The sequence below is a fragment of the Salinirubellus litoreus genome, assembly GCF_037335815.1.
GTDB classification, from domain to species: Archaea; Halobacteriota; Halobacteria; order Halobacteriales; family Haloarculaceae; genus Salinirubellus; species Salinirubellus litoreus.
Map to the genome: position 1 here is coordinate 2416264 of NZ_CP147841.1, position 440033 is coordinate 2856296.

The 440033-nt window shown below is 68.3% G+C and carries 444 protein-coding genes, 6 tRNA genes, 1 other RNA gene and 15 pseudogenes (1 of these 466 running past the window's edge); 228 read left to right on the top strand and 238 right to left on the bottom strand.

Annotation, left to right across the window (positions count from 1 at the left end):
• Positions 1-246 precede the first annotated feature (246 nt).
• The 6 genes from WDJ58_RS11905 to WDJ58_RS11930 all read right to left on the bottom strand — a co-directional run bounded on the left by WDJ58_RS11905 (position 247) and on the right by WDJ58_RS11930 (position 4257).
• Positions 247-651: a helix-turn-helix domain-containing protein gene (locus WDJ58_RS11905; protein ID WP_338913461.1), complete on the bottom strand. Its 405-nt coding sequence runs from the start codon at positions 649-651 to the stop codon at positions 247-249.
• A gap of 72 nt (positions 652-723) precedes the next feature.
• On the bottom strand, positions 724-1758 hold the full coding sequence (locus WDJ58_RS11910; RefSeq protein WP_338913462.1) for a sulfite exporter TauE/SafE family protein: 1035 nt from the start codon (positions 1756-1758) through the stop codon (positions 724-726).
• 2 nt (positions 1759-1760) lie between these two features.
• Positions 1761-1907: a DUF7512 family protein gene (locus tag WDJ58_RS11915; RefSeq protein ID WP_338913463.1), complete on the bottom strand. Its 147-nt coding sequence runs from the start codon at positions 1905-1907 to the stop codon at positions 1761-1763.
• Positions 1908-2112: 205 nt separating this feature from the next.
• Positions 2113-2580, bottom strand: a complete 468-nt coding sequence (locus tag WDJ58_RS11920; RefSeq protein ID WP_338913464.1) for a YeeE/YedE family protein — start codon at positions 2578-2580, stop codon at positions 2113-2115.
• Entirely contained in the window at positions 2577-3065 is a 489-nt protein-coding gene (locus tag WDJ58_RS11925; protein ID WP_338913466.1) for a YeeE/YedE family protein, read from the bottom strand. Before WDJ58_RS11925 ends, WDJ58_RS11920 begins: the two co-directional genes overlap by 4 nt.
• A 1-nt stretch (position 3066) precedes the next feature.
• The gene (locus WDJ58_RS11930; RefSeq protein ID WP_338913468.1) at positions 3067-4257 is read right to left on the bottom strand and encodes an MBL fold metallo-hydrolase; all 1191 of its coding nucleotides are present in this window, start codon (positions 4255-4257) and stop codon (positions 3067-3069) included.
• A 291-nt stretch (positions 4258-4548) separates the two neighbouring features.
• On the opposite strand from WDJ58_RS11930, the gene WDJ58_RS11935 reads away from it, so the two are divergent.
• The 3 genes from WDJ58_RS11935 to WDJ58_RS11945 all read left to right on the top strand — a co-directional run bounded on the left by WDJ58_RS11935 (position 4549) and on the right by WDJ58_RS11945 (position 6373).
• Positions 4549-4794, top strand: a complete 246-nt coding sequence (locus WDJ58_RS11935; RefSeq protein WP_338913470.1) for a sulfurtransferase TusA family protein — start codon at positions 4549-4551, stop codon at positions 4792-4794.
• A gap of 2 nt (positions 4795-4796) precedes the next feature.
• Entirely contained in the window at positions 4797-5390 is a 594-nt protein-coding gene (locus WDJ58_RS11940) for a DsrE/DsrF/DrsH-like family protein (protein ID WP_338913472.1), read from the top strand.
• A 161-nt stretch (positions 5391-5551) separates the two neighbouring features.
• Positions 5552-6373 carry a universal stress protein gene (locus WDJ58_RS11945; protein WP_338913474.1) on the top strand — a complete coding sequence of 274 codons (822 nt, stop codon included), beginning with the start codon at positions 5552-5554 and terminating at the stop codon, positions 6371-6373.
• Between the two features lie 26 nt (positions 6374-6399).
• Here WDJ58_RS11945 and WDJ58_RS11950 read toward each other — a convergent pair whose 3' ends face one another.
• On the bottom strand, positions 6400-6792 hold the full coding sequence (locus tag WDJ58_RS11950; RefSeq protein WP_338913475.1) for a DUF7522 family protein: 393 nt from the start codon (positions 6790-6792) through the stop codon (positions 6400-6402).
• A 208-nt stretch (positions 6793-7000) separates the two neighbouring features.
• Between WDJ58_RS11950 and WDJ58_RS11955 the strand changes: the two genes are divergently transcribed.
• The 4 genes from WDJ58_RS11955 (at position 7001) to WDJ58_RS11970 (ending at position 10201) form a co-directional block, all read left to right on the top strand.
• Positions 7001-8260 carry a M20 family metallopeptidase gene (locus WDJ58_RS11955; RefSeq protein ID WP_338913476.1) on the top strand — a complete coding sequence of 420 codons (1260 nt, stop codon included), beginning with the start codon at positions 7001-7003 and terminating at the stop codon, positions 8258-8260.
• 385 nt (positions 8261-8645) lie between these two features.
• Positions 8646-9044 (top strand): hypothetical protein, encoded by a 399-nt coding sequence (locus WDJ58_RS26345; protein ID WP_417750562.1) that lies wholly within the window; start codon positions 8646-8648, stop codon positions 9042-9044.
• A gap of 32 nt (positions 9045-9076) precedes the next feature.
• Entirely contained in the window at positions 9077-10006 is a 930-nt protein-coding gene (locus tag WDJ58_RS11965; RefSeq protein ID WP_338913478.1) for a DUF1028 domain-containing protein, read from the top strand.
• Between the two features lie 60 nt (positions 10007-10066).
• A complete protein-coding gene (locus WDJ58_RS11970; protein ID WP_338913479.1) occupies positions 10067-10201 on the top strand; it encodes a transporter in 135 nt (44 codons plus the stop codon).
• A gap of 195 nt (positions 10202-10396) precedes the next feature.
• Here WDJ58_RS11970 and WDJ58_RS11975 read toward each other — a convergent pair whose 3' ends face one another.
• Together WDJ58_RS11975 and WDJ58_RS11980 are read right to left on the bottom strand one after the other, a co-directional pair.
• The gene (locus tag WDJ58_RS11975; protein ID WP_338913480.1) at positions 10397-11203 is read right to left on the bottom strand and encodes an SDR family NAD(P)-dependent oxidoreductase; all 807 of its coding nucleotides are present in this window, start codon (positions 11201-11203) and stop codon (positions 10397-10399) included.
• A gap of 72 nt (positions 11204-11275) precedes the next feature.
• A complete protein-coding gene (locus WDJ58_RS11980) occupies positions 11276-11725 on the bottom strand; it encodes a hypothetical protein (protein ID WP_338913482.1) in 450 nt (149 codons plus the stop codon).
• A 123-nt stretch (positions 11726-11848) separates the two neighbouring features.
• On the opposite strand from WDJ58_RS11980, the gene WDJ58_RS11985 reads away from it, so the two are divergent.
• Complete coding sequence (locus WDJ58_RS11985) at positions 11849-12427, top strand: hypothetical protein (protein WP_338913483.1); 579 nt, start codon at positions 11849-11851, stop codon at positions 12425-12427.
• A gap of 116 nt (positions 12428-12543) precedes the next feature.
• Here WDJ58_RS11985 and sucD read toward each other — a convergent pair whose 3' ends face one another.
• From sucD to WDJ58_RS12000, 3 genes are all read right to left on the bottom strand, one after another.
• Complete coding sequence (sucD, locus tag WDJ58_RS11990; RefSeq protein WP_338913485.1) at positions 12544-13413, bottom strand: succinate--CoA ligase subunit alpha; 870 nt, start codon at positions 13411-13413, stop codon at positions 12544-12546.
• The gene (sucC, locus tag WDJ58_RS11995; RefSeq protein WP_338913486.1) at positions 13410-14561 is read right to left on the bottom strand and encodes an ADP-forming succinate--CoA ligase subunit beta; all 1152 of its coding nucleotides are present in this window, start codon (positions 14559-14561) and stop codon (positions 13410-13412) included. Before sucC ends, sucD begins: the two co-directional genes overlap by 4 nt.
• A 135-nt stretch (positions 14562-14696) precedes the next feature.
• Entirely contained in the window at positions 14697-15386 is a 690-nt protein-coding gene (locus WDJ58_RS12000; protein WP_338913487.1) for a glycerophosphodiester phosphodiesterase, read from the bottom strand.
• A 182-nt stretch (positions 15387-15568) separates the two neighbouring features.
• Here WDJ58_RS12000 and WDJ58_RS12005 point away from each other — a divergent pair, with 182 nt between their 5' ends.
• The 6 genes and pseudogenes from WDJ58_RS12005 to WDJ58_RS12030 all read left to right on the top strand — a co-directional run bounded on the left by WDJ58_RS12005 (position 15569) and on the right by WDJ58_RS12030 (position 21699).
• On the top strand, positions 15569-16522 hold the full coding sequence (locus WDJ58_RS12005; protein ID WP_338913488.1) for an NADPH:quinone reductase: 954 nt from the start codon (positions 15569-15571) through the stop codon (positions 16520-16522).
• Between the two features lie 116 nt (positions 16523-16638).
• Positions 16639-17352, top strand: a complete 714-nt coding sequence (locus tag WDJ58_RS12010) for an SDR family oxidoreductase (RefSeq protein ID WP_338913489.1) — start codon at positions 16639-16641, stop codon at positions 17350-17352.
• A 78-nt stretch (positions 17353-17430) separates the two neighbouring features.
• On the top strand, positions 17431-17838 hold the full coding sequence (locus WDJ58_RS12015; protein ID WP_338913491.1) for a response regulator: 408 nt from the start codon (positions 17431-17433) through the stop codon (positions 17836-17838).
• 122 nt (positions 17839-17960) lie between these two features.
• On the top strand, positions 17961-19511 hold the full coding sequence (locus tag WDJ58_RS12020; protein ID WP_338913493.1) for an acyl-CoA carboxylase subunit beta: 1551 nt from the start codon (positions 17961-17963) through the stop codon (positions 19509-19511).
• Positions 19512-19514: 3 nt separating this feature from the next.
• Positions 19515-19760 carry an acc operon protein gene (locus tag WDJ58_RS12025; protein WP_338913494.1) on the top strand — a complete coding sequence of 82 codons (246 nt, stop codon included), beginning with the start codon at positions 19515-19517 and terminating at the stop codon, positions 19758-19760.
• 75 nt (positions 19761-19835) lie between these two features.
• Positions 19836-21699, top strand: a pseudogene (locus WDJ58_RS12030) (acetyl/propionyl/methylcrotonyl-CoA carboxylase subunit alpha).
• Between the two features lie 81 nt (positions 21700-21780).
• On the opposite strand, the gene WDJ58_RS12035 reads toward WDJ58_RS12030, so the two are convergent.
• Positions 21781-22080, bottom strand: a complete 300-nt coding sequence (locus tag WDJ58_RS12035) for a hypothetical protein (protein ID WP_338913495.1) — start codon at positions 22078-22080, stop codon at positions 21781-21783.
• Between the two features lie 128 nt (positions 22081-22208).
• Between WDJ58_RS12035 and WDJ58_RS12040 the strand changes: the two genes are divergently transcribed.
• Positions 22209-23807, top strand: coding sequence for a long-chain-fatty-acid--CoA ligase (locus tag WDJ58_RS12040; protein ID WP_338913497.1), 1599 nt, complete (start codon positions 22209-22211; stop codon positions 23805-23807).
• Positions 23808-23976: 169 nt separating this feature from the next.
• Here WDJ58_RS12040 and pan1 read toward each other — a convergent pair whose 3' ends face one another.
• Entirely contained in the window at positions 23977-25191 is a 1215-nt protein-coding gene (pan1, locus tag WDJ58_RS12045; RefSeq protein ID WP_338913499.1) for a proteasome-activating nucleotidase Pan1, read from the bottom strand.
• Positions 25192-25380: 189 nt separating this feature from the next.
• Here pan1 and WDJ58_RS12050 point away from each other — a divergent pair, with 189 nt between their 5' ends.
• From WDJ58_RS12050 to WDJ58_RS12070, 5 genes and pseudogenes are all read left to right on the top strand, one after another.
• Positions 25381-25641, top strand: a complete 261-nt coding sequence (locus tag WDJ58_RS12050) for a MarR family transcriptional regulator (protein ID WP_338913501.1) — start codon at positions 25381-25383, stop codon at positions 25639-25641.
• Positions 25642-25835: 194 nt separating this feature from the next.
• Positions 25836-27251, top strand: a complete 1416-nt coding sequence (gene mre11 / locus WDJ58_RS12055; protein ID WP_338913503.1) for a DNA double-strand break repair protein Mre11 — start codon at positions 25836-25838, stop codon at positions 27249-27251.
• Positions 27248-29941: a DNA double-strand break repair ATPase Rad50 gene (gene rad50 / locus WDJ58_RS12060; protein ID WP_338913504.1), complete on the top strand. Its 2694-nt coding sequence runs from the start codon at positions 27248-27250 to the stop codon at positions 29939-29941. The genes mre11 and rad50 overlap by 4 nt, the downstream gene beginning before the upstream one ends.
• Positions 29942-30010: 69 nt before the next feature.
• Positions 30011-30385 carry a CBS domain-containing protein gene (locus WDJ58_RS12065; protein ID WP_338913505.1) on the top strand — a complete coding sequence of 125 codons (375 nt, stop codon included), beginning with the start codon at positions 30011-30013 and terminating at the stop codon, positions 30383-30385.
• 135 nt (positions 30386-30520) lie between these two features.
• Positions 30521-31671: pseudogene (locus tag WDJ58_RS12070) on the top strand (MFS transporter).
• Positions 31672-31760: 89 nt separating this feature from the next.
• Here the strand turns inward: WDJ58_RS12070 and WDJ58_RS12075 are convergent.
• The 3 genes from WDJ58_RS12075 to WDJ58_RS12085 all read right to left on the bottom strand — a co-directional run bounded on the left by WDJ58_RS12075 (position 31761) and on the right by WDJ58_RS12085 (position 32935).
• The gene (locus tag WDJ58_RS12075) at positions 31761-32183 is read right to left on the bottom strand and encodes a DUF7346 family protein (RefSeq protein WP_338917847.1); all 423 of its coding nucleotides are present in this window, start codon (positions 32181-32183) and stop codon (positions 31761-31763) included.
• A 1-nt stretch (position 32184) separates the two neighbouring features.
• Positions 32185-32685 (bottom strand): DUF7322 domain-containing protein, encoded by a 501-nt coding sequence (locus WDJ58_RS12080; protein WP_338913506.1) that lies wholly within the window; start codon positions 32683-32685, stop codon positions 32185-32187.
• Positions 32686-32755: 70 nt separating this feature from the next.
• Positions 32756-32935: a DUF7331 family protein gene (locus tag WDJ58_RS12085; protein WP_338913508.1), complete on the bottom strand. Its 180-nt coding sequence runs from the start codon at positions 32933-32935 to the stop codon at positions 32756-32758.
• Between the two features lie 166 nt (positions 32936-33101).
• Here WDJ58_RS12085 and WDJ58_RS12090 point away from each other — a divergent pair, with 166 nt between their 5' ends.
• A complete protein-coding gene (locus WDJ58_RS12090; protein ID WP_338913510.1) occupies positions 33102-35942 on the top strand; it encodes a DNA-directed DNA polymerase in 2841 nt (946 codons plus the stop codon).
• 452 nt (positions 35943-36394) lie between these two features.
• Here the strand turns inward: WDJ58_RS12090 and WDJ58_RS12095 are convergent, their stop codons facing one another.
• Positions 36395-37588, bottom strand: coding sequence for a threonine synthase (locus WDJ58_RS12095; protein ID WP_338913511.1), 1194 nt, complete (start codon positions 37586-37588; stop codon positions 36395-36397).
• A gap of 220 nt (positions 37589-37808) precedes the next feature.
• Here WDJ58_RS12095 and WDJ58_RS12100 point away from each other — a divergent pair, with 220 nt between their 5' ends.
• Positions 37809-39062 carry an NAD(P)/FAD-dependent oxidoreductase gene (locus WDJ58_RS12100; RefSeq protein WP_338913512.1) on the top strand — a complete coding sequence of 418 codons (1254 nt, stop codon included), beginning with the start codon at positions 37809-37811 and terminating at the stop codon, positions 39060-39062.
• 13 nt (positions 39063-39075) lie between these two features.
• On the opposite strand, the gene WDJ58_RS12105 is transcribed toward WDJ58_RS12100, so the two are convergent.
• Positions 39076-39774 carry a metallophosphoesterase gene (locus tag WDJ58_RS12105; RefSeq protein WP_338913513.1) on the bottom strand — a complete coding sequence of 233 codons (699 nt, stop codon included), beginning with the start codon at positions 39772-39774 and terminating at the stop codon, positions 39076-39078.
• A 97-nt stretch (positions 39775-39871) separates the two neighbouring features.
• Here WDJ58_RS12105 and WDJ58_RS12110 point away from each other — a divergent pair, with 97 nt between their 5' ends.
• Entirely contained in the window at positions 39872-40645 is a 774-nt protein-coding gene (locus tag WDJ58_RS12110; RefSeq protein ID WP_338913514.1) for a MarR family transcriptional regulator, read from the top strand.
• A gap of 83 nt (positions 40646-40728) precedes the next feature.
• Here the strand turns inward: WDJ58_RS12110 and WDJ58_RS12115 are convergent, their stop codons facing one another.
• The 7 genes from WDJ58_RS12115 to WDJ58_RS12145 form a co-directional block, all read right to left on the bottom strand.
• The gene (locus WDJ58_RS12115; RefSeq protein WP_338913515.1) at positions 40729-40950 is read right to left on the bottom strand and encodes a hypothetical protein; all 222 of its coding nucleotides are present in this window, start codon (positions 40948-40950) and stop codon (positions 40729-40731) included.
• Positions 40951-40979: 29 nt separating this feature from the next.
• On the bottom strand, positions 40980-41591 hold the full coding sequence (locus tag WDJ58_RS12120; protein ID WP_338913516.1) for a J domain-containing protein: 612 nt from the start codon (positions 41589-41591) through the stop codon (positions 40980-40982).
• A 174-nt stretch (positions 41592-41765) separates the two neighbouring features.
• Positions 41766-42515, bottom strand: coding sequence for a proteasome assembly chaperone family protein (locus WDJ58_RS12125; protein WP_338913517.1), 750 nt, complete (start codon positions 42513-42515; stop codon positions 41766-41768).
• Between the two features lie 103 nt (positions 42516-42618).
• Positions 42619-42801 carry an RNA-protein complex protein Nop10 gene (locus tag WDJ58_RS12130; protein ID WP_338913518.1) on the bottom strand — a complete coding sequence of 61 codons (183 nt, stop codon included), beginning with the start codon at positions 42799-42801 and terminating at the stop codon, positions 42619-42621.
• Positions 42802-42810: 9 nt separating this feature from the next.
• On the bottom strand, positions 42811-43611 hold the full coding sequence (locus WDJ58_RS12135) for a translation initiation factor IF-2 subunit alpha (RefSeq protein ID WP_338913519.1): 801 nt from the start codon (positions 43609-43611) through the stop codon (positions 42811-42813).
• 200 nt (positions 43612-43811) lie between these two features.
• Entirely contained in the window at positions 43812-43985 is a 174-nt protein-coding gene (locus WDJ58_RS12140) for a 30S ribosomal protein S27e (protein WP_338913520.1), read from the bottom strand.
• Positions 43985-44266 (bottom strand): 50S ribosomal protein L44e, encoded by a 282-nt coding sequence (locus WDJ58_RS12145; protein WP_338913521.1) that lies wholly within the window; start codon positions 44264-44266, stop codon positions 43985-43987. Before WDJ58_RS12145 ends, WDJ58_RS12140 begins: the two co-directional genes overlap by 1 nt.
• Before the next feature lie 217 nt (positions 44267-44483).
• Here WDJ58_RS12145 and WDJ58_RS12150 point away from each other — a divergent pair, with 217 nt between their 5' ends.
• Positions 44484-44750, top strand: coding sequence for an HAH_0734 family protein (locus WDJ58_RS12150; protein ID WP_338913522.1), 267 nt, complete (start codon positions 44484-44486; stop codon positions 44748-44750).
• 84 nt (positions 44751-44834) lie between these two features.
• On the opposite strand, the gene mptA is transcribed toward WDJ58_RS12150, so the two are convergent.
• Positions 44835-45803, bottom strand: a complete 969-nt coding sequence (gene mptA / locus WDJ58_RS12155) for a GTP cyclohydrolase MptA (protein ID WP_338913523.1) — start codon at positions 45801-45803, stop codon at positions 44835-44837.
• A gap of 179 nt (positions 45804-45982) precedes the next feature.
• Positions 45983-46798, bottom strand: a complete 816-nt coding sequence (locus tag WDJ58_RS12160) for an NAD(+)/NADH kinase (RefSeq protein ID WP_338917848.1) — start codon at positions 46796-46798, stop codon at positions 45983-45985.
• 87 nt (positions 46799-46885) lie between these two features.
• Here WDJ58_RS12160 and WDJ58_RS12165 point away from each other — a divergent pair, with 87 nt between their 5' ends.
• A complete protein-coding gene (locus WDJ58_RS12165; RefSeq protein WP_380661604.1) occupies positions 46886-47857 on the top strand; it encodes a KaiC domain-containing protein in 972 nt (323 codons plus the stop codon).
• A 202-nt stretch (positions 47858-48059) separates the two neighbouring features.
• On the opposite strand, the gene WDJ58_RS12170 is transcribed toward WDJ58_RS12165, so the two are convergent.
• The 4 genes from WDJ58_RS12170 to WDJ58_RS12185 all read right to left on the bottom strand — a co-directional run bounded on the left by WDJ58_RS12170 (position 48060) and on the right by WDJ58_RS12185 (position 52404).
• Entirely contained in the window at positions 48060-49196 is a 1137-nt protein-coding gene (locus tag WDJ58_RS12170) for a DR2241 family protein (RefSeq protein WP_338913526.1), read from the bottom strand.
• Positions 49197-49246: 50 nt separating this feature from the next.
• The gene (locus WDJ58_RS12175) at positions 49247-50011 is read right to left on the bottom strand and encodes a tetratricopeptide repeat protein (RefSeq protein ID WP_338913527.1); all 765 of its coding nucleotides are present in this window, start codon (positions 50009-50011) and stop codon (positions 49247-49249) included.
• A gap of 125 nt (positions 50012-50136) precedes the next feature.
• Positions 50137-51447, bottom strand: a complete 1311-nt coding sequence (locus tag WDJ58_RS12180) for a PQQ-binding-like beta-propeller repeat protein (protein ID WP_338913529.1) — start codon at positions 51445-51447, stop codon at positions 50137-50139.
• A gap of 78 nt (positions 51448-51525) precedes the next feature.
• Positions 51526-52404 (bottom strand): CbiX/SirB N-terminal domain-containing protein, encoded by an 879-nt coding sequence (locus WDJ58_RS12185; protein WP_338913530.1) that lies wholly within the window; start codon positions 52402-52404, stop codon positions 51526-51528.
• A gap of 290 nt (positions 52405-52694) precedes the next feature.
• Here WDJ58_RS12185 and WDJ58_RS12190 point away from each other — a divergent pair, with 290 nt between their 5' ends.
• From WDJ58_RS12190 to corA, 6 genes are all read left to right on the top strand, one after another.
• Entirely contained in the window at positions 52695-53174 is a 480-nt protein-coding gene (locus WDJ58_RS12190) for a DUF7523 family protein (protein ID WP_338913532.1), read from the top strand.
• Between the two features lie 97 nt (positions 53175-53271).
• The gene (locus tag WDJ58_RS12195; protein WP_338913534.1) at positions 53272-54186 is read left to right on the top strand and encodes a DUF3267 domain-containing protein; all 915 of its coding nucleotides are present in this window, start codon (positions 53272-53274) and stop codon (positions 54184-54186) included.
• A 69-nt stretch (positions 54187-54255) separates the two neighbouring features.
• On the top strand, positions 54256-55734 hold the full coding sequence (gene cysS, locus WDJ58_RS12200) for a cysteine--tRNA ligase (protein ID WP_338913536.1): 1479 nt from the start codon (positions 54256-54258) through the stop codon (positions 55732-55734).
• Between the two features lie 94 nt (positions 55735-55828).
• Positions 55829-56479: a DUF6517 family protein gene (locus WDJ58_RS12205; RefSeq protein ID WP_338913537.1), complete on the top strand. Its 651-nt coding sequence runs from the start codon at positions 55829-55831 to the stop codon at positions 56477-56479.
• A 53-nt stretch (positions 56480-56532) separates the two neighbouring features.
• Positions 56533-56709 carry a hypothetical protein gene (locus WDJ58_RS12210; RefSeq protein ID WP_338913538.1) on the top strand — a complete coding sequence of 59 codons (177 nt, stop codon included), beginning with the start codon at positions 56533-56535 and terminating at the stop codon, positions 56707-56709.
• Positions 56706-57701, top strand: a complete 996-nt coding sequence (gene corA / locus WDJ58_RS12215) for a magnesium/cobalt transporter CorA (RefSeq protein ID WP_338913540.1) — start codon at positions 56706-56708, stop codon at positions 57699-57701. Before WDJ58_RS12210 ends, corA begins: the two co-directional genes overlap by 4 nt.
• A 146-nt stretch (positions 57702-57847) precedes the next feature.
• Here corA and WDJ58_RS12220 read toward each other — a convergent pair whose 3' ends face one another.
• The 3 genes from WDJ58_RS12220 to WDJ58_RS12230 all read right to left on the bottom strand — a co-directional run bounded on the left by WDJ58_RS12220 (position 57848) and on the right by WDJ58_RS12230 (position 60562).
• Positions 57848-58708, bottom strand: a complete 861-nt coding sequence (locus tag WDJ58_RS12220; protein ID WP_338913541.1) for a hypothetical protein — start codon at positions 58706-58708, stop codon at positions 57848-57850.
• 197 nt (positions 58709-58905) lie between these two features.
• Complete coding sequence (locus WDJ58_RS12225) at positions 58906-59319, bottom strand: nuclear transport factor 2 family protein (RefSeq protein WP_338913542.1); 414 nt, start codon at positions 59317-59319, stop codon at positions 58906-58908.
• 550 nt (positions 59320-59869) lie between these two features.
• Positions 59870-60562 (bottom strand): transcriptional regulator FilR1 domain-containing protein, encoded by a 693-nt coding sequence (locus WDJ58_RS12230; RefSeq protein WP_338913543.1) that lies wholly within the window; start codon positions 60560-60562, stop codon positions 59870-59872.
• 381 nt (positions 60563-60943) lie between these two features.
• Here WDJ58_RS12230 and WDJ58_RS12235 point away from each other — a divergent pair, with 381 nt between their 5' ends.
• The 3 genes and pseudogenes from WDJ58_RS12235 to WDJ58_RS12240 all read left to right on the top strand — a co-directional run bounded on the left by WDJ58_RS12235 (position 60944) and on the right by WDJ58_RS12240 (position 64536).
• A complete protein-coding gene (locus tag WDJ58_RS12235; RefSeq protein WP_338913544.1) occupies positions 60944-62341 on the top strand; it encodes an FAD-binding oxidoreductase in 1398 nt (465 codons plus the stop codon).
• A gap of 618 nt (positions 62342-62959) precedes the next feature.
• Positions 62960-63229 (top strand): cupin domain-containing protein, encoded by a 270-nt coding sequence (locus tag WDJ58_RS26350; protein ID WP_380661606.1) that lies wholly within the window; start codon positions 62960-62962, stop codon positions 63227-63229.
• 232 nt (positions 63230-63461) lie between these two features.
• A pseudogene (locus tag WDJ58_RS12240) lies at positions 63462-64536 on the top strand (NAD-dependent epimerase/dehydratase family protein).
• Positions 64537-64570: 34 nt separating this feature from the next.
• Here WDJ58_RS12240 and WDJ58_RS12245 read toward each other — a convergent pair.
• The 4 genes from WDJ58_RS12245 to WDJ58_RS12260 form a co-directional block, all read right to left on the bottom strand.
• Positions 64571-65116 carry a cupin domain-containing protein gene (locus WDJ58_RS12245; RefSeq protein ID WP_338913547.1) on the bottom strand — a complete coding sequence of 182 codons (546 nt, stop codon included), beginning with the start codon at positions 65114-65116 and terminating at the stop codon, positions 64571-64573.
• A 144-nt stretch (positions 65117-65260) separates the two neighbouring features.
• Positions 65261-65770, bottom strand: a complete 510-nt coding sequence (locus WDJ58_RS12250) for a hypothetical protein (RefSeq protein ID WP_338913549.1) — start codon at positions 65768-65770, stop codon at positions 65261-65263.
• Between the two features lie 99 nt (positions 65771-65869).
• Positions 65870-66220: an alpha/beta fold hydrolase gene (locus WDJ58_RS12255; protein WP_338913550.1), complete on the bottom strand. Its 351-nt coding sequence runs from the start codon at positions 66218-66220 to the stop codon at positions 65870-65872.
• A gap of 81 nt (positions 66221-66301) precedes the next feature.
• Positions 66302-66769: a nuclear transport factor 2 family protein gene (locus tag WDJ58_RS12260; protein ID WP_338913551.1), complete on the bottom strand. Its 468-nt coding sequence runs from the start codon at positions 66767-66769 to the stop codon at positions 66302-66304.
• 307 nt (positions 66770-67076) lie between these two features.
• Here WDJ58_RS12260 and WDJ58_RS12265 point away from each other — a divergent pair, with 307 nt between their 5' ends.
• The 6 genes from WDJ58_RS12265 to WDJ58_RS12290 all read left to right on the top strand — a co-directional run bounded on the left by WDJ58_RS12265 (position 67077) and on the right by WDJ58_RS12290 (position 71727).
• The gene (locus WDJ58_RS12265) at positions 67077-67874 is read left to right on the top strand and encodes a helix-turn-helix transcriptional regulator (RefSeq protein ID WP_338913552.1); all 798 of its coding nucleotides are present in this window, start codon (positions 67077-67079) and stop codon (positions 67872-67874) included.
• Positions 67875-68348: 474 nt separating this feature from the next.
• On the top strand, positions 68349-68576 hold the full coding sequence (locus WDJ58_RS12270) for a zinc ribbon domain-containing protein (RefSeq protein ID WP_338913553.1): 228 nt from the start codon (positions 68349-68351) through the stop codon (positions 68574-68576).
• 244 nt (positions 68577-68820) lie between these two features.
• Positions 68821-69324, top strand: coding sequence for a hypothetical protein (locus WDJ58_RS12275; protein ID WP_338913554.1), 504 nt, complete (start codon positions 68821-68823; stop codon positions 69322-69324).
• Positions 69325-69623: 299 nt separating this feature from the next.
• Positions 69624-69833, top strand: a complete 210-nt coding sequence (locus tag WDJ58_RS12280; RefSeq protein ID WP_338913555.1) for a hypothetical protein — start codon at positions 69624-69626, stop codon at positions 69831-69833.
• The gene (locus WDJ58_RS12285) at positions 69830-70273 is read left to right on the top strand and encodes an ester cyclase (protein ID WP_338913557.1); all 444 of its coding nucleotides are present in this window, start codon (positions 69830-69832) and stop codon (positions 70271-70273) included. The genes WDJ58_RS12280 and WDJ58_RS12285 overlap by 4 nt, the downstream gene beginning before the upstream one ends.
• A gap of 26 nt (positions 70274-70299) precedes the next feature.
• Positions 70300-71727 (top strand): FAD-binding oxidoreductase, encoded by a 1428-nt coding sequence (locus tag WDJ58_RS12290; protein ID WP_338913558.1) that lies wholly within the window; start codon positions 70300-70302, stop codon positions 71725-71727.
• Positions 71728-71977: 250 nt separating this feature from the next.
• Here the strand turns inward: WDJ58_RS12290 and WDJ58_RS12295 are convergent, their stop codons facing one another.
• A complete protein-coding gene (locus WDJ58_RS12295) occupies positions 71978-72373 on the bottom strand; it encodes a hypothetical protein (RefSeq protein WP_338913559.1) in 396 nt (131 codons plus the stop codon).
• Between the two features lie 435 nt (positions 72374-72808).
• On the opposite strand from WDJ58_RS12295, the gene WDJ58_RS12300 reads away from it, so the two are divergent.
• The 3 genes from WDJ58_RS12300 to WDJ58_RS12310 all read left to right on the top strand — a co-directional run bounded on the left by WDJ58_RS12300 (position 72809) and on the right by WDJ58_RS12310 (position 76439).
• Positions 72809-73591: an Lrp/AsnC family transcriptional regulator gene (locus tag WDJ58_RS12300; RefSeq protein WP_338913560.1), complete on the top strand. Its 783-nt coding sequence runs from the start codon at positions 72809-72811 to the stop codon at positions 73589-73591.
• Between the two features lie 164 nt (positions 73592-73755).
• Positions 73756-74178 (top strand): universal stress protein, encoded by a 423-nt coding sequence (locus WDJ58_RS12305; protein ID WP_338913561.1) that lies wholly within the window; start codon positions 73756-73758, stop codon positions 74176-74178.
• Positions 74175-76439, top strand: coding sequence for an amino acid permease (locus tag WDJ58_RS12310; RefSeq protein WP_338913562.1), 2265 nt, complete (start codon positions 74175-74177; stop codon positions 76437-76439). The genes WDJ58_RS12305 and WDJ58_RS12310 overlap by 4 nt, the downstream gene beginning before the upstream one ends.
• Positions 76440-77050: 611 nt before the next feature.
• Here WDJ58_RS12310 and WDJ58_RS12315 read toward each other — a convergent pair.
• The 5 genes and pseudogenes from WDJ58_RS12315 to WDJ58_RS12335 form a co-directional block, all read right to left on the bottom strand.
• Positions 77051-77980, bottom strand: a complete 930-nt coding sequence (locus WDJ58_RS12315) for a glycosyltransferase family 2 protein (RefSeq protein WP_338913563.1) — start codon at positions 77978-77980, stop codon at positions 77051-77053.
• A 98-nt stretch (positions 77981-78078) separates the two neighbouring features.
• A complete protein-coding gene (locus WDJ58_RS12320; protein ID WP_338913564.1) occupies positions 78079-79527 on the bottom strand; it encodes a lipopolysaccharide biosynthesis protein in 1449 nt (482 codons plus the stop codon).
• 46 nt (positions 79528-79573) lie between these two features.
• Positions 79574-80440, bottom strand: a complete 867-nt coding sequence (locus WDJ58_RS12325) for a hypothetical protein (RefSeq protein ID WP_338913565.1) — start codon at positions 80438-80440, stop codon at positions 79574-79576.
• 744 nt (positions 80441-81184) lie between these two features.
• Positions 81185-81664: pseudogene (locus WDJ58_RS12330) on the bottom strand (CNNM domain-containing protein); the annotation flags it as partial.
• 92 nt (positions 81665-81756) lie between these two features.
• A pseudogene (locus WDJ58_RS12335) lies at positions 81757-81885 on the bottom strand (universal stress protein); the annotation flags it as partial.
• A gap of 210 nt (positions 81886-82095) precedes the next feature.
• Between WDJ58_RS12335 and WDJ58_RS12340 the strand changes: the two are divergent.
• Positions 82096-82479 carry a DUF7475 family protein gene (locus tag WDJ58_RS12340; RefSeq protein WP_338917849.1) on the top strand — a complete coding sequence of 128 codons (384 nt, stop codon included), beginning with the start codon at positions 82096-82098 and terminating at the stop codon, positions 82477-82479.
• Between the two features lie 115 nt (positions 82480-82594).
• Here the strand turns inward: WDJ58_RS12340 and WDJ58_RS12345 are convergent, their stop codons facing one another.
• From WDJ58_RS12345 to WDJ58_RS12360, 4 genes and pseudogenes are all read right to left on the bottom strand, one after another.
• Positions 82595-83131 (bottom strand): hypothetical protein, encoded by a 537-nt coding sequence (locus WDJ58_RS12345; protein WP_338913566.1) that lies wholly within the window; start codon positions 83129-83131, stop codon positions 82595-82597.
• A gap of 299 nt (positions 83132-83430) precedes the next feature.
• Positions 83431-83598, bottom strand: a pseudogene (locus WDJ58_RS12350) (TATA-box-binding protein); the annotation flags it as partial.
• A gap of 263 nt (positions 83599-83861) precedes the next feature.
• Positions 83862-84017: pseudogene (locus tag WDJ58_RS12355) on the bottom strand (ISH3 family transposase); the annotation flags it as partial.
• Positions 84018-84044: 27 nt separating this feature from the next.
• Positions 84045-84929 (bottom strand): NAD(P)H-binding protein, encoded by an 885-nt coding sequence (locus WDJ58_RS12360; protein WP_338913567.1) that lies wholly within the window; start codon positions 84927-84929, stop codon positions 84045-84047.
• A 221-nt stretch (positions 84930-85150) separates the two neighbouring features.
• On the opposite strand from WDJ58_RS12360, the gene WDJ58_RS12365 reads away from it, so the two are divergent.
• Complete coding sequence (locus WDJ58_RS12365; RefSeq protein WP_338913568.1) at positions 85151-85378, top strand: YgaP family membrane protein; 228 nt, start codon at positions 85151-85153, stop codon at positions 85376-85378.
• A 207-nt stretch (positions 85379-85585) separates the two neighbouring features.
• On the opposite strand, the gene WDJ58_RS12370 is transcribed toward WDJ58_RS12365, so the two are convergent.
• Entirely contained in the window at positions 85586-86221 is a 636-nt protein-coding gene (locus WDJ58_RS12370) for an SOUL family heme-binding protein (RefSeq protein WP_338913569.1), read from the bottom strand.
• 713 nt (positions 86222-86934) lie between these two features.
• Here WDJ58_RS12370 and WDJ58_RS12375 point away from each other — a divergent pair.
• Both WDJ58_RS12375 and WDJ58_RS12380 read left to right on the top strand, forming a co-directional pair.
• Positions 86935-87471, top strand: coding sequence for a hypothetical protein (locus WDJ58_RS12375; protein WP_338913571.1), 537 nt, complete (start codon positions 86935-86937; stop codon positions 87469-87471).
• 57 nt (positions 87472-87528) lie between these two features.
• Positions 87529-87951 (top strand): universal stress protein, encoded by a 423-nt coding sequence (locus tag WDJ58_RS12380; RefSeq protein WP_338913572.1) that lies wholly within the window; start codon positions 87529-87531, stop codon positions 87949-87951.
• A 104-nt stretch (positions 87952-88055) separates the two neighbouring features.
• On the opposite strand, the gene WDJ58_RS12385 is transcribed toward WDJ58_RS12380, so the two are convergent.
• Positions 88056-88382 (bottom strand): hypothetical protein, encoded by a 327-nt coding sequence (locus WDJ58_RS12385; RefSeq protein WP_338913573.1) that lies wholly within the window; start codon positions 88380-88382, stop codon positions 88056-88058.
• 173 nt (positions 88383-88555) lie between these two features.
• On the opposite strand from WDJ58_RS12385, the gene WDJ58_RS12390 reads away from it, so the two are divergent.
• The 3 genes from WDJ58_RS12390 to WDJ58_RS12400 all read left to right on the top strand — a co-directional run bounded on the left by WDJ58_RS12390 (position 88556) and on the right by WDJ58_RS12400 (position 90097).
• Positions 88556-88792, top strand: a complete 237-nt coding sequence (locus WDJ58_RS12390) for a hypothetical protein (RefSeq protein ID WP_338913574.1) — start codon at positions 88556-88558, stop codon at positions 88790-88792.
• A gap of 79 nt (positions 88793-88871) precedes the next feature.
• Positions 88872-89819, top strand: a complete 948-nt coding sequence (locus WDJ58_RS12395) for an SDR family NAD(P)-dependent oxidoreductase (protein ID WP_338913576.1) — start codon at positions 88872-88874, stop codon at positions 89817-89819.
• 17 nt (positions 89820-89836) lie between these two features.
• Positions 89837-90097: a hypothetical protein gene (locus WDJ58_RS12400; protein ID WP_251330859.1), complete on the top strand. Its 261-nt coding sequence runs from the start codon at positions 89837-89839 to the stop codon at positions 90095-90097.
• Between the two features lie 265 nt (positions 90098-90362).
• On the opposite strand, the pseudogene WDJ58_RS12405 reads toward WDJ58_RS12400, so the two are convergent.
• The 5 genes and pseudogenes from WDJ58_RS12405 to WDJ58_RS12435 form a co-directional block, all read right to left on the bottom strand.
• A pseudogene (locus WDJ58_RS12405) lies at positions 90363-90554 on the bottom strand (ISH3 family transposase); the annotation flags it as partial.
• Positions 90555-90570: 16 nt separating this feature from the next.
• Positions 90571-91724: pseudogene (locus tag WDJ58_RS26355) on the bottom strand (MBL fold metallo-hydrolase).
• A 1-nt stretch (position 91725) separates the two neighbouring features.
• Positions 91726-92196 (bottom strand): acyl-CoA dehydrogenase family protein, encoded by a 471-nt coding sequence (locus WDJ58_RS12425; RefSeq protein WP_338913583.1) that lies wholly within the window; start codon positions 92194-92196, stop codon positions 91726-91728.
• Positions 92197-92203: 7 nt separating this feature from the next.
• Positions 92204-93076, bottom strand: coding sequence for a universal stress protein (locus WDJ58_RS12430; RefSeq protein WP_338913585.1), 873 nt, complete (start codon positions 93074-93076; stop codon positions 92204-92206).
• 52 nt (positions 93077-93128) lie between these two features.
• Entirely contained in the window at positions 93129-93551 is a 423-nt protein-coding gene (locus WDJ58_RS12435; protein ID WP_380661608.1) for a hypothetical protein, read from the bottom strand.
• Positions 93552-93858: 307 nt separating this feature from the next.
• On the opposite strand from WDJ58_RS12435, the pseudogene WDJ58_RS12440 reads away from it, so the two are divergent.
• A pseudogene (locus WDJ58_RS12440) lies at positions 93859-94275 on the top strand (site-2 protease family protein); the annotation flags it as partial.
• Positions 94276-94448: 173 nt separating this feature from the next.
• Complete coding sequence (locus tag WDJ58_RS12445) at positions 94449-95087, top strand: IS6 family transposase (RefSeq protein ID WP_338913590.1); 639 nt, start codon at positions 94449-94451, stop codon at positions 95085-95087.
• Between the two features lie 60 nt (positions 95088-95147).
• On the opposite strand, the gene WDJ58_RS12450 is transcribed toward WDJ58_RS12445, so the two are convergent.
• Positions 95148-95513: a NifU family protein gene (locus tag WDJ58_RS12450; RefSeq protein ID WP_246989808.1), complete on the bottom strand. Its 366-nt coding sequence runs from the start codon at positions 95511-95513 to the stop codon at positions 95148-95150.
• A 174-nt stretch (positions 95514-95687) separates the two neighbouring features.
• Between WDJ58_RS12450 and WDJ58_RS12455 the strand changes: the two genes are divergently transcribed.
• Entirely contained in the window at positions 95688-96008 is a 321-nt protein-coding gene (locus WDJ58_RS12455; RefSeq protein ID WP_338913594.1) for a DUF5783 family protein, read from the top strand.
• Positions 96009-96435: 427 nt separating this feature from the next.
• Here the strand turns inward: WDJ58_RS12455 and WDJ58_RS12460 are convergent, their stop codons facing one another.
• From WDJ58_RS12460 to sufB, 3 genes are all read right to left on the bottom strand, one after another.
• Positions 96436-97299, bottom strand: a complete 864-nt coding sequence (locus WDJ58_RS12460) for a 2-oxoacid:ferredoxin oxidoreductase subunit beta (RefSeq protein WP_338913595.1) — start codon at positions 97297-97299, stop codon at positions 96436-96438.
• Between the two features lie 507 nt (positions 97300-97806).
• A complete protein-coding gene (locus WDJ58_RS12465) occupies positions 97807-98145 on the bottom strand; it encodes a 4Fe-4S dicluster domain-containing protein (RefSeq protein WP_338913596.1) in 339 nt (112 codons plus the stop codon).
• Between the two features lie 46 nt (positions 98146-98191).
• Positions 98192-99622: a Fe-S cluster assembly protein SufB gene (gene sufB, locus WDJ58_RS12470; RefSeq protein ID WP_324760904.1), complete on the bottom strand. Its 1431-nt coding sequence runs from the start codon at positions 99620-99622 to the stop codon at positions 98192-98194.
• Positions 99623-99950: 328 nt separating this feature from the next.
• Here sufB and WDJ58_RS12475 point away from each other — a divergent pair, with 328 nt between their 5' ends.
• The 3 genes and pseudogenes from WDJ58_RS12475 (at position 99951) to WDJ58_RS12485 (ending at position 102249) form a co-directional block, all read left to right on the top strand.
• The gene (locus WDJ58_RS12475; RefSeq protein WP_338913597.1) at positions 99951-100943 is read left to right on the top strand and encodes a transcription initiation factor IIB; all 993 of its coding nucleotides are present in this window, start codon (positions 99951-99953) and stop codon (positions 100941-100943) included.
• 375 nt (positions 100944-101318) lie between these two features.
• A pseudogene (locus WDJ58_RS12480) lies at positions 101319-101702 on the top strand (truncated hemoglobin).
• Between the two features lie 157 nt (positions 101703-101859).
• Entirely contained in the window at positions 101860-102249 is a 390-nt protein-coding gene (locus tag WDJ58_RS12485; RefSeq protein ID WP_338913598.1) for a DUF2237 family protein, read from the top strand.
• A gap of 328 nt (positions 102250-102577) precedes the next feature.
• On the opposite strand, the gene WDJ58_RS12490 is transcribed toward WDJ58_RS12485, so the two are convergent.
• Positions 102578-102931: a 4a-hydroxytetrahydrobiopterin dehydratase gene (locus WDJ58_RS12490; RefSeq protein WP_338913599.1), complete on the bottom strand. Its 354-nt coding sequence runs from the start codon at positions 102929-102931 to the stop codon at positions 102578-102580.
• 30 nt (positions 102932-102961) lie between these two features.
• Here WDJ58_RS12490 and WDJ58_RS12495 point away from each other — a divergent pair, with 30 nt between their 5' ends.
• From WDJ58_RS12495 to WDJ58_RS12505, 3 genes are all read left to right on the top strand, one after another.
• Positions 102962-103426: a hypothetical protein gene (locus tag WDJ58_RS12495; protein WP_338913600.1), complete on the top strand. Its 465-nt coding sequence runs from the start codon at positions 102962-102964 to the stop codon at positions 103424-103426.
• A 457-nt stretch (positions 103427-103883) separates the two neighbouring features.
• Entirely contained in the window at positions 103884-104387 is a 504-nt protein-coding gene (locus WDJ58_RS12500) for a hypothetical protein (RefSeq protein ID WP_338913601.1), read from the top strand.
• Positions 104388-104609: 222 nt separating this feature from the next.
• Positions 104610-105530 (top strand): tyrosine-type recombinase/integrase, encoded by a 921-nt coding sequence (locus WDJ58_RS12505; protein ID WP_338913602.1) that lies wholly within the window; start codon positions 104610-104612, stop codon positions 105528-105530.
• A gap of 24 nt (positions 105531-105554) precedes the next feature.
• Here WDJ58_RS12505 and WDJ58_RS12510 read toward each other — a convergent pair whose 3' ends face one another.
• The 11 genes from WDJ58_RS12510 to icd form a co-directional block, all read right to left on the bottom strand.
• Positions 105555-106805 (bottom strand): tripartite tricarboxylate transporter permease, encoded by a 1251-nt coding sequence (locus WDJ58_RS12510; protein ID WP_338913603.1) that lies wholly within the window; start codon positions 106803-106805, stop codon positions 105555-105557.
• A gap of 69 nt (positions 106806-106874) precedes the next feature.
• Positions 106875-107249 carry a cupin domain-containing protein gene (locus WDJ58_RS12515; protein ID WP_338913604.1) on the bottom strand — a complete coding sequence of 125 codons (375 nt, stop codon included), beginning with the start codon at positions 107247-107249 and terminating at the stop codon, positions 106875-106877.
• Between the two features lie 170 nt (positions 107250-107419).
• Complete coding sequence (rpl12p, locus tag WDJ58_RS12520; protein WP_338913605.1) at positions 107420-107770, bottom strand: 50S ribosomal protein P1; 351 nt, start codon at positions 107768-107770, stop codon at positions 107420-107422.
• A gap of 6 nt (positions 107771-107776) precedes the next feature.
• Positions 107777-108835, bottom strand: a complete 1059-nt coding sequence (locus WDJ58_RS12525; RefSeq protein ID WP_338913606.1) for a 50S ribosomal protein L10 — start codon at positions 108833-108835, stop codon at positions 107777-107779.
• A complete protein-coding gene (locus WDJ58_RS12530) occupies positions 108832-109470 on the bottom strand; it encodes a 50S ribosomal protein L1 (RefSeq protein WP_338913607.1) in 639 nt (212 codons plus the stop codon). Before WDJ58_RS12530 ends, WDJ58_RS12525 begins: the two co-directional genes overlap by 4 nt.
• A 126-nt stretch (positions 109471-109596) precedes the next feature.
• Positions 109597-110301 carry a TMEM165/GDT1 family protein gene (locus WDJ58_RS12535; protein WP_338913608.1) on the bottom strand — a complete coding sequence of 235 codons (705 nt, stop codon included), beginning with the start codon at positions 110299-110301 and terminating at the stop codon, positions 109597-109599.
• A gap of 430 nt (positions 110302-110731) precedes the next feature.
• On the bottom strand, positions 110732-111220 hold the full coding sequence (locus WDJ58_RS12540; protein ID WP_338913609.1) for a 50S ribosomal protein L11: 489 nt from the start codon (positions 111218-111220) through the stop codon (positions 110732-110734).
• A gap of 96 nt (positions 111221-111316) precedes the next feature.
• The gene (locus WDJ58_RS12545; RefSeq protein ID WP_338913610.1) at positions 111317-112228 is read right to left on the bottom strand and encodes an NAD(P)-dependent oxidoreductase; all 912 of its coding nucleotides are present in this window, start codon (positions 112226-112228) and stop codon (positions 111317-111319) included.
• Between the two features lie 70 nt (positions 112229-112298).
• Positions 112299-113033, bottom strand: a complete 735-nt coding sequence (locus WDJ58_RS12550) for a proteasome assembly chaperone family protein (protein WP_338913611.1) — start codon at positions 113031-113033, stop codon at positions 112299-112301.
• Positions 113034-113095: 62 nt separating this feature from the next.
• Positions 113096-115678: a pentapeptide repeat-containing protein gene (locus WDJ58_RS12555; RefSeq protein WP_338913612.1), complete on the bottom strand. Its 2583-nt coding sequence runs from the start codon at positions 115676-115678 to the stop codon at positions 113096-113098.
• A 236-nt stretch (positions 115679-115914) separates the two neighbouring features.
• On the bottom strand, positions 115915-117171 hold the full coding sequence (gene icd / locus WDJ58_RS12560) for an isocitrate dehydrogenase (NADP(+)) (protein WP_338913613.1): 1257 nt from the start codon (positions 117169-117171) through the stop codon (positions 115915-115917).
• 164 nt (positions 117172-117335) lie between these two features.
• On the opposite strand from icd, the gene WDJ58_RS12565 reads away from it, so the two are divergent.
• Positions 117336-118247 carry an isoaspartyl peptidase/L-asparaginase gene (locus tag WDJ58_RS12565; protein ID WP_338913614.1) on the top strand — a complete coding sequence of 304 codons (912 nt, stop codon included), beginning with the start codon at positions 117336-117338 and terminating at the stop codon, positions 118245-118247.
• A gap of 34 nt (positions 118248-118281) precedes the next feature.
• On the opposite strand, the gene ppk1 is transcribed toward WDJ58_RS12565, so the two are convergent.
• Positions 118282-120363 (bottom strand): polyphosphate kinase 1, encoded by a 2082-nt coding sequence (ppk1, locus tag WDJ58_RS12570; RefSeq protein WP_380661610.1) that lies wholly within the window; start codon positions 120361-120363, stop codon positions 118282-118284.
• 128 nt (positions 120364-120491) lie between these two features.
• The gene (locus WDJ58_RS12575) at positions 120492-121211 is read right to left on the bottom strand and encodes a metallophosphoesterase family protein (protein ID WP_380661612.1); all 720 of its coding nucleotides are present in this window, start codon (positions 121209-121211) and stop codon (positions 120492-120494) included.
• Between the two features lie 284 nt (positions 121212-121495).
• On the opposite strand from WDJ58_RS12575, the gene map reads away from it, so the two are divergent.
• Positions 121496-122386 carry a type II methionyl aminopeptidase gene (map, locus tag WDJ58_RS12580; protein ID WP_338913617.1) on the top strand — a complete coding sequence of 297 codons (891 nt, stop codon included), beginning with the start codon at positions 121496-121498 and terminating at the stop codon, positions 122384-122386.
• Positions 122387-122603: 217 nt separating this feature from the next.
• Here the strand turns inward: map and WDJ58_RS12585 are convergent, their stop codons facing one another.
• Positions 122604-122804 (bottom strand): hypothetical protein, encoded by a 201-nt coding sequence (locus WDJ58_RS12585; protein WP_338913618.1) that lies wholly within the window; start codon positions 122802-122804, stop codon positions 122604-122606.
• A 369-nt stretch (positions 122805-123173) separates the two neighbouring features.
• On the opposite strand from WDJ58_RS12585, the gene WDJ58_RS12590 reads away from it, so the two are divergent.
• From WDJ58_RS12590 to WDJ58_RS12605, 4 genes are all read left to right on the top strand, one after another.
• Positions 123174-123719, top strand: coding sequence for an HIT family protein (locus WDJ58_RS12590; RefSeq protein WP_338913619.1), 546 nt, complete (start codon positions 123174-123176; stop codon positions 123717-123719).
• 48 nt (positions 123720-123767) lie between these two features.
• Positions 123768-124715, top strand: coding sequence for a cation diffusion facilitator family transporter (locus WDJ58_RS12595; RefSeq protein ID WP_338913620.1), 948 nt, complete (start codon positions 123768-123770; stop codon positions 124713-124715).
• A gap of 62 nt (positions 124716-124777) precedes the next feature.
• Positions 124778-125356 (top strand): hypothetical protein, encoded by a 579-nt coding sequence (locus WDJ58_RS12600; RefSeq protein ID WP_338913621.1) that lies wholly within the window; start codon positions 124778-124780, stop codon positions 125354-125356.
• A 147-nt stretch (positions 125357-125503) separates the two neighbouring features.
• Positions 125504-125638, top strand: coding sequence for a hypothetical protein (locus tag WDJ58_RS12605; RefSeq protein ID WP_338913622.1), 135 nt, complete (start codon positions 125504-125506; stop codon positions 125636-125638).
• A gap of 5 nt (positions 125639-125643) precedes the next feature.
• Here the strand turns inward: WDJ58_RS12605 and WDJ58_RS12610 are convergent, their stop codons facing one another.
• The 4 genes from WDJ58_RS12610 to WDJ58_RS12625 form a co-directional block, all read right to left on the bottom strand.
• Positions 125644-126582, bottom strand: coding sequence for an acetamidase/formamidase family protein (locus WDJ58_RS12610; protein WP_338913623.1), 939 nt, complete (start codon positions 126580-126582; stop codon positions 125644-125646).
• Between the two features lie 90 nt (positions 126583-126672).
• Complete coding sequence (locus tag WDJ58_RS12615) at positions 126673-127959, bottom strand: tRNA (N(6)-L-threonylcarbamoyladenosine(37)-C(2))-methylthiotransferase (RefSeq protein WP_338913624.1); 1287 nt, start codon at positions 127957-127959, stop codon at positions 126673-126675.
• Between the two features lie 61 nt (positions 127960-128020).
• Entirely contained in the window at positions 128021-128890 is an 870-nt protein-coding gene (locus WDJ58_RS12620; RefSeq protein WP_338913625.1) for a DUF7537 family lipoprotein, read from the bottom strand.
• A 90-nt stretch (positions 128891-128980) separates the two neighbouring features.
• Positions 128981-129331: a cupin domain-containing protein gene (locus WDJ58_RS12625; protein ID WP_338913626.1), complete on the bottom strand. Its 351-nt coding sequence runs from the start codon at positions 129329-129331 to the stop codon at positions 128981-128983.
• 89 nt (positions 129332-129420) lie between these two features.
• Here WDJ58_RS12625 and WDJ58_RS12630 point away from each other — a divergent pair, with 89 nt between their 5' ends.
• From WDJ58_RS12630 to WDJ58_RS12640, 3 genes are read left to right on the top strand one after another with little or no spacing between them, the layout of a single operon-like run.
• A complete protein-coding gene (locus WDJ58_RS12630; RefSeq protein ID WP_338913627.1) occupies positions 129421-129993 on the top strand; it encodes a DoxX family protein in 573 nt (190 codons plus the stop codon).
• A gap of 41 nt (positions 129994-130034) precedes the next feature.
• Positions 130035-130559: a DUF5817 domain-containing protein gene (locus tag WDJ58_RS12635; RefSeq protein WP_338913628.1), complete on the top strand. Its 525-nt coding sequence runs from the start codon at positions 130035-130037 to the stop codon at positions 130557-130559.
• Entirely contained in the window at positions 130556-130951 is a 396-nt protein-coding gene (locus tag WDJ58_RS12640; RefSeq protein ID WP_338913629.1) for a hypothetical protein, read from the top strand. Before WDJ58_RS12635 ends, WDJ58_RS12640 begins: the two co-directional genes overlap by 4 nt.
• A 261-nt stretch (positions 130952-131212) precedes the next feature.
• Here WDJ58_RS12640 and hmgA read toward each other — a convergent pair whose 3' ends face one another.
• On the bottom strand, positions 131213-132430 hold the full coding sequence (gene hmgA, locus WDJ58_RS12645; protein WP_338913630.1) for a hydroxymethylglutaryl-CoA reductase (NADPH): 1218 nt from the start codon (positions 132428-132430) through the stop codon (positions 131213-131215).
• Positions 132431-132710: 280 nt separating this feature from the next.
• On the opposite strand from hmgA, the gene WDJ58_RS12650 reads away from it, so the two are divergent.
• The 3 genes from WDJ58_RS12650 (at position 132711) to WDJ58_RS12660 (ending at position 136366) form a co-directional block, all read left to right on the top strand.
• Positions 132711-134519, top strand: a complete 1809-nt coding sequence (locus WDJ58_RS12650) for a PAS domain S-box protein (RefSeq protein ID WP_338913631.1) — start codon at positions 132711-132713, stop codon at positions 134517-134519.
• A gap of 126 nt (positions 134520-134645) precedes the next feature.
• On the top strand, positions 134646-136184 hold the full coding sequence (locus WDJ58_RS12655) for an amidohydrolase (protein ID WP_338913632.1): 1539 nt from the start codon (positions 134646-134648) through the stop codon (positions 136182-136184).
• Positions 136185-136213: 29 nt separating this feature from the next.
• Positions 136214-136366, top strand: a complete 153-nt coding sequence (locus WDJ58_RS12660) for a hypothetical protein (RefSeq protein WP_338913633.1) — start codon at positions 136214-136216, stop codon at positions 136364-136366.
• A 4-nt stretch (positions 136367-136370) separates the two neighbouring features.
• Here WDJ58_RS12660 and gpmI read toward each other — a convergent pair whose 3' ends face one another.
• The gene (gene gpmI, locus WDJ58_RS12665; protein WP_338913634.1) at positions 136371-137936 is read right to left on the bottom strand and encodes a 2,3-bisphosphoglycerate-independent phosphoglycerate mutase; all 1566 of its coding nucleotides are present in this window, start codon (positions 137934-137936) and stop codon (positions 136371-136373) included.
• A gap of 198 nt (positions 137937-138134) precedes the next feature.
• Here gpmI and WDJ58_RS12670 point away from each other — a divergent pair, with 198 nt between their 5' ends.
• From WDJ58_RS12670 to WDJ58_RS12680, 3 genes are all read left to right on the top strand, one after another.
• Positions 138135-138698, top strand: coding sequence for a hypothetical protein (locus tag WDJ58_RS12670; protein ID WP_338913635.1), 564 nt, complete (start codon positions 138135-138137; stop codon positions 138696-138698).
• 214 nt (positions 138699-138912) lie between these two features.
• Positions 138913-139116 carry a hypothetical protein gene (locus tag WDJ58_RS12675; protein WP_338913636.1) on the top strand — a complete coding sequence of 68 codons (204 nt, stop codon included), beginning with the start codon at positions 138913-138915 and terminating at the stop codon, positions 139114-139116.
• Between the two features lie 231 nt (positions 139117-139347).
• A complete protein-coding gene (locus WDJ58_RS12680; RefSeq protein WP_338913637.1) occupies positions 139348-140607 on the top strand; it encodes a DNA double-strand break repair nuclease NurA in 1260 nt (419 codons plus the stop codon).
• A 9-nt stretch (positions 140608-140616) separates the two neighbouring features.
• Here the strand turns inward: WDJ58_RS12680 and WDJ58_RS26360 are convergent.
• From WDJ58_RS26360 to WDJ58_RS12700, 3 genes and pseudogenes are all read right to left on the bottom strand, one after another.
• Positions 140617-141841 (bottom strand): annotated as a pseudogene (locus WDJ58_RS26360) (MFS transporter).
• Between the two features lie 146 nt (positions 141842-141987).
• Entirely contained in the window at positions 141988-142332 is a 345-nt protein-coding gene (locus WDJ58_RS12695) for a DUF7113 family protein (protein ID WP_338913640.1), read from the bottom strand.
• 72 nt (positions 142333-142404) lie between these two features.
• Entirely contained in the window at positions 142405-143586 is a 1182-nt protein-coding gene (locus WDJ58_RS12700; protein WP_338913641.1) for a hypothetical protein, read from the bottom strand.
• A 122-nt stretch (positions 143587-143708) separates the two neighbouring features.
• Between WDJ58_RS12700 and WDJ58_RS12705 the strand changes: the two genes are divergently transcribed.
• Together WDJ58_RS12705 and WDJ58_RS12710 are read left to right on the top strand one after the other, a co-directional pair.
• Positions 143709-145595 (top strand): ATP-binding protein, encoded by a 1887-nt coding sequence (locus tag WDJ58_RS12705; protein ID WP_338913642.1) that lies wholly within the window; start codon positions 143709-143711, stop codon positions 145593-145595.
• A 144-nt stretch (positions 145596-145739) separates the two neighbouring features.
• The gene (locus tag WDJ58_RS12710) at positions 145740-146168 is read left to right on the top strand and encodes a universal stress protein (RefSeq protein ID WP_338913643.1); all 429 of its coding nucleotides are present in this window, start codon (positions 145740-145742) and stop codon (positions 146166-146168) included.
• Positions 146169-146186: 18 nt separating this feature from the next.
• Here WDJ58_RS12710 and WDJ58_RS12715 read toward each other — a convergent pair whose 3' ends face one another.
• From WDJ58_RS12715 to WDJ58_RS12725, 3 genes are all read right to left on the bottom strand, one after another.
• On the bottom strand, positions 146187-146789 hold the full coding sequence (locus WDJ58_RS12715) for a DUF7524 family protein (RefSeq protein ID WP_338913644.1): 603 nt from the start codon (positions 146787-146789) through the stop codon (positions 146187-146189).
• Positions 146790-146911: 122 nt separating this feature from the next.
• Positions 146912-147103, bottom strand: coding sequence for a methytransferase partner Trm112 (locus WDJ58_RS12720; protein WP_338913645.1), 192 nt, complete (start codon positions 147101-147103; stop codon positions 146912-146914).
• A gap of 66 nt (positions 147104-147169) precedes the next feature.
• A complete protein-coding gene (locus WDJ58_RS12725; RefSeq protein WP_338913646.1) occupies positions 147170-148543 on the bottom strand; it encodes an adenylosuccinate synthase in 1374 nt (457 codons plus the stop codon).
• Positions 148544-148712: 169 nt separating this feature from the next.
• Here WDJ58_RS12725 and WDJ58_RS12730 point away from each other — a divergent pair, with 169 nt between their 5' ends.
• Entirely contained in the window at positions 148713-149018 is a 306-nt protein-coding gene (locus tag WDJ58_RS12730; protein WP_338913647.1) for a hypothetical protein, read from the top strand.
• Positions 149019-149066: 48 nt separating this feature from the next.
• Here the strand turns inward: WDJ58_RS12730 and WDJ58_RS12735 are convergent, their stop codons facing one another.
• A complete protein-coding gene (locus tag WDJ58_RS12735) occupies positions 149067-151460 on the bottom strand; it encodes a DUF7527 domain-containing protein (RefSeq protein WP_338913648.1) in 2394 nt (797 codons plus the stop codon).
• Positions 151461-151552: 92 nt separating this feature from the next.
• On the opposite strand from WDJ58_RS12735, the gene WDJ58_RS12740 reads away from it, so the two are divergent.
• From WDJ58_RS12740 to WDJ58_RS12750, 3 genes are all read left to right on the top strand, one after another.
• A complete protein-coding gene (locus tag WDJ58_RS12740) occupies positions 151553-151867 on the top strand; it encodes a ribonuclease P protein component 4 (protein WP_338913649.1) in 315 nt (104 codons plus the stop codon).
• A gap of 26 nt (positions 151868-151893) precedes the next feature.
• The gene (locus WDJ58_RS12745; protein WP_338913650.1) at positions 151894-152142 is read left to right on the top strand and encodes a YhbY family RNA-binding protein; all 249 of its coding nucleotides are present in this window, start codon (positions 151894-151896) and stop codon (positions 152140-152142) included.
• A 119-nt stretch (positions 152143-152261) separates the two neighbouring features.
• Positions 152262-153089, top strand: a complete 828-nt coding sequence (locus WDJ58_RS12750) for a mechanosensitive ion channel family protein (protein WP_338917850.1) — start codon at positions 152262-152264, stop codon at positions 153087-153089.
• Between the two features lie 144 nt (positions 153090-153233).
• Here WDJ58_RS12750 and ffs read toward each other — a convergent pair.
• Both ffs and WDJ58_RS12760 read right to left on the bottom strand, forming a co-directional pair.
• Positions 153234-153547: signal recognition particle sRNA (gene ffs, locus WDJ58_RS12755), an RNA gene on the bottom strand.
• 76 nt (positions 153548-153623) lie between these two features.
• The gene (locus tag WDJ58_RS12760; RefSeq protein ID WP_338913652.1) at positions 153624-154028 is read right to left on the bottom strand and encodes a DUF7548 family protein; all 405 of its coding nucleotides are present in this window, start codon (positions 154026-154028) and stop codon (positions 153624-153626) included.
• A 100-nt stretch (positions 154029-154128) separates the two neighbouring features.
• Between WDJ58_RS12760 and WDJ58_RS12765 the strand changes: the two genes are divergently transcribed.
• Both WDJ58_RS12765 and WDJ58_RS12770 read left to right on the top strand, forming a co-directional pair.
• Positions 154129-154494 carry a DUF5798 family protein gene (locus WDJ58_RS12765; protein ID WP_338913653.1) on the top strand — a complete coding sequence of 122 codons (366 nt, stop codon included), beginning with the start codon at positions 154129-154131 and terminating at the stop codon, positions 154492-154494.
• 53 nt (positions 154495-154547) lie between these two features.
• The gene (locus WDJ58_RS12770) at positions 154548-154943 is read left to right on the top strand and encodes an NUDIX hydrolase (protein ID WP_338913655.1); all 396 of its coding nucleotides are present in this window, start codon (positions 154548-154550) and stop codon (positions 154941-154943) included.
• A gap of 10 nt (positions 154944-154953) precedes the next feature.
• Here WDJ58_RS12770 and WDJ58_RS12775 read toward each other — a convergent pair whose 3' ends face one another.
• Positions 154954-155361, bottom strand: coding sequence for a CoA-binding protein (locus WDJ58_RS12775; RefSeq protein WP_338913656.1), 408 nt, complete (start codon positions 155359-155361; stop codon positions 154954-154956).
• Between the two features lie 163 nt (positions 155362-155524).
• Positions 155525-156373 carry a geranylgeranylglycerol-phosphate geranylgeranyltransferase gene (locus WDJ58_RS12780; RefSeq protein ID WP_338913658.1) on the bottom strand — a complete coding sequence of 283 codons (849 nt, stop codon included), beginning with the start codon at positions 156371-156373 and terminating at the stop codon, positions 155525-155527.
• An 89-nt stretch (positions 156374-156462) separates the two neighbouring features.
• Here WDJ58_RS12780 and WDJ58_RS12785 point away from each other — a divergent pair.
• Positions 156463-156537 (top strand) — tRNA-Arg (locus tag WDJ58_RS12785).
• Positions 156538-156804: 267 nt separating this feature from the next.
• Positions 156805-157680 (top strand): sulfurtransferase, encoded by an 876-nt coding sequence (locus WDJ58_RS12790; protein WP_338913659.1) that lies wholly within the window; start codon positions 156805-156807, stop codon positions 157678-157680.
• Between the two features lie 115 nt (positions 157681-157795).
• Here the strand turns inward: WDJ58_RS12790 and WDJ58_RS12795 are convergent, their stop codons facing one another.
• Positions 157796-159853 (bottom strand): beta-propeller domain-containing protein, encoded by a 2058-nt coding sequence (locus WDJ58_RS12795; RefSeq protein WP_338913660.1) that lies wholly within the window; start codon positions 159851-159853, stop codon positions 157796-157798.
• A 356-nt stretch (positions 159854-160209) separates the two neighbouring features.
• On the opposite strand from WDJ58_RS12795, the gene WDJ58_RS12800 reads away from it, so the two are divergent.
• Positions 160210-160551 (top strand): NUDIX domain-containing protein, encoded by a 342-nt coding sequence (locus tag WDJ58_RS12800; protein WP_338913661.1) that lies wholly within the window; start codon positions 160210-160212, stop codon positions 160549-160551.
• A 34-nt stretch (positions 160552-160585) separates the two neighbouring features.
• On the opposite strand, the gene WDJ58_RS12805 is transcribed toward WDJ58_RS12800, so the two are convergent.
• Positions 160586-161602, bottom strand: a complete 1017-nt coding sequence (locus WDJ58_RS12805) for a PAS domain-containing protein (protein ID WP_338913662.1) — start codon at positions 161600-161602, stop codon at positions 160586-160588.
• A gap of 413 nt (positions 161603-162015) precedes the next feature.
• Here WDJ58_RS12805 and WDJ58_RS12810 point away from each other — a divergent pair, with 413 nt between their 5' ends.
• From WDJ58_RS12810 to WDJ58_RS12830, 5 genes are all read left to right on the top strand, one after another.
• Positions 162016-162756, top strand: coding sequence for a beta-ketoacyl-ACP reductase (locus tag WDJ58_RS12810; RefSeq protein WP_338917851.1), 741 nt, complete (start codon positions 162016-162018; stop codon positions 162754-162756).
• Position 162757: 1 nt separating this feature from the next.
• Positions 162758-164356 (top strand): acyl-CoA carboxylase subunit beta, encoded by a 1599-nt coding sequence (locus tag WDJ58_RS12815; RefSeq protein WP_338913663.1) that lies wholly within the window; start codon positions 162758-162760, stop codon positions 164354-164356.
• A gap of 2 nt (positions 164357-164358) precedes the next feature.
• On the top strand, positions 164359-164709 hold the full coding sequence (locus WDJ58_RS12820; RefSeq protein WP_338913664.1) for a hypothetical protein: 351 nt from the start codon (positions 164359-164361) through the stop codon (positions 164707-164709).
• A gap of 156 nt (positions 164710-164865) precedes the next feature.
• Positions 164866-166023, top strand: a complete 1158-nt coding sequence (locus WDJ58_RS12825) for a thiolase C-terminal domain-containing protein (RefSeq protein WP_338913665.1) — start codon at positions 164866-164868, stop codon at positions 166021-166023.
• On the top strand, positions 166020-166415 hold the full coding sequence (locus WDJ58_RS12830; RefSeq protein ID WP_338913666.1) for an OB-fold domain-containing protein: 396 nt from the start codon (positions 166020-166022) through the stop codon (positions 166413-166415). The genes WDJ58_RS12825 and WDJ58_RS12830 overlap by 4 nt, the downstream gene beginning before the upstream one ends.
• Before the next feature lie 104 nt (positions 166416-166519).
• On the opposite strand, the gene WDJ58_RS12835 is transcribed toward WDJ58_RS12830, so the two are convergent.
• A complete protein-coding gene (locus WDJ58_RS12835; protein ID WP_338913667.1) occupies positions 166520-167308 on the bottom strand; it encodes a DUF7547 family protein in 789 nt (262 codons plus the stop codon).
• 93 nt (positions 167309-167401) lie between these two features.
• Here WDJ58_RS12835 and WDJ58_RS12840 point away from each other — a divergent pair, with 93 nt between their 5' ends.
• The gene (locus WDJ58_RS12840; protein ID WP_338913668.1) at positions 167402-168091 is read left to right on the top strand and encodes a DUF7504 family protein; all 690 of its coding nucleotides are present in this window, start codon (positions 167402-167404) and stop codon (positions 168089-168091) included.
• A gap of 57 nt (positions 168092-168148) precedes the next feature.
• On the opposite strand, the gene WDJ58_RS12845 is transcribed toward WDJ58_RS12840, so the two are convergent.
• Positions 168149-168544, bottom strand: a complete 396-nt coding sequence (locus WDJ58_RS12845; RefSeq protein WP_338913669.1) for a hypothetical protein — start codon at positions 168542-168544, stop codon at positions 168149-168151.
• A 341-nt stretch (positions 168545-168885) separates the two neighbouring features.
• Here WDJ58_RS12845 and WDJ58_RS12850 point away from each other — a divergent pair, with 341 nt between their 5' ends.
• The 4 genes from WDJ58_RS12850 (at position 168886) to WDJ58_RS12865 (ending at position 173596) form a co-directional block, all read left to right on the top strand.
• Positions 168886-169362 (top strand): YbaK/EbsC family protein, encoded by a 477-nt coding sequence (locus tag WDJ58_RS12850; RefSeq protein WP_338913670.1) that lies wholly within the window; start codon positions 168886-168888, stop codon positions 169360-169362.
• Positions 169363-169473: 111 nt separating this feature from the next.
• Complete coding sequence (locus WDJ58_RS12855; RefSeq protein WP_338913671.1) at positions 169474-171627, top strand: acetate--CoA ligase family protein; 2154 nt, start codon at positions 169474-169476, stop codon at positions 171625-171627.
• Positions 171624-172724, top strand: a complete 1101-nt coding sequence (locus WDJ58_RS12860; RefSeq protein ID WP_338913672.1) for a phosphotransacetylase family protein — start codon at positions 171624-171626, stop codon at positions 172722-172724. The genes WDJ58_RS12855 and WDJ58_RS12860 overlap by 4 nt, the downstream gene beginning before the upstream one ends.
• 65 nt (positions 172725-172789) lie before the next feature.
• Positions 172790-173596, top strand: coding sequence for an enoyl-CoA hydratase/isomerase family protein (locus WDJ58_RS12865; RefSeq protein WP_338913673.1), 807 nt, complete (start codon positions 172790-172792; stop codon positions 173594-173596).
• 119 nt (positions 173597-173715) lie between these two features.
• Here WDJ58_RS12865 and WDJ58_RS12870 read toward each other — a convergent pair whose 3' ends face one another.
• Together WDJ58_RS12870 and WDJ58_RS12875 are read right to left on the bottom strand one after the other, a co-directional pair.
• Positions 173716-174114, bottom strand: coding sequence for an OsmC family protein (locus tag WDJ58_RS12870; RefSeq protein WP_338913674.1), 399 nt, complete (start codon positions 174112-174114; stop codon positions 173716-173718).
• Positions 174115-174181: 67 nt separating this feature from the next.
• The gene (locus WDJ58_RS12875) at positions 174182-174901 is read right to left on the bottom strand and encodes a metal-dependent hydrolase (RefSeq protein WP_338913675.1); all 720 of its coding nucleotides are present in this window, start codon (positions 174899-174901) and stop codon (positions 174182-174184) included.
• 330 nt (positions 174902-175231) lie between these two features.
• On the opposite strand from WDJ58_RS12875, the gene WDJ58_RS12880 reads away from it, so the two are divergent.
• Together WDJ58_RS12880 and WDJ58_RS12885 are read left to right on the top strand one after the other, a co-directional pair.
• The gene (locus WDJ58_RS12880; protein WP_338913676.1) at positions 175232-176197 is read left to right on the top strand and encodes a transcription initiation factor IIB; all 966 of its coding nucleotides are present in this window, start codon (positions 175232-175234) and stop codon (positions 176195-176197) included.
• 151 nt (positions 176198-176348) lie between these two features.
• A complete protein-coding gene (locus WDJ58_RS12885) occupies positions 176349-176525 on the top strand; it encodes a hypothetical protein (protein WP_338913677.1) in 177 nt (58 codons plus the stop codon).
• Positions 176526-176530: 5 nt separating this feature from the next.
• Here WDJ58_RS12885 and WDJ58_RS12890 read toward each other — a convergent pair whose 3' ends face one another.
• Positions 176531-176935 carry a translation initiation factor IF-2 subunit beta gene (locus tag WDJ58_RS12890; protein ID WP_338913678.1) on the bottom strand — a complete coding sequence of 135 codons (405 nt, stop codon included), beginning with the start codon at positions 176933-176935 and terminating at the stop codon, positions 176531-176533.
• Between the two features lie 184 nt (positions 176936-177119).
• Between WDJ58_RS12890 and WDJ58_RS12895 the strand changes: the two genes are divergently transcribed.
• Positions 177120-177356: a UPF0058 family protein gene (locus WDJ58_RS12895; RefSeq protein WP_338913679.1), complete on the top strand. Its 237-nt coding sequence runs from the start codon at positions 177120-177122 to the stop codon at positions 177354-177356.
• A gap of 105 nt (positions 177357-177461) precedes the next feature.
• On the opposite strand, the gene WDJ58_RS12900 is transcribed toward WDJ58_RS12895, so the two are convergent.
• On the bottom strand, positions 177462-177950 hold the full coding sequence (locus WDJ58_RS12900) for a DUF555 domain-containing protein (RefSeq protein ID WP_338913680.1): 489 nt from the start codon (positions 177948-177950) through the stop codon (positions 177462-177464).
• A gap of 109 nt (positions 177951-178059) precedes the next feature.
• On the opposite strand from WDJ58_RS12900, the gene WDJ58_RS12905 reads away from it, so the two are divergent.
• A complete protein-coding gene (locus WDJ58_RS12905) occupies positions 178060-178977 on the top strand; it encodes a DNA-3-methyladenine glycosylase family protein (RefSeq protein ID WP_338913681.1) in 918 nt (305 codons plus the stop codon).
• 15 nt (positions 178978-178992) lie between these two features.
• Here the strand turns inward: WDJ58_RS12905 and WDJ58_RS12910 are convergent, their stop codons facing one another.
• Positions 178993-179799 (bottom strand): hypothetical protein, encoded by an 807-nt coding sequence (locus tag WDJ58_RS12910; protein WP_338913682.1) that lies wholly within the window; start codon positions 179797-179799, stop codon positions 178993-178995.
• Positions 179800-179914: 115 nt separating this feature from the next.
• Between WDJ58_RS12910 and WDJ58_RS12915 the strand changes: the two genes are divergently transcribed.
• The 4 genes from WDJ58_RS12915 to moaC are packed head-to-tail and all read left to right on the top strand — an operon-like array spanning position 179915 to position 182642.
• Positions 179915-180199 carry an acylphosphatase gene (locus WDJ58_RS12915; protein WP_338913683.1) on the top strand — a complete coding sequence of 95 codons (285 nt, stop codon included), beginning with the start codon at positions 179915-179917 and terminating at the stop codon, positions 180197-180199.
• A 1-nt stretch (position 180200) separates the two neighbouring features.
• Entirely contained in the window at positions 180201-180638 is a 438-nt protein-coding gene (locus WDJ58_RS12920) for a hypothetical protein (protein WP_338913684.1), read from the top strand.
• Positions 180639-180688: 50 nt separating this feature from the next.
• On the top strand, positions 180689-182134 hold the full coding sequence (locus tag WDJ58_RS12925) for an NAD(P)H-hydrate dehydratase (protein ID WP_338913685.1): 1446 nt from the start codon (positions 180689-180691) through the stop codon (positions 182132-182134).
• A complete protein-coding gene (gene moaC, locus WDJ58_RS12930; RefSeq protein WP_338913686.1) occupies positions 182127-182642 on the top strand; it encodes a cyclic pyranopterin monophosphate synthase MoaC in 516 nt (171 codons plus the stop codon). Before WDJ58_RS12925 ends, moaC begins: the two co-directional genes overlap by 8 nt.
• 158 nt (positions 182643-182800) lie before the next feature.
• Here the strand turns inward: moaC and hflX are convergent, their stop codons facing one another.
• Entirely contained in the window at positions 182801-184111 is a 1311-nt protein-coding gene (hflX, locus tag WDJ58_RS12935) for a GTPase HflX (protein ID WP_338913687.1), read from the bottom strand.
• A 111-nt stretch (positions 184112-184222) separates the two neighbouring features.
• On the opposite strand from hflX, the gene WDJ58_RS12940 reads away from it, so the two are divergent.
• Entirely contained in the window at positions 184223-184543 is a 321-nt protein-coding gene (locus WDJ58_RS12940; RefSeq protein ID WP_338913688.1) for an FUN14 domain-containing protein, read from the top strand.
• Between the two features lie 144 nt (positions 184544-184687).
• On the opposite strand, the gene WDJ58_RS12945 is transcribed toward WDJ58_RS12940, so the two are convergent.
• Entirely contained in the window at positions 184688-185314 is a 627-nt protein-coding gene (locus WDJ58_RS12945) for an RAD55 family ATPase (protein ID WP_338913689.1), read from the bottom strand.
• A 322-nt stretch (positions 185315-185636) separates the two neighbouring features.
• Here WDJ58_RS12945 and pyrB point away from each other — a divergent pair, with 322 nt between their 5' ends.
• The 5 genes from pyrB (at position 185637) to WDJ58_RS12970 (ending at position 190062) form a co-directional block, all read left to right on the top strand.
• Positions 185637-186548 carry an aspartate carbamoyltransferase gene (pyrB, locus tag WDJ58_RS12950; protein ID WP_338913690.1) on the top strand — a complete coding sequence of 304 codons (912 nt, stop codon included), beginning with the start codon at positions 185637-185639 and terminating at the stop codon, positions 186546-186548.
• Positions 186545-187021, top strand: coding sequence for an aspartate carbamoyltransferase regulatory subunit (gene pyrI / locus WDJ58_RS12955; protein WP_338913691.1), 477 nt, complete (start codon positions 186545-186547; stop codon positions 187019-187021). Before pyrB ends, pyrI begins: the two co-directional genes overlap by 4 nt.
• A gap of 489 nt (positions 187022-187510) precedes the next feature.
• Positions 187511-188392, top strand: coding sequence for a hypothetical protein (locus WDJ58_RS12960; protein ID WP_338913692.1), 882 nt, complete (start codon positions 187511-187513; stop codon positions 188390-188392).
• Between the two features lie 58 nt (positions 188393-188450).
• On the top strand, positions 188451-189608 hold the full coding sequence (locus WDJ58_RS12965; protein WP_338913693.1) for a thiolase C-terminal domain-containing protein: 1158 nt from the start codon (positions 188451-188453) through the stop codon (positions 189606-189608).
• Position 189609: 1 nt separating this feature from the next.
• Positions 189610-190062: a Zn-ribbon domain-containing OB-fold protein gene (locus tag WDJ58_RS12970; RefSeq protein WP_338913694.1), complete on the top strand. Its 453-nt coding sequence runs from the start codon at positions 189610-189612 to the stop codon at positions 190060-190062.
• Positions 190063-190081: 19 nt separating this feature from the next.
• On the opposite strand, the gene WDJ58_RS12975 is transcribed toward WDJ58_RS12970, so the two are convergent.
• A complete protein-coding gene (locus WDJ58_RS12975) occupies positions 190082-190651 on the bottom strand; it encodes an NUDIX hydrolase (protein WP_338913695.1) in 570 nt (189 codons plus the stop codon).
• 212 nt (positions 190652-190863) lie between these two features.
• Between WDJ58_RS12975 and WDJ58_RS12980 the strand changes: the two genes are divergently transcribed.
• Both WDJ58_RS12980 and WDJ58_RS12985 read left to right on the top strand, forming a co-directional pair.
• Positions 190864-191055 (top strand): DUF1918 domain-containing protein, encoded by a 192-nt coding sequence (locus WDJ58_RS12980; RefSeq protein ID WP_338913696.1) that lies wholly within the window; start codon positions 190864-190866, stop codon positions 191053-191055.
• 6 nt (positions 191056-191061) lie between these two features.
• Positions 191062-191565, top strand: a complete 504-nt coding sequence (locus tag WDJ58_RS12985) for an RNA-binding protein (RefSeq protein WP_338913697.1) — start codon at positions 191062-191064, stop codon at positions 191563-191565.
• A 64-nt stretch (positions 191566-191629) separates the two neighbouring features.
• Here the strand turns inward: WDJ58_RS12985 and WDJ58_RS12990 are convergent, their stop codons facing one another.
• Positions 191630-191998 (bottom strand): hypothetical protein, encoded by a 369-nt coding sequence (locus WDJ58_RS12990; RefSeq protein WP_338913698.1) that lies wholly within the window; start codon positions 191996-191998, stop codon positions 191630-191632.
• A gap of 133 nt (positions 191999-192131) precedes the next feature.
• Here WDJ58_RS12990 and WDJ58_RS12995 point away from each other — a divergent pair, with 133 nt between their 5' ends.
• The 5 genes from WDJ58_RS12995 to WDJ58_RS13015 all read left to right on the top strand — a co-directional run bounded on the left by WDJ58_RS12995 (position 192132) and on the right by WDJ58_RS13015 (position 195526).
• Positions 192132-192839 carry an RNase P subunit p30 family protein gene (locus tag WDJ58_RS12995; protein ID WP_338913699.1) on the top strand — a complete coding sequence of 236 codons (708 nt, stop codon included), beginning with the start codon at positions 192132-192134 and terminating at the stop codon, positions 192837-192839.
• Positions 192820-193473, top strand: coding sequence for a class I SAM-dependent methyltransferase (locus tag WDJ58_RS13000; RefSeq protein ID WP_338913700.1), 654 nt, complete (start codon positions 192820-192822; stop codon positions 193471-193473). Before WDJ58_RS12995 ends, WDJ58_RS13000 begins: the two co-directional genes overlap by 20 nt.
• An 11-nt stretch (positions 193474-193484) precedes the next feature.
• Positions 193485-193961: an Rpp14/Pop5 family protein gene (locus WDJ58_RS13005; RefSeq protein ID WP_338913701.1), complete on the top strand. Its 477-nt coding sequence runs from the start codon at positions 193485-193487 to the stop codon at positions 193959-193961.
• A gap of 3 nt (positions 193962-193964) precedes the next feature.
• On the top strand, positions 193965-194729 hold the full coding sequence (psmA, locus tag WDJ58_RS13010; protein WP_338913702.1) for an archaeal proteasome endopeptidase complex subunit alpha: 765 nt from the start codon (positions 193965-193967) through the stop codon (positions 194727-194729).
• Between the two features lie 71 nt (positions 194730-194800).
• On the top strand, positions 194801-195526 hold the full coding sequence (locus WDJ58_RS13015; protein WP_338913703.1) for a ribosome assembly factor SBDS: 726 nt from the start codon (positions 194801-194803) through the stop codon (positions 195524-195526).
• Positions 195527-195629: 103 nt separating this feature from the next.
• On the opposite strand, the gene WDJ58_RS13020 is transcribed toward WDJ58_RS13015, so the two are convergent.
• On the bottom strand, positions 195630-196670 hold the full coding sequence (locus WDJ58_RS13020; protein WP_338913704.1) for an FKBP-type peptidyl-prolyl cis-trans isomerase: 1041 nt from the start codon (positions 196668-196670) through the stop codon (positions 195630-195632).
• A gap of 117 nt (positions 196671-196787) precedes the next feature.
• Here WDJ58_RS13020 and cyaB point away from each other — a divergent pair, with 117 nt between their 5' ends.
• The 5 genes from cyaB (at position 196788) to WDJ58_RS13045 (ending at position 200309) form a co-directional block, all read left to right on the top strand.
• A complete protein-coding gene (gene cyaB, locus WDJ58_RS13025) occupies positions 196788-197348 on the top strand; it encodes a class IV adenylate cyclase (RefSeq protein WP_338913705.1) in 561 nt (186 codons plus the stop codon).
• Between the two features lie 62 nt (positions 197349-197410).
• Positions 197411-198613, top strand: coding sequence for a methionine adenosyltransferase (locus WDJ58_RS13030; RefSeq protein ID WP_338913706.1), 1203 nt, complete (start codon positions 197411-197413; stop codon positions 198611-198613).
• A 51-nt stretch (positions 198614-198664) separates the two neighbouring features.
• On the top strand, positions 198665-198913 hold the full coding sequence (locus WDJ58_RS13035) for a hypothetical protein (protein ID WP_338913707.1): 249 nt from the start codon (positions 198665-198667) through the stop codon (positions 198911-198913).
• Positions 198914-198949: 36 nt separating this feature from the next.
• Positions 198950-199423, top strand: a complete 474-nt coding sequence (locus tag WDJ58_RS13040; RefSeq protein ID WP_338913708.1) for a DUF5804 family protein — start codon at positions 198950-198952, stop codon at positions 199421-199423.
• Positions 199424-199472: 49 nt separating this feature from the next.
• On the top strand, positions 199473-200309 hold the full coding sequence (locus WDJ58_RS13045; RefSeq protein WP_338913709.1) for a hypothetical protein: 837 nt from the start codon (positions 199473-199475) through the stop codon (positions 200307-200309).
• On the opposite strand, the gene WDJ58_RS13050 is transcribed toward WDJ58_RS13045, so the two are convergent.
• Positions 200282-201274, bottom strand: coding sequence for a PLP-dependent cysteine synthase family protein (locus tag WDJ58_RS13050; protein ID WP_338913710.1), 993 nt, complete (start codon positions 201272-201274; stop codon positions 200282-200284). The two genes, WDJ58_RS13045 and WDJ58_RS13050, sit on opposite strands and share 28 nt — an antisense overlap.
• Positions 201275-201371: 97 nt before the next feature.
• On the opposite strand from WDJ58_RS13050, the gene WDJ58_RS13055 reads away from it, so the two are divergent.
• Positions 201372-201803 (top strand): DUF488 family protein, encoded by a 432-nt coding sequence (locus WDJ58_RS13055; RefSeq protein ID WP_338913711.1) that lies wholly within the window; start codon positions 201372-201374, stop codon positions 201801-201803.
• A 62-nt stretch (positions 201804-201865) separates the two neighbouring features.
• Positions 201866-202261, top strand: coding sequence for a TlpA family protein disulfide reductase (locus tag WDJ58_RS13060; protein ID WP_338913712.1), 396 nt, complete (start codon positions 201866-201868; stop codon positions 202259-202261).
• A 116-nt stretch (positions 202262-202377) separates the two neighbouring features.
• Here the strand turns inward: WDJ58_RS13060 and WDJ58_RS13065 are convergent, their stop codons facing one another.
• The 3 genes from WDJ58_RS13065 to WDJ58_RS13075 all read right to left on the bottom strand — a co-directional run bounded on the left by WDJ58_RS13065 (position 202378) and on the right by WDJ58_RS13075 (position 206041).
• On the bottom strand, positions 202378-202611 hold the full coding sequence (locus tag WDJ58_RS13065; protein WP_338913713.1) for a hypothetical protein: 234 nt from the start codon (positions 202609-202611) through the stop codon (positions 202378-202380).
• A gap of 223 nt (positions 202612-202834) precedes the next feature.
• The gene (locus tag WDJ58_RS13070; RefSeq protein ID WP_338913714.1) at positions 202835-203740 is read right to left on the bottom strand and encodes a DMT family transporter; all 906 of its coding nucleotides are present in this window, start codon (positions 203738-203740) and stop codon (positions 202835-202837) included.
• A gap of 81 nt (positions 203741-203821) precedes the next feature.
• Positions 203822-206041 carry a thioredoxin domain-containing protein gene (locus tag WDJ58_RS13075; RefSeq protein WP_338913715.1) on the bottom strand — a complete coding sequence of 740 codons (2220 nt, stop codon included), beginning with the start codon at positions 206039-206041 and terminating at the stop codon, positions 203822-203824.
• A 372-nt stretch (positions 206042-206413) separates the two neighbouring features.
• Here WDJ58_RS13075 and WDJ58_RS13080 point away from each other — a divergent pair, with 372 nt between their 5' ends.
• Positions 206414-208090: an acyl-CoA synthetase gene (locus WDJ58_RS13080; protein WP_338913716.1), complete on the top strand. Its 1677-nt coding sequence runs from the start codon at positions 206414-206416 to the stop codon at positions 208088-208090.
• 71 nt (positions 208091-208161) lie between these two features.
• A complete protein-coding gene (locus WDJ58_RS13085) occupies positions 208162-209169 on the top strand; it encodes an LLM class flavin-dependent oxidoreductase (protein ID WP_338913717.1) in 1008 nt (335 codons plus the stop codon).
• Positions 209170-209244: 75 nt separating this feature from the next.
• On the opposite strand, the gene WDJ58_RS13090 is transcribed toward WDJ58_RS13085, so the two are convergent.
• Together WDJ58_RS13090 and WDJ58_RS13095 are read right to left on the bottom strand one after the other, a co-directional pair.
• A complete protein-coding gene (locus WDJ58_RS13090; protein WP_338913718.1) occupies positions 209245-209499 on the bottom strand; it encodes a DUF7508 domain-containing protein in 255 nt (84 codons plus the stop codon).
• A 1-nt stretch (position 209500) separates the two neighbouring features.
• Positions 209501-210001, bottom strand: coding sequence for a DUF5796 family protein (locus tag WDJ58_RS13095; protein ID WP_380660837.1), 501 nt, complete (start codon positions 209999-210001; stop codon positions 209501-209503).
• Between the two features lie 103 nt (positions 210002-210104).
• On the opposite strand from WDJ58_RS13095, the gene WDJ58_RS13100 reads away from it, so the two are divergent.
• The 3 genes from WDJ58_RS13100 (at position 210105) to WDJ58_RS13110 (ending at position 212735) form a co-directional block, all read left to right on the top strand.
• Positions 210105-211010, top strand: a complete 906-nt coding sequence (locus WDJ58_RS13100; RefSeq protein ID WP_338913719.1) for a shikimate kinase — start codon at positions 210105-210107, stop codon at positions 211008-211010.
• A 29-nt stretch (positions 211011-211039) separates the two neighbouring features.
• Entirely contained in the window at positions 211040-211306 is a 267-nt protein-coding gene (locus WDJ58_RS13105) for a chorismate mutase (protein WP_338917852.1), read from the top strand.
• Positions 211307-211664: 358 nt separating this feature from the next.
• Entirely contained in the window at positions 211665-212735 is a 1071-nt protein-coding gene (locus tag WDJ58_RS13110) for a pyridoxal phosphate-dependent aminotransferase (protein ID WP_338913720.1), read from the top strand.
• Between the two features lie 180 nt (positions 212736-212915).
• Here WDJ58_RS13110 and WDJ58_RS13115 read toward each other — a convergent pair whose 3' ends face one another.
• The gene (locus WDJ58_RS13115; protein ID WP_338913721.1) at positions 212916-213257 is read right to left on the bottom strand and encodes a hypothetical protein; all 342 of its coding nucleotides are present in this window, start codon (positions 213255-213257) and stop codon (positions 212916-212918) included.
• 108 nt (positions 213258-213365) lie between these two features.
• On the opposite strand from WDJ58_RS13115, the gene WDJ58_RS13120 reads away from it, so the two are divergent.
• Together WDJ58_RS13120 and WDJ58_RS13125 are read left to right on the top strand one after the other, a co-directional pair.
• Positions 213366-213698 (top strand): DMT family transporter, encoded by a 333-nt coding sequence (locus tag WDJ58_RS13120; RefSeq protein WP_338913722.1) that lies wholly within the window; start codon positions 213366-213368, stop codon positions 213696-213698.
• A 233-nt stretch (positions 213699-213931) separates the two neighbouring features.
• On the top strand, positions 213932-214195 hold the full coding sequence (locus WDJ58_RS13125) for a hypothetical protein (protein WP_338913723.1): 264 nt from the start codon (positions 213932-213934) through the stop codon (positions 214193-214195).
• Positions 214196-214253: 58 nt separating this feature from the next.
• Here WDJ58_RS13125 and WDJ58_RS13130 read toward each other — a convergent pair whose 3' ends face one another.
• From WDJ58_RS13130 to surE, 4 genes are all read right to left on the bottom strand, one after another.
• Positions 214254-214676, bottom strand: coding sequence for a DCC1-like thiol-disulfide oxidoreductase family protein (locus WDJ58_RS13130; RefSeq protein WP_338913724.1), 423 nt, complete (start codon positions 214674-214676; stop codon positions 214254-214256).
• 190 nt (positions 214677-214866) lie between these two features.
• The gene (locus WDJ58_RS13135; protein ID WP_338913725.1) at positions 214867-215553 is read right to left on the bottom strand and encodes a carbonic anhydrase; all 687 of its coding nucleotides are present in this window, start codon (positions 215551-215553) and stop codon (positions 214867-214869) included.
• A gap of 198 nt (positions 215554-215751) precedes the next feature.
• Positions 215752-216159 (bottom strand): nuclear transport factor 2 family protein, encoded by a 408-nt coding sequence (locus WDJ58_RS13140; RefSeq protein ID WP_338913726.1) that lies wholly within the window; start codon positions 216157-216159, stop codon positions 215752-215754.
• 222 nt (positions 216160-216381) lie between these two features.
• Entirely contained in the window at positions 216382-217170 is a 789-nt protein-coding gene (gene surE / locus WDJ58_RS13145; RefSeq protein ID WP_338913727.1) for a 5'/3'-nucleotidase SurE, read from the bottom strand.
• Between the two features lie 112 nt (positions 217171-217282).
• Between surE and WDJ58_RS13150 the strand changes: the two genes are divergently transcribed.
• Positions 217283-218575, top strand: a complete 1293-nt coding sequence (locus tag WDJ58_RS13150; protein WP_338913728.1) for a HAMP domain-containing sensor histidine kinase — start codon at positions 217283-217285, stop codon at positions 218573-218575.
• Positions 218576-218696: 121 nt separating this feature from the next.
• Here the strand turns inward: WDJ58_RS13150 and WDJ58_RS13155 are convergent, their stop codons facing one another.
• From WDJ58_RS13155 to WDJ58_RS13165, 3 genes are all read right to left on the bottom strand, one after another.
• Positions 218697-220106, bottom strand: a complete 1410-nt coding sequence (locus WDJ58_RS13155) for a small ribosomal subunit Rsm22 family protein (protein ID WP_380661615.1) — start codon at positions 220104-220106, stop codon at positions 218697-218699.
• The gene (locus WDJ58_RS13160; RefSeq protein WP_338913730.1) at positions 220103-220873 is read right to left on the bottom strand and encodes a prephenate dehydrogenase/arogenate dehydrogenase family protein; all 771 of its coding nucleotides are present in this window, start codon (positions 220871-220873) and stop codon (positions 220103-220105) included. Before WDJ58_RS13160 ends, WDJ58_RS13155 begins: the two co-directional genes overlap by 4 nt.
• Before the next feature lie 181 nt (positions 220874-221054).
• Entirely contained in the window at positions 221055-222227 is a 1173-nt protein-coding gene (locus tag WDJ58_RS13165) for a M24 family metallopeptidase (RefSeq protein WP_338913731.1), read from the bottom strand.
• Between the two features lie 99 nt (positions 222228-222326).
• Here WDJ58_RS13165 and WDJ58_RS13170 point away from each other — a divergent pair, with 99 nt between their 5' ends.
• The gene (locus WDJ58_RS13170) at positions 222327-222611 is read left to right on the top strand and encodes a DUF357 domain-containing protein (protein ID WP_338913732.1); all 285 of its coding nucleotides are present in this window, start codon (positions 222327-222329) and stop codon (positions 222609-222611) included.
• Between the two features lie 29 nt (positions 222612-222640).
• Complete coding sequence (locus WDJ58_RS13175; RefSeq protein WP_338913733.1) at positions 222641-223144, top strand: GNAT family N-acetyltransferase; 504 nt, start codon at positions 222641-222643, stop codon at positions 223142-223144.
• 270 nt (positions 223145-223414) lie between these two features.
• Here the strand turns inward: WDJ58_RS13175 and WDJ58_RS13180 are convergent, their stop codons facing one another.
• Together WDJ58_RS13180 and WDJ58_RS13185 are read right to left on the bottom strand one after the other, a co-directional pair.
• Positions 223415-224329 (bottom strand): hypothetical protein, encoded by a 915-nt coding sequence (locus WDJ58_RS13180; protein WP_338913734.1) that lies wholly within the window; start codon positions 224327-224329, stop codon positions 223415-223417.
• A 539-nt stretch (positions 224330-224868) separates the two neighbouring features.
• The gene (locus WDJ58_RS13185; RefSeq protein WP_338913735.1) at positions 224869-225423 is read right to left on the bottom strand and encodes a DoxX family protein; all 555 of its coding nucleotides are present in this window, start codon (positions 225421-225423) and stop codon (positions 224869-224871) included.
• 211 nt (positions 225424-225634) lie between these two features.
• Between WDJ58_RS13185 and WDJ58_RS13190 the strand changes: the two genes are divergently transcribed.
• Positions 225635-226405: a fumarylacetoacetate hydrolase family protein gene (locus WDJ58_RS13190; RefSeq protein WP_338913736.1), complete on the top strand. Its 771-nt coding sequence runs from the start codon at positions 225635-225637 to the stop codon at positions 226403-226405.
• A 76-nt stretch (positions 226406-226481) separates the two neighbouring features.
• Here WDJ58_RS13190 and WDJ58_RS13195 read toward each other — a convergent pair whose 3' ends face one another.
• A complete protein-coding gene (locus WDJ58_RS13195) occupies positions 226482-226625 on the bottom strand; it encodes a hypothetical protein (RefSeq protein WP_338913737.1) in 144 nt (47 codons plus the stop codon).
• A 239-nt stretch (positions 226626-226864) separates the two neighbouring features.
• Here WDJ58_RS13195 and WDJ58_RS13200 point away from each other — a divergent pair, with 239 nt between their 5' ends.
• Positions 226865-227338 carry a type IV pilin N-terminal domain-containing protein gene (locus tag WDJ58_RS13200; RefSeq protein WP_338913738.1) on the top strand — a complete coding sequence of 158 codons (474 nt, stop codon included), beginning with the start codon at positions 226865-226867 and terminating at the stop codon, positions 227336-227338.
• 91 nt (positions 227339-227429) lie between these two features.
• Here WDJ58_RS13200 and WDJ58_RS13205 read toward each other — a convergent pair whose 3' ends face one another.
• Complete coding sequence (locus WDJ58_RS13205) at positions 227430-227888, bottom strand: CopD family protein (protein WP_338913739.1); 459 nt, start codon at positions 227886-227888, stop codon at positions 227430-227432.
• An 85-nt stretch (positions 227889-227973) separates the two neighbouring features.
• Here WDJ58_RS13205 and yqeC point away from each other — a divergent pair, with 85 nt between their 5' ends.
• On the top strand, positions 227974-228738 hold the full coding sequence (gene yqeC, locus WDJ58_RS13210) for a selenium cofactor biosynthesis protein YqeC (protein ID WP_338913740.1): 765 nt from the start codon (positions 227974-227976) through the stop codon (positions 228736-228738).
• 26 nt (positions 228739-228764) lie between these two features.
• On the opposite strand, the gene tpiA is transcribed toward yqeC, so the two are convergent.
• The 7 genes from tpiA to hisC form a co-directional block, all read right to left on the bottom strand.
• Positions 228765-229409, bottom strand: coding sequence for a triose-phosphate isomerase (gene tpiA, locus WDJ58_RS13215; protein WP_338913741.1), 645 nt, complete (start codon positions 229407-229409; stop codon positions 228765-228767).
• 63 nt (positions 229410-229472) lie between these two features.
• Entirely contained in the window at positions 229473-229694 is a 222-nt protein-coding gene (locus WDJ58_RS13220; RefSeq protein ID WP_338913742.1) for a DUF7511 domain-containing protein, read from the bottom strand.
• Between the two features lie 177 nt (positions 229695-229871).
• Positions 229872-230414, bottom strand: a complete 543-nt coding sequence (locus tag WDJ58_RS13225) for a multiprotein bridging factor aMBF1 (RefSeq protein WP_338913743.1) — start codon at positions 230412-230414, stop codon at positions 229872-229874.
• Between the two features lie 262 nt (positions 230415-230676).
• On the bottom strand, positions 230677-231918 hold the full coding sequence (locus WDJ58_RS13230; RefSeq protein ID WP_338913744.1) for an MFS transporter: 1242 nt from the start codon (positions 231916-231918) through the stop codon (positions 230677-230679).
• A gap of 207 nt (positions 231919-232125) precedes the next feature.
• Positions 232126-232749, bottom strand: coding sequence for a CDP-alcohol phosphatidyltransferase family protein (locus WDJ58_RS13235; protein WP_338913745.1), 624 nt, complete (start codon positions 232747-232749; stop codon positions 232126-232128).
• The gene (locus WDJ58_RS13240; RefSeq protein ID WP_338913746.1) at positions 232746-233279 is read right to left on the bottom strand and encodes an adenylate kinase family protein; all 534 of its coding nucleotides are present in this window, start codon (positions 233277-233279) and stop codon (positions 232746-232748) included. Before WDJ58_RS13240 ends, WDJ58_RS13235 begins: the two co-directional genes overlap by 4 nt.
• Positions 233276-234355, bottom strand: coding sequence for a histidinol-phosphate transaminase (gene hisC / locus WDJ58_RS13245; RefSeq protein ID WP_338913747.1), 1080 nt, complete (start codon positions 234353-234355; stop codon positions 233276-233278). The genes WDJ58_RS13240 and hisC overlap by 4 nt, the downstream gene beginning before the upstream one ends.
• Positions 234356-234533: 178 nt before the next feature.
• On the opposite strand from hisC, the gene WDJ58_RS13250 reads away from it, so the two are divergent.
• The gene (locus WDJ58_RS13250; protein WP_338913748.1) at positions 234534-236063 is read left to right on the top strand and encodes an amidase; all 1530 of its coding nucleotides are present in this window, start codon (positions 234534-234536) and stop codon (positions 236061-236063) included.
• A gap of 1158 nt (positions 236064-237221) precedes the next feature.
• Here WDJ58_RS13250 and WDJ58_RS13255 read toward each other — a convergent pair.
• Positions 237222-238715: pseudogene (locus WDJ58_RS13255) on the bottom strand (helicase HerA domain-containing protein); the annotation flags it as partial.
• Between the two features lie 78 nt (positions 238716-238793).
• Between WDJ58_RS13255 and WDJ58_RS13260 the strand changes: the two are divergent.
• Positions 238794-239259, top strand: a pseudogene (locus WDJ58_RS13260) (AMP-binding enzyme); the annotation flags it as partial.
• A gap of 16 nt (positions 239260-239275) precedes the next feature.
• Here the strand turns inward: WDJ58_RS13260 and WDJ58_RS13265 are convergent.
• The 6 genes from WDJ58_RS13265 to WDJ58_RS13290 all read right to left on the bottom strand — a co-directional run bounded on the left by WDJ58_RS13265 (position 239276) and on the right by WDJ58_RS13290 (position 243718).
• Positions 239276-239566: a hypothetical protein gene (locus WDJ58_RS13265; protein WP_338913749.1), complete on the bottom strand. Its 291-nt coding sequence runs from the start codon at positions 239564-239566 to the stop codon at positions 239276-239278.
• Between the two features lie 184 nt (positions 239567-239750).
• Positions 239751-240113 carry a hypothetical protein gene (locus WDJ58_RS13270; protein ID WP_338913750.1) on the bottom strand — a complete coding sequence of 121 codons (363 nt, stop codon included), beginning with the start codon at positions 240111-240113 and terminating at the stop codon, positions 239751-239753.
• Between the two features lie 115 nt (positions 240114-240228).
• Positions 240229-241557: a DNA polymerase IV gene (gene dinB / locus WDJ58_RS13275; protein WP_380660850.1), complete on the bottom strand. Its 1329-nt coding sequence runs from the start codon at positions 241555-241557 to the stop codon at positions 240229-240231.
• 190 nt (positions 241558-241747) lie between these two features.
• Complete coding sequence (locus tag WDJ58_RS13280) at positions 241748-241903, bottom strand: hypothetical protein (protein ID WP_338913751.1); 156 nt, start codon at positions 241901-241903, stop codon at positions 241748-241750.
• A gap of 107 nt (positions 241904-242010) precedes the next feature.
• Entirely contained in the window at positions 242011-242529 is a 519-nt protein-coding gene (locus tag WDJ58_RS13285; RefSeq protein ID WP_338913752.1) for a hypothetical protein, read from the bottom strand.
• A gap of 133 nt (positions 242530-242662) precedes the next feature.
• The gene (locus WDJ58_RS13290) at positions 242663-243718 is read right to left on the bottom strand and encodes a guanosine monophosphate reductase (RefSeq protein ID WP_338913753.1); all 1056 of its coding nucleotides are present in this window, start codon (positions 243716-243718) and stop codon (positions 242663-242665) included.
• Positions 243719-243845: 127 nt separating this feature from the next.
• On the opposite strand from WDJ58_RS13290, the gene WDJ58_RS13295 reads away from it, so the two are divergent.
• Positions 243846-244202 (top strand): hypothetical protein, encoded by a 357-nt coding sequence (locus tag WDJ58_RS13295; RefSeq protein WP_338913754.1) that lies wholly within the window; start codon positions 243846-243848, stop codon positions 244200-244202.
• A 156-nt stretch (positions 244203-244358) separates the two neighbouring features.
• Here WDJ58_RS13295 and WDJ58_RS13300 read toward each other — a convergent pair whose 3' ends face one another.
• A complete protein-coding gene (locus tag WDJ58_RS13300; RefSeq protein WP_338913755.1) occupies positions 244359-245591 on the bottom strand; it encodes a CynX/NimT family MFS transporter in 1233 nt (410 codons plus the stop codon).
• Between the two features lie 132 nt (positions 245592-245723).
• Positions 245724-246479 carry a helix-turn-helix domain-containing protein gene (locus tag WDJ58_RS13305; protein ID WP_338913756.1) on the bottom strand — a complete coding sequence of 252 codons (756 nt, stop codon included), beginning with the start codon at positions 246477-246479 and terminating at the stop codon, positions 245724-245726.
• Positions 246480-246702: 223 nt separating this feature from the next.
• Here WDJ58_RS13305 and WDJ58_RS13310 point away from each other — a divergent pair, with 223 nt between their 5' ends.
• The 5 genes from WDJ58_RS13310 to WDJ58_RS13330 all read left to right on the top strand — a co-directional run bounded on the left by WDJ58_RS13310 (position 246703) and on the right by WDJ58_RS13330 (position 252717).
• Positions 246703-248499, top strand: coding sequence for an ABC transporter substrate-binding protein (locus WDJ58_RS13310; protein ID WP_338913757.1), 1797 nt, complete (start codon positions 246703-246705; stop codon positions 248497-248499).
• A 93-nt stretch (positions 248500-248592) separates the two neighbouring features.
• On the top strand, positions 248593-249552 hold the full coding sequence (locus WDJ58_RS13315; RefSeq protein ID WP_338913758.1) for an ABC transporter permease: 960 nt from the start codon (positions 248593-248595) through the stop codon (positions 249550-249552).
• A 2-nt stretch (positions 249553-249554) separates the two neighbouring features.
• Entirely contained in the window at positions 249555-250451 is an 897-nt protein-coding gene (locus tag WDJ58_RS13320) for an ABC transporter permease (protein ID WP_338913759.1), read from the top strand.
• Entirely contained in the window at positions 250448-251599 is a 1152-nt protein-coding gene (locus WDJ58_RS13325; protein ID WP_338913760.1) for an ABC transporter ATP-binding protein, read from the top strand. Before WDJ58_RS13320 ends, WDJ58_RS13325 begins: the two co-directional genes overlap by 4 nt.
• Positions 251596-252717 (top strand): ABC transporter ATP-binding protein, encoded by a 1122-nt coding sequence (locus WDJ58_RS13330; RefSeq protein WP_338913761.1) that lies wholly within the window; start codon positions 251596-251598, stop codon positions 252715-252717. Before WDJ58_RS13325 ends, WDJ58_RS13330 begins: the two co-directional genes overlap by 4 nt.
• A 235-nt stretch (positions 252718-252952) precedes the next feature.
• Here the strand turns inward: WDJ58_RS13330 and WDJ58_RS13340 are convergent, their stop codons facing one another.
• Positions 252953-253090 carry a hypothetical protein gene (locus WDJ58_RS13340; protein ID WP_338913763.1) on the bottom strand — a complete coding sequence of 46 codons (138 nt, stop codon included), beginning with the start codon at positions 253088-253090 and terminating at the stop codon, positions 252953-252955.
• Positions 253091-253875: 785 nt separating this feature from the next.
• On the opposite strand from WDJ58_RS13340, the gene WDJ58_RS13345 reads away from it, so the two are divergent.
• Positions 253876-255270 (top strand): hypothetical protein, encoded by a 1395-nt coding sequence (locus WDJ58_RS13345; protein WP_338913764.1) that lies wholly within the window; start codon positions 253876-253878, stop codon positions 255268-255270.
• Positions 255271-255904: 634 nt separating this feature from the next.
• Here WDJ58_RS13345 and WDJ58_RS13350 read toward each other — a convergent pair.
• Positions 255905-256279: a hypothetical protein gene (locus tag WDJ58_RS13350; RefSeq protein WP_338913765.1), complete on the bottom strand. Its 375-nt coding sequence runs from the start codon at positions 256277-256279 to the stop codon at positions 255905-255907.
• 556 nt (positions 256280-256835) lie between these two features.
• Between WDJ58_RS13350 and WDJ58_RS13355 the strand changes: the two genes are divergently transcribed.
• Both WDJ58_RS13355 and WDJ58_RS13360 read left to right on the top strand, forming a co-directional pair.
• Positions 256836-257279 carry a hypothetical protein gene (locus WDJ58_RS13355; protein ID WP_338913766.1) on the top strand — a complete coding sequence of 148 codons (444 nt, stop codon included), beginning with the start codon at positions 256836-256838 and terminating at the stop codon, positions 257277-257279.
• A gap of 2 nt (positions 257280-257281) precedes the next feature.
• On the top strand, positions 257282-257494 hold the full coding sequence (locus WDJ58_RS13360) for a hypothetical protein (RefSeq protein WP_338913767.1): 213 nt from the start codon (positions 257282-257284) through the stop codon (positions 257492-257494).
• 213 nt (positions 257495-257707) lie between these two features.
• Here WDJ58_RS13360 and WDJ58_RS13365 read toward each other — a convergent pair.
• Positions 257708-257887 (bottom strand) — tRNA-Trp (locus WDJ58_RS13365).
• 85 nt (positions 257888-257972) lie between these two features.
• Here WDJ58_RS13365 and WDJ58_RS13370 point away from each other — a divergent pair.
• Both WDJ58_RS13370 and WDJ58_RS13375 read left to right on the top strand, forming a co-directional pair.
• A complete protein-coding gene (locus tag WDJ58_RS13370; RefSeq protein ID WP_338913768.1) occupies positions 257973-258326 on the top strand; it encodes a 2Fe-2S iron-sulfur cluster-binding protein in 354 nt (117 codons plus the stop codon).
• A gap of 76 nt (positions 258327-258402) precedes the next feature.
• Complete coding sequence (locus WDJ58_RS13375) at positions 258403-259038, top strand: hypothetical protein (RefSeq protein WP_338913769.1); 636 nt, start codon at positions 258403-258405, stop codon at positions 259036-259038.
• A gap of 130 nt (positions 259039-259168) precedes the next feature.
• Here WDJ58_RS13375 and WDJ58_RS13380 read toward each other — a convergent pair whose 3' ends face one another.
• From WDJ58_RS13380 to WDJ58_RS13400, 5 genes are all read right to left on the bottom strand, one after another.
• Positions 259169-260857, bottom strand: a complete 1689-nt coding sequence (locus WDJ58_RS13380; RefSeq protein ID WP_338913770.1) for a thiamine pyrophosphate-binding protein — start codon at positions 260855-260857, stop codon at positions 259169-259171.
• A 145-nt stretch (positions 260858-261002) separates the two neighbouring features.
• Positions 261003-261221 carry a hypothetical protein gene (locus WDJ58_RS13385; protein ID WP_338913771.1) on the bottom strand — a complete coding sequence of 73 codons (219 nt, stop codon included), beginning with the start codon at positions 261219-261221 and terminating at the stop codon, positions 261003-261005.
• A gap of 188 nt (positions 261222-261409) precedes the next feature.
• Complete coding sequence (locus WDJ58_RS13390) at positions 261410-261640, bottom strand: DUF5795 family protein (RefSeq protein ID WP_338913772.1); 231 nt, start codon at positions 261638-261640, stop codon at positions 261410-261412.
• 44 nt (positions 261641-261684) lie between these two features.
• Positions 261685-262614, bottom strand: coding sequence for a DUF5794 domain-containing protein (locus WDJ58_RS13395; RefSeq protein ID WP_338913773.1), 930 nt, complete (start codon positions 262612-262614; stop codon positions 261685-261687).
• Positions 262615-262617: 3 nt separating this feature from the next.
• Complete coding sequence (locus WDJ58_RS13400) at positions 262618-262875, bottom strand: hypothetical protein (protein WP_338913774.1); 258 nt, start codon at positions 262873-262875, stop codon at positions 262618-262620.
• Between the two features lie 301 nt (positions 262876-263176).
• Between WDJ58_RS13400 and guaB the strand changes: the two genes are divergently transcribed.
• On the top strand, positions 263177-264658 hold the full coding sequence (gene guaB / locus WDJ58_RS13405; protein WP_338913775.1) for an IMP dehydrogenase: 1482 nt from the start codon (positions 263177-263179) through the stop codon (positions 264656-264658).
• A gap of 52 nt (positions 264659-264710) precedes the next feature.
• Here the strand turns inward: guaB and WDJ58_RS13410 are convergent, their stop codons facing one another.
• Both WDJ58_RS13410 and WDJ58_RS13415 read right to left on the bottom strand, forming a co-directional pair.
• The gene (locus WDJ58_RS13410) at positions 264711-265499 is read right to left on the bottom strand and encodes an SDR family NAD(P)-dependent oxidoreductase (protein ID WP_338913776.1); all 789 of its coding nucleotides are present in this window, start codon (positions 265497-265499) and stop codon (positions 264711-264713) included.
• Between the two features lie 90 nt (positions 265500-265589).
• On the bottom strand, positions 265590-266690 hold the full coding sequence (locus WDJ58_RS13415) for a pyridoxal phosphate-dependent aminotransferase (RefSeq protein WP_338913777.1): 1101 nt from the start codon (positions 266688-266690) through the stop codon (positions 265590-265592).
• A 140-nt stretch (positions 266691-266830) separates the two neighbouring features.
• Between WDJ58_RS13415 and WDJ58_RS13420 the strand changes: the two genes are divergently transcribed.
• Positions 266831-267781, top strand: a complete 951-nt coding sequence (locus tag WDJ58_RS13420) for an AAA family ATPase (protein WP_338917854.1) — start codon at positions 266831-266833, stop codon at positions 267779-267781.
• Here WDJ58_RS13420 and WDJ58_RS13425 read toward each other — a convergent pair.
• The 3 genes from WDJ58_RS13425 to WDJ58_RS13435 are packed head-to-tail and all read right to left on the bottom strand — an operon-like array spanning position 267778 to position 271120.
• A complete protein-coding gene (locus tag WDJ58_RS13425) occupies positions 267778-268272 on the bottom strand; it encodes a DUF7519 family protein (protein ID WP_338913778.1) in 495 nt (164 codons plus the stop codon). The two genes, WDJ58_RS13420 and WDJ58_RS13425, sit on opposite strands and share 4 nt — an antisense overlap.
• Entirely contained in the window at positions 268269-270224 is a 1956-nt protein-coding gene (locus WDJ58_RS13430; RefSeq protein WP_338913779.1) for a DUF58 domain-containing protein, read from the bottom strand. The genes WDJ58_RS13425 and WDJ58_RS13430 overlap by 4 nt, the downstream gene beginning before the upstream one ends.
• Positions 270221-271120, bottom strand: coding sequence for a DUF4129 domain-containing protein (locus WDJ58_RS13435; protein WP_338913780.1), 900 nt, complete (start codon positions 271118-271120; stop codon positions 270221-270223). The genes WDJ58_RS13430 and WDJ58_RS13435 overlap by 4 nt, the downstream gene beginning before the upstream one ends.
• Positions 271121-271482: 362 nt before the next feature.
• Here WDJ58_RS13435 and WDJ58_RS13440 point away from each other — a divergent pair, with 362 nt between their 5' ends.
• Positions 271483-272739 carry an MFS transporter gene (locus tag WDJ58_RS13440; RefSeq protein ID WP_338913781.1) on the top strand — a complete coding sequence of 419 codons (1257 nt, stop codon included), beginning with the start codon at positions 271483-271485 and terminating at the stop codon, positions 272737-272739.
• A 275-nt stretch (positions 272740-273014) separates the two neighbouring features.
• On the opposite strand, the gene WDJ58_RS13445 is transcribed toward WDJ58_RS13440, so the two are convergent.
• Positions 273015-273088: transfer RNA gene (locus tag WDJ58_RS13445), tRNA-Lys, on the bottom strand.
• 183 nt (positions 273089-273271) lie between these two features.
• Between WDJ58_RS13445 and WDJ58_RS13450 the strand changes: the two genes are divergently transcribed.
• The 11 genes from WDJ58_RS13450 (at position 273272) to WDJ58_RS13500 (ending at position 284360) form a co-directional block, all read left to right on the top strand.
• Positions 273272-273787: an MOSC domain-containing protein gene (locus WDJ58_RS13450; RefSeq protein ID WP_338913782.1), complete on the top strand. Its 516-nt coding sequence runs from the start codon at positions 273272-273274 to the stop codon at positions 273785-273787.
• Positions 273788-273842: 55 nt separating this feature from the next.
• Positions 273843-273926: transfer RNA gene (locus WDJ58_RS13455), tRNA-Leu, on the top strand.
• Positions 273927-274352: 426 nt separating this feature from the next.
• The gene (locus WDJ58_RS13460) at positions 274353-274691 is read left to right on the top strand and encodes a DUF7130 family rubredoxin-like protein (protein WP_338913783.1); all 339 of its coding nucleotides are present in this window, start codon (positions 274353-274355) and stop codon (positions 274689-274691) included.
• 5 nt (positions 274692-274696) lie between these two features.
• Positions 274697-275518 (top strand): GNAT family N-acetyltransferase, encoded by an 822-nt coding sequence (locus tag WDJ58_RS13465; protein ID WP_338913784.1) that lies wholly within the window; start codon positions 274697-274699, stop codon positions 275516-275518.
• 808 nt (positions 275519-276326) lie between these two features.
• Complete coding sequence (locus WDJ58_RS13470; RefSeq protein ID WP_338913785.1) at positions 276327-277679, top strand: ribonuclease J; 1353 nt, start codon at positions 276327-276329, stop codon at positions 277677-277679.
• A 210-nt stretch (positions 277680-277889) separates the two neighbouring features.
• Positions 277890-278933 carry a geranylfarnesyl diphosphate synthase gene (gene idsA3 / locus WDJ58_RS13475; RefSeq protein ID WP_338913786.1) on the top strand — a complete coding sequence of 348 codons (1044 nt, stop codon included), beginning with the start codon at positions 277890-277892 and terminating at the stop codon, positions 278931-278933.
• 222 nt (positions 278934-279155) lie between these two features.
• A complete protein-coding gene (locus WDJ58_RS13480; protein WP_338913787.1) occupies positions 279156-279578 on the top strand; it encodes a DUF4870 domain-containing protein in 423 nt (140 codons plus the stop codon).
• A 176-nt stretch (positions 279579-279754) separates the two neighbouring features.
• The gene (locus tag WDJ58_RS13485; protein WP_338913788.1) at positions 279755-280390 is read left to right on the top strand and encodes a DsbA family oxidoreductase; all 636 of its coding nucleotides are present in this window, start codon (positions 279755-279757) and stop codon (positions 280388-280390) included.
• Positions 280387-281703: a hypothetical protein gene (locus WDJ58_RS13490; RefSeq protein ID WP_338913789.1), complete on the top strand. Its 1317-nt coding sequence runs from the start codon at positions 280387-280389 to the stop codon at positions 281701-281703. The genes WDJ58_RS13485 and WDJ58_RS13490 overlap by 4 nt, the downstream gene beginning before the upstream one ends.
• A 226-nt stretch (positions 281704-281929) precedes the next feature.
• The gene (locus tag WDJ58_RS13495; protein WP_338913790.1) at positions 281930-283651 is read left to right on the top strand and encodes a glutamate--tRNA ligase; all 1722 of its coding nucleotides are present in this window, start codon (positions 281930-281932) and stop codon (positions 283649-283651) included.
• 184 nt (positions 283652-283835) lie between these two features.
• Entirely contained in the window at positions 283836-284360 is a 525-nt protein-coding gene (locus WDJ58_RS13500; protein ID WP_338917855.1) for an acyltransferase, read from the top strand.
• A gap of 35 nt (positions 284361-284395) precedes the next feature.
• On the opposite strand, the gene WDJ58_RS13505 is transcribed toward WDJ58_RS13500, so the two are convergent.
• On the bottom strand, positions 284396-285205 hold the full coding sequence (locus WDJ58_RS13505) for a mechanosensitive ion channel domain-containing protein (protein WP_380660864.1): 810 nt from the start codon (positions 285203-285205) through the stop codon (positions 284396-284398).
• A 1-nt stretch (position 285206) separates the two neighbouring features.
• On the bottom strand, positions 285207-286016 hold the full coding sequence (gene dacZ / locus WDJ58_RS13510) for a diadenylate cyclase DacZ (protein ID WP_338913791.1): 810 nt from the start codon (positions 286014-286016) through the stop codon (positions 285207-285209).
• Positions 286017-286428: 412 nt separating this feature from the next.
• Between dacZ and WDJ58_RS13515 the strand changes: the two genes are divergently transcribed.
• Together WDJ58_RS13515 and WDJ58_RS13520 are read left to right on the top strand one after the other, a co-directional pair.
• Entirely contained in the window at positions 286429-286716 is a 288-nt protein-coding gene (locus WDJ58_RS13515; RefSeq protein WP_338913792.1) for a hypothetical protein, read from the top strand.
• A 181-nt stretch (positions 286717-286897) separates the two neighbouring features.
• Entirely contained in the window at positions 286898-287242 is a 345-nt protein-coding gene (locus tag WDJ58_RS13520) for a hypothetical protein (protein ID WP_338913793.1), read from the top strand.
• 124 nt (positions 287243-287366) lie between these two features.
• Here WDJ58_RS13520 and WDJ58_RS13525 read toward each other — a convergent pair whose 3' ends face one another.
• The 5 genes from WDJ58_RS13525 to WDJ58_RS13545 form a co-directional block, all read right to left on the bottom strand.
• On the bottom strand, positions 287367-288272 hold the full coding sequence (locus WDJ58_RS13525) for an MBL fold metallo-hydrolase (protein ID WP_338913794.1): 906 nt from the start codon (positions 288270-288272) through the stop codon (positions 287367-287369).
• Between the two features lie 85 nt (positions 288273-288357).
• Positions 288358-289086: an isopentenyl phosphate kinase gene (locus WDJ58_RS13530; protein WP_380660867.1), complete on the bottom strand. Its 729-nt coding sequence runs from the start codon at positions 289084-289086 to the stop codon at positions 288358-288360.
• Positions 289083-290069, bottom strand: a complete 987-nt coding sequence (gene mvk / locus WDJ58_RS13535) for a mevalonate kinase (protein WP_338913795.1) — start codon at positions 290067-290069, stop codon at positions 289083-289085. The genes WDJ58_RS13530 and mvk overlap by 4 nt, the downstream gene beginning before the upstream one ends.
• Before the next feature lie 171 nt (positions 290070-290240).
• Complete coding sequence (locus WDJ58_RS13540) at positions 290241-290885, bottom strand: DNA-3-methyladenine glycosylase family protein (RefSeq protein ID WP_380660869.1); 645 nt, start codon at positions 290883-290885, stop codon at positions 290241-290243.
• Between the two features lie 119 nt (positions 290886-291004).
• Positions 291005-292363 (bottom strand): RimK family alpha-L-glutamate ligase, encoded by a 1359-nt coding sequence (locus WDJ58_RS13545; protein WP_338913796.1) that lies wholly within the window; start codon positions 292361-292363, stop codon positions 291005-291007.
• Between the two features lie 109 nt (positions 292364-292472).
• Between WDJ58_RS13545 and WDJ58_RS13550 the strand changes: the two genes are divergently transcribed.
• The 4 genes from WDJ58_RS13550 to WDJ58_RS13565 all read left to right on the top strand — a co-directional run bounded on the left by WDJ58_RS13550 (position 292473) and on the right by WDJ58_RS13565 (position 295289).
• Complete coding sequence (locus WDJ58_RS13550; protein WP_338913797.1) at positions 292473-293528, top strand: succinylglutamate desuccinylase/aspartoacylase family protein; 1056 nt, start codon at positions 292473-292475, stop codon at positions 293526-293528.
• A 112-nt stretch (positions 293529-293640) separates the two neighbouring features.
• Positions 293641-294033 carry a succinate dehydrogenase, cytochrome b556 subunit gene (gene sdhC / locus WDJ58_RS13555; protein WP_338913798.1) on the top strand — a complete coding sequence of 131 codons (393 nt, stop codon included), beginning with the start codon at positions 293641-293643 and terminating at the stop codon, positions 294031-294033.
• A complete protein-coding gene (locus WDJ58_RS13560) occupies positions 294033-294398 on the top strand; it encodes a succinate dehydrogenase hydrophobic membrane anchor subunit (protein ID WP_338913799.1) in 366 nt (121 codons plus the stop codon). Before sdhC ends, WDJ58_RS13560 begins: the two co-directional genes overlap by 1 nt.
• A 3-nt stretch (positions 294399-294401) precedes the next feature.
• Positions 294402-295289, top strand: coding sequence for a succinate dehydrogenase/fumarate reductase iron-sulfur subunit (locus WDJ58_RS13565; protein ID WP_338913800.1), 888 nt, complete (start codon positions 294402-294404; stop codon positions 295287-295289).
• A 40-nt stretch (positions 295290-295329) separates the two neighbouring features.
• Here WDJ58_RS13565 and WDJ58_RS13570 read toward each other — a convergent pair whose 3' ends face one another.
• The 3 genes from WDJ58_RS13570 to WDJ58_RS13580 form a co-directional block, all read right to left on the bottom strand.
• Positions 295330-295668 carry a hypothetical protein gene (locus WDJ58_RS13570; protein ID WP_338913801.1) on the bottom strand — a complete coding sequence of 113 codons (339 nt, stop codon included), beginning with the start codon at positions 295666-295668 and terminating at the stop codon, positions 295330-295332.
• A 161-nt stretch (positions 295669-295829) separates the two neighbouring features.
• On the bottom strand, positions 295830-298094 hold the full coding sequence (locus WDJ58_RS13575; protein WP_338913802.1) for an amino acid permease: 2265 nt from the start codon (positions 298092-298094) through the stop codon (positions 295830-295832).
• Complete coding sequence (locus WDJ58_RS13580) at positions 298091-298528, bottom strand: universal stress protein (RefSeq protein WP_338913803.1); 438 nt, start codon at positions 298526-298528, stop codon at positions 298091-298093. The genes WDJ58_RS13575 and WDJ58_RS13580 overlap by 4 nt, the downstream gene beginning before the upstream one ends.
• A 353-nt stretch (positions 298529-298881) precedes the next feature.
• On the opposite strand from WDJ58_RS13580, the gene WDJ58_RS13585 reads away from it, so the two are divergent.
• Positions 298882-300711 (top strand): FAD-binding protein, encoded by a 1830-nt coding sequence (locus WDJ58_RS13585; RefSeq protein ID WP_338913804.1) that lies wholly within the window; start codon positions 298882-298884, stop codon positions 300709-300711.
• A 160-nt stretch (positions 300712-300871) separates the two neighbouring features.
• On the opposite strand, the gene WDJ58_RS13590 is transcribed toward WDJ58_RS13585, so the two are convergent.
• The 9 genes from WDJ58_RS13590 to rpl7ae form a co-directional block, all read right to left on the bottom strand.
• A complete protein-coding gene (locus WDJ58_RS13590; RefSeq protein WP_338913805.1) occupies positions 300872-301078 on the bottom strand; it encodes a TOBE domain-containing protein in 207 nt (68 codons plus the stop codon).
• 271 nt (positions 301079-301349) lie between these two features.
• On the bottom strand, positions 301350-302489 hold the full coding sequence (locus tag WDJ58_RS13595) for an ABC transporter permease (RefSeq protein ID WP_338913806.1): 1140 nt from the start codon (positions 302487-302489) through the stop codon (positions 301350-301352).
• Positions 302486-303145: an ABC transporter ATP-binding protein gene (locus WDJ58_RS13600; protein WP_338913807.1), complete on the bottom strand. Its 660-nt coding sequence runs from the start codon at positions 303143-303145 to the stop codon at positions 302486-302488. The genes WDJ58_RS13595 and WDJ58_RS13600 overlap by 4 nt, the downstream gene beginning before the upstream one ends.
• Positions 303132-304673 (bottom strand): hypothetical protein, encoded by a 1542-nt coding sequence (locus WDJ58_RS13605; protein WP_338913808.1) that lies wholly within the window; start codon positions 304671-304673, stop codon positions 303132-303134. Before WDJ58_RS13605 ends, WDJ58_RS13600 begins: the two co-directional genes overlap by 14 nt.
• On the bottom strand, positions 304674-305303 hold the full coding sequence (locus WDJ58_RS13610) for a Yip1 family protein (RefSeq protein WP_338913809.1): 630 nt from the start codon (positions 305301-305303) through the stop codon (positions 304674-304676).
• A gap of 84 nt (positions 305304-305387) precedes the next feature.
• Positions 305388-305849: a nucleoside-diphosphate kinase gene (gene ndk / locus WDJ58_RS13615; protein WP_338913810.1), complete on the bottom strand. Its 462-nt coding sequence runs from the start codon at positions 305847-305849 to the stop codon at positions 305388-305390.
• A complete protein-coding gene (locus WDJ58_RS13620; protein ID WP_338913811.1) occupies positions 305846-306187 on the bottom strand; it encodes a 50S ribosomal protein L24e in 342 nt (113 codons plus the stop codon). Before WDJ58_RS13620 ends, ndk begins: the two co-directional genes overlap by 4 nt.
• Complete coding sequence (locus WDJ58_RS13625) at positions 306188-306409, bottom strand: 30S ribosomal protein S28e (RefSeq protein ID WP_338913812.1); 222 nt, start codon at positions 306407-306409, stop codon at positions 306188-306190.
• A 4-nt stretch (positions 306410-306413) separates the two neighbouring features.
• Complete coding sequence (gene rpl7ae / locus WDJ58_RS13630) at positions 306414-306776, bottom strand: 50S ribosomal protein L7Ae (protein WP_338913813.1); 363 nt, start codon at positions 306774-306776, stop codon at positions 306414-306416.
• Between the two features lie 258 nt (positions 306777-307034).
• On the opposite strand from rpl7ae, the gene tmcA reads away from it, so the two are divergent.
• Entirely contained in the window at positions 307035-309311 is a 2277-nt protein-coding gene (gene tmcA / locus WDJ58_RS13635; protein ID WP_338913814.1) for a tRNA(Met) cytidine acetyltransferase TmcA, read from the top strand.
• Positions 309308-309799: a DUF456 domain-containing protein gene (locus WDJ58_RS13640; RefSeq protein ID WP_338913815.1), complete on the top strand. Its 492-nt coding sequence runs from the start codon at positions 309308-309310 to the stop codon at positions 309797-309799. Before tmcA ends, WDJ58_RS13640 begins: the two co-directional genes overlap by 4 nt.
• A gap of 36 nt (positions 309800-309835) precedes the next feature.
• On the opposite strand, the gene WDJ58_RS13645 is transcribed toward WDJ58_RS13640, so the two are convergent.
• Positions 309836-310414 (bottom strand): hypothetical protein, encoded by a 579-nt coding sequence (locus tag WDJ58_RS13645; protein WP_338913816.1) that lies wholly within the window; start codon positions 310412-310414, stop codon positions 309836-309838.
• A 171-nt stretch (positions 310415-310585) separates the two neighbouring features.
• Here WDJ58_RS13645 and WDJ58_RS13650 point away from each other — a divergent pair, with 171 nt between their 5' ends.
• Positions 310586-310750 (top strand): hypothetical protein, encoded by a 165-nt coding sequence (locus WDJ58_RS13650; protein ID WP_338913817.1) that lies wholly within the window; start codon positions 310586-310588, stop codon positions 310748-310750.
• Between the two features lie 4 nt (positions 310751-310754).
• Here the strand turns inward: WDJ58_RS13650 and WDJ58_RS13655 are convergent, their stop codons facing one another.
• The 6 genes from WDJ58_RS13655 to WDJ58_RS13680 all read right to left on the bottom strand — a co-directional run bounded on the left by WDJ58_RS13655 (position 310755) and on the right by WDJ58_RS13680 (position 316742).
• Positions 310755-311498: a GNAT family N-acetyltransferase gene (locus tag WDJ58_RS13655; RefSeq protein ID WP_338913818.1), complete on the bottom strand. Its 744-nt coding sequence runs from the start codon at positions 311496-311498 to the stop codon at positions 310755-310757.
• Positions 311499-311647: 149 nt separating this feature from the next.
• Entirely contained in the window at positions 311648-312025 is a 378-nt protein-coding gene (locus WDJ58_RS13660; RefSeq protein ID WP_338913819.1) for a hypothetical protein, read from the bottom strand.
• Between the two features lie 9 nt (positions 312026-312034).
• A complete protein-coding gene (locus WDJ58_RS13665) occupies positions 312035-313702 on the bottom strand; it encodes an FAD-dependent monooxygenase (protein ID WP_338913820.1) in 1668 nt (555 codons plus the stop codon).
• Positions 313695-315368, bottom strand: coding sequence for an electron transfer flavoprotein subunit alpha/FixB family protein (locus WDJ58_RS13670; RefSeq protein ID WP_338913821.1), 1674 nt, complete (start codon positions 315366-315368; stop codon positions 313695-313697). Before WDJ58_RS13670 ends, WDJ58_RS13665 begins: the two co-directional genes overlap by 8 nt.
• A 3-nt stretch (positions 315369-315371) precedes the next feature.
• The gene (locus WDJ58_RS13675; protein WP_338913822.1) at positions 315372-316223 is read right to left on the bottom strand and encodes an electron transfer flavoprotein subunit beta/FixA family protein; all 852 of its coding nucleotides are present in this window, start codon (positions 316221-316223) and stop codon (positions 315372-315374) included.
• A 189-nt stretch (positions 316224-316412) separates the two neighbouring features.
• Positions 316413-316742 (bottom strand): 4Fe-4S dicluster domain-containing protein, encoded by a 330-nt coding sequence (locus WDJ58_RS13680; RefSeq protein WP_338913823.1) that lies wholly within the window; start codon positions 316740-316742, stop codon positions 316413-316415.
• A gap of 239 nt (positions 316743-316981) precedes the next feature.
• Here WDJ58_RS13680 and katG point away from each other — a divergent pair, with 239 nt between their 5' ends.
• Positions 316982-319138, top strand: coding sequence for a catalase/peroxidase HPI (gene katG, locus WDJ58_RS13685; RefSeq protein WP_338913824.1), 2157 nt, complete (start codon positions 316982-316984; stop codon positions 319136-319138).
• A gap of 55 nt (positions 319139-319193) precedes the next feature.
• On the opposite strand, the gene WDJ58_RS13690 is transcribed toward katG, so the two are convergent.
• Entirely contained in the window at positions 319194-321014 is a 1821-nt protein-coding gene (locus tag WDJ58_RS13690; protein WP_338917860.1) for a DEAD/DEAH box helicase, read from the bottom strand.
• 165 nt (positions 321015-321179) lie between these two features.
• A complete protein-coding gene (locus tag WDJ58_RS13695; protein ID WP_338913825.1) occupies positions 321180-321422 on the bottom strand; it encodes a hypothetical protein in 243 nt (80 codons plus the stop codon).
• A 146-nt stretch (positions 321423-321568) separates the two neighbouring features.
• On the opposite strand from WDJ58_RS13695, the gene WDJ58_RS13700 reads away from it, so the two are divergent.
• Together WDJ58_RS13700 and WDJ58_RS13705 are read left to right on the top strand one after the other, a co-directional pair.
• Positions 321569-322729 (top strand): MFS transporter, encoded by a 1161-nt coding sequence (locus WDJ58_RS13700; RefSeq protein WP_338913826.1) that lies wholly within the window; start codon positions 321569-321571, stop codon positions 322727-322729.
• Between the two features lie 192 nt (positions 322730-322921).
• A complete protein-coding gene (locus tag WDJ58_RS13705) occupies positions 322922-323542 on the top strand; it encodes a hypothetical protein (RefSeq protein ID WP_338913827.1) in 621 nt (206 codons plus the stop codon).
• A 37-nt stretch (positions 323543-323579) separates the two neighbouring features.
• Here WDJ58_RS13705 and purD read toward each other — a convergent pair whose 3' ends face one another.
• The 3 genes from purD to WDJ58_RS13720 form a co-directional block, all read right to left on the bottom strand.
• On the bottom strand, positions 323580-324890 hold the full coding sequence (purD, locus tag WDJ58_RS13710; protein WP_338913828.1) for a phosphoribosylamine--glycine ligase: 1311 nt from the start codon (positions 324888-324890) through the stop codon (positions 323580-323582).
• A 192-nt stretch (positions 324891-325082) separates the two neighbouring features.
• Positions 325083-326543, bottom strand: coding sequence for an FAD-dependent oxidoreductase (locus WDJ58_RS13715; protein ID WP_338913829.1), 1461 nt, complete (start codon positions 326541-326543; stop codon positions 325083-325085).
• 83 nt (positions 326544-326626) lie between these two features.
• Positions 326627-326761: a DUF7128 family protein gene (locus WDJ58_RS13720; protein ID WP_338913830.1), complete on the bottom strand. Its 135-nt coding sequence runs from the start codon at positions 326759-326761 to the stop codon at positions 326627-326629.
• Between the two features lie 117 nt (positions 326762-326878).
• Between WDJ58_RS13720 and WDJ58_RS13725 the strand changes: the two genes are divergently transcribed.
• The 5 genes from WDJ58_RS13725 (at position 326879) to WDJ58_RS13745 (ending at position 332327) form a co-directional block, all read left to right on the top strand.
• On the top strand, positions 326879-329086 hold the full coding sequence (locus WDJ58_RS13725; RefSeq protein WP_338913831.1) for an AAA family ATPase: 2208 nt from the start codon (positions 326879-326881) through the stop codon (positions 329084-329086).
• Between the two features lie 56 nt (positions 329087-329142).
• Positions 329143-329376 (top strand): hypothetical protein, encoded by a 234-nt coding sequence (locus WDJ58_RS13730; protein ID WP_338913832.1) that lies wholly within the window; start codon positions 329143-329145, stop codon positions 329374-329376.
• 49 nt (positions 329377-329425) lie between these two features.
• The gene (locus WDJ58_RS13735; protein WP_338913833.1) at positions 329426-330658 is read left to right on the top strand and encodes an iron-containing alcohol dehydrogenase; all 1233 of its coding nucleotides are present in this window, start codon (positions 329426-329428) and stop codon (positions 330656-330658) included.
• Positions 330659-330792: 134 nt separating this feature from the next.
• The gene (locus WDJ58_RS13740; protein WP_338913834.1) at positions 330793-331878 is read left to right on the top strand and encodes an iron-containing alcohol dehydrogenase; all 1086 of its coding nucleotides are present in this window, start codon (positions 330793-330795) and stop codon (positions 331876-331878) included.
• 131 nt (positions 331879-332009) lie between these two features.
• The gene (locus WDJ58_RS13745; RefSeq protein WP_338913835.1) at positions 332010-332327 is read left to right on the top strand and encodes a hypothetical protein; all 318 of its coding nucleotides are present in this window, start codon (positions 332010-332012) and stop codon (positions 332325-332327) included.
• A 20-nt stretch (positions 332328-332347) separates the two neighbouring features.
• Here WDJ58_RS13745 and WDJ58_RS13750 read toward each other — a convergent pair whose 3' ends face one another.
• Both WDJ58_RS13750 and WDJ58_RS13755 read right to left on the bottom strand, forming a co-directional pair.
• Positions 332348-335158, bottom strand: coding sequence for a DEAD/DEAH box helicase (locus WDJ58_RS13750; protein ID WP_338917861.1), 2811 nt, complete (start codon positions 335156-335158; stop codon positions 332348-332350).
• A gap of 304 nt (positions 335159-335462) precedes the next feature.
• The gene (locus tag WDJ58_RS13755; protein ID WP_338913836.1) at positions 335463-340211 is read right to left on the bottom strand and encodes an alpha-2-macroglobulin family protein; all 4749 of its coding nucleotides are present in this window, start codon (positions 340209-340211) and stop codon (positions 335463-335465) included.
• A 120-nt stretch (positions 340212-340331) separates the two neighbouring features.
• Here WDJ58_RS13755 and WDJ58_RS13760 point away from each other — a divergent pair, with 120 nt between their 5' ends.
• Entirely contained in the window at positions 340332-340589 is a 258-nt protein-coding gene (locus WDJ58_RS13760; protein ID WP_338913837.1) for a hypothetical protein, read from the top strand.
• On the opposite strand, the gene WDJ58_RS13765 is transcribed toward WDJ58_RS13760, so the two are convergent.
• The 3 genes from WDJ58_RS13765 to WDJ58_RS13775 are packed head-to-tail and all read right to left on the bottom strand — an operon-like array spanning position 340590 to position 344339.
• The gene (locus tag WDJ58_RS13765) at positions 340590-341345 is read right to left on the bottom strand and encodes a metallophosphoesterase (protein WP_338913838.1); all 756 of its coding nucleotides are present in this window, start codon (positions 341343-341345) and stop codon (positions 340590-340592) included. It lies immediately after the preceding gene.
• A gap of 4 nt (positions 341346-341349) precedes the next feature.
• Entirely contained in the window at positions 341350-343062 is a 1713-nt protein-coding gene (locus WDJ58_RS13770; RefSeq protein ID WP_338913839.1) for a hypothetical protein, read from the bottom strand.
• On the bottom strand, positions 343059-344339 hold the full coding sequence (locus WDJ58_RS13775) for a Single-stranded DNA binding protein (RefSeq protein WP_338913840.1): 1281 nt from the start codon (positions 344337-344339) through the stop codon (positions 343059-343061). The genes WDJ58_RS13770 and WDJ58_RS13775 overlap by 4 nt, the downstream gene beginning before the upstream one ends.
• Positions 344340-344441: 102 nt before the next feature.
• Here WDJ58_RS13775 and WDJ58_RS13780 point away from each other — a divergent pair, with 102 nt between their 5' ends.
• Positions 344442-344594 carry a hypothetical protein gene (locus tag WDJ58_RS13780; RefSeq protein WP_338913841.1) on the top strand — a complete coding sequence of 51 codons (153 nt, stop codon included), beginning with the start codon at positions 344442-344444 and terminating at the stop codon, positions 344592-344594.
• 36 nt (positions 344595-344630) lie between these two features.
• Here WDJ58_RS13780 and WDJ58_RS13785 read toward each other — a convergent pair whose 3' ends face one another.
• The gene (locus WDJ58_RS13785; RefSeq protein WP_338913842.1) at positions 344631-346433 is read right to left on the bottom strand and encodes an acyl-CoA dehydrogenase family protein; all 1803 of its coding nucleotides are present in this window, start codon (positions 346431-346433) and stop codon (positions 344631-344633) included.
• A 100-nt stretch (positions 346434-346533) separates the two neighbouring features.
• Between WDJ58_RS13785 and WDJ58_RS13790 the strand changes: the two genes are divergently transcribed.
• On the top strand, positions 346534-347130 hold the full coding sequence (locus WDJ58_RS13790; RefSeq protein ID WP_338913843.1) for an arsinothricin resistance N-acetyltransferase ArsN1 family B: 597 nt from the start codon (positions 346534-346536) through the stop codon (positions 347128-347130).
• A gap of 73 nt (positions 347131-347203) precedes the next feature.
• Here the strand turns inward: WDJ58_RS13790 and WDJ58_RS13795 are convergent, their stop codons facing one another.
• The 8 genes from WDJ58_RS13795 to WDJ58_RS13830 all read right to left on the bottom strand — a co-directional run bounded on the left by WDJ58_RS13795 (position 347204) and on the right by WDJ58_RS13830 (position 352672).
• Positions 347204-347806, bottom strand: a complete 603-nt coding sequence (locus WDJ58_RS13795; protein ID WP_338913844.1) for an MBL fold metallo-hydrolase — start codon at positions 347804-347806, stop codon at positions 347204-347206.
• Positions 347807-347875: 69 nt separating this feature from the next.
• Entirely contained in the window at positions 347876-348673 is a 798-nt protein-coding gene (locus tag WDJ58_RS13800; RefSeq protein ID WP_338913845.1) for a creatininase family protein, read from the bottom strand.
• 239 nt (positions 348674-348912) lie between these two features.
• The gene (locus tag WDJ58_RS13805; RefSeq protein WP_338913846.1) at positions 348913-349299 is read right to left on the bottom strand and encodes a PIN domain-containing protein; all 387 of its coding nucleotides are present in this window, start codon (positions 349297-349299) and stop codon (positions 348913-348915) included.
• A complete protein-coding gene (locus WDJ58_RS13810) occupies positions 349289-349513 on the bottom strand; it encodes a ribbon-helix-helix domain-containing protein (protein WP_338913847.1) in 225 nt (74 codons plus the stop codon). Before WDJ58_RS13810 ends, WDJ58_RS13805 begins: the two co-directional genes overlap by 11 nt.
• Before the next feature lie 206 nt (positions 349514-349719).
• On the bottom strand, positions 349720-350598 hold the full coding sequence (locus tag WDJ58_RS13815) for a mechanosensitive ion channel family protein (RefSeq protein WP_338913848.1): 879 nt from the start codon (positions 350596-350598) through the stop codon (positions 349720-349722).
• 140 nt (positions 350599-350738) lie between these two features.
• Positions 350739-351074 carry a cupin domain-containing protein gene (locus WDJ58_RS13820; RefSeq protein ID WP_338913849.1) on the bottom strand — a complete coding sequence of 112 codons (336 nt, stop codon included), beginning with the start codon at positions 351072-351074 and terminating at the stop codon, positions 350739-350741.
• A gap of 25 nt (positions 351075-351099) precedes the next feature.
• Positions 351100-351789 carry a cyclase family protein gene (locus WDJ58_RS13825; RefSeq protein WP_338913850.1) on the bottom strand — a complete coding sequence of 230 codons (690 nt, stop codon included), beginning with the start codon at positions 351787-351789 and terminating at the stop codon, positions 351100-351102.
• Positions 351790-351862: 73 nt separating this feature from the next.
• Positions 351863-352672 (bottom strand): aldo/keto reductase, encoded by an 810-nt coding sequence (locus tag WDJ58_RS13830; RefSeq protein WP_338913851.1) that lies wholly within the window; start codon positions 352670-352672, stop codon positions 351863-351865.
• 311 nt (positions 352673-352983) lie between these two features.
• Between WDJ58_RS13830 and WDJ58_RS13835 the strand changes: the two genes are divergently transcribed.
• The 3 genes from WDJ58_RS13835 to WDJ58_RS13845 all read left to right on the top strand — a co-directional run bounded on the left by WDJ58_RS13835 (position 352984) and on the right by WDJ58_RS13845 (position 355408).
• Positions 352984-353754, top strand: coding sequence for a DUF6498-containing protein (locus tag WDJ58_RS13835; RefSeq protein WP_338913852.1), 771 nt, complete (start codon positions 352984-352986; stop codon positions 353752-353754).
• 125 nt (positions 353755-353879) lie between these two features.
• Positions 353880-354893 carry a thymidylate synthase gene (gene thyA, locus WDJ58_RS13840; RefSeq protein WP_338913853.1) on the top strand — a complete coding sequence of 338 codons (1014 nt, stop codon included), beginning with the start codon at positions 353880-353882 and terminating at the stop codon, positions 354891-354893.
• A 2-nt stretch (positions 354894-354895) separates the two neighbouring features.
• Positions 354896-355408 (top strand): dihydrofolate reductase, encoded by a 513-nt coding sequence (locus WDJ58_RS13845; protein ID WP_380660892.1) that lies wholly within the window; start codon positions 354896-354898, stop codon positions 355406-355408.
• A 13-nt stretch (positions 355409-355421) separates the two neighbouring features.
• Here WDJ58_RS13845 and WDJ58_RS13850 read toward each other — a convergent pair whose 3' ends face one another.
• Positions 355422-355910 carry a DUF5518 domain-containing protein gene (locus tag WDJ58_RS13850; RefSeq protein WP_338913855.1) on the bottom strand — a complete coding sequence of 163 codons (489 nt, stop codon included), beginning with the start codon at positions 355908-355910 and terminating at the stop codon, positions 355422-355424.
• 121 nt (positions 355911-356031) lie between these two features.
• Between WDJ58_RS13850 and WDJ58_RS13855 the strand changes: the two genes are divergently transcribed.
• From WDJ58_RS13855 to WDJ58_RS13875, 5 genes are all read left to right on the top strand, one after another.
• A complete protein-coding gene (locus WDJ58_RS13855) occupies positions 356032-359118 on the top strand; it encodes an FAD-binding and (Fe-S)-binding domain-containing protein (RefSeq protein ID WP_338913856.1) in 3087 nt (1028 codons plus the stop codon).
• Between the two features lie 269 nt (positions 359119-359387).
• Positions 359388-360716, top strand: coding sequence for a helix-turn-helix transcriptional regulator (locus WDJ58_RS13860; RefSeq protein ID WP_338913857.1), 1329 nt, complete (start codon positions 359388-359390; stop codon positions 360714-360716).
• Between the two features lie 132 nt (positions 360717-360848).
• Positions 360849-361889: a DHH family phosphoesterase gene (locus WDJ58_RS13865; protein WP_338913858.1), complete on the top strand. Its 1041-nt coding sequence runs from the start codon at positions 360849-360851 to the stop codon at positions 361887-361889.
• A gap of 114 nt (positions 361890-362003) precedes the next feature.
• Positions 362004-362927 (top strand): DUF5995 family protein, encoded by a 924-nt coding sequence (locus tag WDJ58_RS13870; RefSeq protein WP_338913859.1) that lies wholly within the window; start codon positions 362004-362006, stop codon positions 362925-362927.
• 99 nt (positions 362928-363026) lie between these two features.
• Positions 363027-363635, top strand: a complete 609-nt coding sequence (locus tag WDJ58_RS13875; RefSeq protein WP_338913860.1) for a hypothetical protein — start codon at positions 363027-363029, stop codon at positions 363633-363635.
• Positions 363636-363704: 69 nt separating this feature from the next.
• On the opposite strand, the gene WDJ58_RS13880 is transcribed toward WDJ58_RS13875, so the two are convergent.
• The gene (locus WDJ58_RS13880; RefSeq protein WP_338913861.1) at positions 363705-364220 is read right to left on the bottom strand and encodes a hypothetical protein; all 516 of its coding nucleotides are present in this window, start codon (positions 364218-364220) and stop codon (positions 363705-363707) included.
• A gap of 123 nt (positions 364221-364343) precedes the next feature.
• Entirely contained in the window at positions 364344-365486 is a 1143-nt protein-coding gene (locus WDJ58_RS13885; RefSeq protein WP_338913862.1) for a nicotinate phosphoribosyltransferase, read from the bottom strand.
• A gap of 129 nt (positions 365487-365615) precedes the next feature.
• Here WDJ58_RS13885 and WDJ58_RS13890 point away from each other — a divergent pair, with 129 nt between their 5' ends.
• On the top strand, positions 365616-366593 hold the full coding sequence (locus WDJ58_RS13890; RefSeq protein WP_338913863.1) for an AIR synthase family protein: 978 nt from the start codon (positions 365616-365618) through the stop codon (positions 366591-366593).
• Positions 366594-366636: 43 nt separating this feature from the next.
• On the opposite strand, the gene WDJ58_RS13895 is transcribed toward WDJ58_RS13890, so the two are convergent.
• Entirely contained in the window at positions 366637-366786 is a 150-nt protein-coding gene (locus WDJ58_RS13895) for a DUF7557 family protein (RefSeq protein WP_338913864.1), read from the bottom strand.
• Between the two features lie 458 nt (positions 366787-367244).
• Here WDJ58_RS13895 and WDJ58_RS13900 point away from each other — a divergent pair, with 458 nt between their 5' ends.
• Genes WDJ58_RS13900 through WDJ58_RS13930 form a run of 7 tightly spaced genes read left to right on the top strand, consistent with a single transcriptional unit; the run spans position 367245 to position 375826 of the window.
• On the top strand, positions 367245-369386 hold the full coding sequence (locus WDJ58_RS13900) for a vWA domain-containing protein (RefSeq protein ID WP_338913865.1): 2142 nt from the start codon (positions 367245-367247) through the stop codon (positions 369384-369386).
• Positions 369379-369843: a DUF7287 family protein gene (locus WDJ58_RS13905; protein ID WP_338913866.1), complete on the top strand. Its 465-nt coding sequence runs from the start codon at positions 369379-369381 to the stop codon at positions 369841-369843. The genes WDJ58_RS13900 and WDJ58_RS13905 overlap by 8 nt, the downstream gene beginning before the upstream one ends.
• A complete protein-coding gene (locus WDJ58_RS13910) occupies positions 369837-370475 on the top strand; it encodes a DUF7288 family protein (protein ID WP_338913867.1) in 639 nt (212 codons plus the stop codon). Before WDJ58_RS13905 ends, WDJ58_RS13910 begins: the two co-directional genes overlap by 7 nt.
• Positions 370469-371461 (top strand): hypothetical protein, encoded by a 993-nt coding sequence (locus WDJ58_RS13915; protein WP_338913868.1) that lies wholly within the window; start codon positions 370469-370471, stop codon positions 371459-371461. Before WDJ58_RS13910 ends, WDJ58_RS13915 begins: the two co-directional genes overlap by 7 nt.
• Before the next feature lie 2 nt (positions 371462-371463).
• A complete protein-coding gene (locus WDJ58_RS13920; protein WP_338913869.1) occupies positions 371464-373902 on the top strand; it encodes a DUF7266 family protein in 2439 nt (812 codons plus the stop codon).
• 1 nt (position 373903) lies between these two features.
• A complete protein-coding gene (locus WDJ58_RS13925) occupies positions 373904-374680 on the top strand; it encodes a DUF7289 family protein (protein ID WP_338913870.1) in 777 nt (258 codons plus the stop codon).
• Positions 374681-374737: 57 nt separating this feature from the next.
• A complete protein-coding gene (locus tag WDJ58_RS13930) occupies positions 374738-375826 on the top strand; it encodes a pyridoxal-phosphate-dependent aminotransferase family protein (protein WP_338913871.1) in 1089 nt (362 codons plus the stop codon).
• Between the two features lie 96 nt (positions 375827-375922).
• Here WDJ58_RS13930 and WDJ58_RS13935 read toward each other — a convergent pair whose 3' ends face one another.
• From WDJ58_RS13935 to WDJ58_RS13945, 3 genes are all read right to left on the bottom strand, one after another.
• Positions 375923-376348: a hypothetical protein gene (locus WDJ58_RS13935; protein WP_338913872.1), complete on the bottom strand. Its 426-nt coding sequence runs from the start codon at positions 376346-376348 to the stop codon at positions 375923-375925.
• A 320-nt stretch (positions 376349-376668) separates the two neighbouring features.
• On the bottom strand, positions 376669-377871 hold the full coding sequence (locus tag WDJ58_RS13940; protein WP_338913873.1) for a CaiB/BaiF CoA transferase family protein: 1203 nt from the start codon (positions 377869-377871) through the stop codon (positions 376669-376671).
• Complete coding sequence (locus WDJ58_RS13945; RefSeq protein ID WP_338913874.1) at positions 377871-378653, bottom strand: enoyl-CoA hydratase/isomerase family protein; 783 nt, start codon at positions 378651-378653, stop codon at positions 377871-377873. Before WDJ58_RS13945 ends, WDJ58_RS13940 begins: the two co-directional genes overlap by 1 nt.
• A 172-nt stretch (positions 378654-378825) precedes the next feature.
• Between WDJ58_RS13945 and WDJ58_RS13950 the strand changes: the two genes are divergently transcribed.
• Together WDJ58_RS13950 and WDJ58_RS13955 are read left to right on the top strand one after the other, a co-directional pair.
• Positions 378826-378900: transfer RNA gene (locus WDJ58_RS13950), tRNA-Glu, on the top strand.
• Positions 378901-379227: 327 nt separating this feature from the next.
• On the top strand, positions 379228-379671 hold the full coding sequence (locus WDJ58_RS13955) for a VOC family protein (RefSeq protein WP_338913875.1): 444 nt from the start codon (positions 379228-379230) through the stop codon (positions 379669-379671).
• Positions 379672-380234: 563 nt separating this feature from the next.
• On the opposite strand, the gene WDJ58_RS13960 is transcribed toward WDJ58_RS13955, so the two are convergent.
• A complete protein-coding gene (locus tag WDJ58_RS13960) occupies positions 380235-381116 on the bottom strand; it encodes a CPBP family intramembrane glutamic endopeptidase (RefSeq protein WP_338913876.1) in 882 nt (293 codons plus the stop codon).
• 182 nt (positions 381117-381298) lie between these two features.
• Positions 381299-382147: an ArsR family transcriptional regulator gene (locus tag WDJ58_RS13965; RefSeq protein ID WP_338913877.1), complete on the bottom strand. Its 849-nt coding sequence runs from the start codon at positions 382145-382147 to the stop codon at positions 381299-381301.
• A gap of 271 nt (positions 382148-382418) precedes the next feature.
• Between WDJ58_RS13965 and WDJ58_RS13970 the strand changes: the two genes are divergently transcribed.
• The 4 genes from WDJ58_RS13970 (at position 382419) to WDJ58_RS13985 (ending at position 386925) form a co-directional block, all read left to right on the top strand.
• The gene (locus tag WDJ58_RS13970) at positions 382419-382814 is read left to right on the top strand and encodes a hypothetical protein (protein ID WP_338913878.1); all 396 of its coding nucleotides are present in this window, start codon (positions 382419-382421) and stop codon (positions 382812-382814) included.
• A 141-nt stretch (positions 382815-382955) separates the two neighbouring features.
• A complete protein-coding gene (locus WDJ58_RS13975; RefSeq protein WP_338913879.1) occupies positions 382956-383906 on the top strand; it encodes a CPBP family intramembrane glutamic endopeptidase in 951 nt (316 codons plus the stop codon).
• A 251-nt stretch (positions 383907-384157) separates the two neighbouring features.
• A complete protein-coding gene (locus WDJ58_RS13980) occupies positions 384158-385528 on the top strand; it encodes a cytochrome P450 (RefSeq protein ID WP_338913880.1) in 1371 nt (456 codons plus the stop codon).
• Between the two features lie 152 nt (positions 385529-385680).
• Positions 385681-386925 carry a CynX/NimT family MFS transporter gene (locus WDJ58_RS13985; RefSeq protein ID WP_338913881.1) on the top strand — a complete coding sequence of 415 codons (1245 nt, stop codon included), beginning with the start codon at positions 385681-385683 and terminating at the stop codon, positions 386923-386925.
• A gap of 94 nt (positions 386926-387019) precedes the next feature.
• On the opposite strand, the gene WDJ58_RS13990 is transcribed toward WDJ58_RS13985, so the two are convergent.
• The 4 genes from WDJ58_RS13990 to WDJ58_RS14005 form a co-directional block, all read right to left on the bottom strand.
• On the bottom strand, positions 387020-387721 hold the full coding sequence (locus tag WDJ58_RS13990) for a TVP38/TMEM64 family protein (protein WP_338913882.1): 702 nt from the start codon (positions 387719-387721) through the stop codon (positions 387020-387022).
• Between the two features lie 210 nt (positions 387722-387931).
• The gene (locus WDJ58_RS13995; RefSeq protein WP_338913883.1) at positions 387932-388960 is read right to left on the bottom strand and encodes an LLM class flavin-dependent oxidoreductase; all 1029 of its coding nucleotides are present in this window, start codon (positions 388958-388960) and stop codon (positions 387932-387934) included.
• A gap of 47 nt (positions 388961-389007) precedes the next feature.
• Positions 389008-389943, bottom strand: coding sequence for a peptidyl-alpha-hydroxyglycine alpha-amidating lyase family protein (locus WDJ58_RS14000; protein ID WP_338913884.1), 936 nt, complete (start codon positions 389941-389943; stop codon positions 389008-389010).
• Positions 389944-390108: 165 nt separating this feature from the next.
• Positions 390109-390963, bottom strand: coding sequence for an NAD(P)-dependent oxidoreductase (locus WDJ58_RS14005; RefSeq protein ID WP_338913885.1), 855 nt, complete (start codon positions 390961-390963; stop codon positions 390109-390111).
• Between the two features lie 145 nt (positions 390964-391108).
• Between WDJ58_RS14005 and WDJ58_RS14010 the strand changes: the two genes are divergently transcribed.
• The 3 genes from WDJ58_RS14010 to WDJ58_RS14020 all read left to right on the top strand — a co-directional run bounded on the left by WDJ58_RS14010 (position 391109) and on the right by WDJ58_RS14020 (position 395055).
• Entirely contained in the window at positions 391109-392344 is a 1236-nt protein-coding gene (locus tag WDJ58_RS14010; protein ID WP_338913886.1) for a mandelate racemase/muconate lactonizing enzyme family protein, read from the top strand.
• An 81-nt stretch (positions 392345-392425) separates the two neighbouring features.
• Positions 392426-393637, top strand: coding sequence for a CaiB/BaiF CoA transferase family protein (locus WDJ58_RS14015; protein ID WP_338917862.1), 1212 nt, complete (start codon positions 392426-392428; stop codon positions 393635-393637).
• Positions 393638-393708: 71 nt separating this feature from the next.
• Positions 393709-395055 (top strand): glutamine synthetase family protein, encoded by a 1347-nt coding sequence (locus tag WDJ58_RS14020; protein ID WP_338913887.1) that lies wholly within the window; start codon positions 393709-393711, stop codon positions 395053-395055.
• A 122-nt stretch (positions 395056-395177) separates the two neighbouring features.
• Here WDJ58_RS14020 and WDJ58_RS14025 read toward each other — a convergent pair whose 3' ends face one another.
• Positions 395178-396425 carry an NAD(P)/FAD-dependent oxidoreductase gene (locus WDJ58_RS14025; RefSeq protein WP_338913888.1) on the bottom strand — a complete coding sequence of 416 codons (1248 nt, stop codon included), beginning with the start codon at positions 396423-396425 and terminating at the stop codon, positions 395178-395180.
• A 159-nt stretch (positions 396426-396584) separates the two neighbouring features.
• On the opposite strand from WDJ58_RS14025, the gene WDJ58_RS14030 reads away from it, so the two are divergent.
• From WDJ58_RS14030 to WDJ58_RS14055, 6 genes are all read left to right on the top strand, one after another.
• Positions 396585-397475, top strand: coding sequence for an EamA family transporter (locus WDJ58_RS14030; protein WP_338913889.1), 891 nt, complete (start codon positions 396585-396587; stop codon positions 397473-397475).
• Between the two features lie 87 nt (positions 397476-397562).
• Positions 397563-397637 (top strand) — tRNA-Glu (locus WDJ58_RS14035).
• Positions 397638-397713: 76 nt separating this feature from the next.
• Positions 397714-397971, top strand: a complete 258-nt coding sequence (locus WDJ58_RS14040; RefSeq protein WP_338913890.1) for a hypothetical protein — start codon at positions 397714-397716, stop codon at positions 397969-397971.
• Between the two features lie 39 nt (positions 397972-398010).
• Positions 398011-398727: a PHP domain-containing protein gene (locus WDJ58_RS14045; RefSeq protein WP_338913891.1), complete on the top strand. Its 717-nt coding sequence runs from the start codon at positions 398011-398013 to the stop codon at positions 398725-398727.
• An 80-nt stretch (positions 398728-398807) separates the two neighbouring features.
• Complete coding sequence (locus WDJ58_RS14050; RefSeq protein WP_338913892.1) at positions 398808-399257, top strand: Hsp20/alpha crystallin family protein; 450 nt, start codon at positions 398808-398810, stop codon at positions 399255-399257.
• A gap of 263 nt (positions 399258-399520) precedes the next feature.
• Positions 399521-401506 carry an AMP-dependent synthetase/ligase gene (locus WDJ58_RS14055; RefSeq protein WP_338913893.1) on the top strand — a complete coding sequence of 662 codons (1986 nt, stop codon included), beginning with the start codon at positions 399521-399523 and terminating at the stop codon, positions 401504-401506.
• Positions 401507-401622: 116 nt separating this feature from the next.
• Here WDJ58_RS14055 and WDJ58_RS14060 read toward each other — a convergent pair whose 3' ends face one another.
• Entirely contained in the window at positions 401623-402690 is a 1068-nt protein-coding gene (locus tag WDJ58_RS14060; protein ID WP_338913894.1) for a hypothetical protein, read from the bottom strand.
• Positions 402687-403880 carry a DNA primase small subunit PriS gene (priS, locus tag WDJ58_RS14065; RefSeq protein WP_338913895.1) on the bottom strand — a complete coding sequence of 398 codons (1194 nt, stop codon included), beginning with the start codon at positions 403878-403880 and terminating at the stop codon, positions 402687-402689. Before priS ends, WDJ58_RS14060 begins: the two co-directional genes overlap by 4 nt.
• Positions 403881-404049: 169 nt before the next feature.
• Between priS and WDJ58_RS14070 the strand changes: the two genes are divergently transcribed.
• Positions 404050-405405, top strand: coding sequence for an NAD(P)/FAD-dependent oxidoreductase (locus tag WDJ58_RS14070; RefSeq protein ID WP_338913896.1), 1356 nt, complete (start codon positions 404050-404052; stop codon positions 405403-405405).
• A 27-nt stretch (positions 405406-405432) separates the two neighbouring features.
• Here WDJ58_RS14070 and WDJ58_RS14075 read toward each other — a convergent pair whose 3' ends face one another.
• From WDJ58_RS14075 to WDJ58_RS14095, 5 genes are all read right to left on the bottom strand, one after another.
• On the bottom strand, positions 405433-405909 hold the full coding sequence (locus WDJ58_RS14075; RefSeq protein ID WP_338913897.1) for a thiol-disulfide oxidoreductase DCC family protein: 477 nt from the start codon (positions 405907-405909) through the stop codon (positions 405433-405435).
• A 348-nt stretch (positions 405910-406257) separates the two neighbouring features.
• Complete coding sequence (locus WDJ58_RS14080; protein WP_338913898.1) at positions 406258-406593, bottom strand: hypothetical protein; 336 nt, start codon at positions 406591-406593, stop codon at positions 406258-406260.
• Positions 406594-406971, bottom strand: a complete 378-nt coding sequence (locus WDJ58_RS14085) for a hypothetical protein (RefSeq protein ID WP_338913899.1) — start codon at positions 406969-406971, stop codon at positions 406594-406596. It abuts the gene before it with no gap.
• Between the two features lie 337 nt (positions 406972-407308).
• Positions 407309-408367, bottom strand: coding sequence for an isocitrate/isopropylmalate dehydrogenase family protein (locus WDJ58_RS14090; RefSeq protein WP_338913900.1), 1059 nt, complete (start codon positions 408365-408367; stop codon positions 407309-407311).
• Positions 408368-408528: 161 nt separating this feature from the next.
• Entirely contained in the window at positions 408529-409677 is a 1149-nt protein-coding gene (locus tag WDJ58_RS14095; protein ID WP_338913901.1) for an NAD(P)/FAD-dependent oxidoreductase, read from the bottom strand.
• A gap of 204 nt (positions 409678-409881) precedes the next feature.
• Between WDJ58_RS14095 and WDJ58_RS14100 the strand changes: the two genes are divergently transcribed.
• Positions 409882-411210 (top strand): aspartate aminotransferase family protein, encoded by a 1329-nt coding sequence (locus WDJ58_RS14100; protein ID WP_338913902.1) that lies wholly within the window; start codon positions 409882-409884, stop codon positions 411208-411210.
• Positions 411211-411212: 2 nt separating this feature from the next.
• Positions 411213-412307 (top strand): class II histone deacetylase, encoded by a 1095-nt coding sequence (locus tag WDJ58_RS14105; protein ID WP_338913903.1) that lies wholly within the window; start codon positions 411213-411215, stop codon positions 412305-412307.
• 285 nt (positions 412308-412592) lie between these two features.
• Here the strand turns inward: WDJ58_RS14105 and WDJ58_RS14110 are convergent, their stop codons facing one another.
• The 4 genes from WDJ58_RS14110 to WDJ58_RS14125 form a co-directional block, all read right to left on the bottom strand.
• The gene (locus WDJ58_RS14110; RefSeq protein WP_338913904.1) at positions 412593-413729 is read right to left on the bottom strand and encodes an NAD(P)/FAD-dependent oxidoreductase; all 1137 of its coding nucleotides are present in this window, start codon (positions 413727-413729) and stop codon (positions 412593-412595) included.
• Positions 413730-413791: 62 nt separating this feature from the next.
• Positions 413792-415165, bottom strand: a complete 1374-nt coding sequence (locus WDJ58_RS14115; protein WP_338913905.1) for an aspartate aminotransferase family protein — start codon at positions 415163-415165, stop codon at positions 413792-413794.
• 100 nt (positions 415166-415265) lie between these two features.
• On the bottom strand, positions 415266-416150 hold the full coding sequence (locus WDJ58_RS14120; RefSeq protein WP_338913906.1) for a dimethylarginine dimethylaminohydrolase family protein: 885 nt from the start codon (positions 416148-416150) through the stop codon (positions 415266-415268).
• A gap of 2 nt (positions 416151-416152) precedes the next feature.
• Complete coding sequence (locus WDJ58_RS14125) at positions 416153-416629, bottom strand: Lrp/AsnC family transcriptional regulator (RefSeq protein ID WP_338913907.1); 477 nt, start codon at positions 416627-416629, stop codon at positions 416153-416155.
• A 174-nt stretch (positions 416630-416803) separates the two neighbouring features.
• Here WDJ58_RS14125 and WDJ58_RS14130 point away from each other — a divergent pair, with 174 nt between their 5' ends.
• The 6 genes from WDJ58_RS14130 to WDJ58_RS14155 all read left to right on the top strand — a co-directional run bounded on the left by WDJ58_RS14130 (position 416804) and on the right by WDJ58_RS14155 (position 424030).
• On the top strand, positions 416804-417823 hold the full coding sequence (locus WDJ58_RS14130; RefSeq protein WP_338913908.1) for an ABC transporter permease: 1020 nt from the start codon (positions 416804-416806) through the stop codon (positions 417821-417823).
• Positions 417820-418677, top strand: coding sequence for an ABC transporter permease (locus WDJ58_RS14135; protein ID WP_338913909.1), 858 nt, complete (start codon positions 417820-417822; stop codon positions 418675-418677). Before WDJ58_RS14130 ends, WDJ58_RS14135 begins: the two co-directional genes overlap by 4 nt.
• A 267-nt stretch (positions 418678-418944) precedes the next feature.
• On the top strand, positions 418945-420153 hold the full coding sequence (locus tag WDJ58_RS14140) for a polyamine ABC transporter substrate-binding protein (RefSeq protein ID WP_338913910.1): 1209 nt from the start codon (positions 418945-418947) through the stop codon (positions 420151-420153).
• Between the two features lie 39 nt (positions 420154-420192).
• The gene (locus WDJ58_RS14145) at positions 420193-421362 is read left to right on the top strand and encodes an ABC transporter ATP-binding protein (RefSeq protein ID WP_338913911.1); all 1170 of its coding nucleotides are present in this window, start codon (positions 420193-420195) and stop codon (positions 421360-421362) included.
• A gap of 107 nt (positions 421363-421469) precedes the next feature.
• The gene (locus WDJ58_RS14150; protein ID WP_338913912.1) at positions 421470-422987 is read left to right on the top strand and encodes an aldehyde dehydrogenase family protein; all 1518 of its coding nucleotides are present in this window, start codon (positions 421470-421472) and stop codon (positions 422985-422987) included.
• 266 nt (positions 422988-423253) lie between these two features.
• Positions 423254-424030 carry a hypothetical protein gene (locus WDJ58_RS14155; RefSeq protein ID WP_338913913.1) on the top strand — a complete coding sequence of 259 codons (777 nt, stop codon included), beginning with the start codon at positions 423254-423256 and terminating at the stop codon, positions 424028-424030.
• 11 nt (positions 424031-424041) lie between these two features.
• Here WDJ58_RS14155 and WDJ58_RS14160 read toward each other — a convergent pair whose 3' ends face one another.
• Both WDJ58_RS14160 and WDJ58_RS14165 read right to left on the bottom strand, forming a co-directional pair.
• Positions 424042-424314: a hypothetical protein gene (locus WDJ58_RS14160; RefSeq protein ID WP_338913914.1), complete on the bottom strand. Its 273-nt coding sequence runs from the start codon at positions 424312-424314 to the stop codon at positions 424042-424044.
• Between the two features lie 305 nt (positions 424315-424619).
• Positions 424620-425030 carry a nitroreductase/quinone reductase family protein gene (locus WDJ58_RS14165; protein ID WP_338913915.1) on the bottom strand — a complete coding sequence of 137 codons (411 nt, stop codon included), beginning with the start codon at positions 425028-425030 and terminating at the stop codon, positions 424620-424622.
• Positions 425031-425231: 201 nt separating this feature from the next.
• Between WDJ58_RS14165 and WDJ58_RS14170 the strand changes: the two genes are divergently transcribed.
• Complete coding sequence (locus WDJ58_RS14170) at positions 425232-425879, top strand: ArsR/SmtB family transcription factor (protein WP_338913916.1); 648 nt, start codon at positions 425232-425234, stop codon at positions 425877-425879.
• Between the two features lie 201 nt (positions 425880-426080).
• Here WDJ58_RS14170 and WDJ58_RS14175 read toward each other — a convergent pair whose 3' ends face one another.
• Entirely contained in the window at positions 426081-428345 is a 2265-nt protein-coding gene (locus tag WDJ58_RS14175; RefSeq protein WP_338913917.1) for a CDC48 family AAA ATPase, read from the bottom strand.
• A gap of 2 nt (positions 428346-428347) precedes the next feature.
• Positions 428348-428638, bottom strand: coding sequence for a DUF7127 family protein (locus tag WDJ58_RS14180; protein WP_338913918.1), 291 nt, complete (start codon positions 428636-428638; stop codon positions 428348-428350).
• A gap of 137 nt (positions 428639-428775) precedes the next feature.
• On the opposite strand from WDJ58_RS14180, the gene WDJ58_RS14185 reads away from it, so the two are divergent.
• The gene (locus WDJ58_RS14185) at positions 428776-429540 is read left to right on the top strand and encodes an alpha/beta fold hydrolase (protein WP_338913919.1); all 765 of its coding nucleotides are present in this window, start codon (positions 428776-428778) and stop codon (positions 429538-429540) included.
• A 52-nt stretch (positions 429541-429592) separates the two neighbouring features.
• Positions 429593-429853, top strand: a complete 261-nt coding sequence (locus WDJ58_RS14190) for a DUF5822 domain-containing protein (protein ID WP_338913920.1) — start codon at positions 429593-429595, stop codon at positions 429851-429853.
• Here the strand turns inward: WDJ58_RS14190 and WDJ58_RS14195 are convergent.
• The 9 genes and pseudogenes from WDJ58_RS14195 to WDJ58_RS14235 all read right to left on the bottom strand — a co-directional run bounded on the left by WDJ58_RS14195 (position 429826) and on the right by WDJ58_RS14235 (position 439006).
• Entirely contained in the window at positions 429826-430350 is a 525-nt protein-coding gene (locus WDJ58_RS14195; RefSeq protein ID WP_338913921.1) for an HAD family hydrolase, read from the bottom strand. The two genes, WDJ58_RS14190 and WDJ58_RS14195, sit on opposite strands and share 28 nt — an antisense overlap.
• A 49-nt stretch (positions 430351-430399) precedes the next feature.
• Positions 430400-431536 carry an acyl-CoA dehydrogenase family protein gene (locus WDJ58_RS14200; protein WP_338913922.1) on the bottom strand — a complete coding sequence of 379 codons (1137 nt, stop codon included), beginning with the start codon at positions 431534-431536 and terminating at the stop codon, positions 430400-430402.
• Positions 431537-431667: 131 nt separating this feature from the next.
• Entirely contained in the window at positions 431668-432834 is a 1167-nt protein-coding gene (locus tag WDJ58_RS14205) for an MFS transporter (protein WP_338913923.1), read from the bottom strand.
• A gap of 97 nt (positions 432835-432931) precedes the next feature.
• Positions 432932-434186, bottom strand: a pseudogene (locus tag WDJ58_RS14210) (anion permease).
• A gap of 120 nt (positions 434187-434306) precedes the next feature.
• A complete protein-coding gene (locus WDJ58_RS14215; protein WP_338913924.1) occupies positions 434307-435395 on the bottom strand; it encodes a hypothetical protein in 1089 nt (362 codons plus the stop codon).
• A gap of 272 nt (positions 435396-435667) precedes the next feature.
• The gene (locus tag WDJ58_RS14220) at positions 435668-436129 is read right to left on the bottom strand and encodes a nuclear transport factor 2 family protein (RefSeq protein WP_338913925.1); all 462 of its coding nucleotides are present in this window, start codon (positions 436127-436129) and stop codon (positions 435668-435670) included.
• Between the two features lie 8 nt (positions 436130-436137).
• Positions 436138-437133: an alpha-ketoacid dehydrogenase subunit beta gene (locus WDJ58_RS14225; protein ID WP_338913926.1), complete on the bottom strand. Its 996-nt coding sequence runs from the start codon at positions 437131-437133 to the stop codon at positions 436138-436140.
• Positions 437130-438116, bottom strand: coding sequence for a thiamine pyrophosphate-dependent dehydrogenase E1 component subunit alpha (locus WDJ58_RS14230; protein ID WP_338913927.1), 987 nt, complete (start codon positions 438114-438116; stop codon positions 437130-437132). The genes WDJ58_RS14225 and WDJ58_RS14230 overlap by 4 nt, the downstream gene beginning before the upstream one ends.
• A gap of 110 nt (positions 438117-438226) precedes the next feature.
• The gene (locus tag WDJ58_RS14235) at positions 438227-439006 is read right to left on the bottom strand and encodes an enoyl-CoA hydratase/isomerase family protein (RefSeq protein WP_338913928.1); all 780 of its coding nucleotides are present in this window, start codon (positions 439004-439006) and stop codon (positions 438227-438229) included.
• Positions 439007-439140: 134 nt separating this feature from the next.
• On the opposite strand from WDJ58_RS14235, the gene WDJ58_RS14240 reads away from it, so the two are divergent.
• A complete protein-coding gene (locus WDJ58_RS14240) occupies positions 439141-439530 on the top strand; it encodes a hypothetical protein (protein ID WP_338913929.1) in 390 nt (129 codons plus the stop codon).
• Positions 439531-439644: 114 nt separating this feature from the next.
• Here WDJ58_RS14240 and WDJ58_RS14245 read toward each other — a convergent pair whose 3' ends face one another.
• Positions 439645-440033, bottom strand: partial view of an acyl-CoA dehydrogenase family protein gene (locus WDJ58_RS14245; RefSeq protein WP_338913930.1) — the end only. 775 nt of this gene lie beyond the right edge of the window; only the last 389 of its 1164 coding nucleotides appear in the window; its start codon lies off the right edge, out of view — the gene reads right to left on this strand; it ends in the stop codon at positions 439645-439647.

A 440033-nucleotide genomic window follows, 5' to 3' on the forward strand; every position in this document is an offset into this window, starting at 1 on the left:
GGGTGTGTCCGACGAGACTCCCACTGGACGGGGCCGTCCCCGCGTCGCTACTCGACGCCGACGCGCGAATCGGTACGGGACCATCGGAGGACGGGACGGGACGGAGCGCTATGCATCTCGGGACGTGTCGGTGTTCGGTTGCCAGCCCTCGGGTCGGGCTACCTGACGGTGCGCTCCTCGCAGTGTCCTCGCCTATCGTGAGCGTCCTTCCGGTGGACGCGAGTTCGCGAGCGCCGACTCCACGGGTCAGTCCGAGACGACCGTGGCCCCGGTTTCGGATTCGTCGTACTTCTCGCGGAACTCGGCGATGAGCTGGCCCATCTTCGCGTACCAGTCGTTGAGCATCCGCTGCATGTCGTCGGCGACCCGGTCGGGGTCGGCCGGGCGGTAGACGTGGTAGTACCCGCCCTGTTCGTAGTTGACCTGCTCCTTCTGGATGAACCCCGCCTGGAGGAGCCGCTGGATGGAGCGGTAGGCGGTCGAGCGCTCGCGGTCGATCCGTTCGGCGACCTCGTCGACGGTCAGCGGCTCGCCCGCCTCGACCACCACGCCGAAACACTCCCTGTCCAGTCCCTTGAGTCCGTGAATACACTCCAGCAGCCCCTCACACTCCATGTCCTGCTGGAGATACTCGCTCATCGAGTCGGGCATTTCGTCAGTGGGTGTAGGGGCTTCCGGTTTAAAAGTGTTGTGCGATTTTTGCACAACCACGAATCCGGACCGTCAGTCGGCTCCCATGCCGGCCTGCCCGGCGTCCTCTCGGCGGATGGCTACCAGGCTGCTGTACACCACCGCCCCGCTCACCAGCAGCGCCGCACCGATGATGAGGACGAAGCTGACTGTGTTCAGCACCGGGATCCCGAACGATTCGCCGACCTGCCGGAAGGCGACCGCGACCGCCCCGCCGAGGAGCATCAGGCCGAAGTAGATCTTGATCCCCTCCTCGTCGACGATGCTCGTCGCGGCCGACCCGAGCTGTGCACCCAGCGCGCTGCCCGCGAGGAGCGGGACGACGATGCTCAGGTCGACCCCGCCCGACTGGGCGTAGAGGAACGATCCGATCCCTCCCGAGAAGACGATCTCGAAGAGGTCGGTCCCGACGGCGACGGGGACCGGGACCCCGATGAGGTAGAACAGCGCGGGCATCCGGATGAACCCGCCGCCGACCCCCAGGAACCCCGAGAGGAGCCCGGTCACGAACGCGACCGCCAGCACCACCCACAGCGACACCTGTACGCCCCCACGGAGGGAGAGCATCGGCGGCACGCGGTAGGACTGGATCTTCTTGGCGATCTCGGGAATGTCGTCGGTATCGGTTTCCGCGTTCTCGTCGACGTCGTGGCTCATCCCCCCACCGCCACCCTTCAGCGCCTCGTAGGTGACGAACGCGCCGATTCCCCCGAGGAGGAAGACGTACGTGACGCTGATTATCCCCCCGGCCAGACCGAGCTCCTCGAGGTGGAGGACGATCTCCTTGCCGACCTCGATGCCGAGGGTCGTCCCGACTATCATCGAGACGCCGAGTTTGTAGTCCACCTGCCCCAGGTCGCGGTGTTTGATCGTGGCGATCACGGAGGTCCCGAACACGAACGCGAGCCCACTCCCGACCGCGACCCGCGAGGGGTACCCCATCACCAGCAGCGCCGGCGTCACGAGGAACGACCCGCCCATCCCGAAGAACCCGAAGAGGATCCCGATGAGCAGGCCGAACCCGACGAACAGTGCTATCATCGTGAGCCCCACGCCCAGTATCTCCATCGTCACGCCTCCAGGAACCTCCTGAATCGGGGCGCGGCTATCCGGGTCAGCATCGAGTAGCCGACGTGGAGGACGATCGCCTCGACGAGGACGACGCCGATGAGCGCCGCCGCCTGCGCGTTCCCCGAGAGGGTCTCTATGCCGAACATGCGCTCTCACCTACACCGCCCAAACCGGGTTGTGTGCAATTCATGCTTTTCTGCTCGTTGTTCCCTACCCGTTAGCGGGACTTAACGGTTTTGGACCTTCCATACAATACTATATCGCTCCCGGATACCAGTGTGGTACCGATATATCTCCGTAAGTTACGAGACCAAGGGAACACGCTTCGGCGGCTCCGGTGAGAAGAGGGGGTCAGTCCGCCGTGACGGCGTCGGTACCCGACTCCTCGCGGAGCGAGCGCCAGTAGCCCTGTGCGTACGCGCCGAGAAACATCCCGGCTATCGCCCAGAGGATGGGCCAGTTGCCGATCCCGAGGCTCGCGTACGCCGCGCCGGGACAGATTCCCGAGAGCCCCCAGCCGGCACCGAAGACGGCACCGCCGACCAGCACGTTCCGGTCGAACGACTTGAGCCGGCGCTGGTAGACGTCACCCGTCAGGGGTGCGCGATTGCGTAGCCGCGGGACGACCGCGAACCCGATACCCGACACGACGGCCGCCCCGCCCATCACGAACAGCAGCCCGAGGTCGTCGAACTGGAGGAAGCCGAGGACGACCTCGGGTCGGGCCATGTGGCTGTACCCGAGGCCGAAGCCGAACACCAGTCCCCCGACGAGGACGAGCGGCACGAACAGCGGGTGTCGATCCTCGCCGAAGCTCACGGTACCACCCCCAGCGCCTGTACCAGCTGGGCGGTTCCGATGGCGACGGCCATGAACGTCACGACGTTCACGATCGAGGTCTTCGACCCGGAGCCGACGCCGCAGACGCCGTGGCCCGAGGTACACCCCTTGCCGAGCCGCGTGCCGACGCCGACGAGGATACCCCCACCGAGCAGTCGCCACCACTGTACCTCCGTGGTCCAGCCGCCGGGGCCGATCGTGAGCGCGTAGACGGCCGCGCCGGCGACGATGCCGACGGTGAACACGACCCGCCAGTCCCGCGAGGCGAGGTAGTCGGACCGGTTGAACCGCGGGAGTTCCGAGACGTACGACAGCGTCGACTCGAGGAACGTGCTCGCACCGGCGCTGATGCCGGTCCCGGCGTAGATCAGGACTACGCCGAGGCCCACGAACAGCCCGCCGACGGCGTACTGGAGGACGCCGTTCGGGAAGAACGGGGCGAGCAGTTCTACTACTCCGGCCATCTCAGTGCGTCAGCGCGTCCTGGCTGGCGGCGCAGTTGTTCGGCCCGAGTTCGAGCTCGAACGCCTCCTCGTCGTCGGCGTCCTCCTGACCGAGGTTGATCCCGATAATCTCCTCGTAGTTGGCGGGACGGGGCGGCATGTCCGCGAGCACCAGGTCGACGAACTCGTCCTCGTCCATCGAGAGCGCGTCCATCCGCTCGGTCAGGTCGCCGATGGTCGCCGTGTAGGTGCCGTCCGCGGCGGGTTCGGCGGCGTCGCTGAAGTGCGCCCCTCCGACGACCACGTCCTCGTCGAGCGAGAGCACGCGCTCCTGGAGCGACCGGTAGAGGGTCCGGGCCGCCTCGGGTGCGCCGTCGGCCCCTTCCTCGAGGTCCGGCCGGGCGACGCTCTCCGCGAACAGCCCGTCGCCGGTCAGGAGGACCGCGTCGCCGACGAGGTAGGAGGTCATCCCGGAGGTGTGTCCGGGCGTGTGGACGACCTCGATCTCCACGTCGCCGACCTCGAAGACCTCGCCGTCCTCGGCGGTCGTCATCTCGTCGGCGTACGTGACCCCGCGATCGACGGCCGCCGCCGGAATGACACCCTCGACTCCCCGGGCGTCGAGTTCGCGCACGCCCGAGACGTGGTCCGCGTGGACGTGCGTGTCGAACGCGTAGACGAGATCCGCGCCCATCGCCTTCGCGTCCTTGACGTACTCGTCGGCGAACGCTCGGAGCGGGTCGACGACCGCCGCTCGGTCGCCCGAGACGATCAGGTACGAGAGACACCCGCTGGAGGGGCGCTGGTACTGCGCGACCGTCGCGTCCGTCTCGGCGTCGATCTCGTGGTACTCGTAGATACCCGCCCAGCCGTTCATCCCGCGCTCGAGGTTGACGGCGTCGACGCCCTCTCGCTTCAGGAGCCCGGCGACGTACTCGCTCGCCCCGCCCTTCGCACACACGGCGACCAGCGGGTGGTCCGCGCTCTCAGGTAGCGCGTCGAGGTGTTCGGCCTCGACTCCCTCGAGTAGCTCGTAGTAGGGGGCGTTGACGATCTCGACTCCCTCCCCCTCGATCCGCCACTCGGCGTACTCGCCCTCCGCGCGCACGTCGAGGATAGCCACGTCGTCCCCGTCGTCGATCCAGGCCTTGAGCGTCTCTGGCACGACGGCTTCGACAGTCTCGTCCGGTTCCGGGAACTCTGTTTCACTCATGCTTCACCAGCCGGTAACGGACGGGGCGACATAAGCGTTTGCATAGAAAGTCATCATATACACAATACTGACTTCCCGGATCGCCGGTAAGGCTCCCGCAGCCCGAGGGATTCAGGACTGCTGAAGTACGATCCGAGGGCTCAATAGGGCGCGTATTCGAGGTGCACCGTCGACGGTAGGGCAGCGGAACCGATCGAGTACTATTGCGTTTCTTGTGCACTAATCGAAGGACTTTTTACGGCCCAGGCAATATTGCATCTCGAGTCCAATACGGAACAGGACTGATCCACAATGAGCACGGAGATAGACGCCACGGAGACGCTCGACGTGAAGGGACTGAACTGCCCGATGCCGGTCGTGAAGACCAAGCAGGCGATCGACGACCTCGACGCCGGGGAGGTACTGGAGGTGCTGGCGACCGACTCCGGGAGCATGAGTGACATCGCGGGCTGGGCCGACTCGACTCCCAGGGTCGAGCTCCTGGACCAGCACGAGGACGGGGACGTGTTCAGACACTACGTCCGGAGGACCGAGTGACGATGAGCACCGACGCGCAGGGCGGCGAAACCGACGCTGGTTCCGACGGCGAGGCGGGCGACGCCGCCGAACTACGGGCGCAGGTCGAGGCGCTCCAGGAGCGGGTCGCGGACCTCGAAGCCGAGACGGCCGACGACGGCAAGTCGATGGTGATCGTCGCGACGAAGGGCACGCTCGACATGGCCTACCCGCCGCTGATACTGGCGAGCACGGCCGCCGCGTTCGACTGGGACGTCACCGTGTTCTACACCTTCTGGGGGCTCGACGTCCTCCACGAGGAGCGCTCTCGCGACCTCAAGCTGAGCGCGGTCGGCAATCCCAGTATGCCGATGCCGAACGCCGTCGCCGCGCTCCCGGGGATGGACGGCCTGGCGACGCGGATGATGCGAAAGCGCATCGCCGACAACGGGACCGCCTCCATCGAGGAGCTGATCGACGTCTCGCTCGACCAGGGCGTCGACCTCCAGGCCTGCCAGATGACGATGGAGCTGATGGACTACGACGAGGGCGACTTCTTCGAGGGGGTCACGACGGGTGTCGGCGCGGCGACCGCTCTCCAGCGAATGGCCGACGCCGACGTCCAGCTGATGATCTGACGGTCCGCAGTTCTTCGTTCTCGCGATCACCTCTACGGTATCGACGCCGCACCTGCCTACGATCGACGGGCGACCGCTATCGCCACCGCATCGATACGTCGGCAGTTCTCACCCGTCGGTAACCCCCGGGAGTTATAGTTTATCACGAACGATGGCACAGTATGGCATACAGCGTACTCGTCCCGATCGACCGTGACGAGGGGCGCGCGCGTCACCAGGCGGCGTGTGTGTCCCGGTTCCACGACGCCCCGGAGACGGTCGAGGCGACCGTCCTCTACGTGTATCCGCGTGGGAGGGGCCCCGACGACGACGCGGCCGCGTTCTCGGAAGTCGATGCCGCCGTCGGTGCCGCGGCGTACCTCGAGGAGCGGGACGTCCCGGTGACGCGCCGGATCGAGCGAGGGGAGGTCGCCGAGCGGATACTCGAAGTCGCCGACGAACTGGATGCCGACGAGATCGTCGTCGGGGGACGGAAGCGCTCGGGCGTCCAGAAGGTGCTCCTCGGGAGCACGACCCAGGACGTGATGCTCTCGGCCGAGCGACCGGTCACGGTCACGGGCGAGGACGTCACGCTCGGGGACAGTATCGACCGGCTGCTCGTCCCGGTCGACGCCGGCGAGGAGCGCGCACGCCACCAGGCGGCGTACGTCGCCGGGCTCCCCGGCATCGCCGAGGACGTCGATGTGACGGTCCTCTACGTCTTCCGTCACCAGGACTACGCGGGCGCACCCCCCCACGAGTTCGAGGAGGTCGACGCGGCGGTCGCCGCCGCCGAGTACCTCGAGGAACGGGACGTGACGGTCGATCGCGTCGGCGTCGGGGGGGAGATATCGCGGAAGATCGTCGACTACGCGGAGGACCTCGACGTCGACGGCGTCGTCGTCGGGGGGCGGCGGCGCTCCGGGATCCAGAAGGTGCTCATGGGAAGCATCACGACCGACGTGATCCTCTCGCTCGATCGGCCGGTCACTATCGCGGGGTGAACCGCTGCCCGGACCGCTCGTCGGGGTTACGCCCTCTCCGCCTCGAACCCGGCCAGGGTCTCCCGCAACGCGGTCGCGAGTTCGTCGAAGCGGTCCCGGGCCATCGGGTCGGTCGTCACGAACACGCCGCGGTCGTCGACTATGACGCGCGTGAGGTACCCCTCGTCGAACACCCGGATGGTGAACCGGTACGGACCGAGCTCGTTATCCCGGTAGTCCGTTCGCGAGCGGAACCCCAGGCGTTCGGTCTCCGCGAACCCGACCAGGTCGGCGTCGGCCTCGAGGTCCCCCCGGAGGTACACCTGTTCGACGTCGTCGTCGGTGAAGAGGGTGACACTCCGTAGCTCGTCGCCCACGGCCGTCCGGGCCGCACTGACCAGTTCCTCTCCGAGCCCGTCAGGGAGCGATCGTGTCAGCATGGTCGAGAGTGGGTGAGGGTGACACAGATACCCCGATACCGGTTCTCACACACCGGGATCGCTGTCGTCTCCCTCGTCCGGCGTCCCCGAACCGTACAGCGAGTCGCTCTCCTGCCAGTGGGTGGCCGAACGTATCAAAGAAGGTGATTGTTCCCGCCTTCCGGGACTCACCGGGAGGGACATGCACCCGGGGGGTGTAGATCGCGAAATGTCTATCGGCACGCCACCATCCCCACCGGTGGAGTTCCTGCGCGACGGGGAGGAGCGCCTGGTCGAGGTCACGCTGGAGCTCCTCGGGTTCGACACGACGAACCCACCCGGACGGACACGGGAGGTCGTCGACTGGCTCGAGGCGGGGTTCGCCGAACTCGACATCGCGACCGAACGGTACGCGGTCGATCCGGCGAAGCCGAACCTCCTCGCGACGCTACCCGGCCGTGGCGAGCACACCCTCTGTCTCAACGGCCACGTCGACACGGTCCCGTTCGCCGCCGACGAGTGGAGCCACGACCCGCTGGGCGAGCGCGGCGGCGATCGGCTCTACGGACGCGGGGCGACGGACATGAAGGGAGCGATCGCCTCGATGCTCGAGACGGCCCGCGCGTACGTCGAGACCGGGACGACGCCGCCGGTCACGCTCCTGTTCGTCCTCGTAAGCGACGAGGAGGTCGGTGGCGACGCGGGGCTACCGGCGCTCCTCGATGCCGACCGGATCGCGGCCGAGGCGTGCGTCATCGGCGAACCGACCTGCGAGGCGGGTCGCCACTCGGTGACTGTCGCAGACCGGGGAAGCATCTGGCTCACCCTCGAGGCTCGCGGGCGCGCCGCTCACGGGTCGAGGCCGATGCTCGGCGTCAACGCCGTCGACCGGCTCTACGACGCCGTCACTCGGCTACGGGAGCGCTTCGGGTCCCGACCCCTGGCCCTCGACCCCGCCCTGAAGCCGGTCGTCGAGGAGTCGGTCGCGTACTACGCCCCATCGATGGGCGAGGCGACGGCCCGGGAGCTGTTCGAGTACCCGACCATCAACCTCGGCCGGTTCGAGGGCGGCGAGGCCGTCAACAGCGTCCCGCAGGCCGCCCGCGCGGAGGTCGACGTCCGCCTGACGGCGGGGATCGACACGCCCGCCGTGCTCGCCGACATCCGCGAGTGCGTCGCGGGCTGTGAGGGCGTCACGCTGGCGGACGTCTCCTGGAGCGTCGGCACCGCCGAGCCGCTCGACAGCCCGCTGGTCGAGGCCGTCGCGTCGGTCGCCGGGGACGTGACCGGCGAGCGGGTCTACCGGCGGAGCGCGACGGGCGGCGGCGACGCGAAGGCGCTCCGGAACGCCGGCATCCCGACCGTGGAGTTCGCGCTCGGGACCGACACGGTCCACGCCGTCGACGAGTACACGACCGTCGAGGCGCTCGTCGGGAACGCGCTCACCTACGCGCGGGTCCCGTACGCCTACGCCGCGGCGGTCGAGTGACCGACACCCTCCGCGAGTGACACCGGGGGGCCGACCGTGACCCCCAGACCGCCCTCGACCCGGTCGCCGGCCCCCGTCGCTCGACGCGGAGGTGGTCACCGTCGTCCGCCGAACTCGGCTGGGTAGTCCCGTTCGCGCCATCCGCGTGAACGGTTCGAGGGTTCCGTGAACGTAATCCGATCCGACAGGCCGGTCTGTCGGACCGCATGGTTCAGGTGAGATCCGGCGCAACGACCGGTCATGTCGCCCGACACGCCGACGACCCGGGAGGATAGGGTAAGCCGCCACTCGGCGGCTGGTCGAGAAATTCTCCGCTCCGTGTAGCCCCGGTCAACGCACGGAGGGCGAGTCGGGGAGCCCGCGCGTCGAGACCGACGGGGACGACCTGTTCCTCACGCTCGGCGGGGAGACCCACCGTCTCGACCGGGATACCGCGGTCGAACTGCGCTCGGCGCTCGGCGAGGCGATAGCCGGCCGTCGGGAGTTCCTGCGGACGGTCGGCGAGCACCGCGCCGACGGCTCGTACGTCGTCTCCCGGCGCGGCGCGGAGTCGGACGGTCACCGCAAGGTGTTCGACTCGTTCGCCGCGCTCCGTCGGCTCTACGAGGGCCTCCCCCGGGAGTTCACCGCGCCGGACGTCGCCGGCGACGGCCTGACCGGTAGCCGCCGGCACACGCTCGTCCACCACTTCGCCGAACACCCGGTGTTCGACTGTGAACTGGCGAGCAAGCAGCCGCTCACCGGGCGAAAAACCAGGGACGGCGATCCCTCCTTGGGGGACTGAACGCTTTTGCCGGGCCCGTTCGAGCGACGGGTATGTCGCCACCCCGAACGAGCACCTTCTCCATCGTCGCTCGCGACCCCGAGAACGAGGCGGTGGGTATCGCCGTCCAGTCGAAGTTCGTCGCCGTCGGCTCGGTGGTCCCGTTCGCGAGCGCCGACGCCGGGGCCGTCGCCACGCAGTCGTTCGCCAACGTCGCGTACGGTCCCGACGGACTGGACCTGCTCCGCGAGGGCAGGACCGCCGCCGAGACGATCGAGGCACTCACGTCGGCCGACGAGGAGGCCGAGACCCGCCAGATCGGTGTCGTGGGGCGGGACGGGAGCGTCGCGGCGTTCACCGGCGAGGAGTGCTTCGACGTCGCGGGTGACCTCCAGGGGGAGACCTACACCGTCCAGGGGAACATCCTGGAGAACGAGGAGACGCTAGCGGCGATGGCGGAGGCCTACGAGTCGACAGCGGCGGGTCTCCCCGAGCGACTGCTCGCGGCGCTCCACGCCGGGAACGACGTGGGGGGTGACTCCCGCGGCGAGCAGGGTGCGGCGATGTACATCGCCAAAGCCGGGGGCGGGTACGACGGCGGCAACGACCGGTGGGTCGACGTCCGCGTCGACGACCACGACTCGCCCATCGAGGAACTCGAACGGGTGTTCAAGCTCTACGACGTGACCCTCCTGGAGCGGGTAGAGCCCGAGGAGACGCGCTCGCTCTCGGGCGAGACGGCCGAGGCAGTCCTCGAAACGCTCGCCGGACTCGGGTTCTACGAGGGCACTCCCCGGGAAGAGTTCGGGGCGGCCGGGCACGAGGCCCTCGAATCGTTCCGGGGGGTGAACAACTTCGAGAACCACTCCGTGCCCACCCTGGAGGACGCGCTGGCCCGGGGGTGGGACGAGGCCAGCGGCGCGGGCGAGGACCGGATGGTCGACGCCATCTGGAACGGGCTCTCGCGGCTCGACCGGGTGTAGCCGGGCGCTCCTTCGCCTGCCGGCCCCAGACATAAGTCCCCGGGCGACCCGGTACCCGACATGGTAAGCAAGTCCACGATCGTGATCCTGATCGGCGTCGTCTTCCTGTTCATTCCGATCCCGCCGATAGCCACCATCATCGGCATCGTCACCATCCTGATCGGTGCCGCCCTCAAGCTCGTGGGTGGCTCGTAGCGCGCGGCTGCGACGCGGCACGGCGAGGCGCGGCGATCACCGCCGCGTTCCCGGAACGGCCGCAGTCGGGGAGGACAGCGACGTCCACAGGAGCACGACACCTGATCGTCCCGGGGAACCGAAACGCTCGACGATCGATCCGCCGGTGTCGGGGCCGGGAGGTCGGTCACGGCGCGCCCAGTGGGACTCGCGGGGCTACTCCAGTCCGAGGTCGGAACTCATCGAGTTGCCCGCCCGCGGGACGCCCTTGACGGTGTAGGTTTCGCCGTTGACGAACGCGGCCGCGGGCGAGGCGAGGAACTGGACCACGTCGGCGATGTCCTCGCCGTGGCCGATGCGGCGGTCGACCTGCTCGCGCGGCGGCATCTGCTCGGCGTCGATACCCAGTGTCTCTGCGACCCCGGGCGTCTGGATGAGTCCCGGAGCGACGCAGTTGACGCGGATGTCGTGTTCGGCCCACTCGACGGCGAGCGTCTCGGTCAGGCGGATTATCGCCGCCTTCGAGGCCCCGTAGTGGCTCTCGCCCGGCGCGGCGTGCTGGCCGTTCACGCTCGCCATGTTCACGATGCAGCCGCCGTCGCCCTCCCGCATCGTCTCGCCCGCGACCTGCGTGCAGTGGAAGGTCCCGTTGAGGTTCAGATCGACGATGGCGTTCCAGCCGTTCGGCGAGATGTCCTCGAAGGCGGCGACGAACTCCCCACCGGCGTTGTTCACGAGGATGTCGACCCCCCCGAACTCCTCGACGGTCGCCGCGACGAGCGCTTCTACCTCCTCGCGCTCGCGGACGTTGCACTCGACGGCGAGCGCCCGGCCGGGCGCGTCGCTCGACTCGATCGCCTGGGCCACCTCGTCGACGCGCTCCTGGGAGCGCGAGCAGACGACGACGTCCGCGCCGCTCGCGGCGAGCGTCTCCGCGACGGACCGGCCGATACCCTGGCTAGAGCCGGTCACGATGGCGGTCTTCCCCTCGACGCCGAAGTCGGGAGTGTGGAGGTCGGGCATGGGGAACTACCCGGACGGGAGTCACAAGCCTCTGTCGGTGGCGACCGAGCGGCGAAAAAGGGCGGTCCGTACTCAGGTCCGGCTCCGGTACTCCTCCCGTGCGGCCTCGAACCCCGCGCTCACGATGGAGATGATGTCGAACACGTCGAGGTCGTCGAACCGGCCGGCGGTCGGCTCGACGGCGACCTCCTCGTCCTCCTCGTCGGTCTCGAGTCCGTCCACACTCGACTCCGTCTCGACCCCTCCCGCGTCGGGGTCGTCGGAGGTCCCGACCGTGTCGGTCGTGCCGAGCGTGTCCTCGCCCTCGTCCGTGTCGTCGGTGCTGACCCGTTCGAGGCCCGTATCGACCGGGCCGCCCTCGCTGTCGTCGTCCTCGTCCGAGCGGCCGGTGTCGACGCGGTCGATGCCATCCTCGTCGATCCCATCGCCGCCCCGTCCGCCGACCGCGCGGAGGACGAGCAGTATCGCCCCCAGCGCGGCGGCGACGACCACGAGCTTCCGTGCGATGCCGTTCGTTGCCATGTAGGGAGATCGACCCGCCGACACTTGAAGGTGGCCGCTTCGTGCGGGGGCGGGACGACCTGCCGGTGCGGCGTCGCCGGCCGGGTTCGTCGCGTTCTTGGAGTGACGGCCCCAGATCCACTCGTGTCCACTCGCTCACCGCTCGTCGCCGCGCTCCTCGCGGCCTCGCTCGTCCTCCTCGCCGGATGCTCGCTCGCCCCCGGGGGGACGCCCACCGCATCGCCCGAACCTCCGCCGGACGTCGAGGTCTCGTTCACGAACGGCGCCAGCGCGACCTACGACGCGGTGGTGCTCCTGCTCCCGCGGCCGGCCGACCGAGCCCGGGTGACGTTCGCCAACGGGTCGACCACCGAGATCGGGAACCTCTCCGCTGTCCAGGGTGTCGGACTGTACGGGCCACCCGTCGACGGAACCACCCTCCACGACGCCGAGCCGCTCGGGGTCGACCCGCTCGACACCCGGGTCTACCGCGGGATCGGCCCCCGTTCGTCGGTCTCCTCGACGTTCGACTCCCCCCCGCGGAGCGCCTCGTTGTTCGTCGTCGTCACCGGGACCGACGGGGTCTACCTGTGGGCGACCGCCGCCTGCGGCGATGACGACTCGCTGAACGCGTTCGACGTTGAGATACACGACGTGGGGCCGGGGCTCTCCGTCGGGTGCGAGTCGTTCCGCGCGGGTTCGGGAACCTCCGAGCGCGGGTAGACCGTCCCGTCGAGCGGCCCGTCCGAAACCGGGGCCTGTGACTGCGGGCGGCGCTCGATCGAGGAGCAACGGAGGAGAGGGAGACGGAAAGAGGAACGGGTGGAGTACTGTGGCCGCTACAGGAAGTCCTCGACGTGCTCGACGACCTCCTCCGGCGTGTCGCCCACGGGGACGCCGGCGTCGTTGAGCGCGTCGATCTTCGACTGGGCGGTGCCGGTTCCGGAGCCCGAAACGATGGCCCCGGCGTGGCCCATCCGCTTTCCGGGGGGTGCGGTCCGGCCGGCGATGAACCCCGCGACGGGCGTGTCCATGTACTCGCCGATGTATCTCGCCGCTTCCTCCTCGTCCTCGCCGCCGATCTCGCCGCACATGACGATCGCCTTCGTCTCCGTATCGTCCTCGAACATCTCGAGCACGTCCACGAAGTCTGACCCGATGATCGGGTCGCCGCCGATCCCGACGGCGGTCGTCTGGCCGATCCCCCGCTGGGTCAGGCTGTCGACGACCTGGTAGGTGAGCGTCCCCGACCGGGAGACGAGGCCGACGTCGCCGTCGGCGAAGATGTTGCCCGGGAGGATACCGAGCTTCGCCTCACCGGGGGTGATGAGCCCGGGACAGTTCGGCCCGATCAGGTGGGTGTCGGTCTCGCCGAGGCGCTTGTACACCCGCGCCATGTCCTGCTGGGGGATCCCCTCGGTGATGGCGACGACGAGGTCGAGCGGGGAGTCGAGCGCCTCGAAGACGGCGTCGCCGGCGAACGCCGGCGGGACGAACACGACGCTGGCGTCCGCGTCCTCCTCGCGGACCGCCTGGCGGACCGTGTCGTAGACGGGGACGCCGGCGACCTCCTCGCCGCCCCGACCGGGGACCGAGCCGGCGACGACGTTCGTCCCGTACTCGATCATCTGCTCGGTGTGGAACTTCCCCTCACCGCCGGTGATGCCCTGCACCACTACACGGGTGTCGTCGTCGACGAGAATACTCATTGGTCCACCTCCTCGGCCCGCTCGACCGCACGCTGGACGGCCGCCTCCAGGGTCTTCTCGACCTCCACGAGGTCGGCGTTCAGGATCTCCATCCCCTCCTCGGCGTTCGTCCCCGCCAGCCGGACGACGACGGGCTTGGGGATCTCGTCGAACCCTTCGAGGGCCTCGTTGATCCCCCTGGCGACCTCGTCGCCGCGGGTGATCCCCCCGAAGATGTTGAAGACGACCGCCCGGACGTTCTCGTCGGAGAACACCATGTCCAGGGCGTTCGTCACCCGTTCGGCCTTCGCGCCGCCGCCGATGTCGAGGAAGTTCGCGGGGCTCCCGCCGTAGTAGTCCACGAGGTCGAGCGTCGTCATGACGAGGCCGGCACCGTTGCCGATGATGCCGACGTTGCCGTCGAGACGGACGTAGTCGAAGCCGTACTCGTCGGCCTTGCGTTCGAGTTCGTCGCCGCCGGCCGCGCTCTCCTCTTCCATCTCCTGGAGGTCGGGGTGGCGGAACAGCGCGTCGTCGTCGACGTTCATCACGGCGTCGGCCGCGATGACTTCACGGTCGCTAGTGACCATCAGGGGGTTGATCTCGGCGTCCGTGCCGTCCTTGTCGTCCCAGAGGTCGTAGAGCGTGGTGAGGACGGAGGCGACCGAGTTGGCGACGTCGCGGTCGATACCGGCGTCGAACACCGCGCGTCGGGCCTGGTAGGGGTGGAGTCCGAAGGCGGGGTCGACGTGTTCGCGGGCGATGGCGTCGGGGTCCTCCTCGGCGACCGCCTCGATGTCGACGCCGCCGCGCTCGGAGACCATCGCGACCGGCTTGCCCTCGGCGCGGTCCATCGTCACGCCGACGTAGAGCTCGTCCTCGAAGTCGACGGCCTCCTCGACGAGCACGCGGTCGACGTGGAGCCCCTTCAGGTCCATCCCGAGGATGCGGTCGGCCGCCTCGCGGAGCTCGTCCTCGTTCTCGACGAGTTCGATCCCGCCGGCCTTCCCGCGGCCGCCGACCTGGACCTGGGCCTTGACGGCACAGGGGTAGCCGACGGTCTCGGCGGCGGCGACGGCCTCCTCGACGGTCGCCGCGAGCTCCGAGGCCGGCGTCGGAACCCCGGCGTCCGCGAAGACGCCCTTCGCCTGGTACTCGTGGAGTTTCATAGCACGCGAAACCGGGTCTCCGGGACGCATAAATCCCGCCGGTTCGCCGGGAGGGCCCCCACCGACCACCGCGCCACCCCCGGTCGCACGGCGCGGCTCGGTCCCGGGCTGTGGATCGCGGGACGGGGTCGTCTCCTATCCGCGCTCGTGGTTCGACGGGGAGGGGAGCACGCCCCAGCGGTCGGCGACGACGCCGTCCACGCCCAGTTCGTCGAGCCGCTCGGCCTCGCTCCTCGACGCGACCGGGTAGGCGTTGACGCTCATCCCCACCCGGTGGGCGTCGTTGACGAGCCGCTCGGTGCAGGCCGAGACCGGCGCGAGGAGGAACGTCGCGCCGAGGCCACGTGCGGTCGAGAGGGCGTCGAGCGGGTCCGCGCCCTCCCCGAAGGAGAACGCCCGGGGGACCCCGGGATCGGCCGCCCGTGCGGCCGCGAGCTCCCCGGGGAACGCCGACGCCACGACGACCTGCAGGGGGAACGTCGACACCGTGGGGAGGACGTCGGCGGCGAGGTCCGTCTCGCGGAGGCGGAGCACCACCCCCACGCTCCGCGGGATGGCGTCCAGCGCGGCTTCGAGGCGAGGGACGCCCTCGCCCGTCCCGAGCACGTCCAGCGCCGCGAGGTCCGCCAGCGTCAGGTCCGAGACGCGGCCGGTGCCGTCGGTGACGCGGTCGACCGTGTCGTCCCGACAGACGACGAGTTCGCCCGATCCGCACCGACGGACGTCGAGCGCGACGGCGTCGGCGAGCGCGACGCTCTCCTCTACGGCACGCACCGTGTTCTCCGGATACATCCCCCCGAACCCCCGGTCCGCGATGAGTCGCATCCGCCGAACGCTCGGTGTCTGTGGGTCATAAGCCCGTCGGGTCGAACGAGCCGCGAACCGACCGCCGTGGATCGATCTGTGATCCGCCGGCGATCGGCCACGGGGACCGAGAGGGGCTCGCGTGTCGGTCGGACCTGCCGGGTCCCGGGGGGGTTAAGTCCTGGCCCGGCGAGCCACGGACGATGCGTGCCGTCAGGTATCACGAACACGGCGGTCCGGAGGTACTACAGTTCGAGGACGTCCCACGGCCGGAGCCAGGTCCCGACGAGCTCCTCGTTCGGGTGGAGGCCGCGGGCGTCAACCCCGTCGACACGTACTTCCGGGAGGGGGCGTACCCCCTGCCGGAACTCCCGTGGATCCCTGCCTCGGACGTCGCCGGGGTGGTCGAGGCGGTCGGCGAGGGCGTCGAGACGTTCGAGGCGGGCGACCGCGTGTTCGCCACCGGGCTCGGCCGCGACAGGCAGGGGACCTGTGCGGAGTACGTGACCGTCCCGGAGGGACTGGCCGCGACGCTCCCGGGGGGATGTGGGTTCGAGGAGGGGGCGGCGGTCGCGCTCGTCGGCGTGACCGCGTGGCAGGCGCTCGTCCACCACGGCGGCGTCGAGCCCGGCGAGCGGGTGCTGATCCACTCGGGGAGCGGCGGCGTGGGCCACGTCGCGGTCCAGCTGGCGGCCGCCGCCGGCGCTCGCGTCACGACCACGGCCTCCCCCACGTACCACGGCCACCTCGCCGACCTCGGTGCCGACGCCGTCCTCGACTACGACCGCGAGGACCTCGCGGAGGCCGTCGCCGACGCCGGCGCGCCCGAACTCGTCCTCGACACCCTGGCCGACGAGTACTTCGAACTCGACGGCGAGGTCGCCGCCCACGGCGCGACCATCGTCGGCATCGGCAACGAGGCGGCGACCGCGCCCGTCCCGATGGGCCCGGGGAAGTTCAAGGACCTCCGCTTCCAGATCATGTCGATGTTCAACGCGCCGGACACCGGTGCCGTGCTCTCCCGGCTGGCGACGCTCATGGCCGCTGGCGACGTCGTCCCCGAAGTTGCCGAGGTGTACGACCTCGCGGATACGGCCGACGCCCATCGCGACGTGCTGGCGGAGTCGTTCCTCGGGAAGCTCGTCGTCACTCCCTGATATCCCCGCGATCCCGGGCGTCCTGTCCCCACACGACGGGATTCCTCACGTGACAGCGTGAACCGGTCACGGTCGACCGACCCCGCCTTTATCTCCGCTCCGACCCACCTCCGGGTATGACGGTCGAGTACGACTTCGACGGGCGGGTGGTGCTGGTCACTGGTGCGGCGGGCGCGCTCGGGAGTGCCGTCGCCGAGGCGTTCGACGCGGCCGGTGCGACGGTCTGCGCCGCCGACATCGTCGACCCCGAGGACGGGGACGGCGAGGTCGCCGTCGACCTCTCGCGCGTAGACTACTACCAGGGCGACTTCACCGACGAGGCGACCGTCGAGGAGGTAGTCGAAACGGTGGTCGACGAGCACGGTCGGCTCGACGCGCTCTGTAACGTCGCGGGGACCTGGCGCGGCGGAGATCCGATCGACGAGACGGAAGCGGATACGTTCGACTTCCTCATGGATCTGAACCTGAAGACGATGTTCCTCGCCTCGAAGCACTCGGTGCCGCACCTCCGCGAGACGGACGGGGCGATCGTCTCCGTCTCCGCGCGATCCTCGCTGGAGGGGGGCGAGGGCGACGGGATCTATCGCGCCTCGAAGGCCGGCGTGCGGATCCTCACCGAGACGATCGCCGAGGAGAACCTCGGGAGCGTCCGGGCGAACGCGATCATGCCGAGCGTGATCGACACCCCGATGAACCGCGAGATGATGCCCGACTCGGATCACTCGACGTGGGTCGACCCGGCCGACATCGCCGACGTCGTGCTGTTCCTCTGCTCGGAGGAGGCCGGGGTCACGAGCGGGGCGGCCGTCCCCGTCTACGGCGAGTCCTGACCTCACCCCGCCGCAGGCTTGCGATTACGTCTCCGTAACGGGAGGGCCGTTTATCAATAGGGACTCCTATGTACGTCCATGGGTGGTCCCCAGGACGCGGTCCGAGTCCTCCACGTCGACGACGAGCCGGACGTCCTCGAGGTGACGGGCCAGCTCGTCGAGCTCAACCACGACGGGCTGACCGTCGAGTCGGTCCGGTCGATCGACCGGGCGCTCGACCGGCTGGACGAGGTAGACTGTATCGTGGCCGACTACGTGATGCCCGGGATGGACGGTGCCGAGTTCCTCGACCGGGTCCGGAGCGGACGGCCCGATCTGCCCGTCGTCTTCTTCACCGGGCGCGGGGCCGACGAGCTCGACGAGGCGGCGCTCGGAGCCGATCTCACGGCTCACGTCCAGAAGGGCGTGAACGCGGGACAGTACGAGATCCTGGGCGAGCACATCGCGAGCCTCGTCGAGACCTCGCGCGGAGCAACGCCCCAGTGAGCGTCGGCGAGGGGAGCGGCCGTAGCGACGGGTGGCGATTCGGCCGGTGAGTGCCGGCGACCCGACAACCCTTTTTCGGAGGCCCGTCTCTCACCGTCGATGAGCCACCGGCGGTGGTCCGCATGACGATGGACGAGAGGATCGAGGAGCTCCGCGAGCGGAAGGCGGAGGCCGAGAAAGGGGGCGGCGAGGAGCGCATCGAGGCCCAGCACGACCGCGGGAAGATGACCGCCCGCGAGCGGATCGACTACTTCCTCGACGACGGCACGTTCGTGGAGTTCGACGCGCTGCGCGAGCACCGCTCGACCAACTTCGACATGGACGAGCGGAAGGTGCCCGGCGACGGCGTCGTCACGGGCTACGGCGAGGTCGACGGCCGCACCGTCTTCGTCTTCGCCCACGACTTCACCGTCTTCGGCGGGTCGCTCGGCGAGGTGTTCGCCCAGAAGGTCTGCAAGGTGATGGACCGCGCTCTGGAGACCGGCGCACCCATCGTCGGCCTGAACGACTCGGCGGGCGCGCGCATCCAGGAGGGGATCGACTCGCTGGCCGGCTACGCCGACATCTTCCACCGCAACCAGAAGGCCAGCGGCGTCGTCCCCCAGATATCGGCCATCATGGGTCCCTGTGCGGGCGGAGCGGTCTACTCCCCCGCCATCACGGACTTCATCTTCATGGTCGAGGAGACGAGCCACATGTTCATCACCGGCCCCGACGTCATCGAGACGGTCACCGGCGAGGAGGTCGGCTTCGAGGAGCTCGGCGGGGCGGGAACTCACACCGGGGAGTCCGGCGTCGCGCACTTCTCGTCGGCCGCCGAAAAGGAGGCGCTCGACGACATCCGCTACCTGCTCTCCTTCCTCCCGCAGAACAACGTCGAGGACCCCCCGCGGGTCGAGCCGTGGGACGACCCCGAGCGCGAGGCCGAGGCCGCCGAGGAAATCGTCCCGGACCTGCCCCAGAAGCCATACGACATCGTCGACGTCATCGAGCCCATCGTCGACGAGGGTTCGTTCTTCGAGGTCGCCGAGCGCTACGCGAGGAACCTCGTCACCGGCTTCGCGAGGCTCGACGGCCACGCCATCGGCGTCGTCGCCAACCAGCCACGCGTCAACGCCGGTACCCTGGACATCGACTCCTCGCTGAAGGGATCGCGGTTCGTCCGCTTCTGCGACGCGTTCAACATCCCCATCCTCACGTTCGTCGACGTCCCCGGGTTCATGCCCGGAACGGACCAGGAGCACGGGGGGATCATCAAGCACGGCGCGAAACTGCTGTACGCCTACAGCGAGGCCACGGTCCCGCTGATGACGGTCATCACGCGGAAGGCCTACGGCGGGGCGTACGACGTGATGGCCTCGAAACATCTGGAGGCGGACGTCAACTACGCCTGGCCCACCGCCGAGATCGCCGTGATGGGCCCCCGCGGGGCGGTGAACATCCTCTACGACGACGAGCTCGAGACGGCCGAGGACGTCGAGGCCCGCCGCGAGGAACTGATCGAGGAGTACCGCGACGCGTTCGCGAACCCCTACACCGCCGCCGAACGGGGGTTCGTCGACGACGTGATCGAGCCGAAGGACACCCGCGCACGGCTCGTGAAGGACCTCCACATGCTCCGCTCGAAGCGCAAGGAGGGTCCCTCGCGCAAGCACGGGAACATCCCGCTCTGACGCATGGAGATCGAACTCCCCGAGGACGCCGACGAGGACGAGGCGGCCGCCATCGTGGCGGCCCTGAACGCCCACGTCAGCGCACAGCTGCTGGCCGTGGCCGACGAGGAGGACGGGGACGACTGGAACGAGCGGCAGTGGTCGTTCGCCGGTCGGATCGGCGACCTCCAGCACCGCGAGGTACGGGTGCCGCTCGCCGCCCCCCGCGACCCCTGGACGGCGTCCGGACGGGCCCGCCGGATGCGCTGACTCGACTTCCGAGACGGTCGGACGGGGGGTCACCGATAAACTCACATGGGCGACGCGACACCTGCGGGGTAACGCATGTTCGACAAGGTACTCGTCGCGAACCGCGGCGAGATCGCGGTTCGGGTGATGCGTGCCTGCGAGGACCTCGACGTGGGCACCGTCGCGGTGTACAGCGAGGCCGACAAGCACTCCGGCCACGTCCGGTACGCCGACGAGGCGTACAACGTCGGCCCGGCCCGCGCCGCCGACTCCTACCTCGACCACGAGGCGGTGATCGAGGCGGCGCGGAAGGCCGACGCCGACGCCATCCACCCGGGCTACGGCTTCCTCGCCGAGAACGCGGAGTTCGCCCGGAAGGTCGAGGCCGAGGACGGCATCACCTGGGTCGGCCCCTCGGGCGACGCCATGGAGCGCCTCGGCGAGAAGACCAAGGCCCGCCGGACGATGCGGGATGCCGACGTCCCCATCGTCCCCGGCACCACGGACCCCGTGACCGAGACCGACGAGGTCCTCGAGTTCGGCGAGGAGAACGGCTACCCCGTCGCCATCAAGGCCGAGGGTGGCGGCGGCGGTCGCGGGATGAAGGTCGTCCGTGACGCCGACGAGGCCGAGGAACAGCTCGAGGCCGCAAAACGCGAGGGCGAGGCCTACTTCGACAACGACTCGGTCTACCTCGAACGCTACCTCGAACGGCCGCGCCACATCGAGGTGCAGATCGTCGCGGACGGACACGGCAACGTCCGCCACCTCGGCGAGCGCGACTGTTCGCTCCAGCGCCGCCATCAGAAGGTCATCGAGGAGGGGCCCTCGCCCGCCCTCGACGACGACCTCCGCGAGCGCATCGGCGAGGCCGCTCGCCGAGGGGTAGCCGCCACCGACTACACCAACGCGGGCACCGTCGAGTTCCTCGTCGAGGAGGACTCCGACCGGGACGGCCCGCTGGGCCAGGACGCGAACTTCTACTTCCTCGAGGTGAACACCCGCATCCAGGTCGAGCACTGCGTCACCGAGGAGATCACGGGGATCGACATCGTGAAGTGGCAGCTCCGGATCGCCGCCGGCGAGGAGCTCGCCTTCGAGCAGGACGACGTCGGGATCGAGGGCCACGCGATGGAGTTCCGCATCAACGCCGAGAACGCCGCGAACGACTTCTCGCCGGCCACGGGCGGCAAGCTCCGGACCTACGATCCGCCCGGCGGCATCGGCGTGCGGATGGACGACGCGCTCCGACAGGGGGGACACGCTCGTCACCGACTACGACTCGATGATCGCGAAACTCATCGTCTACGGTGGCGACCGTGAGGAGTGCATCGCCCGCGCCAAGCGCGCGCTCTCCGAGTACGAGATCGAGGGCATCCCCACGATCATCCCGTTCCACCGGCTGATGCTCACCGACGAGCGGTTCGTCGCCGGCGAGCACACCACGAACTACCTCGACGAGGAACTCGACCGCGAACGGATCGAGGAGGCCCAGGAGCGGTGGGGTCCGGACGAGGACGCGAGTGACGAGGACGAGGACGAGGATGTCGTCGAGCGGGAGTTCACCGTCGAGGTGAACGGCAAGCGGTTCCAGGTGAACCTGGAGGACCGCGGCGGGCTGGCGGCGGCCGCCTCCGGGTCGGGATCCGGTTCGAGTGGCGGTCGGCGGCCCTCGGGCGGCGGGCGCTCGGGTGGCGGGGGCGGCGGGGGCGGTGGTGGTGGCTCGTCCGGCGGGGCGACCGTCGAGGGCGAGACCATCGACGCCGAGATGCAGGGGACCATCCTCTCGGTCGACGTCAGCGAGGGCGACACGGTCGAGGCCGGCGACGTCATCTGCGTGCTCGAGGCGATGAAGATGGAGAACGACGTCGTCTCCGAGCGCGGCGGGACCGTCAAGGAGGTGGCCATCGAGGAGGGCCAGAGCGTCAACCAGGGGGACGTCCTGGTCGTCCTAGAGTGAGTTCCGTGCACCGGTAGCCGGGTTCGGGCACGTTCGCCGCCGGCCACCGGCGTCGTCCTCACCGCACCCCGGCGGCCCCGGTCACGCCCGTTCGTTCCCGTCCCCGGCCTCGTCCTCCCCTTCACGAACCAGCTCCGCGGCGAGTTCCCGCGCCGTCTCGACGTGCTCGTCACCCTCGGGGTGTCCGGTAGCGTCGACGTTCGAGAGCAGGTCCCGAACGTGGCCGACCCGCCGCCGCCGTACCGTCTCGGAGTCGATGTCGAGGCAGTCCCCGGCGACGGCTTCGGCCTCCGCAACCCACCTGGTGGCCTCGCGGTCGAGCGGGAGTTCGGCGGTCGCGGCGAGGTGCTCGTGGAGTCTCCCGAATCGCTCGTCGACCATGTGAAGCCGAACGACCCCCGACTACCTCAAACCCCGGTTGAGGCCACCGTCGCACGAGCGGTGTTCGAACGCCGGGTCGCTCACCGCCCACACAGTTATGTCCCGCCTGGACGACACGAGCCCGACGTATGAGATCACACCTCACTATCGGCGACGTCCTCGAACAGACTGCATCGAAGTTCCCGGATCGGGACGCCATCGTCTACCCCCGGCGCGACCAGCGCTGGACGTACGCCGAGTTCGACGAGCGGGTGAACCGGCTCGCGAGCGGGCTGGCCGACCTCGGCGTCGGGAAGGGCGACCGGGTCTCGACGGTGCTCCAGAACGGTTCGGAGATCGTCCTGACGGTGTACGCCTGCGCGAAGCTGGGTGCCGTGTTCAACCCGCTCAACTACCGCCTCCCCGCGGGCGAGGTCGAGTTCATCGTCGGGGACGCCGGCTCCAGCGTGGTGGTCTTCGAGTCGGCCACCCGCGAGGCCGTCGGGGGCGCACGTCCCGAACTCGACTCCGTCGAGGAGTACCTGTTCGTCGGGGACCCGGAAGGGGACGGGAGCGAGCGACCCGAGTACGCGAGACCGTTCTACGAGGTACTCGAATCGGGTGATCCCGTCCGCCCGGACACCGACGTCGCCGAGGACGACGTCTACGCGTTCATCTACACCTCGGGGACCACGGGCCGGCCGAAGGGTGTCGTCCACGAGCACCGCTCGATGGTCGAACACGACCTCCTCTGTATCGCCGAGTCGAACCTCACCCGGGAGGACGTCGGGCTGTCGGCGCTCCCGCTCTACCACTGTGCCGAACTGCACGCGAACCTCTTCCCGCGGGTCCACCGCGGCGCGACGAACGTCATCCACCACGAGTTCGACCCCGCACGCGTCCTCGACGCCATCGAGGAACACGAGGTGTCGGTGTTCTTCGCGGCCCCCACCGCCTGGAACGCCGTCGCCCGGACGGCTGCCGAGTCGGATCACGACGTCTCCTCGCTCAGGCTGGGCTTCTACGGCGCGGCCCCGATGCCCGCGCAGGTACTGGAAAACTGCATGGAACACCTCTGTGAGGACTACGTCCAGGCCTACGGCATGACCGAGATCGGTCCCTGCGGGACGTTCCAGTCGCCCGACGAACAGCTCGAAAAGCAGGGTTCCGCGGGCCTGCCGGCGCTGAACCACGAGATGCGGATCGTCGAGCCGGACGCCGACCCCTCGGCCACGGTCGAGCGCGGGGAGATCGGCGAGATACTGTTCTCGGGACCGTGTACGATGCGCGAGTACTGGAACCGACCCGACGCCACCACCCGGTCGCTCCGCGAGGCCGACGGGCGGACCTGGTACTACACGGGCGACCTCGGCCGCGTCGACGGGGACGGCTACCTCTACGTGGTCGACCGCAAGGACGACATGATCGTCTCGGGCGGGGAGAACGTCTACCCGACCGAGGTCGAGAACGTGCTGTTCGACCACGAGGCTATCGTCGAGGCCGCCGTCGTGGGCGAACCCGACGAGGAGTGGGGCGAGCGCATCGTCGCCTACGTCGTGGGCGACGCGAGCGCCGAGGAACTCGACGAGTTCGTGCGTGCGAGCGACGACGTGGCCGACTTCAAGCGACCGCGAGCGTACTACTTCGTCGACGAGTTGCCGAAAAATCCCAGTGGGAAGGTCCAGAAGTTCCGGCTCCGGAGCGAGGGGGACGAGGCCGGCGAGGCCGAGGGTGTCGAGGTAACGTGAGCGTGGGGTAGAACGGAGCGCAGGAGCGCGGGGCCGGACACCGGAACCCGTACCGACACCGAGCGGCGTGATCGCGTGATCGAGTCCTCATACGGTCGTGCGTAACGATTTACCGGTGATCACCGAACCCGCCTGGACGATCACCGGTAAACGACTACGTACGACCGTATCAGGCGAACGTCTTCGAGACTTCTTCGTCCTCCTCTTCGGCCTGCTTGATCTTCTCCCAGGCGTCCCGGAAGTCCTCCATCCGGACCTCGGTGCGCTCGTCGCGGATGGCGAACATCCCGGCCTCCGTACAGACGGCCTTGATGTCCGCGCCGGAGGCCTCCACGACGTCCTCGGCCAGGACCTCGAAGTCGACGTCGTCGGCGACGTTCATGTCCCGGGTGTGGATCCGGAAGATGATCTCCCGGCCCTCGACGTCGGGCTTGGGGACCTCGATGAGACGGTCGAACCGCCCGGGCCGGAGGATGGCGCGGTCGAGCATATCGAACCGATTCGTGGCGGCGATGATGGAGATCTGTCCGCGGTCCTCGAACCCGTCCATCTCGGCGAGCAGCTGCATCATCGTCCGCTGGACCTCGGCGTCACCGGAGGTCTTGGACTCGGTGCGCTTGGAGGCGATGGCGTCGATCTCGTCGATGAAGATGACTGCGGGCTCGTGCTGACGGGCGAGTTCGAAGAGGTCGCGAACGAGCTTCGCACCCTCGCCGATGAACTTGTGGACGAGCTCGGAGCCGGCCATCTTTATAAATGTCGCGTCGGTCTGGTTGGCGACGGCCTTGGCGAGCATCGTCTTCCCGGTGCCGGGCGGGCCGTAGAGGAGAACGCCGCTCGGCGGATCGATCCCCACCTGGTCGAACATCTCGGGGTGTTCGAGCGGCATCTCCACCGTCTCGCGCACCTCCTCCATCTGCTCGTCGATGCCGCCGATGTCCGCGTAGGAGACCTCGGGCTTCTTCTCGACCTGCATCACCCGCGCCCGGACGTCCGTCTCGTCGTCGAGCTGTTTCACGATCGACAGCGAGTTGTTGACCGCCACCCGGCTGTCGGGGGTGAGGTCCTCGCGCATCTCGTCGGTGACCTCCGTGAGCGCCTCCTGGTTGTTGCCGTGCTGTTTGATGATGACGCCCTCGTCGGTGATCTCCTGGACCGTCGCGACGAACAGCGGGGACTGCTTGAGCTTCTTGTTCTCGTGGGTGAGCCGCTCGAGCTTCTGCTGGTACTTGTTGTTCTCGGCGTTGGCGTCGAGGAGCTCGTCGCGCATCTCCTCGTTCTGGGACTCGAGTATCTCGAGTCGCTCCTGGAGGGCGTCGAGCTTGTCCTGCATCGACGCTTCGTCGTCGTAGGGCAGGTCCACGTCGTCGACGGTGTCGGTCATCGAGGGTATTAGGGGTCGCGCACTCTTAAGAGGTTTGGGTAGGAGTCGGCGACTAGCGCCCCGGAATCGGCGTGCGCGGCGAGCGGCGAACTCGACCCCGGGCCGGCCGCCAGCCCCGCGGCCGCCATTCCCTGGAGTAATGCAGTATTTAGCAAATATTAACTACCCGAATCTCGTAGCCCGGGCCAGATGGGTAGCCCAGAGTCGAGCGTGACGGACGGGGCGTCGGGGTGGGACGCCGTCGCGGAGATGCCACCGTCGGCCAAACTGGTCGCGAAGGCCCTCGAGTACAACGGCCAGCTGACCCAGTCGGCCATCGCCGAGGAGACGCTCCTGCCGCCGCGTACCGTGCGGTACGCGCTTAATCGGCTCGAAGAGGCCGGCGTCGTCGAGTCGCGGTTCTCCTTTACGGACGCTCGCAAGCGGATCTACGAGCTCACCGTCGAGTAGGCGGGACGGAGGCTCCTCGGACGGCGGTGGGCCGTGGACCCCCGTTTTCGTGTCTCTGTACGCCTTTCCACTCGAGGGGCATCCGACCGGCGTCAGCACGTGGACCCGCCGCCCCTGCCGCCGACGATGCCTTAGCTCTACTTCCGCCTCGGTCACGGAACCCATTTACCACGAAGCGACGTATCGCTCCCCAGATGACGCGGGTAATCCACACGGGGGACACCCACCTCGGCTACCGGCAGTACCACTCGCCGGAGCGCCGGCGGGACTTCCTGGAGGCGTTCCGACAGGTCGCGCGGGACGCCATCGAGGCCGACGTCGACGCCGTGGTCCACGCGGGTGACCTGTTCCACGACCGCCGGCCCGAACTCCCGGACCTCCTCGGGACGCTCTCCGTACTCCGGGAGCTCGACGGGGCGGACATCCCGTTCCTGGCGATCGTCGGCAACCACGAGACCAAGCGGGACGCCCAGTGGCTCGACCTGTTCGCCTCGCTCGATCTGGCCACCCGACTGGGATCGGAGCCGTTCGTCGTCGGCGACGTCGCCCTCTACGGGCTCGACTACGTCCCGCCCTCCCGTCGCGAGGCCCTCGACTACGAGTTCGCGTCCCACGACTCCGGATTCGCGGCCCTCGTCGCCCACGGGCTCTTCCAGCCGTTCGACCTGGGTGACTGGGACGCAGAAGCGGTCCTCGACGCGTCGAGCGTCGCGTTCGACGCGATGCTCCTCGGGGACAACCACAAGCCCGATATCAAGCGGGCGGAGGATGGTGCGTGGCTCACCTACTGCGGGTCCACGGAACGAGCTAGCGCCGACGAGCGCGAGGAGCGGGGCTACAACCTCGTCACCTTCGAGGACGGCGAGGTGACCGTCTCCCGGCGGGGACTGCCGACCCGCGAGTTCGTCTTCGTCGACGTCGAACTCGACGAGGACGAGGGCCGCGCCCGGATCCGCGAGCGCGTCGGCCAGCACGACGTCGAGGACGCGGTCGCCATCGTCACCATCGAGGGCGAGGGCGAGCCGGTCGCGCCCGCCGACGTGGAGGAACTGTTGCGGGACGCGGGGGCGCTCGTCGCCCGGGTGAACGACCGCCGCGAGATCGAGGCCGACGAGGGGGAGATCGAGGTCTCGTTCGCCGACCCGGACGAGGCCGTCCGCGAGCGGGTCCGGGAGATGGGGCTCTCGCCCGCGGCCGAGACCATCGACGAGGTGGTCCGGGCGAGCAAGGTCGCCGACACGAACGTCGCCGAGACCGTCGAGCGCCGCGTGACCGACCTGCTCGACGGCGACGACGACGCGGCGTTCGCGCCTGCACCCGAGACCACCGTGGAATCCCGGACCGCGGCCGACCGGATGGCCGACCGGGCAGGGGACGACGAAGCCGACGCGGACGACGAGCCCGACGGGGAGGTGGAACCAGCGGTCGATGAAGTAGCCGAAGGGGGGTCCGAGACCGGCGAGAAGGGGGAGGGAGACGGCGGGGACGAGGCGGACGAGCCGACCACGGGGACGGACGACGGGGAGGAGGGGGACGCGGCGCACGAGGAACGGGAGAACCCGCCGACGCCGAGCGCCGACGGGCAGACCTCGTGGAGTGATTACGAATGAGGTTCGCCCGGATCCGCCTGGAGAAATTCAAGTGCTACGGGGACGCGGACCTCGACCTCGGCTCCGGCGTGACGGTGGTCCACGGCCCGAACGGGGCGGGGAAGTCCTCGCTCCTCGAAGCGTGCTTCTTCGCGCTGTACGGCCACCGCGCGCTCGACCGGACGCTCGAGGAGGTGGTCACCCTCGGTGCCGAGGAGTGCCGCGTGGAGTTGTGGTTCACCCACGGGGGTGCCGACTACCACGTCGAACGTGAGGTGCGGGTCCGCGGCGGGGGCGCACAGACGATCACCTGCGTCCTCGAGGGACCGGAGGGGAGCGTCGAGGGCGCGACCGACGTCCGGCGGGAGGTGGTCGGGATGCTACGGATGGACTCGGAGGCGTTCGTCAACTGCGCGTACGTCCGCCAGGGGGAGGTGAACAAGCTCATCAACGCCTCGCCCGGCCAGCGCCAGGACATGATCGACGACCTCCTCCAGCTGGGCAAACTGGAGGAGTACCGCGAGCGGGCCAGCGAGGCCCGCCTCGGTGTCAAGCACGTCCTCGACGACAGGCGCGGGTCGCTCTCGGAGGTCGAATCCCAGGTCGAGGCGAAGGAGGAGAAGGACCTCCACGAGCGCCGGAACGCGCTGGCGAGCGACCTGAACGAGGTGAACGGGAAGATAGAGGAGTTCGAGGGGAAGCGCGAGCCGGCGGTCGAGACCCGCGATCGGGCCGAGCAGGTCGTCGAGGAGCACGCCGAGAAGCGCGAGCGCATCGAGGAGCTCCGCGAGTCCGTCGAGGACCTCGAGTCGGGGATCGCCGAGGCCGAGAAGCGGAGGTCGGGAAAGGCCGACGCTATCGCCGAGAAGCGCGAGCGCGTCGAGGAGCTCGATGACGAGCGGGCCGAGGCGCTGGGAGGGACCGAGGTCGACTCGCCGGACGAGGAGGCGGTCACCGGACGCATCGAGGCGCTCCGCGAGGAGCGCGAGTCGGTCCGCGAGGAGATACGGGAGACGAGCGTCGAGAAGCGCGGTCACGACGGGGACGCCGAGAGTGCCCGGGAGCGAGCGGAGGAACTCGAAGCCGAGGCCCGGGAGAAGCGCGAGACCGCGGAGGAACGCGAGGCCGAACTCGAGGAGGCGAGGGGGACCGTCGCCGACCTCCGCGAGCGACTGGAGGCGAAGGCCGGGGCCATCGAGTCGAAGCGCGAGTCGTTCGCGGACGCGCCGGTCGGGTTCGGCGAGAGCGAGGCCCACCGCGAGTCCGTCGCCGAGGAGCTGACGAACGCCCGAACGCGGGTCGCCGAACTCGAGACCGCGCTGGGGAACGCCCGCGAGGACGTCCGCGAGGCCGAGCGGCTCCTCGATGCGGGGAAGTGCCCGGAGTGCGGCCAGCCGGTCGAGGACTCCCCGCACGTCGAGACGATCTCGGAGGACCGAGAGCGGGTCGAGGAACTGGAGGCCGAACTGGAGGACGCCCGCGAGCGCGTCGAGGCGCTCGAATCGAAGCTGGCGACGGCCGAGGCGCTGGTCGAGCGCGAGAGCGAGGTCGAACGGCTCGAATCCGAGCGGTCGAACGCGTCGCAGTTGCTCGAGGAGAAGGCGTCGAACCTCGAGTCGACGGAGTCGCGGGTCGAGGAGCTCCGGGAGGAGGCCGACGAGCTCGAGGCGGAGGCGGAGGCGAGACGCGAGGCGGCGGAGGAGGCCGAGGCGGCCGCCGAGGCCTGCCGCGAGCGCGTCGCCGAGCTCAACGCCGAGTCGAGCGAACTCGGCGAACGCGTCGAGCGGCTGGAGACGGTCTCCGAACTGGGCGACCGTATCGGGGACCTCGAGGACGAGATCGAACGGCTCCGCGACGAGCGGTCGGCCCTCGCCGACCAGAACGACCTCCGCCGCGAGAGCCTCGCGGAGAAGCGGGCCGAGCGGCGCGAACTGGAGGAGGAGTTCGACGAGGAGGGGATCGAGCACGCCCGAGCGGAGAAGCGACGCGCGGAGGAGTACATCGAGAAGGTCGACGCGCGGCTCGAGGAGCTGGGCGAGCGGCGGGACGAACTCCAGAGCGCGTTCGGGGGCGTCGAGGCCGAGATCGAGGAGCTGGAGGGGCTACGGGAGCGCCGCGAGTCACTCGCCGCGACGGTCGAGCGGCTCGAATCGCTCTACGAGGAGGCCCATCGGCTCCAGGAGACCTACGCCGACCTCCGGTCGGAGCTCCGCCAGCGCAACGTCCGGAAGCTCCAGCGGCTCCTCAACGAGACGTTCGAGCTGGTCTACCAGAACGACTCCTACGCGGGGATCGAACTCGACGGCGACTACGAGCTCACCGTATACCAGAAGGACGGGGAGCCCCTCGACCCGGACCAGCTCTCGGGCGGCGAGCGGGCGCTGTTCAACCTCTCGCTGCGGTGTGCCATCTACCGGTTGCTCGCGGAGGGGATCGAGGGCGAGACGCCGATGCCGCCGCTCATCCTCGACGAGCCCACGGTGTTTCTCGACTCGGGGCACGTCTCGAAGCTCGTCGACCTCGTGGAGACGATGCGGGGGTTCGGCGTCGAGCAGATACTCGTCGTCAGCCACGACGACGAGCTCGTGGGTGCGGCCGACGACCTCGTCACCGTCGAGAAGGACCCGACGACGAACCGCTCGACGGTGGGCCACGAGTCGGACGCGACCGACGCCGCGGCGCTGCTGGGCGAACTCTCCGGTGACGACTGACTCCGGGTCTCGTCGTCCCGCTGGGCCGAGTGGGTAACACACATACCGTGAGCGTTCGTCGGGGGTGACATGGACGAAGAACGCCAGACCCGCGTGGAGGACCTCATGTCGACGCCCCTGCTGACAATCGGCCGGAACGCGACCGTCGTCGAGGCGGCGGCAAAGATGCGCGAGCACGAGGTGAACGCGCTGATCGTGACGACCTCGCCCCCGTCGATCGTCACCAGTACGGACGTCCTCGACGCCGTCGCCGAGGGGCTGGACACCTCTGAACTTCCGGTCTCGGAGATCATGACGCGGTCCGTCGAGACGGTCCCGCCGGACCTCCGACTGGAGGAGGCCGCCGCGATGATGACCAACTTCGGGATCAACCACCTCCCCGTCGTCGACGACGATTTCGTGGGGATGATCTCCTCGACCGACATCGCGGCCCGGCTCGCCTGAGCGGACCCGGCCCCGGGCGCGCACCGGGGGCACCATCGGGAGGCCCGCTCCGGGCGGCGAGTCGCGTCGAACGCACACGGCGGGCTCGAAGCGCCCGGTAGTTTCACGGCGTGTCACTCGTCCACACGCATAGCGATGACGCCGAGCACGTCCGCGTCGAGAGGGGAGGGGACGGACCGGCGTCTCGTCCTGGGGTTGAGCGCGGGCGGGTGGGCGCTCTCGCAGGGAACGTGGCTACTCCTGCCGGCGCTGGCCGTCCCCATCCGCGGGACACTCGGCATCGGCAACGCGGGGCTCGGAGCCGTCATGAGCGTCCTGTGGGCGTCGATCGAGCTGACGCAGTCCCCGAGCGGCCTGCTGAGCGACGAGCTCGGCCACCGGACGGTGCTCGTCCCGACGGTGGTCGCCATCGCGGCGCTGACCTGGCTCGGCGCGCTCCCGGCGTTCCTGGTCCTGGTCGCCCTCGTCGGTGTCGGGACGGGCGCGTTCCCGACGGTGGCCCGGGCGCTCCTGTCCTCGCGGTTCGGCGCGGAGCGGGGGCGTTCGGGGTCTTCGGTGGTGCCGGCGACGTCGCCGGGGTCGCGACCCCGCTCGTCGCCACCGCGGCCATCGCCGCGGACGTCTGGCGTATGACGTTCCTCGTGGTCGGTGCGGGGGTCGCCCTCGCCGGGATCGGTTTCCACCTCCTCCCCGACGAGACGTACTCGTTTCGTCGCCCCTCGATCGTCGATCCCGGTCGGGCCACACTTGCGGAGGTTCGGCGGCCCGGCGTCCCGCTCGCCGTCCTCTGTTACAGCACGTTCGCGCTCGTCTGGCAGGGTACCACGTCGTTGCTCCCGCTGTACGCCTACGGGGCGAAGGGGCTGACGCTCGCGTCGGCCAACGCGGCGCTCTCGGTGCTGTTCCTGATGGGCGTGATCGTCAAACCGACCGCGGGGTGGGCGAGCGATCTCGTGGGCCGGCGCTCGCTGGTCGTCGGGTCGCTGTTCGTGGCGGGCTGTCTCCTCGCCGTCCTCGCGCTGGCGGCCCGTGGTCCGGTCGTCGTGATCGTGACGGTGGCGGCGTTCGGCGGCGCGCTGATGACGTTCCAGCCGGTCATGCAGGCGTACATGATGGGCTGGTTCGAGGCGGCGAGCGAGGGCGGCGCGTTCGGCATGGCCCGCCTCGTCTACGCGGTCATCGCCAGCGCCGGCTCGACGGTCGTCGGGGTCGGAAGCGGGACGCTGGGCTACGATTCGGTGTTCGCCGGCTCGCCATCTGCCTGGCCGTCGCCGCCGTCGCGCTGATCTACGCGACCGCCAGGGCCGACGCTTCGGCATCCGGCTGAACCGTGACGCGTCCCGGCCGACGGTCCGGGCCACTCCTCGCGGAGCGGTCACCCCCGGAGCGTCGCGAGCCCCTCTTCCGCGACGTCCGTGAGTTCGTACCCCCGCTGGCCGACGACTCGCGCTTCGCTCACGAGCCCGGCGGCGGTGAACTCCGCGAGCAGGCCGTGGAGGTCAGACTCGCAGAGGTCGTACGATCCCATCAGGTCGACCACGGCGACCGGTCCACGCTCGTCGAGTTCGAGGAGGAGCCCCAGCGCCCGATCGGAGTGGGCGGCGCGGAGCACACGCCGGGTCGGCTCGGGGACCGCGCGTGCGGCCGTCTCGAGCGGTGACTCGCCCTCGACCGCCGACAGCTCCCCGTTCGGAACGTAGCGTTCCTCGCCCGTCGTCGGGTCCCGGACCCGCGAGGAGTCGCCCGACCGCTTCAGGAGGACGTACCGCTTCCCCTCCTCGTCCTCGACGGTCCGCACGTCAGCCACCCCCTCCCGTATCGCGCGGGCCCCGTTCGGCGGGCTCGTCGGCACCCCTCGTGGTCCCCGCGTCGATCCCCGACCCCTCGTCCGACCCACTGAGACTGGGGTCCCTCGTGCCGTCCGGGCCGTCCCCGTCGTCGCCGTCGTCCCGGTCGACGTACCCCCGGTACCGCCGGTAGGCGAAGGCCAGCGCGAGCGCGCCGACGAGAAACGCGGCGACCCCGGCGTCGGTCCGGCCCTCGAAGAGGACGAGCATGGGGCCGAGCGAGACGCCCAGGAGGCCGACGTTCGTGAAGAGGACGGCGGCCCAGAACGCCTTCACCAGGTCGCCCGAGAGCTCGGCGTCCCCGGAGGCGGGGTCCGGAGCCTCGGGTGCCTCGGGGACCTCGGGCACCCCGGGGCCGAGGCTCTGCGGGTCGAACTCCGCGGGCTCGTCGGGCCAGGGGTCCTCGGACTCCTCCCAGAACGCCCGTTCCTCCGCATCGGCCTCGTCGCTCACTGCTCGACGTGAGGCGCGTGTCGAAGAAAAGTCGTTCGACGGTGGCTCGCGGACGCGGGCCCAGGGGCCCCTAGCAGCAGTCCCGGATACGGACCGTCCGCTTCGACTCGATCCACGCGAGCGGGTTCTGTGCGTCGTAGAGTACGACGCCGTCCTCGTCGTCGTAGGCCTCGACGCGGGCGACCGCCTCGTCTTCGGCGTCGGCCGCCGGGCGCACCTGACCGTCGGACCGCGTGGGCGTATCGACCATGTCGTTGTGTGTGATATCCCTTGACAAGGTAAATCCCTTCTGGCCCCGGCACATGTTGGTCCGGTCTCCCTCGTGCCCCCGGGACCGATCGCCGGCCAGGGGTTCCCGGAACGCCGGCCGGTCCGAACGGGAGGTATTTTACCGGGCCGTGCCAACCCCCGGTATCATGACCGACGGGGATGGGTCCCAGGCCCAGACGACGCTCGGCGATAGCTTCGGCGGGGTGACGACGGCGGAGTCGAGCGACGAGCGACCGGCCGGCGAGGCGGCCCACGTCGCCGGCAACGGGGGTCAGCGGGCCGAGATCGTCGACATCTCCGAGGAGCAGTTCCCGCCCGTCGAGGGGCGGGTCGAGTTCGCGGTCACCCAGGTCGACTACACCGTCGAGGGGTACGGCGACGAGGAGTACCCCGTCCTCCACGTCTTCGGTCGGACGTCCGACCGCGAGGAGATCCACGCCCGCGTCCACGGGTTCCGCCCCTACTTCTACACGCCCCTGGATTCGCTCGACCACGCGACTCCCGGGGAGGGGCCGGTCCTGGCGGGACACCTCCGCGACGGTCGGATCGTGGACGAAGCGCGACTCACCGGCGTCGAGACGTACGGCGACCTGCGGCGCGAGGGCGAGTCGATCGACCCCGAGCGCGAGGACGACGAGATCGTCCTCCACGAGTCCATCCGGGGCGAGGAGCTGGTGAAGGTGTTCGGACAGACCCCGCGGGACGTCGGCCAGCTGCGCGAGGGGTTCGTCCACTACGAGGCGGACATCCTCTTCCCGAACCGGCTGCTGATCGACAAGGACGTCACCTCCGGGGTCTCCGTTCCGGCCCGCGAGACCGACGACGAGAACACCTACAAGATCCACCACACGGAGATCGAGACGGTCGACGTGAGCGCCCCCCTGCGAGTGAACACGTTCGACATCGAGGTCGACGACCGCCGTGGGTTCCCGGAGGACGGCGAGGAGCCGATCGTCTGTCTCACCTCCCACGACTCCTACCGCGACGAGTACGTCGCCTGGCTCTACACCGCCCCGGACGGTATCGAGGGCCCCGAGGACCTCGACGGCTACGAACCCATCGGCGACCCGGTCGACGTGACGGTCCGGAACTTCGAGTCCGAGGCGGCGATGCTCGACGCCTTCCTCGCGTACATCGAGGGGACGGACCCCGACGTGCTCACCGGATGGAACTTCGCGGACTTCGACGCGCCGTACCTGCTCGACCGCATCGAGGTGCTCGCGGAGGAGGCCGACGACGCCGAGGAGTACGACCTCGATATCGACCGGCTCTCGCGGGTGAACGAGGTGTGGCGCTCGGACTGGCAGGGACCGAACATCAAGGGTCGCGTCGTCTTCGACCTGCTGTACGCCTACAAGCGCACCCAGTTCACCGAACTCGACTCCTATCGGCTGGACGCGGTCGGCGAGACCGAACTCGGCGTCGGGAAGGAGCGCTACCCGGGTGACATCGGCGACCTCTGGGAACAGGACCCGACACAGCTCGCCGAGTACAACCTCCGCGACGTCGAACTCTGCGTCGAGATCGACCGCAAACAGGAGGTCATCCCGTTCTGGGAGGAGGTGGCCTCGTTCGTCGGCTGCAAGCTCGAGGACGCAACGACCCCGGGGGACGCCGTCGACCTCTACATCCTCCACAAGGTCCACGGCGAGTTCGCGCTCCCCTCGAAGGGCACCGTCGAGTCCGAGGAGTACGCCGGCGGTGCCGTCTTCGACCCCGTTACCGGCGTCAGGGAGAACGTCACGGTGCTCGACCTGGCGAGCCTGTACCCGATGTGCATGGTGACGATCAACGCCTCCCCGGAGACGAAGGTCGATCCCGATGCCTACGAGGGCGAGACCTACCGGGCCCCCAACGGGACCCACTTCCGGCAGGAGCCGGACGGCATCATCCGGGAGATGGTCGACGAACTGCTCACCGAGCGCGAGCAGAAGAAGTCCCTCCGGAACGAGCACAGCCCCGGCGATCAGGCGTACGAGCAGTACGACCGCCAGCAGGGGGCGGTGAAGGTCATCATGAACTCGCTGTACGGCGTCCTGGGGTGGGATCGGTTCCGGCTGTACGACAAGGAGATGGGCGCGGCGGTGACGGCGACGGGCCGGCGGGTCATCGAGTTCACCGAGGAGGTATCGAACGAATTGAATTATCAGGTAGCTTATGGAGACACCGATTCGATCATGCTGGAACTCGGTCCCGACGTCACGAAGGAGTCGGCCATCGAGCAGTCGTTCGAGCTAGAGGAGGAGATCAACGCCCGGTACGACGAGCTCGCCGCGGAGTTCGGTGCCGAGGAACACCGGTTCCGCATCGAGTTCGAGAAGCTCTACCGGCGGTTCTTCCAGGCGGGCAAGAAGAAGCGCTACGCGGGCCACATCGTCTGGAAGGAGGGCAAGGACGTCGACGACATCGACATCACGGGGTTCGAGTACAAGCGCTCGGACATCGCGCCGATCACGAAGGAGGTCCAGCGGGAGGTGCTGGAGATGGTCGTCACCCAGGGCGACGTCGAGGGCGTCAAGGAGTACGTTCACGACGTCATCGAGGACTTCCTGAACGAGGAGATCACCGTCGAGGAGATCGGTATTCCGGGGGGGATCGGCAAGCGGCTCGACAACTACGACACCGACACCGCCCACGTCCGGGGGGCGAAGTACGCGAACCTCCTGCTCGGGACGAACTTCGGCCGCGGCTCGAAACCCAAACGGCTCTACCTGAAGCGCGTCCACAGCGACTTCTTCGAGCGGATCGAAGCGGAGAAGGGACTCGACCCAGCCGGGAACCCGCTGTACGGGGAGTTCCGTCGGAACCCGGACGTCATCTGCTTCGAGTTCGCGGACCAGATCCCCCCCGAGTTCGAGGTGGACCGGGAGAAGATGCTCGACAAGACGCTGAAGGGGCCTATCGCGCGCGTCCTCGAAGCGCTCGACATCTCCTGGGAGGAGGTCAAGAGCGGACAGGAGCAGACGGGGCTGGGGCAGTTCCTGTAAACCACTTTTCGCTCCACCACTTTTTCCTCCTCGGGCCTGCGGCCCTCGGAGCGGGTGAACCGCGCTCGCTTCTGCTGGACTCGCTTCGCTCGTCCAGAAACGTCCTCGTTCGCTCCCTTCGGTCGCTCACGAAGGACTTCGCTCGCGCGGATGCTACTGCTCCCGATCGCATCTATCGGGTTTGACGGCTATCAGGAAGTCCAGTTAACGTCTGCTGTGTGACCGAAAGCGGTCAGGCATACGCCGAGCGAGCGCCAGCGAGCGAGGCGTTTCACCCGCCCGGAGCGACCGGAGTCCTCGTGAGCGTCAGCGAACGAGGACGTTGGCAGACGAGCGAAGCGAGTCTGCCTGGAGGGAGCGGAGGGCGCAGTTTTTCCCCACGTTTTTCCGACGAGAGGTTCCCGCCGCGCGCCTTCGGCGCGCAAGGGAACCCGAGGAGGAAAAAGTGGTCTCTAGATCCCCTTGCCCATCAGGTGGCTCCGGGCGACGTCGGCGTCCTTGTTCCCGGTCGCGGTGTTCAGCAGGACCACCGTGTCGTCCGCGTCGAAGTGGCCGTCCTCGGCGAGCTTCCACGCGCCCGCCGCAGCCGCCGCACAGGTGACGCCCATCTCCGCGCCCTCGTTCTGCGCGACGGTGACCAGCGAGTCGAGTATCTCCTCGTCGGAGGCCGCGACGGCCCGGCCGCCGGACTCCCGTATCGCCTCGAGTATCCACGGGCTCGCGCCGGGGTCGGGGATCTCGATCCCGCCGCAGATCGTATCCGGAACCTCCCAGGCCTCGTGGTGGTCGCGCCCCTCCTCGAACGCCTCGACGATGGGCGCACACCCCTCCGACTGGGCGGCGTGGAACGCCGGCATCTCATCCGTGAGCCCCAGCTCCTCGAACTCGACGGCCGCCTTGTACATCCCGACGAGACCGACGCCCCCGCCGGTCGGGTAGACGACGTGGTCGGGTACCTCCCAGTCGAGCTGTTCGGGCAGCTCGTAGTACATCGTCTTCTTCCCCTCGTGGCGGTAGGGGGTAACGAACGTCTGGACCGCGTACCAGTCCTCGTGGTCCTCCATGGCGTCGCCGAGGGCGCTCCCGGCGTCGCCGATGCGGCCCTCGACCACGTTCAGGTCCCCGCCGTGGACGTTCACCATCGCCTTGTTGGTGAACCCCGCACGCGTCGGGAGGAAGACGTGCGAGTCGAGGCCGGCGCGGGCGGCGTAGGCGGCCGCGGACTGGCCGGCGTTACCGGCGGAGGCGAGCGCGACCTCTTCTGCCCCGTGCTCGACGGCGGCGGTGACCGCCGCGGTCTGCCCGCGGTCCTTGAACGAACCCGTCGGATTCCGCCCCTCGTCCTTGATGTACACCTCGGCGACGCCGAGCTCGTCGGCGAGCTTCGGTGCCGAGGCGAGCGGGGTCGTCCCCTCGTCCATCGTCACGGCGGTCTCGCGCGAGAACGGGAGCAGCGCGTCGTAGCGCCACATCCCGTCGAACGGGTCGGCCGCCAGGTCCTCCCGGGTGAGGTCGATCGCGTCGTAGTCGTAGGCCGGGTCGAGTATCCCGCCGCAGTCCGGACAGCGGTGGGTCCCCGTCTCGGCGTCGACCCGCTCACCGCAGTCCCGGCAGTCCAGTCCGACGAACGCATCAGTCGTCTCCATACTCCGAGGTCCGAGCCCCCCGGATTAAGTACCTGTCCGTCGCCGCCCGTCGTCCCGGGGGGTAACCGGTTCGCGAGTCCCCGTCGACATCCGAGTCAGGACGCCCCGCGTCGTCCGCACGGGGACAAGTGGTGGCATCCCGTAGCGATCACCTGGTGGAGCTTCCGCGCCCGCCCCGCGTCTCGGCACGGTTTTGTGTTCGCCCGCGGTACCGCCGGACATGACGGACGTAGCGGTCGTCGGAGGAGGGCTCGCGGGGCTCGTCGCCACGAGCCGCCTCGCCGAGGCCGGGGCGCGCGTACGACTGTTCGAGAAACGTGGGAGGGTTGGCGGTCGCGTCCGGTCGAGCCACGAGGACGGGTTCACGTTCGACGAGGGGTTCCAGGTACTGTTCACCGCCTACCCGGCCGCGCGCGAGGAGCTCGACCTCGACGCGCTCTCGCTCCGCCGGTTCGCCCCCGGCGCGACCATCGCCCGCCCGAACCACCGCTCGACGCTCTCTGACCCGCTCCGTGACCCGGGTGCGGCGCTCCACTCGCTGTTCAACCGGGACGTCACCCTGGGCGACAAGCTCCGCGTTCTCCGCCTCCAGCGCGACCTCGCCCGGCGGACCGAGCGCGAGATATTCGCCGGGGAGGACAGCTCTATCCGCGAGTTCCTCGACGAGTACGGGTTCAGCGAGCAGTTCGTCGAGAACTTCGTCGCGCCGTTCTACGGCGGCATCACCCTCGACCGGTCGCTGTCGAGTTCGGCGGCGGTGTTCCGCTACACGTTCAAGATGCTCTCGGAAGGTGCCACCGCCGTTCCAGCCGAGGGGATGGGGACGATCCCCGACCAGCTCGCCGAGCGGGCGCGGGCCGCGGACGCCAGCGTCGAGACGGGTACTCCCGTGGAGGACCTCGACGGGACCGCCCTCGATCTCGGCGGCGAAACGGCCGAATTCGACGCCGTCGTCGTCGCGCCGAACCCCCGTGAGGCCGAACGCCTCACCGGCGTCCCGACCCCCGACGAGGCCCGCGCCTGCGTCACGCAGTACGTCTCCGTCGCGGACCACGACGCGCTCGACACGGGCAAGCGAATCCTCCTGAACGCCGCCGACGAGCGTCCGAACACCGTCGCGCCGATGTCCGCCGTCGCGCCCGAGTACGCGCCCCCCGATCGCGAACTCCTCTCGGCGACGTTCCTCGGCGAGCAGGACGCCGACGACGAGGCGCTGTTCGAGGAGGTGCGTGAGGCGCTCGCGTCGTGGTACCCCGAACACCGGTTCGACGACGCCGAACTCCTCCACACAGACCGCGTCGAGTTCGCGCAGTTCGTCCAGCCACCGGGGTTCCGGGACTCGCTCCCGACGGCCCGGGAGCCGGGCGGCGACGTCTACCTCGCCGGGGACTTCACGCGGTGGTCCTCGATTCAGGGGGCGCTCTCGTCGGGCCGGGCGGCGAGCGAGGCGGTGCTGGCCGACCACGGGCCCTGAGTTCGGGACCGACTCACAGCAGGCTCCGGAACTCCGAGAGCGCCGGGAACGAGAGCGTCTCGTCGGCCGTCTCGTCGCGCACGAGCGGTCGGAACGCCCCGATCCTCCGGGCGAGCGGCGACATCAGGTCGCCGTCCCGAGCGCCGTTGACGGGGGTCCCGGCGGCGAGCCTCGTGAACGCCGGGAGCATCAGCACGTCCGCACCGCGGTAGACCTCCTCGCCGTAGAGGTAGCACGGTCGGCGCTGGCCCTCGATCTCTATGGCAGGGTGGTCGTGGCCGACGATGTAGCGGTCGGCCGCCGACTCCGGTTCCTCGTGACCGTGGGTCACCAGCCAGTCGCCGACGCGGTACTCGGGGTCGACCGGCCCCTTCCAGAGGTCCCCCAGCATCGTGTCGTGATTTCCGGGAGTCACAACCACCTCCGCCCCGGCCTCGCGGGCCGTCGCCCGCAGTTCGTCGAGCGTCTCCATCACCCCCCGCGGGAGCGTCGAGAACGAGTGGAGCAGGTCGCCCGCGATCACCACTTCCTCGGGGTCGAACCGCTCGACGAGGGCGTCGAACCGCCCGGTGACGTCCTCGTGTTCGCCGAGCCGCATCTCGACGTTCGACGTCGCGTCCTTCCCCAGGTGGACGTCCGCGAGGACGAGGGTCGCGGCCTCGGGCAGGTAGACGGCGCGGTCGCGGAACTCGATTCCGTCCGGGACGCTCATTCGCGTTCCCGTACGCCGGGTCGGCTCAAAGCCGTGGCGTCTCTCGCCCGTTACCACCGTGTCGGGTTTTAAGCCGACGTGCGCCGTCGCCGGACCCATGGTCGAGGTCCTCGACAGCAAGCGATCGGCGACGAAGTTCAGGGTGCTCGTCGAGATCGCCGATCGCCAGCCCGCCGTCAACCAGGGGGAGATCGCCTCGGCGGTGGGGGTGACCTCCCAGGCGGTCAGCGAGTACATCCGTGAACTCGTCGAGGACGGCTTCGTCGAAAAGGAGGCCCGCTCGCGCTACCGGGTCACGAAGGAGGGGGTCGACTGGCTGTTCCGACAGGCCGCCGACGTCCGCCGGTTCGCCGAGCACGTCACCGAGGACGTCCTCGGGTCGATGCAGGAGGACGCCGCGATCGCGACGGATCGCGTCTCCGAGGGCGAGGCGGTCAGCCTCTCCGTTCGCGAGGGGCTCCTCCACGCCACGCCCGGCGAGGAGGGTCCGGCGACGGGTATCGCAACCACCGCCGCCGAACCACAGGGAGTGGTCGGCGTCACCGGCTTCGAGGGCGTCATCGACCTCGAACCGGGCGGCGTGATCGTCTTCCAGGTCCCACCGGTCCGGACGGGGACCCCGGGACGGAGCGAGTCGCTCGCGGCCGCCTGCGCCGACGCGGACCTCGTCGTCGCCGCCGGCGTCGAGGCCGTCGTCGCCTGTCGTGTCTCCGGCGTCGAGACCGACGTGCGGTTCGCCGCCGGCGAGGTGGCCGCCGACGCCGCCTCCCGCGGACTCGACGTGGTGGTCGTCGTCACGACCGATTCGGCGGGCCGCGTGACCGACGCGCTCCGGGACGCCGGGCTCGCCTACGAGGTCGACGACCTGTAGCTGGCGGTGTCTGGACGCTCGCTCTCACTCCCGTTTCGCCGTCGCTCGTCAGCAGGTCTGGGGAATAGCCGGGAGTACCTGGCCTACGCCCCGGCGTCCGCCCGGTCGACCTCGCGGGCCTGCACCACCGCCTCGTAGTACGTCGCCGCGTCGGCTTCGACGATGAACCGGGCGAGTTCGGAGAGCTCCCGCCGCTGGGCGAGCGCCCCGACCTCGAACCGGTTGACGGGGTCGTCGACCTCGCCGGTGGCGATTGCCTCTCTCAGCTGCGAGACGACGGCGTCGGTGATGGGTTCTCGGGCCATGATGCGGTCTGGTATCGTATTATGTCGGATCAGGAGGCGTGTTTCCTCGCGGTCGTGTACGCCTCCCGGACCCGGCGGAACTCGTCCTGGCTCCCGCCGTGGTCCGGGTGGACGTCCTTGACCTTCGCTCGGTAGGCCGAGCGTATCTGCGCTTCGGTCGCCGTCCGTGGCACCCCCAGGACGGCGAACGCCCCGTCGACGGGATCCGTCCCGCCGGTGCTCGCCGCCCCGCCGACGTCGTCGTACCTCGCCTCGGGCGTCTCGAACGGCAGCCGCGATCCGAGGTGGACGCCCGGCAGTTCGTGCTCGACCAGCACCGCGTAGGTGGGCGAGCGCTCGATGAGGTAGTACGCGCGGGCGTCGAACGTGATGGCGACGTCGCGTTCCGGGAGGTAGAACTCCACCGTCTCCCCGTCGATCGGGTGGTTCTCGGCGTACTGCTCGCCGATGGCGTCGAGATACTGGCGTATCTCGACCACCCGGCGGGCGTCGCCGCTCCACTTCTCCGATCCGGTCCGTTCGGAGGGGAACAGCCGGTCGCCGACGTAGAACAGGCAGGCGGCACAGAGGCTCACGAGGAGCCCGGAACCCAGGCCGAGGACGAGCCAGCGCGGCAGTCCGAACAGCACCTCCTCAACCACACCCACGGTAGGAGGGGAACGAACAAGAATCCGTCGGGAACGGCCATCCCGTCGGGTACTCCCCGGGCGAACTCATAGGGGTTATCGTAGTTACTCATACTTTCTCGTCCGGGGACCACGCCGCTCGACCCGTGTCTCTGGGTCGAATCCTCCGGCCGGCTACGATAACCCCTATCAGCCGATGTACCGCAGGTCCTCGTCGCTGGGCGTCGGCCCCTGCTCCATCTCCTGGATCTTCTTGACGACCTCCTCCATCTCCTCGGCGCGCTCCTCGAGGGTCGCGTAGTCGACGTCGAAGTCCAGTAACTCCTGGAGGACTTCGAGCACCGCCCGGGCGGACCGTGGATCGACGAGGTAGCCCGAGGTCTCGCCCATCAGACATCCCACGGGGAGCCCGCGGCGCTCGCCGAGGCCGAGCAGAAGCCCGGAGACGCCGACGATACCGCCGGCGGGTTCGTCCTCGCGAAACTCGACGTCACACGCCTCGAGTTCCTCGACCAGGTCGTCCGTCGTGGCCGCCCCGAGCACCGCGTACTCCTCGATGAGCTCGCCGGTCGGGACGCCCCCGAGCGCGAACGCCCGTTCGACGCCGAACTCCCCGGCGACGTCGAGCACGCGGTCGGTCAGCCGGTAGTGGCCGACGCCGTCGCCGGCCTGGTGGTCGCCCGAGAGCACGAGCACGTCCCGGCCGTCGACCTCGACGGCGTAGAACTCGACGCAGGCCAGCGTCGTCCGGCCGTCCTCGACGGTCACCTGCGGCGGGAAGTGCTCGGAGTACAGCCGTCGAACCAGTTCGCCGTCGAACTCCTCGAGCAGGTGCTCGACCGCGAGCTTCCCCACGTGCCCCACGCCCGGGAGCCCCTCGATGAGCACCGGGTCCTCGAGGTCGGGGTCGGCGTGGACCTCGATGTCGAACTCGTCCATACCTCCTCATGGGTAGCCCGCATCATAAGTGCGGTTCGATGCGCGGCTCACCCTACGGAGCGGACCGACAGCGGGGGCGCTCAGTGGTCGTGGCCGTGGCCGACTACTCTCGCCGTCGTCGCTTCGCCCGCCGCCGGTACTCGCCGTAGGGGTCCTCCGGATTGAACCGTGCGGGGGCGCTGTTGACCGCCTCGGCACCGCACGCCGGACAGGTCTCGGCGAGCGTGTAGACCGGCCGGTCGTGCTCGGTCCGCCAGTCGGCACACACCCTGATGTCCGACTTCACGCGACGACGCTACTCCTCGTCGCTGCGCCGCTCGCGGTGGTACTCGGCGGTGCCGCCCGCGGTCCGGATCGACTCGCCGGCCCGTTCCGCGCTCGCCTCGAGCTCGTGTTCGGCCGTCTTGTAGTTCGGGGCCTTCACGCGGATGCGGTACTCGGGTGCGCCGACGTACTCGACGTCGAGTTCGACCTCCTCGGGCACCTCACCGTTGCCCTCGGCGGCCCTGAGCGCCGCTCGGACGTCCTCGACCCCGCTCGGTCCCGGCGCACGGAGGTCCATGTACCCCGTGACCCGGACGTAGGGGACCGAGACGTTCTCACGGGCGGTCTCGACGATGGCCGTGACCTCCTCCTCGGAGAGATCGGTGTCGGTGAGCGCGTCGGGGCCGTGGATGGCCGCCTGCTCGAACCCCTCGTACATCGTGCCGAACTCCGCGAGCAGCTCGTTGGCGACCGCCGCGTACTGCTCGTCCGACATGTCCTCGCCGAACGCGAGCTCCATCCACTTGTCGGCCCGCTGTTCGGCCTTCCACTCCTGGACCTTGTCCGAGCGCTGGTGGTCGTTGACGTCCTTGATCGAGAGGTCGATCTGCTCGGAGCCCTGGTTGACCTCGAGCACCTTGCAGACGACCATCTGGTCGACGTTGACGTGATCGCGGATGTTCTTGATCCACCCGCTGGCGACCTCGCTGACGTGGACCAGCCCGCGCTTGTCCTGGTACTCCTCAAGGTCGACGAAGACGCCGAAGTCCTCGATCTCGTCGACCCGACCGATGACGAGTTCGCCCGGCTCGGGGAAGCCACTGAATTTCATGTGTGGCTCTATCCGCGCGGCGGGCTTAAAAGCGTCTCCACACGACCGCGGCGCTCGACGCGGGAGAGCGGATCCGGAACACGGAGAAGCGGAACCCGAACCGGCCGCCGTTCGTACGGGCGGTCGTCGTCTTCCACCGGTCTTCGCCGAGCTCGGGGCGGGCAACCGACCGGTAGGGTAGATCGTTACGACCGTCCGTCTCAGCGCGCTTCGACGACTTCGAGGAGTTCGCCCTCGACGTCGGCCTCGCCGCCCGTCGGCCGGGCGAGGACGTGCCCGCAGACCGCACACGCGACCTCGGTCGAGGCCTTCCCGAACAGCGTCTGCTCGTTCTCGCAGTCCGGACACCGGACGAGATAGAAGCTCCCGGCCATTATTCCTGGAACTCCAGCCGGCCGGCGCGCCATCCCTCGCGGAGGTGGGCCTTCCCACAGTCCGAACACCGGTACTTCAGGTTCGTCTTCTTCGTCGGCTTGTCCCCGCCGGGCACCTTCGAGAACCGGCCCGCGTTCCCGATGACGGCCGTGTTCCGTCGGGTGCGGCGCGCGTCCCACTTGGTCCCCGAGGAGCGGCCCCGGCGGACCTTCTCGACCTCCACCTCGCGGTGGCCGTCACAGTGGGGACAGTACGTGTTGAAACGGCGTGGCATCTCCATGGTAGCGGGAGTAGCGCGCGCCGGGTTAAAACGGGTTTGGTTTCGGGGTCCCCGTTCTCCGGGTCCTGGTCCGTGGCCCGTCCTCCCGTCGGTGGTTTCCGCCGGGACTACGCGTCACGGGTGCAACCGACGAGAGGGGACTGCAACGACGCCGGCCGACCGGGCCCAGGTCGGCCCCCTTCGAAGCGTTTAATCGGTCGCCCTCGTACTCGCGGGTATGAAGAACCTCATCATCCACGGGGATCCGGGTATCCGCAAGGACGGCGTCATCGAGTACGATGGGGAGGAGCTCGTCCTGTTCAGCGTCGCGCGGCAGGGCGACTGGCACGGCCCCGACCGCGTCCAGCTCTGGTGTACGGTCGGCGCGGAAGCGGAGCGAGAGGACTTCGACCGGCGCAACTACATCCCGATGCACCTGGAGACCGAGAACGTCGACGCCGAGGCGATCACGGTCGTGAAGGCGAAGGGCGACATGGCGGTCTGAGTTCCTCCGGTCTCGTCGGGGGTCCCGGCCGTGGAGGCGAGCGCACGCTCGTTCGGATGGGCGATCCGGCCGTCCCCGCCCGACTCACCCGGCGTGGCCGTTCGTCCGGCCGATCGAGTCGCCGTTCCCGCCGTTCAGCTCCTCGCGGAGCATCCCGAGTTCCGCCACCCGCTCGGCGTGGGCGTTGTGCTGGTGGATGGACTCGTCGTTCGACTGCTCCATCGTCACGACCACGTCGTCGTCGAGTTCGGTGAACCGCTCGACGACCCCCTCGGCCATCGACCGGACGCAGTCCTCGACGAACTTCGCGTTCGCGTGGGAGTGGTAGGTCATGTGGTCCTCGTCGGGTCGCTTGGCCATGTTGTAGATGCGCGCGGACATCGAGTCGCGGGCCACCTCGATCACGTCGACGAGGTCGACCTCCGGCGAGCCGTCGGTGCGGAGTTTGAGCGTGGCGTGACCGCGCTGTGAGTGGCCCGGCTGTGGGACGCGATCGAGGAACTCCTCGACGACGCCCTGCTCGACGTCGAGGTCGCGCAGTACGTCCCGGGCGCGCGATTCGCTCATCCCCTGCGAGCAGGGACAGACCGTCATCCCGACGACGTGCGCGCCGATCTCCTCGTGGGTCCCATCGGGGTCGGCGGTCGCGGAGGCGAGGATGTCCGCGCTGAACTGCGTGGGACGGCCGGACTCGGGGGTGTCCTCGCGGACGACGTACTCGGCCTCCATCTGCACCTCCGCGCGGGAGGTGTAGTCGTGTTTCTCGAGCAGCCGCTCGGCCACGTCGCCACAGAGATCCTCGACGCGGACCTGTCGGCGGCCGAGCGCCTCCTCCAGTATCTCGTCGACGACCTCCATGTTCCGGGACATGTCGATCCCCTTCCGCCAGGAGGGGAGGTCGACGTACACCTCGAACTCGGCCATCAGGACGATCGGTCTGCGATCCTCGCGGTCGAGCTTCACGAGTTTCTCCACGCCGGTCACGCCGACGCGGTTCAACCCGACCGTCACGTCCGGACGCGACGCCTGGACGTCCGGGAGCTGTTCGCTCATCGTCCTCGTCGTAGGGTCCGGGCCGGTTAACGGTTTTGGACCGAACGGCCTCTGTCGGCCTCCTCTCCTCCGATTTTGCCGCTTTATCGGTGGGTTCTCGTACGGACTGTTGTAACGACTCAGCGGTGATCGCTCAGGCAGGGTTGACGACCACAGGTAAAAGACTACAAGAGTCCGTATCAGTCGAGTTTGCCGAGCGCGGCGAAGAAGTCGAGCGGCGGGCCGGCGACCCGGACCGGCTCGTCGGCGACGCCGAGCGAGACCTGCGCGGGCACCTCGAGTTCCCTCGTCGTCCGGCCGTCGCCGACGATCACCGCCGCGGGCGCGTCGTCGACCCGGACGGTCAGGTCGGCGTCGAGCGGAACCGCGAGCGGTGGCATCGGGTCGGCCGCGCACATCTCCGTGACGACGAGCGCGCCGACGTCCGGGTGGACCAGCGGGCCACCCTCGCTGAGGTTGTAGGCGGTGCTCCCGGTCGGCGTCGAGACGAGCACCCCGTCGGCGTGGCTCCCCCCGTACAGCGAGCCGTCGACCCGGACCTCGATGCCAACGCCGCCGCCGCGACCCCGCCGGGGCCCCATCACCGCGACCTCGTTCATCGCCGGCGGGAGCGACCACCCCTCGCCGGTAGCCTCGACCTGCGGGAGTTCGCGCGTGCGTGGCGTGCCCGTCTCGCGGATGCGCTCGACCGCCGCGCGGACCGCCTCGACGGCCTCGTCCGGCGCGACGGCGTTCAGGAACCCGACCTCGCCGAGGTTGACGCCCATCACGGGTGCTCCGTCGACCGCCCGCGCCGCGTAGAGGAACGTCCCGTCCCCGCCGATGCTCACCACGAGGTCGGCGTCGGCGAGCTCCTCGACCGGGACACCCGGGACACCGAGGGCGTCCGCGGTCTCCTCCTCGATGCGGACGGACGCGTCGATCGCCCGTCGAACGTCGTCGGCGAGTCCCGCCGCGCGGCGGTTGTTCCGCCTGGCGACCACGCCCACGCTCACCCCTGTCATCGGTCGGGCTTCGACCTCACACCAGAAAAACGACGCGAAACTTAAACCCCGACGGACGGAACCTCCGGGTATGAACCGATCAGGGGGGGTGCCGGGGTGAGCGACGGCCCCGGGGACTGGTTCGGGGACGGTCCACCCGACGAGGACGACGGCGAGAGCGCGTCGGCGGTCGACCCCGACCCCGACCCCGACGGCGACCCGCCCGACGGCGGACCGACGATGTCCGGCGGCGGGGACCCCTTCGACGACGACAGCCCCTTCGATGGTGGCGGGGACTCCTTCGTCGACGACGACTTCGAGCGTGCGTTCGACGCAGGGATGGGCAGTTCGGGGTTCGACGAGGAGTTCGACTCGGACATTCCCCGCGTCGACCTCGGTATCGAGGGACTCGACGAGATGATCCTGGGCGGCGTCCCCGAGCGGTCACTGCTCGTCGCCATCGGTGCCGCCGGGACCGGCAAGACCACGTTCGGTCTCCAGTTCCTCCACCAGGGGCTCGAGAACGGCGAGAAGGGTGTCTACATCACCCTGGAGGAGGACCGCGAGGCCGTCCTCCGGGCCGCCGAGGAGAAGGGCTGGCCGTTCGAGGAGTACGTCGCGGACGACCGGCTCGCCGTGGTCGACCTCGACCCCATCGAGATGGCCAACTCCCTCGCATCCATCCGCAACGACCTCCCGCGGCTCGTCCGCGAGTTCGACGCCGAGCGGCTCGTGCTCGACTCGGTCTCCCTGCTCGAGATGATGTACGACGACCAGGCCGAGCGCCGGACGGAGGTGTTCGACTTCACCAAGTCGCTCAAGGACGCCGGCGTCACGACGATGCTCACCTCCGAGGCCAGCGAGAACAATCCCTACAGCTCCCGCCACGGGATCATCGAGTACCTCACCGACGGCGTGTTCGTCCTCCAGTACGTCCGCTCGGAGTTCCGCGAGACCCGCCTCGCGGTCGAGATACAGAAGATACGCAACGCCAATCACTCCCGGGAGACCAAACCGTACGAGATCACGAACGAGGGCATCTCGGTGTATCAGCAGGCGTCTATATTTTAACAACCATCTTTTTCCGCCTCGGGTTGCCGGCGGAGCCGGCAACCACTCGGCGCAAAAACATGGGTGAAAAAGGCCGCTCGCTCACTCGCTTCGCTCGTTCGCTCGCGGTACAGTCGACTAGCCTCGATTTCCTTCTCGGTGAGCCGTCGCGGGGGTATTGTCTCCGAGGGCGGGTCGACCTCGACTCTCCGGGCGTCCTTCGCTACTCGTCTTCGTCGTCCTCGTCGTCGTCCCCACTCCCGTTGTCCGTCTCGTCGTTCTCACGATCGGTCGGCACCCCACAGAGGTTCCCCTCCTCGTCGAACCGCTTGGCGCGGAGGAACCGTGCCCGGTAGCGGTTCGCGGGCTCTTTGGTGTCCGCTTCCCGTATCTCGTCGGCCCGGCCGTCGGCGACGGCGTCGACGATCTCCTCGATCTGTTCCTTCTCGCTCGGAGTCAGCTCGAACTCGTACGTTTGTTCCGACTCCCCTTCGAGCCGCGTCCAGCGACGGGCGGCCGCGATGACCAGCGAACAGGGCTCCCGGCAGGGGAAGACGCCGTCGCCGCCGTCCACGTCGAGGTCGGTCTCCTCGTCGTACTGCCACTCGCGGCGCTTGAGACACTGGGAGTCGACACAGCAGGCCTCGGCGACCCAGTTCACGTGGTCGTGGCCCTCGCCCCGATCCCAGGTCTTCACGAGGCCGTAGATGCCAGTCTGTCGCTCGACCGTCTCGCGCCAGTGGCTCACGTCGAGCTCCCCCTCGCGTTCGAGGTGCCAGTTGGCGACCGTCGCCGGATAGACGTACTCGACGGCGTCGGTGAGCGCCGCCCCGTCGAGGTCGGCGAACGCCCAGCCCGTCGGGAGCGTGGGCGCGGTCTTCAGCGGCCGGTAGCGACCCCGGTCATCGTACGTGACGATCTCGCGGGCCTCCCGCGGATCCGCGTGGACCTCCAGCTCCGCGAGCTCCCGTTCGGCGTCCTCGACGTTCCGGAGGTGGTAGCGGCGCTCCCCGTTCTCGCCGAGTTCCGCCTCGACGGAGAGCTCCCCCCAGGTCCGGGAGAGCCCGTCCGCGAGCGCCTGGTACCGCTCGGGGACCGCCCGCTCGTCGGCCGCCTCGACCCACCGGAGGAACGCCCGGTCGGCCTCGCCCCTGGTTCCGGTCGTCCAGTAGTGCCAGTTCGAGACGTACCACGGGCTCCCCTCGCAGGCCTCGCGGAACTCCCGCTCGGTGAGCCCCTCGTGGCGGGCGCTCGGCGTCTCGAAGGTGTACCCGCCGTCCTCCCTGGCCACTCGGAGGCCGTCGAACTTCACCCCGGTCTCGGCCGCCTCGAGTAGCGCCGAGAGCTGGTCGGTGTGCATACCCTACCTCGTCGCCGTACCGTGATAAACGGGGCGCTCGGCGCCGGTGATCAGGCCCCGAGACGCTCGTGCCGGGTTCTCGCGTCGCCCGGGATCCCCGTCACCTCGCTGTCGCGCTCCGCTGCGTTCCGCTCGGCTCCCTCCGGAACGACCTCGGCTTCGTCGAACTCGCCGAGCCGGTCGCGGGCGAGGTCGAGCTCCCCGCGGACCAGCGTCCGGTCGGAGCCGAGCCGTTCGGCACGCGAGAGCGCCTCGACGGCGTCCTCCGAGAGTCCCCGTTCGTTGTAGAGGACCCCGAGGTTGTACCAGGCGTCGGCGAGCCGGGGGTCGAGTTCGACCGCCCGCTCGGCGTGTTCGAGGGGGTTCGAGGAGTCCCCCGACTCCCAGAGCGCGTACGCGAGGTTCGTCTCCGCGACGGCCGCCACGCCCGGGTCCGGGTCGAGCGAGAGCGCCTCTCGGTGTGCGCCGGCGGCCTCGTCGTACTCGCCCAGTTGCGCGTGGGCGACCCCGCGGTTCACCCACGCCTCGACGGCGGCGGGGCTCTCGGGTGCGAACCACGCGACCCGGGCGAACGCGTCGATGGCCGACTCGTACTCCTCGATCGCGAGGTAGCCGAGCCCCACTTCCAGCAGGGCGTCGGGGTCGACCTCCTCCGGCGCGTATCCATCGGGATCGAGCAGGTCCGCGAGTGCGTGCGAGTCGGTCGGGTCGACGCGACGCGAGTCCCCGTCACCGTCGAGTTCGAGCGTGAACCCCGCGTACGGGTCGCCGAACCCCGGTCCCGAGGAGAAGCGGTGCTTTCGGGCGTGAGTCATGGACTCGGGAAGGCGGCCAGCGGGGATAGCGGCGTCGGTGATGTCCACCCGGGTCGCGAGGACGCTTCGTCAGCGGCCAACGCGGCCTCGACCGTCGGGAGTCGTCGGAATCGCCGCCTCAGCCCTCAGCCGTCCGCCTCCGCCCGGAGCGCCAGCAGACCGGCCGGTCCGACGACGAACACGCGCCCGGCCGCGACGACCGGCGAGGAGAACGCGGTCACGGGGACCGAGGAGGTCCGCCACCGCACCCGATCCGGGGTCGGGAAGCCGTCGACGTCCCTGCGGAACGCTCGGACGCCCCCGGTCGCGGCGAGGACGCTCTCGTCGGTCACGACTGGCGCGGCCGTACCCTCGCTCGGGAGGTGGGCCCGCCAGTTCGTCTCGCCGGTCCCGGCGTCGAGTTCGTGGAGGTCGTTCCCGGCCACGTAGACGTCCCCGTCGTCGGCCGCGGCGGCGGCGCGGCTATGGAGGTCGCGCCGCCAGCGGATCTCGCCCGCGCGGTCGACGGCGACGGTCCCCTGCCACCCCGTCTGGACGACGCCCTCGTCGTCCACGACCGGAGCGGCGTACGGCGTGTCGACGGGAACCCGCCAGCGCTCCTCGCCGCTCCCGGGATCGAGCTTCACGAGCGCGTCCCGGTCGGGGACGTACACGCCCTCCCCGGTGACGGCGGGTGCGACCTGTGTCGCGGTCGAGTCGCCGAGGTTGTACTCGTCGTAGACGAGCGGCTCCAGGGAACGGTGCCAGCGCTCGGTGCCGTCCGGCGCGAGTCTCACACAGGCGGTCGCGCTCCGGACGTAGACGTCGCCGTCGACGACGGTTGCGCCGTACGTCCGGTCGTCGCCGACGCGGTGTACGTCGAGAATCCCGCCGTCGTCGAGCGAGAGCACGGTCACGGCCGCCGGTGACGGATCCGGGCCACTCGACTGACGTGCGGCCTGTGTCGGAACGTAGAGCCGCTCACGATCCGGGTCGAGTGCGGGCGCGCCCGTGACCTCGGCGTCGGGGCCGGAGGCCTCACTGTCGGGGTCGGGGACCTCGCTGTCGAGACGCCTGGACCATCGCTCGTCCCCGTCCGGCGTGACCGCGAGGACCTCCCGATCGGTGCCGAAGTAGACCACTCCCTCGTGGACGACGGGCGGGGCGTACGACCAGCCGGCCGGGATCAGGATCCCGTGGTCGTCGGGTTCCGGCGCGCCGCCGGCGACGCGGTTGGTGTTCCCGGGACTGTTGCCGTACGTGAGCCAGTCGCCGTCGTGGAACGCCGCGATCTCGGCGCGTCCGCCGAGGAGGCTACAGCCGGCCAGGGTGCTCGCTACCGCGGTCCCCGAGGCGGCGAGGAACGCGCGGCGCGACGGACTGGATCGGGCCGAATCGAACGAGGGCGAGTGGAAGCGTGGCTGATCCGAACCCCTGGAGGGCGGGGCGGGGGACACGCCCGGGAGTTGCGGCGCGGCGCGAGAAGTGTCTTGTGTCCCGGTCACTTCGGAACCACGACGAATGTGATAACCCGCTCAGTCGTCGGCGCTCGCCGCCCGCGTCCGCTCGCGAACACGCTCGATGGCGTCGCCGACGTCCGCGCCCGCCTCGGCCGCCCGTTCGAGCACCACGTCGGCCATCAGCGCCTCGGTTCCGACCGCACCGGCGTACCATATCCGCCGCCCTTCGACCTCGGCGGGGACGTCGTACCCCTCCCGGTAGTCGTCGGTGAGCCCCATGTCCTCGGGGATGTCCTCTTGGGTGTGGAAGCCGTCGGCGATGAACAGCGGGACGACGACCACGTCGTCGGTCGAGAACAGGGTGGCGACGTCGTCGACCTCGGGTTCCTCGTCCATGAAGACGGCCATCACCTCGTCGAACCGGCCCGACGCCTCGATGCGGTCGGCGTGGTACTGGATCGCCTTCGCGGAGTTCTCGTTGCGCTCGGTGCCGTGGCCGACCACGGCGAGGCCGAACCCCTCACCCACGTTCGGATCTCCCGTGACCGTCTCCGCACGGCGGACGATGACGTCCGTCATCGCGTCGTGGGTCCCCACCGGCCCGCAGTAGTGGATCGTCTTACCGACGTCCGTAGCCCGAAGAGTCGCGTGGGTGGCCGACGTCCCGTCCGACTCCCACTCGGCGACGTCCCATTCCTCCAGGCGAAGTTCGCGCGGGATGACCTGCTCGGTGAAGTAGCCCTCCGAGACGAACATCGGGACCACGTACACCTCCTCGGCGTCGATCGTCCGCAGCGCCTCGCGGAACGAGGGTTCCTCCTTCCAGAACGCCGTGACCACCTCGTCGAACGCGCCCGAGTCACGGACGGTGTCGGCGTGCCGGTACGTCGGCGTCGAGGACTCGGGGTTGAGGTGTGACCCGTGGGCGACGATGAGGAGTGCCTGTCCGGTCATGGCTGGAGGGAGGTGTCTGCGCTTCTTGGGGGTTTCGACAGGTGGCCTGGGATGCCGGTATGAGCATAAACGGTACCTCCTCGAAAGCCCCGAGGCGCTGGACTCGGGAGGCTCGCCCCTTTCGTTCCCGCCCGATAATGGCTGATCGGTCGGCAAATCCGGGTGGGAATGAACGCGGGAGCTTTCGAGGTGGTATTTTCAACCTGTACACGCTTGCCCGAACATCGTCATCGGCCGCCCCCTCCCCCCGTCACCGATGGGTTTTCCTCGCCCGGGACCCGCCCTCGCGCATGACCGTCGCCGCCGAGACTCGCCGGGCCGTTCGCGCGAGCCCCTTCCTCCGCGACGCGCTCCGCGCCGGCTGTGTCAACTACACCGCCGCCGCGCGGTTCCTCGACCTCGGCGACGAGGAGGCCGTCGCCGCCGCGCTCAGGCGGTACGCCGAGGATCTGCCCGACTACGAGCGGCCCGCTACCGAGGGACGGGTCAGGGTGAACATGCGCTCGGGGCTCGGCCCGACGGACGACCCCGGCGAGGCGCTGCTCCGGGTCGCCGACACGCTCCTCGCTCCCGGTACCGGCGACCTGACCGGTATCACCGCGACGGGCGACGGCGTCGACCCCCGGACGCTCGGGTACGTCCTCGCCCGCCTCGACGCCGAGGGGGTCGCGGTCGGCGCGGCGGGGGCGACCGATGGCGTCCTCCTCGTGGCCGTGAACCGCCGCGACGGCCCCGACGCGATCCGGTTCGTCGAGGACGCGCTGGGGTGAGGTGCGTCCGGACGGTCGCATCCGGCGTCCGATGGTTTCGGGGGATCCGACCGATCACGTTCGCCGGGCATACAAGTGGGATCGCCGAAGTCGCCCCATGTCCCCGACCGATACCGCCACCGCCGACGAGCCGGTCCTCGTGGACCTCGAACTGACCCGCGGGCTCACCATCCAGATGACCGCGGTCGGCACGCTCGGGATGGTGTTCGGCTGGGCGGCGTTCAGCGCGATCTACCAGGCGGGGACCGGCGTGCCGCCGACGTTCCGGTTCGCCCCGCCGGGCGTGGGCTGGTGGAACGAGGCGCTCGACGTCCTCGTCCTCCTGTTCCTCGGCACCGTGTTCATCGTCCCCCACGAGTGGCTCCACGGGCTCGCCATCCGCTACTACGGCGGGAAGCCGCGATACGGCGTCGGGCTCGCACACTTCATCCTGCCGTACGCCTACGCGACGACCGACCACGAGTTCTCCCGGAACGAGTTCGTCGTCGTCCTCCTGACGCCGCTGGTCGGGCTGACGCTCGTCGGTGTGCCGGTCATGCTCGCCTTCGAGTGGGGGTGGCTGGTCGTTCCCCTGGCGCTGAACGCCGCCGGGGCGGTCGCCGACGTCTGGATGACGCTGACGGTCCTGAGCTACCCCGCGCACGTCCGCGTCCGGGACCACGAGGCCGGCGTCAGTATCGTCGGCCGGGCGGGTGACCGGACCCGGGCGGTGTCGGTGACGGCGCTCGCCTGGGACGCGCTTTCGGGGGCCGCCGTCGCGGCGTTCGCCACCTTCCTGACCCTCGGAATCGGGGGGCCGCTCGTCCTCTCTGTGCTCGGCATCGAATCGCTCACTGTCGGCACGCCCGGGACGTTCACGTACCTGTTCTCGTTCGTCAACACGCCCGACGAGATCTCGCTGGGCGTCGGCCCGGGCGTGCTGAGCGTCGGCGCGCTGGTCGGGCTGACCTACGCGCTCGTGCGGAGCTACCGCCGGGGGAGGGGAACGTCACACGGGGCGGAGACGCGGTGAGGCGCGCCACCGACGGGGATCCGGATGGGTTCCGACGAGTTCAAACGCCCCCCACCAGTACTCCCGGGCATGTCGCTCCGCGTGACGAACACGCGAACGGGTGAGCGCGAGGCGTTCGAGCCGCAGGATCCCGACGACGTCCTCCTCTACTACTGCGGCCTGACGGTCTCGGATCACGCGCACCTGGGCCACGCCCGATCGTGGGTCCACGTCGACGTGATCCACCGGTGGCTCTCCCACCTGGGTTACGGGGTTCGCCACGTGGAGAACTTCACCGACGTCAACGAGAAGATCGTCGCCCGGGTCGGCGAGGACGACCTCGGTGACTCCGAGCGCGAGGTCGCCCGCCACTTCACCGAGAGCGTGATCGAGGACATGCGTGGGCTGAACCTCCTCCGCGCGGAGGTATACCCCCGGGTCTCCGAGCACGTCCCCGAGATCGTCGACCTCGTCGAGACGCTGATCGAGGCGGGGTACGCCTACGAGTCGAACGGGTCGGTCTACTTCGACGTGACGACGTTCGAGGGCTACGGCGAGCTATCGAACCAGAAACTCGACGAAGTCGAGGCCCAGGGCGACCCCGACGAGCGGAGTGAGAAGCGCCACCCCCAGGACTTCGCGCTCTGGAAGGCCGACGGCGTCCCCCCCGAGTCGGTCGACGAACACCGGAAGACGGACGCGCCGGAGCCGGACGACTATCCGACCGGCGAGACCTGGGACTCGCCGTGGGGCGAGGGCCGGCCGGGCTGGCACATCGAGTGCTCGGCGATGAGCATGACCCACCTCGCGCCGACGCTCGACATCCACGCCGGCGGACGGGACCTCGTCTTCCCCCACCACGAGAACGAGATCGCCCAGAGCGAGGCGGCCACGGGCGAGACGTTCGCGCGCTACTGGCTCCACACCGCACTCCTCGAAACGGGCGGCGAGAAGATGTCCTCCTCGCTCGGCAACTACTTCTACGCGAAGGACGCCCTGCGCGAACTCGGTGTGAACGTCCTCCGCTCGTTCTTCCTCGCGGCACGGTACAACGCCCGCCAGTCCTACGGCGAGGGGGCCATCGAGGAGGCCGAGGAACGCTGGGAGCGCCTGGAGCGAGGGTACGACGCCGCCGTCGGAGCACTCGACTCGCCCGACGCCGGTTCGAAGGTCGAGGACGACGAGCTCCGGGCGGACGTCGTGGACGTCCGCGAGCGGTTCGAGGCGGCGATGAACGACGACTTCAACACCCGCGAGGCGCTGACGGCACTGCTCGACCTCGCGGGGGCGATCAACCGCCACGTCGAGGCCGACGAGTACGACTACCGGGGGCTCCGCCGCGCGGTCGAGACCTTCGAGGATCTGGGTGGGGATGTCCTCGGGTTCGTCTTCGAAGGCGAGGCGGAGGGTGAGGTACTCGTCGGTGACCTCGTCGAACTCCTCCTCGGCGTCCGCGAGCGCGAGCGCGAGGCCGGGAACTACGACCGCGCCGACGCCGTCCGCGACGACCTCGAGGACCTGGGGATCGAGATCCAGGACACCGACGACGGGCCGAGCTACCGGCTCTGACGGCTCCCGTTCTCCCCCGAGTCGTCATCCGTGGGGCTGCCTCGGTTCCCGAGGCGGCCACACCGCTTATTCGACCCCTCCGAGTACCACGATCATGCATCACCGGCGAGCCCCCGCGGGCCTCGTGCTCGCCTTCCTCGTGCTCTCGAGCGGCTGTATCGGGTTCCTGGCCGGGGAGGAGCCGGCGACCTTCGAGGCCGACCCCGTCGAGGTGGCCGACGCCCGGCAGTCCGGGGCCGGCTACGAGACGGTCAGAGTGGGAGCGAACACGGCCACCCAGTCGTTCACCGTGGCCGGCGAGACGCGGAACGTCACGGTGACGAACCACGTGGCGAGCTACCAGCGGGCGGTCGACCTCGGCCCGCTCGGCGAGGCACCGTTCGCCCGGTTCACCGTCCTCGCCACGCCGCAGGTCGAGGTCCTGGGCCAAACCCTCAACCCCGTCGAGGGGCTCTCGAACCGCGACCTGGCGCTCCGGCTCCAGTCCCAGTACGATTCGATCGAGGACGTGCGGTTCGTGGGTAACCGCACGGTCGAGATACTCGGCGAGCCCCGGACGGTCTCGCGGTTCGACGCGACCACGACCGTCGCCGGCGTGGGGATCGACCTCGCGCTACACGTGACGAAGTTCCAGCACGGCGGGGACTTCGTGGTGGCCATCGCCGTCTACCCCGCCCGACTCGACGGCGAGGCGGCCCGCGTCGAGGCGATGCTCCGCGGCATCCAGCACGAGACGGGGGACTGATCCGGGACCACGGCGGGCGCACGCTTTTCACCCGCCCGCGACCGACGGGTGGTATGCGACCCAACGTACCGCTCCTCGCGGGTACCGGGCTGGTCGTCCTCGGGACGCTCGGCTACGCGGTGGGCGTCGTCGCCGCGTACCCCGGGCGGTCGCTCGCCGTCGCGGGCGTGATGGTCGGCATCGCGCTGCTCGCCGTCGGCGGCGGCCGGACGGGAGGTGATCGGTCGTGATCCGCGCGATGGTGTTCGGGACCGACCGCGAACTCGTCACGTATGACGACGACGGCCCCGAGGCGCTCCGGGCGGCCAGGGCCGCGACCGGGACGACGTGGGTCCGGGTCACCGACGCCGCGCCGGGGGAGTTCGAACGCGTCGCCGACGCGTTCGATATCCACCCGCTCGTGGTCGATGACGTCCGCGGCGACGTCCGGGCGAAGACCGAGGAGTTCGGTGACTACACGTTCACGCTCGTCAAGGACGCCGAACTCCGGCGGGGCGAGCAGACGTTCGACGAGGAGGTCCGGGCGGATCCCGTCGGCGTCGTCTTCGGCGAGGACTGGGTCGTCACGCTCTCGGCCTCACGGGCCGATGCCGTCGAGCGGGTCTGGGAGCGGGTCGGTCGCGGCGACGAGCGACTGCTCGAACGCGGCCCCGACTTCACCGCCTCCCGTGTCGTGGACGTCCTCGTCGACGAGTACTTCGAGATCCTCGACGCCATCGAGCGCCAGATCGAGCGGATCGAGGAAGACGTCACCGTCTCGACCGACATCGAGACCCTCGAGGCGATCAACGCCGTCCGGCGCGACCTGCTCGCGTTCCGGAAGATCGCGTGGGCGGCGCGGGAGGCCACCAACGTCCTCTCGCGGGGCGACCCCCGGCACGTCCGCCCGGAGACCGAGAAGTACTGGCGGGACGTCTACGACCACCTCGTCCAGGTCGTCGACCTCATCGAGACCTACCGCGACCTCGCCCGCGGCGCGCGGGACATCTACCTCAACACCGTCTCGCAGTCGACCAACGAGGTGATGAAGGTGCTGACGGTCATCGCGACGATATTCCTCCCGCTCACGTTCGTCGTCGGCGTCTACGGGATGAACTTCTCGGGATCGCCGTACAACATGCCCGAACTCGGCTGGACGTTCGGCTATCCGTCGGTGATGATCGGGATGGTCGGCGTCGCCGCCGTCATGCTCCTGCACTTCCGACGGCGAGGCTACCTGTAGTAACTGCACCTACAGCCCCAGGGCGAGCGGTCCCATCAGAACTCCCATGAGAAGAGATAGAAATCTACTAATATATTTCGGCGATTAAATCAGCCCTTCCTGGACCAATCCCGGAGGATAACCGATGATAGCGAGGGAATAACTCGCTAAATGTTCTTTGGTCTCCCTCTTGATTTCTCAGTAGCACCGGATTCCTCGATTTGGCCGCCCCTGACGCGCTCAGTCGTGGCGACGAAGGTAATGGCCCAGATGGCAATCAGAAGGCCGCTGACCGACCCGAGACTTGACGATGCGTCGGGGAAGACCGCCGAACTCACCCCGAGATAGAGAGCAACGAACCCCGATATCCAGGCGGCGAATCGCCAGTCACGCCGTCGGAAGACTGCCAGCCCGCCCCACACTGCGATAGCGAACGCCCATATGGCAAGGTCGCCGTAGTGCCCTCTGAGGGCGTCTTCCCCGGTGAGCGTGAACTGCTTGAGGAGTTCTTGGCCGCCGTAGACGATCAAGAAGATAGCGCCAACGACCCACAGCCCGACTAACAGTCGGTTCGGCGACCTCACACGGTCGAATCGGAGCACGGACCGTCCTGCCGGATGCAGCACCAGCGGTACGAGGGCGATGGCAGCCACTACGAGCGTTAGTGTAGCGAAGACAGTGCCGGTCGCAAACCCGATGACCCCCGAAAGAACCGTGATAGTAGGGAGCAATAGGATGGCGTTCACCCGCTCAATCGGCCGGTAGAACTGGACCGCCATGCCCAACAAGGCCGTCCACGCACCGGCCATGGTGACCAGACCGAAAATTGAGCGATTGCCGAGAGAGCCTGTCCAACCAAGGATGATATGTGGTAAAAACTGACCAAGGGTGATGCCCACCACGGCGATAGCGACGACGACCGCAACGTAGAACGCGTAGCGCCGGATGGGCGTGTTGGTGTCAGTACCCGAGGACATGCTGTTCATAACTATCGGTTGGTGGGGGGTCGGATCTCGAACGCCGGACAATATTGGTTCGCGAAGAATTATTGTATAGATCTATTCGATCATATAGTCGGATAGAAAATATTTCTGATAAATTCATCCGCTGTATACGGCATGCTGTTCCTGACGGCATAGCTCGCCTGGGTGCTACTGCACGAGTAACGTACTGCTCGTGGAGCACCGTCGACGAAATAGTATTCCGACGAAGTAGGATAGAATCGTTACTCTCCATCGTTCGTTCTTGCATTCACGTAATTGATGCTTCCAACGTAGTGGTGGAACCGGATTACTCTCCCGTTCACCACCTCCCAGACGTCTGCCATTGGCGCCTCAAAGCGTTGGCCGGATTCGGCCTGAATTCCGCAGTGAGTGACGAGCGCAATGACCGTATGGCCGTCGACGATGAAGCGATCTTGCTCGATCTCGAACTCCTTCCACTCGCCGCCGAGCTCAGTGAACAGATTTTCCATCACTTCATCGGGACCGTGGTACGTGCCGCCGTATGTCCCACCCTCGGGCTCAACCCACTCGACATCTTCGTCAAGTGCAGCAATAATCTCGTCGAGGTCACCTCGTTCAACGGCCTCGTAGATACCCTGAACTACGTCAACACTGGTTCGTTGGCCGGTGGACATGGTCGTTATTGTCTGATGGAGGATGCTACATTATAACACGGATTGAACGAGGTTCAGACCGTGATGATGTTCACAGTGTAAACGACTACACCGGCACATAGGCTGTATCTGAGCGTGTCACTATTCGCTATCTCCACCGCGCCGGGGATGATGCCGCGAGTTCTGATATCGACAGCGGTTTAATGACCGAACTCTCGACAGAAGATTGATCGACAGCAGGCTTAGGTCACTTCGAACCCCTAACGACGCCGAGGGTCCCTGGCAAGAGGGGCCAGTGAGTAACTGGGCTACTCTTCGGTGGTGACTCCGCTCCGTAATCAGACGAGGTATCATTCGCTGTGACTCCCCCGGAGAAGAGACAGATGTTCGGATGATACAATTCTCCGGAGGGTATCTAACCCCCGCAACCACCGTTCACTCCGCGATACGGACCGTCGTAACTCTTTCCAGCGAGATTGCCGGACCGTGAGATGCTTTTAATACACTATCGGTTCGCTCGTTACGACGATACCGAATCGTGAGGGACCCTATGAAGACCCTTGACGAACGGTTATCCGGTGAGCTCCTCGCGAGTCACCGGTCTCGCCTCTTCGCGACAGGTCTCGAAGAGGTCGACCGCCCACTCGTAGACGGCCGCGTTGTCGGATACTATTCCCCCTTTGATGACCCCCTGCTCGTCGGTGAGATTGATTCCTACCGTGCCATCGACAATCCCGACCGACATCGGCACGTCCTCGTAGGTGTAGAACCGGGTCTCCTCTTCGGCGAGCATTTCGCGAAACTGACGGGCGGAGGTCGGATGGTTCAGGACGATATCGAGGACCTCGGGCGTGATCACCATCTTCAGTCGCGTTTCTCCGTGAACCGTCGATTCCCAGTGGTTCTCGACGAACACCGGGGCGACCACGGTCGCCACACCCCGAACGTGGTCGCCGGAGCGATGGAATTCGAGGACCCGTCGGATGAAAACGGTCGCATCACCCCCGTCGAGCATGACGAGTTCAGCATCGCGGAGACACCTGACGTCGAACGTTAGCAGCTCGGATGGGAACCACTGCAGTGGTTCGTGCAGGCGACGTTCGGCTTCCATCTCGTCGACAAGGCGAATGAACTCGTCGTGGACCCACTCGCCCAGAGGTGTCACCTCATACTCCCGCCCGGAGCGTGTGATCCAGTCTCGGTCTTCGAGTTCACGGAGAATACGGGTGATCGTCACCCGCGACGCGTCGACCCGGTCGAGCAACTCGCTACGGGGCCGGGGTGCCTCGACGAGCGTCTCGAAAGCCGCCACTCGGTTCTCCGAGTTCGCGAGGAACGCGATGTCGTCGAGTGCGGCGTCCATATCTCCGGTCTCTTGTAAGAGAGTATGAATCTAGGGTGAGGCGGTGCGGCGTCACCGCGGGTCAGAACCAAGATGGTACCCGTCGAGGCATACACCGATCCACATGTGGCAGGGGAGGCCGAGAGAAACAGCATCGGTCTCGTTCGTCGCTGATTTCCGGTACTCGACCCCGAACGGGGGATCACATCCCAATACGTTCATGGCGTATACACCGAACACACCGTGGTAGATGTAAATACAGTAATACCATGCAATCGGTGACTAACCCTCGTCTGAGGGTCCATGGCGACACCAATAAGTGACGTCGAGCAGACGTCCATCGACACGTTTCAGGAGACGTTACGAGGCGCCCTAGTCCGTTCCCACGACCCGGAATTCGACGAGACTCGGGCGATCTACAACGCAATGATCGACAAACAGCCGGGGCTGATCGCCGAGTGTACCAGCACCGCCGACGTAATTGCGGCCGTGAATTTCGGTCGTGAACACGAACTCGATATCGCAATCCGTAGCGGCGGTCATAACGGGCCTGGGCTGGGTTTGGTAGACGACGGACTGGTCATCGACCTCTCGAACATGACGGGAATTCGTATCGATCTCGACGCGAAGACCGTGCGGGTCGAGGCTGGTTGCACGTGGGGCGATGTCGACCACGCCACTCACCCCTTCGGACTAGCGACAGTCAGTGGGATTATCTCCACGACCGGCGTTGGGGGCCTGACACTCGGTGGGGGCCACGGCTACCTGACCCGCAAGTACGGCCTGACGATCGATAACTTGCTGAGCGCGGACGTCGTGCTGGCCGACGGCTCCCTAGTGCACACCAGCGAGGACGAGCACCAGGATCTGTTCTGGGCGCTCCGGGGCGGCGGTGGTAACTTCGGGGTCGTCACCTCGTTCGAGTTTCAGCTCCATCCGGTGGAGACGGTGATCGCCGGACCGACGTTCTGGTCGATCGACGCAGTTGAGGCCACTATGCAGTGGTATCGCGATTGGTTACCCCAACAGCCGGACGACGTTTACGCGTTCTACCTAATCGCGGAGGTTCCTCCGGGCCCTCCATTCCCCGAGGAGATCCACGGCGAGAAGGTGTGTGGGTTGATGTGGTGCTATCTGGGGCCTGAGGATCGGACCGAAGAAGTGCTCCGACCGGCCCGAGAGGTCGCCGAGCCGCTGTTCGAGCACGTCGGACCAATGCCCTATCCAGCCCTGCAGAGCATGTTCGATGAGCTCTATCCGCCGGGCGACCACTGGTACTGGAAAGGCGACTTCGTGTACGATCTGACGGACGAGGCCATCACCGAGCACGAGCGGTTCGCCGAAGTCCCGACCACGCAGTCCACGATGCACCTCTATCCCATCGACGGTGAGGTCCATGAGGTTGACGCGGACGAGACCGCGTGGGCGACTCGCGATGCGACCTGGTCGATGGTCATGGCCGGCGTCGATTCGGACCCGGAGAAGGTTGAGGAGATAACTGACTGGGCCCGAAGCTACTGGGAAGCGGTCCACCCATACTCCGCTGAGGGCGCCTATGTCAATTTCATGATGGAGGAAGGCGAGGATCGGATTCGGGCCACATACGGAGACAACTACGAGCGATTACAGCAGATCAAGGCCGAGTACGATCCGGATAATATCTTCCATGTGAACCAGAACATCGATCCAGCCGGAGAGTAGCCTACTCCCAGAATGACAATAACACAACAGAACTTATAAAAAGACGATGCGGACGTGGAAGTGATGGAGACGCCGGAGGCGAGGGTCTATCCCGGCTTCGTCGCCAACCTCGGTCATCATTGAGGGGACTGGCGCGTGCGGTCCTCAGCGAGCACGCGCCATCCGAGACGGATCCCGTGACCTGTCCGTCACGCTGATCGACCCCGACGAATCCGCGATGCTGTCGCGGGACGAGACCGGCCCATATAACTCGGATTCAAACCACCGCATCTGGAGGCCCGCCGTACGACGACGTCGTCGCCATTCCAGAGGGCGAAGGGCGGTGAGGGGTCACGTCTTGGGTGAGCGAATCTTCGTCGCCTTCGCTTCCTTCGTGGCGCGTTCACACGATGAACAGCGAAGCCACCATGAACATGGCAAGCCCCGTAATATCATGTTTGATCGAACTCATAGGCGATACGACCTACAACCATACCAACCCATGACACTCCTGATGAAGGTGAATCGGTGATGACGTACACACGAGTCTCTGCCGACGTACATGGCGAGTCGCATTTTAGCGATGAACAGGTGACACTCAGTGAGACCGGTATCGCTCCACCGGCTCCTCCGGTGAACATGTCTTCGCCCACACCTGCCGAGAACGTTGCGTTCGTGACGCTGCCCGCCGGGTGGCCCGAGAGTGTAGATGAACCTCACGTGGCCCCGGCCCGTAATTACTGGTTCGTGCTATCCGGCGAAATGGAACTCACCGCCGGCGATGGCGAGACACGGCACTTCCGACCGGGAAGTATCCTGCTGGCGGAGGATACGACCGGCACGGGACATACGACGACCGTCGTCAGTGATAGTCCGGTAGAATTGGCCGTTGTAGGAACGGCGGACTGAGCCCCAGCCTCGGCGTATACCCCTTATTCAGGAGTGAAAATGGTGGGAATTCACCGATACTGCAAGAATATACCACCCATTTCCGATCGAACTATCGTAAGGGGTTGGACATGCAAAGCGTATCTTGCACGTCGTACATGACAACTACTGTAGAATATTTATGAAACCCGATGCATTGCCCTGATAATCCCTATCAGATACAATGACCCGAGTACGAGATAGACGAAAGCAAATGAACTCAGCACTCGTGATTGGTGGCACCGGCTTCGTCGGCCGTCACACTGTCCGGGAACTTCTCGACCAAGACTACGACGTTACGACGATCAGTCGCGACCGACACGGCTTCCGGTTCGGAGAGGAGTTCCCCATCACGCGGATCACCGCCGACAGAACCGACGAGGACGCACTCGCCGACGTCGCCCGACGCCTCGGTCCTGATCTCGTCGTCGACGGCGCTGCCTTCTACCCGGGGGAGGTCCGAACGGCCACGGAGATCTTCGCGGATGTCGAGGCCTACATCTACGTTTCGAGTGGCGGCGTCTACGACGCCCACGCCATCCCCAAGCGAGAGGACGAAACGCCGCTGCACAGTTTTTCGCCCGAACAGGCCGATGACGACTCGATGGCGACCTACGGGCCGCGCAAGGCCGAATGCGACCGCGAGACCGCTGCGGCGGTCGACCGCGGCGTGACTGCGATGAGCGTCCGGCCGACGATGATCTACGGCCCGAAAACAGTCCCGTCGTCCGACAGCGCGAGCGGCACAACCGGTGATGAGGCGCCGTCGTGGGCCGATGACCTTCCGGGGTTCCAGGGACATCACGATTACTGGATCGATCGTCTCAATCGCTTCGATCGGGTCGTCGTGCCGGGCGACGGCACCGCTATCTGGCACCGGGCCTACGTCGAGGACGTGGCGAGCGCGATCCGCGTCGTGGCCGAGGCCGAACAGGGTGAGCCCGGCGAGGCGTACAACGTCGCGGACCGCCGCGTGTGCACGATGGAGGACGTCATCCCTGATCGCCGACGCACTCGAGACCTCGGTAGAGGTCGTCCACGCGAGCGAACGCGAACTTGCAGACGTTGGCCTCGATCCGGACGAGTTCGTCCTCTATCACCACCTCGGGTCGCGGTATCCACACGTGCTCGACACCTGCAAACTCGCAGGGCTGGAATGGGAGTCGACACCCGTCGAGCAGTCTATCGCCCGGACTGTCGAGGAGTGTATCGCGAGCGGCCGTGACGGAAGCACGTTCGACCCTGGCCGGGACGCCGAGGAACGCCTCCTCGACGCGATTACCGAATAGCTCCCGGGCCCCGGTGCATTTCGAGCCCTCCCATTCACTCCGGTGAGTCCCGGGGATACGGATGGTGAGCCGTCCGCCCAGTGACCCGGGCGATTAAGACGAGTACGGGAAACAGGAGGTTCTGGACGGGGCGTGGTGGTCGCTCGAGGACAAGTACGCCGGGATAGGCTCGAAGCCAGAGTGCCGCCTGGAGGAGTCCCCCTACGCCCGACCGTTCGCCGACCGTATGGGCGTAAGCGAACCGTTCGGTCAGGAACTCACGCCACTGCCCGGGCGGAGCGACCTCACGCCTGAATCGAGCGGCGTCCTCCTCGGTATGCGAGACGTGTGGTGTCCCCGATGGGATCGTGAGTTCATCGCCGGCTGTGAGATGATTGTCGGATCCCTCGACCTCTACCACGAGCTTTCCCTCACGGACGACGAAGCGCTCCTCGGTCGTGGGGTGGTAGTGGGCGGGTGGTGGTTCGGAGTGTGCCGGTCGCCACTCCTCCCAGACAAGACGCCCGTCGTCGGAAGCGTCCTCGTTGAAAACGATTCGTTCACCGGTCACCGGATCGCTGATCTCCGTTGGCAGGTGCATGTACTTACATTGATCCCGGGTTGGTAATAGTTCACAACCCCTTTCGGACCCAACGGCAAGGACAGTCGTGACAGTCTCACCACTGTCACTGCGGTCGGGACGGAAACCGGGTTCGGCAGAGATCATCGTGCAGACGGACTCGATTCAGGTCCGATCGACAAACGCGACGATCTCTCCCGCAATCTTTTCGCCGGCTTCCTCCTGCAGGAAGTGGCCTGATCCCTCGATCCAGACGTCCGGTTGGTGGCCCGCGCTCGGAATGATTTCGCGGAGGCCGTCACGGGCCCCGTGCGTAATCGGATCCCAGTCGGAGTAGAGGACGAACGCGGGTTTCTCCCAGTTGCCGAGAGCTTCGACCGTCTGCATTCCGATGTCCGCTCCTTCCATTTCCGGATCGGTCGGGACGAGCGACGGCCACTGCCGAGCACCCGCCTTCGCCTCCGGCGTGTGAAACGGCGCGTCGTAGGCGGCCATAACCTCCGGTGAGAGATCAAGTCCCGCTTCGCCCCGCTCGACGGGAACCACCCACGGCCCGGGTTGCTCGGCTCGTTTGTGAAACACCGCCGTGTCACCGAGTGCGCGGACGACGGTCGAGATCGATGGATCGGTCGTCCCGGCCATGTGCTCCCGAAACATCCACCACACGTCGATCATCTCGCCTCGTCCTGTCGGTACGCCCGTGTTCATCGGGACGAGGCGAGCGAACCGGTCCGGATGGTCGAGCACGGCCACGGGGAGCCCGAGCACGCCGCCCTAGCCCTGGCCGACGAGCGTGACATCAGAGAGACCCAGCGCTTCGACGAACGCGGAAAGAGACTCGTAGTGCATCTCGAATGTGTAAGCATCGAGTTGCGTGAATTTGTCGGAGCGTCCGAACCCGATGAAATCGGGGATTACGACCCGCCCACGCTCGCTGAGCGTCGGAATCATCTTCCGGTAGAGGTAGCCCCAGGTGGGTTCGCCATGGAGACAGAGGAACGTCTCGTCACCCGCCCCGAGGTCGACGTACGCCATCTCTGGCTCTCCCACCGACACGTACTGTGGCTCGTACTCGTATCCTGGCAGTTCCCCAAACCGTTCCGTCGGTATGCTAACTACTGCCATAGAATAACGATGAGTACGATGAATATTGAGCTAGTCTGTCGGTGGAATATATTTCTCTATTTCAAATCACAGGGGGTCGGTTTATGACTTGAAGGCCTCCTGCAGGAGGACGGTGTCCGTGTACTGTCGGAATTCATGGATTTTGTCATCGTCAAGCCGCCAGACGTGGGCGAAGGGGATCTCGTAGTCAACCCCGTCTTTCGAGGTGACATCGGAACTCCCTTCGACGACCACTATGTCATCTTCAACGATGAAACGCGACGGGGTAACCGCGTAGTGGTCGAAATCCTCGGGGATCCTCTTGAACATTTGGAGTACCTCGTTCGGTCCGCGATATGTGCCACCGTACGGTTCCCCCTCTGCTTCGATCCAGGTGATATCGTCGGTCATGGCGTTTACGACTGTCTCAATATCACCTTTGTTGAACGCGGTATACAGCTGTTCGAGTTCTTCGACGGTTCTAGAGTGTTTGCTTGCCATTGGTCTCTCTGGTGAACTCCCCTCACTGTCCACTACAACCGGTTTGGGAACGAGGGTGTCCGGTGCCAACTCTACGGTACGTCAATATGATGATTCTCGTTGCAATACTCCCACGAGGTGGAATGTGTTCGTCCAATGATATTCTCGCCGGAAGGGGAGTCAACACCCAGTGAGCAGTTCGCCTCTCGACTGTCGAGGAATACACCGAGAGCGGCTGGGACGGAGGTGAATTTTATTCCGGATTGAGACGTAGAGAAATGCCTCCTCACCACGATTGGTGAATAACTTGCTCTTCCCGTGGTCACACGGAGGGGCGGCTATATTCTCCTATTGACATAACGCAATCACCATATGGGTTGTTAACTATTGACAACTAATGAGCGATCCACTTGATCAGATACAGTATCTTGTGGCGTCGAAAAATCGCGTGCGGGTGCTCGAATACGTAAGCGAAACGCCAGCCGATCGCGAGGAACTCAGCGAACAACTGGGTATCCCGCGGTCGACGCTCAGCCGAGTGCTCACTGGTCTGGAAGAACAAAACTGGATCTCACAACACGGCCCAGATTGTGAGAGTACGACGCTGGGCGCGTTCCTCGTCGAGGAGTTCTCCTCGCTCATGGATGCCGTGGAGACGATGCAACAACTCGAAGACGTAATCGACTATCTGCCGATGGACGAGATCGATCTCGAGTTGATTCATCTCCGCGACGCGAGGATTACGACGCCGACCCAGACCGATCCCGGGGCTCCTCTCCGGCGCGCGCGGGAACTGTTGCACGAGGCTGACGAATTCCGGTTTCTCACGAACACCGTCGTGTCACCCCTCGCAGAGACCCTCCACGAGCAAACCATCCAGGGCGACCTCACCATCGTGGGCGTGATAACAGGGGAACTCCTCGATGCCGTCAGTGACTCGCCAGCGTTCCGCGACCCGACCCGAGACATGATCGAGTCGGGTGGTGCCGAATTCTATCGCTACGATGGCACCGTTTCGCAGACGCTGGGGGTCGCGGACGAGACAAGGGCGGCGATTACGCAGATCGATCGGGATGGGCATCAACGTGCCCAAATCGAGACTGACGATCAGCACGTATGTTCATGGGTTATGTCGACTATCGAGGAGTATCGGCGTCAGTCAGAACAAATCAGCGCCAGCACCCTCGCCGAGTGATCGCGTTCCGGGTGCACGTGCATGGGGCGAACTGAATCCACCCCGTGGAATCGTTGCAGCGAGAATCATTACCCTCTCACCTGCGGTACCCCTGGCTGAACGCTCATGCCGACCTACGAAGTCACCTACACGTTCGAAGGTCATTACTCGGGGATACCAACAGAGGTACTCGAACGGTCCTTCGTAACACTGGCCAACCTACAGGCCGAGGGGATCGATATCGAGCACCTCGGTGGGACAGTTACACTCGGAGCGGACGGGACAGTATCGGAAGGTACGGCTCGGTATGCTGCGCCAACCGAAGGCCACGTCGGCTGGCTCGCCGTCCATGCTTCACTCCCGATTAGCGGTATCCGTCGGATCGAATCCCCGATACTGACTTCAAACGGGTCACGTGACGAATCCCCATCTACGCCAAACGAACCCTCATGTGATAACGTCCTACGTGCGTGAGGGCATACTCCGGTGAGCACAATGAGCACCAAGCCCGACGATGTCGGGGACATCCAAGAGGCGGGGTGCCCTAAGTGTGGGCACGACGACGCCGAGGTCGACACCATCGCCACCACTGGTGGCGGTCTTTCGAGAATGTTCGACATCCAAACTCGTCAGTTCCGGGTCGTTACCTGTACGAACTACGGGTACTCGGAGTTCTACCGAGGACAAGATGCCGACATTATCGTCGACCTCTTTCTTGGATAACGCCCATGGAGCGTCCCTCGCGGGACCGTGTCGAGGACCGACGATACGTAAGGATGAATCTGATACGTAAGGATGAATCTGAGCCGTGCTGAACGCACTCTCTGTATGCAGCAGGCCGCTTCTGGCAGATCCTGTGGAGATCCCCGACGCCGTGCTGAATACAGCGCGCGTATCTTTCAGATGAGCAATCAGTTTCGTGTGGATACCACAAGAGGCATACCGACAGTTTGGAAACATACTGGGAATGCTCGGTGATCTCATTTCAGTATTGTTCACCGCTGTCCATTTCGCCCTCCTCATCGGAATATACGGCTTGCTTATTGGCGTGTTCTGGTCACCGTTTCTTGCTGCGGGGCGGTTGAGAGATCTCTTCGCGTTGCTGCCGCCCAGCGAGTGGCGAGTGAACTATGCTCTGTGGATTCCTTTGCCGGCGTTCGTCTGGGGATTTCTCTTTGGAGGAACACTCTCAGTAAGTCTCGACGTGCGACCGCCAACACAAGCCTCTGAGATCTACGTTGCCGGGATTGATGGGATCGTCGTGGCGACGCTGCTCTCTCTTCTCCTTTGGCCAATCTTGCTCGTGTACGTACTGCCGGGGAGCGGACTTGATTGGGACCGGAACGAGTACGCACCCGAGACAATCATGCTTGTCGTCGGAAGCCTCGTCTGGTACCTCGTGTTTTTGGCCGGACCAGCATTCATCCTGTCTCTCTTCGCTGGATTCGGCGATGTCATGGCCGGTCCCTGACTAACTGGATCGATATACTGCATTATTACCACCCTATTTGTAAGAGACAGACTCTTGTTGAATACACCCTCTACATCTTGCAAGCGCTTACTAACAGCATACCGATAAGTTATCGGAGGTGTGCAAGATGCAGGGCGCACATTACCGAGTGCCGTTTTTGATGAGTAGCGAGGTCGGCCGACTGGCTCCATGCGAACCTTTAACAAACCACTTGGTAAAGTGGATAAAGGGTGTTTACTGCGCCGGGGGCAGCGGGAGAGACGGCGACTGGGTGTGGTGAACGCCCGGAGTAGACACACATGGCGACAACGACGACGGACGAGAACAAGAAACTAGTTCAGGAGTACCTGGCCGCGTGGGACGACGGCGACCTGGAAGCGACGATGGCGCTGCTGGCCGACGACGTCTCGACAACATACACCGCGCCGAGCGGCGAAGAGGTGTCACTCAAGATCGAGGAGTTCCTCTCGTTCCGCATCGCGGACGACGATCGGAGGACACATCCATGACACCGACGACCACCGTCGAAGAAACCAGGGAACTGGTAGAGCGGTACCACGCCGCCTGGGGCAACGAGGAATTGACCGCGTTTCCAGACATCTTGGCTGAGGACTTATCGGCCTCGTTCTACGACCCCACCGGTGGCGAAACGCGACTCGGTGCTAATGAGTTACGAGAACATTGGACGAATAGCTTTACAACGAGGTCGGATCCCGCCATCGAAATCCACGAGATAGTGGCCGAACCGGGCCGGGCGATGAGCTACGTAACCTACAGCTATACCCACGACGACGCGGAATACGGCGTTGCCCCCACAGGCAACCGTGTCGATTTAGAAGAGTGGTTCTCATTCCGTGTCGAAGACGGCGAAATCGTCGAGCTACACAGCCTGGCGAACAACCTGAGTCGGCTGCGACAGCTCGGTATCGAGATCCCCATAGAGAGCTGACTTCCCCTCTTCAACCGAAAGGAAACATGACGGAAACAACGCCAACATCAGAGACGGAACTTCCCGACGAATCGACCGTCCAGACGTTATACGACCGGATGCGTGGGCCCATGTTGCACGCCACCGACGAGGGATATGATGAGGCCCGGTCGCTCTGGAACGGGATGTTCGAGAAGCACCCCTCAATCGTCGCCAAATGTAGGGGGGCGGCGGACGTGATGGCCGCCGTGGACTTCGCACGCGAGCACGACCTGCTGCTCGCGATCAAGGGCGGCGGCCATAGCCTGGCGGGCAAGTCCGTGTGTGACGACGGACTCCTGATCGACCTGTCACCGATGGATGACGTACGCGTTGACCCCGATTCCCAGACTGCCCGCGTCGGGCCCGGGGCAACCTGGGGAGACTTCGACCACGAGGCACAGGCATTCGGCCTGGCGACCACGGGCGGCGTCGACTCGCGGACCGGCGTCGCAGGCCTGACGCTCGGCGGTGGCATCGGCTACCTCGCCCGGTCGTACGGCCTCGCCACGGACAACCTGCTGTCCGTCGATTTGGTCACCGCGGAGGGTGAGTTAGTCCACACCAGCGAGGACGTGCACCCGGAGCTGTTCTGGGGTATCCGGGGTGGTGGCGGCAACTTCGGCATCGTCACCTCATTCGAGTTCGAACTCCACGAGGTCGGTCCGGAGATACTGACCGCCCAGGTCTTTCATCACATCGACGATGTCCGACGTGTCCTTGAGTTCTATCAGGAGTTCATGACCGACGCGCCCGACGAGGTCGCCTGCTATGCAACGATCACTCGCGTGCCCACGGAGTCAGCGTTTCCCGAGGCATATCATAATGAGCCAGCCGTCGCGCTGGTCGGGGCCTACTCCGGAGCCATCGACGATGGGCGACCGCTGTTGGCTCCCATCGCCCAGTTCGGCGATCCGCTTCTCGCGGCGGTCGAGCCGATGGCCTACACGGCGCTCCAGCAGGGCGACGACGATGGGTTCCCCGATGGCGAGCGCTACTACCAGAAGGCGCACTTCCTCGAGACCATCACGGACGCTGTCATTGACGTGATCGTCGAGCACACCGAAACACTCCCGGGCCCGTACTCGGGGGCGCTCTTCGAACCGATGGGCGGGGCCATCAACGAGGTGGATCCGACGGCGACGGCGTACCCTCACCGGAACGCCGGCTTCAGCTTTAGCATCACCGGCGGGTGGAGTGATCCCGACCGCGACGAGGAGATCATGGGGTGGGTACGCGAGTTTTTCGACGACCTCGCTTCCCACGCCACCGGCGGCGTCTACACCAACTACCTCGCCCACGATGAGGACGACCGAGTCGACAGCGCCTACCGCGAGAACCACGAGCGGCTGGTCAACCTCAAAAACGAGTGGGATCCGGAGAACCTGTTCCGGTTGAACTCGAACGTCGAGCCGGCATCTGGGGGAGGACAATGAGCCTGGCGAACTCGCGTTGGAGGCCCCGGGTTTCACGAAGGTGACGGGTTGCACCGGTGGAATCGAGCTTCTGACTATTTGAGCCGCTAATGAAGATACCCTCTGAGTCGGTCACGGTCCTACTGACAGACCCTAAGTAGTTCGGACTGCCCGTGCTGGATACACAGCGCGTATCTCGCAGGCCGGCGACCGAGGAGAGGCTGTTAATAGGAGGACGGTTTGCTGGGAAACAGCACATTCGATGGCGGTGTCACTCCGACAGCATAACGAGGGCGCACATCGTCAGCTCGTCGCTCGGGAATTCGACTGCGTGTCCCTTCCCCGTGGTATCCTCCATGAGAAGTACGCTCCCCGGTGTGAACACCCGTGTCTCACCATCACTTGCCGTCAGCTCCATCTCCCCGGAGAGAGTGAGACAGAAATTACGAGCCGAGGTCGGGTGTTCGTCCGCGGAGTATCCTGGCTCGAAGCCGGCATACATCACGTCACTGGTCGAGAGAGCTTCAGAAGCAATAAACGGTGGCGCTCCAGGAACCTCCGCCGGCCCAAGAGGCATGTCCTCGTTCCCGAAGTGTGATTCACCCTCCGAGTCGGCGTAGAGTCGTGCGTACGGTAGCTGCTGCGCTTCTTGCTCGTGTGCTGCCATTCTGATCACCAACTCGCCAAAACGTTCAGCTGTATCCTCTGGAAGACACAGCAGAGTATTCCGGCTGCCATCCTATCTTTAATTATCTATAATAATCTTTTCTTAATATCAATTAATACTGTAATATCGTAAGGAAAAGTAGCGCGGTGAATTCACCCTCTGTATCGGTCACGAAGGTACTGGCAGGAATCGAGTAGTTCGAAAAGGCAGTGCTGCATACAGGACGCGAATCGGTCACCGGCAAATCGACCTCAACGAGTGGTAGAAACGGATGGGACTCGTTCAAGCGGAACATTCGGTTTGGACAACTGGCCAACCGGCAGGTCCTGAGGCACGCGGAGGAGTTTTCAAATTCGAATATCAGGGTGACCGTGGCAAGTATTATAGTAATCAGAGTGCAATCTCATTCCCATAGTCGAAATCCGGCACCCCACCATGCCACACAGAGACACCCCCTATCGGCTCGATGAGATCGACCGCCGGATCCTCCATGCGCTGATGGACGATGCACGAAACACGTCCGCCAGCACACTCGGGGAGGAAGCTGGCGTCTCAGGAGCGACCATCCGGAACCGCATCCACAAACTGGAGGATGCCGGACTCATCCGGGGCTACACCGCACATATCGACTTCGAACTCGCCGGGGGGAAACTCACCAATCTCTACCTCTGTGATGTCCCGGTTACCGACCGCGAGGTGTTGGCTCACGAGGCACGGGCCATCCCCGGCGTCATCAACGTCCGGACGCTCATGACCGGTCGACGGAACCTCCACGTTCTCGCGGTCGGTGAGGACACGAGCGACCTCCGACGCATCGCTCGCCGCCTGACCGATATCGGCATCCACATCGAGGATGAGGACCTCGTCGAGGAGGAACTCCCCACTCCGTACGGCCCGTTCTCGCCCGACGATACCGGCCAAGCCCCCGAACCGAACGACTTCATAAGCCTCACCGGCAACGCCAGCGTCGTCGAGGTCACCGTTCAGGCCGACGCCCCCATCGCTGGCCTCACACTGGAGGCTGCCGCCGGGCGAAACATTCTGGACGAGGAGACGCTCGTCATCGCCATCGAGCGGGACGACCGCGAACTCACACCCCACGGTGACACCGTCCTCCAGCCGGACGATATCGTGACTATCCTCTCCAGAGCCGGTGCCGACGCAGACGCGCTCGCCGTCTTCCGCGAGCCAGTACCGGAATCCAACACCGAGCGATGAATCCGACCATGCCAGCTCTCAAAACACTCATCAGCCACGTGTTCGGCTCCGAAACCACCCTCTACGAGTGTCGAAACTGTGGGCCGACGCTCGACACCGACGACGACCAGTGTCCCGAATGTGGAAGTGCCGATGTTGCAACCTATCAGCTCACCCTATAATCCATGCCCCAGCACATAACTGGCCACGTCCTCGTTCCGGTCGCCAATCCGGACGATGCCCGCGCGACTGCAGCGGCGCTCGAATCGTACGACACCGACCGGATCACCGTCCTCCACGTCGTCGAGAAGGGTGAAGGCGTCCCCGACAAATCCCCCGTCGAGCAGTCCGAACAGTTGGCCGAGGAATCGTTCGCCGCCTTCCGTGAGCGGTTCCCCAACGCAGAGTCCGCGATCACTTACCGTCGCGACGTGGTCGATGGCATCATCGAGACGGCCGAGGACCTTGATGTCGATATACTCGCTTTCCAGCCGAGAGGCGGCTCCCGCCTCGTCCAGTTCCTCACTGGAGACCGGACGCTCAAACTGGTGACCAAACCCGACATTCCCGTTGTCACGCTCCCGGACCCGGAGGAAGAGGGTGGATGAGCGGCGACGAGGAACTGGCCAAGGACCTCGGATTGCTGTCGGCGCTGACCATCGGCGTCGGGACGATGATTGGCGCGGGCATCTTCGTCCTGCCGGGACAGGCCGCTGCGGCAGCCGGCCCGGCCGTCGCACTCTCGTTCGTGATCGGCGGCGTCATCTCACTGTTCACTGCACTCTCGGCGTCGGAACTGGGCACGGCTATGCCGAAGGCCGGGGGAAGTTACTACTACGTCAATCACGCCTTGGGCCCCCTGTTCGGCTCGGTCGCTGGCTGGGGGAACTGGATGGGACTGGCCTTCGCCTCGGCGTTCTACACCCTCGGGTTCGGTGAGTATCTCGCCACATTCCTGCCCCTGCCGGCACTGACGATCCCCGGACTCGGTATCGGAATCACGACGTTCCAGACCGGGGCGTTGCTGGCAGGATTGGCGTTCATCGCGGTCAACTACGTTGGTGCGAAGGAGACTGGGAACGTTCAGATCGTCATCGTGACGCTGCTGGTCGGCATCCTTACCGTCTTCTCCGTTCTCGGTGCGCTGCAGGCAGATCTCTCCACGCTCCGGCCGTTCTTCCCGAGCGAGACCGGAGGCGCCACCGCCATTCTGCCAGCGACGGGCCTCGTGTTCGTCTCGTTCCTCGGATTTGCGAAGATTACCACCGTCGCAGAAGAACTGAAGAATCCCGGCCGGAACCTCCCGCTGGCTGTCGTCGGGAGCGTCGTCATCGTGACCGTGATGTACGCCATCATCATGGTCGTACTGATGGGGGTGATCAACTGGCAACAGCTCGCCCCCGAGTTCACCACGACACCGGTACTGGACGTGGCCGAGATCGCCTTCGGGACGGTCGGGCTTGCCGCTGTCGGGGTCGGGCTACTCACCTTCGCCGGCTTGCTGGCGACCGCCTCCAGTGCGAACGCTTCGATCCTCGCGTCCTCTCGCATCAACTTCGCGATGGGGCGGGACAAACTCATCAGCGACAAGCTGAACGCGATTCACCCGAACTTCGCCACGCCGTATCGGAGTATCGCGGTCACGGGTGGCCTCATCCTGCTGTTCATCGTCGTCGGTGACGTGAAGACGCTCGCGAAAGCCGGAAGCGTCCTCCACCTCATCGTTTACGGACTGCTCAACCTGGCGCTCATCGTGATGCGGGAAGCTGATACACCCGAGTACCAGCCCGAGTTCGAGGTGCCGCTGTACCCGGCCGTCCCGATTCTGGGTGCCATCACGTCGTTCGGCCTCATCGCGTTCATGGAACCGGTCGAGATCGGCCTATCGCTGGTGTTCATCGTCGGCGGTATCGCGTGGTACCTCGTGTACGCTCGGGGGCAAGCCACGAAGAAGGGCATTCTGAGCAGGTACATCCTCAACCGAGCTGACGAGATGCCGGAGCCTGCAGTCGACGCAGCAACCGCTGTCCAGCCGGATGGTGGTGAATACCGGGTGATGGTACCGCTCGCGGACCCGGACCACGAGAAGAACCTCATCACGCTTGCCAGCGCCATCGCGAAACAGCGTGGTGGGACTGTCGATGCCGTCCATATCGTCACGGCGCCGAACCAGACCTCCATTTCACAGGCAGGCGGACATGTCGCCGAACTGGAGGAGGACTATCACGCGGTCCTCGACGCAGCCGAGCGTGACGCTGAGACGTTCGGGGTCCCGGTAGAGACGCATACAATCATCTCTCACCGGCGGTTCGAGGAGGTTTTCGACGCCGCCAGTGACCATCAGGCTGACCTCGTGGTCATGGGCTGGCCGAAGGGACTTCGGCGGTCCCCCGGACGCGTGGAGAGTCGGTTCGACGATTTGGCCAAGGACCTCCCGTGTGACTTCTTGGTGCTGAAAGATCGCGGCTTCGACCCTGACCACGTGCTGGTGCCGACAGCCGGCGGTCCGGATTCGGAGCTGTCGGCCGAGATAGCGAGCCTCCTCCAGAAGGAGTACGATTCGGAAGTGACACTGCTCTACGTGTCGGACTCGGAGGCCGAAGGCGAGCAGTTCCTGACGGAGTGGGCGGAGGCGAACGGGCTACCCGATGCGACGCTACGTGTGGAAACCGGAGATGTCGAGACGGCCATCGAGCGTGCCGCCATCGACAGCTCGCTCGTGATTATCGGGGCGACGGAGAAGGGCCTGCTTGGTCGGCTGGTTCGTGGGTCGCTGGTGATGGACGTGGTCGACGATATCGACTGTTCGGTCCTTCTTGCAGAGCAGGCCCGAGAGCGCGGGCTGCTGGAGCGGCTGGTGGGCGATTGATTCGATTCACCGGACGGCCCCGAGGGGATTACATTGGGGTTGGTGGCGGACTCGCTGCTCCACGTCAACAATAGAAACACCGGCACATTCTATTGGTCGTTCTCCCCGAGTATCCGCGAATTCAACCTCCGCTGTTTGCTGGACTCACCCTCTCCATGCAGCACGCTATTTTTGACTCCTCTTCGATAGGTTGCTCAGACGGTGCTGAATAGAGCGCGCGAATCGGTCAGTCTCACATGGCCATTCAGTAATATTACTGAGCAACTCACCGGTGTACAGAAGGCTAATATTCACGAACGTAGTTTCAACTGTCAGCACATGTCTACCTCGGTATTTCGCTGTCTGGAATGCGGTCACGAGGCGAGTAGGACGACGTTTACGCATGAAGCGGTCACCAACCGGTCGCAGTCAGAGGTACTGCGAGTTCGTTGTCCCGCCTGCGGATACCAGTGGCGCAGAGTCGTCCGTAATTAGCTGAACCTCTTCCACCCGTCGGTACTGACCACGGGTGCATATCGGTCACACTGATTCACTGACTTCCACAGTACGCAATGTAGGGCTCATAGGTATCAATCGAAGCCTCGGAGTGACATTCGCGACGGGGGACTTGCTCAGTTGAAGCGAGTCTTCGATTTCAGAACGTTGTTGTAGAGGGTCTGGGTCGTATGGTACATCCATCGTCCGAAGATCGAGGAGACGAACGAACCGATGAGCTTCGGGTCCGGGGAGTCGCTGTAGGAGAGCGCTTTCGCAAAGCAGAGTGTCGCTTCGAGCGACCACCGTCGCTGGTTCACCAGCCGGGTCCCCCGGCTCTGGTACGCCGCTCGCATCGCGTGCTTCCTGACGTCGTTGTCGAACCGGTCGTAGAGCTGATCGAACTCATCTACGATGCTGAATATCTCGTCCGAGAACTCGAGCTTCGACGAGCGGTGGTCCCCTGAGTCACCCTTGACGAGCAGTACCTCGTCGATAAAGTCGAACTCGGTGAGTGCGGCCACGCGGATCTTCAGGCCGAGATCGTCGCCCGCTTCACGGTCGGCGAGCGGCAGCAGGTCCCGCAGGATCCCCCCTCGAAAGAGCATCGTACCAGTCTGACATGGGTGGAGTTCGCTGATCCGGAGCGCCTGGGCCAGCACGTCCCCCCGATTTTCCTGTTTCGGGAAGACTAGGTCGCCGGTCTCCTGCTGGAGCCCACAGTAGACGACCCCCACCGACGGGGTTGCCTCGAAGAGGTCGATCTGCTTTTCGAGCTTCGTGGGGAGGATCCGGTCGTCGTCGTCCAGCAGTTGGATGTACTCCCCGCTGGCCGCCTCGATTCCCGTGTTCCGAGTTGGGTTCCCTCCCAGGTTCCGCTCGTGGGCGATGTAGTGGACGTCGTACTCGCTGGCGACGGCTTCGGCGTGGCTCTCCCCCGAATCGTCGACGACGATGACCTCGACTGGGTCGTGGGTCTGATCTAAGGCGCTCTCGATCGCCGTCGGCAACCAGTCGTTTCGATAGTACGTCGGAATAACGACCGACGCGAGGGAGTCACTCGTCATTCGGGGGCAGGGCTGTCAATATATATTGAGATATGTACTGACTACTTCGGCGTTTCGATGCTGTCCCGCCGGGGGGTATGCTAAGCACTCACGGTGCCTCAATGAGCCCACTCGTGTACGATCCGGTACAGCCGATCGAGCTCGATGCCGAACCGGCGCTCCAGTCCGAATATGACGATCCCGTACGCTAGGACACCAGCGAGGATCAGGAGAACGAGTTCGGCCACGAGCGGGATACCGTCGATCCGCTCGCGGAGGGCGTACACCACGATGCCCATGGCGACGCTCCCGAGGGCGGGATACGCGAGGAGCCCTCCGAACGTCACCATCCGGCCCTCCACGCTCCGGACCGCGACGTAGCTCGCGATCGGGGCCACGACGAGGGTGTGCCCGAGGACGACGAGGGCGACCCCCGAGACGCCGAACGCCTGCGAGGCCGGGTAGATGAACGGGAGGATGAGTGCCAGTTTCAGCACCCGGATCTTCGTATCGTAGTCGGGGCGGTCGATCGCCCGGAACAGCGGCACGGTGGCCGACCGAAACGACCGAAGTGCGGCGTAGACCCCGAACAGCTGCATCGGCACGACCATCTCGATCCACGCCGGGCCGAGCACAGCCGGGACGAAGACCGGAGCGATGAGGGCGATGCCGATCGAGGCGGGGAACGAGAGGAGGGTGATGACCCGCACTGTCGTAAAGAACCCCCGGCGGAGCGATGCGGTGTCGTCCTGGACCTTGGAGTACGCCGGGAACAGGACCCGCTGGATCGGGTGGGTGATCTCCGTCGCCGGCGCGTTCGAGAGTCGATAGGAGAGCTGGTAGATGCCGAGGGCGGCCGGCCCGAGCGCCCACCCGACGAACGCGTCGTCACCCTCGTTGATCAGGAAGCTCAACCCCTCCGAGCCGAAGATCCACTTGCCGTACCCGAAGAGCTCGCTGGCGGCCGCCCTGTCGAACCGCGGTCGCGGCCGATAGGAGTGGATGAGATACGAGACGATGAGCGAGGTGACGCGCCCCGCGAGCATGGCGAACACCAGAGCCCACACCGAACGGGTCGCATACCCGACGCCCAGGCCGACCAGCACGTACACGACCCGGCTGGAGAGCTTGTACGCGACGTCCTTGTGGAACTCGAGCTCCTTGACGAAGTACACGACACCTGGGTTCTGTAGCCCGCCGAGGATCGGCAGGAGTGCAAAGACCCGGAGGATATCGACGACTCGGGGTTCGCCGAAGAGGGAGCTCACGAGCGGGGCCGACAGGTAGAGCACGGCCCCGAGAACCAGGCCGCGGGCCAGTTCGACGGTCCAGACGGTATCGAGGTACGTATCGACGTCGTCCTCCCGGTGCTGGATCAGCGCGGAATCGAGGCCGAGCTTGGTGAGGCGCTTCAGGGCCGACTGCATCAGCAGGGCGATACCGAAGAGCCCGAACGCTGCGGGCCCGATGAGCTGTGCGAGGACCAGGACCGTCGCCAGCTGGAGGATCCGGTCGGCCAGGTTGTTGATCGTGACCCACACGCCGCCCGTGACCGTCTGATCGGTCATATCGCCGCCCGGCCGGAGGAGCCGACGGAGCGTTTTCAGGAGTCGTCTACCACGAGACATTGAGCGGGTCCCCTACCGTCGACTCCTGGCCGAATGGCCCCTCGCTTCCGGAACGGGGACCGGCAGGGTGCCCCTTCCCACGGCGAGCGATCCATTCGGGATGCCGGGCGACGACGGCGACCGGGATTCGGTTGAGGCCGAGGATTTTGGCCAGCGAGAGCCGGTGGCGACCGGTCACGAACACCGGTTCACCGGTCCGAGTCAGATCGACCAGGATCTCCTTTTCCATCACCCCGCGGAAGGTCAGCAGGCGGTTCTCCCGCCGGTTCAGCTCCCGTATCGAGAGACAGCCACGCTCGCGCATATCCTGATAGAGCCGATCCAACTTTCGGCAGTACCCCCGGATCTCCGCGACCGTCGAACAGTCCTGCCAGACCGCCGTGTTAGTCGATCGAACGTGATCCACCAGCTCGTTGACGAAGTCGAGATCCTGCCAGGGAACGCCCTCGACGAAGTGGTCGATCAACCCCCTGTGGAGGCGCGTCTCCGAGAACCGTTCTGCGAGGTACAGCGAAGGGTCGACCCCCTCGTAGTCGGGATGGATCGGGGGAGCCCGGCGCTGGTCCCAGTTACCATCGATAACCGCGCCGAAATCCTGCCACCGGGTGACCCACGGGGGGAACGGACGCCCGGTGAACCGGGTGATCCGATCCGGATCGACGAGGAACAACTGGAAGGGATCGATCGGTGGGTCGACGTAGCCCGGCGAGAGGTGACGCCCCTGCCGGTGCAGACAGGGAGCGACGCGCCAGTACCACTCGCTGAGCGGGGTAGCCAGCAGCAGACGCCGGAGTCTCGGCTCTCCAAAGGTGCGAACGAGGGGCTGCTTTACCAGGGTATCCAGCAGTGTCATTCTACACGATTACAGGGACGCATGAGTCGCATAGACAGGGAGTATGCCACTATCCGTCTTGTTGGCACTTACTCATATATAGATGCCGTATTAACACCAAAAAGCATATTCAGGCATATTTTGCCCCTTACCCACCGGTACCGGTAGATACTCCTCCAAAATATTAGAATATTTCCTATTTGCTCGAACAGTACTCTTTGTTGACGGCTGAGTGGTATGAATGATCGGAAGAGAGCGGTACACTTGACGACGGCCGCCGATACGTTCGAACTCTGCGAGTCTCATGAGGCTGAAATCCCACACGACGTCCGGATTGATATCCGGACGGAATCACCAAAGTAGAGAGTGCAGAGTTCTCCCAGGAGCCCTACCGCGTTACACCCTGCGTAGCTTGTGAGGCAAAGACAACAGTTTGCATGAATGATACCCGACCGGTGGGTACACTACCGCCTTCGTATCCTATTGCTGTATATACCCTCTGTATCGGGCACGCCGGTACTGACACATACTGAGGAGTTCGAGAAGGTATTACTCCATACCGGGCACGAATGCAGGATGGGGGTCAGATCGACCGCGGACGCAGTGCTCGCACAGGATCGGGAGTCCATCTACTAACCGAACGTCCAGCAGTTGGGCTATTGCGATGCGGTGGACTCCGTTCGACCGTACTCGTGGATGTACGCCCCGAGCGCACCGGCCGGCAAGGTGAGCCAGAACGTCGTCGTGAACGCAGCATACGTGAAGCCATTTGGCGACGCTGTCTCCGAGCACGATGACCGGATAGAGCAGCTTGGCAAACCAGTACAGCGGTGTCGCGCCGTACCGAGCGACGAACTTCGTCCGCTCGCCCCCGAGATACGTGGGTGTCTGTTCGCCGTGGGTCAGGTGGAGCAGATTGATGATGACGAACGCAAGGGTACCACCCGCCCCAATCGACGTGAGCAGCGTGTTCTCGAACACGGGATCGATCAACGAAGCCAGGGCGGGTTCCGCGACGATGCCGACGGCGATACTCGTCGCAGAGATGCCGACCTGACAACTCGTGAGATAGATTTCGAGATCCTGTGTCATCTCCCAGGCTCGCTCGAGTCCCGGGACGTCGAACTCGGACTTGGGGTACTGTCGCACGCGAGTGAGTGCGAACTCGATCGCGACGAAGAATCCGTTTGCGAGGATAAGCAAAACACCGCTCAGTAGGCGGAGCGTTAGTTCGAGACCATTCATTTCGTAGGGCTATTCCCCGTGGTATCAAGAATTCCGTCATCTCGCTCACCGGGACGAGCTGATCCACGGAGCGAGGGCTCGATATGTCCTGTCTCGGGGTTGTGCCTCCGGACCGCCAACACCGGAATCGGTGACGGCCGGACGAAATACTCGGTGACGCTACCAAGGACATATCGGTCAATGCCCGTGCGCCCGTGGGTGCCGACGACGATATCGATGTCCAAGAGTTGAGATCGGTCATCTCAATACCTAGCTAGTAGTGACCGAGTGGATCAGTTATGTGAATACGGTTCTATACCGGACAAAAACGTAGTATAGGCAGTATTACTGAGAGATCAGTACCACGGCTTAGTAGCCGTCGTATGATTTTCTGAGTTAGATGACAGGCAATAATAGTGCTTATCACTCATACGAGACAATGTAGTATTGTGATGTCTACGCAAAATACTTCGTCGGGTCGGATAGGGTCACTCACCCAGCTCCAGTGGCTGGCAGTTGCGTTGGTCGTCATCACTGGTGTCATCCACGTGTATGCTGGTATCGTCGAGGGGCGGATTCCTGTTGCACTCGCAGGTGTTGGCTATGCTGGCGCACTTGTGCTATTCTTCTTCGACTATCGGCGTCGACTGCTCTACCTGATCGGGATTCCATATACGGCCGTCCAGATTCCGCTCTGGATCGTGGCCAAGTCGGAGTACGGGATGGTCGACTACGTCGACAAGGCGGTTCAAGTCGTCTTGATTCTCGTATTGATTTACCTCTATCTGAACACGCCTTCCGAGCCGACCGGAAACACCCCAGCAGCAGCGGATTGAACACGTAAATCGCGACTTATGTTCACGCCGAATATTGCTTTGATATTGACCTGGAATCACTTTGTTGACCCCCTCCGTCCCGTGGCGGCCTATTCGAGAGGAAACAGACATAGTCTCACCCAGTGTAGCCACACACTCCGACACGGGGCGAGTTGACTACGGGCAGGAATAGGTGATCGTCACACTCGTGAGCAGCCGTACAATCCTCACAGAGCCATGCCTCACTCTCCTGTCTGTAGAGGTGCTCGGTGCAGACGCTCGTCGCGGGGGCACCACACGTCTCGCACTTGATCTCGGGTGGCTCGTTCCGGGCGAGCACGCGAATCGCTCCATAGCCGTGGTCCTGGAGGCCTTCATCTCCCGTGTCACCGTATCCGAGATCGGCGACACGGAGTGACAGCTCGGTCGTCGTCCCGAAGTCGTACTCGTGAGTGAACTCCAATCCCCCCTCGAGGAGTTCCCCGAGAGAGATGTCCATGTCGCGGCGCTCGACCCCGAAGCCGAGCATCGACTCCTCCTCGGTGTACGGTTTCACGTACTCGACGTCGTCGATGGTAAACGAGCTCATATGTCCGCAGCACTCCAGCCAGATGTCCCGTAGGAACTCGTCGAGCGCCGCCAACGTCGTCTCCTGTTCGATCTCGACGTGCATCCAGTAGTCCGTGCGGTAAGCGTCGCCGATAGACAGGTGGAACGTGGGCCGATCACCCGCGTCAACGTGGTCCTGCGTGCAGGATCGGAGATGACGGGTCATCCCTTGTTTAGTGTAGGTCTCCCCACATAGCGTGCAGCGGCCGTCTGTCATATCTTATCGCAGGCAGGGAGTCGTCAAAGGCGTCGGGGAAGGTTCCGGATAATCTCCTTCGATCGTGAATGTGTCGAGCAGGACTAGTGGGTAGTCCTCATAGACAGGGGTCCTCGACAGATTGAGTCGGTGACTCGAGGAGAATGCTAGTCTAGCAATCCTAGATCGGCAAGCCGGTCTTCGACCACGTTAAGCGCCTGTTTGGCATCATCAAGCTCTTTATCACCGGTAATGACGAGTTTCCCGCTCCCGAAGAGTAAGACGACGACAGACGGATCATCGAGCCGATAGACGAGCCCTGCGAACACCGAGGGGTGTCCAGGCCTGTCTCTTACCCACAAGTTGAGCCGCAGGAATAGACGGCCTCAGTACTGAGAGCTGACGAGAATACCGATATCTGGCGTCTCCCCCGGGCGCAGGGACCGATTCCAGCTGAAAGCACAGGGCAGCTTGAGCACCCACCGTGACTGATATGCCCCTTGATGTCTCCCCCGGCCTGCCCAAACCCTTCGTAGATCACCGCCGAAAGCGGCCAACATGTCGCTTTAGAAACTCACGGACTTATGGGTAAGAGACAGAGTATGTTGCCGACCGTCTTGACGGTCTCAAGCTCGAACTGGCCGGTGAGATGTCCACAGACGGTGTTCGCGTGGGGCGAGTCGTCGGTTGTCTCGCAAATGTGATTGATCGAGGTCCCGCCGGCGAGGACCTCGTACAACTCATCGGAGGTGACCGGGCAATATCCACCGAAGAGCCTTGATCACCCCTCCGCAAGCGCCTGCTGGATCGCCACCTCGACCGACGTCTGCTCGATGGGAACGACCGACTGCAGGTCCCGCTCGGGGTCGACCGTCACGGGGTTTCGCATACTCTCGGCCAACGGCCGGGCGATGGCGTACTGGACGTCCGTGGTCAGTCGGAGCCAGTGCGAAGAGAGTCCCGGGGACATCACCGGTACCGGCACGATCAGGATCCGCTTTCCCTTCTCCTTGGCGGTCAACTTCAGCAGGGACTCGTAGGACCACACTGTCGGTGCGCCGATGTCGTAGATGCCGCCCCGGGTCTCCTCGACGTCGAGGACGCCGACGAGGTAGGCGACAGTGTCGTCGATGCCGATCGGTTGACACGGCGTCCGCACCCACTTCGGAACCGCCATCACGGGCAGCCGGTCGGTGAGGTCGTCGATGATGCGGAAGCTCGCGCTGCCGGCACCGATGATGATCGCCGCCCGGAGGACGGTCAGATCGAAGCTCCCGGCCTCGAGTACTGACTCGACCTCCCGGCGGGAGGCGAGGTGTGGCGAGAGGTCCCGCTCGTCGCCGCTGATGCCACTCATGTAGACCACCCTGTCGACGCCGGCCGCCGACGCCAGCTCCCGGAACCGGCGAGCGTAGGTCCGGTCGAGCTCCGCGAAATTCTCGGCCGTCAGCGAGTGGATCAGGTAGTAGGCCACGTCGACATCCTCACAGAGCCCCTCTAGCGATGCCGGATCGCCGAGGTCACCCTCGAATATCTCGACATCGTCCGGGAATCTCGACTGGCTCGCGCTCCTGGAGAAGGCGACGACGTCGTGGCCGGCCGAGCGCAGCGACTCGACGAGCTGGCCGCCGACGAACCCGGTCGCTCCAACAACGAGGACACGCATTCGTGAATGTACGGGCCGCTACGGCAAGGGTGTTCGGTTGGCGTACTGGAACGGGGGACCGCGGCGAGTCGTGTCCACGCGGACCTCAAGAGGGGCGACGGCGAGCACCCGCTCCAGACGGCTGGTGGTCCCCGACGCCGCTGACAGTGTGACCGACGCTGTTCTTTCTTGCCTTTTAACGCAGTACAAAGACGTATCCCTCCTTAGACCCTTATATATCTATGAGCCAAAACGTTGGCACGACTGACCGGCAGCTCAGAACCGCACTCGGGGCAATCTTCGGAATCGGGTCACTCGCCATTCTTGCAGGCGTCGGCTCTCTCCCGACGATACTCTCACCCGTGTTGGGAGTGATCGCACTCATTCTGCTCGGGACGGCGGCGACAGGAACCTGCGGCCTGTACTCGGTCCTCGGCGTCAGTACGGGCTCGGCAGAGGCAGAGAACTGACGGGAAAAGCAAGGAACCGTCCGGCCGACAAACGGCGTCTGTCAGCCCCAAACGCTCGTAAAGACCGACCGCAAATAGGGGGTTGACCGATGTGTCGGAGTCAGGCGAGACGTCGCTCTTTCGTCAATCAGAGCCACTCTCGGTCAGTGCTGATACTGGACGCCCAGACACTAGCTGGGACGGCTGTCAGACCTCCTCCCGCAGCCCTCAGGCTGTCTCAGCAACCGGTACAGCCACTTCGTTCCGTCGCAAAAACGGCGGTGTCCACGGGTCATTATATCGGAGGAGATAGGGAGAACCGATCGGTTCGACGTCTTCGCGTTCGAGCGTGGAGAGAAGGTTTCGTTCCCTTCGTGTCACCCGCCACTCCGGAGCGTACCAAGAGAAGCGGTCCACGACGATTGTCTTGGATGGCTCGGTAACCAGTTCGACGTTCGGATCCGTCGGTTTCGGGGCGGCTTCAGGATCATACTCCGATGGCAAATAAAACGCCATCCGTAGCTCATCAGAATCACTCTGAGCCGACTCCGACCGAACAGGCGTCGTCATCTGAACCGATGTCCCCCCCTGCGTCTCGACAGGCGCCGTCATAGAGATCGACTCCTCGCCCTGGTTGGCTCCCGAGATGTATTCGAAGAGTCGACGGAACGCTGTCCGCTGAGTGGACGCCGACGTTTCGACGAGAACCATCTGTAGATATTGACGGAGTTCAAAATCGTTTAGCGTTCCTATCCGCTTGTACGGTACCGATTCGGCCTTTCGAGTCGAGTAAATGCCCCACCCAATCCAGCCAGCAAACAACGTGGCGCCGCCGACGATTACTGCCTTCGTGAGCGTCCGCATACGATAGGTTCGCGTTCCACACGCATGAAGAGCCCGTCCAAGAAGTGTTATCAAAGAGTAACGGGCTAAACGAGTTCGATAGAGCCGTTGATCACATTTACCGAGGCCAGGATCCTTACGGCGGTGGTGCAGAAGTCTTCACACCATCTGAACGACCCGATATCGATTTTTTGGTGAGGCTACGTTCCGCCCTGTTATGAACCGCTATTGATCCCGAACATCGGCTCGGTGTATACGAGCACAATGACCGAGACCCGCCGAGTTGGGCAGTGAAAACCATTCTACACCACCGTCTAGATCAGCAAAAGCGGTAACGGGTGGCCCGAGACGCCCGGGGACACCGACGTATAGCGTCCCTGACGCAGAGAGACGTTCCGTCGAGTCACACCCGATACTCTCGTTGTTCGCACAGAACTCTCTGTGAGACGGTCTGGGGGAACGCACGTCCCGTCTCTGTCTGACGTGACAGTCGAAAGTGCGATGGGGCTGTTAAATCCAGGGGGTTTTGACTGGCCAGCCCCTGTGTTTGACAATGAAACGTATCTCTCGTTGCTGGACGACCGGGGACGTCTGCGGCGGGCTGTCACCCGAGCGGGGCAGCCATATCCGGTGAGGTTGTCAGTGCTGTCGACCGCGCCCACCGATCGGGCGTCGCGCTGTCACTGTACTTCAGGCGGCTGTTGACTCCGCCTCTCCCGGGTGACGGGTTGCCGTTGTTCGGCTTCCTCGAGGGGGTGCTCGGCTGGGGGCTATCCTGGTTGTTCAGTCAGAACCCCGGCCTGGCCCCGATCGGGCTGATCCCGTCGATCGTCCTCACGTGGGTCCTCCTGACCGGCGGGATCATCTTCGTCGGCGTGACATACACCGCACCGACCGTCCGGCGCAACCGGGTCTGGCTGGTGTGGGGCGGACTCAACGTGGCCGCGACCGCGGTCAATGTCGCCGCCCTCGCCGGAACGCTCCCCTCGGGACTCCTCGCGTACGCGTACTGGCACCCGTGGCTGGCGGTAATGGGAATCGGCTACCTCGTGACGGGGCTGTACAACTGGGAGAGTCCACAGATACGCCAGCAGGAGCGGCTCGTCTACGCCGCCACTGGGCTGGTGACACTGGGGGTGCTGGCTGCGAGTCTGGGACCGCTGACGGGGGTCGTGACTGCCAACATCTTCGTGCTCGGCGGGGTGTTGCAACTCGTCCCGATCGGCCACGACGTGATTGCTGACGCAGTGCTCATTGCCCGCCAGCAGTAGCGTTCCAAGGAATGATCGAAGAATGATACCCGGGCCGACCGATCCACGAATCCACTAATGTACGACACCATCCTACTCCCGACAGACGGCAGCGAGGCGACGACCGACGCCGCAGCCCACGCGTTCAGCCATGCCGAACGGTACGACGCCACGATACACGTCCTCTCAGTCGTCGAACTCTCCAGCGGGCTCGGAACCGCCGGGCGCGACGAAGAGAAACTCGACCGCCGGAAGCGCGAGCGGACGGCAACAGCCGAACAGCTCGTCGAGGAGCACGCCCCCGAGGGCGTGGACGCGACCGTCGCCGTCGAGTTCGGAAGCCCCACCCGGGTCATCACGGAGTACGCGACAGAGATCGGGGCCGACCTCGCGGTAATGAGCACCCGCGCCCGGGGTGGAGCCGGGCGAGTCATCTTCGGCAGTGTCACCGAGCAAGTCATCCAGCCCGGCGATACACCCGTCCTGGCGGTCCAGCGCTGACGCCACTTGGAGTATTGTAACCGGCCGGGAACTGGACGCTCCCTGACCGGCTACAGAGGCTCGATTTTACGAGGAGACGCTCTTAGTTCCTACGAGACTCGCGATCAGAGGACGCGCAGCCGGTAGCCCTCGGCGGCCGACTCGTCGGTGACGCGCCCCGTCTCGACGGCTGCTGTCAGGACCTCCGAGACGAACTCCTTCGGCACGCGAACGCCGATGAAGTCGTCCCCTTCCCGGGCCGTCGTCAGCCGTGCCATCGTCTTCCCGGTCCCGTCATCGTTGTAGATGCTGCCGACTTTCTCGCCGTCGCGACGGAAGCGGAGTGTCACGTCAGTGGGTTCGATCGTCTCGAAGTTCACCTCGAACACGAACTCGTCGTCTTCGATTCGGGCGAGCAGGAGACCGGCGTGTTCGGTGACTGTCGTTCGCATGCACCCCGTTGTGGTGTTGTGGCCTTACACGTTTGTTCTTGCACGGGTACGGCTTCGAAGTGCCGAACGGGCGTCCCTTTCGACCACCGCTAGGAAGAGTTACCCATGTAATCAAAAACCGCCCGAATATCAAAATGCCGACCATTAATGCACTTCCGAGTGCTAGCTCACCTATGAGTGAATCAACTGACGAACCGACAGGAGTAGCACGAGAACTGGACGAGAGCGGCCTCGGCCCCGGGGCGATGGCAGCAATGGGCTCCGTTGCGCTCGCTCTGTACTACTACTACGTCCGTGGTGAAAAACAGCGAGGGCAGTTCGTCGGGCTGTGGCCGGCGACGATACTTGGTCTCGCCATCTACCTCAAGCTGGACAAAATGAAACAGATGTTACAAGACTCCGGGAACTGAGGGCGAGGAACCGCTGGCGACCCGCAGTGCTTCGGGTCGAGGTCGGGGTGTTTTGTCTGTCGACCTCCTGTAACGCATAATGAGTGAACTCCCAGAAACCCTCGCAGCCGTGTCCGACGTCGACTGTACCGGACTACAGGCCCTCGTCACAGGATCGACGAGCGGAATCGGCCGAGCTGCCGCGCTGGCGCTCGGCCGACTCGGCGCGGACGTCGTCGTCCACGGCCGGGACCCACAGGCCGGCGCGGCGGTGGTCGAGGAACTCTCCCGGACTGGTGCCGACGCGACGTTCGTCCAAGCGGACTTCGCGGATCTCGATGCGATCCAAGATCTCGCGGTCGCTGTGCGCGAAGAGACCGAGGGGCTCGACCTCCTCGTCAACAATGCCGGCGGGCTGTTCCGGAACGGAGGGCTGACCGACGCTGGCGTCGAGTACACCTTCCACGTCAACCACCTGTCGCCATACCTACTGACGACCGAGTTGCTCGGCCACCTCCGCGAGGGCGCCCGGATCGTCACGACCGCCTCCGGCGCTCACAAGGGGGCCTCGCTGGATCTGGACCGGGTGCGGGGTGCCGACCGATACACCGGATTCAAGGCATACAGCCACTCGAAACTCGCGAACGTCCTGTTCGCCACGGAACTCGCCAGACGACTCGACACAACCGGTCGCGAGGTCACCTCCAATAGCATCCACCCGGGCGCGATTCCAGGGAGTGGATTCAGTCGGTTCCTCCCTGGCCCGCTCCCAGGCCTGTTCCAGCGACTCGAAGCGGTCCCCGGGGTGACGTCTGTCGCCGACGGGGCCGCAGAGATCCTGTTCGTCGCCGTCTCGCCACGCGCTGCGGAGGTATCCGGGCGGTACTTCACGAACCAGCAGCCGCGCACCCCCTCCGAGGCCGCCCAGGATAGCGAGGCTTCCCGGCGGCTCTGGTCGGAGAGCGCAACGCTACTCGGCATCGACGAGCCACTGGCGGAACGCGACCGACAGCCCGTCGCGGCCGGCGATGGGACAACCCCGGGGTGACGTCTGACTCCCCCAGCATGAGTCACGACCGTATTCACGCACGGGAGCCCGCTCACCACCGTGATCGGTGGTCGGTCGGGACTATCGCGTCGGTCGCAGAGCGAGACGGCCACTGTGTCGTCACGGTCACCCCCGAGGAGGGCAAGACGATAGACCTCGTCGTCACGCTCGCCGTTCGCGACCTGTTCGTGAGTCGGCTGGATATCGACGAGGAGGAGTCACCCGTCGGCGAGCGTGTCTGGTACCGGAAACACGGCGGTCACACGTCCCAGTCATAGACCTGGGATACGTTTCTCACGATCACATCCACGGCTTTCCGACCGCCTGGGAGCGTTTCCCAGACGGTCAGTGGCCCGACACAGTTCGACGAAACCCGACAGGTGTGTTCCGGCTTCAAAATCAGCCGACCACTAAGCGGCGCCGGCCCGGCGGCCCTTAGCTTCCTCGGCTACGCACTCACACCGCTGCTATCACTGCTGGGATCTGGTGATTCGGGACGCGCAGCGCGTGTAACAGAGGTTCACCCATTCGGGGTTTTTCAGGGGGGAATGGTACCTGCCCAGCGAGTTCGTGTTCAATCACGCGACTCCAACTGCTGCTGAGTGCGTCTTGACTCGTCTCCCCACACTTGACGATCGGCATTACGTAAGCGTAGTTGTGCGCGTATAGCAGCTCGAGGCAGGTGCTGTTGTAGAAGACGCGGTCGAGGTAGACGGCCTTGACCTGCACGTCAAGCTTGGGGTGATAGGATTTAGTCCCCAGTCGCCGCGCAGTTGTTTGGGCCGAGTTCCAGTTCTGTCGTCGCCGCCTCATCGGCGGCGTCCCGGCCGACATTGATATCGATAATCCGCTCGTAATTCGGTGGCTTCTCCGGGAGGGCTGCGGTGAGTTGGCGCACGAACGTCTCGCGGTCGACGTTCAGCAGTTCGAGTTCTGTGCGCACCTGGCCGATGGTCGTCGAGACGGGTTCACCGGGGGTCACGTCGGTCGTCCCGTCGGCTCCGATGGAGAAATGGCCCGGCAAGACGGTGACCGAGTCGGGTTCGGCTAGCTAGCAGCGTCCGGTGAAGCGACTCGTAGAGCAGTTTTGCACCGGCGTCGGCGTCACTGTTGCCGAACTGCAGTTCGGTACGGCCGACCGAGTCGACGAACAGCGTGTCGCCCGTCAGGACCGCCTCGTCGTCCACGAGATAGCTCACGATTTCGGAGGTGTGGCCGGGCGACGGGACGGTCTTGATATCGTGGTCGCCGACCGCGACGACCTCGTTTCGCTCCAGCGGCCGGTAGTCGTAGGCGACGCCGCGATCGGCTGCGTCGGCTCCGAGATAGTAGGTCGCGCCGACGTGGTCGGCGAGTTCACGCCCCCCCGGAGACGTGGTCGGCGTGGACGTGCGTATCGAAGACGAACTCGATCGAATAGTCCCGGTCGGAGGCCGCTGCGGCTACCCGTTCGACGTGTCGCGTCGGATCGACGACGGCCGCCAGGGACGACGCCGGATCGCCGATCAGGTAGCTCAGACAGCCCTTCGCACGCCGCTGGAACTGGACGATTTCGACGTCACTCGCCGTCGGTATCTCGACGACGTCGTACACTTCGCTCCAGCCTTCCATGCCGTCCTCGACGACGGTGACGTTCTCGTAGCCGGTGTCTTGGAGTTGTTTGGCGATGTCGAACGACGAGATGCCCTTCGCACAGATGGTGACGATCTCGTCGTCCGGTGTGAGTCCCGTCCGCGACCGAAACTCCCCGGCGTCGAACTCGGTGTCGGGGTCGTACGTGTACTGGATCGCGTCCCGGATGTGCCAGGCCTCGTAGCTCTCCTCGGGACGGGTGTCCAGCAGTGTGAAGGACTCTCCCGTGTCGATCCTTTCTCGAAGCCGTGAGGCTGTGATCGTTTCGACCATATCACGTAGATAGGCACCGCGTGAGGTTATAGCCCAGGTCGTTCCATGTCAGCAACCGGTCGGCGATCGTGTTCTGCAGCACCTCGCTGGTTCCCTCGTAGATCTCGTCGAGCGTGGCGTCCCGGTAGAACCGCTCGATCAGGGAAGTCCGTCGTGTAGCCGTAGCCGCCGTGGATCTGGATGCCGCCTTTGCGACCTCTCGGGAGAGCTCCGAGGCGTACAACTTGGCCTGGGCAGCCTCTTTGATGAAGTGCTCCCCACGGATCTTCTTCTCCGCGGCCTGGTGCATGAGGAGCCGGGCGGCTTGGATCTTGGTGTCCCTGTCCGCGAGCTTGTGCTGGATCGCCTGGAAGTCGCCGATAGGCTCGTCGAACTGCTCGCGCTCATGGCTGTGTTTGGGTGCCGCGTCCAGTGCGGCGTGGGCAATACCGACTCCGGGTGCGGCGATGGTAATTCCAAAATAACAGCACACGATCCCCTCATCGGATAGAGAGCGTTGGTTGCCTGGACGTTCGAATCACGCGCTCGGTGGTACTCCCGAGATGGACCTCGCTCGTGCGACCATGTGCGCCCAGCGTGACGAGGTCCACGTCGTTCTCGTCGACGTAGTTGAGGAGTTCTCGGGACGGCCGTCCACGCCGGATCGGCGTCTCGACGTCGACTCCTCGTTCTCGGCCCATCGCTGCGATCTCCTCGAGCGCGGTGTTCCCGCTCTCTTTGAGGAGTCCGACGATGCTCCGGGGGACGTCCTCGTAGGCGTATGTGTTCGTGTCCACGACGTAGAGGGCGTGAACCGTTGCACCGTACATCTCGGCGATGTCGATGCCCTGTTGGGCGGCGACCATCGCCCCGTCACTCCCGTCAGTAGCCACGAGAACATTGTCATAGATTTCGTAGTGGTTCGCCACATCGATGTCGATGTCCTCGCGGAATCGGACCGTCAGCACGGGCACGTCGACGTTTCGAACGACTCTGAGCGTCGTACTGCCGAGGTCCGGTCCGACTCCGGCTCGACCGTGCGTTCCCATCGCCACGAGGTCGATGTCCTGTTCGTCGACGTAGTCGAGTATCTCCTCGTAGGGCGTTCCCTGCCGGAGTTCGTGCTCTACCGTCAGATCGAACTCGGCGGCCGTCTCGGCGATGTCGGTGGTCGCTCGTCGTCCCAGCTTCTCTGCTGAGGACCGCAGTTGCTCGTGCGCCGAGGCGTCTGTAACGGCCGAGAACTCGCTCTCGTCGGTCACGTACAGCGCGTGAACCGTCGCGTCGTACGTCCGGGCGAGTCCGAGCCCGTGGCTGACGGCCTGTTCGGTCTCGATGCTTCCGTCCGTCGGAATGAGAATGTGGTCGTACATGGGTTCCTCTATTGGTATCTACAGTTCGCGGTAGCACGTACTCACGCGGGGGTCACTCGCCTCGTTTGCCGTACGTTTCTTTGCCCCAGCCAAAATCGGTGGCTTCCTGCTTCCGTTCGAGGTAGTGCTCCAGCATCTCGTATACGGCTCGGCCGAGATCCCGTAACGCGACGTTAATCCTCGAAACCGTGCTCGAATCGAGCGATTCGGTCGCGTCTCGCTCCCGCCAGTCGTCCGGTATCGTCGGAGCGTCGAAGCGAAGCCGGTCTTCGGTCGGGTCCCAGTAGAAGTCGAACGCCTGAAAGAGGCCGAGGTCGCGGACGATTCGAACGTGCTCTTCGTCGAGGTCCGTGTATTCGGCCCACTCGTTGAACCCCTCCTTCCATGCGCCCTCCTGGAGCAGGTCTTCGAGATCCTCGCGATAGAAGTCCTCTGACCCGAGGGTCTCGTCCTGCCACTCGAAATCGCGTGGCATCCCTCGGTTCGAGAGGTCTGGTGGTTCCGGAACCTCTACGTCGAGTGTCATACGAGACGTTGCACCGGCAGAACAATAAAGTCGGGTACCGGTTCCCTGAGTTCCGGTGTCGAACTCCCGGACGGGTTCCTGTCACGCGATGGGTTGACCCCCACATCGTGTAGACTCCGTCCGCTTTGGTCCTGACGCCGTACGCCTGTCCGGCAGGAAAATGGATGAGGCCGAGGGGGCGTCTCACTGTCCTACCGCTGTCGTTTGTTCTGACTGCCCGGCCGTTTTAACCTGCTTCGTGGGTAATCACTCATGCATGAGAGGGTTCCGAATCGGTTCGGCGTTCGGTATTCCGGTCCGGCTCAACTGGACCTTCCTGATCGTCCTTCCGCTCTTCGCCGTCTTCATCGCTTGGGATATCGCTGAGTTGGTCGTGGTGATAAACCAGACGTTCGGCGCCACGATGGACCCGAACCAGTTGACGGACGGGAACCTCCCGTGGGTACTCGGACTGGCGTCGGCGCTGGGACTGTTTACCGGCGTCCTGTTGCACGAGTTCGGCCCCTCGCTGGTCGCGTTGCGATACGGATACGAGATCGATTCGATCACGCTCTGGTTACTCGGCGGCGTGGCTAGCTTCACCGAGTTCCCCGAAGACTGGCGTCACGAGCTCGTGATCGCGATCGCTGGTCCCGTCGTGAGCGTCCTCCTCGGCGTGGGCTCCTACGTGGTATTTACTCAGTAGTTGAGACTGGCCGTCTCAATGCATACGGTTCCGAATCTACTGGAAGCAACTTATTCTTGTCACTCGCTGAATCTTCTGAAGTGATCGCTCTTGAAATAGGCTGGGGCTTCAATCACCGGCGGTGTTAACTTAGAGAATGAGGCGTTCGGTTTCGGGTGTCCATGCCAGAAATCGAACGCCTCAGCGGTCGTAGCGACTGGATCGACTTAGAATTTGTTGAGCGAGAACGGACACCCGAGCCGATCATTGAAGTGGGTATTCACCTCCATCTGGCTGGACTATCACTTTCGAATACCAAACAGATACTCGAAAGGTTGGGTGTCGAGCGCAGTCGGACAGCGATTCACAACTGGGTGCAGAAAGCCGACGTACAGCCCAGCAGCGACGCTGAACCGAATCACATCGCGGTCGACGAGACGGTGATTCAGGTCAACGATCAACGTCACTGGCTGTACGTAGCCGTCGATTCCGCGACGAACGAAATCCTGCACGCACGGCTGTTTCAGACGCGGACGACCCAACTCACCGTGCTGTTTCTGCGTGAACTCCGCGAGCAACAGCAGATCGAGCACGTGACGTTTCTCGTCGACGGTGCGACACACCTTGCGAGTGCACTCGACCGACTCGGCCTCGATTTCAGATACGAGAAACACGGAAATCGGAATAGTGTTGAACGTATCTTTCGAGAGGTAAAACGGCGAACATCTTCGTTCTCGAATACGTTCAGCAATGCGTCGTTAGATTCAGCTGAATCGTGGCTGCAAACCTTCGCCGTCTGGTGGAATCGATGCCAAACTTAACACGACGTCAATCACCGATTATTTCTTGGAGACGGGTGTTGCTATGCTAAAAAAGAACCTCTAGAAGGGTGCGGTCGGGGGTCCATCGTCCTCTCCGCCGCTTTCTCCGCTGTCGGTTGTTTCTCCAGGGAATGACGGGCTCTTGCCGCCGTGGCCACTCCCGCCACCACCGCCGGTATTAGCGTGAACGGTCTCTATTTCGGCAATCTCGTTCACCATCCGTTTCTTGATGGCCTGGATCGTCATCGGAGAGATACCGCACCCGCTGCACGCACCCCCGAGTTGGATGGACACCTCGCCGCTTTCCCGGTCAAGGTTCTGGATCGCTGCCGACCCGCCGTGCATTTCGATCTGTGGAAAGTTCTTCTGTAGGAAGGTACCGATTTCCTCGCGCAGGTCATCCTCACTTTTCGCTTCGGAACTCATACCCCGCTGTTTCGACTCTGGCCGTATAACTCTGAATCAACATGATTTTTTGAGATGTTCTAAAGTGATATCATCAGCGGTATAATTAGTGCCCCAACTCCCGAGTGGCCAGGGGTGTAGTCACTGCCAGGTCCGGGCACTGAATCTTTTATTCTTCCGACCGTCGATCCAGTGATGACCGAATTCGACCCGGAGAAATTCGAAGACAAATACGTCCATTACTTCGAAGAACTGGAGACGGCATACTCGAATGCGTACCAGCAACTCCACGGACAGGCCGACTCAGAGGTTCTTCGCGCCATCGACCGACAGGTGCTCAACGAGAGTGAACCGGTCTACGAGGGCGATGGACAATTCCGTATCACCTTACCTGACGATATTGAAGAGCGGAAACAGACCTTGCCCGGCGACAAGGAGACCTTTGATGCCCTTCTCACTGAATTCGTCGATCGGATCGAAGATGAATTGCGCCAGATCTTCGGATTTGAAGAGTAAGCGCGGGGCAGGATCCCTTGATCTGGAGGGGGGATCAAAAATAGTCGCCACGAATACAGCGGTAGTGATATCGTTGCGCTCTCGCCCCCTGAGCTACTGAATTGAATTAGACCTGATCGCTACGCTCGCGTGTGGCTTCTCCGATGCCAGCATTCGCTGAACAAGCAGGCCATGCATACACTACGCCTGTCTCATCGCCAAACACTCGTATGAACTGACCCGAAACGTGCTCTCCGCAGGTGCTGCATTCTGGCATGGTGTTATCGATACGAAAGGCATCCAATCCCGGATCGGGGAGTGTCGTCGTCTACGCAATTCAGAATAGCCGCAATGTTGATCAGAGCGTCCGCGCACCCACGATAGTTCGACACGACACGGTTGGGACAGCGGGCGAACGGTGAACCGACATGTCAGTATCTGTCATCGCTCAGTAGAACTCCCGGACGAGGTCCATCGCGTCGTCCGGGGCGCCGTCGGGAATGTCGGCCATGTTCTCGGTGAGTCCTTCGCGCTGTTCCCAGGGGATGGAGTTCTCGTCTCGGTAAATGATGCCCTGATACTCTTTTTCGGCGTCGAGGATGGCATCCTTGGCATCGTCGTAATCGGTGGGGTCGTGGTCGCTTTCTTGTAGGTCGACAATGGAGTCTCTGAAGTAGTCGTAGGTGTCCACGTCGTTGAACGTGACACACGGTGAGTAGACGTTGACGAAGCCAAAGCCGTCGTGTTCGACCGCCTGCTGGACGAGCTCGGTGTGGCGCTGTGCGTCCGACGAGAACGACTGGGCAATGAACGTCCCGTCGGCAGCCAGCGCGAGCGCGAGTGGGTTGACCGGCGGCTGTTTCGGCCCATCGGGCGTCGTCGACGTCTCGAAGTCCTCACGCGATGTTGGCGAGGCTTGGCCCTTCGTGAGGCCGTAGATGCGGTTGTCCATCACGACGTAGCTCATATCGACGTTGCGGCGGACGGCGTGGATGAAGTGACCCGCACCGATCGAGTAGCCGTCACCGTCACCACCGGCGACCATGACCTCCAGGTTTGGGTTTGCTAGCTTCGTCCCGATGCCGACAGGAAGCGCCCGACCGTGGACACCGTGGAGCGCGTAGCTGTGCATGTAGGTGCCAATCTTTCCCGAACAGCCGATACCGGCGACGACGAACGTGTTATCCGGGTCATTGCCCGTGTTCGCGAGCGCTTTCATCATCCCGTTCATCGTCCCGAAATCACCGCAGCCGGGACACCAGGTGGGCTGCTTGTCGGATTTGAAGTCGGTGAATCTGACGTCTGAGCTCATGTCGTTATCCTCTCTGCCTCCCGATCTTGACAGCCGGATTCGCCGACGTATTGTTTCTCATTCCCGGTCACCAGTCGCTCAAATGAATGCTTGTCATCACTTCGATTGTTTGGGTGTATTGGGATCTATCCGTTCAATTCCTGCGTCAGCGAGTTCGGTTTTCACTGCCGGAGGAAGCGTTTCGAGTGTCTCGTCTACTTGTGGAGTAACTGATATACCGTCGACTCTCAGTGCCACTAACTTTCCACGGTTGCCCTGTGCGGCGACTTCGAATTCGAACGGGCGATCTCGTTCGTCGAGCGCATACACCCAGACTTTTGAGAGGCCGTTTGCACTCTCCCAGTGAGCGCTGTTGAGGACGCTGAGACTCCCTGCAGGGGGAACACACGGCGAGCCACACGCCTGGCACTGGCCTGGATGAGGCGAGGTGCCAACGTACTCGTAGTCGGCCCCGCACCGGTAACACTGTAATGTCAGAATCATCGTCAGCGCTCCTCCTCTCGGGGGTCAGAGCCTCCCAGCACGTCCCGGGTCAACGTCGATGGCGTCGACAGGGCAGACATCGACACAGAGCATACAGTCGATGCACTGGTCCTCATAGGTGGGATCGGCCTTGATTTCGGACTCGGGGTGGCCAGCGGTATCGGTCCACTCGAACACGTCAACGGGGCAGTCCTCCAGACAGGCCCCGTCCGCAATACAGATGTCGAAATCCACTGCGACATGGGTTCCGTGGATGCCCTGTTTGTCCTCCGTTGGTTCCTCGCCATCTGTCGTCCATACCCGGTGGTCCTCGTGGCGGTCAACTTCCTCGTAGGTGTTCTCGAAACTCGGATCGATAGCCATTGAGATATCCTCTCGTACGTTGTGTAGCGATCAGCCGATCTGGTCACTACCCGAGCGATCCCTCCATCTCGAGTTCGATGAGCCGGTTCATTTCGACCGCGTACTCGATGGGCAATTCCTCCGTGAGCGGCTCGATGAAGCCAGCGACAATCATCTGCTTGGCGTCGTCGTCGTCCAGCCCGCGGGACTGGAGGTAGAAGACGTCCTCGTCGCCGATCTTGCCCACCGTGGCCTCGTGGGCCACGTCGACCTTGCTCTCCTGAATCTCCATGTACGGCATCGTGTCCGACGTCGACTCGTTGTCGAACATCAGGGCGTCACACTCGACGGAGGTGGAGGCGTTCTCGGCGCCGTCGGCGATGTGGACGAGGCCACGGTAGTTGGTGCGGCCGCCGTCTTTCGAGATGGACTTGGACTCGATAGTCGACTTCGTGTCGGGCGCGTTGTGGTAGACCTTCGCGCCAGTGTCGATGTTCTGTCCTTCGCCAGCCATGGCGATGGTGATGTGGTTGTCCGTCGCGCCGGGGCCCTTGAGGATGGTCGACGGGTACAACATCGTGGCTTTCGAGCCCATCGACCCCGACACCCACTCCATTGTGGCGTCCTTTTCGGCGATGGCGCGTTTGGTGTTGAGGTTGTAGGTGTTCTTCGACCAGTTCTGCACGGTCGAGTACTGGACGTGAGCGTTCTCCTTGACGAACACCTCGACGCCACCGCTGTGCAGATTGAACGCCGAGTACTTCGGCGCGGAACAGCCCTCGATGTAGTGAACTTCGGAGTTCTCCTCGGCGACGATGAGGGTGTGTTCGAACTGGCCCATCCCCTCCGAGTTCATCCGGAAGTACGCCTGCACGGGCATGTCGACGTTCGTGTCCTCGGGCACGTATACGAACGAGCCGCCCGACCAGATCGCGCCGTGTAGCGCCGCGAACTTGTTGTCGCTCGGTGGCACGGCCTTGGTCATGAAGTACTCCTTGACGATGTCTTCATGCTCCTGGACGGCCTTGTCCATGTCACAGAAGATGACGCCCTTGTCCTCCCAGCGCTCTTGCATGTTCTGGTAGACGATCTCGGACTCGTACTGGGCGCCGACGCCCGAGAGGGCGTTCTTCTCCGCCTCGGGAATGCCCAGTTTGTCGAAGGTGTCCTGAATCTCCTCGGGAAGGTCTTCCCAGTTCTCGGCGCCGCCGCGCGTCTCGATGTCCGGGCGGATGTAGGGGACGATTTCGTCGATGTCGACTTCCGAGAGGTCAGGCTGACCGGGCCAGTCGGTGGGCATCGGCATCTCCTGGAACTGCTTCAGCGCTCGCAGCCGGCGCTGGAGCATCCACTCGGGCTCGTCTTTGTCTTCCGAGATCAGGCGGATGGTCTCCTCGGTGAGCCCTTTCTCAGCCTCGAAGGCCGACTTCTCCTCCTTCTTGAACTCGAAGCGAGCTTCGGTATCGGTGTCCTGAAGATGATCTTGTTCTGAACTCATGAACTTACGTTGAGACTCTGGCCCCATAAGTTTGATTTATAACTATCTTTGATAGCTCTCTAAGCAAATAATCTCTCAAACTATAATTTTGAGTATTCAATTGGTAATTGATTTTTGCGATATAAAAACTTACTATCGCACAGGCTCAAAGGCGGCATATGGTATCATTATCCACCGCTCGTCAGTCCAGGAAGCAGTCTGATAGCCGACCTCCGCTCAGAGTCGGTATACCCAGCCCGTATGCTACTTTTCGGAGTTGCCGGGTTTGGGATATCCGCTTGTCCCGCCGGCAGCGACGCTCCCGCTCTGTTATCGGGGGGAGCTGAACGTGACTGAGTCATTTACTACGCTAGGGGTTCGCGAAGAAGGCCCTCCAGAGGAACACGGTGAGACGGCCGAAGAGGAGCAGAATGAACCATCGGCCAGAACGTGTCCGGAGTGCAGTGGACGTATCGTCCACGACGAGACACAGGCCGAAACCCACTGTCAAGACTGTGGTCGCGTACTCGAATCAGATCAGATTGACCGCGGACCTGAATGGCGCGCGTTCGATTCGCGCGAAAAGAATGACAAGTCACGGGTTGGAGCCCCTCAAACCCAGCAATTACACGATCGTGGCCTGTCGACGGTTATCGACTGGCGAGACGAAGATGCGTATGGACGGTCGCTCTCGTCCCGTCAGCGAAAGAAAATGCAACGCCTCCGGAAATGGGACGAGCGATTCCGGACAAAGAACAGTCAAGAACGGAATCTAAAGCACGCGCTGGGAGAAATTAACCGGATGGCGTCTGCGCTTGGGTGCCCCGATCCGATCAGGGAATCGGCGAGTGTGTTGTACCGGCAGGTGCTAGAAAAGGACATGCTCCGGGGCCGGTCGATCGAGGGAATGGCGACAGCAACCCTCTACGCCGGGTCACGTCTGGAGAATGCGCCCCGGACACTCGATGAAGTTGCTGCCGTGAGTCGTGTCGATAAGCTTGAGATAGAGCGCACCTATCGCTATCTAGCAGATGAGTTGGAGCTGGAAATGGCGCCAACGGATCCTGAAGCATACATTGCTCGGTTCGCTTCCCAGTTGGGGTGTCCGGATGAAACGGAACGCCGAAGTCGGGAACTGACTCAAGCCGCGGTCGAAGCGGGTGTTCACAGTGGCCGAAACCCTGTCGGGATTGCCGCAGCAGCGCTATATGCGGCTGCCAAGCTCACCCATCAGGACGTCATTCAGGACGATCTGGCCGAAATCGCTAACGTGAGCAAGGTCACGATTCGGAACCGGTACACGGAAATTCTCGAAGCGGCAGACGAGGTGTCAAGTGGGTGAATAGATCTAAGCGGAAAGCAGTCCTCTTCTGTTCGTCATGTGGGCACGAAAGCCCCATTGAAGGCGATTGGAACGTTCCTTCTGATGGTGGCCAGTACCGGCTCGAATGCCCAGACTGTGGAGCTCGACTATTCGCTTTTAATTAGGGGACGGCCGTCATAGAAACATTCACAACCAATCTACTGCGGTGAAACTCGAAGTGAGAAATATTGGAATAGGTACAGGTATAGGGAGCGTTGCAAGAGATAGAGCATCTATTCAGCAGTTCGGATGAGAGGAGAGATAGTTTGACGAATATGACCTAGTTCGTTATATCTAAGACCGAATACACTCTGATACGCAAGATATTTTCGCTTTCAATCGGATGTTCGCGCAATGACTGAGGAGACCCTGTACGACCGGCTTGGAAAGAAGGAAGGGATTCGGACGGTCGTTGACGACTTTTATGATCGGCTTCTTGCGGACGCCGAGTTGGGTCCGTTTTTCGAGGGAGCGGATATGGAGTAACTCCGACGAACGCAGACGGATTTTTTGTGCGAAGCAGCTGGTGGCCCGGAAACGTATGACGCTGAACCAGTCCGTGAGGCACATCTCCACATTCCGTTCACCCCCGATCACATCCAGCGAGCCGCTGAGTTACTGCACGATAGTTTAGACGCGTTCGACGTGCCTGAAGAGGATGCAGACGCCGTCGTTCAGGCAATCGCCGCATACGAAGAGGATCTATTAGCAAGACACGATGACACCGAGGAAGAGTGAGCCCAGAAACTGCAACAAGCCCGCCGCACATCTTGCATGCGAGTCTTATCAATACTTGGACAGGAAGCGCGTGCGAATCTTTCTATGACACATCTGGGGTGTCATAGAAACAATCACAGACGGGGAGGCTTTTGACGATGGATCACGCTCTATCGATATGCCCGAACGAAATGTCCTTGGCGAGGAACTTGCCACCTGTAGTACTGATCCGAGGACTGGCTTCGGCCGCGATGGCTGCTGTGGAACGCATCCCAACGATCGAGGCAGACACGAGCTCTGTGCGGTCATGACCGACGAATTCCTGTCGTTCAGCAAAGCGCAGGGCAACGACCTTGTGACGCCGCGTCCGGAGTTAGAGTTTCCCGGGCTTTCCCCTGGCGATCGCTGGTGTCTCTGTCTCGGACGGTGGGTCGAGGCACTTGAAGCCACGCGAGCCGAACGCCTCCCGGAGACGACCGTCCCACCCGTTGTTCTCGAAGCGACCAACGAGGCAGTGCTGGATTCCGTGGATCTGGAGACGCTCGAAAGCCACGCCTACGACGCGTGAGCAGCCGACGGGCGTGATATCGCGCGATTATACACGATACGCTCTTGTGGCGGAGATTGTTGGTAGCGAACTCTCGTCTCGGTCTGGGTCAATCGAACCTTCGGTAGAAACGGTGACACCCCTGTTCGGTCCCGTCCACCAGTGAGACACAACGACAGCGAAATCGCCCGAAGGCTCTCCACCAACAATCCTCTACGCAAAAGCGTACACGATAACTTCGATTGCTCCCGCTTCGGTGTTCCTCCTAACTGGTGTGATGCCCGTTCTACGACACCCTGTCTAGTGAGTACTCAGCAGCTGAGTAGTGAGTATTTGTAATTGGCGCAGGCTACTCTGGGGCGTATTCTTCGTGAATCCGATCCATCCGCGCCGCCATTACGAAGTCGGTTTTGTGCAGTCCGTCGATTTTGTGCGTCCACATTTCGACTCCCACCTCGCCCCATTGAAGCGAGATATCTGGGTGATGCCACTCTTGTTCAGCAAGTTCCCCGATCTCGTACGTGAACTCGAGTGTATCGCGGAAATCTTCGAACGGATACTCCGCCTCAAGATGATGGTCATTAACGACTTCCCAGACATCATCGTCGATTTCAGTTAGGTACTCGGCGTACTCTGCCTCTGTGAGCGGTTCGTCCTCTGATGTACAGGCCTCACATGCTTCGTCGGCAAGTGATGATGCCATGCCCATACGTTCGACGGGCCCGATACTTGTGTGTTCGTTCTCCGGTCCCGCTACGCTACAGAAGAGCGATCTCACCAGATATCTCAGAGCATTCCAACCCTGCCGAGAACTCTACCGGAGTCCGGACGAGAAGCACTCGAAGATACAGTAATTCCGGTGATTATGGTAATATCCCAGGTCCATAACAAAGTACCAGTAAAGGATATGGTGGGTGAACCAATACAACCATGTGTAATGGCAGCTGTCTATCGATTTATGCCGGGAGCCGATCGCGATGAAGAGACCGGCGAATACGTCGAAAAATACCCGCCAGAGGAGTTCATTGCTGCAATTAACGCCGGAGGTGGTATGGCGAGTACCCAGGATGTGGCTGACTGGGTGGGCTGTGCATACGAAACGGCCTATAAGAAGTTGCGGTCCCTTGAGGAAGAGAGACAGATCGAGAGTCGGAAGGTCGCGAACGCTCGCCTGTGGGTGATCTCCGATGCCGAATGACACCAGTGACGATACTCAACCGGCGATGGCCTATCCGACAGCAGAGCAGTATGCCCGCTGGAAGGCCCGTGCTGAGGAACTAGACATGAGTGTGAGCGAGTTCATCCAAGCTATGTGAGGCAGGCATTAAGACCGATGAGGAGTTTGAACGATCCGTTGAGCCAGATGAAACACACCGTGAACTCCGTCGACAGCGAAACGATCTAAAAGATGAGTTAGCCCGTGCTCGTGAGCGGATCACCGCACTCGAGAACCGTCTGCACAGCGGCGAGCGCGAGACGATCGTTGAGTACGTTGAAGACAATCCCGGTGCGACGTACGAGGAAATAGTTCGACACATAATTGACACTGTCCCTGGTCGGACGAATCGGATCTTGGAAAGTCTTGAGGGAGACATGCTCTGGGTTGAGGATGGTGAATACTACACGACGGAAGAAACCGCTCTGGAGGATGGGCCATGACGGAACCGGTCAAAGCCATCGAGCCGGAGCGCCGAATGGGTGTTTACAAGTCGTTGTCGGAAGTTCCCGTCCGTTATCGTCTCGACAACTTCACTGCTGAGTACCGAGGTGAAGACACTTGGACGGAATATATCCAGGCAGAAGACGAACGCCGAGACCTCTCTGATTGGTATCTTGAGCGAGCTGATATCGCTGGCCGGAGCTGGAAATCTCATATGCATGACCTTGATCGTCATCATGCCCTCGCTAAGCCAGAGGACGTTGATACATGGTGCCGTGAGTTACTTGACGAGCGGAAACTCCGAACAGTCTATGAGCGGTACTGGACAGAGCTAGAGAGCTTTTACGCTTGGCTGCAGGCTCACGCCGAACATCACCACGTCTATCAGCCGGTCCTCATGGCTGCCGCAAATTATGATGCCGCCAGCATGGTATGGGAAGAAAAGATAGAGAATGGACGAAAAAGGGCTGAAAAACTCGCCCAAGGTGAGAGAAAATGAGGAATAATCGATCAAATAACCAATCAGTCGACGAGAAGAGGGAAGAGTTAGCAGCTGCCTTCGGCCGTGATATCGATCCGTTAAAAAAAATACGAAGAAACCTTTCTCAGTAATGATATCGACCCATTTGATCTTTACTTAGAGGACGTAGTTTATGAGTGGAATATTTCTGAGGACACATTGGACGGATATGAAAGGGCGATACGGCAGTGGAGAAAACATATGGATAGTATCGGTAGGCACCCCGCATGCCCGAACGAACATCATGTAAAGGATTTCGCTCGGTTTTACCGAGATCAGAGGGGTAATCGGCCAGATACAGTCAAGAAGAAGATTCTACGTCTGAACAAGGCCTACGAGTACTGGCAAAACGATCCGGTCTTCCCTCATCCTCATGACTACAACCCCTTCAATCTCGCTCGAACGAAGCTCTCGCTTGATGCACCCCAGGTAGACGATCCGCCACGAATACCAATTGGTGAACTGGGTGGCATAGTCCAAGATATCACCCATATACGAGATCGGAGTGTAGTAGTGGCTCAGCTCAAACTAGGCCTTCGGGCGGGCGAACTTTGTAACATCCAGTTTCAAGATATTCACATAGAGAATACGGAACTCGACCGTTTCTACCCAGAACTCGGAAACCACTGGATGCTAAAGGGACGGAAGAACGCGATATTCATCCCACCGGCACCGAACAACGACCTTCCGACGGAAGGGCGCAAAGGGAACAAGTCTCGCCGACCACGTGTACTCCCTCTTGATGATGAACTCCGACGAGTTTTACTCCGATGGCTGTTGATCCGTCCCGATACTGGCGATCCTTGGCTATTCCTCTCGAAGAATCATCACGACCGGCTTGAAACCCAGGGTGTCAACCACATCTGGAAAGCTGCCTTCCATCCGGAGTATGCTGAATCACAACGGCATCGAGGTGTTACGAGCCACTTCGGACGACACCGCTTCTCGACCTATTGGCGTGTGGAACAGGATCTCAACCGTGAACTGGTCAAGTATATGCGTGGTGATGTAACTCGAAGTACTGCACTCGATGATAGAAGCGCGATAGACGATTACATACACTCTTACTACGACGACATCAAGAGGCCTTATCGGGAGCGGATTTACCGGTTCAACATATGATCGAGATGGTGGTTTTCGCTGAACTTAGGGCCAAAGTATTAGTGGATATAGGACTCCCATGAGATGCACTCTCCGAGCGCCGAACCTCGCCGGGACCAGCCCCACCAGCGAGGCGACGAGAAACACGAGGACGCCGACGACGCCCGCGAACAGCAGCGAGACGCCCGCCAGGAGACAGAGCACTCCGGCCGCGAGTCGCGTGTTGTCGACGTTCCCCACGAGGTCGAGGTACCGATCCCCGACCAGGAGCACGAGACAGAATCCCGCGATGGCGGCGAGCCCCACGGCTGGGAGCAGGAAGGCGAGGTCGATCGGCGCACCCGAGCGCTCGAAGGCGACGAGCACGCCAGTCCGGGGCGATCCGAGCGCGACGAGGGCGAACAGTGCGAATATCGTGTTGGACGTGTTGACGCCGCTCGTCGTCACGAGGAACCCGCGAGCGCCGTGTCGACCCGGGGTGGTGAGCAGCGAGACCGTCGCGGCCACTGCCGAGGAGACGCCGGGGACGTACCCGACGATCGCTCCCGAGAGCGTCCCCACGAACCCGAGCCCGGCGATGGAACTCCCCGGGAGCGTCACCGTCGCGTCGTCCTGCGGCGGCACGCCCCCTCCGCCCACCGACTCGACGAGCACCGGCGCGCCGAACAGCCCGGCGAACAGCGGGGCGAGCATCCCGCCCACCGAGAGCGGTGCCGAGGGATCGAGATCGAGCGTCGCCCACCCGAGCAGCGCGGCGAGCGAGAACGCCGCCACCGCCCCGACCATCGCGAACCCGCCACGTTCGGTGACGACCAGCAGGACGGCCACGAGCCCGAGCGCGAGCGGGAGGTGTGCGCGCAGGGTCGGGTAGACGGCGACCATCCCGCGGGTGATCGGGAGCGCGAGCGGCACGGCCAGGAGGACGGCGAGGCCGCTCCCGAGCGCGGAGAGCCTGACCGCCTCCCGTCCTCGCCCTTCGAGGACGAGCCGGTGTCCCGGCAACGCTGTCGCCGCCATCGACGGATCCGGGACGCCGAGCGCGAGTGCGGGCACCACGTCGAGGAATGTGTGGACCACGCCCGCGGCGAGGACGGCCGCGCCGACGAGTCGTGGCGGCCCGGGGACGTCCGCGGCGACGGCCGCCAGCAGCAGCGCCACGTTGTTGGCGTGGAGCCCCGGAACGAGCCCCGAACACGTCCCGAGCACGACCCCGCCGAGGACGAACCCGAGGGTCGCCAGCGTCGCCTCGGGCGAGAGCGCGAATCGGGGCGGGACCGCCGCGGGGACCGGATCCATCGCGGGGAGGTGGTCCCGGTATCCGACTTGAACCTACGTCCTGCTCGGCGACCGGTCCGGGAGCCGCCGTCAGGTGTCCGTCGTGTCGAGCCGCTTAGCCCCGGTCGTCCGCTCGTCCTCGACGTCGCCCGTGTTGCGTGTCTCGGTCGGCTCGAACAGCAGTATCTCGGCCTCGTCGTCGGCGACCGGACGGTGTTCCACCCCCGCCGGCACCACGACGAGCTCGCCGGGGCCGAGGTCGACGTCCGGTTCGCCGCGGAGTTCGATCGTCAGCTCGCCCGAACGGACGAGGAACAGCTCGTCGGCGTCGGTGTGGCTGTGTCGGACGAACTCACCTTCCACCTTCGCGAGCTTCACCGCCTGCCCGTTCAGTTCGGCGGCGATCCGGGGCGACCACCGCTCGTCGAACGAGTCGAACGCCGTATCGAGGTTCACCTTCTCCATGTACGGACGTGGCGTGGATGTCGTATCACGCTGGCGCTACGCTGGGCTACGCGTGGCTCGGGGCCCGGCCGGTGTGGGGGACGCGGCGGTCGGCGGGTGCTGCGGCTCGGCACGCGACGTCGGAAAAAGCGTGGATCGTGGATACGGAACGACCGGAGGACGTTCCGAGGTCAGCCGAAGAGCTCGCCCAGGCCCTCGCCCGAGCTGTCGTCTTCCTCTTCCTCGTCCTCGTCGGCTTCGGCCTCCGCCTCGTCGCCGCCGTCGTCCTCGTCGTCGCCCTCGTCGCCCTCGGCCTCGGCGGCACCGTCCGCGCCGCCAGCGCCACCGGAACCGCCGGCCGGCACCGCGGCGGCCGTCTCGATGGCCTCCTCGATGTCGACGTCCTCGAGCGCGGCCACCAGGGCCTTCACGCGGGACTCCTCGACGTCGACGCCCGCGGCCTCCAGGACGTTCGTGATGTTCTCCTCGTTCAGTTCCTCACCGGACTCGTGCAGCACCAGCGCTGCGTAAACGTATTCCATTCTGTGTCACCCGAACATTTCGCCGAGCGCGTCGCCACTGTCGTCGTCATCGTCGTCATCGTCGGCGGCGTCCGTCTCGGCAGCTTGGTCGTCAGTCTGTTCCTCCTCGTCGTCACCCGTCTCGGGCTCCGGCTCCGCCTCCGCGTCGGCCTCCGTCCCCGGCTCGCTCTCGACGCCGCGGAGCTCCTCGGGGAGCGCCTCCTGGTCGTCGATGTGTGCCGCGAGCGCGCGGAGCTGAGCGTCCGCCCGCCCGACCAGGTCGTCGACCAGATCGGGGCTCTCGACGGCCGCGAACAGGCCGAGGCTCCGGGCCTCGCCGGAGGCCTTCCCGAGCAGCGTGCCCGCCGTCCGGGTCGTGGGATAGACGGCGTTGACCGAGAGGTTCCGTCCGGCCGCCGCGGCCGAGGCGAAGTCCTCGCGGTACTCGTCGATGTCGAGTTCGAGCTCCTCGGGGCCGAACATGACCCCGTCGGCGTAGACGCCGCGGAGGTCGAGGCCGACCTCCTTGGGCTCGATGCCGAGCTCGGCGAGGACGTTCGCCAGCTGCTGGTCGACCTCCTCGCCGGCTTCGAGGACCGTCGAGTCCTCGAGCACGACGATCGAGCCGTCCTGGATGCGGGCGTTCGCGCCCGCCTGCTGGAGTTCGCCGACGAACGGCCCGGGGTCGATCCCGGTGTCACCCTCGGGGATGACGACGTCGTTCGGGGCGACCTCGCCCGCGTTGATGGGTGCGGGCGTCTTCGACGCTTCTAACTGTTTGAACAGCCCGAACGGGTTGTCGTTCGTGGCGACGAGGCCGACCTGCCCGGAGACGAACTCCGCGAGCTCCTCCAGGCCGTCGTCGACCTCCTCGAGCGCGCGAACGACGAGCGTGTTCCGCGAGATGCGGAGCTCCGCGCTCCCGTACAGGTCCCGGCGCATGGCCTGGAGCTGTCGGGACGGGATACCGGCGACGTCGACCACGCCCACCGAGTCGTAGGATTCGAGCAGGCCGACGATGTCGTCGACCTCCTCGCGCTTCCACTCGGGGATGTGTTCGGTCTTGCGCTCGGCTTCGGCGCTCATGTGGGCACCTCCACGGACGGCCCCATCGTGGTCTTGACGTAGATGCCGTCGATGTTGAGCGGGCCCTTCTCCAGGTTCGCCTCCAGCCGGCGGACGACGACGCCGATGTTCGTGGAGATGTCGTCGGCGGTCATGTCTTCGGCACCCACGCGGGTGTGGAACGTACGCCGGTCGCGCGACCGGAGCTGTACGGTGTTCTTCATGCGGTTGACGACCTCGACGACGTCGTCGTCGGGCTGGAGCGGCGTCGGCATCTTGCCACGCGGCCCGAGGACGGTCCCGAGGTAGCGACCGATGTCCTGCATGAGGTTCGCCTGGGCGACGAAGAAGTCGGTTTCGTCCGCGAGGTCCTTGGCGGCGTCCGAGTCGTCACCGAGGTCCTCGAGGTCGTCCCCCGAGAGCACCTGATCGGCGACGTCTTCCGCACGGAGCGCCGTCTCGCCCTCGGCGAACACGACGATACTAGTTTCTTGACCCGTTCCGGACGGCAGGACGATCGACTCGTCCACCCGGTTGTTGGGGTCGTTGAGGTCCAGATCGCGCAGGTTGATCGCGAGGTCCACCGTCTCGCGGAAGTTCCGCGGCGGTGCCTCCTCGAGCGCGCGAGAGACTGCTTCTTCTATCGAATCTGCCATTTTTCACCTCCGTAGTCTGAGCCCTGTGGGCTACTACGGTGTGAAACAGGCCGTGCCTGTCTCGTTCCAATCGACTGGAGGCGCGGGTTTAAAAGCGTCGAACCGATCCGTCCGTGAGTCGAACTCTCAGACCGGAAGGACGTCGATACCGAACCAGTAGGCGGCGGCGATGTCGGCCGCGAACGCGAGGAAGAGGAGCGCGGACCCGTAGAACAGCCACCGGCGGTGGCTGTCGGTCAGCCGGCGGGCCCCGCGGTTGAACACGAACGCCGTGAACGCGCTCATCGGGACGATGACGAGCATCTCGCCGATCCAGATACCCGGGTGGGCCCCGTACTGGGCCGCGAGCCCGATGGTCACCAGCTGGGTCTTGTCGCCGAACTCGCCGAACGCGCTGGCGGAGAACGCCGGGAAGAACCCCTCCGCGCCGTCCGGGAGGTGGGCATCCAGCCCCGCGAGGCGACCGTCGGCGTAGGTTTCGGTACCACCGTCGGTGAGCGTTTCCTCGCCGTCAGATTCGCCGACCCCGCCACCCGATCCGCCCTCCCCGCCGACCCCGAGTCCCGCCCGGACGAGCAGGAGCGCGAACATGACGAACAGCCCCGCCGTCACGGCGTCGAGGTAGATCGTCGGTAGCGTCCCCTGGAGCGCCTCTCCGAAGGCAACCTCCAGTGCCGTCCACCCGCCCAGGGCGAGGGCCGCCCCCGCGACGACCGGCAGCGGCCGGTACTTCGTCGCCAGCCCCGCGATGATCATCTGCACCTTCTCGCCCGGGATGACGAGCGCCTGGAGGGTCGCCGCCGCTATCACTACTTCGAGGAACGTCGCCACGTCAACCACACCTCCTGGCCCGGTATCGACGTACACTCATTCAGGGTTTAGCCGTATCTAAAATCCATTAGTAGATGAACTAAATCCTTGCGCATCGCTCACGTTTTGCCGAATAGACCGTGAGGATCCGATCCCCGGAACCGGACGCCGAGCGTCGCTCTCGTCCGATCTCGGAGCGCCGTGAGAACGACTCGAGTTCTACGAGCCACGGTGGGAGATCCGGTGAACACACACCAGGACCCGGCGACGCTCGCGTTTCGAGTGTTCGATTCGTCGGTCTCGGCTTACGCCTCGACCTCCTCTGCGAAACACCGCGAGACGAGCGAAGCGAGTTTCGTGAGCCTTCGGCTCACTACGCTGTCGCTTGCTCGCCGAACACACCGAAAACTCGCTGGGCTCGTTTTCGAGCGTTCGCTTCGTCAGCGGTGGCTTACGCCGCGGCTTCCTCGGCGAACACGTCGTCGTACTCGCCGTCGTCGATCTTCCGCTTGAACTCGCGGGGGTTCTCGCCCTCGATGGTCACGCCGAGCGAGGTACAGGTCCCGACGACCTCCTTCGCGGCACCCTTCAGGTCGTACGCGAGGAGGTCGGGGAGCTTCTGCTCGGCGATCTTCTTTATCTGATCGACCGAGGCGTCGGCGACGAACTCGGACTCGGGTTGGCCGCTGCCGGTCTCGAAGCCGAGTTCGTCCTTGATGAGCGCCGCCGTCGGCGGGACGCCGACCTCGATACTGAACGAGCCGTCGTCGTCGTACTCGACGGTCACCGGGACCTCGGTCCCGTCGAACGCGGCGGTCCGCTCGTTTATCTCGCTGACGACGGCCTGCACGTCGACCGGGGTCGGGCCGAGTTCCGGCCCGAGCGGCGGGCCGGGGTTGGCCTGACCCCCGGGGACGAGCACTTCGATGGTTCCAGCCATACGGATGAGAACCCCCGCGACGGTTTTAAGAATTGTCTATTCACCCGCGGAGCGGGGACGCGTGACACGCCGAGCGGGCGGGATCCGATCCCGCCTTTACTGGTCCTCGACGTGGACCGACGAGCCGGCCATCATCTCGAGGACCTGCATCACGCCGGAGTTGTCGTCCCGGCCCATGTCGTTCTGGACCATCGACTTGTAGAGCTCGTGGGCGAGCTCGGTCTGGGGCATCGGCGAGCCGAACGCCTCGCCCGCGTCCGTGGCGATGCGGAGGTCCTTGTACTGGTACTGGGCGAAGAAGCCGGGCTCGAACTTCCCCTGGATCATGTTCGGCGCGCGGTTGTCGAGCGTCCAGCAGCCCGCCGCGCCGCCGCTGATGGCGTCGACGACGGCTTCGAGGTCCGCGCCGGCCTGCCCGGCGAAGACGAGCGCCTCGCTCACGCCCACCATCTGGGCGGCGACGACGATCTGGTTGCACGCCTTCGTCGTCTGGCCCGCCCCGCTCGGCCCGCAGTGGGTCACCGTCTCGCCCATCACGTCGAGGATGTCGCGCTGTTCGTCGAGGGCGTCCTCGTCGCCGCCGACCATGATCGAGAGCGTCCCCTCGACGGCTCCGGACTCGCCGCCCGAGATCGGCGCGTCGAGCATCGTGACGCCCTCCTCGGCGAGTTCCTCGGCGATCTCCTCGGCGACCGTCGGGGAGATAGTGGAGTGATCGACGACCGTCATCCCCTCCGAGAGCCCGTCGATCACGGGATCGGACTCCTCCTCGCCCCCGAGTACGACCCGCTGGACGTCCGGCGAGTCGGGGAGACAGAGAAGTACCACGTCGCTCTGCTCGGCGACGCCCGCGGGCGAGCCGCCGTCCTCGCCGCCGTACTCGACGAGCTCCTCGGTAGGCTCGTCCGAGCGGTTGTGACCGACGACGTCGTAGCCCGCGTCGATGAGGTTCTTGGCCATCGGGAGGCCCATGATTCCGAGACCGACGAATCCGACCGTTCGTGACATGACGTCCGGTCATGCGGTAACGGACTACAAAACTGTGGTGGAGGCGGCGGGACCCACCGGACGGCCGTGGCTACTGGAACCCGCGGATGGGCTGTGCCTCCGAGGAGGCGTCCTCGCTCTGCTGGACCTGCTTCGCCATCCGCTCGCGGACCTCCCGTATCTCCTCGGCGTGCTCTATCAGTGCGTCCGTGTCCGCGTCCACGCCGGCCAGCGGCTCGATGCCCTGCTCGATGATCGCGCGCGCGGCCTCGGGGTCGGGGAACTGCCGATCGCTCTGGACGATGAGGCCAACGGCGTCGAAATCCTCCTCGGCGGCGGCGTTGATGAGCGCCCCGGTCGGCCCGGAGACGAGTCCGCCGTCCGACGGCGGGGAGACGTCGGCCTCCTCCAGACGGCTCTCGGCCCCGCCGGTCGCGATGCCGTAGACCGCCGGCGGGGTGTCCTTCTCCTCGGCCAGCCCGGAGAGGTATATCGGGAACACCTCGTTCGACCGGAGCCAGGCCGTCACGCAGTCGGCGAACTCCCCGGCCGCGGAGGCCGACACCGGGACGTCGCTCTGGAGCACCAGCAGGTCGTGCTCCTCGTCGGCGTATATCCTCACCGGCGGCAACACCTCCGGGGAGCCCCCGTGGTAGACGGCGACGTCGGGGAGTCCGTCGCAGTGGACGCCCGCGACGAACTCCATGTCGAACGTCTCGACGAGGTGGTCGGCGGCGATCTTCCCCACGAGCCCCATCCCGGGTAGCCCCTCTACCAGTATCGGCTCCGAGAGCGTGACGTCGACCAGTTCCTCTACGTGTGCCATGCGAGGAACCTGGTCGCCGGGACCCATAAGGTCGGGTGGTGAGGCAGGGGAGGGACGCGGGATCACCTGCCGAGCAGCCACGAGAGCAGGCCCCCGCCGAGTCCCTCCTCGGTCGTCGCGGCCCCGACGTAGAGCCGCAGTCGCTGGACGACCAGCAGCGCGAACGGGACGACCAGCAGCGCGCCGAGGAGGCGCTCGATCCGTGCGGCCCAGACTGCGACACCCGTCGGTCGGATCCGCGAGAGGGTCTCGACCGAGACGTCCGAGGGCACCAGGTCGTCGACGGGCAGGAACGCACCGATCGTCTCGCTCAGAACCAGGTACGTCCCCTCGAAGAACGTCAGGAAGCTGAACACGAGCAGCCGCCAGGCGTCGAGGACGACCCACGGCAGCAGGACGGATCTCGGTCCGAGGGAGACGGGAAGACCGGGTTCGGTCCGACTCACCAGGCGTGGTCCTACTTCCTCGAACCCGCCGACGGAGGGGTAGACGACGAACGCGAACAGGGCCGCTACGACGAGGATCACCCTTGCGACGTAGAGGGGCGACTCGCTCATCCGTATCAGCCGGTAGCTCGTCCGCGCGTTCAGGACCGCGAGAGAGGTCCGCAGGACGGCCGAGAGGTCGGAACCGTAGCTTCTGCCGAGCCACAGCGCCCGGTCGTACCACGCCGTCTTCCCATCGCGGGAGTGTGAGGTGCCCCCTTCCGAGCGCCAGGAGTCGAGCCGAACGCGCGGGCCGTCGACCAGCCGCCGGGCGGCCCGGAGCCGTTCGAGGCGGGCTTTCCGGAGCCTCGCGCGCTGCTCCTCCAGGTAGTGTTTCTCGCGGATCGCCTGCTCGATCCGTCCGTGGCGGATCAGCTGGCGGTGGATCGTCTGGTGGGTCCACGCCCGGCGTTCGAGCCACCCGGACAGATCCGTGGGTCCCCGCCAGGGCGACCGAGCCTCTGGTGCTTTCCGACGGCCCGCGCCGTCGGCTCCCTCCCGGAGCCCGAGGAACTCGGCGGTACGGTCTACCCCCGACCTCGCGGCGCTGCGCACGGGGTGGAGGGCCCTCTCCTCCGCTTCGTGCAGCGGGTAGGCGAACGCCTCCGTGATTGTCGTCAAGGGATCCATCTCGCAGTCGGTCATCACGGCACGATAGAGGATCGCTCCGTCCAGTTTCGCCGAGCGGAGGTCGCACTCGATGAACGACGCCCGCTCGAGGTTAGCGTCCCAGAATTCCGCCTGCCGGCAGTCGGCCTCGTCCAGGATCGCCCCGGTCAGGTCAGCACCCTCGAACACGGTCAGGTAGAGGTCGGCTCCGCTGAGGTCCGCGTAGCGGAAGTTCACCCCCGGAAATTCGTGGTGTCGAAGGTCGGCACCGGCGAAGTCGACGGAGTCGAACGTCGGTCTATCCGTCTTTTCGAACGATCCGAGCGCGGGTGGCTGTTCGGCATCGAACGCGATCGCGGTGAAGTCCGTCCCCGAGAGGGTCGCTCCAGAGAGGTTCGTACCAGTCAGGGTCGCGTCACAGAGCTTCGCGTCGGAGAGGTTCGCTCCCGAGAGGGTAGCGTTCGTCAGATCCGCGTCACAGAGCTTCGCGTCGGAGAGGTTCGCTCCCGAGAGGGTAGCGTTCGTCAGATCCGCGTCACAGAGCTTCGCGTCGGAGAGGTTCGCCCCGGAGAGGTTCGCACCGGAGAGGTCCACGTCGGGCATCTTCCAGCCCGAGATGTCGACGTAACCGAGGTCTAGACCCGAGAGGACGACCCCTGTGAGGTCGGCCGCCGCGAGGTTGCCCGCCCGGAAGTCGTCACCCGAAATCTCGCTTTCGGGGACGAAGTGGTGCCAGAACAGCGACTCGGGGCGGGTGACGAGTGTGAGGTCGACGCCCGCGAGGGCCGCGTCGGTGACGTCGGTCCCCGAGAGGTCGACTCCGGCGAGGTCCGCACCCGAGAGGTCCGCCCCCCGAAGTGTCGTGCCCTGGACCTTCGCGCCGGAGAGGTCCGCCCCCGCGAGGTTCACTCCCGAGAGGTCGATATACCCGAGGTCTGCACCCGAGAGGTCGGCCCGAGCGAGACGGGATCCCGCCAGCTCGGTCCGCGAGAGGTTTAGGTCGGCAAGTGTCGCGTCGGAGAGGTTCGCCCCGGAGAGGTTCGCCCCCGAGAGGTTCGCCCCCGAGAGGTCCGTCTCGAAAAGGAGGGCATCCTGGAGGTCCGCATTCGAGAGGTTCGCTCCGGAGAGGTTCGCTCCGGAGAGGTTCGCTCCGGAGAGGTCTGCTCCGGTGAAGTTGGTACCCCGCAACGTCGCCCCGAACAGGTCGGCTCCCCGAAGTGCCGCCGACCGGAGTTTTACCTTCCAGAGGTCGACCCCGGAGAGGTCCGCCCGCGTCAGGTTCACTCCCGAGAGGTCTACGACCCTGAACGTCGCGCCACCGAGGTAGGCCCCGTCGAGACGCTCCGGGTGCCCGTTCGGTACGCGAGGGAAGTCATGCCCTTCCTTCCCCCAGACCTTCGCGTGCCAGAAGCACCGCCCGGAGTCCGAGCCGTCCCAGGGGGTCCGCCAGCAGCAGACCGTCGGCGACTCCGAACACTCTCGATCGGGAAGGTGGGACGGCGCGGGCCGGTCGCCGAGCACGAACCCACAGCGTCCCTCTGGAACCGACATACTGTCACTCTCGACTACACGACAGGAGATGTACTTTCCGCTAGATCGGGGCGATACCGCAGGAGGTCGAGCGAACGCGGCGACTCGCCGCCTCTGTCATCGATCGGGCCCCGGGAATCCGAAGCCAGAGATCCGTGAGGGATTCGATGTCCTCGGGCGACGACTAAGGGCTTGAGGTGCGAGTTACGCGAGCGACTCGATGTTCCCGGGCGCAGCCCGGGAATCCGAAGCCCGAGCTATGCGAGGGATTCGATATTCTCGACGACCTTCTCGGCGAATTCGCTGGTGGCGAGCTTCTCGCCGCCCTCGATCTGCCGGTGGATGTCGTAGGTGACCTGCTTCGAGCGGATGGTCTCCTCGACGGCGTCCCGGACCAGCTGACCGGCGTCCTCCCAGCCCATGTGTTCGAGCATGATGCGCCCGGAGAGGATCATCGCGGAGGGGTTGACCTTGTCCTGGCCCTCGTACTTCGGTGCGGATCCGTGGACCGGCTCGGCGAGGAACCGGCCCTCGCCGATGTTGCCCCCGGGAGCGATGCCGAGCCCGCCGATCTGTGCGCCAGCGGCGTCCGAGAGGTAGTCACCGTTGAGGTTCGGCATCGCCAGCACGTCGTACTGGTCGGTACGGGTGAGGAGCTGCTGGAGCATGTTGTCGGCGATGCGGTCGTTGACCACGACGGCGTCCTCGGGGGCGTCGCCGTCGCGCTCCTCCCAGAGCGTGTCCTCGGTGATGACCTCCTCGCCGTACTCCTCCTCGGCGACCTCGTAGCCCCAGTCGCGGAACGCCGCCTCGGTGAACTTCATGATGTTGCCCTTGTGGACGAGCGTGACCGAGTCGCGGTCGTTCTCGAGGGCGTAGTCGATGGCCTGCCGGACGAGCCGCTTCGTGCCGAACTCCGAGATGGGCTTGATGCCGATCCCGACGGGCCCCTCGTGGATGGCCCCCTCGAAGCCCATCTCGTCCTCGACGAATTCACGGACCTGCTCGACCTCCTCGGTGCCGGCCTCCCACTCGATGCCGGCGTAGACGTCCTCCGTGTTCTCCCGGAAGTTGACCATGTCCATCTGCTCGGGGGCCTTCATCGGCGAGGGGACGCCGTCGAGGTGGTAGGTCGGTCGCATGTTCGTGTAGAGGTCGAGCTTCTTCCGGAGCGCGACGTTCAGCGACCGGAAACCCGACCCGACGGGGGTCGTCAGCGGGCCCTTGATGGCGACGCGGAACTCGCGGATCGCCTCGACCGTGTCATCGGGGAGGTTATCATCGTACATCTCCCGGGCGGACTCGCCGGCGTAGAGGCGCATCCAGTGGATGTCACGGCCCGTCGCCTGCGCGGCGGCCTCCAGCACCTTCTGGGCCGCCGGGCCGACGTCCGTCCCGATGCCGTCCCCGTGGATGATGGGGATGATCGGCTCCTCGGGAACCTCCAGGTTCCCGTCCTCGTCGGCCGTGATCCGCTCACCCTCCTCGGGTACCTCCACCTTGTCGAAGTCCATAGCCGGCACGTCGAACCAGCGTGTGAAATGGATTCCGCTATCCGAGCGTGAATCGAACGAACGACGGTTATAGTCTCGCTCGAACACTTCCACGTCGTTCCCCGTCCGAGGGCCCGAAGGCGGCGGTACGAGGGTTGAAACCACCCCCGCCCGTCCCGACTCGCATGAAGGTGATCGTCCACGGCGGGGCCGGCGGGCCGTCCGACGAGCCGGCCGATCGACAGGCGGTGCTCGATTCGGCCGCCGAAACCGGGGCGGGGACCGACGACGTGACCGACGCCGTCGTCGAAGCCGTACGAGTCCTCGAATCCGACCCGCGGTTCAACGCCGGCGTCGGCTCGGCGATACAGTCCGACGGGGTGGTCCGAACCGACGCCGGACTGATGACCGACGACCGGGCCGCGGGCGCGGCGTGTGCGATGCCGGGCGTCGAACACGCCGTCGAGGTCGCACGGGCGGTCAAGGAGGGGACCCCCCACGTCCTCGTGGCGGGGGTCCACGCGGTCGACCTCGCCGAGGCGATCGGCGTCGAGACCGACGTCGATCTCCGGACCGAGGAGACCCGCGAACGGTGGGCCGAGGAGGAACCCCCCGAGTCGTTCGACACCGACGAGCACCTCGCGTTCGTGAACGATCGGTTCGGGCGCGAACAGGAGGCGGACGGGGACGACGAGGGCGACGGTGCTCGGCACCGCCCGGACCACGACACGGTCGGCGCGGTGGCCCGCGACGGCGACCGGATCGCGGCGGCCACCTCGACCGGCGGTCGGTGGTGTGCGCTCGCCGGACGGGTCGGGGACGTCCCGCAGGTCGGCTCGGGGTTCTACGCGACCCGGGCGGGCGGGGCGAGCGCGACCGGTGCGGGCGAGGACATCGCCCGGGTCACGCTGGCGCGGCGGGCGGTCGACCACCTCGAAACGGGTCGGACGGCCGCGGACGCGGCCGAACTCGCCATCGAGGAGTTCGAGGACCTGACCGGCTCGACGGCGGGCGTGATCGTCCTCCGGAACGACGGCGACCACGGGAGCGATTTCAACAGCGAGGCGATGCAGACTGCGGTCGATAGCGACCAGTAGCGGGGGACGGACGGGCGGTGGGTCGGCGATCGAGTCAGTCGACGGGAGAGGGATGGTCCGGGGGTGCCCCGATCGGCGATCCCGCCGCCGCCCGGTCCATCAGCACCCGGTGGGCCTCTACTGGCTCCCCCTCGGGACGGAGCTGTTCGTAGTTCCCGTCGGCGTCCATCCGCCACGCCCGCCGGTCGTCCCGCAGGAGGGCATCGAGCACCACCTGTAGCTCGGCACGGTGGTCCGGGTCCGTGACGGGCGTGACGACCTCGACGCGGCGGTCGAGGTTGCGCGTCATCCAGTCCGCGCTGCCGACGTAGAACTCCGGGTCGCCGGCGTTCTCGAATCGGAACACCCGGGAGTGTTCGAGGAACCGGCCCACTACCGATCGGACGGTGACGTTCTCGCTCGCGCCCTCGACCCCGGGTCGGAGCCGGCAGATGCCTCGCACCACGAGGTCGACGTCGACGCCGGCCTGCGAGGCGCGGTAGAGTTCGGCGACCATCCCGGGGTCCTCGAGGGCGTTCATCTTGGCGACGATCCGCGCGGGCTCGCCCTCGCGGGCGTTTTCGGCCTCCCGACGGACGAGGTCGGTGAAGCGGTCGCGCATGTTCCCCGGCGCGACCAGGAGCGTCTGGTAGTCCTCGCTCATCGAGTGGCCGGTGAAGTAGTTGAACACCCGCGCGAGGTCGGCTCCGACCTCGCGGTCGGCGGTCAGGACCCCGAGGTCGGTGTAGAGCTTCGCCGTCTCGGCGTGGTAGTTACCGGTGCCGACGTGGGAGTAGAGCCGGACCCCGCGTCCGGTCCCCGCGTCGAGCTCCTCGCGGACGACGAGCGCGATCTTCGCGTGGGCCTTCAGCCCGATCGCTCCGTAGGCGACGTGGATGCCCTCCTCCTCGAGCCGGCGGACCCACCGGAGGTTGTTCTCCTCGTCGAACCGGGCCTTCAGCTCGACCATCACCGCCACCTGCTTGCCGTTGCGCGCGGCCTCGATGAGCGACTCCACTACCGCCGAATCCCGGGCGGTCCGGTAGATGGCGAGCTTGATCGCGAGCACGTCGTCGTCGGTCGCGGCGCGGTCGACGAACGCCTGCACGGTGCGATCGAACGAGTGGTAGGGGTGGTGGACGAGCACGTCCCTCCGGCGTATCTCCGCGAACAGGTCGGGCTCCCCGTCGCCGAACCGCGGGTGATTCCTCGGGGTCCAGGGGTCGTGTTTCAGGTCCGGCCTGTCGAGGTCGACGAGCCGGGAGAGGTCGCGCAGGTCGAGCGGCGGAGCTCGTTCGAAGACCTCCCGGTCGTCGACCTCGAGCTGGGTCTTCAGCAGTTCGCGGACCGCCTCGGGCATCCCCTCGGACACCTCGAGGCGGACGACGGTGGCGAACCGCCGGTCCCGGAGGACGCCCTCGATCATCCGGATGAGCCCCTCGGCGACCTCCTCGTTCCGGCGCACCTCGGCGTTGCGCGTCACCCGGAACGTCGACCAGTCGAGCACCGTCACGTCCGGGAACAGCAGATCGAGGTTCGCCGCCACGACCTGCTCCAGGGGGACGAACCGCTCGGCCTCCCGGTCGGTCCACGCCTCGCGGATGCGGACGAGTCGCGGGCGGTTCTCGGGGATCTTCACCCGCGAGAACCGCGGCTCACTCCCCCCCCGTCGGGTCCTGACTGCGAGCGAGAGCGAGAGGTTCGAGATGAACGGGAACGGGTGGGCCGGATCGAACGTCAGCGGCGTGAGCATCGGGAGCACGTCCGACTCGAAGTACTCCCGCAGGCTCGACCGCTCGCGTTCGGTGAGCTCCTCGTGATCGACGACGTGGATACCGGCCTCGGCCAGCAGCGGCCGGACCTCGGCGAAGCAGGCCGACTGGGCGTCGAACATCCGGCGGGCCGTCTCCAGGCTCGCCACCCACTGTTCGCGGGGGGTCCGCCCGTCGACCGAGAGTTCGGTGACGCCCGCGTCGATCTGCTGTTTCAGCCCACCGATACGCTTCATGAGGAACTCGTCGAGGTTCCGGGTGACGATTGTCAGAAAGCGCACCCGTTCGAGCAGCGGGTTCCGCTCGTCGAGCGCCTCGTGGAGCACCCGCTGGTGGAAGGCGAGTTCGGAGAGTTCGCGGTTCAGATACCAGGCCGGGTCGTCGGGGTCGAACGGCCGCTCGGCGGGGTCGAGGGGACGGGTCCCCTCGGGCGGGTCGTAGCGGGCGACCCCGCAGTCCGGGAGGGGGTCGCGGTCGTCGGTCGGTCTGCCCGTCACTCGGGACCGATAGGGGTGGGTTCGACTTGAACCTCCGGCAGGTCGAGCACCTTCTCCTCGGGACGGGACTCGTAGGTCTCGAACGCGGGGACCGAGACCACCTCGTCGGCGTAGTAATCGTAGGCGGTCAGCGAGCCGCCGTAGACACAGCCGGTGTCGAGGCCGACGGCGTGGTCGGTCACGACGGGCGCGTCGAGCGGCGTGTGGCCGAAGAAGATCCGCTCGGGGCCCTCCCAGTGGTCGAACCAGAACGGTCCCTCGTAGCCGTTTTCGGGTGGGATGGCGCGGGTGTTGAGCAGGCGTTCGATCCCCTGTTCGGGGAGCGCCATCCGGGTGTCGACGCCGCCGTGGACGAGGAACGAGTCGCCGAAGGAGATCACGACGGGGAGCGACTCGATGTAGTCGGCGACGGGATCCAGTTCGGGGATCTCGACCCGGTCGTGGATGAGCTTCGCCTCGTTGTTCCCCCGGATGGAGAAGACGTTCGGGGTGTCACGGACGAGTTCGACGACGCCACGGGAGTCCGGTCCCTTGCGGATGAGGTCGCCGACGACGAGCACGAGATCCTCCTCCGAGGGATCGAGCGCCGAGAGCAGTTCCTCGAACTCGGCGCGGCAGCCGTGGACGTCGCCCACGACGAAGACGTCGTTCCAGTCCTCGACGTCGAGACGCAGGTGACAGTCCGCGACCTCGGGTGCGAGGTCGTCGTCGCTCAGCCCCGGCCGGTCGTCGTCGGAGCGTGAGTTCCTCCCCATTACGACTCCCGTTCCAGCGCCCGTCGGCGGTACCATACACCCCGCTACTCCATCACCGACTTAACGTGTTTCTAATATGACTATCGTGGAATACATAGACACACCTCGGTGTAGGGATCCCCCGGGGGGATGGTAGCGCCTCGTGGCCGTGCCGACGGACCGGATCCGATCCGAGCCGTCCGTCACCGGCGAGCGCTTCGCCACGCAACGCAACTCCTTTGGCCGGAAGGGGCGAACCCGGGGTCATGAGCAGCCTGGAGTCCGAGCAGTACGAGAAGCACCGCGAGGCCGGCGAGATACTCGCGACCGTCCGGGACGAGGCGGCCGAGCGGGTCGAGGTCGGCGCGAGTCACCTCGAACTGGCCGAGTGGACCGAGGAGCGGATCCGGGAACTCGGGGGGGAGCCGGCGTTCCCCGTCAACATCAGTATCGACGAGGAGGCCGCCCACGCCACCCCCTCGCGCGACGACGACTCGACGTTCGGCGAGGAGATGGTCAACCTCGACATCGGGGTCCACATCGACGGCTGGCTCGCCGACACCGCGATCACCGTCGACCTGTCGGGCCACGACGACCTCGCCGAAGCCCCGGGAGCCGCCCTCGACGCCGCGCTCGACGTCATCGAGCCGGGGATCGAGACGGGCGAGATCGGGGGCGTCGTCGAGGAGACCATCGAGGGGTACGGCTACAACCCGGTCGTGAACCTCACCGGGCACGGCCTGGGCCACTGGGAGCAGCACACCGCGCCGAACATTCCCAACCGCCGCGTCGAACAGGGGATCGAACTCGAAGTCGGCGACGTCGTCGCCATCGAGCCGTTCGCCACCGACGGCGGCGGGAAGGTCGGCGAGGGGAGCGAGGAGGAGATCTACGCCCTCGAACGCGAGGCGACTGTCAGAGACCGGGCGGCGAGGGAGGCGCTCGAAACCATCGTCGAGGAGTTCCGCACGCTGCCGTTCGCCGCACGGTGGCTCGACACGCCCCGTGCGGAGATGGCGCTCCGCCGGCTCAAACAGCAGGACGTCGTCCACGGCTACCCGGTGCTGAAGGAGGACGACGGGTTCCTCGTCAGCCAGAAGGAGCACACGATCATCGTCACCGAGGACGGCTGTGAGGTGACGACCCGGTCGCGGTAGGCAGGGGGCGGGACGGACACGGTCGGCTCTCCCCAGAGTGTGTAGCTACTGATCAACCCCACAGCCACGACGAAGGCAGAAGAAAGGTCCCTTCCTGCTGTGGGCTGGCCCGTTGTACCGCGAGCGACCGGAGGGAGCGAGCGGCCTTTTTCACCCATGTTTTTGCGGTGAGTGGTGCGCCGAAGGCGCACCCGAACCGGAAAAAGATGGTCGGTGGTCAGGCGTTGTTCATCCGGAGCGCCGACTCGCCCCCGCACGCGACGCACCTGGCGACCCGATACGGTTCGCGGGAGAATTCGGCGTTCTCGCGCTTGGCCGATTCGGTCCGTATCTCGATCCGGACGTCGTGGGGGGTCTCGTGACCGCAGCTCTCGCACGATTCCAGCGTGTCGTCGTCCGCAGCGGAGTGTGCTGACATCGACAGTTCGTTTCCCGGAAAGGGGCATAAACTGAACATACCGTCCCGACGGTTCGACCGAGTTCATCGCAAGACGGCGCCGTGATTTGTCCTGATACGGACTCAGAAGGTCCCATTACGTTCATAAGAGCTTCTCGTGGCTCTAAAACGACCGAACGGCCGAAATATTCAAGTAGAAGGGGCTGACATCGCGTTCAGTCATCCAATGGCGACAGCCCCCGTAGACTGGGACCGGTGACCCCGACCTGTAACGTGGCGGCCCGGGTGGGTCCCCTGGGTTGGGAGCGGACACGTCCCGGGTCCCGGATCGACGGCCCGGTCGCCCGCTCGACGACCCCGATATAAGTGGCGGGCGGCCGTCGCCCGTCCATGGACGAGCTGTTCGCCCCGTGGCGTATCGAGTGGGTCGAGCGCGAGGACCGGAACGAGGATCTCGGGGAGTGTGCGTTCTGTGCGCTCCCGGAGCGCGAGGACGCCCGCGAGTCCCGGGTGGTCGCCGCCTCCGAACACGCGTTCGTCCTGCTGAACAACTACCCCTACAACCCGGGACACGTCATGGTCATCCCGCGTCGGCACACCGGCGACTACCGCGATCTCGACGACGAGGTGCTGCTCGACCACGCCCGGCTCAAGCAGCGGACGTTCGACGCGCTCGATGAGGCGCTCTCACCCGACGGGTTCAACGCGGGGCTGAACCTCGGACAGTCGGCGGGCGGCTCCATCGGCGACCACCTCCACACCCACGTCGTCCCGCGGTGGGGCGGTGACACGAACTTCATGGCGGTCGTCTCCGACACGAAGGTCATCGTCGAGGCACTGGCGGACACCTATGAGCGGCTCCACGCGGCGTTCGCCGCCCAGTCGGGCGGGACCGACCGCGGAACGGACCGGAGCGTCGAACTCCGGTTCGAGTAGCGTCGAGCGACCCGAAGTCCCTATACGGGCCCGTGTCCCACCACCGATATGGACCGGAAGGGGGTCCTCCGCCGGGTCGGGTTCCTCGTCCTGCTGGCGAACGTGGCCCTCGCGCTCGCCAAGGGCGGCGTCTGGTACTGGACGGGGAGCCTCGCGGTCGGCTCCGAGGCGGTCAACAGCCTCTCGGACACCGCCTACAGCCTCATCGCGCTCGCCGGGCTCTACCTCACGACCAGACCCCCCGACTTCGAGCACCCGCACGGCCACGAGCGGATCGAGCCGTTCGTCTCGCTGTTCATCGCCGTGGGCGTGTTCGCCGCCGGCGGATTCGTCCTCTGGCGATCGCTCACGGCCGTCCTCGCGGGAGACGTGACCGTCGCCCGCGGGCCGTGGGCGGTGGTCGTCCTCGTCGCCGCCGCGGTAGTGAAGTTCGGCCTCTACCGCTACTGTCTCGACGCCGCCCAGGAGCACCGCTCGCCGGCGCTCCGGGCGACTGCGCTCGACAACCGGAACGACATCCTCACCGCCGGGGCGGCGCTCGTCGGCGTGCTCGGTGCCGCGGCCGGCTACCCGCTGCTCGACCCGCTCGCCGCCGGCGTGGTCGCGTTCGGCATCCTCTACACCGGCGTCGAGATCGTCCGGGACAACCTGAACTACCTCGTCGGTGCCGCACCCCCCGAGGACCTGCGGGCGGACATCGTCCGGCGGGCACTCTCACACCCGGACGTAGAGGGCGCACACGACGTCATCGCTCACTACGTCGGCCCGGAGGTGGACGTCTCGCTCCACATCGAGGTCGAGGGCGACCGGACCATCCGCGAGGCACACGACATCGAGACGGACGTGGTCGAGTCGATCCGCGAGATAGACGACATCGACGACGTGTTCGTCCACGTCGACCCGAAGGAGCTCGGGGAGTGGAAGGACGACGACGAGGTCGACCGTCTCGCCGGGAGCGCCCGGCGGTACGGCGGTCGGCACAGTCGACGGGAGTGATTTCGGAGGAGAGGACCGCCGCGACCGCCGGACTCAATCGTAGTCGGGTCGAACCCCCGTCGGTGACCACGAGCGCCGACCCCACCACGCTCGCCGACTACGTCCGCAGCGAGGCCGACGTCGTCGAGGCGGCGCTGGTCGAGCGGGACCCGACGAGGCTCGCGGACGCGCCCGGGGGGCCGGACACCGTCGTCGATCACCTGTTCACCGACGCGTTCGTCGTCGAGCACACCGACTTCCCGTCGCTCGGGGCGTTCCTCGAACACGCCGGGGTGGAGTCGGTGTGGGCGCTCGCGGGGTGGATCGACTGGGTGCTCGACTGGCACGTCCTCGGCAACACGCGGTTCTGGTCCTGGGAGTGGATGACCAACGCCGCCGTCGAACTCGCCCGCGACGCCGCGCTCGTCGGCCCGGTCCGGTGTCGGATCTGCGGCTGGCGTCCCGACCCCGTGACGGGCTCGTCGGTGGAGGAGCCGGGTCGGGTCGACGAGACGTGGGTGCGGTTCGCGTGTCCCTGCGGCGCGACCGGCCGGGTCTCCCTCCCCCGGCCGACCGGCGAGACGCGGTGTGACGGCGACGTCACCGTCGTCGGATCGCGGGAGGCGCTCTCTCGCCCCCCGCCGGACGACGGCGAGGATTGATGGATCTCGCCGCAGTGACAACCGGCGAGGACTGATGGATCTCGCCGCAGTGACAACCGGCGAGGACCGACGAGTCCCCCCGGGAGCCGCCTCGGCTCGACACCCGGGGGAAGGTTTTTGTTCGCCAGATCCTTGTTATCCGGTAACATGGGCTGTCACATCCGCTGTGACTCGTGCGACCTCGACCGGCGGCTCGAGGACTGCGTGACCGCCCACCGGCTCGCGAAGGAGCACGAGGCCGAATTCGCCGACCACTTCGTTAGCCTCCTCGACCCCGCCTGATCCGATCACTCCCCGAAGACGCGCGACGGAAGCCGACAGGTGACCGTCCGGTTGGGATCGTTGACGACCTGCGAGAGCTGGAGGTCGGCGGCGACCGAACAGAGCAGGTACGCCTCCTCCCTGCCGAGCCCCCGCGTCTCGCCCAGCCGGTCGACCATCGCCGAGAGTGCCTCCCTCGCGGCCGACTCGAGATCCGGGCCGATGCCGGTCGTCGCGACCGCCGGGCCTTCCTTCCACGACTGGCCGCCCGGCGTCTCGAACCGCGGTGTCGCCGGGGTGTCGTCGATGGGTTCGAACCGGACGTCCACCGTCGTCGGGCACTCGATGGCCGTCACGCAGACCTCGCCGTCGCCCTGTGCGGCGTGGCCGTCGCCGATGCTGAACAGTCCCTCCGGAACCTCGACGGGGAGTTCGAGGCGCGAACCGGCGACGAGGTGCCGGACGTCGAGGTTCCCGCCCACCGCTCTCGGTGGGGTGGTCGAGTGCGGTCCGTCCCCCTCGGGGACGAGCCCGAGGTTGCCCGGGAACGGCTCCAGGGGCACCTCGACTCCCTCGACGAACGTCGCGGTGTCCCCGTCGAGTTCCCAGTGGTGGATCGCCCCTTCCGACGCGGCCTCGGGGAGGAATCCCACGTCCCGCTCCTCGGGGTAGGCGAAGGTGACGCCCCAGTCGCCCGTCTCGACCGAGAGGAGTTCGACGGCCAGCCCGTCGCCCGGTTCGACGCCCTCGATCGCGACCGGACCGGTCATGGCGTGGCCCGGGGACTCGCGGCTCCTCACGTCCTCGACGGTCGCCCCGGGTGCCAGCTCGCCGCCGGTCGCGTCCAGGCACTCGAACCGGACGACTTCGCCCGGCTCGACGGTGAGGAGTGGGTCGCGGTCGGCGTCCCAGTCGTGGTGGACGTTCGCGTCGGTCGCCTCGATGTGATGATCCGGTGTCGACATACCCGGGCCACGGAGCGGGGGGCTAAAACTCCCCGCCGCCCGGCGAGATGTGACGGGACACGACGGGACGGAACGGGCGGGACCGCCGGATCAGTCGTCCGCGACGGCCCGGTCGGGCTCCCCTCGCGTATCGACGGGCTCCGCGAAGCAGTAGACCGCCTCCGCGCCCGTGACCTCCACGTCGAGGAAGTCGCCGGGCTCGACGCCATGCTCGGTCGCGTTCCGGACGATCACCTGCCGGTAGGCCCCGTCGCGGCACTTCACGGAGTCCCCGGTTCCTGGCTCGACGGCGAGGGCTCGATGACGGGTGCCGACCATCGACTCGTGTGCCTCCCGGACGACCGCCATCTTCAGGTCGGTCATCGCCTTCGACCGCTCCTTCTTCAGCGTCCCGCCGAGACCCTTCATCTCGGCGGCGTCCGTTCCGGGTCGCTTCGAGAAGCGCGTGACGTTGATCTTCTCCGGGCGGATCTCCTCGAGCAGGCCCATCGAGCGATCGTGGTCGGTGTCGGTCTCGGTGGGGAAGCCCACGATGAAGTCCGTCGAGAGGGTCCAGTGCTCCAGCCGGGAATCGAACGTCTCGACGATCTCGCGGAACTCCCCTACGCGGTGCTGTCGGCGCATCGCTTCGAGCACTTCGTCGCTCCCGGACTGGACCGGCAGGTGGATGAAGTCGTAGAGCTCCTCGTTGCGGGCGAACACGTCGGCGAGTTCCTCGCGGATGCCGTGGACGCCGCCCGGGTTGGCCATCCCAACGCGGACCCTGAACTCGCCCTCGATGTCACAGATCCGGTCGAGCAGTTCGGGGAGCTTCCGCTCGCCCTCGTCCCAGCCGTAGACGCCCGTGTCCTGACCGGTGACGCGGATCTCCCTCGCGCCGGCGTGGACCAGCGCGCGGGCCTTCTCGACGTTCTCCTCGACGGGCGGGGAGTCGATCCGCCCGGTCGCGAACTTCGTGATGCAGTACGAGCAGTTGCTCATACAGCCCCGCGCGATGGGTAGGATTCCGATGACCCCGTCCAGAACGGGTTCGGCGTCGGGCGTCGTCGTCGGGCACTCCCCGTTGGTGACCGCGGCGGGCACCTCGTCCCAGTGGAGCACCTGCGCGTCGACGTCCGACTCGCGGAACTGCTCGCCCTGCGCGAGCGCCATGCAGCCGGTGACGAGCAGATCCGCGGTCTCCTCGGCGAGCTCCTCGGCCCGGCGGAGCATGTTCCGCTCGGTCTTCTCGACGACCGTACAGGTGTTGAGGATGGCGACGTCGGCCTCCTCCAGCGGGACCTGGTGGTGGCCGGCGTCCCTGAGCCGGCGCTCGATCTCCCGGCTCTCACCCCGGTTGGAGGTACACCCGTACGTCTCGATGTGGTACCGGGCCATTCTACGCTCTACCCGCCCTTGCGTGCCGGCGGGCAAAAGCGGTGCGGAACGCCCCCGCCGGTCACTGCCCCTCGCTCGCGACCGACTCGTTCGCCCGGGTGACCCACGCCGGCCGGTCGACGGTCGTGGTTCCGACGTCGGTGATCCGGTACGTCCGGCGCACGCGAACGGGTCCACCGCCGAACGTCGCCTCGAACGAGAGGGAGTAGGACCTGACGACGCCCCGCTCGTCGATCCTCACGGTCATCGAGACGTTCCGCGGGTCCGAGAGCAGCGGCGGGGTGACGAGTTCGTCCGGGTCCTCGAACCGCTCCCCTCTGAGCCGGAAGACGCGGACCCCATCGACGGTCCGGTTCCCGACCACGCGGAGGTCGACGGCCTCGAGGTCCGGCCGGGCGCTCCTGACCTGGGTGAGGTCTCGGACCGGGCCATCCGAGGCCGCCTGGTTCTGTCCCCAGTACCGCGCGACCCGGCCCTCGTCGACGAACCGGTTGCGCACGACCGGCTCGCTGTACCAGACGCCGATGAGCGCGTACGTGTCGACGAACGGCCACTCCCGGACCGACCGCTCGACCCGTGTGAGGTGGTACGAGTCGGCACCCGGGGCGACGACGATCCGTACCCCCACGGTGTTGAGCGGTCGTCGGCTCGCGGTGTCGTTCGGCCGGACCACCGTCCGGTTGCGGGTGAGGGCGAACCCGCGCTCGGTCAGCGTCGTCCGGTGGCCCTCGACGAGCGCGTCGGCGTCGAACACCCCCCTCGTCGAGAGGCCCGGGGCGATCAGCCGTCCCCCGTCGGGCCCCCGCTCCTCGGGAACCGGTGCGGGTGTCAGCGTGGTCGTCGGCTGTCCGGGTCCGCTCGCGGTGTCGACCGCACCACAGCCCGCGAGCACGACCACCGCGACGAGGAGCAGTCCCGTCTTCGCCCGCACGCTACCGAGCACCCCCGATCCGGCGGGTTCCCGGGAGGGATCGTCGCCGCCGGTCGCGCGTCGGGACCGATGTCGGTGATGGGTGTACGATCACTCCGCCCAGTCGGGGTCCGTCCGCGGCGGCGAGAACACGTCCACCCCGAGGACCGTCTCGCTACCCCGGTTCTCGGCACCGTGGACCTCCTCACCCGCGAGCACGTATCCGTCACCGGGGCCGACCACGATCTCCTCCGGGTCGTCCTCGTCGCCGAGGAGGAACGTGAGCTCGCCCTGTGCGATGTAGCCCGCCTGTTCGTGGTGGTGGCTGTGCGAGGGGACCTCCGCTCCCGGCTCGATACGGAAGTGCTGGACGCTCATCCGATCGCCCGCCGCGAGCTGGGTCAGGTGCGCGCTCGGGACCGCCTCGACCGTGTTCCCCTCATCGAGTCGCTCGACGTCCATACCCCGGGTACGGTCGCCCCGGACCTAAACACCGGGGGCACAGTTCCCGGCAAAAAATTCTTGTTTTCGGACGAGAAACCCCGGTCGTCATGTCGACAGACACCCGGATGGAGGCGGAGCTGTTCGGTCGGGACGTGACCTTCGAGTACTCCGAGGCCTGGATCGGCTACTCGATGGTCGCGCTCCGCGTCGTCATGGGGTGGGTGCTGTTCCAGGGTGGGATCACCAAGCTGGTGACGTACCTCGATGCGAACCCCGACAACGACTGGACGGCGGCGGGCTACCTCGCCAACGCCATCCCACCGGGGAATCCCTTCACGGGGGCGTTCGCGGCGATGGCCGGCAGCCCGCTCATCGACGCCCTCAACATGTGGGGACTCACGCTGACCGGCCTCGCGCTGATCCTGGGTGTACTCGTCCGCTGGAGCGCCTTCTGGGGGGCCGTCATGATGCTGTTCTACTGGGCGGCCGCCCTCCAGGGGGGCTTGCTGGCGGGCCTCCCGCTGGCTCACGGCTGGGTCGTCGACGACCACATCGTCTACGCGGCCCTGCTGTTCGGCCTCGGCGCGTTCGGTGCCGGCCGCATCCTCGGGCTGGACGCGTACCTCGAACGGACGGGCGTCGTCCGGAACAACCCCTGGTTGCGCTACTTCCTCGGATAGCGAACCACAGGTTCAACCCCGGTGGGGCCTCACGTCGAACCATGTACGCGGTCGTCGGCTGTAACCGATGTGGGGCGCTGTGGGTCGTCGAGGGTCGTCCCGACTCTACTGCCTGTCCGCGGTGTGAGACGCGCCACCGGCTCGAGAAGCTGAAGCGGTTCGCGGAGACCGAGTCGGCCGACGCCGCGCGCGAGGCGCGCTCGCGGCTGCTGGCCGAACGCGGCGGGTACGGGGAGCAGGTCGACTCCCTCGACGACTTCTCGACGCTCGGCGAGGCGGCCGACCGATCGGGGGTGAGCGACGAGGAGTTCCTCCGGGGGTCGGGGATCGACACCGACGCCGTGAACGAGGCCGGCGAGCGGGCCGAAACCGGGCAGGGTGGCTCCCGAAGCCGACGGCAGGTCGTCCTCGACGCGCTCGAGGAACTCGACCGTCCGAACGAACCGGCGGTGATCGAGTACGCGACCGACGCGGGCGTCCCCGAGGAGTACGCCGAGGAGGCGCTCGAACGGCTCCGCCGGACCGGCGAGATCACCGAGTCCGGCGGCCGCTACCGCCGACTGTGAGCACCCCCGACACCGACTCTCGATCTCGGAGCTACGATCCCGGTCCGATCGCCGTCGGCGTGCTCGTGGGGCTCGCGGGGCTCCTGTTCCTGCTCGAACCGGTGGTCGATCCCATCGCGGTCGGCGGGCTTCGGGTCCGGCCCGTGTCGCTCTCGGCGGTGTCGCTCGCCCTGGGGCTCGACGTCGGGGCCGTCGTCTTCCTCCGGCGGGGTCGGCGGCTCGTCGGTCTCGCACACGCCATCGGCGGTGCGGGGTTCACCGCGCTCGTCGTCGCCGTCGCGATCGACTCGGGGACGCTCGCGATCTCGGCCGTGCTCGTGCTCGGCGGCGGGGTGCTCTTCCTCGTCTACGAGATCTCCCGGACCCGACGTGACGGGCGGGGAGGACGGTAGATCGGTCCCGGTCCCCGGATCACCCGGCGCAGAGGGTCTTCCAGAGGGTGAGCGCGGCGGCCAGCGCCGCGAGCGCGGCCTGGAGCACGCGGAGGCGGTACAGACTGGTCTCGGAGGCGGTCTCGTTCTCGGTCATGATGGGTGCCCGCGGGGTGTGGCCCCGGCGGGCACTCGAAATCACGTCTAAGGTCGATTAAACCAACGCCAACGCCGGAGTGAAACTGGAGGCGAGGGCCGGTTCCGGAAGTTCCGCTTTCGCCGTCACCGCCCGAGTTCCTCGTGCGCGCTGGCGAGGTGGGAGGCCGCGAGCGCGCCCATCAGCGAGAGCTCGCCGGCGAGCGCACCCGCGGCGATCACCTCCGCGAGCGCGTCGGCGTTCGCGCCGGGCGGGTCGCCGCCGCCCCGGACGCCCACAACGTCGAGCGCTTCCGATTGTGTGGGGAGCTTCGTCCCGCCGCCGACCGTCCCGACTTCGAGCGACGCGAGCGTGAGCGAAGCGTAGAGCTCCTCCCCCCGGACGTCGAGCGTGGTGATCGCGTTCGACCCCTCGACGACCTGGGCGGCGTCCTGGCCGAGCGCGAGGAACGCGGCGGCGACGACGTTCGCCGCCTGGGCGTTGAATCCCAGGGACCCGGCCTTCGCGGAGCCGACGAGGTTCTTCCGGGTGTTCGCCTCGACCATCGCCTCCGGCGTCGTCTTGAAGCGATCCTCGACGAGTTCGCGAGAGAGCACCACGTCGGCCGAGACCGTCCGGCCGCGCCCCTCGACGGCGTTGATCGCCGCGGGCTTCTTGTCCGTACAGAGGTTCCCCGAGAGCGCGACGAGCGACGCGGGCGTCTCGGATTCGACCACCTCGCAGGCCTCCTGCGTGGCGATGGTCGCCATGTTCATCCCCATCGCGTCCTTCGTGTCGTAGCCGAACCGCAGGAACACCGAGTCGCCGACGACGTAGGGCGTCACCTCCCGGAGTTCGCCGTGGCTCGTGGTGGACTCGGCGGCCTCCCGGAGCGCCGACTCGTTCTCGCGGACCCACGAGACCACCTCGCTCGCCTCCGCGATGTCGTGGACCCGGAAGACCGGCGCGCGGGTCATCTTCGATTTCAGTACGCGGGCGGTGGCCCCGCCGGCCGCCCGAATGGCGGAGGATCCGCGGTTGACGCTGGCGAGGAGCGCCCCCTCCGTGGTCGCCATCGGGAGCCAGTACTCACCCTCGGCGGCACCGCCGTCGACGGGGAGCGGGCCGACGACCCCCATCGGGACCTGCGCCGCGCCGACCATGTTCTCGACGTTCGGGTCGGCCCGCTCGGCGGGAAACGAGTAGTCGCCGACCGTCGATAGATCCGCTCCCGTCTCGGACTCGAGGAGGTGCCGGCGGGCCGCGGCGGCCGTCTCGCCGTCGACGTGCGCCTCCAGTTCATGTAGCCGAAGGTCGCCCTCGTGCACCCGCTCGGCGAGCGATTCGGGGCTCGTGTCGGTCATGGCCGGGGGGTCGACGGGCGAGCGCCTAAGGGTTGCCACTCGCGGCGCGGTGTCCGGCGGGGTGCCGATCGGATCTCGGGGACCGCTCTCCCCGCGTTCGGCCACACGGTCTCCCCGTCCGCACGCCATCTCGCCGTCCGCACGCCGCTCCGCTCCCGGCGCGGAGCGTCGACGTCGCCCGCTGTCTCCCCCTGATCCACCCTCCCCGCGGTCACTTCTGGGCCGATCACAGTGGTTTTCGGTGAAAAGAATTACCAGGGGACATCCGGAAGGATTAATAATGGCTGAACGAGCCGATCCTCTGGTCCTGCTCGTCGGCCGCGGGGACGGGCTCGAGCGCCGGTACGGGGAGCAACTCGCGACGGCGGGGTTCCGGGTCGCGAGTGTCGACTCCGCCGGGGAGTGTCTCCGCCTCGTCGAGTCGGGTGGGATCGGCGGGATCCTGAGCGAGTACGACCTCCCGGATCTCGACGGGCTCCGTCTCGTCAGGTCCGTCCGGATCTCGCATCCCGCGCTTCCGTTCGTACTGATACCCCGGGAGGGATCGGAGGCCATCGCCGGCGAATCCGTCGCCGCGGGCGTGAGCGGCTACCTCCCGGAGGACGCCGACCCGGCGACCGTCGTCTCCCGGCTCCAGGATAGCCTCCAGCGGGAGATGCTGTGGTCCGACGAGGAGGCCCGGCGACGGTACCGTAGCCTCGTCGAGATCTCGCCCGTCCCGATCAACCTGTTCGACGGGACCGGCGAGTCGGTCTGGTGTAACGACGCCACGGTCGATCTGCTCGGCCTCGACGGGCGCGACGACCTCGTCGGCCACTCGATATTCGAGTTCATCCACCCGGACGACCACGAGCTCGCCCGCGAGGAGCTCGGCGACGTCATCGCGCGCAAGGAGTCGGTCGGCCCGACCCAGATGCGGCTCCGCCGGTCGGACGGCGAGGTCCGACACGTCCAGGTCTCGACGGCCGTCGGCCGCTTCCTCGGGGAGGACATCGGTCAGGCCGTGGTCGTCGACGTGACGCCGCTGCGGGAGGCCCAGATCGACCTCCAGCGGGAGCGACAGTTCGTCGAGGACACGCTCGACACCCTTCAGGACGTGTTCTACGTGGTCGACGCCGACGGGAAGCTCGTGCGCTGGAACGAGACCGCGACGGCGGTGACCGGCCACGACGACGAGGAGCTGGCGTCGATGGACGTCACGGACCTCTTCGCCGGCGACGACGGCCGTCTGATCCGGGAGTCGATCGCGCGGGTCCTCGAGGAGGGGCGCGACACGGTCGAGGCGAGGCTCCTCGACGGGCGCGGCCGATCCCACCTCTACGAGTTCCGGAGCCGGCGGCTGCGAACCGGCGACGGGGACGGCGAAGAGAGGGTAGTCGGCATCGGTCGCGACGTCTCCGAGCGCCGGGAGCGGGAGCGACAGCTGAAGGTCCTCGAACGGTGGCTCCGTCACAACATCCGAAACGAGCTCAACACGATCCAGGGGACGGCGGAGATGATCCGCCGGGGCGACGTCGACGACGTCCGGGAGGCCGCCCGGCTGATAGAGGAACGCGCGGAACACCTCGTCGGGCAGGCGAACCGCGAACGCGAACTCGTCGACCTGCTCGTGAACCCGTCCGAGCCGGTTCCCATCGACGTCGCGGCCGTCGTCGAACGGCGGGTGGAGGGGCTCCGCACGAGGTACGCGTCCGCCGACATCGAACTCGTCCGTGACGGGGAGGTCCGGGCCCTCGCGGTTCCGGAGATCGGAGCCGCGGTCGAGGAACTCGTCGAGAACGCGATCGAACACAACGACACCGGGTCCCCGAAGGTCCGGATCGAGGTCGGTTCGGACGACCGCGACAGCACCTCGATCCGGATCGTCGACGACGGTCCGGGCATCCCGCGGCGCGAACGGGAACTCCTCCTCTTCGAGCGCGAGATCGGTCAGCTCCAGCACGGGGCGGGGCTGGGACTGCTGTTCGCCCACTGGGTGGTCCGGGTCTCCGGCGGGGACATCGCTTTCGGGGACAACGAGCCGCGCGGCAGCGTCGTCAGGCTGACGCTCCCGACGGTCGGGAGCGACCACCCCACCCGAACCGGATAGGCTCACGCGCGGATTCCGCTCGGACGAACGACGAAGCCGGAGCGCCGCCGTGGCTTTCCCGTGTCGGGTCGGCTGTCCGCGACCCGGGTCCCCAACGCTTAGGCCGGTACCGCCCGCCGCTCCACCATGGCTGCACCCGCCGATCTGATACTCACGAACGCGGAGGTGCATACCCTCGCCGACCCCGACGAGACCGCCGAGGCGGTCGCGGTACGGAACGGGCGCATCGTCCGGGTCGACGCCGCCTACGAGGTGGGATTCCTCGAGGGGGTCGACACCGAGGTGATCGACTGCGAGGGCCGGGTGGTCCTCCCGGGGTTCGTCGACGCGCACACCCACATGGACGCCGTGGGTCGACGGCTCGTCCACGCCGACCTCTCCGGGGCCGAATCCCGGGCGGAGGCCCTCGACCGGCTCCGCCTCCGGGCCGAGACGACCGACGAGGGGTGGGTCCAGGGGTACGGCTACGACGAGTCGGCGTGGGGCGAGACGGCGTATCTCGATCGAACCGACCTCGACTCGGTGGTCGAGGACCGCCCGGTCGCCGCCTTCCGCGAGGACCTCCACTCGGTCTCACTGAACTCCGCGGGGCTGGACGAACTCGCGGACCGCATGGACGACGGGGACGTCCATAGCGAGGGGGGCCGACCGACCGGCGTGGCCGTCGAGGGGGCCGTCGGGGTGGTCCAGTCCGCGCTCGCGTCCGGCGCCGGAGAGATGCGCGAACTCCTCGAGGCGGCGCGGGACCGCGCCCACGAACTCGGCGTCACCGGCGTCCACGACATGGTCCGCGGCACCCCCGCCCCCCGGATCTACCGCGAACTCGATAGCGAGGGCGAACTCGACCTCCGGGTCCGCATCAACTACTGGACGGATCACCTCGACGCGGTCGCCGAGGCGGGGCTCGTCTCGAACGCCGGCAGCGAGTTCGTCCGTGCGGGGGCGATCAAGTCGTTCACCGACGGCTCCATCGGCTCGGGAACCGCGAAGCTCTCCGAGCCGTTCGCCGACTCCGGGAGCCGGGGGACGTGGGTCGTCCCCCCGGAGGAGCTACGGGAGTGGGTCGAGCGCGCCGAGGAGGCGGGGTTCCAGTTCACCGCCCACGCCATCGGCGACGAGGCGGTCCGGGAGACCCTCGACGCGTTCGCCGGAACGGAGGATCCGGCGGACGCCCGCCACCGTGTCGAACACGCGGAGGTGCTGACCGACGAGCTGGTCGAGCGGTTCGCCGAGGTGGGTGCGGTCGCCTCCGTCCAGCCGAACTTCCTCAAGTGGGCCCGCGAGGGGGGGCTCTACGAGACCCGCCTGGGTCCGGATCGAACCCGCGCGTCGAACCCCTTCGACGCCCTGCTGGAGGCGGGCGTCCCGCTCGCGTTCGGGAGCGACACGATGCCGATCGGCCCGCTGTTCGGCGTCAGCCAGGCCGTCACCGCACCCGCTCCCGACCAGCGGATCGGTGTCACCGAGGCGCTCCGTGCCTACACCCTCGGCGCGGCGTACGCGGGGTTCGACGAACACAGGATGGGAACCGTAGAGCGGGGCAAGCTCGCGGATCTGGTCGTCCTCGAGGAGTCGCCGTGGGCGGTCGACCCCGGGGAGATCGCGGGGATCGACGTGGCGGTGACCCTGGTCGACGGCGAGGTGGTCTACCGACGCGAGGGGTGAGCACGGGCGCACCGACCGCGGTTGATAGGTTGATAGCCGCGTGGGCCCGCCCTCCGGGTACGCAGGGCGACTGGCCGAAGGAGGTCGGCGACCACCGCGTCACGACCGACCGGGAGTACGCCGACTGCGGCGCGAGCGACGACCGCTTCGAAGGGTTTTGGAAGGACGACTGCCGCGGGTAGTCGGCTACTCCAGCAACGACTCGCCGGTCATCGCCCCGGGCCGTTCGACGCCCATCACCTCGAGGAGCGTCGGCGCGACGTCGGCGAGCGCCCCGCCCTCGCGGGCCGTGTAGCCGCCCGAGAGGTCCTCGTCCCCGGTACCGCCGGAACCGATCTCACCGCTCTCGTCGGGTGCGAGGTAGACGAGCGGGACGGGGTTGAGCGTGTGGGCGGTGTGGGGGTTCTCCGGCGAGCCGAGGTCGTCGGCGTTGCCGTGATCGGCGGTGAGGATGACGCCCGCGCCGTGCTCGCGGAGGACGGGTACGAGCTTCCCGAGACACTCGTCCACCGCCTCGACGGCGGCGACGGTCGCCTCGAAGTCGCCCGTGTGGCCCACCATGTCAGGGTTCGCGTAGTTGAGCACCATCACATCGGGGTCGTCGCTCCCGATCACCTCGACCGCCGTCTCGGTCACCTCGAACGCGGACATCTCCGGTCTCTCGTCGTAGGTGGGGACGTCCGGCGAGGGGACGATCTCGCGGCGCTCGCCCTCGAACTCCACCTCGCGCCCACCGTTGAGAAAGTAGGTGACGTGGGCGTACTTCTCGGTCTCGGCGAGTCGGAGCTGCGTCCGTCCCGTCTCCGAGACCACCTCGCCGAAGGTGTCCTCGGGCTGGCTGGGCTCGAACGCCATCGGTACCCCGAACGTCGCGTCGTACTCGGTCATCGTCACGAGGTGGACGTCCGGCGGGGACGTGTCGAACGCCCACTCCGGACGGATACCGGCGAGCATCCGTGTGAGCTGTCGCGCCCGGTCCGAGCGGAAGTTGGCGAAGATTACCGAGTCGCCGTCGGCGAGCGCGTGGCCCCCCTCGACGAGCGTCGGCTCGACGAACTCGTCGGTGTCCCCGCGCTCGTAGGACGCCTCGATAGCCTCGACGGCGCTCGCGGCCTCGTGCGGGGCCTCCCGGTCGACGATGGCGTCGTACGCGCTCCGGGTCCGGTCCCAGTTCTCGTCGCGGTCCATCGCGTAGTAGCGCCCGGTCACGGTCGAGACCTCGCCCGTTCCGTGCGTCCCGATCGCCTCCTCGAGTCGGGCGACGTGTTCGACGCCCGACTGTGGGGCGGTGTCCCGGCCGTCGGTGAACACGTGCGTCGTCGCCGGGACGCCACGACGCTCGGCCACCTCGAGGAGCGCGTGGACGTGCTCCTGGCTCGAGTGGACGCCCCCGTCGCTGACCAGCCCGAGGACGTGGACGCGCCCGTCGTTCCCGGCGGCGTGGTCGTAGGCGGCGACGAGCGCGTCGTTTTCGTACAGCGAGCCGTCCTCGACGGCGTCGGTGATCCGGGTCGAGTCCTGTTTGACCACCCTGCCGGCCCCGATGTTGAGGTGGCCGACCTCGCTGTTGCCCATCTGCCCCTCGGGGAGCCCGACCCGGCGGCCGTGCGTCTCGAGGGTGCCGTACGCGCCCGCTTCGGCGTAGGCGTCGAAGTTCGGCGTCCCCGCCGTCGCCACGGCGTCCCGGTGGTCGCCGTCCGCACGGCCGCTGCCGAGGCCCCAGCCGTCGAGTACGATGAGCGCCGCCTCCATATCCGAAACTCCGGCCCCGCGGCTAACACGGTTTCGATGTACGGTATGAGAGTGCCATAGAAATGTATACAAGACTGTTATTTTCGCTGGATCTCTGGATGAATATCCTGGCAAGTAGTATTGTGCCGTGAGCGGAAAGAGAGGTGAGACTCTCGCACAAGTTTTTAATCAAGAAGTCTAAATTCTCACATCAACGCGATGAGTCTGAACCTTCTCATACTCTTCTTCTCCTTCATCAGTGCTCTGTTCTCCTTCTTGATCTGGAGAAGTAGCGAATCCAGAGATATCTATTCGCAAGAGGAAATCATCCGAAATGAACATCTGAGTGACGGAGATGATGACCCGATAACGATCCCGTTCCTCTTCAACAGCACCCATCTGTATTTGATTATTTCAATAGACTATATCAAATGCTACGTACCCGAGCCGACCCGTCGTTACCGGCTTAAGCGGCTAATATTCGGGAGTAATGGTCATACTGCAATAAAAATATCACTTCACTGGAACGAAATTCCTAGCGAAATGCCCGAACTCGGTGGTCTAAACTTGGAACGAGCGATAAACCGGTTGGACGCCGCCGAAGAGTTTGATGGACAGATATCTCCTTCGGGGTTCAGTAAACAGAACATAGAGATTTTCTCAACTCGGCCAAGAAAGATCGACAGAGAACTCAATAGGTTCTTCAATTTAGTTGAGGAGGCGGTCGAACGGGAGATTAAGGAACACCAAGCTACAGAGGAGACCGAAGCGAGAGATGCGTGATTCCGATTCAATGCGCTTTCCGTCTCATTTGAGTAAATCAGCTCTGTCGAGGTCTCGTTTGTTCGATACCAGCTATCATGAAACGTCTAATGAGTAGGTTTGTCGAACTTGTCTTTCTAGAGTACATGTAGTAAATATGTTATGATGCCCTATGTACGTGGTAAGTTCTGCCATCTCCCTCACGGTTCATCACAACGGGTGCCCAACCCCGGGCATGGACTGCGACGACGGGCCGGCCGAGGACGTGGCCCCCATCCCGCTCTGGCGGACCCCCGGCGACATCCGCCGTCGGGCGACCTATGACGACCGGTACGCCGCCTGGGTCGAGTGCCACGCCCCCGAGGGGACCGAGGAGGCCATCGCGCAGGCGCTAGACGCCAAGCGGAACGGCGGATCCGGGTCCCGGTGTAGCGACTGATAGGGGGTATCGTAGCCGGCCGGAGGGTTCGACTCGCTGATACGGGTCGAGCGGTGTGGTCCCGGGACGAGACGGTACGAGTAGCTACGATAACCCCTATGAGACGCTCCCGTCGGCGGACGTGGCGGTCCGGTTCGCACGATCTGTAGGTCGTGACTCCGGGGACGCGGGACCGACTCAGTTCCGCCCCGCTCTCCGAGGGTTTTTGCCCGGCGGCGCGCCACCGCCGGTATGACGCTCGACCCCGTTCATTTCCGGGCGCTCACGCGGCTCGCCGGCCGGGTCAGTCCCGCGGTGGACGAGCGAGAGCACCGCGACTTCGCCAGGACCGTCTGGGAGGAGTTCCTCGATCCGCTCTACGACGGCTCCCGCGAGGTCGTCGAACCCCTCGACGCACAGCGCCGCCGCAAGGTCGACATCGAGGACGCCGCGCTCCAGGAGGACCACTACCCCACACAGCACGGCCTCGACTCGGGGACGATCAACCCGACGACCTTCAAGAACGGCCTGGTCGTCGACGTCGCTCAGGCCGCCATGTCCGCCGTCCCCTCGGATCTGGACCTCCACCGGGCGCGGACGATGGTCACGGCGGTCCACTCAAGCGACGTGGCGGTGACGCTCTCGGACGACTGGGAGATGGAGGACGAGGGGTACGTCCAGTCGCGCCTGCTCCACGTCCCGATGGTCGACCGCTCGGTGACGCCAGTAGTCCACGAGCTCGCGCTCTACCTCGCCGAGGTCGAGCACGCCACGAAACAGGCCGAACTGGTCGACGATCTGCTCGTGATGGACGGGCCCATCTACCCGAAGGGCCTGCTGACCTGGGAGAACCGCGACGCCGAACTCGCCGAACTGCTGGCTGGCGAGCAGACCCCCCGCCGGATCATCGAGCGATACGTCCGCCTCGTCGAGCGGTTCCTCGACGCCGAGGTCCCGGTGGTGGGGTTCGTTAAGACGCCGGTGACCGGGCTCATCACCCGGACGATACGCGAACGCGAGGGCCAGGCCCCGTGGGTGAACGACGCGGCGTTCTTCTCGAAGGTCCTCGAACGGGGGGCCTACGAGGACGACGGCTGGCGTCGGGACGGCAACTCGCTGACGTTCACCAACTGGTTCGTCTCGCGCGGACGGGCCGACCACGCCATCCCCGAGGGCCGCCACGACATCACGCTGGAACGGCCGCCCGAGGACTACGAGGTGACGTTCTGCATGGTGTACGATCCCCGGACCGACACCGTGTACCGCGTCGAGGCCCCGCGGGCGGTCACCCGGGACGAGGAGCGCCGCGAGGCCATCACGATGCAGGTCCTGAAGGACGTCGCGGTCGAGCGTGGGCCGCCGCCGGCGGTGGCGAAGGCCGACTCGCTCGCCTCCATCTCCCGCAAGGAGACCGCGGCGCTCCGCCGGGCGCTGGAGGGGGCGTTCGGGAGCGAACTCGACACCACCTACGACGACGACCGGTGGGGTGTGGGAGCCAGCCTGGACCTCTGACCGGACACCCTACGACGGCGAGGACCCCGATCCCGCCTTCGGGAGCCTGAGTGTGAGCAGGATGACCACGACGAGGATCGCCCCCAGCAGCAGGTAGCCCTCGTCGAAGTACCCGCGGTCGGCGACCGCGCCGAAGACCACCGGTCCGGCCGCGCCGAGTGTCGCCGCCGTGGTCCGCACGATCCCCAGGCCGGTCCCCCGTATCTCCGCCGGGATCGCGTCGGAGAGGAACGACTGGGTGATCGCGTCCGACCCGAGCATCGTGCTGACGAGGGCGGTGACGACCACGAGCGGCCAGAACCCCTCGACGAACGGCAGCAGCACGAACCCGGCGACCGGCCCGACGAGCACGATGACGAGCGCACTGCACAGCCCGATCCGGTCGTAGGTGACCCCCGAGACCGGCTTCACGAGGACCCCGAACGCGAAGAAGACGCTGAACAGCAGCCCGGCCGTCGAGGAGGACAGGCCCTTCCCCTCGACCAGATACGTCGGGTAGAGCCCGGTGAACGACTGCCAGACCAGGATGTAGAGGAACAGGATGAACGCCACGAGACGACGTTCGTCCCGCGTAGCTCGCCGACGACGTCGCGGACGCGCCCGCTCGGGAGCGCCTCGCTCTCCTCCTCCGTCGGCGTCCCGTCCGGGAGCACCACCCAGAGGACGATCCCGATCGCGAGGAGGAGCGGGACGACGAACTCGAGGCCGACCTCCCACGCTATCGCGGCGGCGAGCACCCCCGCGATCGGCGGGAGCACCGTCTGTCCGAGGTCGCCGGTCGCCATCGTCACGCCGAGGGCGCTCCCGATGCGGTCGGGGTGATGTCGGACAGGATGGCGATCCGCGCGATGGGGTAGAGCGACTGGCCGACCCCCACGAGACCGGTCGCGGCGAACAGGACGGCCGCCGTCGGGGCGACCACGACGAACACGAGTGCGACGGCGACCAGGCCCGCACCCGCCACCATGACCGTGCGCTCGCTGTACCGGTCCGCGAGCACGCCACCCGGGAGCTGGCCGAGCGCCGACCCCAGCCAGAGGACCGTCACCAGCAGGCCCGCGGCCGTGAGGCTCAGTTCGAAGGAGTCGCGGAGGTACGGCAGGAGAACCGGGTAGGCCATCCGCGTCCCGAGCAGGAGCCCCCACCCGCTCGCGATGGCGACGAGGAACCGCCCTTTCCCCCCGCTCCACAGCTCCCTTGCCTCGTCTCCTATCGACGCAAGCGCGTTCGTCAGGGGGTCGATGCCGGTGGTATCAGCACTCGGGTGTTAACTGTTTTCACACGATCCCCCGGCCGATCGCCGCGCGGCGTCCCGGCGCGGGTACGGACGGCCGTCGCACGTCCGACGGTGCGTATCGGGAGTCCGGGAGGACCGTCGGCCTACGGTTCGACCCCCGGTTCCCCCTTGATCATCTCGATCTCGACGTCCGATTCGGGGACGCCGACCCGCGCGAACTGCGTTCGGATGTGCTCCTCGGCTGCCGCGACCGCCACGTCGCGCGTGTCGAACCCCCGGGGCATCGGCGTCTCGAACGCCACGCGGAGCTCAGAGCCGTCGATCTCCTGGATCTGTCCGCCGCTCTCGACCTCGTAGAAGGCGTCACATACCCAGACGTAGGGCGCGCCCTCGTCGGGAGCGCCCTTGAAGCGGGGGGCGCGCTCGCCCCGCTCGTAGAGCGTCCCCGTCAGGGCGGTCCCCCCGGCGTGCCCGCGTATCAGTAGCATACCCCCGATAGGTCTCGCGCTCCTATAGGCTTGTTCCGCGGGGTGCCGACGAGTGTCACGACCGCCGCGGGTTCACCGCTCGTAGAACAGTCCCGCCAGCAGGTAGAGGTGGACCAGCGCGCCGACCAGCGAGACGGTCGTCCCGAGATCCGCGGCTCCCATTGAACCGCCGAGGTGTCCCGCGGCGGTCAGCGCCAGCCCGCCGGCGAGCGCGACGAGCGCGGCGAGCGCGGTCCGGTCGCCCGCGCCGGGAAACGTCCCGACTGCGGGCGGGTAGAACTGGTAGGAGAGCCCGACGACGGTGAGCCCCAGGAACCCGACGAGGTTGAGCCGGAGGTGTGCGGCGACGAGCGACCCGCGGGCGTCTCCGAAAGCTAACAGGACCCCGATGGCGCCCGCGAGGACGCCCGCCGCCGCGCCCGCGAGGGCGCCGTAGAAACCGATCCGTCGTCGATCGGAGCGGACGAAGAGCGCACCGAACACGAGGGCGAACCCGACGATGGCGACGGTCTGGAGCGCCGCCCCCACGCGAAAGAGTGTCCCTCGTTCGACGAGCGAGGCGGCGAGCAGCAGCGGCGCGACGGCACCCGACGGGAGGACGACGGCGACGAGCGCCCGCGGGGGGTGCCCGACGAGGAACCGGGGGAGCAGCCGGAAGCCGACGGCGAACACGAGCAGCGCCGCGGTGCCGGCACCCAGCAGGTGGGAGGCGCGCGCGGGGTAGGGGCCGAGGACGGCGGGGAGCGGGGTTCGGAGGGCGAGCGTCTCGTAGCTCCCGAGCGCGAGGTACGCCAGCACGAGCGGGACGAACGCGTTGGCGAACCGGTCGACGGGGCGGCGCTCGGCGTTGGCCTCTCCCGTACCCGTCTCCGCCCCCGTGAGGTTACCCCGGAGCGTCCACCCGAGCGCGACGAGGAAGACGCCGACGCCGAGCGCCCACGCGACCGCCCCGGCGGTCCCCGCGGCGTCGGGGACCCCCCGGAGCGGGTCGAGGGCGAGACCGACGACCCCGATGCCGGTCAGCGGGAGGTGGACGGCCGGCGCGCGCGGGAGCGCCAGCCGACGGTCGAAGTACGAGGGGACGAGCGAGTAGGCCTTCCCGAAGAGGACGTGGAGGACGAACCCGTGGAGCGCGAGGACGACGAAGGTCCGCCGGGGGAGATCCGCGAGATCGGTCGCCAGCGCGAGCACGAGCGCGGCGGCGCTGGCGAGGAGGAACCGGCGCGCCCCGCGCGAGACGGTCGCCGCGCTCAACTCGCGTTCACCTCCCCGTGCCTGGTACCGGGTGGGGCTAAAGGCTGACCCCGAACGGGGTGGTGGAATCACTTTCGCCGTGCGGTGGACGGACTTTTGTCCCGGGGCCACCGGGTAGGGGTATGACCGATCTGGGGGACTTCGAGAACTTCGACGACTTCGACCCCGACCAGCGGGAGGAGCCGACCCCCGACGCGGACGAGGAGGTGGCCGACGCCCCCCCGGAAGCCGAGGACGCCGAGCGTGACCCCACCGAGAGCTTCGAGACGGCCGATGTGACCCCCGTGGGCCAGGATGTCGGCATCGGGACGCTCTCGGCGGCCGAGGGGCTCGTCGTCAGCGAGGACCCCGAGGACACGCGGTTGCGAGCGTACATCACCGTCGGCAACCGCGCGGCGGTCCGCGTGGGTTCGTATCTCGTCGCCGACTACCCCGACGGGGCGGCTTCAGCCGCCAGTCCGGAGCGTGCCCACGGGCACGCGGACGGCGAGCGGCTGTTCTGTCGGATCGTGGCACTCGAGTACGCCCAGGAGTTCGAGGCCGACGACGCCACCGAGATCCACGCCCGACGGGCGATGCGCCGCCGCGAGGTCGACGAGCAGGACTACAAGTTCATGGCCTCCCTGGAGCCGGTGGCGGTGCTCTACCGCGACGGGGACGAACTCAAGCGTCGGATGACCGATCGCGTTCCCAAGCCCGAGACCGTGGTCCGGCAGGCGACCGACGCCGGCGAGATCAAGACCGGCCTGAAGATCCCCGACGACGGCGTCTTTCTGGGGCACCTCGCCGTCGGGGGCGAGAAGGTCCGGACCGCCGCGGAGCCGCCGACCATCGACTACCGGGTGAAGGACGACTACGACTCGGGGGATCCGCTGGTGTTCAGACACACGCTCGTCGCCGGCGGCACCGGTTCGGGCAAGACCCACGCCGCGAAGAACGTCCTCCGGCAGTATCTCGCCGATGACCGGTCGTATCCGATCGAGGACGGCCGTTCCGTCCGGCCGGCGGTGGTCCAGTTCGACCCGCAGGACGAGTACGCCCAGATGCACGACGACAACCCCCATCTGGAACCCGACTTCGCCCGCCGGTGCGAGGCCGAGGGGATCGCCCACGGCGGGCACGACGACTGCGTCGCGTTCGTCCCGAAGGTCGGGTCGGCGACGTACGCCGCCGACCACCACCGCGCCGAGCAGGTGGAGTTCACCGTCCCGTTCTCGATGGTCCGAGAGAACATGTGGCTGGTCGCCGGGGGCGGCCTGAACGACAACCAGTACGCCGGCCTGCGCGAACTGCTCCACCGGTTCTTCAGGAGCCACGGCGACGGCGGCACCTACCAGCAGTTCCTCTCATACCTCGACGACCCGGGGCTCCGCGAGGAACTCGACGAGTCGGGCGTGGTCCACGAGGCGACGTTCGACGCGATCAAGCGCAGGGTTCGAGGGTTCGGGAACGTCTTCGACCGGGACGCGAGACCCATCACCGAGCAGGTCTCCCGGCTCGTCCGCCCCGGCGGCCTGACCGTCGTCCCGACCTACCACATCAACGACTCGCGGGCGACGACGACGGTGGTCCTCGCGGTCGCGTCGCTACTGGTCGACCAGAAGCTCTCGAACGACCCCACCTACGACCGCATCAAGGAGACCCCCGTGGTGCTCGGGATGGACGAGGCGCACAACTTCCTGACCGACGCCGAGAGCGTCCAGGCCCGGCAGGTCATCGGGAAGTTCTCCGAGGCCGCCAAACAGGGCCGAAAGGAACGCCTGGGCCTGTTCCTCGTCACGCAGGATCCCCAGGACATCGCCGACCCGATATTCAAGCAGGTGAACACCACGGTCGTCCTCAACCTGGGCGACGAGGACGCGATCAAGGCGGTCAACATCCCCTCGAACCTCGAAGGGAAGGTGCCGTACATGGAGAAGGGCCAGATGGTCGTCTACTCGCCGGACAACTCCGATCCCGTCGAACTCGTGGGGCTCCCGACCTGTCTCACCAGACACGGCCGGGACTGACGGTCCGGATCGCGCCGGATCCCTGATCGGGGCGGCCGCCTGCCCGTCCGCTCGATCCGGTCGCGGCTCCCCGTCCGGTTCGCTCGTTCCCGGCCGGTGGGACCGGGGAGCAGGGTTTTGTGTGGGGCCGGAAAACCACCGTTCATGGCGAAACACGTACTCCTCCCGATGGACGGGTCCGACCAGGCACGGGACGCGCTCGAACACGCCCTCGAAGAGCACGCCGACGCGCGGATCACCGTCCTGCACGTCATCGACCCGGCGCGGGCGACCTACGGCGCTCAGGCGGGCATCCCGCCGTCCTCCGAGGACTGGTTCGAGGCCGAGGAGGCGAGCGCCGAGACGCTGTTCGAGGAGATCCGCGAGCGGGCCGGGGAGGCCGGCGTCGAGGTGGAGACGGCGACGGAGGTCGGCCAGCCCTCCCGGGCGATCGTCGAGTACGTCGAGGCACACGACGTCGACCACGTCGTCATCGGTAGCCACGGTCGAAAGGGGCTCTCCCGCGTGCTCCTGGGATCGGTCGCCGAACTCGTCGTCCGGCGCTCGCCGGTGCCCGTCACGGTCGTCAGGTAGCCTCGCTCCCGTCCCCGGTCACTGCAGGAGGAGGTAGCCCGCGGTGAGGACCCCGGCGACGACGGCGAGCACCGCGAGGGTCACGTCCGTCCCGCCGGGGGTGAGGACGGCTCCCATCGCGAGGATGACGGCCACCAGCCCGAAGACGACCGCCGGGAGGACCGAGATCACCGTCCGGAGGTCGACGTCGATGTCGAGACCGCCCTCGTTCCCGGTCGCCGCGGCCCGCTGGCCCCCCATCTCGCCGTCGGCCCCCCGAGAGGGTTTCGAGAGCCCGGGATCCACCGCGACCGATCCCTTCCGCGTCGGCTCGACGGAGACGTCGACGTACCGGGTCTCCGCCCCGTAGGCGGTGACGACCTTCAGCTTCCCCCGGATGGGCTCGCCGCCGGGCGAGACCTGGACGCGGACCTCCCTGCTCGAGTCGCCGGCGACGTAGTGGTTGCCGGCGTCGAGGCTGGCCACCTCGGAGAGGACGTCGTCGAGGTGGAGGTGGACGTGCGTCGCCTCGCCCTCGTTCCGGAGTTCGACGACGAACGACCCCTCGGTGTCGAAGCTCTCGGGTACCTCGAGCGAGTGGATGGCCGTCCGGTTGATGTGAGCCACGAGCCTGTCCGTCACGGCCGGCCCGTCGACCCGGCCTTTAAAAAATGATTCGGGAGGTCGGGCGGCTCACGGGGGGAACTCCCCCGTCGGTCCCACTGGACGGGTCGTGACGCCTCTCGAACCCCCGACGGCCCGGTCTACGCGGCTTCCTCGCGCATGTCCGGCGGGAGCAGGTTCGGGATACCGTCCTCGATGGGGTACTCCTCGCCGCACTCGGTGCAGACCAGCCTGCCCTCGACGATCTCGTCGTCGTCGGTGTGGATCGTCTCGAGTTCGAGCTCTGACTTGTCGAGCGGACAGCAGACGATCTCCAGCAGCGACTCCTTCATGTGTGAGGGGAGACCCGGCCGGGGCAAAAGCGTGCCGGGTCGGCCAGTCGCTCCGGGGCTACTCGGTCACTCCCACGGTGACTCGACGACGACGGTCTCCTCGCGCGAGGGGCCGACGCCGACCGCGTACACCGACGCCCCCAGCTCCGCTTCGAGGTACTCCAGGTACGCCCGGGCGTTCGTCGGGAGCGCGTCGTACCCCTCCTCGGCGACCGCCTCCCAGTCGACGTCGGGCCAGCCGTCGAACTCGCGGAAGGTCGCCTCGCACTCGCCCCACTGCTCGGTCGTCGGGGGCATCGTCAGCAGCTCCTCGCCGTCGCGCTCGTAGGCGTGGCCGACCTTCACCGTCTCCAGCCCGGCGAGCGTGTCGAGGTGGTTGACCGCGAGACCGGTGAACCCGTTGACGCCGGCGGCGTGCCGGAGCATCGGCACGTCGAGCCACCCCACCCTGCGAGGTCGGCCGGTGACGGTGCCGTACTCCCCGCCCTCGTCGCGGATGTACGTGGCGAGATCCTCGGCCTCGGGACTCGTGTCGCCGCCGCCCTCGGGGGTCTGGCCCTCGACGAAGCCGAGTTCGGTCGGGAGCGGCCCGGTGCCGACCCGCGAGACGTAGGCCTTCACGATGCCCACCACCTCGCCGCCGCCGATCACGGTCGGCCCGACGCCGCTGCCGACGGCGGCCGCGCCCGCCGTGGGGTTCGAGGAGGTGACGTAGGGGTACGAGCCGTGGTCGATGTCGAGCGAGGTGCCCTGCGCGCCCTCGAACATCAGGCGGTCACCCCCCGCCCGACGGCGGGCGAGGAACTCCCCGCAGTCGACGGCCATCCCCTCCTCGGCGATCCGCTCGCCGTACGCGCGGTACTCCTCGTAGAGCGTCTCGACGTCGAACGCGCCCTCGAACCGGTCGGCGTCCGGGTCGACGTCGAACGACTCCAGCAGGCGGCGCTTGCGCGGGACCGCGTACTCCAGCCGGGTTCTCAGCACCTGGGGGTCGAGCAGGTCGCCGATGCGGACCCCCCGGCGGCCGGCCTTGTCCTCGTAGGTCGGGCCGATCCCCCGACCGGTGGTGCCGGCCGCGAGGTCGTCGCCCTTCGCCTCCTCCTCCACGCCGTCGAGCACGCGGTGGTAGGGGAGGATGGCGTGGGCTCGCTCGGCGACCCGGACGTCCGGGCCCATGCCACGCTCGCGGAGGGCGTCGATCTCCTCGAACAGCGTCGCGGGGTTGACCACGCAGCCGTTGCCGAGGACGCCTGTCTTGCCCCGGACGACCCCCGAGGGGACCAGCGAGAGCTTGTACTCCTCGCCCTCGTGGACGACGGTGTGTCCGGCGTTGTCCCCGCCCTGGTAGCGGACGACGACGTCGGCGGCCTCGCCGAACACGTCGACGATACCGCCCTTGCCCTCGTCGCCCAGCTGGGTGCCGACGATGGTTACGGTCATGTCGTCAGCCACTTCCGGTGGTCCTCACAAACCCGTTTCGAAACGGCGAGTTCGTCAGCCTGCCACAAGGGTTATACCGTCTCACGGTAGACGTACGCCCGATAGCGGTCTTCGGTACCCGATTAAGAGGACAACTTTTAAACCCCCCAAACACAAGTTAACAAGTGCCATGATAGATAGACTGGAGAAGGAGGTCGACATGCTGGAACGTCACCTGCAGGTCTTGCGGATGGTCATCGGCAACGAGCCGATCGGCATCGTCAAGATGTCGAACGAGACCGGCTACCCCCACCACAAGGTCCGCTACTCGCTGCGCGTGCTGGAGGAGGAGAACCTCATCGAGCCCTCGAGCCAGGGTGCCATCACGACCGAGGAGACCGCCGACTTCGTCAACGATCTGGACTCGAAGATCGACGACATCGTCGACAAACTCGACGCGATGAAGATCGACGACGTCCCCGAGATCGAGGGCTGAACGCACTCGTTCGATCGCTCCCGTCTTCGCCTCGCCGAGCCCCGGCTCTCAGAGTTCGGGCACCGACAGGTAGAACGACTCCTCGCGGTCCTCGACCAGACAGAGGTGGTAGCCGCCCTTCCGGGAGGTCTTCACGAACGACTTCCGCTTGCTCCGCGAGAGCAGGCTCCCGCCCGCCGCGTCCCCCGCGACGGTCAGGGCCGCCGGCTCGAAGTAGCTCGACGTGACGGCGAACGCCGCGGCGAGCGTGTCGTGGCTCTCGGCGGCCGCCGTCGCCTCGGTGACGAACTCCTCCATGGTCGGCCCGGCCGTCGGCGCGTGGTCGTCCTCGAGGTGGGCGACGATCAGCGGGTTCCCCCGCCGGTCGCGGCCGACGAGGTCGAACCGTGCCGTCTCCCGGTCGGCCCCCTCGAGGGTGACCGTCGCGTCGAACTCGACCCGGTCGAGCGCCGGGAGCGCGTCGTAGAGCGGTTCGAGCGAGGCGACGCTCTCGGTCTCCCGGACCTCGAAGGGGAACTCCTCGACCAGCCACCGGAGGAACCGGTACCCCTGTGTCCCCTCGACGAACGCCTCGAAGGTCCGTCCCGACACGGTTACCCCCTCGGTGTCGAACGTCGGGTGGGTCTCCAGGGTGAGGTTCCTGGCCAGCGTCTCGCGGTCGGCGGTCCCCTCGTGGGCCTCCGCGAGCGTCGGCTCGCTCTTCGAGCGGTACCGGAGCAGGACGCTCGTCCCCGAGAGCGCCTCGGCCGGGGACAGCTCCCGGGTGTTCTCGAGCGGCGCGGTACCGCTCTCCGCCAGCCGCTCCTCCAGCCGCTCGACCCGTTCCGTGAGTTCGTCGCGCTCGGCCTCGACGGACGAGAGGCGCTCGCGTAGCTCCTCTATCCGGACCCCGCGTTCGGCGAGTTCGGCCCGGAGCCCGGAGACGGTCTCCCCGTCGATCAGCGCCCGGTCGGGGGGCGGGGGCGACTGCTCCTCCTCGGGGGGATCCCCCCGTGCGGTTCGTTCCGGATCGACGGACGGGACGACGCGCGAGTGTCCGTCGCTCCCGGTGGCGACCTCGTTCTCCGACGACCGTGGACGCGACCCGTCCTCGTCCTCGTCTTCGGGGGTGTCCGTCTCCGCTCCGGAGGCTCCCGCCTCGGATCCGGACTCGGATCCTGGCTCGACGGCCGTCGCCGCCGCGTCCTCCGACGTCGCCCCGTCGGTCGGCTCCGCCGTCCCGGAGGGCGACGCGTCCGGCGACTCCTCGTCGGGGCCGACGGTCACGTCCTCCGGGACGGCCGACACCGCCGGTTCGACGGCTGGCTCGTCGGTTTCTGTTTCGATCTCGGCCTCGGCCGACGTCGCGTCGTCCGCTTCGTCCTCTCCGGTATCGCCCGTGTCCGCTCCCTCGGGACCGTCCTCGTCGATCGCCTCGGCCAGTTCGTCGCCGTCCACGCTCCTCGTCCCGGTCGCGTCCTCCGTGGCGCTCGTCTCGCCCCGATCGGGGACGTCGGTGCCCTCGGGGTCGTCCTCGTCCTCCCCGTCGAGCGTTTCGCCGGACGGGACCGTCGGCTCGGGGTCGGTCGAGTCGGCGGAGCCGGCAGGCTCGCCGTCCGTCGAGTCGTCGGCACCCCCGGGTCTGATCGCCGCGTCCAGGTCGATCTCCGGTCCGCTCGACGTCGACTCCTCCGTGGGTCCCGCGGGTTCGTCGGGCGCGTCCCGTTCCGGAACCTCCCCGTCGTCCACGGGCCCGGTGGCGTCGGTCTCCGGGCGGGTCTGTTCGTTCGTGTCGACCTCTTCGACCCCGTCGGTCTCGTCGGCTCCGTCCCCCCCGCCGATCGGCGCGGACCCGGTGTCCGGATCGACCGCACCCCCACTCGAATGGCCGGGTATCTCGACCGTCGAGAGCCCGACGGCGTTCACCTCGTAGATACCGACCTCGTCGGCCGCGAGGTCGAACGCCTCCTCGTCGGTCTTGAGCCGCCGGGACTGGCCGACGTACGCCACCGACCGGCGACGGCCGCCGTGGTAGACCAGGTAGTAGTCGCCCGAGAGGACGTTCTCGGAGAGTTCGACGTAGCCGGTGAACCCGCCGTCCTGGAGCGTCCGATCGACCTCCTCGATGGGCGTCTTCTGCGAGTAGTACTGCCCGCGCGTCTCCCCGCCGGCGGCGGCCATGGCGAACAGGAGCGCCAGCGCGTCGTGAGGTGCCTCGTAGGCGGTCCCGTCGGCGTCCTCGAACCGGTCGATCGGTGCCGACTCGACCGAGGGCTCGCCCGCCCCCGGGTCGGTGTAGTCGAAGACGCCGACGGCTCGTCCGCGAACCATGAAGAGGTAGCTGTTCCCGGCGACGACGCATCCGGAGAACTCCCGGTCCGCGAGGTCGTGGAGGCCGTCGTACCCCCCGCCGAACGGACGCGACTCCCATCGCTCGACGTCGGCGACCGTGCGGGCGTCCATGCCCCGAATGGGGCCCACGCGGACCTAATAGTTTCCGGACCCGTCGGTCCTCGAACGCTACCCCTATGTGGGACTGGCGGGTAGCACGGGGCGTGTCCCGGGGCATCGCGGCCGACCGTGTCGACCGGCTCCACGACCTCGCCAGAGCGGCCGCGGGCGACGGCGAGGACGACCTCGCGCGGCGCTACGTGCGCCGCGCCCGCCGGGTCGCCGAGCGCCACCGGCTCACCCTCCCGAAACGGTTCCGGCGGTTCACCTGCGACCGGTGTGACGCCTACCTCCGGCCCGGTCGGAACGCGCGGGTCAGAACGCGGGACGGCCACGTGGTCGTCACGTGTGACTGTGGCGGACAGGCGCGTTACCCCTACGGAGACCGCGAATCGGGCCGTCCGAATCCTCAAGCTTGAAAGGGTGCCGGCGAGTACGTCGATCGATGACTGATCGGGACCTCCGGAGCCGGGCGCACGACCTGGACGTGACGGTGTGGGTCGGGAAGGGGGGTATCGGGGCGGTGGTCGACGAGCTCGACGACCAGCTGCGCGACCGGGATCTGGTGAAGGTGAAGTTCCACCGGGCGGCCCGCGGCGGGACCGACGTCGAGGAGCTGGCGTCCGATCTCGCCGATCGCGTGAACGCGGAGGTCGTCGACACGCGCGGGCACACCGGGGTCTTGCACCGATGACCCCGGACTCGCTCTCGCTCCCGCTCCTCCCGCTACAGGCCGCGGCCGAATCAGCACCGAACCCCGTCTCCGACCTCCTCCGGGGGTTCGTCCGGCCGGAGTTCGCCGACCCGCTCGGGATGGCGGTGATGTTCGTGCTGGCGTTCGTCCTCGTCTACGCCCTCGGCAAGCTGCTCGTCCTGCCGCTGGTCGACCGCGTGCTCAGGTCGCGCGGGCTCGACGAGCACGCCCGGACGCCGCTCGCGACGGTGGCGTTCATCGTCGTCCTGTTCGCGGCGGTCGCCGTCGCGTTCGGCGCGGCCGGCCTCGGGAACTTCCTCACCGCGATCGCGACCATCGGTGCCGCCGCCACGCTCGCCATCGGCTTCGCCATGCAGGACGTCCTCAAGAACTTCGTCGCCGGCGTGTTCATCTACACGGACAAGCCGTTCCGCATCGGCGACTGGATCGAGTGGGAGGACGGCACCTACTCCGGGATCGTCGAGGACATCTCGCTTCGGGTCTCCCGGATCAAGACCTTCGACAACGAACTCCTCACGGTGCCGAACAGCCAGCTCACCGACGGCGTCATCAAGAACCCCGTCGCGAAGGACGAGCTCCGGCTGAAGTTCGTCTTCGGTATCGGCTACGACGACGACATCGACCTCGCCACGGAGATCATCGTCGAGGAGGCCCGGAAGCACGAGGGCATCATGGACACCCCCGAGCCGACGGTCCGGCTGACGGAACTCGCCGACTCCTACGTCGGGCTCCAGTCGCGCATCTGGATACAGAACCCCTCGCGGGCCGACTGGGTGCGGACCCGCGGCGAGTACGTCACGGCCGTCAAGAAACGGTTCGACGCCGAGGGGATCGAGATCCCCTACCCACAGCGGGACCTCTCCGGCGGCGTCGAACTGGCCGGGGCGATCTCGGCGGCCGACGTCGAGGCCACCGGCGACGACTGACCGATCCTCTGCGTTTTTCCCGCCGAGAGCCGATCCACCGGGTGCGGTCCTCGCGCGCGACATTATCGATCTGGTACTGAGCCGTGTCGAGTCGCGAACGCGGGAGAGCGGTGCCGTCGCTCGGCGTTCGATATCGGGATGAGTGGACGGACTCCGGGGTTGCCCGCGCGTTCCGGCGCGGGGAATCCCGCTCGCTTCCTCCACCCCGCGACCCCACGGGCGGCAGGTGTCCACGGTACCGCTGCTCGCTTCCGCGCCTGGCGGGATTGCCGTGGTAAACCGCGTCGTACCGCCCCTGCAGGCGGCAGAGCGCGGACCGCTGCCCTCGTGGGACGAGGCTTCCACGTCGGCTCGCGGGGCCCGAGCCGGTCGGCCCGGACGCCCCCGGATTTCGGCCCCCGCTGAAGACCGTTTCGCGGGTTTGCAAGCAGGGCCTAACTGCCCGGCCTAGTCCACCTCGAACTAACCCCGCTCCGGCTTAAGGGCTTTTCGACGACGAGGCGTCGTGTCCCGCGTTACCGTTCACCGGTTCGCTCAGATCAGCCGGAGGGCACGCGCGTACCAGAGCCCTGCGAGCGGGACGGCGAGCGAGACCGTCGCGAGCACCCACCGCTGTGAGGAGAGCAGCGCCGAGGTCCCCCCGAGCACGTCGACGCGGGCGGTGAACGCCCAGAGCACCGAGATGACGGCGATGAACAGCCCGAAGACGAGCCCCGCGCCCGCCGAGAGGCTGGGATCCGAGCGCCCCTGACGCCCGGCCGCGAAGACGATGACTGCGACCAGCGCCAGCAGCCCGGCCGCGTACGGCGTCACCGCTCCCGTCGAGTAGTAGAGCCCGACGGACGTGGCCGTCTCCTGGGCGAACGGCCACACCAGAACGAGGAGGACGGCGAGACAGGCGACGATACCGACCGTCGGCGGGAGGTCGACCCGGTCCATGGCGGGAGTCCGCCCGCGGGCGTCTTGAAGTCGGCGAACGCGCTCGGGGGATCGCGACCGAGCCGCAACTATCACGTTCCGGCGGTCGTTACGGGCTCGCATGGGATTCGGGAGCGCCACGAAGAAGATCTCGATGGTCGCGGACATGGCCGACGAGGTGTACAAGCGGCTGAACGACCTGCGCGAGCAGGTCCACGAGATGCGACAGACGGTCCAGTCGACCGACCAGCGCGTCGAGCGGCTCGAACGGACCGTCGAGGGACAGACCGCCGTCATCGAGGCCCTCGCCGAACAGCAGGGGATCGACGTCGAGCAGGTCTACGCCGAGGCCGCGATCCGGGAGGCCGAGACCACCCCGGAGGCCGACGACCAGGGCTCCCCGTCGACGGCCGAGGAGGGCGAGACGCCCGAAGCGGTCGACGACTCCGCGGCGACCGACGAGGGGCCGACGTCGAGGACCGACTGAGCGGTGTCGCGAACGGACGACGGACCCCCGGTTCGCGCCACGGGAGTGTGTCGATGACCGAGATCAGGGCGCTCGCGGCCGACGGGGTGGTCGTCCTCGGGTCCGAAATCGTCCTCCTGGAACGCGACCACCCGCCCGAAGCGGGTCGGTGGGTCCTCCCGGGCGGGATGGTCGAACCCGACGAGACGGCGCGGACGGCCTGTGCCCGCGAAGTCCGCGAGGAGACCGGCCTCGACGTCCGGCCCGTCTCGTTCGTCGGCCTCTACGACGCGCCCGGGCGGGACCCCCGGGGGAACGTCAGCGCGGCGTATCTCTGTCTGCCCACCGACGACGCGGAGCCCGAACCGCGGGCCGAGGCCCGTCGTGTGGGGACGTTCGCCCCCGAGGACCTACCGGAACTCGGGTTCGACCACGGGGGGATCGTCGCGGACGCGCTCGGCGGCGACTGAGGCCTGCCGATCAGGCCGCCAGTTTGCCGTGCTCGACCTTGATGCACTCGTCCTGGACGAACAGCTTGCCGGCGGCCTCGGCCCGCTCGCCCGCCTCGTCGTTCCGGATGCCGAGCTGGAGCCAGATCGCCTTCACGTCCTCGCGCTCGGCGGCCGCGTCGACGATGGGGCCGGTCTCCTCGCTCGGCCGGAACACGTCGACGATGTCGACGCCCTCGGGGACGTCCTCGAGCGAGTCGTACGCCTCGATGCCGAATATCTCGTCGGCGTAGGGGTTGATCGGGATGACCTCGTAGCCGTGATCGAGGAGGTACTTCGGGATGTCGTGTGCGGCCTTCCCCGGCGTCGTCGAACAGCCGACGACGGCAACGGTCTCGTAGTCGAGTATCTCGCGGATCTGCTCGGTGGTTGCCGGCATACCCGACGGTAGGTCGTCCCGGGACAAAAGCCCACGCCGATCGTGCGTTCCCGCATCCGGAGTCGAACCGGGACGAGGGCGCTCGTACTGACGGTTGTAGTCTTTTACCGGTGGTCGCCCGGATTGAGTCGGCGATCACCGGAATTCGTTACAACCGTCCGTATCAGATGACGACGCTCGCCCGGCCGACGACGAACGCCAGCGCCGCGACGTACGTCCCGGCTTTGAGGTGGGACTGCCCGGCGGAGGGATCGTCGAAGGACTCGTAGGCCGCGTAGAGCATCCCCGCATCGGCCGGGAGGACGATGAGGAGATACGGCAGGCCGAACGTCCCGAGCAGGTAGGGTGCGGGGCTGGCGAGGACCGCGAGGGCGAGGACGGCCGCGGCGAGTCCGAGCGACCGTCGCTCGCCGTAGGCGATGGGGAGCGTCCTGAGTCCCTCCTCGCGGTCGCCGGCGACGTCCTCGACGTCCTTGACGACCTCGCGGGCGAGCGTGGCGAGCGAGGCGAGCGCGAACAGGACGAACACCGACTCCAGGCGGCCGCCGACCGCCGCGCCGCCGAACAGGAACGTGCTCCCGGTGAGGTATCCGACCAGGGCGTTCCCGAGGCCAGGAAGGCCCTTGAATAACTCGGTGTAGGCGACGAGCGCGAGGAGGTTCACGACCGCGATACCGATGGCGGGTACCGGAAGCGTCAGCGCTAGGAGGACGGCCCCGCCGAACAGGACCAGGCTGAACGCCAGCGCCTCCCGGGGCGAGACCGCTCCGCGGGGGATCGGTCGATCCGGCCGGTTCACCCGATCGATCTCGCGGTCGAAGTAGTCGTTGATGGCCATTCCCGCGCCGACGGCGAGGATCGTCGCCAGCACTGCGGCGACCCACGCGGCCGCGCCCCCGAGCGTGGGTTCCAGAACGCCGCCCGCGACGAACGCCCCGACGAACGTCAGCAGCCCCGCCGCCAGGGCGTTCCCGGGACGGGTGAGTTCGAGGAGCCCGCGGGCGCTCGGCATGGGGGTCCTGACGGAGGGAGGAGCATAAACGGCGCGACTCCCGGGCGCGATGGACAGATTTAATCCGGGCACACCGATATCCGAGTGTAGGGCCCTTAGCTCAGCCTGGACAGAGTGCGTGGCTTCGGACCACGTTGCCGGGGGTTCAAATCCCTCAGGGCTCGTGTTGCGTGTCGCGAACACCGTGAGCGACCGCAACCGCACCACTGAGGGATTTGAACCAGGGAGCGAGTGAAGCGAGCGACCGTGGTTCACAATCCCTCAGGGCTCGCTTGCCGACCGACCACCCGATGGTGGCCGTGTCGGCCTTCACGCGCACGGCCCGCTCCTCGACGGCTCCAGGAGGGACCCGAGTATTGACGGTCGTCCCGCGCCACGGGAACCGATATGGAACACAGGAGCCGGCACCCGTCGAACGACGAGGTGGCGCGATGACCACTGACGTCCCGTCGCTGGTCGAACCGGAGTGGCTCGAATCGCGGTTGGACGACCCCGACCTGCGCGTCGTCGACTGCACCCTCCACCTGAGCTTCGACCCCGAGACCGGGGAGAGACACTCCGAGTCCGGCCGTGCCGACTGGGACGAGGGCCATATCCCCGGAAGCGTCCACGCCGACATCGAGCGGGATCTCTCGGCGGTCGAACCCGACTACCCCTACCAGCGGCCGTCCCCCGAGCGATTCGCCGACGCCGTGGAGACGCTCGGGATCGGTGACGACTCCCGCGTCGTCTGCTACGACTCGGAGGGGAGCGCCTGGGCCGCTCGGGTCTGGTGGCTACTGCGGGCGTTCGGCTTCGACGATGCGGGGATCCTGAACGGCGGCTGGGATCGGTGGGTCGCGGAGGGCCGCCCGGTCTCGACCGACCCGCCGGCGGACCGAACGGTGACGTTCACGCCCGATCCGCGCCCGGAGCTGTTCGTGGAGCGGGAGGCGGTTCTGGAGGCCATCGAGGACGACGCCTGCCGCATCGTCAACGCGCTCCGTCCCGAGGACCACGCCGGAGAGGGGCTCGTGAAGTACGGCCGTCCGGGACGTATCCCGGGGAGCGTCAACGTCCCGGCGGTGGGCGAGGAGGCGATCGTCGATCCCGAGGACGGGACGTACCTCCCCCGCGAGGAACTCCGCGAGTGGTTCGACGCGGCCGGCGCGACCGACGGCGAGCGGGTGATCACCTACTGCGGCGGGGGGATCGCCGCCAGCAGCACCGCGTTCGCGCTCCACCTCCTCGGCGTCGACGACGTGGCGGTCTACGACGGGTCGCTCTCCGAGTGGGGCCGGACCGATCTCCCGATGGAGACCGACTGAGCGGTCGCCCGCCGGACGGGAGGGGGGCCGGCTACGCGCTCCGGGTGGCCTGATCGAGGGCGGTGCGGTACGATCCGCCCGCCGCTTCGGGCACAAGAGAGGATGAGCTTGGGGCCTACAGTTCGAGCGTCTCGACGCGCTCCCACTCGGTCTCGTCGACCACCGCCAGTTCGTCCTCGCCGAAGACGTAGAGGTAGTCGTCGATGTAGAGCGCCCGCTGTGGCCGGTCGACGTTCACCTCGTGGACCGTCTCCAGGTCCGACGCGGAGAGGACCATCCCGCCGTGGTCGGTCGGGAGGAAGAACACCCCGTGCTTGCGGTCGAGGAGGAACGCGTGGTGGCTCCGGGAGATCGCGGACCACTCGGACGCGAGCACCCGCGACTCCCCGATGCGGGGATCGGTCGGGTCCGAGACGTCGAACATCACCGCCTTCACCTCGCCGTCCTCCTCGCCGATGCCGAGCACCCGGTCGTCCGAGAGCGGGTGGAGGTACGAGGAGTAGCCCGGGAGCTTGAGTTCGCCCTCCAGTTCGGGGTTCGAGGCGTCCGAGAGGTCGAGGACGTGGAACGGGTCGATCCGTCGGTAGGTGACGACGTAGCCGCGGTCGCCGACGAACCGCACCGAGTAGATCCGCTCGGTCTCGCCCATCCCGGTCACCGCGCCGGTCACCGAGAGGTTCGACGCGTCGAGCACGTACACGTCGTTGACCGACTCGGTGCCCCACCGCTCGCCGACGGTGGTGGCGATCCGCAGGGCTCCCTCGTGTTCGTCGACGGAGAACTGGTTCAGGGGCCGACCGGGGACCGCGCCGGTGTCGGCGAGCGAGAACGTCGTGGCGTCCGCGCCGGTCGCGTTCGCGTCGCCCGTATCAGCGGCAGTGCTCGCGCCCGTCACGTTCACGCGGACGACGTGCGTGGTCGTCAGGTTCCGCCGGTGCTCCTCGACGTACTCCTCGTGGGCCTCCCGGAGCTCCTCGCCCACCTCCTCGCGGCGCTCCTCGTCCAGCCCCGCGCGCCACCGCCGGAGCGTCTCCGATATCTCGACCTCGGTGGCCCGCTCGCTCAGGTCGTACTCCCGGATCTCCCGGAGGTGTTCGACGACCCGATCGTCGAGCAGGGGACGGGCCGGCCCGAGCAGGACTGCCATCCGAACCTCCGCCCGGGAGGTGCGCTCCGTGTAGGTGACGTACAGGCCACCGTGGGACACGTAGACCGTCGAACCGCGCGCGCCGACCATCGCCAGTTCGTCGCCGACGCTCCCGTCGGCGGGGTCGAGCGCCACTACCGTGTACGTGACGTCGACCGGGACCGGTCGATCGGGGTGGTAGACCTCCGTGCAGGCCGCGCTGACGTCCTCCATCGGCTCGACGGGACAGGGTGATTCGGGACTGACCGGGGTGGCCAGCACGAGGTACATCGTGCCGTTGCGCATCCGGGCGCTGTGGACGCGGCCGTCGAGGGACTTCGACCAGGAGAGGTCGGGCTCCGACGCGTTCGAGACGTCGTAGCCCCACACCCGCTCGCCGATGACGACGAGCCGATCGCCGGCGAGGAACATCCGGCCGCTGTGGTCGATTTCGGCCGTCACCTCCGCCGTCCCGGGCGGCGAGGCGTCGATGACGCGCGTGCCTGGGTCGTCGTACGGGTCGTGGTGGCGCTCGCGGCCACCTCGTGGCGAGTAGTAGATGCGTCGACCGTCGGTCTTCACCAGGTCCGGTTCGGCGACGCCCTCGACCTGGACGTTCGTGCCGGAGTGGCGGTCGGGCGGGGCAGCGCCGCCCGATCCGCCGGCGTCGACGGTCGCTTCGGCGGCGACCTCGGTCGGCTCGCCGGTCGGCATCGGCGTCGCCGTCGGGCCGGGGGTCGATGCGGCCTCGGGCCGCGCGACGTCCGCGGTGAACGCCGACCGTGTCGGTGCCCGCTGGAGGTACGCGACGAACGCCTCGGCCGACTCGAAGGTGGTCACGTTCGCCGGTTCGGGGCTCGGCGGGGTGACGTCCGAGGACCCGAGGTCCGAGCCCGAACTCCCGTCCGGCGTGGGAGTCTGCTCCGGTTCGGGGGACTGTTCGACGGGCTCCGTACCGAATCCCGCGCCCGGTGCGAGCGCGAAGGTGCCCACGGCGGCCAGCAGGACCACCGCGAGCGCGCCCAGCGGTGCGATGCTGCGGGTCATCGTCGTCGCGACCGATGGGCGGTTCGGAAAAGGGCCTTCTCTAATGTCAAGGAGCTCTTTGAGGTTTCCCGACCGCGGGACGCTCGTCCGGGATCGTCCGTCCCGGCGGGTTCGGTCGACGGCAGGTGGGACCCGGCACAAGCTACTCGTCGGACGGTCGACCATCCGACAGTACGGACGAGCACGCACTCGCCGTGAACGTCGAGGGAGCTGTCGTCCGTGACGGACCGTACCTCCTGGTCGAGCGTGTAGCCGAGGAGGAACACGCCGGCGGGCTCCTGGCGTTCCCGGGCGGGAAGGTATAGTCGCGTTCGGAAGGCTTTACTCACGGACGGGGGGTCGTCCCCGTCCGGAGTGTGTTATCGGTTCCGAACGCTACTATAGAGCGCCCACCCGGTGGCGACGGATCCATCGAGGCGACGGCCCGCCGCGAGGTCGCGGAGGGGGTCGGCCTGGACGTCGGGGCCGTCGAGTACGTCCACAGCCGGACGTCCACGACCGACGGCGGCACGGACTACCTGAACGTCGTCACGCTGTGCGAGTACGAGGGCGGCGAGCCCCACTGCCGTACCCCGGCGGAGGTCACGGCGGTCCGGTGGCTCTCGCTCGACGAGGTCCGGGCCCACCCCGATGCTCCGGACTTCCTCGTGGACGATGTCGAGCGGATCGAGACGCTCCGACGCGCCGGCCGCGAGTGAGCGGGACGCCTCGCGGGGGCTGCGACGGTCCCGCTCAGACGTGGAGCTGCTCGGTCCGGACGGTGAACTGCCAGCCGCCGAGCGGCGAGGGTTCGAGCGAGAGCTCCCAGCCGTTCATCAGCGCGAGTGGCCGTGACAGCGAGAGCCCGGTCGAGAGCCGGCCGTCCCGACCGACCGGCGTCTCGGCGAACGCCAGTTCGGGGTTCGGGGGAACGGGCTCCGAACGGTCGTCCTCGACGTAGAACTCCCGGGTTCCGAGGCGTATCCGCACCACCGTGACTGACGATCCCGCGGCGGCGCTGTCGAACAGCGATTCGAGGAGGCGCTGGGTCCGCCAGGGGTAACAGACGAGCGGGAACCGATCGGCGAACTCGAGCGACACGTCACCGCGATCGCGTCGCTTCCACGCGGCCTCCGCGAGCCCCACGATGTCGACCCGTTCGAACGTCCGGGACTCGTGGGTGAGGTCGAGCAGCCGACTCGAGTCGCCGACGGCCCGCTCGATCCGATCGAGCGCCGCGGCGATCCGCTCGATCCCGCCCGTCTGGTCGGCCTCGGTATCGAGCATATCGAGCCACCCGGCCGCACTCCCGACGGCGTTCCGGAGCTCGTGGGTGAACATCCGGTTCAGCGTGGCGGCCTCGTCGCGACGGGCACGGGTCACCAGCTCCGAGACCTTCCGATCGGTGACGTCCTCGTGGGCGACCAGACAGTACCGCCGGTCGTCGAACTCGACCGTCGTGGCCCGCATCGAGTACCATCGCAGTTCGCGTTCGCCGTGACAGGGGTACTCGAAGGTGAACCCGGACCGGTCGCCGCCGAGCACCCCGGCGAGACCCGCCTCCGCCCGCCGACCGTACGGGTCGTCGGTCGCCGAAGCGGTCGCGTCGAGGTAGTTCGTCCCGACGCCGCCGGTGCCCGGACGGCGCTCCTCCTCCGACTCGCGCCAGGCGCGGTTGACCCAGACTATCCGACCGTCGCCGTCGAGGACGGCCACGCTGAGGGAGAACTCGTCGAGGAGCCGCCTCGCGAACCCCCCGGGAAGACCCATCCTGGGTCCGATCACGGTTCACACGTTTATATCTGTTCTGTATGGAATGCAAGATATTGGGCTCGGGCCGCCCCCCTCGACCCCATCGGTTCCGAGTAAGCGAGGCCCGTCCGGCACACGGGCGTCGGGATCCGACCGGATCGTCCGGATGAGATGACGGGTTCGTCGCTCCGACCCGGAACGGATCGCGGGACACGGCCGATATATTAGGACATATAATACGCCCGAGTAGCTATCGAACGGCTGTTCAGGGAGATCTGAATCCGGATATGCAAATATTGCCATGGCACTGGAACACGGTGAGTTAAATAATAGGCAGTATAAGGGCAACTATTATGCCAGTGAACACACGCCCTCCGAACATGAACGCCCAACCCGCAGGGCAGTCCCAGCAGGCCCGCGAGCGCCCCCCGATGCTCGCGAACAAGACGTGCGTCGTGACGGGCGCGTCACGGGGTATCGGCCGGGCCATCGCCGAAGAACTCGGCACACACGGTGCCCAGGTCGTGGTCAACTACCGTTCCTCGGAGGAGGCCGCCTACGAGGTCGCGGACACCGTCAAGGACGCTGGCGGCGAGGCGATCCCCGTGCAGGCGGACGTCTCGAACCTCGACGAGGTGCACGAGATGGCCGAGACCACCCGTGAGGAGTTCGGGGCCGCGAACGTGCTCGTCAACAACGCGGGGCTCACCGTCGACAAGAAGTTCGAGAACATGACCCGCGAGGACTGGGACCGGGTGATGGAGGTGAACCTCGGCGGCGTGTTCAACTGCACGAAGGCCTACTTCGAGGACATCCGCGACGCCGAGGGCGGCCGGCTCATCAACATCTCGAGCGTGGTCGGCCAGCAGGGTAACTACGGCCAGGCCAACTACGCCACCACCAAGTCGGGGCTGTTCGGCTTCACCCGCACTATCGCGCTCGAACTCGCCCACGAGAACTCGACGGCGAACTGCGTCGCGCCGGGGTTCGTCATGACGGACATGCTCGAGACGGTCCCCGAACGGGTCCAGGAGAAGATCCTCGACCGCATCCCGCTCAACCGGTTCGCCACGACCGACGACGTCGCGGGAATCGTCCGATTCCTCGCCAGCGACGACTCCTCGTACATGACCGGCCAGGTGCTCGCGGTCAACGGTGGGATGGAGTGGTGAGATGAGTCAGGAGTCGGAGTCCGACCCGGCCGCGGACCCGACGGCCGACGTCGCCACCGACCTCGACCCGCTGGAGGAGTTGCGCCGTCGCCGACGACAGGCCGAGGCCGGCGGCGGCCCCGACCGCGTCGAGAAACAGCACGCGAAGGGCAAGCTCACCGCCCGCGAGCGGATCGACTACTTCCTCGACGAGGACACCTTCCGCGAGCTCGACCCGTTCGTCGAGCACCAGTCCACCAACTTCGGGATGGAGGAGAAGCGCTACCCGGGCGACGCCGTCGTCACGGGCTACGGCGAGGTCGACGGCCGCAAGGTGTTCGTCTTTGCCCACGATTTCACCGTCCTCGGGGGGAGCGTCGGCGAGGCCGTCGCCGACAAGATCTGCAAGGCGATGGATCGCGCGGTGGACGCCGGCGTGCCCGTGATCGGCCTGAACGATTCGGCAGGTGCGCGGATCCAGGAGGGCGTCGATTCGCTGGTGGGGTTCGCCCGCATCTTCAAGCGTAACACCGACGCCTCCGGACTCGTCCCACAGATCTCCTGCATCATGGGTCCGTGTGCCGGCGGGGCGACCTACTCGCCCGCGCTCACGGACTTCACGTTCATGGTGAAGGACACCTCCCACGCGTTCATCACCGGCCCCGACGTGATCGAGACGGTCACCGGCGAGCAGGTTTCGATGGAGGAACTCGGCGGGGCCCGGACCCACTCCAGCACCTCCGGGGTCGCACACGTCGCCTGCGAGAGCGAGGAGGACGCGCTCGACCGCATCCGCCGGCTGCTGTCGTACCTCCCACTGAACAACGTCGAGGATCCCCCGCGGGTCGACCCCTGGGACGACCCCGAACGCGACAGCGAGGTCGGGAACATCGTCCCCGGGTCGCCGAAGAAGCCCTACGACGTCGTCGAGGTGATCGACGAGGTCTGCGACACGGGCTCGTTCTTCGAGGTCCACGGGTCGTTCGCCCGGAACGTCGTCGTCGGGTTCGCCCGTCTCGACGGCCGCTCGGTCGGGATCGTCGCCAACCAGCCGAGAGCCTCCGCCGGGACGCTCGACATCGAGTCCTCGCAGAAGGCCGCCCGATTCGTCCGGTTCTGTGACTCGTTCAACCTCCCCGTCCTCACCCTCGTGGACGTCCCCGGGTTCATGCCCGGAACGGATCAGGAGCACAACGGGATCATCCGCCACGGCGCGAAGCTCATCTACGCCTACGCCGAGGCGACGGTGCCGTTACTCACCGTGATCACGCGGAAGGCCTACGGCGGGGCGTACATCGTGATGGGCTCGAAGGAGCTCGGGGCGGACGTCAACTACGCCTGGCCGGGCGCGGAGATGGCCGTCCTCGGTCCCCGGGGGGCGGTGAACATCCTCTACCGTCGGGAGCTGACCGAGGCCGAGAACACGGAGGTGCGGCGCGAACAGCTCATGGACGAGTACCGCGAGGAGTTCGCCAATCCGTACAAGCCCGCAGAACGGGGCTACGTCGACGACGTCATCGAGCCCGAGTCCACCCGCAGACGACTCGTCGACGACCTCGAACTGCTCGAACGCAAGCGCGAGGAGTCACCGCCGAAGGACCACGGCAACATCCCACTCTGACCATGCCCGAACTACAGCGACCGACACGGAACGCGGCGGATTCGAACGGCCCGGATGCGGACCGGGCCGAACACGGCGGTCATTCGGAGGCCACGACGAGGCTCGACGTCGCCGGTGCGGACGTCGCCGTCTCGGGCGACCCGACGGACGCGGAGGCGGCGGCGCTCGCGACCGTCCTCGCCGAGCACCTCCGCGCGGAGGCGGAGGCGGCGGAGGCCGACGAGGAGCCGCGCTACGCGGTCGATCCCTGGTGTCTCGCCGGTCGGCTCGGCCGGCGCACGCCGGGCGGCGTCCCCACCGCGTGTCGGTCCGGTCGGGAGTGGAAGACGGCTGACAGGGCAACGACCTGGTAGGAACACGGGACTCGGGATCCGGCGAACCGGATCCAGTCGTACGGTTTCCACGCGCTTCTGGCCTGTCGTTCCCCGACCCCCTCCGCCGGTACCCCTCGGCTGGTCGTGGGGTTCCCAAACAGTTAGGGCGGACAGGACGGACTTCTCCCACGAACCATGAGTGACGTGGCCGTCATCGGTGCCTCGATGACACAGTTCGGCAGGCGCGAGGGGGAGTGGATACTCGACCTGCTCGCGGAGGCGGGCGAGGCCTGTCTCGACGACGCCGGCGTCGGGCCGGACGACGTCGAGCACCTCTACGTCTCGAACATGGCGAGCGGCGAGTTCGAGGGACAGACGGGCGTGATGAACGCCCTCGCACACGACCTGAGTGTGCTCCCGGCGTACACCCAGCGAGTCGACCAGACCTCCTCGTCGGGCGGGTCGGGCATCTACGCCGCCTGGCAGTCGGTCGCCTCCGGCGCGAGCGACATGACGCTCCTCGTGGGCGGCGAGAAGATGACCCACCGCTCGACGGAGGAGGCGACGGACGTCATCGCCTCCATCACCCACCCCGTCGAGTACAAACACGGGCTCACGCTGCCGTCGTTCGCGGGGCTCACCGCACGACACTACCTCGAACGGTTCGACGCGCCCCGGGAGTCGCTGGCGCACGTCGCGGTGAAGAACCACGAGAACGGCACGCGCAACCCGCACGCACAGTTCCAAAAGGAGATCGACGTGGAGACGGCGATGGAGTCGCCGATGGTCGCCGATCCGCTCAGGCTCTACGACTTCTGTCCCATTACCGACGGCTCGGCGGCGCTGCTGTTCTGCCCGGAGGACGTCGCCCGCGAGTACACCGACGAGTACGCCACGATCGCGGGGGTCGCCGGCGCGACGGACACGCTGGTCGTCCACGAGCGGGCCGATCCGACGACGATGGGCGGCGTGGTCGAGTCGGGTAGCGAGGCGTACGAGATGTCCGGCTACGGCCCCGAGGACGTCGACGTGGCCGAACTCCACGATATGTTCACGATCCTCGAGTTCCTCCAGATGGAGGGGCTCGACTTCGCGGAGAAGGGCGAGGCCTGGGAGATGGCGATGGACGGGGAGACGGCGATGGACGGCTCGCTCCCGATCAACACGTCGGGCGGGCTCAAGTCCAAGGGCCACCCGCTCGGCGCGTCGGGGGTCGCACAGGGCTACGAGATCTACCAGCAACTGGTGGGCGGTGCGGGCGACCGCCAGGTCGACGCCGAGATCGGCCTCGCCTGCAACGTCGGCGGGTTCGGTAACTGCGTCATCACCACCATCATGGAGGCCGCGCGATGACGATGGAAGCCTACCGCTACGCCGACGGGAGCATCACCTACCCGGGTCACCCGATCGGCCCCGACGGGAGCGAACCCGTGGGGACCGTCGATCTGAGCGAGTACACCGCCGAGGTCGTCACCTGGACGACCTCCCACTCGACGCCGCCCGGGGTGCGGTCACCGAACACCGTTGCCATCGTCGAGTTCGACGTCGACGGCACCCCGGTACGGGCGATCGGGCAGGTCGAGGGGGAGGTCGAGACCGGCGACACCGTCAGGCCGGTGTACGCCGAGGAGCTACGCGAACCGGGGGCCGGCATCCGCGAACCGGAGAGCCAGGCGTGGGACGGCTACCGGTTCGAACCCCTGGATGCCCCGGCGGATCGGGAGGGAAGCGACTCCGGGAACTGAGCCCGCGGCGAATCCGACCCGCGGTAGAGTCCGCGCCTCTCACCCTCCCACACCCCGAACGTCCTCACCTCCTTCCTTCCTTCCTTCCTTTCGATGACCGCCGGCTATCGGCTCCGGTTCCGGTCCTCGTCGTCCGGGTCCGTCTCGCCCTCGCCCTCGTCGGCGGCCGGCAGATCCCCGTTCCCCTCGCCCTTCAGGTCACGACGTATCGTATCCAGCTCCGCCTCCACGTCGACTGCGGGGGCGTCGTCACCCTCGCTCGCGTCCCCCTCCTCCTCCTCGTCCGCCGACCGGACGGGGATCTCGTGGCCCCTCGTGGGTACCCGACCGGAGGTCCTCCGTGCGGTCCCGTCCCAGTCGCGCTCGTCGTCCCGGTCGCGTTCGCCGGCCTCGACCTCCCGTAGCCGCCGGTCGATCTCCTCGCGGAGGGCCCGCGCGTCGGCGAGCAGGTCGCGCGCGTCCGGGTCGGAGGGTTCGCCCCCTTCGACCGCCGACCCGAGGTCGGAGAGGACGGCGTCGATCCGGTCGAGCGTGGTCCGACCGACGGACTCGACGCGCTCGCGGGTCTCCGGCGAGGCGGCCTCGATACCCCGGCCGTCGAGGAGCCGGAGCGTCGCCCGCAGGAGTTCGAGCGAACGGACGCCGGACTCCAGCAGTGCGATGAGCGTGGGGATGGTGTACTGCTCGGTGAACCGGACGAGTTCGCGGGGGGTGGGCGGTGTCGGGATCCGGGGATCGGTCGGACCTCGCCGTCGGGGTCGGCCTCGATCGCCCGGGCCGACCACACCCTGGAGGGATTCGAGGGTCGTCGACAGCTCGTCGACGAGCTCCGCCAGGTCCTGGTCGTCTCGGGGGCGATCGTCGTCGCGGGGGCCGGATCCACGGTCGGTCATACCCCTCGTTCGGTCGCCACGGTCAAAACCGTGTGCCCGACTGTTACGGCGAGCCCAAATACTTATTATCTGACCGACGAATCGTGTAATATCATGGTCCCGGAGACGAGTGCCGGTGGGGCGGCCTCCTTCGCGAAAGCGCTCGCCTCACTGAAACGCCGGGGGAGCAACCTCCTGCTGGTCGGCCCGGCCTACGAGGCGGCCCACCTGTCCGCGTCCCGGCGGTTCATGGGGGACGCCGACTCCCCCCGTGAGCGGCTGCTCGTACTGACTGATCGCGACGCCGAACGGGAGACACGTCTGCCCGACGACGCCGATCCCGTCCGCACCGTGGAGCACCGATCGCTCACCCGGAGCACGGCTGCCACCCGGCCCGCCACCTCGCCGGGCCCCCTCTCCGTCTCCGGTCCGGACGGGGAGCCACACGACCCGCTCGTCGCGCTGGGCAACGAGGTAGCCGACGAGATCGAGGCGGCCGACGAGCGGGCCGGCGGCCTCGCGCCGGGTCAACTCCGCGTCTGTCTCGACTCGCTCGTACCCCTCCTCGAGGAGCACGACCGCCAGCGCGTCATCGCCTTCCTCCACGCGATGACCTCCGACGTCGACCGCGTGAACGGTATGGCCCACTACCACCTCCCAGTATCGGCGGACGCCGAGGTGGTCGGGTTCATCGAACCGCTCTTCGACGCCGTCGTCGAACTCCGGGTCGGAACGGACGGCCCACAGCAGCGCTGGACGCTCACGGACGGGCGGGGCAGCACCGACTGGCTCGCGCTCGGTTGAATCCTCGCTCCCCGACGGACTCACGACCGCCAGCGGCGCGACCGTCCAGCGCGTCGCTCACTCCCGCGTGAGGACGACCGCCGCCCGGCCGCCGAACGCCCTCTCGCTCGCCCCCTCCGCCCGGGTGATCCGGCGCGCCTGGCGGTCGTGGACGGCGACGAGGCGCTCGCGTTCCTCGCCGTCGAGCCCGAGCGCGTCGGCGAACTCCGACCAGACCACGGGCCGGACCGCACAGCAGAACAGTTCGGGGGTCCGGACGACGACGGCGTCGTCGAGGGCCCGTCGCCACTCGTAGACGAGGTCGTCCACCCCCGGGAGATCGCGCACCGACTCCTGGTGTCGGCGGAGCAGCGACCGTAGCGCGTCGGCGCTCCCGCCGGTCTCGGCAGCGACCGACGAGACGAGATCCGGATCGAATGCGTCGAGCGGGTCGCGGACGGCTGGACTGGGCACGGTCGACGGGGATAGGCGTCGGGCGGATGAAACCGGTTCCGGTCGACACTCCCGGACCCGGCCGCGTGGGCTCGCCGTGTCGAGGCGAGGCACCATCCGAACCGTGGAGTCGCGGGCCGTCGCCAACGGGGCGGGCAGTGACGCTATCGGTGCGGGCGTGTCGGCGGTGTGGAGGTCGCACCGTCGTCGTGGCACCTCCCGCGAGGTCCACGAGGTCCGTGAGGTCCGCGACAGTCGCCCGGAGGTCTTCGGCGCTTCGCGACCGAGGTGGCGACTCCGACGACCGGTAAATCGTGGCGCCGACGGTGGTTCTTTGATCGGGGACGTCGGACGGACCGACCATGCATCCGCGTGCCGAGGAGTTCGCAGCGGCCGCCCGTGAGCGGTACGGGTTCGACCCCGACGTCCACCAGTTCGACGTCGGGACCCGGACGGCGGAGGCCGCCGCCCGGGCGGTCGGCTGCGAGGTCGCACAGATAGCCAGCAGCCTCGCCTTCGAGGCCGACGGCGAACTCGTCGTGGTGGTGACGTCGGGGTCGAACCGGGTGAGCGAGTCGAAGCTCGCGGACGCGCTCGGGGTTCCCGAGAGCGCGGTCGGGATGGCCGACGCCGACCGAATCAGGGCCGAACTCGGGTGGTCCATCGGCGGCGTCCCGCCGATCTGTCACGACACCGCCGTGCCGGTCTACCTCGACGAGACGCTCCTCGACCACGAGGAGGTGTGGGCGGCCGCGGGGACGCCCGAGGCGGTCTTTCGCGCCCCGCCCGAGCGGCTGTGCGAACTCGCGGACGCGACGCCCGTCGACGTCGCCGAGTAGCCCCGCCCCGCCTCGGGACCCGCCGGCGACTCGTCGTCCGCTCGCGGACCCCTCCCGGCCACTGAAGGCGACGGTGATTTACCCACGGCCGGAGAAGGCCCGAGGAGACGGATGGTCGACCTGACGACGCTGTTCGGGCCGGAGTGTGTCGCCGTCGTCGGCGCGACGGACCGCGAGGGCTCGGTCGGGCGTGCGGTGATGCAGAACATGCTCGACTCCTTCGAGGGGCGGGTGGTCCCGGTCAACCCCTCGCGGGACGAGCTGTTCGACCGACGGTGCTACGACTCGGTCGCGGACGTCCCGGATGCCGACCTCGTCGTCGTCGCCGTCCCTCCCGACGCGGTCATCGACGTGCTCCGCGAGTCGGGCGAGGCGGGCGTCCGCGACGCGGTCGTCATCACCGCGGGGTTCGGCGAGGCCGGCAACGAGGGCGCGGCGCGGGAGCGAGAACTGGCCGAGGTCGCCGCCGAGTACGACATGAACGTCGTCGGGCCCAACTCGGTAGGGGTGATCTCGACGCCCGTCGGGATGAACGCCACCTTCGCCCCACTCGGGGCCGAACCCGGGAACGTCTCGTTCATGTCCCAGTCGGGGGCGTTCGTCACCGCGGTCCTCGACTGGGCGGCCGACCGCGAGGTCGGCTTCCGGGACATCGTCTCGCTGGGCAACAAGGCCGTCCTCGACGAGTCGGACTTCGTCGAGCACTGGGGACGGGACGAGGAGACGGACGTCGTCCTCGGCTATCTGGAGGGGATCGAGGACGGCCGATCGTTCATCGACACGGCCCGGACGGTGACCGACGACACTCCCGTCGTGCTCGTCAAGTCCGGACGGACGGAGGCGGGTGCCCACGCGGCCGCCTCCCACACGGGCGCTATCGCGGGGAGCGAGGCGGCCTACGAGGCCGGCCTCGATCAGGCCGGCGTCCTCCGGGTCGAGGGGGTTCAGGAGCTGTTCGACTACGCCGCGATACTGGCCGGCCAGCCGGTCCCCGACTCCGATGGCGTGGCTATCGTCACGAACGCCGGCGGGCCGGGCGTGATGGCGACCGACGCCGTGGGCGACTCGGGGCTATCGCTGGCGTCGTTCGCGGAGGGGACCGTCGGGGCGCTCTCGGAGGCGCTCCCCGACAACGCGAACGTCTACAACCCCATCGACGTCATCGGTGACGCGCCCGTCGATCGGTTCGCGGAGGCGCTCGACGTCGCGCTCGCGGACCCGAACGTCGGCTCGGCGGTCGTCATCGCCTGTCCCACGGCGACGCTCTCGTTCGAGGCGCTCGCCGAGGCGGTCGTCGACGCCGGCGAGGCGCACGGGAAGCCCCTGGCGGTGAGCCTGATGGGCGGGAGTTCGACCCGCGAGGCGGGCCGGACGCTCAGCGGCGCGGGCGTCCCGACGTACTTCGACCCCGCCCGGGCGGTCCGCTCGCTCGACGCGCTCAGGGAGTACCGCGAGATCCGCGACGCCGAGTACACCGCCCCGAGGGAGTTCGACGTCGACCGCGAGCACGCCCGCGAGGTGCTGGCCGACGCCGGTCGTCGGGGGACCACTCGGCTCGGCGTCGAGGCGATGGACCTGCTCTCGGCCTACGGCATTCCCATCCCGGAGGGGGAGGTCGTCGACTCGCCCGCCGACGCGGAACGAGTCGCTGAGGGGATCGGCGGCGACGTCGTGATGAAGATCGTCTCGCCGGACATCCTCCACAAGTCCGATATCGGCGGCGTGAAGGTCGGCGTCCCCAGCGAGGAGGTGCGGGACGCCTACGAGGACCTGATCACGCGCGCGCGCCGCTACCAGCCGGACGCCGACCTGCTCGGCGTGCAGGTCCAGGAGCTGCTCGACACCTCGAACGGGGTGGAGACGATCGTCGGGACGAACCGCGACCCGCAGTTCGGCCCGCTCGTCCTGTTCGGCCTCGGCGGCGTCTTCGTCGAGGTGCTCGAGGACACGACCGTGCGGGTCGCGCCCGTCGCCGAACCCGAAGCCCGCGAGATGATCGAGGGGATCCGCGCGACGCCGCTCCTGCGCGGGGCCCGCGGCCGCGACCCCGTCGACGAGGGGAGCGTCGTCGAGACCATCCAGCGGCTCTCACAGCTCGTCACCGACTTCCCCGCCATCCTCGAACTCGACGTGAACCCGCTCGTAGTGACCCCCGAGAGCGCCACCGCGGTCGACGTCCGGCTGACCGTCGACCCCGAGAAGCTCCCGGGTCCCGAGCCCGAACCCGACGCCGACACCACCGAGACCACGGAGACACAGCGATGAACCCGAACCCGAACTCCAACCCGAAGCCGATACTCGTCACCTCGACCGAGGAGAGCACAGGCAAGACCGCCGTGGCGCTGGCGCTGGCGCTCGCAGGTCGGGAGAACGGCCGCGACGTCGGCTTCATGAAACCGAAGGGCACCCGGCTCCAGTCCTCGGTCGGCAAGACACTCGACGAGGACCCGATGCTCGCCCGCGAACTGCTCGACCTCGACGCCGAGATGCACGAGATGGAGCCGGTCGTCTACTCGCCCACCTTCGTTCAGGAGGTCGTTCGCGGGCGCGAGGACGCCGAGAGCCTCCGCGAGACGGTACGGGAGGCCTACGAGGGGCTCGCCGCCGACCACGATCTGATGATCGTCGAGGGCGGCGGGCTCACCACCGGCGGTATCGTCGATCTGACCGACGCCGACGTGGCCGACCTGCTCGACGCGCGGGTGCTGCTCGTCGCCCCGTACGGCGAACCCGGCGACGTCGACCGGGTCGTCGACGCCGCCGACCGGATCGGCGACCGGCTCGGCGGGGTGCTGTTCAACGCGGTGGGCGACGCGGCCTACGACGACCTCACGACCGACGTCATCCCGTTCCTCGAGGGGCGGGGGATCCGTGTGTTCGGCGCGCTCCCGCGGGTCCAGGAGCTGGCCGGGATCACCGTCGCCGAACTCGCCGAGGAGATCGGCGCGGAACCGCTCACGTCGGCGGGGAACGGCGAGTTCGTCGAGCGGTTCGTCGTCGGCGCGATGGGGGCGAGCGAGGCGCTCACGCAGTTCCGCCGGACCCGCGACGCCGTGATGGTCACCGGCGGCGACCGCGCCGACATACAGACCGCCGGGCTCGAAGCGCCGGGCGTGCGGGCACTCGTCCTGACCGGCGGGTTCCGCCCGCCGGGGACCGTCCTCGGGCGCGCCGAGGAGGTCGGCAAACCCGTCCTGCTCGTGCAGTCGGACACCGCGACCGCCATCGAGCGTATCGAGTCGGTCATCCGCTCGGGCCGCGCGCGGAGCCGCGAGACCGTCGAGCGGATGGGCGAACTCCTCCGGGACTACGCCGACGTGGACGCGATGCTGTCGCTGGCCGGCGAAGTCCACGAGGAGTAGGACCGTCCGCGAGAGCCGTCGTCGTTCCCACAGCCTTGTAACCCCGCTCCGCGCAGGGCGGAACGATGCCAACAGCCGCCGACCTCGGGAACGACGACCTCCGGGTGACCGGGAGCGACGACGGGCTCGTCGTCCGCGCGACGATCGACCGCCCGGAGAAGCGCAACGCGCTCAACGACGCCGTCCTCGACGGCCTCGCGGCCGTCTTCGACTACGCCGACGACTCGCCGACCAGGGTGGTCGTGCTCCGCGGCGCGGGTGGGACGTTCTGTGCCGGCGGCGACCTACAGTCGATGGCCGAGAGCTTCGGGCGGGACGCACAGGCGTTCCGCGAGGGGTTCGGCACGCTCGCGGGCCTGATGGAGCGCATGGTCGACACCGGCGCGCTCGTCGTCGCCGCCGTCGAGGGATACTGTCTCGCCGGGGGGATGGGTCTCGCCGCCTCGTGTGACGTGATCCTCGCCGGCGAGGACGCCACGTTCGGGACCCCCGAGGTCGACATCGGCCTGCTCCCCGCACAGGCGATGGTCCCCATCATGCGGACGGTGAGCGAGAAGCAGGGTCTCAAACTGCTGTTCACCGGCGAACGGATCGACGCCGCACGGGCCGACGAGATCGGGTTCACCTCGGAGGTCGTCCCGAGTGACGACTTCGACGCCGAACTGGACGATCTGGTCGACGACCTCGCGGCCTCCTCGCCGGTGATGATCGAGATGGGAAAGGAGGCGTTCTACAACCAGCGGGAGATGGGGTTCGCCGAGGCCCTCTCGTACGGGCGGGAGATCATCTCGCTGGTCGCCATGAGCGAGGAGACCGAGGCCGGCATCGAGGCGTTCCTGGCCGGCGAGGAGCCCGAGTGGCGGGGGCGATAGGACGCCCGGCGAGTCACACGTGCCGCTGACGTAGGCGACCCTGGTCGTCGGGACGGACCCACCGGTCGACGGTGGCGTCCGAAAGAACGGATCGGGAGGGCAGCCCCCGGAGGCGCCGCTCAGGAGGAGTTCGGGACGACGTTGATGTCCGCGTGGAGCTCCTCCTTGACCGCCTGGTGGACGTGACAGAGCTCCTCGCCGAGTTCGATCAGCGCGTCGACCTGCTCGTCGTCGAGGTCGTCCTCGACGTGCACGGTGAGGCTGACCGACTCGAGGAAGTCGTCGTCGGTGAGGCTCGCCTCGGCCTCCGTCCGGATCGCGCCGAGCGAGAGGTCGTGCTCGCGATCCGCGCCCGCGCGGAACGCGAACGAGTAACACGCCGCGTAGTCGGCCACGACGATCTCGTCGGGGGACGGTCCGTCCTCGCCGGTGGCGTCGATGCTCAGTTCGAAGTCGCCGACGCGGCTGGTGGCGAAGAACTTCTCGTCGTTTTTCGCGGTTGCCTCGATATCTGCCATAGCGGGAGGGGCTTCTCGTGCCCCGCGTAAAAATGTGACCGGGTCGGGTCGGTCGGCCGGGATCGGGCTACCCGTCCAGCGTGAACGTCTCGTCGCCGTCGAGGACGACCACCTCGGCATCGCTCCCCGTCGCGGAGACCTCGCGGACGAAGTCGTCGGTGTCGATCTCGATGGGCGGGAACGTGTCGTAGTGCATCGGGAAGGCGTAGTCGACGTCGAGCCAGTCGACGGCGATGGCGGCCTGCGTCGGCCCCATGGTGAAATGATCGCCCACGGGCAGCGCCGCGGCGTCGGGTTCGAGGAACGGACCGATGACGTCGCGCATCTCGGTCATCAGCCCGGTGTCCCCCGCGTGGTAGAACGTCGTCGCGTCGGCGTCGGACTCCTGGGTCGGCTTCCTGTCCGAGATAACGAATCCCGCCGGCATCCCGGCCTCGTACTCGTAGGAGGTGTTCAGCCCGGAGGTGTGGTCCGCGCGGTGCATCGTCACGAACGCGTCGCCGCACTCGACGGTCCCGCCGATGTTCATCCCGATGGCGTCCTCGAGCCCGTGCTCGTCGGCCATGTAGGCCGTTATCTCTGGGGTGGCGACGAGCGTGGCGTCCTCGAACGCCGCCGCGTGGGCGATGTGGTCCGCGTGCCCGTGCGTGAGGAGGACATAGTCCGGGGCGTCGACGTCCTCGGGGTCGAGATCGGTCTTCGGGTTGTCGAAGAACGGGTCGACGAGGAGGTGGGTGTCGCCGACGACGACGCGCCAGGTCGAGTGACCGTGCCAGGTCAGTTCCATGACGCCCGGACGTTCTCGTGGACGGGACTTAACGGTTCAGGGCCATCCCGACGACCCCCGGTTCGCTACCGTCGAACCGGCCTCGACGATCACCGATACCTATATACCTTTAGCGCCGTCCAGGTCGCCGTCAATCGGGATCTGCCCCGTCCTGCTCGCGTAACGATTATTCCGGCAGAAATGACCGTTTCACGCCCGGTATCGGTCGAACGATGGTTCGCCATTCCGCGAAAGATTTAAATAGCTTTCGCCCTTACTGAGAGTTAGGAGCTACCCCCCGGGATTTTCGGCGATTCGGTCCCCGCCCGAGGGGCGCTTCTCGCACCCACCATGAGCGAAACCACCATCAGAACCTACGAACGAGAGGAGCAGGAGCCCGAGGCGACGGCCCCCGAGGACGAACTCGTCTGCCCCGAGTGCGGGGGGCGACTCGAGTCCGACACCGAACACGGGGAGGTCGTCTGTGCCGACTGCGGGCTCGTCGTCGAGGAGGACGAGATCGATCGCGGCCCCGAGTGGCGCGCCTTCGACGCCGGCGAGCGCGACCAGAAGTCCCGTGTCGGCGCGCCGACGACGAACATGATGCACGACAAGGGGCTGTCGACGAACATCGGCTGGCAGGACAAGGACGCCTACGGCCGCCAGCTGTCGAACCGGCAGCGCCAGAAGATGCAGCGGCTGCGCACCTGGAACGAGCGGTTCCGCACCCGTGACTCGAAAGAGCGCAACCTGAAACAGGCGCTGGGCGAGATCGACCGGATGGCGAGCGCGCTCGGACTCCCCGAGAACGTCCGGGAGACCGCCAGCGTCATCTACCGGCGCGCGCTCTCCGAGGACCTCCTCCCGGGGCGGTCCATCGAGGGAGTCGCCACCGCCGCGGTGTACGCCGCCGCCCGACAGGCCGGCGTCCCGCGGAGCCTCGACGAGGTCGAGATGGTCTCGCGGGTCGACAAGATGGAGCTGACGCGCACGTACCGGTACGTGGTTCGCGAGCTGGGCCTGGAGATCAGGCCCGCCGATCCCGAGAGCTACGTCCCGCGGTTCGCCAGCGACCTCGACCTCTCCGACGAGTCCGAACGCCGCGCCCGCGAACTGCTCGTCAACGCCCGCGAGGCCGGTATCCTCAGCGGGAAGTCCCCGGTGGGGCTGGCGGCGGCGGCAGTGTACGCCGCGGCGCTGCTGACCAACGAGAAGGTGACCCAGAGCGAGGTGTCAGACGTCGCGAACATCTCGGAGGTCACCATCCGGAACCGGTACAAGGAGCTACTCGAGGCCGGCGACGCGGTCGCGGCCTGATACGGACTACACCAGTCCTCACGAGCCCTCCCGCTCGTAGGTGATTCGCGACCGGTGTTCGCCGCGGTAACCGCGGTTTCCGACGTTCACGTCCGGGCGCGCCCGGACGCGTTGCTAACTTTTTTCACCTTGTCTGTCCCACGGAAGAGCCATGGAGGAGACGTACGTCAGACTTCTGTGTCCGGAGTGTGGAAAGCACTGGGAGCGACAGCCCAGCGACCTCCCGGAGCCGTCCCGGACGTTCCACTGCCCGGGGTGTCACGCCAGCCGCCGGCTCTCCGAGTTCGCCCGGACGGAACACGACCTCCGGACGATGCGGGAGCTGTGATCTGACTACTCGCCGGTCGCCGACCGGGCACCGCAGGCGTCACACTGTCTGACGTACGCCCCCTGTTCCCGTTCGAGGTGCGTGTCGGGCAGTCCGCACTCCGGGCAGATGACGTACGCCTCGGCGTACGTCTCGAGGGCGTCACGGATCCGTTCGGTGCGGAACTCCCCGGTGAGCCGGAGCCGACCCCGTTCGTCGACGGTCGCGCTCGTTCCGACCTCGTTCTGGAGGTGGCCCATGAGGTGATCGGGGTCACGGTCGAGCCGGTCGGCGACCTCCTGGAAGTTCTCGAAGACCGTGGCGTTGCCCTCCTGTCGGACCTCGGGGTCCGGGAGCTGGAACCGCGAGGTATCCCCCTCGATGTCGGGGGTCTCCTCGAGCGCTCGGTCGAGCCCGTCCTCGTAGTCCATGCCCAACGGTTGCGTCCCGTCGGGTGAAAAACCCTTTCGGAGTCGCCGACTGCTGACGATCGTTCACGAACGTTGTGCCGAGCGAAACGGTCACACACGGGGGTCTGAGGCGCTCTGAGGGGGTCGCGTGTTAACGAGACTCAGGATAATACTATAAACGTGCGGTCGTTATGCACGAGCGACCATGAAGAAGCAGGAGCTCATTCATCTCCACGGCCTGCTTGCGGAGGTACGCAACCACTACGAACAGTCCCAGAAGACGGAGGTCGACGACGAGCGATATCGCGAGCTCGGCGTTCGCCCGACATCCATCCACAAATCGAAGACAGACCACAAGGCGGCCGTTTTCGCGCTGGCGGACGGGATCACCTCCGAGATGGAGGCCGAGACCGAGCAGCCGGTCTCCCCGACCGCCGACTGAGTCCCCGAGTCGGGACGAACCATCAGACCCGGACAGCGATCGCTCCGGCCACTTCCGCTGGAGGGTCCGACGCCGGATCAGCGAGCCGGCGTGGCGACCGGGCGGTCAGTTGTCCTCGATCAGGTCTTCGAACTCGGGGAGGACGTCGTCCCCGGCGCTCGGGTCGTCCGGGACGAGCGTCTCCCCCGTGTCGTCCTCGTCACCGTCGTCGGCTACGGCTTCGTTCCCGTCGCTCTCCCCCTCCTCGTCCTCCTCGTCCTCGATGACGTCGACGACGAGCACCTCCAGCGGGATGTTCTCGAGCCGCTGTCCGATCTCCTTGCGGGCGATGCGGGAGGCGTGCTCCTCGCGCTCGACGTTGAAGACGGTCATCTCGAGTTCGAGGGCGACCAGCCCCTCGTCGGCCGCGACGAACGCCGGTTCGAGCCCGTCGCCGCAGTGTGGACACGACCGCTCGCCCATGTCGATCTCCACGTAGTTGAGGTCCGGGTTGAGCATCTCTCCCGTCTTGGAGATGGCGATGCGCACCGCCTCGTCCGCGGTCGCCACGTCGTACACCGGGACGGCGGCCTCCACGACGACTCGGCAGTCCATAGTGTCGTGAAGTTGCCTTTCGAGAGGCATGAACCTTCGCCCGTAGTGAACAACCCACACACCGGGGTCGGAGCGAAAGCGGGATGCGGAGTCCCCCCGACCCCGGAGTATGCACGAGGGGGTCGTTCCCGGCGGCGGGCTGGCGGGCGGGTTCGACATGCAGTCGACGATCGAGAGCGGGCAGACCTACCTCTGGTCGCGCGACGACGGCGGCATGTTCGAGGATGACGTCCCCCACGGCGGCGACGCCTGGTACCACACGGTGCTCCCCGCGACCCACACGTCGACGGGCGACCCCGAGGTGATCCGGGCCCGATGGACGGGCTCGGAGCTGGTCTGGGAAGCCTCGATCCCCGATGCCCCCGAGCACCTCACGCGCCTCCTGCGGCTCGACGACGACCTCGACGCCATCGTCGGGGACTCGCCTGACCTCCCGCTGCTCCGGCGGGCCTACGACCGCTACCGGGGAATGCGCCTCGTCCGCGACCCCCCGTTCGGTTCGCTGGTCTCGTTCATCTGCTCGGCGCAGATGCGCGTCGAGCGCATCCACGGGATGGTCCGGCGGCTCGCGCACGCCTACGGCGATCCCGTCGAGTTCGACGGGCGGACCTACCACGCGTTTCCGACGCCCCCACAGCTCTCGGCCGCGACCGAGGCCGACCTCCGGGACCTCTCGCTCGGCTACCGCGCGCCGTACGTACAACGGACGGCGGAGATGGTCGCCGCCGGGGAAGCCGACCCTGCCGAGGTCGCCGGGATGGACTACGAGGACGCCCGCGAGTACCTGACCCGGTTCGTCGGCGTCGGCGAGAAGGTCGCCGACTGCGTCCTGCTGTTCTCGCTCGACTTCCTCGAGGCCGTCCCCCTCGATACGTGGATACGGACGGCCATCGCCGAGTACTACCCCGACTGCGACCGCGGGAACTACCGCGAGACCTCGCGGGCGATCCGCGAGCGGTTCGGCGGGGAGTACGCTGGCTACGCACAGACGTACGTCTTCTTCTACCTCCGGACGGGCGGGGAGTAGCGGCCGCCGACGAGATCACCCCGACTCGAACGACCGGACGCGCTCGGCGACCGCCCCCCGGAACTCCCGCCGTTCCCCCTCGTCCCACCGTTCGACGAGGGGGTGGGCGAGCCGGAACGTCTCGTCGAGCGTCGTGTCGAACAGCGCGTCGAACGTCTCCTCGCCGATCTCGCTACCGATCCGCTCGACGAGGTCGTCGGTGACGAGCGCCGCCGCGAGATTCGACGGATCCGCCGGGAGGTCCACGCTCGTCCTCTCCACGTCCGGGTTTCGGCGGGCGGCGCGGTTCCCGTGACTGTCCCGGACGACGACCCCCGCCGCGGGGCCGTCGTACCAGGCGGATCGGGGTATCTCGTATCGCTCCGGGTAGAAGTGTCTGACCGGTAGCTCCTTCTCGAAGGCGTTCACGCCCTCCAGTCCGAGTCCCTCGAAGGCGCGCGCGACGGCGTCGTTCGGGAGCCACGCCCCGCGAGCCCCATTCCAGACGTCGAACCCCAGGAACGGCGCGAGCCGATCCCAGTCGTACTCGATCCCGTCCCTGATGGTGGCGACACCGTAGAAGACCAGTTCGGTCGGATCGCTCGCCTCGCTCGCGAGCGCGTCGACGTCGAACCGGTTCCGGACGTGCCCGACCGCCCGCCGGAGCCGGAGCGGCGGGTCCGCCTCGAACTGCCGCTCGCCGGCCGCGAACCGGAGGTACCCCCCGTCGGTGACCCCGAATCGCAGCCCCTCGCCCGCGACGAGTTCGCGCACCCAGACGCTCCCCTCGAAGTGGTCCCCCGGGAGGGCGTCGAGGTCGGCGAGGGGCGGGTAGGGCTTCACGGCCCCATCTTCCACCGCCGGGCGCATAAACGCTCGGCGCTACCGGGGCGCTGCCGGCGTCCGGCGGGTTCCGGTCGCCGACCGACTTTTCGGGATCGGCTCCCTATCGAGGCCCATGTCCGACGACGAGCGGACGCGTGCCCACGTGTTCGTCTCCGGGCGCGTCCAGGGCGTCTACTACCGCGCGAACACCCGCGATGCCGCCCACGAACGGGACCTCGACGGCTGGGTGCGAAACCTCGACGACGGCCGGGTGGAGGCGGTCTTCGAGGGCCCCCGGGACGCGGTCGAGTCGATGGTCGAGTGGTGTCACGAGGGCTCGCCTCGCGCCGAGGTGAGCGACGTCTCCGCCGAGTACGGGGAGCCGGAAGGCCTATCGGGGTTCGAGATCAGGCGCTGACATGGACGAGCCCTCCAGTGAGTCCGCTGAACCCTCCGCAGAGACGACTGGTCCCCGCGAGCGCGGTCCCGAGGAGGTGTTCTGTCGGGACTGCGGCGCGGTCATCGCGCGCGAGGCCGAGATCTGCCCGGAGTGCGGGATACGTCAGCGCGACCCGCCCTCGTCGGGGCTCGACAGCGCGGTCGAACAGCTTACCGGGGGTGGCAACCCGTTCGTCGCCGCGGTCCTCTCGGCGGTGTTCCCGGGGCTCGGACAGCTGTACAACCGGGAACTGGAGAAGGGGTTACTCGTCATCGTCGGGAGCTTCCTCGCGCTGTTCTCCATCGTCGTGGGCATCGGCCTCCTGCTCTACCCCCTCGTCTGGCTGTACGCCATCTACGACGCGTACACGGTCGCGGATCGGCAGTCGGCGGCCCCGGACGCCCCGATCGGGGAGTAGGTTCCCCGCGGTCCCGCAGGCTTAACCGAATCCCCGTCGAACGCCCGGCCATGATCTCCGCAGGGGAAGTCGCGGTCCTCGACGCGAACGCCGAGGCCCTCGGCGTCCCCCGAAAACAGCTGATGGAGTCGTCGGGAAACGCCGTCGCCCGGGCGGTCCGTGACCTCGCGGATCCGGGATCGAGCGTCGCGCTCGTCTGTGGTCGCGGGAACAACGGCGGTGACGGGCTGGTCGCCGCCCGCTTCCTCGCCGACTACGACGTCACGGTCCACCTGCTCGGCCGCGCCGAGACCATCTCGACCCGCATCGCCGCGGAGAACTGGGAGGCACTGGGGGAGGCCGAGGTCGACGCCCACGAGGTGTCCGACTCGACCGACCTCGATCTCGGGGATCCCGATCTGATCGTCGACGCCATGCTCGGGACCGGTATCGCGGGCGCCCTCCGCGAACCCGAGCGGACGGCCGCCCGGCTGACGAACGAATCGAGCGCGACGGTCCTCTCGGTGGACGTCCCGTCGGGCGTCGACGCCGACACCGGCGAGGCGTACGCGGGGGCGGTCGAGGCCGACCGGGTCGTCACCTTCCACGACACCAAACCCGGCCTCTCCGAACTCGACGCCGAGGTCCGCGTCGAGTCTATCGGGATTCCCGAGGCCGCCGAGACGTTCGTCGGCCCGGGCGACCTGCTCCGACTGGGCCGCGAGTCCGAGAGCCACAAGGGGGATCACGGCGAGGTGCTCGTGGTCGGCGGCGGGCCGTACACGGGCGCGCCGACGCTCTCGGCCCGGGCGGCGCTCCGGGCCGGGGCCGACCTCGTCCGGGTCGCCTGCCCGGAGTCGATCGCCCGCGAGGTCCAGGGGTTCAGCGAGGACCTCATCGTCCGCTCGTTCGCCGGCGAACACCTCCTCCCGGGCCACGTCCAGTGGATCGCCGCGCTGGCCGACGAGCACGACACCGTCGTCTTCGGCCCCGGGCTCGGCGGCCACGACGAGACCCTGGAGGCGGTCGGGTCGTTCCTCGAGGGGTTCGAGGGAACCGCGGTCGTCGACGCCGACGCCCTGCAGGTCGTTCCCGGGATCGAGACCGACGCGACGCTGATATGTACGCCACACCAGGGCGAACTGGAGAAGATAGGCGGGGAGACGAGCGAGGACTGGCGCGAGCGGGCCGACCTCGTGGAGGGGTTCGCCGCCGAACTCGGCCACGTCCTCCTCGTCAAGGGGGCCTACGATGTGATCTCGGACGGCGAGCGGACACGGGTGAGCCGGACCGGGAATCCGGGGATGACCGTCGGCGGGACGGGCGACGTCCTCGCGGGGGTGACCGGCGCGCTCGCGTCGGTCCTCGACCCCGAGGACGCCGCGGCGGTCGCCGCCTACGCGAACGGCCGCGCGGGCGACGTCGTCCTCGAGGAGCGCGGCTACGGGCTGGTCGCCACGGATCTGGTCGACGCGATATCGGGGGTCCTTCGGTCCCCGGAGGACGAGGATGAGTGAGGACGCCGAGGCCGGGGACGCCGCCAGCTCCGAGCGCGACCTCACGCACGTCGACGAGTCCGGGGACGTCCAGATGGTCGACGTCGGCGACAAGCCCGACACCGCCCGGCGGGCGGTCGCGCGCGGGGAGATACGCCTGCGCGAGTCGACCGTCGAGGCCGTCCGGGCGAACGACGTGGCGAAGGGCGACGTGCTCGCCACCGCCCGCGTCGGAGCAGTCCAGGCGGTCAAGCACACCTGGGAGACGATCCCGATGTGTCACGGGATACCGATCACGAACGTCGACACCGAGTTCGACGTCGCCGAGGACCGGATCACTCTCACGGTGGCCGTCGAGACCACCGGGAAGACGGGCTGCGAGATGGAGGCCCTCGAAGGCGTCACCACCGGCCTGAACGTCGTCTGGGACATGGTCAAGGCGGTCGAGAAGGACGAGGACGGGCAGTACCCGGCGACGCGCATCTCGGGCGTCCGCGTGGTGGCAAAGGAGAAACGACAGGTCGACTGACAGCGCATCCGTAACCTGTCGGGCGATCCGATCCGCCGCCACAGTCCGATTGCGCGGCCCCGGGCGGGGACACTATCGACAACTACGACGATACCCCCGTCTCCGGTCGAACGCGAGGCCGGTACCGCCGGGTGACAGGAGGAGTGAGCCGGGCGCGGTCAGGCCTCCACGGGCGCGGCGACGTCGCTCGCTCTCGCACGCGCCTGTTCGACGATCGACGGGCGGGCCTCGAAGGAGATGACCACCTGCTCGCCGTAGTCGACGTCCTCGACGTGGGCGTTGTCGTGGACCCAGGAGACGAGCGACATCGCGTCGTCACACATCGGGAGGACGAGCCGCTCGCGCTCGAACGGCGGGAGCTCCCCGTCGATGCGGGACTTCAGCTCCTCGATGCCGGTGGACTCGATCGCGCTGACGGCCACCGGGTTGGGCGCGAGCGAGGAGAGCGCCTGGCGCTTGCGTTCGAGCTCCGCTTCGTCCACGCGGTCGACCTTGTTCAGCACCGTCACGATGGGTGCCTCGTTACGCTCGTAGAGCGTGTCGTGGCTGGTGACGAGCCGCTCGCGAATCTCCTCGATCGGCTCGGAGACGTCCACGACGAGGAGGACGAGGTCGGCGCGATACACCTCCGAGAGCGTGGACTTGAACGACTCGACCAGCCAGTGCGGGAGGTTCGAGATGAACCCGACGGTGTCGGTGAGGAGAACGTCCCGGCGGTCGGTCTCCATCCGGCGCGTGGTCGTCCCGAGCGTCGTGAACAGGCGGTCCTCGGACTCGGCGGTCGGATCGAGGTCGGGGTGGAGCCCCTCGTTCTCGTCGACGTCCAGATCGGTCGCCAGCTGCCGGAGGAGCGTCGACTTCCCGGCGTTCGTGTAGCCGGCGAGCGCGACGAGGTCGAACCCCGACTCCCGGCGCTGCTCGCGCCGGTGCTCGTCGGTCTCCTCGATCCGGTCGAGTTCGGCCCGGATGTTCGAGATCTGCTTCTTGATGTCCTCCTCGCGGGACTCGTCGTACTCGCCGAGCCCCATGAACCCGGGGCGCTCGTCGCGCTTGGCGAGCGAGACCTTGGCCTCCGCGCGAGGGAGTTCGTACCTGAGTTCGGCGAGTTCGACCTGGAGCTGGGCCTTCTTGGTGTTGGCCCGCTGGCCGAAGATCTCGAGGATGAGCCGGAACCGGTCCATCAGTTCGACCCCCTCGGGGAGGAGGTTGCCGAGGTTGAACGTCTGGTAGGGGCCGAGCCGGTTGTCGAACAGGACCGCCCGTGCCTCGGTCGCCTCGACGACCCGGGCGAGCTCCTCGGCCTTCCCCTCGCCGAGACACGTCGCCGGGTCCTCCGTGCGGGTCTGGGTCACCTCGGCGACGACCTCGTACCCCGCCGCGCGCGCGAGTTCGCGTATCTCCTCCGTGTCCGCCTCCCCGGAGTCCACGCGCTTGGCGACCACCGCCGTCCCGTCGTGTGTGCCGGTCACTCACCGGGGGATAGGTGGTTCCGGTACTTAACTTCGGTCCCCGTGGTGGGGCCAGTCACCGTTACGATACCGACACAAGAGACTTACGCCGAGATGTGCCTATCTCCACGCATGGCTCTGGAGATCGACTTCACTCAGCTCGGGATAGATCTGGGTGGCGGGGCGCTGATCGGGGGGATCGTCGGGTTCGCGGCGAAGAAGCTCGCGAAGGTGATCGCGGTCATCATCGGGCTGGAACTGGCGCTGTTCAAGTTCCTCGAGTCACAGCAGATCCTCACCGTCGACTGGGAGCGGCTCACGGCCGGGATGGTCGGAGCCGGCCAGGCCGCCGCCTCGCAGACCCCCCCGAACTGGGTGATGACCATCCTCGAGACGCTCTCGATCTCGGCGGGGTTCACCGGGGGGTTCCTGCTCGGGTTCAAGAAGGGATAACGTCGTACTCGCGACCGGCCGACCCGGTCTTCCTCGTTCTCACTCGACCGTTTCCCTCCTCGTAGCGAGGAGCGAATTCCTCGCCGCCCGGACTCGACGTGATCGCGGTTCGTGGCCGGTGAGAGATCGAGCGCGACCGCCCGCTCAGGCGATATCCCGGCTGGTGTCGATGGCGACCTCCTCGGAGAGTTCGAGCTTGATGACCTCGCTCGGGGCGACCCCACCCCGGAACTTCGGGATGGAGAGGCGGTTCTCGACACGGTCGCCCTTCACGCTCGTGTCGAGGTCGAAAACGATATCAGCCATGTGGTGGGTTGTGTCCCTGAGCTCCGGCACGTCGTTGCCGTCGAGACAGTGGAGCAGCGCCAGGCTCCCGGTGTTGTAGATGTGGTTCTGGAGCTCGTTCATGAAGTTCCGGAACCGGGGCGGCTCCTGGCGTTCGAGGATGTCTATGGGGTCCACGATGAGGTTCGAGGACTCCGGGAGGACGCTGATGAGCTTCGTGGCGTTGTCGAGCGGGGCCTCCCCCGTGACGTCGCGAACCGTCGGATCGCCGGTCCGGGTGGGCGAACTCCGGATGGCGTTCGACACCGAACTCCCCGTCCGGTCGAGCGAGAGGTAGAGCGTGCCACGGGTCGCGGTCAGTTCGTAGAGGAACAGTTCCGCCTGGCTCGCGGGATTGGCGTCGAGCGCGACGATGCTCCCGGCGGGTATCCCGCCGTCGAGCTTCCGGTCGAGCACCTCTATCCCCGTCCGGAGCCGTTCCACCATTCGTCCTTTCGTTTCTCTTTTCCTGAAATAAATATTCCGGCCGTTTCGCCCCTCGTTACCGAATATGGGCGCCGGTGTGCGTCTCCGGCTCGGAGACGGGTCGTGCGATTGGTCCGCGCGACCTTCGACGTCGAACTGATCCGGGTCCCGAGGGATGTTTCGAACGGAACCCCGCGGGGATCGGAGGCCCCGGACGCGGGTCACCCGGGTCGGACGCCCCCGGTGGCCCGGTCGGGTAGCCGACGACGCTGTCGGGGGGACCGGTCGGGAACGGCCGGCCGATGCCGGGGTTTGAATAGGGTGCCAGTCCCCCCTACTCGCGATGCGGCACGACCACCTCATCAGTGCCAGACAGCTGTCGAGGGCCGACATCGAGTCGGTCCTCGACCACGCGGCGACGTTCGACGGCGACGTCACCGGTGGGGGCCGCCGCGAGGACGTCCTCGGACTGCTGTTCTTCGAGCCGAGCACCCGGACGAAGATGTCGTTCGACACCGCGATGAAGCGCCTCGGCGGGTCGACGGTCGACATGGGGACCGTCGAGTCCTCCTCGGTCAAGAAGGGCGAGTCGCTCGCCGACACCGTCCGCGTGGTGGCGGGGTACGCCGACGCGCTCGTGCTGCGCCATCCCAGCGAGGGGGCGGCGAAGCTGGCCTCGGAGTTCGTCGACGTCCCGGTCATCAACGCGGGCGACGGCGCGGGCCAGCACCCGACCCAGACGCTGCTCGACCTCTACACCATTCGGGAGAGCGCGGGGCTCGACGACCTCAGCATCGGGGTCATGGGTGACCTGAAGTACGGCCGGACGGTCCACTCGCTGGCCGAGGCGCTCACCAACTTCGACGTCACCCAGCACTTCGTGAGCCCCGAGAGTCTGCGGCTCCCCCGTTCGGTGCGCTACGACCTCCACGAGTCGGGCGCGGAGGTCAGAGAGCACACCGAACTCGACGGGGTACTCCCCGAACTCGACGTGCTCTACGTCACCCGGATCCAGCGCGAGCGGTTCCCCGACGAGAACGAGTACCGGCAGATCGCCGGCGAGTACCGTATCGACGCCGCGACGCTCGACGTCGCCCGCGACGACCTCAGCGTGATGCACCCGCTCCCGCGCGTCGACGAAATCGCCCCCGACGTCGACGAGACACGCCACGCGACGTACTTCGAGCAGGCCCACAACGGGGTCCCGGTTCGGATGGCACTGCTGGATATCATGCTCGGGGGTGAGGGCCGATGAACGGGACCGACCCCGATCCGGACCAGGAACTCCGCGTCTCGAAGATCCGCGACGGGACCGTCATCGATCACATCGCCGCCGGGCAGGCGCTGAACGTCCTCGCCATCCTCGGCATCGACGGCTCGGGCGGCGAGACCGTCAGCATCGGGATGAACGTTCCCTCCGATCGACTGGGGCGCAAGGACATCGTGAAGGTCGAGGGCCGCGAACTCAGCCAGGACGAGGTCGACGTCCTCTCGCTCATCGCCCCCGCCGCGAGCATCAACATCGTCCGCGGGTTCGAGGTGGTCGAGAAGTCCCGCGTCGAGCGCCCGACGACGGTGTCGGGTGTGCTCTCGTGTCCGAACGCCAACTGCATCTCGACGGAGGGCGAGCCGGTCGACTCGCGGTTCGAGGTGCTCGACGAGGGGGTCCGGTGTGGCTACTGTGACACCATCGTCCGCGAGGACATCGCGGAGCTCATCGGGGTCTGATACGGATTGTTGTAACGATTTACCGGCGACCACTCGAACGGGGTCCGCGATCGCCGGCAAAAGACTACAACAATCCGTATGAGCCCGATCCCCCCGGTCGTCGTTCTCGCGCCCCCAGGTTCAAGTACTGGAACGGGACCACCGACCCCGTGGTGTAGATCCCGCCCCGACCGGTCCGCGGGCGCGCGACGACGCCGGTCGGAATCGCCGTCGAGCCATCGAGTCGTCGCCTGCTCGTCACGCTCGCCGTCGGGGAAACCTGCGGCCGCAGCCTCATCGAGCACGGTGAGGGGTGCGTAATAACTATATTCGTCCCCCTCGATCGATTCGTCCGTATGTCGAAGAAAGTCATCCTCGCCGCCGTACTGCTCGTCGTCGCGCTCGTCTACGTCACGCGTCGATAGGTCCCAGCCGGAGCATCGCCCGTCGACCGATATCCCACCCCACTTCTTTCGAACGGCTTACCCGTCGGAACCACCACTACCGGGTATGCCCACCGTCGGGGTCGTCACGCGGAACGAGGAGGAGACCGAGTGGCCCGAGTTCGACGCCGCGTTCTACGAGGTGAAGGACGTGTCGGGGCGACAGAACGAACCCCTCGAGAACGCGGTGAACATGGTGTCGTGCTTCGGTGACAACGCCGCCGCGGCCGGGGAGCCAGAGCTCGTCCCCGTGAACCCGGAGGGCCAGCCCGCGAACCGCGACCGACCGTACTTCGACTGGGCGTACGTCGACCCGACCCACGACCGCTACTGCGAGGGGCTCCTCGAGATCATCGAGGAGTGCGCGGCCGCCAACGGCGACGTCCGCCTCGACGACGTGGGGTTTCCCCGCGAGGAGTACTGCTACTGTGACCGCTGTAACGAGCGGTTCGAGGCCTGGGTCGACGCCCGACACGATGCCGGTGGACCCCGCCCCGAGGAGACGGGGTTCGAGGACCGCCTCACGTGGCGCGCGGAGGTCATCACCGACTTCGTCCGCGAGGCGACCGATCGGATCCCCGGGCGGACCTACCTCACGCTCTACCCCGACCCCTACGGCGATCACCTCTACCGGCGGGCCGGACTGGACCTGGCGGCGCTCGCGCCGATGGTCGACGAGTTCGTCGTCCCGCTGTACGACACCCACTACGGGACGACCTACTGGCTGGAGACCATCGCGTCGGGCTTTCGCGACCGACTCGACGAGCTCGGCGTCGACATGGCGGTCGAGCTCTACGCCGTGAACGTCGACATCGACGATCTCCTCCACGCCGCGGAGGTAGCGGAGGCGTACGCCGATCGGGTGCTGTTCGGCTACGACGCCTCGAACGCCCGGGCGGCGCTCCGGCGGCGCGACGCCGAGAGCCGCGAGGGCGTCTCGCACGGCTGAGCGGCTCGGCGAGGAACCGGGCCAGAGTTATACCTCGGGGGTATCGAGAGGGGAGTACATGCCAGAACCACGGATCGTGTCGGTCGGGCTCTCACCCGTCGGACGGACGGACCTGACCGGCCGCGACCTCTTCTCGGCCGCGCTCGCCGAGGCGTTCGAGGGCCTCCCGGACCCCGCGGAGGTCGTCGAGGCGCTCTACGTCGGCAACCAGTCCGAGCGGTACGAACACCAGATCATGTACGGGACGCTCCTCGCGGAGTGGGCGGGCCTCCGCGATATCCCCGCCGAACGCGTCGAGGGGTGTGCGGCGGCGGGCGCGATGGCGCTCCGCCGCGCCGTCGAGGACGTCCGCTCGGGCCGCTACGAGGCGGTGCTCGCCGCGGGCGTCGAGAAGATGACCGCCGGCGGGACTGGCGGGGCGACCGACTCGCTCTCGGCGGCGTTCGACCGCGCGCTCGAACAGCGCTCGGGCATCACCGCACCGTCCCAGTACGCGCTGCTCGCACAGCGGTACATGCACGAACACGACGTGACCGAGCGCGACCTCGCCGGGATCGCGGTGAAGAACCACGCCAACGCCGCGAGGAACCCCCGGGCCCAGTACCGGAGCGAGATCGACGTCGACACCGTCCTCGACTCGGACTACGTTGCCCCGCCGCTGAAGCTGTTCGACTGCGCGCCCGTCTCGGACGGCGGGGCGGCCGTCCTCGTGACGAACGAGACGGTCGCCGCGGATCTCACGGACGAGACGGTGACGGTGGCCGGCTCGGACGCCGCCGCGCACAACCTCGCAGTCGCCGAGCGGAACCTCACCTTCCCGGAAGGGGCGGCCGCGGCCGCGGAACGCACCTTCGAGCAGGCGGGTATCGAACCCGGGGACGTCGACGTCGCGGAGGTCCACGACGCGTTCACGGTCTGCGAGGCGCTGCTCTCCGAGGCCGCCGGGTTCGCCCCGCGCGGCCGGGGTATCGAGTGTGCCCTGCCTCCCGAGGAACGGTCGGAGGGATGGACGGACGTCCACCTCTCGACCAGCGGCGGGCTCAAGGCACGGGGCCACCCCATCGGCGCGACGGGGCTCGCACAGGCCGTCGAGGCGTACGAACAGCTGACCGGCCGGGCGGGTGACCGGCAGGTCGACGGCGCGGAGACGGCGTTCCTCCTGAACGAGGGCGGTGTCGCCGACGCCGTAACCGTCACCCACGTCCTGGAGGCCTGAGATGTCCGAAGAACCGTCCCCACTCGGTCCCGAGGAGATCACCTCGGACAGCCCGTTCACGCTCCCGGGGTTCTTCGACGCCCTGTCGGAGGGTCGCCTGCTCGGTGCGGTCTGTTCGGACTGCGGGAAGACGCTCGTCCCGCCGCGACCGGCCTGTTACGCGTGTGGGAGCCGGTCGCTCTCGGTCGAGGACCAGCCCCGGACGGGTCACGTCGTCTCCTACACCGCCGTCCACACGCCGCCGCCGGCGTTCGCCGACGAGGCCCCCTACACCATCGCCGTGGTCGAACTCGACTCGGGTGCCCGACTCACGGGTCGGCTCGACGCCGACTACGAGGACGTCGCCATCGACGACCCCGTGGAGCTGACGGTCCGCGAACCCGACGAGGCGCTCCGGGAGCGGTCGCTGAGCTACGAGACCGAGTGGCCGCTCCACGTCTTCGAGCCGCGATAGGAGGCGGCTGTGGTCGGGATCAGCCGAGGTACTGTCCGCGCCAGGCGAGCAGGTCCTCGCGGTCGCGGGTGTCCTCGGGGAGGTCGCGGAACCAGCGGGCCTCGCTTATTTCGCCGTCGGGGTCGCTGACCGCCGGGTCGGTCGTCTCCGCACGGGCCGCGTACACCGGGAGCACGCCCCAGGTCCGGTGGTCGCCGGATCGAACGTCGACCCGCGAGAGCATCCCGAGACCCTCGTAGGTCGCCTCCACGCCGGCCTCCTCGTTCAGTTCCCGCTCGGCCGCCTCGCGGAACGTCTCCCGGCCGTCCAGACACCCCCCCGGGAGCACCCAGAGGTCGACCCCCTCGTGACGGACGAGCAGGAGTTCCCCCGAGGGACGGTAGACGGTCGTGTGCGCTCCGTACGGCGCGCCCGTCTCGCAGATGCGCTCGGCGAGCTCCCTGAACCGACGCCGGGAGACGTGCTTTTGATGGGTGGTCTCGTAGTATTCCCCTCCCTCGCCGTGGCGCTCGAGGAGCGCGTGGCGTGCCTGTGCGGCCTGCTGGCCGGCCCTGTCGGCGAGGTACCAGAGGTCACCGAACGTCGTCATGACGGCGAACGCCGGCCCGAGCGTGAGGGGCGGTCGGGCAGCGGAGCGAAGTCCGAGCGTGTCGCGTTCATGGGACGCGTACGGTACACCGTCGCAATAAGGCTTCGACACCGTCGATGCCGGGGTCGAGGGACCTTCAACGTGGGTGTTCCCGTGGCCGTCGGCGGGCGTGAACCGTCGCTCTTTTGCTCGGGGATGGGGTAGTCCCGAACATGGCATTCGAGAAAGGCGACCGGGTCGTGCTCAACGACCAGCACAGCGAGTTCGACGGCGAGACGGGCGAGATAACGCAGGTCTCGGAGACGATGTTCGGCGACGCCACTTACATCATCCAGTTCGAGGAGGGACAGGAGGCCGGCATCGCCGAGGACGCCATCGAGGCCGCCGACGAAGACGAGGAGTAGCGCCGGATGCCGTCGGTCCCCGTCCACTACGTCGACCTCCGGGCGTTCTGCTACGCGACCGAGGACGAGAAGCGCGTCGAGCAGGCGCTACGGGCGTTCGTCCCGGGGCCCGCTTCCCCCGAGGAGGACGACGGGGCCGACGAGACCGAGGACGGGGATCGGGCGTTCGAGTTCGTCGAACTCGACCGCGAGACCACCGAGGGGTTCCACGGCGACCGCATCCTCGTGCTCTCGGTTCGGCTCGAACGGGCCGACCAGGTGCGGTACGCCCTCTCGGCGCTCGCCGGAGCCGAGGAGTTCGACCGCCTGCTCGCCGAACTCGAGGATCGCGTCGACGACAACACCGCCTTCTTCGTCCAGCTCGACAAGCAGGGGGCGTTCCGAGGGGACGTCCGGCTCGGAGAGGGGATCACGTTCCGCGCGAAGGTCGAAGCCTACCCCGCCAGACGCGAGAAGGCAGTCGAGAACGCCCGCGAGACGCTCGAACGGCTCCGCGAGGGCGGGGCCTGATACGGACTGTCGTAACGATCTACCGATAGTCGTCAGCCCCTCCTGGGCGATCGTCGGTAAAAGACTACAACAGCCCGTACGGGACGGCCCCGTCCCTGGACTTGATCCGGATCCCTCGGAGCCGCGTCGCGTCGAACGTGAACGGCTCCGGTCGAGCGCCGTCGACGTCGGTGATCCCGTAGTCGCGGGCGAGCTCGTCCGACTTGAACACGTCGCCCGACCGGTCCGTCACCCGGGGGTCCGCGGCGAGCGCCGCTACCGCCCGCCCCGAGTACCGGGTGGGCTCGGTTCCGTCGGGTATCTCCTCGGGGCCGTCGAACGCGGCCTCGACCCGTTCCGTTCCGGTGAACTCCGGGTAGAGTCCTACTACATCGTTCGGGTTTGCGGAGTTCGCGGGCGATCCCGCGCCAACTCCGCGGCTCGCGCCCGTCACCAGCACGATGGTCCCCCCAGATCTGCGTCGGGCGGTGTCCCGTCCACGACCCGCGGAGGCGCTCCCGGCGAACGACGCTCGCGCCGGGGGCGGACACACAACGCCCAAGTCCGCGCCGATCCCTCGTCAATCCGTGTACGAGGCCGTCCACGCGCATCCCGACGGCGGGGCGACCGTCGCCCGCCACGCCAGCGAGGCCGCGAGCCTCGGCTTCGAGGGGGTGGTCGTCCGGAACCACGGCGACGCCCCAGCCGAGTACGATCCCCGGACCGTCGCGGAGGCGTTCGGCGTGGACGTCGTCGAGGGGATCGAGGTCCGCACCGACGACCGCTCGCAGGCGGCGAGCCTGGTCCGGCGGTTCCGCGAGGAGGCGACCCTGGTGTGCGTCCACGGCGGGAATCCGACGATCAACCGCTACGCCGTCGAAGAGCCGATGGTGGACGTGCTGGCCCACCCGATGCGGGGCGACGGCGACGTGAACCACGTTCTCGCCCGGGCGGCCGCCGAGAACGGCGTCCGGCTGGAGTTCTCGCTGGCCGACGTCCTCCGTGCCGACGGCGGTCCGCGGGTGCGGGCGATAGCCGGACTCCGCAAGCTGCGCGAGCTCGTCGCGGACGCCGAGACCCCGTTCGTGGTGAGCGCCGACCCGGCCTCGCACCTCGACTGGCGCGCTCCCCGCGAGCTGGTCGCCGTGGGCGAACTCGTGGGGTTCGAAGCCGAGCAGGTCCGCGAGGGGCTCGCCGAGTGGGGCCGACTGGCGGCGCGCAACCGCGAGCGGGCCTCCGAGTCCTTCATAGAGCCGGGGGTCCGACGGGGCAGGTATGAAGAGGAGCCTCGATGAACACGCCGCCCGGTTCGACGAGTACGCCGACGACTACGACGAGGATAAGAGCGACGAGTACCTCGCCTGCGTCTCGCTGGTCGTCGAACACGCCGCTCCCGAGTCCGGTGACGTGGTCCTCGACATCGGCACCGGGACGGGCGCTATCGCGCTCGCGCTCGCCCCCGACGCGGGGCGGGTGATCGGGCGGGACATCAGCGACGGGATGATGGAGAAAGCCCGCGAGAAGGCCGCAGAGCGCGGCATCGAGAACGTCGAGTTCGGGAACGGGACGTTCCGCGAGCCGAACGTCGAGGGCCCCGTCGACGTGGTCGTCTCGAACTTCGCCATGCATCACATCCCCGACGAGGAGAAGCGCGAGGCCATCGCGGCCATCGCGGACCTCGGCCCCCGCCGGTTCGTCCTCGGGGACATCATGCTCTTCGGCGAACCGGACCCCGAGACACCGTTCTACTCCCCGGAGGTCGACGACCCGGCGACGGTCGGCCTGCTCGCGGACGCGCTCACGGACGCGGGGTTCGCGCTCACGGCCGTCGAGATGGTCCACGAACAGGTCGGTGTACTCGTCGCCGAACGGGCCGGTGAGCCCGATCCGGTCCACGAGGACGAACCGGTCGGGATGACCGAGGATTAGGGAGACACCGCATGAAACACCTGCCGAAGCACCTCCGACCCCGCTATCGCTACCTCGGCGTCGAGCTACGGGGCCATCCGGATACCGCGATCGACCGGGGCGCGTTCCAGCGCCACCTCTGGTACGCCGCACAGAACCTCGTCGGCGACGCCGGGAGCGCGGCGCTTGGCCTCGAAGTGCTCGGGTTCGAGTTCGTCGGCGGGGAGGGCTGTGCCGTGGTCCGGTGTCGCCGGGGATCGGTCGATCGGGCACGGGCCGTCCTGGCGTGTCTCGGCGAGGTCGAGGGCGAGCGGATACGGGCGGTCGTTCGCGGGACGAGCGGCACCGTACGAGGCTGTGAAGAAAAGTTTATCCACGCCCCGGGCGGAGTTTCCGAGGAGAGAACGGTCGCGTTCGCGGACGCCGACCGGCGCGCCGTCGTCCGGGAGGACGGCGTCGATGTGCGCGTCGGGTCGTCGTACGTGGGGGCGACGCACCTCGACACCTGAACTATGCAGGGACAATCCCAACAGCAGGCTTACGATCGGGGTATCACCATCTTCTCCCCGGACGGTCGCCTCTACCAGGTCGAGTACGCACGGGAGGCGGTGAAACGAGGGACGGCGTCCGTCGGCGTGAGGACCGCCGGCGGCGTCGTCCTCGCCGTCGACAAGCGCATCCGCTCGCCGCTGATGGAGCGGACCAGCGTCGAGAAGATCCACAAGGCCGACGAGCACATCGGCATCGCCAGCGCCGGCCACGTGGCCGACGCCCGCCAGCTGATCGACTTCGCCCGCCGGCAGGCCCAGGTCGAACAGCTCCGGTACGGCGAGCCGATCGGCGTCGAGACGCTCACCAAGTCGGTGACCGACCACATCCAGCAGTACACGCAGGTCGGTGGCGCACGACCGTTCGGCGTCGCGCTCATCATCGGCGGCGTCGAGGACGGCCAGCCCCGCCTCTACGAGACGGACCCCTCGGGGACGCCCTACGAGTGGAAGGCGCTCGCGGTCGGGGCCGACCGCGGCGAGATCGAGGACTACCTCGAGGAGCACTACGACGAGTCGATGGACCTCGACGGCGGCATCGGCCTCGCGCTCTCGGCGCTCGCTTCCGCCAACGAGGGCCAGCTCAGCCCCGAGGGGATCGGCGCGGCCACCATCGACGCCGAGACCGCGACCTTCAGCGAGGTCTCCGACGAGGAACTCGAGAGCCACCTCGCCGAGAACGACCTCCTCGCGCCCGAGGAGGACGAAGACGAGGACGAGGAAGCGTAACGCAGACCCCGACGGACTCGACGTATCGGTACGCGAACGGCTTTTATCCCGGGGGCACCCTACCGGGATACATGATATCGCTCGACGAGGCGGTGACCGCCCGCCTCGAGTCCCACGGCCAGCGCTTCGAGGTTCTCGTGGACCCGGACGCGGCGCTCGCGATCAAGCGCGGGGAGTTCGACGGCGAACTCGAGGAGGTCATCGCCGCCGAGGACGTCTTCGAGGACGCCTCCCGGGGTGACCGCCCTCCCGAGGACTCCCTCGAAGAGGTCTTCGGGACGACCGACCCGATGGAGATCATCCCCGAGGTCGTCGAACGGGGGGAGATACAGATCACGGCCGAGCAGCGCCGCGAGATGCAGGAACAGAAGCGCCGGCAGTTGATCAACCAGATCGCGCGCAACGCGGTCAACCCCCAGATGGACGACGCACCCCACCCGCCGGAGCGGATCGAGCGCGCGCTCGAGGAGGCGGGGTTCAAGGTCGACCCGATGGAACCCGTCGAGAACCAGGTCGACGACGCGCTCGACGCGCTTCGACCCGTCATCCCCATCCGGTTCGACGAGGTGGTCATGGCCGTCCGGCTCCCCGCGGAGTACGCCGGGAGCGGTCAGGCCCAGATACGGCAGTTCGGTGACCTCGAACGGGAGGAGTGGCAGAACGACGGCTCCTGGGTCGGCGTCGTGCGGTTCCCTGCGGGCCTCCAGAACGACTTCTACGACCTCGCCAACGAGGTCTCCTCGGGGGAGGCCGACACCCGCGTCATCAAGGACGAGGACGAGATCGGCACGCGCTGAACCGACGGCTCCGGCGTCGCTTCGACGGAGAACGGCCGTTCGTGGTCGGGACCGGTCGACGCTCCCCGCGTCAGCCTGCGTCGGCCCCGTCCGTAACCTGCTCCTACTCCTCGATGTCGTCGACGATCTCCTCGGGGTCGATGTCGGCCTCCTCCAGGGCCTCCTCCATGTCGACGTCGCCGCCGCCCGGGGCACCGCCACCCATGCCGCCCATCATGCCGCCCATACCGCCCATCATCCCGCCGGTACCGTCGAGGACCTCCTCGACGATCATCCGGTCGATGCCGGTCTTGTCGATGACCTCCTGGGCGATCTGCTGCTTCTGGAAGAGCCACTGCTGGTTCATCGAGAGCTGCGGGGTCGCCTCGACGTAGAGGGTCTTCTTCTCGACGGTCTCGGTGACCGTCTCGGGCTCCGCGTCCTCGTCGTCCGGATCGGGCTCCTCGACGCGGGTCTCCTCGACCTCCTCGTCCTCGATGCGCATCTCCAGATCCATGTCGAGGAACATGTTGAGCAGCCCCTCGGCGCGTTCGAGCTGGTCGTCGACGACGCCGACGATCTCGTACTCGTACTCGACGTCCTCGCCGGCCAGCGGGTGGTTGAAGTCGACGCGGGCACGGCCGCCGATGATCGTCTCGAGGACGCCCTGTCGGCCGTCGATCTGGATGCGAGCGCCGGGGTAGCGGTCGTCCTCGTCGATCTTCGAGGCCGAGACGGTCTCGACCTGCGACTCGTCGTACTCGCCGAACGCCTCGCCCGCCGAGACGGTGACGCTCCCCGAGTCGCCGGCCTCCTTGCCCACGATGTCGTCCTCGACGGCGTCGAACAGGTGGCCCGAGCCGAGGACGATGACGCGGGGCTCGAACGTCCCCTGGTCTTCGACGCCCTCCTCCTCGGCCACCTCCGGATCCGTGGTGTCGACGAGCTGGTCGCCCTCGACCGTCCGGGCCGTGTAGTCGAGACGGACGAAGTCGCCGTCCTGGAGCCCGCTCTCGGGCTCCTCCGATTCCTCCTCGGTCTCCTCCGTCCCCTCGGTCGTCGCTGCTTCCGCCGTCTCCTCGACGTCGGCTTCCGTGTCAGCGTCGGCGTCGGCGTCCCGCTCCGCCGCCTCTGACTCCTCGACGTCCTCGGACTGGTCGCTCATAGCCTCACGGACTGTCGTGCCACTCTTAACAATCACGTTTCGCCTCGGGGCCGTGCGTCCCGTCCCCGCCCGCCACGGACGACCATTCTTTTGTCCGCCACCCTCCTCGACCCGGGCGTGTACGAGGTGGAACTCAAAGTCGAGGCCGAGCACGGCCCGATCCGCGAGCGGCTGTCGGAACTCGGTGCCGAGCCCCGGGGCCGCGTCCGTCAGGTCGACACCTACTACGACGCCCCCCACCGCTCGTTCGCCGAGACCGACGAGGCCCTCCGCGTCCGCGAGGAGCGGGACGACGATGGGCGCTGGATCGGGGTGACCTACAAGGGGCCGCTCGTCGAGGCCGAGTCGAAGACCCGCGAGGAGCACGAGACGGCCGTCGAGGACGGCGATGAGATGCGGGCCGTCCTCGAAGGGGTCGGGTTCGCGCCCGCCGAGACCGTCGAGAAGGAGCGCGAACGGTTCCGGTACCGGGAGTACACCGTCACGCTCGACGCCGTCGACGGTCTCGGCGAGTTCGTGGAGGTCGAGACCGAGGCGGAGGCGGTCGAGGAGGCCCGCGAGGGGGCGATCGCCGTCCTCCGCGAACTCGACCTCGATCCCGACGAACAGGTCCGCACCTCCTACCTGGGCCTGCTCCTCGAGGATCGCGACCAGCGCGACGCCAGCAATGTCCAGTAGTAATACGAGCGTGGGTGAAAGTTTTCGTAAGTTATAGGCCCCGAGCGGGCGTGCGTTCGTCAATGAGCAGTCGGAACATCCGCGTCGAGCCCGTCGCGGGGCGCGCGGTGGAGGATCAGGAGGTCGAGATCGTCGAACGGAAGGGTCTCGGCCACCCCGACTCCATCTGCGACGGTATCGCCGAGCACGTCTCCCGGGCGCTCGCCAACGCCTACATCGAGCGGTTCGGGAAGGTCCTCCACTACAACACCGACGAGACCCAGCTGGTCGCCGGGTCGGCGGCCCCCGCCTACGGCGGCGGCGAGATGCTCGAACCCATCTACATCCTCGTCACGGGTCGGGCGACCAACCGCTACGACGGCAAGCGGATCCCCACCGAGACCATCGCGCTGCGTGCGGCCCGGGACTACCTGACCGAGCACTTCCCGCACCTCGACTTCGGGGCGGACGTCGTCGTCGAGGCCCGTCTCGGGGAGGGGTCGGGCGACCTCCAGGAGGTGTTCGGCGAGGAGGGGAGCGTCCCGATGGCCAACGACACCTCCTTCGGGGTGGGCCACGCGCCCCTGACGGAGACCGAGGAGATCGTTCTGAACACCGAGCGCCGGCTCAACGGAGAGTACAAGGCCGAGAACCCGGAGGTGGGCCGGGACGTGAAGGTGATGGGGAAACGCGAGGGCGACCGCATCGACGTGACCGTCGCGGTGGCGCTGGTCGACCACTACGTCGACGACCTGAACGAGTACGACGACGCCGTGCGGGGCGTCCGCGAGTTCGTCGAGGGGCTCGCCGCCGAGTACACCGACCGCGAGGTGGCGATCCACCTCAACACCGCCGACGACTACGAGGAGGGGTCGGTCTACCTCACCACCTCGGGGACCAGCGCCGAGATGGGTGACGACGGCTCGGTCGGCCGGGGCAACCGCGCGAACGGGCTCATCACGCCCAACCGGTCGATGTCGATGGAGGCCACCTCGGGGAAGAACCCCGTCAACCACATCGGAAAGATCTACAACCTGCTCTCGACCGAGATCGCCCAGGCCATCGTCGGAGAGGTCGACGGCATCCGCGAGGCCCGCATCCGTCTGCTCTCCCAGATCGGCCAGCCCATCGATCGGCCACACGTCGCCGACGTCTCGCTCGTCACCGAGGACGGCGTGAGCGTCGCGGACGTCCACGACGAGGTCGAGGCGGTCGTGGATCGCGAACTCGCGGACGTCACCGACGTGACCCGGCGGGTCATCGACGGCGAACTCACGACGTTCTGACCCGCCCGGGCGAGACACGGGGTTTATCGGCTGCCGGACCGCGTCGCTCGTATGGCCTACACGGAGCAACTCTACGACCGTCCCGGCCTCACCGGTCTCCTGCTCGGCATCGTCCTCCGCTTCGCCGGCGACTTCGTCGGCGCACAGGTGAACCTCGTCGCGCTGCTGCTGTTCTCGTTCGGCGTCGTCGTCGCCATCTGGGCCGACGACTGGTGGAGCCGTCCGGGACAGGCCATGTCCGTCGCGGGCGCGTTCGTCATCCTCGTCGCCGCCGTCGGCGAACTGCTCGTCGCCCTCTAGCGAAACCTCTTTTCTCCCGCCCCCGTTCGACCCGCTATGACGCGGGTCTGTCTCGTCGGGAGCGAGGACGTCAACCTGCGGTACGAGCTCGTCTCCCGGGAGACCGCCCGCGAGGCGCTCGCGACGTACGACCTGACCGAGCCCTACGAGAACACCGTCGCCGTCGAGACCATCAGTCTGGGATCGGCGGTGTCGCTCCTGAACGACCTGAACTGGTACCTCGTCCGGTACGCCGACGCGGCCTGGGTGCTCGAACCCTCGGTGAGCGACACGGAGTGGCTCTCTCGCCGGCTCGCGACCGCCATCCGCGACGACGCCGTCGATCCCGCCGAGTCCGGTCGCTACCTCCGGATGTACGGCGTCGTCGAGGACGGGAGCGGGGACGGCACTCCGAGACTGGTCGAGCCGATGTTCGTCGCCCGGACCGGCCGCTCGCTCCCCGAGTACGACCTCCGCGAGGTCGACAACACCGTCCTCGTCCGGGTCACGGAAGGGGAGTTCGGCGCGTAGATTCAGTCAGGGTTTTACCGCTCGCCCCGCCGTCGACACTGTCCCTCCGATGGTCAGCATCGTCGCCCTCCTCTCGCGTGCCGCAGAGCGTATCGACTCCCTGCTCCCGCTCTCGCTCGTCCCGTTCGTGCTCGCCGCGCTCTCGCTCGACAAGTTCCGTCGGATCGCCGCCTCGAACGCGGACTTCAGGTTCGGTATCACGTTCGGCTTCCCGACGACCGTTTCGAGTTCGTGGGAGTTCATCAACGTCCCCCAGCCCACACCCGGGCTGACCCTCCCGGCGGGCGGCGTCGGGCTGACGGTGCTCGTCCTCCTCGCCGTCACCGTCCTGTCGGCCGCGCTCGGTGCGGGCTACCTCGGGAGCCTCCGCCGGGAGCTCGCCGGCGTCGAGCGGTCGTTCCTCGAGGACTCGCGGGCCTACTTCGGGCCGTTCCTCGGGTTCGAACTCCTCCACCTCGCACTCGTCCTCGCGGGGCTCCTCGCCGCGATCGTCGCGCTCCCGCTCGGGCTGCTCGTCCTCCCCCTCCTGCTCGCGTTCGCGTACCTGTTCTACGCCACGCCGTACCTCGTGGTCGTCGAGGAGACCGACCTCCCGAGCGCGCTCCGGCGCTCGTACGAGTACGCCACGTCCGACGGCGAGTACGCCTCCTTCTTCGTCCAGTACCTCGTGAGCGTCGGGCTCGTCTCGGTGGTGGCGACGCCGCTGTTCTCGAACTCCGTGCTCGGTGCGGCCGTCGGGGTGGTCGTCCTCGCGCCGGTCGCGCTGCTGTTCGACACCGCGACGATGCTGTTCGTCCGCGACCTGGCCGGGGCGACCGGACGCGAAGGGCCGACCGCTTCAGGTACCGACCCGGGCGGTCAGTCGAACATGCCGGTCGAGACGTAGCGCTCGCCCGAGTCCCAGAAGACCGTGAGGACGAACGGGCAGTCGCTCCCCTCCTCGCCGTCGGCGACGAGCACCCCGTCGCTCTCGCCGAGGACGTCCGTCGTGTTGTCCGGGCGCGGGCAGTCCCCGTCGGTACCGTCGTCGGCGAGCCGCTCGGCCACCCGCTTGGCCGCGAGGTTCGACGCCCCCGAGGACTGACCTACTAGAATCCCCTCCTCGCGGGCGAGACGGCGGCACTCCTCCTCGGCGTCGGCGAGCGAGACCACCTCGACGTCGTCGATGAGGTCCGTATCGGTGTTATCCGAGACGAACCCCGGACCCATCCCCTGGAAGTCGTCGCTCCCCCCCTTCCCGGTCTTGATCGGGGTGTTCCCCTCGGGCTCGACCGCCACCACCTCCATGTCGGGGAACTCCTCGTGCAACCGACGGGCGTTCCCCGAGAGCGTTCCGCCCGTGCCGACCCCGGCGACGAGCGCGTCGGGCTCCCGGGAGCCGATCTGTTCGAGTATCTCCTCGGCCGTCGTCCGGTAGTGCGCCTCGGGGTTCGCGGGGTTCTCGAACTGGCCGAGCTGGACCGCACCCTCCTCGCATTCGATCTCGTCGGCGCGGTCCTTCGCGTCGGAGATGTCGCCGTCGACGAGTTCGAGGTCCGCGCCGTAGGCCCGCATGATCCGTCGCCGTTCGGGTGACATGTCCGAGGGCATGACGATGGTGGCGTCGTACCCCTTCGCCGCGGCGACCAGCGAGATGCCGATCCCCGTGTTCCCGGAGGTGGGCTCGACGATGCGGTCGCCGGGCGAGAGCAGGCCGTCGCGCTCGGCCGCCTCGACCATCGCCACGGCCGGGCGATCCTTCGCCGATCCGCCGGGATTCTTCGACTCGATCTTCGCCGCGATTACGGTACCTGGCGGCGACTCGACCTGGACCAGCGGCGACCCGATGGTCCCGAGGATACCCCTGTGCATGGTTCGGCGTTCGGGGGTTCCGATTAAACACGTGTCGGACGGCCCCGGTTCCCGTTCGGGCGACGCGCTTATCGGCGTGGCTGTGCGAGCGGGTGACGTGCCTCCTGGCACCGTCGGTGAGACGTACGCCGCCGCGCTCCAGCACGACCTCGTGAATATCGACGACGCGACGCTCGTCGGGGTCGCTCGACGGCCGACGGGGCGGTTCCGGTCGCTGGTCGACGAGAACCACCCGATTCTCGGCCCACCCGAGACGCTCCTGGAGGAGATCGGGAACCGACGCGAGGACCTGAAAAGGCGAGGGCTCTGTGAGGAGGGGGCGCACAACGCGGCCTGGGAGGAGGTCCGGTTCGCCGCCCGCTACGAGGACCACCTGGACGCGACCGAGGACGCCGAGGGAGGGATCGCGGAGCTCGTCTCCCGCGTCCGTGGGGGCGAGGACGTCGTTCTCGTCGGCTTCGAGAGTGAGAACAGACGGTGTCACCGCCACCTGCTCCTGGATCGAATCGGGGCGCGACTCGACGGCTGAGTCGACGATGCGACGGGGTCGAGAGCGGGGGGCTTATACCCGGAGGACCTCTCGATAGTGGTATGAGCGGACAGGAAGGCCGTCTGGAGACGATGCGACCGAACCCCGTGTTCACGGCCGACGCCTACGAAGAGGAGCTCGCGGTCCTCCGCGAGCACGCCGACAGGGTGGTGTTCAGGGTGTGGGGTGGGGACTGGTGTTCGGACTGCCGCCAGCAGCTACCCGACTTCGGGGCCGCACTCGCCGCCGCGGACGTCCCCGACGAGCGCGTCGTCCACTACCCCGTCGAGAAGGCCGAGGACGGAAGCAAGGTCGGCCCGGGCGTCGAGGAGTACGGCATCGAGCTCATCCCGACGGTGGTCGTCGAGACCGACGACGGCGAGGAACTCGCCCGGTTCGTCGAGGAGGCCGATCGTCCCATCGCGGTCTTCCTTGCCGAGGCGCTCGCAGACGAGTGACGGAGGGACCGTCGTCGGCACGTCCGATACGACCGATCGACGGACGTGTCGCTCCCCGCCGATTCGGGCCGTAAAAAGCGTCTTCTCTCCGATACCCATCACTCCCGCCGTGGCGTTCAGACGGTGGTTTCGCGGTCCGTGTCGTCGGTCGGGTCGTTGCCGGCGTAGAGTGCGGCGGCACCGATACCCGCGACGAGGGCGACGACTCCGGTCCAGAACGTCGAGTACGGCCACCAGTTGAACGCGAGGACGTCCACGACGTACAGCAGGCCGAGGATGACGAACCCGGCCGCCGAGAACCAGCCGAACCAGCCGAAGTCGTTGTCGGATGCGGTGTTGCTCTGAGCCATTACGTCTGGTGGTGAGGGTCGGACGTGAAAAAGCGGCCAGCGTGCCTTTGCAAGGGTCCGCTCGAAGCCGCAGGGACTGTTGGGACAGCCGCTACCGATGATCTTCGAGCGTGAGAGTGTCTGGTCCCGGACCCGGCGAACAGGCACGCCGAGCGACCGTCTGCAGGCCCGTCCGTTCGTCGGTCCGGAGGCTCGCGGAACCGTCGACGACGCCCCGGTGTTCTCAGAGGACGGCGGCGGGGTCGACGACGATGAGCACGACGCCGACGACGATGAGCACCGCACCCGCCACGAGCCGCGGGGTCACGCGCTCCAGATCCCGAAGGAGGACGGCGGCGAACACGGCGGTGAACAGCGGTGCCGTCGCGGCGAGCGGGTCGACCACGACGACCCGACCGATCTGGAGGGCGGCGAACAGCGAGAACAGGGCGACGGCGGTGAGCGTCCCGCTGCCGGCGAAGTAGGCGTACGTTCGGCGGGGTGCGTCGAGTACGTCCCCGCGTCCCGCGGCGACCGCGTAGGCCGCGAGCGCCACCAGCGCGCCGAGCTCGTTGAGCGCCACCGCTTCGAGGAGCGTGATCCCGGTGAAGGCGTCGAGCCCGAACTTCCGGGCGACGTTACCGGCGGCGAACGCCGCGGCGGCCGCGAGCGGGAACAGCAGGTCGCGGGGCTGCCAGCCGCCGACGTCCCCGCCCCGGGAGAGCGCGAGCGCCGTCAGACCGCCGACGAGGACGACGATCCCCACGACAGTAGTCGGCGTGACCGTCTCGCCGAGCGCGAGCACGGCGAGGAGGCTTGCGAACAGCGGTCGCGTGGAGATGACGGCGCTGTTGACGCTCGCGCCGACGCGGTCGACGCCGACGAACACCGCCAGCCGGCCGAGCGCCGTCCCGACGAGCCCCGACGCGAGGAACAGCGCCGCCGAGGCGGGTGTCACGCTCGCGAAGACGGCGAGGCCCTGGAGGGCGAACAGGGCGACCCAGTAGAGCGAGCTGTCGACCACGACGACGGTCAGGGAGGCCTGGAGCGAACTCCCGCCGCCCGCCATCCCCCGTTTGGAGAGGATCGGGCTGAACCCCCACAGCACCGCGGGGACGAGCGCGAGCGCGTAGACGAGTTCTACCTCCATCCGCGCGGACCTCCCCGTCCGGGGTGGATAGATCCCCCGATACCGGAACGGGGTGGGCGCTCCCCCGGTCGCCGCGGCCCCTCAGAACGGGCTCTCGTTCCCGTCGAAGTCGAGATCCGGTTCGGTGTTCGGCCCCGGGTCGCTCTCGACCGACGGCGCGAGCCGTTCCGCCCACCCCAGGGCCTCCTCGACGTCGTCGGTCGGCGGCGAGCAGGTGAACGACCGGCAGGCGTACATCGTGGGGCCGTCCCGCGCCTCCCGGTCGGCCCAGATCGGTGGTGCGTCGTCGAGTCCGAGCGCGTCGAGCCACTCGTCGAGCCCGGCCTCCGTCGGCGGCCGGACCGTCAGCAGCCGGTCGGGGAGGTAGGTCTCGGCGAGTCGCTCACGCCAGGATTCGGGGAGCGAGTCGGCGGCGACGGTGAGTTCGAGCGACCCCACGGCGCGGGTGTCGGCGGCCAGCACGAGCGTCGCGTGCTGGAGCGGATCGGTTTCGAACGTCTTCGCGTGGGTGTCGAGGACGCCCTCCGCCACCTCGCGGAACCGCTCGTTGGGCGTGAACTGCGCGAGGTCGAGCAGGAGCGACGCCGCGACCCCAGTACTCGACGGTGTGGACTGGTCGCCGAGTTCCTGGGGGCGGGCCACCAGCGACTCCCCGCTCTCGGGCGTGAAGTAGAGCGTTCGATCCTCCGCGTCCCAGAACTCCTCGGTGACGACGCGGGCGAGGTCGATCGCGAACTTCAGGTGCTCGACCTCGCCGGTGGCCTGGTAGAGGTCGAGCGCCCCGCGCCCGAGGAAGGCGTAGTCCTCGAGGTACCCCGTGACCTTCGCGTCGCCGTCCTTCCACCGGCGGGTGAGCCTCCCCGACCCCTCGTCCCAGAGCCGTTCGCGGACGAACGACAGCGCGTCTCGACCCGTTTCGGCCAGTTCGGGGTCGAGAACCAGCGCGCCCTCGGCGAACGCGGAGATCATCAGCCCGTTCCACCCCGCGAGCACCTTCTCGTCGCGGGCCGGTCGCGGACGGGTCTCGCGGTACTCGTGGGCCTGCTCGGTCGCGCGGTCCAGCCGCTCGCTGACCTCCCCTCCGTCCAGCCCGTGCTCGTCGGCGAGCGACTCGACCGACTCGGCGAGCGTCAGGACGGTCCTCCCGTCCTCGAAGTTTCCCGACCGGGTGACGCCGAACCGCTCGCGGAACAGCTCGGCGTCGAGATCGTCCTCGACGGCATCCTCGACCTCCTCGGGCGTCCAGACGAAGAACGCGCCCTCCTCCCGCTCGCCCGTCTCGGGATCCTCGCTCTGGGCGTCGAGCGTCGAGAAGAATCCTCCCACGGGGTGCTGCATCTCGCGCTCGACGAACGCGAACGTCTCGCGGGCCACGTCGGCGTGCCGCTCCTCGCCGGTGACCTGGTAGCCCGCGAGGTACGCCGGCGCGAGCGTCGCCTGGTCGTAGAGCATCTTCTCGAAGTGCGGGACGGTCCACGAGCGGTCGGTGGCGTACCGGTGAAAGCCGCCGCCGAGGTGGTCGTACATCCCGCCGTCGGCCATCGCCGTCAGCGTCTCCTCGACCACCTCGCGGTAGGCCTCCCTGCCGGTCCGGTCGTGCGCCCGCAGGAGGAGGTGGAGCCGGCCGGGGTTCGGGAACTTCGGACCCGAACTCCCGAACCCGCCGTACTCGCGGTCGGCGGCTCTGAGTGCCGAGCTCGCCGCCGAGTCGAGGAAGGCGGCGTCCGGCGGTTCGCGCTCGCCCCCGTCCTCGCTGTCGTCGCCGCTCGTGGGGGTCCCTTCGAGCTCGTTCTCGGCCGCGGCGGTCCACTGGTCGCCCCGGTTCTCCATCTCCTCGCGCTGTTCGGGGTCGTTCCAGGAGTCGGCGACCCGCTCGCAGAGTTCGAGGAACCCCGGCATCCCCTGCTTCGGGTCGCGCGGGAAGTACGTCCCGACGTAGAACGGCCGGCCGTCGGGGGTGAGGAAAGCCGAGAGGGGCCAGCCGCCCCGTCCGGTGACGAGCTGGCAGACGGTCATGTAGACCGAGTCGACGTCCGGTCGCTCCTCGCGGTCGACCTTGATCGGGACGAACCCTTCGTTGAGGATATCGGCGACTTCCTCGTCCGCGAACGACTCCTCCTCCATGACGTGACACCAGTGACACGCCGAGTAGCCGATCGAGAGGAAGATCGGGCGGTCCTCCTCCCGGGCCGCCTCGAGGGCGGCCTCGTCCCAGGGCTGCCAGTTGACGGGGTTGTCGGCGTGCTGGCGGAGGTACGGGGAGGCCTCCTCGTCGAGCCGGTTCCGGTCGAGGACGCTCATGGACGGGTGTGCGGTCCCCGCGGGTATAAGGGCGGTCACCCACGGTCGGGTGTCGTTCGGAGACTGGTACCGGGTGGGACTTTCGAGCTGTTTCTAACCACTCCGTCGCCGGTAGCGAGGGACAGCTCGAAAGCCCCCGACTGATACGCTCCCGCGGCTCGCTGCGCTCCTCGTTCCGGTCGCTACGCTCCCTCCATTGCGGTGCTTGCGTCGCCGGGGTTCGCGTATCAGTCGGCCCCTTTCAGTCCCACCCGATACTCTTGACGCCGAGCAAGCGACTCGGGAAGACGCGAGGGCTTAAGCGCCCCGCCGCGTCACCGAGTAGCAGACGGCGGCCGGCGCCTCGCGCCCCTCGCGGATAGACCAACACCGATGACGGACACACCACGACTCGACGCCTACCACTTCCACGAGGAGGAGTGGGAGGACTACGACGCGCTGCGAGCGGCGTTCGACTGGGAGGTACCGGATCGGTTCAACATCGCGGCGTACACCTGCGACCGGTGGGCCGACGAGCGCGGCCGTGTCGCGCTGTTCTACGAGGACGGCGAGGGGCAGACGGGGACGTACACGTTCCGACAGCTCCGGGACGCGGCGAACCGGCTCGCGAACCACCTCGCCGACGCAGGGGTCGAACGGGGCGACCGGATCGGCGTGAACGCCCCCCAGCGCCCGGAGACGGTGATCTCGCACCTCGCGGCGTGGAAGCTCGGCGCGACCTCGATCCCGCTGTCGACGCTGTTCGGCCCCGACGGGCTGCGATACCGCCTCGACGACGCCTCGGCGGTCGCGGCCGTCGTCGACCGGTCGAACGTCGAGGCGTTCCGCGAGGCCAGGTCGGAACTCCCGGACCTCCACACCGCGCTAACCATCGACGCCGAACCCGGATCGGGGGAAGCGGACTTCGACGACGCGCTCTCGGGATCGAGCCCCCAGTTCGTCACCGTCGACACGGGTGCCGAGGACGAGTCGCTGCTCATCTACACCTCGGGGACGACCGGCGACCCGAAGGGGGTCCGTCACGTCCACCGGGTCCTCCTGGGCCACCTCCCGCTGTTTCTCACGACGTTCGCGAACCTCGAACTGACCGATCGGGACGTCTTCCGGACGCCGAGCGAGTGGGCGTGGATCGCCTCGCTGTTCGACGTCGTCTTCCCCGCGCTCTACTACGGCCGGCCGGTCCTCGCGTACCGGGGCGGGCAGTTCGACCCCGAGCGGGCGTTCGAGCTGATCGAGCGCTACGACGTGACGAACTACTTCGCGCCGCCGACGGCGCTCCGGATGATGCAGCGAGTGGACGCCCCCGAGAGGTTCGACGTCGACTCGATACGGACCATCACCTCGGGCGGCGAGGCGCTCGGGCGGACCATCGCGGAGTGGGCCGACGAGACCTTCGCCGGCGCGGTCGTCCACGAGGGGTACGGCCAGACCGAGGCGAACGTGCTCGCCGGCGAGTGTACCGCGCTGTTCGAGTCCCGCGAGGGGTCGTTCGGTCTCGCCGGCCCGGGCCACGAACTCGCCATCGTCGACCCCGAGACCGCCGAGCCGACCGTTCCGCCCGGCGAGACCGGCGAGATCGCCGTCCGCTACGAGGGTGATCCGGTCTGCTTCACCGAGTACTGGAACCAGCCCGGAAAGACGGACGCGAAGATCCGGAACGGGTGGCTGCTCACCGAGGACCTCGGCACCGTCGACGAGGACCGCTACCTCTCGTTCGTCGGCCGGAAGGACGACGTCATCATCTCCGCGGGCTACCGGATCGGTCCCGAGGAGATCGAGGACTCGCTCGCCGCCCACCCGGCGGTCGCCGACGCCGCCGTCATCGGCGTCCCCGACGACGAACGGGGCGAGGTCCCGAAGGCGTTCGTCGTCCTCGCCGCGGGGTACGAGCCCGGGGAGAGCCTCGTCGAATCGCTCCAGGAGCACGTCAAAGCGCGCCTGGCGAAGTACGAGTACCCCCGCGAGATCGAGTTCGTCGAGGAACTGCCCACGACGACGACCGGGAAGATCCGACGGACGAGCCTCCGCGAGCGCGAGGGGATCGAGTAGGATCCGGGCTGAGCCACCGCTCCCCGGAAAAGAGCTATCTACGGGCGCTACGCGAGGAGGTACCAGTCACCATGGACGACGGACTCTCGTTCGGGACGGTGCTCCTCACCGAACACCCGAGGGACAGCTCGGCGGTCAGCCACCGCGAGGAGGTGGCCGAGACCGCCCGACTCGTGGAATCGCTCGGCTACGACTCGATCTGGGTCGGCGAGCACCACGCCACCGATCACGTCTACCTCGAGAACTTCGGGATACTCTCGTACCTCGCGGCGGTCACCTCGACGGTACGCATCGGGACGTCGATCTGTCTGGTCCCGCTCCACAACCCGGTCTTCCTCGCCGAGCGGACGGCCACCCTCGACGTGCTCTCCGGTGGGCGATTCACGTTCGGGGTCGCCGCGGGCTACCGCGAGTCCGAGTTCGAGGTCGCCGGCGTCGACCACTCGCGGCGTGGCGACCGGCTCGACGAGGCTCTCGACGTCGTCGAGGCGCTCTGGAAGCGCGACGACGTGAGCTACGACGGCGAGGAGTTCGCCTTCGAGGACGTCTCGGTCAACCCGAAGCCCGTTCGGGATGGTGGCCCCCCGGTCTGGGTCGGCGGGACGGCTCCCCGTCCCGTTCGCCGGGCGGCGACGCGCGGCGACGCCTGGTTCGTCGACCCCCGCGTGTCGGTTCCGAAGCTCGAACGCCCCGCCGAGTACTACGACTCACAGTTGAAAGAACAGGGCCGCGAGCCGAGCGAGCGCCCCATCTGGCGGGAGGTGTTCGTCGCCGAGACGACCGAGGAGGCGATCGAGGCGGCCCGTCCCTACCTGATGAACAAGTACAACACCTACCTCTCCTGGGGGGCGGAGGACGGGGTGGGCGACGACAGCGTCGACGCCGCGTTCGAGGACCTCGCGACCGACCGGTTCCTGCTCGGCACGCCCGAGGAGGTGGTCGAGGGGATCGAGCGCTATCGGGGGGAGTTCGGTCTCGACCACCTGATCCTCCGCTCACGGTGGTCGGGGATGCCCGCCGAGACGGCACGGGAGTCGCTCCGGCTGTTCGCGGAGGAGGTGATGCCACACTTCGAGTGACCTTCGGCACCCGTCGTGTCGGGGCTCGGGTCGGGATCCCGCCCGATCCGAGGGGGCCGAGACGGGACTGGACCGTTACCCGTTACCGGCGAGCCGTTCGCGGTGCTCTTCGAGCAGCTTTTCGGCGTGCTCGCGGTTGTTGGCGACCTGCCAGCGGACCTTCGGCGCGTCGCGGTATGCCAGCGCCTCCTTGAGTTCGTCCCGGAGGGGGCCGGCCTCGACGGCGATCACCTCGCCCTCGTCGTCGCCGAGTTCGTACACGCCGTAGCGGTCGGGGAGCTTGCCGACCGTCGCACGTTCGAGCGGCTCCCAGCGCTTCGAGAGCGGCATCTCACGTCTCCTCCTCCCCGCCGATCGTCGGGGTGTCGTCTCTCCCTCCCTCGTCCTCCCCACCTCCCTCCCCCGGAGCGACGATCTCGAAGGACGCCTCTCCCATCTCGTCCTCGACGAAGACGAACACGCGACCCATCGCGGTCTCGGGGTCGGCCCGGACCTCGGTCCGGTAGCCCCGGTTCGTCGCCTCGACCCCCGGGAAGATGCTCTCGGTCTCGCCGCGGTCGACGATCACCCTGCCGACCCCCGAGTCCCGGAGGATGTCGTCGTGGGTACTCCGGTCGTTGACGTACACCAGCACGCCCTCCGTCTCCGTGGGGTCGGTGACGAGGATGTGGACGTCCTTCCCGGGGGCGGAGGTGACCGCTCCCTCGGCCTTCCGGGGGACGCCGTGGTAGAAGACCGACCGTCCGTCGGAGTACTCGACCTCGATGCCGTCGGGGGTGAGGTCGACCTGGACGGTGTCGGGGGCGACGTCGTTCCGGAGGTTCTCGCTCATAGGGGAGGATACGGCCGGCGGAGCAAAAACGCCGCGCTCGACCGGCCGGCCGACGGGGACGCAACCGCCACCGCTATGTAGCGCCCTGTCACAGGAGGGTACGATGCACGGCCGCGCAGCGTCGCCCGCCGCCGGAACCGTCCTGAACGCCCTCTCGACGGGGTTCGGGAGTGCCTTCGCCATCGACGCACACACGACGGCGACGGTCGAACTCGACGGCTCGGGGACCGTGACCGGCGAGGTGGCCGGCGATCCCGACGCCGACACGCGGCTGATCGAGCGGTGTGTCGAGCTCGCACTCGCCGAGTATGGGTCCGACGGAGCGCCGACCGGCGGGCGCGTCCGCACCGAGAGCGAGGTGCCGATGGCGGCCGGCCTCAAATCCTCCTCGGCGGCGGCGAACGCGACGATTCTGGCGACGCTCGACGCGCTAGACGTTCCCGTGATCGACGATCCGAACGCCCCCGAGGAGAGCGCCGGAGTCGAGGCGGCCGTCGAACGGGTCGACGCCTGTCGTCTCGGCGTCCGCGCGGCCCGGGACGCCGGCGTGACGGTCACGGGCGCGTTCGACGACGCCTCCGCGTCGATGCTCGGCGGCGTCACCGTCACGGACAACTCCGGGGACGAACTGCTGGCACACGAGGACGCGGCGTGGGACGTCCTCGTCTGGACCCCCGACGAGCGGGCCTACACCGCCGACGCAGACGTTTCGCGCTGCGAGCGGATCGCGCCCGTCGCCGATATGGTCCGCGACGCGGCGCTCGCGGGCGACTACGCCCGGGCGATGACGGTCAACGGGTTCGCGTTCTGCGCGGCGCTGGGGTTCCCCGCCGAACCCATCGTCGAGGCGCTGCCCGACGCGGCGGGGGCGTCGCTGTCCGGGACGGGCCCGTCGTTCACGGCGGTCGGATCACGAGAGGTACTGGAACGGGTACGGGACGACTGGAGCCGACGGGAGGGACACACATGGCTGACGACGACACACAACGAGGGAGCACGGACGACGTGAGCGAGGCACCGGCCACCGGCGTCGAGGAGATGAGCCTCGACGAACTCCGGGAGGAGATACAGACGATCGACCGCGAGATCGTCGAACTCATCGCCCAGCGGACCTACGTCGCCGAGACGATCGCCGCGGTCAAGCGCGAGGAGGGGTTACCGACGACCGACGAGAAGCAGGAACAGGCCGTGATGGATCGGGCGGGCGAGAACGCCCGGCGGTTCGACGTCGACGACAACCTCGTGAAGGCCATCTTCCGGCTGCTGATCGAGTTGAACAAAGTGGAGCAGCGGGAGAGCAGGTAGCTCGATCCAAGCGTCTCCGGGTGGCTCTCGCCGGTCGATCGACCAGTCACTCGCACGACGGCTGTACGACGTTTTTTTATCGATGAACGACCACACGGTTCCGTGACTACCGCGTCTGCCGAACCGGGGTTCGTCCTGCGGCGACTGGCGGCCCTTCGAGGACACCGCTCACGAGGCTGCCTGGTGATGGGTGTCGACCTCCGGTCGACGCGTCACGGTATCCGCCACCCTTTGACGTTCGGCCGACAGGGCTCGCGTACTGTACCCCGCGGTGACTCCCACGTCGACGTGCGAACCCCTCGGCTCTCGGACGGATCGGATTGAGAAGCTCTATTGCCCGACTACACCGAGGACGTACATGGAGCTACCCCCCTTCGAACTCGAACGGTGGTTCGACGAGTACGAACCGGACGCCGATCTGATGCTCGCAGAGAGCGGCGTCCGGAGCCTCCCCGTCGATCGGTTCGATCTCGACGTGGGCGAACTCGGCTACGTCATCCCGACCGACGGGGACCCGGAGTTCCGGGCCGAGATCGCCGAGCGCTACGGCCGAGACACCGAGGAGGTCGTCCTCACCTGCGGCACGCAGGAGGCGGACTTCCTCACGTTCGCGTCGTTTCTGGACGAGGGGGACCACTCCGTCGTCGTCTCGCCGACCTACCAGTCGCTCGCGAGCGTTCCCGGGGCGGTCGGGGAAGTCAGCGAGATCCGGACGGAACCGCCGGAGTGGGACCTGCCCGTGGACGCCGTCGCGGAGGCGATGCGCCCCGAGACCCGGCTGGTCGTCCTCACGAACCCGAGCAACCCGACGGGGAAGTATCTCGGTCCGGAGACGATGCGGGCGCTCTACGACCTCGTCGCGGAGCACGACGCGTACCTCCTCGTCGACGAGGTGTACCGGATGCTGGCCGAGGAACCCCATCCCCCGGCCGCCGCACTCGGACCGCGGGCGATCTCGACCGCCGGCGTCTCGAAGTCGTACGGCCTGGCGGGGGCACGTCTCGGGTGGGTCGTCGCGAGCCCGGAGATCGCCGATGCGGTCCGGAAGTGGAAGGACTACACGACGATCTCGCCGCCGATGCTGGGGAGCCACATCGCCCGACAGGCGCTCGGGGAGCAGGAGGAGGACATCCTCGCGGCGAACCGCGCTCACGCGAGGGCGAACAGGGAGCGACTCGCCGACTTCCTCGACCGTCACGGCCTCGACTGGTTCGAGCCGACGGGCGTGAACGGGTTCCCGACCGTTCCGGACGGGTTCGAGAGCGGCGAGGAGTTCTGCCGGTCGCTGTTCGAGGCCGAGAGCGTCGTCCTCGCCCCGGGGGACGTCTTCGGCTACTCCGACCGGTTCCGGATCGGCTTCGGCCTCCCGACCGAGGAGCTCGAGGAGGGGCTCGACCGGATCGCCCGCCACATCGGGGCCACCCGCTGAGGCTACCCACCTGGCACGATGCGCCGTGGTGCGCTGAGAACGACTTCGGACCGGATACGGCAGGGCCGGTTCACCCCCGCCAGTTCCGCGCTGTGGACCCGTCGATGGTACCGGGGAGCCCTCCGTAGCCTCCCTGCCCGACGTGGGACCGCCGCACCGTGTTCGAGCGCGGGTCGGACGTCAGGCCGACGATCGGCCTCCGGCGATGCCCACGCGGGTTCCGAACCCGTAGATCAGGACGGCCATCGCACTGATCGCCAGCCCGACGGCGAGGATTCCGACCAGTAGTTCGCGCGGGGTGTGGACGACCATCGGCCCACCGAGCACGAGGACGTACGCCCGCGAGAGTGCGCCGTCGAACGCGAACGCGCCGAGAAACCCCCCGAGACTGACGAGCCCGACGCCGACCGTCCACCCCAGTCGCGTCCGCGAGGGGAGGGACAGACGCCCGGCGTCGGCGTAGACGATTCCCGCGGCGAGTACGGCGATCAGTGGCGAGACGAGGAGGGGATGGAGGGGCATACTGCTCGTGGACGATCCGTCCCCTGATAAACCACGCGGGGCGTCCTCAGCGGTCCGTCGGGGACGACTCCGAAAAGGGCTTGCTCCCCGTCCACGCTACCGACGGTCGTGAATCCGTACCTGCTCCTCGGTGCCGCGATCCTCACGGAACTGCTCGGAACGTCCGCCCTGAACGTCTCCGAGGGGTTCACCAGACCCCTCCCGACGCTGGGCGTCCTCGTCGGGTACGCGCTCTCGTTCTACCTCCTGAGCCTCGTGCTCGAGGAGCTCCCGGTCGGCGTCGTCTACGGGACGTGGTCGGCGGTCGGTATCGTCGGCATCACGATCATCGGCGTCCTCGCGTTCGACGAGGGTGTGGACGCCGCCGGCGTGGTCGGGATCGGACTCCTCGTGGCAGGGGTCTACGTCCTGAACGTCGTGTCGGGCATGTCCGCCGGGTAGCGCGATCACGCCCGATCCCGCCCGTTCCGCGCTTCGAGACTACCCGGAGAGCACGAGCGAGAACCCCCACGTGAACTCCTCTCAGTCCGTGTCCGTCCCGATCCTCGGCGGGCACGGCTACGCCAGGGATGGATCACTCCGTAACCCTGCTGTCTCCGTGCCGAGAGGAATGGGTCCCGGAACGCGGGGCGCGCCGCCAACAGGTTCAACGGCCCGGGGATCGGTCGTCGGGTATGGCAGAGACCGTCCGGTGCTGGCTCGTCGAGCGCGGGTACGACAACCGCGACCTCATCATCCTCAAGTACGCCACGCCCGAGGGCGACCGTCTCTTCCGGCGGGAGCTCGCGGCGCAGGCGATGGACTCGGTGACGGTGACCGCCGCGAAGGACGTCTCCCCGGACGACCTCGAACCGGTCGACGACCCCGAGACCCGCGAGCGCTACGCGAACGAGGTCGAACGGGTCACGGGCGAGCACGACCCGGACGACGAGATCTGATCGGGAACGCCTCTCCTCCGCCGACTCCAGCGCGGTCGGACCGAACGAACGCCCGGGACTATCCCGTCCGCTCGGGGTGGACGTCCTCCGCGGGGACGTGCTTGCTGACCGGCGGCTCCATGCCGATCAACGGTGCGATCTTCCCACGGTTGTTCGAGACGAGGTGGTACCCCTTCTCGCGGACAGTCTCGTAGGCGTCGAACTGCCGGAGGACGGCAACGAGCTCCGAGGGGAGGGTATCCGTGAGGACCAGCGACTGCTCGGTCGCGGCCCCGCAGGAGTACACCGCGTCCTCCGTGATCAGCTGGGCGCACTCCCCGTAGTCCTCGGGGAGCCGCTCGCGCTCCTCGTCGTCGAGCCGCGACTCTCCGGCCTGGACGTTCGAGAGGCGGACCGGCTGGACGTCGCTCCGGCGGACCGCGAACACCGCCGACCACGTACAGAAGTGGCAGGTGTCGTCGTAGACGAGCTTCGGAACCATACGACGGGGTCGGTCGGCCGGAGGCCTGAGGGTTGGGCTTTCACTCTCCGGACCCGGCCGATCCGCGACGGGGCCGGGTGACGCTCCCGTCGCGGTCCCGGGGTTCGATGAGCGTGTTCCAGGTCGGTGTCGAGGCGACCGGGCGGGACGTGAGCCCCGGTCGTGGGAGATCAGTCGGGGGCGCGACCGCTCAGTACTCCCAGAGCCGCCCGATCCGCGAGTCGGCCTCCGGGTGGGCCTCGCGGAGCCGCTCGACGTCCGTCTCGCCGTCGACGTTGATCACGTGGATCTCACCGCGCCGCCCGTCGTAGACGTCCTGGAAGTCGTAGACGACCCCCACGACGTCGACCTCTTCGGGGATCTCCTCGCTCTCCCGAAGGAACTCGACTTGGCGGTCGACGTTGTACTCGACGAGGTGATTTATCGCCGCCGCCCGGTCGAGGTCGTCCGGCAGGGCGTCGACCCCCGCTTCGAGGTGCGGCCCCAGCAGTCCGATGCAGTGTTCGATCCCCGGCGGCTCGGAGTCCGAGCCGCCGCCGGTCAGGTGATCGTAGGTCGCCGTGACGGCACCGCACCCCGTGTGTCCGACGACGACGGCGAGTTCGGTCCCCGTGTGCTCGATCGGGTAGAGGACGTCACCCGAGACGACCTCCCCCGCGTCGGTCCGCTGGACGACGCGGTTGCCGATGTTGGCACAGGTGAAGACGCGCCCCGGCTCCTCGTTCCCCCACATGTGGTCCTGCAGGACCCGCGAGTCCGAACAACAGACCGTGACGGCACCGGGCTGCTGGCCGTCCTGAACCGCGTCGAAGCGCGATTCGAACTCCGTCGCGTGCTCGGCGTTGCCTCGAAGCAGGTCGACGAACGTCGAGTTCATGCTCGTCCCGACCCCACTCGCCCGGGGAAGTTCGCTCTTTCTACTGCGGGCGGGACGAGAGGCTCGCTCGACCGCCGACTGGATCCGCCCGATCCCCGGGCCGACCGTCGTCGAACTCGTAGACGAACCGATCCCTCGCCCTGCCCCCCGTCCCCACGATCGGGGAGGCGGATTCGCTCTGCGTCGGTACGTATCCGTTCAGTTCCCGAACGCCTGCTGGACCGTCTCGGTGTCGTGGTAGTCGGTGAACCGGACCATCCTGCCGTCCTCGAGTTCGCAGACGTGTGCGAACGGAACCGCGATCTCCTCGCCAGTCTCCCGGACCGTCCCCGTGATCTCGCCGAGGACGACGACCGTGTCGCCGCCGTCCACGTATCGGTGCGGGGTCGCCTGGAACCCCTCGTAGTCGCTCGCGGTGCCCGCGAACACCTCCTCCGCGATCGCCTCGGGACCGTGGTGCGAGCCGCTGTACCGCGCGCCCATGGGCTCTACCCACTCGATGTCGTCGTCGAACGTCGCGAGGACGTCCCCGATATTACCCGAGTTGAAGCCTTCGTACGCCGACTCGACGATCTCGAGGTTGCTCCGCCGTGCCGTGGTGGCCATTGTATTACACCATCGTTCGTGATGGTTTCGGAGCGATATAACTTCGGCATGACCCGTGCTAGCGTTCGATTCCCGAAGGGCGGCGGCTCGGACGACGCCGACCGACAGCACGAAGCATATGACTGCAGGCGACGCCCGGCCTGCGCTACCACGTGGTCGAGGCGACCGGTCGATCGCTGGTGGATCCCGCGTCCGCTCCGACGCCCTCGCCCCCGCATCGGCTCACTCGGCCGTGCTCCGGTAGGCCTCGGCGAGCCCGTCGAGCGCCTCGTGGTGGTGGGTCGTGTGCGGGGCGGTGAGCGGCGAGACGCTCACCCGACCCTCGACCACCGTGCGTCGGTCGGACCCGTCCGGGTCGGCCAGTTCGCCGGTCGCCATCCGCTCCCAGATACGGTCGACGATCCGGATCCCGTCGTCGTCGTCCGATTCGGCGTCCATGTCGTAGACGTGCGAGGGGTGGGTGATCTCCATCTCGGCGTGGCCCTCCTCCCGCGGGAGGGGCGCGTTCACGTTGAGGTAGTCCGCGTCGTCGAAGACGCCGGCACCGAACGCGTGGTCGGCGAGGTATCGGGCGGCGCGGGCGGCCTCGGCGTAGTCGTCGATACCCGGATCGAACCCCTCGTAGGCCTCGTCTGTCCCGGGGAAGTAGAGCGAGACGGCCATCGCGGGGAGGCCGAGGAAGGCCGCCTCGACGGCTGCCGAGACGGTCCCCGACCGCCCGAGCACGTAGTGGCCGAGGTTCGCCCCCCGGTTACAGCCCGCCACCACGAGATCGGGGTCGAGCGAGAGCGCCTGGTACCCCGCGATGACGCAGTCGGTCGGCGTCCCGTCGACGACGTAGCCGCGGTCGTGCTCCTCGACGGTCACCCGCCCCGAGAGCTGTCGGCCGACGGCGCTCTGGTCCTCGCTCGGGGCGACGACCGTCACGTCGGCCAGCGTCGACAGCGACTCGTAGAGCGCGTCGATCCCCGTCGCGGAGATACCGTCGTCGTTCGTGAGGAGCACGTCCATGCGTGTGTCCTGGGGGTGGCCCGCGCAAAAGTTCACCGGGGCCCGGAGGCGTGGACTCACTGACTGCGCCCGGGTGAACCGCTTTAGTTCGTTACTACCTACCGATCCGTGGATGTTGGGTAGGGGCGAGTCGTCGGCGGGGGCGTACCGCGAGGTGTTCGACGGGATCGACGAGGGGCTCGTGCTCCTCGAAGGAGACACGGGTCGTATCGTCGACGTGAACGGCTCGTTCGCGGATCTCGTGGGCGCGGCGCGGGAGTCGCTCGCCGGGCGGACGCTCGTCTCGATCACCAACAACGAGAGCCACGCCGCGGTCGCCTACGCGATCGCGATGATCGAGCGGGCCGCCGCGGGCGAGCCACAGTCGTTCGAGTGGACGGACCGGAACGCGGCCGGCGAGACGGTCGAACTCGACGTCGATCTCTCCCCAGTGACCGTCGACGGGGACCGGCTCGTGCTCGGCGTCGTCCACGACGTCACCACCGATCGCGAGCGCGAGCGGGCGCTCTTTCGCCGGAAGGAGCGCCTCGAGGAGTTCGCCGGCGTCGTCTCACACGACCTCCGCGGCCCGCTCAACGTCGTCGAGGGCGAACTCCACCGGTACCGGGAGACGGGCGCGGCCGAACACCTCGACGCCGTCGAGGCCGCCGCGTGTCACCTCGACCGGGTCGTCGCGGATCTGCTCGACCTGGCGAAGGACGGTCGGACGGTCGGGGAGATGGAGCCCGTCTCCCTCGAAGCGATGGCACGGCGCGCGTGGTCGCTCGTCGACGACCGGGGGGCTACCCTCCTCGTGACCGGTGATTCGACCGTACGGGCCGACCCGGGCCGGCTCACCCGGGCGCTCGAGAACCTCTTTCGGAACGCTGTCGAGCATGGCTCGACAAGCCTTCCCTCGCAGGCTCGCGAGGACAGCGTGGAACACGGTTCCACGTGCAGTCGGCCGGAGGCCGACGACGTTGCCGAGGGAACCTCGGCAGGCAATCAGCGCCCACCGGGCGCTGATGACGCCGTCGAGCACGGCTCGACGAGCCCTCCCTCGCAGGCTCGGGAGGACAGCGTGGAACACGGTTCCACGAGCCGTCGAGAGCCCACCGTCGGGTCCATCGAGGGCCGTCCGCGCGCCGACGAACTGGGGATCCGAGTAGGCCCGCTCGCGGACGGCGAGGGGTTCTTCGTCGCGGACGACGGTCCGGGGATCCCGGCCGACGAGCGCGAGCGCGCGTTCGCACCCGGATTCACCACCGCGGCCGACGGGACCGGCCTCGGTCTCGCCATCGTCCGCCGTATCTTCGAGGCCCACGGCTGGTCGACCGAGGTCACCGAGAGCGAGGACGGGGGGGCGCGGTTCGTGGTGCGAGGCGTGACGCTCGGTGTTCGGGCCGAATCGTGCGAATCGCTCTGACCCGCTCTCCGACACCGGCTCGGTCCCCATAGTCGGTCCTCGTACGGTCGTGCGTAGTCCTTTACCGGCGATCACCGTTCCTATCCGGGTGATCGACAGTAAATCGTTACGCACGACCGTATCAGGCGGCCGCGATGCGGTCGACGACCGTCTCCCCGTCGGCGACCAGGTTGTACGCGCCCTCGTCGTCGTTCCAGAGTACGAGAACGTTCTCGAAGGCGAGGAGGTCGCCGTAGCCTGCGTCCCGGAGGGCGTCGTTGAGCGCCGACTCGCGGGTGAGTACCGCGTAGTGGTCGGTGGATTCCGAGCCGTCGCTCACCCGGTAGAGCGGGTTCCGCTCACCCCCGCCGCTCAGGTCGTGACTCAGTTTCAGCGCCACGAGGTCGACGCGCTTGGTGACGTGCCGCTCCGAGTCGGCCAGCTTCGCGTACCGGCCCGGGTCGGGCCGGAACTCGATGGCCCGCGCGCCGTCGGATCGGACCGTCGCGTAGGCGTACTGGACGTCGACGTTGACGAACTCGCCTTCACCGCCGGTCGCCTCGTCGAGCCGCCGCTGGAACGCGGGCACCTGGAGATCGGGCTGGACCGCGAACGTCCAGCCCCGATCGGTCGGTCGCTCGCCGGGCCACAGCCGGAGCGTCGGGGCGTAGGTGTCGTACGGCCCCTCGTCGACGAGCCCCCGCTCGACCTCGCGGAGCCCCGTCGCGGTCTCCAGGTCCGCCGGCGCGAGCAGGAGACAGCTCCCGTCGTCGGCCAGGAACTCGCAGTAGCGCCGGGCGACCCCGACCGGGTCCGCCAGTTCCGAGAGGACGTTTCCGAAGATCAGCAGGTCGTACTCCCCCTCGGGTTCGAACGCCTCGGCCGTCTCGCGGTGGACCAGCGTCCGGAACGAGGGGCGCGACCCATCGAGCATCCGCTCGAACACCTCCGCGGCGGCGCTCGGCTCGACCGCGTGGTACTCCACCAGCGAATCCTCGGGGAGCAGGTCGTGGACGCCGAGCGCCGGCCCGCCGACGCCCGCGCCGACGTCGAGCACCCGGAGCCGCCGGGGGAGCAGTCCGTCGGAAGCGAGATCCGCGAGCGGGTACTGGACGGCCGCGTAGTAGTCCGGAAGGTGATAGATCGCGTAGGCGTGGGCGGTCTCGCGGTCGTACTCGACGGGGCGGTTCCGGTAGTAGTCCTCCTTGATCTCCCGGACGCGCTCGCGGAGGGCGTCACCACTCTCTCCCTCGTACCAGTCCGGGCCGTACGCCTCCGAGAGCAGGTCCTCGAGACGGTTCGCGTGCTCGTCCGGGAACGCCTCGACGCCACGGAACGCGACCGCCGCAGTCCCCTCCTCGACAGGGACGAACGTCCCGTCCGCACGCTCGCGCATCCCCAGGTCGAACGCGGCCTCGCGTAGCACCCCGCGAACGACCGCCGGGTGGGGCTGGCCGGAGACGTACTCGTGGATCTCCTCGGGATCGACCGGGCGCACGTTCCGGAGGTAGCGGGCGTTGTCGAGTATCTCCCGCTCCTGGCCGTCGGTCAGATCCCCCCACCCCCACCCGTCTCGCCTGTCTCGTCTGCGGCCTCGCGGTAGAGCCGCTCGAACGCCTCGTCGTCGGCCTCCGCGATGCGCTGTGCGGCCTCGGCGACGTCCGCCGCCCCCGGGAACGCCCCCTGGATCTCGGCGTAGACCGACGGCTCGTTCCCCGTAACGAGGTCGGCGACGGCCTCCAGCTCCGCCGAGATGGGGGTGTGGAACCGGTCGGGGACGTCCTCGGCCGCGAGCGCGTAGGCGAGGATCGCCGCGTGCGCCCTCGCCTGGACCGTCCGCATCGCCTCGTCGTGCTCCTCGGGCGTGGTCTCGAACAGCTCGTTCCCCCGGTCGGCGAGCACCTCCCTGACGGCCTGGAGCACGGGGCCGTCCGCCCCGAGGACGACCGCGACGTTCCCCGGTTCGTTCGAGGGGGCGAACAGCGGGTGGAGGCTCGCCCGCTCGCGGTCGGCGGCGTGCTCGTCCATCGCCCGGACCGGCCCGGCCATCACCCCCGAGACGTCGAGTACCGCCTCGCTCGCCCGCGGCGCGTGCTCGGCGATGGAGGCCTCGGTAGCGGAGATTGGGACGGCGACACAGACGAGGTCGAACTTCTCTCCGTCGTCGATATCGACCGCGCGAGCGTCGAGGAGTGTCGCTGCCGACTCGGCGGCTGCCGCGTCGCTGTCGGCGAACGCCACGTTCCACCCGGCCGCGCCCGCGAGACACCGACCCAGCCACCGGCCCATCGTCCCCGCGCCGACCACCAGTGTGTCCATCGAGTCCGGGTAGCCGGTCACGGCGCAAAAAGAGACGGGTTCTCCGGACCGGTGCGCCGGCCCCCGGCGGTCCGGTCGATCCGTCGTCCCGCTCCGACCCTCATACGGTCGGTTGTAGTCCTTTACCGGGGATCACCGACCCCGCCGGGCGATCACCGGTACATCGTTACAACCGACCGTATCAGACTACCAGTTCGCGGCCGTAGCTCGTCAGGTTCTCGTAGCCGCCCTCGCGGACGACGACGATGTCCTCGATGCGCACGCCCCCGTGTTCGGGGTCGTAGAGCCCCGGCTCGATCGTGACGACCTGCCCCGCCTCGAGCTCGTTGTCCGCGGTGCTGAGCCGGGGGTACTCGTGGATGTCGAGCCCGACACCGTGCCCGGTCGAGTGGATGAACCCCGTCTCGGTCGACTCGTCGGCACGGAGCGTCGGCCAGCCCGCGTCCTCGTAGACGTCACAGACCGCGTCGTGGACGTCGGATCCCGAGACGCCCGCTTCGAGGACCTCGAACGCCGCGTCCATCGCCTCCTCGGTCAGGTCGTACCACTCCCTCACCGTCTCGCTCGGCTCGCCCACGCAGAACGTCCGCGTCATGTCCGCGAAGTAGCCCGTCTCCTTCGAGTGGGGGAAGATGTCGATTATCACGGGTTCGTCCTCGTAGAGCGGCCCGGAGCCGCGTTCGTGGGGGTCGGCGGCCTGGGCACCGCCGGCGACGATGGTCTCCGCGAGCGCACACTCGTTACGGATGAGCGAGACCTCGATCTCCTGTCTGACGTGCTCGCTCGTCAGCACCTCCCCGTCGTGGTGGAGCACGCCGTCGACGTCCGGTTCGGCGTCACGGAGCAGGCGCTCGGCGGTCGCCATCGCCTTCTCGTTGGCCCGCTGTGACTCGCGCATCCACTCGACCTCCTCGTCGGTCTTGGTCGCGCGGATGCGCCCGATGGTGTCCTCGTAGTCCGGTTCGACGTCGATCCCCTGTTCGCGAAGCCCGTCGGCCGCCCCGAGCGGGAACGCCGTCGGTGTTGCCACCGACTTGACGTCGTATGATTCGAGGAACTCCGCGTAGAGGCGGTGGGTCCCCTCGGTCTCGCCGTGTTCGCGGAGCTTCGCCCTCGCGTCGAAGTCGGCGGTCCGCTCGACGGTCGCCGCGCGGGCCTCCTTCCTCGCCCGGCCGTATTCCAGCCCAGAGACGAGCAGGTGGACCTCCCCGTCGTACAGCGTGAGGAAGTCGTCCGGCGCGTCGAACCCCGAGAGGTACCGCTGGTCGGCCTCGTCCGAGTCGGCGACGACGAGGTAGCCGTCGACCCCGTGCTCGTCGAGGAGCGCATCGAGCTTCGAGAGGTCAGGTTCCATGCGACGGGGTGGGTCTGCGGTCGGTATATGCCTACCGGGTACGGGAACGAGGAGGCGACCGCCGGAAGGGGTTTTGTCCGGCGGCCCCCACTCGGGGGTATGGCCGCCGACCTCGCCGAAAAGACCGACCGGTACGAGCGACTGCTCGCCGAGGCGCTCGACGCTGCGACCGTCGCCGTGCCGTCGGGGACGCCACTCCACGACGCCGCCGGGGAGTTCGAGGAGATGGCCCGGTCGTACCTCGAGGACGGCCGGCACTTCCGCGAGGAGGGCGACCCGGTGAACGCGCTCGCGGCGTTCTCCTACGGTCACGCCTGGCTCGACGCCGGCGCGCGGGTCGGCCTGTTCGACGTCCCCGATGAAGGTCACCTGTTCACGCAGTGACGGCCGGACGAGCGCGGACCGCCGGAGGTATGGCGATCGGCCCTCTCCGATACCCCATGCGCGAGCACGGCTCCGGGGCCGGCGGTCACGAGCCCGATCGAACCGTGGACGTCTTCCGCATCTCCTCGGAGGCGGAGCTCTCGGCCGCCCTCGACATCCGCCGCGAGGTGTTCATCGAAGAGCAGGGCGTCCCGGAGGGACTCGAACTCGACGGCCGGGACGAGGAAGCCACCCACTTCCTCGCGCGCCGAAACGGCGAGCCCGTGGGGACCGCACGGCTCAGGGACTACGGTGACGGGGTCGCGAAGGTCGAGCGGGTCGCCGTCCGCGAGCCCCACCGCGGCGAGGGCTGGGGGGAGCGGCTCATGACGACCGTGGAGTCACGCGCCCGCGAGGCCGGCTACGAGCGGGTGCGGCTCGCCGCGCAGGTCCCCGTCGTCGGGTTCTACGAGCGGCTCGGCTACGAGGTCGTGGGCGAGGAGTTCGAGGACGCGGGCATCCCTCACCGGTCGATGGTGAAGTCGCTCCGATAGCGACACCCGTGCCCTCCGTGATTCTCGGTGGCCGAAGCTGGTCGGGATCCTCTACGCCGACGATCCGGATCGCTCACCGCCGACAGCCTCGCGGTCGGATCGAACTCGGGGATACGGCCGGCGACCGTGGACATGGCTACGCGGGCCGCGACCACGGAACGCTCCGATCCGGCGAGTCACCGTGCCCGCCTCCCGAGGCGTCTTCGAGGGAGTGGCGACCGGGCGTTTCGGGGGTGGCGCATCGGGCGCTGCGCTCGTGAGGAGGGGAGTTCACGCGGGCGGCGTCCCGAACCGCCGTCCCCGCTGAACCAGGGCCGCGACCGATCGTGAAAGGGAGCCTCTCCGGGCCGCGATACGGTAGCAGTCGGCGCTGGCTATTGCCTCTCGGATCGCTCCGCCCCGGTCCGGACCGATCCTCCCACTCGGTCCGGGGATCGCCGGATGTGCGGTCCAGCCGTCCAGGTTCGTCCCGTTCCACGCCGCGACGTCCTCGACGGCGTGCTCCGTCGTGATCGGCACCGGCGTGGGGGATGTCGTCTCCTTTCTCGACGATTCGGCGGGGTCGACGAGAACGACGTAGTCGAGTTCGATCCGTCCCGGAACGACATCGGAGACGAGGGTTCGCGGCACGTCGAGCTCGTCGTCCCACCGTCTGATGCGGTCCGTTCGGGGGGCGGTCGACCGGAGCCACGTCTCCACGGACGGGACGTCGCGCGGGAGGTTCACGTACCGGGGGAACGGACGGATCTCGTCACCGTGACAGACGAGGAGGTCGTCCGCGAGGAGTCGGTACCCCCGCTGCTGGGCCAGCCGGAAGGCGGCCGTGGACTTCCCGCATCCGCTGTCACCGAAGAGGCCGACCCCGACACCGTCGGGTGTCTGGAGCACGGCTCCGAACGCGAGCGTCGCGCCTCGGTGCAGGAGCGCCCGATCGATAGCCGTCAGCAGTAGCTTCGTGAACTCGACCGGCTCGGACGAACTGGTCTTCCCCGTGGGGAGCGAGGTCGGGACCGTCACCCGTATACACCCGTCGGTCCGCTCGGCCACGATCTCCTCCCCGGTTCCGCGACGGATCACGACATCAGGGTCGAGGACCCGGTCCCCTGGCGGGACGTCGAAGAGGAACACCTCGACGTCCGACTCGACGGTGACGAATTCGCCTACAGCGTACGTGTATGTGTTCATGTTCCCTACGGCTACGGTGGTCTCAGCACTCTCCGTTACGTCATCGTACACCACAACACTATCGCCGTCGAACCGACCGCTCCGCGACTACGCCGACTCGCGGCTGCCGGCGCGCCGATACCGGATCCGCCGGTGCCGACGTGTCCGCCGGGGTCCCTGAGTCAGTAGACGCGACGTCCGTCGCGCGAGGCCCGGTGCGCGTGACCGATGCGGTTCCCGGCGGAGTACTCGGTCAGTGTCTCGGTGAAGCGGGCGCCCACGGACTCGTAGCCCGTCGACGTTCGGCCCCGCTCGCGGACGTAGTCCGTCCGGTTCGACCGAGAGAACGGGCTCGCCGTCGGACGCCCCGTCGTAAAGTGGGACGGACACGCCCGTCCGTACCGACGCGGCGGACGAGTAGTCGGAGCGCCGAACGGGTGTCGAGCGTCATCTACACCGGGCCTCCGATCGGGGGCTCGCTAGACGTCGGGAGGTAGAGTCGACAGCAGGGGGGATCGGGCGAGGACGGAATTCGGACGAGGGCAGGACGGGACGCGGACTCAGCCGAGGACGTACCCGAGGACCGGGTACCGCTCGACGAGGGCCTCCCCGCCGACTTCGAGGCGCTCGATGTAGGCGTCGAGGCCGACGATCCGGCCCGCGCCCAGCGCCGCGACGGCGAGGAAGACGACCATGTAGGTCAGGTCGCCGTTGACGAACCCGTGGGCGATGTCCCAGTTCCCGAAGTAGAACAGGGTCATGATGAACGCGCCGAAGAACGCCGCGAGGCGGGTCAGCGCGCCGAACAGGACCCCGAGGCCGATGAGGAGCTGGCCGAACGGGACGGCCACGTTCACGAACTCGACGAACCACGGGGTCGCGGCCATCCACGCGAAGACCCCCTGGAGGGGGTTGCCGTTGGTCGCCGCGACGTTCGCCAGGTAGCCGCCCGCGCTCCAGCCGGCCTCGGTGAGCTTCCCGTACCCCGCGTGGAGGAACGCGTAGCCCATCATGAGCCGCAGCGCGAGGACGAACCAGGCGCTCAGGCTGTGTGCCCGGCCGGTGAAGGTGTGACCGAAGATGCGAGTCTCGAAGGTGTTGGTCTGAGTGGTCATGATCGTCGTACCTCTACACCCCTACATCCGACGGTAGAGCGCATATATACGATATCTGGTTCCCGACCGCCGAGAAGGAGGTGCCTGTGTCGGATTCACCCGTGACACGGAACCGATACGAGATCGTACGGGAGCCGATCCCGTCCCGGGACGCCGAGACGATCCGGGGGTCGGTAAACGCTTATCCGGGCGGAGAGCGCGATTCGAGCACATGCACCACGTACGCTTCGTCGACCCGGCCGGCGACGTCCGCCGCGGGGAGTGGACCGATCCCGACGGCGAGGAGATCACCGTCCACCCGACCCACGGTGCCCGCATCTCGCTGGACGAGGAGACCTACACCGCGAGCGAGGTGGAGATCCTCCCGCCCTGTGAGCCCTCGAAGGTCGTCTGCGTCGGGCGGAACTACGCCGACCACGCCGCCGAACTGGACAACGAGGTCCCCGACCGCCCGCTGCTGTTCCTCAAGCCGCCGTCGGCGGTCGTGGCCCACAACGAGTCGCTGCCGCTGTTGCCCGGCAAGGAGCGCATCGACTACGAGGCCGAGATAGGGATCGTCATCGGCGAGCGGGCGCGGAACGTCCCCGCGGGACGGGCCGGGGAGGTCGTCGCCGGGTTCACCTGCATCAACGACGTCTCGAACCGGGACGACCAGGACGTCGAGACGAACTGGGTCCGCGGGAAGGCGTTCGACGCCTCCTGTCCGCTCGGCCCGGTCATCGCCACCCCCGAGGAGGTCCCCCGGGACGCGCGGGTCTCCTGTCGACTCAACGGCCGGACCGTCCAGGAGGGGACACGCGAACAGCTCGTCTTCGGCCTCGAGGAGCTCATCGAGGAGATCACGGCGTACATGACCCTCCAGCCCGGTGACGTGATCGCCACGGGGACCCCCGAGGGGGTCGGACCGCTCTCTGACGGCGACACCGTCGAGGTGACCGTCGAGGGGGTCGGCACGCTCCGGAACACCGTGGAAATCGAGTAGTCACGGTCGGGTCCCGGTCGAACGACGGCCGCTCCCTGCGCGGTCGAGGGTTGTTCCCAGACGGTGGTCGGTCGTCCTACCTGCGGACGAAGAACACCGCGATACCGAGGACGAGCAGTCCGACGCCCCACCAGAGCGAGTCGCCCGGCAGGAACGCGAGGAGGAGCGTGACGATACCCGAACTGATGAGTGACCACCCGATCGTCGTGCGATAGGTCATACGAAGGCTACGTCGTCCCGACGGTTGGTGGTTCCGCTTGCACACGACACCTCACCGCGTCTCGTCTCCGTGTCGCATCTGGTGATCACCCGACGGAAACGAAACGGACGCTCGGCTCGAATCGCCTCCGCTACGGCATCGGGGTCGCTATCGGAGATTTCGTTTCACGATACCCGCGAGCCATTTAAGCCGGCCCGAATGATACGTCCCGATATCCACGTGGGGGCGTGGGGACGACAATGGAGATTACACGACTGCTCACGGACGACAGAGCTGTCTCGCCGGTTATCGGAGTGATCCTGATGGTCGCGATAACGGTCATACTCGCGGCCGTCATCGGGACGTTCGCGCTCGGACTGGGGACGACGCAGGACACCGCACCACAGTCGACGTGGGAGACGGCGTACACGGACGGTCCGCCGGATACGCTGACGCTCACTCACGCGAGCGGTGACCCGATGGAGGCCACACGGCTGAGCGTGGTTATCAGTGGTTCGACGACGACAGGCGCGAACGGGAAACACCGACTCACAAATGCTCCGTTCAGCATGACAGGTGAAGTGGCAGCCGGGACCGAGGTAGCTGTCGATGACAGTGTCGCTTCTGGGCTCGACCTCTCCGAAGCGACCGTCCGACTCGTCTGGGAGGACGAGGACACGGACGACCAGGCCGACTCCGCCACGCTGGCGACCTGGGAGGGTCCGGACGCCTGATACGGACGGTCGTAACGATTTGCCGGTGATCGCTCGGTGAGGTCGGCGACCACCGGTAGAGGACTACGAGCGCCCGTACGAGCCGGGTCGGCTACGCGACGCCCGCGATCAGTAGCCCCGCTACGACGAGCAGTGCGAGCGAGACGACCGCTCCCGCCCGGTAGAACGGTCGTGCCTCCCGTGCGGGCGTTCGGACCTTCTCCGCACCGAGGCCGTCCCGCATCTTCGACCCGCCGATCTCGACGAGCGCCGCGAGCGTGAACCACAGCGCGATCATGGCGAGGACCAGGTACCCCCGGGTGCTCCCCGTCAGCGACTCGACGGTGTAGCGCGTCCCGGCCATGTGTCCGCCGCTCAGGAACAGGAGGAGCGCGCTCGCACGCGAGATCGTGGTGAGCCGACCCGTGACGGCCGCGAGCGGCCCGGGACGGATGTCCCCCGCGACCCCGGCGGGGAGGACCCCGACGACGAACAGGACGACTCCGCCGGTCCAGAGCGCGGCGAACAGCAGATGCGTCGTGTACATGACCGTATCGACTGGGCTCGCCATGACCGGGGCCGAGAGTGGAGGAAACATCAATCCCGGCGGTCCCGATCGCCGGAGCGCTCATGGGTGCCCGGACAAACCGGCCCGTATGGACGCCGAGGTGGATCTCGTCGAGGTGCTGGCGGGCCGTGGCGTCGTCGCGGCGGTCGGCGCCGGTGGAAAGAAGACGACGGTCCACGCGCTCGCCGCGAGACACGACCGGGCCGTCGTGACGGCCGCCACCAGGATACCGATGTTCGAAGAGCGGGTGGCCGAACTCGTCGTGACCGACGATCCGGTCGGCGCGGTCGAGTCGGCGCTCTCCCGCGAGGCCGCCGGGGAGTCGCCCTGGCCGCTCGGGCTCGTCCCCCGCCGTGCGGACGAGGTGCGGTACGAGGGCTACGACACCGACGTGATCTCGGTGCTCGCGGACGCCGTCGGCGGCGAACTCGACGCGATACTCCTCAAGGCCGACGGGGCACGCAACCGGCTGTTCAAGGCCCCCGGCGGGCACGAACCGCAGATCCCGGATCGAGTCGACACCGTCCTCCCCGTGGCGAGCGCGCGGGTCGTCGGCGAACCGCTCTCCGAGGAGCGCGTCCACCGACCGGAGCGCGTCGGCGAGCTCGCCGACCTGGCCCCGGGCGAGGAGATCCGGCCGATCCACGTCGCCCGTGTGCTCGCCAGCGACCGTGGCGGCCTCAAGCGCGTCCCCGACGACGCGACCGCGATCCCGGTCGTCAACATGTGCGACGACGCGGCGCTGACGGAGGTCGGGCGGGAGGTCGCCGAGGCGGTCCTCAAACGTGCCGACGTCCCCCGGGTCGTCCTGGCGCGGATGGACCACGAACGGGTCGTCGACGTGATCGAGTGAGCCGGCAGGAACGGCCGAACGGAGTCCTATAGATCCTCTACGAGATCTTCGAGGGCGTCGCGGGGGTCCTCGGCCTTCGCCACCCCGGAGGCCAGCAGGACGCCGGCCGCACCGAGGTCCCGGGCGGCGGTGACGTCCTCGCCGGTCGAGATCCCCGCGCCGCAGTAGACCGGCACGTCGGGATCGATCCGCTCCGCGGCCTCGACGGCGTCCCGCACGACGTCAGGGTCGGCGACGCTCACGGGGGTTCCGGTGCCGATGAGTTCGGGAGGCTCGACCGCGACGCCGTCGGGTTCGAGCGCGGTCGCCGCGGCGACCTGTCGGGGGTCGTTCGCACAGACCATCGTCTCCAGCCCGGCGCGCTCGGCCGCCCGGAGGCCACCGTCGATGTCGGCGAGCTTCAGCCGGCGTTCGGAGTGGTTGAGGAGCGTCCCCTCCGCGCCGGCTTCGGCTACTCGCTCGGCGAGCGTGCTCCCGGTGTGGCTACCGTGCTCTACGGGTGAGACGTGCTGTGCCCAGGTCTCGACGCCGGTTTCGGCCACGGCCGAGAGGTCGGCCGCCTGCGGGGCGACGGCGACCCGCACGCCGGAGTCGTCGGCGACGGCGGCCGCCGCCTCCGCGACCACGACCGGGTCACACGGGTACGCCTTCAGGTTGACGAGGACGAACATATCCGGGAACCGGGTCGGGGAGAGAAAAGTCTGTATGTCGGGCGTTCCGGGAGTCGCTACCGGTTACCGGTTCTCCTCGACGTCGACGAAGACGTCCTCGTTCGCCGTGAGCCACGTCGACATCCGTGCGACGCTGGAGAGCCCCTGCGGGAACACCGTCCGTCGGTCCGGGCCGTCGGCGTTGGTGACCAGCCTCGAGACGAGCCGCTCCGCGGGCCCATCGGACGGCGCGACGCCGTCGCCTTCGCCGTCGGTGTCCTGCGTATCGTCGCTGCAGGTGGACATACACGGATTTCGCCCGCCTTCCTTGATAAACTCTGCTAATTGTCACACCCTGCCGTACGTAGTGATAGAAACCGGTGGAGATCCGTCCGCCGGGGTGTGCTGTCGTCAGCGGATCCGGATTTACCCCGTCGATGGGGTGCGCCTCCGGCACGAGCGACACAGCGACGAGGTCCGGGTTCAGTCCTTCCGCTTGACGACGTCGCCGAGCGTCGTCCCACCGGTGGCCGAGCCGCCGCTCCACTCGGCGTCACCCTCCTCGCCACCCGACTCCGAGAGGGTGATGTCGAGTTCGCGCTCGAGCTTGCGCTGGACGCCGTCGCTCGGGAGTACGTCCCCACGTTCGAGCTTCCGGATGAGGCTCGCCTTCTCGTTGAGCTGGCCGGCGAGCTCCTCCTGACTCAGCCCCCGCGACTCGCGGGCGCTCCGGATGCGTTGGTCGTAGTCCTGGGTGAGCTCGTCCATCTGGTCGAACATGTCCCGGCGTCGGCGCGAGCTTCCGGACCCCGACGAGCCCGTACTCGACGACCCGGAGCCCGACGACTCCGACTCCGAGGAGGACGACGAGGACGTCGAGTACTTGGTCGAGCCCGAGGAGCTCGACGTGTCGCGGACCTCCGTCCCGAACTCGGCGCAGTCGGAGCACACCTGGAGCTCCGCGCCCTCGATCTTGACGGTCTTGGGCGCGCCGGTCTCCGTGCCGCACATCTCGCACTGGACCATGGCCGCCCTTTGGCAGGGCCACGCATAAAGGGCACGCCAGCGGTCCCGACCGACCCGGCGACGACACCGTCCGAACGCGGGAATCGGCGGACGTCCTCGTACCACCACGTCACTGATTCCCGACGATCGGGTTCGACGTGACGGGCAGAGCGAGCGAATCCCGCCCCGTAGCTCCGACCTACCGGAACGCCCGCGAAGCGATGCGGGGTGCCCCTGGAACACCGTCGGTCACCCGTCGGTGAGTGTCCAGGAGACGGCGTTCTCACGGGCTCTCGAACGGATGGGCCATCAGGAGTACGGTGACGCTGAACGCGACACCGCCGACCGCGAGGCCGAACAGCGTCCACCGGACGGCGACCCCGAACCCGATCGCGGACTGTGCGAACGCGATCGTCGCCCCGGCGACGATCGGGAAGACCGTCATCCCGAGCGTGATGATCGACTCGCCGACGCTCACCATGCTCCCCCTGACCCGTCCGGGGGACAGCCGCGTCAGCAGGCTCCGGTACAGCGACATGAGCACGCCCGAGCCGCCGCCGAGCAGGACGACGCCCGCGCCGACGACGAGCACCGAGGGCGCGAGGGCGACGGTCGCGAGCCCTCCGCCGAGCAGGACGTTCGCCGCCGCGAGCAGGACGACCTGTCGGTCGAACCACGCGGCGATGCGGCCCGCCTGGCTGGCCGCGACGGCCTTCACGACGTTCATGACGGCGACCAGCAGCCCGGCCTGGGCCGGTGTCCCGCCGAGGAGCCGAGCGACGACGATCGAGATGTACGTCAGGAACCCGATGTACAGGGCCGGCGGGATGCCGTACACGACGAGCAGGCCGAGCACCTGTCGTCGACGGACGGCTTCGAGGAAGGCCTCCCCGTCGCTGTCCGGCGCGTGGTCGGTCCGGTCGGTCGGTCCCCGTCGTCCACTGGGCTCCTCGAGTACCACCACGACGACGCCGGCCATGAGGAACGCGATCCCGTAGAGGAGGAGCGGGTACTGCCAGCCGAACGCGACGAGGAACCCCGCGATGGCGGGGAACACGGTCTGGGTGACGCCCGAACTCGTGAATCGGAACCCCTGTGCGGTCGTCTCGGCCGTGCCCGTGTAGATGTCGCCGATGCTCGTGATGATGACCGGGAGGATGCCGGCACCACCGACCCCCTGGAGGAGTCGAAGCAGGATCGCGACCTCGAAGTCGGTGGTCCCGGCCAGCCCGCACCCGCCGATCCCGAACAGGACGAGCCCGGCGACCAGCACCGGCTTGCGCCCCACCCGGTCCGAGATCACTCCCGCGATCGGGATCAGGAAGATCGACGGTGCGGTGAACGCCGACATCAGGAGCCCGATACGTGCGCTCGACACGCCGAGCGGGTCCGTGAGCGTGCCGAGCAGGGGCGAGAGCAGGGCCGCCCCGAGTGGTGCCGTCAGCCCCGCCAGGAGCAGGGCCTGGAAGTCGTCGTCGTGGAGGATGTCGGCGTCCTTTCCGAACAGCGCTCGGAGCGAGACCACACCTCCGCTCCACGACGATACCCCCTTAATCCCAGGGGATCCCGGCGGGCGGATCCGGACAGGTGGACCGGATCCGTCGATCAGGGACATGGACGGGCCGAGGACGGACCCCCCGCGGGTCGCTCTCATACGGATTGTTGTAACGATTTACCGGCGATCACGGACCCCGTTCGAGTGATCGCCGGTAAAAGACTACAACAATCCGTATCAGTCGAGGTCCCCGTACGCGTGGTAGAACCGCTGGAGCGCCGTCAGGTGTCCCACGAGCGCGAAGAAGACGAGCAGCCACCCGACGAGGGTGAGCCCGCCGAGCGGGTCCCGGAAGACGGCGGCGAGGAGGGTGACGAACACGACGATGACCAGCCGGTCGGCCCGGCCGACGAGCCCGCCGTACACGCGGTCGAGGCCGACCGCCTGGGCCTGTGTCCCGAGGTAGGAGGTCATCAGCACGCCCGTCACGGCCGCGAGGCCGAGCGCGTACCGGCCGACGCCGCCCGCGAGCCCCGCGATGATGACGATGTCCGCGTACCGGTCGAGGACGTGATCGAGCAGGTCGCCGGCGGCCGAGGCGGTCCCCTGTCGCCTGGCGAGCGTCCCGTCGATGGCGTCGAACACCCCGTTCATCCCGACGAGCGCCGCACCCACGAGGTAGAGCGTCGGCCTGCCCGCCCCGAACTCCTCGCCGGCGAACAGGTAGAGCACGCCCGCGAGGACGGACAGGACGAACGCGATGACGCTCACCCCGTTTGCCGTCAGTCCGACCCCCTCGGCCGCGTCGACGACCGGCTCGAACGCCCGATCCGCGACCGACCGGAAGCGGTCGAGGGTCACTCACGACCACCCATCAGCCAGTCCGTGTAGTCGACCGTCCCCGCGCTCGGTTCGCGCTCGCCCGCGATGACCGCCTCGACGTCCCGGGCCACCGCGTCGGGGTCGCGGTCGGTCGTCACCACCTCGTACACCCGCTCCTCGCCGTGGCGCTCGACCGCCTCCGAGAGCACCACGTCGAGCGCCTCGCTCTCCGCGTTCTCGCGAGCCTTCGCCTCGGACTCCCCCCGGTCGGCCAGTCGCCGTTCGAGCTCCGATGGATCGCACCGCAGCACCACCACCCGGTCGGCGTCGAACAGGTGTGCGAGGTGTGACTCGACGAGCAGGTCGCCGTGTTCGGCCTCGTAGTCGTCGAGCCACGCCTCCACTGCACCGAGGTCGGCGACCAGCGAGTCGCGCTCCTCGTCGACCGACTCCGTCAGGTCCTCCTCGCGGATGGCGTCGTTGAGATGCACCGTGTCGAGATCCGTCTCCAGACGGTCAGCGATGGTCGTCTTCCCCGTCCCGGGGGTGCCGGTCAGCGCGACCCTCATCGTCGTTCCCCGGTGACCTCGTTCATGACCTCGACGGCACGCCTGGTCCCCTCGCGGGTCCCGGCGGTGATGCGGACGCAGTCGGGGAGGCCGAAACTCGACGTGTCGCGGACGATGACGCCCCGCTCCTTGCACGCCTCGAATACTGCACCGCCGTCGTCGACGTCGGCGAGGACGAAGTTCCCGCCCGAGGGCCAGGTCGGGGCGTCGAGGTGTTCGTGCATGTACGACCGCGACCACCGGGCGGTCTCGACCGTCCGTTCGAGGTGCTCGTCGTCGTCGAGCGCGGCGATTCCAGCGCGAAGCGCGGGCTTGTTCACCGCGAACGGCGTGTTCACGCGCGCGTAGGCGTCCCCCCACGCCTCGGGCACGAGAATGTACCCCAGCCGGAGCCCGGCGAGCCCGTACACCTTCGAGAACGTCCGGAGGACGGCCACGTCGTCACGCTCGCGCACTAGGTCGACCTTCCCGGGGTCGTCGCTGAACTCGACGTACGCCTCGTCGACCAGCACGAGCGTCTCCCCGTCCGTCGCCTCGGCGAGCGCTTCGACCTCTTCCCCGCTCATCTCGCTCCCGGTCGGGTTGTGCGGGCTCGTCACGTGGACGACGCGCTCGCCGTCGTAGTCCTCCAGTATCCCCTCGGCCGTCTGTGCGAAGTCGTCCTCGCGGGAGAGCGCGTAGGGCGAGACGGTGCCGTGGTGAAAGCGGGCGGACATCGGGTAGTAGGCGAATCCGGGGTCCGGAACCAGCACTCCATCACCCGGTTCGAGCAGCGCGCGGTGGAGGTAGTCGAGCGCGCCGTCACCCCCGCTGGCGAGCCACACCTGCTCGGGCTCGACCCCGTGGCGGTCGGCCAGCCGGGCGATCAGGTCCGCGTGGTCGGCCTTCGGATACGTGTTGACCGAGGGGGCCGCCTCGCGGATCGCCTCGACGGCCCGGGGCGAGGGGCCGAGCGGGTTCTCGTTCGACGACAGCTTGACCAGCTCGCCCGGCTCGAAGCCGAGCTCCCGGGCCACCTCCTCGATCCCCCGCCCGGCCTCGTAGACCGCGTGATCCGAGAGGTCCCGTGGTCGCATACCACGACCGAATGGTGGACCGGTCTTAAGCGTGCTCACACCGGGCCGGTGGCCCCCCCAGTACGTTCCCAACCCTCGCCGGTCCGCCCCCTCCGGTGACCCCGATCCGTCTCGCGGTTCTTCTCGTCCTCCACGTGGCATACATATTTCACTCGCGGGCGAAACGTCAGCACGAACCATGCCCGAGATCCCACCCAGGATACAGCGCCCGTCGTCCGAGGAGATACGCGAGATCGCACGCGAACACCACATGGAGCTCTCGGAGGCGGAGGTGTCGGCCTTCGAGTCGGCCATCGAGGACACGCTGCTGGCCTATGAGCGACTGGACGAACTCCCCGACCCCCGGCGGCCGATCGAGTACACCGACCGCGACACCGGCTACCGGCCGGGCGCGGAGGAGAACCCGCTGAACGCATTCGTCACGAGATGCCGGGTCGAGGGGGCCGACGACGGCCCGCTCGCCGGCGTCGAGGTCGGCCTGAAGGACAACGTCTCGCTCGCGGGCGTCGAGATGACCCTGGGGTCCAAGTTGTTCGAGGGGTACGTCCCGAGTACGGACGCCACGATCGTCACCCGGCTGCTGGACGCCGGCGCGACCATCACCGGGAAGCTCAACATGGAGGACATGGCGTTCTCGGGGAGCGGCGAGCTCTCGGCGACCGGACCGGTGCTGAACCCCCACAGCGAGGATCACATCGCCGGCGGCTCCTCGTCGGGGTCGGCCGCGGCGGTCGTCAACGGTGACGTCGACGTCGCCATCGGCGGCGATCAGGGCGGGTCGATACGCATCCCGGCCGCCTGGAGCGGCGCGGTCGGGCACAAGCCGACCCACTCGCTCGTGCCCTACACGGGTATCGCGGGGCTCGGCCGCTCGTTCGACCACGCCGGCCCCATCTGCACGAGCGTCGAGGACTGTGCGCGCGTCCTCGACGTCATCGCCGGGAAGGACCCGCTCGACCCCCGGCAAGGGGGGGTCCCGACCGAGAACTATGCGGCGTCCCTCGGCGGCGATCCGGACGACGTGCGCGTGGGCGTCCTCGCCGAGGGGTTCGGCCACGAGGCGAGCGAGGCCGGCGTCGACGACGCGGTCCACGGGGCGCTCTCGGCGTTCGAGGACGCTGGCGCGGAGGTGACCGAGGTGTCGGTTCCGATGCACGCGGACGGGCTGGCGATCTGGACCGCGGTCGCCAACGAGGCGACCGCGGCGACCGTCGACGCGGAGGGGCTCGGGCACTTCGGGAAGGGGTTCTACGACACCGGATTCGCCGACTACTTCGGGAAGGCCAGGCGCTCTCACGCCGACGACTACCCCATCACGCTGAAGCTGACACTCGTGCTCGGGCAGTACCTCTCCAACTCGTACCGGGGTCACTACTACGCCAAGGGCCAGAACCTGGCCCGCGAACTCGCCGAGCGCTACGACGAGGCGCTCGCGGACGTGGACGTGCTGGCGATGCCGACGACGCCACAGACAGCCCACCGTCGCCGCGACGACCTGACGGCCGAGGAGGTCATCGACCGCGCGCTGAGCATGCTGCCGAACACCTCGCCGTTCGACGTCACCGGCCACCCCGCGATGTCGGTCCCCTGCGGGACGAGTGACGACCTCCCCGTCGGGCTGATGCTGGTCGGCGAGCGGTTCGACGACGCGACGGTGCTCCGGACGGCCGAGGCGTTCGAGCGGAGCCGCGACCGGGAGGCGACCTGACACCGACGGGCCACGTTCGATCGCGCTCCGCACCTCCTCCACCTGTTCCTCCTGCTCGCGAGTAGAGGCCCCCCGTTCGTGGTCTTCTTCACCGTCGGCGCGCTCGCGACGGCCGCGTACAACCTCCTCCTGCTCGTCGAGCAGTTCGCGGTACAGCGGGTCGTCTGAGGGCCCTCAGACGCCCGGCCACGGCGCGTCCGAACGGTCGAGGAACGCCGCCTCGACGCGCTCGACCGCCGTCGCGAGCGCCGCCGAATCGAGTCGTCCGTCGTGTGCGTCGTCGATACGCGACCGGAGCGCGTAGGCGTACCTCCCCCGGCCGGCGTGGGCGACGAGGCCGGCCTCGCGGAGCTCCCTGTTGCGGCCGTACGCCCGCATCCGGTCGCCGTCGCCGCCCGCGGCGACCTGCGCGTCGACCGGCGAGGCCGGCCCCTCGGCGCGGTAGTACGCCAGCATCCCTCGCGCCACGGGATCCAGTGAGTCGATCGTCTCCCGTATCTCGCCGACGACCGGTCGTTCGAACTCCGGATCGTCGCGCTCGGCGAACGAGGCCGCCGGGTCCCCGGACCGGCCGGGTTCGTCGGGGGCTCTCCCTTCGATCCCCGGTTCGGACTCGCCGCCGCCGCCTCCTTCCGTGCCGATCGTGTCGGGAGCGTTCCTCCCCTTCTGCCCCTTCTGCCCCTTCTGGGTCCCGGCGGTCGTCCCGTCGTCATCGTCCTCGTCGGTCGCTTCGTCCTCCGACTCGTCCCCGGAGGTCGGGTCGGTGTCCGTCTCCCCGTGGACGATGATGTCGTCGTCCTCGTCCGTCGCTTCCTCCTCGTCGGGATCCGCGTTCGGAGCCGACTCCTCGCCGTCGGGAACCGCTTCGTCCCCTGCGTTCGCCGCTCCGGACCGCGCTCCGTCGGTCTCGCCCGGGACGATGATATCCCCGCCGGTACCGGGTCCGTCGGTGTCCGGTTCGTCGTCACCCGAGCCGGCGTCGCCGCCCTCGTCACGCTCCGACGGTGCCTCCTCCGTTTCGGAGCCGTCCGTCGTCTCGCCCGGAACGATGATCTCGTCGCCGCCGTCGCCTTCCTCGAACGACCCGTCCCACTCCTCGGGTCCCGCGTCTGCCTCGCCCTCGTCGCCGGCGACGAGCATATCCGCACCGCCGTCGGCCTCCGCCTCGGCCGCCGCGTCGTCCCCCGTGCCCGAGGTCACCGTTCCCAGGGCCGCCCCCTCGGATGCTTTCCCCGACGACTCGTCGACGACGGCGTCGACCTCGGTCGACTCGCGCGCCGAGAGGAGGTCGTCGCCCTCGGGCCAGGGCTCGTACGCTGGCTCGAACGCCGGCTCGTCGCCGCCGGTCATCGACCCGTCGGCCTCCGGTCGCGGGCGAGCGTGCTCGTCCGGCGGCGTCTCGTCTCCATCCTCATCATCCTCTACCGCCTCCTCGGGGTCGCTCGACGCCGTTCTGTCCCTCTCCTCGTCACCGGGGAGGTCGACGGCGTCCCAGGAGGTGCCGGCGTCGTCCGTGGCCTCCCCCCCTTCGGCGGCCGGGGGATGCCCTTCCCGGGGCGCTGCCCGCGAGCTCTCCTCCAGGCTCGCCTGGTAGCCCGTGACGTCCTCGCGGAACGGTCGCCCGGTGGCGTGGGCCATCATCGCCCGGGAGAACTGCTCGGCCATCTGGCTCAGATCGCGGGCCTCCTCCAGCTCCGATTCGAGCTCCTCGATGCGGAGTTCCTTGTCCTTCAGCTCGCGTTCCAGTTCCTTCACCCGAGACTGGCGGGCCTGCTGGTCCTCGGTGATGCGTTCGAGGTCCGAGACGAGGTCGTCGCTGACGGACTTGAGCTCCGGGCGCTCGAAGTCGTCCAGCCCGGGGGTCGCGCCGGCGTCGAACGTCCGCTTTCGCTGGAACTGGACCTGCCGCACCCCCTCGTCCCAGTCGGTCATCAGGTAGCCCTCGCCGTCGTTGAGCTCCTCGACGCCGTCGGCGTAGTCGCTCCCGAGGATCCGGCTCACCACCTTCGTGTCGTTCTGCCAGGTGAGCCGGTGCCAGACGAGCCAGTCACACTGCGTGATGAAGTCCTTCTTCACGTCCGCCGGGCGCTGGGAGATGCCGCACATCCCGAGGCCGTGCTTGCGCCCCCGCTTTGCCACCTTGATCAGCATCCGCCCGCACTCGTCGAGGCCACCCCCCTCGGGGAGGTACTCGTGGACCTCCTCGACGACGAGCAGGAACGGCCGCTTGAGCTTCTTCTCCTTGGCGAAGAGGTGCCGGGCGACCTCGGTGAGCAGCTCGTTGGCCTTCGACTCGTCGAGGAACGACGAAACGTCGAGGATGATCGGGACGTGCTTCTCGAGGGCGAGCTGGGCGATCTTCTCCGCGTGCTGTGGCCCGACCTGGATGTCGCACTCCTCGTCGGCCCCGACGTGGAGGATCTCGTACTCCTCCTTCAGCCCGTAGTACTCCCCGTCGATGTCGACGATCAGGAGGCCGTACCCGCCATCGAGCAGTTTCTCGGCGACGACGCTCGCGGTGTTCGACTTCCCCGACCCCGACTTCCCGGTGACGAACCCCCGGCCCGTCAGTAGCTCCACGACCGGGAGGTCGACCGCGCCCTCCCCGCCGGCCGAGACGGCCCCGACCGTGATCCGCTCGTCCTCGCTCATGGTGGAGAGAGGACCGCGCCGCACCGTAAACCTCCGTCAGACGTGCGTCAGCGACTCCGCGGATCCCGCCGGGGTAGTGAGTGGTACCTCTCGGGCGACCTCGCGCACAGGGACGAGGACGGCTACTCCTGGTTCGAGGGCCGGGCCGACGACGTCACCAGAACGCGAAGCGTTCCGGCCGGCTCACGAGAGCTCCGCTCTCGTGAACGTCATCTTCTCCTCCGGGTATCGGATCGACCCCTTCGAGGTCGAGTCCTCGCTGGGCGAGCACCCAGCCGTCGCGGAGGCCGCGATCGTCCCCAAGCGCCACCGCGAGCGCGGGAACGTCGTCAAGGCCTACGTCGTCCTCAGCGGGGGCCACGAGCCGAGCGAGGCGCTGAAGGAGGAGATGAGAGAGCACGTCCGGAACGAACTCTCCGCCCACGAGTACCCCCGCGAGATCGAGGTCGTCGAGGATCTCCCCAGGACGGTGACGGGGAAGATCCGCCGGACCGAACTCCGCGACCGGGCGGCGGACCCCACCGCCGAGGGGGGTGCGGACTGACGCGGATGTGCCCCGGTCACTCCCCGGGCTCCTCGACCGCCCGGATGAGCCAGTGGTCCTCGTCCTGCCGTTCGAGGACGGCGGGCTCGCGGAGCTTTGCGATGTAGCCCGTCGGCTGTCTGGTCGTCTCGTGGCGCGCCCGGATCCGGACGAGGTTGCCGATCACCTGTGCGGACGGCGGCTTCTGTGCGGCCCCGCAGTCGTAGACGGTGATGAACTCGTTTCCGTCGGCCGTCTCGTGGACGATGACGTGCGCGTGGGGCGCGAGCCGCCACGTCCCCTCCTCGACGGCCGGGAGCCTGTTCACGACCACCCTTCCCGTCCGATACGTAGGTACGTTTCGGGTACCGACGTGCATCGTCAGGACCCCACGGCAGCCCGGATTCGGGCTCATAGGGGTTATCGTAGTTACTCGTACCTTCCCGTCCCGGGCCACGCCGCTCGACCCGTACCAGCGAGTCGAATCCTCCGGACGGCTACGATAACCCCTATCAGTGGACGCCCCTGTCGCGGACGTCCTTTCGAACCGCGAGGACGACCATCCCGAATCCGAGGAGCCCGATCCCCGTCGGCCCGAACGTCCGCGGGTTCGTCCAGTCGAAGTAGGAGTACCCCCGAAAGACGAGGTAGTCACCGTCGCGCTCGATGACGTCCGGCGGGAGGTTTGCTCGGCTCTCCAGCCGTGGGGTCCCCCCGGCCATCGCGCGATCGACGACCGCCCGCTCCCCGGGCGAGAGCGAGTCGTAGTAGCCGAGGTCGCCCTCGTACCGCGGATACCGGTCTTCGGTCTCGACGTACCGGTACTGGTAGTCCCGGTCGGCGAGGGCGAACCACCCGGCCACGCCCGCGAGCATGACGCTCACGCCGAGGAAGAGGAGGGCGAAGTGCTTCCACGAGGCGTCTATCGTCGGCCACCGGCTATTCCGTCACGCGGCTAAAGCGTTCCCCACCCTGAAACGCCGATTCGAGTCAGAAGTCCCCGAAGGTCGTCTGGCCACGCCTCGACCGACCGGGGTCGTCTCCGGCGCGGTCCGTGCCTGTCCCCGCCTCCGACCCCGGTTCGTCGGTCGAGGCTCCGGTCGACGCCCCATCCGATTCGCCGATGTAGGTCCCGAGTTTGGCCTGTTCACCGCCGAACTCCAGGTTCGACACCCTGACGCCGAGCTTTCGCACCCGGTCGTCGGCGAACTCCGAGAGGAGGTCGAGCGCCACCCGCTCGACCAGGTCCGGGTCGTCGACCGGGCCGGGGAGCGACCGCGCCCGGGTGTTGACGTCGTACGGCGGCGTGACGACCTTCACGCCGATGGTCTTGTAGAGCGCTCCCCGCGAGCGGGCCCGTTCGGCGACCGACGCCGCCAGTTCGCGTACCTTCTCCCGTTTGCGGTCGGGGTCGTCGGTCGCCTCGACGAACGCCGACTCGTTCGAGAGGCTCTTGGGGTCGCCGCGGGGTTCGACCGGTCGGTCGTCCCGGCCGCTCGCCCGCTCGTGTAGCTCCCGTCCCCGGGTACCGAACCGCTCGACCAGGATCTCCGGGTCGGTGGCGGCGAGATCCCCCGCCGTCTCGATGCCCATCTCCCCGAGTTCCCGCGCCGTGACGGGGCCGACGCCGTGGAGCGCCGCGACGTCGAGCGGTGCGAGGAACTCCCGCACCTCCCCCGGCGGGACGACCACGAGCCCGTCGGGCTTGTCGTGGTCGCTCGCGATCTTCGCGGCGCTCATGTTCGGCGCGACGCCGACGCTCGCGACCACGCCCGCCGCCGACTCGATGCGGCGCTTGAGCTCCGTGGCGAACGACCCGGCGGCACCGCCCGGTTCACCGTCGCTCGACTCCCCCCCGTCTGATTCGGCACTGCCCCACCCGACGGCGGACGTGACGTCCAGGTACGCCTCGTCGATGCTCACCTCGCGGACCGTCCCGGCGGCGTCGTGGAGCACCGCCTTCACGTCGGCCGCGACCGACTCGTAGTAGTCCATGTCGACCGGTCGGTAGTGGCCCGTCCCCTCGACGGATTCACCGGCGTCCTCCCGAGCAGGGAGGCGGTCGAGCGCCTCGGAGATGGGCATGGCCGACTCGACGCCGAACGCGCGGGCCTCGTAGGAGGCCGTCGCGACCGCGCCGTGGTCCTCGCCCTCGTCGTAGCCCATCCCGACGACGACCGGTTCGCCCTCGAGTTCCGGCTCGCGGAGCCGCTCGCACGCGGCGTAGAAGCAGTCCATGTCCACGTGACAGACGACGCGGTCGACCCGCTCGTCCGCCGTCGGGATCCCCGGGAGACGCGATCCGTCGCCGGCGCTCACGCGGTAGGGGTACCCCTCCGTCGTTCATCAAAGGTGGGGAACCGGGGCGAAAGTGAGTCCTCGAAGGATCCCCCCGGATTTCGACCGCTCGGCGACCGTGTGCCGATCGTGTGCTGGCCGTGTGTCTGTCGGATCGCGTGCGTCCCTCTGCACGCGGCTCGGAGCACCACCCCACGCTGCCCCCGGCCGTTCAGTTGCGCATCAGGTTGTCCGCGGGCTCGAACCGGTGGCCGCAGGCGGGACACTCCACCAGCGACCGCTCGTCGACGCCGGCGACGACCGGGAAGCGACCGCTCCAGCTCCAGTGGCCGCACTCGGGACACCGACGGAAGAGAGGTGGTATCATGCGAACTCGGGGATCGGAACCGGCACCGGCACCGGACCCGACGTCCGCCAACACGTACCCGTCCGAAACGTAAGGGTCTGCCGGGCGCTGTGCGGGGTGGAACCGACCTACGGCGTCCGATCGGTCGGGCTCCGGAAGCGGTCGACGGGGGCGTCGAGTCGGTCGAGATTCGCGGCCAGCGCCTCCCGGACCTCGGCGGGCGCGTCGGGGTGGACGCCCACCGCGATGCGGTCCTCGTACCGGTGTGCTTCGAGCTGCGAGCGCGCCTCGAAATGTCGGCCGTAACCGTCGGACCCCCAGGCGACGTCGTCCTCGAAGACCTTCTCGCGGAAGCCGGAGCCGTAGTTCGCCCGCGCCTTCGTGTCGAGCACGTCGAGCCGCTGGGCGACCGACGAGGGCTCCCGTCGGGTCGCCAGCAGCAGGTCAGTCACCGGGTACGAGGGGTCGGCGTCAAGGTCGGGCGCGTACCCGCCGGCCACCCGCTCCATCGAGCCGTCCTCGGCGACCTCGTGGACGACGAACCGGGGGAAGGCGTCGACGTAGAGGTGGGCCACGACCGCGGGACGCAGGCCGCCGCCGAGCGGCGGGGGCTCCCCGACGTGGACGACGGCGACGAGGCTCGACATGGTGGCCGTTCGGCGCGCGACGTCCTCAACCTTCGCCCCTCGTGACCGACGAGGTGAGGCGTCGAGTCGGGGACGAGCCGTTCGGGAGCGGCGGTACTGTGCGGGCCGAACCGCGGGGGGAAGTCCGAGGGTGTCAGTCCCCGACGTCGACCCCCTCCCAGTCCTGGTCGAGGTGCGCCCCTTCGAGCTCCTTCGCCGAGGGGGCGACGCGGACGAACTCCGCCCGGTCGCGGGCCTCGGGGATGGTGTGTCCGCCGCAGTAGGAGAGTCCCGAGCGGATGCCGGCGCAGAACTCCCGTACGACGTCGGCGAGCGGGCCCTTGTAGGGCGTGAGCGCCTCGACTCCCTCGTCGGCGGCCGGATCGGACTCCTTGTCCGAGCGACCCTCCGCGGCGGCCGTGGTCGCCATCCCGCGAGACCGCTTGTACCGCTCGCCGTCGACCTCGACGATCGGCATCGGTGCCTCGTCGGTTCCGGCGAACAGCGAGCCCATCATCACCGTATCCGCGCCGGCCATGAGGGCCTTGACCGCGTCACCCGAGTTCCTGATCCCGCCGTCTGCGACCGTCCGGACGCCGTGTGCGGCCGCGGCGTCGGTGCAGTCGTCGACCGCCGTCAGCTGGGGAACGCCCGCGCCGGCCACCTTCCGGGTCGTACAGTGCGAGCCGGGCCCGATACCCACCTTCACGCAGTCCGCGCCGGCCGCGGCGAGGTCGACGACCCCCTCGGGCGTGGCGACGTTGCCCGCCACCAGCGGAACGTCTGGGAACTCGCCGGCGACCTCGCTCACGACGTCGAGACACGCCTCCAGGTGGCCGTGTGCGATGTCGACCACCAGGCAGTCGACGCCCGCCTCGACGACCGCCTCGGCGCGCTCGACCGTCGCCTCGTCGATGCCGAGGGCGGCACCGACCCGCGCCCCCGCCTCGCTCGTCGCCCGGACCTCCTCGGCCTGCTCCTCTCTCGCGAGGAATCGGTGGATCGTCCCGAGCCCGCCCGCCTCCGAGAGCGCGATCGCGGTCTCGCGTTCGGTGACCGTGTCCATCGGTGCGGAGAGCAGCGGTACCGGGAGGGGGAGGTCGTCGGTCAGGTGCGTCGAGAGGTCGACGTCGTTCCGGGAGGTGACGCCCGAGCGCTTCGGGACGAGGAGCGCGTCCCCGTAGGAGAGCCCGGTGCGGATGTCGTCCATGCCGACCGTTCCCTATCGACTCCGTACGCATAAGTGACTCCTTTCGAGCGGGCCACACCGCGCTAGCCCCGGATCCCGGCGACCGGCGGCCGAACGGGTAAACGTCGGGGACCCGTAGGCTCGGGCGATGGCCCCCACCCTCGAACTCCCGAACGGCGAGACGGTCACCCCCGAGGACGTCTTCCTGTTCAACGGCTACCCCTACCGGTACGTCCCGAGCGACGACGACCGGTTCGCCTTCCACCTCTCGCCGCTCTACTGGGGCGGCGGCGAGATGGACGTCCCGTTCCCGGACCGCGACCACCTCGCCGAGCAGTGGGGTCCCGAGTCCCGGGGGACGCTCACGGAGGCCGAATGGGCGGACTGGCTGACCGAGGCGCGGACCGACGACCGGTTCGACGAGGAGGAGCTCGCGGCCGTCGAGCGCGAGGTGCTCGGCGGGAGCGGGATGCTCTCGGGGCTCCGCCGTCGGCTGGGTCTGTGACGCCCGGAGGGTAACCACGCGTCCCTCGAAGGCCGATCCGAGCCGGGAGAGGGACACCTCTCGGGAGGGATCAGGAGGCAGCGGTGTTCCTCGGCGGATATCCGGCGGCGGGAACGGTCCGACGTTCGTCCGGGAGGCCGCGAGGATAGAGGGACCTCAGGCGGGGATGCGCCAGCCGGCGACCACGGCGGCGAGACAGCCGAGGCCGATCACCGCCAGCCCGGGGGCGTACGATCCGGTGACGTCGAACAGCGCGCCGACCAGGAACGGCCCGAGGAACCCGCCGAGCTCGCCGACCGCGAACACCAGCCCGACGGCGGTCCCCGTCAGCGCCGGTCCGACGCCCTCCAGTTCCGGGGGGACCATCCGGACGAGCGGGGAGATGCCGCCGACGCCGACGCCGACGACGAGCGCGCCGATCACCGGGAGGACGAACGGCACGCCGGGCACCAGCAGCGTCGCGGTTCCGAGTGCGCAGGCCGCCCCGCAGACGGCGATGACACCTCCCCGCCGGCCGAACCGGTCCGAGACGGCCGGCATCGTCAGCGTGCCGGCCGCCTCGGCGACGACGAACGCGCTCGTGATGCTCGCCGCGAGCGTCGCGGTGACCCCCCGGGCCTGGAGCACCGTCGCCAGCCAGTTCTGTAGCCCGTGGACGATCATGAGGTAGACCACACCGACGACCACCAGCCAGCGCATCGCCGGCGTGCGGAACACCCGCCCGACGTCGCGTTTGAGACCCGTCACCCCGCGGACGCCCCCGTCGGCGCTCGCGTCCGGGTCCTCCGCCGGGTCGTCGGGGATCCGGAGCGCCGAGAGCGGGGTGACGTAGACGACCAGCCACCAGAGCGCGGCGTAGGCGAGCACCCCGACGCCGATGGCCCAGAACAGCGGCCGCCAGCCGCCGAGCATCGGGCCGACGACCCCACGGCCGAGACTGAACGCCGCGGCCGTCCCCGCGAACGACCCGAGCATGTAGATCGAGGAGGGCGTCCCCGACGCGTCGGTCGGGAACAGCTCGGCGACGAGCTTGGGGAGCCCGAACGTGATGGTCGTCCCGCCGATCCCGACGACGACGGTGAGCGCGAGCAGGACGCCGAACGACTCCGCGCTCGCCCGCCCGACCTGGGCCGCGCCGAACAGCACGAGGCCGATGCCGATGGCGCGGTAGGGGCCGATGCGGTCGGTGACGATCCCCGAGAACAGCGCGACGGGGACGTAGGTGAGCGGTACCGCCCCCGTGAGCAGTCCGGCCTGCGTGCTCGTCAGCCCGAGTTCGGTCACGATCTCCGCGAGGTAGGCCGCGACGGAGAACCAGACGAGCATCAGGCTCGTGTACGCGAGCGTTCCCAACCCGAGCAGGCCGTAGCGCAGTCGCGGCCGTCTCACGGGGGCCGTTCCGAGGGGGAGTGCAAGAACGCTCCGGTGGAGCGTCCGCCGTCGCCCGGTGAGCAGTCATTCCCCACCGTGTGCGGTACGTGAACTCGGTGTCCCGACGACGAGCGGCCGTCGTGGGGGCCTCTACGGGTTCGGGAGTTCGGCCGGTTCGGCCGGCTCGGCCAGCGTCTCCCGTCCGTCATCCGCCTCCCCCGGGAACAGCCGGGAACCGATCTCCGAGAGGAGGGTGTTCTCGGCCCGCTTGACGTGTTCGCCGGCCGTCGAACGGTGGACGCCGAGGCGGTCGGCGATGTCCGCGATCGTCACGCGCTCGTCCTCCCGGTAGTAGCCGAGTTCGAGCGCCGCACGGAACGCCCTGGCCTGCCCGTCGGTGAGTTCGGACCGGAGCGGCGCGTGCTGGATCGCCGCCTCGTCGGTTATCGGCCCGATGTCGACGTTGCGGACCACCGCCACGTCGTTGTCGAGCCGCTCTACCGAGTCGAGGAACTCCCGGACGGCCTCCTTGTTCCGCGTGTACACCGTCCAGTTCTCGATGCCGCCGCGGACGTCCACGGTCGGGTGTCGGAAGCAGCCCGCCTGCTCGATCAGATAGCGTATCGAGGGGTTGTCGTCGGAGTACTCGACCTCGCTGATGTAATACTCGGAGGTCGACCCGTCGTCGGAGACCTTCTCCAGACTCTCGGTCGCGGGGTGTGCCCGGAAGTCATCGACGAAGGCGTCGACGGCCGACTGTCTCCCCTCGAAACAGAGCAGTCGTTTCGCTCGACCGTTCATGGACCCGACCCGCCGGACGTTCTTGAATCGGACCGCCGGATGATCGTTCGAGACGTCCGAGACTGGACAGCCGTGATGACGGATGGCCAGTTCTGTCTCCCACATAGGCGTCCCTTGAGGTACTGTCGCAAGTATTTTTCCGATGGTCCAACTCTCTCCTGAAAATCGATGACGTGTGAGCAACTGCCGTTCATTTCGGGATGAAGTGTGGCGATATCAGTATACTTTCGACAGGTATGATGATATTGGTGGTTTAGAAGTCTACACTCGTGAACCAGATATGTCTGGGTCAACGCTTAGGGCGGATTACTCGAGACGATCATCCGCAATGAAAGATATCGAGCGAGCGGATCTCGAGGGACCGAAGATAGACCGGCGGACCGCGGTGAAACTGCTCAGTGCGGCCGGGATGGCCGGCGCGGCGGGCTGTCTCGGCGGTGGCGGCGACGGCGGTGACGGGGCGAGCGACGGCGGCGACGGTGGCGACACCGGTGACGGCGGCGATGGCGGTGACGGCGGGGATGGAGGCACCAGTACCAGCACCGAGGAGAGCGGCACCCCGGCCAGCACCGGCGGGACGCTCACCGCCGGCTGGCTCACCGACCAGATCGAGTTCCTCGACCCTCACATGGTCGACAAGGGGACCCAGATCGCGATCCACTCGAACATCTTCAACGGGCTGTTGAAGATCGACCAGGAGGGCCAGATCGTGGGCGACGCGGCCGAGGACTGGTCGCTGCCCGACGAGTCGACGTTCGTGTTCACCCTCGCCGACGGGATCACGTTCCACAACGGCGAGCCCCTCGACGCCGCGGCGGTCAAGTGGTCGCTCGAACGGCTACAGGGGATGGACACCTCGCCGCACGTCGGGAAGGTCTCGACCGTCGACGAGATCGAGGCCGACGGGCTCGAACTGACGGTCCACCTCAGCCAGCCCTACGCGCCGTTCGTCTCGTTCATGCTCCGGGGTCCCGGCCGAGCCGGGACCATCGTTCCGGAGGTCGCCGACGAGAACCCCGACGAGTTCAACCGGATGCCGATCGGGAGCGGTCCGTTCCAGATGGCCGACCGGTCCCCCGGCGAGTCGCTCACGCTGGAGGCGTACGACGACTACTGGGAGACCGACGCCGACGGCAACTCGCTGCCGTACCTCGACGGCGTCGAGATCCAGCTCATTCCCGAACCGAGTACGATGTGGTCCGCGGTCGAGGGCGGTGCGGTCCAGTACTCCAACCTCATCACCGGACAGTTCGCCCAGCAGGCACAGGGACGGGACGACATCAGGGTCGAGGCCACCAGCTCCGGCGAGTGGAACACGATCGCGCCGCTCTGTACGAACCCCGCCGAGCACACCGAGACCGTCAAGTGGATCAGCGGGTTCGACGAGGTCACCCAGCAGTGGAACGACGAGCCCCCGGCGACCTCGGACCCGCGGGTTCGCCGGGCGATCGCGAAGGCGATCGACCGCGAGGCGATCGTCGAGCGCGCGTGGTTCGGCTTCGCGGTGCCGGCTCACCTCCTGTACAACCCGGCGATCGGCTGGCTCAACGACGCCCTGGGTGGCGAGGAACCCGACGTGGGTCAGTTCTACGATCCCGAGGGCGCACGGGAACTCCTCGACGAGGCCGGCTACACCGGCGACCCGCGCCTCGAGTTCAGCATCCTCGCGCTCCCCGAGGACGAGCGCGAGCTGACGGTCGTCCAGCAGCAGCTCTCGGAGGTCGGCATCGAGATGACGCTCGACATCCAGCAGGCCTCCTCCTACTGGGACAACACCTACCGGTACGAGCAGTCCCTCGTCGCCTACGGCGGCGCGGCCGACGTCGACCCGTGGATGTCGGACTTCAAGCAGCTCGGGATGCCCGACCAGGAGACCGGCGAGGGTGCCTGGCAGCGATCGCTCTACTTCGACGAGGAGTTCTCCGAACTCCTCCACGAGGCGAACGCGTCGCCCGACCTCGAGGAGCGCGCGGGCGTCTACGAGGACGTCGTCGAGAAGTTCGTCGAGGACGCGCCGTTCGCCATGACCACCTTCCCGCTCAACCCGAAGGCGTTCGCGGGGGTCACCGGTGTCGGTGTCCAGGCGGGCCTGAGCAACTTCCACAGCGCGTCGCTGGAGGAGTAGCGTCGACGACCGCGCGCTCGACACTCGACACCCAACTATGACCAGACCCACCCCCTCGCCCGAACGGTCCCGAGCCCCCAGGAGTGCCGATAGATGGGGATGAGACGCTACCTCGCGAAGCGGCTCGTCCACTCGCTGTTCGTCGTCTTCTTCGTGGCGACCGTCGTGTTCGCCGCGGTTCGGTCGATCCCCGGCGATCCGGCCAGGCTGATGCTCGGCGGTGACGCCGACCCGGAGGCGCTCGCGGCGCTACAGGCGGAACTCGGCCTGAACGAGCCGGTGTACGTCCAGTACTTCAGGTGGCTCGGCCGGATACTCAGCGGTGACCTCGGGGATTCGATCCGGACGGGACAGTCTGTCCTCGAACTCCTGATCGACGTCGCCGAGCCCACGCTGAGCATCGCGGGGCTCGGGATGGCCATCGCCCTCGTGATCGCCATCCCGACCGGCATCATCAGCGCGGTGAAACGCTACGAGATCGAGGACTACCTCTCGACGCTCGTGGCCTTCTTCGGGATCAGCATGCCGAGCTTCTGGATCGGCATCGTCCTGATCCTCGTCGTCGGGGTGAACGTCGAGTTCCTCCCGACGTTCGGTTACACGTCGATCGAGGAGGGGGTCGTCCCGTGGCTCCAGTCGATCCTGCTCCCGTCGATCGCCGTCGGGGTGCCCTACGGGGGGATCCTGATGCGGATGATGCGGTCGTCGATGCTGGAGGTGCTGAACCAGGACTACATGCGGACCGCCCGGGCGAAGGGGCTGAACTCCAACCTGGTGCTGTTCAAACACGGGCTCCAGAACGCGCTCATCCCTGTCGTGACGCTCGCCGGCATCTTCCTCGCGGTGGTCCTCGGCGGCGTCGTCGCCGTCGAGATCGTCTTCGGGATCCGGGGGCTCGGCCGGCTGCTCATCGGATCGATCAACCGCCGCGACTTCCCCGTGATTCAGGGGACGGTGATCGTCATCTCGTTCGCATTCGTGTTCATGAACCTGATAGTCGACGTACTCTACACTATGATAAACCCGCGTATCACGTACGGCGGTGGTGAGTGACCGTGTCGACCGACGTCGGAACGGACAGCAGTCGGATCTTCGGGATCCGGAGCGACCTCGCCGAACGGTTCATCACCACGGTCAGGCGCGACCTGAAGGCGAAGATCGGCGTCGTGATCGTGGTGACGTTCGCGCTCGCGGCGATCTTCGCCCCGGAGCTCGCGCCGCACGACCCGATGGCCCAGGAGTTCGTCCCGCTCGACCCGCCGGCGCTGGCCAGCGAGACGCCGCTGGGCACCGACTCGTTCGGGCGCGACCTCCTGTCGCGGCTGATGTACGGCGCGCGGATCAGCCTCGGTATCGGGCTCGGCGCGGTGCTGTTCGGTGCCGGGCTCGGCGTGACCCTCGGGCTGGTCGCCGGGTTCTACGGCGGCTGGATCGACGACCTGCTGATGCGGAGCGTCGACGTGATGTGGGCGTTCCCGTGGCTCCTGATCGCCATCATGCTGGTGGCCGTGTTCGGACAGGGGCTCTGGAACGTGATCATCGCGGTCGGGTTCGCCTACATCGACGACTTCGCCCGGATCACCCGCGGCGAGGTGCTCTCGATACGCTCGGAGGAATACGTGCTCGCGGCCGAGAGCGTCGGGCTGAGCGACGTCGAGATCATCGTCGAGGAGGTGTTCCCGAACACGGTCGCGCCGATCATCGTCCAGTTCACGGTGCTGGTCGCGCGGGCCATGCTCGCGGAGGCGACCCTCTCGTTCCTGGGGCTCGGCGTGAAGCCCTCGACGCCGACGTGGGGGGCGCTGCTCGGCCAGGGCCGGAACTTCATCACGCAGGCGTGGTGGATCTCCATCCTGCCCGGGGTTCTCATCATGATCACCGTGCTCGGTATCAACCTCTTCGGGGACGCGCTGCGCGACGCGTTCGACGTCAGGGAGACGGATACGGAATGAACGACAACGAACCACTACTGGAGGTAGAGGACCTCCACACGACGTTCGAGACGGAGGAGGGCGAAGTGCCCGCCGTCGACGGCATCTCCTTCGCCGTCGACCGCGGCGAGGTGTTCGGCGTCGTCGGCGAGTCGGGCTCCGGCAAGTCGGTGACCGCGCTGTCGATCCTCGGGCTCCTGGACGGTGCCCGCGTCGAGGCCGACGCGATCAGGTACGACGGGGAGGACCTCCTCGGGATGTCCGACGCGGGGATGCGCCAGGTCCGCGGTAACCGCATCAGCATGATCTTCCAGGACCCGATGAGCAGCCTGAACCCGGTGATGACCATCGGCGAGCAGATCGCCGAGGTCGTCCGCCACCACGGCGAGACCGGCGAGCGGAAGGGGTTCTGGAGCGAGATGAAGCGCAAGTACGTCACCGGGACGGACGAGGGGAGCCCCTCGTGGATGCGGGCGGTCGAACTCCTCGAGACCGTGGGCATCCCCGAACCCGCCCAGCGGGCCCACGAGTACCCCCACCAGCTCTCCGGCGGGATGAAACAGCGCGTGATGATCGCCCAGGCCCTGGCCGGCGACCCCGACCTGCTCGTCGCCGACGAGCCGACCACGGCGCTCGACGTCACCATCGAGGCCCAGATCCTCAACGAACTGCTCGATCTCCGCGACGAGTTCGACCTCTCGATCATGCTCATCACCCACGACCTCGCGGTCGTCCGCGAGACCTGCGACCGGGTGGCGGTGATGTACTCGGGCGAGCTGATGGAGACGGCCGACACGGCGACGCTGTTCGATGACCCGCGACACCCCTACACTCGCGGGCTCATCAACTCGATTCCCCGGGTCGACGACGACCGCGAGTGGCTCGACGCCATCGAGGGAAACGTCCCCGAGCCCGCGAACAAGCCCACGGGCTGTCCGTTCCGGGACCGGTGTGAGGCCGCGTTCGCGCTCTGTGACCAGCCGCTCGTCGGCTACCGGGGCGAGCAGCCGGGCCACACGACCTGGTGTCACCTCTACAACGACGCCGTCGAGTACGACGGCGAGGACGCGAGGGTCCTCGATCCGGATCGCGCGCGGGAGGACATCGAGAAACACGAGGCGGAGGGGGACGTCCCCTATCGCCCGCAGTTCGGGGGTGAGTTCGCGTGAGCACCGACACGCCACGGCGGGCCGAGGAGTCACGGGAGCGGAGCGATTTCGAGGGGACGGGTTCGCCGCTGCTCGAGGCCGAGGGGCTGAAGAAGCACTTCACGGTCGAACAGGGGTTCTTCGACCGGCTCCTGGGCGAGGAACGGTTCGTCCACGCCGTCGACGGCGTCGATCTGCGGCTCGGCGAGCGGGAGACGCTCGGCGTCGTCGGCGAGTCAGGCTGTGGCAAGTCCACGCTCGGCCGGACGCTCGCGCGGCTCTACGAGCCGACCGAGGGGACCATCCGTTTCGACGGCGAGGACATCTCCGAGGCCGGCGGGAAACGACTGAAGCGGCTCCGAAAGGACGTGCAGGTCATCTTCCAGGACCCGCTCTCCTCGCTCAACCCCCGGAAGACCGCGGGCGAGATCGTCGCCAAGCCGCTCGCTGTCCACGACATCGCCAGCGGCGAGGCCCGCGAGGAGCGCGTCGCCGAACTGTTCCGCGAGGTCGGCCTCTCACCGGACGTGGCCGACCGCTACCCCCACGAGTTCTCGGGCGGACAGCGACAGCGCATCGGCATCGCGCGGGCGCTGGCGGTCGAACCCCGGCTGATCATCGCCGACGAACCGGTGAGCGCGCTCGACGTCTCGGTCCAGGCCCAGATCATCAACCTGATGAAACGCCTGCAGGACGACTACGGCCTCTCGTACGTGTTCATCGCCCACGACCTGTCGGTCGTGCGGCACGTCAGCGACCGGATCGCGGTGATGTACCTGGGGAACGTCGTCGAGGAGGGCCCGACCGATGCGATCTTCGGCGATCCACGACACCCCTACACCCGGTCGCTGCTGGCGGCCATCCCCAGCGTCGAGGGGAAGGCGGGACGGCGGACGGTCCCGCTGGAGGGGAACCCGCCGAGCCCCATCGACCCGCCGTCGGGCTGTCCGTTCCACACCCGGTGTCCGGAGTACATCGGCGGCGAGTGTGAGGCCGAGACGCCGCCGCTGGCTCCCGTCGACGGCGACGAGACCGACGGGTCCGACGAGGCCCACCTGGCGGCCTGCCACTGGAACGACCGCGATCCCGTCGAGCGGCGTCAGCAGAGCCCCTACGACGGTGAGACACCGGGCCGGTAGCGACGAGCGTCCGGTCGCTCTACGTGCTCTACTCGCTCGGATCGTCGGCGTCGGTATCGTCCATCCGGTGAGCGTGAACACCGCGCCGAAGTGGTTCCCAGGTCAACGGGAGTTCACGACGGGTGTCGGGACGATGGCGTCGCGGGGGCGCGGCGCTCGGGCTCCGAGGACCGCCGACGAGCGGTGATCCGACCGGAGGTACCACGGTCACGTCGGGCGAGGCTGCCCGGCGACTCTACTCGCCGACGGCGTCGAGGTATACGTCGATGAGTTCGCTCTTCAGGTGCCCCCCGTGGAGGTGGACCCGGAGCCCGTTCCGGTCCTCGCAGTCGAACCCACAGAGCGGACAGTCGAACGCGGTCAACCGCCTCATATCCCTTCGTACCGCCGGAGCGAGCATAACTCTGTCCCGGGATCCTCCTCGCGCGGTCGCCGGCCGGCACTCGTTCCTCCGGCCGCCGCCCTATCGCCCTGCCCACGCACCTGCACCGCCCGCTCGGCAGTGGCCCGTCGGTCTGCGGTGGGACACACCCTCGCTACCCACCGTTCGGATGACCGTTCGCGAGAGGGACGTGACCTCCCGCCGAACGTGTTCGGGTGGATCTCGAATCATCGCTATCTGATACTTCAGATCCCCATATAATCAAAATGTAGTATTGTTTTAATTGAATCACGAATACACTAAGAGAAAAGCTTAATAAATACCCTCTTAATGGACTTTCCAGTGAAAGGCGACCGAAAGTGGGTCGACACGGCTCGGACGGCGGTCCGGACGTCGGGACCACGACCTGCCTACCGTTCCACGGGGTCAGATAGACCTATCAGGAATATGATTGCATCGCTGCGAGGTACGCCCCGCCACGTCGTGAGGGCTGGCGGATCACGTACTTCAAGACTACGCTTCCGACCGGCCTCGCCCGCTCGCGTGCCACCGGGCGTACTGGCCACTCGTGACCGACGAGACGGGCCACACGGTCGGTAACTGCGCGCCGGTCGGACGGCACCGTACATCGACTCCACGACCAGTGACATCACCGGGCCGAGAGCGCGGTCTCCCCGTGGGAGTCCTCACTCGTGGTCCATCCGGTTCGACGGCGGCGAACGCGTCGAGCCCATCCCGTTGGAGCAACGTGGTTCGACTCCACGTCGGGACCTCTGATGAGTGCAGAATCAGAAGGCGGGAGTGATCGTATCGAGACCCTGGAACAGCGCGTCGCCGAGCTGGAGTCGACCCTCGAGGAGAGGGGCAGCAGTTCGACCCGTCGGCGGGTCCTCGGTGGACTGGCCGGCGCGGGGATCCTCGGTATGGGAAGCGCTAGCGCGTCGGCTCAGCCGAACACCGGCTCCGCCCGGTCGGCCGGGGGCGCATCGAGCGCCGAGGATCTGGACGAGTCGACGTCATCCCTCGGTATCCAGGACGATCCGAGGGGGACAGCTATCGTCGGCTCGCACAATCCGAATATGCCGGCCAAGGGTCTGTCCTCCAGGATAGAGAGGGCGCTCTCGAACGGCATCCGGAACATCGACGTCCGCGGCGCGTGGACGATGGGGAGCGGGCTCGAAATCTCGTCGGCGAAGTACGCGCCCCACCCGATCAACCTGGACTGTACCGGTGCGACCATCACCTATCGCGGGTCCGGCTGGTGCATCACGAACGACAATTCGAACAACTTCCGCCCTCAGAACAGAGGTGGCATCCTCAGACTCCACGGAGGTCTGTGGAGAGGGAGGGGTAAGCCCCGTGGATGGTTCCGTGGCGTCGACGTCTCCCACAACGAGATCTGTCCGACGATGGTTCGATCCTTCAAGGGGGGCTCGTTCAGGGTCCTTCGACCGGAGGTAAACAAGAATCGGGGGTTCGGATCAGGCCTCTCGGCCACGCGGCGGGTCGGAACTGCAGCTATCCAGCTCGAGGAGGGCGGGATGAACATGAAACGAAAGCGGTGGACCGGTGGAGGCTGGTGTGAAAGTAACAGAATCGGCGGCAAGTTCATGGGGGTCGACACGGGTGTTCGGGGGGTCGCCTCACGAGGGAACTCGTTCCAGGGGAACTTCATCGACCGGATCGGTCTCGGTGACGTCGAGAACTACGGTCTCGATCTCTCGGGGAACTGGATGGAGTGCAAGTTCGACAAGATAGAGATGACCACGTCATCCGAGGGGGCGGCCGTCTTTCGCCACAATGGGAACATGGGCGGCAGCGTGATCACCGCTCCGGAGGTCGAGGACGCGGCGTCCAACCTCAACAACTACTCCTACGTCGAGATCGGGCCGTTCGCCACGGAAGGCCCCCAGACCATCGGCGGGTTCTGGACGAGTCCGTCGAACCAGACCTTCATCAAAGACCCGTTCGCCGGGGGGAACAAACAGCCACCCTGGGGTCACTTCGCCAGCCGGATGATCGACGGGGCGTTCTACTTCGAGCGTTACTCTCGGAACGGGTCACAGCGGTTCGGCCTCACGTCGAACGGCTTCGAGTTCAGCACGTCCAACAACGCCCGCAACTGGAACACCCAGTTCAGGATCGGCAACTCGGGGAACACACAGCGGTGAACGGCCGGCCGTGAGACCTCCGGATCGTAACACCGGACTCGACCGGACATCGCCCGTATCACGGTGACGGTTCGGGGCACAGTCGGTGCCCCACCCTGACGACGGACAGCGGTTGAACGGATCGGACGTAGACGCCGACGGCTCTCCTCGACGAGATCGTTACAGGAGGGACGGATCACACTCCGACCCTCGCAGTCGAACCCGGGGAACGGGCGATCGAACACGTTCGACTGCCCCGTATCTCCTGGCACCTCGGGGAGGGGGCTCCTCCCCGGGAGCTTCCCGCGTTCGTCGCTCGACCGGTGTCGGACGGGACTCGACCGAGACTGCCGGGGCCCGAGACCGGCTCAGAAGGGGAACTCGAAGCCCGCGTTCAGCATGAACCCGCTGTAGGGTGCTCCGGGAAACAGCGGCGAGTTGACCTTCTCCCACCTGTGGACCGGGTCCTGAATCCCCTTTCGGACCCCCAGGGTGTTGATCCCCGCGCCGAGGTTGAGCCTGATCCCGCTGGGGCGGTGCCGAAACCCGGCGTGAGCGCGAGCTCACCTCTGTCGAGCTCGGGGTGGCGAATGAGTGCCGGATCGTACACGGGGAGTTCGTCGCGACTCGTGCCGTACTGGAGACCGGCCGGTGTTCAGTTCCATGCTCGCACCCACCTGTTCGAGGAAGACGTCCCCGAACAGTTCCGGGCCCAGTCGTGCTTCGCGAGGTCGACGTTCAGATCGAGTGCGGCCGTCAGCCCGTGGTCCGTCCCGCCACTCCACGGGGTCGGGAGGGGGCCGGTGTCGATCCCGGCGAGCGAGAGGAAGTTGTGGTCGTTCCGGTAGATCGTCTCGAGCGTCCCGAGCTGTAGCCTGAGCCGTCCGATGTTCTGCGTTTCGACGTCGCCCAGTTCGCCCGTCGCGCCGACGGTGTTCTGTCCGACCTCCAGGGCGAAGTGATCGCCGCGAGATAGCTCGAGTCCCGAGTGGCGCTCGAAGCGACTGCCGCTCGTCGGCCGACCGAACACGTACCTCGGTCCGAGACCGATCTCCGTCTCGGTCTTCGACGCGAGGTAGTCGTTGTACTCCGTCCGGGAACTCCCTCGGATGGCCGTCCCGATCCGGTCGGGTCGATCCCCCCGTAGCTGACCTGTCTGAGGTCCTCTAAACAGAGGAACGACCGGACCGCCGACTCGACTTCCGGACCGAACGGACCGTTGCTGCTCGCTTCCTCCGGCGGAACCGACAGCCCGAACGGGTCCGGTCCCGGTTCCGATCCTGTCTCCGATTCTCGGCGTGTGTGACTCGGAACCTGCTTCGAGACGCCCGGTGCGGTAACGCGGTGCGATATGCGGGTCCGTGGCTCGAAGGAGTAACGGGAGGTAGATCGATCGGTCTCACGAGCGGGCACCCGTCGAGAGGCCGGTGCCGGATGACTCGTGTGAGCATCACGTCGGATACACCCCTGCGGGGCCGTGAGCGAACGGTACTCCGACCACGACATCCCGGGGGGAGCACGCCCCGGGAACGAGTTCCGATCCCGCGGTCGTATGACTGACGAAGCACCAGCACGGAGGATCCGGTATGGCGCAAGCCGAACCGACGACCGTGACCGGCGAACAGGTCCTCCTACTGGATTCCGGCGGCGGGGTCTGCCGGCCGATCCTAGGGTTTCCAATCGATCGTGGGCTCGTGACCGGGGCGTCCGGCGACGGGAAGCGTGATGGTGTCGGGGTCGAGAAACCCCCGGACCGGATATCTCTACGACCCTTCGCCGACAGCGACGGGGAACGCCGGTGGCACGAGAGAGCCGACGAGACGCTCGACGCCGGTGCGGACGGGACATGTGATCGTCAGGCCGAACCCGAACGCGCCGCGAAACCCACCTCCCTCGTGCTCGGAACCCCTGGGGTCGTCCGACAGGCCCAGCAGCGCCCAGTGGCCGACTTCGACGTGAACGCGGTGGCGGACGACAGGGGACGCAACCGGCGGCCGGAGCGGCCCGAAGCGATCCCGGAGGGGCTCTGAGGATGGCGGACAGCGTTCCCGCGCGACTGGGGTTGCATCGCTTCCATCCCTGGAGCTGGGTCGCCGGCGCGCTCGTCGGCGCGAACCTGACCGACCTTCTGTACAGCCCCAACGCGGTGACCCTGGTGATCCTCGTCGCCGCCGTGGGATGGACGCTCTACCTCTGGTACAGCGACCGCCGGGAATCGTCGTCGGAAGGGATCGCCGACACCTGAGAGGAGCGCCGGGCCACGGTTGCCCGGAACCGCCAAGACTACCGCCCCCGCGAGACTGCTCACCGTAGGACGGCGACGGGTCCGAACCCCTGGGGGATTTCAGATCCGGAGTAGATGGATCCCGATCTGGTATCGGGGCCGCGTTCACCTTCGGTATCCGAGCGCGGTGGCGCGGTGTCGTCTACGAGTTTCGGGTTCGAAGAAGCGTCGGGATGGGGACGGAGGGATTTGAACCCCCGATCGACTGATATCTCCGGCGTGCGCCTCGGTTCTCCAGAGGGTCGTCAACGCGGCGCGGTGATCAGCCGGCCGCTCGGTATATCAGTCTGGAGTCTCGTCACCGGGCGCGTGACCTCTGGAGTCAGTCGCCATGCCTGGCTTGGCCACGTCCCCTCGCACTGCGGTAGCCCCGAGTCCTGTAAAGGGGTTTCGGTTCCCCTACCGAGCCGTACAAGCCGTCCGGGGCCCGAACGACGACATGGCCGGCGACCGCACCGACGCGCCCGAGGGGGCCGTCTCGCTCACCGTCCGCGACGGCGACGGGGAGACCACCATCGACGTCGAACCGGGCCGGAACCTCCGGGCGGTCCTCCTGGAGCACGGCTTCGACGTGTACGGACGCGTCTCGCGACACGCGAACTGCGGCGGGCGAGGGCTCTGTGGGACCTGCGGAGTCCGGATCGAGGACGGTCCCGAGCCAGCCCACTGGCACGACCGTGCGGCGGCGCGGTGGGGTTACCCCCGACTCTCGTGTCAGGTGACAGTCAAGTGGGGTATGACCGTCGAACTCGTCGAGAAGGTCGTCTGGGGGCAACTCCGTCCCCGGCCGTAGCTCCGCTTCTCAGCACGCGGGAACGAGAGCGTCCGTATATCCGCCCGCGAGACCACACTCCCGGTGGTGAACGAGCATGGGAACGGGAACGTCCTCCGGGGGGTCGAAAGGTGAAGAAACGCTCGTCGACCTCTCCCCGCTACCCTACGGGGCGGGAGCGGTCGCGGGCGTCTGTGCGGTCCTGTTCGGCTACCTGGTGACGGTGTTGCTGACCGCGACGCGGGCGCTCGACGCGATCGGCGGGGCCGCCCCGACGGGCGGCCTCGCGGGCCTGACCGGCTGGAAAGCGGTCGGGTGGCTGTTCTACGGCGCTCACGGCGTCGCGGTACGGTTCTCGACGACCGCCGGGGTCACGAGCGTCGACTTCGTCGGGACGAGCGGTGGATCGCTCGTGTTCCTCTACGTCGTGCCGCCGGCCACACTCCTCCTCGCGGGCGGTCTCACCGCGGCTCGGGCCGGCGCGAGGCGACCGAAGCGGGCGGCCGCGTCCGGCGCGACCGTCGTGGTCGGCTACGCCGTCGCGCTGCTCGCGGGGAGCGTCCTCCTCGGCGCGACGTTCGACGGGGCGACCGCGACCCCCGGTCTCCCCCTCTTCTCGGCGGTGGGGTACCCGCTCGTCTTCGGCGCGATGGGCGGCGTCGCGGCCGCAGCGCTCTCGACGCCGTCCGCCGCCGAGCGGGCGAACGGGACGAGCGAGTCGTCCGACGGCTGAGCCGGGTCGTCGGCCACGGATCGGGTTCCGGGTGGACACACCCGTAGAGGAGTCGTGAGCCCGGAGCCCGGAGCCCGAAGACCGGGAACCCGAGTCTTCGCCGACCGGTGACCGGCCCGTCCGTCGTCGCTCAGTCGTGCGTGAGCACGTCGAGGACCGTCGGTCCGGCCTCGGCGACGGCTTCGGTGACGGCCACCTCGATTCCCTCGGGGTCCTCGATCAGTCGGCCGGACGCCCCGTGGCTCTCGGCGTTGGCGGGAATGTCGACCGGCGGGTCGAAGTCCATCCCGACGAAGTCGTAGTCGTCCTCCTCGCCCCCGAACAGCCGGAGGGTGTTGTCCTTCAGGATGCGGTAGTTCCGGTTGTCCGGGACGACCACCGTGAGGTCGACGTCGTACCGCGCGGCGGTGTAGAGCGACTGCGGGTAGTAGAGGTACGACCCGTCGCCGACGAGCGCGAGGACGTCGTGCGGATCGGGGCTCTCGCGCTCGGCGATGGCCGTCCCGATGGCTGCCGGGAGGCCGTACCCGAGCCCACCCCCTCGATTCGCCGTGTACTGACCGGGTTCGAACTCCCAGGTCTCGCGTAGCGCGCCGGCGCTCGTCGGTGCCTCCGCGACGACGAGCGCGTCGGGAGCGGCGGCGTGCATCGCCGTCGCGAGCTGCTCGTCGGACGCCCGCGGGTCCGACGTGTTCCCGCCCTCCCCCGTGTCGGCCTCGCGTTCCAGTCGCTCCCTCGTCCGCTCGACGGCCTCGGTTCGCGGCTCGCGCTCCTCAGTCGAGATGCGCTCTTCCAGGCGGTCGGCGAGCCGATCCATCACCGATCCGGGGTCGCCGAGGAGCGCGATATCGGCGACGTGGTTCTTCCCGAGCTCCCAGGCGTGGTTCGAGACGTGGACGGTCGTGGCGCTCGATGGGACGTGTTCGAGCTCCGGCGGGTTCGTCGTGGTGTTCGAGACCACGCCGACGAAGACCACTGTATCAGAATTGAGTAGTTCGGCCGCCAGTTCCTGATCGCGGGGCAGCCGGCCGAACCAGGCGTCGTGACCGGCGGGGAAGGCGACCTCGCTCGCCTTGAACTCCCCGTGGGCCCGCATCCCGCCGGCGTCGGCGAGTCGACCCGCGGCCGCCACCGCGTCCGGGCCCGTGCGGGCGACGAGGTCGCCCACGACGAGCACGGGCTCGTCGGCCGACGCGATCTCCGCCGCGGCCCGATCGATCGCCGCCGAGTCGCCCTCGCCGGCGTTCGGTATCGACCCGAGCCGCTCGGGTTCGGCGTCCGTCTCGGCGGTCATCACGTCGAACGGGAGCGAGAGGAACACCGGTCCCGTCGGTGGTGTCAGCGCGACGCGGAACGCCCGGCGGAGCATCGTCGGCAGCGCGTTCACGTTCGTCACCTCCGCGCTCCACTTCGTGAACTGGTCGGCCATCGCCACGAGGTCGGCCCCGAGGTTGGGCTCGTGGTACGCGTGGTCGGTCGGGTGCTGGCCCGCGGTGACGACCAGCGGCGCGCCCGTTCCCACCAGGCTGGAGTCGAAGACGTTCCCGAGCCCGTGTGCGACCCCGGGGCCGATGTGGAGGTTGACGACCCCCGCAGGGTTCACGTCGGGAGCGTCGTGGGCGTGCTGTGCTCGTCTCTTGGCGTACCCCGCGGCCATCCCCACCGCGACGTCCTCGTGGACGGCCAGCACGTACTCGAGGTCACTTCCCCCGAGCGTGTTCATGATCGGGAGCTCCGTGGTCCCCGGGTTCCCGAACAGGTGCGATACGCCGTAACGCTCCAGGGCCCCGGTGAACAGGTCCGCGCCAGTCTGTGGCATGCACCGGAGTCGGTAGCCCTCCGTTTATCGCTTTCGTCGGCACGCGCGACCGTTGGACGACGATCGGTGATGCTCCTCGTCGAGCAGGCCCCGAAACGGGAGGGTCACGATCGGTACGGGCCGTCGCAGGGATGGTTGGCTCCAGTTACCCGGATATCTCCCGAAAGGTGTCGTTCCCGCACTTGCACCTCCCGTCGGTTCCGGCGGGGTGGAGCGCCCCCGCGTTCGACCCGTAGACCGCGTAGATACTCCCGCACTCGATGCACCGACCGAACGAGTCCGGACGGACCGCTTCGTTCTCGCTGTTCTGTACGTGTATCCGGTATCCGACGTCCGTGGACGCCTCGCGCCCGTGGGGAGGCACGGGAGCCCACCGGAACGGCAGACCTCCTCGGGGCTGTGCGACGCCATCCGATCGGCCTCGATACGCATCCCCGGGGCCGCCGTGAGGGCGTGCTCCACGAACGATCCGGTCGGGATGCGGAAATCGCCGACGACACTCATACGAGGAGCAGGACGCCCGAGCGAATCAGTCCGGGGACGGCCGCCCGCTCACTCGCCCCTGTCGGTCTCCTTCCAGCTACACTCCTGGCACTTGTACCCCGTGACGAACTCCGTCACCGAGGGCATGTACCCCACGCTGATGACGTCCCCGCCACACTCCGGACACTCGCGGTCCGTGTCCTCGATACCCTCGGTGTCCATCACCGGCTCCCCTTCGATGAGTTCGGCGAGTTTCTTGGGCGTGACCATCCGGCCCTCGACGACGCGGTTGTCGGCCATACCGCCGCTGGGACGGGGACGGTGTTATGGCTGTCCTTGCGTCCCTACAGCCACGGCGCTCGGTCACCGTCGGAGATGCCCGGGCTCCCGCCCGAGTCCTCGTCGTCGGGCTCGTCGGTCGCCGCCCCGACGGGCCGGGGTTCGGGTTCCCGTTCCTCGCCCTCGACGTCGGGGTCCGCGTCCGGGTCGTCCCGATCGCCGCCGTCGGCGACCGGCCCGGCCGTCTCCTCGGGGTCGATCGGGTCGCCCCGGCCGTCCGGGTCGAACGCGAGCAGCGAGGTGATGGCGAGTACCGCCAGTGCGATGGGCGCGTCGATGGGCCCGAGGATCGAGAACGGGAGCACCCCGAGCGCGACGGCGCTCCCGAATCGGAACCGGTCGATGTCGACCGCGCCGCGGAGCCAGGGGCCGAAGACGGCCACCGAGAGAGCGAACCCGACGCCGACGCCCGCGGCGGCGACCCCACGCGCGACCAGCATCGGGTCGGCGACGAACGTGACGGTGACGTTCGAGAGGTCGAGGCTGGCGACGAGACCGAGCAGGATCACGGTGCCCGGACTCGGGAGGTACTCGCCGATGGTGGCGCTGGCGGTCTTCGCGGCGACGGCCAGGATGACCAGCGCGGCGAACCGCGTGAAGATCTCCATGCGGAGCATCGACTCGATGGTCGGCGCGACGGCCGCTTCGAGCGCCGCGAGGCCGAGCAACGGGATCCCCACCAGCAGGACACCCTGAACCTGCTCGCGGCGGGTCCCCTCCATCTCGGCGAGGACGACCGCGAGGGTCGCGCTGCCGCCAAATATCAGGAGTCCCACCTCGAGGATACCGAGCGCCGAGTCGACGGCTCCTGCGAGCAAGAGTGCGGGGAAGATGCCGTCGATCAGCGGGAGGGCCATGACGGTCGCGAGGAGCTTCGTCCCGTCACCGACGTGTGACTCGAGACGGAGCGCGACCGGGTGGCGCGAGACGCTCATCCGTCAGGCTCGTTGGCCGTACCCCGTGGCCGACGGGTGGGATGCGGCGCGACACCTGCCGTCCCCGCAGTCGGCCGCGCGGGCCGACCGGTAGGCGCGGACGAAGACGGACCGGCGATAGCCGTCGCCGGCGAGGTGTCGAGAGCCCGCGAACTCCGAGCCGAATGTATCCCCGTCCCAGGTCGCGAATGTAAACGTCTCGCCGGCAGGGTCGCTCGGCTCCCCGGCGATACGCGGCGCGATGGGACTGTCGGAGTCCATACCCGAACCAAGAGTTGATTTAATCATAAGCGTTGTGTGAGTCTCGTTTCCACGCGTCGACCTTCGAGCGTACGGAACCCCCACACGGCGACCTGAAGGCCGGGCTGACGCCCCTCTGCGCGGGGCGATGTACAGGTGTACACGCTATTGGGTGCAGTTGACGGGTACGGTACGGTACGGCACGGTACGGTACGGTCGCGCGGTCCGATTCCATCTCGCTACCTCCGGCGGCGTCACGCCAGCGGTTCACACGCCCCCGGAGGCTCGCAACGTTTTTCCCACAGCCTGCCGGACGGTTTACATGGCGAAGGACCCCCGTCCCTTTTCATCGAAGCTGGAGGTTCCGGAGGCGCTGACGTTCGACGACGTGCTCCTGCGACCCAAGGAGAGCCGCGTCGAACCGGACGACGCCGACACGGCGACGCGCGTCTCGACGAACGTCGAGCTGAACGTCCCCGTCCTCTCGGCGGCGATGGACACCGTGACCGAGGCGGAACTGGCCATCGAGATGGCCCGCCTCGGCGGTATCGGGGTGCTCCACCGGAACATGACCGTCGAGGAGACGGCCGAGCAGGTAGAGCGCGTCAAGCGCGCGGACGAACTCGTCATCCGCGACGTCGTCACCGCCTCGCCCGGCCAGACCGTCCGCGAGGTCGACGAGATGATGGGTCGCGAGGGCGTCTCCGGCGCGCCCGTCGTCGACGAGGACGGGACCGTCCTCGGCATCATCTCGGGGACCGACATCCGCCCGTACCTGGAGGTCTCGGACCGCGACGAGGTACGGGACGCGATGACGAGCGAGGTCATCACCGCTCCGGAGGGCGTCACCGCCCGCGAGGCGCTCGAACTCATGTACGAGCACAAGATCGAGCGCGTCCCCATCGTCGACGAGGACGAGCGGCTCGTCGGCCTCGTCACGATGCAGGGCATCCTCGCCCGCCGGGAGTACGACGCCGCCGCCCGCGACGAGGAGGGGGCACTGCGGGTCGGTGTCGCCGTCGGGCCGTTCGAGGCCGACCGCGCGCAGGCGGCCGACGAGGCCGACGCGGACGTCCTGTTCATCGACTGCGCCCACGCGCACAACCGGAACGTCGTTGACTCCGCTCGAACGATCAAGGAGGAGGTCGACGCGGACGTCGTCGTCGGGAATGTCGGCACGCGCGAGGCCGCCGAGGCGGTCGTCGACTTCGCCGACGGCGTGAAGGTGGGTATCGGCCCCGGGTCGATCTGTACGACACGAGTCGTCACCGGCGCGGGGATGCCCCAGATCACCGCCGTCTCGGAGGTCGCCGACGTCGCCGGCCCGGAGGGCGTGCCCGTGATCGCCGACGGCGGTATCCGCTACTCCGGCGACGCGATCAAGGCGGTCGCCGCCGGTGCCGACGCGGTCATGCTCGGGTCGTACTTCGCGGGCACCAAGGAGGCCCCGGGGAGGGTGATCACGATGAACGGCAAGCGCTACAAGCAGTACCGCGGGATGGGCTCGGTGGGCGCGATGCAGTCCGGCGGCGGCGACCGTTACCTCAAGGAGGAACAGGAGGACGAGGAGTTCGTCCCCGAGGGTGTGGAGGCCGCCACACCCTACAAGGGCCCCCTCGAATCCGAACTCCACCAGCTCGTCGGCGGGATGCAGTCCGGGATGGGCTACGTCGGCGCGGCCACGATACCGGAGTTCAAACAGCGTTCGGAGTTCGTTCGCGTCTCCTCGGCCGGCCAGACCGAGGGTCACCCCCACGACGTCGTCATCACCGACGAGGCACCGAACTACAAGCCGAACGAGTAGACGCCCGGTCCCCGGCCTATCCGGACCCCCGGCGCGGATCCGGGTGTAACTCCTACTCCTCGTCCCGCCGGGTGGCCCCCCCGTCGGACTCGACGAACCGCTCGGTGCCCTTCCTGACGAGCGCGGGGAACCGCCGTGAGAGGTAGAGACCTACTCTCGTCTGCCAGTCGGCCGTGATCACCGTCCCGGTCGATTCGATCCGCTCGGCGAGCTTTCGCCCCACGTCCGCCGGGTCGCGCATCAGGTACGACGGGTAGCCGATCTCCGCCGCGGACCGGGTGTTCATCAGCGGCGGGTGCATCAGCGTACACCAGACGTCCTCGTGCCGGAGTTCGAGCCGAAGGGAGCGGACGAGTGCCTCTATCGCCCCCTTCGTGGAGGCGTACCCGGAGAGCCCCGGGTGGCCGACGAGCCCGGCACCCGAGCTCACGTTGTGGACGATGCCCTCGTTCCGGGCACGCATGTGCGGGAGGACGGCCCGGAGCGTCCGGACGTACCCGAAGTAGTTCACCTCGAACTCCCGGCGGGTGTCCTCGACCGTCCGCTCCTCGAACGGGGCGAACTCGAACACCGAGGCGTTGTTGACGAGGACGTCGATCCGGTCCCACCGGTCGAGGACTCCTTCGATCGCCGCCTCGACTTCCTCGTCGCCCGTCACGTCACAGTCGTGGAAGCGAATCCGGTCGGGGTGACGCTCCTGGAGCGGCCGGAGCTGGTCCCCCTCGACGTCCAGCCCCGCGACGCGGTAGCCGCTCCGGAGGAGCGCGAGCAGCAGGTGGTAGCCGAGCCCTCCGTTCGCGCCGGTGACCACGACGACTCGTCCATCCTCGGAAGCACTCATGCGAGACGGACGACCCGCGGCCACATTACCCTGGTCACGGGTGTTCCGGGTCCACGACTGGCGTTCGGAGCGTCCGTGTGGAGGACGGGACTAGAAGTACTCCGCGAGTCTGTCCGCGGCTTCCTCGACCCGGGGCGTCACGAGCGCGAACCGGAGCCAGTCGGCCCGGGATTCCCCGAACGCGCTCCCCGGCATGCCGGCGACGCCCGCCTCGTCGATCAGCCGCTCGACGTTCTCCGTCGTCCCCGGGAACCCCTCGAAACGCGCCATCGCGTAGAACGCCCCGTCGGGAGCCGTGTACTCCGCGCCGGCGGCGTCGAGCGCGTCCGTGAACGTCTCGACGCGTGCCTCGAGCGTCCGACGGCTCCGGTCGTGATACTCCTGCTCCGTGGTCCGTAACGCGTGGAGCACGGCGTACTGTGACGGTCGGGGCCCCGCCGTGGTCGTGAGCATGTGTCGGTCGCGGGCGTCGTCGGCGACTTCGGTGGAGGGGAACACCCCGTATCCGACGCGAAAGCCCGTGATGGCGAACGTCTTCGAGAACGATTTGGTGACGATCACGTCCTCCGAGTCGGACTCCAGCGCGCTCGCGAACCGCCCGGAGAAGTCGAACTGGTCGTACACCTCGTCGCTCACGAGGAGGAAGTCGCGCTCCTCGGCGAGGTCGACGAGCCCCCGCATGGTCTCCTCCTCGTAGACCGCCCCCGTCGGGTTGTTCGGCGTGTTCACGACCATCAGCGCCGTCTCCTCGGTCACGTGCTCGCGGACGACCTCGGGGTCGAGCGTCCCGTCGCGCTCGGCGGGGACGTACCGGACCGTGCCGCCGAGCATCTTCACCTTGCCCGGGTAGTAGGGATACACCGGGTCGACCAGCAGTGCCTCGCTCCCGGGCCAGCCTTCGAGCCCGAGGGCCATCGCGAGGTAGTTGGCCTCGCCGCCGCCGACGGTGATCACGATCCGGCCCACGTCGACCCCGTGGCGGTCGGCGACCGCCTCCCGGAGTTCGGTCAGCCCCTCGGTCGGGGGGTACTGGAAGTCCGCACCGCCGAGGTCGGCGTACTCGTGGAGTCCCTCGGCGATACCCTCCGGGGAGCCCCAGTCGGGGTCCCCGCTCACCATGTCGATGACGTCGTGCTCCGCGTCTCGCGCGTAGGCCATCAGGTCGAAGAACGCCGGCGCGTCGTACTCCATGACCCGTCTCTCAGAGGGGTGGAACGTCGCTCTTTCGCCTCCCGGCCCGAGCGCGGGCCGGGCCGCCGGCCATCCGAGAACTCAAACCCCTCGTCCACGAAGCCGTCGCCGATGAGCGAATCGACAGGTGACCCATGATCCTGGACGTCACGGAAGCCAGCGAGCGGTGTGACACCGTCCTCACCGAGGTCGAACGGGCGGTCGTCGCCGACCGGTCGTTCCTCGAGACCGTCCTCCTCGGGGTGCTCGCCCGGGGGCACGTCCTCCTGGAGGACGTCCCGGGGACGGGCAAGACCCTCACCGCGCGGAGCATCGCCACCGCGCTCGGGCTCTCCTTCTCTCGCGTGCAGTTCACGCCCGACCTCCTCCCCTCGGACGTCACGGGGACGCACGTCTTCGACGAGCGCGACCGCACGTTCGAGTTCAGCGAGGGGCCGATCTTCGCCAACGTCGTCCTCGCCGACGAGATCAACCGTGCGCCGCCGAAGACCCAGAGCGCACTCCTCGAGGCGATGGAGGAACGGCAGGTGACGACCGACGGCGAGACGCGCGAACTCCCCTCGCCGTTCTTCGTCATCGCGACGCAGAACCCCGTCGAGCAGGAGGGGACCTTCTCGTTGCCGGAGGCGCAGGTCGACCGCTTCGCCGTGAAGGCCAGCATGGGCTACCCCAGCTACGAGGGGGAGGCCGAGCTCCTCTACCGCCGCGCGGACCGCGACTCGCGGAGCCCGACCGTCGAGCCGGTGCTCTCGACCGAGGAGGTGCGGGAGCTCCAGCGGGTCCCCGAGACCGTGCGAGTGGACGACGACCTGATCCACTACGTGCTCGAGATCTGTCGGGCGACGCGCGAGGACCCACGGGTCGCCGTCGGCGTCTCGCCCCGCGGCACCCAGCGGCTCTTCGAGACCGCCCGGGCACGGGCGGTCATCGAGGGCCGGGAGTACGTCACACCCGACCACGTGAAGACGGTCGCCCGGCCGGTCCTCGCACACCGGCTCGTGCTGACGGCCGACGCCCGGGTCAACGGCGTCGAGAAGTCCGCCGTCGTCGACGGGGTCCTCGGACGGATCGAGGTCCCGACGCTCGACTAGGAGAGCGCCTCGACCAGCAGGACGGCCGCGAGCGCGAGGAGGACGAGGGCCACGACGGGCTGTCCGCCGGTCGCGGTCCGGTAGAGGCCGAAGCCGACCCCGGCCACGACCGTCCCGACGACGGCGCTCGCGACCAGGTGGACCGCCTCCGCGCGTACGGTGTCGGCGTCACGGCCGAGCTGGCGGCCGACGCTGATCGCGTTGCCGCCGGCGTCCCACGCCAGGACGGCGAACGCCACGCCGGCCAGGACCGGGAGGACGGGCGCGCCCTGCGAGCCCGCGAGGATCGCGCCGCCGAACAGGCAGAACGCGCCGGCGCTGACGGCTCCAGCGGCCCCCCGGGCCAGGCCGACGACGAGCAACAGGAATCCGAGCGTCCCGGCGGCGAGCGCGGGCCAGGAGTAGAGCCCGCCCGCCGCGAGCGCGACGAGTCCCGCTCCCGCCGACGCCCAGCGACTGAGCCCCGCCGGCGAGCGGTCGACCGGCCTCACCGCGACCACCGCTCGTCGTACCCGGCGAGCGCCTCGTCGACCGTCCGGTCCGCCGGCCAGTCGATCACGCTCACCCCGGCGCTCCGGAGGGTCGACATCCGGAGTGCCCGTGCGACACGCGAGAGCCGATGGCTGGCCGCCCAATCGGCGGTCGGGTCGGGGCTGAGCACCGTGACCGGGTAGCCGTACTCCTCGAAGCGCCGCGCGATCAGGCTACCGTGATCGTCACAGAGTGGCGTGAGGAAGACGACCTGCGTGGCCGGGGAGAGCCGCTTGCGGAGCTGCCGGAGCCACCTGGTCGGTGCCGCGCGACCGTCGCCGGGGACGGGCGAGAGTGCGGGATGGGTCGCCAGCAGCTCGCGTGCCTCGACCTGGTGGTCCACGCCGGAGCCCGGCGGGAGCCAGCATTCCTCGGGGCTCAGGGCGGTGATCCCCACCCGGTCGCCCGAGTCGACGAGCGTGGCGAAGAGACGTCCGGCCGCCTCGACCGAGCGGTCGACCGCGTGCGGCGCGTACGGCTCCGGGGAGACGTACGCCCTCGCCCTCGCGTCGACGGCGAGGAGGACCGTGGCTGAGCGCTCCTCGCGGAACTCGACGGTCGTGAGCTTCCCCGTGCGGGCGCGTCGGTTCCAGTCGATCCGGCTCAGCGCGTCCCCGCGCCGGTAGTCGCGGGTGGCGTAGAACTCGACGCCCTCGCCGCCGCTCGGCGTCTCGACCCGACCCACGTACCGGGTGGCCCGATCCCGCAGGGGGACCGGTTCGGTCAGCGGGCGGAGCGGAGGGACGCAGGTCAGCGTGGCCTCGGCCGGGAGCAGTCGTTCCTGCTCGGTCGTCCCGGGGAGGTCGCGCGCCACGAGGAGCGTCGGGCCGAAGGTGTGGACCCCGCGGCGGGCCGTGACCGCGTACGAGAACGTCGCGGTCTCGTCCGCCCGGAGCGCCGTCCCGAGCCGCGGCGAGCCGTCCGCGACCGCGAGCGCCTCGGGGACCCCGTCGACGAGCCGGAGGTCGGTCAGGGGCCGGTCCGTCTCGTTCGTGACGGTCACCGTCACCTCGACCTCCTCGCCGGGCTCCGGTCGATCGGTCCCGAGCGATCGGTCGACGGAGACGCTTCCGGGCTGGAGGGCCGACGAGCGGGCGTAGGCCGCGAAGCCGACGCCGAGCACCCCCGCGAGCAGTACGGCGGGCTCGCCGACGAGGAGGCCGACGCCGACTCCCACGAGCGCGACGACGCTCACCCCCCGCCAGCGTCCCGTCGGATGCGACGCCCGCGAGAGGACGCCTCCGAGCGCGTCGCCGTCCGGCCCGGGGACCGTCGTCCGAGTGACCTCGTGGCCGGCGTCCGCACGGGGCGTCCCGTGGCGAGGAGCGTCGTCCGTCGACTCCTCGTCAGTGTGGGGTGTTACGCCGGCCACTGCGGCGATCGCTTCGACGGCGTGTCCAACTCCCCGCTCGGTCGGGGACTCCCGTCGGAACCAGCTTCTGACCCGGCTCCGGACTGGGAGGGTCGGTGCGCTCTCGCCCCCGAGGAAGGCGGCGGCGACGAGGTCGTCGGTCCACGTCCCCGACTCGATCGCCGCCTCCGCGTCGGCCTCGGAGTAGACGTCGTAGCGGGTGAGGACCGCGACCGCGGCCGATCGGAGCCCCTCCCGGAGCCGACTCCGGCCGAAGTAGATCCCCCCGGTGTCGAGGAACCGTTCCAGCTCGGTGTCGAGGTCCTCACCGGGTGGCGGTGTCGCGGTCGGGAGTTCGGGATCCGGGGTCTCCGCCTCGTCCAGCTCGGCGTGCCGCCGGCCCTGGACGACGCGTAGCGCCTCGACGAGGGCCAGGCCGCCGATGCCCCAGACGAGTATTCGGCCCGGGTCGAACGCTACGAGCCCCGGGACGGCGATCGCGGCGAGACCGGCACCCAGCGTGACGACGCCGAGGAGCGCCGCGAGACGGCGGTAGTTCACGAGTCCTCCCCCGCGTAGCGGTCCTCGATCCGGCGGAAGACGGCGATCGCCTGCCGTTCGTGTTCATCGGACGGCTGCGTCTCGCCGTACCGGACGTCCTCGAAGAGGCGAGTGAGTTCCGCGACGTCCTCGCGGCCGAGTCCGGCTTCGACGGCCGCGTCGGCGAACTCCCCGGGGGTGCTCGTTCGGGGATCCTCGACGTCCAGCAGCTCGGTCATCTCGCGCCACGTCCGGTACACCTCGTTGACGCCCTCGGTCTCCGCTTCCAGACGGTCGGCCGCTCGCCCCGCCGCCCGGCCGAGGGCCGCGGCCTCCGCGCCTCCGTCGATCGACCCCTCGTCCGTCGCTTCCTCCTCCTCGGCCGTCGTCCTCGTCCTGACGAGCGCGACGACGGCACCCAGGAGCGCGAGACCGAGGACGAACAGCAGTACCGTCGACGGGGGGGACGGCCGGATCGTCTCGGCCGGTTCGCCGCCGCCACCACCTCCGAAGATGCTGCCGTTCCCGGGCTCCAGCGACGATGGCCGCCCCGGCATGGATGGGGGGGAGAGGAACTGGAAGAGGAGGAACGCCAGCAGGATCAGTACGGTGACGGTCACGAGGACCGCGACGGTCCGCCGCCAGTGGACGAACGCGTACACGATGACCGCGAGCGCGACGACGACCGTCAGAACCATGAGGAGCTCGGAGAGGAACGGGACCTGGACGGTCTCGGCGGGCGACGGGCCGGAGCGTGGGACGGGCAACAGTCCACCGCTCCCCTCGCCGCCGACCCCGTCCGGACCACTCCCCTGGGGACCCTCGGGGACGACCGTCGAATCGAGCGTGGCCGCGGCGAGCGCGACCGCGAGCACGGCGAGCGAGGCGAGTACCCCGGCCCGGGTCGACTCCCTCATCGCCGGGACGGTCGAGGAGGGGAGACCGACGCGTCCTCGACCGCGACGGACGGCTCCACGTCTCCCTCGCCGTGTGATGGTTCCGTGACGGTTCCTGGGGTCCCTCTCAATACGACGGCCTCGTCCGTTGAATGTCTGGTCAACGGCAAGAAGCTTGCTACCTCGGCAGCCGGGCGACCGTCCGTCCGGACGACGGCGGATCGGGAGCACGACCCGATGTCTTCGCCACACTCCACTCGTCCCGCGACGGAGCCGCGCCCTCCTCCCCCGAGCGCCTCCGTGTCGGATCACTTCCCATCGGGACCCGGCCCGCTCCGCTCCGAAGCGGAGGACGTTTATTCGACGGGACCGGGGCTCGCCCAGTGGATCACCGAGAGGACGAGCGCGTACAGAAGGGGGCGCTGGCCACCGCCGCCGCGACGAACAAGGCGGCGGTCATCCTCATGGCCACGGCGATGGCCATCTACGTCGGTCGGCGGGGGTCGCCGCTCGCGGTCGGGCTCGTCTACACCGTCTTCTGGTTCGGGTCGATGGTGTTCTCGCCGGTGTGGGGGGCCGTCGCCGACATCACCGGGCGGCGTCGGGCGGTCCTGTTCGGGACGGCGGTGCTGGCGACCGTCACGGCGCTCCCGCTGGTCGTGGTGCGGAGCGTCTGGGGGATGCTCGCGTTCCGGGGTGCGTTCGCCGTCTTCGCGGTCGGGTTCCTGCCCGTGATCCTCGCGATCGTGAGCGAGCGCGGGGGGTCCACGTCCAGGGGGCAGGAACTGGGCTTTTTCAACACGGCGCGGGCCCTGGGGCTGACCGCCGGGCAGCTGTTCGCCGGGGTCCTCCTCGGCCTGCTCGCGCCGCCCGAACTGTTCCTCGTGGTGGTCGTGGTGTCCGCCACCGTCGCGGTCGCCGCCCTCCTCGTCGACGACCCGACGTCGACGCCGGCGACCACCCCGACGTTCCGCGAACTCTCCGCCGAAGTCAGGGGACGGCTGATCCCGACGGCCGGCGAGCGGAGCCTCTCGACGCACGGCCTCCGGTGGCTGTACCTGGGCGTACTGCTTCGGAACACCACGGTGCTCGGCATCGGGAGCCTCCTGCCGGTCTACCTGGTCTCGCGGCTGGGTGCCTCGGAGTTCCTGATGGGCGTCCTGCTCGCGGTCAACCCGGCCGCACAGATGGCGTTCATGTACCTGCTCGGGCTGGCCGCCGACAGGGTCGGTCGGAAGCCCCTCATCGTCGGCGGCCTGGCCGGGAGCGGCCTCCACGGGCTCGTGATGGCCGGTGCCGTCCTCCCCGGATCGATGGTCGCCCGCGCGTCGGTGGCCGCGCTCTCCTTCCTGCTCCTCGCGGCGTCGTGGTCGGCGCTGTTCACGGGCTCGGTCGCGTTCATCGGTGACGTCGCCGCCCCGGAGCGGCGGTCCGAACTCATGGGGCTGCGGGAGACCGCCCGCGGGGTCGGCGGCGTCGTCGGCCCGACGCTGTTCGGCCTGCTCGCGACGTTCGCGGGCTACCCCCTGACGTTCGCCGGGGGGAGCCTGCTCGCGCTCCTCGCCGCGGGAGTGGCGGCAGCGGGCGTGGCCGAGAGTCACCACACCGGAGCGGCCGTCCCGATCCTGGGCGACGACTGACCGCCTCGGGACGAACGGGGCCCGCCGGACGCTACACCCCAGTCCCGTCCGGAGCCCCCGCCGCTGGATCAGGGGTGCCGGATCGAGAGTGGGCGCGGGAACTGCCGAGAACGCCGTAGTAGCGGCTCCGAACCCGATAACGGACGGGTTCGAAACAGCCCGATCCGCTACGGGCTGGCAGGGATCCGAACGGAGCCGCTCCGCTCTCTGGTCGCTCGTGGCAGGGTTCAAATCCCTTCGTAGCGTTTTCACTGCTCACTTCGCTCGCAGGAAAACGGGCTGGAAGGGATTTGAACCCCTGACCGTCTGGTTAAGAGCCAGACGCTCTGCCTAACTGAGCTACCAGCCCTCGCGAGAGGCTACAGGTGAGCGATTGAAATAGGTTGCGTTCCGTCGGTCGCGTGTGGCGATTTGCCGGGGCTCACGCCCCCGCTTCGTCCAGTAGTCCTCCCGTCCCGACACACCCGAACGGGCGGGCGGGGAGCGCCCCCGGGTCGGCCAGGGTTATCCCGTCGGGGGTCGACGGTCGAGCATGAACAGCGTCAGGCAGATCTGGACGACTCCCGAGGGTTCCGAACCGATGGAGTCCGTCGAGTCGATCCGTGCGGTGGAGGGCGGCCTGGAGGGCGATCGCTACCTCACCGGCGAGGGGTACTACTCGCCGTTCGACGTCTGCGAGGTGACGTTCGTCGACTGGGGGTCCCTCACCGAGATACGCGAGCTGACCGGTATCGACCTCACCGACGGTCGGCACCGCCGGAACGTCGTCCTCGAGGGCGTCGAGGTCCACGACCTGCTGGACGCGCGGTTCCGCGTCGGCGAGGCGGTCTTCGAGGGCACCCGCCCCCGACCGCCATGCGCCCACGTCGAGGAGGTCGCAGACGAGGAGGGGGTCACCCGCGCGCTCTCGCAGGGACGCGGGGGCATCTGTGCCGACGTGGTGAGCCCCGGGGAGTTCGGTGTCGGCGACTCCGTCGAGGTGCTGGGGTCGACCGAGGCCGACTGGGACGGGCTCGCGTCCGCGATGGGGGAGCGAGCGGAGCGGTGAGCGGAACGCGGGAGAACGACACGCTTTTCGGCCGCCTGCGGGTAGCCTGTGGCGCGCGCGGGTAGCCAAGCCAGGAAACGGCGCAGCGCTTAGGACGCTGTCCCGTAGGGGTCCGCCGGTTCAAATCCGGTCCCGCGCACTGAGCGAACGAAGTGAGCGAAGGAGAAGGCCGGATTTGCGGCCCAGAGAACGAGCGAAGCGAGTTCTCGCGGTTCAAATCCGGTCCCGCGCACTGAGTGAACGAACTGAGCGAGGGAGCAGGTACGGTTTGAACCCTATCGCAAGCGAAGCGAGCGATTCCGGTTCAAATCCGGTCCCGCGCATTTCTGTCGCGAGCGGACGTGAACGGCGAGGTCGTACCGTGGGATTCGAATGGTGCCCCACCTCGTTGCATCGAACGAACGCGCGAGCCGGGGGTCCATACGGGTCCGAGGCCCCTTTCTGTCACACCACACCGTCCCGAGCGGATCGCCACGGCGACGACGGTCGCCGCACGAACGGAGCATCGGGCCGCCTTGCACTAACAAGGCGAACCCGCTTACCTCGGCGGGTCCCACTCCGGGACATGAGTGACGAGACGACGATAGAGGACGGCGAGACGGTGTATACCGAGGGCGGAGAGGCGTTGGGAATCGTCACCGGCGCGACGACCGACGGGTTCACCGTCTCCGTCAACGAGGAGGTCGAGTACCGTTCGGAGACGGTGGAGAGCACGACCGGTGCGAGCAGCGAGACCGGGGAGGAGATTGAGGCCGAGGAGCACGACCCCGGACAGGAGTTCGGCGAGGGGTACATCATGTGGCGCTGTGAGAACTGCGGCGAGATGGGCGAGCTCGACGACGGGCTGCCCGAGGAGTGTCCGAACTGTGGGTCCGACGAGGTCATCAAGTGGAAGGAGGACTGATCCCGGTGAGCGAAGAGCCGACGGTCCGATCGGCCGAGCCCGACGAGGCCGCCCGTATCCGCGAGGTCGCACGGAGTTCGATGACCACCTCGTACGCGCTGAGCCCCGACGATATCGAGGGGATCGTCGAGGAGGAGTTCGGCGAGGACGTGCTGCGAGAGGAGATCGAGACGGCGGAGATCGGCCCGTTCGTGGCCGAGGTCGACGGCGTTGTCGCGGGGTTCGTCGACGTCGCGAGCGACGAGAGCCTGTCGAGGATCCGGTGGCTGCACGTCGACCCCGAACGCCGTGGTCAGGGCGTCGGGACGGCCCTGTTCGAGCGTGCCCTCTCGGAGATCGAGGACCACGGCGGCGCCCCCCGGGCGATCACCCTCTCGTCGAACACGGGCTCGGGCGCGTTCTTCGAGCACCTGGAGTTCGAGCGGGTGGAGGAACGCGAGACCGAGGTCGCGGGCGTCGACGAGGTCGAGTACGTGTACGCGGAGGCGGGCACCGGGGAGTCCGCGGACTCGGGATCGGCGACGTCCGACGAAGCGGAGGGCGACGCGGAGTCCACTCCAGACATCGAGGACGTGGACCTCCCCGAGGAGATCGAGGCGGGCGAGGACGACGACCGGACCGTCTACCCCGGCGAGGAGCTGATCGAGGGGGCAGAGGGCCCGTTCGTGGCCACGTACACCGACGACGCCCGAACCGAGGAGTACGGATACTACTGTCTCAACTGCGGGTCGACGGAGGTGGCCATGGACAGCATGGACCGAATCCAGTGTGAGAACTGCGGGAACTCCTTCCAGCCGGGCGAGACGTACGACGCGTCGTACCTGTAACCCGCCGTCGTCGGCCCTGCTATCTCTTTCTCTCTCTCTCACGTACTCCCTACATCGATCGAACGGTGGACCGCTCGGCCGCCGAGCACGCGTCGGGGGGATCGAGCGGGGGCCGTCCGTCTGGGTTCCCCCGGGCTCGTCGGTTACTCGACCGTTCCGGTCGCCTCCCGGATCCGGTCGACGAACCGCTCGGTCCCATCGGAGTGATACCAGCCGTCCTCCTCCGCCTGTGACTGTAGCTCGTCCGCGAACGAGCGGGCCTCGTCCGGTTCGAGCCGTATCTCCCGCCGTCGTCCACTCGCAGGGTGACGCTGCCGGCGTCCTCGTTCTCCTCGACGGAGACCTGTTCGGCGTTGCGCTCCTCCTTCTCCAGTTCGCGCCGGAGTCCGTGGATGTCGTCGCTCATCGCATCTCAGCGGTGCGCCCTCGTGCGGTATAAGATATCTGCGCGCCACCGAAAGGTCCGGACGCCGGCCCACTCACGGTCGGTGACTCGGAACGGGAGTACCTCGTCACGCGCGGGAACGCTCACCCCGCTCCGGCGACCATCGGGAGTCACGAACTATTTATCCCTGGGCTCCAAAGACCGTAATAACCGAGCATCGGTCGCCCCCGGACTGCGGCGCGGGCGACCGGCGACGTCGGCGGGAGACGGCCCCCGGGGCTCGTTCGGGCCTCGCGGGTTCCGACCGCCGACTCGGGGACGGCGGTGCCGTCCCCGGAGCCCCCACCTCGCCACCGGCGAGTGTTGGCCCAACGCCGGCCGTCCGCGAGCGCCGCGAGGGCGACCCCGGACTCGGACCCAACCATGGAAATCGAAATCGCGACAATCGGCGGCTACGAGGAGGTCGGTCGGCAGATGACGGCGGTGCGGGCGGGCGAAGACGTGGTCATCTTCGACATGGGGCTGAACCTGTCGAAGGTCCTCATCCACGACAACGTCGAGACCGAGCGGATGCACAGCCTGGACCTGATCGACATGGGCGCGATCCCGGACGACCGGGTCATGTCCGACATCGAGGGGGACGTCCAGGCCATCGTGCCGACCCACGGCCACCTCGACCACATCGGTGCAATCTCGAAGCTCGCCCACCGGTACAACGCGCCGGTCGTGGCGACGCCGTTCACCATCGAACTGGTCAAACAGCAGATCCAGTCCGAGGAGAAGTTCGGCGTCAACAACGACCTGATCAAGATGGAGCCGGGCGAGACGACGGAGATCGGCGACTCCGGGAACGTCCAGATGGAGTTCGTCAACGTCACCCACTCGATCATCGACGCCATCAACCCCGTCCTCCACACCCCCGAGGGGGCCATCGTCTACGGGCTGGACAAGCGGATGGACCACACGCCCGTGCTGGGCGACCCCATCGACATGGAGCGGTTCAGGGAGATCGGCCGCGAGGGCAACGGCGTCCTCGCGTACATCGAGGACTGCACGAACGCGGGCAAGAAGGGTCGGACCCCCTCGGAGGCCGTCGCCCGTCGCCACCTGAAGGACGTGCTGACCTCCATCGAGGACTACGACGGCGGCATCGTCGCCACGACGTTCTCCTCACACATCGCCCGCGTGAAGTCGCTCGTGGAGTTCGCCCGCGAGATCGGTCGACAGCCCGTCCTGCTCGGCCGGTCGATGGAGAAGTATTCGGGTACTGCGGAGCGGCTCGGCTTCGTCGACTTCCCGGGTGATCTCGGGATGTACGGCCACCGCAAGTCCGTCGACCGCACGTTCAAGCGCATCATGAACGAGGGCAAGGAGGACTACCTGCCGGTCGTCACGGGCCACCAGGGCGAGCCGCGCGCGATGCTCACCCGGATGGGCCGCGGCGAGACCCCCTACGAGCTCGACGAGGGCGACAAGGTCGTCTTCTCCGCGCGGGTCATCCCCGAGCCCACCAACGAGGGCCAGCGCTACCAGTCCGAGAAGCTGCTGGGGATGCAGGGTGCGCGCATCTACGACGACATCCACGTCTCCGGCCACCTGAACAGCGAGGGCCACTACGCGATGCTCGATGCGCTCGAACCCCAGCACATCATCCCGGCACACCAGGACATGAAGGGGTTCTCGCCGTACGTCGACCTCGCGGCGCGCAAGGGCTACCAGCTCGGGCGCGACATCCACGTCTCGCGCAACGGGAACGTCATGCAGCTGGTCGACTGACGACCCCGAACCGGCTCCGGTGGACCGTTCTTTCGGCATCCGTCGAGGAGCCGCGGCCATCGCGCCGAAGGCCGAACCACTCCCGGGAAACGCGGCATCGAAAGCGGCTCCCCTGCATCGGGGACACGACGGCCCGCCGGTTTCGGGTGGTCGGGCGACGTGGGGGCCGAACCCACGGGCCTTTTGTCGTCTCGGGCCACAGGCCCGGTGATGACCGAAGACGTACGCGAGCGCGTCGACGAGGCGATACTCGCCCGGCGCGAGCGCGTGAACGAGGGGATACGGGAACAGCTCCCGGTCCGTCACCCCGAACGGCTCTACGAGGCCTCGCGCTACCTGCTCGACGCCGGGGGCAAGCGGCTCCGACCGACCGTCCTCCTGCTGGCCGCCGAGGGCGTGACGGACACGGCCCCGCTCTCGACCGACTACCGGTCGTTCCCCGACCTCGACGGCGAGCCGGTGGACGTGCTCTCGGCGGCGGTGAGCATCGAGACCATCCAGTCGTTCACGCTCATCCACGACGACATCATGGACGACGACGACATGCGCCGGGGGGTGCCGTCGGTCCATCGGGAGTTCGACCTCGAAACCGCCATCCTGGCGGGTGATACGCTCTACTCGAAGGCGTTCGAGGTGATGCTCGAGACGGACGCGCCCGCCGACCGATCCGTCCGGGCGCTCTCGACGCTTGCGAGGACCTGTACGAGCATCTGCGAGGGGCAGGCGCTCGACGTCGAGTTCGAGCACGGGGCCGACGTGACCGTCGAGGAGTACCTGGAGATGATCGAGTGGAAGACGGCCGTCCTCTACGCCGCGGCGGCGTCCATCCCGGCGATACTGCTCGGTGCCGACGAGGCGACCGTCGAAGCCCTCTCACAGTACGGCCGCGACGTCGGCCGCGCGTTCCAGATACAGGACGACCTGCTCGACCTCACCACGCCCTCCGAGGAGCTGGGCAAGACCCGCGGGTCCGACCTCGTCGAGGGCAAGCGCACGCTCATCTCGCTCCACGCCCGGGAGCAGGGCGTCGACGTCGACTCGCTGGTCGACGCCGACTCGGTCGAGACGGTCGACGAGGCGGCCATCGACGCCGCGGTGGAGGAACTCCGCGAGACCGGCAGCATCGAGTTCGCACGGCGGACCGCCGCGGATCTCATCGAGGACGGCAAGCGACAGCTCGACACTCTCCCGGAGGGCGAGTCGGTCGAACTCCTCCGGGGCATCGCCGACTACCTCGTCGAACGGACCTACTGATCCCCGGGGTCGCGGATCCACCGTCCGCGCTCCGTCGGCTGTTACGTCGTCGCTTCGACACCGAGCCGTCGCCCGTGATGCTGTCCGCCGGAACGCGTGCGAACGCCGCCGTACCGCGTCGAACGCGCCTCGATAGGATCTCTGAGGGTCCTGCGGCGGACTGATAGCTATTGTCAGTACGAGTTTATACCCTCGGCCAACGTTCAGGGGGCGGTGAACGATATGAGTACCACTGACGTCACTGACGGAGCGGTCGCGTCCACTCACAGCAGCGAGTCCGGCCTCGACGAGAACGTCGCGGGGGCCCTCTCGTACCTGCTCGGGGCAATCACGGGTGTGATCTTCCTCGTGATCGAGAAGGAGAACGCGTTCGTACGCTACCACGCCGCACAGAGCGTCGTCCTCTCGGTGGCCGCGTTCCTCGTCTACGTCGTCCTGAGCGTGATCAGCACGGTCATCACGGCGGTGCTGTTCGCGGGCGGTGGGAGCCTCCTGTTCGGGCTGCTCTCGCTCCTCATGACGCTGCTCTGGCTCGCAGTCACGCTCGTCGCGTTCGGTGCCTGGATCTACCTCATGTTCCGGGCCTACCGGGGCGAGACCGTCCGGATCCCGGTCCTCGCCGGCTTCGCGGACCGGATCGCCTGATCCGGCGTCGACCTGTTCTCGACCTGTTTCCGTTCCGCCCTGGGCTCCCGTTTCGGCCTGATTTTCGTCCCGTCGTCGTCCGTTCCCCGACCGGAGGCGACACCGCGGCCGTGCGGTCGTCCGGTCGCCCCGCCGGACCGATACAGGCTTTTCATCCGTGACGCCGAACCCCACTCATGGCCGACAGCCCAGCCGAGCCGATCACCGTCTACTCGGATTACGTCTGTCCGTTCTGTTACCTCGGACGCGAGTCGCTCTCGCGGTACCAGGAGTCCCGCGAGGAGGACCTGGAGATCGACTGGCACCCGTTCGATCTCCGGAGCGGGAAGCGCAACCCCGACGGGAGCATCGACCACTCGGTCGACGACGGGAAGGACGACGACTACTACGAACAGGCGAAGGAGAACGTCCGCCGGCTCCAGGAGCGCTACGACGCCGAGATGGAGCTCGACCTCGCCACGGAGGTCGACTCGCTCCCCGCACAGGTCGTCTCCTACCACCTGAAGGGGACCCACCCCTACGGGACGTGGCTCGCGTTCGACGAGGCGGTGTTCGACGCCCTCTGGACCGAGGGACGCGATATCGGCGATTCGGACGTACTGGAGGAGCTCGCCGAGGCGGCCGGGGTCGACCGCGGGGTCGTCGAGGAGGCCCTCGCGGACGACGACCTCCGCGAGCGCGTGCGGGAACGGTTCTCCGAGGCCAAGCGGCAGGGCGTCACCGGCGTCCCGACGTTCGTCTACGAGGGATACGCGGCACGCGGCGCGGTCCCCCCCGAGCAGCTCGAACGCCTCGTCGAGGGCTCCGGGTGAACGCGGGCCGGCGACGGCTTCTCGGGGTCGCCGCCGGTGCGGTGAGTCTCGGGCTCTCCGGCTGCTCGGAGTCCGGTGGGTTGTCGACCGACGGGCGGGGTACCCGAACGACGCCCTCTCCCCCCGCGTCGCGGCCGGGAACACCGTCACCGGCGAACGACTACCGGTACACCTCGCTGACGCCCGGCGGGAACCGCGTCGTCGACGGGTCGGTCGACCTCGAGTCCGTGGAGCCGGTCGACGTCCCGCTCGACGGTGACCCGCGATGGATCCTCGCCCGACCGGAACCCGACGGCTCCGGCGGCGAGTGGGTCGTCGTGACCGGAACGAGCGTGGTCTCGGCGGTCCGGTCCCGCCGCAAGGAGACACGGGAGATCGACGTCGAGCCAGCGACGGTCGACCCGGAGACGCCGCCGGTCCTCGGAACTGCGGGGCGGCCGGTGCTCCTCGCCACACCCGAGGAGGCATCGACGCTGACCCACCCGCTCCCGCTAGGGTCGGACGGACTGCTCTACGTGCGGCCCGACGGTACCGTCGTCCGGGAGCGATCGGGGTCGCGCTCGATCCTCGACGTCGACGCGCTCCCCGACGCCCGACCGCGGATCGTCGACGATGACCGGGTCGCGTTGCTCGCCGGCGCGACCGACCGCTACGACCACGGTGCGCTCGGCGACGGGATCGAGGGCGGTCGGCTGGTCGTCCTCGATACGACGGGCCCGGAACTCCGGGTGACGGGCGGGGTGGAGTTCCGGGGGACGGTCGCCGAGGGGCTCGCGCCGCTGGTCGCGGGTGAGGGTGCCACGATCCACGTCACCGAGAGCGACGCCGGGAGCGGCGCTCGGCAGGTTGCGTACGCACCGACCGGCACGCGCCTCGCCGCTGGCCCGTCAGTCGGACAGGGGTTCCGCTGGCGACACCAGCTCTGTCTCGCCCCGTTCGCTCCCGATGGGATTCCCGAACTCGCCGTCGTCCGGACGCCTCACATCGGCGGGACGGTCGAGTTCTACCGCCGCGAGGGGTCCGAACTGATGATCGAGGCGACCGAATCCGGCGTCTCCTCGCACGCGCTCGGCTCCCGCGTCCTTGACGGAGGGTTCGCGGCGGACGTCGACGCCGACGGCCGGCCCGAACTGGTCGTGCCCGACGACGCCCGGACGTCGCTGGTGGTCGTCTCGCGGACGGAAGACGGGGCCACCACGACGGCCCGCGTTCCGGTCGGCGGGCGCGTCACGTCGAACCTCCACGCCGTCCACACGGCTGAGGGGCTCCAGGTCGGCGTGGGCAGACCGGGCGCGCTCAGGGTATGGGCGTGACCGTTCCGGGGGTATCGTCCAGGTGAGGACCAGCGTCAGGAGCACGACCAGTACCGACAGGAGGAGCAACAGCCCCTTCTGGATCAACATCCCACGGCCGGCGTCGACTCTCACGTGCGGATAGCGGGGTCGAGACGACGTAAACCGGGGCGAGCGGTTTCGCTCCCCGAGAAGCGCTCCGCGTCGAATCAGGGGGGTTTTGCCCCGGGGTGACCTCGGCCCACGCATGGACGAGGACCTCCACGAACGGGTCGAGCGGGCGGCCGAGACGGCCGCGCTGTTCAACGCGCTCAAGCACGACAGCGACGCGCAGGTCGGTGCGGTGATGGGGCCGCTGATGGGCGAGAACCCCGCGTTCCGCGAGCACGGCGACGAGGTTCCGGGCGTCGTCGCCCCCGTGGTCGAGCGGGTGAACGGCCTCTCGGCCGCCGAGAAACGGGCACGCCTCGAGGAGCTCGACCCGGAGGCCGCCGCCGAACTCGACGCCGAGGACGAGGCCGAGGAGCAGGTCCTCCCGGACCTGCCGAACGCCGAGGAGGGCGAGGTCCGGATGCGCCTCGCGCCGAACCCGAACGGGCCGTGGCACCTCGGCAACGCACGGATGCCCGCGGTCATCGGGACGTACAAGGACCTCTACGACGGGTGGATGCTCTGCCGGTTCGACGACACCGACCCGGAGACCAAGCGCCCGGACCTCGACGCCTACGACGCCATCCTCGACGCCATCGGGTACCTCGGGTTCGAACCGGACGAGGTGGTCCGGGCGAGCGATCGGCTGGAGACCTACTACGACCACGCCCGCGAGCTGATCGAACTGGGGGGGGCCTACACCTGCTCGTGTCCGGCCGAGGAGTTCCGGTCGCTGAAGGCCGACGCCGAGGCCTGCCCGCACCGCGACAAGGGTGTGGAGGAGTCGTTCGCGGAGTTCGAGTCGATGGTTGCGGGGGATCTCGAATCCGGTGAGATGGTCCTGCGGGTGCGGACGGAGATCGAACACCCCAACCCCGCGCTCCGTGACTGGGTGGCGTTCCGCGTGGTCGACACGCCACACCCCCGCGAGGAGGCCGCCGACTACCGCTGCTGGCCGATGCTCGACTTCCAGTCGGCCGTCGACGACCACCTGTTCGACGTGACCCACATCATCCGCGGGATCGACCTCCAGGACTCCGCGAAGCGACAGGGGTTCCTCTACGACTACTTCGGCTGGGAGTACCCCGAGGTGGTCCACTGGGGCCGGGTGCAGGTCGACGCCTACGACGTTCCCCTCTCTACCTCCTCGATCAAGGAACTGATCGAGTCGGGCGACCTCGACGGCTGGGACGACCCGCGCGCGCCGACGCTCGCCTCGCTCCGACGCCGGGGTGTCCGGGGGCAGGCGGTCGTCGACGCGATGACCGAACTCGGGGTCTCCACCTCGAACGTCGACCTCGCGATGTCCTCGGTGTACGCCGCCAACCGCGAACTGATCGACGACGGGAGCGACCGGGCGTTCCTCGTCCGCGACGGAGTTCGAGTACTCGTCTCGGGCGGGCCGGCCACCGCCGAGCCGCCCGTCCACCCCGACCACGAGGACCGGGGTACTCGAACGATTCCGGTCGGTGAGGCCGTGCTCGTCGAACCCGACGACCTCCCCGCCGAGGGCGAACGGGTCTGGCTGAAGGGGTACGGGCCCGTCCGGTACGAGGAGGGGGCGTTCGCGTACACGGACGACGACATCGACGCCGTCCGCGAGGAGGGCGTCGACGTGGTCCACTGGGTCCCCGCCGAGGCGTCGGTTCCGGTCCGGATACGGACGATGCAGGGAGACGTCTCCGGACGTGCCGAGCCCGGCGTCCGAGGGTACGACCCCGACGACGTGCTCCAGTTCGAGCGGGTCGGGTTCGTGCGCATCGACCGCGTCCCGGAGGGTGAGGCGGATCCCGTGACGACCTACTTCACCCACCCCTGAGCGTCCCCCGCTCGCGGGACCCGCCCGCCGCGCCGGGTCTGCCCGATCGGGGAGTCCGGGACGCGGGCCGTCGAGGGGTGGATTCATCCCGACGAACGACGAACCCCGACACGTGAGCGAGGACACCACACGCGGTCCAGGCGGTGCGGGTGACGGCCCGCGCCCGGACGGCGGGGATCCGGACGTGGATGGCGCGGCCCGGTACGCCCGCGTCACCCGTCACCCGACGCTGGGAACGCGAAACTCCCTGTGGTACTGGACGAGCGAGCGTTCGGTCGCACGCGTGGTCTACAACTTCCTGTTCGTGGTGGTCGCGAGGCTCGCCCCCTCGCTCCGGGTGAAGAACTGGGCGCTCCGGCGGCTGGGCGTCACGGTTGGCGAGGGGGTTTCGTGGGCGCTCGACGCGACCCCCGACGTGTTCTGGCCCGAGCGGATCACCCTCCGCGACCACTGTATCGTCGGCTACGACGCCACTCTCCTCTGTCACGAGTTCCTCCAGGAGGAGTACCGGCTCGGGGACGTCGTGGTCGGCGAACGGGCGATGATCGGTGCGGGGGCGGTCGTCCTTCCCGGTGTTCGGATCGGCGAGGGCGCGCAGATTGCGGCCAACTCACTCGTCGCCGATGACGTCCCGGCTGGGGTGACCGTGGCGGGCGTCCCTGCCGAGCCCGTGCGCGGAAACGAGAACGAGGGTGACACCGGGGATTGAGGGACGGAACCCGACGGGGCGGCCCGTCGGCCCCGTCAGGACCGCACCCGGGCGATCCCCCGACGGAACACCAGTCGATTGGGGATGAGGTACTCCTCGTCGTCGCTCTCGATTCGGGTGACGAACACGTCCATCTCCTGGACGATCCCCCGGTGGCCGTCGATGCGGACCTCGTCGCCGATGGTGTAGGGCTGGGTGAGCAGGAGGTAGATGCCGGCCGTCGCGGAGGTGAGGATGTCCTTGCAGGCGAGCCCGCCGACGAAGAACAGCCCGAAGGCGTACGCCGCGAGCAGGATCAGGAGCGCGGTGGTCGCCACGCCGAGCTGTGCGAGCGCGAGCAGGCCCGCGACGTAGAAGATGCTGTACTTCACCAGCGCGGGGATGATCGTGACCTCCGGCAGTTTGACCGAGCTGAGCCGCTCGGAGACCATCACGTGGGCCTTGTCGCCGACGAGGAGCCCGACGATGGCGATGATCGCCGCGACGAACAGGTTCGGGAAGAAGTCGGCGAGCCGCGCGACGAACAGGTCGCTCGCGACCACGCCCACGCCCAGCAGCCGGAGCGCGAGGAGGACGGCGAGGAGGAAGACGAACAGCCCGACCAGGCTCGAGAGCAGCGCGACCGTCGAGGTGCCGAACGACCGGGCCGTCCGCTCGAAGGGCGTTCCCTCGACGGCCGAGGGGACGCCGAACCGGACGAACAGGTTTCCGAGCCAGCGGGCGATCCACACCCCGACGACGAGGCCGGAGATCAGGACCAGCACCGCGAACGCGACGGTCAGCTCCATCCGTGCGAGTTCGTTAACCAGCCGTTCGACGAGTGCGCCGACCTGCAGTACGACCATCTCAGTACTCCTCGGGGTCGAGTTCGAGCAGCAGTTCCCCACCCTGGAACGCCCGGACGAGCCCGTCGGACTCCGAGAGGACGATGGCGACGGCGTTCGTGTCCCGGGTGATCGCCCCCGCGGCCATGTGCCTCGCGCCGAGCCCCTTGGGGATGTCGACGCCCTCCGCGGAGGGTTCGAGGTAGCGGTAGGCCGAGACGATCTTCCCCGAATCGCTGATGACGAACGCGCCGTCGAGCCGGGAGAACTCCTTCAGCATCACGTTCACGATGGGGTCGCCGACGTGGACGTGGGACTTCTCGAAGGGGTTGTACGAGAGTGGCCGGGACTTGTTCATCACCTTCCCGGCGTCGCCGACGACGAACAGCGCGCCGACCTGCTTGCCCTTCTGGCCCTTCTTGCCGAGTTCGATCGTCACCTCGAGCACGTCGCGGATCACGGCGGGCTCGGCCCGGCTGTTGACGAACAGGTCGTAGACGCCCGAGCGCTCGAACTGGTCGGCGCGGACGCGGGTGACCGAGTCGACGTCGTCGCCGAACACCTTCGCGGCGCAGGCGACGACCGCGTCGGGGTCGATGTGGTCCTGCTGGATGGCCCCCTCGATGCCGAACCGGAGGCGTTCGGAGAGCTCGTTGAACTCGAGCGGGAGCTCGACGAACCGGTCGGCCCCGAGGGCGTCCTCGGCGCTCACGACCACCACCGGGAGGGCGAGGTCGTCGAACCGTTCGTAGAACGACCCGCTCGGCGAGAAGAGGAGGACGGCGTCCACGCCGTCGACGATGGCACCGAGCAGGTCGGGGAGGTCGGTCATCGTCCAGAGACGACTCCCCGCCCCGGAAAAAGGTTTGTGGGCCGTCTGCCGTCCGTCTCGCGCTCGTCCGCGCTCCACACCAGCGCGTCCGACGCGCCGTGACTCCGGCTACGGCGGCCACTGGCGGCTCTCCCCTGATTCGACGGGCTACACGGACGGCTGTGTCGGACGGCTCGGCGGGGCGTGCGCCGTACGGACGGAGAGTCCGTCCTCGCGCTGTCCGACTCGGGGACGTTGGGAACGGCCGCCGAGAGGATTATCGGGGAACGCCGGCCGGAAATCGTGCGAGCACACCCGTCCGCACCCTCCCGCTTGCCCTTCGCGGACGGGTCTTCCCGGCGGATCGACGGCGTTTCGAATCGCGACTCGAAAATTGAAAAAAGGTTAATTACGGGAATACCAAGTAGAACTCATGGGGCTGGTGACCGTCTTCGGGCTGGGGGTGACGATCGAGGTGGTCGGGGCGACGGGCGTCTCGCTGGGGACCTGCCTCGTCATCATGGAGACGCTACGGAAGACGACCGGCATCCCGCTCGCCGTCAGCGCACTTGTCGTCCCGTTCGTCGTGGCGGCCGGGTTCGCCCTCGCCGTCGCCGTCCACGTCTACACGCAACTGCCGATGCTGACCTCCGCGGGCGTGCTCGCGGGGGCGCTCCTTCCGTTCGTCATCTTCTACGACCGGGTGGTGGCGACGGTCTGAACCCGGTTCGGAGCGGGACGTCCGGTACAGGGGACCGCTGTCGACGAGGGAGTACACCCGACGAGCGGGCTGGACGTACGGCTTCGTTTCGGCCCGATGCGGAGGTCGGGAGGCCCCGTTACCGCGGATCTACGGGGTCCCCGAGGCGGACGCGTCCCCCCGGCCGGATTCTTTCTACGGGGTGAGCGAGGTCGCCTGCGAGGGGCTGACGAACTTCTACGCCGACCGGTACGGTATCGAGGCGGTCAACGTCCGGATCGGCTGGTACATGAGCGAGGCCGACCTCCGGACCAACACCGGCGACGACGTCGAACCGGGACGAGCGCGGTTCGCCCGCTCGACCTGGCTCGGCCCCCGCGACTGCCGCGACCTGTTCCGGAGGGCCGCCCTCGCGGACCTCCCGGAGAGCCCCGTGACGGTCAACGCGGTCTCGCGCAACGACGAACGGTTCTACTCGCTCACGGAGACGATACGGGTCATCGGCTACCAGCCCCGTGACAACGCGGCCGAGACGCTCGCCGAGTGACCCTCGCGGTCGGGGAGGGATACGTCGACCGCCCGGTGACGGCCTCGCCCTGTCCTCCGTCCGTAGCGCGTACGACCCGTGCAGCCGCTAACTCAATATCGCCGCCTCACCGACACGGCGGCGTTCAGTCGGCGAAGACGCGGATGCCGTCCTCGCTCACGTCGAACCGGAGCCGTCCCTCGCGTTCGAGGTAGCGGAGGTACTCGTAGGTGACGAGCGTCATGAACGGGGCGTCGGCTTCCGTCGCGCCGAGCGCCTCCCCCGCGAGTTCGCGCGCCCAGCACTCCCCGCGGTCGACGGCGTCGGTGTGGATCCGGTCGGCCGTCCGGTCGACGTTCGAGAGCGACGCCTCGATCCGTGCCTCCGCATCGGGCATCTCCGGGCCGTGCATCGGCACCAGCAGGTCGGGATCCAGGTCGCGTATCCGCTCCAGGGAGTTCCGGTAGGCCCGGACGTCGCCGTAGAGCGGGCCGTACTGGAAGTGATCGTTCTCCGAGACGAGATCGCCGGAGAACAGCGTCCCCGAGCCCTCGTGCCAGAGCGCGACGTGGTGTTCGGCGTGCCCCGGGGTGTGGAGCACCGAGAGCTCCTCCTCGTCGAGCGTCACGGTGTCGCCGTCGTCGAGGGTCCGCTCGACGTCGATGCGCTCCTCGCTGTACGAGCCGAGCGGGAAGTAGGCGTCCCAGTGGTCCTCGTCGAGGTCGAACCCGGCGAGGAGGCGCGTCATCTCCCCGCGGGCCCGCCGGAGGTAGTCCCCGAACCCGTGGACGACGGGGGTCGCCCCCTCCGGGACGACGTGTGGCAGGTCCGCCAGCGTCTCGATGGTCTCCGAGCCGCCGACGTGGTCGATGTGCGGGTGGGTGAGGAGGACGCGCTCGACGCCGGCCAGCCGCCCCCCGTCGAGTTCCGCGCGGACCGCGTCGCGCGAGACCGGTGCTACGTGACCCGTGTCGACGAGCGTGTCGCCGACGCGGAGGACGTTCACCCCCCCGTAGACCGGCTGTTCGAACTCCAGACGCTCGTACTCCATCACTACTACCGAGGTGCCCTGGCGTGATATGCGTTGTCAATCCGCTCCGGCGTCACCTCGGGCTCGTGTCGGTGGGGGTGAGGATCTACCCGATCCGGGTCCCGGGGGCCCCGCCGCCGAGAAACGAGGACAGACCGTCGAGGTCGAAGACGCTCGCCGGAGCCCCGAGTTCCAGCAACTCGCGGACCTTCGCCGCCATCCCCCCCGTGACGTCGGTGTCGCCGCTCCCACCCAGCGCGTCCGCCACGTCCCCGAACGTCTCGACGCGGGTGAGGACCTCTCCCGACTCGTCGAGCACGCCCGGCACGTCCGAGCAGAGCCCGACGCGGTCCGCGTCGAGTCCGCGGGCCAGTGCGACCACCAGTTCATCGCCCGAGAGGATCGTCGCGCCGCGCCCGGCGTGGGCCACGACGTCACCGTGGAGGACCGGGACGAACCCCTCGCCGAGCATCCGGCGTGGGGTCTCGATGGAGAGCGAGAGGGTGCCGTCGTCGTCACGGCTGGCCGCCGACAGGGGGTGGACCGGGACCGCGGGGACGTCCCGGTCGAGGAGCGTCCGGACGACGGCCGCGTTCAGCTCCTTCATCGCGCCGTGGATCTCGACGACGGCCCGGGCGTCGTCGGTTCCGTCGGTGGTCGTGACACCGTGTCGCTCGGCGTGCGGGTGCCCGAAGCTCCCGCCGCCGTGGACGAGGACCAGATCGCCGTCGTGCGCCGCGATGGCGTCGGCCGCGCGGGCGAGGCGCTCCTCGGCGACCGTCTCCGCGCTCGACTTGTCGGTGACGACCGATCCGCCCAGCTTCAGCACGATCACTCCGCCCGCACCCCTTCCCGATCGAGTTCGGCACGGAACGCCTCCTCACAGCCCGGCGTGTACCGGAGCGCCGTCCGCGCGCCCTCCGTCTCGTCGAGCGCGACGATACAGCCGCCCCCGCCCGCGCCGGTGAGCTTCGCGCCGAGCGCGTCGGCGTCGCGGGCCGCCCACACCATCGCGTCGAGCGACCGCGAGGAGACTCCTAACGCGGAGAGCAGGCCGTGGTTGAAGTCCATCAGCCGACCGACCTCCGCGACGTCGCCGGCCTCCAGCGCCGCCTCCCCCTCCCGGACCAGGTCGCCGATGGCCGAGACGGTGTCGGCGGCGAAGCCGTACTCCTCTCTGAGCGTGCGGACGCCCGAGACGAGTTCGCCGGTGTCGCCCGCACCGCCGTCGTAGCCGACCACGAACGGGAGGTTCGGGATCCCCTCCAGCCGGCGCTTGTCCTCGTCCTGGACCCGGACCGCCCCACCCATCGCCGAGCAGAACGTGTCCGCCCGGGCGGCCTGTCCGTCCTGGACCTCGTACTCGACGCGGAACGCCCGGTCGGCGATCTCCTCGGGCGCGAGGTCGACGCCGAGTTCGCGCGTCGCCGCGTCGATGGCCGCGACGACGACCGCCGCCGACGATCCGAGGCCCGCCCCGAGCGGGATGTCGCTCTCGATGGTGAGATCGAACCCCGTCTCGGGGGCGGCGGCGGCCTCGCGGGCCTGCTCTATCGCCCCCGAGACGTAGCCCATCGCCGCCTCGACCAGTCCCGTCGGCACGTCCACGTCCGGTCGGTCCTCCGGGCCGCCGCTGTACGTCACCGTGAACCCGTCGAGCGAGAGGTCGTCGGCGTCGACCCGGAGCCGGCCGTCGCCGCGCTCCTCGGCCGTCACCCGCGCCCGCCGCTCGATGGCACACGGGACCGCCGGCTCCCCGTACACCACCGCGTGCTCCCCGAACAGGTAGACCTTGCCCGGGGCCGAGGCGACTGTCATACCTCCGCTGTGCGCCGACAGGTTACAGTAGTTGCGCTCTGGGCGTCCCGACACTCCGGTCCACGATCCGTGGCGGACGTTCGGATCGTACGCGTGACCGAGGCCGGGGCTCCGCCCGATCGACCCAGCACGAACGAGAACGAGCAGTGACCTCGGCCGACGACCGGGGGACTACTCCGGGTCGGCGGCGGTCACTTCGTCGACGCTCTCGTCGACGGCCTCGTTCACCCGCCAGAGGTAGAGGCTCGCGTAGCTTCGGTAGGGTGCCCACCGCTCGGCCTCCTCGACCATCTCGGCACGGGTCATCTCGCGCCCGTAGAGCGCCTCCATCCCCTTGCGGACGCCGAGGTCGCCGACGGGGAACACGTCGGGCCGACCGAAGGTGAAGAGGAGCTGCATCCGTGCCGTCCACGGGCCGATCCCCGTGATTTCGGTCAGTCGCTCGACGATCTCCTCGTCCCCGTAGTCGGCCAGCGACTCCCTGGTGTGGCCGTGCTCGGCGAACGTCTCGGCGATCTCGCGGACGTAACGGGCCTTCTGACGCGAGAGCCCGGCGTCCCGCAGGATCCCCTCCTCGACCGCGAGGATCCCCTCGTGGGTCACGTCGACGGCCTCGAAGAGCCGGTCGCGGGTCGCCGCCGCGGAGGCCATCGACACCTGCTGGCGGAGGACCGAGATCACGAGGCGCTCGAACAGGTCGTCGCTCGGATCGAGACCGAGCTTCCCGTACTCCTCGACCACGGGACCCAGGAGCTCGTCGCCACGGAGGAATCGGTAGGCCTCCTCGGCGACGTCGTCGTCGGAACTACTCGTCAACGATCACACCTCCGCTCGTACGTCGTACGTAACGTGGGATCGAGAGCGGGACGTCTTCGCGGTCACGAACGACGGTACGTCCCCGGCCGGTTAGCCGTGGCGGTTCCGACCCGGGCGGCTCACTCCTCCTCGGCCGCCTCCTCCTCGGGACGTGCGGGGGCGTTCGCGCTCGAATCCGCGCGGCGGCGGACGTCGACGTGGTAGTGCTGGAGGATGTCCCGGCCGAGGAGCAGCGGATAGTCCATGTGCGAGCGGTCCTCGACGCTCGCGGCGACCGTGTGCTGGGTCCCCCGGACGCCGACCACGAGGTCGACCACGGGTCTTGAGCGGCCGGACTTGACGCTCCCGGACTTGATCTTCACGATGTCCTTGATGGGACCGGTACCGATGTCGGCGGCGAGCCGCGAGTCGATGGAGGTCCGTGTCGCCCCCGTGTCGGACTTGGCGTGCACGCTCCGCTGGCCGCGCGTCCCCATCACGACCACCTCCTCGATGTAGCCGATGGTGAGGTCCTGCGGGGTGACGTCGCGTGTGGGGCGGGGCGTCGCAGAGGGGCTAGAGTCGTCGAGCACCGAGGAGAGCTCGTACACTTTCTCCCCGTCGACCTCGCCGCCGGCCTGCTCGATAGCGAGCCTGGCGATGTGGGGCGCGGGCGAGCGGCCCGTCGCCTTGAACAACCCCTTGAACCCCGCCGTCGGGTTCACTTCGAGGACGTAGTAACCGTCGACGCCCTGGACGATGTCGACACCGGCGTAGTCGAGCCCGACGACGTCCGTCGCGCGCTTGGCGATCTGCTCGACCTCGTCGCTCATCCCCTCGGTGGCGTCGTCGACGTCGCCCCCGAGCGCGACGTTCGTCCGCCAGTCCCCCTCCGGGGCGTAGCGGTTCATCGCCCCGACCACCTTCTCGCCGACGACGTACACCCGGAGGTCGTGGTGTCGTTCGACGTCGTGCTCGATGAGCTCCTGGAGGAAGGCCTGCCGCGAGCCGACCATCGGGTTGACGCCCTCGTCGGTGGTGATCTTCCAGGTGCCGCCACCGTGCGTCCCGATGGCGGTCTTGTAGACGACCTCCTCGCCGAACGACCCGAGACTGTCGTTCAGGCGGTCCTTCGAGAGCGACATGAACGCGTCCGGGACGGGGACGCCGGCCTCCGCGAGCGCCGCGCCGCTGGCGAACTTGTGGAGGGCGGTCATCGTCTCCATCGGGTGGTTCAGCATCGGCCGGAGCCGATCCAGCATCGTGGCCAGCCCGATGGCCTCCGCGGGCTCCTCCTCCTTCGAGAGCAGCAGGCGGTTGACGATGATGTCCACGTCCGGGTCGAGCGTCACCTCGCCGTCCCGGATGTCGACGCTCGTGTTCTCCCCTCGTAGCCACGCGGTCTCGTGGCCGAGGTCCTCCACCGCGTTGAGGATGGCCTTCGACTCCTTGCTGACGTGGAGGCTCAGGACCCCGACGGTAACGGGTTCGGTAGACATGAATCGCGGTGGACCCCCGGGCGGCAAAGTCCTGACGATGGCCGTCTCGGGCGGAGACGGCAGACGTGGAGTTCTGACGGTTTATATATCCGGGCGGCCAGATGAGGGTATGAGCCCCCCTTCCGCCGACGTGTTCACCTACGACGGCGGGCGCGTCGACCCCGGGGAGACACAGAACATCCGCTACGGGGTCAGCGAGACGTATCTCGGCGACCCGGTGCGGATACCCGTCAGCATCGTCAACGGCGAGCACCCGGGGCCGACCGCGTTCCTCTCGGCGGCGGCCCACGGCGATGAACTCAACGGCATCGAGGTGGTCCGCGAGGTGGCCCACGAGTGGGACCACTTGGACCTCCACGGCACCCTCGTCTGCATGCCCGTGATGAACGTCCCCGGGTTCATCGCCCAGCAGCGCTACCTCCCCATCTACGACCGCGACCTGAACCGCTCGTTCCCGGGCAACGACACCTCCACCTCGGCGAAACGCATCGCCTACCGCATCTTCCGGAACTTCGTCGAACCCTGTGACTTCGGCCTCGACTTCCACACCTCGACCCGGGGACGGACCAACATGGTCCACGTCCGGGCGGAGATGGAGGACCCCGACGTCGCCCGCCTCGCCCGGGCGTTCTCGACGAACGTCATCATCGCCGGGGCCGGCCCCGAGGGGACGCTCCGCCAGGAGGCCTCGAACGCCGGCGTCCCGACCATCACCATCGAGATGGGCGAGGCCCACCGGTTCCAGCGCGGCCTCATCGACCGGGCGCTCGACGGCACCCGCTCGGCGTTCGCCGAGTTCGGCCTCCTGCCCCAGGAGTCGGTCGCCTGGCCCGGCTGGCGGACCGTCATCGACGGCAACGGCGACAAGACCTGGCTCCGGGCGGACGTCGGCGGCCTGGTCGACATGCACTGGGAGGTCGGATCGCTCGTCCACCGCGGCGATCCGATCTGCACCATCAGCAACCCGTTCAAGACCGACACGGACGTCGTCGAGGCGCCGTTCACGGGGCTGCTCGTCGGCACGCTCGAGAACCCGCTGGTCTACCCCGGGAACCCGCTCTGTCACATCGTCCGACTCGACGAGCGGACGCGCAGGGCCGTCGAACGGACCCAGGGCCGACCCCCGGTGCGGCCCGCGGCGGCGACCGGGAGCGGGTCGTCGTAGGCTCCCGCGACCCCTCGGTCGGTAAAACCCGCCGCGGGCGGGGAGTCGATCCGCCGGTTCACCCGTGCGCAGTAGTAACTTCTATACGGACCGGGTTCGGACAGGGCATAGCATGAGTCAATCGTACGACCGGGGCCTCATCGAGGACTTCGGCCGGTGGCGGGAGTTCTCCGCCGGTATGTGGGCGTGGGTCCTCCACAAGTTCACCGGGTGGGTGCTCGTGGGCTACCTGTTCACCCACATCGCCGTCCTGAGCACCGCGACCGTGGACGGGACCACGTACACGAGCACGCTCCAGGGCCTCGAGAGCATCATCATCGTCCGGTTCCTCGAGGTCGGCCTGCTCGCCGTCGCCGTGTTCCACATCCTCAACGGTCTCAGACTGCTGTTCGTCGACCTCGGTGTCGGCCTCGGCTCACAGGACCGCTCGTTCTACGCCTCGCTGATACTCACCGCGGCCATCGTGGTCGCCAGCATCCCGACCTTCCTGGGGGGTGTGTTCTGATGGCGGAGTACTACTCCTCGTTCGAGCGCGGCGGGACCCGGTGGCTGCTCCAGCGGCTCACCGCGGCGTTCCTCGTCGCCGTGCTCGCCTTCCACTTCATGCTGCTCCACTTCGTCAACCACGCCTACGAGATCACCTTCCAGGGGACCGCCGTCAGGATGTCCCAGCTGGGCTACTTCCTGACGATGGTGCTGTTCCTCGTGGCCGCGACGTTCCACGGGGTCAACGGCGTCTACAACGCCCTCGTCAACCAGGGGCTCGACGGCACAGGCAAGACCGCGGTCAAGTACGGCCTCGCACTCGCGGGGCTGCTGCTGATCGTCCAGGGCATTCGCGTCGCCCTCGCGATGACGACCATCGTCTAACTCATGAGTACACAGATCACCGAACGGGAGGAGGAATCGTCCGCGGAGACCGAAGCGGAGACCGAGTCGCCCCACCAGCGCCGCCGGATGGACGAGAAGGCCCGGCGGGCCGCGGAGCGGGACGCCATGCGCGAGCGGGCCGAGGAGGAGGTTCGGGACGCCGAGACGACGGTCGGGCTGAAGGTGTTTCGCTACGACCCGGAGGTCGAGGGGAAGAAGGAGCCCCGGTTCGACCAGTTCACCGTCCCGTTCCACAAGGGGATGACCGTCCTCGACGCGCTGATGTACGCGCGGGACCACTACGACTCCTCGCTCACGTTCCGCCACTCCTGCCGGCAGGCCGTCTGCGGGTCGGACGCGCTGTTCGTCAACGGTCGGCAGCGCCTCGGTTGCAAGACCCAGCTCGCGGACCTCGACTGGCCCATCAGGATCGAGCCGCTCCCGCACGCCGACGTCGTGAAGGATCTCGTCGTCGACATGGAGCACTTCTACGACCAGATGGAGGCCGTCGAGCCGTACTTCCAGACGAACGAGCACCCGTCCGGCGAGCTCGAAGAGCAGCGCCAGACCCGCGAGAACCGCGAGAAGGTGAAGATGTCCACGCGGTGTATCTGGTGTTCGGCCTGTATGTCCTCGTGTAACATCGCCGCCGGGGACAACCAGTACCTCGGTCCCGCCGCCATCAACATGGCCTACCGGTTCGCGATGGACGAACGCGAGGGCGAGGATATGAAACAGCACCGTCTGAACATCATCGAACAGGAGCACGGCGTCTGGCGGTGTCAGACCCAGTTCTCCTGTACGGAGGTCTGCCCGAAGGACATCCCGCTCACCGAGCACATCCAGGAGCTCAAGCGCGAGGCGGTCAAGAACAACCTGAAGTTCTGGTGAGGCCGGGGGAGTCACCGGAGTCGGCCCCGACCGGAGCGGATCACTGCCGGTCGTTACCGCCGCGGTTCGTGCTCCCCTCCAGCCCGTCGTCCGATCCCCCTCCCGCGGCGTTCTCCTCGAGCACGTCGAGCGACTCGGGGAGTCGGTTCTTGACCAGCCACAGCGTCAGCCGATAGACGGCGTACCCGACGCCGGCGATCAGTACCAGGTCGATGATGTACAGTTCGAGGAACTCGAGCAGGGTTATCCGGCCGAGCACGAGGTCGCCGCTGAGCACGAGAAACCCGACGGTGAGTGCGAGCAGCAGCGCGGGAGCGAGGACCACCAGCAGGGCGATGACCAGTACGACGATGCGGTCCCGGGAGTCGACTGGGGACATACCTCACGTTGTGTCACCCGGGGCAAAACAGTGCCGCCTCGATGGGGACCGCCGTCGTGGCCGACCCCGCGGACGTGACCTGGACGAGCCCGTTCGGTATCCGAGTGGTCGCCGACCGGTGACGGGCGTTTCGTCGGTGTGTGGCCCCTCCGTCGCCGGGATCAACGACGGCCGAACAGCCGCTCCCGGAGCGTGCGTGTGGACGGCCGCTCGGCCAGTAGCACCGGCGTCTCGAGCGCCTCGATGGTGTCGAACGCCAGCGACCCGCGAACGATGCGGGACAGCAGCCCGCGGTCGGTCGCCCCGACGATCACCAGGCTGTACTCCTCGCCGAACCGCCCGATAACCGTCTCGACGTCCCCCGCTTCGACGTGTATCTCGGCGTCGGACAGCTGGTGGCCGGCCGCCCAGTCGTTCAGGAACTCCCGACCCGTCGCCTCCTCGCCCGGGTCGACGACGTGGAGCAGTGACACGTCCACGCCGACGGTCTCCCGCAGCGCACCGGCGACCTCCGCCGACAGATCCGACGATGGCCCGCCTGCGGTGGGGACGAGTACGTCGGACAGCTCGAGGTCCCGACCGTCCAGCACGAGGAAGTCACACGGCAGGTCGTGTGCCAGCTCCTCCAGGGCGGCTTCGGCACGTCCCCCCGCGAACCGCGCGCCACCGTACCCCATCACGACGGTGTCGGCGTCGTTCGTCCGTGCGGCGTCGAACACCGCGTCGAACGCACGGTGTGAGAGGATCGTCCTCGTCTCGATCGGGACGTCGAACGCCTCGGCGTCCGCCTTCGCGGCGTCGAGGAGTTCCTCCGAGGAAGCCTCGATACGGTCCCTGTTCTCGGCGGCAGCGGAGAGCGACGTCTGGTCCGGTACGGTGACGACGTGCGTCGCGAGCACGCGCCCGCCCTCGTGCTGTGCGAGCGCACCTGCGAGCGTCACGAGGGCGCTCTCGGTCCGCGGGTTCGCCAGCGCCACCATGATCGTCGGGCCCTCGGTGCCGGTCGGGGCGACCGCGTCGGCGGCGTCGACGACCCGATCCGGCAGGTCCGCCTCGCGACGCCGGACGTAGTCCGAGAGCACCCCCTCCTGTGGCGTCCTGCTCCGGGCGTAGAGGAAGTACCACGCCACGGCGGCGACGACGAAGCCGCCGGAGAGTGCGATCTCCAGGCCGTCCATGAACGCGACGAGGCCGAGAGACAGCACCGCCCCGACCAGAGGGGTGATGGGGTACAGCGGCACCGTGAAATCCGGGTCGTACTCCGGCACGTCCGCCTCCCGGAAGACGATCAGTCCCACGTTCATGAGCGCGTAGACGATGAGGTGGAGCACGCTGGCCGCCTTCGCGAGCACCGCGATGTCCCGCCCGAGCGCCGCGATGAACACGAGGATGAGCACCCCGGTGAGAAGGATCGAGCGGTATGGGGTCGCGTAGTCGGGGTGGATCTCGTTGAGCCAGTTGGTGACGATCCTGTCGCGCCCCATCGCGAAGTTGATCCGCGCGGAGGCGAGGATCGACGCGTTCGCCGAGGAGGCCGTCGCGAGGAGCGCCCCGCCGGTCATCACCGCGGCGGCGGCCGCGGCCACCCCGCCGATCGGGCCGATGGACGAGGGGAACGAGAGCGAGGCCGCCTGTGCGACCGGCGCGTCGAGGCTGAGATCGGGCCACGGGACCACCCCGAGCATCGTCGTCACGAGGATGGCGTAGATGACGGTGACGATGGCGACGCTCCCGATGATGGCGATGGGGAGGTTCCGCCCCGGGTTCTTCAGCTCCTCGGCGACCGTCGCGATCTTGGCGTACCCGAGGAAGGAGACGAACACGAGTGCCGTCGCCGGGAGGATCGCACCGGTCCCGAACGGTGCCAGCCCGTCCTCGCCGACGAGCGTGGCGTAGTCGAACGACAGGAACCCCGCGAGGGCGAACGCGGTGAGGATCGAGAGCAGGACGAACACGATGACGTTCTGGACGCCGCCGGTCTCCTTGGCCCCGACGAGATTGACCCCGACGAAGACGATCCCGGCGAGGAGTGCGCCCATCTGGATCGGGTTGAGGAACGCCACCTCGGGCAACGGCACGAAGACGGCGAGGTACTGCCCGAACCCGATACAGTAGAACGCCGAGGCGAAGGCCAGTCCCATCCAGTCGCCCATGCCGGCGATCGAGCCGAACATCGGTCCGAGCGACCGGTTGATGTAGTAGTACCCGCCGCCGGCTTTCGGCATCGCCGTCCCGAGTTCGGAGACGGACAGCGCGTTCACCATCGCGATCAGTCCGCCGACGACGAACGAGACGACGACGATCGGGCCCGCCGCGTTCGCGGCGACCCCGGGGAGGACGAAGATCCCGGCCCCGATCATCGTCCCGATGCCGATGGTCATCGCCGACACGAGGCCGAGGTCCTTGGCGAGTTCCTCGTCGCTCATTCGTTCGACTCGAGCGGAAGAGCGATCACGGGACGGTCAGCACCGGTGACCAGTTTCAGGGAGAGGTCGCCGGAGAGGAACTGCATGATCCGACTCCCGCCACGGGACCGGTACGCGATGGCGCCTGCGCCGACCTCGTCGGCGGCCTCGTGGATCGCGCCGACGACGTCCCGGGCGTACGCGGTGTGCTCGCCGGCATCGGGGAACACGGTCCGTACGGCGGCGTACGTCTCCTCCGCCAGCTCCTCGGACTGTTCGACGGGCGTCTTGTCCGGGACGCCACCCCCCTTCTCGACGACGTGCAGCGCCGTCACCCGTTCCGGTCGGTACGGTTCGAGCGCAGCCACGGTCGCCAGGGCGTCCTCCTCGTTGGCGACCGGCAGGAGGACGTGAGCGAGGAGATCGCGCCTCCCGTCGTCGGAAACGCCGTTCATAGGAGACATTGATCCCGACCCGTTATCAATGTATATATACGCGCCATCGGCGGCGATATCCGGTCGTGGTCGGAACGGGTATCCGAATGCGTTCGCGGGGCGTCGAGCCGCCGACTCGCGGGCACACGTGGCGCCGGGTTCCTCCTCGCGTCACCCCTCTCGGGAGCGGGGACCGGGGTTCTTTATACGCTCCCGTCCTCCGAGGTGTCTATGACCGGGACGATCACCGGGCGTCGTGGCCACGGATCAGTCCGGGCGACGCTCGAACGACCGTACCCCGGCGTCCCGGTAGCGTCGCCTTCGGCGAAAGACAGCCTCAAGTCAGAGACGGCCTAACACGAATCCAGAACACAATGCACGAACACGACGTCATCGTGGTCGGCGCGGGTGGTGCCGGTCTCCGCGCGGCCATCGCGGCACACGAGGAGGGGGCCGACGTGGCTCTGGTCACGAAGCTCCACCCGGTCCGCTCGCACACGGGCGCGGCCGAGGGCGGCATCAACGCCGCGCTCCGGGACGGCGACGACTGGGAACTGCACGCCTACGACACGATGAAGGGGTCGGACTACCTGGGTGACGCCCCGGCCATCGAGACGCTCTGTCAGGACTCCCCCGAGGAGGTCATCCAGCTCGAACACTGGGGGATGCCCTTCTCCCGCGAGGACGACGGCCGCGTCTCACAGCGGCCGTTCGGCGGGCTCTCGTTCCCGCGGACGACGTACGCTGGCGCGGAGACCGGTCACCACCTGCTCCACACGATGTACCAGCAGGTCGTCAAGCGGGGGATCAAGGTCTACGACGAGTTCTACGTCACCCAGCTCGCCGTCACCGACCACGACGACCCGGAGGACCGCGAGTGCCACGGCGTCGTCGCCTACGACATCAAGAACGGCGACGTCGTGGGCTTCCGGGCCCGGAACGGGGTCATCCTCGCGACGGGCGGGGACGGCCAGGCCTACGATCACACCACCAACGCGGTCGCCAACACTGGCGACGGCCCGGCTATGGCCTACCGCGCCGGCGTCCCCGCCGAGGACATGGAGTTCGTCCAGTTCCACCCGACGACGCTCCCGAGCACCGGCGTGCTCATCTCCGAGGGCGTCCGCGGCGAGGGCGGCATCCTCTACAACTCGGAGGGCGAGCGGTTCATGTTCGAGCGCGGCTACGCGAACAACGACGGCGAACTCGCCTCCCGCGACGTCGTCTCCCGGGCCGAACTCACAGAGGTCAACAACGGGCGCGGTGTCGAGGACGAGTACGTCTACCTCGACATGCGTCACCTCGGCGAGGAGCGGATCATCGACCGGCTGGAGAACATCCTCCACCTCGCCGAGGACTTCGAGGGGGTCGACGGACTCGAGGAGCCCATGCCGGTCAAACCCGGCCAGCACTACCACATGGGCGGCATCGAGACCGACGAGAACGGCGAGACGTGCATCTCGGGACTCTACGCCGCCGGCGAGTGCGCCTGCGTCTCCGTCCACGGCTCGAACAGGCTGGGTGGAAACGCGTTGCCCGAACTCATCGTGTTCGGTGCCCGCGCGGGCCACCACGCCGCCGGGCGCGACCTCGGCGAGGCCCGCATCGAGACCGGCCCGAGCGCGATGAGCGAGGCGGAGGAGGGGCTCGACACGCCGGTCTCCCCCGGCGCGCTCGACACGGCCGACGAGGACGTCGCCGCCGACGGTGCCGTCGTGGAGGGCGGGGCGGTCCTCGAAGGTGCCGTCGAGCGCGAGCGCCAGCGGGTCCGGACGCTCATCGAGCGCGACGGCCGCAACCACGCCGAGATCAGGGCCAAGCTCCAGAAGGCGATGACCCGCCACGTCAACGTCTTCCGGCGCGAGGCGAACCTCAAGGACGCCCTCGAGATCATCCGCGAGTGCCGCGAGGAGTACCAGGAGGTCGCCGTCAGCGACCCCTCGCGGACGTTCAACACCGACCTCATCCACACCATCGAGACGCGGAACCTGATCGACGTCGCCGAGACCATCACGCTGGGGGCGCTCGCCCGCGACGAGTTCCGCGGTGCCCACTGGCGGGAGGCCCACCAGGAGCGCAAGGACGAGGAGTGGCTCAAGCACACGATGATCGCCTGGAACGACGGCCAGCCGAAGCTCTACTACAAGCCCGTCATCCTCGAGGGCGAGGAGAAGACCTACGAGCCGAAGATCCGCTCCTACTAGCGACCACTCCTCACTCGCCGGGCCGCTCGCTTCGCGCGGCCAGCGCGAGGCGAGGGCCGTCCCGCTCGGTTCGCTAAGGCTCGGGGAAAGAGATACTCCGGGCGGGTGAACCGTTCGTTCCCCGTGGTCGCTCGTGGATACCCGTTTTCCGTGGGTCCGCCTACTCGCTGTCGACCATCACGTCGGAGGCCTTCACTACTGCCGTCGCGTCCGATCCCTCTTCGAGCCCGAGACGCTCGACCGACCTGCTGGTGATGGTCGACGTGATCTCCGTCCCGTCGACGTCGATGACCACCTCGGCCATTGGGCCGGAGGTGTCGATGCTCTTTACGGTACCGCTCAGTCTGTTGCGGGCACTGAGTGCCATGGACTCCGGTACGTGCTCCCGGAACCTGAACCTCCCGCCGCGGCCTCACTCGGCCGACTCAATCGAAGGTAGTCGCCTGGGACGAGAACGTGAACGGGAGCCCGTGTTCGAGGCCGGGAGCCACCACCGGCCGTCCTCGTCCGCCTCGATCGCGTCGAGCGCCGGGAAGCAGGCCCACAGGTGTTCGTGGCGGTATGTCCCGTGGCCGTGGTCGTCCATGCCCGTGGGAAGGGACCCCGAGATGTGCCTCGCGATGGGGTGAGTCGCCCTCTCAGCCTCGCAGTGCCTCGACGGGCTCCTCGCTGGCGGCCTTCCACGCGGGGTAGAGCCCGCTCACGACGCTCGTGACGACGCCGAACGCGAACGCCGCGAGGATGTACAGGGCGTTCTGTGCGGTGAGTGCGGCGGTCGGATCGCCGAGGATCAGCTCGGCGATGATCAGCCCGCCACCGAGGCTGAGGACGGCCCCGACGACCCCGCCGATGGTGCCGAGCAGGAGGGCCTCCGAGAGCATGATCTTCAGCACGTCGCGCTGCTGGTAGCCGACGGCCCGCAGGACGCCGATCTCGCCCCGTCGCTCGATGGTGCTCATCAGCATGACGTTCAGGATACTCACGCCGGCGACGAGCAGCGAGATCGAGCCGATACCCACGAGGAAGAGGTTGACGGCCTCGAACACCGAGCCGATCTGCTGGACGATCTGTCCGAGTTCGAAGATGCTCACCCGCTCCTCGCGGTCGTTGAGCGCCTCGCGGATGGCGACTGCGGTCTCGTTGGCACGCTCGCCCGACGACGCGGTGACGACGACCGAGGTGTACCCCCGGCCGGGCACGTCCCGCACCGGGAGGACGACCGCCGAATCCGGGTTGACCGTCGAGAAGCCCTCCGAGGGCTCCAGGATCGCCAGAACGCGGAACGTGCGGTTGTCGACCGACAGGGAGTCGCCGACGCCGACGTCCAGTTCGTCGGCGAGATTCGACCCGACGAGCGCGCCGCTCCTGAACGGGGTCGGGATCCGGCCGGTATCGGGATCGTAGGCCGCCGCCGGGTCGTTCATCCCGTAGACCGACGTCCGCATGTCCTCGCCGCGGAACGAGACCCGCGAGGTGTTCTGTCGGACGGGGACGACGTCCCCGTCGCCGCTGACCCGCTCGATCTCGCGGACCTCGCGATCGGTCAGCGGATCGGGGTCGCCGTCCTCCGAGACCGGGGAGACGACGATCTGGTTGCCGATGTCCCCGATCGAGCCGGTCACGGACTGGGAGAGGGTCGCGCCGAAGACGCCGAGCGAGGCGATGGCGACCACGCCGATCACGATCCCGAGCATCGCCAGCGCCGACCGGGTCTTCGTCCGGGTGAGGTTCCGGCGGGCGACCAGCAGCGTCGGGAAGAGCCGGTAGAGCGGGTTCATACGATCCGCCCGTCGACGAGGTTCACCACCCGGTCGGTGTACTCGGTCACCTGGTCGTCGTGGGTCACCGCGATGACGGAGACGCCCTCCTCGCAGATCTCGGTGAACTGCGTGAGCACGCTCCGACCGGTTTCGCGGTCGAGGTTCCCCGTGGGCTCGTCGGCCAGGACGAGCCGCGGGTCGTTGACGAGCGACCGGGCGATGGCGACCCGCTGGCGCTGGCCGCCCGAGAGCTCGTCGGGGCGGTGGTCCAGCCGATCGCCCAGACCCACCCGCCGGAGGAGTTCGGCCGCCCGTTCCGACGTCCCGGAGTCGCGATCGAGGAGCCGGGGGATCTCGACGTTCTCCTGGGCGGTCAGCGTCGGGATGAGGTAGAAGTTCTGGAAGACGAACCCGATGGTCCGCTTTCTCGCGCGGGTCCGCTCGCGGTCCGAGAGATCCGCGGTCGGCTCCCCGTCGAGGTAGACGTCCCCCTCGGTCGGGACGTCCAGAAGCCCGAGCACGTTCAGGAGGGTGGACTTCCCGCTCCCGGAGGGGCCCATCACGGCGATGAACTCGCCGGATTCGACGGCGAGGTTCACGTCCACCAGCGCCTCGACGACCTCGCTTCTGGTCTCGTAGCGCTTGTCGACGTCGCGGGCCTCAATCACCGACACGGCGGTTCCTCCATCCGACGAAGACGAGGATGCCGACGGCCAGGACCACGACGACGCCGACGGCGGCCGGCAGGAGGATGCCGCCACCTCCTGCGTCACCGGAACCGCCGCCCGGCCGGTCGGGGGTCTCCACGGTCGCGTCCCGGTAGGGGGCCGATACCTCCTCGACGCGGCGCTGGCCGTCCGAGAGGTACGTCACCCGCAGGGGGATCTCCGAGACGTTCGCGTCGACGCGGGCGGTTACGTCAAACGAGACGAAGTCGCTCGCGGGTATCGTCCCGACGAAGTACTCGCGGTTCGGCGAGACGGGGGTGACGCCCTCGCTCTCGACGACCCTGACCACGACGCTGTCGACCGGGGAGAGGCCGACGTTGCTCGCCGATCCGGTGACCACGAGGTGGCCCGCCTCGGGCTGGACGTCGAGGCCGGTCAGCTCCACCCGGCCGGGCGTCGACCGGAGCGTCACCCGCTCTACGGGCGTCGTCACGGTCTCGTCGCCGACCTCGTAGTCCGCCCGGATCTCGACGGTCACGGGTCCGTCGAGGTCGCGGACGGGTAGCGAGACCGTCGAGGACTCGTCCGGTCCCAGGGTACCGACGACGGCCTGCCCGACCGTCGCGTTCGTGGCGTTCCCGACGACGAGGAGGTTCTCGGCCTCGACGTTCCCGAGGTTCGTCGCCGTCACGACCACCCGACGGCCGGTCACGTTGGTCGTGAGCGCCACCCGGTCGTCGAGCCCGGCCGTCCGGACCGTCTTGGTGGTGCTGACGCTCCGGGTCGGTCCGCCGGCGAGCGTGTACTCGACGGTGGCGGTCACCCCCGTCTCACCGGAACCCTCCGGGACGGCTCCGAAGGGGAACGAGGCCGTCTCGCCGGTCGCGAGGGTCGACCGGACCTGGCGGGGGCGCTCGACGGTCACGTCGCCCGAGAGCGTCACCTCCACGTTCCGAAGGTCGCGGTCGAGCCCGTTTGCCACCGTGACCGTCGCGTTCGACTCGACGCCCTCGATGGGCTCGGCGATGTCGACCGCGACCCGGGGGTCCTCGTCGGTCACCCTGACGGTCACCGGGTAGGTGAGCTGGACGCGCTCGCCGCCCACGGTCCGACCGAACACCACCACCCGGAGGTCCTTGGTCCCCGTCGTCCCGAACGACTGGATGAGGGGGATCCGAAGCGACGCACCGGGCGGGATCCGACCGGGGTCCTGGATCCTGGCGAACTCGTTGAAGTTACTGCCGGGGCCGGTGCGGAGCGCCGCGGCCTCGACGACGAACGTGTCGTTGCTCCGCTGGAAGTTCTCGATGGTGGCCGTGAACCTGACCGTCTCGCCGGGTACCGGCGAGTTCGGCGAGGCGGTCACGTTGGTGATGGCGGCGTTCGCGACCTGCGCCTCGACGGACCCGGCTCCGATGCCGACCGCGGCCCCAGCTCCAGCCCCGGCCCCGACGCCGACGGCGCTCGCCGGGACGAGCGCCACGACGAGTGCGAGGCAGACCAGAACGACGCCGCTCTTCGGATCCGGGTCCACTCAGATCACCCCGAAGACCCCGTTGAGTCGGATCAGGAGGGCCACCGCCACCGGCCCGGCGACCGTCAGCGCGGCCTCTCGGAGGTCGAGCCCCTCGGCGTACCGGACGGCGAACGTCCAGAGGAACGCGCTCCAGAGCAGGAAGGCGATGCCGAGCACCCCGGCGACGAGGAACTCCGGACGGGACTGGAGCTCCTGGGCGAACTGGGCCACCTGGGCGGGGTCGTCCGGGAACTGGACGCCGCTGAAGACGACGAAGTTCACCGCGGCGTTCACCAGGCCCCCGAACACGGCGGGGACGAACCCCCACCCGACGAGCGCGAACGTGTCGCGGAAGCTCCCGTCGCCGTCGAACAGTATGTACGCGATGCCGCGGAACGCGACGGCGTAGAGCACCCAGATGATAAACGAGACCACGACGCCGAAGACCGCACCGACGACCTGGATGACCGTCACGAAGGCACCGGCCTCCGGTGGGAGGGCACTGATCGTCGCCTGTATCACCGGGTAGCTACCGATCACGCCGATGACCGCGACGATCAGGACGACCAGCGCGGGACGGAGCAGTGAAGGGTCGTCCGAGCGTTCGGCGAAGAACGCGTCCGGGTTCGTCAGCAGGTCGAGGACCATGACCGACGGCTGTCTCGGCGGCGGCTTGAATGTTTATACAGGACCTGGGTCGGTCGGTCCGGAACGTGCGGGGGGGTGGGACTTCTACTCGTAGACCCACTCGGCGCTGTCCATCTCCCAGTCGACGAGTTCGTCCTCGTCGAAGAACAGCTCGATCTCGCGCTCGTTCGCGCCCTCGTCCTCGTGGTCCGAGCCGTGGATGACGTTGTGACCGAGGTCGAGACCGTAGTCGCCGCGGATGGTTCCCGGTGCCGAGTCGGCGGGGTCGGTCTGACCCATCATCTTGCGGACCTGGCGGGTGGCGTCCGCGCCCTCCCAGACCATCGCGAACACGGGTCCGGAGGTGATGAACTCGACGAGCCCCTCGAAGAACGGCTTGCCCTCGTGCTCGCCGTAGTGCTCGTGTGCGAGGTCCTCGTCGATCTCCATGAACTTCGCGCCGACGAGCTTCAGACCGCGCTCCTCGAACCGGGAGACGACGTCGCCGATCAGGCCGCGCTGGACGCCGTCGGGCTTGACCATCACGAAGGTGCGTTCGTCACTCATTCCTCGTCGTCCTCCTCATCGGATCCGTCGGTCGCCTCGTCGCTCTCGGCCTCTTCGGCCTCGGCGGCTTCGAGGTCCGGCGTGCCGGCCGACTCCTCCTCTTCGGCTTCGGCCTCGGTCTCCGCTTCGTCCTCCGTCTCCTGGGGACGCCGGGTGTCCTTCGCGGCCCGGCCGGCCTGCGTCCACTCGAGGTCGCGGGACTCGCGACCCATGAAGTAGTTCTTCTCGGCCTTGCGGTCCTTGAAGTGCAGGACGGTCCCGTCGTTCCGGACGTACATGATCCCCGTCCCGGGCTCGATGTCCTCGCCGCTGAAGTCGCAGGTTCGGGTGCTGACCATCTACTGCCCTCCGATGCCGTCGGCCTCCCGGGCCGTCTCGCGGAGCTGGAGCACGTCGCCCACTCGAACGGGCCCGAGCACGTTTCGCGCGATGATGCGACCCTGGTTGCCGCCCTCCTGGATGCGACACTTGACCTGCATTGCCTCGCCGTGCATCCCGGTCTTGCCGACGATCTCGATGACCTCGGCGGCGGTCGACGCGGACTCCTCCTCTGCGCTCATGGATCTACTGGAGCTCCTCGAGCTTCGAGGCGATGTCGTCGACGTCCTCGCGCGCGTCGCCGGCGTCGACGATGGCGGCGGCGGCCGAGCCGACCTCGAGGCCGGCGGCGTGGCCGACGTCGTCCTGCGTGCCCACGAAGACGTACGGGACGTCCTTCTCCGCGCAGAGGTCCGGCAGGTGCATCACGACCTCCTCGGGCTGGACGTCCTCGGCGACGAAGACGAGCACCGCGTTGCCTCGCTCGACGGCCTTGGTCGTCTCGTTCGTTCCCTTCCGTACCGAGCCTGTGTCCCTGGCCACCTCGAGCGCCTCGAGGGCGTCCTCCTCGAGGTCGGCCGGGACGTCGAAATCGACGTATACTGACATGGTGTGTTCACCTCCCGCGCGCGGGCTCGCGCTCCCCCGCCGTCCGGGCCATCGCCCGTGCGCCATACGGCGCGTCGTCCTTGAGAGGCTAGGAGCATCACAGCCCCGCGCGGGCTGTACCCCTCCGTAGATATCCGGGACGTATAAGCGCTTTCGAACGCGCTCGGCCCTGCCACGCGCACACACGCAGTCGAACATCGACCGCTCGTCGGCTCTCGGGACCGACGACCCCTTGTGTCCGCCCGCTCACCCTCGACCGTGAAGCGAGCGTTCGAGGAGCACGTCCGGGCACTGTACACCGAGGCCCGAACCGCCGACGAGCGACGGCTCCTCGTCCTCGCCGGCTCGCGCGAGGCCACCTACGACGCGGCCGGCCGAGCGCTCGACGCCGCCGACCTCGACGCCGCCGGGGTGTGCCTCCTCACCGACGGTCGTCTCGACATCGGCGGGATGAGCCGCCTCCCGCTCGACCGGAGCGCCGACCTGCTGGGGACCACCCGCGAGGCGGTCGTTCTCGACTGTCACGACGAGACGCGTCCGAACGCGCTCGGCCGAGTGGTCGGTGCCGTCGACGGCGGCGGCCTCCTCGTCCTGCTCACCCCCCCACTCGATGAGTGGTCGACAGTACGTGACGGTTTCGACGACGGGCTCGCGGTCCCGCCGTTCGGTGTCGACGCCGTCGCGGGCCGGTTCCGCCGCCGACTCGTCCGCACCCTCCGCGAGCACCGCGGGGTCGCCATCGTGGACGTCGACCGGGGGCGGATCGAACGCGACGGCCTCACCGACCCCGCACCTCGACGGCCCGACGACCCGCCCGAACCACCGGCCGAGCCGCGTTTCCCGGCGACGGCCTACGAGGCGTGTCTCACCGACGATCAGGCCGACGCGCTACACGCACTGGAGGCGCTCGGGGACCCGGGTTCGGCGGTCGTCGTCTCCGCGGATCGGGGACGTGGCAAGTCGAGCGCGGTCGGCCTCGCCGCCGGCGCGCTCGCCGTCGAGGGCCGCGAGGTGGTCGTGACCGCGCCGGGCTACCGGAACGCCGCCGAGGTGTTCGATCGCGCGCGGGAACTGCTCGACGCGATGGACGAACTCGGAGAGTGGGACGACTCTGGGAAGGTCCTCACGAGCGTGGGGAGTGGCCGGGTTCGCTTCGTCTCCCCGGCGGAGGCGACGACGACCGGAGCGGACGCACTCCTCGTCGACGAGGCCGCGGCGCTCCCGGTCCGCCTGCTGGAGGGCTCTCTCGCCACCGACGCGGCGCTCGCGTTCGCCACGACCGTCCACGGCTACGAGGGCGCGGGAAGGGGGTTCGACGTCCGCTTTCGCGACCACCTGGACGAGAGTGCCCGCGACGTGACCGACGTGACCATGGCCGATCCCATCCGCTACGCACCCGGCGATCCCGTCGAGACGTGGGCGTTCCGTGCGCTGCTGCTCGACGCCCGGCCCGCCGTCGATCCCCTCGTCTCCGACGCGGCTGTCGAGGACTGCGTGTACCTCGACCTCGGGGCCGACGCGCTGCTCGCCGACGAACACCGCCTCCGCGAGGCGTTCGGACTGCTCGTGCTCGCACACTACCGCACTGAGCCCGACGACCTGACTCGGGTGCTCGACGCGCCGAACGTCGCCGTCCGGGCGCTCGCCTTCGAGGATCGGGTGGTCTGTGTCGCGCTCCTCGCCCGCGAGGGCGGTCTCTCGGAGGAACGACGGCGGCGGATGTACGAGGGCGAACGCGTCCGTGGAAACATGCTTCCGGACGTACTGACCTCACAGCTCCGGGACGAGGAAGGGGGCGTCCCCGTGGGACTCCGGGTCCTGCGGATCGCCACCCACCCCGCGGTCCGCTCGCGGGGGCTCGGTTCGCGGCTTCTGGACGAGATCGCCGCGGACGCACGCGATGGACGGTTCGACTGGCCGGGCGGGGTGGACGCCGGGGTCGACTACCTCGGCGTCGGCTACGGTGCGACCCCCCGGCTGGTGCGGTTCTGGGCCGAGAACGGCTTCTCGACGCTCCACCTCTCGACGACGCGGAACGACACCTCCGGGGAGTACTCGGCGCTGATGGCCCGGCCGCTCACCGACGCCGGGGGTGCGCTCGTGGACCGGACCGGGGAGTGGTTCCGCCGACGCATCGGGTCCGTTCTCGCCGACGCGCTCCGGGACGCCGACCCCGACGTGGTCCGGGAGGTGCTGGCGGCGGCCGATGCCCCCGCGAGAGCCGATCCGACCGACCGGGAGTGGCGGACGGTCGCGGCGGCCGCGTTCGGCCCCGGGCTCTACGACGCCGCGCCGCGTCCGTTCCGCGAACTCGCCCTGGCCCACCTGACGGAGGGGGCGGTCGATCTCCCCCCCGAAGACGAGCGCCTCCTCGTCCGGAAGGTGTTGCAGACGTGGCCGTGGGATGCGGTCGCCGAGTGGGGGCCCTACACCTCGAAGCGCGAGGCGATGCGCTCGGTGGGTGCGGCCTACCGCCCGCTGGTCGAGCGCTACGGGAACGACGCGGCGCGCGAGGAGGTGGCGCGGTACCGATGATTCCCGTCCCCGACCTCGTCGTCCTCCTCGCGCTGGGGCTCTGTCTGTTCGCCGTCGTCGGGAGCCTCATTCCGCTGGTCCCCGGCGCGGCGCTCTCGGTCGGGGGCGTCCTGCTCTACTGGTGGAACTCGGGGTACGCCGATCCCGGCCCGTTCGTCCTCGTCGGGCTCGTGGGGCTCGCGCTGCTCGCGCTCGTCCTCGACTGGTTCGGCGGGGCGGTCTCGGCTTCGGCGGGCGGGGCCTCCACGCGGACGACGCTCGCCGCCGCGGTGGTCGCCCTCCCGCTGACGCTCGTCGCGGGACCCGTAGGGCTCCTCCTCGGCGTGGCCGGGACCGTCTTCGCGCTGACCTACTACGAGAACGAGGACGTAGAGGAGAGCGCCCGGATCGCCGCTTACACCACCGTCGGCATGCTCGCCTCCTCGGTGGCCCAGGCGCTGCTCACCGCGTTCGTCTTCCTCGGGATGCTCCTGGTCGTCATCTACTGAACCGCCACGGGTCGCCACAGCCCCACTCGACGCCGCTCAGCAGGTAGCCCACACTCGGACCCCACCATCCGCCCGGACCTCCCCGGTCACGTCGGCACAGGCCGTCGTCGTGGCCGTGACGCTCCCGGTCGCGTTCCGGGCGGTCACGACGACGCGGAGGCTGACGCCCGCGTCGGGGTTTGCCCGGGAGAGGTCGACAGCCGGTCGTGGCCTCGCGTCCGGCGCGACGGCGTAGGTGCCCTCGTGGACCGTCTCCCCGGTCGCCTCGCAGACGACTCGAACGCGGACCTCGACCGCCTCCTCCCCGGCGTTCCGTAGCAGGACCGGCGTCTCCCGGTCCGGGGCGAACTCGAAGTCGGGTTCCGTGGCCGTCGCTGTCCCCGAGCGCGGTGTGGTCGGGGTAGTCGGCGTCGACGTCGGTGCCGCTGTGTCCGCCGGACATGGCCCCACCGTCGGTGTACTCGCCGCTGCCGTGGCCGTCGGCGTGTCGGTTCCCGCTTCCGGCTCCACGGACGTCACCGTCCTCGTGTCGGTACCCGGTGTCCCGGAGAGACAGCCGGTCGCGAGGAGGCCGAGCGCGACCAGCCCGGCGAGCAGTGTCGACCGTGAACGCATCGTCGGAGATCGGGCGTCGGGGGGAAAACGCCTTTCGGAGGCTCGAAGGAGGACTCGACCGAGTGGGTCCGTCGCCGGGCGGCTCACGGAGCCGGTCGACTCCACTCCGGTCCGGGAGGGGCCGGCGGCTCGTGCGGGCAGTATTTGACGCTACGGGACGTGTCCCCGACCATGACCGAGTGTGCCGAGGAGGGCTGTGACCGGGCCGTCGCCGTTCGGCTCCACGTTCCGTGGGCGGACGACCGGGAGGTCTGTGCGGCTCACGCTCGCGTGCTCGCTCAGCAGGACGGCGTGGTCGCGGAGGTCCTCGAGGGCTCGGACGGGGAGTTCCCCTGATCCCCTACTCCGCCTGGGGGTGGTAGGCCATCATGACCTCGTCGACGTACTCGCCGTCGATCCGGTAGTGGTCCTCGCGGACGGCCTCGGTCTCCCAGCCCCGCTCCGAGAGGAACTCGATGGCGGCCTGGTTGGTCGACGGGACGGTGTTGTAGAGCTTCTCGGTGCCCACGGCCTCGGCGAAGCGTTCGCCGCGTTCGAGGAGCTTCTCGCCGATGCCGTGGCCGCGGTGGTCCCGATGGACCCCCACGGTGAGCGTCGCGGTGTGGGAGAGCGCCTCCTGCTCGGGGTGGTCGAGGTGGACCCACCCGACGACTTCGCCGCCGACGGTGGCGACGAACACCACGCGCGACTGGAGTTCGTTGTGCCGGAGCAGCACCTCCTCGTGGTCGACGACGTCGGCCAGGCTCTCCCCGACGACGTAGCGGTCCTCGGTCAGCGAATCACGGATGACCCGGACGAGTTCCTCCATGTCCTCCTCGCGGGCCTGCCGGATGACGAACCGCACGTCCGTCTCGTAGCTCTCGGTGCCGTCGTCCTCGAAGGCGATCCTGATCTCGTCCTCCTCCCGGTCGCGCTCGAGTATCCCCTCGCGGGCGAGCACGGTGACGTGCGTCCCGAACTCCTCGGGTGCCATCCGGAGGGCCCGCTGTGCCTCCTCGTAGTCGACCGCGCCGTGGCGCTCGACGTAGTCGTAGACCTCCTGCCGTCCCCGGTGTCCGAACTCGAGTTCGTCGGAGAAACGCATGCCACCTGATAGCAGTACCCATTATATAAGGGTTGTTCCCGTTCGAGGGTCGGTTCCCCGGACCGAAACCCGTTCCCGCGGGTGATCGGCCGTCGGCGGACGTCGGGAGACGTTGAGGGGTATCGGTGGTTCTCGATTCCGCCGTGTCTCTACCCGGACGCCTCCTCCCGGCCCGGGACGTGGGTGAGCACCCGGGCCGTCCCGCCCACGTCGTGGGTGTCGATCAGTACCTCCGCCGCGGTCCGGACGCTGTAGTCGGCCTCGATGTCGACCCCGTGACACCGGGCGTACAGCGAGAGCCAGGTGTTCATCGCCGCTTCGAGCCGTTCGAACTCGTCTACCTCGAACCGCACGGGTGGCCCGCCCGTCCGGGCGTCGAGGTAGACCGCGACGGCCTCGCCGAACCCCTCACGGAGGTAGCGCATGGCCTCCTTCTCGGCGGGCGGCTCGGCGGGGGGCGAGAACGCCTCGCGGTCCCGCTCGGCCCGCCGGTGGAGCTCCGCGATGCGGTCAGCGTAGCGGCTCACCTCCCCGCCTCACCCCTCCCTGTACTCGACGCCCTTCCCGCCGCTGGGGTGTGTCCACTTCGTGTCCGCGACGACGGCGCAGGTCCCGCACTCGATGCAGGGCTGGGTGTCGAGGCTGACGACGCGCTCCTCGTGGCCGTTCGTCTTGACCGTCTCCGGGCGGTAACAGCCCCCGCCGTAGTCCATCGAACTCACCGGGCAGGCGGTGACGGCGTCGCCGCTGGCCTCCCAGGAACGGTCCTGGAGTTCGATGTGGGGCTCGCCCACGTCGTAGGTCAGGTCACCGATGCGGTCGCCGAGGCTCGGCGGCTCGACGTCGTTCTCGTGGGTGATCCGTTCGCCGAGCTCCTCCGCGAGGACCGTCGGCAGGGTGACGTACGCCGAACTCGTGTCCGGGAGGACGCTCATCATGAGCGGCGAGTTGTAGAGCCGCTCGACGGTCGAGGAGAGCCTGCGCATCCCCATCCGACCGACCGCGGAGGACGCCACGGTGTCGACGAGGTTCGTCACCCGGTCGTTCTCGGCGGCGGCCCGCGAGGCGCGGTAGAGCGAGGGCCGGAGCTTGGCCATCACGCCCTCGTCTTCGAGCTTCCGCTGGTAGAGCTCGCCGGCACTGTGAGGCCGTCCCCGGCCCTTGGTGGTGATGAACGCCTCCGCGGCGAGCGCCCCCGCGGTCACGGCGTGGTTCATCCCCTTGATGATGGGCCCCTGGGCCTGCATCTGGCCCGCGGCGTCGCCCACGAGGACGAGCCGGTCGCGGTAGGGCGATCGGTGAGCCACCTTCTTCGAGTCGGGGACGAGCTTCGCCGAGTACTCCAGTTCGACGTAGTCGTCGTCGAGCCACTGACCTAACAGGGGATGGGTCAGCAGCGCGTCGAGCAGGTTCGAGACCTCCGCGCGCTCCTCGACGATGCTGTCGAGGTGGAAGACGTTCCCGATCGAGAGCGTGTCCTCGTTCGTGTAGAGGAACCCGCCCCCGCGAACGCCCTGGTAGAGGTCGCCCGAGAAGAGGTGGGCCTCGCCCTCGTCTGGGGCGATGTCGAACCGCTCCTCGATGGCGTCGGCGGGCATGTCGACGACCGCCTTGACGCCCTGGAACCACTCCTCGGGGTCCTCCCAGTCCATGAGACCGGCGTCGCGTGCGAGTTCGGAGTTCACCCCGTCGGCGGCGACGATCAGGTCCGCCGTGATCGGGTCGATCTCGTCGCAGGTCACCCCGACGATCTCGCCCCGCTCGCGCAGGAGACCGTTGACACGGACGTCCGTCAGGAGGCCGCCGCCCGACTCGCGTGCCCGTTCGTGAACCTGCTCTGCGAGCCAGGAGTCCATCTTCCGGCGGAGTACCGCGTCGGCCCACTCCGTGTCGTGGTGGTGCAGGTCGGAGATGTCGACCGTCTTCACCTTGTCCCCCGCGACGTTGTGGATGTAGTTGGCCGTGACCGGTCGCTCCGTGGCCTCCTCGCGGAAGTCGGGGAACAGGTCGTCGATCGTGTACGGCGAGGACTCCTCGGCGTAGATCACGCCCCCCGAGACGTTCTTCGAGCCGGCGTCGACGCCGCGTTCGAGCACGAGCGTCTCGATACCGGAGTCGGCCAGCCGGGCCGCCGCCGCGGCACCGCCCGGCCCGGCCCCGACGACGATCGCCTCGTAGTGCTCGTACTCGTCGAGTTCAGTCATCGGCTCGACCCCCGTCGGCCAGGGCGGCGACGTCCAGTTCCCCGCTCTCGACCGCCCGCGTCAACTCGGGGAGCACCTCGAAGAGGTCGCCCTCGATGAAGTAGTCCGAGAACCCCACGATGTCGGCGTCCGGGTTCGTGTTGATCGAGATGATGAGGTCCGACTCGTCCATCCCGACCTTGTGCTGGACCGCACCGGAGATGCCGACGGCGATGTAGACGTCGGGCTCGACGACCTGCCCGGACTCGCCGATCTGGCGCTCCTCGGCGACGTACCCCTCGACGTGGCCGTCGAACTCGTAGGAGGCGGTGATCACCCCACGCGAGAGTCCGAGGTCGGCCTCGTCGAACGCGTCGACGAGGTCGAGGCCGAGTTCGATCCCCCTCGTCGGGTCGTCGCCGATGCCGCGGCCGAGCGCGACGACCACGTCGTTACCCGAGAGGTCGACGCCGCCGTCGAGCTGATCGAACTCGGTGACCTCGACGCCGAACCACTCGTCGTCCATGGGCATCTCGTGTTCGACCACCTCGCCCTCGCGCTCGGGGTCGGGATCGGGGAGTTCGAAGCTCCCGGGGATGACCGAGGCACCCTGCGGGTGGAACTCCCGGTCGGGCTTGTCGAGACAGAGGATGGTCGAGTACTCGAACCCGGAGAAGTCCGGGCGTTTCATGTGGAGGACGCGCTCGAACGTCCTGTTCGTCCCCGGCTGACCCGTCTTCGCGGGGTTCGAGATCACGGCGCTGGTGATGTACAGGTCCGAACAGTCCGAGGCCAGCCCGGAGTCGAGTTCGGCCTGGACCAGCGCCGAGAGGTCTCGCCCGTTGTTCGTCGCCGGGAACACCGTGTAGCGGGGCTCGTCGTAGTCGCGCCACTCTTCTTCCTCGCGGTCCTCGCGTCCGTAGGGGTGGCCCGGACCGCGGGCGGCATCACAGAAGATCTCCGTGAACGGCTTGTGCCGGAAGCGGTCGAGCCGGTCGTCCTCGACGTACACCGCGACGTCGGCCCCGTACTCGATGGTCTGCTCGGCCAGCCGCTCGGCGTCGTCGTCCATGACGACTGCGACGACCCTCTCGTCGGCGTCGTACTCCTCGTTGTACTCGTCCATCAGCTCGCGGGCCTTCCCGAGCATCTCGAAGGAGACGTCGATGAGCTCGCCCTGCTGGACCTCACAGTAGACCCACATGTCTCGGTAGGTCCCGTCCTCGAGCGCGCGGACGTGCTGTTTGTCCGCGGTCGGGTGGTCGAGGTCGGGGTGGCGCTCCTCGGGGGTCTGGGCCTCCTCCTCTTCGCCCGCCGCATCCTCGTCCTCGTCGCTCCCCTGGACGGAGTCGATGCGCTGGCGGATGAGCCGCTTGACGCTGTCGCGGTCCTCGCCCCCCTCCTCCTGTTCGAGCAGGTCCTCGAGCTCCCCGATCTCGTCGATCGAGCGGACGGCGTTGCCGACGTCGGCGACGCTCATCCCGGCGAGTTCGACGCCGCCCTCGTCGTCGGCCTCCTCGTCCTCGGAGAACTTCTCGATGCGGCTCTCGATGAGGGCGATGGCCCCCTGGCGGTTCTCGCCGCGGTGTTCCCTCTGGAGTATATCCTCGAGTTCGGAGACGTCCTCGATGTCTTTCAGCTCCGGTCCGAGCTCCTGAATCGTGTAATCGTTCGGGTCTAGAGTCATACGTTAGTCGGCGGCGTAGGGGGTGAGTTCCTCGAGCACGTCGTTCATACCGTCCGTGTCCTCGGGCGTGAGCATCGTCGCCTCGCGCTCGGAGGGGGCCTTCGGGATCGGGTCGACCGACTCGACGATCGTCGGCGAGCCGTCCAGCCCCACGAAGTCGGGATCGAGGTTCAGATCGACGTGGTCCCACGTCGTGAGGTGGTCCTCGTAGTTCTCGGCCCGCTCGCGTGCCTCGGCGCGGAGGTCCTTGTGGCGGAGTCGGTTGCCCGCCGTCCGGTAGGAGGGCTCGAACTCGGGGTCGGCGACGACGAACGCAGGGAGGTCGGTCTCGACCGTCTCGACCTCCTCGACGTCGCCCTCGACGAGCCGCTTCGCGCGGAGGGTCCCCGCCTCCTCGTCGATGTCCATGGCGATGACGTGGGTGACCATCGGCATATCGAGACACCAGCAGGCCTGCGGGCCGGTGTGGCCGGTCTCCCCGTCCGCGGTTTTGAAGCCGGCGAACACGAGGTCCGGCCGCTCCTCGAACTGGGAGAGCCCCGAGGACAGGGTGATGGCGGTCGCCCACGTATCCGCCGCCGCGAACTCGCGGTCCGAGAGGATGTAGAGGTCGTCGGCGTACACCGACTCCATCGCCTCCTGGAGGACCTCCTTGTAGCCCGGCGGGCCCATGCTCATCACGCTCATCCGCCCGCCGTGACGGACCTTGGTCTGGAGGGCCGCCCGGAGGGCGTGCCTGTCGTTCGGGTTCATCACCGTCGGGGTCTCCCCGCGCTTCAGGTGCCCGTCCTCGTCGAAGGAGACCTGCCCCTCGCGGAAGTCGGGAACACCTTTGGTTAGTACCACTGTGTGCATTGATGCCGTCTACCACTTCTCCGGACCTCATGCGTAATAGGTCTTAGTATTGTAGTGTGTCAACCCGGAGCGACAAACCGCGGGACGCCGCCCCGACGCGCCGGGGCTCACCGGGCACCGGCGCTGACCGGGCGCTATCCGGCGGGAACGGTTACCGAGGATCCGATCGTTCGGATGTGAGCGCGCCGATCAGGTCCGATCCGAGCGGCCGGGATCGACGTCGATGGCGTCGACCGGGCAGACGTCGACACAGAGCATACAGTCGATACACTGGGGCTCGTTGGCGGGATCGGCCTTGATCTCGCTCTCGGGGTGGCCCGGCGAGTCGACCCACTCGAACACGTCGACGGGACAGTCCTCGAGACAGGCACCGTCGGCGATGCAGATGTCGAAGTCGACGGCGACGTGGGTCCCGTGGATGCCGAGCTGCTCGGGCTCGTCGACCGGCCCCCATACCTTGTGCCCGTTGTGCTCGTCCACCTGCTCCCGGTTCTGCTCGAACTGTGGGTCAATGGCCATGAGCTACGTTCACGAACTCCGCACTTATAATTGGCGTCGAATCCGTTCGCCGTATCCGACCTCGCGTCGGCCTGCCGTCCACGACCCCCGTCTCCGAGTGGTTCCCGGTGGCTACTGGTCACGGGGTGCCGACGCCGTCGCCGACGGGGGTTCATAGGTGAGATACGTTTGTTGGGCTGCAGCGAAAATACGTTCCCGGTTAGTAAACCTTAACACGGCAAAGAGGTAATCTACCGACCATGAAGCGGTCCAACGAGTACTGGTGGCCGAACCGGTTGAACCTGGATATCCTCGATCACAACGACAGCCAGCGGGACCCGCGCGGTCCCGACTTCGACTACGCCGAGGAGTTCCGGAAACTCGACCTCGACGAGGTGAAGGCGGACATCGAGGACGTACTGACCACGTCCCAGGAGTGGTGGCCGGCCGACTACGGCCACTACGGGCCGTTGATGATCCGGATGGCGTGGCACAGCGCCGGGACGTACCGCGTCTCCGACGGCCGCGGTGGTGCCTCCCGCGGCGGCCAGCGGTTCGCCCCCCTCAACAGCTGGCCCGACAACGCGAACCTCGACAAGGCGCGACGGCTGCTCTGGCCGGTCAAGCAAAAGTACGGCCGCAAGCTCTCGTGGGCCGACCTGCTGGTCCTCACGGGTAACGTCGCCCTGGAGTCGATGGGGTTCGAGACGTTCGGCTTCGGCGGCGGGCGCGAGGACGCCTTCCGACCACACGAGGCCGTCGACTGGGGCCCCGAGGACGAGATGGAGGTCTCCTCCCCCGAGCGCTTCGACGAGGAGGGCGACCTCGAGAACCCGTTCGGTAACACCGTCATGGGACTCATCTACGTCAACCCGGAGGGCCCGAACGGCGAGCCGGACCTCGAGGGATCGGCGCACAACATCCGCGAGACGTTCAGCCACATGGCGATGAACGACGAGGAGACGGTCGCGCTCATCGCCGGCGGCCACACGTTCGGGAAGGTCCACGGTGCCGACGACCCCGACGCGCTCGGTCCGGAGCCCGAGGCCGCCCCCATCGAGTCACAGGGGTTCGGCTGGGAGAGCGACCACGAGTCCGGCAAGGGGGCGGACACGATCACCAGCGGCATCGAGGGACCGTGGACCCAGGCACCGATCAGCTGGGACATGGGCTACCTCGACAACCTCCTCGACTACGAGTGGGAGAAGGAACGGGGCCCCGGCGGCGCGTGGCAGTGGAAGCCGGCGGGCGAGAGCGGCGAGGAGCTCGAGGGAAGCGTGCCCGACGCACACGACCCGGAGAAGAACAACACTCCCATGATGCTGACGACGGACGTCGCACTGAAGCACGACGAGGACTACCTCGAGGTCCTCGAGCGCTTCCAGGAGGACCCCGAGCTGTTCCGGGAGGCGTTCGCGAAGGCGTGGTACAAGCTGATCCACCGCGACATGGGCCCGCCCTCGCGGCTCCTCGGCCCCGAGGTCCCCGACGAGGAGATGCTCTGGCAGGACCCCATCCCCGACGCCGACTACGACCTGATCGGCGACGAGGAGGCCGACCAGCTGAAGGAGGAGATCCTCGGTACCGACCTCACCGTCCCTCAACTGGTCAGGACCGCCTGGGCGTCGGCGTCGACGTTCCGCAAGAGCGACAAGCGCGGCGGCGCGAACGGCGCGCGGATCCGCCTCCGGCCCCAGCGCGACTGGGAGGTGAACAACCCCGAGGAGCTCGCGACCGTCCTCGACACCCTCGAAGGGATCCGCGAGGAGTTCAACGGCTCGCGCTCCGACGGGACGAGGGTGTCGCTCGCCGACCTGATCGTCCTGGGTGGTAACGCGGCCGTCGAGAAAGCGGCGGCCGACGCCGGCCACGACGTCGAGGTGCCGTTCGAGCCCGGTCGAACGGACGCCTCGCAGGAGCAGACCGACGTCGAGTCGTTCGAGGTGCTCGAACCGGAGGCCGACGGGTTCCGGAACTACGTGAGCGACGAGGCCGAGCGCCCGGCCGAGGAGATCCTGGTCGACCGCTCGGAGCTCCTTGACCTGACCGCACCCGAGATGACGGTCCTGGTCGGCGGCATGCGCGCGCTGGACGCGAACTACGACGGGTCCGACCTCGGCGTCTTCACCGACCAGCCGGGGACGCTGACCAACGACTTCTTCGTGAACCTGCTCGGCATGGAGTCCGAGTGGGAGGAGTCCTCGGAGGACGAGAACGTCTACGAGGCCTACGACCGCGAGACGGGCGAGGTCGTCCGGAAGGGCACCCGCGTCGACCTCGTCTTCGGGGCGAACGCGGAGCTCCGCGCCATCGCGGAGGTGTACGGGAGCACCGACGAGGAGGAGAAGTTCGTCGGCGACTTCGTGGACGCCTGGACGAAGGTGATGCGCCTCGATCGGTTCGACCTCGACGACTGAGAACGCGTCCCTGTCTTCTCCGTCTTCTCGTTTCCCCGATCCGACTCCGGTCGCGTCACTCCCCGGTATCGGATTCGGATTCGAGTTCTTCGGTCCGGGCCTTCGCGTCGGTCTCGCGGACCCGGACCCCCTTGCCGGCGAGGTGTCGCATCCGCTGTCGGGCGAAGTCCTCCTCGCGACTCCCGCGCGTCGCCAGCACGTACATCCGTGCCCGGCCCACGGGGCGCATGGTCCGACCGGCCCGCTGTGCGCCCTGCCGGCGCGAGCCGCCGAGCCCGGAGGCGGCGATGGCGAGTTCGGCGTTCGGCAGGTCGATCCCCTCGTCGCCGACCCGCGAGACCACCAGCACGTCCCGGGGACCCTGCCGGAACTCGCGGAACAGCTGGCGACGGCGGGCGTGTGGCGTCTCGCCGCTGACGAACGGCACGCCGAGCGTCTCGGCCAGCCGGTCGCCCTGCTCGATGAACTCGACGAACACCAGCGCCTTCTCGCCGGGATGGGCCCGAAGGATCTCCCGTACCTCGTCCGCCTTCGCCGGATTCATCGCCGCGAGCTGGCGCTTCTCGTGGCCCTCGGCGCTCCCGTACTCGTTTCTGTGCATCTCGGAACCCCACGGGACGAGCCGGATCTCCACCTCCGGCTCGGCGACGTAGCCCGCGTCGAACAGCGCCTCCCAGTCCGTGCCGATGGGCGGCCCGATGAGCGTGAATATCTCCCGCTCCTTGTCGTCCTCCCGAACTGGCGTCGAACTGAGCCCGAGCCGGTGTTTGGTCTGGAGGTCCGCGCTCCGCCGGTGGATCGGGCTCGGGATGTGGTGGACCTCGTCGTAGACGACGAGCCCCCACCGGCGTTCGTCGAACAGCATCCGGTGGCGGTCCATCCCGGCGGTCTGGTAGGTGGCGACCGTCACCGGCCGGATGTTCTTCTCGCCGCCGTGGTAGAGGCCGATCTGCTCCGGCGTGAGGCTGGTGCGTGCGAGCATCTCCTCGCGCCACTGCTCGGCGAGCTCGCGCGAGGGGACGAGCACCAGCGTCTCGCCGCCGATGGCGGCCATCACGCCGAGCGCCGCGATCGTCTTGCCCGACCCCGGCGGGCCCACCAGGACGCCCGACATCGCCTCGACGAACCGGCTCACCCAGTCGTTCTGGTACGGCCGGAGATCCAGTTCGAGGTCGACCTCGAGGGCGTCGCCCTCGTCGAGGTTCCGGTCGTCCTGGACGGGGTAGCCCGCCTCGTAGAGGGTGCGCTTGAGCTCCGCCGTCCTCGATTCGGCGACCCACGCCTCCGTGTCGGAGATCCGGGCGCGGAGGACGCCCGCGTCGAGCTTGGGCTCGGCGACGTTCCCCATGAGGTCGGCGCTCTGGGCCTCGAGGACGACGTACCCCTCGTCGTGGCTGTAGAGCCGGAACTTCCGGGCCCGCTCCCACTGGTCGCGGACCCACCCCTCCAGGTCGTCGTACCGGCCGCCGAGCGCCTGGCGCATCGTCCGTTCGAGCCCCTCGAACGTCTCGTGCGGCGCCCCCCAGACGTCGGCCTCGCGGACGCGGTAGAGGTAGCCCTCCTCGCGATTCGTATCGACGAGGTGGGCGAACTGGGAGAGCTGGGCGCGGGTGAACTGGGACGGGCGATCGACGACGGCCTCCCGGCGGCGCGGGAACACCACGACGCGCTCTCGGTCCTGCGTCTCCTTCCAGTCGGCCGGGTACCAGACCACGGGATCGGTCTCGACGTCGAGCGACTCGACGCGCCCCTCCTCGGCGAGTTCCGAGAGCGCGGCGTGGGCCTCGGCCTGCGTGCAGCCGAGCGCCGCCGCGACCGCCGTCGCCGTCACCAGCGGCCGTGACTGCCCCTCGAGTACGTCGTAGAACTCGTCGATGGCGAGAGTCGGGTCCTCCGCGTTCCCGGACTCGGCTCGGCCCCCGCCGGTCGCCCCGTCTGTGCGGTCGCCCCCGGCCCCCGAAGACTCGTCTGCGTTCGTCACTGTCCCGGTGTAGGCGGGCGACGGACAAAAGGTGCGTGAGTCCGGGCCGCGGGCGTTCGGTCAGTCCCGCCGACGGTCGAGCGGCGATCCGTCGGCGGACGGGGGCTCCTCGTCGGCTCCCTCGTCTCCGAGCGCCTCGGCGAGACGGGCCTCCGGGGTGCCCTCCCGTGCGGCGAGGAGCAAGCGCGCGACGAGACCGACGGAGACCAGGAGGACGCCGACGGCGAACGCCACCTCGACCGCACCCCAGAGGCCCGTGTGGGTCCCGGTGTGGAGGGGAACCAGCGATCCCGCGTCCGTCATCGCCCACACGTACGGACCTGTCGCTGATAAGCGGTCCGAAGGCGAGAGCGTCGACGTTCGCGGTCGAGATCCGCCGCCGAACGAGGAGCGGAACCCCCGGACGGGGACGCGGGGGGTTTTTGTGCATCCTCACGCTGTCCGTGACTGTGCCTCGTAACCGGCGTCCGTGGATCGCACTGCTCGGGTGTTTCTGCATGGGTGCCGGGTTCAACACGTACCTCATCGCCCCCGCGAGCATCATCCCGCTGTTCGCCGAGTCGTTCGGCATCGACAAGACGGCCGCGGGACTGAGCATCAGCGTCTTCTTCCTGAGCTGGGGGATCGCCAACCTCCCCGGCGGGCTCGTCATGGACCGCCGCGACAACCGACACCTGGTCCTCGGTGGGACGGTCGTCTTCGTCGCCGCCTGCGTCGCCACCGCGCTCGCGCCGAACTACACCGTCTTCCTCGCCGCACGCCTGGTCGGCGGCGCCACGGGGGCGTTCCTCTGGACGGCCAACGCCAACGTCGTGAGCCGCGTCTTCCCGGAGGAACGCCTCGCGCTCGGGACCAGCCTGTTCGTCGCCTCGGGGCCGGTCGGGCAGGCGATCGCGCAGTTCCTCGGGCCGATCCTGGCGAACGCGGCCGGGTGGCGGACGCTGTTCTTCGTCTACCCGACGCTGGCGATAGTCGGGGTTCCGATCCTCTACTTCGCCGTCCGCGATCCCGTCCGGAGCGACGAGGCCGTCTCGCTGGCGCAGTTCGGACGGACGTTCCGGAACCCCACGATCCTGGCCGTCTCGCTGGCGTCGGCGTGCTCGTTCGCGCTGTTCCTCTTCTTCAACTCCTGGATGCCGACGTACGCCACGGAGGAGCTGGGTATCAGCATCGCCGCAGCCGGTAGCGCGGCGGCGCTCGTGCCCTTCGCCGGGATCGTCGCGCGACCCGGCGGCGGCTGGATCTCCGACCGGATCGAAGCCCGTCGCCGCCCGGTCATCGTGGCCTCGTTCGTCCTCTCGTTGCCCCTCATCGTCGCGATCTCCGTCGCCACCTCGCCGCTCGCGTTCGCGGCGCTGATGCTGCTCACGGGCGCGAGCATCCAGCTCGCCATCGGCGTCTACTACGTCTACGCGAGCGAACTCGCCGAGCCCGGGACGCGCGGGACCTGCCTCGCGATGGTCACCTCGATGTCCACGTTCGGGGCGCTCGTCGCGCCGGCCGTCGGCGGCTGGCTCATCGGGAACGTCTCCTGGACCGCGGGGTACGCGTTCGCGGTCCTGGTCGGCCTCGCCGGTATCGGCCTCGCGCTCGCGACCCCAGAGTCCTGAACTGACATCCTGGACCGCAGTCCCGATCGTGCCGACGTCGCCCGTTCCCCTGGTGGCTCCCCGAACGCGACACTGCGTTTCGCCGTCGTCGTCGATCCCCCGGCTGCGATCCCTCTCCACCCCCGGTCTCGGTCGTCGCTGGAGTCTCGACGGAGCCGGAACGTTCAACTGCACCCACCCCCCGGCGTCGGTATGGTCCCCGATCCCTCCACGGAGACCGAGCCGGGCGGTCGTCGGTCGTTTCGATCCCGGCGGTCGGTGCTCGCGACGGGAGCAACGACGGTCGGAGCCGGCCTCGCCGGCTGCTCGTCGCTCGCGAGCAGACGCCTGTCGAGTAGCGTCGAACACGGTGACGACGGCGAGATGAGCGTGGTCTACACCGCCGGTAGCTCGGAGGTGGTGACCGCGACGTTCGTCGTCTCGGACGTCGTCGACGGCCGGGCACGGTTCCGGTCGCACCTCTCCCAGAAGCTCTCGGGGGTCGAGCGCTACCGGCTGCGGTTCAGGCCGATCGTGGACGGTTCGGTCCCGGACTTCACCGTCGCGCTCGAACGTCCCGGCGGCTACCCGTTCCCGCAGTACCGGTTCCAGTCGGGCGAGGGGTTCGGCTGGACGCTGTTCGCAGTCCCCGACCTGGACACTCAGTCGCCGGGATCGTTCACCGTCGACTTTCGGTTCGACCTGTCCGACGACGCGGAGCGCCTCGGCGTGCAGGTCGATCTCCGGGCGACCCTCGACGCCGGGCTCGACCCCCGGAAGTACGTCGCTGAGGCGCTGTTGACGGTCCACGAGCCCGGACCCGACGAGGGGTAGTCCGGCGGGCGATGCGTCGGGTGTCGGGTATCGGGCGTTACTCCCCCCGGAGTTCGCGCATGTGGTCGATCCGCCGCTGGAGGAGCTCCGAGGTACCGATGTCGTGGCGGACGCGGAGCCCCTCCTCGCCGGCCTCGTCGATGGCCGCCTCGGCGAGCTCCTCGGCCTCTCGAATGCTGTCGGCGACGCCGACCACGGCGAACGACCGCGAGGTGGTCGTGTAGATACCGTCCTCCCGGGCGTCGACGCTGGCGTAGAACAGGAGCGCGCCCGCCTCCTCGGCCGACGCCTCGTCGATGGCGACCCGAGTTCCGCCCGCGGGGTCCGTCGGATACCCCGCGGGGACGGCGTACTTGCAGACGGTGGCCCGGGCCTCGAAGGTGAGCTCCGGTAACGGGTCGCCGTCGCGGGCCGCCCGCAGGACCGAGACGAGATCCGTCTCGAGGACCGGGAGGGTGTTCATCGCCTCGGGGTCGCCGAAGCGGGCGTTGAACTCGACGACCTTCGGGCCGTCGGCGGTGAGCATGAACTGGCCGTAGAGGATCCCCTTGTAGCCGGAGAGCGCGTCGACGAGCGCCTCGAGTATCGACACGGCCTCGTCGTAGTCCTCCTCGCGCATGAACGGGAGTTCGAAGCGAGCGTCGCTGTACGACCCCATCCCGCCCGTGTTGGGCCCTTCGTCGCCCTCGTAGGCGCGCTTGTGGTCCTGGATCGCCGGCGAGACGCGCAGTTCGCCGTTCGCGACGAACGCCTGGACGGTGAACTCCTCGCCGACGAGGCGCTCCTCGACGACCCAGTCGTCGTAGCCGGACTCGCGGACGTAGTCGGCGGCCTCGGCCTTCGTCACCTGATCGCCGGTGACCCTGACGCCCTTGCCCCCGGTGAGCCCCCGGGGCTTGACCGCGACGTCGTCCTCCGCGGACTCGACGAACTCGGCCGCCGACTCGGGGTCGGTGAACGTCTCGAACGTCGGGGTTCCCGGGACGTCGTTCTCCGCCATGAACTCCCGCAGGAACGCCTTGTCCGTCTCGATGCGTGCCTCCTCCGCGCGCGGACCGAACGCGTAGACCCCTGCCTCGTCGAGCGCGTCGGCGACACCGGCCTGCAGGGGTGCCTCGGGACCGACGACGGCGAGGGTCGCACCGACCCGCTCGGCGCAGTCGACGACCGCCTCGGGGTCGGTCTCCTCGAGCGTCTCGCTTCCCTCGGCGACCGCCGCGATGCCGGGGTTCCGGTTCGACGCACAGGCGTAGAGGGTCGCGTTCTCGCTCTCTCCGACCGCGCGGGCGATAGCGTGCTCGCGGCCCCCCCCGCCGACCAGCAGCACCGTCTCCTCGGTGTCGGTCATGCGCGAGTGGCGGCCTGCGTCCCGCCTAAAGGTTGCCTTCCGGGTCGCCGTCTTTCCTCTCCTCACCGTAGGTTCAAGTGAGGTGACGGGACCACCGACGCCGTGACCTGACTGCCGCCGCGAGGGGCTCGCGGGAGCGCGACACGACCCCTCGCGCGTCGACGGCGGGTGTCGCCTGTCCGCTCCTCCCGATCACGACGTCGGCTCGTCCCCGGCACCGGACGGCTCGTCCGGCGCGTCGATCGCGCCGTTGAGCACCTTCGCCGCCGTCAGCACGGGGTCCCACACCGGGGAGAACGGCGGTGCGTAGGCGAGGTCGTACCGCTCGAGGTTGGCGACGGTGGCGTGCTCGTGGAGCGCCGCCACCACCGTGTCGATCCGCTTGCCCGCGCGGTCGGTCCCGACGGTCGAGGCCCCGAGGAGCCGGCCGGTCGAGCGACAGCCGACCAGCCGGACGGTGATCGGGGCCGCGCCCGGATAGTACCCCGAGCGCGACCGGCTGGAGATCGTCTTCGAGACAGGGTCGAATCCGTACTCGCGGGCCTCGTCGAGATCGGTGATCCCCGTCCGCGCGACTTCGAGGTCGACGACCTTCGTGATGGCCGTCCGCGCGACCGGGCCGCCCTCGGTGGGCTTGCCGGCGACCGTCTGTCCCACCGCGCGGCCGTGCCGGTTCGCCGTCAGTGCTAACGGTACGTAGTCGACCTCGTCGGTGACGACGTTCCGGACCTCCGCACAGTCCCCGGCCGCGTAGACGTCCGGGGCGCTCGTCCGGTGGTACCCGTCGGTGGCGATGGCACCCGTCTCGCCGATCTCGATGCCGGCGTCCTCGGCCAGGGTAGTGCGAGGACGCACGCCGGTCCCGAGTATCACCATGTCGACCTCCGTCCGACCACTCTCGGCGACGATCGCGTGAGCGTCGCCCGAGCCGTCTCCTTCGATGCGCTCTACGCCCGCGTCGAGGTGGAGTTCGACCCCCTCCTCGCGGAGGTGGTCCTGGACGATCTCGGCGATCCCCTCGTCGTACGCCGAGAGGACGTGCGAGGAGCGCTGAAACAGGTGGACGTGCGTGCCGCGTGACCGGAGCACGTCGGCCATCTCGAGGCCGATGTAGCCCCCGCCGACCACGGCCACGGTGGTCGGATCGCGCTCCCGGAGGAACCCGACCACCTCGCCGTCGGAAGCACCCACGACGTCCTCGGTCACCCCGTCGCCCTCGACGGCCTCGCGGATGGCGTCGGCGTCGTCGAGCGAGTTCAGCGTGAACACGCAGTCGAGGTCGACTCCCTCGACCGACGGGAGGGTCGGTTCGGCTCCGGTGGCGAGCAGCAGGTGGTCGTACGGCTGTTCGAAGCTCCCCTCCTCGTTGCGGATCGTGACGACGCGTTCGTCGGTGTCGACGTCGGTCACCTCGTGCCACCGCCGGAGGTCCAGTCCCCGTTCCTCGACGGCCTCCTCGGCCGTCACCGAGACGAGATCCTCGAGGCGGTCGACGCTCCCCTCGACGTAGTAGGGCATCCCGCAAGCGCCGTAGGAGACCCACTCGCCCCGCTCGAGGACGATCACGTCGAGTGACGGGTCGTCGCGCTTGGCCTTGCTCGCGGCGCTCATCCCGGCCGCGTCGCCGCCCACGACGACGAACGTCTCGGACATGACGCCACCTGGGACGGCGGGGGACTTCAACGGTTCCCGCGCGTGCGGCGGGACCGCCCCGGGGTCGCGCCTTCAGCGACCGTTCACTGGATGTAGGAGGGCTCCTCCGCGTCGCAGTTCTCCTCGTGCTGCTGGGCGTCCTCGCGCACGTCGAACATGAGCCCGCACTCCTCACAGCGGTACCACGTCGTCTCGTCACGCTCGGTAACGGCGACCATATCACGGATCCGTCGTCCGACGGCAAAGGCGTTTCTCACACCGCCCGCTCCGGTTACCGACGGTCGCGCCGGTGCGCCCCGGAACACGTATGGGCGGGCCGGCACCTACACCGGACCATGAGTACGGGGGACCGCTCGGTGACGCTCACGGTACAGGGTGCCCAGAAGCGGGACGCGGGTCGCGGCGTCGCCCGCCTCGCCGAGGGCGCACGCCGCGAACTGGGCGTCCTCAGCGGGGATACGGTCGTCATCGAGGGCGAGCGCCCCACCGTGGCGAAGGTGTGGCCGGCCCGCGACGGCGAGGGGACCGTCCGGGTCGACGCCGACACGCGATCGAACGCCCGCGTCACGATCGGCGACACGGTGACGGTCCGGCCGATCAGCGTCGCCGACGCCGCGGAGGTCCGGGTCGACGTCCCGGTGTCGGTCCCCGACGACGACCTCCGCCGTGCGGTGGTCCGTGACCTGCTGGATCGGCCACTCAGGGAGGGCGAGACCGTCCGACTGGAACGCCTCGGCGTGCGCGCGACCGTCACCGCCACCGATCCGGAGGGCACCGTCCGAGTGACCGAACGGACCGAGGTCTCCGTCGTCGGGCAGGGGAACGGGACGGGAGCGGACGGACGCAGCGGGGCGGACGCGGGGAGCCACGGATCCGAGTCCACGGCCACCCGGGAGACGACGGGAGGTGGAACCGACGCCGACGCCGACGCCGACGCGACGGTCACGGGCGGCCCGTCCGCGGCGGAGGCCGAATACGGAGTGAGCTACGAGGACATCGGCGGGCTCGACGAGGAGCTCGAACTCGTCCGCGAGATGATCGAACTCCCGCTGACGGAGCCGGACCTGTTCGCCCGGCTGGGGATCGATCCCCCGCGGGGCGTGCTGATGCACGGCCCGCCCGGGACGGGGAAGACGCTCATCGCCCGCGCGGTCGCCAACGAGGTCGACGCCCACTTCGAGGTTATCAATGGCCCCGAGATCGTCTCGAAGTACAAGGGCGACTCCGAACAGGAGCTCCGCGAGCGCTTCGAGGTCGCGGCGGCCAACCAGCCGGCCATCGTCTTCATCGACGAACTCGACTCCATCGGCGGCGCGCGCGACGACGAGGCCGACATGGAGAACCGGCTTGTCGCCCAGCTGTTGACGCTGCTCGACGGGCTCGAGGACCGCGGACAGGTCGTCGTCATCGGCGCGACCAACCGGGTCGACAGCATCGACCCCGCGCTCCGCCGTGGCGGTCGGTTCGACCGCGAGATCGAGATCGGCGCGCCCGGCGAGGCCGGTCGCCGGGAGATACTCGACGTCCACACGCGGGGAATGCCGCTGGCCGAGGACGTCGACCTCGATCGGTTCGCCGGCCGGACCCACGGGTTCGTCGGCGCGGACCTCGAATCGCTCGTCAAGGAGGCGGCGATGGCGGCCCTGCGCGACCGCGCGAACCGCGAGGAGCTCGTGGTCACGTCGGCGGACTTCGAGACGGCGATGGGGTCGGTCGAGCCCTCGGCGATGCGCGAGTACGTCGCGGAGGCCCCGACGGCGACGTTCGCCGACGTGGGCGGGCTGGAGGAGGCAAAACAGACGCTCACGGAGGCGGTGATGTGGCCGCTCCAGTTCGAGCGGCTGTTCGAAGTGACCAACACGGACCCGCCGAGCGGCGTCCTCCTCTACGGTCCACCCGGAACGGGAAAGACGCTCCTGGCGCGGGCGCTCGCCGGCGAGAGCGAGGTGAACTTCATCCACGTCGACGGCCCCGAGATCCTCGACCGCTACGTCGGCGAGTCGGAGAAGGCGGTGCGAAAGCTGTTCGACCGGGCCCGCCAGGCCTCGCCGAGCATCGTCTTCCTCGACGAGATCGACGCCGTCGCCGGCCGCCGCGGCGAGAACCACGAGGTTACCGAACGGGTCGTCTCGCAACTCCTCACCGAACTCGACGGTCTGGAGTCGAACCCGAACGTCGTCGCGCTCGCGGCGACCAACCGACGGGAGGCGCTCGACCCCGCGCTCCTGCGCCCGGGTCGGCTCGAATCGCACGTCGAGGTCCCCCTCCCCGACGAGGCGGCACGACTGGCGATACTCGAAGTCCACGCCCACGAGAAGCCGCTCGGCGAGGATGTCGACCTCGACGCGCTCGCCGCGGAGACCGAGGGTTACTCGGGCGCGGAGCTGGAGGCGCTGGTCCGCGAGGCGTCGATGCGGGCCATCCGCGAGTTCGCCCGCGAGGTCGGCCCTGCGGAGGCTAACGAGCGCGCCGAGGAGGTCAGCGTGACGGGAGCCCACTTCGACGCGGCGATGCGAAGCGTCGAGCGGAACCGGACCGAGTGAGTGGCCGGCGGTGGCGACCGCGACGGTCTTTTGTCCCGTCCGTCCCTCAACGGACCATGAGCGAGGACGAGCCCGACGACGAGGAGGGTGCAGAGCCCGGCGGGATCGACGAGCGTATCCGCCGCGTCGAGGCCATCGTCCGCGCGCTGGAGGCCGACGAGGTCGACCCCGGGGAGCGTGCCGACCGCATCGCCGAGGGGAAGGCGCTCGTGGCCGAACTCGAACGTGACCTCGAGGCGATCGAGGGCGAGGAGGATGAGGCGGCGAGCGGGGATGACGCGGAGGAGTAGGACCTCCACGAGGGACAGCTACTTTACCGGACGGCGTAATCGGACGCCCATGACGGACGGATCAACGATACGGGAACCGCGGCTGGTCGTCTCCCCGGGGAAGACCGTGCTAGGTCCGGGTGCCGTCGAGCAGGTCGGGGAGTACGCGGGGCTGTACGGCTCGACCGCGCTCCTCGTCGCCTCCGAGCAGATCTTCGACATCCACGGCGAGACGGTCCGCGAGGCGCTCGAGGGGGCCGGGATCGAGGTCGTCGTCTACGACGAGGTCCGACCCGATCCGACGGTCGAGAACATCGAGTCGGCGTACGACCGCTGGACCGAACACGACTGCGACGTGATCGTCACGCTCGGCGGGGGCTCCTCCATCGACACCGGAAAGGGGGTCGGTATCCTCGCCGCCAACGACGGCGACATCCGCGATTTCGGCGTCGACCGCGCGGGCTACGAGGGCGTCCCGAACCCCTCTCCTCCGATAATCGCGGTCAACACGACCACCGGGACGGGGAGCGAGACGACCCGTTCGGTGGTCGTCTCCGACGAGTCCACCTCGACGAAGTTCCTCATCGTCTCGAAGAACGTCGTCCCCGAGGTCGCCATCGAGGACCCCGAACTCGTCACCTCGCTCCCCCAGAGCCACACCGCCTTCACGGGGATCGACGCGCTCACCCACGCCATCGAGGCCTACGGCTCGGTCAAGTCCCATAGCGTCACCGACGAGTTCGCGGAGAACGCCATCCGCCGGATCGCCGATTCGTTCCTGAAGTCGTGGGCCAACGGCGACGATATCGACGCGCGGATGGACATGATGATCGCCCAGCTCCAGGCGGGACAGGCGTTCGGCAACTCCTCCGTGGCGCTCGTCCACGGGATGGCCCGGCCGCTCGGCGCACAGCTCCACGTCCCTCACGGGCTCGCCAACGGGCTCATCCTCCCCTACGTCGTGGAGTTCTCGGCCATCGCCGCGCCCGAGAAGTACGCGAACGTCGCGCGGATGCTCGGCGCGGCCGACGAGTCGCACAGTACGAGGGAGGCCGCCGACAGGGCCAGCGAGGCCATCTTCCGGATGTGCGAGGACGTGAAGCTCACCTCCTACCTCGAGGACTACGGCGAGGTCCCCTCGCGCGAGGAGTACCTCGACGTCGTGGGGAAGATGACCCAGGACGCCATCGACTCGGGCTCGCCGGACAACAACCCGCGAAAGCCCACGCGGGAGGAGATCGAGGAGCTGTTCGTGAGGATCTACGACGACGCGCTCGCGCCCGACAGCCCCCGCCGCTCCTGATCCGGCGGGGTCCGCCGACGCCCGGAACCGGAAACTGGGGGTCACGCGGGTGCGACCGTCCTTCTCGCCCGCCACCGGAGTCGATCACTCCCGACACCAGTTTTATACTGCCTACTCGCTACCCTCCGGAACCGATGTTCCAGCAGTTCATCGCACCGGGAATCTACGTACAGGGGCCGGGCGTGCTCGGGGACGCGGCGGAGTCACTCGGCCGACTTCGGGGGCGGACCGCCCACCTCCTCGGGGGTCAGACCGCCCTCTCGGTGGCGGCGGACGGACTGACCGCCAGCCTCGACGAGGCGGGGTTCGACGTCCCCGCCGTGGACGACGACGTCGAGGCGTGTACCCGGGCCACCGTCGCGGACTACGCGGACCGGGTCGCGGAGTCCGGTGCGGACGTCGTGGTCGGCGTCGGCGGCGGGGTCGCCATCGACGTGGCGACCGCCGTCGCCGCCGAGACCGGGACCGAGTTCGTGAGCGTGCCGACCATCGCCAGCACCGACGCCCCGTGTTCGGCGCTCGGCGTGGTTTACGACGAGGAGGGGAACGTCTTGGGTCCGACCCACCGCGACCGCAACCCCGAGATCGTCCTGGTCGACACGCGAGTCATCGCGCGAGCGCCCGTCCGGTTCCTCCGGCACGGGATGGGCGACGCCTTCGCCACCCGGTTCGAGGCCGAGGCCGTGGCCCGGTCCGGCTCCGGGACGGCCGCCGGCGGACGGTCGAGCGACGTCGCCCTCCGCATCGCGCGGGAGGCGTACGACCGGCTCCGACAGTACGGGCCGGACGCGCTCGCCGCCGCACGGCGCGACGCCGTCACGCCCGCGTTCGAGAAGGTCGTCGAGACGAACGTCCTGCTCTCGGGGCTGGGCTTCGAGAGCGGCGGCACCGCCGGCGCGCACGCGATCCAGGGCGGGCTCACCAACATCGGCGTCCGGGAGCCCCACGGTGTCCTCGTCGGGTTCGGGACGGTCGCCGAACTGGTCCTCCAGGATCGCGAGCCGGAGGAGTTCGACGAGGCGCTCTCGGTCTACTTCGACTGCGGGCTCGACGTCACGCTCTCCGAACTCGGCGTCGACGACGCGGGGGTCGAGGAAGCTGGGCGGATCGCGTGCGACCGCGGGATGGAGAAGGAGCCACGATCGGTGACGCCCGTGGAGGTGGCCGACGCGATCCGGACCGCCGACGAGATGGTCGGTAGTCACGAACTGCGGGGCTAGTGCGTCCCGGGTATCGCCGTGTGCGGTTCCCGTGCCAGCCCTCCCGCCGGCGATACTGTCGGGGTGTCTCTCGCGGACCACCCCCTGGACGAGCACACAAGACATTCACCGACGGCTTCGTACTCCCGGATATGACGCCGCTCGGATGGGTCGTCGCGCTCGGTCTCGTCGCCTTCCCGATCCTGTTCGGGTACGCCTACCTCGACTATCGGCGCGGAAACCGGACCCGGCCGGCGTTCGTCCGGAGTTACGGTATCGGCGCGGTCGGGTTCGCGATACTCCTCCAGCAGGCGGCCGAGCGGTGGCTCGCGACCCCCGTCGACGACACGGTCGCCGTGCTCTCCTTCGTCGTGCTCGCGGGTGGGATCTACGCCATCTATCGCGGATACACGCACGAGGACGGGACGGATTCGGACGAATGCGGGGACTCCGCCGGGAGTAACGGCTGAATCCGGCGGTCGCCGGTCGATCAGTCCCAGAACGACTTCGTCCGCGCGTACTGGCGCTCCTTCTCCAGGATGTCCCTGTAAAAATCGTCCTCGTCCTCGCGCCACTTGTTGATCACCTGCGCGGCGTTGTGCGGACCCACACCACGGGCGGCCAGCGCGATCACCGCCTTCTTCCCGTGGCTCTGGACGAGCGAGGCCGACCGGTACGCCCGCCGCGTCATCTTCTCCTGCTCGGCGTCCTTCTCGCTCGCCCGCACCGCCTGCAGCACCTCGTCGGCCCAGGGGTTGAGCGCGGCGACCTGCGTGGACCCGCACTTCGGACAATCGGGCTGATCGGGGACCCGTTTCACCTGCTGTTTCCGGTCCCACTCCTTGCAGTGGAGACACGCGAGTAGCACCCTGTCCCCCTGGATGCGCTCGCGGACCGTCTCGATGACGCTCGCGTCGGCGTTCTCCGGCGAGAGGAGCTCCTGGCCCGACGAGCGCCCGCCGAGACCGATGCTCGTCCGCTCGGTGTGGGTCTCGACGGCGACCCGGCCCTCCCGTATCGCCCGGAGGAACGCCGCCGCCCGGTCGACGTCGAGGTCCTGGTGGAACGTCTCCCGGATCGCCTCGTCGTAGATCGGCGTGTCCTTCAGGGCTTCGAGCAGCCTGTCGCGGCCGAACCCCCTGCTCCCCTGTCCGCGCCAGCGCTTGAGCGAGCCGAACTTCGCCGCCACCTGCGCGAGCTTGAACTTGAGCGAGTCGGCGTTCTTGAGCGAGAGTTCGAGTATCGATGCCAGGTGGTCCGGGTCGGTCTCCTCCAGCAGCGAGACGACGTCGCTCCCCCTGATCCCCCGCGGGACCTCCAGCTCGACGCGGTAGGGGTCGATCTCCATCCCCACCGAGGAGCCGGTCCGCTGGCCGAGCATCGAGGAGAGGAACCGTCCGACCGTCTCGTTCGCCCGGTGGCCCAGGCAGGCGTTGACGACCACGTCCCGGCCGAAGTACTCCACGACGACGGTCTCGTGGTCCGGGACCGGTCCCTCGTGGTCCTCGATCTGCGTGAGCGCCTCGGCCGCCGTGTGCTCGTCGGTCGGGTAGGCCTCGGCGAGCCACCGGGCGACCGCCTCCCGAGTTTCGCCGGCCTCGAACCGGTCGGCGGCGTCGCGCCGGAGCCGGCCGACGTCCTGGGCTACCGGGTACGGGACGGGGATCTCCGAGCCGGTCCAGGCTGGCACCTCGCCGGCGGGGTCCTCGACGGGCGTGACCTGCACCTGCTCCTCCTCCTCGTCGACCTGGGTGATGCGCCACATCTCCCCGCCCTGGATGAACGTCTCGCCCGGCTCGGCGAAGTTGACGACGAACCGCTCGGCGAGCGTTCCCACAGTACGGCCGGAGGCCATGTCCCGGACCTCGTAGTTCGCCTCGTCGGGGATCATCGAGAGGTTATTATAAAAATACTCCCAGGTCCCGCGGGACTTCTCCAGGCGGTCGGCCTCCTCGTCGAGCCAGAGGACGTGGTTGTTCGACAGTTCCTGCACGACGGACTTGAACGCCTCCTCGCTCAGGTCGGCGAACGGGTAGGCGCGGGTGATGATCTCGTAGGCCCGGCGGGCGGGGAGTTCGCCGAACCCCATCAGGAGCCCGGGGATCTGGTTGGCGACCGTGTCGAGGCTCCCGTGGTGGATCCCGGCGGGTTCGACCTCCCCCTCGGCCGCGCGGCGGGCGATGACGACCGCCTCGAACGTGTCGTCCGGCCGCGTCGTTACTACTGTGCCGCTGGAGACGACGTCCTGGCGGTGACCCGCCCGGCCCACTCGCTGGAGAAGCCGCGAGACCTGCCGTGGGGACTGGTACTGGACGACGTGGTCGATACGTCCGACGTCGATACCCAGCTCCATCGAGGAGGTACACAGCAGGCCGTCGAGTTCGCCCGCCTTGAACCGATCCTCGACGTCCACCCGGGCCTGCTTCGAGAGTGACCCGTGGTGGATGCCGAGGTTCGTCCCGTACTCCCGCAGTCTGGAACCGAGCCCCTCGGCGGTCTGTCTGGTGTTGACGAACACCAGCACCGACTCGTGCTCGGCGACCAGTTCGTCGACGAACCGGACGTGGCTCGCCACCCGCGCGTCGGTCATCAGCTCGCTCCCGAGCCGCTCGTCCTCGGAACCGATCTCGGGTTCGACCACCCGGACGTCGATCTCGCTCCCGACGTCGACCTCGACGACCTCACAGCCCCGGCCCGCGGTGAGGAACCTCGCCACCTCGTCGGGGTCGCCGACGGTCGCCGAGAGGCCGATCCGCTGGAACGCTCCCGCGTGTTCGACGAGGTGTTCGAGGCCGACCGCGAGCTGCGTGCCGCGCTTCGACGCCGCGAGTTCGTGGACCTCGTCGATGACGACGTGTTCGACGTCGGCGAGCGCCCGGCGGAGCTTCTCGCCGGTGAACATCGCCTGGAGGGTCTCCGGCGTCGTCACGAGCACGTCCGGCGGGTCGTCGGCCTGCTTCGAGCGCTGGTACTGGGTCGTGTCGCCGTGCCGAACGTCCACCTCGATACTCAGTACATCCCCCCACCACTCCAGCCGCTCGCGCATGTCGCGGTTCAGCGCCCGGAGCGGCGTGACGTACAGGGCCTGTATTCCGTGGGTCGGCTCGCGCCCGGCGATGGCGGAGAGGACGGGGAGCATCGCCGTCTCGGTCTTGCCCGACCCCGTGGGGGCGATGACGAGCCCGTCCCGACCGCCGGCGAGCGTCGGGATGGCCCGACGCTGTGGCTCGGTCGGGGCGTCGAACCCCCGCGCCGAGAGCGCCGCGCGGACCTCGCGGTGGAGGTGCGAGAAGGCGTCCATCCCCGTCGCCGGCTCGGGGTCGCTCACTGCTCGGACCTTCGGGCTCGGGGCGATTAAGCCCCCCGGTCCACCCCAGCAGCGATCGGAGTAGAGGGTCGGAATCCGCTGAACAGAACACCTCGAAAGCCCCGACTTCTCGACTCCCGCGGCTCGCTACGCGCTCGGTCACTCACCCGTTCCACTCGTTCGTGCCCTGCGGTGCTTGCTTCGCCGGGGTTCGTCGAGAAGTCGGCCCCTTTCATTCCCGCTCGATCCGGTTTCACGGTCGGCAACCGCACTCCCGGAGCGGCCTCGAACCGACGGGTTACCCCTCACGGTCCGCCGTCGCGTTCACGGTGACCGACTCGGGACTCGAACTCGCCCGATCGTCGGGGTTGTAGTAGTCGTACGCCTCGGCACCCCCGGAACTCGCCTCGACCGGCTGTGTCGCCCGGTAGACCACGTCCAGTGAACGCGGTTCCGAGACGTCCTCCAGGTAGAGTATCACCTGTCGGCCGGGCGTCTCGTAGCGGCTCACCGCTCCGCGTTCCACGAGCCGTTCGAGCGACTCCGCCTCGACCTCGAAGCCGGGCGGGACGGGCAGGTCGACGATGGCCGTGCCGATGGTCCCCTCGCCCGGCGACACCTCGGCCCGGACCGTCGCCGTGTCGTCGACCGCGAGGTCCGTCCGGTCCCAGGCGACGTTCAGCCCGACGCCACCGGTCCGATCGACCTCCCGCGACTCGCTCCACGGGACGTGGTACGAGGTCGTGAACTCGTAGTAGAGCCCCTCCGCGTCGGGTGCGCTTACGGCGTAGGAGTTGTTCCCGCGGGAGGCCGGCAGGACGAACGTCTGTACCTCGTCCCCGCGTTCCCCCGAGAGGTCGACCCGTTCGGCGACCGACCCGTTCGCCCGGACGGTGAGCGTCCCGCCGACGTCGGCCTCGGTGCCGGACTCGGCGTTCACGAGTGCCCGGAGCGTCATCACCGTGTTCTGCGTCGAGCCCCAGCCGCGCTCGCCCTTCTGTTCGACCAGCCACCGGAGCGCCCCCGACTGGAGGTTCCCGGCGTGGTCGCCCCGGACGAGCGCGTTCGTCACCGTCGCCGTCGTCAGCACGCGCTTCTCGCCGTAGCGGTAGGCGTCCGATCGCTCGCTCCCGCTCTCGTCTTCGGCACCTGGGTTCGAGTGACTCCAGTAGACTCGCCCGTCGTCGGCCGTCGCCCGCGAGCGGAGTTCCTCGACGACCCGCGACTGGAACTCGGGGGCGCGGTCGGCGTCGACGAGCATGTTGAGCGTCACGGCGAGCGTCATCGTATCCGTGGTCGAAACGTCGAGGTTCTCCCGGACGTACGCCACGCCGTCGTCGACCGCCTGCCCGTCCCCGCCGCTGTGGGCGAGACTCCACGTGACGTAGGCCGTGGTGCTCGTCTCGGTCCCCGTGACGCCGAGCGGATACTCCAGTTGTCCGTCGGTCGGCCAGCTCCCGTCGGCGTTCTGTCGGTCGCGTATGTACGTCCGCATCTCGGAGAGCACCCGCGGATCGACGTCGTACACCTCGTCCATGTCGCTCATCTCCTGGAGACCGTAGGCGGTGAGCAGGAGGTTCGGCGGGTCGTCGCCGAACAGCGAGTACCCCCCGGGCGTGCTCGTCTCGAACGTCAGGAGGCGCTGGTACCCCTGCGCGATGAACCGCTCGGCGGTCAGGCGCGTCTCGGGGGCGGCCCGGCCCGTCTCGTCGAGGTACCGGAGCGCGAGCACGTTCGGGTAGAGGCTGGAGGAGGTCTGCTCGAAACAGCCGGTCGGCATCGACAGCAGCGCCTCGACGCCGCCGAGCGTCTGTCCGAACGCGCCGGGGTACACCCGCAGGACCGTCTTCGAGGTGTTCGGGTACGCGGCTTCGGGTACGGGCAGGGTCGCGCGGGTAGTCCCCGAGACCGCGCCGCTCTCGGTCACCGCGAGGCGCTGTCCCGGTGGATCGACGGTCACGGACCGACGGATCGCGTCGCGGGTGACGTTCCCTTCGGGAGTGCGTCCGGCCGCGAACACCGTGAGCGCCCGCTGGCCGTGATCGATCGCGCGAAGGGTGAACGATGCGCTCCGCACGGCGTTCGCCGGGACCGTGACGTTCGCCGTCCGCGAGTCGGCCTCGTACCAGGTGCCCGAACCGAGTTCGAGCGTGACCTTTCGGGACCTGTTACCGTAGTTGAACACGCTCACCGGGATCGTGACCGAGTCGTTCCGGGTGAGCCGCACGGGCAGGTCGGGTTCGACGAAGAACGGCTGGAAGACGCGCATCGACCCCGTCTCGCTCCCGATAGTCCCATCGCGGGTCGTGCCGAGCGCCGAGACCCGCCAGGTGGTGATCGAGTCGGCCATCCGCAGGTCGACGCTCGCGCGACCGTCCTCGCCGGTGAGGACCGTCCGCGAGGCGAGCGTCTCGGGGAAGTACTGACGGACCTCGACGCTCCCGCCGCCACTCGGCTCGCTCCCGCTACCGCCGTTACCGCCCGCGCCGGTCGTGAACTCCGCGCCGCCGGCGTCGCCCCCGCCCGCGCCCCCGGTCGCGCCGAAGCCGAAGGTGAACGCCGCGACGGGTGCGGTACACACCAGTATCGCGAGGGCGGCGACGGCCGCCCGCCCGAACTGCTCGCCGGAGAACGCCTCCTCGGCGTCGGCCACCCAGACGAGCGGGAGCAGGGCGACGAGCGGGACCAGCAGGGGTAACATCCCCACGAGCGGGTCGAAGTCCAGGTACTCGCCCAGGACGAACGCGAGCGCGACGAGCGCGAGGAGCAGAACTGTTCCCGCGGCGACGACCCGACCGAGCCCCCCGCCGCTCCACGGCGACCAGTCGCGCTCGACCAGGAGGTAGACGACGGCGACGGTCAGCGTCGAGAGCACCAGGAGCAGGACCGACGCGAGCGCGTTCGTCAGCGCGACGAGGGCACCGAGACCGACCACGACGACCCCGACGCCGACGGCGGCGACGATCGTCGACCCGAGGGCCTCGCCCATCTCGCGGGCGAACCCGCGGCCACGGCGGGCGAACCCCACCCCGAGGACGCCGAGGGGGACGGCGAGCAGGAGCGCGCCGAGCGCGTACCCGTTCGCCTCGCGCATCCCCGCCTGGCGCTGGCGGATCTCCCGGAGCTTCTCGCGGAAGGAGTCGACCGTCACGCCACCGCTCGTCTCGCCGAGCGAGGCGGCGACCGCCGCCTGTGCCGTCCGCTCGGCGTCGTCGTTCGGCGGCGCGGTGAGGTTCGCCATCGAGTAGTTGTAGACCACGAGCGTCGGATCGTTCGCCGCCTCGAACGCGAACGCCGCGCGGGCGAGCCCCGCCCGGCGCGCCTTGACCGAGAACACCGACTCGTCGACGACATCGAGGCCGACCGCCGCCGGGACGGCGGAGCCGTTCTCGCTCGTCCGGACGGTCAGCGACGCCGGCACGCCAGGTCGGTACACCGACCGGTTCGGCGTCAGGCTCACGTTCAGGTCGCTGCTGGCCCGCACCGGGACCGGACGGGTCGTCCGCGCGACCGACCCGTCCGAGCGGACCACCCACGCCCGGATCTCCGTGGCCCCCTGGGCAGCCGGCGGGAGGTCGATGGAGAAGTTCGCCGACCCGTTCTCGGCGTCGAGGCTCCGCGTCACCAGCGTCTGTCCCCCCGAGACCGCGTCGACGTAGATCCGACTCCCTGCATCGCCGACGAGGACGCGGCCCGAGAGCCGCTCGCCGACCGTGTACGCGCCGGCGTCGAGCTGGACGGCCACGGCCTCCTCCTCGGGGTTCAGGTAGACCGTCCGCCGCGTGCTCGCGCCGCCCGCCCGGGCCTCGACCCGGAGCCGCGAGTCGGACTCGTTCGGGACGAACTCGTAGGTCGCGATGCCGTACCGATTGGTCTCGAGCACCTGGTTCCCGACCCGGACGGTCGCCCGCGCCGACCGGCCGTCCGGGTAGGACGTCACGATGAAGACGGTGTTCTCGACGCCGGGAACCAGCCGCCCGCCCGCCGGGACGGCCTCGACGAGCAGGTCGCGCTCGGAGACGGGTATCTCCCGGGTGACCGTCTCGGTGTGACCCGCCGGGTCGGTCACCGAGACGTTGAGGACGGCGAGACCGCGCCCGTCGAACTGCTCGGTCCCGACGAAGTAGTCGGGGAGGGTCAGGTCGACCGTCGCCACGCCGTCCGAACCGGTGTTCGCCGTCGCAGTCCCGAACGGTTCGAGGTCACCGACGTAGCCCGCCCCCTCGACGCGGACGGTGGCGTTCCGCACCGGCTCCCCGAAGAAGTACTCCGGGGTGACAGTCGCCCGGACCGTCTCGCCCGGCCGGTAGGACGACTCGCCCGCCCGGAACCCCACCTCGAACTGCGGGAGCCGGTACTCGCGGATCTCGACCGTTCTGACCTGCTCCTCGCCGCCGTACTCGACGCTGACGCGGTAGCGGCCGTGTCGACCCTCCGAGGAGATCGGGAAGTCGACGCTCCCCATCCCGAACGCCGAGAGCGAGACGTTCCGCGAGAACAGCCGGTTGCCCTCCGGACCCGTGACGACGACCCGCGCCTCGTCGGTGACGGGGGTCCCACCGGCCCGGCGCACGAGCGTCCGGACGTGTACCGTCTGCCCCGGCTGGTAGACGGGCTTGTCGGTGTCGACGACGACCGAGTAGTCCCGGTCGACGACGAAACGCGCCGAGACCTCGTCGGTTCCCAGTCGCGAATCGGCGCGGGCCGAGAGCCGGTGATCTCCGGTCTCGTCGGGTGCTTCGAACGAGACGGCGAGCGTTCCATCGGAACCGGTCTCGCCGCTGCCGACCACCCGCCCGTCGCTCCCGTTGCCGAGGAACAGCGTGACGTTCGTCTCCTCCAGGGGTTCGCCGGTCGCGCGGTCGGTCACGACGACCCTGGCCGTGGTCTCCGCGCCCGGCGCGACCTCCCCCGAGGCGAGGAGGACCGTCCGCTGGTTCGACTGGACGTCCTCCAGGTTGAACACGTACGCCGCGTACCCGGCCCACAGGAGGAGACCGACGACGAGGGCGACTCCGGCGACACGCACGGCCCGACGGCGATCCATACGCGGGAGAGTGACCCGCGTACCCTAAACGTCCGGATGGATCAAGGGGCCGTTTGACACACCCGGTCCCGACCCGGAGCGGTTCGCTCCACTTTTTTCCCCGGCCCCCGATCGTCGGACGTGGACTACCGACGGGTGTTCTGGACGTGTCTCGCGCTCGCCGGCCTCCTCCAGTTCGTCCAGTTCGCGCCGACCCTCCTCGAAGGGACTGGAATTCAGTCGGTCACGACGACGCTCGCCGCGGCGGTCCTGGTCGCGGTCGGAGGGTTCGGGGTCGCGTTCCCGGAGCGGGCCGGCGGTCCGGAACGCCCCGGTCCCTTGCTCTACGCGGCCGTCCTCGCCGTCGTCCTCCTGTTCGCCGGTCTCGTCCTGTCCTGATCACACGCGGCGGTAGTCCCCCAGTCGGGTGCCGTCGAGGAGGTACGCCTCCCCGTCGGCGAGGCCCTCGGGGAGGAACGGCGAGAGGAACCCCTGTCCCGAGACGTTGATCCACGTCCCGCCGGTGAGTTCGTTGAACGCGGGGAAGACGACGAGGTCGCCGTCGATCTCCACCTCGCCGTGGTGTTCGACGAACGGCGCGGGATCGAGCCGTCCTCGGAGCCACGCCCGCTCGACCCGCCGACCGCCGACCTCGTCCTCCAGCCGGACGGCGGGGTGCTCGTGGGCGACGCAGACGGTCCCCGCCGAGAGCACCTCCCGGGAGGGCCACGTGTGCCCGTGCGCGAACCCGACGGTCCCGATCCGCATCCCGGGGCCGTCGGCGACCGTCACGTCATCGACGCCGAGGTCGTCGACCACCTCCTCGACCCCGCCGTCGTGGTTGCCCTTCACGACCGTGACGGGGACCCGCGCGGTCAGCGCCGAGAGCAGGTCCCCGAGCTCCTCGCGCTCCTCGCGCCCGGGGCTCCCGATGGCGTTGGCGAGGTCGCCCAGGAACACCACGCGGTCCGCCTCCGTTCGAACGAGGAGCCGTCGCGTGCGCTCACGCCGGTCGGCCGCCCGCGAACGCACCTCGACGCCGTCGCGCCGGAGCGCGGTTTCGAGCCCCGCGTGGTAGTCCGCGAGCACCAGCGCCCGCTCCTCGCCGCAGTCGGCGACCGCCGCGGGCTCGTCCGGGACCGGTTCGACGGTCACGGGGTCAGATAGCCTTCAGGTTGCCGTCGCTCGGCTCGTAGGCCCGCCCGCTCATCATCGCGTTCTCGATCGCCTCGTCGACGGCCTCGGGGTCGACCCCGTGACGATCGACGACCGTCGAGATCACTGCATCGCGATCCGCGCCGTCGCCGTCGTCGAGTTCGGCGATAGCCCCGACGGTCGCCTCGTCGACGTCGACGTCCTCGGCGTCGATGTCGTCGTCGGTCTCGCTCCCGTCCTCGGTCGCCGCCGTCTCCGATTCGGGTTCCGGTTCGGGCTCGGTCCCGGCCGAGGACTGTTCCGTCGCCCCGGCGGTTCCCGTCGTCGACGCCGCGGTCGACTCGGACGGCGGCTCGTGTTCGGCGTCGGCCGCCGCAGTCGTCCCATCGTCGGCGGTCGGGGCTCCCTCCGACTCCGGTTCCTCTTCCTGCGTTGGATCCGGGGTTTCGATGTCCGCCTCGCCGGCCGGGCCCACCTCGCCGGCCGTCTCGAAGTCGGTCCCGAACTCGGCTTCGATCTCCTCGCGCTCCTCCTCGGGGATATCGAACTCGCCGGGCTCGAAGTCCTCGAACTCCTCGTCGTCGGCCGGGGGCTCGTCGGGTTCGTCGGATCCCTCGGTTCCGACCGACTCGGGCTCGGAGCCGGGAGTAGTGCTCGGCTCGGTGGCACCGGTGTCCGCCTCGCTGGAACCGGTAGCCGCCCCGTCAGAACCGCTCGCCTCCGAGCCGGTTTCGGTCCCCGACTCGACCGTCGCGGCGGCCGTCCCTCGTTCGGGTTCCGGTTCGGGTTCTGCTTCGGTCGTGGTCTCGACGGGCTCCGACTCCGTTCTCGCCTCCGTTTCGGCTTCGGGTTCGCTACCGGCGCTGGCGCTGACGTCCGTCCCTTCGGGCTCGGTCGACGCGGTCGGTTCGGTCGGCTCCGCGTCGGTGCCCGTCGCGGCGGCCGGTTCCTCCGCAGTGACGCTCGGATCCGCCGAGGAACCGAGGTCGAGCCCCGCGAGACCGGCGAGGACGGTGCTCTCGGTGCTGCCCTCGTCCGGGGCGAGGTCCAGCCGGCCGACCTCGTCGCGCTCGCCAGCGACGACACGGAGGGCGTCGATGGCGGTCCCCCGGAGAGCCTGCAGGTACGCCGAGGTGGTTCCGTAGTGCTCGGCGGCGAGGCTCGTCCCCGAGGCGGGCCCCGGGCCGACTCCCGCGTCGGCCAGCCGGTCGCGGAGTTCCTCGCCACGGAGCCCGGAGTCGAGCGCACTCGCCATCGTCGAGACGCGGTCGAGCGTCTGCTCTGCGGTGCTGACGACCCATCTGTCGCGCGTCTCGGCGTCCACCTCGCTGATGGATTCGGGCCTGACGCTCGTGTACACCCGATCCGAGTCCTCCGGCGAGAACGTTCGAGCCTTGCCGGTGATGGCGAGGAACGCCGGCGGATCGACGCGGTCGAGGAAGGCGAGTTCGTCGGGCTGGTACTGCCCGGCGTAGGCCACGAACGCGCCCGTCGGGTCGACCACGCGGGCACGCAACTGCTCGCCGCCCACGCGCTCGACCTCGGTGAGCACGCCCACCAGGAACACGCGGTTGACCCGCCCGCCGGTGGGCGTTATCACGTAGTTCGGCGCGCGCTCCTCGTCGCTCTCGGAGTGGGATACCGTCGAGTCCTCGAACTCCGCGGCGAACACCCGGTAGGCGACCTCGCGGTTTCCGGGATCGGAATCGGCGCTCATCCGCCCACCTCCGCGAGCAGGTCGCGGGCCCGTTCAGATGGATCGTCGTCGACCCGCTCGAACTCGGTCGCGTCGACGTTCGCGCCGTAGTCGTCGACCGAGAGGTCTCCCCGTACTCTGAACTCCTCGCCGACGATGCGCTCGCGGATCCGCTCGGCGACGACCTCCTGGTCCATCGCGTCACGGGCGTCCTCCAGGGCGTCCTCGAGGGTCCCGCCGTAGACCTCGCTGGTGAGTTCGTCGTCCAGTACCACCGTGGCCGTCCCCGTCCCGTCGTCGAGGATGGCCTTCGTCCGGAGGTCGTCGACCCCATCGACGGCGCCGTGAGACCGGCACTGGCCCTTCTGGACGATGCGCCCGCACTCCGGACAGCGCTGGATCAGCCCGGAGCCCTCGCGCACGTCGAGCACCGATCCGACGAGCTCGACGTCGAACACCCCACCGCTGGAGACGGCCTCGCCGACGCTCATCCGCGGGGCCTCGTCGCCCGGGGCGATCTCCCGGTCGAGCGGCTCGACCGTCGTGTACTCGCCCAGTGTGACCTGCGGCACCCCGCGAAACTCCTTGACGTGGGCGTTCTCGATGCGGACCGAGGCGTCCTCGGCCATCGCCGCGTGGTCGTCGGGCTCCCAGTCGGTGAACGGTAGCCTGGTAGAACCGTCCGAGACCACACCGCTCAGTATCTCCTTCTGCTCGCCCTCCCTCGCGGAGACCTCGCGGGTCTCGGCCTCGATGACCCGCACCTCGACGGTTATCGCCCCGTCGCCCGCCCGGAGGTCGCGGAGTTCGGTCGCGCCACCGACCTCGTAGGGGATTTCCGGTGTCTCCTCCCGGAACGCGACGGTCGTCGACTCGTTGATGTTCAGCTGGGTACGACCCATGAACTCCCGGACGCCGGCGTTTCCGAGGGTGACCGTATCGCCCGGCGAGAGCTCGGCGTCGGCCCAGTCGGTGAAGATGATCTTCCCCGTCGAGTCGGCGAGCTCCCCCTCGCGGATGACCCGGAGGTCGCCGTCGATGTATATCGAGCGCTTCCCCGACGACAGGACCGTCCCGGTGACGGTGACGTTCCCGCCGTCGGGCGTCACGTCGGCGATGTCGGCCTCGGTCGGGTCCGCCGGGCCGCCGCCGTCGTCGCCGTACTTCCGCCTGACGCTCTGGACCGCCTCGTCCAGCGGGACGCTGTACGAGACCAGGTTCTCGAGCGCCGATCGAACCTCCGCTTTGTCTGCGCCGAGGTCGGAGGCGAGCTCCTCGGCACGGTCTTCGAGACTCATCGTGAAGGGGTAGGGTGGTCCTCGATAAAAGTAGTTCGTGGGAGCCCCGCGACGGTCGATGTCTGACGAAAGCTTATGCCCCGGCAGTTCCCATATCGTGGTATGCCAATTCATGGCACACTGTACGACTTCGGCGTGGAGACCGACGGCGGTCTGACCGACCCCGAGGGGGGAGCCGATCACGAGGAGGACACCACCGTCATCGTCGACGGCGCGGCGATGACGTTCAGGGACTACAGGCGCCGCGGCGGATAGTCGGGGCCGGACACTCACGACGACCGACAGTCGGCGTCAGTCGTCCGCGGGTGCCGCCTCGACGAGCGATGCGGGATCGACGCTCGCGTAGCGGGCGATGGCGTCGAACCGTTCTATTCCCGTACGGTCGCCGCTCGTCACTCCGTAGGCCTCGTTCTCGCCGAACCGCGAACGGACGAACGCCTCGGCGACGAGCGCCTTCCGCCCGCCGCCGTCCTCGGCGATGGCCCACTGCGCCTCGTGCACCAGCACCGATGCGGTCACCACGTCGAACAGCAGGTCCGCGAGGCGCTTGGCGTGGTACTGGGCGTACTCCTCGTCCTCGGTCGCGAGCGTCGTCAGCGCCTCCTGTAGCTCGACGAACCGCTCCTCGACGCTCTCGGCGACCGACGCCACGAACGGGTGTTCGACGTCGAGCAACTCCCGGACGCGCGGGATCAGCGCCTCGTGGGCGGCCTCCCTGGAGAGCGCCCGGAGCACGTCGAGCGAGAGGATGTTCGAGGTTCCCTCCCAGATGGGGAGCACCTGCGCGTCGCGGTAGAGCCGTTCGACGGTGAACCCGCGGACGTAGCCGTTCCCGCCGAGCACCTCCATCGCGTAGGACGCGGTGTCGACGGCCATTCTCGCCGTTTTATACTTCGCCACCGGGACCAGCAGGCGCATCAGCCGGTAGGCGTCGGAGCCGTCGCCAGCGCCCGCCCCCCGTCGCTCGCGCTCGACGTAGTGTCTCATCGCCTCGAAGGAGAACGCCGCCGCGGCCTCGTAGTCGACCGTCATCTCCACGAGGTCGCGCTTCATCAGCGGGTACTCCTGGATGGTCCCGCCGAACGCTTCGCGATTGGCGGCGTGGATCTTCGCCTCCAGTAGCGACCGACCCACGATCCCCACCGCGCCCGTCGCGTTCGTCAGGCGCTCGTAGTTGAGCATCTCGGTCACGTACCGGAAGCCGCGCTCCTCCTCGCCGACGAGCCTCGCCCGGGCACCCTCGAAGACGATCTCGCCCGTCGGGACGGCGATGGTCCCGAGTTTGTCCTTCAGCCGCCTGATCACGAGATCGTTCGGCTCGCCGTCCTCGTTCGTGTACGGGACGACGAACAGGGAGAGTCCTCTCGTTCCTTCCGGCGCGTCGGGCGTTCTGGCGAGCGCGAGCGCCCCCTCCGCGTCGACGTTCGAGCAGAACCACTTCTCGCCGTGGAGTTCGTACGTCCCGTCCTCCCGGGGTTCGGCGCGAGTCTCGTTCGCCCCGACGTCGCTCCCGCCCTGCTTCTCGGTGAGGAACATCGCCCCCTCGATATGCTCGTCGTGGTCGCGCGAGGTGAGACGTCGGAACGTCTCGCCGTTCTCGCCGTCGTCGAACTTCTCCAGTACCAGGGCTGCGCCGACGGTCATCGACGCCGGGCAGACGAACCCGGCGTCGTTGTACGAGAGCAGCGCCTGCATCGTCAGCGGGTGAGCGAGGCTCACCGGCTTTTCCCTCCCTGGCGGTGCGTGGAACGGGTCGTGAGTCAGCCCGAACTCCTCGTAGGTGAGCCGTTCCGTCTCCTCCAGTTCGGCCGGATAGCGGACCCGGTTGGCCACCTCGCCGTCCCGGTCGTAGGTGTCGAGGCCCATCCCCTGTCGGTCGATCTCCTCGGCGTTCTCGGCGATGGGGCCGGCGACGCTGTCCCCGAACTTCTCGAGTAACCCGCTGGCCCACTCGAACTCGTCGTCGGGGTAGACCCGCCGGGCCTCGAACCGGAGGGTCGGGTCGAGCGTCCAGTAGTTCAGGTCGTCGCCGCGACCGCGGTCGAACCGGCCGTAGTCGATGGGTTCGCCGTCGGGATTCGGGCTGGAGGGCATACCCGGCGTTCGTGAACGACCGTGATAAGCGACGGGGTGGGCGGTGGCGATCCGGGTCCGGCGAGCCAGCCTTTACGGTCGGAGGCCGGTCACCACCGGCATGACACCGACGGTCCGCCCGGCGACCGGGGCCGACGGCCGCGAGCTCGCCGCGATCTACGCGCCGGTCGTCGAGGGGACGCACGTCTCGTTCGAGACGGAGCCGCCGACCGCCGAGGGGATGACACGACGGGTTCGTGAGACTGCCGACCGACTGCCGTGGCTGGTCTGCGAGCAGGAGGGTGGGGTCGCGGGCTACGCCTACGCCAGTCCGCACAGCGACCGTCCGTCCTACCGGTGGTCGGTCGACGTCTCCGTCTACGTCGACGAGCGTCACCGTCGGAAGGGCGTCGCCCGGGGGCTCTACGAGTCGCTCCTCGCCGTCCTCCGGCTGCAGGGGTTCCGGAACGCCTACGCGGTGATCGCGCTCCCGAACGAGGCGAGCGTCCGGCTACACGAGGCGTTCGGGTTCGAGCGCGTCGGCGTCTACCGGCGGGTCGGGTACAAGCTCGGCGAGTGGCGCGACGTCGGCCACTGGGAACTGTCGCTGGGGGACCACGACGACTCGCCGTCGCCGCCGACGCCTCTCGGAGAACTCCGGGATAACGAACGGTTCGAGGAGGCGCTTCGCTCGGGCGAGCCCTCGATCGACCTGTGAGCGCCTGCCCGTGACCCCGTGACCGGGAACCGATCGGCGGTTTCGTCCGACACTCGCGGGTCGAGCGCACCCGCTACGGCATCGACCGCGCGGCCTCCGCGGCGGCCTCGACGTGTCGTCGGGGTTCGCGGGTGACCGACGGGCCGTGGCCGGTGTGCATCTCCCGGAGGTCCCCGTCGAGGAGGTCGAGGAGCCGGTCGATGCTGGCGATCAGCCTCTCGCGGTCGCCCTCCGCGAGGTCCGTCCGACCGAACGAGCCGTTGGCGAACACGAGGTCGCCCGCGAACAGCACCCCGGAATCGCGGGCGTAGAAGCAGAGATGGTCGTCCTTGTGACCGGGCGTGTGGACCGCGAGGTAGTCGTAGCCGCCCATCTCGACGAGATCGTCGTCCGCGATGGCGTGATCGACGAGTTCGTGGTCGGGGTCGAACCCCCAGACGTCGGCGTCGAACGCCTCGCTCACCGCCGAAACGTTCCCCACGTGGTCCGAGTGGGTGTGCGTGAGAACGACCGCGTCCACGTCGGAGACGCGCTCGCGGATCTCGGCGACCGCGTCGAACTCGTTGCCGGGGTCGACGACCACCGTCCGACCGTCCGCGTCGTCGGGAACGTCGGGGGCGACGAGGAACGCGTTGCTCGTGAAGACCTGCTTGCCCTGGGCGAGATTGGTTACCACACCCCTCCGTTCGTCGTCGGGATGTTTGGGCGTGTCGGAGGGCCCTGGTCGGTCCGGACGGTTCCGAAGTCAGTCCCGGTACTCGGTGACCCGCGGCTGTGGCATGAGCGCCTCGATGGGGGTGTCGACCATCCAGTCACAGAGCGACACCAGCTGTTCGGTCGCGGCCTCGAACAGCTCCGCACCCTTCTCGGGGGTCGCGCCGGTCTGGTCGCCGAACACTCCGTTGGACGAGTTCTGGACCGCGTCGTAGAAGGTCCGCGAGCCGTGGACGTAGCCGTCCCCCTCCTCCCGCCACGCCTCGATGTCGACGACGCCGCCGTCCCTGGCGGATTCCAGTCTATCGTCGTGGACCAGTTCGGGGTGGAGGTGCATGATCATCGCCGTCTCCTTCGGCCCCCCGTGCGGGCCGTTGTGCTCGAAGATCGAGTTCACCAGGTCGGGGATGGACTCGTCCCACATCCACTCGATCGCGAACGCGGTCTCGTCGGCGTTGAGCCGCCGACCCACCTCCCGGAGGTGCTGGACGTTGCCGCCGTGGGCGTTGACGTAGACGACGCGGTCGATACCGTGATAGGCGAGGTTCCGCGTGAACGACTCGACGTAGTCCCTGAAGACGGGCGGATCGACCCACATCGTGCCGGGGAACTGCCGGTGGTGTGGCGAGACGCCGATCGTGACGGTCGGGGTACAGAGGTAGTCGCCGCGCTCGGCGGCCGCGCGGGCGAGCCCTTGGGCGATCATGTGGTCGGTCCCTTCGGGGAGGTGCGGGCCGTGCTGTTCGGTCGAGCCCAGCGGGACGAGCGCGACCGAGGACTCATCGAGGTGGGGGCCAACGTCGGGCCACGCCTCGTCTGCGAGTTCCATACCCGCCGAACACCCCCCGGTGACAAAACCGTGTGGCTCCCGGCTCGGTTGAACTTCTCCGGAGGGGGATCGGTTCTGTCGGGCGTGCTGAATACACTGTGCATATCTTGTTGAGGCGTAGTCCGGACGAGTTGGTAGTTGCACTGATTAATTATCAACTATATTTCAACCTATCGTGGGGAGTGACGGGACATCAGTACCGAACAAGAAAAGGTTCTTTTTGCACGACCCGCCTCGACCTATTCGAGATCGAGGGGATCGATATGCTCGACTTCGGGAATCTCGGGAAACAGGGTGTCCGTTGAGACGATCGGCTCGTCGAGGACAGCCGCGCTGCCAAGATGTACTCCATCGAATACGTTCAGAGCTTCGTACTGTGATCGGAGATCGGCAGCAGCGTCCAGTGCGTCACTGGTCAGCGGTACCAGCTCGATGTCTTTACCAGTGATCTCTTGATGCGCCCGGACGACGCGATCGCGATCCCACTCGTCTTCCATCACGTACTGGAGTTCGATGCCCGTCGCGACCGACGTCTTCGGTTCCTCAATAGAAGCGATATCGACGTCACTCGCTAGCCAGTCATCGGCTTTCAGCTCCGCGAGGATGACGTCGAGGTCAAGATACACGTTTTCGGTCTAGTCGCTCTTCGACGTCCTTCCGCGCTTCGCTGTCCGCCTGTTCGTGGAGGCGTTCCAGATGCTCTTCGCGAACGACGAGTCGAGCACCGTATCGGAGCGCCTCCGACCGCGACCCGAAGACGCCGTCCTTGACGAGCCTGTCGAGACGTTCAACGAGCTCCGAGGGGAGGGAGACCGGAACAGACTGTCGGTCGCTGCTCATACCTCCACGTAGTCTATACGATTGTATAAACATTTCCGGCGATCGAAACGGTATCCTCCCGACCGGACGGAAGCCCTCGCAAACAGCCAGGCCACGGAACACGTGACCGATACACCCTCTGTATACAGCACGTCGGTTCTATCAGATGCTGAGCGCTTCAACGGAGTCGGCCATGTGGCTATCGGCACCCGTTCGCCGATCGTCGTTCACTCCGCAGCCTGTCCTTCGACCGCGACCGATCCCGACAGTTCCCGTCCGGACGGCGGCGCGAGCGTCAGGTCGGCGTCCTCGAACCGGCGTTTCAGCCGGCGGCGGAAGTTCGACTTGACGTCGACGATGCCCCCCTCCGAGGGGTCGATCCAGAACTCCGCCTCGACGGTGATCGAGTCCGGGCCGAGGTCCATGATCCGTGAAGTCGGCGCGGGCTCGTCGAGCGTCCGGTCGCCGTTGGCGGCGACCTCGCGGAGTTCGTACAGCGCCCGCTCGGTGTCCTCGGCGTAGGAGACGTACGCCTGCTCGGTGATCCGGTAGGTCTCCCGACCGAACGGGCGGGTGAGCGCGTTCGTCGTCAGCTCGGTGTTCGGGACGGTGAGCGTCTCGTTGTCGGCCGTCCGGATGCGGGTGACGCGGAAGTCGACCGCCTCGACGGTCCCCTGGCCGCCGGGCCAGGAGATCCAGTCGCCGACGTTGAAGTCGGGATCCGAAACGAGGAACAGCCCCGAGATGAGCGAACCCAGCACCTCCTGGCCGGCGACGCCGAAGACGAACGTGAGCGCGGCGACGAGGATGGCCGAGTCGGTGTTCGTGAGGAACCCACCCTGTCCGGCCGCGACGAGCCCGACGAGTACCGCGAACCCCGCGAACGCGACGGTGAGGTAGGTGTCGGTCGCGCTCACGAGCGTCGGGTTGTTGGTGTTGCGCGACTCGACGATCCGGAGGACGACCGGGACGACTACCAGACGGCCGAGGAGGTAGACAGCGGCCGTGGCAAGCGTGAAGACGGCGACGTCGACGACGAGCGGTTCGTACGGTTCGAGGGCCTCTGACCAGCCCGCAGGCGGGTCCAGCTGTCCGGGAACGAGCATACGTCGGGTGGGCGCGTCGGGCACAAAAGCGGCCGGGAACGGCCCGACGCGCACCGATTCGTACGGACGGTTGTAGTCCTTTACCGGTGACCGCCGACCCCCTCCGGGCGAGCACCGGTGAATCGTTACGACCGTCCGTATCAGGTCGCGCCGACGAGCACCGCCCGTACCCGTTCGCCGCCCCGGTTGACGAGCTGACGGCGCTGATCCGGCGAGACGCGGACGGCCTCGCCGGATCCGAGCGTCACCGTCTCCTCGCCGAGCTCCACGTCGAGTTCACCGTCGACGCCGAGGTAGACCTCCTCCTGTCCGTCCTCGGCGTGGTCGTGTGGCTTGCCCTTCGCGTCCGGTTCGAGTTCGATGAGGCTGATTCCCAGGTTCTCGCAGTCGAGCGCGTCCCTGAGCATCCACATCCCGCCGTACTCCCCGTCGATGAGCGAGTCCACGTCCGCGGTCGAGGCCTTCGTGTAGCCCATACCCGATCCCCGGTCCGCACGATCATCAATCCCCGAGCCGACGGACGACGACCCTGGCCGGCGCGCCGTCCCCGCCCCGTAGCTTCAGGGGCAGACAGATCACCTCGACGCGATCGCCGACGAACTCCCCGAGTTCGCCGAGGTTCTCGGCGACCGGGATCCCCGCGCCGAGGAGTCGACGGTGGATCGGGTAGGGATCGTCGTCGCCGCGGAGCGTCCGGGGCTGGTCGGGCGAGAGCGTGTCCATCCCCACGAGCGCGACTCCCCGCTCGACCAGTCGGTCGGCGAGGTCGGTCGATAACCAGGGGTACCGGTGGTAGCGGTTCGTCCCTGCCCACCTCGCCCAGCCGAACGAGAACAGCGCCGCGTCACCCGCCCCGATCCGATCGAACCCGTACAGGTCGTCGACGTCGACCGGACGGATCTCCTCGGTCTCGACGCCGACGACCGCGCCCTCGGTGACGAGCCGCGAGAGCGGCGTCTCGTCGATGGTCCCTCCGCCGGCGAGGACGTGTAGCGGCGCGTCGACGTGTGTCCCCGAGTGCGTCGGGAACGCGACCCGCTGGACGTTCGCGCCGTCGGACTCGACGTCGCCGAGCGTCTCGACGGAGGGGTCGGAAAGGGCGAGCGAGTGTTCGGCGTCCGCGTCGAACGGCCGGGTGAGGTCCGTCCACTCGTCCGGGTTCGCGGGGCCCGCGGGATCCGTGGCGTCCATTCGACTCGGTACTCACCACCCGGACAAAGCTCTGGTTCCCGGCGGATGTCGGAGCGAAGCCTGTCGGCCCCGGTCAGTCGCCGCTCGCGTACCAGGGCGCGGCGTCGAAGTCGACCACGCGACGCTCCTCCTCGATGGCGTCGATGCGCTCGACGTCGGACGCGTCGAGGTCGATATCCGTCGCGCGGAAGTTCTCCTCGACGTGTTCGCCCGTGGCCTTCGGGATGGCCGCGACGTTCTCGCGGGCGAGCAGCCAGGCGAGACAGACCTGTGCGGGCGTCGCGTCGTGCTCATCGGCTACCTCGGCGACGACGGGATGGTCGAATATCCTGCCCCTCGCCAGCGGCGAGTAGGCGACCAGCCAGTAGTCGTGTTCGCGGGCGTCCGCGAGGAGATCGTCCTGGTGGAGCATCGCGTGGCACTCGACCTGATTGGCGAACAGCGGCGAGTCCATCACGTCACGGGTCTCCTCGAGCTGCCGGGGCTCGAAGTTCGAGACCCCGACGTGTCTCGTCAGGCCGCGCTCGCGTATCTCGTCGAGCGCCGGGAGCGTCTCCTCGGGGTCGTAGGTGTCGAGCGGCCAGTGGACGTACATCAGGTCGACCCGCTCGACGCCCAGCCGGTCGAGGCTCTCCTCCGTCGTCTCGATCACGTCCTCGTACGCGAGGTTGTCCGTGCCGAGTTTGGTCGCGAGGAACACCTCCTCGCGGTCGACGTCGGCCCGTTCGAGTCCCTCGCCGACGTACGTCTCGTTGCCGTAGCTCTGGGCGGTGTCGACGTGGCGATAGCCCGCGTCGAGCGCGCGCCGCACGCTCTCGGTGCACGTCTCGCGGTCGGTCTGCTGGTAGGTCCCGAGGCCGAGTCGGGGCATCTCGCCGGACATGCCGGTGCCGAGGGCCGCCGGGAGTTTAACCTTCGGTGGCGGGTGAGCCGAGCCATCGAGTGGAATCCAAGTGGCCGGGTTCTCGGCGAGCGAGACGACGCAAGTACCGCAGCGACCGGCGGGAGCGAGGAGCGCAGCGAGTCACAGCCGCCGAGAACCCAGGGGCTTTCGAGGTGCTCTCGGGCACTACTGCGGTACTGGCTGGAACACCTCGAAAGCCCCCCCTTTCAGTCCCACCCGATGTCCCCGCCCGGAATACTGCGTACGACCCGCGCACAAGCTTGATGTGACCGAGCGACGCACCTCGACCGATGGCCACGGACGGGGTCGGGGGAATCGGAGGACTGCTGCCGCGACTCGCACGCTCGCGGCGGGCCGCGCTGGTCGCGCTGGTCGCCGCGAACTCGGTTCCCCTCCTCGGCGTCCTCCTGCTGGGCTGGTCGATGCAGGGACTCCTGCTGGTCTACTGGCTCGAGAGCGGCGTCGTGGGGGCGTTCAACGTCCCGAAGATCCTCTACGCCCACGGTACCGAAACCGACGAGACCAGATCGGCGGCAAAGCGGCTCAAGTCGAACGGGCGGACGGTCACGCTTCCCGACGCGCCGGACGAGATCCCGGACGCACCCACCCGTCGCCCCGAAAACCGTGCGGTCGCGCGGTTCTTCCTCGGCCACTACGGCCTGTTCTGGGCCGTCCACGGGCTGTTCGTCGGACTGCTCCCGCTGTTCGCCGACGGGGCCGGGATCCTCGGCCTCGCTGAACTCCCGACGCTGGTCCTCGGGGCCGGCGCGGCGGCCGTCAGCCACGGCGTCTCGTACAGACGAAACTACCTCGACGACGGCGAGTGGAAGCACGTCTCGCCCGGCGGCCGGATGTACGCCCCCTACGACCGCGTCCTCGTGATGCATCTCACGATCGTCGTCGGCGCGTTCGCGGTCTCCTTCCTCGGGACGCCCGCCGGAGCGCTCGCGGTGATGGTCCTCGTCAAGACCGCGCTCGACGCCCGGGCACACCTCCGCGAGCACGACCGGGAGAAGCCCGCGGGGCGATCGGCGGAGGTCACCGAGACCGTCTCGCCCTGACCCGTCGCGGGACCGTTCGCCGGGATCACGTCCACCGCGAGGACAGCCCTTATGTCCTCGCCCTCGTCACTCGCTGGTAGATCCGAACCGTCGATCGGTCTCCGACCACCCACCACCACCTACCCATGCAACAGTACCAGACACTCGTCGACTCGGTCCTCCGGACGGGGACGTACAAGCCCAACCGGACGGGCGTCGACACCGTCGCGGCGTTCGGCCAGCACTACCGCGTCGACCTCGCCGAGGGCTACCCGCTCCTGACCACGAAGGACCTCTCGGGGTTCCGGTGGGACTCGCTGATCCACGAGTTCCTCTGGTATCTCTCGGGACAGGAACACGTGCGCGACCTGCGCGAGGAGACCGGTATCTGGGACGCCTGGGCCGATGAGGAGGGCCACCTCGACACCGCCTACGGCCGGTTCTGGCGGCGCTACCCGGTGCCCGAGGGTGCCGACCGCCTGGCGGGCGAGGCCTGGCCGGAGGAGGGGAATCGGTGGGTCACCGAGGAGGACGGCCGCCGGACGTTCGACCAGATCGGGTACGTCCTCGACACGCTCCGGGAGAACCCACAGTCACGACGGATGGTCGTCAACGCCTGGCACCCCGCGAACGCCGCCGTCTCGACGCTCCCGCCGTGTCACTACACCTTCGTCTTCAACGTCCAGGGCGACCGCCTGAACGTCCACCTCACCCAGCGCTCGGGCGACGTCGCGCTCGGCATCCCCTTCAACATCGCCGCGTACGCGCTGCTCGCGCACGTCGTCGCCGAGCGGACGGGGTTCGAACTCGGCGAGTTCGCCCACACCGTCGTCGACGCGCACGTCTACTGCGGCCGGGGCGAGCGCGGTGCGTGGTACGCCGACAACCTCGACGAACTCTCGGGACGACTCGACGCCGTCGAGGCCCGCGGGGAGTACCTCGACGTGCGTGACTGGGTGGTCGAGCACGCGCCCGACGAACCCGAGGATGAGGAGGGGTACGACCACGTCCCCGGGCTCCTGCTCCAGCTCTCGCGCGAACCGCGGTCCCGACCGCGAATCGAGGTCTCGGACGAACCGCTCGACGGACTCACCTACGAGGACATCCAGTTGAGAGGCTACGATCCCGCCCCCGGGATCGGCTTCGCCGTCGCGGAGTGACCGTGGTGGACGACACTTCCGGGTCCGTCGAGGTAGTCCTGATCGCGGCCGTCGCGGAGAACGGCGTCATCGGCGACGAGGGCGGGATGCCGTGGCACTACCCCGCCGACCTGCGCCGGTTCAGGGAGGCGACGACGGGCCACCCGGTCGTGCTCGGCCGGCGGACCTACGAGAGCATCGTCGGCGAGATCGGCGAGCCGCTCCCCGGGCGGACCAGCGTCGTCCTCTCGACCCGAGACCTCGACCTCCCGGCGGGTGCGGTGCTGGCGGGGAGCGTCGAGGCGGCGCTGGAGGCCGCGAGGGGTGCCCCGGGTGGCGGGACGGTGTACGTCGCCGGCGGCGCGACCGTCTACGAGCAGTTCCTCCCGTACGCCGACCGACTCCTGCTCACCGAGATACCGGAGTCACCGGACGGTGACACCCGGTTCCCCGAGTGGTCGGCGGCGGAGTGGTCGGCGGTATCGAGGGAACGGGAGGGCGAACTGACGTTCGTGACGTACGAGCGAGTGGCGTGAGTCGTGAGGGGGTTCAGGTCTCCCTCTCGCCGCTCGTCTCCGTCTCCGTCGGCGTCTCCGACTCCCGCCCCCCTCTCTCCGTCGCCTCTGCGTTTCGGAGTCGGTCCTCCTTGATGTACGAGCCGACGTACCCGCCGAGTGCGCCGCCGCCGACCGTGTAGATCCCGAGCACGGCGAGGCCGGTGAGCACGACGACCGCGAGGAACAGGGGCAATCGGGATCCGGGACCGCCGGGCGTCGCGGGGACGATGACGAGGAATCCGGTGACGAGGAACGCGATTAGTAGCATCGGGACGAGCGAGATCGTACCCGCGAGCGCGCCGGCACGGAGTCCTGCCCGGCGGTCCGGCCCCTGAAGGTAGCCGGCCACGGCACCGCCGAGCACCGTCGAGAACGGGAGAAACGCGAGTAGCACCGCGACGACGCCACCGAGGAACCCGTTTATCAGGAGGCTCGGTCCGCGCTCCGGTTCGACGGGGGAAGTGGTCCTACGCTCGGCCATGACGACACCGTGGTCGCACGGATGGATATACCCATGGGCGACCGGACGACCGACCGCGAAGAAGCGGGTGGGGCCGCCGACGGCAGTCGGTTTTTAATCCCGGACCCCCGTAGCCGCGGGCATGGCAACAGAGGAGGGCGCGAATTCGCCCCCAGGGACGGGTACGGAACGGGATCCCGCGGCCGACCCGCGGACCGACTACGACTACGTCTCGGAGGAGGTCGAGCGACCGGATCTGGTGGCCGCGCTGAACCGGCGGCTCGACGGCGAGGTCCGCTTCGACACCTACACGCGACAGATGTACGCGACCGACGCCTCGGCCTACGAGGTGACGCCCATCGGGGTCGTCTTCCCGCGGCACACCGGGGACGTGGCCGAAGCGGTCGAGTACTGTTCCGACCACGGCGTTCCGGTGCTCCCGCGAGGGGGCGGGACGTCGCTGGCCGGTCAGACGGTCAACGAGGCGGTCGTCCTGGACTTCACCCAGCACATGGACGGGCTCGTCGAGTTCGACGCCGGCGAGCGGATCGCCCGCACACAGCCCGGTCTTCGACTGGGAGACCTGAACGGCGCGCTCGCCGACGACGGGCTGAAGTTCGCGCCCGATCCCGCCTGGGGCGACAAGTCCGTGATCGGCGGGGCTATCGGCAACAACTCAACCGGCTCGCACTCGCTGAAGTACGGCAAGACCGACGCCTACATCGAGTCCTGCGAGGTCGTCCTCGCCGACGGGACAGTCACGGAGTTCGGCGAGGTCACGATCGGGGAGCTCCGCGAGCGGGCCGACGGGGAGGGGATCGAGGCGGCTATCGCGAGCGAAGTCGTCAGAATCCTCGACGACGAGCGCGAGGCGATACGGGAAGCCTACCCGAACCTCAAGCGAAACGTCTCGGGGTACAACCTCGACAGACTCGTCGAAGAGGCCGGGGAGCCCGGGATGGACACGGAGGGTGACGACGAGGCCGGACGCGACCACCGGGTCGTGAACCTCGCCCGTCTGCTCGCGGGGAGCGAGGGGACCCTGGCAGTGGTCACGGAGGCGACGGTCTCGCTCGAACCCGTCCCCGAGACGAAGTCGGTCGCGCTGCTCGGCTACCCCGACCTCGTGACCGCAATGGAGGACGTGAGCCCGATCCTCGAACACGAGCCGTCGGCTGTCGAGGTGATGGACGAGGTGCTGCTCGAACTCGCCCGGGACACCTCCGAGTTCGGCAAGCTCGTCGAGGAGACGGTGCCCGAGGGGACCGGCGCGGTACTGCTCGTGGAGTTCTACGCCGAGAGCGACGCGGAGGGCCGGACGAAGGTGGCGCGGCTGCTGGCCGACCGCGCGCCGGATGTCGAGACCATCGCCGACCCCGGCGAGGAGGTCGAGACGAGGGCGCCGGTCGGATCGACGTTCGCCGCCGAGGCCCACGACGACGACGAGCGCGCCCGGTTCTGGAAGCTCCGCAAGTCCGGCAACCCGATCCTGCTCTCGCGGACGAGCGACGCCAAGCACATCTCGTTCATCGAGGACACGGCGGTCCCCCCCGAGAACCTCCCCGAGTACGTCCGCGGGTTCCAGGAGGTCCTGGAGGAGAACGGCACGTTCGCCTCATTCTACGCCCACGCCGGGCCGGGCTGTCTCCACGTCCGCCCCCTGGTCAACACGAAGACCGTCGAGGGGGTCGAGCAGATGGAGGCCATCGCCGATGGCGCGACCGACCTCGTCGCCGAACTCGGTGGGTCGGTCTCGGGCGAGCACGGCGACGGCCGCGCGCGGACCCAGTGGAACCGCAAGCTCTACGGCGACCACGTGTTCGAGCTGTTCCGCGACCTGAAGCGGGCGTACGACCCCCAGGGGATCCTCAACCCCGGGCAGGTCTGTGGCGACATCTCGATGACCGAGCACCTCCGGTTCGACCCCGACTACGAGTTCGAAACCGGGTTCGAGCCGGCGCTGAACTGGGAGAACGACAACGGGATGCAGGGGATGGTCGAGCTCTGCCACGGCTGTGGGGGCTGTCGCGGCCCACAGCACACCACCGGCGGCGTGATGTGTCCCACGTACCGGGCGGCCGAGGAGGAGGTCCAGTCGACCCGCGGCCGGGCGAACATGCTCCGGCAGGCGATGAGCGGCGACCTCCCCGACGACCCCACGGACCCGGAGTTCCTCTCGGAGGTGATGGACCTCTGCATCGGCTGCAAGGGGTGTGCCAACGACTGCCCGAGCGAGGTCGACATGGCGAAGCTCAAGGCCGAGGTCACCCACGCCGCCCACGAGCGCTCTGGCGCGAGCCTCCGCGACCGCGTGTTCGCCAACGTCCACCTGCTCTCGGACGTGGGTTCGGCGCTCGCGCCCGTCTCGAACTGGGTCCAGGACCTGCCGGGGTCGGGGTGGCTCGCCGAGAAGACCCTCGGGATCGCCGAGGAACGCGACCTCCCCGCGTTCCGTCGCGAGACGTTCGCCGACTGGTTCGAGGCCCGCGGACCGCAGGTATCGGAGCGCGAGGCGACGCGGAAGGTGGTCCTGTTCCCGGACACGTACAACGACCACACCACCCCGGAGGTGGCGAAAGCCGCCGTCGAGGTGCTGGAAGCGGCGGGCGTCCGCGTCGACGTCCCGGATACCGGGCCCTCGGGCCGGGCCGCCCACTCGATGGGCTTTCTCGACACGGCGCGAGACCGGGCCGAGCGGGTCGTCGAGGACCTCCTCCCGCGCGTCCAGGAGGGGTGGGACGTCGTCGTCGTCGAGCCCTCCGACGCCGTGATGTTCCAGAAGGACTACCTCGATCTGCTGTCCGGTACGGACGTCGAGACGTTCTCCGAGTACGCCTACGGCGTCTGTGAGTACCTCGACCGGCACGGCCTCGACGCGGAGGTCGAGTGGTCGTCATCCTTGGAGTCACTCACCTACCACGGCCACTGTCACCAGAAGGCGACGAAGAAGGACCACCACGCGGTCGGGGTGCTCCGGCGGGCGGGCTACGAGGTGGACCCGCTCGACTCGACCTGTTGTGGGATGGCCGGGAGCTTCGGCTACGAGGCCGAACACTACTCGATGAGCAAGGCGGTCGCCTCGCTGCTGTACGATCAGGTCGACGAAAGCCCCGGGGACGTGGTCGTCGCGCCGGGGGCGTCCTGCCGGACGCAACTGGGCGACCGTGATGGACGAAGCGAGAAGCCGCCACACCCCGTCGAGAAACTCGCCGAGGCGCTCCCGCGGTAGCCCCGACCCCCGGTGGGAGTACCGGCGGGACGGAGGACGTTCGACGGTGTTCGTACGGGTCGGTCTGGAGCCGAGAGGGGCTCGTTCTCCGAGGGACGTCCCCTGGTGAGGAGGCTCACGGAGACGACCGGTTCCACTCCGACATCGGGTGTTCGTCGGGTCTCCCGCCGCGAGACGCCGCCGCTGGACCGATCGAGGTGCTGCCGCGAGGCTCACCCGGGGATGATCTCGCAGGGGTTTTATAACGCTGGGAGAGAGGATGGAACTGAATGAGGCAGGCCCCCGTAGTGGTCCTCCTGCTCTGCGTGCTCGTCCTCGGGGGGACGATGGGCACTGCCGCCCTCCCCGGGGACGCGGCAGGGCGTTCGACGGTGGGGTCCGGCGAGGGACCGGCGACCGCGGTAGCGGGATGGGGCCCGGCGAGCGGATCGAGCGACCCCGACACGGTCCGGGAGCTCCAGCAGTCGTTCGACCGGACGGAGTTCCGGATCACCGTCCACGCGAACGGGTCGGCCGAGTGGACCTTCCGGTTCAAACAGACGCTCGCGAACGACACCGAACGGGCCGAGTTCCGGGAGTTCGCCGACCGATTCGACTCGGAGGAGACGACCCTCTACACCGACTTCAAGCGCCGGGCACGCGCCCTGACGGACGAGGGGGCGAACGCGACGGATCGACCGATGAACGCGACCGGCTTCTCGAAGCGGGCGTCGGTCAACGCCCTCGGGAACCAGGGTACCGTCGAGATGTCGTTTCACTGGGTCGCGTTCGCCCCCGTCTCGGAGGACGGGACGGTCGTCGTGGGCGACGTCTTCCAGGGGGGACTCTACATCCGAGCCGACCAGCGGCTCGTCGTGAGTGCCGGCACGGGGGTCGCCTTCGCGGAGGCCGCACCCGAACCGGACTCCGTCTCGGGGGACTCGCTCGCGGGCAGCGAGTCGATCACCTGGGAGGGCGAGCGGTCGTTCACCGACGAGCGCCCGCGGATCGTCCTCGCCCCGCCCCCTACCGCGACCGATCCGCCGGGGACGAGCGGCACCGACGGGCCCGAAGACGGGAGGGATACCCCGACGCCCGGCAGGTCGGCGACCGACAGCGTCGGGACGTCTCCGGCCTCCGAGGGCGGGCCGGGACTGCTCCCGATCGTGGGGTTCGGTGCGGCGCTCGTCCTCGGCCTGGGCGCGGCCTTCGCCTACCGTTCGGGGGTGTTCGACGGCACGGGGACGACGGCCATCGACGACGGGGACGACGGGAACGACGAGAGCGGGGGAGACGCGGACAGGGCGTCGGCCGAGTCCAGTACAGGGACGTCCGGCGAGTCGGTCCCCCCCGAGCCGTCCGTCCCCGACGAGGAACTGCTCTCGGACGAGGACCGGGTGATGGGGCTCCTCGACGAGCAGGGCGGTCGGATGAAGCAGGTCGAGATCGTCGAGCGGACCGGCTGGTCGAAGTCGAAGGTGTCGATGCTGCTCTCGGACATGGAGGACGAGGGCGAGATATCGAAGCTTCGCGTCGGACGCGAGAACATCATCTCGAAGCGGGGGATGGAGCCAGAGGCGGCCGGGTCGCCGTTCGACGACGAGGACGAGGACGAGTAGCCGTCTCCATCCCCCGCGCCGGCGTTCGCCGGATCCGGAACGACTCGCTCCCGGGGACGCGGTGCCGGCGTCCGGTCGCACGACGGCGGTCGGGGGGTAGAGGCTTGTACCCCCGGACCGACTGCTACGGACATGAGCAAGGCCGCGTCCCTCCGGGAGCTCCTCGCCGGGTGTGAGGAGCTCACTATCGTCTGTCACAACAACCCCGACCCGGACTGTCTGGCGAGCGCCATCGCGCTCGGGCGGATCGCCGCGTCAGCCGGCGTCGACGAGCGGCGCATCCTCTACAGCGGGACGGTCTCCCACCAGCAGAACCGCGCGTTCGTCAACCTCCTCGACGTCGACCTCCGGTCGTTCGACGCCGACGCGGTCCGGGACCGGCCCGAGGGCTCGCTGCTCGCGTTCGTGGATCACTCGATTCCCGGCGAGAACAACGAGGTCCCGGCGGACGTTCCCGTGGACGTCGTGATCGACCACCACCCCGCCGAGGGGATCGAGGCGCGGTTCGTCGATCACCGCGAGGAGGTCGGCGCGACGGCGACGATCCTCACCGAGTACGTCCTCGAACTCGACGTGACGCTCGACTCGACGCTCGCGACCGCGCTGCTGTTCGCGATCCGCCGGGAGACGCTGGGGTTCCTCCGCGGGACGACCCACGAGGAGTACGCGGCGGCGAGCCGGCTCCACGACCACGCCGACCGCGACCTGCTCCGGAAGCTCTCGACGCCCTCGGTCAGCGGCGCGACGGTCGACGCCATCGCCGACGCCATCGAGAACCGGTCGGTCCGGGGGGCGGTCCTCATCTCGCACGTCGGGCGGACGAGCGAGCGCGACGCCATCCCCCAGGCGGCGGACTACCTCGCCACGCTGGAGGGCGTCGAGACAGCCGTCGTCTTCGGTATCGTCGAACGAGCCATCCAGATCAGCGCCCGGTCGTCGGACTCCCGGGTCCACGTCGGCGAGGTGCTCCGCGGGGCGTTCGACGACGTCGGGAGCGCCGGCGGCCACCGGGAGATGGCCGGCGGGGAGATCCCCCTCGGGATCTTCGCCGACCGCGCCACCGGGGACACCGACCTCGTCGACATCGTCCAGCGGGTCGTGACGAACCGGCTGGTCGAGGAACTCCACCTCTCGGACGACGGCAAACGCGAGGAGGAACAGGTCGAGGAGTGACGAACTAGTGAGTGATCGGACGTGGGTTCGACCCGGGTCGACGAGCCCCCCGCGAGGCCCCACCTATTTGTCGGGGGCGGTGGAGCTACGACCGATGTCACGGAGGTCGACGGCGTGACCGGACTGACGCAGGCGATGCGACTGCTCGACGGGACCGGACTGCGAGCGATGCTCCTCGCATTCCGGCACGATCCCGGCCCCGTCCGCCGGGAGGTCGAGCCGGATCCGACGCTCGTCGACCTCACGGAGTCACCGTTCGAGGACGTGGACGACGTTCTCGAACGGCTGACGGCGCTCGAAGGGGTTCTCCGGGAGCGTTCCGACCGCCGGGCGGTGTTCCTCACGGTCTACTCGCGGATGACGCGGGCGATACGCTCCCGCGTCGACGCCGGACGGTTCCGCGACCCCGAGTGGATGCGCCGGTACACGGTCGCGTTCGCCGACTACTACCGGCAGGCGTTCCTCGCGTTCGAGCGGGGCCGCCTCGGTACCGTCCCCGCTCCGTGGCGGGTGGCCTTCGACACCGCCGTCGAGGGCGCGGGGCTGGTCGTTCAGGACGCCTTCCTGGGGATCAACGCCCACATCAACTACGACCTCGCGCTGACGCTGATCGACGTCGGTATCGACGCCGACCGGGCGACGAAACGCGCCGACCACCGGGCCGTCAACGACGTCCTCCGGCGGCTCGTCGACGCCCAGCAGGACGCGCTGGCGGAGCTGTACGCGCCCGGCGTGGCCGAGATCGACGCGACGCTCGGTCGGTTCGACGAGGCGTTCGCCCTCTTCGGGATGACCGAGGGCCGCGAGAAGGCCTGGCGGGTCGCCGTCGTGATGAGCGACGTCGACCTCCCGCCGGTCCGGTCGTACGCGCGGTGGGTGCTCCGGACGACGGCGACCGGCGGGGCGGTCTTCGTCCTCTCGCCGACCGTCGCCCCCGCGCTCCTCGAGAAGCTCCGACGGGTCGAACTGGACGGGATCGGCGTCGACACGGCGCTCGACTACCTCACCGACCGCCTCGACGAGGAAGTCCCCGAGTAGACCGCCCTCCGGCGGGTCGACACACCGGTGGGCGTGGATGGACGGATCGCGTCCGACGCGACACCACGAATTAAGTGGACGTCATCTGATACGGGTGGTATGCCGAAGGAGACGGTCCGGTACCCGGACGCCCTGGTGGCCGGAGTCGAGGCGGTCGTCGCGGAGGCCGAGGCCTTCGAGTCCAAGTCCGAGTTCTACCGCTTCGCCTCGGACTTCCTCCTCTCCGTCCTCGACGAGGACCACGACCCGACCGTCCTGGGGTACGGCGACATCGTGGCCGACCTGGAGTCCGCCTCCGGTGGTCGCCTCGCTCCGCGGCCGGCGTCCGACGAGACGACCCCCGGACCGTTCCTCGACGCCTACGTCCAGGTCCGCAGACACCTCCTCTACGACGACGTCGAGTCGGCACGCGCGGTCGTCGCGGAGCGCTACGACGCGGTCGACCGCGAGGCGCTGCTCCTCGACGAGCTGATCGGCCGGGAGCGGTTCGCCGGCGGCCCGACGCGGGCCTCGACGAACGCCTCCGGGCCCATCGCACCGGATACCGGGCACGCCGACCGGGACGGGGATCGGAACGCCGACGCGGACGGATCCGGGAACGAGTCCGCCGCCGGGGTCGCGTCCGAGGACGGGGACGGCTCGAACGAGCGACGTGGTAGGCCGGCCGAGGCGACACGCGAGACCGACGGGGGGACGGACGAGGCTTAGGACGCCGAGGACTCCTGATCAGTCCACTCGGCGGCGGCCCGCGAGCCCGCTAGTGATTCGGTGGGTTCCTCAGTACCGGTAGACCGCGTTCGCGATACCGGCCGTCTGCCCGGCGTTGACGAGCACCAGCCCGGCCACGGCCAACGCGTCCGTCGAGAGAAGTGGTGCGGCGAGGTAGGCGACGGCCCCGACCACGCTCAGCCCGGCACCGGCGGTGTAGACCCACGGTGCCGTCTCGGGGGCGACGTTCCGACCGGTGTAGGCCAGCCCGGCGGCCGGTACCAGCATCCACCCGAGGACGGTGACCCGGAGGAGCGCGGTGGACTCGGGCGCGGCGAAGAGCACGGCCGTCTCGAGGAGCGTCAACGCCAGTCCGACCAGGAGGACGACCTTCCAGGCGAGTAGTACGCCCTCACGCATCTCCCTCCACGAGAGCGCCGCGAACGCCACGAGCACGGCGTCCATGACGAGGTGTCCGATCAGCACCGTCCGGACCGCGAGGAGTTCGAGGTGTGCGGCGGTGGCGAACGTCCACGCGAGCGGGACGAGGACGATCGGGCCGTTCTCCCGAAGCCGTCGGAGCATACCGGGGGTTCGAGCACGGCCGCAAAGAGCGTGGCTGGTTCGGTATCGTGGTGCCGCCCAGACGCCGGGGACACCCGAGGAGATCGGTGAGCTCCGTCGCTTCCGCCGCGTTCCCTCGCCGGATCACGCCGTCTCGAACGCCCCTCGCTCGCGCAGATCGGGGATCGACTCCCGGACGCGCTCTCGCGCCGCGTCGAGCGAGAACTCCGCCGTCACCTCGCCGTCCTCGACGACGGGGTCGAGGAGCGGTTCGCCCGGCGCGTCCTCCCCGACGGGGACGACGCTGTCGTCGAAGCCGTCGCGGTAGACCTGCTTCGCGCCGCTCTTGACCCCGCGCTTCGCCCGGGCCTCGCCGTCGACCTCGACGAGGTTCATCGAGAGGTCGATCGGGTCGGCGTTGGCGATGGCCCCGCCGACGCCGAATCCGTCGGCGGCGTCGCGGAGCCGTCGCACCTCGGCCGCGTCGATCCCGCCGCTGACCAGTATCTCGACGCCCTCGTGTCCTCGCCGGTCGAGTTCCCACCGGACCTCCTCGACGATATCGTGCAGGTCACCGCGGCGCGAGGCGGTGGTGTCGAGGCGGACGCCGTCGAGATCCTCGCCGAGCGCCTCGGCCGCCGTGACCGCCTCGACCGTCTCGTCGCAGAACGTGTCCACGAGCATCGTCCGCGGGACGCGCTCCTCGAGCGCCTCGTCGTAGGCGCGGAACGCCCGCTCGGCGTCGCCGAGACAGACCACCAGCGCGTGGGGCATCGTCCCGCCGGCCTCGATCCCGATCGCCTCCCCGCCGGCGACGTTCCCGATGCCGTCGACGCCGCCGATCAGCGCCGACCGCTCGACCATCGCTCCGAGCGCCGGGTGCTGGCGGCGGGTCCCGAAGCTGAGGACGGTCCGGTCGCGAGCGGCCGCGCGGACCTCCATCGCGGCCGTGGCGATCCCGCTCGCGTGTGCGAGAAAGCCGAGCAACGGCGACTCGTACCGGGCGAACGAACGGTAGAGACCCTCGATCCGGAGGGCCGGACCGCCGGAGACGACCGTCCCCTCGGGCGGGGCGTGGACGTCGACCGGATGGCCCTCCATGAGCCGTACGGCGTCCTTCAGTCCCGCCAGGACGGTCCAGCCCTCGGGGGTCGAGATCTCCGCGACGACGTGGGGGTCCTCGTCTAGATGGTCGAGTATCTCCTCGGTCCGGAGGAAGTAGGCGGCGGTGGCCCGTCCGGAGTCGATCTCCGCCGGCGTGAGCAGGTCGTACGTCCGGTCGTCCATGATCGGGGGTCGGGGAGACCGGACTAAGTGGTTCCCCTGCGGAACGGCGGCAGTCTCCCGGATCGGGTCGCATTGGATCGATTCGACGGCTCCCGGGGGAGTCAAGGGAGACCCGGGGGTACGGCGGGTATGATCGGCAAGGTCGACCCGGACTCGCTGGCGAGCCTCGTCCTGGGCCGGACGGGCGCGCCGGACGAGCGGGTGCTCCAGGGGCCGGCGTACGGCGAGGACACCGCGGCGATCCGACTCGAGGGCGGAGCGGAGGAGGGGATACTGGTCGTCAACGCCGACCCCATCTCGCTCGCGGTCGGTCGCGTGGGGTCCCTCGGCGTCGACGTCGCGGCCAACGACGTCGCCGCGTCCGGCGCGACCCCCGAGTGGTTGACGAGTGTCGTCCTCCTGCCGGGATCGGACGACGCGCTCGATACGATCACCGCACAGCTCGACGAGGCGGCCCGGCGGCTCGGCGTCGCCATCGTCGGCGGCCACTCCGAGTACGCCCCGGCGCTGTCGACCCCGATGCTCGTCCTGACGTGCTTCGGCCTCACAGACAGGTACGTCCCGACGGGCGGGGCCGAGCCGGGCGACCGCATCCTCCTCACGAAGGGCGCGGGTATCGAGGCGACGGCCATCCTGGCGACCGACTTTCGCGACCGGCTCGACGGGCGGGTACCGGAGGCGCTACTCGAGTCGGCCGAGGGGTTCTACGACGAGGTGAGCGTCGTCCCCGAGGCGGCGGTCCTCCGTGAGTACGCGAACGCGATGCACGACCCGACGGAGGGCGGTCTCGTCGACGGGTTGCTCGAACTCGCTACCGCCTCCGGGGTCCGGATCGAGGTCGACCCCGGGGCGATCCCGATCCGCGAGGAGACCCGGCGGCTCTGCGAGGCGGTCGGCGTCGACCCGCTGCGGACGTTCGGCTCCGGTGCGCTACTCGCGGCCGTTCCCGAGGCGTCGACGGACGAGGCGCTGTCCGCGCTAGACGAGGTCGGTATCGAGGCGGCGGTCGTCGGTACCGTCGAGGAGGGCGACGGGCCGGCGCTCGCCCTCGGCGAGGAGACGTTCGACGAGCCCGTCCGCGACGACATGTACGCCCTGTGGGAGTGATGTGCGGCGTATCCGATCGGTGCGTTCGGCGAGGACGGACCGGCTACTCGGAGTAGCCCTCCTGGAGGAACGCACCCTCGGTCTCGTACATCGAGACGAGTTCGTCGATGAGTTCCTCCAGCGTCTGGTCCTCCTCCGTGTGTCGTTCGAGGCGCTCCCTCAGTTCGTCGCTGATCTCGAGCGTGTGGGGCATGGTGGTCTCTCCGGGCGGTGGCCCGGCGCGTGCGGGTAGTCGCTCCACCGGCGTAAATACCTCGACAGCCTCCGGGTGCGGTCGGGGGCGATGGCGGGCGGCCCGTCCGGGCTCGCCCGCGCTGGTGTCCGCCTTCACGGCCCCCGTCCCGGACGGGGCGACCGGGGGCGTGACGACGACTCGGGTGGCTTCCCCCGTGCACAGGGTCCGAAACGGACAGGACCCCTTCCACGGTCGCGGCGGGGTGCACCGACGAGCCGGCGGTTCGGGTAGGGGCCGGACGCCGGCTCCCGATGACAACGACCGCGAATGCCCCGCCCGGTGTGGGCGTCCCCGGGCCGCGCCCCTCGGCCGACGACCGCGAGCGTCACGCACGCGGTTTCGGGAATCGGAACTCGAAACGCTGGGGCGTTATATACGTTATGAATGTCTCGTAAACAACAATCGAGACGGATAGAATGGGTGGGACCAGTTCACGGGGGGTTTCCGAGGTCACGGGGCTCGTGCTCCTGCTGGGGTTCGTCGTCGTCACGGCGAGCTTCGCGTTCGCCGCCGGTGACCGGGTGGTCTCGGACGCCGAGTCGGACGCGCGGACCGAGACGGGCGAGATCGTCGTCAAGCAGTTCGACGCCCGCCTCGGTACCGTGATCAGCGCCCCCGGTAACGGGACGACCACGCTCGACCTCGGTGACCACGACCCGAGCCAGGTGACGGTCGGTCAGGCCGGGGAGATCGCCGTCTCCGTCGACGGCGGGGAGTGCACCGACAGCGTTCCCCTCTCGTCGGTCAGGCTCGAGTCGGAGGGCGCTGACGAACTGGCCTACCAGGCCGGCGGGATCTTCCGTCGGAGCCCGAACGGGAACTCGGTCGTGGTCGCCCCGCCGGACGTCACGGCGCGAGGGGGGACCCTGAGTATCTCGGTCGCCAACGTCTCCGGGCGGGTGACCGAGGATCGGTTCGTCCTCCGGAAGAACGCGAGCCGGTCCCGCGCGGTCACCGAGGGGATCCGCCGGACCCTCTACAGCGACGGGTGCCGGCGACCGGACGACGTCACGGTCTCGGTCACGAGCGACTACTACATGGCCTGGGGCGAGTACCTCCGCTCGGAGGTGGGGGCCGCCGTCGGGGTCTTCCCGGACAACCGGACGGTCCGGTTCACCCTGAACTCCTCGCACCTGCCGGCGGCCGTCGACGACTCCCGAAACGAGGTCGTGAACCTCCAGAATCCGGCCGTGGTTGACCCGGATCCGGTCGATCACCGGTTCGACGACGTGGCGTTCAGCATCGACAAGTCCGTCGGGAACACCTACTTCGTCTCGGGTCGACCGGTCGAGAACGGGAAGCTCGTCGGCGACATCGAGTCGTTCGAGGGCGGCGTGGTGTTCCGACCGCCCGTCGACGTGGTCGTGGTGATGGACGAGTCGGGCTCGATGGGCGGCTCGAAGATCGCCGACGCGAAGGACGCCGCCAAGCAGTTCGTCGGTCTCACCAACGAGAGCCGGGATCGGATCGCCCTCGTGGGGTACGACACCGATAGCCGGTTCGTCCGCGTCGGCTACCAGCGCTACTTCTCCGCCGACCACGCGGCGCTAAACGCGACGATCGACCGCTACAGCGCGGGCGGCGGGACGGCGATCAACCGGGGTCTCAACACCTCGGTCGCCCTCCACGACATCGAGTCGAACTTCTCGCGGACGCGCCACGTCATCCTGCTGACCGACGGGAAGAACGAGCCGGGCGGCGGCGTCTGCAGCGCCGAGGGCTACTCGGACGACGACGACTGCCGGGACGAGTTCGACCGGCGGACGCTCGACGGTGCGCGTGCGGCCGCCGCCCAGAACGTCGTGGTCCACACCATCGCGTTCGGCGACGACGCGAACGAGACCCTGCTGGAGGAGGTCGCCAACACCTCGGGCGGGACGTACTCCAAGGCGACGACGGGGACGGAACTTCGGACGGTGTTCGAGGGCATCTTCCAGAACATCACCGAGACCGATCAGGTCGTCCGGCGACCGGTGTCGACCTCGCTCTCGGTGAACGGGACGACATACGTCCCACGGGTGGCGGGTGAGGACTCGAACGTCGCGGGCTACGGGGGGCAGCCGAACGTGAACGACCCCGGCATCCGGGGGGAGTTCACCTACGCCGTGAACACCTCCGACGCCGCGCCGATGAACGTCTCGGCGGTGACGCTCGCGTGCTCGGACTGGGAGCTGACCGCCGTCAGGCACACCAACGCCTCGACCGGACGGACGTACAACGAGGTCCGGTGTACGAACGTCACCGGCGTCGATCGGGAGGTCCCCCACGAGAACGTCACGGCGTACCTCGCAGGTGCGGACATGACCGGGTTCGAGGACGGGAACGAGGCCTGGTGGCAGCCGGACCTCTACGACGACACGCTCGACCCGTACGTGAACGCCTCGGGACGACTCGACGTCGAGAGCAACCAGGCGATCGTCGTCTACGACTTCCCCGACTCGGAGAGCGAGTACGGCGAGACCCGCCTGGTCATGCTCTACGAGTTCGGCCTCCCCGACTCGACGACGACGGCGACCGTCATCGACGTCGACGTGACGGAGGTGCGGATCCGTGACTGACCCCGACCGGGGACAGACGACCCACGACTTCGCGCTCGGGATCAGCGTCTTCATCCTCGCGTCGGTGTTCGTCCTCACGTTCGTCCCGAGCGTGACCGCCCCCTACACCGAGGGGGTCTCGGAGGTCGAACAGGAGCACGCCCGGACGGTCTCGCGGGTCCTGGTCGGGAACCTCTCGACCGCCGAATCCCCCACCACGTTCGACGACGACCGGACCGTCGACTTCTTCACGACCGGCTGGGGCGAGACGGGCCTCCAGGAACGGTTCGGGCTCCGGGACTCGACGAACGTGAACGTGACCCTTCGGGGCCTCGAGGAGGACGACGGGGTCCTGACATCGTGCGGCGGGGAGCGGTGTGCCGTGGGACCGGTCTACCGCGACCAGTCGGTCGCGACGACCGTCCGGCTCGTCCGGTACGACGACCAGCCGTTCCGGATGGAGGTCCGGGTGTGGTGAGAGCTCGCGGCCCCGCCGACCGACGCGGACAGGCGTTCACCCTCGAAGGGCTGGTCGCCGCGCTCGTGCTCGTCGGCGCGCTGGCGATGTCGCTGCAGGCCGTCGTCGTCACGCCGACCACGCGGGGGACCGTCGACGAGGACGTCCGGACGGACCTCCGCCAGCAGGTCCGGGACTCGCTGTCGCTCGCCGCCTCGGAGGACCCCGCGGACCTCTCGGTCCTCGTCCGCAACTGGGAGCCGAACGGGCGGACGTTCGCGGGCGCGGAGAACCCCCGGATCGGCTACGGGATGGACGGCCCGCCGCTGTTGCTCGGCCGTCTGCTGAACACCACGTTCGGCCAGCGCGGCTACCTCTACAACGTCGAGGTCGTCTACCGGACCGCGGATCCGGGGCGGAACCGGCAGCTGGTGATGGTCAAGCAGGGGACGCCCGACGAGAACGCCGTCGTCGCCGCCCGGACGGTGACGCTCTACGACAACATGACGCTCACCTCGCGGGGGGCTGGGGACGCGGAGCTCTGGGAGTACGGCACGTCGCTCGGGGACGGCAGCGGCGGGTACTACCCCGTCCCGGACGTCGTCGACGGCCCGGTGTACAACCACGTGGAGGTGCGCGTCACCGTATGGTGAACGATCGACCCGGGACGAACCGGCGGGGACAGATCATGCTCGTCGGCGCGCTCGCGCTCGCCGTCCTCCTCCTCGCGCTCGTTCCCGTCTACAACGCCGTCTTCATGGCCGAGGGTGCGGGTGCCGGCGAGCCCGAGGGAGTCTCCGACACCGCTCTGAGCGCCGAGGCCGTCGGGATCCGGGCGGCACAGGGGCTCGCCGTCCGTACCGGACATGGGTCGGTCTACGCGGACACCGACGAGGTGGCGGCGGCGTTCGACCCCGCGTTCGAGAACTACACGCGACTCCACGACGAGGCGGCCGTCGCCGGGTCCGACACCTACGTGAGGACGACGTTCGACGCCGACGCGCCAGGAACCGAGTACGGCGTACGGGTGGTCCAGAATCGCTCGGGCTACCTCGACAAGCCGACGGTGGCGCACACCCCGGGACCGAAGAACTGGTTCGTCGTGCGCAACTCCAATCGGACGGGACTCGGCTGGTTCACCGCCCGGTTCGACGTCTCGAACCTCAGCGAGACCGACCGGTTCACCGTCGTCGCCTCGAACGGGACCCACTCGGTCGAACTCGGCGTCGGGAGCGACGGCGGGTCGACCGACGTGACCGTCAACGCCTCGGGCGACGTGGGCGAGATGGACGAGCCGGTCACCTGTAGCTCGCGGGCGGGGGAGATCGTCGTCGACCTCTACCGGGGGTCGGCCGACCGCGGGGACTGCACGTTCACCGGCCTGGACGCCGTCGAGGGGCCGGTCTCCGTCCGGATACGGAACGGGTCGAGCGCCTACGGCGTCTACGAACTCGTCGTCCGGAACGGGACCGGGCTCCAGCCCACCATCGAGGCGTGTACCGCCGCGAGCCCGTCGACGAGCAGCCCCTGTTCGTCCCCGACGTTCTGGCAACTGGCGGTGACGACCCGGGTGGAGACCGACCGGACCGCCTACGAGAACCGCGTCAACGTCTCGGTCTACGGGGCGGGGGGTGACTGACCGTGGACCCGGTGAGCGCGGACGACCGTGGACTCTCCTCGACGGTGAGCTACGTGCTCGCGGTGGGGATAACGGCCGTCCTCGTCACCTCCCTGGTCTTCGCGATGGGGGGGTTCCTCGAGGACGAGTCCGAGCGGGCGACCAGGGGGCAACTGGAAGCGCTCGGGGCGCGACTCGCCGACGACGTCGCCGCCGCCGACCGGTACTCGCGGGTCGGTGGGAACGTCACCGTCGAGGCCGATGCCCCGGAGCGCGTCGTCGGGAACAGCTACACGATCGAACTGGGAAGCGGGAGCGAGTGTGACAGCCCCCGCTTCACCGGCGATCACTGCCTCGTCCTGGAGACGGCGGGTGGCGGGGTCACCGTCCGCCAGCCGCTCGGGAACCGCTCGGCGCTCTCGATCGACGGCGGGCCGGGATCCGGGCTGGAGATAACGGTGCGTGGGGACGGGACGGCCGGAACGGGGACGTACGCCGAGCCGCCAAACGTGCCCGCGACCGTCGGCGTGGGGGAGATATCCGGGGCGGGAACCGTCGGGACCGTCGTCGGCAACACCGATCCCATCGCGGGGTTCATCTTCTCGCCGGGCGACCCCGTGACCGGCACGAACGTCACCTTCCGGAACGACACCGACGACGTCGACGGGATCATCGCCAGCTACGAGTGGTCGTTCGAGCTACCGAGCGGGGGCAACGCGACGCGGACCGGCCGGACGGCGAACTTCACCTACGACACTCCCGGCGTCTACACCGTCACGCTCGAAGTGACCGACGACGACGGCGAGACCGACTCCGTGAAGCGGGAGGTCCCGGTCGGGGGTCTCGTCTACCGAGACGACGCCACGCCGGTCGACTACGATGGGGACGGCCGCCCCGGCGGCGTCGAACTATCCTTCAACAACACCTGGGACTCGTCGGTCGAGGTGCTCACCGTCGGCGTCGACCCGGGCGGGCCGTCGGGTGCCGTCGCGGAGCTGTCGGAGGGGATGTCGGGCGACGGGGTCGGCGCACACGAGATACGCTTCGAGGGCTACCCGGTCGACTCCGGCAGCGGCGGCGAGGACGGGTACGTGGACTACGACGGCGACGCGCCGCTCGCGTTCCCCGAGGACGGTGCCATCGTCGACCTCGATACGGGCGGCGACAGCCGGGGGACGAACCCGGTGGTCGGTTCCCACGACGTGCTCACGCTGGAGCTCTCGGAGTTCACCGACAGTGGCGGTGCCGATCTCGACGGCGCGGACGACTACCCCCTGGACGTCGCGGTGCGGTACCGGGTCGACGGGGCCGTCTACGTCACGAAGGTCACCGTGTTCGACCTCGACGACGGCCCGACGGTCACCTGGGGGTCGACCGACGACTGGGACGCGGCCACCTCGCGGGTCAACGTGACCCAGTCGGGCGACGAGATGCGTCTGGACGCGCCCGGGACTGGCGGGCTCCCGACGGCCGACATGCGGGTGTGGCTCCCACTCAACGAGTCGGGGTCGCCGACCGACGCGTGGGACTACGCCGGCGGGACCGCCTACGAGTTCGAGGTCCGGGGCGACCCGACCACGGGTGCGACCGGGTTCGACGGCGGGGACGCCTACCGCTTCGACGGCGACGACGACTGGCTGCTCGACGGCAACGCCGAGACGACCTACCTCGGGGACGAGGAGTCGCTCACCGTCTCGATGTGGGTCAGGGCGGACTCGACGGGGACGGACGCGGGTCTGCTCGACACGACCGACGACGACGGGGACGGACAGGACGACGAGTTCGGGCTCCGGTACGACGCCTCGGGCTACGAGGGGGGTGCCACCGACACGTTCAAGAGCAGCATCGCGGTCGACGAGGGGTACCGCGAGACCTACGCCTACGAGTACGAGAGCGGCGTCCAGTCGACCGACTGGCAGCACGTCGCGCTCCGGTGGGAGTCCGGCGAGCGCATCGGACTGTTCGTCGACGGGACGGCGCTCGGCTACACGGGCAGCACGGGCGTCCCTCCGGACGGCGCGCCGATGACCGGCGTCGACTTCCTGACCGTCGGGCGCTCACAGAAGGACGACACGGACGCGCTGTGGGAGGGCCGCATCGACGAGGTCCGGATCTACGACCGGGCGCTCTCCGAGAGCGAGATCGGGGCGCTCGCATCGAACACGGGGCTCCGCCGCGGGTCGTTCAACACCACGTGGAAGACCACCTCGCGGAACCTCGACCTCTCGGATCTCCGGCTGGGCTACGACGCCGAGCGCAACGGCGGCACGGTCGAGGTGACGGTGTACGCGAGACGGGACGACGGCTCGGTCCACGTCTCCGACCGCGTCCTGCTGAGCGGCGACAGCGGCGTGAAGGAGGTCGAGGGGCTGACGGGCGGGACGGACGAGTTCAGACTCCGCGTCGAATTCGCGGGGGCCTCCAACACGCCGAGCGCCGACGAGTTCACGCTGGGTGACTGAGATGACCGGACGATCACTCCGGTCGGGGACCGGACGCGGGGGACGGGATCGCGGGGCGAGCGAGATACTCGGATTCGTCCTCCTGTTCGCGCTCATCGTGGGCTCGACCGGGCTCGTGTTCACGGCCGGGTTCGACGCCCTGGAGGGTGTCCAGACCGACCGGCAGAACGAGAACGCGGAGTCGGCGTTCCTCCGTATCGCCACGAAGTTCCAGCAGATCGGGGATGACGGAGCCCCGCTCCGCGCCGGCGACCTGTCGGTCTCGCCCGCGGGGCTCTCGACGGGTGGCGACGTCGAACTCACCGTGACCGTCCACCTCCCCTCGGGCGACGAGTCGCGGACGTTCCAGGTGGGGGCGCTCTCGTACACCCTCGACGACACTGCCGTCGCCTACGAGGCCAACGCGGTCTTCCGCAGCGACGGCGACGGCGTCGCGGTCCTCTCGGCCCCGCCCTGGAAGTGTCGAGCCGAACGGACGGTCATCTCCTTCACCGCGATGGAGTCCACCGGCCCGACCTCCGTCGCCTCCGACTCGGTGACGGTCGTCGGCGAACACGAGGACACGTCCCTGTGGTTCCCCTTCGACCGGACGGGAGCCGGGAGCGCCGACGACGCGACCGGCGTCTCGGTGGCCGTCGACTCGCCGAACTCGGTGGGGTGGAACCGCTACTTCGAGGACGCGCCGGGCTGGGCGGACCCAGAGGACGACGGGACCTACCGGTGTGCCACCGATCGGGTGTACGTCCGTCAGGTGAACGTGACGACGCGTCTCGTCTGAACGGGTCGACCGCTCACGTCCCGACCCGATATATACCCGCCCCGCGAACGGCGGGCCATGACCGACACCGACGAACGGCTCCTCATGACCCCTGGGCCGACCGCGCTTCCGCCGGAGGTCCGCGAGGCGCTCGGCCGACCGCTCGTCAACCCCGACGTCGAACCGGGGTTCACCGCCGACTACCGCCGGCTACTCGACAAGCTCGCTGAGGTCCACGGGACGGACGACGACGTCGTCGTCCTCGGAGGGGAGGGGATCCTCGGCCTGGAAGCGAGCGTGGCGTCGCTCGTCGCGTCCGGCGAGACGGTCCTCTGTCTCGCCAACGGGCTCTACGGCGAGGGGTTCGCGGACTTCGTCGAGACCCACGGCGGCGAGGCGGTCGTTCACTCGGTGGGAGAGGGCGAGGTGTTCGACCCCGACGAGATCGCGTCGCTCGCCGACGAGCACGACCCGGTCGCGGCGACGATGGTCCACTGCGAGACGCCCATCGGCCTGTTGAACGACATCGAGGGCGTCCTCGAAACCCTGCAGGACGCGGGGGTCCTCACGGTCGTCGACGCCGTCTCCTCGCTCGGCGGGACGCCGGTTCCAACCCAACGGATCGACGTCTGTCTCGGGGCGTCCCAGAAGTGTTTCAGTTCGCCCCCCGGCCTCTCGACGCTCACGGTGAGCGAGCGCGCCTGGGAGAAGGTCGAGGCGACGCCACAGGACTCCTTCTACGCCAGCCTCGAACCCTGGCGGGACGTCGACCTCGACACCGACCAGGCCGTCCTCCTGCCGTACACGCACCTCACTTCGAACCTCTACGCGCTCGAGGCCTCGCTCGACCGACTGCTCGAGGAGGGGCTCGAAGCGGTCTACGAACGCCACGAGGACGTGGCCGAGCGGTGTCGCGAGCGCGGCCGTGAGGCGGGGCTCGATCCGCTCCCGCCGGTCGACCGGAGTTCGCCGACCGTCACCGCGTTCGAGATCGACGGAGGTGCCGAAAGGGTCTGCCGGGAGGTTCGGGAGCGTCACGGGATCGTCCTCTCGACCGGGCTCGCCGACCACGCCGACGACGTCGTCCGCGTGGGTCACATGGGCTACGGCGCGGACCGCGAGCGCGTCGACGTGGCGATGGACGCGCTCGCGGACGTGCTGAACTGATACGTCCGCGGGAGCCACCCACGGTGCTCGCCCTCACGATGTTGCGGATCCCTCGTGGGGCCGCGCCCGAGGGGACGATCCCCCGAGATCCGAGGCCTAGCGCGGGGAGCAGTCGTCCGATTCGGCGTACGTCGTACCCTCCTGATCGAGCACCGTACAGGTCCGATCCAGGGCGTCGCGCGTCGACTCCAGCCGGCGCTCTAAGTCCTCGATCCGCTGCTCCCGCTCGCGGAGCTGTACCTCCGTCTCCCGGAGGTCGGTCGCGAGCGGTCCCACGTCGGATCGCCACGCCGCGAGCGAGTCGTTCACCCGCCGGAGCTGCGCGGTTCGGGTTTCCAGCGTCGCGTTCAGCCGCTCGACACGCGACTCAAGACGATCGTTCTGCGCCTCCAGTTCGGCGTTCCGGTCGGCCAGCTGTGACGTCTCCGACTGGAAGTGGAACGTCATCGCGACCGGCCCCATCGTCGAGAGGAGCACGAGGAGCACGGTCGAGAGGCGCAGCGTCCGCCCGATAGGATTCATACGATCGGATACGACGTGATATTAAAAACGGTTCGCTCGATTCGCCAGTCGTCAGTGGACGGTGACGGTCCGGCGGCCTCGGAGTACCGGGAATCTGGAGTCGGGACTGGTGACCCTCGGTGTGCCCGGGTCGAGAGGTGGTAGCCCCCTCGACACGGGGTGGAGCGTCGGAATCTACACCGAGTAGTTGCTCGACCGGGGACCCGAGTTGACGGGGGTCGACGTGAGCGAAGGACGGTCGAACGCTACGAGACGAGTCGAGGTGGTCGGTGTTCCTCCGCGTCCAAGCGGTGCATCCACGAGGCCGGATCTCGCTCCAATTACTCCTCCGGGATTGCGCCCGCCTCCCGGAGCTCGTCGATCGACTCGGCGTCGTGGCCGAGCGCCTCCAGGACCGCCTCGGTGTGCTCGCCGAGGTGCGGGGGGAGCGTTCGGATCGCCGTCGAGTGATCCGGGAAGTTGATGGGGTGGCCGGGGAGGACTACCTCGCCGGCCTCGGGGTCGTCGAACCGGGGGACGAGCCCCCGGGCCTCGGCCTGCTCGTGGGCGACCACGTCCGCGACGTCGCTCAGCGGTCCCACCGGGAACCCGCCGTCTTCGAGGACCTCCAGCCAGTGTTCCGTCGGCTCCTCGGCGAGTTCGGCCTGGATCGCCGAGACGACCCTCTCCTCGTGTTCGACCCGCTCGGCGTTCGTCCCGTACTCCCGTACCGACTCACAGCCCACCACGTCGACGAAGTCGTCCCAGCGGTCGTCGGCGGGGACGGCCGTCACGACGTACCCGTCGGCCGTCTCGAACAGCTGGTAGGGGACCATCGACTGGTGGGAGGTCCCCTGTGGCCCCGGAACCTCTCCGTCCATCGAGTAGAACGTGAGGTACTCGTTCATCATCGAGACGACGGCGTCGAACAGGCCCACGTCGAGCTTGCCGCCGCCCGCTCCCGCCGCGACCTCCTGCAGGCGCGAGAGGACGCCGATGGTCGCGAACATCCCGGCCGTGAGGTCGCCGATGGCCTGCCCGACCTTGACGGGATCGCCGCCCTCGGGCCCGGTGACGCTCATGATCCCTCCCTCGGCCTGGAGGATGAGGTCCATCCCCTTCTTCTCCCGGAGCGGGCCCGTCTCGCCGTACCCCTTGACGCTCGCGTAGACGAGATCCGGGTTCAGTTCGCTCAGGGAGTCGTAGTCGAGCCCGAGCCGATCGGCGACGCCGTAGCCCATGTTCTCGACGAACACGTCGGCCTTCCCGACGAGATCGCGGGCGACCTCACGTCCCGCCTCGGACTTGAGGTCGAGTTCGATCGACTGCTTGTTCCGGTTGTTCGCCATGAAGTACCCCGACCGGCCCTCGGGGCCGACGCCCTGAACGCGAGTGGGATCGCCGACGCCCGGGCGCTCGATCTTGACGACCTTCGCGCCCAGATCGGCGAGCAGCGCCCCGCAGAAGGGTCCGGCGCGGTGGACGGTCAGTTCGACGACGTTCAGTCCCGAGAGCGGTCCCGTTCCCCCGTTCTCGCCGCTCATCACTCGCCCCCCACGAACTCGTCGACCAGGTCGCGGCGCTCGTCGGTGGCGAACTGCTCCCACCAGATCTCGGCCTCGATCTCGCGGGCCTCCTCCAGGTTCTCGCTGTTCACCGCGGCGTTTATCGCCCGCTTCGAGTTCTTCACCGCCTGCGTCCCCGTGGACTGGATGGCCGAGACGATGCTCTCGACCGCCCCGTCGAGTTCTTCGGGCTCGACGAGGTCGTTGACGAGACCGATGCGGTGGGCCTCCTCGGCGTCGATGGTCCCCGCCGTGTAGACCAGTTCCTTGGCCTTCGCCTCGCCGACCAGTTCGGCCGCACGGTAGGTCGACCCGCCGGTGGGGATCTGCCCGATGTCCGTGACGGGGACACCGAACTTCGCCGTCGTGTCCGCGATACGGAGGTCGCAGTACATCGCGAAGATGAGGCCGCCGCCGACGCAGTAGCCGTCGATCTTGGCGATGACCGGCGCGTGACAGTCGTAGGCGATGCGGTAGATGCCGTAGAAGATGTCCTGACGCTCCTTCTGTAAGGGGTCGTGCTCCTCGGAGGGCCCCGCGTACTGCTCGATGTCCGCCCCCGCGGAGAAGGCGTCCTCGCCCGCACCCTCGACGACCACGACGTCCACGCTCCGGTCGAGCTGTATCTCGCCGAACGCGCGCTGGAGGTCGAAGAAGGTCGCGTTGTTGAGCGCGTTGTACTTCTCCGGGCGGTTCAGCGTGATCGTCGCCACGCCGTCCGTGACGTCGACCGAGATGTGCTCGTATGCCGAGTAGGCCATGGTACCGAAACCCGGAGCGGGGTGATGAATGTTGTTCCGCGGCCGGGCACCCCGACCGCGGTCGGTCGTCCGGGGGGCCAGCGGTCGGAACCGGTCGTGCCGTGTCGATTCACCACACAGCGACGGCGAAGCGCAATCGTTAAACGGGAATCGCGGCTACCCGATAGTACACGCTCCGATAGTGTAGTCCGGCCAATCATATTGCCCTCTCGAGGCAATGACCGGGGTTCGAATCCCCGTCGGAGCATCGCAGCGAGCGAACTTCTGTGAGCGAGCGAGAAGCGCACGAGGGGATTCTGAACCACGCGAGACCGATCGAAGTGAGGTCTCGCTATCGGGTTCAAATCCCCGTCGGAGCGCTCCTGCGAACGAGGCGAGGCCAGTAGCGATGGGTTCGTGTGAGCCGCGAACGCACGTAACGAGTGGATGCGACCACGTGATCTGGACCCCGCCAGTCACGTACACCGAACGGGGTGAGCGAGCGGGTCTAGTTCGCGTCCCCATTCAGGGGTGTCGCACGAACGCCGCTTCGAGTCCCCGATACGCTTGTCCCTCTGAGGCTCCCAGCCGCTGTATGGCCCGAGAGTTCGCGGTCACGGGTGTCGATCACGTCGAACTGTTCGTCGCCGACTGGGACGACGCCGCGGCGTGGTACGAGCGTGTGCTGGGAGTGACGCCGGAGGCATCGCTTTCGGAGTGGTCGGAGACCGGGACGGGGCCGCTGATGCTGGCCGTCGACGATACCACCAAACTGGCCCTGTTCGAGCGGGAGACGGCGACGCGCGGGGAGGCGGTGAGTCCGCATCGCGTCGCGTTCGGGACCGACGCCGACGGATTCCTCTCGTTTCTCGACCGCCTGGAGGCACTCGACCTGACGAACCGGGACGGCGACCCGGTCTCGGCCGCCGACGTGGTCGATCACGACCTCTCCTACTCGCTCTACTTCACCGACCTCGACGGCAACTGGCTCGAACTCACGACGAACGACCACGATGCCGTGGCTGCCGAGCTGGAGTGATGGGGAGCCCCACCCGAGTTGAACCTACGCGGCTCGTCTGATTCCACGCCTGCGGGTACCGGAGAACAGCGTCACCTGCTCCCCACCGCCGTCAGACCACTCGGGAGTGTCCGGTGAACTCGGTTCTGAACGCCCGCAACCGCACCGGGGCGACCGACAGGAAGTAGTGCACGAGACGTGGCTTTTGCCGCTAAATCCGAGCTGAAGACGTCAACGGATGGATTCCGGCTCCGCGGGCGTTTTGTTGGCAATCCGAGGTTCACGTCCCGAATGCGAAGGGTGTGTATCGGGGAGGACGACGCGATCGAGGACGGATGCCGAGTCCTCGACACCATCACTCTCCCCCAGCTCCTCAGCCAATTGGACGGGGACTGATCGGTCATCGGCAACGATACCTGGGCCAGTTCTGGAGTACCCAGGTTCGACTCGGGAACGGACCCTCGACGTGCTCCACGGTCTCCGAGCGGGTGGCCGTCACGAGCGGCCGCCGTTCCCGATCCTCTGTCCGTGGGTAGAGAGGGATAGAGCCGAAGATTCCGGAGGGACGGCCACGCGGACGCCGGTCAGCTCCCGGTCGCTGCTCCGGTACCGGCGCTCCCTCCGGCGAGTCCTGCCCGTCGATACGTCCAGACCATCGCCGCGTAGACGATCAGAACGACGACGTAGTTCGGCCACACGCCCGGACCCGGGTCGACGAGGAGCGGCCACCAGTTCCCGACCCCGTGCAGCAGGGCCACCAGCACCAGGTTGTGGGTGAGTTCGTAGATCGCGCCGAACAGGAGGGCCGATGCCGCGAGCAACGCGAGGCTCCCGGCGACCCCTCCGACCTGCAGGCCGTCGTCCAGCAGGAGATCGGGGAGGTGCATCGACGCGAACAGAACTGCCGTCGTCGTGATCCCGAGTACGGGCCGGAGGTGGGTCTCCCGACCGCCGAACAGCTCGATCACCTTGTTCTGGAGGTACCCCCGGAACGCCAGCTCCTCGACCGGCCCGGTGAAGAGGTAGTTGTTGATCGCGGCGACGACCACCAGCGCCGCCGACGCGTCGAGTACCCGGACGTACTGGGCGTAGAGTCCGAGCGAGAGGTCGTTCCCGGTGAGGAGCGCCAGTCCGAGAGCGACCACGTTGACGACGATCACCACCCCGAAGATCGTAAGGACGGCCAGTCGGGCGTTCTCGCGTGACACGCCGATGTCGTGCAGTCGAACGCCCTCCGCACGGAGCGCGAGGAGGGCGACCCCTCCCAGGAGCATCAGCATCGGGATCTGGCCGAGGAGGTCGACGACGCGGGACCCGTCGGCGAGCAGCCGGGACTGCGCCTCGTTCGTCGCGACCGTGAGGACGGAGAAGGCGAGACCGAACGCGAGCAGGACACCCGGTCCCCCTCGGAACTCCGGCGGCCAGCCGTCGGTCCGCTCGGCGGACGTGGTCTCGGAGGGCGGCATACACGCCGCTATAGACGTTCTCCTGAAAAAACATTAGTACGAACGACTCCGCCGGATCGGCCCGTCCCCTCGCATCTCCGGGTCCGGGCGGGGCCGTGAGCCGCCCCCGTCTCGAAGCTCCCGACGATTCGTTCGACGTCCCCTGTTGAGACGACCCGCCGCTGTCGCATCCCCGATCGGGGTCAGACGGTGACCTCGATCACGGAGAGGTCACCGTCCAGGGTCGCGCCGAGTTCGTCCCCGTCCAGGTCTATGGACACGTCGATCCGTAGGGGGTCGTCGGACACGCTCGTGCGAACGCCGTCGTAGAACTCTGGAGCCCACAGCGGCCGGTCACGGACGTCGATCCCGTGGTCGTAGTAGAACGAGATCACGGCGGGGTGTCGCAGCAGGCACGCTACGGCGGGCACTTCGATCCGAACGCCGCAGCGGCCACACTGGTCGCTGAACTCCGTGAGCACGCGCTCCCGGTCGGGCGAGATCGACCAGTCGAGTCGGCCCTGGCAGAACGGACAGATGCCGTTCACCGCCAGCTCCATGTGCTGTTTCGACGTCAGCGTCAGCAGCTCGATCACGTCCTCGATCGAGCGCCCGTCGATCGCTCCCGGCGGGAGCGTGTTCCTGAACTCGTGCTCGTCGGGGCAGGTGACCGTGAGGAGGCTGTTCTCGTAGACCGCGGTCAGTGGCTCGTCGCACACCGGACAGGGGTCGTCCAGCTCGACCGGCCCGAGCCGTTCGCCCTCGCCGTAGACGCCGGCGACGAGGGCTGCCACGACCTCGATTCCGGCCGGCGCGATGCGGTATCCCTCGTCGGCTTCGAGTACGAACCGACCCGTGAGCTGGTCGAGGTGGTAGTTGAAGTTCCCCGAATCGCGCATCCCGACCGCTCGCCGGAGGTCCGAGAAGCCGACCGTCGGGTCCTCGGGTCGGTCCCGCAGTCGATCGGCGAGGACCCGGAGGATCGAGATCCGCGTCTCGTCGCTCAGGATCTCGAACCCCCGGCGAGAGCCGAACTCGTCGTCACTGCTCATGAACGACGGTTCGATCGACCCTCCACATAAATTTCGGGAGACACGTACGCTACTGCACCGGCGACGCTCCGTATCGATACCCCGGGCCGACGGCCGGGAAGCGCGGGCGCGGAGCCGATACACGCCGATCCGGACGAGATGGCGTCCCTCGAACTGACGGTCCGTGCGAGCGGGCACCCCGAATGACTCGGCGACCGTGAAACATAAGATTCCATACTGTATCCTATTTCTGGAATGATATTTCCGCCCCCGGTGAGTGGTGACCACCGCGATGACTGACCGGCTGATTCACCCACAGTCCGACGGTCGAACCGCTCCTCCGGGCGACAGCGACGGGAAGCGGATACTGGACGTCGGTGTCCTCACGGCGATCGTCGCGAGCGCCGTCGAGAGCCTCGTCGCGTACGGTGCGCTCCCCGCCCGGATGCGGATTCACTGGTCGCTCGGCGGTCCGTACTACGGCCCGGAGTTCGCCCCGACCGGGGCCCTGCTCGCGCTGTTCCCCGTCTTCGTTCTCACCGTCGGGGTCGGTGCCCACTGGGCGAACACCGAACTCCAGGGCACGGACACGCGCGATGTCGTCCGTTCCTGTCTCGCCCTGGGCACGCTCGGGACGCTCGCACTCCTCCTGGGGACGCAGACACTCCTCGTCGCCGCCAACCTGTGAAACCGGAACGATGAGCCCCCTCGATCCACACCGTGATCTCCTCGGACGTCCCGCCGGACGATGCACCATCCCGTCCAGAAGAACCCGCGGCCCGCCGATCGGTGCCGACCGCTCCGGGAACCTGGTGGAGGTGACGGGGCGATGATCGAACGCCGATCCGGGTGGTCCCGGCGCGTGCGGCTCCCGTTCTGGAATCGGGCGGAGCAGCGCCCTCGCGCCCTCTGGCGCGTCCTCGGCGCGCTGGTCGTGGTCCTCTCCGTCCCCTCCATCGTCGGCGCCGTCGTGCTCCGTCCGCTCGACCTCCCGATGTCGCTCGTACAGCTCGCGAGTAACGCGCTCGCAGCGCTCGTCGCGCTCGTGGTTCTCCTCCTGTGGGCGCGGTACGTCGACCGGCGGGAGCTACGGGCCTACGGGTTCCGCCTCGACGGGGCGTGGTGGCGCATGCTCGCGCTCGGCGCGCTCGTCGGCCTGCTCGGGTGGGGCGGCGCGCTCGCGACCGACCTCGCGTTCGGCTGGGCGTCGGTCGCCGCCCTCCTCTCGCCGGGGACCGGCGGCATGTCGTTCCTGCCGTCGTTCCTCTCGTTCGCCCTCGCGTGGGTGTTCGTCGGCGTCTGGGAGGAGGTCGTCTTCCGCGGTATCGTGATGCGAAACGCGATCGAGGGCCTGAACGGCACGTGGATCCCGCGTCGGTGGGCACTCGTCGGCGGGTGGGTGGTCTCCTCCGTCCTGTTCGGCGTCCTCCACTTCGGACAGGCGTCGTCCCCGCTGGCGCTGGTCTTCTGGATCGCCGCCGGGCTCGTCCTCGGGCTCGCGTACCTGCTCACGGGTCAGCTGGCCGTCCCGATCGGCCTGCACGTCGCGTTCGACCTCGGTGTGAACAACGTGTTCGGGCTCGCCAGCGTCCGCCAGGCCGGCGCCAGGGTCCCGACCCTCGTCCGCCCGGGGTTCACCGGGCCGGACGTGCTCGTGGGCATCTCCGGCGCGGTGAACACGGCCTGGCTCGTCGTCATCGGGCTGCTGACCGTCCTGGTCGTCCGGTGGCGGTACTCCCTCGGTCCGCGTATCGGACCCTACCCGGGACCCGGGAACTGATCCCCGCCGGGCGGTCCTCGACACGCTCGATCCCGTCAGCCGGGATGGGCGATGCTGGATCCGAACGGTCCGAGCCGGACGGTATCAGCGGCGTGACGAACCGGTCCGGTCTGCCCGGCGACCCGTACACCGGCCCCGGGAGCGACCGGGCTGTCAGTAACCCACGATCGCGGTATATGTCGGTACTGGTGACTACCACGTCGGTGAGACCGTTCGACCGATTGAAATCCGATCGTCGAGAAGGGTCGCGTATGTCGAACGTCCCCCGCGCGACCCCTCCCACGTACGAGGCCGACCCGCCGACCCACGACGGGCTCCCGTTGATCGGCAACACCCACCAGCTCGTCCGGGAGCAGGGCGGGCTCTACGAGGCCGCCGCCGAACACGGCGAGGTCGTCAGGCTCGAACTCCTCGGGATCGGCGACCTCTACCTCGTCAACGACCCCGGGCTGGTCGAGGCAGTCCTCACCGACACCGACCGGTTCCGCAAGTCCACGCAGAGCCAGGAGGACCTGGGCGACCTGCTAGGCCGGGGGCTGGTCCTGAGCGAGGGCGACCTCTGGGAGCGCCAGCGCCAGCGGATCCAGCCCGCCTTCTACATGGACCGGATCGCCGACTACGCCGACACGATGGCGAGCGAGATCCAGGCTTCGGCCGACGACTGGGCCGGGTCGCCCACCGTGGATATCGAGGACGAGATGAAGGCGCTCACCCTGCGGATCCTCGTCAAGTCGATCTTCGGCTCGGAGATGGACTACGAGGACCGGGGGATACGCGGGACGGTAGAGCAGCTCCAGGAGCCCGGCCAGCCGGCCAAGCAGCCGATCGCCCGGATGGTCCCGAGGTGGGTCCCGATCCCGATGTGGCGACGATACAGTGAGGGTATCGAGGAGATGGAGTCGGTCATCGAGGAGTTCGTCGCGGCACGCCGCGGTGAGGCCGGCGGGAACGACGACCTGCTCTCGATGCTGCTCGCGGCCACCGACGAGGACGGCGAGTCGATGTCGGAGGAACTGCTCAGGGACGAGCTGATGACGTTCCTGTTCGCCGGCCACGAGACCACGGCGACGGCGCTCACCTTCACCTGGTACCTGCTGGCCCAGCACCCGGAGGTCGAGCGGAAGCTGGTGGCGGAGCTCGAGGAGGTGCTGGACGGCGAACCGGCCACCTTCGGGGACCTCCCCGACCTGGAGTACACCGGGCAGGTGCTCCGGGAGGGGATGCGGCTCTACCCGCCCGTCCCGCAGATCCCCCGCGATACGACCGAACCGGTCGAGCTGGGCGGGTACCGGATCCCCGAGGGCGCGACGGTCGCGCCGTGCCAGTGGACGGTCCACCGTGACGGGAGCTACTGGGCGTACCCCCACGAGTTCCGACCGGAGCGGTTCGCGGACGACGACCGTCCGCAGTTCGCGTACTTCCCGTTCGGCGTCGGGCCGCGGCGCTGTATCGGCGAGCAGTTCGCGATGGTCGAGGGGAAGCTGATCCTCGCGACGCTCGCCCGGCGCTACCACCTCGAACTCGTCTCCGATCCCGGGATCGACCTCTCGGTGAGCATCACCACCCGGCCGCTGGATCCGATCGAGATGCACGTCGAACCCAGGACGGGCGACCGGCGATAGGAGAGGCGGCCGGCGACAGAACGACCTCGATCGGGGCGCTCTACACGGGAGCACACGGGATCGCCCCTCCACCACCGCCGATCGGTCGCGAGTCGGCAGACCTTTGTCCGTGAACCGCGGGCCTATCCGCAGTCAGGGTGTCCGATCGCCGAGTGTCGGTCGAATCGTACGTGCTCCTCGCCCTCGGTAGCGTCGGCTACTTCCTGTTCACCTTCTCGTGGTTCTCCCTCGCCGCGTATCTCGTCCCCGTGATCGAGGAGCTGGGGCTCTCCGGGGTCGAGGCCGGGCTCGTGACGGGTGCCGTACAGCTCAGCTACATCCCGCTCTCCCTGCTGTCGGGGCTCGCGATCGACCGGCTCGGGTCGCGGCGGTCGCTCGGCGTCGGGCTCTCCGTCATCGGACTCGCCCACGTCATGCGGGGGCTCTCGACGGAGTTCACGGCCCTGTTGCTGTCGACGCTCCTCCTCGGCGTCGGCGGGACGGCGGTCACGTTCGGGCTCCCAAAGCTCGTCTCGGAGCTCTTCCCGCCGGAGCGATCGGGGACGATGTCGTCGGTGTACATCGTCGGTGCGACCCTCGGCAGCGCGACCGTCTTCGCCCTCGCCCGCCCGCTCGTCGGGCCGCTGCTCGGCGGCTGGCGACCGTTCTTCCTCTACACCGGCGTGACGGTCGTCGCGTTCGCCCTCTCGTGGTTCGTGGTCTCCCGGTACCTCTGGGGCCGGATCGACCGGAATCCGGAACGGGACACCGACCAGACCTTCTCGCTTGGCTCCGTCCGGGCCGACCTCGCCAGCGTCTTCACCCACTACGGCCTGTTGCTCCTGGTGATCGTGGGCACGATGCGGCTCTTCGTCACCCACGGGTTGTCGAACTGGCTCCCCGCGATACTCGAAGCCCGCGGCATGGCCCCGGCGCTCGCGGGGACACTGACGAGCGGGTTCATCCTCGTCCGGATCCTCGGAATCGTGGGCGTTCCCGCCCTCTCCGACCGCTTCGCCACGCGGCGGCTGCCGATCGTCGCCTGCGGTATCGCCGGTGCGCTCGGTCTCGTCGGCCTGGTCGTCGCCGACGGGCTCGCGACGCTGGCGGCCTCGCTCGTCCTCGTCGGCACGTTCCTGATCGGCGGGCTGGCCCCGCTCGTTCGGGCGATCCCGACCGAGATGGACGGTATCGGCCCCCGTCTCACCGCCGTCGCGAACGGGCTCATCTTCACCGTCGGGGAGGTCGGCGGGTTCGCGGGGCCGTTCCTGATGGGTGCGCTGAACGACCTCACCGGCTCGTTCGCGACCCCGCTCTCCCTGCTGGCGGCGGCGAGCCTCGCGACCGCCGTCGCCGGCTACTACCTGAACGAACCGGCCGGTCTGGAACGCTCCGCGTCGGCGGGCACGGAGGAGTAACGGTGCGAGAGGATCGTCCGAGTCGGGGCGGAGCGGGAGAGTCCGGCGTCCGTCACGGTCGATCGGGGACGCGCCGAAGACGTGACGCGGCCGCTCAGCGCTCGACGATATCGGTCACGAGGCTCTCGTCTTCACCCTCGTCTCCGGAGTGCCAGCTTCGACCGTCACCGTCGTCGCCCCTGAAGAACTTGTACGCCGGTCCCGCCAGCAGGACGACCGTCGCGACCACCGTCCCGGCGATGAGCCACGGGCTGAACGAGACGTCCGAGGCGGTGAGTCGGTTGAGCGAGGTCCCGATGGTCACCGCTGCGAACACCCAGGGTATCTCGCCGATGGCCGTCCCGAGCAGGTACGTCCTGGTGGGGACGGGCGCGGCCCCCGCGGCGACGGAGGTCGTCTGCGCCGGCACGGGCGCGATCCGTGCGGTGATCACCCCGCGGAGGCCACCGGTCGCCTCGAAGAAGTCGTCGGCGGCGCTCTCGGCCTGTCTGAGCAGCCCCGACTCGAAGTCCGTGTAGCGGGTGATGGCGTAGGGGACGTACGTGCTCATCACCGATCCCGCCAGCGCGACGGGGAAGCCGATCAGGAGACCGTACTTGAACCCGACCAGTACCGCGAGGGCGGTGACCGGCAGGGCGATCAGCGCACGAACGAGGTAGAGGAAGACGAGGAGCACCGGGAAGTACGGCGAGCCCAGGAACGTGCCGAGTCGCTCGATGATGACGTCCGGCGAGATCAGCAACCCCGCGGCCACCACCAGGGCAAGCAAGACCCCCGTAATTCGTTTGTATCCCATACTATATACCGCACATACTCCTCGATAACGGAGGTCCTTGCTCGTGCCAGGTGTCATCGAGCGGTGACGCGGCCACTGGTCACCGGACCCCCGCACGGGGCTCGATGCCGGGAACACGGAGCCCGGGGGATCGGCGTCGTCTCCGATCCGGCGGGGTCGCCCTGTCGGAGCCGGGGGTCGCCGGCACGCCTCACACTCCCGGAGATTCCGTCACCGGGGCGTCAGACCCACGCCGTCGGCGAGCAGTTCGTGTGACCGGAGCGCGTCGTCGTGGTCGGGGACGGCGTGCTGGATCATCACCTCCTCGACGCCGACGCGCCCGGCGAGCCCCTCCAGCAGGCCGCCGAGCGTCTCCGGGCTGCCGGAAATCGCCCGCGGCCACTCGCCGTCGTCGAGCGTGGCGGGCGTCGGCTCGGGGACGCCGCCGAGTTCCTCGATGGCCTCCTCGACCGATGGGCGAGTTCCGACGACGCCGCGCTGCATCCGCTGGTAGACGGCCTCGGCCACCGCCCGGAGCCGCGCGGCCTCCTCGTCGCTCTCCGCACAGACCGCGTTCACGGCGACGATCCCCCGCGGTTCGTCGGCGCTACCCGCCAGCGTCGAGGGCTGGAACGACTCGCGGTACTCCTCGAACGCCCGTGTCGCGAACGTCGGCCGGATGAACGCCGCGAAGCAGTAGCGCAGGCCGAGTTCGCCAGCGATGGCCGCGCTCGACGGGCTCGACCCGAGCACCCACGGGACGGGCGGGCCCTCGCCCGACCGCGGTATCCCGAGGTCGCTGTAAGGGTGTTCCTCGGGGAAGTCGTCGTGGAGGTGGTGGACGACGCTCTCGACCTTCTCGGCGTGATCGCCGTCGGGGTCCTCGACGTAGCGATCGGTCCCGAGGGCACGATCGGAGGCCGGCGAACCGTTCGCCCGGCCCAGACCCGCGTCGATGCGTCCGGGCGCGAGCGCGTCCAGCGCGCCGAACGTCTCGGCGACCTTGAACGGGCTGTAGTGATTCAGGAGGACCGCCCCCGATCCGAGCCGGATCGAGTCCGTCTCGGCGGCGAGGTGGCCGAGCAGCACCTCGGGTGTCGTCCCCGCGAGCGTCCCGGTCATCCCGTGGTGCTCGGCCACCCAGAACCGCGAGTAGCCGAGCCGTTCGGCCTGCTGTGCGGCCTCGACGGTGTCGGCGTAGGCGTCCGTCGCGGTCCCACCCTCGGGGATCGGGGAGAGGTCGACGGCGGAGAGTTCCATGGCCGGCCTCGGGGGCTCCGGGGGATAACGGTTCGGCTCTCCCTCGACTACGCGACCCGCGCGAACTTCTGTAGCGTCCGCGCGCCGCGGTCGACGCCGCGGTGGGCGTAGGACACCTCCCCGACGTACAGGTCGCCGTTCGAGTCGACGTCGATCGTGTGCGGGGCGTAGAACAGCGGATCGTCCGAGGGGTGCCCCTCGTTGCCCCACCGGGTCAGCAGCTCCCCGTCGGTGGTGAACGCGCTGATCCGGTTACAGAGCTCGGAGACGAGGACCGTCCCCCCGTCGAAGGCCAGATCCGTGGGTCGGATCAGGTCGGTCCACTCCTCTACGAACTCCCCTTCGGCGTCGAATATCTGGATGCGGGAGTTCTCCCGGTCGGTCACCCAGAGGCGGTCCTCCTCGTCGTGTTCGATCGAGTGCGGGAGGCGGAACTCGCCGGGGGCCGGACCGGGCTCACCCCAGGATCGGAGCAGGTCACCCTCCGGGTCGAAGGCGTGGATCCTCGCGTTCCCGTAGCCGTCCGAGACGAATATCTCGCCGGAGTCGAGGACCGTCGCGCTCGTCGGGCTATTGAACGGGTCCCCGCCCCGCTCGATCGAGGCGATCCGCTCGAAGAGGTCCTCGGCGTGGCGGTAGCCCGTCTCCGAGGGCTCGTCCTCGGTCCCGAGCGTCATCAGGAGCTCCCCGTCGGGCGCGAACTTCCGCACCGTGTGGTTGCCGTCGTCCGTACAGAAGACGTCGCCCTCGGGGCCGAGGCCCATCCCGTGCGGGCGGCCGGAGAAGTACTCGTCGCCCCAGGTCGCGCGGCGCTCGCCCGAACCGTCGAACACCATCATCGGATGGTCCCCGCGGTTCAGCACGAACACGTCGTCGTTCCCGTCGACGCAGACGCCCCCGACGTCGAGGAACGACTCGTCGTCCGGCAGGCCGGCCCAGTCCTCGACGAGTTCGTACCGGTGGTCTCCGTTCCCGTATTGCATACCACCCACACCATCAGGCGCTACTTAATACTACTCGACGGGGGGACGCACGCCCTCTGTCCGGCGTCGTTCGGTGTGACTCCCCGGCGATCCGCCGTCCGGCGGTTCGGCTGCCGTGACGACGCCCGCTACGGTTCGGGTGGACCAGAGCCGCGTGACCGGAAATCAGCGGCCGTTGAGCGCCGCCCAGTACCGCGCGATGGTGGTCGCGTCCCCCTCCTCCTCGCGAGCCACGCGGTGGCCGTGCTTGTAGGTCTCGTGGACCAGCGAGGTGAGCGGCATCGCGATGTCGTCCTCGCGGGCGACGTCGAGCGCGTAGCCGAGGTCCTTGTCCCAGATGGCGAGTCCGCCGAGCCCCTCGACGTCCTGGGTGTAGTCCCCCTCGAACAGTCGCTCCGAGATGTCCATGCCGAGGAACTCGTTGAGCGGTCGCGGATCGACGTCACTCTCGCGGGCGAACGCCACGATCTCGGCGTCGAGCGCCAGGTGCGAGGCGTAGCGTATCTGGAGCGCGTACTTGAAACGCAGCGCCCGCTCGACGTCCCCCAGCCGGATGTGGCGCGTGCTCACGGTCTCGATCAGTTCCTCCGCTTCCCCGTAGCTCGCGTCCGAGCCGCCGATCATCATGTGGATACCCTCGACCGGCGCGGCCCGCGTCAGCGGGGCGCTGACCCAGTGGACGTCGCGGTCCCCACACTTCGCCTCGTACTCCCTGGCGGTCTCGACCTTCGTCGTCGTGGAGTCGACGACCAGGTCGCCCGGATCGAGCGCCGGGAGGAGACCGTCCTCGCCCTCTATCGTCGCCTCGACCTCGGGCGTCCCCGGCAGTGCCATGAACACCGCGTCCGACGCCCGTCCGACCTCGGCGGGGCTGTCGGCCGCCTCGGCCCCGCGCTCTTCGGCGTACTCGACCTGGGAGTCGTCGACGTCGTAGACGGTGAGCGAGTAGTCCGCCTCGCGGAGCGACTCGACGAAGCGCTTGCCGATGTATCCCGCGCCGATGAGTCCGATGTCTCGCATGGTCCGGCGTAGAACCCAGGAGGCGGCGCAATAAGGCTATGCCCGGCCGGGAACGCCGGCCCCGATCGACCACGGCGGCCCGTGGTGCCCGCTCCGCGGACCACCCCCGGAACGTATATTCCGGTCGGTGGCATCCGTCCGGTCCATGTGGCAGACGCTCGAACCGGGAGCGGGGACGCGCCCGTCGGACCGATCCATCGAGATAACGGACGTCCGGGTGATGGGCCTCCGCGGGAACCCGAAAGGGGAGGACGACCACTACGTCTGGGGGATCGTCGTCGTCGAGACCGACACGGACCACTACGGGATCGGCGAGACCTTCCGCGGAATCGAGCCCCTCGACGCCGTCGAGCGAATAGGCGACACCGTGGTCGGCGCGAACCCCCTCGACCCCGAGCGGATCGCCGACCTGCTCGCCCGGGAACACTACACCGCGACCGGGGGTATCGGCCGGGCCGCCATCGCCGCCATCGAGACCGCCTGCTGGGACCTCAAGGGGAAGGTTCTAGGGGTGCCTGTCTACGAACTCCTGGGCGGGAAGTACCGCGACCGGGTCCGGCTCTACTCCGATACCGAGGCGCTGGCCGGCGACTCGGTGGGAATCGACCTCGAGGCCGAGTACACGCCCGAGGCCTACGCCGAGGCGGCCGGCGAGGCCGTCGACATGGGGTTCGGCGCGCTGAAGTTCGACCTCGACGTGCCGACACCAGGTCGACGGAACGAGGACCGCGCGGCCCGCCGCCTCGACAACGAGGGTATCGAACACAAGGTCGCGCTCGTCGAGGCCGTCCGCGAGGAGGTCGGCTACGACGTCGACCTCGGGATGGACCTCCACTGGTCGTACACGGTCGAGACGGCCGTCACCCTCGGCCGACGACTCGAACGGTTCGACCTCGCCTTCCTCGAGGACCCGGTCCATCCCGAGAAGCTCGACGCCCAGGCGCGGGTCAAGCGTGCCGTCGACATCCCGGTACTGACCGGCGAGAACCTGACGAGCGCATCGGCGTTCAGGGACGCGCTCGACGCCGACATCGTCGACCTCGCCGCACCGGACGTCGCTATGTGCGGCGGCCTGGGCGAACTGCGCCGCATCGCCGCGTTCTGTGACGCCTACGGCGTCCCGCTCGCACCCCACAACCTCGGGAGCCCGGTGGCGACCGTCGCGGGTGCCCACCTGGGGGCGTCGATACCGAACTTCTACAGCCTGGAGTTCCGCGGCGGCGACGCGCCCTGGTGGGAGTCACTGGTCGAGCGCACCGGGGAGAACGGCCCGGTCGTCGCCGAGGGTCACCTCGACGTTCCGGAGGGCCCCGGGCTCGGGATCGAGTTCACCGACGAGGCCAGCGAGCACGTCGCCGAGGGGTGGGAGTACGTCCTCTGAGTGGCGACGATGGCGGTTCGCGCCCGCGCGAGGGGACGGATACGGTTATCCTCCGGTGTTCGAATGTGTATGCGTTCAGAGATGCCTGCTCCCGAGCTTCCGTTGGATGGGGTAACAGTGATCGAGTGTGCCGGGATCTTCGCTGGCCCGTGGACGGGGACGCTCATGGGCGACTTCGGGGCGGACGTCATCAAGGTCGAACACCCCGAGCACGGCGATCCGCTCCGTGACGGCCTCCACGACGAACAGCTCGGGTTCAAGACCCTCGGCCGGAACAAGCGGAGCGTCGGGATCGACCTCCACCACGAGGCGGGCCAGGAACTCGTCCACGAGCTGGTCGCGGACGCCGACGTGTTCCTCGAGAACTTCCGGCCCGGAACCCTCGAGAGGTGGAACCTCGGCTGGGAGTCGCTCTCGGGGACGAACCCGGATCTCGTGATGGTTCGAACCACCGGCTTCGGCCAGTACGGCCCCTACAAGGATCGCCCGGGGTTCGGCACGCTCGCCGAGGCGATGAGCGGGTTCGCTCATCTCACCGGACAGCCCGACGGCCCGCCGACGCTCCCTCCCTTTCCGCTGGCCGACGCGTTCGCCGGCCTCTACTCGACGTTCGCGACGATGTTCGCGCTCTACTGGCGTGATGTCCACGGCGGGACGGGCCAGCACGTCGACACGAGCCTGCTCGAACCCATCCTCGTCTCGCTGATGAACTCCCACATCGTCGAGTACGACCGGAAGGGTATCGTCCGGGAGCGCCAGGGCAACCGGGTGACGAACTACTCCGTCCCGCGAAACGCCTACCGGACCGCCGACGACCAGTGGGTCGCCCTCTCGGCCTCCTCGTCGAGCATCGCCCGCCGCATCCTCCGGATCGTCGGCGGCGACGAACTGGCCGAGGACCCCCGGTTCGAGACCCACAGGGGCCGGGCCGACCACGCCGACGAACTCGACGAACGGATCGGCGAGTGGATGACCCGGCACGACCGCCAGGAGGTGCTCGATACTTTCGAGGAACACGACGCCGCCATCGCACCCATCTACGACGTCGCGGACATCTTCGAGGACCCGCACCTGCGCGAGCGGGAGGCGCTCGTCACGGTCGAGGACGACGACCTCGGCGAGTTCACGATGAACGGCGTGTTCCCGAAGCTCTCGGAGACGCCGGGGCGGATCGAACACGCGGGACCGAGGCTCGGCGAGCACACCATCGAGGTCCTGCTGGAGCGGACGGACGTCTCCGACGGGGAACTCGAACGCCTTTACGAGGAGGGGATCGTCGGGATCGACGGCTGACCGCGCCCTCGCCGATCGCCCGGGCCGTTCGCGCCAACGGCTTTTAATCGCGCCTCCGCGACTACCGCCCGATGACCGACGACCCCGCCGCCGCGATGGAGCGGCGGATCGAGGAGGAGGGGATCGAACACGTCCTGGTGGAGATGCCGGACATTAACGGCATCTCCCGCGTGAAACAGCTCTCGGCCGAGGCGTTCCTCTCGAAGTGGCGCGACGGCCCGACGATGAACCTGGCCGTGCTCGTCCAGACGCCACGAAACGACCTCCCGAGCGGGTCGGGACTCGCCGAGGAGGTCGACTACGCCGACGGGACGCTCAGACCGGATCCGGGGACGCTGAAGCGCCTGCCGTGGCGCGAGACGGCCGCGCGGGTGCTCTGTGACGTCGAGTTCCGGGGAGAGCCGGTCCGGGCGGCCCCCCGACAGGTGCTCAAAGAGCTCCTCGACACCCACGTCGCCGACTCGGGTCTCGACTTCTACGTCGGGAACGAACTGGAGTTCTACCTCCTCGACGAGATCGGCCGGGGCGAGGAGGAAGAACTCGTCCCGGCGACGTCGCACAAGCACGAGTGCGTCGCCTGGGCGACCGAGGACGTGATCCCGTTCTACGAGCGCCTGGAGGAGTGGTCCGGGGCGTACGGCGTCCCACTGGACTCGCTCCAGCACGAGCACGGCCCCGGACAGCTGGAGGTCCTCTTCGAGTACGACTCGCCGCTCGCGGGCGCGGACCGGACGTTCGACTTCAGACGGGTCGTCAAACAGACCGCCCGACTCTCGGATCGGCACGCCACCTTCATGGCAAAGCCCTTCGCCGGGGAGTCGGGGTCGGGCTACCACCTTCACGTCAGCGCCTTCGCGGACGGGGAGAACGCCTTCGCCGCCGGCGACGGCGGCGATGGAGACGGGGAGGGAGAGGAACTCTCCGAGCGGGGCAGACAGTTCCTGGGTGGACTCCTCGAACACACCGACGCGCTCGCCGCGGTCGGCACGCCGACGCTCAACGGGTTCAAGCGCTTCGACCCCGACGGGTTCGTCCCCTACACCGCCTCCTGGGGGTGGGACAACCGACAGACGATGGTCCGGATCCCCACGGGAACGACGCGGTTCGAGAGCCGGGTCTCGGCGGCCGACGCCAACCCCTACCTCGTGGTCGCGGCGACCCTCGCCGCCGGGCTACACGGGCTACGCGACGAACTCGACCCCGGCGAGGCCGTGGCAGGAAACCCCGCGGGCCGGCGGCCCGAACTCCCGCGCGGCCCCGAGGCTGCGCTGGCGGCACTGGAGGACGACGAGGTCATGACGGAGTACCTCGGCGAGGACGTGATCCGGGCCTACGCGGCGAGCAAGCGCCGGGAACTCGAAGCCTTCCGGGGGACGGTAACCGCCTGGGAACGGGAGTACTACGTCGAGACCCTTTGAGGGGCGACGAGGCAGCACCGTTCTCCCCCGGGTCTCGGCGAGCCAGTGCTCCGTACGCGCCCCGGAGCCGAGCGAACGGGCCGCCGGTTCGGAGACGAGCCGAGCGCCGTTACCGTGTCGGATCACTCCCGGCCCATCGCGAACGTGTCCTGAAGCGGGAAGTCCGTGCCGTCGGGGAGCCGATCGAGGGCGAACCCCTCGACGTCGAACGGGGCGTCCTCCCCGGTGACGAGCGAGCGAACGGCCGCGGCCGCGATCGGCGACTTCGTGATCCCGAGGCCGTTGAACCCGGTCGAGACGATCAGCCCGTCCGGCGCGTCGCGGGGTTCGTCGACGATCGGCTCCCCGTCGGCCGTCGCGGCGTCGACGCTCCCCCAGCCGGCGGTTATCTCCACCTCCGAGGGGTCGGAGAACTCCTCGACGAACAGCGGCGCGACCTCCCGCAGTTGCTCCTCGAACGTGTCGTCGATGCCGTTGGCGATCACCTCCTGGGCGGTCCGGCCGGTCTCGTTCATCGCCGCTTCGACCCGCTCGGCGTCCTCGACGCCGGCCGCGAGGTCCGCGGGGTCGTCGACGAGATACTCGCCGCCGCCGAGACGGAGGTTGCCGTCGTGCTGCGGTCGGAAGTAGACGCCCTCCGCCGGGAGCCGCCCGAGGGGGGCGTCCGGCCCGAACCCGCGCTCCAGAGCCACGCTGGCGGCCTGCAGGAGGAAGGGTCGCGTCGGAACGTGGACGACGTCGCTCAGCAGTTCGCGCGCGTGCCACCCCGTGGCGACGACCACGTGTGGGGCCTCGATCACCCCGCCGGGCGTCTCGACCCCGACGACGCTCCCGTCCGAGGTGGCGATCCCGGTCACCTCGACGCCGGTCAGTATCTCGGCTCCGCGGCTCTTCGCGTCACGCGCTAGCGAGCGCGTGTAGACGTACGTGTCGTCGACGAACCCGGCGTCCGCGATCTCGATCGCGCCGGCGAAGCGCTCCACGTCGAGCGCCGGGTGTCTCGCGGCGATGGTCCCCGAGTCGACGAACGAGACGGGGAACCCGTACGAGGCCATCCGATCGGCCTGTTCCCGTGCGACGGCCTCCTCGTCCGGGTAGGCGAGTTCAAGACGCGGTCGGGCGTCGTAGTCGAAACCATCGGTTCCGGAGAACTCCCGGAGGAACTCGTTGGCGTGACGGGCCAGTTCGGGGCGGTCGTAGGCGAAGAGCGTCGGGGCGGTGAGACCGGCGGCCATGCCCGAGGCACCGCCGCCGATCTCCCCGCGCTCGACTACCAGGATCTCGTGGTCGTCGGCCAGTTCGCGGCCGACCGCACACCCGACGGCTCCTCCGCCCACGACGATCACGTCGTACGACCGATCGAGCGCCATCGTGACGTATTCGCGAACCGGGGTACTTACAACTTCCCGAGGACCGGACGAGGACTCGTGGCCCGTGCCGCGCGCGCGTGAACCGATCACGCCGTGACGGTCCCGACACCGCACGTCGGACGGTAGCTCTATGCGTCGGGGTGACACAGAGGGGCGCAGATGGTCACCGTCCAGGGAGTCCTCCTCCCGCTGTCCGGCGCGGTTCTCCTCGCCGGGCAGGCGTTGCTGGTCCGGCTGGCGACCCGCAGGGGGACCGTCACGGAGGTCCTCGTGTTCATGCTGCTGGTGAACGTCGTGCTCCTGGTCCCCCTCGCGGCGGTCCTCTCGTACCCCGACTACGGGCTTACGGTCCGGTCGGCCCTCGCGTTCGTCGCCGCCGGACTCGTCGGGACGGTGTTCGGCCGGCTGGCGCTGTTCACCGGCATCCAGCGGGTCGGGGCCAGCCGGGCCGAGCCGGTCAAGGCCTCGAACCCGCTGTTCGCGGCGATCATCGCCGTCGTCGTCCTGAACGAACGGATGGTCCCGGAGCACGTCCTGGGGGTAGTCCTGATCGTCGTCGGGGTCGCGATCATCTCCTGGGAGCAGGCCAGCGGCCCCGAGACCGACGAGCTCGGCTCGACCGCGGGGCTGGCGTTCCCGCTGCTGGCGGCGCTGTGCTTCGCCGTCGAGCCGACCGTCGCGAAGATCGGGCTCGACGAGGGGACGCCCGTCTTCGTCGGGCTGGCGGTCAAGACCGCCGCCGCGACGGTCGGCTACCTGGCGTACCTCCGGTGGCGGGGCTCGCTCCCGACGCTCGGCTCGTTCTCGGGCGAGGAACTCCCGTGGTACGTCGCGGCGGGACTGGCCAACACGGCGTTCCTCGTCGCCCTGTACGCCTCCCTCGCCGTCGCGCCGGTCGTCCTCGTCGCCCCGCTCGTCCAGGCCAGTCCGCTGTTCGTCGTTGTCCTCTCCTACGCCTTCCTCCAGGATATCGAGCACGTCACCGGCCGGCTCGCCGCGGGCGCCGCGGTGGTCGTGGGCGGGGGCGTCCTGGTGGCGGTGTACGGATGAGCCGGCCCTCGGATCTCTCGTTTGTCCGGGGCTCTCCGAGACTCGAAGAGCAGAACTTATACCGGGAGCTACCGCAGTAGGGAGTGGGCTCGCTTGGTGTAGCCCGGCCAATCATATCGGCCTTTCGAGCCGATGACAGGGGTTCAAATCCCCTAGCGAGCACTCCTCTCGACGCCGCGAACGTGAGCGCCGCCCCCCACGGGGAAAGTTTGGTAACATTCCGCACGCTAAACCCGTCATGGCCAGATCCGACGGCGCGACCGAGGAGGGCGAACCGACCGACCCGGAGGGCGGGATCAACCCCCTCGAACGGAACGCACCCATCTACGTCGAGGCGTCGTCCGGCTACGTCGACATCAGACAGGTCCAGGGGGATCCGACGCTGTACACGCCCGCGGAGGCCCGCGATATCGCCGAGGAGATCCTCGCCGCCGCCGAGGCGTACGAGCGCGGTGCCGACCCCCCGGACGAGTCCCACGACGAGGAACCGGAGTAGGCCGGGGCGTTCAAGAGGATCGGCCCTCTACTCAGGATAATGGTCGGCTCCCGGACGGTTCGCATCGACCCGCACGTCCACTCGGCGGCCTCCTACGACGGCCGTGACCCGCCGGAACTCCTGCTCGAACAGGCGGCGGCCGTCGGGCTCGACGCCGTCGTGGTCACCGACCACGACCGGATCGAGGCGTCGCTCCGGGCGGCGGATCTCGCCCCGGAGTTCGGGCTGATCGGCATCCCGGGGGCGGAGATATCAACCGCCCACGGCCACCTGCTCGGCATCGGCATCGAGGAACTCCCGGACCCAGGCCGACCGATGGACGAGACGGTCGCCACGGTCCGTGACCTCGGCGGGGTCGCCGTCGTCCCGCACCCCTTCCAGCGGACCCGGCACGGTGCCAGGCGGCGGGTGCTCCAGTCCATTGATATCGACGGTATCGAGACGTACAACGCCTGGCTGTTCACGGGCTACCGGAACCTCCGTGCCCGGGCGTTCGCTCACCGGAACGGCCTGACGAGCCTCGCGGGGAGCGACGCCCACTCGGTGACGACCGTCGGCCGGGCGTTCACCGAGATGGAGTTCGAGGACCGTCGGGGACGGGTGACCGCCCGTGACGTCGTCGAGGCGATCCACAACGGGACGACCGCGGTCCACGGCCGGCGCGCACCGATCCACCGGTGTGCGGGCCACTACGCGAAGGGCGCGGGCCGGAAGGCCGCCTGGGCCGCGCGGGCGGCCGCGATGGCGCTCGTCTGATCGCGGATCGTCTCTCCCTCCGGCGGTTTGCTATCACTGTTCCCGCGACGTTTAATATCCGAACCAACTATACAGGGGGTATGGATTCACGAAGAACCCCCTTCGACGTGTTCGACGAGATGGAGCGAGCCTTCGACCAGATGCGCCGGTCCATGTGGGGCGGCCACGGCCCGCGGAACCGGGACCACGACTGGGACGCCCGGTCGCTCCCCGAGGCCTACGAGTACGGCCACGACTCCAACCTGAGCGTCGAGGCGACCGACGAGGGCTACGTCGTCCTCGCCGACCTCCCCGGCTTCGAGCGGGAGGAGATCGACCTCCGGTTCGACGGTGGCATGCTCCACATCAGCGCGACCCACGAGGTCACCGACGGCGAGTTCGCCCGCTCGCGCCGCGTCCGCGAGTCCGTCTCCATCGACGGCGACGTCCGCGTCGACGACATCGAGGCGACCTACCGGAACGGCGTCCTCGAGATCCACGTCCCCACCGACGCCGAGGCCGAGGACTCCCACCACATCGACATCGACTGATACGCACCGTCGTAACGATTTACCGGTGGTCGTCAGTCCCGCCCGAGCGATCCGATCACCGGTAAAAGACTGCAACAGTCCGTCTGGCCGCCGGTCGTGGGTAGGATCGAAACTCCCACGGCGCACCTCCGAACACCGATCCCCGTTTTGCGAGCTCGTCGACTTTACGAGTTCGTCGTCGTTTACCGCCCGACGGCGGTCCGAAGCCCCCTCGCAAGGTGTCACATTGATGTACCTGTGGTTACTGTTGTCGTAGACGAACAATGTCGAGCGAGACCCCAGGCTGGCGAGCGGCCGAGGCGGAGTACACCGACGAGGTGATCGGCGACGATACGATCCCCCGGCTGTTCGAGGCGTCGGCCGAACGCCACGCCGACCGCGAGGCCCAGTGGTACAAGGGCGGTGTCTACGAGCGGTCGCTGGTCGACGGGGTCGTCCCGGCCGCACCGGCCGGCCAGTTCGCCGCGCTCACGTACGGCGAGATGCACGACATCGTCCGGAACCTCGCCGCCGGATTTCGCGAGCTCGGCGTCGAAGCGGGCGATCGGGTGGGGATCTTCGCCGACACGCGGATGGAGTGGGCACAGAGCGACCTCGGGCTCCTCGCGGCGGGGGGCGTCGTCACGACCGTCTACACCGAGTCCTCGCCCGCACAGGTCGAGTACCTGCTCTCGGATCCGGAGGCCGTGGGAGTCGTGGTCGAGAACGGCGAGCTACTGGAGCGAGTGCTCGAGGTCGAGGACGAACTCGACCTCGGGTTCGTGGTGGTCATCGACGAGTTCGAGGGTCACGACGACCGCGAGGACCTCTACACGCTGGCGGAGGTCCACGAACTCGGAAAGGAGGCGTTCGATCCCGATCGCTACGAGGGCTGGCTCGACGAGCGGGGCCTCGACGACCTGGCGAGCCTCATCTACACTTCGGGGACGACCGGTCAGCCGAAGGGCGTGATGCTCACCCACCGGAACTTCCGTGCGAACGTCAACCAGTGTCGGCGGCGATTCGCCCCGAGACCCGACAGGGATCCCGAGGTCCCCTCCATCGACGAGAACGACCGTTCGCTGTCGTTCCTGCCGCTTGCACACGTCTTCGAGCGCCTGGCCGGTCACTACCTGATGTTCGCCACGGGGGCGACCGTCGCCTACGCCGAGTCCTCGGACACCGTCTCCGAGGACATCGGGCTCGTCCGGCCGACCGTCGCCACGTCAGTCCCGCGGGTCTACCAGCGGATCTACGACAGCATGCGCGAGCAGGCCGCCGAGTCGGACTTCAAATCGCGCGTGTTCGAGTGGGCGGTGGGGGTCGGGCGGGAGTACGCGACCACGGAGAACCCGGGACCGTACCTCCGGACCAAGTACCGCCTGGCCGATCGGCTCGTCTTCTCGACGGTCGAAGAGCGGATGGGTGGCAACGTCGACTTCTTCGTCTCCGGCGGCGGGTCGCTCTCGAAACGCCTCGCCGAACTGTTCGAGGGGATGGGACTGCCCATCCTCGAGGGGTACGGACTGACCGAGGCCTCGCCGGTGGTCTCCTCGAACCCACCCGAGGACATACGCGCGGGGACGCTCGGCCCGCCGCTGCACGGCGTCGAGACGGAGATCGACACCGAGGCCATCCCGGCGGACCAGCGCGAGGGGACCGAGGGGGAGATCGGTGAACTCCTGATCAGGGGCGACAACGTCACCGAGGGGTACTGGAACCAGCCCGAGGCGACCGAGGGGGCGTTCACCGACGACGGCTGGTTCCGGACCGGCGACATCATCGAGCGGACCGGGGACGGCTACCTGGTCTACCGCGACCGGCTCAAGGAGATTCTCGTCCTCGACACGGGCAAGAACGTCGCGCCCGGGCCCATCGAGAACGAGTTCGCCACGTCGAACCGGATCGACCAGATCATGGTCCTCGGCGACGACGAGAAGTTCGTCTCCGCGCTCTGCGTCCCGAACTTCGAGGGGGTCAGACACTGGGCCGACCGGAACGACGTCGACCTGCCGGCGGACCGCGCCGCGATCTGTGAGGACGAGGACGTCCAGCGCTGGATCGCCGAGGAGATCATCGAGGTCAACGAGAGGTTCCCGAAGCACGAGCGGATCAAGGAGTTCCGACTCGTCCCCGAGGAGTGGACGCCCGAGAACGACCTGCTGACCCCCTCGCTGAAGCTCAAGCGCCGGAACATCCTCGCCCGCTACGACGAGGAGGTCGGGGACATCTACGGCAAGGAGGCGGCGACCGCGGCTGCTGACGACTGACTCGGGCCGTCGGCTTCCGGCTTCGTCGAAACTCCCCCGGCGAGCGGATGGCTACCCACCGGAGATCACCGACCAGCGAGCGACGAGGAGGAGTGAGTCGGCCCCGCGTCCCGGACTCAGTCGAGGCGCACGGCTGCGTCCTTCGAGACGAGGTTCTCGGCGTTCGAGGCCGGGAGCGTCACCACGTCCTCGGCCGAGAGGTCGTACGAGCGGCCGTCGATACCGAAGATGTTCCCCACGTCGGCCGTGACGCGGATCGTCGTGCGCTCGACGGGTTCGTCCTCGCCCTCGCTCGTCTCGGCCGGCCCGGTACCCTCGCCGGAGGCCGTCGCCGCGACCTCGGCTCGGTTCGGCGGATCCCCCCCGGTGTCGGCCGGTTCGGGGTCGCCCCGATCGGGGGCGTCGTCGCTCGCTCCGCTCATCACACTCCCGATGTCGAGCGGTTCGTCGTCCGTCGACCCGCTCGCCTCGGCCGCACCGGGGGCGGGTTCGGCGTCCTCGATCGAGCGATCGGGCGGCGTCGGTGTATCCTCGCTTCCGCCCTGCCCGGGGTCGGGTTCCTCCTCCGAGGTCGGGGGCCGGCCGGTCCCGGTGGCCGGATCGGATCCGGTGGTCGTGTCGGTCTCGGCGGCCGTCTCGGTCGGGTCGGGGACGCCCCGTGACTCCGCCCGATCGGTACCCTTCGTCCCTTCGACGCCCGAAGGAGCGTCGTCGGTCGTGCCGGACGCCCCCACTGCGTCACCGCCGGCGGGCGTGGTCTCCCCTCCCTCCGCCGGGGTGCAGTCGAGCGCGGGCGACTCCCCGTCGAGCACCGAGAGGACGCGCTCGCGGTTCCCCTCGATGGCCTCGACGAGCGTCCCGAAGAGCTGTTCCTCCTCCCTGGTCAGCCCGTCGTCGTCGTAGGGCATGTCCGCGGCGGCGATCGAGGCGAGCTTGACCACCTTGCCGACCCGGCGCTCGTAGATCGACTCGACGGTCCCCTCGGCGGTCCTGATCTCGTCCGAGAGCCGCTCGACGTCGGGATCGTCGAACGGATTGTCCGACTCGGCGGCCACCTGAGTACGCCGCTCGCGGAGCTCCCCGATGTAGGCGGCGGCCTCCTCGTAGAACGACGAGCGGAGGTGCTGGAGGCTGCTCGCCTGTCGTTCCCGGCTCTGGACGGACTGGAGTTCGTCGAGGTTCATTCCCTGGCCTTCTCGGCGTGTCCCCGCGCCATCGCGAACACGCCGACGTGTTCCGGAACGGACTGAACACCCGCATCCAGATTAAACTTCCCCCCGCCGATCGAGATCGAGAGGGGCTCGGTCACGTCGACCATGATCCGTTCCCCGCGGAAGGTCTCGGCGACGGCGTCCGAGAGCGGGTCGAAGGCATCGAGGTCGTCCCGGTCGATGCGACAGACGCGGAGGCCCGTCCCCCCGTGGAGGCTCCCGGGGAGGCGGATGAGGCGGTTGATGTCGGTGGTGACGGGTTCGTCGATGGGCGCGCCGTCGCTCTCGCGGACTCGTTCGAACAGCTGTCTCGCGACCCCGTAGAACGCGGAGTGGACGTCGACGTTGCCGCGCTCGATCGCCTCGCGGTTCTCGCGGGCGGCCCTGAGCGCCGCCCCCGCCTTCCCCTCGCCGACGCCGTCGAACTCCCGGAGCCTCTCGATGGCCTCGTCCTCCTCGGCGTCGAGCAGTTCGTCGACGAGTTCGAGCAGGTGCTCGTGGAGGCGTGCGGCCCAGCCCCCCTCCGTCGGGAGCGTGCGCTTTTCGGCCGGCGTCTTCCGACCCATCCCCTCGACGGTCTCGTGTCGGACCAGGTCGTCGAACGAGATCCCGAGCCCGCGGACGTAGTCGACGACCTCGCGGCGCTCCTCGCGGCCGAGGCCCTGGACACCCTCGTCCCTGACGTGGACGTGGTAGCCACGACCCCCGGAGAAGACGAGGACGCACTCCTCGAATCCGAAGTCGGTCTCGAGGAAGTCGAGCAGGTCGAACAGCGCCGCCTTCCCGGCGGCGAGCATCGCCCCGTAGCCGTCCGCCTCGGGATCGACGCCGGGCAGGTGGTCGGCGTCGATGTCGAAGATCAGGTCCGAGCCGCGCCAGCCCTTCCGCCCCATCGAGTCCTCGCCCGGGTGGTCGTACCGGCCGGCCGAGAAGTAGGCGTGGCGCGGGCGCTCACGGGCGAGGAACTCGCCGAGATCCGCACCCCCGGTGAGATCGAGCAGCGACTCGTGGCGGATCATCGTCGTCCCGCCCGGCGAGAACGGGATGTACCCCCACTCGCGCTCGTTGGCCGCGGGCGGGGCCGGTAGCCCCTCGGTCCGGGCGACTCGCCGGTAGTGGTCGCCGAACCGGCCCCTGAGGTACTCCCGGGTTCGCTCCTCCATCGCTCCCCGGAGACAACACGCCGCCGGACAAATGACTGCCGGTCGCCGAGTGGAGAGGAGGGCGTGGTTCGATCAGGCGCGGCCTGGCCCACCCGATGTTCTAGACGGGGACGTGTATCCCCTCACCGTGTCAGGTGATTTAAGCCCCGTGCCCGCACCAGAGGGGGACATGAAACGCGTTGACGTCGCCGTGGTCGGGGGGGGACCGACCGGATCCTCCGCCGGGCGGGCGGCGGCCCTGGAGGGGGCCGACGCCCTGATCGTCGAGAAGGGGGTGCCCCGGGCCGACCGGGAGGGCCTGGGGCCGGACTCGACGGACGCCGCCGGCATCCTCGACTACTGGGTCGACATCATGGACCTCGACGAGCCGATCCCCGAGCACGTCAAGCTCCGGGAACTCACGGGGGCCGACTTCCTCTCGCCGAACGAGTCGCTCTCGCTCGACTCCACGGGGATCGATTCGTCGTACCCGAACTTCGGGTTCACCTTCCAGCGCGCGCGGATGGACGACTGGCTCCGCGGGCGGGCCGAGGACGCCGGGGCGGAGTACCGCGTCGGAACGGGCGTCTCGGACGTGGATTCGGACCTGACGGGGCGACCGTCGCACACGATCACGCTCCGGGACGGCACCGAGATAGAGGCGGAGTACCTGATCCTCGCGGACGGCCCACAGCGGACGATCACCGGGAAGGTGCTCGACCCGCTGCTCCCAGACGGGTCGTTCGAGCGGATGGCCTCGACGCGCGCGAACCACATCGCCTACCAGGAGTACCGCGAGATCCCCGACGAGCTGTTCGAGCCCGACCGGCTGAAGTTCTGGTGGGGGGTGATGCCCGGCGAGACTGCCTACCCGTGGGTGTTCCCCAACGACGGCCGGGTGGCCCGCGTGGGCCTGACGATGCCGATCGGCCTCGACATCGATGCCGTCGAGGACCGCGACGCCTACGGCCTGCTCCGGCCCGAAGACGAGCGCGTCCCCTCGGGGTCGGTCTACATCGAACGACTGCTGGAGTACGCCTACCCGGAGTACGACCTCGACGATTTCCCACTGGTCACCGACCGCGGGAAACGGAACGGGACCGAGACCTACCCGATCTCCTCGACGCGACCCATCGAGTCGCCGACGGCGGCGAACGTCGCGGTCGCGGGCGGCGCGATGGGCACCACGAGCGCGTTCCACGAGGGCGGCGACCACGTCGCCATCCGCTCGGGGAAAATCGCCGGCCGGCTCGCCGCCCTGGGGGCGCTCCGGGCGTACAACGGCGAGTGGCAGCGGGCCATCGGCGAGGAGGTCCTGAGAAACGTCGCCATCGCCGAGATGGTCGAGGAGTTCGGCCCCGGCGACTGGGACCGGGTGTTCCGGCTGATCAACTCGGTGATGCCCGAGGGCGCACGGTACGCCACGCGCGACGTCGCGCTGACCGGCCTCTACGGTCTCAAACTGTTCCTGGGATACCGGTGGGTCAAGCGCCGCTACCGCGACGGGGCCTACTGTCAGATCCGCGAGGACGACTACGCGGTGTAGCGCGGTCCCGTTCCGGCCACCTCGGCCTCAGTCGTCAGTATCGGACGCCGGGCTCGCGTCCGCGGCCGTCGGCTCGCCGACGAAGCGTGCCCGAAGCTCGGCGTCGGGCACCATACACGCCTCGCGCTTGCCGAAGATCCGGTACCGGACCCGACCGACGAGGTCGTACCCCGCGTCACGGACCGGTCGAGGGAGGACTCCGAGGATCCGGAGCCACCGCCAGGGCCGGTCGAGGTGTCGGGCGATCCTGACTGCGCCGTCGCTCTTCAGGTGTGCCTCGCCGTCCCGCAGGTAGACCAGCGAGTCGAAGTAGTCCGCCCGGAGGTCGTGCGCGGCGAGGAGTTCGCGACCGACCTCGGACTGGAGCGGGGCGAACCGGAGGCTCCCGTCGTCGTGTTCGTGGAGGAACCGCACCGACCACGAACAGAAGTTACAGACCCCGTCGAAGAGGACTATCGCTCCGCCCTCGGGGAATTCGTCGGCGACGCGGGAAGCCACGTCCATGACCCCCCGTAGGGCTCGTGTGTACTCAAACATCCCGGAACAGGGAAACGTCGGGAGCGCCAAGGGGAGCGTGCGCGCCTCAAGTCCCCGCCCCGAGTTCACGTAGCAGGGTGCGATGAGGGAGCGGAGAACCCGGGTGCGCGATACGGGTCGCGCTTGCGCGACCGAACGTGGAGCCGGCACGAGTCGGCGACACGGGGCGTACGGAGTACGCCCGAACGCGGAGTCGGCGAGAGCCGACGACAGGTGTGGTCCCGACCTATCGGGCCCGCCCGGCACGAGGGTTATCCGGCCGACGCGGCACGCCGCCACGGGATGACGCCGGTCGTTAGTGTTCCGGGCGACAACTCAGACTTCTCTGAGATACGTCTCCACTGCTTCGACGACATTGTCGACGAATGAATGCGTCACGCATCCTTGCCACGCGACGAAGTCCTCGCTTCGTGGTGAATGAACCGCCCACGGAGAGACGAACGGCTGCCGAGGAACGCCACCGACCTCCCAGACGTCCGCCGAAAGTGGAATCGAGTCGTCGTACTTTTTCGTCGAGATGGCAACAGCGATGTACTGTTCGCCGTCGAACGGATGGGAGTCGTTGCTCACGATGAGCCACGGTCGCTGCCTGTCGTCGCCCAATTTGAACGGATCTGAACTCCGGACCACGTCGCCACGCTCCGGTTGCATCTACGTCGCGTCCTCGCTCGCGTTCTGCTCACTCGGATGCGGTGTCTCCGGTGCAGCCGTGTCCCACTCGTCCGCATCGATACCGCCGTCGTCACCGTCGAGTCGCCCACTGACGACGTGGAGGTCGTATGCGGACTCGATTCGATCTCTGTCGTCCGTTATCGCCCAGTATTCTCCCTTGTGCCGAACCAGCTGACGCTGCTTCAACCGTGACAGAGCAGTTCCGACAGTGTTCGGACTCTCCCCGATAGCACTCGCAATCTCCGAGCGAGTGAATGCCTGATCACGGTGGGTGTGTAGATAGACGACCACCTGTTCTGGAACGCTTGGTCCCTGTGGGAGGTCCCCGGACTCGAACTCGTCGATACTCACAGGCATGCGGTGAGATTGGCGTGCTGGTGTAATTAGTGTACTGCTGTACTCAATGAAGATTCTACTAGTAGTTTGTCGAGTGCTAGTGTTCCGGGCGACAATCCTGACCCGAGGAGCCATCACTCATACGGTCGAGCACCGCATTCGCTGTTCCCGGGGCTCGACGGGCTGGCGCGGTGGCTCGCGGACTACTACGAGCCAGCCGATACCGAATGACCACAGGGCGGTCCCCGTACGTGTGGCCGGACGCTCGCCGCCGTCTCACACCGAACGATCGGAAACCGGGTGTATCGCCGTGAGAGATCGGTAGCCCTCTCCAGCAATCCCCGGACCGGGGTGTTTGCTAGTCGATCCGCGCACGGAGGTCTTCGGCGACCTCCTCGGTCCCCGCGTCGCCGCCGATGTCGGGGGTGCGTGGAGCGTCGGCGTCCGCGAGCTGCGCCTCGACGGCGCTCCGCAGCGCCCGCCCTACCGCGGGTTCGTCGAGGTGCTCCCAGAGGAGTTCCCACGAGAGCACCGTCCCGATCGGGTTCGCGATCCCCTCGCCCATGATGTCGAAGGCGCTCCCGTGGACCGGTTCGAACATCGAGGGGTGCTCCCCCGAGGGATCGATGTTCGTCGACGGCGCGAGGCCCATGCTCCCGGAGATACCGGCCCCGATGTCGGTGAGGATGTCGCCGAAGAGATTGGAGGCGACGAGGACGTCGAACTCGTCCGGTCGCCTGACGAAGTCCATGCTGGCCGCGTCCACGAGCAGGCGTTCGACCTCGATCTCGGGGTACTCCTCACCGACCTCGTCGACGACGTCGTCCCAGAACACCATCCCGTAGGCCTGTGCGTTCGACTTCGTGACGTTCGTGAGCTTTCCCTCGCGTTCGGTAGCCGCCTCGAACGCCGCCCGGACGATCGTCTCGGTGCCGTGGCGGGTGAACACGGCGCTCTGTACCGCGAGTTCGTGGTCGTGCCCCCGGTGCTCGCGCCCCCCGACGTCGGCGTACTCGCCCTCCGTGTTCTGCCGGTAGACGACGAAGTCGATATCGCCCGCCTCGTGGTCACGCAACGGGCTGGTGATCCCCTCGAACAGGTAGGTCGGGCGCTTGCAGACGTGCTGCTGGAACCCCTTCGTGATCCGGAGGCGGAGGCCCCGAAGCGTCACGTGGTCGGGGACATCCGGATGGCCTACGGCCCCGAGGAAGATCGCGTCGTGGTCTCGGAGTTCGTCGAGGCCGTCCTCGGGCATCATCGAGCCCTCCTCGAGGTACCGTTCCGATCCCCAGTCGTAGCGGGTCGTCTCGAACGGGACGTCACACGCCCCGGCCGCCGCCTCGACGACCGGCATCGAACGGTCGACGACTTCGGTGCCGATCCCGTCTCCCGGGATGATCGCGATGTCGTACGGCATTGGCTATCGAAGCACAACTCGCCACATGGGTGTTGTGGTTCCCCGACGGCCTCGCCGGAGTGACGGTGTGGGACGGATCTTGGGGGACTCGCCTCCACCTGGGAGACGCCCCGTCGTTCGGGTCCGCACAGGGACGGAACGGACCGAGACCGATCCGACGTTCAGACGTCCGAGGTCGACGTGAGCCCGAAGTCGTCCCCCGATCCCTCGAAGCGGTCCAGTTCGAACGGATCGAGCGGGAACGTCGCGGACCGCCCGCCCAGTAGCTCCCGGACCGCGGGGCCGACGACGGGCGAGAGCATCACGCCGAGGCCGTTGAACCCCGTGGCGACGACGAGTCCCTCCGGGCCCGTCCGGGGTGCGTCGACGATCGGCCTGGCGTCCGGCGTCGCGGCGTCCACGCCCGCCCAGTCGTTCACCACGCCCGCCGCGCCGAACCCGTGGAACAGGTCGGGGATCGCCGCCGCACACTGGTTCCGGAACGACTCGTCGGCGCTCGAACTCGCACCTTCCGGATCGTCGATCAGGTGGGGGCTCCCCCCGACGAGCAGGTCCCCGCTGTGTTCCGGGCGCATGTAGAGGTGCTCGTCCCGTGCGCGGACGAGCGGGAACGACTCCGAGAGTGGTTCGTCCGGTTCGAGGACGACGCACTGGGTCCGGTAGGGCCGGAGGGGGAGGTCGATACCGCCGGCGAGGAGGTCGCGGCTCCGCCAGCCGGCCGCGACGACCACCTCGTCCGCGTGGTAGCTCCCCCGGTTGGTCTCGACACCGGCGACGGCGTCGTCCTCGACGAGGAGGCCCGTGACCGTGGTTCCCGTCTCGACGGTCGCGCCGCGCTCGTTCGCGTCGTCAGCCAGCGCGGTGGCGTAGGAGTACGGGTCGACCCAGCCGGTGTCCCGGTACTCGACTGCGCCCGCGAACCCGTCCATCCTGAGCGACGGGTAGCGCTCACGGACGGCGTCGGCGTCGAGATACGAGACGGGAAAGCCCCCGTCGTCGAGCCGTACGGCGGTCGCCTCGGCCTCCTCTCGCGTCCCCTCGGCGACGAGGTCGATGCGGTTTCGAGGAGTGAACTCGAACCCGCCGGTCCCGTCGAACGCCCGGACGAAGGCGTTGGCGTGACGGGCCACGGCCGGGAGGTCGCCGAAGAACAGCGTCGGGGCGACGAGGCCCGCCGAGCGGCCGGTGGCGGCCCCGGCGACGCCGTCCCGGTCGAGGACCAGCACCTCGCGGTCGGCCGCGAGTTCGCGGGCCGCCATACAGCCCGCGATGCCGGCACCGACGACGACGGTGTCGTACGTCCCCGTCATCGTTCGATCCGTCGCGACCGGGCGTCGTCCCCGCCGTTCGGCGTCGGAGCACAGTGAGGAATCATACCGTTCCCTGTTCGAAGCCGACGGATAAACCCCCCGCCTCGCCGGAGGGTTTCCGGTAAATATTCCATCCAGCCGTGCTCTCTCCGGCGTCGAGGCGACCTAGGTATATTTATTGGAGGGCGGGACCAGTGTGACCGTATGGCAGAGCGACAGCTCGCGACGCGACAGGAACCGGCGGTCATCCCCCACTGGTACTCCCCCGATAGCGACCTCCCGACGCTCGTCCGGGGCGACGGGTCGTGGGTGTACGACGACCAGGGCGGGGAGTACCTCGACTTCGTCTCGCAGCTCTACTGCGTCAACGCCGGTCACGGCAACGCGGCCATCACCGAGCGGATGAAGGAGCAGCTCGACCGCGTCCAGTACGTCTCGCCCTCGAAACACAACGACACCCGCTCGGAGCTCGCGGGCCGCATCGCCGACGTCGCCCCCGAGAACCTCACCGACGTCTCCTTCTCGGTGAGCGGCAGCGAGGCCAACGAGACCGCCATCCAGCTCGCCCGCTCGTACCAGGACGCCCCGAAGGTGCTCACCCGGTGGCAGTCCTACCACGGCTCGACCTACGGTGCGGGCGCGCTCACGGGCGATCCGAGCACGCGCGCGACCATCGAGGAGCACGCCGCGACGACCGGCTACGCGAAGTTCCTCCCGCCGCTCACGGCCAACAACGCCTTCGAGGTCGACTCGGAGGCGGAGCTCGCCCGCAAGGCCGCCGACCACCTCGAGTTCGTCATCCGGAACGAGGGCCCCGATTCGGTCGCCGCGGTGCTGATGGAGCCCGTGGGCGGGACCTCCGGCGCGTACACCGCCCCCGAGGGCTACTTCCAGCGGGTCCGCGAGATCTGCGACGAGTACGACGTGCTGCTCATCTCCGACGAGGTCATCGCCGGCTTCGGCCGGTGTGGCGACTGGTTCGGCATCCAGACCGAGGACGTCCAGCCCGACCTGATGACGTTCGCCAAGGGCGTCACGAGCGCGTACGCCCCGCTCGCCGGCGTGGCCACCACCTCGGACATCGCGGAGCACTTCCGCGACGAGGGGATCGACGTCGGGCAGACGTTCGGCGGCCACCCGGTCTCCTGTGCGGCCGGCCTCGGGGCGATGGACGCCTACGAGGACGGCCTGCTCGACAACGTCCGCGAGCTGGCTCCGTACCTCGAGTCCCGGCTCGACGAGGTCGTCGAGAAGTACGACGCCGTCGAGGAGTCCCGCGGTCGCGGGTTCCTACGGGCGCTCACGTTCGCCGACCCGGATACGGGCGAGCCGTTCTTCGACCCCTGGACGGACGACGAGGGCGACAACCCCGTCTCCGAGGTCCGGGACATCGTGATGGACCACGGCGTGATGGTCGGCGGCGGCCGTCCGGACGTCCAGGTCATCGTCTCGCCGCCGTTCACCGTCGACGAATCCGAGATCGACACCGCCGTCGAGGCGCTCGACGACGCCATCGGGAGCGTCTTCGGCTGAGCGTGCCCGTCGAGGTCCGCTACGACGAGGCCTGCCTGGACCACCGACACCCGGACGGCGCGTACGACCTCCCGCTCCGGGAGACGGAGGTCGCAGAGCCCCACCCCGACCGGCCCGAGCGGCTCACGAACGTCGAGCGGATGCTCCGGGCCCACCTGGGCGAGCACGCGACCTGGCCCGCGGTGGAGCCGACGACGCGCGACCGGCTGGAGCGGGTCCACGACCCCGACTACCTCGACGAGGTGTGGGAGCTCGCCGCCTCGGGCGGTGGCCGCATCGAGGCGACGACCGGTGTCTCACCGGAGACGCCCGAGGCCATCCTGTATGCGGCCGGCTCGGCGATCGGTGCCGCAGAGCAGCAGGCGCTCGACACGGACGCCGACACCGTGCCGTACGCGCTCGTCAGACCGAGCGGACACCACGCACAACCCGCCCAGGCCGACGGCTACTGCCTCGTGAACAACGTCGCCGTCGCCGCCGAGCACGCCATCGAGACGGGCGCGGTGGAGCGGGTGGCCGTCGTCGACTGGGACGTCCACCCCGGCAACGGGACCCAGGAGTGCTTCTACGATCGCGACGACGTGCTGCTGGTGAGCCTGCACAACGACTTCGGCTCGTGGGGTCCGGCCCACCCGCAGACCTCGCGGCTCGACGAGCGAGGAACCGGGGACGGCGAGGGCTACACGGTGAACGTCCCGCTTCCTCCCGGCACCGGGAACGAGGGGTACGCCACGGCGTTCGATCGCGTCGTCGAACCCGTGGTAGACACGTTCGATCCCGACCTCCTGCTCGTCAGCGCCGGCCAGGACGGGAGCCAGATGGACCCCAACGGGAACAACGTCCTGACGATGGACGGGTTCCGCGAGATGGGTCGACGAGTGCGAGCCCTCGCCGGCGGGAGCCTCGCGCTCGTCCAGGAGGGCGGCTACAACGTGAGCCACCTCGCCTACTGCACGCTGGGGGCCATCGAGGGTGCCATCGGCGTCGAGTCGGGCGTCGAGGATCGCTACGACCTGCTGGCGGAGTGCAACCCCGCCAGCGAGGAGTGGATCGCCGACGCCGTCGAAGCGTACGAGGAGTTTTGGCCGGTAGGGTAGGCGGGTTCCCGGGAACCGACGTTCGGGTCGGGAGCCCTGACCGATTCCTATCCGTTTGCGGCCGCCCGCAGGTTCAAATACCGGGACGGGACCACCGCTCCCGTGATCTGAGTTCGGCCCGGGCCGTTCCGCGAAAGCGCGACGACGACGGCCCGGGAACCGCCGAGTCGTCGCCAGTTCGATACCGAACCGCGTGAGAAGGGTTCACCAGGGTTCCCACCATCTGTACCAGACGGCGATCGGGAAACGGGACCTCCTCCCGATCGTCGTCGCGATGGTGGCGAGTCAGGCGCTGATCGAGACGAACTCGAACTCCCGCGAGCGCGACTCGAAGCGGTCGAGCGCGAACGGCGAGAGCGGGACCTCGGCCTCCTCGCCGGTCACGAGCGACCGGACGGCCCGCGCGGCGACCGGCGAGGTCATCACGCCGCGCCCGTGGAACCCCGTGGCGAGGACGAGCCCGTCGGGGGCCTCGGACGGGGCGTCGACGATGGGTCGAGTGTCGGGGGTCGCGCCGTCGACGCCCGCCCACCCGTTCACGAACGTCGCCTCGTCCATCCCGTCGAACACGCGCGGGAGCAGTTCGGCGACGTGCTGGCGGAACGCCTCGTCCTCGTCGCCGCTCGCCCCCACGGGGTCGTCCTCGGCGAACGACCAGCCGCCCAGCAGCACGTCGCCGTTCAGTTCGGGCCGCCAGTAGACGTGGTCGTCGGGGAGCCACCCCATCGGCAGGTCCGACGCGTCCTCGCCCGGATCAACGACGATACACTGCGTCCGGTAGGGTCGGAGCGGGAGTTCGACGACGCCCGAGAGGAGGTCGGCGGTCCGCCAGCCGGCGGCCGCGACGACCGTGTCCGCCTCGACCGTGTCCGCCTCGGTCTCGATCCCGGTCACGACGTCGCCGTCGACGGCGACCCCCTCCACGGCGGTGTCGGTCCGGAACTCCGCGCCGCGGTCGGCGGCGTCGTCCCGGAGCGTCGTCGCCAGCGTGTACGGGTCGACCCATCCCGTCTCCTCGAACACGACCCCGCCGACGTAGTCCGAGGTGTCGAGCCGCGGGTAGCGTTCCGCGAGGGCCTCGATCTCGGCGAACGAGACCGGCACGCCCTCGCCCTGTAGGCGCTCGGCGCGCCGGCGCGCCTCGCCCTCGCGGTCGGACGAGACGGGTTCGACGCTCTCGCGCTCGGTGTACCGGAACGCGCCGGTGCCGTCGTACTCGCCGAAGAACTCGTTGGCCACCTCGCGGACCGCCGGGACGTCCGAGTACGAGGGCGTCATGGTGATCAGTCCGGCGGCGAGTGCGCTGGCCTCGCCCGCGACCTGCCCCTTCTCGACGACGACTACCTCGTGGTCGGGCGCGAGGGCTCTCGCGACCGAACAGCCGATCACCCCACCGCCGACGACCGCGACGCGGTCGGTCACCGGGTCGTCACCTCCGCCAGGGCCTCCCTGCTACCGTCGAACGCCCGATTCGTTCCCATCGGTCACTTCACCGCCCGGAACGCCTCCTCGGCGATCTCGAGGGCCTCCACGATCTGCTCGTCGGTGTTGGAGTACGAGGTGAAGAAGCGCTCGAACTGGTCGTGGTTGCCGAACAGCGCCCCCTTCGCCGCGGCCTCGAACCACCAGTCCTCGAACAGGTCGGCGTCGGCCTGCCAGGTGTCCCGGTAGGTCTCGGGCGACTCGTCCATCATGAACACCTGGCCCATCGAGCCGACGTGTTCGACGGTGGCGTCGACCCCGACGTCGTCGGCGACCTCCTGGAGCCCCGAGAAGAGGTCCTCGGCGTAGGCTTCGATGGTCTCGAACACCGGCTCCTCCTGGAGCAGTTCGAGGGTCGCCAGGCCGGCCGCACACGAGACGGGGTGACCGTTGTAGGTGCCGCCGTGGAACGCCGAGGCGTGCCAGGCCTCCTCGTCCTCGCCCTCCGGCGGTTCGATCTCGGCCATGATCTCCTCGCGACCGCCGAACCCGCCCAGCTGAAACCCGCCGCCGGCGACCTTCGCGAACGTGGTCATGTCCGGCGTGATCCCGAATCGCCCCTGCGCGCTGGCCGGTCCGAGCCGGAACCCGGTCATCACCTCGTCCCAGATGAGGACGATCCCCAGCTCCTCGGTCAGGTCGCGGAGGAACTCGTGGTAGCCGTCGCGGGGTTTGAGGACGCCACACGACGCGAGAACCGGTTCGAGGATGACCGCCGCCGTGTCCTCGGCGTGCTCGCGGAGCACCTCCTCGGTGGCCTCCCTGTCGTTGAACGGGAACGCGACGACGGTCTCGCTCACCTCGTCGGGGATGCCCGTCCCGTAGGGGACGGTGTTGGGCCGCTCGGCGGGTCCGAGCGCGTCCTCGCTGGCGTAGACGGACTGGAGGGCGTAGTCGTGTGCGCCCGCGTAGCCGCCCTCGGGCTTGGCAATCTTCGACTTCCCCGTGTACGAGCGCGCCACCCGGAGGGCGTGCATGGTCGCCTCCGAGCCGCTGTTTGCGAGCCGAACCGTCTCGATGCTCGGGGTCATCTCGACCACCTTCTCCATGTACTCGATGGCGACCGTCTGCGGGACGGCGGCGACCTCCGCACACCTGTCGATCTGGTCCTTGGCGGCCCCGGTCACGCGCTCGTCGCCGTGACCGAGGATCGTGGGGCCGAGCCCCTGGAGGAAGTCGAGGTAGCGGTTCCCGTCGATGTCGTAGACGTAGGAGCCCTCGGCCTCGCCCAGGTAGAACGGGTAGGGGTCGACGGACCTGACGTTCGACTCGACGCCGAGCGGGGTCACCGCCGCCGCGCGCTCGTGGTACGCCTCGCTCTTCGGCGTCCGTTCGCGCAGGGCGTCGAAGTGATCCGATTCGCGTTCGAGACTCATAGCTCAGCCGGGGCGGGGCGACCCGATAAAACTTACTCCGAGAGCGGAATATCTCGTAAAGATTTCATCGAATGGCCTATCGAGTCGAAGGTTCGGTCGTCTACGCGCCCGGGTCGGCCGACCGTTCGAGGGGGAGGACCAGCCCCTTCAGCCCGCCGCGCGCCTTCCGTATCTCGCGGATGTCGATCTCCGTCACCTCGATCCCCCGATCCCGGAGCGCCCGGCGCGTCTCCGGGCAGGCCCCCGGGAGCAGGACGTGCCCGGGGTCCACGACGACGCTCGAGGTGCTCATGTTCCGCTGCTCGCGCCGGGGCACGTCGACGGTCTCGACGCCGCGGTCCTCGAGGAGGTTCCGGAACTCCGTCGGGACCGCCTGGGGGTAGAGCAGCGCGAGGTCGGGTGCGACCATCCCGAACACGAGCGCGAGGTGGGTCTGACCGGTGCTCTCGGTGCTCCCGAAGATGGGGACCTCGATCAGTTCCACCCCGTAGGTGTCGAGGACGCTCCTGACCTGGCGTATCCCCTCGGCGTTGGTCGTCATCGACCGGCCGACGGCGACGGTCTCCTCGTCGAGCCACACCACGTTCCCGACCTCGAACCGGCCGTGGCCGTGGACCGTGTGGTAGATCGGGACGTCGAGCTCCACCGCGCGGGCGCTCAGTCGCATCCCCTCACCGCGGCGTATCTCCCCGTGCATCTTCCCGACGACGAACCCCCCCTCGATGGCGAATCCCACGTCGCGGACGAACAGCGACTCCGCGTGGTCGGGGTCGACCTCCCCCAGTTCGTGGACGGTGACGCCGTTCGACTCCAGGGCCTCGACCAGCCGCGCGTGCTCCTTCGCCGCGCGCTTGCGCCGGGGGAGCCCCCGCCACCCCCAGGCGTCGGGGTCGACGACGGAGGTGAGCTCCTCGCCGGGCTCGTGGACGAGCACCCGCTCCAGGCTACCCACGTCGGTCCTGACGGACGGTTCGAACCCCGGCATCGTCACAGGTCGAGCCTGTTCTCCTCGCGGACGCTCCGGAGGGCGACGTTGGTCGCGGTCCGCCGGACGCCGTCGTGTTCGCCGATCCGCGTCAGCAGGTCGGTGAGCGCGTCCCGGTCGGGCACGCGGACCTTCAGCAGGACGTCCGAATCGCCGGTCACCTCGTGTATCTCCTGTATCGACGGGTCCTCGGCGAGCCGCTCGGCCACCCCGGAGGCTCGTCCGGCTTCGGCCTCGACCTGGACGAACGCGACCTCCGGGAACCCCAGCATCTCCGGGTCGAGCACGGCGCGGTACTCCCGGATGTAGCCACGCTCCTCGAGGTCGTTCGTCCGCTCGTGTATCGTCGCCGAGCCCATGTCGAGCCGTCTCGCGATCTCCGAGAGGGCGACCCGACCGTCCGTCTGGAGGATCTTCAGTATCTTCCGGTCGGTCTCGTCGATGTCCGCCGGGCCGGGCGGGGCGTCGTTCGTTGTCACGGTCGTGCATAGGATAGCGGTGCACCGACCAATAAATGTACAGGGGTTACCGGCGATCGGGCCGGTTCGAGAGCAATCGTTCGGAAGCTCGCGGGAGTCGGCGGAGAGCTCTCGGCGGAAGTCCTCCGAGAGGAAAGCTATTACTACCAGTTCCCGCAAGGGGGGCGTAGCCGTATGGCAAGTGATTACGAGACGGACCCCGGCTCGGCCGGCGCGCTCAGGGAGGGCGTCCGCCGGGTACGCCGGAACCGCTACCTCGGTCTGGTCGTCAACGCCGCCCCCTCGGCGCTGTGGCTCACCGTGTTCTTCCTCGTCCCCCTCGGCGTGATGTTCTACTATAGCTTCGGGGAGCGCGGCGCGTTCGGCCAGGTGCTGCTGGGGCTGTCGAACATCGGCCTCCAGCAGTACGCGACGTTCTTCGTCCCGGAGGGGGCGACCGTCCCGCAGGCGATCTGGTACTCGCTCGCCTGGATGATCGAGGGCGTGCTCCCCGGCGGGGTGGAGCTCGCCGCGACCGACCCGACGCCGTACGTGAAACTGACGGTCAAGAGTATCAACTTCGCCGTCGTCACGACGCTCGTCGCGTTCCTCATCGGCTACCCCATGGCCTACTACCTCGCACGGAACGTCTCCAGCGAGCGCCAGAACCTCCTCATCGCGCTGGTCGTCCTGCCGTACTGGGCCTCCTATCTCGTCCGTATCTACGCCATCAAGCTCCTCCTCTCGGGCAACGGGATCGTCCCCTCGCTGCTGGTACGCCTCGGGGTGACCGACAGCCCGCCACAGCTCCTCTTTACCGACTTCTCGGTGCAGTTCGGGCTGGTCTACATCTGGCTCCCGTTCATGATCCTGCCGATCTACGCGAGCATCGAGAACCTCGACTTCACGCTCCACGAGGCGGCGATGGACCTCGGGGCGGATCGATTGGACGCGTTCTTCAAGGTGACGCTCCCGCTGTCGATGCCCGGGGTGACCGCGGGGAGCGTCCTCGTGTTCATACCCAGCGTCGGGGCGTACGTCATCCCGAACCTGCTCGGAGGCCCGAACACGGCGACCATCGGGAACTTCATCGCCGGCCAGTTCGGTGCCGCCGGCAACTGGCCGCTCGGGGCCGCCGCCTCGTTCGTCCTCATGGTCATCATGCTCGGGGTCATCGCCATCTACATGCGCCGCGCCGGAGGTGACCTCCTGTGAGCGGGAGTTCGGTGTCGCTCGGGATGCGTTTCAAACGAGCGCGCTCGAACCTGATGAAGCGGTACGGCGGCTGGGTGCTCGGGGCCGAGGCACTCGGTGTGTACCTCTTCCTCTACATCCCGGTGATCCTGCTGATGATCCTCTCGTTCAACGACTCGCGCTACGCCATCGTCTGGGAGGGGTTCACGACCCGGTGGTACGAGGCGCTCCTCGCGGGTCAGACGATCGGCCGGGTCAACCCGCAGGTGGCCTGGGTCGCCCTGCAGAACTCGATCGTCATCGCCGTCGTCACCGTCTTCGTCAGTGTGGTCTTCGGGACGATGCTCGCGCTGGCGCTCGACCGCTACGACTTCCCGGGCAAGGGCCTCTTCACCGGCGTCGTCTACATGCCGCTCATCATCCCGAGCATCGTGATGGGCATCTCGCTGCTGCTGTTCTTCAACCGGGCGAACATCACGCAGGGGATCGGAACGGCGATCATCGGCCACATCGCGTTCGACGTCAGCTACGTCACGGTCATCGTCCTCGCGCGGCTCCAGAACGTCGACCGCTCGCTCGAGGAGGCGGCCCAGGACCTCGGTGCCCGGGAACTGGAGACGTTCCGGTACGTCACGCTGCCGCTCATCAAGCCCGGCATCCTGGCGGGCGCGCTGCTCGGGTTCGCGCTCTCCTTCGACGACTTCGTCGTGACGTTCTTCATCATCGGCAACCAGAACACCCTCCCGATCTTCTTCTTCAGCATGGTCCGGCAGGGGATCTCGCCGGGGGTGAACGTCGTGGCGACGCTCATCCTCCTCGGCACGCTCGGGCTCATCGCCCTCGCACAGTGGTTCCAGAACGAGCCGCTCTGGTGACTCGGTCACCGGATCCGTCTCGTACTCTCCCCGCCCGGATCCATCCCGACGACGACCGGTCGATCGTCGGTTGCCCGTCCCGTTCCGCCCCATCCTTTTCGCTCCAAAGTAAAAGAATGAATATATAAGAATCGAGCGACGTGCGTAATCTTTATGACAGGAGTCGCGCTACGAACGGAAGAGTTAGGTGACTGATCCATGGAAAAGCAAAATTCTTCGAGCCGGAGACGGTTCCTGAAGCTGGCGGGGGCGGGGAGTCTCGGGGCGATGGCCGGTGTGAGTGGCTGTCTCGGCGGCGGCGATGGTGGTGGCGACGGGGGTGACGGCGGCTCCACCCCGACCGAGGCGAGTGGCGGCGACGGCGGGTCGACCCCGACCAGCGGGGACGGCGGCTCCTCGGGCTCTTCGAGCGGCGACGCGTCCGTCCGCGAGGAGTACGGGCTCCCCGAACTCGACTACGAACTCGAGGACACGCTGACGGTCTTCCAGTGGGCGGACTACTGGCCGCTGAGCGAGGACTTCAACACCGTTCAGGTGTTCGAGGACGCCTACGGCGTGAGCGTGAACGTCTCCAACTACGCCTCGAACGAGGAGATGTTCAACAAGCTGAACGCCGGGGGATCGGGCCAGTTCGACCTCGTCTTCCCGAGCGACTACATGGTGAACATCCTCGCCGACCAGGAGATGATCCAGCCGCTCGACCTCGAGAAGATACCGAACTGGTCGAACCTGGAGAGCAGGTGGCGCGAGCAGGCCCCCTACGACCCCGGCGAGGAGCGCTACTCCGCGCCGTACTTCTGGGGGACTTCTGGCATCGGGTGGAACGAGAACATGCTCGCCGACGACACCGAGTACCCGCTGGCCTCCTGGGACGCCCTCTGGGACGAGACGTACTCGGGCCAGATCACGATGCTCGACGACATGCGCGAGACGATCGGGGCCTCGCTCAAGCGGCTCGGCTACTCGCTCAACTCCGAGGACGAGAGCGAGATCGAGGAGGCCAAGCAGGCGCTCATCGAGCAGAAGGACCTGCTGCTCACCTACGACTCGGTGAACATGGCCGAGAACCTCATCAACGAGAACGCCTCGCCCATCCACACCTGGTCGGGCTCGTCGTTCTCGGCGTACTGGCAGCTCTACGAGGACGGCTCCTCACCCATCGGCTACCGTGTGCCCGAGGAGGGGAGCGTCGTCTGGGTCGACACGGCGACGGTCACGGCGGAGGCCCAGCACCCCAACGCGGCCCACGCGTTCATCAACTACGTGCTCGCCGCGCAGGTCAACGGGAACATCGCCAACTACGTCTACTACCCCTCGCCGAACGAGGCGGCCAAGCAGTACATCACCGATTCGATGCTGGAGAACGAGCGCGTCTACCCGCCGGACGAGATCATGCAGGAACTCGAGTTCATCCGTAACCTCGGCCAGGCGACCTCGATCTGGAGCGAGGCCTGGACCGAGATCCAGAACGCCTGAGCTCATGCAGGTACCACCCAGTCGAGGTGAGCCCGCCGGATGAGTTCCTCCCCGGACGTCAGTCTGCGGAACGTCACCAAGCGGTTCGGCGACGTCACGGCGGTCGAGGACGTGAGTTTCGACGTCGAGCGGGGGAAGTTCCTCACCCTGCTCGGCCCGAGCGGGTGCGGGAAGACCACCACGCTCCGGTGTATCGCCGGGTTCGAGACCCCGACCGAGGGGGACGTCTACATCCGCGACCAGCGGGTGAACACGCTCCAGCCGTTCGAGCGCGACACGTCGATGGTGTTCCAGTCCTACGCGCTGTTCCCGCACATGACCGTCGGCGAGAACGTCGCGTTCGGGCTCCAGATGCAGGGCATCCCCGGCGAGCGGGCCGCCGACGGCGGGTCCCGTACCGAGGGCGAGGGACGCGGGGGTGCCCTCGCGTCGCTCAAGCGGCTCGTCAGGCGCGAGGGGAGCGAGGAGGTCGACGCCCGGGTCGCCCGGACGCTCGATCTCGTCGAACTTCCCGGGATGCAGGACCGCGACGTCGACGAGCTCTCGGGGGGCCAGCAGCAGCGGGTCGCGCTCGCCCGCGCGCTCGTCACCGAACCTACCGTCCTGCTGCTCGACGAGCCTCTGGGGGCGCTCGATCTGAAGCTCCGCAAGAACATGCAGGTCGAGCTGAAGGACCTCCAGACGGAACTGGGGATCACCTTCGTCTACGTCACCCACGACCAGGAGGAGGCGCTGACGATGAGCGACGAGATCGCGGTGATGAACGAGGGGCACCTCGAACAGCTGGGAGACGCGACCGCGATCTACGAGGAGCCGGCGACGGAGTTCGTCGCGGACTTCATCGGCGAGACCAACCTCGTCCACGGGGAGTACCAACGAGACGAGGACGGCGCGGTAATCGTCGCCAACGGGCTGACCTACCGCGTCCGACCGAACGAGGGCGCGAACGAGGGGGGAGAGGAGGCGTTCGCGGTCCGCCCCGAGAAGATCCGGCTCGGCGACGAGGCGAGGGGTCTGGACAACGAGTTCGGTGCGGAGGTCGTCGACGAGATCTACAAGGGGAACCTCGGGAAGTTCGTCGTCGAACTGGAGAACGGCCACCGGCTCACCGTCGACATGCAGATCCGCGACCAGGGTCAGTACCTCTCGGTCGGCCGGGAGGTCACGGTCGGCTGGTCGGCCGACAACGCCGTCACGCTCACCGAGTAGCCGACGATCGTTCGACCAGTTTCGGTTCTGATCGAATAACTTCTCCCGTCCTCCCCGTCTCCCGGATAGATATATGCACTTGGGGGGAAGACGCTCTCACTGAGCGCATGAGCGACCAGACGTACACCGACGACATCCGGACGAACCACGAGCGAGCTATCGGGACGGCCACAGAGGACCTGACCGTCGATCACTGGATCGGGGGCTCGTCCACGCCCTCGGCGGACGGGGAGCGGTTCTCGACCGTCGATCCGGCGGTGGCAGAACCGATCACCGAGGTCGCCCGCGGCGGGAGCGCGGACGTCGACGCCGCCGTCGAAGCCGCCGGGGAGGCCGCCGAGGAGTGGGGCGCGACGACGCCCGGGGAGCGCGAGGAGTACGTCCGCGAGTGGACCGCCGTCCTCCAGGAGCACGCCGACGAACTCGCGCTCCTCGAGTCGCTGGACACGGGCAAGCCGCTGGCGTACGCCCGTGACGAGGTCGGTAGCGCCATCGACTTCTTCGAGTACTACGTCTCCGTGGCCCGGGCGGAGGCGGGGAGCCACATCCCCCACGGCCAGGACAACCACGTCTACACCCGCCACGAGCCCTACGGCGTCGCGGGGCAGATCCTCCCCTGGAACTACCCGATCGTGCTGTTCGGCTGGAAGACGGGCGCGGCGCTCGCGGCGGGGAACACCGCGGTCTGCAAGCCCTCCGAGGAGGCCCCGCTGAGCATCACTCGCGCGGTGCAGCTCTCCGCGGATATACTGCCCGACGGCGTGCTCAACGTCGTCAACGGGTACGGCGAGGAGGCGGGTGCGCCGCTGAGCCAGCACACGGGAGTCGACAAGCTCTCGTTCACGGGGTCGGTCCCGGTCGGTCAGGAGGTGATGCGGGCGGCGGCCGAGGGCGTGACGCCGGTGACGCTCGAACTCGGCGGGAAGTCGCCGTACGTCGTCTTCCCCGACGCCGACATCCAGCAGGCCGCCGAGACCTCCGCGGCGGGCATCTTCTACAACACGGGCCAGTCCTGTGACGCCTGCTCGCGGGTGCTCGTCCACGAGGAGGTCCACGGGGAGTTCGTCGACGCGTTCCTGGCCGCGACCGAGGACTGGGAGTCCGGCGATCCGCTGGTCGCCGGCACGACGATGGGTCCGCTCACCTTCGAGGAGCAGTACGAGAAGGTCACGAACTACGTCGACGTCGGCCGGGAGGAGGGTGCCGAACTCCTCCGCGGGGGGTCCGCCCCCGAGGACGAAGCGTTCGCCGACGGCTGGTTCTACGAGCCGACGGTGTTCGACGGCGTCGACAACGACTCCCGCATCGCCCAGGAGGAGATCTTCGGGCCGGTCCAGTGTATCGTCACCTTCTCGGACTACGAGGAGGCGATCGAACTGGCGAACGACGTCCAGTACGGACTGGCGTCGGGCGTGGCGACGACCGACGCCTCGCTGGCCCACCGCGCCGCCGCGGACATCGAGGCCGGCAGCGTCTGGATCAACGAGTACCACGGCGGCGGCGTCGGCATCCCCTTCGGCGGCTACAAGGCCTCGGGGATCGGTCGGGAGTGCGCCCGCGAGACCCTCTCCGAGTACACCCAGACGAAGGCGGTCAACGTCGCGCTCGACGACCCACCGTACTGAGTCGGGGGTGTCCCGTGTCCCGGCCTCGACTCTCACCGCGGGACAGCCGATCCGGTGGCCCGCTTCGCGTGTGGTCGAGTCGGCGGCGCGTTGAAGTGAACCGGGCCGAAGACCGGGCCGTGCAGCCGCACGTTCCCGAGTCGCGTCCGACGCGCCGATTCTCATTCAGTCGATCGGGCCCGCCCCGACTGGAGTGACGACGCGGGTCCGACGCGCGTCACACGGGGACCAGAAGACAGATACCCGACGGTGTGGTGCCACTCCGCGTGCAGAACCGCCACGGGACCGACGAGGGCGAGGTGGTGGATGGTTCGTCCCCCACGCTCCGGGGGGCGGCCTGCGTCCTCGTCTACACGGCCGCGTTCGTCGCCGTGACGCTCGTCGGGTTCGTGCCCCTGCCCGACCGCGTCGGGCGGCCGCTCCAGCGGTCGCTGCTCCGGCCCGCTGGCTGGGCGGGGGCTCGCGTCGACTGGGCGGCCCACGACTGGGTCGACCGGACCCGGCTGCGGCTCGGGACCGACCCACGGTTCCGGTCGCTCACGCGGGCGGTGCTCGACGACGCGATCTCGCCCGCCGACGAGGCGTCCGGCTACGTCGGGACCGTCGAACCGCCGGCCGGACCGGACCCGTGTGAGTGGACGGAGCGCCGCCTCGTCGAGGCGGGGTTCCACCGCAACCCGACGGCGTACCTCGAGTACCGCGAACGCGAGGAGCGGGAGTACGAACGCTCCTCGTGGGCGCTCCGGTCGTCGATCGACGCCGACCACCAGCTACACGTCAGGCTGTTCGCCTCGGACGAGCGCGTCGACGTCTACGGCCACTGGGAGCCGTCGGTGACCGCCGGCGGTGACCACTACGGCCGGCCGGACTACGAGACGGGCGTGGAGATGACGCTCGTGGTCCTCGAAGCGGCGGACGTCCCGTTCAGTCGATCGGGAACGGGGGCGATCGGGGGCGAAAGCGAAGGGATGGCTCCGAACGGCGCGGACGAGGGGCCGACGGCCTCGACGTCCTCTCGACTCGCCGCCGGCGGGTCCGACTGATCGGGAGCGGCTCAGTCCGAGGGTCCTTCGGCGTCCGACCGGGCCGCGTCCGCGCCGTATCGACTGACGGCGAGCGCGTAGAGGAGCCCCTTCCCGGTGCCGAACGCGGCCACGGCGAGGCCGATCCGGCTCGCGGTCCGGGCGTCCCTGAGGGGGGCGAGTCGTGCCCGGTCGAACGAGAGCACACCGAGCAGGCCCGGCCTGGCGTACACCAGGAGACCGGCGATGGCGGTCGCGACGGCGTCGACCGCGAGGACGGTCCGCAGTCGGCGTGAGTCGAGCATACTCCCCGTCCACGGGACGAGCGCAAAGAACTGTCGACACTGACCGTGTGGTCGGCTCGCCGGTGCGGCGTCCGGGGAACGGGGGGAGTCAGTGGGCAGCGGCCGTCCCCGGGACGGAGCACGGGACGACCGCCGTTCCGCGGCGACAGCAGTCCCCGCCCGCTCGCTCACCTCTCTGCCGGGGTCACTCCTCCATCGGGGTCAGCACCACGACCGGAATGTGACGGTCGCCCGCCGTTCGCTCGTATAGTAGCGTTTGGAAGTCTTTACTCACGGTCGGGCGGGACGGGCCCGCCCGGAGTGTGTCATCGGTTCCAAACGCTACTATAGGTCTCGTAGTCGGGGTAGAGCTCCTTCGCTCGATCCCAGTACTCCGCTCGTTCCCGTCCGGTCGCCTCGCGGGCGACGTACCGGTCGGTCTGTCCCCCGTACGTCAGCTTCACCTCCGGGTCGGCCCGCAGGTTGTGGTACCAGGCGGGGTGTCGCTCGCCGCCCCAGTTCGTCGCGACCACGACCCAGTTCCCGCCGTCGCGGAGTCCCAGCAGCGGGACGGTCCGCTCCTTCCCCGTCCTCGCGCCCGTCGTCGTCAGCCGGACCACCGGGAGTCCGAGCAGCGATCCGGGGACGGAGATCCGACCGTCCGTGAGACGCATGAGGAACAGGTCGACGTAGTGGAGGGTCCGTGACAGCAGTCTGGTGCCGACGCTCCGGTTCACGTCGCCCCACTCGTCCCCGCTGGACATAACGGTTCTCGGGGTGGGGCGTTCGACGCGAGCGGTCCGCCGATCCGATCGGCGGCGGTCGACGTGGACGGCCCCAGACGGGGCTCACGAGTGCGACGGAGCGCAGTTCGGAGGATCAAACCCCGGTTTGAGACACCCGAAGACCCATACTCGGTGGGGCGGTACGGATCGTGGATGAGTCTGCTGCCCCGGCGGGTCGAGACCGACCGGCGTCCGGACGACGCCCGCGTGCTCGACATCGAGGGCGAGGCCGCCGACCGCGCCTTCGAGGTGCTCTCCTCGGCGACGGCCCGCCGTATCCTCACCGCCATCTACGACCAGCCACGCACCCCACCGGAGGTCCGCGACGAGGTCGGGACCTCCCTCCAGAACGTCCACTACCACCTCGACAGGCTGGAGGACGCCGACCTCATCGAACCGGCAGGGGTCGGCTACTCCGAGAAGGGCAGCGAGATGACGGTCTACGCCCCCCGGAGCGAGGCGGTCGTCCTGTTCGCCGGCCGGGAGTCGGACCGCTCGCGGCTCCGGCGGATCCTCGGCCGGGTGCTCGGCCTCTACATCCTGCTCGCGGCCGCCGTCGGGCTCGTCGGCTCCGCGCGCGAGTTGCTCTTCGGCGGTACTCCGGGGTCGGCCGACGGCGGGACGGCGGTCTCGTTCACCGCCGAGTCCGCGTCGACCGCCGCCGACACCGCCGCGACGGGGGCGGCCGGCGGCGATCCCGGGCTCGGTGCCCTCCTGGCCGACCCGCTGGTCGTCTTCTTCCTCGGCGGGCTCGTCACCATCGTCGGCCTCGCGGCCTACTGGTGGGTCGCCGGGCGGTGAACCCGGCGGCGCCGTGCCCGACCGTGGCCCGCGGATCGTGGTTCCCGGAACGGCGACCACCGCGGGAGAAGCGTCTCGGCTAACCGGACGGGTGGGTCGCGGAGCGATAGGAGGCGGTGGCTCCGTCGCCTGGACCAGCAGGAGCAGGGAGAAGAGTGCGGGGAAGGAGTCCGAGCGAAAAGCCGCGATGGACGGGTCGGTCTACTGGAAGGTCCGCGAGACCTGCGAGTCGTCGACCTCGTCCTCGTGCTGCTCGAAGCGGCGCTCGATCTCCTCGTAGCGTTCGCGCGTCTCGTCGGTGACCGAGGGGTTCACCTCGTCGAGTGCAGTCTCGAAGTGGTCCATGCTCACGCGGACGTTCCCGACGCTCGTCTCGATGTCCTCGGGCGAGACGGTGTCGATGAACTCCCGCGAGGCGGCCATCGAGGCCTCGCGACAGACCGCCTCGATGTCCGCGCCGACGTAGCCCTCGGTGCGGCGGGCCAGCGCGTCGAGGTCGACGTCCTCCGCGAGGGGCTTGTGCTCTGTGTGGACCTCGAAGATCTTCCGCCGAGCCTCCTCGTCCGGGACGGGGACGTGGACGTGCCGGTCGAGCCGACCGGGGCGCAGCAGCGCCGAGTCGATCAGGTCGGGGCGGTTGGTCGTCGCGACGACGACCACGTCCTCCAGCTCCTCGAGCCCGTCGAGTTCGGTCAGCAGCTGGGAGACGACGCGCTCGCCGACGCCGGAGTCGCCCATCCGCTGGCCCCGCTCGCCGGCGATGGAGTCGATCTCGTCGAAGAACACCACCGTGGGTGCGTTCGACCGGGCCTTCTCGAACACCTCGCGGACGCCCTTCTCGGACTCCCCGACGTACTTGTTCAGCAGCTCGGGACCCTTGATCGAGATGAAGTTCGACTGGGCCTCGTTGGCGACGGCCTTCGCCAGCAGGGTCTTGCCGGTCCCCGGCGGGCCGTACAGGAGGACGCCCTTCGCGGCGGCCATGTCGAGCTGCTGGAACACCTCGGGGTAGTCGAGCGGCCACTGGATGGTCTCGCGGAGCCGCTCTTTGGTGTCCTCCAGGCCGCCGACGTCCTCCCAGGTGACGTCGGGCACCTCGACGAACACCTCCCGGAGCGCGGAGGGTTCGATGCCCTTCAGCGCCTCCTTGAGGTCGGTCTCGGTGACCCGCATCGACTCGAGCACGTCGGCGTCGATCTCGTCGGCCTCGAGATCGAGCTGCGGGCGTAACCTCCGGAGGGCGTTCATCGCGCTCTCCTTCGCCAGCGATTCGAGATCCGCGCCGACGAAGCCGTGGGTGGACTCGGCGTACTGGTCGAGGTCGACGCCGTCGGCCAGTGGCATCCCCCGGGTGTGGACCTGGAGGATCTCCATGCGGCCGTCCCGGTCGGGGACGCCGATCTCGATCTCGCGGTCGAACCGGCCGCCGCGCCGGAGCGCGGGGTCGAGCGCGTCCAACCGATTGGTCGCGCCGATAACGACGACGTCCTGACGCTCGTCCATCCCGTCCATCAGCGAGAGCAGCTGGGCGACGACGCGGCGCTCGACGTCACCGCTCGTCTCGCCACGCTTGGGCGCGATGGAGTCGATCTCGTCGATGAAGACGATCGCCGGGGCGTTCTCCTCGGCCTCCTCGAACACCTCACGGAGCTGCTCCTCGCTCTCGCCGTAGTACTTCGACATGATCTCCGGCCCGGAGATGTCCGTGAAGTAGGCGTCTATCTCGTTGGCGACGGCCTTGGCCATCAGGGTCTTGCCCGTCCCCGGCGGGCCGTGCAGGAGGACGCCCTTCGGCGGCTCGATCCCCAGCTGTTGAAACAGCTCGGGGTGGCGCATGGGCAGCTCGATCATCTCGCGGACCTTGTCGAGCTCGTCGTCGAGGCCGCCGATGTCCTCGTAGGTGACCGTCGGGCCCTCGCTTCGGCCGGCGCTCTCCCCCGAGATCTGCTCGGCGGGCCGCTCGCTCACCTGAACCTCGGTCGAGTCCGTGACGACCACGGTCCCGCCGGGGGCGGTGTCGGCGATCCTGAGTGGGATCCGCTGGCCGCTCATCGACGACAGCGGCCCGAGCCCGAGCGAGAACGGGACCTGCTGTCCCTCCGTGACGGCCTGCCCGCTGAGCTTGTCGCGGATGTGCGGGCCGATGTTCCCCCGGATGCGGAGGTTCTGGGGGAGTGCGACCGTCACCGAGGTGGCGGGCTTGACGTCAGCGGCGGACACCTCGATCTTGTCGTCGATCCCCACGTCGGCCTCGCTGCGGAGCCGGCCGTCGATGCGGATGATACCGTTCCCCTCGTCTTCGGGGTAGCCCGGCCAGACGCGCGCGACCGCGCGACCGCTTCCGCTCCCCTCGATGAGGATGTAGTCGCCGTTCTCGAGCTCCATCTCGCGCATCGCCGCGCGGTCGATCGCCGCCAGGCCGCGCCCGGCGTCCTTCTGTTTCAGGGGCTTGACGGTGAGTTTCATGCTCAGTTCCGCACCTCGGTCTCGGAGCCCGAATCGCCGTCGGTGTCGTCGCTGTTCTCCGGTTCCACCTCGACGGTCAGGACGCCGTTGTTCATGGAGGCACGGGTCGTGACGCCCGCGGGGACCTCGAACTCGTACTGGTCGTCGCCGACGACGACGATGGCGGTATCGCCGACGAGATCGACGGAGCCCTCGGCTCCCGGGCCGAAGTCGACCACGAGTCCCGCCCGGCCATCACGCTCGTACCGACGCCCGGCGAACTCCTCGTCGACGAACCGCTTGGTCTCGTTCATGCTAACTCTTAGTTAGTGATTCAACTATATAAATCTTTCTACCAAAAACCAGGGGACTGCGAGGGGATGGACGGATAAAGAGTGTGCTTGCGGTTCCATGCCCGGAGCGCTTTCCCTGCGGGGATCGAACGGGGGGTATGGAGACGGTGACACACGACGGTCGGACGACCGCATACCGACACCCCGGCGAGGGCGAGGCGACCGTGCTGTACGTCCACGGGTCCGGCGGGACCCACCGGGTCTGGGCTGCTCAGTACGGGCGACACGACGGGTCACGGGTCGCGCTCGACCTGAGTGGCCACGGCGAGAGCGACGACGTCGATACGGAGCCGGGCACCGGGACGCTCGACGCCTACGCGGACGACGTGGTGGCCGTCGCGCGGGCGAGCCGTGCGTCGGTCCTCGTCGGCAACTCGCTCGGGGGTGCGGTCGTCCAGCACGTCGCGCTGGAGCGCGACCTCCCGCTCTCGGGGCTCGTCCTCGCCGACACCGGTGCGAAGCTCGGCGTGGCCGACCCGCTGAAGGGGTGGCTGGCCGACGACTGGGACCGGGCCGTCGAGTTCCTCCACGGCGAGGACATGCTGTTCCACGATCCAGACCCGCGGGACGTCGAGCGCTCGAAGGCGACGATGCGCGAGACCGGCCGCGCGGTGACCGAGCGGGATTTCCTCACCTGCGATCGGTTCGACGTCCGCGACCGGCTCGGGGAGGTCGACGTGCCCGCGCTCTGTGTCTACGGGGAACACGACCGGCTCACACCCCCGGCGTTCCACGAGTACCTCGACGAGCACCTCCCGGATGCCGATCTCGTCGAGATCCCCGACGCAGCACACCTCCCGTTCGTGGAGCGCCCCGACGCGTTCGACGCGGTCGTGAGCGAGTTCGTCGAGGGGCTCGACTGATCGAGACGGTGGACGAGGAACGCTTATCGGCCGCCCGGTCGACCCCCCGGACGTGCCGTCGCGAGTCGAGACCACCGACCCGGAGGGCGTCGACTACGGGTGGGTGATGCAGACCACGTTCGTCCTCACCATCGTCTTCGGCGCGCCACTGGTCGCCCTGCTCTCGACCGGCGCGGACCTCCCGACCTGGGCCGCGAGGGCGACGTTCGCGCTCAGGGTGGGGGCCGTCGTCTGGATGCTGACCGCCGTGGGCGTGTTCCTCTACGCCAGGCGGGTTCGAGTGGATCAGTCCCAGTCCGAGACGTCCCGGTAGGGCACGCCCGCCCGTTCCGAGGCCACCCGGTCGCGGTCGGAATCGCCGACGAAGACCGCCATCCCCGGATCGACGCCCAGGGGTTCGAGCGTCGAGAGTAGCGGCTCGGGGTCGGGCTTCTCGGTCGGGACGCTTCCCCGTCCGACGACGGCGTCCACGGACTCGGTCAGAGCGTGGGTGTCGAGGGCGACGTGGACCGCCGATTCGGCGTTCAGCGAGCAGACGCCCACCGGGAGTTCCGCGGGGATGGACCGCGCCGGCGGGAGGAGCGCCGAGTTCCGCGCGCCCGCCTCCTCGTGGTCGGCCATCGTCCGGTGGACCGACTTCTGGTGGGGCGTCCCCTTCGACTCGCGCCACATCTCCCAGAGCCCCGTCGACTCCGGGTCGATCCCCCTCGATTCGAGCAGGGCTTCGACGTCTCGGGCGACGGCGTCCCAGTCGACCGCCAGGTCGACGAGTGTCCCGTCGAGGTCGTAGACGACCGCGTCGTAGTTCACGGGCTGGATACGGGGACCGGGCGGGAGAAACTTCCGCTATCGGTCCCGCCTACCGGTCGTCCCCGAGGAGCCCCCGGGCGATGACCTTCTTCTGTATCTCGGTCGTCCCCTCGTAGATCTGGGTGATCTTCGCGTCCCGGTACATCCGCTCGACGGGGAAGTCCGTCGTGTAGCCGTAGCCGCCGTGGATCTGTATCGCCTCGTTCGTCACGTCCATGGCCGCCTCGCTCGCGAACAGCTTCGCCATGCTCGCCGCCTGCATCGGCGGTCTGCCCGAGTCGAGCCCCCGGGCCGCGTCGTACGTGAGCAGGCGGGCCGCCTGTGTCCGCGTCTTCATGTCGGCCAGTTTGTGCCGGATCGTCTGGATATCCGAGATGGGTCGGTCGAACTGCTCGCGCTCGGTGGCGTACGAGACCGCCTCGTCGAGAGCCGACTGGGCGACGCCGACCGCCTGCGCCGCGATGGCGACCCGTCCCCCCGTGAGCACTTCGAACGCCGCCGAGAGCCCCCGACCCACCTCGGTGAGCCGGTTCTCCTCGGGGATGCGAACGTCGTCGAACGTCAGTGTGGTCGTGTCGGAGGCCCGCAACCCGAGCTTCTGCTCCCGCTTGCCCACCTCCACGCCGTCGAGGTCCTTGGGAACGAGGAACTGCGTGATACTCTCCGGGTCCTCGCGGTCGGTCTTGGCGAAGACGACACAGACGCCCGCCCGCTCGCCGTTCGTGATCCACTGCTTCGTCCCGTCGAGCACGTACTCGTCGCCGTCGGGCCGGGCCTCCGTCTCCATCGCCGCGGGGTTCGACCCGGCCTGGGGCTCGGAGAGACAGAACGCCCCGACGGGACGGCCGGCCGTCATCTCGGGGAGCCACTCCTCCCGCTGGGCCTCGCTCCCGAACGTCGCGATACAGGAGGTGACCAGCGACTGGACCGACGCCGCGGTCGCCACCGCCAGGGTGCCGTAGGCGAGTTCCTCGTTGACGATCGCGTAGGTCAGCCCGTCGGCGTCGTAGCCGCCGTACTCCTCGGGAACCGTGAGACTCAGCAGGTCCATCTCGCCGAGCTCGTCCCAGACCGACTCGGGGAACTCCTCGTTCCGGTCGGCCTCGCGTGCCAGCGGCCGGATCTCCTCGACGGTGAACTGCCGGACCGTCTCGCGGACGGCCTCCTGCTCCGGCGTGAGGTCCATGCGCGCACCAGGACTGGGTGTCGCAAAAAGGGTCCGGACGGTCCTCGGGCCGAAACGGTCGACGGGCTGGACGGTACGCGATCGGGTCCCGGCGGTGCGGGTCGAGGTCGGCGCGTTCGGGACGACGAGGGCTACCGCGACCGGAGCACGACGACCGTCACCAGTCCGACGGCGAGCAACGAGAGGAGCCCGAGTAACCCCCACGCCGCCCCGTAGCCGGCCGTCTCGGTCAGGTATCCGAACGCCGGCGGTGTGAGGAGGCCGCCGAACGTGGCCGCGAACTGCCCTCCGGCGGAGGCGCTCCCGATGTCCTCCTCGGGGACGACGATCGAGATGAGCGAGTAGTACAGGCCGACGGAGCCGAGCGCGAACAGGCCGAGCAGCGAGAAGACTACGACCGCCTCGACGGGGGTCCCCGCGACGGGAACGAGCAGGAACAGCACGCCGCCGCCGAGCACCTGCACCGACAGGAGCGATCCGACCCTCGTGGACGGTCGCCCCGGGAGGGTATCACCGAGCCACCCAGCGAGAACCCGACCGGCGCTGCTGAACACCTGTAGCGTCGCGAGGACGATCCCCCCGACCGCGACCGCCGCGCCGACGGACTCCTTGACGTAGAGGACGGTGTAGCCCGTCGTCGTGTAGAAGGCGGCCCCGAGGCACGTCCCGGCGACCAGGAGGAGTACGTACCGACGGTTCCCGAGCAGTCCACGGAAGTCCGGGTACGCGGCGTCGGTCGTCCCGCCGCCCGTGTACGTCGCGTAGAAGAGCACGGCGACGGTGAGCCCGATCGCCGCCGCGACGAGGAACCCCATCTGCCAGAAGAACACGCCGACCAGCCCCGTGACGAGGACGGACCCGATCGCGCTCCCGAGCGGCGGTCCGACCTGCTTGATCCCGATCGCCCGGTGCTGGCGCGAGGGCTCGACGTTGTCGAAGATCGCCTTGTTCGTCCCGGGGGTCGCGACCCCGTAGAACGACCCGAGGAGGAACGCCGCGACGAGTACCAGCGCGAACGTGGGCGCGGCGGCGATGAGGGTGACGCCGAGCGCGAGCCCGCACAGCCCGGCGCTCAGGGTCCGGCGCTCCCCGAACCGATCGGTCGCGACCCCGAGCGGGAGGAGGAAGGTCGCGTACCCGAGGGTCAGCGACGTGACGACGAACCCGACGGAGACGGCCGAGAGGGAGAACGCGTCGCGCAACAGGGTCGTCCCGGCGAAAACCGCGTAGTAACAGACGCTCGCGGCGACGTGCCAGCCCGTCACCAGCGAGACGAGTCTCCAGTAGCGGCTCCTCATCCTGACCGTACTACGACCCTGGGTCGGGGGGTACTCATAACTCTACTCGCTCCCGACGACGAGGCGTCCGGGTCGCGAACCCCTCGGCCCCTCCCTATCACAGCACGACCCGGAACAGTGCGTACGACCCGGCCACCGCCAGCGTCGGCGTCAGGACCCACAGCGCCGCGATCCGCTTGACCGCACTGGGGTCGAACAGGCTCTTGCGGTCCAGGTCCGGGGGGCCCTCCTCGCCGATGTCCGGGATCTCGGGCGGCTCGTCGGCGGGTTCCTCGGGCGGGGACTCTCCCCGGGCCAGGTCACCGACGGTCGGACTCGTGGGGGCGTCCTCGGCCCGGGAGGCGACGAGCGCGCCCGTCGAGACCTCGACGTCGGGCTCGCCCAGCGGATCGGGTGCCGCGAGTTCGGCGACCGTCACCGCCCGACTCGCGCGACCCCAGCCCAGCCCGATGATACAGCAGGTGGTGCTCACGGCCAGGCTCGCCGGGATACCGAGGTACGAGAGGACCGTGATGATGGTCCCTCCGACGACGGAGACGACGAGCGCCGCCAGGATGGGGAGTTCGGTGATGTCGTCGCCGACGGTGTCGAGCGTCCGGCGGGCGATGGTGAACCCGCCCAGCCCGAACGCGAAGGCGGCCAGGAGGACGCCCTGATCGACGGTCAGTCAGGGGGCCCCCTTCACCTACCAGGGGGGCGACGGCGTTCGCCGCGTTGGACGCCCCCGCGGAGAACCCCATGTAGCAGGCGATGAGGACGACCGCGAGGGAACCGACGAGGTCCCGGGGCGAGGCCCTGTCGTTGAACCGGGGTCGGGGAACCCGTCCCGAACGGTCAAGTCGGATCAGGTGGGTGTCGAATCGGGTGAACGCGACACGGCGATCGAGATACGGATAGACGTACCGTCCGATGACCGCGCCACAGGCGAAGCCGATCAGCGGGGCGACGATCCACGCCGAGACGATGGTGAACATCAGCGCCTCGTTGAGCGTGCCCGTCGCGAGGCCGAGCCCCACGATGGCCCCGACGGCAGTCATCGACGTCGAGGCCGGAACGCCGTAGATGTTCGAGATCAGCAGCGAGGTGCCGGTGAAGAAGAGGACGCCGACGCTGGCGATCGGCGAGAACTGCGCCGCGGGGACGATGCTGCTGCTCATGGTGTCGATGACGTTCCGCCCGACGGTCCAGGCACCCACGAGCGCGAACGACGTGAACAGCGCCGCGGCGGTCGTCTTCCGCACCAGTCGGCTTCCGACCGACGGACCGAACGCGACGCCGGTCGAGGAGCCGCCGATGTTGAATCCCACGAACACGGCAACGAGAACGCCCGCCGCAGCGAGTACGGTCACCATGAGGTAGGTCCCGTCGGGCCTTCAGACCAGTCGTACAAAGCGGTGTCCACACGGACGGCGGCCCGTGAGCCGTCTTCCCCGACCGGTGTGGCCCGGTAGACGCCTCCACCATGACCGCAGTTACTTCCGCTCCGTCCGCTCGGAGAGCTCCCACTCGCGCGAGGGGGTGTCCGGGTCCCACTCGAGCGACTCGATCTCGCTTCCCTCCTGGAGGATGAACGGGCCGCCGGCCAGGGTCCGGATCGTGATCGTGGCCGCGCGGATGACGTACACCGTCAGGAGGATGTAGGGCGCGAGCGCGATCGTGTAGGCGAGCAGGACGAAGAGGACGAGCGGCGACAGCCCGAAGATGACGATCTCGGGGAAGAGCGACGCGTCGAGCGCCAGGATCACGTAGGACGTGAAGACGATCACGGGAAGCGAGACGAAGAGGAGCCGACTCGAGAGGTACGCGAGCTCGCGCTTGTAGTAGAGCGATTTGAAGTACTCGCGGCCCGTCCCGATGTGCTTGAGCGTGCTGATCAGCTCGCCGATCGCGTCCTGAGCCTCCTCGGAGAGGTCGTCGCCGTACCTGTGCCGCAGTCCCCTCGCGGCGTGGAGCTCCCCCGAGTAGTTGTAGTTCAGGCCGGCCAGGAGCACCCTGAACGAGCCCATCCTCGCCTCCGAGAGGGTGGTCCGTGCGTCCGCGATCTCCCCGGCGACGCTGTCGGCGAACTCCTCGACGTCCGCCCGGAACTCCTCGTCCGGGCTGTCCGCGGCGATCTCGGTCAACCGCACCATCTGGGTGGACAGCGCGTAGAGGACCGCGCTCAGGAAGTCCGCGGGGCGGGCGGGGGTGATCTCGGCTTCGATGTACTCCTCGATCTCCCGGTGGTAGTCCATCGAGGCGTCGATCCGGGTCTGCTGGTCCTCGAGGTCGGTCATCTCCTGGGAGAGAACGACCGAGTTGATCGAGACGACGACGGAGACGAGCAGGATCGCCCCGCTGAGCAGCGCGCTGAACAGCGTCTTCGCGGCGTTGGTCTCGTCGAGCAGGTCCCGCATCTCGAGCGGGTTGACGAATCCCAGCGCGACGAGCCCGGCGTAGACGGCGAACATGGTGACGAGCAGCACCTGCCACCGCGGCGCGGTCAACAGCACCCAGCGCATGACCGCGTTCTCCTCGGGGCGGCGGATCGTCGAACGCATCTCGTCGGCCGAAGGGCTCACCACCGGTAGTGCTCTCCGTGGACGTCCACGCCGGGCGTGTCGACCATTAGTCCCCGGACTCGCGCCAGCCAACTGAAACCACCGGTTTCACTCGCGAGGGTGGATCCCAGCCGCCCCCGCGTCGACGCTCCGCGGTAAAACGACACGTGGACGAACAGTGGTGGGCTTCGCCCGTTCGTCGGTACTATCGCGGCGGGCCCGAGGGACGGTCGGACACTCTCGGCAGTGGATAGTGCGCTGGACGGATCGGTGGATGACCGGGACCCGAGAGCCTACCTCTCGGAGACGATGTCGGCCCAGCCGTCCTCGTAGTCGGCGAAGTAGTTGAAGTCCGCGACCATCTCCGAGAAGTACCACTCGCCGTCCTCGCGGACGTATTCGTCGTCGTAGGTCCCCTGTATCCAGCCCGCCGAACCGTCCTCGAACGTACACGGGACCTCGAAGTACCACCGGCCGGTGGCGGTCCCGTCCGCAACGTCGACCTCCAGGATCGGGTTGTGGAGCATGTGCGAGAGGAATGGATGGTTCGCGCCGACGACGTGCTCGGCGAACTCCCGTATCTCCTCGCGGCCGTCGAACGTCCCCACTGGACCGAAGTCGAGGTGGGCGTCCTCGGTGAACAGCGCGGCGTAGCCGTCCCAGTCCCGGGCGTCGGTCCGGTAGCAGTACGTCGCCCGCAGCTCCTTGATCTCCTCACGGTACTCCAGTCGGGTGAGACGGTCCTCGACGCTCATACTCCGGCTCACAGTCTGGGGAGGGCTCTGATGGCCGCTTCGATGTCCTCGGGTCCCGGGACGACGGCGTCGGCCAGCGGCGGCGAGAACGGGACGGGCGTGTCGTCCACGCCGACGATCGACACCGGCGCTTCGAGGTGGTAGAACGCCTCCTCCTCGATCCGCCGGGCGACGTACGAGCCCGGCCCGCCCTGCATCACCGACTCGTCGGCGACGACGACTCGCCCCGTCCGCTTCGCACTCGCGGCGAGCGTCTCCACGTCGAGCGGTTTCAGGGTTCGGGGACTCACCACCTCGACGCTGATCTCGCCGTCGATCGACTCGGCCACGTCCAGCGCGTGGTGGAGCATGAGCTGGTTCGCGACGACGGTGACGTCCTCGCCCTCGCGCTCGACGGCCGCCTCTCCCAGCGGTACGGTGTAGGACTCCTCGGGGATCTCGGCCTCCCGGTTGTAGAGCTCCATGTGCTCGAAGAACAGCACGGGGTCGTCGGACCGGATGGCGCTCTTGAGCAGCCCCTTCGTGTCGTAGACGGTGTTCCCGAGCACGACGCGGAGGCCCGGCATCCCCAGGAAGAGCCCGTGGAGGCTCTTCGAATGCTGGGCGGCGGCGTTGAACCCCGCGCCGCCGTTCACGGTTCGGACGGTCATCGGCACGGTGGCCTCGCCGCCGAACATATATCTGAACAGGCCGGCCTGGTTCATCACCTGGTCGACGGCCAGCCCCATGAAGTCGGCGTACATGATCTCCGCGACCGGACGACTCCCGGTGAGCGCCGCCCCCGCACTGGAGCCGACGATGGCCTGCTCGCTGATCGGCGTGTCGAACACCCGCTCGTCGCCGAACGCCTCGTGGAGTCCACGTGTGATCCCGAAGCTCCCGCCCGCCTCGGCGACGTCCTCGCCGACGAGGTAGACCGACTCGTCGCGGTCGAGTTCCTCGTGGAGCGCGTCGTTGATCGCCTCGCGCATCGAAGTCCCCTCCCCGCTACCGCCGTCACTCATCGCGAGAGGTCCTCCGCGTAGACGCCCTCGAAGGCCGTCTCCGGGTCGGGCATCTCGCTCTCGCGGGCGAACTCGACGGCCGCCTCGACCCGTTCGCGCGCGTCCTCGCGCATCGACTCGACCTCCTCCTCGTCGATCCCGTCCACTTCGACGAGGTCGGCGGCGAGCGTCGATACGGGGTCGCGTTCCTGCCACCGCTCGACCTCCTCGTCAGTCCGGTATCTCGTCGGATCGCCCTCGTAGTGGCCCCGATAGCGGTAGGTCTCGCAGATCAGCAGCGAGGGCCCCTCCCCGTTCCGTGCCCGCTCGACGGCCCGGCCCGTGGCGTCGTAGACTTCCCCGACGTCCATGCCGTCGACGGTCTCGCTCGGCATCCCGTAGACGTCCCCCCGGGAGGCGAACCCCTCGACGTGGTGCTGCTCTTCGGCCGGCGTCATCTCGCCGTACAGGTTGTTCTCACAGACGAAGATCACGGGAAGGTCGCGGACGCCCGCGAGGTTCATCGCCTCGTGGACCTGCCCCTCGGCCATCGCTCCCTCGCCGAAGAAGGAGACACAGACGTTCTCCTCGCCCCGTCGCCGTATCGAGAGGCCGGCCCCCGTCGCCAGCGTCGGCCCCGCGCCGACGATGCCGTTCGCCCCGAGCATTCCTGCATCTACGTCCGCGATGTGCATGCTGCCGCTCTTCCCGTGACAGTACCCGGTCTCCTTGCCGAACAGTTCGGCCATCATCCGGTCGGGGTCGAGCCCCTTGGCGATGGCGTGACCGTGGCCGCGGTGCGTGCTCGTGATGTAGTCGTCCTCGTCTATCGCCGAGCACGCGCCGACGGCGACCGCCTCCTGGCCGACGTAGAGGTGGACGAACCCCGGGAGTTCGTTGTTCTCGAAGAGCTCGCTCACCCGCGTCTCGAACTCGCGGATCAGGAGCATCTCGCGCAACTGCTCGATCGCCCGGTCGCCGTCCCGCGATGTACCGTCCGGCATGGTGTACCTCCCCCGTGTGGCGGACTAAAAGGTATGCTTCGTCCCGGGGTTCCGGGATTCGAACGTTCGGGACGGCCGCCACACGATTCCTCCGGAGATCCGGTCCCGGACTACTCCCCGCCGAACTCGGGGTCGCGCTTCTCGACGAACGCCGCCATCCCCTCCTCCTTGTCGGGGGTCTCGAACGCGAGCGCCGCGTACGCCGCCTCGAGTTCGAGCCCCGTCTCCAGCCCCGCCCGGGCTTCGTTGATGCTCCGCTTCGCGAACCACTGGGCGTGGGGCGCGCCCGCGGCGAGCTCCGCGGCGAGTTCGTACACGCGGTCGTAGAACCCGTCGTCGTCGATCACCTCGTTGACGAGGCCGATGTCGGCGGCCTCGGGTGCGGGGACGTGCCGTCCGGTGAGGACGAGTTCTTTGGCCTTCAGGTAGCCCACGAGGTGGGTGAGCCGCTGTGTCCCGCCGGCACCGGGGATGATACCCAGACCGATCTCCGGCTGGCCGAAGCGGGCGCTCTCCGCGGCGAGTATCAGGTCGCACGTCATCGCGATCTCCGTCCCGCCGCCGAGCGCGACGCCGTTGACCGCCGCGATGACGGGCACGCGAGCGCCCTCGATGGCGTCCTCGACGTCCGCCATCGTCTCGCGGAACCCGCCGAGCCAGTCGGTGCTCGACTGCTCGCGGAACGCCTTGATGTCGCCGCCGCCGACGAACGCCCGGTCGCCCTCGCCGGTCAGGACGACACAGCGGGTCTCCCCGGCGAGTTCGTCGACGGCCTCGGCCAGTTCCTCCAGCACCTGCGGGTTCACCGCGTTCATCGCCTCGGGCCGGGACACCGTGACCGTCCCGACGTCGCCGTCGCGCTCGACCGTGACCGTCTCGTAGTCGCTCATCCGTCCGGCGTTCGCCGGGTCGCCCCATAACGGTTCCCCGCCCCGTGGCGCACGGCGAGAACGCTCCGCGGGGGCCTACCTTTCGACCGCCAGCGAAGGGAATAAGCGTGTCTCGCCACTCGTCCGAGACAGACATGGACGAGCGCGACTCCAGAGAAGGCACCGGGGACGGGTCGCAGGACGGCGTCACCGAGCGGGAGGTCGGCCAGGCGACAATCGTCTACGAGGACCCCGACGGGGGACAGATATCGGTGCAGGTCGACAACGACGGGATCGCCTACTTCCAGGACCACTGGATCGTCCGGACGGGCGAGACCGACGAGGGACACGACACCGTCCGGCGGATCCCGAGCCACCGGGTCTACTACGTCGAGCGCGACGTGGAGGAGTTCAAACAGGAGGTCCAGTCGCTGCGGAACCAGGTCGAGTCGCTCGCCAGCGAGGTGAAGTCGCGGTTCTCCTCCGGCGAGAGCGACGAGGAGCGCGGTCGGGACGACCGGTTCGACGACCAGGACGCCTGGTGAGCACGAGCACGGGCGCTCCCCCGCATCCTTCAGGGTCGCTGCTCCGGCCGTCCCGGCCACGGAACGGCGAACCGGGGAGGATGCGCGAAGCGTACCGCCGGACTCGGCTCCCGCTCAGTACGACCGCGGCAGGCCGAGCACGTTCGTTCCGACGAACGCCTTCACGAGTTCGTCGCTGACCGGTGCGACCCGCGCGAGCCGGACGTCGCGGTAGAGCCGCTCGACGTGGTACTCGTTGGCGAACCCCATCCCACCGAGGGTCTGGACGGCGCGGTCGGCCGCGTCGAAGCCGGCGCGGGCAGCCATGAACTTCGCCGCGTTCGCCTCCATCGAGCAGTCCTCGCCGGCGTCGTACAGCGAGGCGGCCTTGTAGACCATCAGCTTCGCCGTCTCGAGCTCCATCTTCGACTCGGCGAGCGGGAACTGCACGCCCTGGTTCTTCCCGATGGGTCGCTCGAACGCCTCGCGCTCGCCCGCGTAGTCGACCGCGAGGTCGAGCGCGA

Excerpts from the sequence above, each read along its gene's own strand:
- WDJ58_RS12195 (WP_338913534.1), top strand. The coding sequence starts at position 53,272 with ATGTCCCCGACCGATACCGCCACCGCCGACGAGCCGGTCCTCGTGGAC.
- WDJ58_RS12035 (WP_338913495.1), bottom strand. The coding sequence starts at position 22,080 with ATGGTCGACGAGCGATTCGGGAGACTCCACGAGCACCTCGCCGCGACC.
- WDJ58_RS12850 (WP_338913670.1), top strand. The coding sequence starts at position 168,886 with ATGCATCCGCGTGCCGAGGAGTTCGCAGCGGCCGCCCGTGAGCGGTAC.
- WDJ58_RS12465 (WP_338913596.1), bottom strand. The coding sequence starts at position 98,145 with ATGGCTATCGATCCGAGTTTCGAGAACACCTACGAGGAAGTTGACCGC.
- WDJ58_RS12795 (WP_338913660.1), bottom strand. The coding sequence starts at position 159,853 with ATGACCCGCAGCATCGCACCGCTGGGCGCGCTCGCGGTGGTCCTGCTG.
- WDJ58_RS12100 (WP_338913512.1), top strand. The coding sequence starts at position 37,809 with ATGACGGACGTAGCGGTCGTCGGAGGAGGGCTCGCGGGGCTCGTCGCC.
- WDJ58_RS12095 (WP_338913511.1), bottom strand. The coding sequence starts at position 37,588 with ATGGAGACGACTGATGCGTTCGTCGGACTGGACTGCCGGGACTGCGGT.
- WDJ58_RS12435 (WP_380661608.1), bottom strand. The coding sequence starts at position 93,551 with ATGCCACGCGATTTCGAGTGGCAGGACGAGACCCTCGGGTCAGAGGAC.
- WDJ58_RS11975 (WP_338913480.1), bottom strand. The coding sequence starts at position 11,203 with ATGCCCGACCTCCACACTCCCGACTTCGGCGTCGAGGGGAAGACCGCC.
- WDJ58_RS14180 (WP_338913918.1), bottom strand. The coding sequence starts at position 428,638 with ATGAACGAGACCAAGCGGTTCGTCGACGAGGAGTTCGCCGGGCGTCGG.
- WDJ58_RS13030 (WP_338913706.1), top strand. The coding sequence starts at position 197,411 with ATGAGCAGTCGGAACATCCGCGTCGAGCCCGTCGCGGGGCGCGCGGTG.
- WDJ58_RS13305 (WP_338913756.1), bottom strand. The coding sequence starts at position 246,479 with ATGTGGGAGACAGAACTGGCCATCCGTCATCACGGCTGTCCAGTCTCG.
- WDJ58_RS13225 (WP_338913743.1), bottom strand. The coding sequence starts at position 230,414 with ATGGTCCAGTGCGAGATGTGCGGCACGGAGACCGGCGCGCCCAAGACC.
- WDJ58_RS12625 (WP_338913626.1), bottom strand. The coding sequence starts at position 129,331 with ATGGACGTCGAGCGACTCGATGAGGGGAACACGGTCGAGGCGGTCCCG.
- WDJ58_RS12805 (WP_338913662.1), bottom strand. The coding sequence starts at position 161,602 with ATGGGTCTTCCCGGGGGGTTCGCGAGGCGGCTCCTCGACGAGTTCTCC.
- surE (WP_338913727.1), bottom strand. The coding sequence starts at position 217,170 with ATGGACGTGCTCCTCACGAACGACGACGGTATCTCCGCGACGGGGATC.
- WDJ58_RS13095 (WP_380660837.1), bottom strand. The coding sequence starts at position 210,001 with ATGAGCGAGAACCTCCGGAACGACGTCGCCCCCGACACCGTCCAGGTC.
- WDJ58_RS12695 (WP_338913640.1), bottom strand. The coding sequence starts at position 142,332 with ATGCTACTGATACGCGGGCACGCCGGGGGGACCGCCCTGACGGGGACG.
- WDJ58_RS13625 (WP_338913812.1), bottom strand. The coding sequence starts at position 306,409 with ATGAGCGCAGAGGAGGAGTCCGCGTCGACCGCCGCCGAGGTCATCGAG.
- WDJ58_RS13380 (WP_338913770.1), bottom strand. The coding sequence starts at position 260,857 with ATGCCACAGACTGGCGCGGACCTGTTCACCGGGGCCCTGGAGCGTTAC.
- WDJ58_RS13575 (WP_338913802.1), bottom strand. The coding sequence starts at position 298,094 with ATGAGCGACGAGGAACTCGCCAAGGACCTCGGCCTCGTGTCGGCGATG.
- rpl7ae (WP_338913813.1), bottom strand. The coding sequence starts at position 306,776 with ATGTCAGTATACGTCGATTTCGACGTCCCGGCCGACCTCGAGGAGGAC.
- WDJ58_RS12970 (WP_338913694.1), top strand. The coding sequence starts at position 189,610 with ATGTCCGAAGAACCGTCCCCACTCGGTCCCGAGGAGATCACCTCGGAC.
- WDJ58_RS12985 (WP_338913697.1), top strand. The coding sequence starts at position 191,062 with ATGCCGTCGGTCCCCGTCCACTACGTCGACCTCCGGGCGTTCTGCTAC.
- tpiA (WP_338913741.1), bottom strand. The coding sequence starts at position 229,409 with ATGTTCGTCCTCGTCAACCTGAAGGCGTACCCGTGTGACCCGGTCGTG.
- WDJ58_RS12085 (WP_338913508.1), bottom strand. The coding sequence starts at position 32,935 with ATGGTCGATACGCCCACGCGGTCCGACGGTCAGGTGCGCCCGGCGGCC.
- WDJ58_RS13270 (WP_338913750.1), bottom strand. The coding sequence starts at position 240,113 with ATGCTCGCGGGCGTGGCCGGGTGGTTCGCCCTCGCCGACCGGGACTAC.
- WDJ58_RS13560 (WP_338913799.1), top strand. The coding sequence starts at position 294,033 with ATGGCGGAGTACTACTCCTCGTTCGAGCGCGGCGGGACCCGGTGGCTG.
- WDJ58_RS12185 (WP_338913530.1), bottom strand. The coding sequence starts at position 52,404 with ATGACCGGACAGGCACTCCTCATCGTCGCCCACGGGTCACACCTCAAC.
- mptA (WP_338913523.1), bottom strand. The coding sequence starts at position 45,803 with ATGAGCGAACAGCTCCCGGACGTCCAGGCGTCGCGTCCGGACGTGACG.
- WDJ58_RS13450 (WP_338913782.1), top strand. The coding sequence starts at position 273,272 with ATGAACAGCGTCAGGCAGATCTGGACGACTCCCGAGGGTTCCGAACCG.
- WDJ58_RS14040 (WP_338913890.1), top strand. The coding sequence starts at position 397,714 with ATGGCCAGATCCGACGGCGCGACCGAGGAGGGCGAACCGACCGACCCG.
- WDJ58_RS12300 (WP_338913560.1), top strand. The coding sequence starts at position 72,809 with ATGCCACACAGAGACACCCCCTATCGGCTCGATGAGATCGACCGCCGG.
- WDJ58_RS13645 (WP_338913816.1), bottom strand. The coding sequence starts at position 310,414 with ATGCGTTCACGGTCGACACTGCTCGCCGGGCTGGTCGCGCTCGGCCTC.
- WDJ58_RS12015 (WP_338913491.1), top strand. The coding sequence starts at position 17,431 with ATGGGTGGTCCCCAGGACGCGGTCCGAGTCCTCCACGTCGACGACGAG.
- WDJ58_RS12900 (WP_338913680.1), bottom strand. The coding sequence starts at position 177,950 with ATGGACTGCCGAGTCGTCGTGGAGGCCGCCGTCCCGGTGTACGACGTG.
- WDJ58_RS12245 (WP_338913547.1), bottom strand. The coding sequence starts at position 65,116 with ATGCACCTGCCAACGGAGATCAGCGATCCGGTGACCGGTGAACGAATC.
- WDJ58_RS13945 (WP_338913874.1), bottom strand. The coding sequence starts at position 378,653 with ATGGCCTACTCGGCATACGAGCACATCTCGGTCGACGTCACGGACGGC.
- priS (WP_338913895.1), bottom strand. The coding sequence starts at position 403,880 with ATGGAGGAGCGAACCCGGGAGTACCTCAGGGGCCGGTTCGGCGACCAC.
- WDJ58_RS13925 (WP_338913870.1), top strand. The coding sequence starts at position 373,904 with ATGACCGGACGATCACTCCGGTCGGGGACCGGACGCGGGGGACGGGAT.
- WDJ58_RS14025 (WP_338913888.1), bottom strand. The coding sequence starts at position 396,425 with ATGGCGCTCGATCGGTCGTACGACGTGATCGTCGTGGGCGGAGGAGCC.
- WDJ58_RS14185 (WP_338913919.1), top strand. The coding sequence starts at position 428,776 with ATGGAGACGGTGACACACGACGGTCGGACGACCGCATACCGACACCCC.
- WDJ58_RS11970 (WP_338913479.1), top strand. The coding sequence starts at position 10,067 with ATGGTAAGCAAGTCCACGATCGTGATCCTGATCGGCGTCGTCTTCCTG.
- WDJ58_RS12105 (WP_338913513.1), bottom strand. The coding sequence starts at position 39,774 with ATGAGCGTCCCGGACGGAATCGAGTTCCGCGACCGCGCCGTCTACCTG.
- WDJ58_RS13065 (WP_338913713.1), bottom strand. The coding sequence starts at position 202,611 with ATGGCTCAGAGCAACACCGCATCCGACAACGACTTCGGCTGGTTCGGC.
- WDJ58_RS12940 (WP_338913688.1), top strand. The coding sequence starts at position 184,223 with ATGGCTCTGGAGATCGACTTCACTCAGCTCGGGATAGATCTGGGTGGC.
- WDJ58_RS13485 (WP_338913788.1), top strand. The coding sequence starts at position 279,755 with ATGGCCGACAGCCCAGCCGAGCCGATCACCGTCTACTCGGATTACGTC.
- WDJ58_RS13640 (WP_338913815.1), top strand. The coding sequence starts at position 309,308 with ATGATTCCCGTCCCCGACCTCGTCGTCCTCCTCGCGCTGGGGCTCTGT.
- WDJ58_RS12825 (WP_338913665.1), top strand. The coding sequence starts at position 164,866 with ATGAGTGACGTGGCCGTCATCGGTGCCTCGATGACACAGTTCGGCAGG.
- WDJ58_RS13220 (WP_338913742.1), bottom strand. The coding sequence starts at position 229,694 with ATGTCCACCTGCAGCGACGATACGCAGGACACCGACGGCGAAGGCGAC.
- WDJ58_RS12275 (WP_338913554.1), top strand. The coding sequence starts at position 68,821 with ATGCTCGGTGATCTCATTTCAGTATTGTTCACCGCTGTCCATTTCGCC.
- WDJ58_RS13810 (WP_338913847.1), bottom strand. The coding sequence starts at position 349,513 with ATGAGCAGCGACCGACAGTCTGTTCCGGTCTCCCTCCCCTCGGAGCTC.
- WDJ58_RS12735 (WP_338913648.1), bottom strand. The coding sequence starts at position 151,460 with ATGGACGCCCGCACGGTCGCCGACGTCGAGCGATGGGAGTCGCGTCCG.
- mre11 (WP_338913503.1), top strand. The coding sequence starts at position 25,836 with ATGACGCGGGTAATCCACACGGGGGACACCCACCTCGGCTACCGGCAG.
- WDJ58_RS14230 (WP_338913927.1), bottom strand. The coding sequence starts at position 438,116 with ATGCCGGACGGTACATCGCGGGACGGCGACCGGGCGATCGAGCAGTTG.
- WDJ58_RS13965 (WP_338913877.1), bottom strand. The coding sequence starts at position 382,147 with ATGAGCAGTGACGACGAGTTCGGCTCTCGCCGGGGGTTCGAGATCCTG.
- WDJ58_RS14000 (WP_338913884.1), bottom strand. The coding sequence starts at position 389,943 with ATGCAATACGGGAACGGAGACCACCGGTACGAACTCGTCGAGGACTGG.
- WDJ58_RS13665 (WP_338913820.1), bottom strand. The coding sequence starts at position 313,702 with ATGACTGAACTCGACGAGTACGAGCACTACGAGGCGATCGTCGTCGGG.
- WDJ58_RS12225 (WP_338913542.1), bottom strand. The coding sequence starts at position 59,319 with ATGTCCACCGGCCAACGAACCAGTGTTGACGTAGTTCAGGGTATCTAC.
- WDJ58_RS11905 (WP_338913461.1), bottom strand. The coding sequence starts at position 651 with ATGCCCGACTCGATGAGCGAGTATCTCCAGCAGGACATGGAGTGTGAG.
- WDJ58_RS13955 (WP_338913875.1), top strand. The coding sequence starts at position 379,228 with ATGGCCCGAGAGTTCGCGGTCACGGGTGTCGATCACGTCGAACTGTTC.
- WDJ58_RS12770 (WP_338913655.1), top strand. The coding sequence starts at position 154,548 with ATGACCGAGATCAGGGCGCTCGCGGCCGACGGGGTGGTCGTCCTCGGG.
- WDJ58_RS13570 (WP_338913801.1), bottom strand. The coding sequence starts at position 295,668 with ATGTCCCCAGTCGACTCCCGGGACCGCATCGTCGTACTGGTCATCGCC.
- WDJ58_RS13620 (WP_338913811.1), bottom strand. The coding sequence starts at position 306,187 with ATGGTCAGCACCCGAACCTGCGACTTCAGCGGCGAGGACATCGAGCCC.
- WDJ58_RS13940 (WP_338913873.1), bottom strand. The coding sequence starts at position 377,871 with ATGAGCGGCGAGAACGGGGGAACGGGACCGCTCTCGGGACTGAACGTC.
- WDJ58_RS12485 (WP_338913598.1), top strand. The coding sequence starts at position 101,860 with ATGCCCGAACGAAATGTCCTTGGCGAGGAACTTGCCACCTGTAGTACT.
- WDJ58_RS13435 (WP_338913780.1), bottom strand. The coding sequence starts at position 271,120 with ATGAGGGAGTCGACCCGGGCCGGGGTACTCGCCTCGCTCGCCGTGCTC.
- WDJ58_RS12775 (WP_338913656.1), bottom strand. The coding sequence starts at position 155,361 with ATGCCGGCAACCACCGAGCAGATCCGCGAGATACTCGACTACGAGACC.
- sufB (WP_324760904.1), bottom strand. The coding sequence starts at position 99,622 with ATGAGTTCAGAACAAGATCATCTTCAGGACACCGATACCGAAGCTCGC.
- map (WP_338913617.1), top strand. The coding sequence starts at position 121,496 with ATGAGCAGCCTGGAGTCCGAGCAGTACGAGAAGCACCGCGAGGCCGGC.
- WDJ58_RS13720 (WP_338913830.1), bottom strand. The coding sequence starts at position 326,761 with ATGGTCGCCGTTACCGAGCGTGACGAGACGACGTGGTACCGCTGTGAG.
- WDJ58_RS12460 (WP_338913595.1), bottom strand. The coding sequence starts at position 97,299 with ATGAGCTCAGACGTCAGATTCACCGACTTCAAATCCGACAAGCAGCCC.
- WDJ58_RS12290 (WP_338913558.1), top strand. The coding sequence starts at position 70,300 with ATGACGGAAACAACGCCAACATCAGAGACGGAACTTCCCGACGAATCG.
- WDJ58_RS13340 (WP_338913763.1), bottom strand. The coding sequence starts at position 253,090 with ATGAGGCGGTTGACCGCGTTCGACTGTCCGCTCTGTGGGTTCGACTGC.
- WDJ58_RS13895 (WP_338913864.1), bottom strand. The coding sequence starts at position 366,786 with ATGCCCCACACGCTCGAGATCAGCGACGAACTGAGGGAGCGCCTCGAA.
- WDJ58_RS12865 (WP_338913673.1), top strand. The coding sequence starts at position 172,790 with ATGCCAACAGCCGCCGACCTCGGGAACGACGACCTCCGGGTGACCGGG.
- WDJ58_RS14045 (WP_338913891.1), top strand. The coding sequence starts at position 398,011 with ATGGTCGGCTCCCGGACGGTTCGCATCGACCCGCACGTCCACTCGGCG.
- WDJ58_RS11930 (WP_338913468.1), bottom strand. The coding sequence starts at position 4,257 with ATGAGTGAAACAGAGTTCCCGGAACCGGACGAGACTGTCGAAGCCGTC.
- WDJ58_RS12050 (WP_338913501.1), top strand. The coding sequence starts at position 25,381 with ATGGGTAGCCCAGAGTCGAGCGTGACGGACGGGGCGTCGGGGTGGGAC.
- WDJ58_RS12295 (WP_338913559.1), bottom strand. The coding sequence starts at position 72,373 with ATGGCAGCACACGAGCAAGAAGCGCAGCAGCTACCGTACGCACGACTC.
- WDJ58_RS14220 (WP_338913925.1), bottom strand. The coding sequence starts at position 436,129 with ATGAGCGTCGAGGACCGTCTCACCCGACTGGAGTACCGTGAGGAGATC.
- WDJ58_RS13315 (WP_338913758.1), top strand. The coding sequence starts at position 248,593 with ATGGGGATGAGACGCTACCTCGCGAAGCGGCTCGTCCACTCGCTGTTC.
- WDJ58_RS13015 (WP_338913703.1), top strand. The coding sequence starts at position 194,801 with ATGATATCGCTCGACGAGGCGGTGACCGCCCGCCTCGAGTCCCACGGC.
- sdhC (WP_338913798.1), top strand. The coding sequence starts at position 293,641 with ATGAGTCAATCGTACGACCGGGGCCTCATCGAGGACTTCGGCCGGTGG.
- WDJ58_RS12710 (WP_338913643.1), top strand. The coding sequence starts at position 145,740 with ATGGCGAAACACGTACTCCTCCCGATGGACGGGTCCGACCAGGCACGG.
- WDJ58_RS14225 (WP_338913926.1), bottom strand. The coding sequence starts at position 437,133 with ATGAGTGACGGCGGTAGCGGGGAGGGGACTTCGATGCGCGAGGCGATC.
- WDJ58_RS13110 (WP_338913720.1), top strand. The coding sequence starts at position 211,665 with ATGGAGCTACCCCCCTTCGAACTCGAACGGTGGTTCGACGAGTACGAA.
- WDJ58_RS12630 (WP_338913627.1), top strand. The coding sequence starts at position 129,421 with ATGTCGACAGACACCCGGATGGAGGCGGAGCTGTTCGGTCGGGACGTG.
- WDJ58_RS12555 (WP_338913612.1), bottom strand. The coding sequence starts at position 115,678 with ATGTCGGTTCCAGAGGGACGCTGTGGGTTCGTGCTCGGCGACCGGCCC.
- WDJ58_RS13580 (WP_338913803.1), bottom strand. The coding sequence starts at position 298,528 with ATGAACGGCGTTTCCGACGACGGGAGGCGCGATCTCCTCGCTCACGTC.
- WDJ58_RS11910 (WP_338913462.1), bottom strand. The coding sequence starts at position 1,758 with ATGGAGATACTGGGCGTGGGGCTCACGATGATAGCACTGTTCGTCGGG.
- WDJ58_RS13745 (WP_338913835.1), top strand. The coding sequence starts at position 332,010 with ATGACGCCGCTCGGATGGGTCGTCGCGCTCGGTCTCGTCGCCTTCCCG.
- WDJ58_RS12965 (WP_338913693.1), top strand. The coding sequence starts at position 188,451 with ATGCCAGAACCACGGATCGTGTCGGTCGGGCTCTCACCCGTCGGACGG.
- WDJ58_RS13090 (WP_338913718.1), bottom strand. The coding sequence starts at position 209,499 with ATGCCGCTCTCGAAGCGCTGGGAGCCGCTCGAACGTGCGACGGTCGGC.
- WDJ58_RS13080 (WP_338913716.1), top strand. The coding sequence starts at position 206,414 with ATGACGGACACACCACGACTCGACGCCTACCACTTCCACGAGGAGGAG.
- WDJ58_RS13130 (WP_338913724.1), bottom strand. The coding sequence starts at position 214,676 with ATGGTTCCGAAGCTCGTCTACGACGACACCTGCCACTTCTGTACGTGG.
- WDJ58_RS13715 (WP_338913829.1), bottom strand. The coding sequence starts at position 326,543 with ATGTCCGAGACGTTCGTCGTCGTGGGCGGCGACGCGGCCGGGATGAGC.
- WDJ58_RS12250 (WP_338913549.1), bottom strand. The coding sequence starts at position 65,770 with ATGATCGACGTGTGGTGGATGTTTCGGGAGCACATGGCCGGGACGACC.
- WDJ58_RS12305 (WP_338913561.1), top strand. The coding sequence starts at position 73,756 with ATGCCCCAGCACATAACTGGCCACGTCCTCGTTCCGGTCGCCAATCCG.
- gpmI (WP_338913634.1), bottom strand. The coding sequence starts at position 137,936 with ATGGAGGCGGCGCTCATCGTACTCGACGGCTGGGGCCTCGGCAGCGGC.
- WDJ58_RS14130 (WP_338913908.1), top strand. The coding sequence starts at position 416,804 with ATGGCAAGTGATTACGAGACGGACCCCGGCTCGGCCGGCGCGCTCAGG.
- WDJ58_RS13460 (WP_338913783.1), top strand. The coding sequence starts at position 274,353 with ATGAGTGACGAGACGACGATAGAGGACGGCGAGACGGTGTATACCGAG.
- pyrI (WP_338913691.1), top strand. The coding sequence starts at position 186,545 with ATGAACGGGACCGACCCCGATCCGGACCAGGAACTCCGCGTCTCGAAG.
- WDJ58_RS14050 (WP_338913892.1), top strand. The coding sequence starts at position 398,808 with ATGGATTCACGAAGAACCCCCTTCGACGTGTTCGACGAGATGGAGCGA.
- pan1 (WP_338913499.1), bottom strand. The coding sequence starts at position 25,191 with ATGACCGACACCGTCGACGACGTGGACCTGCCCTACGACGACGAAGCG.
- WDJ58_RS13550 (WP_338913797.1), top strand. The coding sequence starts at position 292,473 with ATGAGCCCCCCTTCCGCCGACGTGTTCACCTACGACGGCGGGCGCGTC.
- WDJ58_RS12365 (WP_338913568.1), top strand. The coding sequence starts at position 85,151 with ATGAGCCAAAACGTTGGCACGACTGACCGGCAGCTCAGAACCGCACTC.
- WDJ58_RS13770 (WP_338913839.1), bottom strand. The coding sequence starts at position 343,062 with ATGAGCGCCGATTCCGATCCCGGAAACCGCGAGGTCGCCTACCGGGTG.
- WDJ58_RS13310 (WP_338913757.1), top strand. The coding sequence starts at position 246,703 with ATGAAAGATATCGAGCGAGCGGATCTCGAGGGACCGAAGATAGACCGG.
- WDJ58_RS12840 (WP_338913668.1), top strand. The coding sequence starts at position 167,402 with ATGGTCCCGGAGACGAGTGCCGGTGGGGCGGCCTCCTTCGCGAAAGCG.
- WDJ58_RS11965 (WP_338913478.1), top strand. The coding sequence starts at position 9,077 with ATGTCGCCACCCCGAACGAGCACCTTCTCCATCGTCGCTCGCGACCCC.
- WDJ58_RS12345 (WP_338913566.1), bottom strand. The coding sequence starts at position 83,131 with ATGCACGTCGAGATCGAACAGGAGACGACGTTGGCGGCGCTCGACGAG.
- WDJ58_RS14140 (WP_338913910.1), top strand. The coding sequence starts at position 418,945 with ATGGCCGGTGTGAGTGGCTGTCTCGGCGGCGGCGATGGTGGTGGCGAC.
- WDJ58_RS12895 (WP_338913679.1), top strand. The coding sequence starts at position 177,120 with ATGAAGAAGCAGGAGCTCATTCATCTCCACGGCCTGCTTGCGGAGGTA.
- yqeC (WP_338913740.1), top strand. The coding sequence starts at position 227,974 with ATGGACGCCGAGGTGGATCTCGTCGAGGTGCTGGCGGGCCGTGGCGTC.
- WDJ58_RS13980 (WP_338913880.1), top strand. The coding sequence starts at position 384,158 with ATGTCGAACGTCCCCCGCGCGACCCCTCCCACGTACGAGGCCGACCCG.
- WDJ58_RS12400 (WP_251330859.1), top strand. The coding sequence starts at position 89,837 with ATGAGTCACGACCGTATTCACGCACGGGAGCCCGCTCACCACCGTGAT.
- WDJ58_RS13725 (WP_338913831.1), top strand. The coding sequence starts at position 326,879 with ATGAGTACGGGGGACCGCTCGGTGACGCTCACGGTACAGGGTGCCCAG.
- WDJ58_RS12595 (WP_338913620.1), top strand. The coding sequence starts at position 123,768 with ATGGACCGGAAGGGGGTCCTCCGCCGGGTCGGGTTCCTCGTCCTGCTG.
- WDJ58_RS13375 (WP_338913769.1), top strand. The coding sequence starts at position 258,403 with ATGGGAACGGGAACGTCCTCCGGGGGGTCGAAAGGTGAAGAAACGCTC.
- WDJ58_RS13170 (WP_338913732.1), top strand. The coding sequence starts at position 222,327 with ATGGCCGCCGACCTCGCCGAAAAGACCGACCGGTACGAGCGACTGCTC.
- WDJ58_RS12585 (WP_338913618.1), bottom strand. The coding sequence starts at position 122,804 with ATGTCAGCACACTCCGCTGCGGACGACGACACGCTGGAATCGTGCGAG.
- WDJ58_RS12040 (WP_338913497.1), top strand. The coding sequence starts at position 22,209 with ATGAGATCACACCTCACTATCGGCGACGTCCTCGAACAGACTGCATCG.
- pyrB (WP_338913690.1), top strand. The coding sequence starts at position 185,637 with ATGCGGCACGACCACCTCATCAGTGCCAGACAGCTGTCGAGGGCCGAC.
- WDJ58_RS13370 (WP_338913768.1), top strand. The coding sequence starts at position 257,973 with ATGGCCGGCGACCGCACCGACGCGCCCGAGGGGGCCGTCTCGCTCACC.
- WDJ58_RS13195 (WP_338913737.1), bottom strand. The coding sequence starts at position 226,625 with ATGACCTATCGCACGACGATCGGGTGGTCACTCATCAGTTCGGGTATC.
- WDJ58_RS13200 (WP_338913738.1), top strand. The coding sequence starts at position 226,865 with ATGGAGATTACACGACTGCTCACGGACGACAGAGCTGTCTCGCCGGTT.
- WDJ58_RS12340 (WP_338917849.1), top strand. The coding sequence starts at position 82,096 with ATGTCTACGCAAAATACTTCGTCGGGTCGGATAGGGTCACTCACCCAG.
- WDJ58_RS14055 (WP_338913893.1), top strand. The coding sequence starts at position 399,521 with ATGTCGAGCGAGACCCCAGGCTGGCGAGCGGCCGAGGCGGAGTACACC.
- WDJ58_RS13735 (WP_338913833.1), top strand. The coding sequence starts at position 329,426 with ATGACGGACGGATCAACGATACGGGAACCGCGGCTGGTCGTCTCCCCG.
- WDJ58_RS13865 (WP_338913858.1), top strand. The coding sequence starts at position 360,849 with ATGAGCAAGGCCGCGTCCCTCCGGGAGCTCCTCGCCGGGTGTGAGGAG.
- WDJ58_RS14170 (WP_338913916.1), top strand. The coding sequence starts at position 425,232 with ATGAGTCTGCTGCCCCGGCGGGTCGAGACCGACCGGCGTCCGGACGAC.
- WDJ58_RS12000 (WP_338913487.1), bottom strand. The coding sequence starts at position 15,386 with ATGCGACTCATCGCGGACCGGGGGTTCGGGGGGATGTATCCGGAGAAC.
- WDJ58_RS12025 (WP_338913494.1), top strand. The coding sequence starts at position 19,515 with ATGGAGATCGAACTCCCCGAGGACGCCGACGAGGACGAGGCGGCCGCC.
- WDJ58_RS13730 (WP_338913832.1), top strand. The coding sequence starts at position 329,143 with ATGAGCGAGGACGAGCCCGACGACGAGGAGGGTGCAGAGCCCGGCGGG.
- WDJ58_RS12140 (WP_338913520.1), bottom strand. The coding sequence starts at position 43,985 with ATGGCCGGGAGCTTCTATCTCGTCCGGTGTCCGGACTGCGAGAACGAG.
- WDJ58_RS14005 (WP_338913885.1), bottom strand. The coding sequence starts at position 390,963 with ATGCGAGACATCGGACTCATCGGCGCGGGATACATCGGCAAGCGCTTC.
- WDJ58_RS12510 (WP_338913603.1), bottom strand. The coding sequence starts at position 106,805 with ATGGATCCGGTCCCCGCGGCGGTCCCGCCCCGATTCGCGCTCTCGCCC.
- WDJ58_RS13045 (WP_338913709.1), top strand. The coding sequence starts at position 199,473 with ATGGTCAGCATCGTCGCCCTCCTCTCGCGTGCCGCAGAGCGTATCGAC.
- WDJ58_RS11980 (WP_338913482.1), bottom strand. The coding sequence starts at position 11,725 with ATGGCAACGAACGGCATCGCACGGAAGCTCGTGGTCGTCGCCGCCGCG.
- WDJ58_RS14030 (WP_338913889.1), top strand. The coding sequence starts at position 396,585 with ATGGTCACCGTCCAGGGAGTCCTCCTCCCGCTGTCCGGCGCGGTTCTC.
- WDJ58_RS12005 (WP_338913488.1), top strand. The coding sequence starts at position 15,569 with ATGCGTGCCGTCAGGTATCACGAACACGGCGGTCCGGAGGTACTACAG.
- WDJ58_RS13800 (WP_338913845.1), bottom strand. The coding sequence starts at position 348,673 with ATGGAACTCGCAGACGAGGCGTGGCCCGACGTTGGCCCCCACCTCGAT.
- WDJ58_RS12925 (WP_338913685.1), top strand. The coding sequence starts at position 180,689 with ATGATCTCCGCAGGGGAAGTCGCGGTCCTCGACGCGAACGCCGAGGCC.
- WDJ58_RS12325 (WP_338913565.1), bottom strand. The coding sequence starts at position 80,440 with ATGACACTGCTGGATACCCTGGTAAAGCAGCCCCTCGTTCGCACCTTT.
- WDJ58_RS14060 (WP_338913894.1), bottom strand. The coding sequence starts at position 402,690 with ATGAACCTCGACGAACTCCAGTCCGTCCAGAGCCGGGAACGACAGGCG.
- WDJ58_RS12980 (WP_338913696.1), top strand. The coding sequence starts at position 190,864 with ATGGCATTCGAGAAAGGCGACCGGGTCGTGCTCAACGACCAGCACAGC.
- WDJ58_RS14020 (WP_338913887.1), top strand. The coding sequence starts at position 393,709 with ATGACCGACGACCCCGCCGCCGCGATGGAGCGGCGGATCGAGGAGGAG.
- WDJ58_RS12310 (WP_338913562.1), top strand. The coding sequence starts at position 74,175 with ATGAGCGGCGACGAGGAACTGGCCAAGGACCTCGGATTGCTGTCGGCG.
- WDJ58_RS14160 (WP_338913914.1), bottom strand. The coding sequence starts at position 424,314 with ATGCTCGACTCACGCCGACTGCGGACCGTCCTCGCGGTCGACGCCGTC.
- WDJ58_RS13105 (WP_338917852.1), top strand. The coding sequence starts at position 211,040 with ATGAGCCTCGACGAACTCCGGGAGGAGATACAGACGATCGACCGCGAG.
- katG (WP_338913824.1), top strand. The coding sequence starts at position 316,982 with ATGAAGCGGTCCAACGAGTACTGGTGGCCGAACCGGTTGAACCTGGAT.
- WDJ58_RS12790 (WP_338913659.1), top strand. The coding sequence starts at position 156,805 with ATGACCACTGACGTCCCGTCGCTGGTCGAACCGGAGTGGCTCGAATCG.
- WDJ58_RS13175 (WP_338913733.1), top strand. The coding sequence starts at position 222,641 with ATGGCGATCGGCCCTCTCCGATACCCCATGCGCGAGCACGGCTCCGGG.
- WDJ58_RS14120 (WP_338913906.1), bottom strand. The coding sequence starts at position 416,150 with ATGCCGGGGTTCGAACCGTCCGTCAGGACCGACGTGGGTAGCCTGGAG.
- WDJ58_RS13790 (WP_338913843.1), top strand. The coding sequence starts at position 346,534 with ATGACACCGACGGTCCGCCCGGCGACCGGGGCCGACGGCCGCGAGCTC.
- WDJ58_RS12265 (WP_338913552.1), top strand. The coding sequence starts at position 67,077 with ATGAGCGATCCACTTGATCAGATACAGTATCTTGTGGCGTCGAAAAAT.
- WDJ58_RS13415 (WP_338913777.1), bottom strand. The coding sequence starts at position 266,690 with ATGGAGTACGACGCGCCGGCGTTCTTCGACCTGATGGCCTACGCGCGA.
- WDJ58_RS12680 (WP_338913637.1), top strand. The coding sequence starts at position 139,348 with ATGACGCTCGACCCCGTTCATTTCCGGGCGCTCACGCGGCTCGCCGGC.
- WDJ58_RS13545 (WP_338913796.1), bottom strand. The coding sequence starts at position 292,363 with ATGTCTACCGAACCCGTTACCGTCGGGGTCCTGAGCCTCCACGTCAGC.
- WDJ58_RS13695 (WP_338913825.1), bottom strand. The coding sequence starts at position 321,422 with ATGACGGACGCGGGATCGCTGGTTCCCCTCCACACCGGGACCCACACG.
- WDJ58_RS14205 (WP_338913923.1), bottom strand. The coding sequence starts at position 432,834 with ATGAGGAGCCGCTACTGGAGACTCGTCTCGCTGGTGACGGGCTGGCAC.
- WDJ58_RS12445 (WP_338913590.1), top strand. The coding sequence starts at position 94,449 with ATGCCAGAAATCGAACGCCTCAGCGGTCGTAGCGACTGGATCGACTTA.
- WDJ58_RS13075 (WP_338913715.1), bottom strand. The coding sequence starts at position 206,041 with ATGAGCGTCCTCGACCGGAACCGGCTCGACGAGGAGGCCTCCCCGTAC.
- WDJ58_RS13495 (WP_338913790.1), top strand. The coding sequence starts at position 281,930 with ATGGACGAGGACCTCCACGAACGGGTCGAGCGGGCGGCCGAGACGGCC.
- WDJ58_RS13240 (WP_338913746.1), bottom strand. The coding sequence starts at position 233,279 with ATGAGGGTCGCGCTGACCGGCACCCCCGGGACGGGGAAGACGACCATC.
- WDJ58_RS12135 (WP_338913519.1), bottom strand. The coding sequence starts at position 43,611 with ATGAAATTCAGTGGCTTCCCCGAGCCGGGCGAACTCGTCATCGGTCGG.
- WDJ58_RS12500 (WP_338913601.1), top strand. The coding sequence starts at position 103,884 with ATGACGGAACCGGTCAAAGCCATCGAGCCGGAGCGCCGAATGGGTGTT.
- rpl12p (WP_338913605.1), bottom strand. The coding sequence starts at position 107,770 with ATGGAATACGTTTACGCAGCGCTGGTGCTGCACGAGTCCGGTGAGGAA.
- WDJ58_RS12835 (WP_338913667.1), bottom strand. The coding sequence starts at position 167,308 with ATGACCGACCGTGGATCCGGCCCCCGCGACGACGATCGCCCCCGAGAC.
- WDJ58_RS13830 (WP_338913851.1), bottom strand. The coding sequence starts at position 352,672 with ATGTCCGGCGAGATGCCCCGACTCGGCCTCGGGACCTACCAGCAGACC.
- WDJ58_RS13585 (WP_338913804.1), top strand. The coding sequence starts at position 298,882 with ATGCACGAACACGACGTCATCGTGGTCGGCGCGGGTGGTGCCGGTCTC.
- WDJ58_RS12605 (WP_338913622.1), top strand. The coding sequence starts at position 125,504 with ATGGGCTGTCACATCCGCTGTGACTCGTGCGACCTCGACCGGCGGCTC.
- WDJ58_RS13705 (WP_338913827.1), top strand. The coding sequence starts at position 322,922 with ATGGTCCCCGATCCCTCCACGGAGACCGAGCCGGGCGGTCGTCGGTCG.
- WDJ58_RS12505 (WP_338913602.1), top strand. The coding sequence starts at position 104,610 with ATGGATAGTATCGGTAGGCACCCCGCATGCCCGAACGAACATCATGTA.
- icd (WP_338913613.1), bottom strand. The coding sequence starts at position 117,171 with ATGGACTTCGACAAGGTGGAGGTACCCGAGGAGGGTGAGCGGATCACG.
- WDJ58_RS13410 (WP_338913776.1), bottom strand. The coding sequence starts at position 265,499 with ATGAGTGCTTCCGAGGATGGACGAGTCGTCGTGGTCACCGGCGCGAAC.
- WDJ58_RS12285 (WP_338913557.1), top strand. The coding sequence starts at position 69,830 with ATGACACCGACGACCACCGTCGAAGAAACCAGGGAACTGGTAGAGCGG.
- WDJ58_RS12765 (WP_338913653.1), top strand. The coding sequence starts at position 154,129 with ATGGGATTCGGGAGCGCCACGAAGAAGATCTCGATGGTCGCGGACATG.
- dacZ (WP_338913791.1), bottom strand. The coding sequence starts at position 286,016 with ATGACCGACCTCCCCGACCTGCTCGGTGCCATCGTCGACGGCGTGGAC.
- WDJ58_RS13590 (WP_338913805.1), bottom strand. The coding sequence starts at position 301,078 with ATGGCACTCAGTGCCCGCAACAGACTGAGCGGTACCGTAAAGAGCATC.
- WDJ58_RS13345 (WP_338913764.1), top strand. The coding sequence starts at position 253,876 with ATGAGTGCAGAATCAGAAGGCGGGAGTGATCGTATCGAGACCCTGGAA.
- WDJ58_RS12125 (WP_338913517.1), bottom strand. The coding sequence starts at position 42,515 with ATGGACGAGTTCGACATCGAGGTCCACGCCGACCCCGACCTCGAGGAC.
- WDJ58_RS12590 (WP_338913619.1), top strand. The coding sequence starts at position 123,174 with ATGGACGAGCTGTTCGCCCCGTGGCGTATCGAGTGGGTCGAGCGCGAG.
- sucD (WP_338913485.1), bottom strand. The coding sequence starts at position 13,413 with ATGAGTATTCTCGTCGACGACGACACCCGTGTAGTGGTGCAGGGCATC.
- WDJ58_RS13780 (WP_338913841.1), top strand. The coding sequence starts at position 344,442 with ATGCCAATTCATGGCACACTGTACGACTTCGGCGTGGAGACCGACGGC.
- WDJ58_RS14070 (WP_338913896.1), top strand. The coding sequence starts at position 404,050 with ATGAAACGCGTTGACGTCGCCGTGGTCGGGGGGGGACCGACCGGATCC.
- WDJ58_RS14175 (WP_338913917.1), bottom strand. The coding sequence starts at position 428,345 with ATGAAACTCACCGTCAAGCCCCTGAAACAGAAGGACGCCGGGCGCGGC.
- WDJ58_RS13250 (WP_338913748.1), top strand. The coding sequence starts at position 234,534 with ATGCCCGAGATCCCACCCAGGATACAGCGCCCGTCGTCCGAGGAGATA.
- WDJ58_RS12065 (WP_338913505.1), top strand. The coding sequence starts at position 30,011 with ATGGACGAAGAACGCCAGACCCGCGTGGAGGACCTCATGTCGACGCCC.
- WDJ58_RS12565 (WP_338913614.1), top strand. The coding sequence starts at position 117,336 with ATGAAGGTGATCGTCCACGGCGGGGCCGGCGGGCCGTCCGACGAGCCG.
- WDJ58_RS12635 (WP_338913628.1), top strand. The coding sequence starts at position 130,035 with ATGTACGCGGTCGTCGGCTGTAACCGATGTGGGGCGCTGTGGGTCGTC.
- moaC (WP_338913686.1), top strand. The coding sequence starts at position 182,127 with ATGAGTGAGGACGCCGAGGCCGGGGACGCCGCCAGCTCCGAGCGCGAC.
- WDJ58_RS12650 (WP_338913631.1), top strand. The coding sequence starts at position 132,711 with ATGGCTGAACGAGCCGATCCTCTGGTCCTGCTCGTCGGCCGCGGGGAC.
- WDJ58_RS12540 (WP_338913609.1), bottom strand. The coding sequence starts at position 111,220 with ATGGCTGGAACCATCGAAGTGCTCGTCCCCGGGGGTCAGGCCAACCCC.
- WDJ58_RS12810 (WP_338917851.1), top strand. The coding sequence starts at position 162,016 with ATGCTCGCGAACAAGACGTGCGTCGTGACGGGCGCGTCACGGGGTATC.
- WDJ58_RS13855 (WP_338913856.1), top strand. The coding sequence starts at position 356,032 with ATGGCAACAGAGGAGGGCGCGAATTCGCCCCCAGGGACGGGTACGGAA.
- WDJ58_RS11950 (WP_338913475.1), bottom strand. The coding sequence starts at position 6,792 with ATGCTGACACGATCGCTCCCTGACGGGCTCGGAGAGGAACTGGTCAGT.
- WDJ58_RS13850 (WP_338913855.1), bottom strand. The coding sequence starts at position 355,910 with ATGGCCGAGCGTAGGACCACTTCCCCCGTCGAACCGGAGCGCGGACCG.
- WDJ58_RS13150 (WP_338913728.1), top strand. The coding sequence starts at position 217,283 with ATGTTGGGTAGGGGCGAGTCGTCGGCGGGGGCGTACCGCGAGGTGTTC.
- WDJ58_RS12320 (WP_338913564.1), bottom strand. The coding sequence starts at position 79,527 with ATGACCGATCAGACGGTCACGGGCGGCGTGTGGGTCACGATCAACAAC.
- WDJ58_RS11915 (WP_338913463.1), bottom strand. The coding sequence starts at position 1,907 with ATGTTCGGCATAGAGACCCTCTCGGGGAACGCGCAGGCGGCGGCGCTC.
- WDJ58_RS12870 (WP_338913674.1), bottom strand. The coding sequence starts at position 174,114 with ATGGCAGATATCGAGGCAACCGCGAAAAACGACGAGAAGTTCTTCGCC.
- WDJ58_RS12255 (WP_338913550.1), bottom strand. The coding sequence starts at position 66,220 with ATGGCAGTAGTTAGCATACCGACGGAACGGTTTGGGGAACTGCCAGGA.
- WDJ58_RS14075 (WP_338913897.1), bottom strand. The coding sequence starts at position 405,909 with ATGGACGTGGCTTCCCGCGTCGCCGACGAATTCCCCGAGGGCGGAGCG.
- WDJ58_RS12115 (WP_338913515.1), bottom strand. The coding sequence starts at position 40,950 with ATGGCCCGAGAACCCATCACCGACGCCGTCGTCTCGCAGCTGAGAGAG.
- WDJ58_RS13165 (WP_338913731.1), bottom strand. The coding sequence starts at position 222,227 with ATGGAACCTGACCTCTCGAAGCTCGATGCGCTCCTCGACGAGCACGGG.
- WDJ58_RS13190 (WP_338913736.1), top strand. The coding sequence starts at position 225,635 with ATGCACCACGTACGCTTCGTCGACCCGGCCGGCGACGTCCGCCGCGGG.
- sucC (WP_338913486.1), bottom strand. The coding sequence starts at position 14,561 with ATGAAACTCCACGAGTACCAGGCGAAGGGCGTCTTCGCGGACGCCGGG.
- WDJ58_RS14100 (WP_338913902.1), top strand. The coding sequence starts at position 409,882 with ATGGCAGAGCGACAGCTCGCGACGCGACAGGAACCGGCGGTCATCCCC.
- WDJ58_RS13995 (WP_338913883.1), bottom strand. The coding sequence starts at position 388,960 with ATGGAACTCTCCGCCGTCGACCTCTCCCCGATCCCCGAGGGTGGGACC.
- WDJ58_RS14080 (WP_338913898.1), bottom strand. The coding sequence starts at position 406,593 with ATGCAACCGGAGCGTGGCGACGTGGTCCGGAGTTCAGATCCGTTCAAA.
- WDJ58_RS13565 (WP_338913800.1), top strand. The coding sequence starts at position 294,402 with ATGAGTACACAGATCACCGAACGGGAGGAGGAATCGTCCGCGGAGACC.
- WDJ58_RS13020 (WP_338913704.1), bottom strand. The coding sequence starts at position 196,670 with ATGAGCGACCAGTCCGAGGACGTCGAGGAGTCAGAGGCGGCGGAGCGG.
- WDJ58_RS13755 (WP_338913836.1), bottom strand. The coding sequence starts at position 340,211 with ATGGATCGCCGTCGGGCCGTGCGTGTCGCCGGAGTCGCCCTCGTCGTC.
- WDJ58_RS13480 (WP_338913787.1), top strand. The coding sequence starts at position 279,156 with ATGAGTACCACTGACGTCACTGACGGAGCGGTCGCGTCCACTCACAGC.
- WDJ58_RS12655 (WP_338913632.1), top strand. The coding sequence starts at position 134,646 with ATGGCTGCACCCGCCGATCTGATACTCACGAACGCGGAGGTGCATACC.
- WDJ58_RS12610 (WP_338913623.1), bottom strand. The coding sequence starts at position 126,582 with ATGTCGACACCGGATCATCACATCGAGGCGACCGACGCGAACGTCCAC.
- WDJ58_RS12960 (WP_338913692.1), top strand. The coding sequence starts at position 187,511 with ATGCCCACCGTCGGGGTCGTCACGCGGAACGAGGAGGAGACCGAGTGG.
- WDJ58_RS12830 (WP_338913666.1), top strand. The coding sequence starts at position 166,020 with ATGACGATGGAAGCCTACCGCTACGCCGACGGGAGCATCACCTACCCG.
- WDJ58_RS14095 (WP_338913901.1), bottom strand. The coding sequence starts at position 409,677 with ATGACGGGGACGTACGACACCGTCGTCGTCGGTGCCGGCATCGCGGGC.
- WDJ58_RS12725 (WP_338913646.1), bottom strand. The coding sequence starts at position 148,543 with ATGACCGTAACCATCGTCGGCACCCAGCTGGGCGACGAGGGCAAGGGC.
- WDJ58_RS13185 (WP_338913735.1), bottom strand. The coding sequence starts at position 225,423 with ATGACCACTCAGACCAACACCTTCGAGACTCGCATCTTCGGTCACACC.
- WDJ58_RS11955 (WP_338913476.1), top strand. The coding sequence starts at position 7,001 with ATGTCTATCGGCACGCCACCATCCCCACCGGTGGAGTTCCTGCGCGAC.
- WDJ58_RS13070 (WP_338913714.1), bottom strand. The coding sequence starts at position 203,740 with ATGGAGGTAGAACTCGTCTACGCGCTCGCGCTCGTCCCCGCGGTGCTG.
- WDJ58_RS12890 (WP_338913678.1), bottom strand. The coding sequence starts at position 176,935 with ATGGACTACGAGGACGGGCTCGACCGAGCGCTCGAGGAGACCCCCGAC.
- WDJ58_RS13085 (WP_338913717.1), top strand. The coding sequence starts at position 208,162 with ATGGACGACGGACTCTCGTTCGGGACGGTGCTCCTCACCGAACACCCG.
- WDJ58_RS12370 (WP_338913569.1), bottom strand. The coding sequence starts at position 86,221 with ATGCGGACGCTCACGAAGGCAGTAATCGTCGGCGGCGCCACGTTGTTT.
- WDJ58_RS12170 (WP_338913526.1), bottom strand. The coding sequence starts at position 49,196 with ATGCACACCGACCAGCTCTCGGCGCTACTCGAGGCGGCCGAGACCGGG.
- WDJ58_RS12705 (WP_338913642.1), top strand. The coding sequence starts at position 143,709 with ATGACCGATCTGGGGGACTTCGAGAACTTCGACGACTTCGACCCCGAC.
- WDJ58_RS13750 (WP_338917861.1), bottom strand. The coding sequence starts at position 335,158 with ATGGACGCCTTCTCGCACCTCCACCGCGAGGTCCGCGCGGCGCTCTCG.
- WDJ58_RS14150 (WP_338913912.1), top strand. The coding sequence starts at position 421,470 with ATGAGCGACCAGACGTACACCGACGACATCCGGACGAACCACGAGCGA.
- WDJ58_RS11940 (WP_338913472.1), top strand. The coding sequence starts at position 4,797 with ATGAGCACCGACGCGCAGGGCGGCGAAACCGACGCTGGTTCCGACGGC.
- WDJ58_RS12945 (WP_338913689.1), bottom strand. The coding sequence starts at position 185,314 with ATGGTGGAACGGCTCCGGACGGGGATAGAGGTGCTCGACCGGAAGCTC.
- WDJ58_RS12090 (WP_338913510.1), top strand. The coding sequence starts at position 33,102 with ATGACCGACGGGGATGGGTCCCAGGCCCAGACGACGCTCGGCGATAGC.
- WDJ58_RS14145 (WP_338913911.1), top strand. The coding sequence starts at position 420,193 with ATGAGTTCCTCCCCGGACGTCAGTCTGCGGAACGTCACCAAGCGGTTC.
- thyA (WP_338913853.1), top strand. The coding sequence starts at position 353,880 with ATGCAACAGTACCAGACACTCGTCGACTCGGTCCTCCGGACGGGGACG.
- WDJ58_RS12675 (WP_338913636.1), top strand. The coding sequence starts at position 138,913 with ATGGACTGCGACGACGGGCCGGCCGAGGACGTGGCCCCCATCCCGCTC.
- WDJ58_RS12525 (WP_338913606.1), bottom strand. The coding sequence starts at position 108,835 with ATGAGCGCCGAAGCCGAGCGCAAGACCGAACACATCCCCGAGTGGAAG.
- WDJ58_RS13525 (WP_338913794.1), bottom strand. The coding sequence starts at position 288,272 with ATGGAGTACGAGCGTCTGGAGTTCGAACAGCCGGTCTACGGGGGGGTG.
- hmgA (WP_338913630.1), bottom strand. The coding sequence starts at position 132,430 with ATGACCGACACGAGCCCCGAATCGCTCGCCGAGCGGGTGCACGAGGGC.
- WDJ58_RS13935 (WP_338913872.1), bottom strand. The coding sequence starts at position 376,348 with ATGAATCCTATCGGGCGGACGCTGCGCCTCTCGACCGTGCTCCTCGTG.
- WDJ58_RS13005 (WP_338913701.1), top strand. The coding sequence starts at position 193,485 with ATGAAACACCTGCCGAAGCACCTCCGACCCCGCTATCGCTACCTCGGC.
- WDJ58_RS12235 (WP_338913544.1), top strand. The coding sequence starts at position 60,944 with ATGGCGACACCAATAAGTGACGTCGAGCAGACGTCCATCGACACGTTT.
- WDJ58_RS14200 (WP_338913922.1), bottom strand. The coding sequence starts at position 431,536 with ATGGACCTCACGCCGGAGCAGGAGGCCGTCCGCGAGACGGTCCGGCAG.
- WDJ58_RS13180 (WP_338913734.1), bottom strand. The coding sequence starts at position 224,329 with ATGAACACATACACGTACGCTGTAGGCGAATTCGTCACCGTCGAGTCG.
- WDJ58_RS14015 (WP_338917862.1), top strand. The coding sequence starts at position 392,426 with ATGCCTGCTCCCGAGCTTCCGTTGGATGGGGTAACAGTGATCGAGTGT.
- WDJ58_RS13205 (WP_338913739.1), bottom strand. The coding sequence starts at position 227,888 with ATGGCGAGCCCAGTCGATACGGTCATGTACACGACGCATCTGCTGTTC.
- WDJ58_RS12780 (WP_338913658.1), bottom strand. The coding sequence starts at position 156,373 with ATGCCGAGCGCCCGCGGGCTCCTCGAACTCACCCGTCCCGGGAACGCC.
- WDJ58_RS14240 (WP_338913929.1), top strand. The coding sequence starts at position 439,141 with ATGGACGAGCGCGACTCCAGAGAAGGCACCGGGGACGGGTCGCAGGAC.
- WDJ58_RS12760 (WP_338913652.1), bottom strand. The coding sequence starts at position 154,028 with ATGGACCGGGTCGACCTCCCGCCGACGGTCGGTATCGTCGCCTGTCTC.
- WDJ58_RS13355 (WP_338913766.1), top strand. The coding sequence starts at position 256,836 with ATGGCGCAAGCCGAACCGACGACCGTGACCGGCGAACAGGTCCTCCTA.
- WDJ58_RS13650 (WP_338913817.1), top strand. The coding sequence starts at position 310,586 with ATGACCGAGTGTGCCGAGGAGGGCTGTGACCGGGCCGTCGCCGTTCGG.
- WDJ58_RS11945 (WP_338913474.1), top strand. The coding sequence starts at position 5,552 with ATGGCATACAGCGTACTCGTCCCGATCGACCGTGACGAGGGGCGCGCG.
- idsA3 (WP_338913786.1), top strand. The coding sequence starts at position 277,890 with ATGACCGAAGACGTACGCGAGCGCGTCGACGAGGCGATACTCGCCCGG.
- WDJ58_RS12315 (WP_338913563.1), bottom strand. The coding sequence starts at position 77,980 with ATGACGAGTGACTCCCTCGCGTCGGTCGTTATTCCGACGTACTATCGA.
- WDJ58_RS12880 (WP_338913676.1), top strand. The coding sequence starts at position 175,232 with ATGAGCGAAACCACCATCAGAACCTACGAACGAGAGGAGCAGGAGCCC.
- WDJ58_RS13160 (WP_338913730.1), bottom strand. The coding sequence starts at position 220,873 with ATGGACACACTGGTGGTCGGCGCGGGGACGATGGGCCGGTGGCTGGGT.
- WDJ58_RS13295 (WP_338913754.1), top strand. The coding sequence starts at position 243,846 with ATGGCCCCCACCCTCGAACTCCCGAACGGCGAGACGGTCACCCCCGAG.
- WDJ58_RS12720 (WP_338913645.1), bottom strand. The coding sequence starts at position 147,103 with ATGAAGGAGTCGCTGCTGGAGATCGTCTGCTGTCCGCTCGACAAGTCA.
- WDJ58_RS13125 (WP_338913723.1), top strand. The coding sequence starts at position 213,932 with ATGGCAGAGACCGTCCGGTGCTGGCTCGTCGAGCGCGGGTACGACAAC.
- WDJ58_RS11935 (WP_338913470.1), top strand. The coding sequence starts at position 4,549 with ATGAGCACGGAGATAGACGCCACGGAGACGCTCGACGTGAAGGGACTG.
- WDJ58_RS14235 (WP_338913928.1), bottom strand. The coding sequence starts at position 439,006 with ATGAGCGACTACGAGACGGTCACGGTCGAGCGCGACGGCGACGTCGGG.
- WDJ58_RS13785 (WP_338913842.1), bottom strand. The coding sequence starts at position 346,433 with ATGCCCTCCAGCCCGAATCCCGACGGCGAACCCATCGACTACGGCCGG.
- WDJ58_RS12360 (WP_338913567.1), bottom strand. The coding sequence starts at position 84,929 with ATGCGTGTCCTCGTTGTTGGAGCGACCGGGTTCGTCGGCGGCCAGCTC.
- WDJ58_RS12860 (WP_338913672.1), top strand. The coding sequence starts at position 171,624 with ATGAACCCGAACCCGAACTCCAACCCGAAGCCGATACTCGTCACCTCG.
- WDJ58_RS13655 (WP_338913818.1), bottom strand. The coding sequence starts at position 311,498 with ATGCGTTTCTCCGACGAACTCGAGTTCGGACACCGGGGACGGCAGGAG.
- WDJ58_RS13280 (WP_338913751.1), bottom strand. The coding sequence starts at position 241,903 with ATGATACCACCTCTCTTCCGTCGGTGTCCCGAGTGCGGCCACTGGAGC.
- WDJ58_RS12515 (WP_338913604.1), bottom strand. The coding sequence starts at position 107,249 with ATGGAGAAGGTGAACCTCGATACGGCGTTCGACTCGTTCGACGAGCGG.
- WDJ58_RS13960 (WP_338913876.1), bottom strand. The coding sequence starts at position 381,116 with ATGCCGCCCTCCGAGACCACGTCCGCCGAGCGGACCGACGGCTGGCCG.
- WDJ58_RS13395 (WP_338913773.1), bottom strand. The coding sequence starts at position 262,614 with ATGAGCGTCTCGCGCCACCCGGTCGCGCTCCGTCTCGAGTCACACGTC.
- WDJ58_RS13285 (WP_338913752.1), bottom strand. The coding sequence starts at position 242,529 with ATGTCGAGCCTCGTCGCCGTCGTCCACGTCGGGGAGCCCCCGCCGCTC.
- WDJ58_RS12270 (WP_338913553.1), top strand. The coding sequence starts at position 68,349 with ATGAGCACCAAGCCCGACGATGTCGGGGACATCCAAGAGGCGGGGTGC.
- WDJ58_RS14115 (WP_338913905.1), bottom strand. The coding sequence starts at position 415,165 with ATGAGTCTCGAACGCGAATCGGATCACTTCGACGCCCTGCGCGAACGG.
- WDJ58_RS13000 (WP_338913700.1), top strand. The coding sequence starts at position 192,820 with ATGAAGAGGAGCCTCGATGAACACGCCGCCCGGTTCGACGAGTACGCC.
- WDJ58_RS12145 (WP_338913521.1), bottom strand. The coding sequence starts at position 44,266 with ATGGAGATGCCACGCCGTTTCAACACGTACTGTCCCCACTGTGACGGC.
- WDJ58_RS12920 (WP_338913684.1), top strand. The coding sequence starts at position 180,201 with ATGGACGAGCCCTCCAGTGAGTCCGCTGAACCCTCCGCAGAGACGACT.
- WDJ58_RS13900 (WP_338913865.1), top strand. The coding sequence starts at position 367,245 with ATGGGTGGGACCAGTTCACGGGGGGTTTCCGAGGTCACGGGGCTCGTG.
- WDJ58_RS12730 (WP_338913647.1), top strand. The coding sequence starts at position 148,713 with ATGATAGATAGACTGGAGAAGGAGGTCGACATGCTGGAACGTCACCTG.
- WDJ58_RS12550 (WP_338913611.1), bottom strand. The coding sequence starts at position 113,033 with ATGGCACACGTAGAGGAACTGGTCGACGTCACGCTCTCGGAGCCGATA.
- WDJ58_RS12210 (WP_338913538.1), top strand. The coding sequence starts at position 56,533 with ATGCGACCCAACGTACCGCTCCTCGCGGGTACCGGGCTGGTCGTCCTC.
- WDJ58_RS12885 (WP_338913677.1), top strand. The coding sequence starts at position 176,349 with ATGGAGGAGACGTACGTCAGACTTCTGTGTCCGGAGTGTGGAAAGCAC.
- WDJ58_RS12745 (WP_338913650.1), top strand. The coding sequence starts at position 151,894 with ATGACTGATCGGGACCTCCGGAGCCGGGCGCACGACCTGGACGTGACG.
- psmA (WP_338913702.1), top strand. The coding sequence starts at position 193,965 with ATGCAGGGACAATCCCAACAGCAGGCTTACGATCGGGGTATCACCATC.
- WDJ58_RS13400 (WP_338913774.1), bottom strand. The coding sequence starts at position 262,875 with ATGGACTCCGACAGTCCCATCGCGCCGCGTATCGCCGGGGAGCCGAGC.
- WDJ58_RS14085 (WP_338913899.1), bottom strand. The coding sequence starts at position 406,971 with ATGCCTGTGAGTATCGACGAGTTCGAGTCCGGGGACCTCCCACAGGGA.
- WDJ58_RS13890 (WP_338913863.1), top strand. The coding sequence starts at position 365,616 with ATGATCGGCAAGGTCGACCCGGACTCGCTGGCGAGCCTCGTCCTGGGC.
- WDJ58_RS13360 (WP_338913767.1), top strand. The coding sequence starts at position 257,282 with ATGGCGGACAGCGTTCCCGCGCGACTGGGGTTGCATCGCTTCCATCCC.
- WDJ58_RS13390 (WP_338913772.1), bottom strand. The coding sequence starts at position 261,640 with ATGGCCGACAACCGCGTCGTCGAGGGCCGGATGGTCACGCCCAAGAAA.
- WDJ58_RS13135 (WP_338913725.1), bottom strand. The coding sequence starts at position 215,553 with ATGAACTCGACGTTCGTCGACCTGCTTCGAGGCAACGCCGAGCACGCG.
- WDJ58_RS12190 (WP_338913532.1), top strand. The coding sequence starts at position 52,695 with ATGACCGTCGCCGCCGAGACTCGCCGGGCCGTTCGCGCGAGCCCCTTC.
- WDJ58_RS13035 (WP_338913707.1), top strand. The coding sequence starts at position 198,665 with ATGGCCTACACGGAGCAACTCTACGACCGTCCCGGCCTCACCGGTCTC.
- WDJ58_RS13670 (WP_338913821.1), bottom strand. The coding sequence starts at position 315,368 with ATGACTCTAGACCCGAACGATTACACGATTCAGGAGCTCGGACCGGAG.
- cysS (WP_338913536.1), top strand. The coding sequence starts at position 54,256 with ATGTCGCTCCGCGTGACGAACACGCGAACGGGTGAGCGCGAGGCGTTC.
- WDJ58_RS13875 (WP_338913860.1), top strand. The coding sequence starts at position 363,027 with ATGCCGAAGGAGACGGTCCGGTACCCGGACGCCCTGGTGGCCGGAGTC.
- WDJ58_RS13505 (WP_380660864.1), bottom strand. The coding sequence starts at position 285,205 with ATGGTCGTACTGCAGGTCGGCGCACTCGTCGAACGGCTGGTTAACGAA.
- WDJ58_RS11925 (WP_338913466.1), bottom strand. The coding sequence starts at position 3,065 with ATGGCCGGAGTAGTAGAACTGCTCGCCCCGTTCTTCCCGAACGGCGTC.
- WDJ58_RS26350 (WP_380661606.1), top strand. The coding sequence starts at position 62,960 with ATGTCTTCGCCCACACCTGCCGAGAACGTTGCGTTCGTGACGCTGCCC.
- WDJ58_RS12280 (WP_338913555.1), top strand. The coding sequence starts at position 69,624 with ATGGCGACAACGACGACGGACGAGAACAAGAAACTAGTTCAGGAGTAC.
- WDJ58_RS12110 (WP_338913514.1), top strand. The coding sequence starts at position 39,872 with ATGGTCGAGGTCCTCGACAGCAAGCGATCGGCGACGAAGTTCAGGGTG.
- ndk (WP_338913810.1), bottom strand. The coding sequence starts at position 305,849 with ATGAGTGACGAACGCACCTTCGTGATGGTCAAGCCCGACGGCGTCCAG.
- WDJ58_RS12020 (WP_338913493.1), top strand. The coding sequence starts at position 17,961 with ATGACGATGGACGAGAGGATCGAGGAGCTCCGCGAGCGGAAGGCGGAG.
- WDJ58_RS12205 (WP_338913537.1), top strand. The coding sequence starts at position 55,829 with ATGCATCACCGGCGAGCCCCCGCGGGCCTCGTGCTCGCCTTCCTCGTG.
- purD (WP_338913828.1), bottom strand. The coding sequence starts at position 324,890 with ATGACCGACACCGAGGAGACGGTGCTGCTGGTCGGCGGGGGGGGCCGC.
- WDJ58_RS13815 (WP_338913848.1), bottom strand. The coding sequence starts at position 350,598 with ATGCTCGTTCCCGGACAGCTGGACCCGCCTGCGGGCTGGTCAGAGGCC.
- WDJ58_RS13140 (WP_338913726.1), bottom strand. The coding sequence starts at position 216,159 with ATGGCCACCACGGCACGGCGGAGCAACCTCGAGATCGTCGAGTCGGCG.
- WDJ58_RS13930 (WP_338913871.1), top strand. The coding sequence starts at position 374,738 with ATGACCGACACCGACGAACGGCTCCTCATGACCCCTGGGCCGACCGCG.
- WDJ58_RS13835 (WP_338913852.1), top strand. The coding sequence starts at position 352,984 with ATGGCCACGGACGGGGTCGGGGGAATCGGAGGACTGCTGCCGCGACTC.
- WDJ58_RS12390 (WP_338913574.1), top strand. The coding sequence starts at position 88,556 with ATGAGTGAATCAACTGACGAACCGACAGGAGTAGCACGAGAACTGGAC.
- WDJ58_RS12010 (WP_338913489.1), top strand. The coding sequence starts at position 16,639 with ATGACGGTCGAGTACGACTTCGACGGGCGGGTGGTGCTGGTCACTGGT.
- WDJ58_RS12385 (WP_338913573.1), bottom strand. The coding sequence starts at position 88,382 with ATGCGAACGACAGTCACCGAACACGCCGGTCTCCTGCTCGCCCGAATC.
- WDJ58_RS12545 (WP_338913610.1), bottom strand. The coding sequence starts at position 112,228 with ATGTCACGAACGGTCGGATTCGTCGGTCTCGGAATCATGGGCCTCCCG.
- WDJ58_RS13825 (WP_338913850.1), bottom strand. The coding sequence starts at position 351,789 with ATGGACGCCACGGATCCCGCGGGCCCCGCGAACCCGGACGAGTGGACG.
- WDJ58_RS12670 (WP_338913635.1), top strand. The coding sequence starts at position 138,135 with ATGAGTCTGAACCTTCTCATACTCTTCTTCTCCTTCATCAGTGCTCTG.
- WDJ58_RS13970 (WP_338913878.1), top strand. The coding sequence starts at position 382,419 with ATGACTGACCGGCTGATTCACCCACAGTCCGACGGTCGAACCGCTCCT.
- WDJ58_RS12915 (WP_338913683.1), top strand. The coding sequence starts at position 179,915 with ATGTCCGACGACGAGCGGACGCGTGCCCACGTGTTCGTCTCCGGGCGC.
- WDJ58_RS13915 (WP_338913868.1), top strand. The coding sequence starts at position 370,469 with ATGGTGAACGATCGACCCGGGACGAACCGGCGGGGACAGATCATGCTC.
- WDJ58_RS13975 (WP_338913879.1), top strand. The coding sequence starts at position 382,956 with ATGATCGAACGCCGATCCGGGTGGTCCCGGCGCGTGCGGCTCCCGTTC.
- WDJ58_RS12455 (WP_338913594.1), top strand. The coding sequence starts at position 95,688 with ATGACCGAATTCGACCCGGAGAAATTCGAAGACAAATACGTCCATTAC.
- WDJ58_RS13050 (WP_338913710.1), bottom strand. The coding sequence starts at position 201,274 with ATGCACAGGGGTATCCTCGGGACCATCGGGTCGCCGCTGGTCCAGGTC.
- WDJ58_RS12450 (WP_246989808.1), bottom strand. The coding sequence starts at position 95,513 with ATGAGTTCCGAAGCGAAAAGTGAGGATGACCTGCGCGAGGAAATCGGT.
- WDJ58_RS13325 (WP_338913760.1), top strand. The coding sequence starts at position 250,448 with ATGAACGACAACGAACCACTACTGGAGGTAGAGGACCTCCACACGACG.
- WDJ58_RS14090 (WP_338913900.1), bottom strand. The coding sequence starts at position 408,367 with ATGCCGTACGACATCGCGATCATCCCGGGAGACGGGATCGGCACCGAA.
- WDJ58_RS12380 (WP_338913572.1), top strand. The coding sequence starts at position 87,529 with ATGTACGACACCATCCTACTCCCGACAGACGGCAGCGAGGCGACGACC.
- WDJ58_RS12395 (WP_338913576.1), top strand. The coding sequence starts at position 88,872 with ATGAGTGAACTCCCAGAAACCCTCGCAGCCGTGTCCGACGTCGACTGT.
- WDJ58_RS12490 (WP_338913599.1), bottom strand. The coding sequence starts at position 102,931 with ATGGCATCATCACTTGCCGACGAAGCATGTGAGGCCTGTACATCAGAG.
- rad50 (WP_338913504.1), top strand. The coding sequence starts at position 27,248 with ATGAGGTTCGCCCGGATCCGCCTGGAGAAATTCAAGTGCTACGGGGAC.
- WDJ58_RS13860 (WP_338913857.1), top strand. The coding sequence starts at position 359,388 with ATGAGGCAGGCCCCCGTAGTGGTCCTCCTGCTCTGCGTGCTCGTCCTC.
- WDJ58_RS13990 (WP_338913882.1), bottom strand. The coding sequence starts at position 387,721 with ATGGGATACAAACGAATTACGGGGGTCTTGCTTGCCCTGGTGGTGGCC.
- guaB (WP_338913775.1), top strand. The coding sequence starts at position 263,177 with ATGGCGAAGGACCCCCGTCCCTTTTCATCGAAGCTGGAGGTTCCGGAG.
- WDJ58_RS13885 (WP_338913862.1), bottom strand. The coding sequence starts at position 365,486 with ATGGACGACCGGACGTACGACCTGCTCACGCCGGCGGAGATCGACTCC.
- WDJ58_RS13470 (WP_338913785.1), top strand. The coding sequence starts at position 276,327 with ATGGAAATCGAAATCGCGACAATCGGCGGCTACGAGGAGGTCGGTCGG.
- WDJ58_RS13515 (WP_338913792.1), top strand. The coding sequence starts at position 286,429 with ATGGGGCTGGTGACCGTCTTCGGGCTGGGGGTGACGATCGAGGTGGTC.
- WDJ58_RS13880 (WP_338913861.1), bottom strand. The coding sequence starts at position 364,220 with ATGCTCCGACGGCTTCGGGAGAACGGCCCGATCGTCCTCGTCCCGCTC.
- WDJ58_RS13675 (WP_338913822.1), bottom strand. The coding sequence starts at position 316,223 with ATGCACACAGTGGTACTAACCAAAGGTGTTCCCGACTTCCGCGAGGGG.
- WDJ58_RS12430 (WP_338913585.1), bottom strand. The coding sequence starts at position 93,076 with ATGTACGACCACATTCTCATTCCGACGGACGGAAGCATCGAGACCGAA.
- WDJ58_RS12750 (WP_338917850.1), top strand. The coding sequence starts at position 152,262 with ATGGCGGTGATGTTCGTGCTGGCGTTCGTCCTCGTCTACGCCCTCGGC.
- mvk (WP_338913795.1), bottom strand. The coding sequence starts at position 290,069 with ATGACAGTCGCCTCGGCCCCGGGCAAGGTCTACCTGTTCGGGGAGCAC.
- WDJ58_RS12530 (WP_338913607.1), bottom strand. The coding sequence starts at position 109,470 with ATGGCAGATTCGATAGAAGAAGCAGTCTCTCGCGCGCTCGAGGAGGCA.
- WDJ58_RS13820 (WP_338913849.1), bottom strand. The coding sequence starts at position 351,074 with ATGGGCTACACGAAGGCCTCGACCGCGGACGTGGACTCGCTCATCGAC.
- WDJ58_RS13040 (WP_338913708.1), top strand. The coding sequence starts at position 198,950 with ATGACGCGGGTCTGTCTCGTCGGGAGCGAGGACGTCAACCTGCGGTAC.
- WDJ58_RS13610 (WP_338913809.1), bottom strand. The coding sequence starts at position 305,303 with ATGGTCCTCGACCTGCTGACGAACCCGGACGCGTTCTTCGCCGAACGC.
- WDJ58_RS12150 (WP_338913522.1), top strand. The coding sequence starts at position 44,484 with ATGAAGAACCTCATCATCCACGGGGATCCGGGTATCCGCAAGGACGGC.
- WDJ58_RS14010 (WP_338913886.1), top strand. The coding sequence starts at position 391,109 with ATGTGGCAGACGCTCGAACCGGGAGCGGGGACGCGCCCGTCGGACCGA.
- WDJ58_RS12615 (WP_338913624.1), bottom strand. The coding sequence starts at position 127,959 with ATGGCCCGGTACCACATCGAGACGTACGGGTGTACCTCCAACCGGGGT.
- WDJ58_RS12855 (WP_338913671.1), top strand. The coding sequence starts at position 169,474 with ATGGTCGACCTGACGACGCTGTTCGGGCCGGAGTGTGTCGCCGTCGTC.
- WDJ58_RS12975 (WP_338913695.1), bottom strand. The coding sequence starts at position 190,651 with ATGACGACGTTCGGTGACCTCTGGTACCTCGCCGACAGGGCCGGCCAG.
- WDJ58_RS12175 (WP_338913527.1), bottom strand. The coding sequence starts at position 50,011 with ATGACTCACGCCCGAAAGCACCGCTTCTCCTCGGGACCGGGGTTCGGC.
- WDJ58_RS13100 (WP_338913719.1), top strand. The coding sequence starts at position 210,105 with ATGCACGGCCGCGCAGCGTCGCCCGCCGCCGGAACCGTCCTGAACGCC.
- WDJ58_RS12820 (WP_338913664.1), top strand. The coding sequence starts at position 164,359 with ATGCCCGAACTACAGCGACCGACACGGAACGCGGCGGATTCGAACGGC.
- hisC (WP_338913747.1), bottom strand. The coding sequence starts at position 234,355 with ATGCGACCACGGGACCTCTCGGATCACGCGGTCTACGAGGCCGGGCGG.
- WDJ58_RS13740 (WP_338913834.1), top strand. The coding sequence starts at position 330,793 with ATGTTCCAGCAGTTCATCGCACCGGGAATCTACGTACAGGGGCCGGGC.
- WDJ58_RS12815 (WP_338913663.1), top strand. The coding sequence starts at position 162,758 with ATGAGTCAGGAGTCGGAGTCCGACCCGGCCGCGGACCCGACGGCCGAC.
- WDJ58_RS13060 (WP_338913712.1), top strand. The coding sequence starts at position 201,866 with ATGAGCGGACAGGAAGGCCGTCTGGAGACGATGCGACCGAACCCCGTG.
- WDJ58_RS13595 (WP_338913806.1), bottom strand. The coding sequence starts at position 302,489 with ATGAACCCGCTCTACCGGCTCTTCCCGACGCTGCTGGTCGCCCGCCGG.
- WDJ58_RS13115 (WP_338913721.1), bottom strand. The coding sequence starts at position 213,257 with ATGCCCCTCCATCCCCTCCTCGTCTCGCCACTGATCGCCGTACTCGCC.
- WDJ58_RS13290 (WP_338913753.1), bottom strand. The coding sequence starts at position 243,718 with ATGGACGACATCCGCACCGGGCTCTCCTACGGGGACGCGCTCCTCGTC.
- WDJ58_RS13680 (WP_338913823.1), bottom strand. The coding sequence starts at position 316,742 with ATGGCCATTGACCCACAGTTCGAGCAGAACCGGGAGCAGGTGGACGAG.
- WDJ58_RS13775 (WP_338913840.1), bottom strand. The coding sequence starts at position 344,339 with ATGAGTCTCGAAGACCGTGCCGAGGAGCTCGCCTCCGACCTCGGCGCA.
- WDJ58_RS12875 (WP_338913675.1), bottom strand. The coding sequence starts at position 174,901 with ATGGAACTGACCTGGCACGGTCACTCGACCTGGCGCGTCGTCGTCGGC.
- WDJ58_RS12905 (WP_338913681.1), top strand. The coding sequence starts at position 178,060 with ATGCACGAGGGGGTCGTTCCCGGCGGCGGGCTGGCGGGCGGGTTCGAC.